The following is a 456506-nucleotide window of genomic DNA, read 5'->3' as shown; positions in this document are numbered from 1 at the left end:
ATCGTGGGGAAGTAGCACTGCCTCGGCTTACCAGGGAGCAGATCGCTCAGTGAATCGCCTTCGGGCAATTATGGCTCAAGTATTGCCAGTACGGCTACCTATAATAATACCATTGATCTTTCCAATGCTACAGCGGCTTATTTATCTTTTTGGGTAAGGCACCGGGCGGAGAACAGTTATGACAAATTGCAAGTGCAGGTATCAACGGGCGGCGGGTTTCTGCCGGTATGTGGCACCAATACGGTAGCTGAAAATGTGGGCACGCTGGGCAGCCAACCAGCCTTAACGGGTATGCGCGAAGCCTGGACCCGGGAAGTGATGGACCTGCGCAATTACCTGGGCAATGCGGCGGTGAGCTTCCGTTTTCGATTTACCTCCAACGGTTCTAACAACGAAGACGGATTTTACATTGATAATATAGAGGTGGTCAAATCGACGCTGGAACTGCTGCCTGTACAATTTATCAGCATTGCAGCAGTAGGTTCATTGCAGGGAGCGCTGATTAGCTGGGAAGCCACTATTGACAATAATCATGACCATTTTGAAATAGAACGATCGGTAGATGGAGTGCATTTCGCCACGTTGGGTAGGGTGGGCAAAGAGGTTGCCAACCGGTTTATAGATGCTGCACCGGAACAGATCAATTATTACCGGGTAAGGGCAGTTGACCAACAAGGCAAATCTGTGTACAGCCGGATGGTGAGTTTGGAAATACGTACTTCCCAAAACATCGTCATTTATCCCAATCCTGTTGACAGGACGCTGTATGTAAGGCTTAACCTACAAGTGCCGGCAAAAATATTGGTCACCATTACTGATATGGCAGGCCGGGTGCAATACCAGCAGCCAGTTAATGCTGGGAAAGGGATTACACAAAAACAGGTGGATGTGGGAGCATGGCCGTCACAGGTATACCTGGTTAAAACGAGCAACCTGCAAACGGGTGTCATAACTGTATTCAAAATGATAAAAGATAATTTCAAAACACCCTGTTCCCGGTACGGGAGCAGGGCTATGCTTGATTTCTATTTTAACTGCAAATCCATTCCAATGAAAACGAGATCTACTATCCTAATTGTATTGATACTGCTGTTGCTGCTGTGGGGCATGGCTGGGGAAACGCTGGCCCAGGGTATCGAATTGAGTAAATCGGTTGCCAATATTACGACCAGCAGTAATGGTACCAGTGCCGTAGAAGGCGATGTGCTGGAATATACCATCATTGTGAAAAACATGACGGGAGCGAATCTTACGGCATCTACTTTGTATGATAATATTCCTGCCGGTAGCGCCTATATAGCAGGCACCACTCTATTGAATGGTGGAGGTGTAGCGGATGTAAGCGGTAGAATGCCTTATGCCAATACGGGCGGCCTTATTAAATCACCGCCGGCTAGTACGGGTGTATTGATCCCTGGTGTGGTTGCCACGGTCAAGTTCAGGGTAAGGATCACGGCCAATGGGGGTAATGTGTCGAATTTTGCCATGCTGGAATGTAATAGTCAGGGTACCACCCTGGCGCAAAGTTCCAATACGGTATTTACCAACCTGACGCCCGATCCGATGTGTTCTATTGTGTATCAATCAACCGCTGAAACTACCAATGGGATACCGCAGAGTCCTTCCAACAAACCTTACCGTTATATAAAAACAGTCAATACGACCAATGGTACGGCAGGCCCCATGATCTATGACGGGGCCAATGGTCCATGCTTCAATGCGGTGGATGGGACCCCTTTGCCCAATGGTAGTGTATTGACCTACGCTTCGGCACTGGCCTATGATAAAAAATCGAACCGGATCTATTTTGTAAACAATTATAGCAATATAGCGCAAGACCTAAGTTATATTGACCTGAATGCTTCGCCGGTTTGTGCCCGGCAGTTTGTGGGCTTTCCGCTGGAAACGAATCTTACGAATGGATGGAATATTAACCGGATGTCTTTTTGTTCGGATGGATTTGGTTATGCTGTTACTCAAAATGGGCGCGACCTGATCCGTTTTTCCATTAATGGGGTAACGGGCAATCCTGATATTGTGCGACTGGGGGCATTGATCAATGATGTGAATAATGGCGCTAATAATATCCTTGCCGAGAGTGGGGGTGATATTTTTGGTGATGGATCGGGTAATCTTTACCTGATTGCCAATTCCAGTAACCTGTATAAGATCAACCCCAACACGCGGGTGTCTACATTTTTAGGCGGTGTAAATCCATTTCCGGGTACTTCCAATTCGATGGCGGTTGATCCGGCCGGTAATGTATACATCGGCGGCGCCTACCGCAATGTGTTTAATGTAAACCTGGCTACGATGGGGGTGTTTCGATTGTAACGGATTCATTGACCAATGTATGGACGAATGGTGATTATACCAGTTGCGGGTTCCCGGTATTGGCGCCGGCCCTGATTGCTAATAAGACCTACCGAAATATTAATGGCCGTCCGGAAGTAGTGGGTGGTGATACGGTAGAATACGTTATTGAAGTAATGAATACGGGTAACCTCAATGCGGCAGGTGTAAAACTGTATGATGGTATACCTGCTTCCACGAATTATATTCCCGGATCAACGAAACTAAATGGGGTTACAATACCAGATGTCAGTGGCGCCATGCCTTACTCCATTGCTGGCGGCCGATTGATCAATACCCTGGGACAGCCTAATGGTATTATCAGACCGGGGATGGCGTATAAGGTGGTTATGACCTTCCGGGTTAAAACGAATCCGAGCACTTATGTATGTAACCAATCGAAGGTGACGTTGTTTGATATGAATGGCAACACGATTTTTATCAATACGAATGATCCTACCCAGGTTGGTGGCGGCTTGCATCCTACCTGTTTTTATGCGTATGGTGTATTGGCAGCCAACACGCTTAGCTTTAAAGCCAGCCTGGTTGATGAAAAGTCGATCCTGCAATGGAATGTGAAAGATGAACACAATATCAACTATTATGAGGTAGAGTATTCAACGGATGGCACCCATTTTACAGCACTGGGCAGGGTCAACAGCAAAGGCAATAATGCAGGAACCAATACGTACCAGTTTACGGATGAGAGCAATATGGTTGCACTTAGCCGGTATTACCGACTGAAGATAGTGGGGGCAGGTGGTGGTTATACCTATTCCACGATATTGAAACTAAGTCTTAAAAACCTGCAAGTGGCACGTATTATGCCCAACCCATTTGATAAAGTGATCAACATACAGCTTTTCCTGAAACGTGCAGAAAAAGTCAATATGCGGCTGGTTGATATGTATGGACGTGTGGTATACCAAAGTGCGGAGGCACTCAGCAAAGGAACACATGCCTTAAGCATCCAGGTGCCGGACCGGCTTAGTGCAGGTACTTATGTACTGGAACTGATGGCAGGTGCAGATGACCTTTATCAGCAGAAATTATTGAAGCGGTAATGAGGAATAGTCAATAGTGAATGGTATGCTTTGGGGGCACAAGTACGCCAACTCCCGATGAAGGTGAGCGGCTCTACAGCGCTGCACGGGCCAGACTGCAGAGCGACCCACCTTTAAGATGCAGCTTGCGCGAGGTAAGTGCCCTGACAGGCAGGGCGGCTTTTCTGTTCTTTTGCTTAAGGCGGGACCAGGCCGGATCGCTCCGCGCGGCCTGGCGAACCAGCTCCTCCTCTTGTGTAACTTTGATTACTTACAATTGACAACTTTTGCCTGGCAGCTTGGGAGCAAGTACACCAATTGCTCCGCATCCCGTGAAATAAAATACTACAGGTAAGGAAAGTCTTATCGTTTAAGGCTTCAAGGCCGTCTCTGTACCAGGGGCGGTCTTTTTGTTATTGAACAGGGCCTGCCGGGCAGGCGTACCCGGGCGAAGCCCCGTTTTTATTGTATAATAAAATTATTTTATGTAATAGCGGGGATTATCAGTATCTTAATAGTACTATTCGGGGTGTAATAAAATAGCCGGAATAGAGACATATTCTATATACTTAAAACAACAATTATGAATCAGCCAAGTAATTCATTTCTGGGTTCGGAAGAGCAACCACTTTCTACGCCAACGCCGGATGAAAAACGCTGGCGATATTAAGCCATGTTCTATGTTTTGTGGTTGCGTTCATTGCGCCACTGGTTATTTACCTGGTCAAGAAAGACGAGTCGAAGTTTGTGGCGGAACATGCCAAAGAATCATTGAACTTCCAGATCAGTCTTTTTATTTATGGTATTATTTGTGCTATTTTAATATTTGTCATCATTGGCATTTTTCTGATATGGGCCCTGGGTATTTTTGCCACCGTGCTCATTATTGTGGCTACTATACGGGCCAGTGAAGGGAAGTTATACCGTTATCCCTTCTGCATCCGGTTGATCAAATAACCAGGTGGTTATGGGTAGAAAATAAAGCAGGATACGATCACTACTGTATAAAAGGGCGCTCAAGGTATTGAGATGCCCTTTTTTATTGGCATGGCTGAAATAGAAGGGATTATAAAAAAACCTGGCGTAAGGGTTATTCTTGTTTCCCGTGTTATAGTAAATAGTTTATTCCACTTAAAATACTACTTATATGCGGCTAACACCGGTAACTGTTTATGCGATGATTGTCATGGCGCTGTGCGCCTGCGAACGGGAGAACAGGATTGCAGCCATGCAGCAGGAGACCCGTGAAAAATTGATGGGATACTGGAAGCTGGAGAAAAACGGGTGGAAATCTTTGATCCCTTTCCCACGCTGCAATCAGAAACGGTTTATATAGGTACTGCTGAAGACTTTTTACATTTTAAAGCAAATGATAGTGTCAGTACCGGTGAAGCCGGGAGGCCGGTAAAAGAGCAGAAAGCCTCAATTAATGTAACCTCGTTATTTATTCCACCCAACGAACACAATTGGTTCATTGATTCACTTAAAAGCAACCGGCTGATATTGTCGTGCCTTGTGCGCAATGATGATACGACTAACAAAACCCGCCGCGAAACACTTTATTTTAAAAAGTAGCTGGCAGTTATAGTAGCTGAAAATTGTCTTGGCTGACTTGCGTATAAAGAAAGGCATCTCCTGGTAACGACCATAGGAGATGCCTTCTTAGATCTATGGAACCCTGTACAACTTATCAATCCCTGGGAGAAGTGTGTACTGTAGCTGTCAGTAGGGCATCAGGATAAGAAAAAAATAAATATCCGGTTAATGGCACTTTGTTGTATTTTAGGTTTCCACTTCAACCACCCCATTTACACCTTCCATTACATTATTTAACGCTACGCAATGAAAAGAAATCTCTTTCTTTCAGGGTGCCTTCGCGCACCTGGTAAACAATTTGTACTGACGGTACTGCTTGTTCTGGTAGCAGTGATTGGGAGAGGTCAGAAAAGCTACGGTACCCTTTTAACGAAATACCTGGAAGCGCAAGCTGCTATTAACCATTTTAGCGGTGTAGTACTGGTATCGAACAAAGGAACTGTAGTAGTTGAAAAAGCATATGGATTGGCCAACAGGGAATGGAATATGGCCAATACTCTACAAACTAAGTTTAGGATCGGCTCCATCACCAAGCAGTTTACCGCCGCTGCTATTATGCAGTTGTACGAATCGGGTAAGTTAAAAATTGAAGATAAATTGAGTAGGTACTTTCCTGCTTTTCCCAAAGGTGATAGTGTTACCATTCAAATGTTGCTAAACCATACCTCCGGAATAAATAGTAATACAGCTATACCCCGCCCTGCATCCTTGTCCAAACTTCCTTATGATAAAGCGGCTGTCATAGCCTTATTTAGAAATGAGGCTTATGAGTTTCCGCCCGGTACAAAATACAAATACAATAATTCAGGGTATTTTTTGTTGGGGTGCATTATTGAAATAGTAAGTGGTGACACCTACGCTAATTATATAGTAAACAATCTGGTAAAAAAGCGGGACTTAAAAATACGCTGGTCAATCAACTCGATTCTGTAGTTAATAACAAAGCAGCCGGCTACATACTGACGGCAACCGGATGGCATAATGCCGAATACTTATTCACGGGATTTCCATTTAGCGCAGGTGATATCATTTCAACGGCCAGGGACCTGTTCCAATGGAATAAGGCCTTGTTTGGCGGGAAAATTATTACTGCTCAATCGTTCAATCGAATGACTACGGTATCCATGGGCAATTACGGATATGGTTTGATTATGGATTCTATTTACGGGCAACAGATAATCGGGCACAGCGGTACGATGTATGGCTTTTTAAGTTATGATTTTGTGGTGCCATCCATGGATACGCATGTTATTATACTTTCCAATATGAATGCCAATGTAGAAGGAATATCCTTTGCCATAAACGGTATCCTTTTCGATCAGGAAGTAATTCCACCCTATCGTCATCAGGAGATCCACCTGGATGTAAAAGACCTGGAACCATTTGTTGGCAAATACAAGACCGATATAGGCGAGTTTGAGCTGGTTGTCAAAGATCAAAAATTATACCGGCGAACGAGGGGTGGTGAAATGGAATTGAAGGCAGAGTCGAAGTATAAATTCTTTTTGCTGATGGAAGCGACCGGCAGTTGAATTTTATAATGGATAAGGATAAAGGTATCCGGAAAGCGCAGATAATCAGGAATGGGGTTGTAAAGGAGATCTTTAGAATTAAATAACTGTATGGTCTGTTTGGGCTTTTAATTTTAAGCCTTTGTTTCTCATAAAACTTGTTGTTCTGATTATTCAGTTATTTGAGCCAGTAATTTAACCGAGTTGGACATGCCGCATCTTTCCAACGAGGCGAGCACATCCTTACGACTAAGAGGTGGGTTTTTAAGCCTGGAAACCATTGTTTCGAAAGTAAGGAGAGCTGTGACAAAATCAGCCTTGATCAAATCCCTTACAAAATCGTCCGGATGTCTAATTTGTACACCATGGGTAGCTACATATTTTCGGGGGAAATCTTTTGTATTTGCTGTTACAATATGAGTTGCCCTTGCTTTAATAGCCGCTGCCAAGACATGTCTATCGTCAGGATCAGGAAGTTTAAGATTATTTATGATTTCTGAATATCGGGTCACTTCTGCATCCGGAAAGGCGATATTCATTGCCTTAACTGTTCGACCGATTGCTTGTTCAGTAATGTCCGGTCTATTGGCTAACAGATTACGTGTCCATTCTTCCTGAATTGTTTTTGTCCATCTGGGTTGAAATAATTTTGCATCGGCAAAGTTTAACAATATATCTCGTACAGGAGCAGGATAGAGAACATTTGCGTCCAGTACAGCAATCGTCTTAATTAATGTCATAGCTCGTACCCTAGATTTAGGTCCTGTGCCTGTTTGGCAAGAAAGTTTAAATTCTTTTCACGGATGGCTTTTTGTTTTCGTTCATAAACCTGAAGATCTTTTAAATCTATCCGTCTATGTGTACCAACTTTTTTAAAGGGGATCTTACCTTGTTCCAAAAGCTTAACCAAAAAGGACGGGATACTCCTAGTATATCGGCTGCTTCCTGCGTACTAAGTTCTGCTTCAACAGGTGAAACCTGTACGGCTTTGCCTTCTGCCATATTTCCGAGTAAAAATTTAAGGAGTTGGATTACATTGGCTGGAACCTCAAGCGACTCTTCTTTTTCTTTGGAGTGAAAAGAAAGATAGACATGGGAAGTGGATTTCTTTGTGTCTGAAATCTTCTCCAGTTCGTGCATCGTTTCTTTAGCAAACTTTTGTTCGGCTTTAGTGGGTTTCTCAAGTACTGTTTTCATGATAAAATATTAGTGCAAAGGTATTCATAATAATCGAAATAAACGAAATAGACGAAATGGTCATCAATTCATGACTTATCTTGGAGGAAATCCTGCTATACAACAGTAAGGGGCGTCCTGTTAAGGCGCCACTTACTGTTGATAGTAAAAGCTTTAGCAGAGATCTTATGAAATATGTTTCAGCAAAGCGCTGTAGTAGTTCTCCAACAGGTCATTGTTGCCATTAAAGAATAAGTAGGGGTCAATTACTTCCAACTCCATCAATTGGAAGGCGCCATTGCTTACCACCCCATCTACGCGTGCGTAGAGTGTTTGAAAAGGCAACATCGCTACATATTTACCCGCCTGCTCAATGTGTACCGGATTGGGTGTTGGGAAGCTGAAACTACCACCATGATAATGCTGCACCCTAAAATCGCCTTGCTTGGGTGTTTTTAATACAGCATGGCTATACGTTCCATTAAAGAACATAAAGGACCATTCGCCGCCTTTTATTTCTTCCATAAAAGGTTGCACCAGATAAGCTTCTGTTTCCAACAGCTTGTTTACAACTTGTGACTGACCGGCGAAATGCGCTTTGTCAATGATCAGGGTATTTTTGGCGCCGGCACTTACACAGGGCTTTACCACGAGCTTGTCTGTATTAAACAGTTCAAAGTAGCGATCACTAAAAGTATCCCCCTTTTCAATAAATTCGGATTGGATGATGGGCAGGCCGTTGTTGGCAATCGCTTGCAGGTAATGTTTGTCGCTATTCCATTTAATCAGGTCGACGGGATTTAATACTTTAATTGACAAGTTGCTGATCCTATCCAGCCAGCCGGTAAATGCTGCCAGGTTTTCGTGGTAATCCCAGGGTGATTTGATGATAACGACATCAAAGTTTTTCCAATCCACTTTTTCATCATTCCATACAGCAGCCGTTATATCCAACGCTTTACTGGTGAGAAAAACCAACAGATCTGTGTATTCATCATTCGTAACGCCTCCCGTGTATTGTTCCTGTACCTGATAACCTGTGTATGCAATTTTCATATTGATCAATTTTAATCGTAAGGAATGCCAGTCTATAAGTCTGTTTATTATTTAGCAAATTTCTTTGAGCCAGCTACGCATAGAATAACACCCACTGTAATTCCCAACATGCCGATACTCACTTTTTCATGGAGTAAGGTAGCTGCCAATGCCAATCCGAAAAATGGTTGTAGCAATTGTAACTGTCCTACTGATGCAATGCCGCCTTGTGCCAGTCCACGGTACCAGAAGATGAAGGCAATGAACATACTGAACAGTGATACATAGGTCAAGCCAATCCAGGCGCCCGTATTCACGTTGGCAAAAGATGCTGGCAGGTAAAGGAGGCTCAGGGGCAACATTACGGGTAAAGACAATACGAGGGCCCAGGATATGACCTGCCAGCCACCCAATGTTTTTGATAGCCTGGCGCCTTCGGCATAACCCAGCCCGCATAGTATGATGGCTCCCAGCATCAGGATATCGCCCAGTGGCGATGCCGTGATGCCCTGGAACACTGCATAACCAATCACCAGGAGGCTACCCAGTATGGAGAATAGCCAAAACAAGGGACGGGGCCGTTCGCCACCGCGCAATACACCGAACAAAGCAGTAGCCAATGGCAACAACCCTATAAATATGATGGAATGGGCTGAGGTAACATATTGCAAGGCCAATGCACTCAACAAGGGAAGCCTACGACTACCCCAAGCGCTACGATTGCTAAAGGGATCAATTGTTGTTTGGCCGGGCGTTTTTCTTTGAAGAGAAGCAGGATACAAAGGGCAATCAACCCTGCAATGGTGGCACGTGTAGCGGTTAAAAAAGCGGTGAAAAACCGGCAATGGCTACCCTGGTAGCGGGCAGTGAACCACTGAACATGGCCACACCAATAAAACCATTCAACCAACCACTCGAATTGCTTCCTATTGATCTATTATTATCTGCTGCTTGCATAATTTCCTCCCGTTTACAGGCAAAATTAAATACCTATAATGGATAAATACAGTCACAGTTTTGATTATTTAGATGGACACAGTTAGTTTTGTAATATGGGTAAGGAATATAAATATGCTGAGATAGTGGGCGGTATTGCCCTCCAGATCAAAAATGGAACCTTAAAAGCCGGCGACCGGCTGCCATCTGTTAGAATGTTGTGCGAGGAGCATGGCATTGGTATGAATACGGCCAAACGGGTATACCTGGAATTGGAAGCGCAATCGCTTGTTGAAGCGAAACCGCAGTCGGGGTATTTTGTGAGTCAGCTATGCTACCTGAAACTGCCGCTTCCGGAAGTGAGCCGTCCTTCACTGATTGCGAATAATAAGGAGCCGAATGAGTTGATCACTAAAGTATATTCCAATATGGGGCGTAGTGACCTGACGCTTTTTCGATCGGTGCGCCTACTGGCAATCTATTGCCGCTGGCCAAACTAAAAAGGAGATTGTGCAAGCTACACGTGCGCTGAGGGAAGGGGGAACGGAATATGAGCTGCTGCAGGGCAATGTAAAGCTGCGGAGAATGGTAGCAGTGCGATCGTTGGGGTGGGGTGGGAAATTGCAGGAGAGTGACCTGATCACCACCAATGGGGGCATGCATGCTTTATCGTTTTGCCTGATGGCTTTGGGAAAGCCAGGCGATACCATTGCACTGGAAAGTCCCTGTTATCCAGGCATTTTACAACTGGCTTTGAGTTTGGGATTTAAGGTATTGGAATTGCCGACGCACCCCTTACGGGAATAGAGATTGAGGCCTTAAAGAAGGTGATTGGCAAAATAGATATCTGCCTGCTGGTGCCCAATTTCAATACGCCCCTGGGTTATTGTATGCCTGATGAACATAAGCAAGAAGTGGTAAAGCTTTTAACAAAACATGGTATTCCGCTTATTGAAGATGATGTATATGGTGATCTTTATTTTGGCGCCCAACGGCCGCAATGCTGTAAAACCTTTGACCAGGAAGGAAATGTTTTGTGGGTTGGTTCGGTTTCTAAAACGCTGGCGCCCGGTTACCGGGTAGGGTGGATAGCGCCTGGTCAATACAAAGAGAAGCTGCTGAAGTTGAAACTGGTGCATGCTATTTCTTCTACGACTATTATACAAGAAGCGGTGGGCAATTTTCTGCAAACTGGCCGGTATGACAAACACCTGCAACAACTACGGCGTACGTTGCAAGCCAATTACCAACACTATGTACAGGCAATAGCGGATTATTTTCCGGAAGGCACCAAAACGAGCCGGCCACAGGGTGGCCTGGCGCTTTGGGTTGAATGTAGTAAGTCTATTGATACGGCCGAACTCTATGACCGGGCGATGCGGCAACATATTAGCATTGGCCCCGGGCGTATGTTTACCCTGCAGCCCCAATTTGAAAACTGTATGCGGCTTGCTATGGGCATACCGTGGTCGGAAGACATACAACGAAAACTGAAAGTGTTGGGTGGCCTGGCTAAACAACTGCGGTGATCGGCAGTCGGCAGTCGTGAATGGGCAATCTTTTGCTTTGAGGTGTAAGTGCACCTGGACGCTGGGCTGGGCTTCATACCTGAACCAGTAGTTCTTTTAGTTGATAAGGGGTAACCCCGTGGCTTTTCTTCTGTTCTTTTGCCTTGATGCAAAAGAACCAAAAATCAAGTCTGGCCCGATCCCTCCGGGCGGCCAGACGGGCTAACTCCTCCCCCTGTGTAGCTTTGATTACTTACTATTGGCACCTGTAAGTTTGAATGATTGGTAGTCATAGCGGTAGTGTACTGCTCAAAAATTTTCCCTATCCATTAATACCTGTTTTTTTCCTGAATCAATGATGTGGCATTGTACAACCTGCTCTTTCCTGAACAGGAAGGCAATGCTATTGTCCTTACAGCAAAACGATTGTAGGGAAGCCGATGGATGAATCCATTTGATTGCCTAAAGGCTCTTTAGGAAGATGATATTCCTATGTCCACACTTTTTAACCTAACTCCTACTCCATACAAAGGGGGCATGTCTTGTAGCAGACATGCCCCCTTTGTTATTATTTCCCTTGTGTGAGGAACTGACTGGTGAACTTACCAATTAGAAAGTCCTCACGGCCCGTACGCGGTATAATTGATCCCGCACAAAATAAATGGTGTATTGATTGTATTCGAAATTGAATGCTTTGGCATAATAAAAATGGCCGTTGATGCTGTATTCCTGGCATGACCAATACCAGGCGGGGGTAATATTGCCAATGCCTTTTTTGTACAGGCTATCATGCATCATTTGATAATCGCCCAGGTAGGGTAAGTACCAATCTGTATAACCCCCACCCCGGTAGTTGCGGCAAGCCGTGGCGGCATAATTGCCGGGGCCTTGTTTTTCGATGATACGCGTTGTCATATCTGTTGTTCCAAAGCCGATCTCCATAAAAACGCCATTGTACCATTGGATACCGGCATGCTGGTCTTCGGGTGCGCAAACCAAGCCATGTTCGCCCGTATAGTCGAGGTAGTAAATGATGCCACCTGCATGCATATCGCCAATGGCCAGTTTTTGGCGGTGGTAAAAGTTACCTGGTTGCCATAGGCGGTGCCCACGCTATTGGTGGCATAGGCCCGGGCGTAATAGGTGGTATTGGGTTGCAGGGCAGTTAAGCCAGCCTGGAAGGTGCCGGTATCCTTGCCATTGGTGGTCTTGTCGTTGGCAATGGTGGGTTGCTGGTTTTTGCTGTAGCAAATACCACGGCTGGTAACGGCGGCGCCGCCATCGTTGCTAACCGTGCCTCCTATACTGGCCGTGGTGGCTTTGATGAGGGTGGCTGCAGCGGTGGAAACGGTGGGCAGGGTATCCTGGCAGGTCCAATCGCCGCGGGCGATCTCTTTTTCGATGAGGTTGACCGACAAAGAGAGCCGTTGGGAGGCCCCTTCCCAGAACTTTTGTTCCAGCCCGCCTTCGATGCCCAGGCCAAACTTTAAAGAGTAGTTGGGCGAATTGGTTTGGGCCTGGAAGCTAAGGGTGGCGGGTATTTCAAAAAAGCCTTTTAATAAGGTATTGTTGTAAGGAGCAATTTCATAGATGGGTTTGAACAGGGTGAGGCTGGCATCCAGGCTGCCGTTGATGAAGAAATCTTTTTTGCAAAATGGTGATTGGTTCAGCGGATCCATGGTGGTATGGCTGATATTGGTCCATTGGCCATCCTGGTATTGGGCTCCTACGGTAACCCTTACTACGGGGCTTACCCGCAATTTCAGTTTGCCCGATGCGGTAAGCGGCAATACGGTGAGGTGTACTTTTTGCGTAAGCACCAGCGGAAAGGGAATAACGGCTATTGGGGTAATGATGGGGATGGTGACTGCGATGGTGGGCAACAGGATGGTTTTAAGTGTATCGACTTTTAGTAATGTAATGGCGGTGGATTTTGTATTGGTGATCTCCAGTCCACTTCCTTCGGTATTGATATCGGCCTGCAGCAGGATATGTTCCGGCTTCAGAGAGCCTTGCTTCTTTTTGTAGTTGATGGTTACCTTGGGTATATTGACCTTGATAACACCATTGAGGACAAGGCCGTCGAGTATTTCCTTATTGCTGATGGTGTAGGATATGGAAGAGCCTGTTCTTCCATAGGCTACCGAAAAACTATCCTGGTAGTTGATGTTGAAGGAAAGCTGCTCAAAGGCTTCGTTGAGGCCGGCAGGTTCGGTGAGGCAAACCAACTGTCCGGCGGATTCGGTTACCTGCGTCACTTTCCGGATAAAGCCGTATTGGTTGAGTGCAGAAGGCGGGGCCAGGAGGATGGAGCCGATGGCTGGTTTGGTGGTTAGTTTGGACAGGGTCAGTACTACCTGGGTTTCGGTAACCTGGGCAAGGGCTGTGGAATCGACCAGCAGGGCATTGCTGCGCAAGGTGTTGCTGGTGGTGTCGATGGGGGTAGGGTTGGGCGAATGGTTGTTCTTTTTACAGCCGGTGGTCAGGATGTAGTTGATGCTGATAAGCAGCAGGAAAGCAGCCAGTAATTTGGAATACATATGTATAAAGTTGTTTTTGCTGGAAACAATTGAATGGATCAATGACCTGAAAAGGATGAGGATGATGAACGGCGGGGTTGATAGGTATGGATGCGGGCTCAAGGTATTAGATTTTGGGAAGGGGTGGAAGAGGTAATTCACCCATTTTTATGATACATTTGCGCCCTAAACGAAATAAAGCACTTGAGTGAGCATAGCCGGAGCAGGATTTCCTATTTTATGGAGGAGGCGATAGAGGGGATTGCACTACCAGCGCGGTTTACTTTTCCATTTTATTATGAACCACACCCCTTAACAAAAATAGCAGCTGCTGCATTGCAGGATTACCTCGCCACCCAAACCCACCTGGACCATAATTTTGGATTGGATACTGATGCGGAGGGAATGGCTATCGGCAAAATGTTTGGTGTGCTGGTGGTGCAGGATACAGCAGGGAAACTGGGCTATTTATCAGCCTTCTCGGGTAAACTGGCCGGCTCGAATGATCATCCGGAATTTGTGCCGCCCGTTTTCGATATGTTGGTGGAGAACAGTTTTTTCTTCAGGGAATAGCGGTTATCAATGCTGTTAATAACCGTATAGAAGAGATAGTCTCAAACCCTAATTACCAGCAGCTACAACTGGACCTTGCAACCTATTCAGCCCAATCCTTGCAGGAAATAGCCCATTTCAGGAACCAATTAAAAAGCAATAAAGCGAACAGGAAGGAACTCCGTGAAAAGCAGCAGCATCACCTGCCTGCGCAGGAATATGGGGCACTGGAGGCAGACCTGATCAGGCAAAGCTTGTATGATAAGCACCAGCTGAATGTGCTGACCAACAAGTGGGCGCAGGTGCTTGAAGTGACGCGAACAGGCCTGGCTGCCTTTGAGGATGCTATTGACCTGTTGAAAAATGAACGCAAGGAAAGATCGGCGGCGCTGCAACAACAGCTTTTGAACAGTATGTATTTTTAAACAAAGACGGGAAAAGCAAAAGTTTACAGGATATCTTCAGTGTCACTGCTTTTGGCAAACCACCTGCGGCAGCGGGTGAATGTGCTACGCCCAAGTTGTTGCAATTTGCCTTTGGGAATGGTTATACACCGCTTGCGATGGCGGAGTTTTGGTGGGGCGCTGCACCGAAATCGGAGATCAGGAAGCATAAACAGTACTATCCGGCTTGTACGGGTAAGTGCAAACCCATTCTGACGCATATGCTGGAGGGGATGGCTATTGACGAAAGCCCTTTTTACGTGCACCGGAAGCGGGCAGTGATCTTGAGATTGTGTATGAAGATGAAAGTCTGGTTGTAGTGAATAAACCTGCCGGCTTACGATCTGTGCCGGGGTGGATATCCGGGAGAGTGTTTATACCAGGTTACAAGATGCCTGGGGTGATACGGAGCCGCTGATTGTGCACCGGCTGGATATGGATACTTCCGGGCTGTTGGTGGTGGCTAAAACACGGCAGGCGCACAAACATATCCAACGGCAATTTTTGCAGGGTACGGTGAGGAAACGCTATAGGGCCTTGCTTTCAAAAGTAATTGATCTGCCGGAAGGGGAGATCAACCTTCCGCTGAGTGCCGATGTATACAACCGGCCCAGGCAACTGGTGTGTTTTACCACCGGGAAGAAAAGTATTACGAAGTGGAAAGTGATCAAAAAATACCCCGCCATGACCAAGGTGGATCTTTGGCCGCTTACGGGAAGAACGCACCAGTTGCGTATGCACTCGGCGCATGAGCTGGGGCTTAATGCGCCCATTGTTGGTGACGATCTGTATGGTACGGTATCTACCAGGATGTACCTCCATGCGGCCCACCTGGAACTGAAGCATCCCCAAACGAACAAGAAGATCAGCTTTGAGGCTGTGGAAGGGTTTTGACCTGTTTGGTCGGTATTCCTCCCCTAAAATGTCGTTTTTACACCGTCTCCCATCATGCCGTGAGGTCTAGTTTTGTATGGTCAATCATATTCAAACCAACATTTAGACAGCCTCATGGAAAATTTACTCAAAACACGCAACCCGCTTAAAGCCCTGCTGCTCATTGCCATTATTGTATTGGGAGCCTTCCAATCAAACGGACAACAAATCAAACCTTCCAACAGTGGTTACGTACCTGTAAATGGGCTCAACGTTTATTACGAAGTATATGGCGAGGGCAGGCCTATCGTTTTGCTGCATGGTGCTTTTATGACGATTGATATGAACTGGGGACAATTGATCCCAGCGCTGTCAAAAACCAGGAAGGTAATTGCTATTGAATTGCAAGGACATGGGCACACGGCTTACTCGGATAGAAAATTAGCGCATGCTACTTTGGCCAGTGATGTAGCAGGGGTAATGGATTACCTGAAGGTTGACAGTGCCGATGTGGTGGGATATAGTTTTGGCGGCGCAATCGCTTACCAGTTTGCTATACAAAGCCCTCAACGGCTTAGGAAATTAGTGATCATTTCTGCTACTTATAAAAGTACTGGTTGGATGCCTGAAATAAACAATGCGTTTAAACACATGAAACCTGAACTGTTTGCAAACTCGCCTATGCAATCCGCTTACGATGCTGTGGCGCCTGATAAAACCAAATGGACCAAGTTTCTGGAACAGATGATTGCCACCGCTGGGGTGCCAGTCGACCTGGGCGATGCTAATATTTCTAAAATTACTGCGCCAGTATTGATCATAGCGGGTGATAATGATGGGCTGGATAAAATTGAGTTGATCAAAACCTATCAACTATTGGGAGGTGCTTTACATGCTGAATTTGGCGTCATGCCCAAATCGCAATTGGCCATTGTGCCTGCGCAAGACCATGTGAGTCTGATGATGCAGACTCAAACCATATTGGGCTACCTGAATGGGTTTTTAAAGTAAATATGAAACTACTACTCACTTCCGCCGGCATCAGCAACCCGAGCATCCACCAGGCGCTGGAGGAGCTGCTGGGTAAACCAGTTGCTGAGGCGAGTGCGCTGTTTGTGCCTACTGCGATATACCCCTTGCCCAACGGTGCAGACATAGCACGCAGGGTGATCAGGGGATCATTGGGTGATCCTTTTTGTGAATTGGGTTGGAAATCATTGGGCTTGCTGGAGCTCACGGCATTGCCCAGCATCCAACAGGCTATTTGGGTTCCGTTGCTGCAGGGGACGGATGCTTTGCTGGTGGGTGGGGGTGACTGTCAGTACCTGTGCTACTGGATGCAACAATCCGGACTTGCCGACCTCCTGCCTTCGTTGCTGTGTAAGACGGTGTACGTGGGCCTGAGTGCAGGGAGTATGGTGATGACGCGCTTTGGGACGACCATTGGCGGCCATGTGCTGCCTGCTGAAACTGATCAATCGCTGGGGCTGGTTGATTTTGCGATCCATCCACATTTGGACCACGAGTGGTTTCCGGAGAATTCGCTGGCCAACCTGGAAAAACTGGCTGCTACGATACCGGTGCCGTCCTATGCCATTGATGATCAAACGGCCATTAAAGTAATTGATGGTACTGTGGAAGTTATTTCGGAGGGAACTGGCAGTTGTTTACCCCTGTTTTTCCAGGACTACATTCATCCAAAGCTCCCAATTGATCCCATCTTCAGACTTTTCGTGGCGTGCCTGGATGCGCTTTCCATCATGGCTTACAACAGCCTTGCAGCGATGCTCTTTTACACCCATTACATTTGACCCGCGCCAGGTGCAGGTATTGCCTTCCAGGTGTATCTCTTCTTTGCCATATCCTCCGGTGCTGTCGAAAAAAAGTAGCTATATAACAAGTTTGTGCTGCATCATAACCGATCATTTCGAGGCTATTGCTGTATACCTTACCTACCGTTCCTTTGGCATCGTGTACTAAAAGAACCCGCCGGGATACCATTTGTAGGTATCCGTAAAGTTGACCTGGGTAGCAGGTGTGGACCCGGTAGCAATCCTTGCATGAATACCAGCAACAAAATGCACCAGCTGTTATGGCCAGTCCCGAACACAAAAAACTACAGGTATTTATTGGCAAGTAGCATAATACTTTTTGGTGGCCTTAAAAGCCGGCGGCGAGTGAGTAACCGCCGGTTTTGAAAGGGTTTGACCGATCAAATCATTTTTCATCATTGCATTTTGAATCATTTGATCATTGGTCTTCGTTGAATTGGCTGTAGCGGATGGCTATGGACCAGGCCCCCTCAAGGGCAATGTGATTGATGTCATATGTCATGTTTTTTTAGTTCTCAATTTTGGGTTAATCCCAATTAAAGAATGCACAGACTTTGTCTATATCGAGGTTCATCTTAGTACAGAACTCCGGCAGGTAAACCGGTGAACCCTCCGGTTTTTATAAAATTCCCTTGTTCCCTTCAGGAAACCGGTTGCCCGTCGGGAGGATACTTTCAATAAGCTCTGCACGTGTTTATTTTCAACGATCCGGAAGTCTCTTGAACTTGCCATTTTTTTCATTTTTATGTTTTATTTATGGATGGTGTCAAAAGCAACCGCATTTTCAATGGACTAGTTGCTAAGGGAGATTTGTTATTGTGTTGGTGGCCCGTTGGGCATGGGCCAGCCACAGCAAGAAAGCATTTGCATGGCGTTTATTTTAGTCGTTAAAAAAAGATTTGTTAAAATGCTGCAATAGCCTGGACGATTACAGCATAATAAGAAGCGATAATATGTGAACCTACTGCCGTGGGAAAGGATGTGCCTGAACTGACCTTTCTCCGAGTGTGAAGACAAGGTTCAACAAGTAGTGAAGCCTGGTTGGGTGACACACTACAATGATCTGGGGTGTGCAATCATTGTTGAAAAGGACAAGTGGTATTCAATGATGGGGATCTATTCACAAAGACTCTACTATTGAGACGTAGGAATTGCATTTTTCCATAATAAAAACTGTAAAAATAAAAAGACCGAAAACCTGGCATCACTGGTACCGCATATAGATGATGCAGAGGGGGCCGGGGGCTTTCTGACCAGGGCACCTTTATAACCTGCAGGGTCATACCAGTGGATGCCTACGGCTACCACGATCAGGCGGCCTTTCATGTGGGTAAATTCAGCTGTGAGGTGCCTGGCCTTTAGTTGTATCTGTTTAATAGAGATCAGTGTGGTGGTCTTTGATATTGTTTCGGCCTCCTCTTCGCCCTGGCAGTTGACGGCAGCCGTTATAGTAAAGATGCGACAATGGGTGATGCCTTTTGGCGGTACCAATGCCTCTGTGGGTATGAAGGCGGGTATCCTGGTGGTGATCCAATTTTTATTAGTATTGGCTACTACATCGGGAAGGATTGTTGTGCAAGACTGCCAATCCATGCGGAAATTCAAGTCTACACCAATCAGGTCGTCGAAACAGGCGGTACTGAAATGGCGGTCGGCCGATGGGCAGGTGCGCAAGGCCATCGCTAATTTGCCGGTCAGCAGGTTCATACTGGTTTTGTTGACAGCATGCAGGAGCAATGCCTTGCGGATGCGTTTGCCCAGGTGAGCTGCTTTTTAAAATCACCAGCGCATATACGGGTGCGGTGAAAGGCCGGATCTTTCTTTACACGGTCGGCAGTAAGGGTGATCATTCTTACCTGGTGGTGATCGCCTTGGGGAATGAGGGAATAGCCGGGGATGGCGGCGCGGGAGATTTTGTTTTTGTAGATCATGATGTTTCGTTTTTGGATGAAGAGAATACAGAATACAGAATACAGGAGACAGAATACAGGAGACAGAATACAGGAGACAGAATACAGGAGACAGAAGAATACACGGTTGCTTCGATAGCTTCGGTCCCGCCATGCGGCCTATCGTGTGGACACATTTTTCATTATCATCCATGCATCGAAAGCAGCTTTAAAGTATTGTATTCCAATCCAAAGGGTCGTAATACCAGGGTGTTTTCTACTTTCATAGCCCTTCCATCCGCCCATTCTTGCAATAACCCATACAAACCTTTTTAAATCCTGAGTTCTGTATGGGTTCTTTTGTTTTTCCGTTTTGCCTTCCAGTCGTATAATCTGGTGTTCCAGAAACAATTGTTCATCCTCACTAAAACAAGCCTCTGCCCCAAGGGCGACTTCAGGTTCTGCATAAGACAACCTCATCAGGAACAGTTTAATGACCACTTCCATAATCAGTAAACACATCTTTCGCACAGAGGAAGCATATTCCAGTTCCGATGCTTCTATGTTATAACCTTCTTTCTTCAGTATCTTAAATACTTCTTCAATCATCCACCGCCAGCTATACCACTCAATGCAACTTTTTGCCATGTCCGCGCTTTCAACAGCCAGGGTGGTTAACAAACGCCAGCATATCTTATCGGATCCCTCATAACCCACTTCCTTTGCTTCTACCAACCAAAGTTTAACCCATGGAACTACTCCTTCGCTGCTACCATACGTTCTCTTAATTTCCACTTCTCTATACCGGACTTCCATTCGGGCAATTCGCTTCTTCCTGCCGTTTTTAGCATCCACAACCAGTTCATAAGTGCCTTGCACCGGATGATCTGACAAACAACTGAATAACTTTGTTTTATCCTTTAATGTCCGGTTGGTCCTTACCCGGATTAGTAAATCGGCCCCTGCTTCCGGAATAACAGCAAATTGCTCATAGATATCACCTTCCCGGTCCTGTACAATGACCATTCCTTTTACTACATCCCCCAACGCCTCTTTGGTGTTTTTAGACACTTCTATCCATCTGTACGACTCTTTTTCCTCTATCGGCAATGAACTATAGTTGCGCTCATGTTTACTTTTAAACTCCAGTGACCGGTTCCAGACCTTGATATCTGCATAGCCATAAGGAATCCCTTCAACAGCATCCAATACCAGGCTGGGGTGCAGCAGGAAACCCAAACCCTTTTTATTATTGGCATTGGTGGTACCTATATACTCATCTTTTTAATCCGCCTGCTATGGCTGCTCAGGTTTATTTCTGTAGTATCCTGAATACACACCACATACTTATCCTGGCAGGCAGCTTTACAGTTAGCGGACAGATTCCGGACAATTTCTTCTTCACTCACACGGTCATTCTGCAAAAAACGATAAAACCCCTTGGCAGAAGACTCATCAGACGATAGCTGCCGGATCGAGTGGACACCTTTGCTAAATAAATCCCCTAAAATCTTATTGCCACGATACAATAAACGCAGGTCGTCTAATTCCGTAAGTTCTCTCTTTTGCATAGTTTAAACACGCAAACTATACAAAAATGTGTCCACACGATAGGCCATGCGGCGGGAGCAATGAATACACTGTTGCTTCGAAAACAGCTGCGAGCTACCAGCTGTGAGCGAATACACATTTGCTTCGAGGCGATTGCTTCGATCATTTTTGAAAAGGAACCGGGATGGCCCGGTTCCTTTTTTTATGTGGGGCTAACTTCCAGGGTGAGCCGTCCCGTTAACCAGCGGGAAGGGCGACCCACCCTTTGACCCGTTAAGGGAGTTGGTCGACCTCCCGGACCTGTAAGGAGCTAAGGCCCTTACTGAGTGGGTATGACTTGCCGTTGACGAGCTTCACAAATTCGACTCCCAGCAGGAGGAAAATGGGGAGCGGGGTATTGGGCGCCACAGCCATCTGCAATACAGAGAGTGTAGTAGGGTTATTGTCCCATGGCAGGTTGGCACTGTTTGCCCGGGTAATGGAATACTCACCTGTTGCAAAATCAATTGCGGCTGCTGCAGCAAAGAAATTGTAATGGGTGGCATTTTCGGGTGCTGCTATTTCCAACTTTGGAATATGGGAAAGCAGGTTAATGGATACCTGACCTGAAACGCGGTCGATGATAAAAGGAAACAGGGTTTTGACGGTGGCCGCAAAGGTGACACCGATGTTGAACTCAAATCCTTTAACAATGTGAGGTCTCCATTTTCCACGCGCCGAAACCCGAGATCACTGACGGGATCTGATTGCAGTATGGCCACCATGGCCTGAGTAACCCTACTGGTGACGCGGTTGTCACGGGCTTTGTTGAGCTCGGTAATCCATACGTCGCGGAAGAGTTTTCCGGATTTGCCGCCAGCGCCAAATTCCTGACCAGCCCTGCGGGTGAGGTCGAATTTGGGATCTGTCTTCATGCGTTCGGCAGAAATGGAAGTTTTCTGTCGTGCCATGAACCCGTCCTGGGATTTGTAGAAACTGAGATCGTCAATGGCTCCTTTGAGCTTGACGATGGGACTTATTTGTTTGGGCATTGTTTGTTGTTTGAAAATGTTAATGAATGTTCTTTAGAATACAGAATACAGAAGACAGAAGACAGAAGACAGAATAATACACGTTTGCTTCGCATCTTATGCTTTGCATTCTATGCTTCGTATTCCAGGCTTCGATGGCCTGCATTAACTAAAGAACTGTTTGGGACGGTTGCCCGCGGTGCAACCTATATACAACCATCATTGCTTTGGGTGGGAGGCGCCAGCTTCCCTGCCACTTTGTTCAAAAATGGGCTGTTTTTGTATTTAGTGCTATTAGCATACTCTATCTATAGGGAAGGTATACTGAAGCTATGGAGAAGGGATACTGAAGGGGTACGGATTCTTAATTACTAATTATTGATTATTGGTCGTTGACTGCTCAGGATTCTTCACGTTCTTCATTGTTGTTTTCTTGTCTTTCGTTCCATCCTTACCTTTTCTCTTTTTGTAACACTTCTCAACAAACATACGATAACGGTCAGGCCATTTCCAAATGTCTACATGTCGTTTCAGCTTTTTTGGTCGAAACGGTATAAAATCGACGTAATTAACGTCAATTTATAGCCGAAACGACATAAAAAGGTCAGGGGTATTGGAAACGGGTATCTGCGTGTCGTATGTTTGTGCTGAACAGTTAGACATAAGTATTTAATCATCGTTCTTAAACCACTTTATTATGAAAGCAAATACGATCCAGACAACAAACCAATCAGTATCTCCCTATCATGCGCAGGCTGATTTCGGAAGAGTAGCCAAGTATAATCAACTTATCTGCGACGCCTTCCATAAGCCTTTGTTCAACCTGCGTGAACAGCATTTGAACAGTCGTTTATTTGCGCGTGTATATGATGTATTGCGGAGTGACCAATTGCATGCTGCCGGATCGAGGACAATGACTTCGGGTAACCTTGGGTTACTGGAAGGCTTTGATTTTAATAAGCGAAAACCCTTGCACAGGATCTTTAACGGACCGTTTGATGTAAGGATCAACCGCAGTAAAGGGGAATGTGTGGTGGATGTGCCAAACTTTGATCCAATACGTGATCTGCGTTGGGATGGACGGATCACGCATATAAAAATACTGGCACAGCGGCGGTACTGGATTTCAGGTGTATGAAATTTCTGCCTATTTCCCAGGAGAGTGGTTTCCTGGATATTCAGAATCTTATTGGTGTGACGCTGTCGCTTCCTTTTCCTGCAAGGACACGCCGGCCACTCATCGTGGTGATGGGGATCGAGTTTTACCAGTTGGTAGGGAGCCGCTATTTTTGCGGCAGCAGGATGGGGCGAAGTCGTTGACGATAATAAAAACGAATCGCTGATTAAGGGATTATAATGGATTTCGCAGATTAGGAACTTTTGCTTCGCTGGATTCCTTTGATGGAATGGGCGGGGTTTAAATAAAAATGCTGATCGACTGTGTGGACGGGGCCCCTAAGCACGGTTGATGAATGGTAGTGTTGTGCAACACGAAATGAAGGCAGCTGTGAGCTGCGAGCTTCGAGCTACGAGCATTGAACGGTCAATCATCAAAGGTTGATGGTTTAGTGTTAGCTATCAGCAGTTTGGGTTCAGCTAATAGCTTTTAGCGATTGGGTTTTAGGGATTGGCTTCTTAGGTTTTAGCTGCCGTTATTTGCTTTTGCAGATAGCTATCGGCTGAGGGCTATTGCCACTGGTTTTTATTTTGCCGCTGTGATCAATAAAAGCTTTGGTGAGCCAGCCACCAGGCACTGGACAGTGGTCCGCAAGCAACGGGGAATAAAAGGCAGGTTTTGGACGAGACATACAGCTACCGGAAGTTAATTGTCCGAATCCAGTTATTAGCAGTTATGAATTAACTGTTAGCTATTAGCTGAAACCAATAGCGGATAAGGCTTTGGTTGAGTAGTTATTTTTAACAATTAAAAAGTATCATCATGAGTATACAGGAAAGAATGCAGTCGCCTACGCCGCCCTTCTTTGTGAAGTTGCGGAACTGGAGTCTGATCCTGGCAGCGGTTAGCGGCACTATCCTCACCACACCGGTGGCATTGCCCGCGATCGTGGTGCAGGTGGCGAGTTACCTGGCTGTAGCGGGCACGGTAGCTGGCGCAGTCAGTCAGGCTGTGAACGACGCCAAGCAGGAAAAGTAAGTTCTCTTCTTAATCTGGTATACCTATGAATTGGCCCCGCTCGTTAGAGCGGGGTTCTTTTTTATCGCTGATTAAAGGATTATAGGGATTTCGCAGATGAAGAAGGTGAAGGAAAAGGGCCGGAGCCCTTTTATAAACGCAATACTGAACCGGCCAGGAGAGGGCGGAGCTGCCCATCAAGAGGATACGACCTGCAAACTCCTTTTCAAAAGCCGCACGCAGGGACCTGCGAACGGAGAAGACACGGCACTGCTCAATGCCCACCATACAACAGGTAGTAGAAGCGACCAGGTAATACAACATAACAAAACATTTAAAATGAAAAATAACAGCAAAACGCTGCGGCACAGCGATAAGGGGGCATGTGCGCAAGCCAAATGGAATGCGGAATAAATACGTGGATGATGCAGGTGAATTACCTGGTGAAGCAGGTGCAGGGTGAAAGGCTAGTGGCTAGTGGTGAGTGGCCAGTGGGGGTGCGGGGCTGATGAGGATCAGCACAGGGGTTTTATGCCGAACCATTTGGCAGCCTCGTGAGCCGGCATGCCCCCTTAATTTTGTTATAGCGGCTTTTTGATGTTTTTTGTTATGGGGTATTTGCCTGGCTGCCTGGTTGGGCATTGGCAGGGATGGGTATTTTGCAGGGGCGGGATGACTTCGAAAAGAAAGGTGTCAAGAGATCTAATTTGACCATTTATCCAATTATAGTTCATACAAACCATCTTTATACCACTATTGATGTCACTGACTATCTCGATGATGAGTTTAATCCGCTGATTGCAGAATATAACCTGACAGTGAAAAGCCTGGTACTAATCGAGCTTGAAACTCTCTTCCGGTTTATAGAATACTACCGAGGTAGCAAGCATGCACTAAAACATTCTTTAGATAGGTATTTCAAGATAAAAAGAACAGGAAAGAAAAATTTGAAAAATCGCCAAGCTATCAGGGGTTCGAAAAAGCGTACACCTCGTATGAAGACATGATTCCTATCTTGGCTATACCTCAAAGCGACCTTCGTGATGAAGAGCTAGCAGGACAATTTTCAAAGCTATGGGAATAAGTCGGGAAGAAGGTCTATTTTAAAATGCTAACCCTACCATTCTATCGGTATTTAATGGAAACTGAATCCCCGGGAATGTTAAAGATTGAAAGTAGTTAGATTTTCGATGCTTGACCGAATTAATGAGCAGTTTCTCAACGGTACAAGTACACCTACAACTACATACTTGCAACAGAGAGTGTCGTGGGTTTTATTTGACGTTTTACTTATCCATTTTCATGGTTTTATCCGGCAACCATTTCAGCATTGTAAGAATAGCCTCCTTGTGATAATCGCTGTCTGTCCAGCCACCCTGGGATTTCATTACTTTTAAAATATACGGCCGGTAAACTTTCTGTAATCTCCAGTTGGTGATATGTTTTGAGGGCATCACTATGCAGACATATCTATTTGATCCTCTGTGTCTGCCGATAACCTTGATTTTTTTCATATCCGTCACCCCACTTTATAGGCAAGCAATACAGCTTTGTATTTGGCGAAAAATGCTTTGTTCCAATGATGGCTTTCCCAGTAGTTGTTCTGGTATGCCCGTCAATTATGTTGCCAATTAAACACCAAATAAATTTAGGTTGGTCAGATGGGTTAAGAGAATTGAATTGTTCTTCCTGGACAGGTGTTGGATTTTCGGCAATGCCTGTATCTACAGACCCCGATAATATTTTTCAGTGTGAAGATCTCTGCTAACAGTTGTTTTGTTAATGCGGCGCCTGTGAAATATATTCCTTAGCCAATCAGTTATTTTTGTTGGTCTGGGCATTATCTTTTGGTTCAGGTGTTTGGGTATGAAAGTAAGTACTTATGCACACTTGCGCTAGTAAAGGGGCATTTTCAAAAAATCGTTACACTATACTTTTCCCAATCCATGTAATACTAACCTTGTTTTCGTGTATATTCAAGCAGTCAATTTGTTCTAGTTTCTTTATTGTATTTCTTACCTCTTCTTCGGATAGTATGCCTGTATATCGCTTGTTTATTTCTCCAATTTCGGTAGCTCCATTACAAACATAATTCACAAAACGAAGAACATTGTCATCCCTATAGGTTATACCATTTTTGAAGGCTATCTTATAAGTATAGTCTTCTGCAATCGCCTTTTGGCCTTATTTAAGGAGTAGATCAAATTTGAAATTTCGGTATGCTCGTCGTTATGTCTGTCCATTAATTCATAAGAAGTACCCTTGTATTCCATTGCGTACAGGCTTACAAACTCCTTCATTCTTTCTTCAATGATTGGCTTTTTATATTCCGCCAGTTTGGCAACAAGAGTATGTTCTATTTTTCTTTGAGATTAAGGATATCTGTTTTGTCAAGAATGATAATATTAATGATGTTTTCTGTCATCCGGGATTGGACAAGGTCATTGATAAACGGGGCGATTGTGAAATCTTTAAAATGAGTACAATATCCAATATGTTCAAGTATGTCATCCTTAGATAAATACATGGTAACACCCCCATCTTCAGGAACGGCATTCTTAATTTTTCATTACGCTCTCTTGTCAAATGACAGTTATAACAAATGTCCTTAGGTAAATAAGAGCTATCCGTAGGAATAATAAGCTTGTCACAGTCGGCACATTTAATAGCCCAGCCTCTTTGACTCCAACGCGGACAGTCATCGTCCGGGTGGTCAGGTGAAGGGAAATAAAGGGTTAACCCATATTTTTCGGCAGCCTTTTTCCCCATTCTTTTGTACACTCAGCTTCAGGCCATGCAGGCACAGCACCGCTAAATAGCCTATTATCCCCACCGAAGCTCACAACGCCTAATCTTTTAATCTTTTCGCTTTTCCAAAAGTATCTTCCTGTTTCAAAGTATAAATTTAGAACCAGGAACCAGCCCTCGGTGTCGCCGTCCCATAATGCCTCAAGCACTGTGGGGCGACCGCCAGCATTTTCAATTTCCCTCTCCAGTATTTCGTAGGTAGTGATATCTGACATTTTGATGCCCGTATTTTATTGCCAATATAATATTATCCTGTCACGCACAAAAAAGGGCGCCCGAAAGCGCCCTATAAGGTATAATTTGTAGGTTGTAATTACAACGTCTTCAGTACATCGTTCATGCTCCTAACCGCATCGGCGCTCTTGTTGAACAAGGCTTGCTCATCGGCATTGAGACCAAAATCAACAATCTTTTCCCAGCCACTGCGACCGATGGTCACGGGTACGCCTAAGCAAATATCCTTCTGACCATACTCGCCATTCAAAGGCACGCAGCAGGTAAACAGCTTCTTCTCATCACGCACAATGCTCTCTACCAACGCAGCACCAGCAGCACCAGGTGCATACCAGGCAGAAGTACCAATGAGCTTGGTCAAGGTAGCACCACCCACCATGGTATCGGCTACGATTTGTTTTTGCTGATCTTCCGTCAGGAACTTAGTTACGGGAGCACAGTTCCAGGTAGCCAGGCGGATCAAAGGGATCATGGTGGTATCACCATGGCCACCCACCACCACGGCATTCAGGTCGGCAGGGCTGCAACCCAGGTGTTGGCTCAACTGGTATTTGAAACGGGCACTATCCAGGGTACCACCCATACCAATGATACGATTCTTGGGCAAGCCGGTAGTAGTTTGCGCCAGGTAGGTCATGGTATCCATGGGGTTGCTGATCACAATAATGATGGTATCGGGAGAATACTTCAGGATATTATCACATACGGTCTTCACAATGCCTGCATTGGTACCGATCAGTTCTTCACGGGTCATACCGGGTTTGCGGGGCAGCCCTGAAGTGATCACCACCACATCCGATCCGGCAGTTTTGGAATAATCATTGGTGCTACCAACAATACGGGTATCAAAACCCAGCAGGGTAGCAGTCTGCATCATGTCCTGGGCTTTACCTTCGGCCAGTCCTTCTTTAATGTCCAGTAATACCAATTCTGTGGCCAGTTCTTTACGGGCAATATTATCGGCACAGGTAGCACCTACAGCGCCTGCACCCACAACGGTTACTTTCATCAGAAAACAATTTTAGAGTTGATCAATGATTAAATCCTGTCTGTCCGTTTCAGACGGATCGGGCAGGCGGGGCAAAGGTAGGCCATGAAAGCAGCAAAAGCAATCTAAATCGGGAATTACTGCAGGGCTTTCAATAAAGTATCTACGGGCACATTGCCCTGCCAGGTATTGACCAGGTCGCCTTTTTATTGTAGGCAGCCAGGTAAGGCAGGCTTTGGATATGGTAGAAGGGAGGCAATACAAACTTTTGATCGCGACCCACTTTAATATTGGGATACTTGGTCAGCTCATAGGTGCTGATAAATTCCACCATTTCTTCAAAAGGCTGGTAGGTGGCCAGCACCAATTGGGTATTCTTAAAATCGGCTATCCGCTTCAGCATATCCGCTACCTGGTGCTGGCAATGGTCGCAGGAAGGGCTGAAAAACATCAACAATACGGGGCCCTTTTTCAACTGGGCCTTGGTGAGCAGGCTGCTGTCGGCCTGTAGCAAAGAAATGGGTGGAACGGTGGGGAAACGTTTGTACGGATAAGTTGTATCGGATTGAGCTACAGTTAATAATACCATTAAAACGGGAAGCAAGGTAAAAGGCACTTCTTCATGAGAAAAATTTTCAATGCAGGATTGTAAACAAACAAAAATAACGGTAAAGGCTTTTACGGGTCAATAATAGGGTTCTTTTAACAAAAAAAAAGAAAGAAAATAATTGGCATTACTACGACAATGTCGTAGGTTTACGAAAATGTCGTAAGATGGAAAAGTTAACACCTCAGGAAGAGGAAGCCATGATGGCGGTGTGGAAAGCCGGTGAGGGGAATGTAAAAGTATTCCTGGACAATATGGAAGAGCCCCGGCCTCCGTATACCACATTGGCATCGACGGTTAAAAACCTGGAGCGCAAAGGGATGTTGCGTAGCCGCCTGGTGGGCAATTCCTACCTCTATACGCCAGCCATGAGTGAAGAAGACTATAAAAAGAGTTTCATGAGCGGGGTAGTGAAAAACTATTTTGACAATAGTTATAAAGAGCTGGTGAACTTTTTTGTGGAGCAAAATAACCTGAGCCCAAAAGAGTTGAAAGAGATCATTGATATGATTGAAGGAAAGAAGCCTTAATCTATGCAGTATCTATTAAAACTATCCATTGCTTTAACGGTAGTATACCTGTTTTATTGGTTGCTGTTGCGAAGGCTTACCTTCTACAACTGGAACCGGTGGTACCTGCTGGTATATTCGCTGTTTGCTTTTTTGATCCCCCTGATCAATGTATTTGACCTGTTGCAGCAGCATGGGCTGCAAAACGCCGCAGTGATCAGTTATATACCTGCGCTAACGCCTGTAGGTACGGTAGTAGCTGCCCGTGAACCGGGTGTGGACGGATGGTTGATACTGGCCATTGTTTTTACTGCAGGCAGTGGGTTGATGTTGGGGCGCTTGTTGCTGCAGTACCTGTCGTTAAAGCGCTTGCAATCATCGGCTACCTTGTTGTCGGATGGAACGGTGAAGTTGTATCACGTCGATCAACAGATCATTCCTTTTTCTACAGGCTCGGCCATTTATGTAAATCGCCACCTGCACAATGAGCAGGAGTTGAAGGAGATCATCCGACATGAATTTATTCACGTAAAACAACGCCACTCAGTAGACCTGTGGTGGAGTGAAATACTTTGTATTATCAATTGGTATAACCCTTTTGCCTGGCTTATCCGGAAAGCCATCAGGCAAAACCTGGAGTTTATTGCCGATGATCAGGTATTGCAAAGCGGGCTGGATCGAAAACAGTATCAATACCTGCTGCTAAAGGTAACTGGTATCGCTGCTTTCAGCATCGCCCCGAATTTTAATTTCTCCTCATTAAAAAACGCATTGTCATGATGAACAAACACAAAACAGCGAGGGTGCACCTGATGCGCTTCCTGTTCATACTGCCTTTGCTGGTAGTAGTATTACTGGCTTTCCGGGGCGTAAGGATTGGCAACAATCAGTTTACGGAAAAAAAGATCACAGACACGGTGCCGGCGAAGGAAATAGACGTTGAGGAAGTCTTTAAACAGAAAGGCATCAAGCAGATACTGATAAAGGAGAAGGCGCTTAAGGCGGAGGTGATCTTTAAAAATGGCACTACAAAAACATTTGATCTTACTAAGGCTGATGAAAAGGCAGCTTTTGACAGTGAGTATGGCGAGCTGGTGCCCCCACCACCACCTACGGCCCCCGGCCATTGAAAGTGGGTAAGCCTCCTTATCCGGCCAAAGCGCCACAGCCTGGTGCACCCACTGCCGCGCCTGCACCGCCTGCAGCGGTAAGTCCGGCAACGGCCCCTGTGCCGGGCGAACCCGCCACGCCACCCGCTCCACCTGCTCCACGCAGGCGCGTAGATGATGTTGTGGCGGTCAAAGGAACGGCTACTGTTTCGAGCAAACCTGTTGCCTTGGCAGGTAAGGTGCAAGGGATCCAATTGGAACCTGGCTCTCCCGCTATTGTTTCCAAGAGTACTGGTGAAATTATAGAGGTTACGGTGGAGCCGAGGCATGTACAAGCGACGGGCAACGTATTGATAATGGAAGGGCCTATAGGTGGACCTGTTGAAACAACTGTGCGTGCCAGAAAAGCAGAATTAAGGAATGTAAAAGGGACAGGCGAAGTCAGGAAAACAACGCTGATGAGCGCCGATCTGATCGAGATAAGACCTGTTACTGCTGTTCATGTAACAGGTACGGCGAATGTGGCTGAAACACCGGAAGTGCTGGCGGAAATAAAGAACACGACTACGCGCCAGGAGCTGGAGCAGCTTACCATTGCCTTAAGAGAAAAAGGGTATACGCTGACGCTCAACAACGTGAATTTTGATAATGGCGAGCTGGTATCAATGGAAGGCTCGATCAGCAACGGTTCTGAAAGAGGTAATTTTTCAGGCGACCATTTCAAAACATTAACGGTCAGTGTTCATAAAAACAATGGGAAGCGCTACTTCCTGATCGGTATACGTGGTGGTACTGTATCCTTTCAACAGTAAGTATTTTTTGATCCTGCAAATAATTCGTTATGCCGTACATAGCCCAGTATTTACTTAAACTGTCGATCAGCCTTGAGTGGTCTATTTATTTTATGGGCTTGTGCTGAGGCGCTTAACCTTCCATACGTTGAACCGGTGGTATTTACTGGGTTATTCGCTGCTGGCCTTCTTTATCCCTTTTGTGAATATATCGCCCATACTGGAGCAAGGGGCCTGGAACAATAATAAGGTGGTACAATTAATACCTGTAATGGGCAATTATGAGGTAGCTGCCGCCCCCACGCATGCCATTGATGGTTGGATGATCTCGTTGTTGTTGCTGATAGCCGGGATCGTTGTCATGCTGGTGCGCCTGCTGATACAATATCTTTCTTTCAGGCGTATCCGCCGGGATTCGCAGTTGTTGTCGGATGATGCGGTGAAGATCTACCAGGTAGACAAATTCATTATTCCCTTTTCTTTTGGCCGCTCGATATTTATCAATCAGCATCAGCATAAGGAAGAAGAACTAAAAGAAATTATCCGGCATGAGTTCATTCATGTGAAGCAACGGCATACGGCCGATATTTTGTGGAGTGAATTGTTGTGTATGCTGAACTGGTACAATCCATTTGCCTGGCTGATCCGCAAGGCGATCAAGCAAAACCTGAATTCATAGCGGATCACCAGGTATTGCAGGCGGGACTTGACCGGAAGCAATATCAATACCTGTTGTTGAAAGTGGTAGGTGTGCCGGCTTTTGCCATGTCGAATCAATTTAATTTTTCCTCGCTTAAAAAAAGGATTGCAATGATGAATAAAATGCGCAGCGCCAAAGTGCACCTGGTGAAGTTCCTTTTGTATTGCCGCTGGTGACCATATTGTTGCTGGCCTTTCGCCAGGCAGCGCACCAAAACCACCAACCAAAGGTACCAGCAACCGAAATAGGGGTGACTGAAGGGACGGATAGTGTGTCGGTTGTGGAGCTGGTTGACAGTCTGCGATTGGATACGTTGCCGGCCAGGGTAAAAGCAGTGGGCAAACGGACAGATAGTGTCATCGGAATAAACTTCATTGCTATAAGGGATACAGGCCGGTATGCCATAGATGCCAGCCTCGATGGTCCGGGAACCCACGCATCATTCATGACCATAGCCTGAAAAAGTTCTTTTTATAGTTGACGGGGTGGAGGAGTACAGTGGAGATGATGCGCTGAAGAAACTGGACCCCCATGAAATCGAAAGTGTTACGGTGCTGAAGGATGCTACGGCCATCACCCAATACGGTGAAAAAGGAAAAGACGGTGTGATTGTGATCACCACGAAAAAGGGGTCAAACTGCAAAAGCTGATCCTGGTGCCACCGGCAAAGGATACGGTTGTTCCCGGCAAGGTGAGATCAGGGATCCTGATCAATGGCACAGAAGGCAATAGTGCCTTATCTGGTTTTGGCGGTATCATCGAGTTGGATGGCGTGAAATACGATAGTGTGAGCATCCGTAGTGTGGAACTGAAAGCGGAAAACATTGAACGGATTGACGTCTTAAAGGGAGAATCTGCAGAATCGGAATATGGTTCCAGTGGCAAAAACGGGGTGATCCGGATCACCACCAAAAAGAAGGCAGATAACAAGATCACGGCTGCTCCCCTCCGGTCAGGAGATCCGGTGAGTGACAATCAGAAGGGTTCTTACGTTGAAATAACCCCAAAACCCGCCCTCCTGCCACAGGCTGCTAGTGAGCACCTTATTACGGTGACGAACTTGAAAAAGGGAAAATGCCCTATGCTGGAGCCCGTACAGGATATTCCGTACAGGTGACGAATAACAATCGGTCGGGTGGCCTCCTTAAAAGGACCGATATGTCTCCCTACAGCCGCCAGCTACTCACCAACGCATTGCTACCCAGGCGCCGGCACAGGAAGGTACTAAGCCATTTATTATAGATGTCAAGCTGGAGAATAAGAAAGAGCCGCGCTAAACAGCCATTTGCCCAATAGGTTAGAATGCCGGATCGCATGCAGGCGATCCGGCATTTTATTTCCCGCCGGGGTTCTTGCCGGGACGAGCCAGGCCCTGATTTAGCGGCCTGTTTTGAACTTTTAGTTCCCTTTTGCGTGCTGACAATTTTGCCGTAGTTTTGCTGCCCCTGCCACCCCGGTCAAGGCCGAGGGCGTGGGGATGTAATATTCGTAATTGAAAAAATTATCAGCTATTTTATGGCAACTACTTCAGATATCAGCCGTGGTATGATCATTAAACTCGATGGCAGCTTGTATTCTATCGTGGAGTTTGGCGAAAACAAGACTGCCCGTGCAGCCGCTAAAGTGTGGGCTAAATTGAAAGGTGTAGACAATAAGCGCAGTATCGAAAAGACCTGGAATTCAGGCGATAATATTTATCCGGTACGTGTGGAAAGGAAGGATTACCAGTTCCTGTATAAGGATGACAGTGGTTATAACTTCATGGATACAGAAACTTTTGAACAAATTGCGTTGGGTGCAGAGCTGATCGATGCCCCACAATTTTTGAAGGATGGCCAGGAAGTATCAATGTTGATCAATACGGAGACCGAGCAGCCCATGAGTGTGGAGTTGCCTGATAAGATCGTTTTAAAAGTAACTTATTCCGAGCCAGGTGTGAAAGGTGATACGGCTACACGTACGCTGAAGCCAGCTACTGTAGAAACCGGCGCTACTGTAAACGTACCCCTGTTTGTAAATGAAGGGGAACTGATACGGGTAAATACCAAGAATGGTGAATATGTAGAGCGGGTGAAAGAATAGTACATGACCCGCCAGCAGGTGCTGGTGAACTATATTGTAATGGATAATAGAACGTCTCTGTTGTCCATTTTTTTATACCATTGGATATTAGTTAAAAAGGGGGTTTTGGGTATATTTAGTGTGTAATCCTTATCTTAGCCGCCTGTTTTGCCCGAACTAACCGTCAACATAAACAATTAAACAGATGGATTTTAAACAAATTCAGGAGTTGATCAAAATGATCAACAAGTCCAACATCGGTGAAGTGACCATAGAAGAAAAGGGATTCAAACTAACCATCAAACAAAAAAGAAGAACCTGCTCAACACGTTATTGCTGCTCCCATGCATGCGCCCATGAATTATGCGCCGGCTGCTCAGCCCCAGGCTATTGCGGCTCCTGCCGCACCCGGTGGTGGCGATAAGCCCAAAGCGGCTGAAGCTGTGGCTGATAACCTGATCACTATAAAAAGCCCCATGATCGGTACTTTTTATCGCAGTCCATCACCCGGCAAACCCGTATTTGTGGAGCCAGGCGATGAGGTATTGCCCGGAAAAGTAGTATGTATCATTGAGGCCATGAAACTCTTCAACGAAATTGAAAGTGAAGTAAAAGGGCGTATCGTAAAAGTGCTGGTAGAAGATGCTTCGCCTGTGGAATACGATCAGCCATTATTCCTGGTAGAACCTAACTAATTTGAAAATTTGGAAATGGGCTAATTTGAAAATGACAGACAGTAAATCTTTGGTGCGGGCCATTTTCAAATCTTCAAATTGTCAAATTCTCAAATTAAAATAATGTTCAAAAAGATATTAATTGCCAATCGCGGAGAGATTGCCTTACGGGTAATACGTACCTGCCGCGAAATGGGTATCAAAACAGTTGCGGTTTATTCTACAGCTGATAAAGATAGCCTGCACGTAAAATTTGCTGATGAAGCAGTTTGTATCGGCCGTGCAGCCAGCTCTGATTCTTACCTGAATATTCCCCATATCATGGCTGCGGCCGAGATCACGAATGCGGATGGCATCCATCCGGGTTATGGTTTCCTGGCCGAAAATGCCCGTTTTGCCGAAATATGCGGCGAACACAATATCAAGTTCATTGGCCCCACGCCCGATCAGATCCGTTCGATGGGCGATAAGATCACGGCCAAAGAAACGATGATCAAAGCTGGTGTACCCGTAGTGCCAGGTGGTGAAGGACTGCTGCAAAGCCTGGAAGAAGCCAAAAGTTTAGCGAAAGAGGTAGGATACCCGGTGATCCTTAAAGCTACTGCCGGCGGTGGTGGCAAAGGGATGCGAGTAGTATGGCAGGAAGAGGAGATGGAGAAGAACTACAACACTGCCAAAATAGAAGCCGCTGCGTCTTTTAAGAATGACGGTATCTATATGGAGAAATTTGTGGAAGAGCCACGCCATATTGAGATTCAGGTAGCCGGTGACCGGTATGGTAAAGTGTGTCACCTCAGCGAAAGGGACTGCTCTATCCAGCGCCGTCACCAGAAACTGGTGGAAGAATCGCCTTCTCCTTTCATGACGCCCGAATTGCGCCAGCGCATGGGCGACGCGGCTATCAAAGCTGCATCGGCCATTGGGTACGAAAGTGTAGGTACCATTGAGTTCCTGGTGGATAAGCACCGCAATTTCTACTTCATGGAAATGAATACACGTATCCAGGTAGAACATTGTGTAACGGAAGAAGTAACGAATTTTGACCTCATTAAAGAACAGATCAAAATAGCCTCGGGCGAAGCGATCAGCGGCTTGAATTATGAACCACAGATGCATGCCATCGAGTGCCGTATCAATGCGGAAGATCCCTACAATGATTTCAGGCCCAGTCCGGGTAAGATCACGGTATTGAATCAGCCGGGTGGTCATGGTATCCGCATCGACTCTCATGTATATGCGGGTTATGTGATCCCTCCCTACTACGATTCTATGATTGCCAAGATCATTGCGGTAGCACGTACCAGGGAAGAGGCCATCAATACCATGAGCCGGGCTTTGAATGAATATGTGATTGAAGGAGTGAAAACGACGATCCCTTTTCACCTTCAATTAATGAAGAATGAAGACTTTATTAAGGGAACTTCAATACCAAATTCCTGGAGTCGTTTAAACTGGTATAATCAAGTTATTGAACGCATCATATCAGGCGCCTATCTGCTTGCAGATGGGCTCCTTGCTTTTTACTTCAAGTGTTTCTTTTGCTTTCTACAATTTAATAAATCTTACAGGCCGCATCTTGCTTTCGGGGGTTTGTGCAGCAATGGTATATATACCGGCAGGGAACGTGGCTACGAGGACGGGTATGGTATTGACGCCCTTAAGCAAGGTGGTATGGATTACCTGAACTGTTTGGCCCCGGGCATCGGTGATGCTTACTTGCAAATTGGTTTTCTTCTTGGCTGTCAGGGTTAGGCGGGTACTATGGCTGGTTACGGAGGGCGCCAGGCTGCCGGTTACGAAATAAGCAGGGGCGGGAACAGTAGGGGTATGCTGGTTGAGGAGGAGTGGATTAAAGCTGGCTGAAGTACTGGCCAGGGTAAAATATTGTGTGGCGGGCCCCAGGGAAGTGAGCGGGTGGCTAATGACATAACCATTGGAGCCGGCTGAACCGCTATAGAATGCATTGCCCCTGTTGATCCAAACGCCTCCTGCTAATTGAGCCACCAGCAGGGCCGACAGGTCGGTAACACCACCGCTATTGGGATCGTTGAAAGATAATTTTACCTGTGCCTGGGCGGGAGGTGCAGGGTCGGCCGTGATGGTCCAATGTTCAATGGATGAAATATGATGGATACTGGTTTCGAGGGTATTGCTCATGAACCGGGGATTGGCGCGAAAAATTCTACCTGGTAATTACCGGATACATGGGTCAGGCATAACCAACGCAAGTAATTTCCTTTGCCTACGGGGAATAGGAATTGGCCGACGGCTGACAGCCCTTCTTTCTTCAAAGGACCATTGATAAAACTATTGCCGGTCAATGTATCGGTTGCTACGGTACAAGCTGCTTGCAAGGTGAGCAGCCTGGTAGCCGAAGTGGTTACTGCACCCTGGCTAAGTTCCAAATGATAAGGTAAGGAAACCGGTGTTTGCAACAGGATACCGGCGGGGTTGTTTATTTTGAGGGCTATGCTGTTGAAGATACCGTTGGCCAGGGTGAGTTGCTGGCAATTGGCGCCATTCAGTTCAATAATGGGTAGTCCGTTATCGCGCTCGGTAATGGAGCCATTGGTTTGGGTAAGGTGCCCGGCTATTTGTAGTACTGTATTGTTGGGGCCGCTGCCCAGGTTGACGATTCCTCCCCGTTGTTCATAATTACCCCGGACAAGGATGGTGTCATCCAAATCGAGGTTGAAGCTTACGCCATCCTCAATGATCAGATCACCGCGTATCAGTACCGGCGAGGCGCCCCGGGCATTATAGGTTTTGGCGCCTCCTGCTGCAGAGGCAGCCAGTACCAGGGTACCAAAGGTTTTCCCGGCAAATGATATCAACGCCCCACTGCCTTTTATATTAAATTCAAAAATGCCGGTTTCTGTGCCGGGTGATTGGGATAGATTGGTAACAAGCTGTACATGGGATCGTGGTGTATGGTGAATATAGCGGCCTTCATTGGCGATAAATAAGGCGCCGGCAATTTGAATGGCATCGCCTGAAAGGGCGCCAGAACTGTTCCTGAAAATGCCGCCACGCAAGATCTTCAAAGCGATGCCTGGGTTGTTGGCATTGAAGCCAGGGGTAGCTATATTGGTGGCCGGCAGGTTGACTTCAATAACCTGGCTGGCTGCCGGACTGATGGTTAATGACCTTATGGTAACTGTACTATTTCCTGGCGGAAGGTTGACGGTATAGCTGCCTGGGAGGAAAGTATTGTCAAGTATTACGTCATCGCCTGGGGCAGGGACTTTATTACCTACCCAGTTTCCTGGATTTGTCCATTGGGCATCGCCACCCAGGCCATTCCATCGTAGCTGGGCAATGCCATTTAATTGGTCAATGATACACATGACCAGCAGCCAGTATTTGATTCGTTGCATAGCATATTGGATACCGTTTTTAAACGGCCTTGGGTACTTACGAAAAAATCCTCCTGCGATTGCGCAGGAGGATTTTCGGGTATTGTTGGCAGTATTTATTGCTTAATAAAGCGAATGCTGCTGGTTTTTTCTCCGTTTTGCAAATAACCTGTCACCTGGTAAGTGCCTGTGGGCAGGGTGGCCAGGTTGAGCCAGATCTCTTGGTTGCCGTTGGTTAAAGTATGGATCTGCTGTTTAACGCTGCGTCCATATATATCAGTCACCACCAGTTGTAATCCTGTTTTTCGGATGAGCTGATGTTGAGTCGGGCGCGGTTGGTAACCAGGGTAGGCATCATGGAGGTGATGATAACACCTTTGCTGCCATTCATGATGGCTACAATTTTGGTGAGCTCTCCTGAGCCGTCTATGTCGATCATACGCAACCTGTAGTATACGGTTCCATTGGGAAGGGCGGGGTCGGTAAAGTCGTAACTTAACTTTCCTTCAACACCAGTTACCGTACCAATTTGGGTGAAGTTGCTGCCATTGGTAGAGCGCAGCACTTCAAATTTTTGGGGTGTACTGTTGTCGGTGATGGTCCAATTGAGCTTAGCGGTACCTGCGTCTTTCCTGGCTGTAAGGTTCAGGAGGTAAATGGGCAGTGCGGTTGCATAAGCGGTATAACCAAAGGTAAATGGACTAAAGCTGGTTAATAGAGTGGATTCAACGCTGCCAGAGGTACTGTTGCCTGGGCTGAGCAGGGTGCCCCTTGCATCGACCCAGGTGCCTGCTGTAAAATGGGCCACTACCAGTGTGTCGCCAGCGCCTACGTCGGGCACAGCTCCTGCCAGTGTTAAACGCACTACTGCATCGCTGCCTGCTATTTTACCGATATTCCAATATTCCTTGCTGGAAACACCGGCCAGGGGTGTTTGTTTTACGGTACTGGCATGAGCGGTACCAAAGTATTCAGCTTCATAGGTAGAAGCGGCAGTAGTGGAAGGTTTTACTTCGCATTCTCTTAGCACGCCGCCTTTACCGGTGGGGAACTTGTAGAACTGGGTATTGGAAGCTGTATTTCTTTGTACGGGTCCATTGATATAACCGCCATTGGAAGCCCCATTAACAACCAGGGGATCGCTGATATTGGTATTTCTGATGGAGAGTATATTGGTGCTGGTAGTGGTAATGTTTCCTTTATTGGCAGGGTCCCAACTGATCTTACCTACGGATAAAGGGGTAGCCAGGGTAGCGCCGCTGGCATTGTTGAGGCGTAAAGTGACCTGGTTGGTTGGGTTGTCGATGCTGCCGGATGAGGTAATGGCCTGGGCGGCAGTGCCATTTAATTCCAGTACAAAAGTTCGGCAGCCGTACTCACTGTAGTATTGGCACATTCAAAAGTGCCTGCTAACTGAAGGATATCTCCTTTAACGCGGAGTACGGTTGGTTGTGTTACAGTACCTATATTGTTGCGCAGGTTGAAGATGCCATCGGTTTGAATAAAGTGGCCGTTTACCTGCATGGCATAACTATAACCAAGGTTGGTGCCACCCAGGGTAACGATCGAGGTACCGCCTACTTCCAGATTTCCCTGAACGGTATAATTAACAACAGCACCACCACTGGAAGTACTCAATCCCAGGTTGTTGTTATTGGTATTGAGCACCTGCAGGTTGCCCTTGATGAGTAAATTGTTGGGCAGTGATAAGGTAACACTGGCCACGGAAACGGTGGGGCAATTAATGACAATATTGCCCATATCGGGCGGGCTGGTAATGATGGCAAAAGTAGGCCCCCTGTTTTGATACCTGTTAAGGATAAGGTTGAATTGGTGTTCCAGGTGGCTGCCGGTACAATGCCGCCATCGCGGGCAATCCAGTATTGGGCGCCGCTCTCAAAAGAAAGGTAGGCGGGTACTTTGCAATCGAAGTAACCAAAGTCACTCAACTTGATGGTGCCATTTACTTTTACCAGGTTGGTATAGGTAGTAGCAACCGGGAACCGGGCATAGGATGTTCCTGATGCAGCCACAGGAGAAGTAGTAGCGGGGCAACCCAAAAAGCTCCAGGTGCCATCGATCAATCCCTGGGTGTTGTTGGCAAAACGGGTTACGAATTCGGTGCCGGCTTGAGAACAGCTGTCTTCCAGGGTACTACCCAGGTCAACCTTTATTGCGGGCGTGACAGGGTTGGTACTGTTGAGGGTCATAATGCTGCCCAGTGTGGGGTATACAACCTTACTTTGGCACTGTTGGTTACGGTAAGTGTGTTGAGGTTTACCGAAGTGAGGTTTACATTCACCAGGGCATCATGTCTAAAAATAACATCGTACGTGGTACCATTGGGTACGTCGGCAGTGGGGCTGCCTCCATCGGTGTTGGACCAGTTATTGGCGTCGTTCCAGTTTGCCCCGGAGGCGCCGATCCAGAATTTCGTTTGGGCATTTGTGGTAATGGTACAGTACAGGCATACTGCCAGGAGCATGTAGAGTTGCTTCATACATTGAATAGTTTACAGGCTTTGAATAATGTTACGGGAAATGGTATGCACGGGAAAATGGATTCCAGAGGTTTAGTGGGTGTTTTGGTATTTTACGGGAGACAATATAGCCAATAATTTAACACACTGGTGAACCTTTTGGATTATGATTGCCGGAAGGATTATGGAAACGAGCAATTCTTCAAAACACATTTTGATTATTGCGTATGTAAAAAAGAAAAAGCCTCCCTTTTGGGAGGCCAGCTTCGTGCAAATATGTTGCCAGACTACTATTTCTTGGTAGTGTCTACAGCAGGTTTAGTGGTATCAGCATGATGAGCTGTAGTATCTTGGGCTGCAGTAGTGCTGTCAGGAGCAGGAGTAGTAGCTGCAGAAGCTGCAGTTGTATCTGTCTTTGCTTCTTCAGCAGTACCACCATCGCTACAAGCAGTTAAAGAAGCAGCGATAGCTAAAATTGCGAAAAACTTTTTCATTTGGAATTGCTTTTGAGTTTTTATGAGATGGGCGCAAAAGTAGCACCTTTTGCAATTATGCAAACATTTTGGGAATAGTCGGTAATATTTTGATTTACTTCGGGTTAGAACGCATTATATACCCCTACTTTTTACGGAAGAACAGGCGTACGGGCACACCCTTGAAGTTGAAATGCTTCCTTAATTGGTTCTCCAGGTAATTCTTGTAAGGTTGTTTTACCTCTTCGGGATAATTGCAGAAGAAGGCAAAAGAAGGTACATGCGTAGGCAGCTGGGTCACAAATTTGATCTTGATGGAGTTGCCACGAACTACCGGCGGATGGTAGGATTCAATTGCTTTGAGCATGACCTCATTCAATTGGGAGGTAGCTATCCTGCGGGATTTGCTTTCAAATACGTCCAGCGCCATTTCAATGGCCTTATGGATCCGGAGCTTGTCTTTGGCGGAAATGAAGAGAATGGGTACGTCATTGAACGGGGCCAGGCGTTTCTTCAATTCTTCCTCATAATCCCGGGCGGTATTGGTCACTTTTTCCATCAGGTCCCACTTATTGACCAGGATGACGATACCCTTTCCTTTGCGCACCAGGAGGCTGAAAATATTCAGGTCCTGGGCGGTAATACCCTTTTCGGCGTCGAGTAATAGTAAACAAACATCAGCCTCATCCATGGCTTTGATAGCCCTGATGACAGAATAGAATTCCAGGTCTTCCTGTACCTTGGTTTTGCGGCGGATACCGGCGGTATCGATCAGTACAAACTCTTTCTGGAAGAGGTTGTAATGGGTATGAATGGTATCGCGGGTGGTACCTGCGATATCGCTTACAATGGTACGTTCCTGGCCAATCAAAGCATTGAGCAGGGATGATTTGCCTACATTGGGTTGGCCAATGATGGCAAACTTAGGGATGGCTGGAGCAGCAGGTGCTGGCTCGGCATCATCGCCCATATAGTCTTCTGATTCTGTAGCTGGCTCTTCGGGAATGAGGGCGGTAATGGCATCCAGGATCTCGCCCGTGCCGCTGCCGCTCATAGAAGAAATGAAGAAAACCTCGTCAAAGCCCATTCCGTAGAACTCTGTTGCTTCCAACATGCGTTCGGGATTGTCGACCTTATTAACGGCCAGGAAAACTGGTTTGGAAGTGCGGCGCAGTACATCGGCCATGGCTTCGTCCATATCGGTAATGCCGGTAGCGGCATCTCCCATAAATATCAGGGCATTGGCTTCCTCCAGGGCAATCATTACTTGTTTGCGGATCTCTTTCTCAAATACATCCTCACTATGGTGTACAAAACCGCCGGTATCAATTACGTTGAATGATTTACCGTTCCAGTCGGCCACACCATATTGGCGGTCGCGCGTTACGCCACTCACATCATCTACAATTGCTTTGCGTTGTTCGAGCAAGCGATTAAAAAATGTGCTTTTCCCTACATTGGGTCTTCCTACAATTGCTACCGTAAAACCAGCCATATCTGCTACTTAATTTTTTAATGATAACCGTATTCTTTCAGCATGAAATCGTTGTCTCTCCATTTGGGCTTCACCTTCACGAATAATTCCAGGAACACTTTCTGTCCTATAAATGCTTCAATATCCTTCCGCGCATCTGTTCCCAGTTGTTTGATCATCTTACCACCTTCGCCCAGCAGGATCGCTTTTTGCGATTCACGTTGTACTATAATATCGGCTACAATTTTTACCAGGGTTGTTTTTCTTTGAATTCGCGCACAATGACCGTGGTATGATAGGGTATTTCGTCTTTGAACAGGTAGAATATCTTTTCCCTGATCATTTCACCTACAAAGAACCGGGTAGGCAGGTCGGTCATTTCATCTTCGGCAAAGAAGGGTTCGCCTTCGGGCAGGTATTTGACGATGGTTTGTAACAGCTCGTCAATCTGTAAACCTTTCAGGGCGCTAATGCCTACCACTTCTTTGGCGTAAGGCTTGGACCTGAAAAAGTTAAAGACGGCTTCCTTCTGGTTGGCATCAACCGTATCTATTTTGTTGATCACCAAAATAGCCGGTGCTTTCAGGCGTATGGATTCAAAGAGGGCGTTCACCTCTTCCATACTCTCTCTTACATCTACCAGGAGTACGGCCACATCCGTATCTTCCTTGGCCTGTTGTACAGCGTGCATCATCTTCTCCTGTAACTTGTACGTGGGCTCAATGATGCCGGGTGTATCGGAAAAGATGATCTGGTATTCCGGTTTGGTAATGATGCCTTTAATGCGGTGCCGGGTGGTTTGTACTTTGGGCGATACAATAGCAAGCTTTTCGCCCATTAAAGCGTTCAGCAAGGTGCTTTTGCCCGCATTGGGGCGTCCAAATATGCTTACAAACCCGGATTTCATAAAGAATGCAAAGGTAATGAAAGGTTGTTGTGGTTATTGGCCCATAAAAAAAGGGATCAGCATTTCGCTAATCCCTTGATCTTCATTTGTTGCGAAGCCAGGGTTCGAACCTGGGACCTTCGGGTTATGAGCCCGACGAGCTACCGCTGCTCTACTTCGCGATGTGGGTTGCAAATGTACGCTTTTTACTATTACTGCCAAATATTGATTTACTTTTTTACAAATCGTATTTTCAGGGTTATGAATAAGATATCATTATTTATCGTTATAGCCCTCCTGACGGCCTGTTCGCCGAAAGCCCAACAACAGCAGGACTCCTTGTATTCCCGCCACCTGCAGCGCAAAGTGGATTTAACGATTATCCATACGCCCCTGCCTGATGACAAGTCGAAACTGAATCTCTTACTATTGAACGACGGGCAGGAACTGGCGAAATGGCGCGTGCAGGAAATAACGGATAGCCTGTACAAAGCCAAGGCCATTGAACCGTTGGTGATAGTAGCCATCCATGCCGGCGACCGTATGCAGGAATACGGTGTGGCCGATAAACCGGATTATGGAGGGCGGGGCAGCCGGGCCGGGTACTATGATGCTTTTATAAACAATGAACTGTATCCTTATATTAAGAAAAAGACGGGCGTGCGAAAATTCCATTCCGTTGCCATAGCCGGCGCTTCACTGGGTGGCTTGTCGGCCTTTGATATTGGTTGGAACCATGCTGATAAGATTGATAAGATCGGGGTTTTCTCCGGTTCCTTTTGGTGGAGGGATAAGGATGTTACAGACAGTAGTTATTCGGATGACAATAACCGCATCATGATGGCCAAGCTGAAAGCTTCGCGTAAGAAACCACAACAACAATACTGGTTCTATGCGGGTGGGGCGGAAGAAAATTCGGACCGGGATAAAGACGGAATTATTGATGTAGTGGATGATACAAAGGATCTGATAGCCCTGCTACAAAAGAGGGTACCGGCGCCCGGTGCAGTGGTTTACCAGGAAGTAGCGAGCGGCCATCATGACTGGCCTGATTGGAGTGCTGTAATGCCTGGGTTTATGGTATGGGCTTTTGGGGGAGATAAATAATAAAGTGGAAATCGAGCTATATTTACTATAATATCCATAGCAGGGGACTTTGCTTGAGTACCTTTATATTTAAAAGCTTAAATTAGGGTAGGTATTGTTATTTTTGGATGAGCAATAATTTCAATACAATACATTTGAAACAATAGAATTCTGCAAATATGTGGGTTGAAGAAGCGATTTTAGATAACCTAAAGTGTTTTGACAGACAAAACATACGATTTGGTTCTAATAAAGGTTGTTATCCTTGGACTACTTTGTTGGGAGAAAATGGAACAGGAAAAAGTACTGTTTTGCAAGCTCTGGCTCTACTCCTAGCTGGTCCAGAGGGGGCAAAACAACTATTGACGCGACCAGATGGTTGGCTCAAAGATGAATCTCGATCGGGTAAAATGACAGTAAGGTTGCATCAAGGAGGAAGTGACCCTGGTCAATATGGGGAGACAAAAAGAAAGAAAAGTGTTCCAATACACTTTTCATGTTACTGGGAATGAGAAAATAACAATAAATAATAAAGTTTTTACTGAGCCTGTTATTACTGAAGATACAAATAGTAGAGCGCTTCCTTGGCTTCGTGAAAATGCTTTGCTTCCAAAAGGGAAAGGATGGTTCGGTGCGGGATATGGAGCATTTAGGAGATTGACTCGAGAAAGTAGAATAATAGTTCCTTCACTTCAAACTCCATTAAGGTATACTAATTTCTTTTCTCAATTTAAAGAAGATCAAGCTTTAGAGGCATTCGAGACATGGATGGTTTATTTGGACTATCGAATTTCGAAATCTGACGATAAATTGGCTCAAAAGCAAAAGGAGTGGGGAATAAAAGCCATTAACCAATTATTACCAAATGGAAATGAATTTGATTCTATTGATGGTAATGGCAGAATATGGTTTCGAGTCCAAGGCACTAAAGTCTCAACAGTTGGATTATCTGACGGATTTAGAAGTATTTTAGCGCTAACTGGAGATCTCGTGTGGAGACTGATAGAGGCATTTCCTGACAGTAAGAATCCTTTAAATGAGCAAGGCGTCGTTCTGATTGATGAACTGGATATTCACTTACATCCAACTTGGCAGAGAACAATCGCAAACCTTTTACGGAGAACTTTTCCTGCAATACAATTTATTATGGCAACCCATAGTCCTTTAGTAGCTGCAGGTGCGGGAGAAGATGCTATAACCTATCGATTTTATAAAAAATCGACGATAAAATTGTTGTAGCTCAGATTAGAAGTATTTATGCTAAAAGCGTTGATCAGATATTGCAAAGTGAAGCTTTTGGACTTGTTTCAACCTTTTCTCCCGAGGCTCAGGAAAAAATCGATCGATATTATGTATTAAAGAAAAAAAAGACTTTGAATTCTAATGAGAAGCATGAGCTTCAAATGGTCATTCCATTTATTCAGGAAGCTCTAGGGTTCAATGCAGAAGAATCTGAAACGGAAAAGAGTTTAAATGAGTATATTTCAAAAAATTGGCAATGATCAATGTTAAGAGAATAAAAGAGCCAACTATTCTTCTTAATAATAAAAAAAAGTGGGTTATCGATTATTTTAAAGCTTTGAAAGCGTTTCGGTTAACTCCTACTAGAAAAATAAGGAGAGTTTACGAAGAATAGAAAATAAATACAATAATCTCGAGGTCAAGGTCGCGTTAAAAAGATGTTTGCTAATAAATGCGCGTATTGCGAAAGCTACTTGATGCACGTTAGTTATGGACATATCGAACATTTTAAGCCTAAAGCGAAGTACCCTCAATATTGTTTTAGTTGGGATAATTTATTATTGGGATGTGAAGTATGTAATGGGAAACGCTATAAAGGAATTAAATTTCCTTTAAAAAAGAAAATGGGCCACTTGTTAATCCAGTAAAAGAGATTCCTGAAAATTTTCTTCTATTCGAGTATGATACTGCGACAGGAACAGCCAATGTCATTGGTAAGTGTGTCTCCGAGTAGCCTAAAAAATCGTATTGTTTAGTTGCCTAATTTTGCTTTAAGCCTTAGTGATGGCTTGTGTTTTTTTCCACTGGTGGGGTAAGAGTTTCCTGAGTTGCGCGGTAGTCATCTCGTTGATGTTATGACTAAGCACTTCGCGGAGCCACTCATAAGGGTTTACGGTATTAAGTTTGCAGGTAACCAGCAGCGAGTATAAGAGGCCTGCTCTTTTGGCCGCTTCATGCGAGCCACAGAACAGGTAGTTTTTGCGTCCGACAGCCAGGTTTTTCATACAGCGCTCTATGGGATTATTATCAATATGCAAATGATTAGTAGAGGCATAGAGACTTAAGCCGTCCCAGCGTTTGATGCTGTAAGCTATAGCCTGTGCTATAGGGCTTTTCGGTTTTAGCTTTACATACTCCTGCTTCATCCACTCTCCCAGTTCTTTTAAAATAGGCACAGATTGTTCTGTCCGCCGCACTTTGATCTGGTCCGGGTTGAGCTGCTCTTCTCTACATTGCTCCTCGATCTTATAAAGCTTCGCTATCTCGGTCAAAGCATATTCTGCCCGAACTTTATCATTGCCTTTCGCCTCATAAAAATGACGACGGGCATGGGCCATACAAAAGAACACATGTATTCCTTTGATGTCCAACTCTTCATAGACATCATAACCATCTACCTGCAAGTGACCCTTAAAATGTTGTAAGATATGTTTGGCTGCCAATGTATCCCTCCCCCGATGATAATCAAAGTAGATCAGTTGCCCGTTATGCGTTAAGTACGTCCAGTAATACCCCTGGTGGGTATCTTTCTTCTTATTCCTGTCCAGAACCTGTATGGTTGTTTCATCACCATGCCAATAATCATATTGGTACATCTCATGCAGGTGCAGATGGCCCAGTGGCGCTACCACGTTCGCAACCTGCCGTACCCAATCGGTAATGGTTGAATAAGCAATGGTGACATTACTTCTCTTGAAGCAGTCCAACTGACGATTCAGCGGTTTATGATCTATAAACTTATCTATAATGATCTGTGCTAACAACTCCGGCGTGGCAATGCTCTTAGACAAGGCTTGCTCTGGAAGATGCGCCTGCACTATACGATGCTGATCAGGCCGTTCTGCTACAGAGCATTTATACTGAGGGATAATAGTACGTTGGAGAAATATTTCTCCCGGCTTCCAGCCAAGCTGTTCCTTTACTTCTTCTCCCACCTTCTCGCATCCGCTCACATCTTCCGGAGGCTCTATCACGGTCTCTTCCACCCGTAGATGATCCGGAAAGGCATTGGCTAACCCGTTTTCCCGTTGAACCTGTTTTTGCTTTACGTAACTTATCTTTTGAACATCAGCAAGGTTGGTTGCTTTATACCCCTGCTCAAAGGAAAGGCCTAATTCCTGCTGTTGCTGTAAAGGGGAAGGAACAAACTTCTCAGTCTTAAAACCACCCAGTAACTTCGTTAGTTGATACAATTGATATTGAAGCTGCGTTACCTGATCGCGTAATTCTTTATTGCTTTGTAATAGCTCCTGGTTGTTTTGTGGTAATTGTCCATTATTTTGTTGCTGTAGTTGCAGCATTGGAAGCAGTTGCTCATAGAGCGCTTTGTAATCTATATTTTCTGCTGCTGCTGACATTATACAAAGATAGCCCGGCTATGCATTTAAGCTATATCGTATAACCGAAAGTTATACAGCCGATGCGTGGATAAACCCGCATTCAAAAATGATTTTAAAAACAGCACCAAAAATGTGGATAACCCGGCCTGTTTTTCTTAAAATAAAAAACGTTGCCATTTTTCGATGGCAACGTCAAATATATTCAACCCATGATCCATAAGGATTACATCGTACCGATGTACCGCTTTCGAAAAACGCTTTCTTCAAAGAAACGCCCTGTAAGATCATACTTAATTGTTTAGCCGTAATACTACTGTGAGTGCCTTCCATAATACCTGCCGGTAACTCAAAGGTACCTTCCTCTAATCGCTTATAGTATAAGCTAAAACCATCCCCTTCCCATTCTAACGCCTTCAGGTGCGTTTGCCGTTTGTTCAAAAGATAAATACATCACCCGTCTGAATTTCCATTCCCAGTTCGTTGGTAACAAGCCCGCTCAAACCGTCAAAACTCTTCCTTACATCCGCCCACTTATGATACAACCAGTAATGGGTGCCGTTGTTGATCTGTAACATAAGTTAACTGATTAAAGCTTTTAAAAAACTCACAGATGGCTCCCGGTAAAAACGGATGCCCCGGTATTCCGCAAAGAGATCCTGGGAAATGGAAACCTCTTGCTGCCCTGTCACTGTTAGCAAAGTGAAACTACTTTGATTCTCCATCGGCTTATCTTCCAACCGGGCGTGATATTTCTTCTGCCAGTAGTGATATGTACCAGGTGAAAGATCATACAACTCACAAAAATCTTTTACTGTCATCGAACTGGCTTCATGTTCAGCTATCAACGCGAACATTTTTTGCTCCTTCGATAAGCCACTTGATTGCTTTTGTTCCATACGTTTACATTTTTGATAAGCCCAAAAAGTAAACTTTTATAATATCTTAATTTTTAGCTACTCGGAGGTACACATTGGTAAAGGCGCTAGAGGGGAAACTACAGAAAATTTATTAGGCCTAAATCGACCCGAATTGGTGCTTCATAGGAGTAAAATAGTAAGAAGAATGGCAATAGTTGCAATTAATGCCTCGAAAGGTGACGTGGATGCGCTCGCTGAAATGCGAAAATATATTCAAACAGATGAAGAGTATTCTGCCTTTGCTAAAGTTTTATATAGTCACTTTAAGTTGCCATAAAAAGCGTTAGGTGAAAACCCAACGCTTATGTACCCTAATATATGTGAAAATTGAAAAGAAAAACTTAGCCTCGTCTGGACACACTACTGGCGCCACTGGTTCTTAGATCACGGATTACGCCATCGCCTTTATAGTATACACCGCTGGCGCCGGAAGCGCGGGCGTTTAATTCTTTGTTGACGGTAACCTTGATATCGGAAGCGCCACTGGCTTCGGCATCGCAATTATCGGTCAGCAGGTCAAAGCCTTTAAAGTCACTGGCGCCATTGGCATCAATCTTCAAGGTGGTAACCTTACCCTGCACTACGGCATCAGAGGCGCCACTAAGGCGAATATCCAGTACATTGGCTTCCACGGCTCCTTTGAAATCACTGGCACCTCCCATTGAAATAACCAGTTCATTGGCCTTAATGGTGCCGGTTACAACCACATCACTGGCGCCGGAGGCAGTCAGTTTGTCGAGTGTTTTGAATGACACATATACTTTCAATTTCTTATTGCCTTTCCACCACCTCATATCCTCGTCATAGTAGATCCTTAATACACCATCTTCCACCACGGTTTTAATGCGGTCCCTGAATTCGGGTCTGGCGGCACTTACAGCCAGCGCTTCTTCATCGGATTGGGACAGGTAGAGGTCGATAGCATTGGTGACTTTGATAGCATGAAAGCTGCCTATACTCCGGGGTTGTGCATTCTCATCATTGATCACTTGCTTTTGCGCCATTATGGCAACCGGCAGGATCATCAGTAAAAACAAACCTATCTTTTTCATGTTGTGCTTTGTTGGTATTTATAGAGGGCTACAAGTTAGCCCTTTTTCGATACGCTACCACCGCTGCTGGTTTTTACATTGCGGATAACGCCATTGCCTTTATAAGAAACATTACCGCCGCTGGAAGCTTCGGCCGACATTTCCTTGTTCATGGTGATCTGTATACCTGCACCACTGCTTACATCTGCATCGCAGGTGCTAACCGCCAGCTCATAACCATGAAAGATACTGCCGCTGGAGCCATCTACCTTTAAAGTGCTGGCGGTGCCGGAAATATTTACCACTGATCCGCTGCTTTGATCTACCGTGAGGGTACTGAAATTGACTGCTCCTTTGAATACGGCGCCACTGGAAACATCCAGGTTCAGTTTATTGCCTTTCAGTTCACCTTCTACGCTTACACTGGCTCCCGCATTTACATGCAGATCATCAATGTTTTCGATGGAAACGTAGGCAACGGCCTCTTTGTTACGGTTGTTACGGTTTTTCCAGAACTTCAGTGTCTCTTCCTCAAAATAGATCTTCAATACCCCATTTTCTACCCTGGTAATGATCTTATCGCGAAATTCTTCTTTGTTGGCGCTGACGGCTACGGCTTCTTTACCCTGGCTTAAATATAGTTTGATACCAGTAGATACTCTGATAGCATGAAAGCCTGAAACGTTTCTTACCTGGGCCAGGGGATCATTCACTTGCTTTTGGGCCAGGAGGGCCAGGGAAAAAGGAGGCTTATCCCGAGTATTCCGATCTTTTTCATAATTAGCATTTTAGAAATAGACTGAGTCAATTTTTGAATGTTGCATCTGCAGCAGCAGCTTGAAATCGCAACGCGCTACACAAAACTGTGACGGTTTACAAGGAGAGAATGTTACAATTCTTCTAAAAAGTTTTTTTGCCTGTATCTTTGCGTCCTCTTTGGCCAAAGAGGTTTTTCAGATTCCCGGGGTGCTTTTTCCGATTACCCTTTCACCAGGGCGGAAAAGGCTGAGATTATACCCGTAGAACCTGACCAGGGTAATGCCTGCGCAGGGAAGGTAGGTCCTCTTCTATTGTCTACACTTCGCTTTCGCAGCATTTTCTCTTAAATCATTTTTTCACTCAAAATCTTTACGAAGATGAAAAAAATGCTTTTGGGGATTTGCTACTTATTGATTTCCCATGGGTTATCAGCTCAGCAGATTGCGGGCTACGTAACCGACGCATCCACCGGAGGCCCCGTAGCATTGGCCACGGTAGAATTATCGAATATTGCCACCATTACCACCAATGAATCGGGGCAATTTGTATTTAAGAAGATCAAACAAGGACAGTACCGCTTGCGGGTGACCAGTATTGGGTACCAAACCACGGAAACCACGGTTTCGCCGGGCAGTATTATTCAACCTATCAAGCTGAACCGGCTGAACCTGTTTATGCAACCGGTAGAAGTACGGGCCATCCGTGCCGGTGAAAAAGCCCCTTTTGCCAAGACCGACCTGTCCAAAAAAGAGATCGAAAAGATCAATACAGGGCAAGACCTCCCGTTTATCCTTAATCAGACACCTTCGGCTGTGGTTAGTTCCGATGCAGGCAATGGGGTAGGATATACCGGCATCCGTATTCGAGGTACCGATGGTACGCGTATCAACGTTACTTTGAATGGCATCCCGTATAATGATGCGGAATCGCAAGGCAGTTATTTTGTAGACCTTCCCGACTTCACCTCTTCTGTAAACAATATACAGATACAGCGCGGGGTAGGTACTTCTTCCAATGGCGCCGGCGCCTTTGGTGCTACGATCAACCTTAGCACCAACGAAGTGAATACTACTCCTTATGGTGAGATCAACAACAGTTATGGTTCGTTCAATACCTGGAAGCATACGCTCAAAGCGGGTAGTGGACTGATCAGTGACCATTTTACCATTGATGCCCGGTTGTCGAAGATCAGGAGTGATGGGTTTGTAGACCGCGGCGCCAGTGACCTGCGTTCCTTTTATCTTAGTGGCGCTTACCTGGCAGCCAAATCATCCATTCGATTTAATATTATTTCTGGCAAGGAAAAACATTCCAGTCCTGGAATGGAGCGCCGGAATACAAAGTGAATTACAATAAAGATTCCCTGTTAAAGCATTATTACAATAATGTAGGTCAATTGTACTTTACACAGCAGGATTCTGTGAACCTGTTTAATTCCGATCCGCGTAAGTACAATTATTTTACCTACGCTAACCAGACCGACAATTTTCAACAAGATCATTACCAGTTATTCTTCAATCACGAATTCTCGTCCAAACTCACGGTGAATACGGCCTTCTTCCTTACCAAGGGGAAGGGTTATTATGAGGAATTCAAGGCCCAGGAAAAGTATAAGACCTATGGCTTGCCCGATTATAAAGTGGGTGGCAATACGTATACAAAGACCGACCTGATCCGGCAGCTATGGCTGGAGAATGATTATTATGGACAGATATTTTCGGTTCAGTATAAAAACACAGCCGATCAGTTTACTGTTGGTGGTGGCTGGAATAGGTTTGACAACCATCATCACGGAGAGGTGATGTGGACGCAGCTGGGTGGTGTTCCGAACGATTACCGGTGGTACAACCTGGAAGCTTTTAAAACGGATGTGAATGCTTATGCCAAATACCAGCATAAGTTCTCGCCCAATTGGGAAGTCTTTGCAGATATGCAGTACCGGCGTGTACTGTATGATATTGGCGGTTTCCGCAAGAACCCCACGCTGAAAGTGCGCAACACTTTTGACTTCTTCAATCCGAAAGCAGGGATTACCTATGGCAATGGCGGTTTCCTGGCTTACTTGTCCTACGCACAGGGTAATAAAGAGCCTAACCGCGATGATTTTGAGGCGGGGCTGACGCAGCAACCTAAGCCGGAACGATTGCATGATTTTGAATTGGGCTTCTCTAAAAAGAGTGATTGGTACAACCTGGGCGCTAATATTTATTATATGCTCTATAAAAACCAGTTGGTGCAAACAGGTAAGATCAATGATGTGGGCGGCTATACGCGTACCAATGTGGACAAGAGCTACCGGTTGGGTATAGAGCTACAAGCTGGTGTGCGCGTGGCGCAGTGGTTGCAACTGGGGGTAATCTTACCATCAGTGGCAACCGTATTAAGGATTTTACGGAGTATTATGATGATTATGATAATGGCGGTCAGAAAGCGGTACCCCATGGCAATACCAATATTGCTTTTTCGCCCAATGTGGTAGCTGGCGGTAATGTGACTTTCATTCCTGTGAAGGACCTGGAGGTTACTTTCCTGGAGAAATATGTAGGCCGCCAGTACCTGGACAATACTTCCAACAAACAACGTAGCCTGGCAGCTTATTTTGTACAGGATGCGCGGGTGATATATAGTTTAAGGAAGGTTTTTACCAAAGAAATATCGCTGATTGGGCAAGTGAACAATATGCTGAACCGGAAATACAATTCCAACGGGTATACGTATAGTTATCAGGCTGGCTCATTGATCACGGAGAACTTTTATTTCCCCATGGCCGGCACCAATTTCATGGTAGCATTGAATATTAAGTTGTAAAACACCTATAGAAAATCCAACCGTTAAATGCCACAGTTTAACCTTTCAAATGGTTATACTGGGGCATTTCTCATGTAGGTTTTCAGTACATTTATGTTATATCCCCCTGCGCATGAAAGGAATACAGGTACTATGCATAGTAAGCTTACTAATTTGCCAATCACTATTAGCCCAACCGTCAACGTTCACCCTTGAAGTGAAGGCCGGAAAACATACCCGGTATCAAACCCCGGTATATGTAAACCTGCCCAAGGCATTACCAGCCGGCAATTTATATACCCTCAAAAATACCAAGACAGGTAAACAGGCCATCGGGCAACTCATAGATAGCGTAACGATGGTATTTATATTGCCGGACAGCCTGGGGCCTGGTTCCTGGAGCAACTATACGGTAACCAAACTGGCCCGGAATAAAGCGCCTAAAAATGCAGTGACCATTACTCAAACAAAAGCCGGGTTGCAGGTAAGTGTTAAAAACAAACCGATCTTCTTTTATCATACCCAGGAGGCATTGCCTGCCGGCGATAGTGCTTATTACCGCCGCAGTGGTTTTATTCATCCCTTGTATAGTCCGGGTGGACAAATATTAACGGATGATTTTCCTGATGGTCATACGCACCAACATGCGATATTCAATGCCTGGACCAGGACTACTTTCCGCAAAGAATTTGTAGACTTTTGGAACCAGCAATCCAAAAAAGGGACGGTAGAACATATAGAGGTAAGTAAGATCAAGGAAGGACCGGTTGTTTCGGAATTGCGGGTGAAGTTGCGTCACCGGAGTTTATTGCATGGCGAGGTGTTGCGGGAAATGTGGGTGATCAGGGTGTATCCTTTTAGTGATTATTATTTATTCGACCTGGTATCTGAAGAGCGTAATGTGACTACGGATACGTTATTCCTGGAAAAGTACCATTATGGAGGATTGGGTTTCCGGGGCAGTAAGCATTGGAATGACCACGATAAAAAGAATTACCAGGGACAATGGAATGTGCTTACCAGTGAAGGCATTCGTGATTCGGCTGCCAACCATACGCATGCCCGCTGGGTAGATGCTGCCGGCCTCATCAATGGGCAGGCAGCGGGCGCCACTGTTTTTGATCATCCCGTTAATTTCCGGTATCCGCAGCCCATACGGGTACATCCTACGATGCCTTACTGGGTGTATTCGCCGGTGGTAGATGGCGCTTTTACCATCAATCCCGGTACCTGGTACCGCTCACAGTACCGCTATTATGTACACCAGCAAATGCCCGATACGGTGGCCATCGACCGGTTGGAGAAAGATTGGGTAGTACCGCCTGATGTAAAAGTAACCGGCTTGTAGACCGTAAGTCATTTTAGTCCGAAAGTCAGTAAAGTCCGGAAGCAAAACTAAATAGTCCGGAAGTCAGTAAAGTCTGGAAGTCGGGATGCAATACTGAGTAGTCCGGAAGTCAGTAAAGTCTGGAAATCGGGAAGCAATACTGAGTAGTCCGGAAGTCAGTAAAGTCTGGAAGTCGGGAAGCAATACTGAGTAGTCCGGAAGTCAGTAAAGTCCGAAAGTCTGTAAGTAATACAATTGATTTTTCTTCCCGACTTTTCCAACTTCCGGTCTTCCGGACTTTTCCGACTCTTTCGTCTTTCCGACTTTATTTCTTTTGCAATAGATGTTTTAGCCGGCTGAAAGTTTCCGGTTTGATGTTGAGATAGGAGGCCAGTATTTTCTGTGGTACCCGTTGTAGCATATGGGGGTGATTGGTTACATAAGCCAGAAAACGTTCGCGGGTGGTCATCTGTAACTGCTCATAATAACGGACATCCTTTTTACAAACATCTGTGTTACCATGGCGCGCCCCAAACGCTCTACAGCGATCGTTTTTTGAGGGCCAGCTGCAAATTATTATAGCTAATAGAGATCAGGACGGTCGACTCCAGGGTTTCCAGGATCAGGTCGGAGGGCTTGCGGGTATGGAAGGATATTTCGGACTGTACAATATGGCCTTCTGTGGCCAGTTGCAAGGTAGCTTCGCCCCGTTTGGTGATGATGTATTTACGGACCATGCCTTTCATTACAATATTGAGGTAGTCGTCGACCTGCCCTTGGGGAAGCAGGATGGCTTTTTTATCGAAGGCCCGTAATTCAAGGAAGGGTGACAGGAGGTCAAATTCGTGCCGGCTTAGCTCCATGAATCGCTGGAGGTAAGCAAACACATGTTCCAAATAGCTTTTAATATCCAATTTTCTCTCTCTCATGCAGTGGGGTTAGTGAGGGGCAGATGTCTCTGCTATCCTTTTAGATAAATGATGCTTTAATCTACTAAATGTTTCGGGTTTAATATTAAGATAAGAGGCAAGATATTTTTGTGGTACACGGCGAAACAGGTCGGTATTCTCCAACACAAACCTGACGAAGCGTTCTTTGGTATCGTAGCGGATCCTATCCAGTTCCCAGTATTCTTTTTGCAGGAACAGGTCGGTAATGAGCAGTCGACCCAGCGATTCCATCCTGGGATAGCGGCTGTAAAGGCCTTCGAGCTCTTTTTGGGGCAGGGAGAGCAGGATGGAGGGTTCGATGGTTTCTACGGCATAGGCCGATGGCTGGCCAGAAAAGAAAGAAACGGAAGAGCAGATAAGCTCTCCTTCCCTGGCCAGTTGGGTGATGACCTCCTGGGTGCCTTTATAGAAAAATTTGCGCAGCAGGCCTTTATTAATAAAATGGAGGTATTCCTCGGTTTGACCGGGCTCTATTAAACGCACCTTTTGTCATAGGAACGTACTTCCATGGTTTTGGCAAGGACTTCCAGTTCTTCGGGAGAGAGGGTAATAAAACGGCCGATATATTTGTGTAACACATTCAGCATAAGCGCAAGTTAAAGTTAATCATATATTCTAAACACGCACTAGCGTCTACTTGCATCCTTTTCCTGGAAAAATACGTGTAAATACGTAATGGACAAACTCGAACGGCCAACGGGTACCTGCCTGCCCCCTGAACAGGCCATAAAAGCGCTTTGTGTAAGTTCTGCATTTGCTGTAGGTTTGCAATCCTTAACATAGCTTAAAATTATTCAGCACATGGCAAAAAAATTAAAGTAGCAAATCCTGTTGTGGAACTGGATGGTGACGAAATGACACGTATCATCTGGAAATTCATTAAAGATAAACTGATCCTGCCCTATATAGAGGTAGATATTAAATATTATGACCTGGGTGTTGAGTATCGTGATCAGACCAATGACCAGGTGACCATCGATGCGGCCAATGCCATTAAGGAGTACGGTGTAGGTATCAAGTGCGCTACCATTACACCTGATGAGGCCCGTGTAAAAGAATTCAGCCTGAAACAAATGTGGAAGAGCCCCAATGGTACTATCCGTAATATCCTGGATGGTACAGTTTTCCGCGAACCCATCGTGATCAACAATATTCCCCGCCTGGTTACGAATTGGACAGCCCCTATTATCGTAGGCCGTCATGCTTTTGGCGACCAATATCGCGCTACAGATACCGTTATCAAAGGTAAGGGTAAATTAACTATGACCTTTACCCCCGAAGGTGGGGGCGAACCCCAAACCTTTGAGGTATACAACTTCAAAGGCGATGGCGTAGCGATGACCATGTACAATACAGATGAAAGCATAATTGGTTTTGCGCGCAGCTGTTTTAATATGGCCCTTGCCAAAAATGGCCTTTGTACCTGAGTACCAAGAATACGATCCTTAAGAAATATGATGGTCGTTTCAAGGATATTTTTGAAGACATCTATCAAAATGAGTTCAAAGCTCAGTTTGAAGCTGCTGGTATTGTGTATGAGCACCGCCTGATTGATGACATGGTAGCCAGCGCCCTGAAATGGAATGGTAATTTTGTATGGGCTTGTAAGAACTATGATGGCGATGTACAAAGTGATACGGTGGCACAAGGTTTTGGTTCACTCGGACTGATGACCTCTGTACTGGTTACCCCCGATGGGAAGACGATGGAAGCGGAAGCTGCCCACGGAACGGTTACCCGTCACTACCGCGATCACCAGGCTGGTAAGCCTACCAGCACCAACCCCATTGCCTCTATTTTTGCCTGGACAAGGGGATTGGCTTTCCGCGGTAAGCTGGATGGCAACCAGGAATTGATCGATTTCTGTAATGCTATTGAAGCGGTTTGTATTGAAACCGTAGAAAGCGGTAAGATGACGAAGGACCTGGCGGTATGCGTTCATGGCAATAAGGTAAAACACGGAGAACACTTCCTGTATACCGAAGAGTTCCTGGATGCCATTGACCAGAACCTGAAGAAGAAGATGGGATTATAGTCTAATCTTTACGAATAGATATACTTGAAAAGCGTTCCGCAAAAGCGGGACGCTTTTTTGTTATGTATGTAATGCAAGTTCAAAGCCACTATATTTGACTGATCGTTTGTTTAGTACGTTTAATATGATAAATGATTTAGCTCAATGCAGGTTGCAAATAGATAAGGAAGGCTTCGCTGTTGTTCCCAATGTGTTCAGCCATACTGAAATAGCCTTAATCATTGAAGCCATCAACCAGGCTGACCATTCTAATCCTACCTTCCGAAAGAGCAATGATCTCTTTGCTATCCGGCAATTCCTGAAAGAGGTGCCTGCTGTGCAATCCCTTGTACTTACAGAGCGGTTAATGAACCTGCTTCAGGCCTTGTTTGGAGCGGGGTATTTCATAGTAAAATCTATTTACTTTGATAAGCCGGAGCAATCCAACTGGTTTGTAGCATATCACCAGGACCTCACTATATCTGTAGATAAAAAGGTGGAGCTGCCGGGCTTTGGCCCCTGGACGGTGAAGCAAAATCAATTTGCAGTGCAACCACCCTTAGCGATATTGGAACGCAACTTTACCATTCGTATTCACCTCGATGATACCGATAAAAACAATGGCGCCTTGAAAGTAGTGCCCGGCTCTCATGCTAAGGGCATTTACCGGCCTGAAACCATCGACTGGTCCAAAGAAACAGCAATTATTTGTGAAGTGCCTCAGGGCGGCATGATGATCATGCGCCCGTTGTTATTGCACGCTTCGGGCCGCACCACCAACCAGGCCCGCAGGCGGGTGATACATATTGAATTTAGCAATACGCAGCTACCTCATGGGCTAAACTGGCCGGAAGCTATGGCATAATGTATTTCCCTACCTGTTACCAATTGTACCCACATTTACCCCAATAGCTATATTATGCCACCCTTTCTTCTGGCAAAGAATTTGAACATTTAATTCCATAGTATAAATATGATCTATGGAAAAGAGTATATATGAATTCTTCGCTGCGTATGAAAAGCGTTTCAATGAGGCGCTCAAAGGAGAAACTGATGTAGAAGCCACTGCCAATGCTTTTGGGCCTTACTTTGTGGAGGCCGGTCCGGCAGGTATTCATGGAGGCAGCAATGACCAGGAGTTCCGTAAAAAGATACCGCAGGGGATGGAATTTTACCGTCAAATTGGCACTTATTCGATGGAAATCCTATCGCAAGAGGTAACGCCGCTGGACGACCTGCACTATATGGTAAAGATCCATTGGAAGGCTACTTATAAAAACAAGGACAATACTGAACTGGACATTGATTTTGATGTGCTCTATTTCTTGCAGAACAAAGAGGACCAGTTAAAAATATTCGCTTACATCACGGGCGATGAAGACAAGGTAATGCGGGAGCATGGGTTAATCAATAGCATGTAGGGTGAGCCGCCTTGAGAAGGCGACCCACCCTTGATGCTACGTGAATACTTGCTTCCATCTTCGTACCTTTCTTGCATGTTACAAACTGTTTCCATTATTGTTACCGGCAAAGTGCAGGGGGTGTTTTATCGCCAAAGCACCAAAGAAAAGGCTTTGGAGCTGGGTATTACGGGTACTGTTAAGAACCAGCCCGATGGCAGTGTATTGATCCAGGCTTCGGGCCCCTCGACGGTCATTAATCAACTGATAGCCTGGTGCCGGCAAGGGCCCTCCCGTGCCCAGGTAACCAGTGTTGAAGTAACAATTATTGAAACCCGTGCTTTCATTGGTTTTACCGTGCTGCGCGGATGATATTTTTACCTATCTTGATCTCCTATTCCTAAAATTATTTGTACCATGACCCAACGATTATTGATGACTGCCTGCCTGGTATCGATGGCGGCATTTACTCAGGCCCAGAAAGTGAACCGTGCAGGTGGCGATCCTAAACTATCAGAATATTGGGAGCCCGAAGTAAAAGTAGTAGCACCCGGAAAAACAGCAGCCGATGCACCCGCTGATGCCATTGTATTATTTGATGGCAGCAATACCAGCGCCTGGGAAGCCAAGAATGGCGGACCCATCAAATGGAAAGTAGAGAATGGCGCGATGACAGTAACCGGAGGCGCCGGTGAAATTCATACTACACAGGGCTTTGGCGATTGCCAGTTGCATATAGAATGGAGAACACCGGAAGTAGTAAAAGGCGAAGGACAAGGCAGGGGCAATAGCGGTATTTTCCTGATGGGTAAATATGAACTGCAGGTATTGGATTCCTATAACAACAGAACTTATTCCAATGGACAGGCTGGCAGTATCTATAAGCAATTGCCGCCGATGGTGAATGCCAGTCGCGGTCCTGGCGAATGGCAAACCTATGATGTGATATTTACTGCTCCTGTATTTTATCCCGATGGTTCAGTAAAATCACAGGCACGTATTACAGTTATTCATAATGGTGTGTTGGTGCAAAACAATGCCACCATTTGGGGCGGTACGCAGTACATTGGCATTGCCAACTATGAAAAGCATGGTGATAAAGAGCCGATCATATTACAAGATCATGGCAATCCCGTGAGCTTCCGTAATATCTGGATCAGGCCGTTGTGAGGAAAAGTTGAACAAAAATAGGTGACACCTTTTCGAAAGGTGTCACCTATTTTTGTTATAGCCAAACCAATACCATGAAAAACGATTACTTGCCACCTATTGTTCCTGGTGCCTATTATCACCTTTACAATAGAACCAATAATAAGGAGGCTTTGTTCCTTGGTGAAGAAAACAGGCTTTATTTCTTACAGCAGTATCGATACTATCTTGAGGCTTTTACAGATACTTATGCATATTGCCTGCTTGACAATCATTTTCATCTATTTGTCAGAGTAAAAGCTTTAGATGAATTCATAAGTAGTACGCTGACCAATGGTACAGAAAATTTAACCCGGCATCAAAAAACATTACTTAGGGATGCCTCATTCGATGAGTTACTTCAGCTACAATTTCGACGCTTTTTTACTTCCTACAGTATGGCATTTAATACAATGTGGAATAGAAATGGCAACCTGTTTCACAGACCCTTTAAAAGAGTGCTGGTTGAAGATGAAGCCCAATATTCCAGGCTAGTTTTTATATTCACAATAACCCTGTCAAACATGGTCTTATCAGTGATTTTCGTATATGGAAATGGTCTTCGTATCAAGCCTATTTGTCAAATGCTTCGACGAGTATTAAGAAGCAGGACATGCTAGGTTGGTTTGGCGGAGTAGAGGGGTTTACGAGGTTTCATAGTCAGGAGGGGCCTCAACTGGATAAGTCTTTAATAATTGAAGATTGATCTAAAAAAGAGGTGACACCTTTCGTTCTCGAAGCAAGCGAAAGGTGTCACCTCTTTCAGTTCGTTTCTATTTGCTCACGCCGCCCAATTCGATCTCCAGGTTCTCCAGCATATCTTTTGTCATACGCTCGAGGTTGTATTCTGGTTTCCAGCCCCAGTCTTTGGTGGCTACGGAATCATCAATGCTTTGTGGCCAGCTATCGGCAATGGCCTGACGGTAATCGGGCTTATAATCCAGGGTAAATTCGGGAATATGTTTTTTGATCTCCGCACCTATCTCTTTGGGCGAAAAGCTCATAGCCGATAGGTTATAGGAATGGCGGATGGATATTTTACTTGCCGGTGCTTCCATCAGTTCAATAGTAGCACGAATAGCATCGGGCATATACATCATGGGCAGGTAAGTATCTTCTTGCAGGAAGGAGGTGTATTTTTTTCTTCCAGGGCTTCGTGGAAGATCTCCACTGCATAATCGGTTGTACCGCCGCCGGGGGCCGATTTGTAGCTGATCAATCCCGGATAGCGGATACTTCTTACATCCACCCCAAATCGCTGGTGGTAGTAATTGCACCAGAACTCGCCGGCATACTTGCTGATACCATATACGGTAACAGGTTCGATGATGGTTTGTTGGGGACAGTTTTGGCGGGGGAAGTAGGGCCAAATACGGCAATACTGCTGGGCCAATACACTTTATAGATCTTTTCTTCACGGGCAATATCCAATACATTCAGCAACCCTTGCATATTGAGGTTCCAGGCCAGGTTGGGGTTCTTTTCGCCCGTGGCAGAAAGAATGGCCGCCAATAGGTAGATCTGAGTAATGCTTTGCCTGATCACCTGTACGTGCAGCATCTCTTTATTCATTACATCAATGCTCACATAAGGGCCGGTTCCTTTCAGCAGGTCATTTTCCTCCCGCAGGTCCGATGCGATCACATTGGCATTGCCATACATCTTACGTAAAGCCAGCGTTAATTCAACGCCTATTTGTCCTGAAGCGCCAATAACAAGTATTCTTTCGCGGATCATAGTATGAGTTGCAATTTAGTGGGAGCAAAAAAACGCAAAATTTCGATGGAAACAATAAAATAGTGGCCGGCGGCGCATCCGATTGCTCTGAGCATGGGCAGCAGCTTAGGCAGTGAGCAGTCAATAGCGCTTTCATTGAGTATTGAATACACGTTGGGACGAAAGAGGAGACACCTTTCGCTTGCGAAGTGGACGAAAGGTGTCTCCTCTATTCGTCGAAAAGCTGTCTCCGCTTCAAGATAAAGGTGAGCCGCCCTTAGAGGGCTATTGTGTACCCACATCTTTTTTGTAAAGCATATCCCTGATAAATGGTGTAAAACTTAGTTAGTCCATTTATCAGGGTATTAAACCCTGGTTTTCTTTGGGATGCATATCCTTTCCATCCCCCAGTCGTGCTAATATCCAAAATGCCCAGGCTAAGTTTTGCTGCTGAAAGGGATTTGATTGTTTCTCTGTTTTGCCCTGTACCTTTTATTGATATTTGCCAAACACGCTACTTCCTCATCCTCAAACATTGTTCCCGTATCAGGACTATCCCCTTCCTCCATACCGTAGGCAATTGACATCTGAAACAACTTAATGATCGTGTCCAGCAGCATGAGGGTAAGTTTGCGGATGCTCCAACCACTTTCCAGCTCACTGCCTTCAATATTAAAACATTCCTTTTTAGCACTTTAAATACCTCCTCGATAAACCACCTGCATCTGTACCATTCTATCACCGTATGGGCCTGTTCAAAGTCTTCTACCGGCCAGGTAGTATATAGACGCCATAATATCGGGTCTTCAAAGTCTGTGTTTACCTCCCGCGCCTCTATTACGGTTAACTGTACCGATGACCCTGGCATGGACGCTGCCTTCTTATGAGGCTTCTTTAACTTTACTTTGCCAATTTTTACGGCTATGTCAGCCTCCCTCTTTTTCCTGGTTTTGTCTTTATGCTGATAGCTGATGGTTGTCCTATAATGACCCGCTACGGGCAATCCCTCTATATGATCCCAAAGCTTTACACCCTGTTCCAGCCGCCTGTTATGGTTGCTGCGTACCAGCAAAAAGAACTTGCCATCCTGGGGAGCCATGGCAAACTGTTCATAAAAATCGCCCTCCCTGTCCTGAATAATGATCACTGCCTGGGCTGCCGACAGGCTCTTGTAAGTCTGTTCATTGGAATCCACCCATACCTGGCTCTCCTTTTCTGATACACTCATGCGCTGCTGAACATAATGCGACACTTCCTGTCTCTGATGCTCCCTGGACCACACCTCAATACCCGAGTACCCATAGGGATAGCTCGTTCGGGCATCTATTACCAGGCTCGGATGTAACTTAAAGCCTATCCCTCTTATCGTATCGTTGATCGGACCAAGACTCTCATCATAGAGGATCCGTCCACTATGATCACATAGATTGATCTCGGTGGTATCCTGTATCGATAAAACTACATTGCCAGCACTTACCTTACCGCAACGCTCTACCATCTCCCTGATCAACAGGTCTTCTTGTACTTTATCATTCTTTAAAAAACGATAATATCCTTTTTGTTCTGCACGACTATTGGATATCGATTGAATACTACTATAACCTGCTCGAAATAAAGAACTTAGTAATTGTTCCCCGCGACGCTCTATTCGTTTATCCCCGAATAAGTAATTATAATTGCTTTGATTCATAGTCACAAAGCTATTATTTGTGGGTACACAATAGCCCTTAGAGGGCGACCAGCCTTTTGCTTACGATACAGATAAAGGTGAGCCACCCTGCAGCCCGGCATAGCAGCGCGGTCCCGTAGAAGTGCGGGAGCCACTTTTAACAAATAGAGGTGACACCTTTCGCTTGCGTCGAAACGGAAAGGTGTCACCTCTTCAAGATAACCTCTTCAAGATAAAGGTGAGCCGCCCTTAGAGGGCGACCCAACTTTTGTTTTCGAAGCAATTCGTGTTGCGCTTATCGGCTCAGCAGCATCCTGTGCAATTTGGTCTCGCTACCTGAAGTCAGTTTCAGCATGAAAATACCCGGTGCCAGGTCGGGCGTTTGGATCGTTACCTGGTGATGACCACCTGCCAGCTGTTTGCTAAATACCTGCTTTACCATTTGCCCTTGCAAATTGTATAATTGCGCATTTGTCAAAGATTGTTGCGGCAGGTAAAAGCTAATGGTGGTCGACGATGAAAAAGGATCGGGATAGTTTTTAATGGTAATAACTTGTTTTTCTGTAGGGGCTTCCGGCTTACCGGCTGCGGGTGTTTGTGCTACCCTGGCCGGGTAAGAGGCGGTATTGGCCACTTTGGGCGCCGTATAATTGACCTTTACAAACACGCTCTGCGCCGGATTGCCGGACGATGTGTTTTGACCTTTACGGAGTACAGGCCGGTAGAGCCGGGCGTGTAGGTAAGGGTGAGGTTGCCCGTGCCACTCACCGTTTGCACAATGGTATTGCTGCTATTGTACAAATTGACGGTAAGGTTTTGAGCTGTATTGGTGGGGTAGAGGTAAACGGTAATGGTTTTGCCTGACTCATCGAATACCTTTCCTACAGTGCGCAGGGTGGTGGAGCTGGCAGGCAGGGCACCTCCTTGTTGCAGGGAGCTGGCATGTGAATCGCCCAGGTCATCGGCCATTTCCCATTCCTGCGTAGTACTGCGTTGGGTGGGATTGAAGCTGCCGGTAATGCCTGCAGGCCCCCATATACAATAGCCACGGCGGGTATTGCTGCCATCGCATGGTGGTACATAAATAGTGGCCTTGCCGGTGCCATCGGTCCAGATATCGCTGGTATTGGCGCCGGAATAATCATGCAATTGTACATTGGCGCCAAAGTCGGTTTGGATGGTGGCGTTTTGCCAGGTATTCCAATTGTCATTGATACCTACAATGGCATAACTGTTTTCCGGACCGCTTTTATATCCCCTTTCTATGATCAGGAGATCGGATGCCTGCCAGCGTACTTTGTAGGAGCCTTTTTGAAATTCAGTTTCTGGTGGCACCAGATGATATTGGCTATTTCATCACGTACCGGTAGGTTGGTGGTGCTGGTAGGCTGGTGTGAATATCGTTTGCCCAGGCTACCAACATTGAACAGGTCTTCAAAGAATACCTGTGGTGATCCATCTACGGCAAAAGTAATAGCATAAGCCGCTGCCAGCCGGGCATCAAAGGGGTCTATATGTCCACCGCCCAATTCATTGCCTGCATCCCATCCGGTATAATTGCCCGTAGAATCTTTAATGGGGCGGAAGGTATCGTGGTTATTGACAAAGGGAACCGTACGGTAGCGATTGGTTTGCTGCGCACCGGGAATATTGGCCAGGTTGTAACCTCCGCCGCCACTGACCATATCTTTAACGGCCTGGCGCAAACTAAAATCAAAAGTGCCGGTCAGGTCTTCCGAACCGCCGTTGCTGGTCTTTACGTTATTGATCCAGGTATCGAGGTCGGAGGCGCTGCCCACATATTCACCTACTGAAAACATATTGGCGCCGCCATTGGCCCAGCCTGCATTGTATTTAATATTCCAGAGAAAATCCTGTATGGCCCAGGGCTCAAAATGTTTGACAGCATCAAAGCGAAAGCCATCCACCCCTGTTTGCTTTTTCATCCATACAAACCAATTGCGGGTTTGGGTGCGCATGTAATCCGAAGTTTGGGTGGGATTAAAAGTAGCATTGGAGCTTTGGCCGTAAGCGCCGGCATAATAACAGATATCAGGGCCAAAGAAAGCCCCGCAGATGTCGCCGCTATTGCATACGTGGCTGCTATTAGAATGGAAGTTGGGCCAGTTCTTGGGCCAGCGGCCGGAGCGGGCTAAATATTCGGCAGATGATTCGGTATTGATCGGTGTAGCAAAAGAAGCATAACGAAAGTTTTTGTAGAGGTTGCCATCATTGTTGCCGGATGCCGAGGGGTCCTGCCCGCCAGCCCCGGAAGCCGAACCCGCATTGTCCATGTGATTGAATACTATATCCTGGATGGCATCCATGCCATTGGCATGCAGTACGGCGATCATGCGCAGCAATTCATTTTTATTGCCCAGCCTTGTTTTCAGGTTGCCTTTCTGGTATTTATCGCCCAGGTCGTACTGATCAAAGGGTGAGTAGCCATTGCTATTGGTACCCGCATTTTTGACTGAAGGAGGGATCCACACGCCATCAATGCCTATATCGCGCAGGCGCGGAGCCAGATCGGCCAGGTAATTAGCCCAGCCTTCAGGATAATTGCTGTTCCAGTAATCCCACCAGAAGCCCTGGAAGATCACTTTCCCATTCCAGGGATTTTGGGCGGGGGAAATGGTTGGTGTGAGAAATAGTAAAGCGAGAAGGACGCTATAACACGTCTTGCGTACAAGATTTTTCATACAGCAGCCAATTTTGATGAGTAAATAAGGTAAATAGTAATGTGTAAAAGTTACACAAAGCTTGGCATATTGGCAAATTATTTTATTTGAAGTACGCTCAACGGACCAGGTAAGCGGCCTGGATTGACCATACCTTATTCGTTCTATATTATAGAATAAGCTGTATATAAGCCGTAGATAAGCTGTCCTTATATAAAGGCGGCTTATCTACGGGTTTACTATTGCTTATCTACCTGATTAATACATGATATTCCATAATAAGGCTATAATTTATTATGGTCCAGAGGCTGTTCAACATGCATAGCGCGCAGGTTATCAGGTACTGGTACGCATATTTGTACCGGTAGCTACCGATTTAGTATCTTTGCTCCCATGGAAAAATGCTTAAAGACCTGTTTGCCAATCAACAGTACGATGAGAACAACTTCTTCCTGATAGCCGGCCCCTGTGTAGTGGAAAGTGAGGAGTTGCTGCTGGAAGTGGCTGATAAAGTGAGTGGTATCTGCAAAAACCTGGGCATTCCCTATGTGTTCAAATCCAGTTACCGGAAGGCCAACCGCACCAGTGCCTCTTCTTTTACGGGCCTGGGCGATGAGGTGGCGCTTCAATTGCTGAAAAACCGGTGAAAAATACAACCTGCCCGTTACCTCGGATGTACATGCGCATGATGAAACCGCCATGGCAGGCAAATACATTGACATTCTGCAGATCCCGGCTTTCCTGTGCCGGCAGACGGACCTGCTGGTGGCTGCTGCTGAAACGGGTAAGATCGTGAATGTAAAAAAGGCCAGTTTGTAAGTGGCCCTTCTATGAAGTTTGCGGCTGAAAAGATCCGCAATGCGGGTAATAACAAAGTGATCTTAACTGAAAGAGGCAATAGTTTTGGCTACCAGGACCTGGTGGTGGACTATCGCAATATTCCCTGGATGAAGGAGCATGGTGCGCCGGTGGTGATGGATTGTACGCATAGTTTGCAGCAGCCCAATCAAACTTCGGGTATTACGGGTGGCAATCCCCAATTGATTGGCACTATTTCCAAAGCAGCTATTGCTTCCGGAGCTGATGGTTTGTTTATAGAAACGCATCCCAATCCGGCGGTGGCTAAAAGTGATGGCGCCAATATGCTGAAGCTGGACTTGCTGGAAGGGTTGTTGCAGCAACTGGTAAAATTGCGCAAGGCGGTAGTATAAAATAATTGCTGATGCTGGTAAATATCTAAAGAAAAAGCTACTCTGCAAAGAGTAGCTTTTTTCGCATGTGACCGTATAGCACTTAAAAATTTTGTGGAGTAAAAAAGCTTCCACGGGGAAGCTTTAAATACGTTTTCAAAGGTGAACCAGTGGTTTCATTTCAGGTGTAACAGACCATCGGCGGTTTTCCATAGTTTTTTTCTTCAGGATCAAAAACGGACTTCTACAATTCCTTTCGGCGGTCTTTCTATAGACAAAACTATACCTGAAATGTGGTTTGGGCTACCTGATATGGGTACAATACTACCTGCAAAGTCTTTACTCAACCGTTTGCATGTTGATTTATAAAACCTTTTACAGTTGGTGTTAGTTCATAAGGATTTGTTAAAGGAGCAAAGGGGCACAAAAATGTTTCCAGTTTATGACAATAGCTGACTGGGCAATACGCCAAATTCTTTTTAAAGGCAATGGTGAAATTGCTCAGGTTGGCATAACCCAATTCCATGGCTACTTCTTTGACGGAGAATTTGCGGGTAAGTAGTTTGTCTTGTGCAGCTTGCATCCGGGCTTTTTGGTAATATTCATAGATGGGAAAGCCATACATGGTTTTGAAATCTTTTTCAGTTTGGATTCGCTGATGGAAACCATTTTGGCTAATTGTTGTATGGAGGGGCGGGTTGAAAGATATCTTTTGTGAGGATATTTTCAATTTGCATAACGCGATTGATGTCTTCCGGTGACAAAGGGATGCGGAAGGCAGGGTTTTTCATCTTGTCGTACAGGTGGAGGAAAAAGCGTTCGATCATGAGCATGATCCGGTTCTGGATAATGGTTAGCCGCAGGGGCTTTTATCATCTACCTCCATAATGGTGCGCATCCATTGGCGGTATTTGCTATCCAGCGGTTCAATATTGAAATTTTCGGCCTTGAGACTTATATAGGTAGACAATACATCTTCGGCCGTATTAATGTCAAGATATTTGGCCAGCCATTCTTTGTTGAACAGGATGGAAATGGAATAGTACTTACCTCCCTGGGTGCCCAGGTAGGACCAGTCGAAATAAGAGCTGGTAAGGTAGGCAATGGATTTGCTGGTATTTTTCTCTTTTACCTTTTCCTGGTCGATGGTTACAACCAGGGTGCCTGGGATGGCCAGTTCATCAAAACGCAGGGTATAGAACTCGCCGTTGATATTGCGTTTTCGGTGGATCAGCCAATCCTGGTGGAAAGTACAGTCCATGATACAGGCATGCAACCCATTGGGCAGTGGCAGAAAAAGAAAACTGCCATCGGCCACAGCAGGCGGAAACATGACCTGGTTGTTGTGTACTGGCATATTGAGTTGTTCGGCCAGCTTGAGCAATAAATGCTCATAGTTCGTGGTGGTGTAGTCAAATTGAAACAAAGTACAGGCTTTACTTGGTTATGAAAGCAATACCTATTCAATCACAGGATGAGCTGTAAGTCGGTTGGATACAGAGCGGGTTTATTGATATTTCAACGGGTTACGGCGAACTGATAGAATGTACCGTTTGATATTCATCCAGAATGCCAAAACAAAATATACGATCAGGGGGATCCCATGGTTAGGAAAGATATATAGACGAACCAGGTACGAATGCGTGAGGTGGCAATGCCCATTTTTTCACCAATAGCGGTGCAAACGCCATAAGCCTGCCATTCAATAAAAAATCTCAAACGATTCATACTACTAATTTATACATTTTAAATCATTGTCCTAACACCTGTTGATACCAATAATTTATTTTTTAGGTAAATTTGCACCGATTTTATGTGAAAGGGACGTTTAGGAGGAAATGGAGCTGGTGCGCTTTGGAAGGGGTGATCGCATATTAAAATATAAAATATTTAACATGGTTTTTGATCTGGATCTAATCAAAAGCTCTACGCGGCAATGCCGGCACATATTGCGGAAGCTCGTAGGCTGGTAGGCAAGCCTTTGACATTAGCAGAAAAATATTGTATTCCCACCTGTTTGTTCCAGCCGGAACAGCTTATGAGCGGGGTAAGGATTATGTAGATTTTGCGCCCGACCGTGTGGCGATGCAGGACGCCACCGCCCAGATGGCCTTGTTACAGTTCAGTACTTGCGGCCGCGACCAGGTAGCGGTACCTTCTACGGTACATTGTGATCACCTGATACAGGCTAAAACAGGCGCTAATGAAGACCTGAAAACAGCGCTGGATGTAAATAAAGAAGTATATGACTTTTTGGCTTCTATTTCCAATAAATACGGCATCGGGTTCTGGAAACCAGGCGCCGGCATCATTCACCAGGTGGTATTAGAAAATTATGCTTTCCCTGGCGGTATGATGATTGGTACAGACTCTCATACGCCCAATGCGGGTGGTTTGGGCATGGTGGCCATTGGTGTAGGTGGTGCTGATGCGGTGGATGTAATGGCCGGACTGGCCTGGGAGTTGAAAATGCCTAAACTGATCGGTGTAAAGCTCACCGGCAAGCTGAGTGGCTGGGCTTCGGCTAAGGACGTAATCCTTAAAGTGGCTGGTATCCTGACGGTTAAAGGTGGTACTGGCGCTATAGTAGAATATTTTGGTGAAGGGGCCGATAGCCTTAGTGCTACCGGTAAGGGCACCATTTGTAATATGGGTGCTGAAATTGGTGCTACCTGCTCCATTTTCGCTTATGACAAGAAAATGGCGGAATACCTGAAAGCGACTGAACGCGAAGAAGTAGCGGCCCTGGCCGACGGTATCCGCGAGCACCTGCGCCCGGATGAAGAAGTATATGCTAATCCTAAAAATACTATGATCAGGTAATTGAGATCAACCTCGATGAGCTGGAGCCGCATGTAAATGGTCCTTTCACGCCAGACCTGGCATGGCCCATCAGCAAATTTGCGGAAGCTGTAAAGGCTAATAACTGGCCCGAAAAGCTGGAAGTAGCCCTGATCGGTTCCTGTACGAACTCTTCTTATGAAGATATCAGCCGTTCGGCATCCCTGGCCCGTCAGGCTATCGATAAAAAATTAAAGACGAAGGCCGAGTTTACGATCACTCCCGGATCGGAACTGGTGCGTTTTACGATCGAGAAAGATGGTTTCCTGAAAACCTTCGATGAAATAGGCGGTGTGGTACTGGCCAATGCCTGTGGCCCCTGTATCGGTCAATGGGCCCGTCATATCGACGATCCCAACCGTAAGAACTCGATCATTACTTCATTCAACCGCAACTTTGCCAAGCGTAATGATGGGTTGGCTTCTACTCATGCTTTTGTAGCATCTCCTGAACTGGTAACGGCTTTTGCTATTGCCGGTGACCTGACTTTCAATCCGCTGAAAGATAAACTGACGAATAGTGAAGGCAAGGAAGTAATGCTTGATGAGCCTACTGGTGTGGAACTTCCTCCCAAAGGATTTTCTGTAGATGATCCCGGTTACCAGGCGCCTGCTGCTGATGGTAGCGGTATCCAGGTAATTGTGAAGTCTGATTCACAGCGCCTTCAATTGCTGGAACCATTTGCAGCCTGGGAGCGTACGGACCTGAAAGGATTGCGTTTGCTGATCAAGGCCAAAGGTAAATGTACTACTGACCATATCTCCATGGCAGGCCCCTGGTTGAAATTCCGTGGTCACCTGGATAATATCAGTAACAATATGCTGATTGGCGCGGTGAACTTCTTTAATGATAAAACGGATTCAGTAAAGAATGAGATCACAGGTGCTTATGGTGCTGTACCTGCTACACAGCGTGCTTATAAAGCCGCTAATATTGGAACGATCGTAGTGGGTGATGAAAACTATGGTGAGGGTAGTAGCCGTGAACATGCGGCGATGGAGCCCCGTCACCTGGGTGTACGTGCCATTGTAGTACGCAGCTTTGCCCGTATTCACGAAACCAACCTGAAAAAGCAAGGTATGCTGGCGCTTACTTTTGCCAATAAGGAAGATTACGATAAGATACAAGAAGATGATTCTTTTGACATCCTGGGATTGACCTCCTTTGCGCCTGGTACACCGCTTACCTTAGTGGCCAACCACGCCGATGGATCGAAAGACAGTCTTGTCATGAACCATACGTATAATGAACAACAGATCGAATGGTTCAAAGCTGGTGGTGCGTTGAATGTGATCCGCAGTCAGTTTGCTAAGAAATAAGAAAACCGATCATGCTGATACTAGCGATCCCCCGCCTTGGCGAGTGGATCGCTTTTTTATTGCCTTTGACATTTATTTAACCGCTGCGCACATTACAGCGAATGGTTTCAACGCACATTAATTGTGTAAATTCAATGTATGATGCGATCACACCTTTCCAAACTCGTTGTCCTACTACTTATCATGAGCCAAGCACAGGCGCAAAAAGTGAAAAGCAAAAATGCCCAACAGCCGTTGGCGGTACTGGCTTACTATTCGGGAAATGCTACCGAAATAGATAAGTATGATGTTCAAAAAACTCACGCATATTATTTATAGTTTCTGCCATCTGAAAGATAACCAGCTGCTGGTGGGTTATGGGGAACCCATTATTAAAAAGCTGGTTTCGCTGAAGGAAAAAAATCCTTCGCTGAAAATACTCTTATCGCTCGGTGGTTGGGGAGGTTGTAAAACCTGTAGTGATGTATTTGCCACCGCAGCAGGGCGCGATGAGTTTGCCCGGTCGGTAAAAGAATGGACAGATAAATTGGGTACTGATGGCATTGACCTGGATTGGGAATATCCGGCTATTGAAGGCCATCCGGGGCATCCTTATAAAGTGGAAGACAGGTTCAATTTTACGGAGTTGGTGGTTGTTTTGCGCAAAGAATTGGGCCCTAAACAGGAGATCAGCTTTGCAGCGGGTGGCTTTACGAAGTTCCTGGAGGAATCCATTGAATGGAAGAAGGTAATGCCGGTGATTGACCGGGTAAATATCATGAGTTATGACCTGATCAATGGATTTAGTACAGAAACAGGTCATCACCCTGGATTGTATTCCACCCCTTTCCAAAAGGAGTCGGCCGATAATGCTGTGCGCTACCTGGATTCATTGGGCATTCCCAGGAATAAGCTGGTAATTGGCGCTGCTTTTTATGCCAGGGTATTTGAAGGGGCAGATAGTGTAAACAATGGCCTTTACCGGCCGGCCAGGTTCAAGAGTTTTATTCCTTATAGGATGTTTCCACAAACGATTACGCAGGAGCAGGGATATGTATTTTATTGGGATGAAGTGGCTAAAGCGCCTTATGCTTACAACGCCAGTAAAAACTGCTTGCCACTTTTGATGATAGCCGCTCACTGGCGCTCAAAACAAAATATGCTATAGACAAAGGGCTCAATGGTATTATGTTTTGGGAGCTTACGCTTGATCAGCCGGAAGATGGATTGCTGGATGCGATTGATAAAGCCAAGAAGGGAAAGTAAATTATAAGAGGTTTAAAGAGGTGACACCTTTCGTTCTCGACGCAAGCGAAAGGTGTCACCTCTTCAAGATGAAGGTGAGCCGTCCCGCCAACGGGCCTATCGTGTGGACACATTTTTGTATAGTTTGCGTGTTTAAACTATGCAAAAGAGAGAATTTACGGAATTAGACGACCTGCGTTTATTGTATCGTGGCAATAAGATTTTAGGGGATTTATTTAGCAAAGGTGTCCACTCGATCCGGCAGCTATCGTCTGATGAGTCTTCTGCCAAGGGGTTTTATCGTTTTTTGCAGAATGACCGTGTGAGTGAAGAAGAAATTGTCCGGAATCTGTCCGCTAACTGTAAAGCTGCCTGCCAGGATAAGTATGTGGTGTGTATTCAGGATACTACAGAAATAAACCTGAGCAGCCATAGCAGGCGGATTAAAAAAGATGAGTATATAGGTACCACCAATGCCAATAATAAAAAGGGTTTGGGTTTCCTGCTGCACCCCAGCCTGGTATTGGATGCTGTTGAAGGGATTCCTTATGGCTATGCAGATATCAAGGTCTGGAACCGGTCACTGGAGTTTAAAAGTAAACATGAGCGCAACTATAGTTCATTGCCGATAGAGGAAAAAGAGTCGTACAGATGGATAGAAGTGTCTAAAAACACCAAAGAGGCGTTGGGGGATGTAGTAAAAGGAATGGTCATTGTACAGGACCGGGAAGGTGATATCTATGAGCAATTTGCTGTTATTCCGGAAGCAGGGGCCGATTTACTAATCCGGGTAAGGACCAACCGGACATTAAAGGATAAAACAAAGTTATTCAGTTGTTTGTCAGATCATCCGGTGCAAGGCACTTATGAACTGGTTGTGGATGCTAAAAACGGCAGGAAGAAGCGAATTGCCCGAATGGAAGTCCGGTATAGAGAAGTGGAAATTAAGAGAACGTATGGTAGCAGCGAAGGAGTAGTTCCATGGGTTAAACTTTGGTTGGTAGAAGCAAAGGAAGTGGGTTATGAGGGATCCGATAAGATATGCTGGCGTTTGTTAACCACCCTGGCTGTTGAAAGCGCGGACATGGCAAAAAGTTGCATTGAGTGGTATAGCTGGCGGTGGATGATTGAAGAAGTATTTAAGATACTGAAGAAAGAAGGTTATAACATAGAAGCATCGGAACTGGAATATGCTTCCTCTGTGCGAAAGATGTGTTTACTGATTATGGAAGTGGTCATTAAACTGTTCCTGATGAGGTTGTCTTATGCAGAACCTGAAGTCGCCCTTGGGGCAGAGGCTTGTTTTAGTGAGGATGAACAATTGTTTCTGGAACACCAGATTATACGACTGGAAGGCAAAACGGAAAAACAAAAGAACCCATACAGAACTCAGGATTTAAAAAGGTTTGTATGGGTTATTGCAAGAATGGGCGGATGGAAGGGCTATGAAAGTAGAAAACACCCTGGTATTACGACCCTTTGATTGGAATACAATACTTTAAAGCTGCTTTCGATGCATGGATGATAATGAAAAATGTGTCCACACGATAGGCCAACGGGCGGGAAGGGCGACCCACCTTTTGTTTTTGAAGCAAGGGAAAGGTGTCACTTTTTCAAGATGAAGGTGAGCCGTCCTATGAGGACGACCCACCTTTATCGGGATATTTTGAAAGTGTTTTGATCAAACTACTATAATACCGCCCTGGTTTTGACCGGGGAGAACAGTATCCGCACATTGACCAGGTAGGTCCTTCCTTTGACCAGTGGCAGGGTGATCCTGGCATTGAGGGCAGTGCCGCTGTCATCATCACCCGCCATATAGACTGACTGGTTCCTTATTTGCTCGGATACGACCATCACGGTATCTAGAGTTCCGAATGTTTGAATGGTATACTTACGACTTAAAGCAGGGGTAAAGGTGAAGTTGGCCTGACCACCCGATGGGGCTGCGATAGGTACAGATTGTAATACTTTAAGTTTGGTAATAGTAGCGGATCTTATAGGTGGGTAAACCGACCTGACGCCTGCGATGTCCTGGGGCGATAACACACCGGGCGGGAAGAGGCCCTGTTGATAGGGAGCTGGCGCAAGTATAAGCCCTGGCCCGAATTCATATTCCATGATGGAAGCTGGGTCCCATTGGGAACCATTCAATCCGCTGGCTGACAGCTTGTTCAGGATGTTGGATTGTATTTGGTTGACCGGCCAGTTGTTGGGTGGTCCTGAGAATTCAGTGATCACCGCATTGGTATCCCAGGAAATGCCTGCGAAGGGGCTTTGGTGTTCATGCTGAAAACCAAGGGTATGACCTATTTCATGCAAGGCGGTTGTTTTACCGTAAGTAGTAGTGAGGTCCCAGCCAAAGTTCATGGTGCGGTTGGGTTTGGCAATCGATAATACATCCCTGCCTACATAGGACCAGGAGCCATCGGTTTGATCGAAGCCGATCCTCACCATCGATTCTTCTACATTGGTTACTTCTGTAAAGGTGAGGCCGATGCCCAGTGCTTTCCAATCTTTAAATGATTGGCGCACTACATCGCATTGTGCTTTGGCGCCTTCCAGGAACAGGTATTTGATGTCGGTACCATTTACCCACTTTTTATTATTGCTCAGAATGAAACCAGCCCTTGCTTCGGAGGTGCCAGGGGCAAAGGTTTGTATAATAGTCTGTGGTTGGGAACAAAGTTTCTTTTTTGCTGGTTGGCTGGCCGCCTTTGGGGCGGCTGCTTTTTTAGCAGCATAATGCTTCTTCATATCAATTCAATTTAGTGGTGAATTAAACTGTTACTAAAGTTGAGGGATTAATTGGGCCAGGTCAAGGGTGTTTACGCTGTTATTGTGGGCAGGTGTTTTCACCTTACCGTGGAAGGGTTTCACAGATCCAAGAGGAAGGTGAGTTATCCCGCAGTAGTGCGGGACTGCCCGGCATGGCAGCGCGGTGCTGCAGCAGTGTGGGAGTCCACCAGTTGCTTTCGTAGGGGGTGAAAGGTGTTGCCGCTTATAGTTTAGGAGCGGTGTTCATAAATTCGCGGGATGCCTTAAATTGTGCCGTATGAAAAGAGGCTTCCTGTTCTATTTGGTTTTGGCTGGTCTGTATGCTTGTGATCCGGTAGATAAGCCGGATAGTGTAGCTGCAAAAAAGATACGATGGTTTCCTGCGAATCCAATTTGCCAGCCCGCTTTCCCACAACAGGTGCCGATACATCTTCCCTGGCTCAAACAGGCAGTGTTTCGCATGAGGGCATGATATGGATTGCCGGTAGTACCTATGGCATGGGCGCAGTGGACAAGGAAGGGCGCCCGGATGAGTATCCACAACATACGGTAACGGTGGCTGGCTTTTGGATAGATGCCACGGAAGTTACGAATGCCCAATTTCGTCGTTTTGTAGAAGCCACCGGTTATATTACTACTGCGGAAAAAAGCCCGACTGGGAAGAAATCAAAAAGCAATTGCCGCCAGGTACACCGAAACCTGCAGAAGAGGTACTGGTACCTTCTTCGCTGGTATTTACGCCGCCAGGGCATCCGGTACCGTTAGATGATGCCTCACAATGGTGGTCGTGGAAGAAAGATGCCAATTGGAAGCATCCACAAGGTGCCGGCAGTGATATTAAAGGAAAAGATCATTATCCTGTAGTACATATTTCCTGGTATGATGCCATGGCTTATGCCAGGTGGGCTGGTAAGCGCCTGCCTACAGAAGCTGAATGGGAATATGCAGCGAGGGGTGGTATGCAAAATGCCCTGTATCCCTGGGGTGAGGAAGATATTGAGGCTGGTAAACCCAAGGCGAATACCTGGCAAGGGAATTTCCCGGATAAAAATACGGGATGGGACCGGTTCAATGCACTGGCACCCGTGCGGTCTTTTGCGGCCAACTCCTATGGGTTGTATGATATGGCCGGCAATGTGTGGGAATGGTGCAGTGATTGGTATGATGCGAATTGGTATACGGCGCAGGAAAAACAAGGGCAGCGAATCCCCAGGGACCCGGGCAAAGCAATGACCCCATGGAACCTACTGTGCCTAAAAAAGTTGTGCGGGGTGGTTCGTTCATGTGCAATGCCTCTTATTGCAAAGGATACCGCGTAACATCACGCATGAAAACATCGCCCGATACAGGGCTGGAACATACCGGATTTCGTTGTGTATCATCGAAGTAATGCAGGCGGGAGGTCAAACTAACATTCATTAGCGGGGTGGTTGTTAAAATTCCGATTAGTCTACCCAGGAGGTAGAAAAACTTGTCCATTTCCACTCCGGACCCTATCTTTGTTACTGAGTCAACGATTTTTTTAAATGCTACATACCTACGCGATGCAATACAATACCTTCTCATATTGTTACAACTATTGTTGTTGCTGTTGATTCATCCTTCAGTTAGTACTTCATTTCCCTTTCTTTTAATTTTACTCATTACTGAATAGTCAATCTACATGAATACGTCACTACAAAATTATATCCCCGAATTAACCTACCAGTCGAGTGGACTAAATATGGCAGATTTCCTGTCATTGCTGGCCAGGCAGTTTCCGGGACAGGTGACTTTCTCTACCAGTTTTAGTTTTGAGGACCAGGTAATTGCCCATGAAATATTGAGCCATGGATTGCCCATCAGTGTATTTACACTGGATACAGGAAGGCTGTTTGCTGAAACCTATTCTGTATGGAGTAGTACGAATGCCAGGTACCAATCGAATGTAAAAGCCTATTATCCTGATAATACTACACTGGAGAAATTTGTACAGGCCAATGGGCCTAATGCTTTTTATGAATCAGTGGAGAACCGTAAACAGTGCTGCTATATTCGTAAGGTAGAGCCTTTGAAAAGGGCTTTAAAGGATAATGCTATCTGGATCACGGGCCTGAGAGCTGAGCATTCGCCCGACCGCAATAACCTTTCGGTAATTGAGTGGGACGAAGGCAACCAGCTCATTAAATACAACCCTATTTTGCATTGACTACAGAGCAGGTGCGCAAGTATATTGATGACAATAATGTGCCGTACAACCCTTTGCATGATAAAGGGTTTGTGAGTATTGGTTGTGCGCCTTGCACACGTGCGATAAGGCCAGGAGAAGATTTCCGGGCGGGTCGCTGGTGGTGGGAAGACGCAGCCAAAAAGGAATGTGGCCTGCATGTGCATTCTTGATGTGAGAAGTGAAAGGTGAGAGGTAGTACGAGGAAAGGATTTCACGTCTCACAAGCAATAAATACTTTTGAAGTAATAAAATATTGAACGAATGAGTGCTTACAGATTAGATTACCTGGATCAGTTGGAGTCGGAAGCGATACATATCCTTCGGGAGGTGGCTGGCCAGTTTGAGCGGCCTGCTTTGTTGTTTTCGGGTGGGAAGGATTCTATCACGCTGGTGCAGCTGGCATTGAAGGCTTTCCGGCCAGGTAAGTTCCCTTTTCCATTGGTACACATTGATACGGGGCACAATTTCAAGGAAGCACTTGATTACCGCGACCAGTTGGCCGAAACGCTGGGCGAAAAGCTGATCGTTCGGCATGTAGGCGATACGATCAAAGCAAAGCAACTCACAGAGCCCAAAGGGAAGTTTGCCAGTCGCAATGCCTTACAAACGTATACGCTGCTGGATACGATTGAAGAGTTTAAGTTCGATGCTTGTATAGGGGGCGCGCGCCGGGATGAGGAAAAGGCAAGGGCCAAGGAGCGGATCTTCTCTGTACGGGATGAATTTGGTCAATGGGACCCTAAATTACAACGGCCCGAATTGTGGAATACGTACAATGGTAAGATCCATAAAGGGGAGAATGTGCGGGTGTTTCCCATTAGCAACTGGACGGAATTGGATGTGTGGAATTATATCCGCCGGGAAAAGATAGAACTGCCTTCCATTTATTTCTCTCATGAACGTGAGGTGATTGAACATGAAGGTCAGCTGGTAGCAGTTTCTGATTTTATTCAACTGGAGCCTTCGGATAAAGTACTTACCAAAAAAGTGCGGTATCGTACGGTGGGTGATATGACGTGTACTGCGGCGGTGGAGTCGGGCGCTTCTACGATCGATGATATCATTAGTGAGATCACGGCTACGAAAACCAGTGAGCGTGGGGAAACACGTATTGATGATAAAGTATCGGAAGCGGCCATGGAAGACAGGAAGAAGAATGGATATTTCTAAAAAGCAGCTTTGAGCGGTGAGCTTCGAGCGGCGAGCAAAATACAGTAAAGAACGTTTGAGTGAAAGGCTCGTAGCCCAGTTTTAGTAGTTCGTGGCTTTAACGGAACATAAATAATAACAAAATAAATTAATATAGATGGACTTACTTCGATTCATAACAGCCGGTAGTGTTGATGATGGTAAAAGCACCTTGATAGGCCGGCTGCTGTATGATAGTAAGAGTATCATGATCGATCAGCTGGATGCTATTGAGCGACAAAGCAAGAATAAGGAGGATGGAGAAATTGACCTGGCGTTGCTTACTGATGGCTTGCGTGCTGAACGTGAACAAGGGATCACGATCGATGTAGCGTACAAATATTTCTCTACACCTAAGCGTAAATTCATCATTGCCGATGCGCCCGGGCATATCCAATATACCCGTAATATGGTTACGGGGCTTCCAATGCGGACCTGGCCATTATCCTGATCGATGCACGCAATGGGGTAGCAGAGCAAACAAGGCGGCATTCGATCATCGCCTCCTTGTTGAATATTCCCCATATAGTGGTAGCCATCAATAAGATGGACCTGGTCAATTATTCGCAGGATATCTATAATAATATCGTGATCGATTACGCCAAGGTGGCGCAATCATTAGGACTAAAGCAGGTTACTTATATTCCCCTCAGTGCTTTACAAGGGGATAATATTGTTGAGAAGTCGGAAAAACTAGGTTGGTATGAAGGGCCTTCGCTCTTGCATTTCCTGGAGCAGGTAGAAGTACAGGATACGATCAATTTAACCAATGCCCGGTTTCCGGTGCAGTATGTGATCCGTCCGCAAACAGATGAACTGCACGATTATCGTGGGTATGCCGGTAAGATCGTGAGTGGTATTTACAAAGTAGGCGATCGGGTAACGGTACAGCCTGCTGGTATTCAAAGTACGATCAAGGCTATTGAGATAGGCGGTAAGCAGGTGCAGGAAGCATTTGCGCCACAAAGTGTGGTGCTACACCTGGATGATAATATCGATATCAGTCGTGGTGATGTGATCGTACATACGGCCCAGCCGGTGAAAACGGCACAAGAGCTGGAAGTACTGTTGTGCTGGATGGACAATAAGCCTTTGATACCTGGTAATAAATACTTGTTGCAGATCAATAGCCGGGTAGTACGTTCGGTAGTGCGGCATATTGAATACAAGCTGGATGTAAATACGCTGGAGAAAAATGAAGCGCCTCAACAGGCTGTGCTGAATGATGTGATCAAAGCCACTATCAAAACGGCTTCTCCCATTCCATTTGATTCCTACCAGGAATTAAGGGCCAATGGAGGTGCTATTTTGATTGATGAGACCAGTCATGTTACGGTAGGGGCTTGTATGATACAATAACAAAGCCCGGAACATTGAAATAGGTGTCACCAGCCAGAGGCTGGCGACTGGGGTAAAAGGCAACAAAGCAGCGCGGCAGGGTGGCCCATCTTCAACAAAGCTGAAAGTCGACAAGTACAACCAGGCAGGGGATTCGAGAAGGCGGCGACACACGCTAAAGTATGAAGCAGGACAAACAGGGTGAGGTATAGCGGTATAAGGCCCTATATTTTTGCCCCTTTAATCTACTAAAAAAGTAGACATAATGAATACAAACCAAACAGGGAAAGTGATTTTGGCGGGCGCGGGTCCGGGTGATCCCGAACTGCTGACCATTAAGGTGGCCCGCTATCTGCAGCAGGCTGATGTGGTATTGACGGACCGCCTGGTGAGTGAGGACATATTGAAAGCCTATGTGCGCCCGGATGCTGAATTGGTTTATGTAGGCAAGCAATGCCGCCGGGGGCTTCTACACCACAGGAAACGATCAATGAACTGTTAGTGGAATACGCCTCAACCGGAAAACTGGTGGTTAGGTTGAAGGGGGCGATGTATCTATATTCTCCAATATATTGGATGAGTTGGAGGTATTGGCAGCCAATCAAATTCCTTATGAGATCGTTCCTGGTGTGACGGCTGCGTTGGGTGCTGCTGCCTGTGCGGGCATTCCACTCACGGCCAGGGGGTACACTACAGCCGTACGTCTACTCACTTATTATAAATCAGATGCGGTAACAGATGCTTATTGGAAGGAGTTGGCCGCTACGGATGATACCTTGGTGTTTTATATGTCGTCCGAAACATTGGATGGTGTAGTAGCCAATCTTATAAAGAATAATATTGAGAGGATAAATTACTGGCGGTTATTGAACAGGCTACCACCCCGCTGCAGAATGTATATGTTTCGAATATCTATGAATACAATGACAAGCTAAAAGGGAAAAAGTTCATTTCTCCTTCGCTGGTGATCATTGGCAAAGTTGTGGGGCTGCATGAGCAGTTCAGCTGGCTGGCGAATAGTCAAAGCAAAGAAGACTATTTCAAGCCGGTAGCCAAATTATTTACAACCATCACTGACCATACTGAAAAAGTAAAAGACCATGTTAGTAGAGCCTAAATTGAAGATGTTGCTTGACCTGGTAAATACCTCCTCCAAAGAAGAATTGATTTGGATGAATGGATACCTGGCGGGCCTGCTGGCACAAAATCAGCCGGTACAACAAGCTGCGCCGCTGCCTGTAGCAGCTGAAGTAAAACCTGCTGTACAGAAAATCACCATTGCTTATGGTACGGAAACCGGCAATTCGAAAAAGCTGGCCACTGATTTTGCCTCCCAGGCGAAGAAGAGTGGTATCAATGCCAAGATTGTAAGCCTTGACCAATACAGGCTCAATGATCTTTCCAAAGAAGAATACTTTTTACCATTATTAGTACTCAGGGAGAAGGAGAGCCACCAGCTACAGCTAAGAAATTCTACGATCATATACACCAGAATGGCTTTAAACTAAATCAGTTGAAGTTTGGCGTACTGGCGCTGGGTGACACTTCATATCCGTTGTTCTGTAAAGCGGGTGAGGATGTGGATGCGCAATTACAGCGCCTCGGCGGTCAACGGATCGTATCGCTGCAATGTTGTGATACGGACTATCAATCGGAAGCTACGAATTGGTTCTCGCAGGTATTAACCCAGTTAACGACGGCTGGCAGTAGCGCTCCGGCGCAAACGGCAGGTACACCGGTGGCCAAAAACAACGGGTAAGAAAACCTATAAGGGTACTATTTTAACCAATCTCAACCTCAACGACCGGGGTTCATCAAAAGCTACTTACCATATTGAAATTGGCGTAGCTGATGAAATTGATTACCTACCGGGTGATTCTATCGGCATCATACCCGAAAATCCCAAATCGGTAGTGGATACGATCCTGGCCCTGGCTTTCAGCAATAATGGCACACCTATTACCTACCGGAATGAGACTGATTCTATTTTTAATCATTTGAAGAAACGGATCAATGTTGCCTGGCTGCCGGAACGTGTGGTGAAGCAATATGCTGCCATTATCAAGCAGGATATTCCGGAAACAAAGATTGGTTTGGTAGATCTATTGAAGATCTATCCTGTAAAGGATGTGCAACAGTTTCATGAGGTGGTAGCCATCCTGGAACCTATTACGCCCAGGTTGTATTCCATTTCCTCTTCTCCGGCAGCACATAGTGGCGAAATACATATCACGGTAGCCAGGGATACTTATTACCTTAACCAGGAAGCTAAATACGGACTTTGCTCAGATTTCCTGACTCAGCACCTGAGCCTGGATAGTGAAATAGAATTCTATATACACAAGAATAGCCAGTTCCGCCTACCAGCTATTGATAAGGATGTGATCATGATTGGTCCGGGCACAGGTATTGCGCCATTCCGCTCATTCCTGGCCGAGCGAGATGCTACTGGTGCGGAAGGCCGCAATTGGCTCTTTTTGGTGATCAACATTTTGTAACGGATTTCCTGTATCAAACTGAATTGCAGAACTGGCTGCAAACAGGCGCTTTGACGAATATCAATCTGGCTTTCTCCCGCGATCAAAAATATAAGATCTATGTGCAGCACCGGATTCTGGAAAAAGCTGCTGAATTGTGGAAGTGGATCAGTAGTGGCGCTTATATCTATATCTGCGGTGCCAAAGAACCTATGAGCATGGATGTAGAATATGCCTTCTTGCAGGTGATCCAACGGTATGGCAGTAAAACGGATGGGGAAGCTATCCAATACCTGGATCAATTAAAAGAGGAAGGAAGGTTTTTGAAGGACGTTTATTAGAAAATAGTGAATCGAAAGCGAAGAGGTGACACTTTTCGTTTTCGCAGCAGCGGAAAAGTGTCACCTCTTTTTGATAATGAATATAAACGATTAACAGTTCGAAAGCTCTTACTACACAGTTGAGCCTGGACCAGAACCTGAATATATCATGAGCACGAATAAGAATTTATCGCCAACAGAAAAGATCAAAACCGAAAGTAATGCTTTGCGTGGCACGCTGAAAGAAAGCCTGCATGATGAAGTAACGGGCGCTATCCGTGAAAACGACCAGGCATTGATCAAGTTTCATGGCATGTATCAACAAGATGACCGCGACCGTAGGGAAGAGCGCAGTGCTAAGAAACTGGAATGGCTCTATTCTTACATGGTACGTCTCCGCCTGCCGGGTGGTTTTCTTACTCCCGACCAATGGGAGGGATTGCACCATATTGCAGGTGATCATTCTACCGGGGTGATCAAGATCACCACTCGTCAAACCGTTCAATTGCATGGTATTCTTAAATCTCATGTAAAACCGACTTTGCAGGCGTTCAATACCATCCAACTGGATGCAATTGCTGCTTGTGGTGATGTGAACCGGAATGTAGTATGCGGTGCGCATCCCAAACAATCAGCCATTCATGAAGAAGTATTTCAATATGCGGATAAGTTAAGCCAGTTGGCTTTACCCAAAACAAGGGCTTATTATGAAGTGTGGCTGAATGAGCAGCCATTGATCGATAAAAACAGGAGGAAGATCCTTTATATCAGGATCGGTACCTGCCTCGTAAGTTTAAGATCGCCCTTGCCATTCCACCGCATAATGATGTAGATGTTTTTGCCAACGACCTGGGTTTGATCGCTATTGTGGAAGAAGGAAAACTGATAGGCTTCAATGTGGCGGTAGGCGGTGGTTTAGGTGCTACGCATGGTAATGCCAACACCTATCCCCGATTGGGTACGGTATTGGGATTTGTGCGGGGAGAAGAGAAAACATTGAAAGCTGCCTATGAGGTAATCACGGTACAGCGTGATTTTGGCAATCGTAGTGATCGAAAGTTGTCCCGTTTAAAATATACGGTTGATAGAATGGGTGTGGAGGCTTTTAAAGCGGAATTTGAAAAACGTTGTGGTTTTGAATTGGAAGAAGCCAAGCCTTATACTTTCACGCACCGGCCTGACTATTATGGCTGGCACCAGAATCATGAAGGCAAGTGGTATTATACGGTGTTTGTAGAAAATGGCCGTATCCTGGATGATGGAAAGGCGGCTATAAAAACGGCTTTATTGGAAGTGGCTAAAACGGGGACTGCCAATTTCCGGTTTACCTGTAACCAGAACGTTATTATTAGCGATATTGACCCGAAAGACAAGAAAACGGTAGAGGCTATTTTGCAGCAATTTGGTATCATTGCACATACCGACCAGGCAGGGCCGGTACGCCGCAGTGCTATTGCTTGCGTTGCCTTTAATACCTGTCCGCTTGCCCTTGCCGAAGCTCAACGATACCTGCCCACCTTAATCGACAAGATTGAGGTATTGATGGATAAGCACCAGATCAGTGACGATGAAATTTCCGTGCGTATGACGGGTTGCCCCAATGGTTGTGGAAGGCCTTATGCCGCCGAGATTGGATTTGTAGGTACGGCTTACGGTCAATACAATATGCACCTGGGGGAGACCGTGATGGAATGCGGTTGAATAAAAAGTACAAGGACAGCCTGGATGAGCCGGCTATTCTTAGTGAACTGGATAACTTGTTAGGTATCTACAGTAAGAAAAGAGAGAAAGGGGAAACCTTTGGTGACTTTGCAATTCGTGAACAATGGGTTACGATGTAGTGGGTATCAAATAATTAATAATACCGAAAGGATGTCTACAGAGAATCTAAACAATGGATTACCGGAGGCGCCTGCCTTATCACAGGATGCCAATCATTTATTTCCGGTATTTCTCCGGCTGGAAATCCTGGAGGTGCTGTTGGTGGGCGCCGGCAAGGTAGGCCTGGAGAAGCTAACGGCTATATTGGGAAATGCGCCTGCAGCGCATGTTTCGGTGGTAGCCACTAACGTATCAGAACAAGTGAGAACGCTGGCGGAAGGGCATCAATTTGTAGACATAGAAGAACGTGCATTTGAGGAGAAAGACCTTGAGGGTAGAGACCTTGTAATTATTGCGGTGAATGATAAGTTGCTGAGTCAATCCATCCGCGATGCTGCCAGGCAAAAGAAGATCCTGGTAAATGCTGCGGATACGCCTGATCAATGTGATTTTTACCTGAGCTCGGTGGTGCAGAAGGGGAACCTCAAAATTGCTATCTCCACAAATGGAAAGTCGCCCACGGCAGCTAAGCGGATCAAGGAGGTATTGAATACGGCCTTGCCGGGTGAGTTGAATGAGGTGATCAATAACCTGCATGTAGTACGTAACCGGTTGAATGGCAATTTTGAATACAAGGTAAAGCGGCTGAATGAGCTTACTAAAATACTGATAGAGCGGGATACTTCGGAAAAGGAAAGACGGTGGAGGAAGATTGCGACCTACTCGCTGGTTATTTTTGCGCTGATGCTGGTAGGACATTTCATCTTTTCTTATCTCCCTTTGCAGCAAATGGTGGATGATTCGGTGAAGTGGTATCAGACTTTGGATAAGAATTTCCATTGGATGGTACTGGCTGGCTTTTTGGCCCAATTGGTAGACGGCGCTTTGGGTATGGGGTATGGGGTAACCAGTGCTACGATTCTATTATCGGCGGGTGTAAATCTGGCAGCAATCAGTGGAAGTATCCATACGGCCGAAATGTTTGCCAGTGGTGCTTCGGGCTATAGTCACTATAAATTTGGCAATGTAAACAAGAAGCTGTTTAAAGTATTGGTAATACCGGGTGTGATTGGCGCGATCCTGGGAGCTGTTTTGCTTTCTTTATATGGCGATACGCATACACCTTACCTCCGCCCTATTATGGCCTGTTATACCATGTTTCTGGGCCTTAGGATCTTTTACAATGCATTTAAGAAGCAACAAGCAAAGCCTAAAAAGTTTAAACGTTATGGTTTGCTGGCCGGGGCAGGCGGGTTCCTGGATTCATTTGGCGGCGGCGGCTGGGGGCCTATCGTTACGACTACGCTGATCACCAAGGGGCGCAGCCCACGGTTTGTAATTGGTTCTGTGAGTCTTACTGAATTCTTTGTGACGCTGGCCAGCGCCTTCACCTTTTTACTTTGCTGGGTGTAACGCACTGGCAGGTAATTGTGGCGCTGATCATAGGGGGCTGCTGGCGGCACCTATTGCGGCGAAACTGGCAGGTAAACTGCCCCGGAAAACGGCGCTCATCTTATTGGGGTCGCTGGTTATTTTCTGGAGCATCAAGATCATTATAAAAGTATTCTAATGCAAAAGGCCCGGCTATTGAAAGCCGGGCCTTTTGTGGTAATAATAGTCTAGTAAAATAATAGACTGTATATCGGAAATAACCCTTATTTTAGCATAATTATGAAACAGCCTTCTTCTCCTGCTATTCCTCTTTACTCTCTTGCAACGATCCATGCATTGGAGTGCTCCTGTTGTAATAACAGATAAGCCCTGCAAAAGATCGCTGGGTAACGTTTGATTTTTGAAATAACTCTCCCGGTCTCATTACAAGTAGCCGGATTTTATTTTGCTCTATAAGTCTATAAAAACAATAGACTGCAACCATTAAAACATCAACGGTATTATGAAGCCAACATTTTTACTGCTCATGACCTTGTTATTCCTGGGAACGGCCAGTGCTCAGGAAGTTAGCCTTATTGAAGTATCGGGCCGTGTAACCGACCAGGAAAAACACGAGCCATTGTCGGATGTAAGTATTCAAATTAAAGGAACTGTACAGGGTACGATTACCAACAGAACGGGTGAGTTTGTACTGCGTACGAAAACTAAACTCCCTTTCACGCTGGTTTTTCTTCTATCGGATTTAAGGAGCAGGAGCTTGAGGTGAAGAGCCTGGGTTCTAACCTTCAAATTGCGCTGGCTACTCAAACCTATCTGGGGAATGAAGTAGTGGTAACGGCTTCGCGTGTGCCGGAAAATATTTTGAAATCTCCGGTGGCTATTGATAAGCTGGACATCCGGGCGATCAGGCAAACGGCTGCACCCAGCTTTTATGATGCGCTTGAAAATATCAAGGGGGTTCAGATGACTACCTCCAGCCTTACCTTCAAAGTGCCCAATACGCGTGGATTTAATATTCCCAATAATTTCCGGTTTATGCAATTGGTGGATGGTGTAGATATGCAGGCGGCTACCCTCGGGGTACCTCTGGGAAATGCCATCGGGCCTACGGAACTGGATATCCAAAGTGTGGAGATCACGCCTGGCGCTGCCTCGGCCCTCTATGGTATGAATGCCATTAATGGGATGGCCAACCTGCTTACAAAAGACCCTTTTACCAACCAGGGCCTTAGCTTTTATCATAAAACGGGTGTTAATCATGTGGACAATAGAGACCATGATGCTGGGATATTGACAGAAACGGCCATCCGGTATGCCAAGGCATTCAATAATAAGTTTGCTTTCAAGATCAATGCGAGTTATATGCAGGGGATAGATTGGATATCGGATACGCGGCTGGATCAAAACCCCAATAATAAGAATTCGGCCAACCCTGCCTATCCGGCGCTGAATGGAGCTAATAATGCGGCTTTTGATGGCTGGAATAAATATGGTGATGATGCCTTGCAATTGAGTAATACGGTTTCCATTACAGATCTTACGATAGATGGGGTAGATAAAAGAACTTTAACGGTTGCACGTACAGGCTATTGGGAGAAAGACCTGGTAGACCCTAAGGTAGATAACCTGAAGCTGGACCTGGCTTTGCATTACCGGCTTAACGCCAATACGTTATTGTCTTACTCTTATCGGGTAGGTAAAATGGATGGGGTATTTCAGCGGGGTAATAAGGTGAAGTTGGATAATGTGGTGGTGCAAAACCATCACCTGGAATTGAAGGGCATCAATTATAATATCAAGGCTTATGTAATCCAGGAAAGGACGGGCGATTCTTACAATGTAAAGCCGCTGGCGGACAATATGGATCTATATACCGGAGGTAGTGGAACTGTGTGGGGTAATAAATTTAAAGCAGGATTAAATGCGTATGCGGCGGCCAATGGCGGTAAATTAACTTCGGATAACCTGGCTGCGGCCACTGCTTTTGCCCGGCAGCAGGCCGATGCGAGCCGTGCAGAGCCGGGTACGGAAAGGTTCAACCGGGTGAAAGATTCTATTGTAAGGATCAATAACTGGGATATCAAATCTTCTTTGATACCTGATGCGCCTGTAACGGGTGGTGCTGCGCTGATCCAAAAAAGCAATGTATACCATGTAGAAGGTCAATGGGACCTTACGAAGTATACGAAAGTGCTGAACTTACTGGTAGGTGCGGATGCGCGTGTGTATGAATTGATACCGGATGGTAATAACTTTGTAGATTTTGACCGTCCTATTGCTGAGCGGAACCTGGCTGACAAAAACGGAAGCTATGGAAGTAATACGTATTATAAGAAGTTTGGCGGATTTGCACAAGTCACCAAAACTTTCTTTGAGGAGAAGTTGAAGTTGTTTGGTTCTTTGCGTTATGATTATAATCCTGAGTTCGATGCTAAGTTTACACCACGTATTGCTGCGGTATATACCTTTAATCAATACCACAACTTCAGGGTTACTTTTCAGCAAGGGTATCGTTTCCCTGCCTTGTTTGAAGCACTGTCTTATGTAAACAATGGCCGGGTAAAGCGGGTAGGTATTTTGCCCATTATCAATGAAGGGTTGGGCTTCCGGGAAAATAGTTATACGCAACCATCGGTAGCGGCTTTCAATACGGCAGTGAAAGCCGGGGGTAATACAGATGCTGCTGCGCTTGCTAACAGGGGTTTATTGGAAGTGGCTAATTTGCCTGATGGCCGTCCGGAAGGGATCAACTCATTTGAGGTAGGATATAAGAGTGTATTGTTCAACAATAAGTTGTTGATCGATGTGGATGCGTATGCCAATATTTATGATGGATTCCTGGGTCAGGTACAGGTATATGTTCCCAAAGGTGAAACGGTGGGCTCTGATGCTGCTGTGATAGCCATGATAGACAGGAACCGGGATGAGCAGCCGGCGAAAGCTGCCAACGGTACTACACCAGCCACGGTGGCCAGTAAAGGGCAGGACCGTTACCGGGTATATACGAATGCTAAAAATAAGTATACGACTTATGGCTCTTCACTGGGGTGACTTATAACTTCTACAAAACCTTTGCTGTATCGGGCAACCTTAACTATAATGATATCAAAGGTAATTCAACACCCGACCTGTTTGTAACAGGGTTCAATACGCCCAGGTGGACGGCTAATTTATCATTTGGCAACCGGGCGATCACAAAGGATATTGGTTTCAACATTACCTGGAGATGGCAGGATGCTTTCTTGTGGGAAAGTCCCCTGGTAACTGGTCGTGTGGCTGCCTATCAAACGGTTGATGCGCAGGTTACCTTTCGTGTGCCGAAAGTACATAGTACCATTAAGGCTGGCGGTACTGATCTCTTAAATCACCGGTACCTGCAATATGCGGGAGGCCCCTCTCTTGGGGGCTTATATTATGTAGCCATCACTATTGACGGGCTGTTAAAATAATTATTTACGTGTATGAAAGAAGGCCTTGCCTGGTGTAAAAACCGTGGCAGGGCCTTCAAGTTATATATGACTTTAGGTTATTGGGCTAACCAGTCGGCAAGGGTATGTGATATTTTTCCGGCTTCTACCATAAATCCATCATGGCCATACGCCGAATCAATTTCTACGAGGGTGGCGTTGGGCAAGTGGGCTTGCATATGCCTTTGTTCTTCGAGGGGCATAAAATATCGCTGCTGATGCCAATGAGCAGGGTTTTTGGTGGATGCCCTGTAAGATCAGTTCCACATTGCCTCCGCGGCCCCGGCCCAAATGATGGGTGTCCATGGCTTTGGTGAGTGTCCAATAGCTGTAGGCGTTGAACCGTTTGACGAGTTTATCGCCCTGGTAATGGATATAGGAGGCTGCGCGGTAATGGTCGAGTTTTTCGGAATCGGGGTCGGTTTGTTTTTGTACCATGATGCCATAATTGCGGTAGGTAAGCATGCCAATGGCGCGGGCTGCTTTAAGGCCTTTCTGACCTGCCTGGGGGAGGCATCCTGCCAGGTGCTATCGGCTTCAATGGCCAGCCGTTGGGTGGCATGAATGGCAATACCCCAGGCGCTTTCGGTAGGGGAGGTAGCGAGGAGAAAAAGACGCTGGATCAGGTCTTTTTCCTGTACGCTCCATTCAAGTACCTGGTATCCGCCCATGCTGCCGCCCATGAGGAGGTAAATATTGTTGATGCCCAGGTATTGGCGCAATAAAATATGGGCTTTTACCATATCGCGGATAGTAACCAGGGGAAATTGGTGAAAATAGGGCTGATTGGTGATTGAATTGGTGCTCAATGGCCCGGTGGTGCCATAACAGGAGCCCAGTATATTGGCGCAAACGATGAAATACTGGTCTGGGTTGATCACGCAGTCTTTGCCTACAACGCCCTGCCACCAGTCGGCCACTTCGGAGTTGGCGGTCAAGGCATGGCAAATCCACACTACTTTACTATCTGCCCGCAGGGTGCCATAGGTATGATAGGCAATGGTAAGTTCAGGTAATGTTTGGCCGTTTTCCAGGGGAAAGGGCTGATTATATTGGAAATACTTCATTCTTCCGATAAGCTAATTCAGGGTGCAAAGTAAATGCCTGCATGAATTACATTTGCAAAAATCTTTGCCATGATAAAAATTGAGTTAGAAAGGGTAGCAGGCGACTACGGATTTGCCGCAAAAGACGCTTATGGTCATGTGGTGCATACGGACAGTAGCCCGGAATCGGGGAGAGAATTTTGGAGTACGGCCTATGCAGTTGTTACTCATGGGGTTGGGTAGCTGCAGCGGGATTGATATTGTGTCCATTCTAAAAAACAGCGGCAGACGATAGATGCTTTTACGATGAAAATAGAGGGATTGCGTGAGCCGGGTAAAGAACCATCTATCTGGCAGGATATTACGATCGTTTTTGAGCTTACGGGGATATTGATGCTGATAAGGCTAGAAAAGCCTGTGAACTATCGATAAATAAATATTGTTCTGTTGCGGAAACCCTTCGCCGGGCCGGTGGGAATTTGAAATGGGAAGTGAAGGTGAATGGAAAATAGCTACGAGCTGTGAGCTTCGAGCTACGAGCGAGCAGCCTTTGGAGGGAAGGCTAGTGGGGAATGGTAAGTGGGAATTCAGCTTACAGAAGAAGGCTAGTGGCGAAATACAAGAGACAGCATAGAGAAGACGGAGGTCGTAAGACCAGCTACTGTGAAATATACAATTCAGTAAGTAATAAAGAAATCATCAACGTAGATCATGTCACAACATCCGATTACAAAAGCGATCCGTACGCAAACAGACCGCACTCCTGAAATGGAGCATTCAACACCTTTATTTTTGACCAGTAGTTTTTGCTTTGATACAGCCGAAGATATGCGTGCGGCATTTGCCGATGAAACGGATGATAATATTTATAGCCGTTTTACAAATCCCAATGTAAAAGAACTGGTAGACAAGGTTTGCGCTTTAGAAGGGGCGGAAGCCGGTTATGCCACTGCCTCTGGCATGAGCGCCATCTTTGGCTCTTTTATGGCTTTGATGAAGAAGGAGATCACCTGCTTTCCTGTAATGCTATTTTTGGGAGCACGCATACGGTGATCACGAAGTTTCTTCCTAAATACGGTATTGAATCTACTTATGTAAGTGCTGCTGCGGATGCAGCTGCGTGGGAGGCTGCGATACAGCCGAATACGCGGATGATCTATATTGAAACGCCTACGAATCCAGGGCTGGATATTATTGACCTGGAAATGATCGCTGCATTGGCTAAAAAGCATAATATTATCCTGAATGTAGACAATTGTTTTGCCACACCTATCGGACAACGTCCGATTGACCTGGGAGCCGACCTGGTGATCCACTCTGCTACGAAGTGGATGGATGGGCAGGGGCGTGTATTGGGTGGGGTAGTTGCCGGGCGGGCTGACCTTATTAAGGATATTTACTTGTTTTGCCGCAGTACGGGACCTTCTTTATCACCCTTCAATGCCTGGTTATTGAGCAAGAGCCTGGAGACGCTGGATGTACGTATGGAGCGCCATAGTGCCAATGCACTGAAACTGGCGAATGCGGTGGAGGGGCACCCCAAAGTGTCCTGGCTTAAATATCCTTTCCTGTCCAGTCACCCCCAACATGCGATTGCTATCAAACAGATGAAAAATGGGGGCGGGGTGGTTTGTTTTGAATTGAAAGGTGGGTTGGAAAGTGGGCGTCGTTTCCTGGATGCCCTGCAAATGCTATCCCTGACGGCCAATCTAGGTGATACGCGCAGTATTGCTTCTCATCCTGCCAGCACGACGCATGCAAAACTCACTGCAGATGAGCGGCTGGCAGTAAATATTACACCGGGACTCATTAGGATCTCCACGGGGTTGGAGCATGCTGATGATATCATCCAGGATATTTTGCAGGCGCTCGATAGGTGTTAGCCCCGGGACTAGCTGTAAATTTCGTATCTTATGTGAAACTTGCAGTATGAAGCGGGCCTACCTGGCGGAGGTGATCAAAAAACATGGGGGTCGTATCAAACGATATAGCAATCAGTTACCTGGATCTTTTGAAACGGAAACGATCCATGAGTTACGGGTGGAGTACAAAAAATTAAGGGCATTTATACGAATGCTCCAGATGGATGCTGAAGCCCGCCACCTTACGATTTCTCCTGCTATTAAAATGGTCTACCAATCTGCGGGCCATGTGCGCGACCTGCAATTATTCCTGCCATTGGTAATAGGGAAAGCTGAACAAGAAAATCAATTTTTACTGGTTATACGCAAGACCTGCAGCAACGTTTGTTCAAAGCGAAGGAAACATTGGTGACAGCAATTGAAAAATTCAAAGCAGGGAAAGCTATTGACAGTATTACTCAGGAGTTGCCAGCTGCTTTGGAAGATGCGGCCATTCGCAAATTCATACACCGGAAAGTAGGGGCCATACAAGTTATTTTACTGGCTTTGGAAAAGGATAAGGAGCTACATACGATACGCAAGCAATTGAAGGATATCATTTATAATATCCGAATTTTTGATAGTGACTGGGGCTTATCCTTTCCTGTAATAGCCTGGCGGAGTGAGAAAAGATTAAATGATACGGCAGCGATGCTGGGCGACTTCAATGACCTTTGTATTGCCAGTTCATTCCTGTCGGAAGATATAATAGGGACTTTGCCCGAAGGTGAAAAAATACCCTTGAGAACCTGGCGAACGAACTTACTCCAGGAGAAAGAAGTTGTTAAACTACAATTGATGGAACAGCTTTCACAGTTACACCTCGTTTCAAACTTTGAACGGATGAGCTAGCAGGATAAATGCTGTCGAGAACATTTTCGATAGGCTCCTTTAGATGAAAGGTGAGTCACCCTGCAGCCCGGCAAAACAGCGCGGCAGGGTGGCCCACCTTCTGCAAGGTTGGAAGGTCGAAATGCTCCTTTAGATGAAAGGTGAGTCACCCTGCAGCCCGACAAAGCAGCGCGGCAGGGTGGCCCACCTTCGACAAGACGGTTGACGGTCTTAGAATACAACCTGACGGCGTTGCCAATAGCTTAGGCTTTAATGGCTGGTAGCTCCTGCTTCGTTCAATACTTTTTCCATTTGCATGCTGCGGGAGCCTTTGATGAGGAAGAAGGTATTGTGGAATGCCTGTTGGCTAAACCATTCTCCTGCCTGCCGGGCGTTTTCTTTCTTAATAAAGGGTGATCAATTTTTTGAAGTCGCCACCTACCAGCACGACGGCTTGCCAGGGATATTGTTGAATGAGTGAAACGATCTGCTGGTGCTCCTGCAGGCTTTCGGGACCCAGCTCGGCCATGGCCCCCAGCATCAAAACTTTATGAGGGGCTTGAATAGCGGCAAAGTTTTCAATAGCAGCCCTCATACTACTGGGATTGGCATTGTAGGCATCCAAGATAAATTTATTGTCGCCCTTTTCCATCAATTGTGAGCGACTGTTGGAAGGGGAATAATTTTCAATGGCCTTTTGATCAGGTTATCCTCTATATTGAATTGTTTTCCTATTGTAACAGCTACCAATACGTTGGGCAAATTGTAAGCACCAACCAGTTGGGTTTGGATAGTAAAGGGGTTTGTGGCATGAATGGCTACTGAAAGGAAAGGTTCGCTTTGGAAAAGCTGGCCTGTAACATCGGCTTCTATTGTTCCGTATTTAATGATGGTAGGAATTCCTTTACTCATGGTTTGCAGGTAATGGTAATCCCACATTACAAAAGCTGTTCCTTCATGTGTGCGTAAGTAATCATACAATTCTCCTTTGCCTTTGCGTACGCCTTCCTCGCCACCAAAACCTTCTAAATGGGCTTTGCCAGCATTGGTGATGATGCCGTGTGTGGGTAAGGTATAAGCACAATAACTGGCGATCTCCTGCTGGTGATTGGCGCCCATTTCAATAACAGCCATTTCAGCATCTTTTTGTATCCGCAGTATGGTAAGTGGCACACCAATATGGTTATTCAGATTGTCCTGGGTTGTGTAGGTTTTATAGGTGGTGGACAATACGGCATGCACCAGTTCTTTGGTAGTGGTTTTGCCGTTGCTGCCGGTAATGGCTATAACAGGTATGTTGAATTGCCGGCGATGGTGTTTCGCTAATTGCTGCAAGGTGTCGAGGGTATCTTTTACAACAATGATCCTATCATTGGGTACTGCGGGGGCTTCATCTACAACTGCATAAGGGGCGCCGGCGGCCAGTGCTTTTTCGGCAAACTGGTTGGCGTTGAAGTTGGGTCCTTTCAGGGCAAAGAACAGGTCACCCTCCTTTAGAGCCCGGGTGTCGGTTTGTACAGATGGGTATTGTTGGAATATGGTGTACAGTTGTTCGATGGTCATAAGGCAAATATAGGAAACCCTACAGTTTTCGTTTCACAGAGGTGACACCTTTCGTCTGCGGCGCAAGCGAAAGGTGTCACCTCTAATAAAAAAGCCATCCGATATTATCGAATGGCTCCTTAATGAATATGGTTGGAAGATTATCTCTTTCTTGTATTCTGTCTTCTTTGAGGGTAGTCGATACCGGTTTTACGGCCGTTACCTTCGGGGCTACCTACGCGGTCCATAGCACAACGGAAACCAACGGTGCTGCTACCTTGATCTTCTTCCAGGAAGCGGCGTGTACCGGGAGACAAATAGTAAGGACGATCGTTCCAGCTACCACCCTTAATCACCCGAGATTTATCGCTGATGAGGGTAGTGAAGCCATAACCACGTCCGCCATTTTTCAGGTTCTCGCTTATATCAGTGCTACCATAAGTAACACCACTTACGAGTGAGTCACCATCGAGGTAGTTGATCACATTACCTTTTGATAGTTGCGGCGGGCCTTGCTTTCTTCATCGGTAACGTATACTCTTTTTACACGACCGAGGCTGTCTTTCTCAAACTCGCCATCTTTGTTCTTGGCGTCGTTCTGGAAATAGTTACCACGGAAAGGGGCTACGTCATCCTGGTCAACGGAAGATAAAGGACGATAAACGTCTTCTACCCACTCGTTCACGTTGCCGGCCATGTTGTACAAACCAAAAGAATTGGGGAAGAAAGATGATACAGGGGCTGTATAAACGGCGCGGTCGTTCAAGCCACCGGCCACACCCATGTTATCACCATTACCGCGTTTGAAGTTGGCCAGGAAAGTACCTTGCCAGGCTCCACGGCGGTTATCACGCAAGCCATTTACATTCTGGCTCCAGGAATATACTTGTTTGTTGGTGATCAACTCTTCACCCCGTTTGCCTTCTTTCTTACTGGGGATGGGTTTTGACCAACGAGGGCCAATGCTGCATATTCCCATTCTGCTTCAGTAGGCAGGCGGTAAGAAGGTAACAGGATACCATCTTCAAAAGTTACAGTAGTACGTGGTGTACCATTCGGGTTCTTCAATGGGTTCTTTTTGGAACGAACATTGTTGCCCGGAGTAGGTGTAGTAAGTCCTAACAAATACGCTTTGGTATTGAAGGACTCGGCACCTTGTCCGGAAATATTCTTGAAGCTGTTTTTGTTGACAAATCCTTTATCCAACAGGGCTTTTTCGTTGACCCTGTCGCTACGCCAAAGGCAGAAATCGTGTGCTTGTCTCCAGGTTACGCCTACAACAGGGTAATAGTTATAAGAAGGGTGGCGGAAATAGTATTCTACCATGGGTTCGTTATAACCCAGTTCACTACGCCATACCAGGGTATCGGGTAGTGCTCCTTCGCGGACGGCTTTGTATTCATCTGCATCAAAGACATTGTTGATCCAGTACAAATATTCACGATAGTGAATATTGGCTACTTCGGTGCGGTCAATGTAAAATGAATTGACTGTTTTACGGCTAGGAATATTGTTCCAATCGCCCATTACATCTTCTTCTACAGCGCCCATCTGGAAGGTACCACCCTGAACAAATACGAGGCCGGGGCCTGTACGTTGTTCTTTTTCGCGGGATACCTGGTAGCCGCCCATATTCTTGTCATTGTAGTTCCAACCCGTAACGTCGGATTTTTCCTGCTTTTTGCCGAAAAGGCCCCCGTTTTTGCAGGAAGACACTGCCGCAGTACAGGAGAGCAGGATAAATAGGTTTTTCAGATTCATTTTGATAACTTTTGCCTTTGGTTCAATTAGTTTAAACGTGCTTTCAAAGCAAATATTGTACAGTTTTTCAGGCTGTTTATCCACAGGGACAGCGGAATGGCGAATATAGCTACTTTCAAGTAAACAAGCTTTTTCTGTAACACTTATTACCTTTAAAATGAGCTATTTTTGAAGGGATGGGCCGTAGTTGTATTATCCCCTTGCTATTGCTGATTACCCTGTTTTCCGGGGCATTGTCTGCATCCGGTCAAAGAGCATATACGAGTCAATCTGTCTTAGCGGTTGGTAATTGGTACAAAATAGCTGTATCAGGTGCTGGGATCTACAAAATAGATCTTCCTTTCCTGTCATCGCTGGGGATCAACACGGCCTCCCTGCCGTCAGGCTCCCTGCGATTATGGGGTAATGGCGGGCAGATGCTCCCCGAAAATAATAGCGGTGTCATTATTGACGACCTGACAGAAAACGCCATTTGGGTGGAAGATGGGGGTGATGGGGTGCTCAATGGTAATGATTTCCTGCTTTTTATGCGCCAGGGCCGCATCGTTGGGTGGCGGATCCTGTGAACAGGCGTTTTAGTCATGAAAAGAATGTGTACAGTGAACAATCTTTCTATTATCTCAGTATAGGCGGTACGGGCAAGCGGGTACTTACGCCCCCTGTTGTGCTGGTTCCCAATACTATGATTAGCAGTTTTTCGGACAGGTATTTTTATGAACTGGATACTGTTAATTTGTTAAGCAGTGGCCGTCAATGGTTTGGAGAGGATTTTGCCGATGGTCCCGGCAAGGTGAAGACGCGCAGCTATAGGGTTCCGGTGCCTTCGGCAGTAACCGGCCCTGGCCTGCTCAACATCAGTTGCCTGGCCCGTTCATTCGGAACGGGTAGCCGCTTTAATGTATCGGTTAATAACGAGGTTGTATTGGCGATGGATATCCCCCGGTGGCGACGGGGCCTTATGATCAATTTGCCCGTAGCATTGAGTTGTCAGGAACTTTTGGGGCTGCACAGAATGAGCTGGTTGTACGGTTTGATTTCACGCCTGGAAGTGCCAATGGGCAGGGGTGGCTTGACTGGTTTGAGGTGTTTTTAAGGCGCAATTTGTCGATGAGCGGGGTTAATCAATTGTTGTTTCGTGACTGGAACAGTGTAGGCGCTGGTAATGTGGGCAATTTTATTGTGAGGAATGGAACGGCTGCTACGCGGGTATGGGATATTTCGAACCCGCTTATGCCTGTTGGTATGCAGGTTATTCCTGATGGAGCTGATCTGCGTTTTATTAATGATTGCGGGCAGTTGCGGGAATATATTGCCTTTAGTACCACGGGTTTATTAGTACCCACTGGGCTGGGCAGGGTAGTGAACCAGGACCTGCACGGGCCGGCGGTGACGGACCTGATCGTTATAACGCATAGCTCTTTACTGGCGCAGGCTCAGCGCCTGGCGCAATTTCATGAACAGCACGATCATCTGCGGACAAAGGTTGTTACTACGGAGCAGGTTTTCAATGAGTTTTCATCGGGTACGCCGGATCCGGCTGCCATACGTGATTTTGTAAAAATGTATCATGACCGGGCTGGGGCTGATACGACCAAACGGGCCAAATATTTATTGCTTTTTGGCGATGGCTCTTTTGATTACAAGACAAGGATCACGAACAATACGAACCTGGTGCCGGCCTGGGAAAGCCGGGCGTCGCTGGACCCTTTGGCTACGTACACTTCGGATGATTTTTATGGTTTGCTGGATGATGGAGATGATATGAACGGTACGGGCACCTATTTGCTTGATATTGGCATTGGACGTATTCCTGCCCGCTTTGAAAGGGAAGGGCAGTCGATTGTAGATAAAATAATAGGTTACCACGAACCCAAAAGTCTGGGCGCCTGGCGCAATGAGCTCAATTTTGTGGCTGATGATGAAGATAATAACCTGCACTTGCAGGATGCTGAGATCATTACTCAATCGGCTCATTCGGTGGCGCCGGTTTTTAATATTGGCAAGACCTATCTTGATGGCTTTCGGCAGGAAAGCGGCGCTGGCGGAAGCCGCTATCCGGAGGTGAACCTGGCTATCAGTAACCAACTTTTCAATGGTACGCTGATCTGGAATTATAATGGGCATGGAGGCTACCGCCGGCTGGCGGAAGAAGTAGTGCTGGACCAGGACATAATTAATACTTTTAATAATGCCGATAAACTGCCCCTGTTTATTACTGCCACGTGTGATGTAGCGCCTTATGATAATCCGCTTATCAGCTCTATAGGAGAAAACCTTTTATTACGGGAAAAATCAGGGGCTATAGCGCTGATGACGACCACGCGGCTGGTATTTGCTTTCAGCAACCGGGTCATGAATAAGAATTACCTGGAAGCTGCTTTATTGAAGCAGCCTAACGGGCATTATTTGTCGCTGGGGGAGGCGGTCCGCAGGGCTAAAAACACGACGTATACCTTTTCGGGTGATGTGATCAATAACCGTAAGTTTACCTTGTTGGGGGACCCTGCTATGACATTGGCCTACCCACTTCACTCGGTACAAACAACGGGTATCAATGGAGTGGCTGTCAACTCAACACCGGATACGCTTAAAGCGCTTGCAGAATATAGTATTAGTGGTCATGTTGCTGATGCTGCAGGCCAGGTATTAAATAATTTTAATGGAACGCTGAATGTGGTGGTATTTGATAAATCTCAAACCTCCAATACGCTTGGGAATGATCCTGGTAGTCAACCGGTGGCTTTTCAAGTACAAAAAAATATACTTTTCAAGGGCAAGGCGAAAGTGGGTAATGGACTTTTTACGTTTCGTTTTGTGGTGCCCAAGGATATTAATTATCAATTTGGTGCTGGTAAGATCAGTTATTATGCGGATAATGGCCAGGTCGATGGGAATGGTGCTTTTACTCATATTATTGTAGGAGGGTCAGGCGATAGTACTTCCGACCGGGAAGGCCCACAGATCAAGGCTTATCTGAATGATGAGAAATTTATTAATGGAAGTATCAGTAATGACAGACCGATCTTACTGGTTAAATTGGCCGACTCATCTGGTATTAATATTATGGGTACTGGCATTGGTCATGACCTGGTAGCGATACTGGATCATAATCAGCAGCAAACATTTATACTGAATGGGTTTTATGAAAGTGAGCTGGATAATTTCCAGAAGGGGTGGTACGGTTTCAGTTGCCTGGGCTGTCGGAAGGGGCTCATACGCTGACTATTAAGGCGTGGGATGCTGCCAATAATTCGAGCGAAATAACCTTGGAATTCAGGGTTCTTAATCAGCAGGAGCTGGTGCTGGAGCATGTATTGAACTATCCGAATCCGTTCACGACGCGTACCAATTTCTGGTTTGAGCATAACCGGCCGGGTGAGGAGTTGTACGTGGATATTCAGGTATTTACCGTAACCGGAAAGCTTGTAAAGGGCATACGGCGTACAATATTTTCCGCTGGCAACCGTTCGAGTGAGGTGGAATGGGATGGGCGTGATGAATATGGAAGTAAAATCGGTCGCGGAGTATACATTTACCGGTTACGGGTACAAACAATGGACGGTAAAACCGCTCAAAAACTAGAAAAATTGTTTATATTGTAATTAGTATTTGTATTTTTGGCCCTCATATTTCAACCGCCTATTGATTTGATATTCTACTCTGAAAGTTTTATTCGCCTCAGCAAGGCCATCTTGCCAAAACTAACTTAATCCGAACCTGATTCTTTTTTGTTTTAATTATTATTTATTTGATCGCATTTGCTGTCGGCGGAATTCCTTAAAACAAAGACAAATTACCAAGTATGAAACTAAAGACCTTTAAACTGACTGCTGCTTTATTTCTAATAGCGGGGTTGAATTCATTGACTGCTCAAACTGATTCTATTAATGTGGTCACCACGGCCGTGCCATTTCTACGGATCTCTCCGGATGCGCGTGCCGGCGGGATGGGTGACCTGGGTGTAGCTACTTCTGCAGATGCCAATTCGGCTTTCTGGAACCTGGCTAAGGTTCCATTTGCACAGAAAAATTTCAGTGTTGGTTTAACCTACACGCCCTGGCTGAAAGACCTGGGATTGAATGATGTGTACCTGCTTGCATTGGCTGGTTACTATAAACTGGATGACTTGCAGGCGCTTAGTGCCTCTGTGAGGTATTTCAGTCTTGGTAATATCCAGTTTACCAATCCTAATGGTGATTATTGGGGAGATGGCCGACCACGTGAATTTGGAGTGGATGTTGGTTATTCCCGTAAGCTATCAGATAAGATCGGGCTTGGTATAGCGCTTCGTTATATCAATTCAAACCTGGCTGCGGGCGCTCCTTCTACGGGTACTGCTTATAAAGCTGGTAGTACAGTGGCTGGTGACCTGTCGTTCTACTATAATGGCGTGCGCGAGTCGGGTAATGGCTGGGCTTTCGGTGCTGTATTGAGTAACCTGGGTGGTAAAGTTGGCTATACGAATGATGCTCAACAAAGGGATTATATACCTGCTAATCTGAGTGTGGGAACAACTTACACTGCGGCTATTGATGAGAACAACAAGATCCAATTCGGTCTTGACCTTCATAAACTATTGGTGCCTACACCTCCTAAATTTACCGGTGATATTCCTACTGATTCTGCTTTGGTAGTGAAATACAGGGATAAGGGCGTAGTAGGTAGCTGGTTCAGCTCTTTTGGCGATGCACCCGGTGGTTTTAGTGAAGAATTAAGGGAGTTCCAGGTTTCAGTAGGTGCTGAATATGGTTATAATGACCAATTCTTTGTACGTGCGGGTTATTTTTATGAAGATAAGAACAAGGGTAACCGCAAGTATTTTACGGTGGGTTTAGGCCTTAAGTACAATGTGTTTGGTTTGAACTTCTCTTATCTTGTTCCTTCCGGTTCAGGAGTAAACAGGAATCCATTGTCTAATACCCTTCGCTTCGGCCTGGTATTCGACCTGGATGATGCTGGTTCTTCGGGTAATTAATGGTGTCAAATATTATTTGAATATATTTGAAGCGCTCCGGTAACCGGGGCGCTTTTTTATTGTATGGAAATTGGTTTTGTTTGCAGCACTATCTATGGGTAGTATGTAATATAGAACCATTTTCAAATTATCACATTTTCAAATTAACACATTCATGTATCGTATAGGTTTTGGGATAGATTTTCACCAAATGGTAGAAGGCAGGCAATTATGGATTGGCGGTGTTAATATTCCCCATCATAAAGGTGCCTTGGGGCACTCTGATGCAGATGTATTGTTGCATGCCATTTGTGATGCGATGCTGGGGGCCTTGGCTTTAGGCGATATTGGCATTCATTTTCCCAATACGGATCCTGCTTTTAAAGACATTGATAGTAAAATATTGTTAAAGCATACCTACGCACTGATCAAGGCCAGGAATTACCGCGTAGTAAATGTTGATAGCTCGATTTGCCTGGAAGCGCCTAAGATCAAAAAACATTCGGGTGAAATGCGCCAAGTGATTGCAGCTATCCTTGAGATCACTGAAGACGATGTTTCTGTAAAGGCCACTACTACTGAACAAATGGGATTTGTGGGCCGGGAAGAAGGCTTGGTGGCTTATGCCAATGTGTTGTTGGAGAAGTCCGGAAGTCAGTAAAGACGGAAAGTCCGTAAGTCCGTAAGTCCGTAAGTCCGGAAGTCCGGAAGTCCGGAAGTCCGTAAGACCGGAAGTCAGTAAAGACGGAAAGTCCGAAAGGCACTGAGGCTGGATCATCCTGAAGCCCGCAAGACCGGAAGATAGAAAGACCTGAAGAAAACATACGACTACTGTATTACTTGCCGACTCCCGGACTTTACTGACTTTCGGACTACGCTGGAAGTTAGAAAGACTGAAGTCCGAAACAAGAAACCTTTTAACTTTGCGCCATGTCAAAAATTCAAGTAAAGATCATCAATCAATCATCCAATCCTTTACCAGAATACAGTACGGCAGGGTCGGCCGGTATGGACCTGCGTGCTAATCTGGAAGCACCGGTGGTATTAAAATCGCTTGAACGTACATTAATTCCCACAGGCTTGTTTATTGAACTGCCCGATGGGTATGAAGCACAGGTGCGGCCCCGCAGCGGCCTTGCTATTAAACAGGGACTTACCTGTCTTAATTCTCCTGGCACTATTGATGCTGATTATAGGGGAGAGGTGAAGGTGATCCTTATCAACCTTTCGCAGGAAACGCAAACGATCCAACATGGCGACCGCATTGCCCAAATGGTGGTACACAGCGTTGGTCAGGTAGCCTGGGAGCCTGTTGCGCGTATTGCTGCTACCTCCCGCAATGAAGGAGGTTTTGGCCATACGGGCAAGTCCTGATGATTGGGTATTATGGCTCCTGAATTATATATTATTATATATTATGACATATTTTCAATGGTTATTGGCAATTGGTATTCTGATTAGCAGCATAAGTATCAGTAGCTGTCGGTCGGCCAGGAAGATCCAGACGGCCATCACCAAAAAGGACACTACGGTAGTAGTGGTGGTGCCTGAGGTGGACAGAAAGATTGATTCTACGAAATACATACAGCAGGTTTTCCTGGCGGTTCAAGGCAACCGTATTAACCATTTCCGCTCGATGGGGGCAAAGTGAAAGTGGATTATAAAGGATCTGATGGGAAGAAACTCGACTTTACAGCCAATGTTCGCTTACAAAAGGATAGCATTATCTGGATCAGTATCAACTCGATTTTAGGAGAAGCCTTGAGGGCGATGGTAACAAAAGATAGTGTTAAAGTGTTGAATAAATTGGATAAGATGGTGCAATTAAGGTCCATCGAGTATATCCAGGAAGTTACCAAGATCCCTTTTTCTTTTAATGAACTGCAGGACTTGCTGATGGGCAACCCCATTTACCTGGACAGCAATATTGTATCGTACAAGAATGAAGAAAAGACCATTTCACTGATGAGTGTAGGGTCTTTGTTTAAGCACCTGTTGACGGTTTATAAGAACGATTATGTGCCCCAACACAGCAAACTGGACGATGTAGACGTAATACGGGCGCGTACTTGTGATATCACGTATGGCGATTATGAGACCAAAAATGGCATCAATTTCTCTAAATACCGGAAGATTGTAGTGTCTGAAAAGTCAAAGCTGGAGATCGAGTTGCAGTTCAAGCAATTTGACTTTAACGAACAATTAAGCTTTCCATTCAATATTCCGCGAAATTATAAACGTCAATAAACGTTATGGGTATACAATCTTTCGGCATTCCTGAGCGTTGCTGTATGGATTGTACCAGGTGTAACCGCTTTTTAACTCGTAAAAGTTCTGTCATGCTCAAAACACTATTTTCCTGTTTAATGGTACTTGCTTTTTCTGGCACGCTGCTGGCGCAAACCAGTGATGACCTGAAGAAGAAACAGGCTGATATTCAGCGGGAAATAGATGAATTGAGGGAGTCGCTGAATGATACGAAGAAAAACAAGAAAGCGGGGTTGGGGCAATTATCGCTGATTACGAAAAAGCTGCGTTTGCGGGAACAGGCCATTAATAATATCAATGACCAGATCAATGTGATCCAGAGCAATATCCACCAGTCGCGCAATGAGATCAGCCGGCTAAAGCAGGAACTGGATACACTGAAAAACCAGTACGAGAAAAGTGTAGTATATGCCTATAAAAACCGGAGCAATTATGACTTCCTGAATTTTATATTCTCTGCCTCGAATTTCAATGATGCGCTGAAACGGATAGAATACCTGAAGTCTTACCGGCAGTACCGGGAGCAGCAGGCTACTTCTATAAAAAGTACGCAGCTTTTATTGCAGGGAAAGATAACGGGACTGGAGAGCACGCAAAAGCGTAAAAGCGATGCCTTGCAGGAGCAGCAGAAAGAAAAGGTGGTATTGGTAGAGGAACGTAAGGAAAAAGACGATATCGTCAATAAACTCAAGGCGCGTGAACGTGAATTGACGAAAGAGCTTACGGATAAACAAAGGGCTGATAAGAAGCTGCGTGATGGTATCATGGCGGCGATCCGCCGGGAAACAGAAAAGGCGAAGGCGGAAGCCAGGCGCCGGGAAAAAGAAGAAGCTGCTGCTGCGGCCGCTGCTGCTAAAAGGCTGCTGCTGCCAATGCTACTGCTACCACGCCCAATCCGAATACAACGGCTGCTACTACTACAACTCCCAGCAAACCGGCCACCGTTAAGCATAAAAGTGTATTTGAAACCACACCAGAAGGTGTGCTGATCTCGGATAATTTTGAAAAGAACCGTGGTAAACTGCCGTGGCCAGTAGACAAAGGTCAGATCAAGATCCACTTTGGCCCTTATCGTATTCCTGAAATTAATATTACGGGCAACAACCCCGGGCTCACTCTTGAAACAGAGGAAGGGGCATCGGTAAAAGCGGTCTTTGATGGCGAAGTTATATCTGTATTTGAAGTAGATGGCAGTAGTGCGGTATTTGTGCGCCATGGTAAATATTTTACCACTTACAGTAATCTCAATGGGGTAACTGTCAGTAAAAATCAACAGGTAAAAGCTGGTCAGACATTGGGTAAAGCAGCTGCCAATGGTGAAGGCAACGGCGAAATTGAGTTTGTGTTGATGCAGGATACGCGTAATCTTGATCCTGAGCCGTGGATCAGGAGGAGGTAGTTTCTTTTAGGCAAGGAGGTTAGAAGGCAATGAGGGGAAATCTTTCGACAAGTTCCTATAGACCAGGGTGAGGCGCCTTTGGAAGGCGACCCACCCTTGGATAAGCTGATAACATATTAAGGGGCTGACCCAAAAGGTCAGTTTGTTTAAAGAAGTAAGGGTTGACCCCAAAAAGGTCAGCCCTTACTTTTAGAGTAAGGGCTGTTTTGTAATTTTAAGTTACCACACTCAAAAATTACAATGGCTAAAGTAAAGACTTCCGTAATATTTAAGCAATACAATCAGCAACAATCTTTATTGCTACCCCCTTCTCTGGAAGAATTAATTGGCGAAAAGCACCTTGTCCGGGTAGTCAACGAAGTTGTAGAGTCTATGGATATCAGCGACTTAATTAATCTGTACAAAGGCGGCGGCACTAGTTCCTACCATCCCCGGATGCTGCTGAAAGTGTTATTATATGCCTACAGCGTCAAGATCTACACTGGCCGTAAAATAGCCAAAGCACTCGGCCAGGATATACATTTTATGTGGCTCAGTGGTATGAGCCGCCCTGACTTCCGGACAATCAATAATTTCCGTAGCAGCAAGGCCAAAGAAGTCATAGAGATCCTGTTTAAGGAAATGCTGGAATTCCTGGTAGCCCACCAATACATAAAACTGGAGAACTATTTCTGTGATGGCACGACCTTACGGGCCGATGCCAATCAACACAAAATGGTATGGAAGAAGAATGCAGAACGCTATGGCGCAAAGAATATAGAAAACTGCCGGTCGTTGTTTAAGCAGATCGATGAGTTGAACAGGCAGGAAGAAACAACTTACGGTACAGCAGACCTGGAAGAGCATGGAAAGGCGTCCTTTATTACACGGGAAGCCATTGCAGAGAAAGTAGCTGAATTGAATGATACGATCCGTACAACTACAGCCAAAAGAAAGCGTCGCAAGGCAATGACACTGAAAAAGAAGCTAAAGGCGGCTGAACATAAAATAGACAAGTATAACAACCAGATCACCAAAGCAGGCAAGCGCAGTGGCTACAACAAAACAGACCCTGATGCCAGCGCCATGATGATGAAGAATAAAGTGGAAGTATTACCAGCCTACAATGTACTGGCTGGCAGTGAAGAGCAGTTCATTACCGGTATCAGTGTTCACCAGACAACCAATGATGGTGTTTGCTTTGAAGGTCACCTGCAGCAGATAGAGCAACAACAGCCCTGCAAACCGGACAGGATCATCGCGGACAGCATCTTTGGTACAGAACAGAATTACGAACTGCTACAGAAAAATGAGATAGAGAATTATATGAAGTTCCCTCTTTATCATAAGGAACAGACAAAAGGCTACCAACAAAATCGCTTCTTAAAAGAAAACTTCTCCTATGATCCTGTAACCGACAGTTACGGATGTCCCAATGATGAGCTGCTTGTTTTTAAAGGCAAACATCAGAAGACGCATAAAAGAACCGGTTACAAGTCTGAAGTGAGACTATATGAGTGTAACAATTGTGCTGGCTGTCCCTTATACCAACAATGCTGCAAATCCACCAAAGGGTACAACCGGAAGATAGAGGTGAATGAAAAGCTTGAAGCCTATAAGCAACAGGCCCGGGAGAATCTTCACACAGAACTGGGACAGGCATTAAAAAAGCGACGCGGTACAGAGATCGAAAGTTGCTTTGGCGACATTAAGCACAATATGGGCTTCCGTCGCTTCCACCTGCGTGGCCTGCGCAAAGTAAAAACAGAGATTGCGCTGGTAGCCATGGCCCATAACCTTCGAAAGGTATATCTCAATGGTGCCAAAAAGGCTTCCTGACTGCAAAAACAGGCTCTCAAGGGTAGCTTTACTCCCTGATCTTCTACACAAGCTCATAAATACCCGAAAAACTTACTGGCTCTAAAAATTATATAGCCCGCCAGGGCGGGCCATATAATTTTCTTCTTTTGGGGGTATTGACCTTTTAGGTCAGCCCCATAGTATGAGTTCTCGTCTGTCAGGAATCCGTCAACTCAATACCGGATGGGGCCACTACTTCAAATTAAGTGAGGCAAAATCAGTATTTGAAGATCTGGACAAGTGGTTAAGAAGCCGTGTTCGCTTGTGCTACTGGCAACAATGGAAACGTGTACGGACGCGGATTGCCGAGCTAAAGAAACTTGGCATAGCGGAGAACCAGGCTTACCAATGGGGCAATACGCGTAAAGGACAATGGCGAAGTGTACACAGCCCTATACTTACCCGGGCACTGAATAACAGCTACTTAAAGAAGGAAGGCTTTACCAGTCTGATGGACATAGTAAAGCCTTGCCAATCTGTTTATGTTTAATGAACCGCCGTATGCCGAACGGCACGTACGGTGGTGTGAGAGGACAGTAAGGAACTAATCCCTTACTTCCTACTCGATGCATTTATGGCCGGTTGGCAGGGCCTATAGGAATCTATTGTACAATTCTTCGTATTGGGGCACGATCCTGTCGATATCGAACAGGCGGGCGTGGGCAGCTGCATTCTGTTTGAACTGCTGTAGTTTTTCGGGGTTGGACAATAGTTCAATGGCATATCTGCCCATTGTTTCCACATCTCCCACATTGGCCAGGTAACCGGTTTGTCCATGTACATTGATCTCGGGTAAGCCACCGGCATTGGTAGAAATAACGGGTACGCCCGCAGCCATAGCTTCCAGGGCTGCCAAACCAAAGGACTCGTAATCGGAGGTAAGGAGGAAGAGATCGGCAATGGCGAGTATATCTTCCATCTGTTCTTGCTTGCCTACGAAACGGGTTTCATCGCATATACCCAGTTCGCGGCACATGGTTTCGGCTGTGGGCCTTTCGGGGCCATCGCCTACAAACAATAATTTGCTGGGTACTTTCTTAACGGTTTCTGCAAATATCTTCACCACATCCTGTACGCGTTTCAGTTTCCTGAAATTAGAAGCGTGCAGGAGTATTTTTTTTCACCATTGGGGGCAATTACGCGTCGGAAAGCATCGATGGGTTTTTATTGAACCTTTTACATCCACAAAGTTTTGGATCACTTCTATTTGCTTCCCGATCTGGAAGTTCTTATAGGTTTCATCCCGCAGGTTGTTGGATACGGCGGTAATGGCATCGCTTTCGTTGATGGAAAAAGTAACAACCGGAGCGAAGGTCTTATCCTTGCCCACCAGGGTAATATCTGTACCATGGAGGGTGGTCACGACGGGTATTTTTTTGCCTTGTTTTTCGAGGATCATTTTGGCCATGTAGGCTGCTGAGGCATGTGGGATGGCATAATGTACGTGCAGGAGATCGATATTGCTGTTTACGATCACATCCACCATGGTACTGGCCAAGGCGGTTTCATACGGGGGTAATCAAATAAAGGGTAATGGGGCACCCTCACTTCATGATAGAAGATATTGGCGTTGAACTCACTAAGCCTCACCGGTTGCTGGTAAGTGATAAAATGCACCTGGTGGCCTTTATCTGCCAGGGCTTTCCCTAATTCTGTTGCCAAAACACCACTGCCACCAAACGTAGGATAACAAACAATACCAATACGCATACGCTGCTTGAATTATTTAAGGTTGTGAAGGTAAATGAATTAGTTTGGAATTAACTTTAGCCGAAATTAACACCTATGATGCGCAGAATGTTCATTTTGTGGGCAGTTCTAAGCTCTCTCTCAGCCCAGGCCCAACAAGAAGACTCGCTTCTGATACGGGCTATAGCCGATGAAATACTGGTAAATGGCAAAGCTTATGAGCACCTACGTGTTTTGACCAAGCAGGTAGGCGCCCGCCTGTCGGGTTCGCCGGGTATGTATAAAGCCGAGGCCTGGGGCCGGAAAACGCTGGAACAATCCGGAGCCGATCAAGTATGGTTACAGGAATGCAAGGTACCCCATTGGGTGCGTGGCGGTAAAGATGAGGCGTATGTGGTTGGACAGCCTAAAAATATACGCCTCGATATCCTGGCCCTGGGCAATTCGGTGGGTACGGGGCCTAAAGGGGTTAAAGCGCCTGTGATCCTCATCAATAGTTTTGATGAATTGGAACAGCGCAAGGATGAAATAAAAGGGAAGATCGTTTTTTACAATTATGCCTTCAATAATAAGCTGGTGAAGACTTTCCAGGCCTATGGAGATGCGGGTAAATACAGGGGCCAGGGGCCCAGCCGGGCAGCTAAGTATGGCGCGCTGGCGGTATTGGTGCGGTCGATGAGTAATGCAGCGGATAATAATCCGCATACAGGCGGTATGAACTACAATGATTCTTTTCCCAAAATTCCGGCTGCGGCTGTAGGGTTGATGGATGCTGATCAATTGGCGGCGCTAATTAAAGGCAATAAAAATACGGCGGTGTACCTGAAAACGCTGGCTACGATGCTGCCCGATACGATTGGGCACAACGTGATTGGCGAATGGAAGGGAAGTGAATTTCCCGAGCAGATCATTACGATCGGAGGTCACCTGGATTCATGGGACCCAGCCGAAGGCGCGCATGACGATGGGGCGGGTTGTGTTCAATCTATTGAGGTATTGCGGGCCTTGAAAGCAATTGGGTATCGGCCCAAACGTACGATCCGGGTGGTATTGTTTGCCAACGAAGAAAATGGCCTGCGGGGTGGGACCAAATATGCGGAAGAAGGGAAAGCAAAAGGAGAACAGCATTATTTTGCCCTGGAAAGTGATGCCGGCGGGTTTACGCCCCGTGGATTTGGGTTTACGGTATCGGATGCACAATTGAATAAGATACGGACATGGGCACCTTTGTTTACTCCTTATGGTGTATTTGAGTTGAACCAGGGTGGTGGTGGCGCCGATATTGGCCCGCTGAATAGAACATTTAAAACACCGCTGGCTGGGTTGCAACCCGACTCGCAACGTTACTTTGATATCCATCATGCCCGCAGTGATGTTTTTGAAGCGGTGAACAAAAGGGAGTTGGAACTGGGTGCTGTCAATATGGCCGCATTGATTTATCTTGTTGATAAATACGGATTGTAACATGAAAACAAAGCATTACATCATTTTGAGTTTGCTGGTAATACTGATAGGGTTTGTTTATTTCCGCTATTATTGGGTTTTTGCCGAAGGTACGAAGGCGGGTATACTGAATACTTTTCAGAAAAAAGGGTACATCTTCAAAACCTATGAGGGGAAGATCATCCAGAGTGGCTTTAAGGTGAATGTACAGAGTAATGAATTTGAGTTTAGTGTGACCAGTGAGTCAGTAGCTAAGACCTTGTTGGAAAACTCGGGCAAAGATGTAGAGTTGCATTATAAAAGTTATTTTGGAACGCTGCCCTGGCGTGGGATGCAAACGTTTATTGTAGACAGTGTGTATGAAGTAAGGGGCAGTAATGGGGAAACGATCTTAAGTCCGAAGAGTAAGTAGGCGGCAGGCTTTTTCTGTTCTTTGCCTTGATGCAAAAGAACCAAAAGATCAAGTCTGGCCCGATCGCTCCGCGCGGCCAGACTGGCTTGCTCCTCCCCCTGTGTAGCTTTGATTATTTAAACGAAAAGGTGTCACCTTTTAGGGGCCTTTAAGGGATGTTATCGTCTTTCTTCGCCTAGCAAGCAGAATACGGTTGGGCGCTTGTGCAGGTTGGGTATATTTTTCTTCCACTCACCCATTGTTTTGGTTTGAATAAACTCTGTGGATGCGGAAAGGTCGGCTGCTATGCATAAGCGGGTGCCTGGCTGGCAGGCTTTAAGTAATGCTTCGAGCATTTGGTTGTTGCGATAGGGTGTTTCTATAAACAATTGTGTGCACTGCTTACGGGAAGATTCTGCCTCCAGCTCACGGATGGACTTAATACGATGCCCGGTATCGATGGGCAGGTAACCTACAAACTGGAACTGCTGTCCATTCATGCCACTGCCCATAAGAGCCAGGAGGATGGCGCTAGGGCCTGTTAGTGGTTTTATTTTCGCTGCTACTTCATGGGCTACGCCAGCCAGTATCTGGCCGGGATCGGCCACACCCGGGCAACCTGCTTCACTGATGATGCCAATATTTTTATCCTCTCCTCAGGAATTTTCTGAATTGAGAACGCACGGCTTCTTCGGCTTTGTGGATGGTGATCCACTGGTAATCATCAATCACCATTTCTTTCCAAAGGACCTTGAGGTAACGCCTGGCGCTCCGTTCATTTTCTACAAAGAAAACCTGGCAATCCTTTATTGCTGACAACACATAGGCGGGAATGGTCTCTGTGGCGGTTTCATGTAAAAATGAAGGTATGAGGTATACGGTAGGTGATGACATACTGCTATTGCTTTAGTGGCGGCAAGTTACGGAATCGCTGATGGATCGCAGATTACAAACATTAATCGCAGCATACGCGGATCTTAATGGATGGGGGCTTAGAGGTGAATGATGAATGGCTTGTGGTCCCAACATGCGTCAGGAGTAAATGGCAAGCGTCTGGTGGTTAATGAATGGGGGTTAGACTTCTTTATTTTGGTAATACAAGCTGATGGTGGCGGCAATGACAGCATAAGCGGGCGCCAGTACCCATCCTACAATGGGAATCAGGTGCATGAGGTAAAATACCATGCCATTGCCAATGGCCAGTCCTTTGTGCTTGCCAATGAACTCAATACTTTCGGCAGGAGATAGTTTATGGCGCTCACAGCTATAATCGAGCATGGAGAAACCATAATAATAGCATTCAACAAACAGGACGATGACAGGGGTAACCCAACCTACAACCGGGATAAAGGAAATGATCAGCAAGCAGATAGTATATACGGTTTGCCATAGGGTATTGCGTATGGCCAGTTTGATACCGCGCAGGATATCTTTTATTAACTGCGACCAGCTAAAGGGAAATCCCTTCCCGAGAGGATGGCTTCGGTTTTTCGCTTAGGTAGGCGAAGAGTGGGGAGCCTATGATGAGGAAAAGATATTTAAACAGGGAGAAATAGATAAGTACGAGGAGTAGGCGGACCATGATCTCGCCCATCATAAAAATAAAGCTCAGGAAACCGCTTTCTTGCCTGTGGAGCCAGCGATCAATACCCAGGCTATGGCTTAGGTAAGTAACAGCTGCACCGGAAGAAATGAAGAAAAAGATCATACCGGCCACAAAAAGGATCATGTATAAAATGCCCGGAATAATGATCCACTTCCACAACTGGTGTTTGGAAACAAATCTGTGCGCCCTAATATAGGACTGGATAGCTATTACTATTTCTTTCAGCAAGTTTTATAAATTTGAGGTGCCCGGGGCCGTGACTCACAGGATAAGGAGATGCTTGTGCAGTCAAACTTAACAAATATATCTATTGAATAATCAATGAAAAACTGGACGGCTATTTTTACAATCGCAGGGATGTAGTTAAAATAGCGAAAGAATTACTGGGGAAAGTGCTGGTTACCAATTTTGAAGGACGATTTACTTCGGGGCGGATCGTGGAAACGGAAGCCTATGCGGGGAGATAGACAGGGCCTCCCATGCCTGGGGCGGTCGCCGTACCAACCGTACGGAGGTGATGTATGGTATGGGGGGACAGCTTATGTATACCTGTGTTATGGTATCCACCAAATGTTCAACGTTGTTACCAATCAACATGGTATTCCACATGCCATCTTGGTGCGGGGGCTGGAACCGCTGGCAGGTATTGACATTATGCTGCAGCGCACAGGCAAAAAGAAATTGGACCATTCATTGACAAGGGGTCCTGGTAATGTGGGCAAAGCGATGGGTTTTATAACGCGGCATACGGGCCTTCAATTATTGGGCGATGAACTATTCATTGGGGATGATGGGTTCGAGGTAAAGAAAAATGAGGTACTTGCTACGCCGCGCATTGGGGTGGACTATGCGGGTGAGGATGCTGCTTTGCCGTATCGTTTTATTATAAGGGGTAACTCTTATGTGAGCGGGAAGAAGGTTGTGAAGTAGCCGGGGAAGACGGAAAGACTGGAAGATGGGAAGATAGGAAGATAGGAAGAAAAACTTAAAGGGGGTCCTGGACAGGCGCTGGATGGCAGACGACAGGTTACAGGGTAGCCTGGCTTAGTTTAACAATTATGGTTAAAATCTTGGACAGGGAATACCTTTATTGCCAGCAGGGAAATTGATATAGATGAGGGAAATTTCAATTCCTCCGCGGCTTTGGGAAGCGGTTTTAAGGCTGGAGATATTTACATCATAGGACGCACCCAACCGGAAACCTCCAAACTCGAGCCCTAAATAAGGGATCACGGCATCATTTACATTGTTGAAACGGCTCCATAGGCCTGCATAAAAATTGGTAGGGTTCTCTTCATCGCCATTTACGTTGAATCCTACAGCGCCACCCAATACAATGTTATTGGCGGCAGCCTGCCGGCTGAATAAGGAACTTAGGTAAATGGTTTTGCTGCGGTCGCCCAGGGGAATAGCGCCACCTGCATGTACTGTGATGCGGGGATTGAGGGTATAATAAATACCGGTGAAACTTTCCTGTGGTTTATTGATATGGTAGGCAGATACGCCCAGGTAAAAGTTATTGTATCCATCGGTAGAGCCATTGTAGAGGGCTCCTAAGCTAAAGTCAAAATAATTGAGGTTGATGACCTGGTTGTCGATCAATTCACCGCTATGGTTGGTCCAACCTCCTAAAGAGTCGAGTTCGTTCTCAAAATTGAGCTTGGTGCCATCCAGTTTTTATTGGTGTAGGTGCCATGGAATCCGATGCCAATTTGGTGGAGGCCATCTTCATCGAGTCCTTTATGGTAGGCAGTGGTGAGTGAAATAGAATTGGTGGTCAATATGCCATTGGCTGTTCTATCGGTCATGGCCACTACACCCACGCCCCAGGTATCGAGCTCGGATAGGCGATTGCGCATGATGGGCGCATCGAAGGAAGCGGTGGAAGTAATAAAGGCATTGGAGATAGCAGGCCATTGATCACGGTAATTACCGGCTATACGGAAATTGCCATTGAATTTACCTGTCAAAGCAGGATTGAGACTCAAGGGGGAAACAAAAAATTGGGAAAAGTTAGGGTCCTGGGCTGTAAGGGGGTAACTTTCAGCATCAGGCAAACAGCCATCAGTATAAATATATTCCTCATCCGCATAGTTGGTACTTACTATAGTACCTCCAAAGTACAACAAAAAGAGTGAATGTCAATGTAAATTTTACATTTGGACTTTAGCACCAAATGCAAGGTCGCCAGCATCACCCAGTCCGGGCACGATGTATCCTTTGGCGGTTAGTTCCTCATCGATGGCACCGCACCATAGTTTTACATTTGGTTCACTGCGCAGTACATATTCAATTCCAACGGTACAAGCAATAGCTACCACGATATGGATCTCGCGCGGATGGCCTTCTTCCCTTAAATACTGGATTGTTTTTACGAGTGAGGAACCGGTTGCCAGCATGGGATCGGATATAATTACTACGCGGTTTTCGAGTTCGGGGCAGGAAATATATTCTAAACTTATTTCAAATGATCCGTCCCGCAGGTGTTTGCGGTAGGCTGAAATAAAAGCATTGTCGGCTTTATCAAAATAATTCAATAGACCCTGGTGGAGGGGAAGGCCCGCCCGCAGGATGGTAGCCAAAACGGGTTGTTCTTTTATTACATCGCATACGGAAATACCCAATGGGGTTTGCACCTCTTTCTCTTCAAAGTCCAGCACTTTACTGATCTCATAAGCGGCAATTTCGCCAATTCGCTCGAGGTTGCGGCGGAAACGCATCCTGTCGGTCTGGATCTGAACATCACGTATCTCACTAATCCATTGAGAAACCAGGGAACATTGGTCGCTTAAATTGATTACCATGCTTTAAGTTTGTGGGGCAAAACTATAACCTACGTTCTGAAATCAGAAATATAAAAATTATGGTATATCGCGTAATTGGACTGATGAGCGGCAGCTCGCTGGACGGGCTGGACATCGCATTTGTTGAATTTCATGAGCAGGCGGGGGCCTGGACGTATGAAATAAAGGCAACGGAATGTTATGCTTATAGTGCGGAATGGATGGAAAAACTACAAAAAGCTACGGGTCTCGGTGCGCTGGATTATCAGCTATTGCATACTGCCTATGGGCATTATACGGGGCAACTGGTGAATGCCTTTATCGAGGAATATAGCCTGGAATACCAGGTGCAGCTCATTGTATCTCATGGACATACCACTTTCCATGTGCCTGCCCGGAAAATGACGGCGCAGTTGGGCGATGGGGCGGCTATAGCGGCTGTGACGGGCATCAACGTGGTGAGTGACCTGCGGGCCATGGATCTTGCACTGGGTGGCAATGGAGCCCCATTGTGCCCATTGGTGAAAAATTGCTGCTGAAGGAATACCCCTTATTCCTCAACCTGGGTGGTATTGCCAATGTATCGTGCAACTTGACCAATCATTATATCGCTTTTGATGTATGCCCGGCTAACCGGGTGCTCAATATGCTGGTCAATAAAGCCGGCAAGGCTTATGATGAAGGGGGCAACTGGCTGCCAGTGGCACCCTGCAGCCGGAATTACTAAAAATTCTTAATTCGCTGGAGTATTATCAACTACCTGCACCCAAGTCGCTGGCCAATGATTTTGGTACTGATGTGGTATACCCCCTGGTAGCCGGCTCCCGGGTTTCTATACCGGATGGTCTACGGACGTATGTAGAGCATATAGCGGTGCAGGTGAGGAATGCGTTGGGGAAAGCTACGAATGGAGAATCGCAAGCTAGGAGCGGTGAACAGTCTTCGCGTAAGTTGCTGGTGACGGGTGGTGGGGCGCACAATACTTTTCTTGTAGAACGGTTAACTGCCTTACTAAGTGAGATCAATATAGAAGTAGTGGTACCTGATAAAAAACTGGCGGACTTTAAGGAGGCGATCATCATGGGGTTAATTGGGGTACTGCGCTGGCGCGAGGAAAATAATGTGCTGGCCTCGGTAACGGGTTCTCTACGCAATTGCATTGGCGGAGCGGTGTGGATTGGACAGGAAGCGTAGGTAATTAGCTAATTTGTCAATTTGCTAATTAAGCGATGAGGGGAAGGCAATGAGGGGATTAGCTAATTTATCAATTAGCCAATTAAATTGTCATGGTTGTATCGGTCCAGTGAAACTTAATATGAGCGGCGTTAAGAGCGCGGGAACATTTCGTATATTGTAACGGTTAGCCTATCTATTGAAAAGGCTAAAAATCAAATGCGTAGAACCAATAAACCTGCCACGGTTGCCCAACTGCTGGTATTCATCCTGCTGTGTTCCGGATCGATTGCTCAAAAGCATCCTCCCTGGAAAAGAAATATTTTACTTTATTAAGAAAGGAGTTCGTAGCCAATAATGCCTTACAAACGGTGGCGTTTGTAGAGCAGCGATGGCGGCTTGCGGGTAATGCCGGGTTTAATGAAAGTATTTATTATGTAGAAAAGATACTGCAATCAGCAGGTTTTGTGAAGGAAACAACGGGCGAGACGGACGCTGTACTTACGTATAGGATTGAAAAGCGCCCTATGCAACGATCCACGTGGGAACCTGTTAATGCGCAATTGTATATTGTTGGGGAGGATAAACCGCTGCTGGAATTTAAAACGAACCGTAATATGCTGGCGATCAACTCTGGCTCTACGCCGGCCGGAGGAGTTACTGCGGAGTTGGTGGATATAGAAAAAGCGGGTAATAAAGACCTGGAAGGGAAAGACCTCACGGGTAAAATCATACTGGCGGATGGAGGAATCGGCAGCGCGCATACCAAGGCGATGAAAAAAGGGGCACTGGGTGCTTTGTCGTACTCGTTGCCGGCTTATGCGCAACCTCAAAAACATGTGAACTCGATCCAGTTCCAGGGCATCGGATATGAAACTGATCCGACTAAGCGGAAATGGGGTATACTTTTGTCGTATGCGGCGAGGACGAAATTGAAGGCAGCGCTGGCTAAAGGTCCGGTGCAGTTGCGGGTAGTTACTGAGACAAATATCTATGCTTCTGAAGAGCTGACGATCGTAGCAAATGTACGCGGTGCAGCGAAACCGGAGGAACGGTTTGTTTTCAGTGCGCATGTACAAGAGCCTGGAGCGAATGACAATGCTACGGGGGTAGGCACGCTGGCGGAAATGGCGCGTGTAACGGCGCAATTGGTAAAAGCTAAAAAAATAGGGCCCCAACGTACGATCACTTTTTTATGGGGTGATGAAATTGTTTCTACGAACCGGTATATAAAAGACGATTCTTTGCGGGCAAGAGGTATTAAATGGGGCCTTAGTCTGGATATGGTGGGTGAGGATGTTCAAAAAACGGGGGTAGTTTCCTGATCGAAAAATGCCTGATCCCTCTGCTATCTGGACAAGAGGAAATGATAAGCATAGTGAATGGGGTGGTTCGCCTTTAAAAGAGGCAGATCTATTTCCGCATTATTTTAATGACTTCTTATTGAACCGTTGTTTGCAGGAATCCAAAGCCACGGGCTGGGTGGTCAATACGAATCCGTTTGAAGGCGGAAGTGATCATACGCCCTTTTGCAGGCTAAGATACCTGGATTGCTGATGTGGCATTTTACGGATGTATTTTATCATACGGATGGCGACCGGCTTGATATGGTGTCTGCCGAAGAAATGAAACATGTGGGGGTGAGTGCACTGGCCACTGCTTATTTGCTTACGCAGGCCGATCGAAAAACGGCCCTGGCGCTTATTAAGGACCTTACTGGGAATGCGCTGCAGCGCCTACAAACGGAATGTGCTTTGAGCGCGGCGGTGGTACAAAAAGGGGGTGATGCTGCGCAAGAAAACATATCCTGGAAATATGGCAGGACTGGTACCTGACGGCGCTTGAAAAACGACGGACATTTCGGTGAAGGGCGCCGACGCGAGGATCAACAAGGCTATTGCCCAGGCACAAAAGCAGGTGCGGGCCGCAGCGGACAAATGTATTGGGCAATGGTGAGGCAGGCTTGCGATTTCGACAGGCTTCCTTAGAACAGGTTGAGCCGCCCTGAGAGGGCGACCCACCCTTAAGTCGGTTTCGACAAGCACCTTTAGGCGCAGCTACGTAGCGGATTGCCCTTACAGGGCAAATGGAATTTATTGACATTCATTTCTACAAAGCTGTAGCCCCTAAAGGGGCGTGAATACGCTTCGATAAGCTTCCTTAGAACAGGTTGAGCCGCCCTTCGAGCTTACGCGATTGCCTTTCTCAAACTTTCTTTTGTACAGGTATACAGGCGGGATGTTTTTTGCCGGGTAGTGGTTTTTTATGGAATGTAAAACCTGCTTTTTCCATTTTGTTATTCAGGTATTCATTTTCATCCAACTGCATAACGATTCGCTTTACTTCGAGGAAGGAAAAGAGAAATTCCAAAGTAGCTTGCATGGCGCATAAGGCATAGTTTCCTACCAAGAGTCTTTCTGGTTTTATCAGGAATTGCAACCGGTAATCGCCGGGCTTAACCTGGTAATGTAAGCTGATGTCATCGGCAGAGGCCTGGTAGGCATCTGCCTGTGCCAGGTTGGTATTGTTCATCATCACCATAAAGGACTGGGCGGTGCCGGACCCGGCAATGCGGCTGTAAATTTCATGGAGGTGTTCTACATGGGCCTCCTTTTAAGGTGGCGTGTATATTCCCAAGGGAGCCAGTTATAGATTACGGGCAAATCGGTAGACAAACAAAGTAACCGTAAGGATATGATTACCTGATCGAGCACAAAATGCCTGGTATAAATAATATTCTGTACGGTATCATACGAGACCGGTTTGCACAGCATTTTGCGTATAAGGTTCAAATCGGTAGTATCGGCGAGGTCGTCATTAGAACCTGCCTTGCCCTCAATTTCAGTGGGTGTAGGAATAAAACTGGTGGACATTACTTTAAGTTTTAAGCATGTAACCAGTGCCTTGACCAAAAAGTGAATTAAGAAAGGGGTACGTTGTCAGATGATCTCGAAAATGGGAGTAAACTATTTGGTTGCCAATCATTGCTGCGGCCAAATAATAGTAAGTGTTCTTTGGTTAGCCAGGTAACGAAATAGGAATTTGCTTCTTTTTCTGAATGTCTGGTCATAGAATGGCGCTATTTTGGTAAAATAACCTGTAGCATGTAGTGGTTACTACAGAGAAACTCTTAGGGGCGGTGTGGGAATTGTAAGGAATGCCAAATAAGGAATATGCTAAAATAAAAACTACCTTATGCTTTAGAAATTGGATGTATAACCGAACTTGTACCGGCATTTGACCATTAAACCTGTCTTTATGAAAGTTCAGATCCTTTCGGAAAGTGAAGGGAATATCCTCTTATCTGATTCAGCCCCTACGTGGCTGTGGGAATATAAGATACCGGAATCGCGCGGTATAACTGCTTCCGGGGCCTTTGGCGACTTACTGCTGCAGGAAACGATTGGAAATCAATATTCGGTTTGGTACAACAATTACCAACTCAAAAGGGGGACCGGTTGACGATAATCCGGGATGAGGCTGTGTATAGTCTCCGTTTTATATTGAACAATAGTTTTAATTATTATGATCCCAAAGTGGGTAGTGTGCCTATGCATGAAAGGGGGTATAACTTATTTTATGCGTCCAGGGTACAGGAAAAGATAAGTTTTAAGGACAAATCGTATACTAACCTGGAGATCCATTTTACTTATGATTACCTGGCTTCGCTGGCTCCCCATTTTATACACTTGAGGAGTGGTTGCAAAATACAGCAGGGCAGGTATTTTCGCGGTTGTGTAAGGTGAACCAGGTAGCTACGGGGGATATGATGGGCTGCATCAGGGAACTGCTCAATTCATCGTATACCGGTGAATTGCGGAGGAAACATTATGATGCGCTGGTGAGGGTATTGTTAATCAGTGTATTGTATCAAACAGCCAGGCACCCGATGGATAAGATCATACGATTTACGACGAAGGAAGTAGAGACGATGTATGAACTAAAAACTTTCTGCTTACAAATAGGGATAAGCCCTTGAAACTGGAAGAACTGGCTAAGATGTATGGGCTTACCACGCGTACTTTAAAAAGACGTTTCGTTACTTTATTTGGTGTGAAGTTGTATCATTTTCTGCTGGATATCCGCATGGAACAAGCCAGTATGCTTTTACTGGAAACGGATACTTCTATTGAGCAAATTGCGATCTTAACAGGTTATCAGAGCTTTGCGAACTTCTCCACTGCATTTAAAAAGCATTATGGACATCCTCCCAAATATTTCAGGAGCCGGTAAAGTATTTAGACTTATTGGTCATTTATGAAAAAAAGAATCCTTATATCTAAAACAAGGGGCTGCAGGGGTAGGTATATTTGTAATGTAGACGGCGGGTGATAGCCGCAATTAATGGGAAAGGGAGTAAAATGGGGGTAATGGTCATTTATGAAAAAAGTAATGCCAGCCGCTACAACAACTGGCATCCTTGTAGGGGTAGATTTGTGGGAGTGGAAGGAAGGAAAGAACCCGTCATCAAATTATAGGTTCGGGTGGATAAGCAAAGGGGGAAGTGAATAAGGAGAACCCGGGCTTTCTTCATCATGGAGTTCATGCACGTAATAAAGTTTCGAATGTTGAGGTTGGGCTCTGTTTTTTTTCCTGCCGCCAGGCGGCAACTGATTGCCGGAATACCTGAAAAGTATTGATCGACGCGCTTGGTTCCGGTATCTGAAAATTAGTCTTAGTCGATCATATCATGGCCACGAGAAGTAGCTGTTTTCATCCGGGTTGCCGGCGGTGTAAAGGGTTAATGGGTGAAAATCCTTTTTGCAATTGAGGACCTTTATTCAACATTAGCTCTGCATTGCCAGCACCCTTTTTAATCGCGGATTACGCGGATTGAATTGCGGGTGGTAGTCTTGGCAGGCATGGCTTTCTTTGTTCTATTGCATTCTTCTTCTGTTCTTTTGCCTTGATGCAAAAGAACCAAAAGATCAAGCCAGGCCCGAACGCTCCGCGCGGCTTGGTGAGGTTATTGATTATTAATTAACCCAAGTTGCGGGTTAAGTAAGTTTATTTAATGTAAAAGCCACAATAAAGACAACAATTTTTAATAGAAACCCTTTAGCTGTAACTGCATGAATCTTTTTGGGAAAGAGGTTTTTGATCCCGCTAAAGGTTGTCTCAATTGGCTTCCTCATATATTGTTTAAGAAATCGTATCCAGGGCGCATCCTGAATTTTATTATTGGCTCTTCGTTGCACCATTAATTTGATTTGCTCTGCTTCCCATATCGTTTCTTCTGTCTGTTGATTCATATAGCCATTATCAGCATAAATTCTGCATTCAGGCGCTACTGCCAACGGCAGTTGGCCCAATGCTGTTATATCATGTTCCCTGCCTGGCATAAAACAGAATTCCACCGGAATGCCTGTGGCCGTTGTCAATACCTGCACTTTTACCCCATAAAAATATTGACGCATACTGGCCGTATAGCCCCGCCACTGACTGCCCTGTAATAGCCTGGCGCGACTGATGCGCATATTATGACATACAGCTACAGGAAAGGAATCCATGATATATTCTGACGCGCCGGCTATGCTCTTCAAATGATGGCCGATTTGAAAAAACAAGCTGCAGATCAATGCTTCCAAACCATGGAGCCGTCTGCAAAACCCACTCTTATCCAGCATCCCGGTTACCAGGCCCGTCATTTGCATAAAACCACGGCCATTATCCTGATTACCACCGAAGTAAAGAGCAGATACAAGAGCGGTTGTAATTATTTCACTATCACTCATCTTGCGATTTCCACGCTCATGGTGCCCTATACCCTTTAATAAATCATCCACTATACAGTAAAGAGCTATAATTTTGTCTTCCTGGAGCATTGTTTCTATGGTTTTAAGTGTGGTAACTCAAAATTATAGGACTTTGGTCCTTTATTATTTACCTTGCCCTCATAAATCACTTCAATATTGTACCAGCGCTGTGCCTGGCGCATAATGGTAAGGATGGAGGCATCTTTGAAAGCAAATACACCATTGTGCCAAGCGATGGTTTGCTCCAGGTCGGCCTTCTTTACGGTTTTCAAAGGGCCCTGGCGATAGGCCTGGGATTGCTGGCCCGGTCTTAATAAACCCACCATACTGCCTTTGGATACTTTTACAGCGCCTTCGAGTAAGGTGGTTTTAATAGCTTCCTCGTCCTTATAGGCATTCACATTAAAGTGGGTACCCATTACTTCCACGGTAAGATCACCTGTTTTTACAAGAAAGGGCTGCTTTGTACGGGACCTGGCAGGCGAGGCCGGGAGGGAGCTAATTTCAAAATAGCCCTCACCCGTAAGTTCTACTATCCTGGCTTCACCCGTAAAAGCTGTAGGAAAGCGGAGGGAAGAAGTTGAATTTAACCAGGCCTTACTGCCATCAGGCAAAGAGATCATATACTGCCCGCCTTTTGGGGTAGTAATGGTATTGAAAACGGTTTCGCTTTGTTGTGTGAGGGGCTGCTTTTCATAGGTGATCTCACCATTTTGCTGCTTGATGATGCGGGCGCCTCGCTGTTGGGACAAAAAGCCATTACTGGTACTGTCAAGGTCGATAACGGTATTATCGCCTAGTGTGACCATAGCCCGGTTACGGCCCGGCTGCACATCATTTTTTAATGGCTCCCAGGAACTGACGACTATGGCAGGGGAAACGGGCTTTGGTGTACGCGGCACGAGCAACCAGGTGGCTGTACCAAGGACTATCAACAAGGAAGCCGCCACCAGGTACCTGCTAAGGGTACGGCGCTTTTTATGGATGATGACAGGCATCTGCTGTTGGGAATAGATCTGGAAGAGCTTGTTGTAAACATTGTCTTCTTTTACCTGTGCGATCTTGTGTAATTCCTGCTTTACCCATGCAGCATTGCTGAGCTGATCGAGTAATTGACGGTTTTCGGGCAATGTTTTCCATTCATTCAGGATCAAACGCTCTTCGTCGGTTAAAGCGCCGAACAAATACTTTATAATCAGTTCATCTATTGAATATTTCATAGGGCAAGCATAGCATTTACATAGTATACCACGAGGGAGTGCCGGGTTTAACCAAACAAAAAAAGAAGTTTTTTTGGGGGCTTTTTTGGGGCTCCCGGATAGTAGTTGGTGATTATATGATCAGGCTGGTTTCCGGGGCTTTTAAACAGGGCGCCGGGGTGAGGGGCGCTAAGGTGTTGTTAAGCGGGTGAGCCGCGCTTTGGAGGCGAGCGGCGCTACAGATGAGCCAGTTGGGAAGAAAAGGCTTAGGCGGACTTGATATGGCAGCGGGTGGGGCGGGGTTGAAATTTAAAGGGATGCGGTTAGCTGGTAGAAAATAAGTGCAAAATAATAGAAGGTGATGGCGGTGGGCAGGAGGTCTTTTTTGAGGAGGGATAAGCGCAATAGTTTCAAGGCTCTTGTTTTTTGGTTGATTACGGTTTGAGGGCTGATGTTGAGTTGCCGGGCTATCTGGTCGGTGGTGAAGCCATTGAAGAAAATATATTTGAACACTTTTTGTCATTGGCCCAGCTGGTTCTCTATTTCATTGTAGATATGCTGGAGCACTTTGGCCTTGATCATTTCATTGTCCTCCATATTGTCTTGTTTGCCAGATAAATAAAATAGTTCCTGGTGAGAAGTTTCATGGCGCTGCATATATCTCAGGTAATCGTAACAGGCATTTTTGTGGAGTGTGACCAGCCGGAGGCTGGCGACTGAGGGGCTGGCGACTGAGGCGACTGGGCTAGATACCGAGTACGCTTTTCAATTTGGTATAACCGGCCTTGCTTACGGGCACGCGGGCACCTGTAGTGAGCAGGGCCAGCCAGCTTTCTTTTTCATGGGCATCGAGGCGGGTGATCTGCTGCACATTGACGATATAAGAACGATGGGTGCGCACAAACTGGGCGGTATCCAATACGGATTCAAAATGGCCCATGGTCTTATTCTTGAGGAAAACGCCCCCAGGAGTATGGATCTTTACATAATCGTCGGCAGCTTCGAGGTACTGGACCTCCTCTACAGGGATGATCCTGATCCTACCACCTGTTTTGACTACAATGCGCTGGCTTTGCTGGGGAGAGCGGGAGGCGGTTTCGAGGAGGGGAGTGGCTGCGGGGACAGGCTGCTGCTGATCGATCCATTTCTGGATGGCTTTGTCGAGTCTTTCCTGGCTAAAAGGTTTCAACAGGTAGTCTACGGCGTGGCTTTCAAAGGCTTTGATGGCATATTCGTCAAAAGCGGTGGTGAAAATGATAGCAGGGGGCTGTTCTATCAATTCGAGCATTTCAAACCCGTTGATCTTGGGCATCTGAATATCGAGAAATATCAATTGGGGCTGGTGTTGCTGAATGGCTTTGAGGCCCTCGAACCCATCGCTGCATTCCTGTACAACGGTAATGGCAGGGTGGGAGTGTAAAAATTCCTGTATGATGGAACGCGCCAAAGGCTCATCGTCGATAATTAAGGCCTTGATCATATATGGGGTATTTTTATAATAGTGGTAAACAAATTTCCTTCGGCTGTAGTAGTCAGGAGATCGTTTCGGGCAAAGAGGAGATACAACCGCCGCTGTACGGAATTCAACCCAAAACCGGTACCCTGCCTGGGGGAAGCGGTTTCGGGATCAAATGGATTCTGTACGATGACCTGGAGGTAGTCATTGGTATGGGTAGTGGTAATGCTGATGACGACCTCGCCGGTGGTATCGTACAAGCCAAATTTAATGGCATTTTCAACAACTGGCTGTAACAACATATGGGGTATACGATTGGCCGGCCCGGTTGCCTGGTGGACGAGGTTGGTATGTAACCGGTGGCCAAACCGTACTTTTTCAATTTCGAGGTATAATTCCAGGTGCTGTAATTCTTCGTCCAAAGTGATCCACTGGTTCTCTTCCTTCTTCAGAGTACCTCGTAAAAAATCGGATAATTGCTGTATCATCTTCCTGGCCTGTTCGGGCCTGCTGGTGACCAAGGCGCTGATAGAATTTAAGCTATTAAACAGGAAGTGTGGTTGTAACTGCTGTCTTAATTTGTACAGCTCCGCCTCTCTGGCCAATTGGGTAGCCGCATTGCTTCGTTGTTCTATTTCTTTTTGTTCTTCCTGTGCATACCATAGTTCGCTAATGAGTGACATACAACCGGTGGCGAGTAATGCTATTGTAAAACGGACAGGCATGGAAACGGGCAGGAATGACTGGTATAGTTCATTGTTTGTGGCCAGTTGGGGTAATGTATATTTTAAGATCAATACCCATATACCGCTCACAGCTGCACAAAGGATAAGTATATAAATGTACTTTCCTTTTTGTGGCCGGTAAAACCGCATATTGTTGCTGACCAGTAAACAAATGGCGGCCAACAGGATGTTGGATAGCAACGCATCCTTAACAGCCAGGGGTATGGGCAATTGGGAGTTTTGTAATAAGGCTACATGCACTAATGACCATACCAGCCAACAGCTGGTAAAGATGAGTTTGTTTTTTTGCTTCCTAAAAGGGATGTGGCCACCTGTAATTATTAATGGTGTACTATTCAAATCGGGTATTGCCCACCTGAAACGCTTCGACAAGTTCTTTTAGATCAGGGTGAGCCGTCCTTTGGAGGGCGACCCACGCCAAGCTGTTCTTAGGAGGGTGAGCGGCCCCCAAGGATCCTCAAAACAATTCCAGGAACCTGTGGGTAAGGTTGGAGCGTATATGGGCTGCCCGCTTATGGACGAGTTCAATATACACGCCGGCATTATCGGTCTCCTGGACCCTGGAATACAATTCTGCTCCATCAATCAAAGCGGATAATTTATAAAGCTCGCTTACATTAATAAACTTCCACTGCACGAGTTTTTGGTGTTGATTGAAAAACATTTCCTGCTCCATCTCACCAATGGCCTGGGCTTTTGCAAAAGCGGTGTGCTCATCATCTGCTTCTATCAACCTTAGCTGTTCATCAAACTGAGGGGTATGGACACCCTCGCCACAAATAATCTGGTAAACGATCTTGGATAGGAACCAACTCATATCGGTGTAGTTTTGACATGTAGATAATAATTGAACCTTAATAGGACTTGATCTCTATGCCAGCAAACAAGGCAGTACCTTGAATGATCAATACTTTATCGGGACTGGTAATAGATTGAGGAGGGCGCTTGTCTTCAATACCGCCAAAGATGGCTACGGCCTCGGACCGGATGACCCAATGAGGCGGTACGATCAACTTGGTGCCGCCAAAAACCTGTACGATCTCTAAAGTGATGGGGCCCTTAAAATCGGCCTGGCTAAGGTTTACCTCGGCTCCGCCAAAAACAGATACTACTTCGCCTCCTTTAAAATCTTTGGAGTAAACATTCTTTTTCACATTGCCGAAAATGGAAACGACCTCGATGGTATCTGTCTTGCCAGTGGAAGGTTCTTCATCAGCATCTTTATAGTAGAGTGCTTTCTCGTGGTCTTTGTTTTTATGCCGTCTTTTTTTGCCAGGAGACAACATTAAGGTAAGGCCTACACCGCAAACGACGACAGGTATTATAAACCTGCCGGCATCATAATCGGGAAATACATTGTCTGCCAGGAAAAAGGCGCCAATACCAATGAGGATGAGCCAGCCAAAATCACGGAACCTGGTTTGTATACCCACGAAGAAGCCCACTACCACCAATATCATTGGCCAGGTAAACAGCCAGCGGGGTACAAGATCTGCCTCCACTTGCCGGATCAGTAGTACGGAACCTGCTACGAGTATTAACAGACCGGCTAAAGTATTGTTGCTCTTTCGGCGGCGGGATGGCTTATCGCCCGACTGCTGGTTGTAGTCCCGAAACTCCTGGTTTTGCATACCCTTTAATTTTAAACAAAACTACAGTAGGAAAGGGGGCGGTACAAGATGGAGGAGGCGATGCAATGCATTTTTCCGGTAAAAGCAGGTTTTTGTCGGGGAAAGGGGCACGCTTGTTCTGTTCTTTTGCCTTGATGCAAAAGAACCAAAAGATCAAGCCAGGCCCGATTGCTCCGCGCGGCCAGGGGAGATTATTGGATTATTGATTATTATTTAACCGCAACTTGGGTTAAGTATTGACTAATGGTTATTTGGCATGGGATAGTTTGCTCCGGATCCTGCTGAGGGTTTCCAGTGTCATGCCCAGGTAGGAGGCTATGAATTTAAGGGGTACGCGGTTAAGCATAAAGCTTTTGGTGGCAATAAAACGTTGGTATTTTGATGTAGCCTCTGTAAGCCGTGCGATATAAGCACGCTCCTCGGCATCGCGGTAATACTTTTCGAGGAGTTTGCGGCCTGTTACATTTACCTCGGGGTGATTGTTATACAGGTATTGAAGGTCGTCAAAATGAAGGCCTGTAAGTTCACTCTCCTCAATAGCCTGGATATTCTCAAATGACTTTTGTTGTACATGAAAACTGGTGATGGAGGTGGCCAGTTCATTTTCAGCGGTGATCCAGGTAGTGATCTCCTTTTTACCGTCCTGAACGTATCCGCGCAAAATGCCTTTTGAATGAAATAAAAATAAGGACATAGCTCTCCTGACCTCACGAGGAATTCACCCTTTTAACGCGATAGGTAAAGCTTTTTTGTTGGCATATTCTCTTGCTTCGTCGCTTATGGGATGAACAGCGTGGGCAAAAGATACCAATGGAGATTCTGGCAGGGTAGTAGCTGCTCCTGCTTCACCGATGTGCTGATGGTTAAAAGACATACTATAAATTCGGGTTTAGTCGGGGGTTCACAAACAGACATCAATTGACATGGGTGGATACAGAAATGTCAATAATTCAGAGGTATTGTATTGGAATGGTAGGGTTGCTATATCAAGCTAGTCGTAACTGTTACTAAAGATATAAAAGAATGGTTATAATAATTGTCAATAAAAGGGAATTTAATGCTCTAAGTGATTTTATGTATGATCGTCCTATTGGGTAAGCTTGAGGTAATATTGAAAATACCCAGTTGCGTGATGCCGGGTGGTGTATTAAAAAAGGATCTGCTGGTATAAAATGGAGTTCCTGGCATAAAAAAAAGGACCCTGGGGTCCTATATGAGCTTAAATTGATCGCCGTCAAATAATCCGAGGTCACTGAGTTTGAGGTGGGGGATTACGAGCAAGGCCATGAAGGAGAGTGTCATAAAGGGGGCTGCTAATGGAGAGCCTATTGATTTGGCCATGGTATGGATGGTGGTATAAGCCTGCGCCACTTTGTAGCCATCTTCATCGCTCATTAACCCGGCTACGGGTAAAGGAATGATGAGGTCCTGCTGTGCGGAGGTTCCGCCGCAACAGCTAATGCCTCCCTGGTGGGCAATGACGAGGTTGATGGCGCGGAACAAGCTGTCATCATCCACTCCTACAGCTACAATGTTGTGGGAGTCATGGGCTACGGATGAAGCCAAGGCGCCGGTTTTCAATCCAAAGTTCTTAATAAAGGCAAGGGAAGGTTTGGCCGGCTGATAGCGGTTTACAACTGCTATCTTTAAAATATCCTTTCGGGTATTACTTACGAGCTGGCGGGTATCTTCATCCAACAACCAGCCTGCGGAAAGATCAACGCGGTTGGTGATGAGTTGTCCATCCAATGCTTCGATCACGGCTACGATCTGCTGGCCGGTATAAGGTATAGCAAGATCTTCGGGTTTGACGAGGGCGCAATTAAAGTTATTGATATGGGGTAGGAGTGGCCTGGCAGGGGGCTGATGGAGGGGGCAGTGGCTGGTTGGGCAGCCGGGGCCAGCTGATGAACGGCTTTGCCGTTGATATAGGTAGCTATGGTCTTAAAATGTTGCAGGTCTTCTACCACGATAAAATCGGCGCTATCGCCTTCTCTCAATAAACCCACATCCAGGCGGTAGTGTAATACAGGGTTTACGCAGGCGGCCTGGAGGACTTTAAACAGGTCGATACGCTTATTGATGGCCCTGGCGCAAAGCTGGTTAATATGGCCATCCACGAGGCTGTCGGGATGTTTATCGTCGCTGCAAAACATGATCTGATCGGGATAGTCGTGCAGTAGTTCGATCAAGGCCTCGAAATTTTTGGCTGCGCTTCCTTCCCGTATAAGGATCTTCATGCCGTATTGGAGTTTATCGAATGCTTCTGCTGCTGTAAAACATTCATGGTCTGTTGAAATACCGGCATCAATGTATTGGCTGGCCTGCTGGCCCCTCAGGCCTGGTGCATGGCCATCGACGGGTTTCCCGTATCTTTTGGCGGCGGCAATTTTGGCCATCACTACGGGGTCTTTAGAAAGAACGCCGGGAAAATTCATCATTTCGCTCAGGTATTTGACCTCGTCTTTTGCAGCAAGGTCTCTACATCCTGTACATCGAGTGTGGCGCCGGCAGTTTCAAATTGGGTGGCTGGTACGCAGCTGGGTGCGCCGAAGTAAAATTTAAAGGGGCTTGTTTTGCCATTGGCGATCATAAATTCTACGCCCTGCATGCCACAAACGTTGGCAATTTCATGTGGGTCGCTTACTGTGGCTACTGTTCCGTGTACTACTGCCAGGCGTGCGAATTCGGCGGGCAGGAGCATGGAGCTCTCAATATGTACGTGGCTATCGATAAAGCCTGGTAATATATATTGTTGAGGGACTATGGTATTTGGAGGCAGGGGTAGAATAGATTGGATGGTACCATGTGCTACCTTAATTTCTGCGGGGTATAGTTGTTTTTGCCATACATCGGCCAAAAACCTGTAATGGTAAAGCTGGTCATGAAAAGGTTCGTTTATAGGTAAATATAGCACCATTTGGACTCGAAAAATAGGGAGGCGGGCAGGCGCGGCCGCCTGGCCTACCGTGTTCACGGTATGCCGGCTTTGGATCAAATAATACAATATTTATGAGGGCTTGTAATATTATGCTCCATTTTACGTCTAACATTGCAGTCTTATGGCAAAGCCGGAGGCTTTGAAATAGGGTCACCAGCCAGAGGCTGGCGACTGAAGAAAATTCGTACGGCGGCTTCCAACAGCTGGTGCTGATGGACGAAGTTGCCTTATAAAAGTACAAACCCCATTCTGTCAAATTAAAAATAAACATCATGAAATTTCTGCGTGTATCAGTTGCGGCGCTTGCTGCCTTAACGGTAAGTTTTGCCGTAAATGGGCAAACCGTGGATGAAATAGTAAACAAACACATTGAAGCGCTGGGTGGAAAGGACAAGGTTAACGGGATGAAATCTCTATATACGGAGACTGAAATGGACATAATGGGAACGGCGGCGCCCAGTGTTACCACGGTATTATTTGGGGTAGGCTCTCTGAGTGAGGTTAATTTTAATGGTCAGAAGATCGTTAATTGTATTACGGATAAAGGCGGCTGGACGATCAACCCGCTGGTGGGAAAGATGACAGCGGAAGACCTGACGGCGGAAGAGCTGAAGGCGGGTAAATCGCAACTGAGTGCGGGGGAATTTATTTGATTATGCCGCGCGTGGGACGAAAGTGGAATTGGCGGGGCAGGAAACGGTGAATGGTGTTAAAGCCTGGAAGTTGGTGGTAACAACGAAAGAGGGGGCAACTTTGTCCATTTTATAGATCCTGCAACTTATTATATTATAAGAACTGTGGCCAAAGTAAATGCAGGGGGACAGGAAGTGGAGCAGGGGGTTAACTTTTCGGATTATAAGAAAACGGATTTTGGGTATGTAATGCCTTATACTTATGCGATTGAATTTGGTACAGGAGTGACGTTGAATGTAACGGTGAAAAAGATAGAGATCAACAAAGAGGTGGATACGAAAATATTCAATAAGCCTTAACTGGTTTTATTTACTTTAACAAAAGGGTGTTGTCAATTTTTTTGACGGCACCCTTTTGTTTTTATATATTGATCCCAAATGTATACCATGTTAAGATGGACGGTAACGCTCTTGTGCTTTTTCCTGCTTACGATAACGCGGGCTCAAACGGTAACTGTTAATACTGTTGGTAAAGACGCTTTTAACGGGAAAGCGGATGTGATCGTATACAAAGCAAAGGAGGGGGAATGGACATTTCAATCGTATGCTGTGCCTGTAATAAAGGCCAATTTCAGGCCAACGGGGTATACGCGCGGTGAACAAATATCGGATGCGGTAATTGCTAAAGGGCAGGCACTGATGACGAAAATAACGGCTGCTATTTCTCAAACGGTGGAACTGGAAAATAATACGAGCATTGTTATTCAAAAGGATAAGCTCTATTTTAAATCGGGAAAGGAGGTGAAGGTTAAATCGGCTTCGTTTTTACGCAAGGTGATCATAATGGGTTCCGTTTTCAGCTTACTGAGCAGGAGAAATTCTTCGGTGGGGGAACGTGCGCTCCCGATGGACCGGCGGGGATACCGCCTGAACCTGTATAATGTGGCGGCTTATGGGTATGGGCTAGGGGCGGATAATCTTAATTTTTCGGTACCGGTGCTTATTTCGTCGAATGGCTATGCTTTGTTTTTTGACAATGCCTCAAGGGTTATTTTGATATTGGGCTTACGGATAAGAATAGTTTGGAAGCTGGTTTTATAAGTGGTGAACTGACCTACTATGTGGTGTTTGGCAAGAATATGGACGAAATTCTGAGAAACTATACGGCGATCACTGGCCGGCAGCCACTGCCTCCCCGTTGGGCATTGGGCAATTTTGTATCGCGTTTTGGTTATCGCAGTGAAGAACAGGTACAACAGATGGTAAAGAAGATGCGGAATGACAGGTTTCCGATGGATGGGCTGATCTTTGACCTGTTTTGGTTTGGCGATGATATCAAAGGAACGCTGGGGAACCTGGATTGGGTGAATACTACGAAATGGCCGAACCCCAAATTAATGATGGAAAATTTGAAGGTAAAAGATAATCTTAAAACTGTTTTGATCACTGAACCTTTTATCCTGCAATCTTCTAAAACGTTTGGGGAAGCAACTCCCTTCCTGGCTACTGATGGGGCGGGTAAGGCATATAATTTCACGGATCTGTATTTTGGGCAGGGTGGATTACTGGATGTATTTCGCAAGTCTGCGCAGGACTGGATCTGGAAGTACTACAAAAAGCAGGTAAGCAATGGGGTGACAGGTTGGTGGAGTGATTTGGGTGAACCTGAAAAGCATCCCGCAGAAGTAATGCATAACCTGAAAGACTATGGTGTGAACCGGCTGATGGGGGCTGATGAAGTACACAATGTGTATGGTCATTACTGGAGTAAGATGCTGTTTGAAAAATACCGGGATGATTACCCGTCTACGCGTTTGTTTCATCTGAACAGGGCTGGTTTTGCGGGCAGTCAGCGTTACGGTGTGTTTCCCTGGACGGGTGATGTGGCCCGTAGCTGGAGTGGCCTTAAATCGCAATTCCCGGTACTGCTGGGTATGAGTGCCAGTGGCCTGCCTTATGTACATTCGGATGCCGGGGGCTTTGCGATGGCGGATCAGGCAGATGGGGAACTCTATACACGTTGGTTGCAATTTGCGGCCTTTACGCCGATCTTCCGCCCGCATGGTAGGGCGCTGGAAGATTACGACAAAACGATCAAGAGTATTCCTTCGGAACCTGCTTTGTGGGAGGAGCCTGCCAAGTCGATTGTACGTAACTATATCAACCTCCGTTACGAACTGCTGCCGTATAATTATACGCTGGGTTATGAGCAGGCGGTACTGGGCAAACCACTGATGCGCCCCTTGTATTATTACAATTTTGGTGATGGGGAGGCTTTTAAAGCGGATGAGGAATATTACTGGGGGATGGTATACTGGTGGCGCCGATCATGAGCCAGGGGGCTACTGTGAAAAATGTATACCTGCCGGAAGGGAAATGGTATAACTTTTATGATAATAAGGAGCTGAATGGAAAGCAATGGGTAAACCAGGCGGTTGATATTAACCGTATACCTTTGTATGTGAAAGGAGGGGCTTTTATACCCTTATGGCAGGCGGATTCGATCAAATCGGTGGAGACGTATAATTCAAAAGACATCAGCTTATTGTATTATGCTACTGAAGGTACTTCTTCCTACGTGTTTTATGATGATGATGGTACGAGTACGCGGACGCTGGAGAAAGCGGATTATGAGCTGATCACTTTTACGGCAACAACGCAGGGGACGACGATCTCGATAGATATTAAAACGAATAATGAGGCGCTCTACAAACGGAAGCAGGTGCGCAAATTCACGCTCCTGGTACCAGGAGGTTCGCCCTTTAGCACGATCACGGTAAATGGCAAACCGGGTGTAGCTGCCAAGGCTATTAAGCCGATCAGCCTTGCCGGTGGTCAATTTGCATCGGCTGTGGTAGAATTCAATGGCAAGCCTACGAAGGTTGAGCTGGTTAGATAGGAAGGGCTTCCTGTGTTTTTTGGGGTAATAAAGAAATAAAATGGCGCATAGTAATATTGAAATGCGGAAGTAAATCCGCAAAACTTATCAGCCGGATGGTAACATCCGGCTTTTTGCTGTCTAAGGCAGGTTGGTACATCATTTGTTTAAGCTCCTACGGTTTTTCATAGGATATTGGATTATAAATAGCCTGGATCTCTATCCGGGCTTTTCCTTTTAATCCATTCCCGTTTACCTAAACCGAGTGTAGCGTCACCTACGGCGCCGCATTGAAAACGCAACACGTTGCTACAAAGCTACAAAGCTGGTGCCCCTTTAGGGGCACAAATGCCCTTCAAAGGTTGACCCTAAAGAGGCTACAAATAGCCGGTCAAAGGTTGCCCCAAAAGTAAGCGGCATGGCATTTCATTGCTGATTATATACCATTTTTAATAAGCCATTGAAAAGGTTATCAATAATGCGGGGGTAGCATTGTTATATTTCATGAAGTATAACTGTGTGGGAAAGTGCTGGCTATAACTGTTGCCGTATATACCGCGAAGCAGGGGGTAGTTTTGCTATGTGGATAAGAAGGTTTTGGCATGAAGCATGCAATCAGGGAGGTGACCAAATCCACACCCATGAAAAAAACAATCCTGATCAACCTGCTCATGCAATTGGTTTTTTATGCGCTGGTATACCTGATAGCAGCATGGTAAGGGAAATAGTGAGCAGGTGAATGGCTGGGAGCGGGGGCGGATCTCTGACGGCAGGGTTCCGACCTTAATCTTTCAACAGACCGGGCTTTCTTTCTGTGGTACGTTGTACAGCCTGTTCATAACGCCATTCGTCAATTTTTTCAGGTCGCCACTCAACAAGATATCGGGCACTTTCCAGCCCCTGAAATCGGCAGGGCGGGTATAAACAGGCGGCGCCAGTAGGTTGTCCTGGTAAGAGTCGAAGAGGGCTGAGGTTTCGTTGTTCAATACGCCGGGCAATAACCTGCCCACAGCATCAACTACTACTGCGGCTGCCAGCTCGCCGCCGCTTAATACATAGCTGCCAATGGAAATTTCTTTTGTTACAAAGTGATCGCGTATACGCTGATCGATCCCTTTATAATGCCCGCAAATGATCAATAGGTTTTCTTTCAGGGACAATTGGTTGGCAATGGCCTGACTAAAATCTTCGCCATCGGGTGTCATATAGATGACCTCGTCATAGGTTCTTTCTTTCGACAATGTTTCTATGGCATTGGCCAGTGGTTCGGGCATCATGACCATGCCTGCCCCTCCTCCATATTGATAATCGTCTACCTGCCCATATTCATTAACGGCCCATTGGCGCAGGTGATGGACGTGTACTTCCAATAAGCCTTTATCGCGGGCGCGTTTCATAATAGAATGGGCGAGAGGGCTTTCCAACAATTCGGGAATAACGGTGATGATATCAATTCGCATGGCACAAAGATAAAAGTTCATCAAATATTAAAGGTGGTTTTACGTTTTAAGGGTAGAATATCAGTTTTGTTCGCGACCCTTTAAACCCTAAACCCCTCTTAACCGCATGTTTAAGCAATTAAACGGTCTCTTTTATTGCGTAAAATGATCGTACCCTCTCTTTTATGGTGCCCGTTATTGGGCTTTTCACAAGATTTTACGGGCTATCGTTCCGGCAATTATTCTGGTGTCAATGGTGTGTTCTTCAACCCGGCCAATATAGCGGACAGCCGGTACCGCTGGGATGTAAACCTGGTATCTGTCGGTGTACTGGGTGGTAATAACCAGGCTTCTTTTAAGTTAAAAAATCTTAGTGAATCATTGAATGCGGATAGTCTGGAAAATCAGCTATACGGCAGGAATGCAGGCGCCACCAATGGTCTTATGAGTGTAGGGCTGATAGGTCCTTCGGTACTATTCAATGTGACTAAAAAGACAGGGATTGCCATCACCACGCGCAGCCGTGTAATGGCGAATGTGCAGGAAATTGATGGTACTTTATTGCAGCAGGTGGTAGATGGCTATAACAGTGAGGCGGGGCTGCCTTACACGATCAGTTCTGCGAAAAATATGTTTGTGAATATGAATGCCTGGACTGAATTTGGCGCGAGTGTGGGGCAGGTGCTTATTGATAAGGAAAAGCACTTTCTGAAAGGTGGTATTACGCTGAAATACCTGGCAGGAGTGGGCAATGCTTACCTGCAATTGAAGAACCTGACTACGACGATCAATGAAGATAAGGTAGTAGACAAAGCGTATCTTTCCAATACAACGGGCCGTATAGCTATGGGATTTGGCGGCGCCAGTTTTGACAATTTTGAAGGCAGTGACCTGACCTCCTTTGACAGTAAAGGTTTTGGCGTTGATATCGGCTTTGTATATGAGTTCAGGCCGGAACATGCTAAATACAGGAGGAGTGATAACTACGAATGGAGAAGGGATCAAAACAAATATAAATTGCGTGTAGGCATGGCCTTACTGGATGTAGGCTCGTTGAAATACAAACGGGATATGAGCCGCAGCGGGGCTTATGATCTCGGGGTAACGGGGGCTGAACGATTTTATTTATCGGAGCTGTCGAAGGTTGACCTGGATGATTATAAGAAATTCTTCGATAGCCGTCCGCAGTTCTTTACGCCTGTAGCCGGCAGTACGGAAACTGATTATAAAGTAGGATTGCCTACTACGCTGCAGGTGGATGTGGATTACCACGTTATTCGTGGATTCTATGTTAATGGGGCTGGTCAATTTTCGCTGGTGAATACGGGCAGCAAACCTTACAATAGTCAATACGGCAATACATTTACGCTTACACCACGTTATGAGACGGCCAGGTTTGGCGCTTATTTGCCCATTAACTATAATGAACTGACGAAGTTAAATGCAGGCTTGTCGATCCGGTTTGGACCGGTATTTATCGGATCGGGTAGTGTGCTGACTGCTTTACTGGGTGAATCGAAACAGGCGGACGTTCATATCGGTTTCCGTGTTGGGGTATTGCACAAGAACAAAGCCGGGAAGACGAAAGAGAAAGGGGAGAAAAAGGAAGCACTCACAAACCAATAGTTTTCTGATCAAAGGTATAGGTAAGACAAAGCCCCGGATACTCCGGCGGGCTTTTTTATTGTTTTATAGAAGAGTCCGAAAGTCGGTAAAGTCCGGAAGTCGGTAAGTAATAAAGTAATGGGGATCGTTGTTGCATTCCCGGCTTCAAATTTCCGATCTCTGACCTCAGTCCTCTGTAGTTCCCTTTTCTCCCATGAAGTCGCCCAATTCTCTGCGCTGCTTTTTTGTTGGCCGTCCTATCTTACTCTGGCGCTTACCGGTGTGGAAGCTGGCGGCCTGGAACTCAACGCGGTCGAGTTCTTCGGGTGGAGTAATATCGGTGTAATATTTAATGGCCTCGGTATAAGCGACGCGGTTGTGTAATAAGGCGGTGACCTTTACGCGCCAGCGTCGTGCCTCGGTTTTTACGTGGTATTCATCGCCAATGGATACGGTTTTGGAGGGTTTGACCTGCATGTCGTTCAATTTCACTTTTCCAGCGTCGCAGGCTGCCGCTGCCAAGGCCCTTGTTTTGAACAGGCGGATGGCCCAGAGGTATTTGTCGATCCGTAATTTTTCTTTTCACTTGCCATGGGGTAAAATTAAAAATCCCGGAAGTATTCACCTCCGGGAGTTATAAAAAATAAGTGGATGTTGGACTACTAAAGGCGGTTTGGTCAGGCTTTTTTGAGTGTAGCCGGAGGCCAGGGAATAGCCGTCACCAGCCAGAGGCTGGCGACTGAAGGCATAATACAAGGCTTCGGCAGGTTCTGTTGGACCAGGGTGAGCGGCCCCCTGGAGGGCGACCCAGCTTTTGGCTGGAACCTGACATTGAAGCCAGTTTATTGGTGCTTGTGGTGGCTGGCTCTGTTGCCTCGTTGTCCTGCTACCTCGCGCCTGGTTGCCTATTATGCCTTGTTAGTTTCTGCAAAATACTTATGGAAATAAGGGATGGTTTCGATGCCCTTATAGAAATTCGCCAGGTCAAACTTTTCATTGGGCGAGTGGAGGTTGTCGCTATCGAGTCCAAAGCCCATGAATACGATCTTGACACCCAGTTCCTGCTCGAGGATAGAACAAATGGGAATACTGCCTCCCCGCGTACAGGGATTGGTTTTTCCCAAAGGTGGTTTCTATGGCCTTAGCGGCAGCCTGGTAAGCCAATGAATCAATGGGTGTCATATAGGGCTCGCCTCCATGCAATTCTTCTGCCTGGACGGTAACGGCAGGAGGTGCGATCTTGCGGAAGTAATCGAGGAGTATCTCAGTTATTTTGTGGGATGACTGATTGGGTACGAGCCGGGCAGATATTTTGGCAAATGCTTTGGAAGGCAATACGGTTTTGGCTCCTTCGCCGGTGTATCCGCCCCAGATACCATTTAATTCAAGGGTAGGACGAATACCGGTACGCTCATTGGTGGTGAACCCTTTTTCGCCCCATAGTTGCTGTATGCCCAGGTCTTTCTTATATTCTCCATCATTGAAAGGGGCCTGTGCCATCAGGTTGCGCTCTTCCTGGCCGGCTTCGACTACCTCATTATAAAAACCGGGGATGGTGATATGGTTGTTCTCATCATGGCAGGAAGCGATCATCCTGGCCAAAATAGTGATGGGATTGGCTACCGCGCCACCGTAGACACCGCTGTGCAAATCGCGGTTGGCGGCTGTAACTTCTACCTGTATATAAGCGAGCCCCCGCACGCCAATATCCATGGAAGGATTGTCCATGCTGATCATAGCGGTATCGCTAATGAGGATGACATCGCATTTGAGGAGGTCTTTATGGGCCGCTACAAACTTGCCCAGGTTGGGTGATCCTACTTCTTCTTCACCCTCGATCAGGAATTTAATATTGGTGGGTTGTGAATTAGTGGCGGTCATTAATTCCAATGCTTTCACATGCATATAAAACTGGCCTTTGTCGTCGGCTGATCCACGGGCATATACGCGGCCATCTTTAATGACTGGTTCAAAAGGACCACTTGTCCATAAGTTGAGTGGATCGGGTGGTTGTACATCATAATGGCCATAAACCAATACGGTAGGTTTGGAAGGATCTATGATCTTTTCGGCAAATACTACGGGGTGGCCGTCGGTTTCATAAACGGCTGTTGTAGTGGCACCGGCTTTCAATAAACTTTCTTTTACGGCTTCGGCACATTTTTTCATATCCTCCTTATTGGCACTATTTGAACTAATAGAAGGTATACGCAACAGGTCGAGCAGTTCATTGAGAAAACGGTCCTTATTCTTTTCCTGATACTCTTTCCAGGCTTGCATTTTGACAGTTTTAAAAAGTTCTACAATATGTCATTGGGAAGCGAATATAGGCTGTTTTCCCGAACCGGCTTTTGGGGGTCGTGGAAGAGCCGGAAAGTTGGGAAGAAAAACCTTTCATAGTTCTTCAGTGGGGGAATTTGAACGGGGTTGGCGGGTTTGGGCAGGCTTGTGATATTGGTGGGGACAGGCTTAAGGTGACAATGAATCAGGTATTGGGAGTTAACTGATGTTTCTTATCCAGGGGAGGTTATCCAAGGTCCAGGGCAATTGTTTTTCAAATGGCTTTTTCCGTACGGTGCAATCCTTTTTGGTGCAGATGCTGCAGGAAAAATCGAGGCATGGATCTGAATGCACAAACAATTCGAGGGTATGGCCAAACTCGCGCCTGATGAGGCTGGATAATTGATCAATTTCGCGGTGGGCTTCATGCACATTAAAATACCAGGGTACGGTGAGGTGGCAATCGACATGGAGTTGTCCGCCATATTTGATCACGCGCAGGTTGTGGAGGTCGATCCAGTTCTCCCGGCGATGGTTGTTCAATACTTCTACCATTTTCATCAATAATTCCTTATCGGCTTCATCCATAATACCAGCTATGGACTGGCGCAGGATGCGGTAACCGGTAAAGATCAAAATAAAGCCAAACAACATGGCTACGGCTCCATCGAGCCAGGAAATACCGGTAAAATAAATGAGGGCCAATCCTACAATAATACCCAGTGTAGACCAGGTGTCGGACTGTAAGTGTTTGCCGCTGGCAATCAAAGCGAGGGAATTGTTTTTGTGTCCCCTTTTAATGCTATAATAGCCCATGGAAAAATTGATGATGGCGGTAAGGGCTACGAGTATGATACCATAGTCGAGCTTTTGAAGGGGACGGGGATGAAGGAGATTGTCTACAGCTTCGTAAATGATGATGAGGCCAGCTACGCCAATTAAGGTGCCTTCTACAGCAGCGGAAAGGAACTCTGCTTTGCCATGGCCATAAGGATGGTTTTCATCGCGTGGCTTGGCAGCTACATACAAGCTATAGAGGCCGATAAAACCCGCTGTTACGTTAACGGTACTTTCGAGTGCATCGGTGAGGATGGCTACTGAGTGTGTTAGAAAATAGGCCACTATTTTAACGAGGAACAGGCATACTCCTATTGCTACGACCCATTTTTGTATGCGAAGATTTTCCTTTGCTGTTTCAAGCCGGCCAATTTGAGGTAAAAGTAGAATTAAATCCTTTGCAGGACTACCTCACCACCATTACTTTTCCTTAAAATGAGCGCCCATGCCGAAGGCATCTGGAATGGAAAGTATATAGGTACCGGCTGGAAGGTTATGGATGTTTACTTGTTGGGTACCGGTAATGCTTAACTTTTGAACAATCTTGCCGCTAAGGTCTGTTATACAGGCTTCTTTCCGGCCATTTACGCCCTCCATGCGTATGCTGAACTGACCTTCGGCAGGATTGGGCCATATCAATACGTTAATGGTGCTTTCGCCTTTCACACCTTTTATCAGGGAGTAATAAGCCCGGTCGTCGAGGTCAACCTGTCTTAACCGGTAATAGCTAATGCCACTATATGGATTGGCATCTGTAAATGAATAATCAATGACTGCTGTACTATTGCCATTAAATGCGCTGGACGCTACAAATGCTTTGGAGGTAAAACCGGACTCCTGCTCCAGTCTGCGTTCTATGTGGAACCCTTTATTGTTTTGTTCTGTTTGTGTTTGCCAGCTTATGTGTACCTGGTTGTTGGTTAGGCGTCTTACGTTAAAGTTGCCCAGTTTTACGGGCAGGGCTGTTGCTAAAAGGCCTATACCAAATTCGCTGAATCCCCCAGGTTATTGCGCAAGGCATAGCCATCTGCCGCCAGACGGCCTGGCCCACCATTGGCATTTACATTGCTGCCGGCAGGTACTGACCAGTCGGCGCCATTGGTAGAACCTTCCGGGCGGCGCAGGATGGTGAACTGGTTATTGGCCAGGCCGCCGAAAGCATTGAGGTATAATTTCAGGTTGTACTTTCCTGAGGCAGGAGGGGTATTGGGGGCCAGGTGCCAGATGCCTCCATTGTGTATGCTGATATAAGTTGACCCTTGTTCTGTTGCCATGAGGCCAGCATCTGTGCCGGCCTTGGGGGCAAAGAAGGCATCTATATAGGTTATATTGTTGAGTGGATTGGCGGTGAGGTTATCCATCTCCGCGAGGCTGGGCTGTGTGGCATTGCCTATGGGGAAAAGATAATTGTTGATGGTGGCCGGACTTATATACCGGCGTAAGGCGCCATCAAACCAACCATTGATAAATCCGGTATTGGCAGGATCTGGCTCTATGGCCAATTGAGGGTAGCAGCTGCTATGGCGATAAATGACGCTGTATGAATAATGCCTTTGATGAGGTACCATTTATTGGCGATGATATTGCTGGCGAGTGTAAGGCTGCCGGCATCTACATCAATACGCTCGAAGGTATTGGCACATTTGATCAATTGGTTGGTGGTACTGTTGAAAATAAACTGTCCACTGCCATAATGATAAGCTGTTATGGTATTATCCGTGAAGTCGGCTGCCAGGCCACTGCTGTTGCCGATGCTGATGATACCATTGTTTGCCAGGTTACTGCCATTGGCCAGGGTTAATTCGCCTTCTATTGTAATATTGGCTCCGTTCTGGATATGAACCGATGCCCCCGATTGTACAGTTACCTGGCCAAAGCCGTTTACTAAAACGATCCCAAGCATGGCTGTAATAAGCGTCAGCTTTTTCATATTAAGGTTGATTGTGATCATTAAATGATTACTGCTTATGTAAAGATGCTATGTGGTTTACTTACGGCGTGAGCAGCGTCACCTACGGCGCCGCAATGAATATACAACCTATTTTTATTACAAAGCGGTTGTACCTACCGGCGCAAATAAACATCGAAGGTTGGAAGCTTAGTCAATGCAGATTACTACTACGACATTGATTCACTATTCGCACTCACAACTGACCACTCACGCCCCCTCACTGTTTGTACACTACAAAGTGAAAGTTGTTATCTATCGAGGCACCGGCAACATTGTAAATATATACCTGCAGCTTGCCCCCGCCGCTGCCTGTAGTGGCAATGACCGGAATGCTGCTGCCGATGGCGGTAACAACCGTAGTATATAGTTGGAATTGGTAGCTTTCGCCGGTGATGTTGACCTCGTACAAACCGGTTGTCAGCTTAGTTACAGTGAAGTTACCACTACCGCTATTGGCAAAACCTGTACTACTTACGTTGCCATAGCAGATGGGCAATAGGTTGGCGGCTCCAGTTTTGGAAGAGCGTGTCAATTCATCCTGTACATCAACACTGCCAGTGCTGTTGACAGTGAGCTTGGGAACTCCCTGAATGGTCAAGTGCACCTTGCCGGTGGCATTGCCAACACCCGTTCCAAAATCCACGTCTTCCGCATTGCCGGCAAAAGAACCAATATAACCCCGGTAAACATTGGTCTCGTAGATAGCCAGGTACATATTGGCAGCGCCATTAAAACGCGCTACAAAAGATTCGGGACTTAATACATCCAGTTTATAAAGTGGATTAGGAATACCTATGCCAACGTTTTGAGCGGTTGCAGTGAGGGCCCATACAAGAAGCAGGAGGGTGAGTAGCTTTTTCATATACAGTTACAGTTTGTAACCAAAACTACTCCCTATAAAACTGGAAAATACTACATCATCATGTAGTAAAGTTCATTAAACCAATCCGTCTTTAATAGCTTTGGAAACTGCTTCTGTAGCAGAATGCACATGTAGTTTGTCGTAGATCTTCTTGATGTAAAATCGTACCGTATCATGGCTGATCTTGAGCTGGGCAGCGATCATCTTATAACTGAATCCCTGTACAAGGAGTTGAAGTATGCTGATCTCTTTTTCTGATAGGTCTGTTTTCTCCTGGTCGCTATTATTGGCCGGGGGATCATTAGCAGCACTTTGCGGGCTACTGTGCCTGTCATGGGTGCGCCTCCAGTAAGTACATTCCGGATAGCGGAAGGAACTTCTATGGAAGCATAGCGTTTCAATATATAGCCACTAGCTCCCGCACAGATGGCGCGGAAGATATTTTCATTGTCGTCAAAGACTGTCAACATAATGATGGGCAACTGAGCATCAATTTTGCGGATACGCCGTACAGCTTCCACCCCGTTGACGCCTGGCATGTCTATATCCATTAATACCACTTCGGGCTCCAGTTCCCGTACATCCGTTTCCACGGTCTCGGCATTGGGGATGCCCGCAATGAATTCCATATCAGGCTCTTCGCCCAACAGGGTTTCCATACTTTGCCTTAATGCATCATTGTCGTCGTATAATAAAATTTTTACCGCCATTAGCGTATTAAAAGTAGGACAACAAAATAACAATCCGCACTACATTATCATGTAGTCAATTTTAATCATTTATGGATGTTTTGGCAGTTCTTGCGTATGGCTGAATAGAGGAAATGATGGATGGGGAGTAACCTGTGTAAAGGTCCCTTTTTCCCATAACTCAATAAATAAATTATCTACCACCTGGTGGCAAAGTGCAGGATCGCCGGTTAAGGTGTAGGCCAGTAAAAGCAGGTCTTCCGAATAGGTTTTGTAGAGTACGGAAAACGCTTTGATATTTTTACTTTTCAATCCTTCCAGTAGTACTAGTTCATCTTCAAAATCACTGTTGTCCATGCCACTTGATTGGGTACTTTTTAATTGTTTTAATAGGGGATAAGGTGGGATAAAAAAATGGGGTACGGATAATCCTGGTCCCTGTGAACCTTTCTTTTAGGGCCAGTAACTGTGAAAAGGGCAAGATAAACGGTTACAGGAGTGAAAGTGCCGGGGACGGGAAAAACCACTCCCCGCCGGGCCGGCATAATTTCACTCTTGTGAACTAGAAATCAACTGAAAAACCACCACCTGTAATATTGTTAGCATCCGGTAGCCAGGCATTGCCATACCTGCATTGCCCAGCTACCAACAGCATCCGACCGCTGGTAAACACAAACTGCCTTTACAGGAAAAAAAATGGGAGGTAAGCACGGCGTGCAAGGGTTTGACCAACAACCTATAAGCCTGTTTACTATTTCTTATTCTATTGTATAGACCGGCAATTGGCGCCGTGCGTTTCGCGAAAACGAAAAAATAATAAACTTTTTTTTTCGCAACGGATAGTGGTCTCTGTCTGGTGGGCTGTCTATAGGTGGTAACCCGTGTTAAGAGTGGCCGGGCGGCTAAGTTTGTAAACGGAAAAATCAGATATTTGCCCGATGGAACCTCTACGCAACGCCCCTCCTCTTTTGAGGTCTTAACTCAAAAGGCCGCTACTGGTGATAATAGGGCCTTTCAGCAACTTTATGACCATATAGCGGGCAGGATGTATAGTTTATGTCTGCGGTATGCCGGCAATTCCAATGATGCGAATGATTGCTTCCAGGAAGGTTTCGTTAAACTATACAGGCATCTTTCCGGATTCAGGGGTGATGGTTCTTTTGAAGGATGGGCCCGGAGGATATTTGTGAGCACGTGTATCGACTTTATCAAGAAAAAGAAGGTAGTCCTCACGGTTATTAGTGATGAGGTGGATATTGCCGCCGATGGCCTGAACGGCTACGACAAACTCTCCAATGACGATCTGATGAAGATGATCAGTACGATGCCCGATGGTTATCGTACGGTTATCAACCTATACCTGGTAGAAGGGTATAATCATAAGGAAATAGGTGAGATGCTTGATATTTCGGAAGAAGGCAGCAGGTCGCAATTGTTCAGGGCAAGGGTGTACCTGCAAAAATTATTTAAAGAAACCCATGGCGAATAAAGCTGACATATTATTCCGCTTAAGGGATTATGAGGTACAACCTCCGCCGGAGGCATTTGATAATTTGCTGACCAGGCTGGAGGCCGGAGCTGTACAAGGGATTGACCAGGAGTGGCAGGGGGCCTGGCAGGGCTTGCAGGCGCTGGAGATGCAACCGCCTGCTTTCTTATCGGCCAGGATTGCAGGGGCCATTACTGAGCAGCCCTTATTGGTCAATTTGCAGCAAATGGTGGTAGCGCCACCCGCCGCTGCTTTTAAACAGATACTTGAGCGCCTGGCCGGGGAAGAAGATGGGGTGGTACGGCCGGCTGTAAGAAAACTGTTTACCCCTTTTAGGGCCATTGCAGCTGTATTGTTATTGGTGATTGGGGGTGTAGGTATGTACTATTTGACGCGCCGGGCCCCTACTGTGAGCACAGGGCCCGAATTGGTACAACAAACAAAACCGTTGCAGCCTGTGCCGGCTGCGGACACGCCTCGGCAGGAACAAGCTGCCCCCGCCATCCATGAAGCGGCCCGGTACCAGGAGTATGATAATGTGAAAACGGAGAACTATTTCAAAAACGCCCGGTTTACGGCGGAGGGGGACGGCATGGCACTGGTAGATAATGATTTCCTGGTGACGTTTGCCAGTTATCAATATGAAACCTTACCTGCTTTCCTGGCAGAAGAAGAAGACAGTGAAATGAAGATCAGGCTAGACCAATACAGTTATTTCACGATTTCGGAAAACATGATGAATAGCCTTAAAAAGATGTATCAGCGAAGATCGAGGGGCACGCCTACCCGCAGAGCCAGGAAAGAGAAAGAGAAACTGGAAGAATGGAAGCAGGCAGATGAAACCTGGTTTGATCTTAAACAGGATAAAAACCCATTGGATGCTATTGATCTGGCTGAGTTCATTTTTAAACGATAAACCTTTTACTCAGACATTCCTCAATCCCTAATTTAAGTTCATGTTACGAGCCCGGTTTGTTTGCATTCTTGCTGTAGTCTTAGGCATAATGTCTTTTACGGAAGGGCCTCATGGCGCCCGTGTGTCGTTGCAAACGAATAAAATCAGTGAGGATCTAACCGTTACGTATACCATCGAATTAACAAAGGCCAGGAAGCGGAATATTGGCATCGGCGAAACGTATAATGGGGGCACCAAAACGATTTTTGTATCGAATGGGCTGGCTAGGCTGCGCCTTGTAAGTCTTATGCGGATGCAATCGATCTTTATTTTGCCCACTGGAAATACTGAACGTACTGCAGCCATTGTAAAAGAATCGGGTAAAAACAAAAACAAGGTTTACCTGAATGCTATGCAATGGAAACAGTACAATGCCAAATATGACCAGGCCAGCTGTCGCTTTACAGAAGATAGTGCAGTTATTTCAGGATATTCCTGTAATAAAGTGATCATCACGCTCACGGATGGCAGAACGATTACGGCATTTTATACAAAAATATTCAGCGCACTGAACTGGCTGCTGTGGAGCCTGTTTTTGCTTGTATACCCGGCCTTGTGTTGAAATATACGTATGAATATAAAAAGGGGAAAATAACCTATACTGCTACTGCTGTAAGCAAAAACAGATTGACCAGGATATATTGCGGGTGCCGGCCAAAGGTTATCCTGAGCAACCTTATAAAGTCACGGGAGGTGAAAAAGAAGGTTGAGGCGGGAAGTGGGGAAAGTCGGAAAAGTCCGGAAGACGGAAAGTCGGGAAAGACGGGAAAGTCGGGAAGTAGAAAACAACAGCCTACCTACTCCATTAATTTACGGTCTTTCGGACTTTACTGACTTTTCGGACTCTATTTAGGCTCTTCTGATGTTGTTCATTCTTCCGTGGTTTCTTCCAATACAGGAATTTGCTTATTGCTTTCGTTCTTGTCTCCTGCTTTCTTGCTCCGTAGTTTGCGGAATATGCGGTAATAGAATTCCTGGTTAAACAACTGTGAGTCGTGGAGCGCTTTATAGATCAGGAAAAGACCAATGGGTAATAAAACGATGGTGGCCAACCACATACCGGCAAAGGGCTGCAATACATCCTCTTTCACAAATTTCTTTCCGAAATTCATCAGCAAGAAAAAGATCACGAAAAATACGACCGCAAATACTACGGGTGTACCAATACCGCCTTTGCGCACGATGGAACCCAAGGGAGCGCCGATGAGGAACAAAACCAGTACGGCAATGGACATGGTGAATTTTTCGTGCCAGGTCATCAGGTGAACTCTTAGTTCTTTGCGCCGGTTCTCATATTCTGCGGAAGCTCCCTCCATGGTACTCTTGATGGAGTTGGCAAAGGAGATACTTTGGTCCAATACGCCGGAGCGGGCGCTATCTGGCAACCATTTCCTGAAAGCCCTATCGGTTTTCGCCAGGGCATCCTTTTTCGCCAGTGAATCCTTTTTCCTCATTGAATCCTTTCTGGCAGCGATATTCTTTAGTATTGCGGTATCCTTTTAGCAGCGGAATGCTTTTTACAATTGCTTCCTTTTTAACCGCTGAATCCTTTGTTAAGGCGGTATCTTTTTTGGCCACGGTGTCCTTCTTTGCAGGCGGCAAAGAAACCCTGGTCCATCCACTGTCCAGGTATTGCATAAAAGGCATGTAGGCCTTTAATTCCAATTTATGCCGCGCCTGAAACTGGTCGAGCATTTTTTGCACTGAGTCAATTGATCTATTCAGTTGTGTAATGCTCAGCATTTCTGCCCGGTCCTTATAGACGCTGTCTGATGTGAGATTTAAGATGAGTGAACTCAGGTCGAGCACTTTTTTATACTCTTTGAAGCCCATCCGGTAAAAACGGCTATTGTCGCTATGTCTTTCTCCGTCTTCCTCATAACGCCATCCATCCTGTAAAGTAAATTCCAGGTTTCTTTTATCGGCTGACATACGCATGATCCCGCGCCTGGCTGTAATTATGTTGTCCTGTACGTTATTGCTGTTTTCAAAAATGATAATATCGTTCAGGGTGGAGTCGTTCACCTTTTTGGCCACTTTGATCGAAAAGCCAGGGATCATATTGTAGAAAGTGCCTTCTTTCAGGTCAAAAGCGGGTTTTTATTTACCAGGTCATACTGAAGTGTTTTCATCTTCAGGTTGGCAATGGGGATCACGTTGTTGTTGAAATAAAAGGCGAGTGCTGCCAGCAGGATGGTGGTGACGAGCAAGGAGCGCATGAAACGCAATAAGCCAATACCGGCGGATTTGATGGCTACCAGCTCAAATGTTTCCCCCAGGTTACCGAAGGTCATGATGGAGGAAAGTAATACTGCCAATGGCAGGGCCAGGGGCACCAGTGTAGCACTCAGGTAAATGATGAGCCGTATGATGGTCATTCCATCAATGCCCTTACCCACAAAATCATCGATCCACAGCCAAAAGAACTGTAATATCAATACAAACAGTGTGAGGAAAAAAGTGGCAATGAAGGGGCCTATAAATGCCTTCAAGACCAGTATATCCAATTTTTGATCACAATAGCTAATTTCGTAGGTAGAACGGTAAATCCGAAATATATGTAAATATGAACGTGGCAAAAATACAGCTTTCAGAAGAGGAATCAACCCTGGTACAAAATGCTCATTGGCTTTTAACAAAGAACAGGATCATTGAAAAAGTGGGCTTGCTGTTAGGTGAGCTCGTTAGCCCTTATAGAACTATTCTCCACGAACTTGCTGTCCCTTTACCCCTAGCCGTTACAGGCTCTGTTCCCAAGATATCAAAAGGAGAAAAATATGAAGGATTACCCTGGGTAATACTTGATTTTCCGCGTGTATTTGGTAAAAATGATACCTGGGCTATTCGTACACTTTTCTGGTGGGGTCATTTTTTCAGTATAACCCTGCACCTCAAGGGAGTTTATCTCCAACAATACAGTACAGTTTTATTGGAAAACATAACACTGTTACAACAACATGGGTTTTTCATTTGCATTGCCAGGGATGAATGGCATCATCATTTTAAGGAAGACAATTATATACCTTTATGTCAATTGGACGCAACCTCGATAGGAAATATGCTATCGGGTAATGATTTCTGTAAGTTGTCCGTTAAAATTCCATTGCATCAATGGGGTTTGGCCAATGAAAAATTGGTGGAGCTTTATCAGGTTGTATTGCGGGCGCTTGGGCATTAATTGCCCAGGCGGTGAAATAGGTCTTTCACCTGATAAGCCCACAACTGGCTTTGATCTTTCACTTCCCCTTTCTCTGCAAAATCACGGATCACCAATATCGTCTGATTTGTAACTTCTGATTTTTCAATGCGAAACTCAAAAATTCATCAGTAGGCTGGTGTAGCCAATGGAACCGGATATATTTATCCTGCTCGGTCTCTAATACTTCAGCCCTATCTGTTGTCCCATTCCAGGAAAAACTGAAAACATTATCCCGCTCATCCACTTTATCGGCAAACCATTCCTGCAAACCAGCCGCTGTACTAAGGAACTCATATAAAATGGAAGGAGAACATCTTAACGGATACTCTAACGTAAATTGTTGTTTCTTACTCATCTACTCCTTGTATTGATCTTTTGTAATACCAATGCGCAATAATAGAAAAATAATGGAACCCCCAAAATTTTTTTTTGTTGCAACTCCCGTTAAAGGTAGGGAAAGACATATATAATCCGAAATACTTTAAAGCTACTGACAACCAACAATTTAGGCATAAAATATTTGGTTTCCGAGGTGGAAATGATTAAATTGCTGCATACGAACTTTTATAAGTTGGTGGTCCGGATATAAGAAAATACCCCTTTCAGCGTTTTTCTTATGTCTGATTTGTAGCCTTTAAACCTTAAAAACCCTTTAAATGACCTACCTATGAGTATGCGTCAACTCAAGATCACGAAATCGATCACGAATCGTGAATCTCAGAGCCTTGAAAAGTACCTGCAGGAAATTGGCAAAGTTGAATTGATCAGCCCGGAGGAAGAAGTGAGATTGGCAAGGAAAATCAAGCAAGGCGATCAGTTGGCACTCGACAAACTCACTAAAGCAAACCTACGTTTCGTAGTGTCTGTTGCCAAGCAGTACCAAAATCAGGGTCTCTCGCTGCCCGACCTCATCAACGAGGGCAACCTGGGCCTGATCAAAGCGGCACAACGTTTTGATGAAACCCGCGGTTTTAAATTCATCTCCTACGCTGTTTGGTGGATCCGTCAAAGCATATTGCAGGCCCTGGCCGAGCAATCGCGCATTGTACGCCTGCCACTCAACAAAGTAGGGCTCACCAACAAGATCCAGAAAGCGTTCTCGCAACTGGAACAGGAGTATGAACGGGAACCCTCACCGGAAGAGCTGGCAGAATTGCTGGAACTGGAAACGGAGGAGGTTTCGGCCACTCTGGGCATTGCAGCCCGCCACGTAAGCATGGATACGCCGCTTTCTGAAGGGGAAGACAATACGCTGGTAGATGTATTGGCTAATCCCAACGCAGAAATGGCCAATGCCAACATTGAGCACAAGGAATCTCTTAAACAGGAGATCGAACGCTCTATGCGAATGCTTACTGAAAGGCAGAAAGAAGTGATCTGTTATTTCTTTGGTATTGGTGTAGACCATCCCATGAGCCTGGAAGACATTGGGGAGAAGTTCAACCTTACGCGGGAAAGGGTTCGGCAGATCAAAGACAAGGCCATCACCAAATTGCGCACGAATTCCCGTTCCCGCGAATTACGGGGATATTTAGGCGTTTAACTTTAAAAATGTAGGGCCACCCAAAGAAAACTTTACACTGAACGCAGATTTACTGATTCAATAGATTTCGCAGATTGTCATATATTTGCAGCCTGAAAAAGGTGAATGTAACTACATTCGCCTTTTTTGTTTCCAATCCATGAAAGACCAGATTGCATGCAGCAGCAGGAATACAAACATGCAGACCTCACCCAAAAGATCATTGGCTGTGCCATGAAAGTACATTCCCAATTAGGGGCCGGTTTTCCTGAAGTCATTTACCAACGTTGTTTGGGGATTGAATTAGCAAAAGCCAACCTGCTGTTTGCGGTTGAACAAAGCAGGGATATTTTTTATCAAGATAATTGTGTAGGCAGCAGGCGATTAGACCTGTTAGTAGAAGGTAAGGTCTTGATAGAATTAAAGGCTGTTACAGAAATAGAGCCTGTGTTTTATGTGCAGGTCGTCAATTACCTAAGGGTTTTTGAGTTGGAAGTAGGGTTGTTGCTTAACTTTGGAAAATCAAGTCTTGAATTCAAGCGTTTGGTGAACACAAGGTGGAGCTAGTTTGTGAAACCAGTAAAGCCCAATAAATCAGCGTTTAAAATCAGCAACTGATGCCGCGCTAATCTGCGAAATCAGTTAAATCTAATAAATCAGCGTTTCATGTTTGAATCATTATCGGAGAAATTAGAATCCGCCTTTAAGCAGATAAAAGGTGAAGGCAGGATTACCGAACTCAATATTGCTGCTACTGTTAAGGATATCCGCCGCGCCCTGGTGGATGCCGACGTAAACTATAAAATAGCCAAAGAATTTACTGATAAGATCCGGGATACGGCGCTGGGCCAGAAGGTGATTACCGCTGTAAGTCCTGGCCAGCTGATGGTGAAGATCGTGAAAGATGAGCTTGTAGAGCTTATGGGCGGGTCAGAAAGCACGTTCAATACCAAGGGCAACCCGGCTGTTATTCTCATTGCGGGCCTGCAGGGTTCTGGTAAAACCACTTTCAGCGGCAAACTGGCCAATTTTCTCAAAACGAAGAAGGGGCTTTCCCCGATGCTGGTAGCTGCGGATATCTATCGTCCGGCGGCCATTGACCAGCTGAAGGTACTTGGTGAGCAGATTGGAATTGATGTGTATAGTGAGCCGGAAAACAAAGATGCTGTAGCGATTGCCACGAATGCGATTAAAGAAGCGAAAAGCAAGAATAAGAATGTAATCATTATCGATACTGCTGGCCGTTTGGCGGTTGATGAAGTGATGATGACGGAAGTGGCCAATATCAAGTCTGCCGTTTCACCCAATGAGATCCTTTTCGTAGTGGATTCAATGACCGGACAGGATGCGGTAAACACCGCAAAAGCTTTTAATGACCGCCTCGATTTTTCGGGTGTGGTACTGACCAAGCTGGATGGTGATACCCGCGGTGGTGCTGCGCTGTCTATCAAATACACTGTTAACAAACCCATCAAGTTTGTGAGCAGTGGCGAGAAAATGGATACGCTGGATGTTTTCTATCCCGAGCGGATGGCCCAGCGTATCCTCGGTATGGGTGATATTACCACCCTTGTTGAAAAGGCCCAGGCCCAGTTTGATGAAGCCCAGGCCAAGAAGCTGGAAAAGAAGATCCGGAAGAATCAGTTTGATTTTGAAGATTTTAAGCAACAACTGGAGCAGATCAAGAAGATGGGTAATATCAAAGACCTGTTGGGAATGATCCCTGGTGTAGGTAAAGCAGTGAAAGACATTGATATAAGTGATGATTCCTTCAAAGGCATTGAGGCGCTGATCAATTCGATGACCCCCAGGAGCGCAACAATCCCGATTTGATCAATGCGGCCCGTAAAGCACGGATTGCCAAGGGGGCAGGGAAAGAACTGGCCGAACTCAACGCCTTCCTCAAGCAATTTGAGCAAATGAAGGAAATGATGAAGATGATGAATAAAATGCCCATGGGCCGCATGGGGATGGGTAGAAAATAGGGCCCGGCCAAATTTTGATAAACTTCAAATATTTTGGCCATTTATGCCCTTAATATTTTTTTAATTATAATTTTTTTCAGAAGTAGGCTTAGATTTAAAGCGAATTATTATATTTGGAAAAATCAACCGGATTGCTACCTTTGCAATCCTTGAAAAAGTAGAAAGTAACCCTATTTGTTCACGCATTTAAATGTCTATTTAAAATGCCAGTTAAAATCAGACTGCAACGTCACGGGTCTAAGAAAAGACCATTTTATTTCATCGTAGTGGCAGACGCCCGCTCCCCCAGAGATGGTAAATTCATCCAGAAATTAGGTACGTACAATCCGCTTACAGTTCCGGCTACTATTCAGCTTGACCGCCAGAAAGCCCTCGATTGGCTTCATAAAGGCGCTCAACCTACGGACACTGTACGCAGAATTTTGTCGTTCAAGGGAGTACTGTATCTGAAACACTTATTACGCGGTGTTAAACTTGGTTTGTTTGACGAGGCTGCTGCAATGGTAAAATTCCAAACATGGCACTCAGAACATGAGATCCATGTGAAGAAACGCCAGGAAGCAAATGCCAAAGACAGACGAGTTCGCCGTGGTGGTGTTGGCGCTCCTATCAGAAGGAGAAGCGAGGGAGAAGCCTCCTAAGCTACAGTATAGCTAAAGCCAAACTCATTAAATCCCGATGACTATCTTTGTCGTCGGGATTTTTTCTGTTAAGGGAGGCCGCTTTGAGCCCGTGGAAGTCTGTCAAAAAACTTCTTCTCCCAGGAGTCTTGTTGCCTGAAAAACTAATATGACGAATTACATCAGCATTGGAAAACTCGTAGCGACTTTCGGCGTAGCCGGTGAATTGGTGCTGCGGCATGACCTGGGCAAAAACAACGCTTAAAGGCCTGGAAACGCTGTTTCTGGAAGCTAAAAAGGACGAAATGCTACCGTACTTCCTGGAAGCTACCCGCTCTAAAAACGACCAGGAACTGTTTATAAAGCTCGAAAATGTCCATAGCAAGGAAGCGGCTCAAAAGCTGGTACAAAAACAGGTATGGCTTGAGGAAGCTGCTTTCCATCAATATGCGGGTAAATCGGCCCCCATTTCGCTATTAGGCTTCCACATCATTGATAATGGAACTGATATTGGCGAAATACTGGAAGTGATCGAACAACCGCACCAGGTGCTTGCCCGCATCGACCTGGATGGCAAAGAAGCCCTCATCCCCATCCACCAGGAAACCCTGCTAAAAATGGATAAAAAGAAAAACAAATTGAGGTGGATCTGCCCGATGGGCTGCTGGATATCTTCAGGTGACCCCCAAGGCCAGGAGATCAGGTGCGTATGAACTTCTCCTTCACCTGATCGGCATAATTGATGCTAACGGGTATCTCTGTTTTATTCATCAATATCACCGCATCAACCTTCAGCAATTTGATTTGCCGCAAGGCTACAATAAATGATTTGTGGGTGCGGATAAAACGATCGCCAGGTAATAGCTCCTCCAGCTTCTTCATTGTTAGATGCAGCAGGTGTTGCCCGGACATGGTAAATATCTTCATATAATCCCGCGAAGCTTCAATATAGAGGATATCATCATAGGCAATTTTCATCAACCCTTCTTTTTCTTTAATAAGGAGAAAGTTGTTTGCCTCCTGTTCAGTGGCGATGGGGATGGGGGTGGGCTGCAGTGCTTGTTTCACCTTCTCTACGGCCTTTACAAACCGCTCATAAGAAAATGGCTTCAACAAGTAGTCTGTTACATTCAGGTCGTACCCATCCAGCGCATAATTGGCATAAGCTGTTGTAAAGATCACCTTCGGTGGATTGGTTAATGTTTTCAGGAAGGTGATGCCATTCACCAGCGGCATTTCAATATCCAGGAAAATAAGGTCAATGGTATGCTGCTCCAACTTGGCAAACGCTTCCAGTGCATTCCGGCATTTGGCTACCAGCATCAAACCGGGTGTTTGTAAAATGTATTGCTCCAATATCTGATGCGCTATCAACTCATCATCGGCAATTAAACAACGGATTACTGGCCCCACAGGCTGATTAGTAGTCATAGTATTAGGATAATGTGATCGTAAGTTTTACTTCAAAAATTTGCTTGCCTGAATTGATCGTCAGGTTATACCTGCCCGGGTAATACAGTTCCAGCCGTTTCCGTACATTTTCAATACCCACACCACCATATTGCTTACTCCCTGCCCCCTCCTGCAGAAGGGGGTAGAAGCAAATACATCATTACGCAACTCAAAACTCAGTGTAGGGCCATCTATTGTTAACGATCCCTGTATAAAACCCGTATCGTTGAGCCGGTGTGCTCCATGCTTAAAACTATTCTCCAGGAATTGAATGAACAACAAGGGTGCAATATGCTTACCCGTTGCCGCTCCACTTACTGTAAACTGGATATCGGCCGCCGGATAACGCTTCTTTTCCATTTCCAGGTAATTTTCCAGGAACCCGATATCCTTTTCCAGCGTCACCTGGTTCTGCTGACAATCATATAAAATGAAACGCATCATATCCGACAACCGCAATATAAACGCCGGCGTTTCTTTATTGCCTGTAAGGCTCATGCCGTAAATATTATTGAGGGTATTGAACAGGAAATGCGGGTGGAGCTGGGCCTTTAGGGATTCCATTTGTAACAACAAATTGTCCTTTTCCAACTGGAATTTCTTGCGTTCATTTTCAAAAGCAAACCTGGTAAAGGTAAGTGAGAGGAAAGCAATCAGGTCTGTTACGAGGATATTAGGATCCCAGAACGCAATTTTGAAAGCTCTCCCTTGCAGGTTCAGGTATTGATATTGATAATAAGCCGTAAGAACGGCATCTGTATTCATGTAATAAAAGGCAATACTGACCAGCCAGCCCATCCATTTAGAAACAAAGAAGAAATAGAAAATAGCGGTGAGGAAAAACAAGCCATATTTCCGTTTACGCATTAACAGGGGGCCAGCCAGCGGTAAAAAGGGATGGTATACAGGGTGGCGGCTATGGAATAGAATATGAGCTGTGGGTAAGGGAAGTTTACCCGCAGGCCGTGGGGTACGGGTGCTTCCTCCACATAATATGAATACTTGTACAAGCATACATAGATGACCCAAATAAATAGTTCATAAGTATAGGGAAACCGGCTCTTTTTGTCAGTAGGTTGGTACTTATCCATGCTGCAAGAATAAAATAGTCTGCCCCCATACTATCGCTTCCTTCGATGTAATGGTCCTTTCTTTCGACGTAATGGGACCGGTAAAATTATGTAGAAATACCATCTCCCGGTTATGGAATCCTTTAAGTATATCACCAGCGCATGGTGTTGCATTGTGCCATCCACCTAATAACAGCATCTATGTAAAGCAATCGCTTCTATTCAACAATGATATTGTGCCGAAACCATACAATAACTGTTCATAATCGTACACCTGGCAGTGATATATTTCATAAAACATTAAATATCAATGATGCGAAACTATGGCACGCTTTTTAACAAATAGTGTCAAACGAATTACAATGAAAACCTTAGCGATATTACTGCTTGGAATGGCTCTTTCAACAAAGGTTTGGCTCCCAACCAGGGAGAAGTACCTAAGTTGGATGGTCAATCAACCACCAGTAATGAACAGTTAACAAAAAGGCTAAAAGCCATTGTAGAGGCGCAGAAGATCGCCGGCCTCTCGGTAGTAGTAATAAAGAACCGGGTAATTATTTATCGTAACTACTTTGGTGTAAAGAATACCTCTACCAATGCACCCTTTACCGATTCAACGGTGTCTTATGCCGCTTCATTAACAAAGCCGCTCTTTTCTTACTTGTTTTTGAAGTTGGTTGATCAGGGTATTTTTGAATTGGATAAACCGGTATACAATTACCTGAAGAACCCTATTGCCTCTTATGAAAAATGGAAAGACCTGGACAAAGAACCCAACTTTAAGAAGATCACGGCAAGGATGCTGTTAAGCCATAGTTCGGGCCTGCCTGTATTGCGTTATTTTGTTGGTGATGGAAAAACCCTTACGCTGGTGAGTAAACCTGGTAAAGCCATGTATTATTCCAATGAAGGCATGAACCTGCTGGGGTTTATTGTAGAAGAGCGCATGGGTAAAGATCTCCAATCGCTGTGCAAGGAATATATCTTTGAACCCCTGGGTATGAAACATACGGCGATGGTGTGGCAAAAAGAATTTGAGTCCGATTATGCTGTGGGCCATGATAAGGATGGTAAAATAATAGGCGCTCAAAAACGTACCAGCACCCGGGCTGCCGGTTCAATGGTCACTACCCCTACCGATTATGCATTATTTGTGAGTGATGTGTTGAGTAAGAAAGGGCTTTCCCGTAAAATGTATAACAGCATGTTTACCCCTCAGATCAAGGTTACCAGCAAGCGGGGTTTTGGTCCATTGCGTGATAGCCTTTCCAACCACAGTGAGTTCAGGAATATCGACCTTTCCTGGGGACTGGGCTGGGGTTTATTCAAAACTCCCCATGGTAAAGCTTTTTTCATACAGGGCATGCGGATGGATGGCAAAACTATTGTGTAAACTATCCCGATAAAGATATGTCTGTGATACTTCTAAGCAACAGCGATAATTTTGAGGGTGCCGTTGCTAAAATACTGGAGACTTCGATCGGTGATACCTGGTCTCCCCTAAAGTGGCTGGGTTATTACGATCAACATTAGGTGTGTAGGTTCTTTACGCTGTGAAGCCTGGCTGAGGAAAAGTATAGCCATGATTACCTCTGATTGCTTCCAGCGTATTGGCCACCTGTACAAAATGCCGTTGATGGTGGGCTACCAGGAAACGGAAGGTATCACCCAGTTTCAGCTTAATGAATTTGGCAATCGAAATAGGTATCCTGATCTTGTTGAGGTCTGTATGGCGAGCCTGGTTGATCAATTCGAGCATTAGTTTTTCCTGGGCCATGAATTCATTCAATACCTTAAGACTGTCCACATCCGGAGAAGGCCGGTGATCTTTGGGTGCTTTCATTTTGTTGGTAACAACACCGTTTTCTTTGGGCAGCATGGACTTCGTAAAAAATCACCCAACCAACCGGGCTTATAAGAAGCATTGACCGGGAAAGCAGCCCCTTTCAAGCTTTTTGCATCAGGGGCAGGTAATAGCGGCCATAGGAATTGAGGTGTTCAATTGCTTGCGCCACACTCCATTTGCCGGCAGCGGGTTGTTGCAACAATACCCCTGGATCTTCCTGTAGCAGGTAATGCAGCGTGAGAATGATCTGCTTCGTGTCGGACTCAATTGATCCAGTAATTGGGCGCTTTGCCTGTTTTTCATGGCTTTACTTTTTTAATACTACAAAGCTACCAGCCTTCATTTTTATAAATCTTGGTGTGCACCAAGATTTTCATCGAAACAAATGCCGCGCAGCTCGTAGCTCAAAGCTCGTTTTTAAAACCAATTCACCTCGCGCTTAACCCCAATCCCTACTGTATAAAAACCTCCTTTGCTATATTGCGAAGCCATGGAAAGTGCGCCAGTCCTCGGCCTATAATCAACGCGCTGCATCAATATTGTATTGGACCCCATATAGTAGTTGGTACTGAGGCTGAGTAAGGTTTTGGGCCAAAGGCGTATGTCGACACCCATCCCTGCCTGGAGTAAGACAAGCATCTGCGAAGGGTATTGCACCGTATATTCATACTGGGCGGGCTCTCCACCAGGCCAGTTATGGGTGGTACCAGACACCTTGCCTCCGTATCCTTCATCTGTAACGCCAAACGTAACACCTGCTACAGGGCAAAAGGATACCGCGCCTTTCAGGATGGGCAGCCGGAAACCTGCACGCAACGGTACCAGGTAACCTGTGCGGTCCGTTCCACTGGAGCTATACTCATCAAAAGCGATCCCTATTTTATAGGCCCGTACATAAAAACCCGTTTCGAGAAACACATGCTTATTAAAAGTGCGCCGGATAGTAGCGCCCCACAGCGCACTGCTAAGTTCCGGCTTTTTAAGAAAGCTCTCGTCGCTGATCTTGAAAAAGATCCGCTGAATAAGCCACCTCAGCGCCGATATGCGTAGTGGTTTGGGCCAGGGAGGTAATGCAGGTTATCAGGCAAAAGCAACAGGTAATAAATCGGGTCATGGGTAAATATATTTATAGGCCAATGCTACTGAAGAGTAGTCGTATAAAGTTCTAAAGACAGACGAAATGACGAATATGGCACATGAAAAGCCTGAATACCGGTTTAAGATGCGCCATCCGAGAGGTCCATACCACCTTCCTTCAATCCGCGATTGTATTGATTATTTGATCCCCGCCCTGGTTCGTGGCGTCAGGAACCAGACTTAGATCCTTATAGTCGCCATCAACTTGCTGAACGTACTGGCGTCGATACCCAGGTAAGAGGCCAAGTATTTATGGGGTATCAGTTGCAATACATGGGGACTTCTTTTTAAGAGGATCCTAAATTTTTCTTCCGCACTGTAACTCAATAGTTCAATTTGCCGTTCCAGCAATCCCATCGTCACCCAGGATACTGCCAGCCGTACCCATCGTTCCAGTGAATGGTGTTTGTCCAGACACTGTTGCACCTGCTGATAGGAGGTGCGCAGCATTTTACTACTCGTTAATGTTTCCAGGAAATACCGCGAAGGTGTTTGCGTAAGAAAGGAATCCATAATACCCGAAAAGGAAGGCGCATAACTGAATACCACCGTGGCTTCCGGATGCCGGTCATCAATATAAAAAGCCCGTTGTACGCCTTCCGTTACAAAGTATAGGTAACGTTCCGTTTCTCCTGCTGTTGTGAGAATGGTTTTACGCTTGTATTGCACAGGCTGCCAGATGGCCGAAAAATCGGCCCAGGCTTCCTCCGGTAGGGGATGTACCGCAAAGATCTGTTTACGTAGCAAAGCGAGTTCCTGCTCCATGAAGTAAAAATATAGAAAAGCTGGTAGCAGAGAGGTGACACCTTTCGTTTTCTTAGCATGCGAAAAGGTGTCACCTCTGCATGCTAACAGCTAACACCCGACTCCCGCCGCTTCTCCGTACCTTTGCACCCACATGGCAGCCGCTTCCCAACGCATCATTGCCCATTTTGACCTTGATGCATTCTTCGTATCCGTAGAGTGCCTGAACAATCCTTCCCTGAAGGGAAAACCTCTGCTGGTAGGCGGACGTGAGCGGGGTGTAGTGGCCGCCTGCAGCTATGAGGCCCGCAAATACGGCATTCATTCGGCCATGCCCATGAAAACGGCCCTGCGTCTTTGTCCACATGCCATTGTAACCAACAACAGCCGCAGCGATTACAGCAAGTATTCCCGCATCGTTACCAATATCATTGCCGATAAAGCACCACTTTTGAAAAAGCCTCCATTGATGAGTTCTACCTTGATTTGACCGGGATGGACAAGTACTTCCAACCTTATCAATGGACCATCGACCTGCGCCAGGAGATCATTGACAAAACCCAATTGCCCATCTCCTTTGCCATGGCCGCCAACAAAATGGTGGCCAAAATAGCCACGGATCAGGCCAAGCCCAATGGCTACCTCCATATTCCATTTGGCAGGGAAAAAGAGTACCTGGCGCCCCTTACTGTGAACAAGATACCGGGGGTGGGAGGCTACGTATGAAACCCTCAAAAACCTGGGTATTTTTACCATACGTGACTTAAGTGAGCAATCGCCCGAATTACTCGAAAAACGACTGGGAAAGTATGGGCTTGAGCTCTGGAACAAATCCCAGGGCATTCATCATGGCGAGGTGACCCCCTACCATGAAGCGAAGTCCATAAGCACAGAAAACACTTTTGAAGAAAACCTTCTCGATGTCAACCGTTTAATGACCGAGCTTGTCCACATGACAGAACGTGTGGCCTACGAACTGCGCCAGGATAATAAGACGGCCGGTTGTATTGCGGTTAAAATACGCTATGCCGATTTTGAAACCACATCCCGCCAGACCACCATTCCTTATACTTTTTATGATGATGAGCTGATTCCCCAGGCCAAAGAGTTGTTCCACAAACTCTGGCGCAAAGGACAGCCCATACGCCTGCTGGGCGTGCGCCTTAGCGAACTCACCGACGAAGCGGTACAAACCAACCTCTTTACCGACACCGAAAGAAAAATGGCCTTTATAAGGCCATTGATGATGTCAAAAACCGCTTTGGAAAATACGCTATTACCAAGGCTACGGGTAAATAATGCATTGTAAATAAGTGATATATGACGAAAGCTGACGAGGAGCTGTAGAGGACCTGACGAGGATATGAAGAGGACATGAAGAGGAGACCACCCAGATACCAGCCGTAGACTGCCCGTGTATCAGCCGTATACTACCCTAGTATTACCTGCTGCCCACGGGCCTCACTTATGGAGCCGGAAACCATTATTGACCTAAGATAAATTTAACAATTTAGTCTACTCCTTAAGTAGGGAATCTGTATCTTCGTAGTCTGTCCACGGATTTTTTTAACCATAAATATCTTTGTATATGAGTTTAAGATTGGGAGACATCGCACCGAATTTCCAGGCTAAAACGACTGCCGGCGATATCGACTTCTATGAGTACCTCGGCAATAACTGGGGCATCCTGTTTTCACACCCCGCCGATTATACCCCTGTATGTACGACCGAATTGGGTAAAACTGCTTTGTTACAGGGCGAGTTTGAAAAACGCAATGTAAAAGTACTGGCTGTAAGTGTTGACTCACTTGATAAACACCTTGGCTGGGTTAATGATATAAATGAAACACAAAACTGTACCGTTGGTTTCCCCATCATTGCCGATACAGATCGTAATGTAGCGACCCTGTACGACATGATCCACCCCAACGCTTCAGAAACTTTCACCGTTCGTTCCCTGTTTGTGATCGGGCCCGATAAGAAAGTAAAACTCACTATTACTTATCCGGCTTCTACCGGAAGGAATTTCCATGAAGTACTGCGTGTAATTGAGTCGCTCCAACTGACTTCTGGTTACAGCGTAGCTACCCCTGCGGATTGGAAACATGGTGAAGATGTGATTGTGGTACCGGCTGTTTCTACCGAGGATGCTATCAAGAAATTTCCTAAAGGTGTGCAGGTGGTAAAACCTTACCTGCGCTATACACCACAGCCCAACCTCGACAAATAGTTTTTAGTTGTAATTTCTGACATCGTTATAGAGCCTTCTTACTTCGGTAAGAAGGTTTTTTGTTTTTACAGGCTTTTCAGAATATCTTACTACAAATTAAACTGCATGAGAAAACTACTACTGCTGCTGATCTTATCCACTCCCCTGGGCTTGTTGGCCCAACGTACCATTTTGCATTGCGGTAAACTGATCGATGTTACTAAGGGCCAGGTACTTTCACAATACTCCGTTATTATTGAAGGCAATAAAATTACTGATGTTCAGGCTGGTTATATCAAGGCCGCCGGCACTGATAAAGTAATTGACCTCAAAGAGAAAACTGTTATGCCGGGCCTGATCGACTGCCATGTGCACCTGGAAGATGAGACCGGCCCCAACCAGTATATGCAGCGATTTACTTTCAACCAGGCCGACTATGCTTTTCAAGCTGTAGTGTATGCCAAACGTACGCTGGCCATTGGATTTACTACTGTGCGCGACCTGGGCGGTTCGGGTGTAAATATTGCCTTGCGCAATGCCATCAATAAAAAACTGATTGAGGGACCACGGATACTTACTGCGGGTAAGTCCATAGCGACTACCGGCGGCCATGCTGATCCTACCAATGGTTACCGCAAAGACCTGATGGGCGATCCCGGCCCTGCCGCCGGTGTAGCCAATGGCCCTGCGGAATGTATGCAGGCGGTACGTCAACGTTATAAAGATGGTTCCGATCTTATTAAGATCACTGCTTCAGGCGGTGTATTGAGTGTGGCCAAGAGTGGTGAAAACCCCCAATTTACTGAAGAAGAGATCAAAGCCATTGTATCCACGGCCAAAGATTATGGTTTCAAAGTGGCTGCGCATTGTCATGGCGCTGAAGCGATGAAACGCGCAGTGAAAGCCGGTGTAAACAGCATTGAACATGGTACTTATATGGATGATGAAGTGATGCAACTGATGAAGCAAAATGGTACTTATTATGTGCCCACTATTACGGCTGGTAAATCGGTAGGTGATTCGGCTAAAAAGCCGGGCTATTATCCTGATCTGGTTACTCCCAAAGCATTGGCCATTGGTCCTAAAATTCAAGCCACCTTTGGCAAGGCCTACAAGGCAGGTGTAAAGATCGCTTTTGGTACCGATGCCGGTGTATACATGCATGGTAAGAACTGGCTCGAATTTGTATACATGAACGAAGCCGGTATGCCCGTGATAGAAGCCATTCAATCTGCCACCGTATCTGCAGCCGACTTGCTGGGCATGAGTGATGTGGTAGGCAGCATTGAAAAAGGCAAACTGGCCGATATTGTAGCCGTAGAAGGCGATCCCACTAAGGATGTGCAAGCCATGGGCAAAATGAAGTTTGTAATGAAGGATGGAGTAGTGTATAGGAATGAATAACCAATGGTGTATGAAAGCCTCTAACTAACTTATAATCGTACTAATCAATAATTAATAATTATTGATTAGTACGATCGATTGTCTAAATCTTATTTAAAGAAAAATTTCTAAAGAAGCCTATTTTCTCTTCCTCAACTGTTGCAGCAAAGCCCGCATATCTTTATGCAATGGCGCTTCTACGGTGTAGCTATTGCCCTGTGCATCTTTAAAGAGTAGCTTTTCAGCATGCAATCCCAGCCTGCCCAGGATGGGTCTTTCTTCTTCTTCTGATCTGGAAAGGTTGTATTTCTTCTTAAAGGAAGATACCAGGATGGGATTAGCATCCCCATATATTTCATCTACGACAATAGGATGACCCACGTGCTGCATGTGTACCCTGATCTGGTGTGTACGGCCCGTGTGGATGCGGAAACGCAACAGGGAGTACTTGCCAAACTCTTCCAGGACTTCATAATCTGTGATGGATTGTTTGCCTCGCTGGTGAATCAGCATTACACCCCGCTTGGTCGTATTTTCGGCAATGGGCTCATTGATCGTCATCTGCTTTACAGGAGGTACGCCATTCACAATACCCAGGTAGTACTTTTCTACTGTTCTATCTTCAAATGCCTGTGAGAGGTATTTATGTGTTTCTTCATCTTTGGCAAATACAATGATGCCGCTGGTATCGCGGTCCAGGCGATGTACTGTAAATATCTGTCCGTATTTTTCCTGCAACAACTGTTTCAGGGAGATCTCTTTGCCTTCCCGGTCGGGGATACTCAATAAACCCGAAGGTTTATTGAGTACTATAAAATGATCGTTGTCTATCAGTATCTCCGGCGAATTCTTAACCACGTGCTGGTATTTTATTTTTGGTGTACGAAGTATTGAGGTATTTCAGCAGGCGCACTTCTTTTTCAGATAAGAAACGCCATTTGCCGCGGTCTACATTCTTCTTGGTGAGGTTGGCATACATTACCCGGTCAGGTTGCGCACATCGTAGCCCATGTGCTCGAAGATGCGGCGTACAATGCGGTTACGGCCACTGTGAATTTCAATACCGATTACGCTTTTATCCTTCGTGTCTGCATAAGCCAGTACATCGGGGGCAATAAAACCATCCTCCAATTCAATACCTGCTATGATGGCGTCGAAGTCTTTTTCACCAACGGCTTATCCAGCTTCACCTCGTAGATCTTCTTCACCATATAGCTGGGGTGGGCTAGTTTTTGCGCCAGTTCCCCATCATTGGTGAGCAGCAGTACGCCGGTGGTATTCCGGTCGAGCCGGCCAATGGGATATACCCTTTCTGTGGTGGCATTTTTTATGATGTCAAGAACCGTTCTCCGGCCTTGTGGATCTTCTGTGGTGGTGATGAAGTCTTTTGGCTTATTGATCAGGATATAGACCATGTTTTTACGAATGGTGATCTGCTTGCCATTGTATTTCACTTCATCCTGTTGGGTTACTTTAAAACCTGGTTCGGTGATCACTTTACCATTTACTACCACCAAACCCGATTTTACAATATCAGCGGCATCCCTACGGGAGCTAATCCCTGCATGAGCAATGAATTTATTGAGGGGATAATATTGGAAGCTGCTTTTCCGGCGGCTGGTTTAGTGGTCTCGGCCCCTGGCTTACTGATACTAATTTTAGAGCGTTTGTCGACCGGGGCTTTGGCATAGGAGCTGCTTTCCGATGGCTTACTGTAGGCTGGTTTGCCTGCTGGCGCTGCCGGGCGTTTTGCGGCTGCCTGGCTATCAGTTTTAGGAAAGGGTTTGTTGCCTTCGCCCGACCTGCCTGCCAGTGGCTTACTATAAGCAGGTTTGTTACCGGTGTATGCTTTCTTCTCTCCTGTATCTGCTGGTTTATATCCTGCGCCTGGCGCTTTCTTTTTGGGCCCCCTGGTGGTGCGGTAACCTTCGCCCTGGGGTGTATAACCGGTCTTCTTGCCACCCACTTCTGGGTGTTGACCTCCGTCTTCTCCCCGCTCCGCCTGCTTCTTCTTGCGCTCCATATAACTCATGCGGTTATAGCCTTTGTTCACAAACTTCTTGCCGGTGCCGCTTTTGGTTCCTTCACGCATAGTGTCTCTTCCGCTTTGCCAGTCGTCAGTACCTTGTTGACCGGCGGACTTTGGCTTTCTGCTTGCAGCACTGGGAAATCCTCCCCTGGGTGTTTTCGGGGGCGGAGGCTGCACTGGCTGCTTTGCCTTGACGAAATGCCCTGGCTTCTTCTTTCTTCTTATCGAAATAGGCTTTTGTTTCCTGGCGCTGAACTTTCTTCTCCTGGCGGATGCGTTCTTTCTTTTTGGCGCCCGTTTCTTTTTGTTGGATAAACTTTCCAAACGGAGCTTTACTACTCTTACTCATAATAATGATTTGCTGTTTTACAACAGTATGATGAAATATAAAATACCTTTTACTAAAGGCTAACTGTTAATACTTAAGTTCGAAGCAAACGTTTTCACGTCTCACTCCACAATCCCTTCCTTGTTAGCCAACTGGCCACAGGCTGCATCAATATCTTTACCCCGGCTTCTTCTTAAGCGGGCATTCACACGATGCTTTTCCAGGTACTGCATAAAAGTGTTGACTACCTTTTCATCCGGCTTGCGGAAGGTAGCCATATCAATAGGATTGTATTCTATGATATTGACCAGGTCGGCAGGTACCTGCCGGCATATCTTGATCAGCTCATCCGCATCTTTGAGGCTGTCGTTGAAATTGTTGAACAAGATGTATTCAAATGTGATCTCGTTCTCCGTTTTCTTATAGAAATAGTTCAGTGCCTCTATCAATGCCTGCAGGTTGTTGCTTTCATTGATGGGCATGATCTCATTGCGTTTGATATCATTGGCGGCATGTAAAGAAAGCGCCAGTTTGAACCGTACATTGTCGTCACCCAGCTGTTTGATCTGCTTGGCAACGCCTGCGGTAGACACCGTGATGCGGCGTGGGCTCATGCCCAGTCCGTCGGGTGAGGTGATGCGTTCAATTGCTTTCAGCACGTTGCGGTAGTTCAACAGCGGTTCACCCATACCCATGAAAACGATATTCGTCAGCTTCTTTTCATATACCCGCTCACTTTGCTGGTTGATCAGCACCACTTCGTCATAGATCTCATCAAAGTCAAGGTTCCGTTTGCGGTCCATATAACCCGTAGCGCAGAACTTACAACTTAAGGAACAACCGATCTGTGAGGATACACAAGCCGTTTTGCGTTCATCTGTAGGGATCAACACCCCTTCTATCAGGTGCCCGTCATGTGTTTTAAAGCGTGATTTAACCGTACCGTCTGCAGAGTACTGTGTAGCATCTACGGTGAGAGCAGGGAGAGAAAAGTTATCGGCCAGTTTAGCACGTAATTCCTTGCTCAGGTTGGTCATGGCTTCAAACTGTTGCGCTTGCTTTAGCCATAGCCATTCATACACCTGTTTGGCCCGGAATTTCTTTTCTCCCAACGTTTCAAAATAACTGTTCAATTCATCCAGCGAGAGGTGCCGGATATTTTTCTTCACCGTTTTCATCGCTGCAAAGGTACTTTAACCGGCGCATAATTTAGTTGCCGGCTATTTTCCGGGCTTTTGCAACAGTCCATCGACCTCCCCAGCGCCTATAAAACGGCCTTTTAGGATCACCGCCCCGATCTTGCGGGTATTGCCAATATTGTCTAAAGGGTTGGCTTCCAATACTACCAGGTCGGCCAGCTTGCCGGTGCTCACCGTTCCCAGCTCTTTTTCAATGCCCAAATAAAGGGCTGGGTTCAAGGTGGCCGTTTGCAGGGCCTGGAGCGGACTAAGGCCACAATCGGTAAATATTTCTAATTCGTCGTGTAAGGAAAAACCGGGAAAACAATAGGGATTGGGCGTATCCGTACCCGCCAGCATCCTGATACCTGCCTGGTGCAAGGCCCGGATGATCTTCTTTTTCAGCTCATAATCCAGCAGTTCACTCTTGAAGTATTCGGGTCCGGCAGTTTTGAAACGGAAATCATTCTTGGGGTCCCACATATTTTTGATCATGGGCACGATATATGGCAACCGGGCATCCCGGGTAAAAGAAGAATCATTGAGGTAGGCAATACCCCGGTTTACGGTCATTGTAGGGCATACCCAGGTATCATATCCTTTCAGCACTTTGAGTAGGGCTGCCAGTTTCTTTTCATTGAAGGTGCGGCGCAGAAATTCACGGCGAGCGGCCCGGTTGGACAGCAAAGTATCCTTAATGGTGCCTTGTACCAGGCTATAATAGTAATCACTGCTATCCGACGCCCCTTCAATAAAGCCGTACAGGTGTTCTGTACTTTTTGTCCCGCCTTCACCGCTTCCAGCAGCGTTATTTTATTGGGTACATGTCCGGCGAATGGGATGCCTTGCTTCTTAGCCTCCTCTGCAATACCATAAAACGCATCTTTTTCCAATAAGCTATATACTTTGATGAAATCGACTTTCAGTTGATTCTTCAGCGAGTCAACCAGTTTGTGTCCACGGGCGGCATCCGTTACCCCAATACTGCCTGGCCAAATTGGTTTGGGCCCATCCAGAATGGGACCTGCATAATAACCCCTGGGAACCAGTTCACCGGCCGTGAGCCCTCTTTGTCGCCACTGGTTGGCAGCAAGCGCCTGTTCAAACATGCCCCGGATGCCCGTAATACCATTGGCAATGAAAAGCGAGAAAAAGTAATCCGGCGCCCATACGTGCGTATGCATATCCCATAAGCCGGGGATCAGGTATTGGCCCGTACCGTTCACGAGGCTATCGGTAGCTATTGTTTTGAACGAACTGGCTTTGTGGATGGCGCTGATGCGGTCGCCCGTAATGGCCACCGTTTGATCGGGCAGGATCTTTCCTTTCTCGACATCAACTACGTTAATATGTTGCAGGAGGAGTCTTTTAGACTGGGCAAAACTGTTAATGGCTGCAAGGAGCATTAACAGGAGGAATGTTTTTCTCATGGCTTAGTTTGGTTGCTCCACAAGATAATGCCTAAACAGGATGATTGCAAAAACCGGTGTCCTGCTTTGGCCGCTTCACACTTCAATTGGGGCGGTTCAACCAGGTTGCAGCGGAGACACCTTTCCCCGGCTACGAAAACGAAAGGTGTCACCGCTGCATTTCACCGGCGTTTCCAAAAGCTACTACCCGGCACCTAATGCCTAACAGCTAAATGCTAAAAATGCCTTTATATTTGTTGCCTCAATATAACAGCTATATGAACAAAGTGTATGTGATTGATGCCGTTCGCACCCCATCGGCAAATATGGTGGCACCCTTAGCACCATCCGCCCCGACGATCTGCTGGCCCATGTGGTAAGATCGCTGGTACAACGCAATCCCACTATTGATATGAATGCCATTGAAGATATTATTGCCGGCGATGCGAACCAGGCCGGGGAAGATAACCGCAATGTGGCGCGCATGGCTGCCTTACTGGCCGGCTTACCCGTAACAGTAGCCGGTAATACGGTAAATCGCTTATGCGCTTCGGGCCTGCAGGCCATTATGGATGCTGCCCGCGCCATCATGTGTAATGAAGGGGAACTGTACATTGCAGGCGGTGTGGAAAGCATGACCCGTGCCCCCTTTGTCATGGCCAAAGCTGGCAGTGGCTGGAGCAGGACCAACGAAATGCACGACAGCACCATTGGCTGGCGTTTTGTGAATAAAAACTCACCGATCAATACTACCCCTATTCCATGGGCGAAACGGCCGAGAATGTGGCAAAGCAATGGAACATCAGCCGCCAGGAGCAGGATGAATTTGCCTTGCAAAGCCAGGAGAAATACTTTACAGCTCAGAGAAAGGCCTCTGGAAAGCCGAGATCAGCGGCGTGGAAATACTGGGAGGTAAAAATGAAAAGATCTACCTCGAAACCGATGAGCCGCCCCGTAAAACTTCCCTCGAAAAATTGGCTTCTTTACGACCTGCCTTTATAAAGGATGGTTCTGTTACGGCCGGTAATTCGTCGGGTATCAATGATGGTGCTGCAGCCTTATTGCTGGCCAGTGAAGCAGCGGTGAAAAATACAATTTGCAGCCCATGGCTACCATTCGCTCCATGGCTGTGGCTGGTGTTGATCCTGCCATTATGGGCATTGGTCCGCTACCTGCTTCCCGCAAGGCCCTACAGCGCGCCGGTATTACCGCGAAAGACCTTGACCTCATCGAACTCAATGAGGCATTTGCTTCTCAATCCCTGGCCTGCCTGCGTGATCTTGAGCTGGATGCAATGAAGGTGAATGTGAATGGTGGTTCAATCGCCATAGGCCATCCATTGGGTTGTAGTGGCGCCCGCATTTCGGCCACCTTATTACATGAAATGAAACGCCGGGGCGCCAAACTTGGCCTGGCCACCATGTGCGTAGGGGTAGGGCAGGGTGCCGCCATTGTGTATGAAGGGTTGTAAAATATTAGCTATTGCCGGGCGTTCTAAAGAGTTTGTTGTCTAAAGCACCTGTAATGCTTCACCACAAACACGGAATAACATGCAGGAACACAAACTCACCACGGTTTTCTATAAATACAAGTCCTTCGCCGCCTTGAAAATGTTGCTTTATGCCGTATTGGCTATCGGCTTCTTTTTCATAGCCCGGCACAACACCTTTTACTGGTCTTATGGGCAGTATTGCTTTTAGTACCGCCGGTATTGGGGGCCTTGCAAAAGGTCATTTTTAGTCTTCAAAACATTGACGACCGCAAGTTGATCATCACCCCTGAGTATGTACATGTGGGAACAGATAAATATGAATGGGGTGATATCGAAACGGTAGCTATCTATCTGGGTGGGTACTATGGTTTAAAGTACGGACTGAAAAATATACGCAGCCGTCGTGCCGGCAGCGGTGTGCCGGGCGATGACAATGTACTGGCCTTTCGATATAAAGGAAAACACAAAGCTTTCAGTTTTTCTACGTGATTACAATAGCTATGTGACAATTTGCCATATCATAGATGTGTGGAAGAGTAGTGGCAAGTCTTTTGTATTGAAAGAACAGTTCTCCCGTGATTATATCCGGGAACAAATACGTTTATCCCAAAATTAACAGGTATGACCATCGAACAAGTGATCATTGACATTACCGCCCACCTCAACAATATTCCTTTCCGGTATAGTGAGATCCCGACAGAAGAACTGCTGCAAAGACCCGCTCCAGGAAAATGGTCAAAGAAAGAGATCTTGGGCCACCTGATCGATTCGGCCATCAATAACCTCAAGCGGTTTGTGGATGTGCAAAGTCAGCCGCAGCCCTACCAAATACTTCGTTATATGCAGGATGAACTGGTGACTATCAACCGCTACCAGGACCTGCCGCTCGACCACATGCTGCTGCTGTGGAAAACACTCAATCAGCAGATCGTTTATATGATCAGTGATATTCCCGCTGATAAACTACCCTATAAAGTGATCACTCCTGCAGGCGATCATCGAACCCTGGAATGGCTGGTGATTGATTACATTGAACATATGGACCATCACTGGGGGCAGGTATTTGGGGAAGTGACTTCATTGTAGAGATAAACAAAAATCATAAAAAGAGGCGCCTTTTTTGGCGCCTCTTTTGTAAAGTATTTGTCTAGAGTTTTTCGACCTTTTCGGTGACTACTCCGGTTTCAGTCATAAGCTGAAGGAAGTATATTCCACGTGGTAAGTTTTCGAGGTTGATCTCTATTCGCTGAACTCCAACGCCTTTTTGCAAAGGAATATGTTGTCGTACAATGTTTCCTTGACTATTCAGCAATCTCACTGAAATTTTATTACCTAACGTGAGATCTACATCAGCGCTTATCCGGTCAGTGGTAGTAGGATTGGGATAAACTCTTAGTTTTTTCCTGTGGGTAAACTGGCTGTCCGTAAATCAGCCAAAACTGGCTCGGTTCCTGGCGTGGCTGAACTGTTTGCGATACGGAAATTGCAAGGACGGATAGAGGCAACAAATTGATAGCCGGCATTGGCAGTCAGGTAGGTTTCGGGTAGAAAGGTCGCTTCATATCCCACGAGAATTGTCGTGTTGACATTCGGATTGTTGGTTACAGTACCCGACCCTCCTGTTCCTGCACTGCTGCCAGCTGTGACGCGCCCAAACTCCACGGTGCCCGAAGGTATTACGCCTGTATTATAGGTAATATCTGGCGTGCACATATTGGGCGTGATTTCTATATCGTCAATATCGACCAAATAAGATACTTCAGCATCTCCGCCCGATTTCCATACGGCCGAAGGGTAGAACCATATTTGCGAGAAATTTTGAGTAGCAGTAAAAGTAAAAAAAAGATCCGTTACGGAGTTAACAGGGAAATCAGTCACAGCTTCTCCAATTTGCTGTATGGACCCAATAATAGGTACAGGTGAAGACCCTGATCCACAAGCGGCAATAGATTCTGTGAGGCCATTTGCTGCGAAGACCTTTAACTTGTGTAGGTTCGCGCGGCTTTGGCTGTTATCAGAAAAGTGAAACTTGATCCTATATTCACGACCTTTCATAAAATTGTATCCGGCAGCCGCCCCTCTCCAACACTTTGGACGGTGGTTGCAGAGCTAGTCATTTTTAATCGATAGTTACTACTGGGGTAAATATCATTTATTACCTGCGGTCTGCCGTGTGTCCTGAACCAATTGGTTACACACGAACTTGAGAATGTTGAACATCCATATTCATTATTTGAAATACAATTTGGTGATGTGAACAGCGTGAAATCTCCATTTACTAAACTCTGTGCAAACGTTCTGGCCGTGTTCAGGATGATGGCCAGTATTACAAGCAGAACTATTTTCATAAAACTGTGTGTTTAAGGTTAACGAAAAAAATGTAATATTTTATACGGTAGACCAAAGTATGACCACCTGGCTCTATCCGTAAAGGTTAAAGCAGCCTGCTTCTACTATTCAAAAAAAATAAATGGCGATTTGAAAGGAGGTTTTAAGGAGTGGAGCGATCGGCTTTTGGGATAATTGGTCAGAGGCATTTGGTAAAGCTTTTAGGTTTAAGGTATCAGTAACATTTTAAAGTTACGGCATCCAACCATGCCAATTTGTACAAACCAGTAAGCGTGCAGATTTACCCCAAAAGCGTGCAGATTTCCCCGGTAAGTGTACGGGGAGGTTGTCATAATACCGCTTATCTATGTTTGCATTTATGATGATTTGTCAGGAATTGGGGTCATGATGAGCTCTGAAACAAGCCTGGGCGTTAGAAGACTTTGAAAGCGGTATAATATGATCAATTATTCTAAGCTGTTATTCCAGCATTATCCATTCTGTGGTAAAGTTGAAGGTATTCTTCCTATCACACCATCTTATACAACAACTTCTTCACCATCCGGTAATTGGTTACAAGCGACAGGATCACCAGGAAAACTGCTACGGCAAATACACTCCAATGCAGTGGGGTAGACAGCTCCTCCCGGTCGAACATGGCAAAATGATGGAAGGCCCATTGCATCAATTGCGTGAAGGCCACTGCAATGAGTACTACGAAAATATATACCGGAATAAAACGCCGCGAAACATTTTTACTTAACCAGTTGGGTGAGTAACCCAATACCAGCAATAACTGCAGGTTGTCCTTACTGCGCGCTATCATGAGCTGCAGGTAAAACGAAAACAACATCAGTGCCAGCACTACAACCAGTACCCCAAAAATACCCAGACCACCAAAGATGCCTTGCAAGGTTTGCTTTACCCTGCCAAACTTTGTTTTGTCCTTATTGACCTTATAACTTTTTTGTTGCAGGAATTGGAGAAAGTCGGGCCCATTGGCATCCTTCGTTTTTACGTACAACCGTGAAGCCCTTACTTCTTTGGTGGTACCAAATTGGCTATTGGCCCAGTTGAGAAAGTTTTTGGTACAATGATCGAGTTTACCCGGTCACTCAGGGCTACCACCCGCCCGCGGAAGGTTTCCCGCGTGCCATCGGGCCGGTAGCAGATCAACTGCAGACCCAGTTGCACCGCCGTAGCTTCGGAAATTTGGGGCAATCCATAACCCGGTGCAAATACATTGTAGATCTCCAGGAAATCCGAAGCGATGATGATCGGTACTATCTCATCGCCAGGCTGCCATTTGAAGGAAGGCGGTACGGTATCGATAAAACTATCATCCAATGATTCTACAAAGAAGTCACTCACAAAAGGAACCAGGCTGCCGCCGCTGATCTGGAACCGGAAATTGTTGGCCAGCAAAGGGGATACCCCTGTTACAAAAGGCTTTGATTCCAACTCCTGTATATCGGTGGTGGTAAACAGGTTTTTATCCAGCTGTCCCATCGTTTCATTGGTGATGGTTTTGGAGATCGAGATAAAATCATACCCGTCCTTGCGCGGCCTATCACCACCCAGTAATTGCTGGATATTAATGTACATCTGGATGGAGCAGAGCAGCAGTAATACGCCAATACCCAAACCGGCATAAGAGAACCACCGCGAGGCGGCATTGGTGCCTGTTTGTAACAGCGGTTTGACGGGTTGGAAGGATAATGCCACAGCTTAATATTTTACAGTTTGCATTCAAGAGGTGATACCTTTTCCTGACAAAGCCAATAAAAGGCGTTACCTCTAATTAACAGTTAACCTATAAATGATACAACCTTGTCCAGGGAAAAAGTCAATCCTTTCCAGGTCGGCAAAGAGGATACCTGCATTGCGCGCCCTGGCTTCTTCCAGCATTAACTCCATGGCTTTTTTGAATTGTTATCGTCCAGGTGACTAAAAGGCTCATCCAACAATAAGAAATCAAAAGGCTGTAATAACGAGCGTATAATGGCCACCCGCTGTTGTTCTCCATAGGAACAGATACGGCTTTTGGTCGATAACTTATTACCAATACCCAATCGCTCGGCCATTTCTGTGATCTTTTCTGGTGGATGAAAGGGATTTAACTGTCGTTTTAATTCCAGGTTCTCCCGTACCGTTTGTTCCGGAAACAACCTCAGATCCTGGAATACGATACTGATATGATCTTTGCGGTAGCGGGCAAAATCTTCTACCGAAAATGAATGCAGTGTGGCCTTATCGTACAGGATATTCCCGTTGTATTCATTGCGCATACCATACAGAAAATGGCTGAGCGATGTTTTACCGCTTCCGGATGGTGCCACAATTTTGATATATTCTCCTTTATTGAATACCAATTGCTTTCCCCATACTTCCGATTGCTGGCGCCGGCTTTCATCAAAGTAGGATGGTAATACATCCTGTAGGGTAATAGTCATGACAATTCAAAAATAATCGATCTGTAATAATATTCCGGATTGACCGGGTTAACCTATCAACAAAAAAGGCAGGGGATGAGCCCTGCCTTATATAAGTGTAAAACGATTAATGATCCTTTCCCTTGAGGGCCTCCAGCTTATCAAAGTACTGGTTTAGCTGTTTCAAACTATTCACGTTTTTGTTCACCAGGTTAATTTCAAAATGGCTGGTCATGGTGCCATTGCTGTATTCGCCTGCCGTGGCCAACACATCCTCCCAGAGGTTGACCGATTCGGTGAGTATTTGCTTCAAGGAGCTGTCGGTAGCAGCAGCTTCAGAGGTTTTCAGAATTTTTGCAGGTCAACATACATGCCTATGGGGTGGCCAGCCAGCTTACTGAAAGCCGCATGTTTGCTGTTGGCATTACCAGCCAGGAATTGATTCACCTGCTCGTTTGAATTGCCGGCTGCAAACCATTTGTCGTTCAGGGAAAAGCTGACATGGAAAGAAGTATCTTTTTCAAACTTATCACCCAACTGTGCTTTTACAACACTTACCAGTTTATCAAAGGCCGGTTTATCATTGATCGAAACCGCAAATAATACCTTAGCGCTGGGGTTGGTCTTCGTGTAGGTATAAGGAGCGCCACCTTCTTCATAACTGGGGTAGGTAACCTGCTCTGTTTTGATCGTAAAATCAGTAACAGCGATCAATACATCCCCTTTATTGGCCTTTACAAATTCATCGAGGCTATAATCTACTTTACCCAAAAATCCATTGACCATACCATCCAGTCCACCTTCTTTCAGGAAGGCTTTCAGCCCTTCGGGAGGATAATTCCAGCTAAATACCCCGGCCAGGTTTTCAGAAGGGATACTTGCCAGCATACCGGCATCAATATTCTTCATCTTGTATTTATCCAGCAGCTTGGCTACTTTCTCGTTATAATAGCTTTTAGATTTTACATCTACCTTGCCATTGTCAAAATTGAGGGTCATGGCTGTTACATTACCCCTGGTAAGGTCGCTTAATTTGGTGGCGCCAAATATTTCACCCAACATATTGCCGGTAAAGTTGTCGGAGTTGATCCACAAGTGCATATCACCCGTTTCCTTAAGCAGGGAGGCAAACTTATCATCATCTGTTAAACTATTGGATGATTTAAGGTCGTACAAAACTTTGGCAAAATTGATGAGGCTATCTGTATTGACCGATGACCTTTTGGGCTCATTGCCATCGGGCGTAAAACTATAAGTGCCGGCCATATCTGCTTCCACCACATAGATGAAGCGGTTGCCTTTCCAGGTAGCGATGGATTTCTCATTCAGCTTCAGGATATTCAGGTCGCCGTCTTTGGAAGACTTCGCTTCAGGTTTCATCTTCTTATTCATGTTTTCAAAGGCGGCGGGGTCTTTAAGGCCTCCTTCAAATACCGAATAACCATTTCTGCCCTGGCGCTTAACAAAGAATACCAGGTCAGTTTCTGTATTAACACCTGAATTATCGGGATTGTCCAGTATCTTTTGGCCAGCGAATCATCTGCCTCTGCATAAGCTTTCTGGAACCACTTGGTTTGCTGGATCTCTTTCCAGGATAATTTAGAAGTCAGAGAAGGCGTATTAATGTGAACTACCAGGCCAGCATCTTTTGGTATGGCGATAGCCGATTTATCACCACTACTACAAGATGTGATCAACATTAGCGCGATGGCCAACAGGCCCAATAAGGAAGTACGTTGCATAAAGGGTTTTTATTTATCAGTCTCAAATAAACAAAATTGTTACGGTATTTGCCAGTGTATTTCAGTCAACGGCTCAAAATAACCATTCAAGTGAAGTAAAATTTGAGTAGATGGGTGGTTGGGCGCCATCTTTTCGGACAATCTGGCAAGCTCGCCCGTTTATAAACCCGAAACCGCTTCTTCCAGCCCTTCCCATTTTACCTCCTGCTGTTGGCCCTTGCCCAGGTGCTTTACCACACAGGTTTTGGCTTCCAGCTCTTTGCTGCCGATAATGACGGCAAAGGGAATGTTCTTTTTGTCCGCATATTTGAATTGCTTGTCGAACTTGGCCTGCTCGTGGTACAGCTCACAACGGATACCGTTATTGCGCAGCCCCTGCATGAGGCCAAAAGCTGCCACGCTTTCTCCTTCACCCAGGTTGAAAAACAATACTTGTGTACCTGATTGTACTTCCTGCGGAAATAATTGCAGCTCTTCCAGTACATCATAGATCCTGTCTACCCCGAAAGAAATACCTACACCGGGAATATTGGGTACGCCAAAAGCCCCGTCAGGTCATCATAACGGCCACCGCCGCCAATACTACCCATTTGCACACCCAATGCTTTCACCTCAAAAATGACCCCCGTATAATAGTTCAGCCCACGCGCCAACGTAAAGTCAATCACCAGTGGGGATGGAGCTGCCTCATCAGCCAATACCAGTGTAGAAAAACGGTCAATCAGGAATTCCAGTTCTGCCATTCCCTGCACACCGGTAGGCAGCTTTCCTACCAACCCCTGCAATTGAGCCAGCTTTTCGGCATTACTGCCACCGATCTCCAGGTATTGAACAATGATGGCTACCTGCTGCTCATTCAATCCACGCGTGATCAATTCCTCCTTCACTTTGTCCAACCCAATCTTGTCCAATTTATCAATCGCTACCGTGATGTCAGTCATCTTATCACTGCCACCACAGGCTTCGGCCAGTGCTGCCAGTATTTTACGGCTATTGATCTTGATCTCTACTGTAACCCCCAATTTGCTGAATACCTGCCAGTAAATAGCGGCCAGTTCTACCTCATTCATCAGGCTGGTGCTGCCTACTACATCTGCATCGCACTGATAAAACTCCCGGTAGCGGCCTTTCTGGGGCCGGTCGGCCCGCCAAACAGGTTGTATCTGGTAACGCTTAAAAGGAAAGGTCAGCGTACCATGGTTCATGGCCACATAACGCGCAAAGGGAATGGTAAGGTCATATTTAAGTGCCCGTTCAGTCAGGTTTTTATCGTTCTTTCCTTCCAGTACCTTTTCAAAAGCCCCTTTGGCCTTCTCTATATTTTTGGGATCACTCAATCCGTTATTAAGGATCTTAAAGATCAGTTTATCACCTTCTTCCCCGTATTTGCCCATAAGGGTTTCCAGGTTTTCCATCGCCGGTGTTTCCAATGGCTGGAAGCCATACAGTTCAAAACTGGTGCGGATGGTATTGAGTATATATTGTCGTTTGCGAACTACTTCCGGTCCGAAATCCCTTGTTCCTTGTGGTAATGATGCTTTGGTCATGTAACAATTGATGATTTGAAAATTTGGTAATTTGAAAATGGTTTTGCGCCGCAAGCTTTGATCACTACACTCCGGATCATTTGCACATTTTCAAATGGGTTAATCAGCACATTTGCTAATTGGTATATCTGCTAATGATCTGATCGCATGCTTCATCGATCATTTTATACACTTCATGGTAGCCGGGTTCTGTACCATAATAAGGATCTGGCACATCCTTATTCTTGCCGGGGTACAGTTCATTCATCAGCAGGTCTGCCTTGCCGGCCTGGTAATCCTGCCTGGCCAGGGTTCTTATCTCCGATAGCACATCACCTGCCAGGGCATAGATCTTATCATAATGTCCAAAATCGGCTGCACTGAACCGGCGGGCCCGCTGGCTACTGATGTCAATACCATGCAAAAGCGCCACTTTCTGCGATAAAGGGTGGGGGCTTCCCCAATATGGTAACCATTGGTGCCGGCACTGTCTACCGTCCAGTTTAATCCTGCCTGATCGCTTTTGTGTTGTAAAATTCCTTCGGCCAGGGGCTGCGGCATATATTCCCCAGGCAAACCATTAAGATCTTCATGGGCGCAAAGATAATCAGGCTTGGGCAGGTTTGGGTCAATAGGTGGCTGGATAGGAGTACCAGTAGAGGTAGTTGGTTGCAAAGCGTAGTGGAATAGCCTTCACCTTGCCTGTAATCCCACGAGTAAGCCACTCATAATTGCACTGAATAAGCCTAAAATAGGCCTCTGCCAGAGAGAGCCAGTGCAATTCGGAGGCAATGTGCAGGCAATGAACAGGTCATATACAGGCTGTTCCCCGGCAATTACCCCAGGCTTAATGCCGAACGTACAGGCTTTGGGGTGGCATTCGCCTGTGAGGTTCTTATTGGCGATTAGCGGGTTGACTCACTCAATCGCTAAAATCTTCCTGATCTTAACGAATATATTATGGATTTTTTCTACTCGCTGCATCTTAATAACAAGACTTGCGCAAGTCGTGCTGATCAATTCGTTCTTAATGATTTACTCATGCCCTGATGCCACTGGCAAGGGGCCTAAAATTAACTACGATGAAACCAGACATGATATTGCAATCGGACATGCTCGACATATTATTTGAAGGAAGAAACAAAGACTATGGAGCTTACAGTTTGCGCAAGGATTATAACGGCCGGTTATTGAAGGCCCTGGGGGCCATGCTGCTGTTGGTGTTGCTCTTTATCGGGGGATATTATTGGGCGGGGAGAATGGAGCAAGGGGCTGTTTTTATGCCTCCGTCCGAAAAAACAGCCGTGATATTGAAGGTGATTCCGCCCAGGCCCGAGGAACTCAAGCCTTTACCGCCACAGCCCAAAAAAAGTGGCTATGATCAAAAACATGGCGCCGGTCATTGTACCGGAAAACCAAAAGGCCGATCCGCCGCCACCTATTGATGAGCTGTTGAAGGAAACGGCTGCCATTGGTGCCGAAACAACGCCGGGGAAGCTCCTACAGGCCCTGTTTCGCCGCCAGCGGCCACTGGGGCCGGTGGTACAGGAGCTACCCCTGCAGCGCCAGCACCGGTGGAGGAGGAGCGGGTACTACCCGTAGCAGAGAAAATGCCGGAATTTCCTGGTGGCATGGATGCCTTGCGCCGTTTTTTGGGAAGGCACCTGCGGGTTCCGGAAGAAGTGCTGGAACCCGGCCAAAAATTAAAAGTGCCGGTACGATTTGTGGTAAACAAAGATGGTCAGTTATCGGGCGTGGAATTTATGGCCAATGCCGATGAGGCATTTAAAAAAGAGATTATGCGCGTAGTGGCCAAAATGCCCCGCTGGGTGCCAGGCTCACAAGGTGGAAAAACAGTAGCTGTTTACTACATGATACCGATCATTTTTGAAGTATCGGAATAATGGATTTTTCGATATGATGCATTGCGGCAGAAGATATTAATTTTTGGGCAAAATAATACCCGCGATGATCAATTGAAGGTTATTTCTTATCTTGCCCGAACCCATTAACAAATCGGATGGCAGCAGATTCAGAAGATAAAAGGTTAGAAGACAAACGGCAAAGGGCCTATTCAAATAGGCGGGCAGTGATGGACTATGGTATGGGATTGATCTATACTGTAATGGGACTTTTTTTCCTGTTCTCCGATCGCTTAGGCGTTGAACTGGAATTCCCCACCAAACCATTTTCTTACATCTTTGCAGGATTGTGTTTGGTATATGGAGGGTTTCGGATATACAGGGGCTATAAGAAAAACTATTTCCGGTAAGGGAATCCATTTATTAAATCCAATCACCTGGTATTGCAAATACCATTTCCGGTAAGGTATTTGAAAGATCAATTTATCCGGCCATTATCCAATTGTTCAAAGAAATCATTGCAGCGGTTATCAGGCTGGCTGAAAAAGTCTTTTGAATACCCGGGGAAAAGAAAATCATTTTAGGGATGAAACGCAACAGGATAATCAATCGGTTTTATAAAACAGGCATAGCGATTTTGGGGCTGGGTATGTTTTGGATGGCAGGCTGCCAGAGTAGTGGGCCAGCTAAAACGGATACACTGACAAGTGGTACTATTCACATTAGTGCCGATGAGTCGTTTAAACCAGTGATCGATTCACAAATAAAGGTATTTGAGTCACAAAACGCTAATGCTAAGATCATTGTGCATTACAAGCCAGAAGCAGAGTGTTTGCGAGATCTGAATGATGATAGTACGAGGGTGGTGATTGTGACCCGTGGCCTGGAAGATGCAGAAGGGAAGACCCTGGCAGCAAAATTGTCCTTTACACCCGGCTATGGGGTTATTGCTTATGATGCTATTGCGGTGATTGTCAATAACCAGGTACGGGATACGCTCTTTACCATGCAGGACATACGTGGAATGGTAAAAGGTACCAGCGGCTTCAAATACAAAGTGTTATTGGATGGAACGACTGCCACCAGTACCGTTCGTTTTGTAACCGATTCTCTGCTGAAAGGCCAGCCCATGAGTAAAAATGTGGTGGCGGCTGCCAGTAGTGAAGGCGTTATTGACTATGTATCAAAGAATACGGATGCAATAGGCCTGATAGGTGTAAGCTGGATCGGTAACCAGGACGATTCCACTCAATTGAGTTTTTTACAGAAAGTGAAGATTGCCAAGGTGGAATGTAAAGGATGTGATGGCGTATATGTTGATCCGGTGCAGTATAATATTGCCGCACACCGTTATCCGATGGTGCGTCCGCTGTATTATATTTTAAAAGAAAATTACCAGGGCCTTGGCAGCGGTTTTACGAATTTTCTCATCTATGAGAAAGGACAGAAGATCTTTTACCGGGCTTATTTATTACCAGCCAGGATGCAATTTGAGGTTAGGGATATGAAAATAACACAGTAAACAACCAAAAAGGGATTTCCGTACATTTAACAACTCTAAAATCAGCAATCGAGAAGATGAAAAGATCATTCATTCTATTAGTAGCAACGGTTGTCACGGGAGGTAACGTTCTTTTTGCCCAGAGTGTGGAACAGGGCAAAAGTTTTTCTATTATGAGCGTTGGAAAAGTGCGCAGGAAACATTTGAAAAAGTACTCGCCGCCAACCCCAATAATATAGATGGTGTATACTGGTTAGGGCAAACCTTGCTGAAATTGAAAGATTCTGTAGGGACAAAAACCTGTACCAGAAATCACTTACCCAAAATGGCAATGCCCCCTGTTACTGGCAGGTATGGGTCAAATAGAGTTAATGGAAGGCAAGGCCAATGATGCCCGCCAACGCTTTGAAATGGCCATCACCCTTACTAAAGGGAAAGATGTAGATGCCCTCAATGCAGTAGGCCGGGCCAATGTAGAAGCCAGGAACGGTGATGCCAACTATGCCATTGAAAAGCTCAACCAGGCAGTGAATGTAAAAGGATTCAAAGATCCTGAAACTTACCTGCTCATGGGTGATGCGTACCGGAGGCTGATCGATGGTGGTAATGCTGTTCAATCCTACAACAAAGCATTGACCCTCGATCCCAAACTGGCAGCTGCCAAATTCAAAACAGGTAAGGTATACCTCACCCAAGGGAATAAGGATTATTTCCTGCCGGCTTTTGAAGATGCGATTACCCTTGATCCAGCCTATACGCCCGCTTATTATGAACTGTTCTATTACTATTATTCCAGGGATGTAGGAAAGGCGGGGCCTTATTTGGATAAATACCTGGCGAATGCCGACCAGGGACCAGAAATGGAATACCTGAAAACGGACTTCCTGTTTTCTTCCTACAAATATGCTGAAGCAAAACCAAGGCCGAAAGCCTGATTTCCCAATATGGTGATAAAGTATCTCCCCGTATGTACCGCCTCATAGCTTTTGCTGCCGATACACTGGGTGATGCCAATGCCGCCAAAAAGTCAATGGAAACCTTCTTTACCAAGGCGAATGAGGATTGGCCTGTTAAAGGAACTGACTATGAAGAGTTGGCAAAAATCAACAGTAAGATACCCGGTCAGGAAGCGGAAGTATTTGCCAACCTGAGGAAGGCAGCTGCCCTTGATACGTTAATGGAAAATAAGCTGAAATACATTAGTAAAGCAGCTGCCCTGGCCAAAGCCAAAGGCGACCGTAACCAGGAAGCTATTTTGCTGGGTGAGGCTTACCGCCTGGACCCCAATCCTTCTAACCGTGATCTATACAATTATGGCTTTGCACATTATCAGGCGCAGAACCTCGATTCGGCCTATAACCTGTTTAAATTGTATGAGGAGAAATACCCCGATGAAATATATGGGTATTTGTGGACTGCCAAAGTAATGCGTATTAAAGATTCGACCCTGGAAGGAGGGCAAGCCGCTACAGAATATACTCAACTGGCAGAACAGGCCAAACGTTTGGATTCTGTGAAGTTTAAGCCCCAACTAGTAGAATCTTATGGTATACTGGCTGGTTATGAAAATAACGTGAAGAAGAATAAAGATTCGGCCATCTACTTCCTGGAAAAGATCCTGGAAATTGATCCGGCTAATAAATCAGCGCCCCAGTTTTTGGAGGCCCTGAAAAAGCCTGCTGGCCGGCCTGCTTCGCCAGCTACCAAGCCCAAAGCGGGTGGTAATGCTGCCGGCAGCGGAGCTGCCAAGTCGTCGGGCGGCAAGTAACGAACTGATAACATAAATAGTATCTTACCTATAGAATCCCTGTTATTGCAATAACAGGGATTTTTTATTTTATTGATTTTGAAGTTTCAAAATTGGAAATTGCGGAGGCTGTATTACTTTTGCCCCTAAACAAAAACGGGTTTTTGATGATGTACCTGTTGCAAGTTTCTGCTGTTGCCCAGAATCCGGACAACTCCTTCTGGTATTTCCCTATCGGTCTACAACTCTTATTCGCGATCGTGTTTGTGGGGGTTATGATGGGTGTAACCCACTGGCTTGGCCCCAAACGTAAAACGGCTGATAAGCTGGAGAACTTTGCCAGCGGTATCAAAAGCCATGGCGACGCGCGCCAACCAATGGCCATTAAGTACTTCCTCGTTGCTATTCTTTTCGTATTGTTTGATGTGGAGGTGATATTCTTCTACCCTTATGCTGTCAATTTCAGAGCACTTGGCTGGGATGGATTTTTGGCCGTTATGATGTTTGTTGGATTTTTCCTATGTGGGTTTATATATATCATTAAGAAAGGAGCGTTAACCTGGGAAGATTAAAATAGCATTAATGTGCTAATTTGAAAATGTGGTAATGTAGCAATTTGCAAATGTATTAATGTGCAAATCGGCAACTTAAGGTTCGGCCAGTTGTTGTATATAAAGCATTTTCAAATTAACTAATTCTCAAATTAACTAATTATATGGCACGTCCAGTTCAATATAATATTTATGGCCAAACCGATATAAAGTTGGTGAAAGAAGGCCCCGAAGGCTATATGGGAGAGGCGTTTATGGCTACTACCCTTGAACAGGTGGTGGGCCTGGCGCGTAAAAATTCCATCTGGCCATTGCCATTTGCTACTTCTTGTTGTGGTATTGAGTTCATGGCTACTATGGGAGCCCATTATGACCTGGCCAGGTTTGGCGCCGAGCGCGTAGGTTTTTCACCCCGCCAGTGCGACCTGTTGATGGTGATGGGCACTATTGCCAAAAAAATGGCCCCTGTAGTAAAACAGGTATACCTGCAAATGGCGGAGCCCCGTTGGGTACTGGCCATGGGCGCCTGCGCTTCCAGTGGCGGTATTTTTGACACTTATAGTGTGTTGCAGGGTATTGACCAGATCATTCCGGTGGATGTATACATCCCAGGATGCCCTCCCAGACCCGAAGCGGTATTGGATGGTTTCATGCGTGTACAGGACCTGGTAGGTAAAGAAAGCCTGCGCCGCAGAAATAGTGATAAATACAAACTCCTGATGGAGAGCTACGGAATACAGTAAGACAAATATGCTAATGTGCTGATTTGATAATGTGCTAATGCTTTGTACGCAAGAGGTTAAGTAATAGCAGGGACTGAAAAGAAAGGCATTTTCAAATTACCAAATTTTCAAATTCTCAAATTACCCATGGCACTGACCTACGAATATATTAAACAAAGACTGGTAGAGAAATTTGGTGAGCAGGTAACGGGCTTTGAAGAGCCCTATGGGATGCTGACCTTTGAAGCGCCCAAGGAGCTGAACTTAAAAGTGATGCAATTCCTGTATGATGATGCGGAATTGCAATTTCGTTTTCTGACCGATCTGCAGGCAGTACATTATCCGGATAATACCGGCCGCGAACTAGCCGTTGTTTATCACCTGCACAACCTGACCGATAATGTGCGCGTGCGCTTTAAAGTATTTACCGAAATCTCCCGGCCAGATGTATTCAGCGCTACTGCTTTGTTTGCAGCTGCCAACTGGATGGAAAGAGAAACGTATGACTTTTTTGGGGTGAACTTTATAGGCCATCCCAACCTGAAGCGCGTACTGAATGTGGATGAGATGGACTACTTCCCTATGCGGAAAGAGTTTCCGTTAGAAGACCAGACCCGCATCGATAAAGACGATGAGATGTTTGGCCGAGGAGGATCGATTATATAAGCATTTGAAAATTTAGTGATTTGGAAATTTGAAAATGGGGCGGCCGGTAATGGTTATGAATTAAAAGGTTCAGCCACTCATTGATGATTGACGATTCACGATTCACGAATAAACTAACAAGACAGTAATGTCTGACGTAATACAACATTCAAATATCAGGCTACCGGAAGGTTCTATTGAAAAGCAAACCACCACGCTTAACCTGGGGCCAACGCACCCGGCTACGCATGGTGTATTTCAGAATATCCTTGAACTGGATGGTGAACGCATTATTTCGGCCGAACAAACGGTAGGTTATATCCACCGCGCTTTTGAAAAGCTGGCCGAACGCCGCCCTCTGTATCAGATCACTACGCTAACCGACCGGTTGAACTATTGTTCTTCTCCCATCAACAATATGGGTTGGCACCTCACCTGTGAAAAGCTGCTGGGCGTTAAAACACCCAAACGCGTAGATTACCTGCGGGTGATCATCATGGAGCTGGCGCGTATATCGGATCACCTGATCTGTAACTCTATTGTAGGGGTGGATAGTGGTGCCTATACCGGCTTCCTGTATGTGATGCAATACCGTGAGCTGATCTATGAGATCTATGAAGAGATCTGCGGATCACGCCTCACTACCAATATGGGCCGCATTGGTGGTTTTGAAAGAAACTTTACACCACTGGCTTTTGAAAAGCTGGAGAAATTCCTCCGCGAATATCCCGCGGTATTGAAGGAGTTTGAAAACCTCTTTACCCGCAATCGCATCTTCATGGAACGTACGATCGGTGCCGGGCCTATCAGCGCTGAAAGAGCGTTGAACTATGGCTTTACCGGTCCCAACCTGCGCGCAGCAGGTGTTGATTATGATGTACGTGTACATACTCCTTATAGTAGCTACGAAGAATTTGATTTTGAAGTGCCGGTAGGCTCTACAGGTGATTGTTATGACCGTTACCTGGTGCGTAACCAGGAAATGTGGCAATCACTGCGTATTATAGAACAGGCTTACCAGAAAGTGCAGGCTTTCAAAGGAGCTGAAGCCGAGATATTCCATGCAGACGTGCCGGAATATTATTTACCGGAAAAGAAGGATGTATACACCAAGATGGAAGCGCTGATATGGCATTTCAAGATCATCATGGGTGAAATTGATATACCGAAAGGTGAAGTGTATTTCCCGGTAGAAGGAGCGAATGGTGAGTTGGGCTTTTACCTGATCAGTGATGGCGGCCGTACACCTTATCGCCTGCATTTCCGTCGCCCCTGCTTTATTTATTATCAGGCTTATGAGGAGCTGACCAGGGGTGCCATGCTGAGTGATGCCATCATTGTAATGAGTAGCCTGAACCTGATTGCCGGAGAACTGGACGCTTAAACTAATGTGTTAATGTGATAATTTGAAAATTTGATCATGTGCTAATGGCCTTACATGTAACCGGCCAAATTATAAGGAACAGCGATGCAAAAGCATTTTCAAATTTTCAAATTGACCAATTATCAAATTATATTATGGTTTTTACAGAGGACAAACTGAAGAAAGTACAGGAGATCATTGCCCGTTATCCCGACGGCAAGCAGAAGAGTGCGTTGATTCCTGTATTACACCTGGCGCAGGAGGAATTTGGTGGTTGGCTGAGTGCAGAATCCATGGATTATGTGGCTTCCCTGCTAAGCATTGAACCCATTGAAGTGTATGAGGTGGCTACTTTCTATAGTATGTACAATTTAAAACCGGTTGGCCGCTACTTATTTGAAGTGTGTCAAACGGGCCCCTGTATGTTAAATGGCAGTGACCAGATCATTGATTATATAAAAGAAAAACTGGGCATTGGCGTAGGTGAAACTACTACCGATGGCCTGTTTACCCTTAAAACCGTGGAATGCCTTGGTGCCTGTGGCTACGCGCCGATGATGCAATTGGGCAAACATTTTCGTGAGCACCTCACCAGGGAAAAAGTAGATCAGATCATAGAAGAATGCCGCCACAAGGCTACTTCATTGAACTGATACAAGCCTGCTTAAAATTTCACGTTATGAAAATAATCAGTTCTTTGTGTATCGCTTTATTATTGGCTATAGCCTGTAATGACAATGCAAATGAAAAAGGTGGCAATACCACGGTAAGTCCCGACACTACTGCTACGTCAACGAATGCTGATACCGCTCACCATGCGGCTAATTCGCTCGACCTGGCGGGTAATTATGAAGGAACCTTGCCCTGTGCTTCTTGTGAAGGGATAAAGACCAAACTGGCATTGAATGCCGATCAATCTTTTACCCTGAAAGAAGAATACTTGGGTAAAAAAGATCCATTGGTAGCCAATGCCAAGGGCAAATGGGTGGTACATGAAAATACCATCACGTTGCAGTTTGATAAAGAATTACAGGACCGCAGGGTACAGTACAAAGCAGGCGAAAACATATTGTGGCTGCTGGATCAGGAAGGCAAAGAAATTACCGGCACCCTGGCAGATAAGTATGTGTTGAAGAAAACGCAATAATACCAATGAGGTAATTTGAAAATTTGATAATGTGGTAATGCTTTAGGGTAAGTGACTGATTAAATGGAAGCGATTGAGCAGAAACCATTTTCAAATTTTCAAATTGCCTAATTATCAAATTATATCATGGGCAGAAAATTATTATTAGAAAAGGCGCATGTGCAGGGTATCCGCACTTACGATGTGTACCGTCGGGAGGGTGGATATGCCAGTGTTGAAAAGGCATTCAAAACCATGAGCCCCGACCAGGTAACGGAAGAAGTGAAGAAAAGTGGTTTGAGGGGTCGTGGTGGTGCTGGTTTCCCCACCGGTATGAAATGGAGCTTCCTGGCCAAGCCCGAAGGCGTGCCGCGCTACCTGGTATGCAATGCCGATGAATCAGAGCCTGGTACTTTCAAAGACCGGTACCTGATGGAGTTCATTCCCCACCTGCTCATTGAGGGGCTTATCGTAGCTTCTTATGCCCTGGGATCAAACAGAACCTATATCTATATCCGAGGTGAATATGCCTGGATCGTTGACATATTGGAACAAGCCATTGCCGAAGCCAATGCCAACGGCTGGCTGGGTAAAAACATTTTGGGTACAGGCTTCGACTGCCAGATATATGTGCAGCGCGGTGCCGGCGCCTATATCTGCGGTGAGGAAACAGCACTCATTGAATCATTGGAAGGCAAGCGCGGTAATCCACGTATTAAGCCTCCCTTCCCTGCTGTAAAAGGCGTATGGGATTGCCCTACGGTGGTGAACAATGTAGAGACACTTGCGGCGGTAGTGCCCATCATCAACCTGGGTGGTGAAGAATATGCGAAGATCGGGGTAGGTAAATCTACGGGCACCAAGCTTATCTCGGCTTGCGGTAATATCAAGAAACCTGGTGTATACGAAATTGATATGACCATCTCTGTAGAAGAGTTCATTTACAGTGATGAATATTGCGGTGGTATTCCCAATGGTAAAAGGCTGAAAGCCTGTATACCCGGCGGTTCTTCCGTTCCCATTCTGCCTACCAACCTTTTGTTTAAGACAGCCAAGGGCGATACGCGGATCATGAACTATGAAAGCCTGTCGGATGGTGGTTTTGCTACCGGTACCATGATGGGTAGTGGTGGTTTTATTGTATTTGATGAAGACCAGTGTGTGGTGCGCCATACATTAACCCTGGCCCGTTTTTATCGTCACGAAAGCTGCGGGCAATGCTCCCCCTGCCGTGAAGGAACTGGCTGGATGGAAAAGATCTTAAAGAATATTGAATACGGAAAAGGTAAGATGAGTGATATTGACCTGTTGTGGGATATCCAGCGCAAGATTGAAGGCAATACCATTTGCCCGCTGGGTGATGCCGCCGCATGGCCGGTAGCTGCAGCCATCCGCCATTTCCGGGATGAATTTGAATGGCATGTGCTGAATCCTGTAGAAAGTCAATCAAGGAATTTTGGATTGGCCCATTATGCCCATCCAAGACCCGTGCCTGTAGCGTAAGGTTTAATGAACTGTACATTTTTAGCGGTTAAGAAATAATATTATGGCCGAAGAAAAGAAGTTATTTAAGGTTACCATTGATAACATCACCATTGAGGTAGAGCCAGGAACATCCATCCTGAATGCAGCGCGTATGATTGGCGGTGATGTTGCCCCACCGGCAATGTGCTATTATTCCAAACTGAAAGGCAGCGGTGGTAAATGCCGTACCTGCCTGGTGGAAGTAGCCGCCGGTTCTACAGCCGATCCCCGCCCCATGCCCAAACTGGTAGCCAGCTGCCGTACCAATGTAATGGATGGCATGGTGGTGAAGAATATTACCAGTGAGCGGGTAATTGATGCCCGCAATGGTGTAGTGGAATTCCTGCTCCTCAATCACCCCTGGATTGCCCCATTTGCGACCAGGCCGGCGAATGTCATCTGCAAGACCTAAGCTATGACCACGGTAAGGAAGATACCCGCTATGAATTTGGCAGGCGTACTTTCCAGAAACACGATCTGGGTCCTTATATCCAGCTGCACATGACACGTTGTATCCTGTGTTACCGTTGTGTATTTACCGCCGACCAGCTGACCAACAAACGCGTACATGGTATACTGGACAGAGGCGATCATGCGGAGATCGCAACCTATATAGAGAAATCGCTGGACAATGATTTTATAGGTAATGTTATTGACGTATGCCCTGTAGGCGCCCTGACCGATAAAACCTTCCGCTTCAAGAACCGCGTATGGTTCCTGAAACCCGTAGATGCGCACCGCGATTGTCCCAAATGTTCCGGAAAGGTTACTTTGTGGAACCGGGGCGATGAAGTATACCGCGTTACCGCCCGGAAAGACCAGTGGGGTGAAGTGGAAGACTGGATCTGTAATGAGTGCCGTTTTGAGAAAAAGCAAACGAGCGATTGGGTGATTGAAGGCCCTACCAAGATCAGCCGTCAGTCGGTAATTTCTCAAGGTCACTATGAAGGATTAAAGAAACCCAAAGAAACCATAGTAGAAGTGATGGATGGCCGGAAGCCGAGGTTGCTAATGGATATACATGATGTAAGTGAAGTGAACAGGCCGGATATTGATCTGTCGAAGATCGCCGGGCCTGCGCATTCGGATGATTTTAAGAAATAGTGAGTGGTAAATGGAAGGCTCTACCAGCCCGCATGAAATGGATGTTGATTAATGAATAAAGCTGACTTTAAAATATGCATGTTACCTTATTAGCATTTGACTGGTTTTTCTGATAGAGAAACTGGTATTGATCATAGGCATTGTTTCTATTTCGCTGGTTATTGCGATGTATGAAACCTGGGCCGAACGCAAGGTAGCGGCTGTGATGCAGGATCGTCGGGGTCCCATGCGGGCAGGTCCTTTGGGATTGCTGCAGCCCCTGGCTGATGGTTTGAAACTGTTTATGAAGGAAGAGATCATTCCCAATACCTCCAACCGGATGTTGTTTATCCTGGGCCCCTGCCTGCCATGCTGGCAGCCATGATGACTTCGGCCGTGATACCCTGGGGTGGTAAGATCGATTTCTTTGGAAGAGAAGTGAGCCTGCAAATTGCAGATATCAATATTGGTATCCTCTACATATTTGCGGTAGTGAGCATGGGTGTGTTTGGTATTATGATCGGTGGCTGGGCTTCCAACAACAAGTTTTCCCTGATGGCCGCCCTGCGCGGCGCCTCTCAGGCCATTTCTTATGAGTTGCCACTGGGATTGTCGCTCATTGCTTTATTGATGCTCACCGGCTCCTTGAAAATGAGCGCCATTGTAGGTCAACAATTAGATGGTGTTTGGAATGTGGTATACCAACCCCTTGGCTTCCTGATCTTCCTGATCTGTGCTTTTGCCGAGTGTAACCGTACGCCTTTCGACTTACCCGAGGCGGAAAATGAGTTGAACTTTGGCTATCACCAGGAGTACTCCTCCATGAAACTAGGATTTTATTTGTTTGCGGAATACATCAATATGTTCATTAGCAGTGCGGTAATGGCTACCCTCTACTTTGGAGGTTATGATATTCCGTTTGTAAATGATGCGCATTTGACAGAAAAGATCGGGCTGAACTGGATGGCCCTCCTGCAGGGATTGACCCTCTTTGCCAAGGTAGGTATGTTCATCTTCCTGTTTATGTGGGTACGCTGGACGATTCCCCGGTTCCGTTATGACCAGTTGATGAACCTGGGCTGGAAAAAGCTGGTACCCCTGGCATTGGCCAATATGATCATTACGGCCGCAGTAGTATTGTGGCTTAAAAATAAAGTAGTGCATTTAAGGACCATGCTGTAATTAGGTAATAATTTGATTTCTTTGCAGCTGGTCGAACACGTAATTAAATTGTATGCAAGCATTAACGAGCAGAGCGAAACCGGTGGCGCGTAAGCCCATGACCTTTGTGGAGCGGTTATACCTGTGGAATATTTTCAAGGGTATGTTGATCACTTTCCGGCATATCTTTAAAAAGAAAGCTACCATCAATTACCCCGAACAAACACGTCCTTTCAGCCCCGTATTCCGTGGCTTGCATGTATTGAATCGTGATGAAGAAGGCCGTGAACGTTGTACTGCCTGTGGCCTGTGCGCCGTAGCCTGCCCTGCTGAAGCCATTACCATGGAAGCAGCAGAGCGTAAAACCGGCGAAGAAAATCTGTACCGGGAAGAGAAGTATGCGGCGAAGTATGAGATCAATATGTTGCGTTGTATTTTCTGTGGTTTGTGTGAAGAAGCTTGTCCCAAGGATGCGATCTATCTGAGCGAAACTTTTGCTCCGGCCAACTACCAGCGCAAAGGTTTGATATATGGTAAACCGGACCTCCTGATACCCAATCCGCAGGAGAACCCGGAAGAATATAAAAAGCACTGGGCAACCGGGCTTATAAGCAACATCAGGAGAACTAAATCACACGCGAACCGCAAATGAGCATATCAGAAATATTATTCTACTTTTTAAGTGTACTGGCACTGGGCAGTGCCTTAATGGTTGTCATCAGTCGTAACCCTGTACACAGCGTATTGTGGCTGATCGTTACCTTCTTCGCTATTTCCGGACATTATATCATGATGAATGCCCAATTCCTGGGTATTGTGAACCTCATTGTATATGCAGGCGCCATCATGGTATTATTCCTGTTCGTGATCATGTTGATGAACCTCAATGCCGAAACCGAGCCCAAAAAGAACAAGTGGCTGCGCATGGCCGGTATTGTTGCCGGTGGTTGCCTGTTGCTGGTAATGGTAGCTGCCCTGAAAGATGCTGAAGTGAAGAGTTCCATGGTACAATTGAAGGATGGCGAAATTGGACTGATCAAACAATTGGGAACTGTATTGTTTACAGAATATGTAGTTCCTTTTGAGATCAGCAGTGTCTTGTTCCTGAGTGCCATGGTAGGTACCGTAGTGATCGGTAAAAAGGAGATTAATAATGTGATAATTTGAAAATTTGATAATGTGCAAATGGGTTTATGTGGTAAAGGGTTAAGTAAAGGCAAAAACCGGATCTGGGCATTTTCAAATTCTCAAATTAGCTAATTAGCATATTGTAATTATGAATATTGAATATTATATCGTTTTGTCCATTGCGCTGTTTTGCATCGGTATAGCCGGTGTACTTACACGCCGCAATGCCATTATCATCTTTATGTGCATTGAGCTGATGCTGAATGCCGTGAATTTGTTATTGGTGGCTTTTTCAAAAATGCACCACCTGAAAGGGGTAGCGGCCAATCCCAATGCCGGGATCGATGGACAACTGTTTGTATTTTTATCATGGTGGTAGCAGCAGCTGAAGTAAGTGTGGGACTGGCCATCATAGTCATGATGTATCGGAATGTGCATTCAGTAGACGTTAATTTCCTTAACCGGTTGAAACACTGAGATCGGAGGTCAGAGGTTGGAGGTCAGAAAATACTTAAGGTTCAGACTTCTTACTTCATACTTCAGACTACCAATTAGGCAATATGAAGAATGTTTTACAATTAGTGTGGTTAATTCCTTTGCTTCCATTGATTGGCTTTTTGATCAATGGCCTGTTCCGCAAACAGCTTTCCAAATCGCTCACCAGCGTTATTGGCAGTGGCGTGATCTTAGGGTCATTTGTAGTGAGCCTGCTTATTTTCCTGCAGGTTAGGCAAGGGCACACAGACGTAGTAGACCTGTTTGATTTTATCAGTGTAGGTAAATTATCTATTCCTTTCTCCTTCCAGGTAGACCAGCTGTCATCTATCTTTCTGCTGATCATTACCGGTGTAGGTTTCCTGATACATGTGTATTCCGCATCTTACATGCATGAAGAAGAAGGACAACACTTTGCCCGTTATTTCGCCTACCTCAACCTCTTTGTATTTTCCATGTTGTTGCTGGTACTCGGCTCCAACTATGTGATCATGTTCATTGGCTGGGAAGGTGTGGGCCTTTGTTCTTACCTCCTGATCGGTTACTGGTTTAAGAATACAGAGTATACCAATGCCGCCAAGAAAGCCTTTGTGATGAACCGCATTGGTGACCTGGGTTTTCTGCTGGCCATCTTCTGGATTGTTGGCAAACTGGGTACCGTAACTTATTCTACACCTGAACATACAGGCGTGCTGGACCTCTTCAGCAAGCTTTCTAATACTGATTTAACAGGTATCACCCTTTTACTGTTTGTAGGTGCTACCGGTAAAAGTGCCCAGATACCTTTATATACCTGGTTGCCCGATGCCATGGCGGGTCCTACACCTGTATCGGCCCTGATCCACGCGGCTACGATGGTAACAGCCGGTATTTACATGATCGCCCGCAGCAATATCTTATATACGGTGGCTCCCTATACCAGCGATATCGTAGCGATCATTGGTTTAGCTACTGCTGTATTTGCTGCCACCATCGCCCTGAAACAAAATGATATTAAAAAGTATTGGCTTATTCAACGGTAAGTCAGCTGGGTTATATGTTCCTCGGTTTAGGCGTAGGCGCTTATACCGGTGCTGTATTCCATGTAATGACGCACGCTTTTTTCAAAGCCTTGTTGTTCCTCGGAGCAGGTTCGGTGATCCATGCCATGCACCATGAGCAGGATATCCGCAAAATGGGTGGCCTTAAAAAGTACTTGCCCCTTACCCATCTTACCTTCTTGTTGGGATGTATCGCCATTGCCGGTATACCTCCTTTCTCAGGGTTCTTCTCCAAAGATGAAATACTGGCCGCCGCTTATGGCGCCAATAAAGTATACTGGATTGTTGGGGTGATCACAGCCGGTATGACGGCTTTCTATATGTTCCGTTTGTACGCTACCACCTTCCTGGGCCAGTTCCGGGGTGGGGAGCAACTTCATGGACATCAACCCCATGAAAGTCCGGCTGCCATGACCATTCCGTTGGTGGTGTTGGCCGTTCTAAGTGTGATCGGTGGCTGGATTGGTATCCCTGAAGTATTGATGCCCAATGCCCATGCACTGGAGCATTTCCTCGATCCTATTTTTGCCGAATCTGCCAAACACGCACCTGCACATCACCTGGATCATACAACTGAATATGGACTGATGGCCGGCTCTGTTGGCCTTGCAGTAATCCTGATCTTCTATGCTATTGCCCGTTTCAGCAAACGCCCCGAACTGGGAGAGCCTACCGGTTTTGGAAAAGTATTGGCCAATAAATGGTATGTGGATGAGCTGTACAATGCTATCGTTGTAAAGCCCCTCAACTGGCTGGGCCGGTTCCTGAACAGTTTTATAGAAAAGGATGTGTTGGATTGGACGGTAAATGGAGTTGGCAGGTTGATCGGTTACAGCAGCCGCCAGGTACGTCTCTTACAAAGCGGCCAGGTAGGCAGCTATGTATTGTTGATGGTACTGGGCATACTGGCCTTCTTTGTGATACAGTTCTTTGTGAAGAAATAGTGGGCGAGAATCGTCAACCAGGATTGGGTTGATGTGCTTTGAAGTTTGATTGTTTGTTGGCAGCTTCTTACGGAACTGTCAAATCTTGAAATACGAAACTTAGAAATCTGAAATGATACCTGTTTTACTAATCGTTATTCCGTTGCTGAGTGGTTTGGCGGCTTTCTTCATTAAACAGGAGAAAGGGGTGAAAACCTGGGCTTTGTTATCTACGGTGATCACGCTGGCTGTTTCCCTGCTTGGACTGACGGTTTTGAATAAAGCTGCCAACCTGCATACCGAAGTAGAATGGTTACCCTTGCTGGGTAGTAAATTTTCAGTTGGACTGGATGGTATGGGGCAGATCGTTTGTCTGCTTACAGCCGTTGCTTTCCCCATGATCTTTGTGGCTACCTGGAATTCGAGTTATAAGAATGCCCATAATTTTTATGCCTTTATGTTGCTGGCTCAGGCTGGTTTAATGGGCGTATTCCTGGCTTATGATGCTTTGTTGTTCTACTTCTTCTGGGAATTGGCGCTCATCCCTGCTTACTTCCTTTGTTCGCAGTGGGGTGGTGAAAAACGAATTGCAGTTACCTTCAAATTCTTCATTTATACTTTCATTGGCTCGCTGTTGATGCTGGTAGGCATTATTTATCTCTACCTGCACACGCCCGACCAATCTTTTGCACTGGAATCATTTTATAAAGCAGCGCTTACTTCCAAAGAACAAGGCTGGATATTCTGGCTCTTCTTTATCGCGTTTGCTATAAAGATGCCTGTATTTCCTTTCCATACCTGGCAGCCTGATACTTACGAACAATCGCCCACCGCTGTTACCATGGTTTTGAGTGGTGTGATGGTGAAAATGGGTTTGTTTGGTGTGATGCGCTGGCTGGCGCCTGTATTACCTATGGCCACCTGGCTCAATGGTGATACTGTTGCCCTGCTGTGTGTGATCGGAATGATCTATGCTTCCCTGATCGCGATGCAGCAGGATGACCTGAAGCGCCTGATCGCTTATTCCTCCATTGCCCACATGGGGTTAATGTGTATGGCTATTTTTGTAACCTCCAACCAGGGGTTACAAGGTGTGATGATACAAATGTTTAACCACGGTATCAATATTATTGGTATGTGGATCGTGGTGGAGTTGATAGAACGTCAAATGCATACCCGCAAGATCTCTGAATTGGGAGGGCTGGCACAAAAAGCGCCGGGACTGGCCATCATGTTGGTTGTAGTAGCCTTGGCCAACGTGGCGCTGCCCCTGACCAATGCCTTTATTGGTGAGTTCCTACTGTTCAACGGCGTATTTAACTCTACCGTATCCAAAATGGGTTGGGCATTTGCGGCTGCAGGTGGTGTAACCATCATCCTGTCGGCAGTGTATACCTTGAATATGATACAACGGGTGTTTTTTGGTAGTACCAATACCCTTACCGGCACCATGCGGGATATTAAGTTCAATGAAAGGTTGGTATTGGGTGTACTGGTCATCTTCATTTTGGTGATCGGAGTATACCCCCGGCCATTCCTGGAACTTACACAGGGTACTGTAGATACGATCTTATCAAGAATGATCATTAAACATCCATCATAAGCGAAAGCATAGATTTTAGTTATGAATGCAATTGTAATATCGGCTATCTGGGGTGTAGTGATGATGTTCAGCGGAATATTCAGCAAGAACAATGCTGTTATACGCGGCACCGCACTCACCGGGCTTGCTTTATTGATCGCGGTTAATGTACTGGAGATGAATGGTACAACCCTTTTCAAGGTGAATGTACATGGCATGCTTTACTTTGATAGCTTCAGCCTTCTTTTTAACACCATTGCTTTTGGCAGCACCTTCCTTTATAGTTTACTGTCGGGCCGGGATATGGAAAAAGTAGGCCGTAGTGTACCTGAATATTTTGCACTGATCTTCTTCATCCTTTGTGGTATCAGCATTTCTTCTTCTTTCAACACTTTGCTGATGTTGTTCCTGGGTATTGAGATCATGTCTATTCCCTTGTATATCCTTACCGGTACTGATAAGCGGAACCTGAAAAGCAATGAGGCTTCCCTGAAATATTTCCTCATGGGCTCTTTCTCAACTGGCCTGATGCTGATGGGTATTACCCTGATCTATGGCGCCAAAGGCAGCTTTAACCTGGAAGTGATTGGTATGGGTAATACCGCCCTGACGCCCATGATCAGTGCCGGTCTATTACTCCTGATGGTTTCTTTGGCCTTTAAAGTATCAGCCGCCCCTTTCCATTTTTGGACACCCGATGTATACGATGGCGCCCCCACCGTATTCACTTCTTTCATGGCTACCATTATAAAATCGGCGGCATTCATCGCTTTCCTGCGTTTGTTTGATGATGCTTTTGGCGAGTTACATCCCCATTGGCGGCTGGTAGTAGCCATCGTTACCGCAGCTACCCTGATCATTGGTAATATCACGGCCGTATTCCAGCAAAGTGTTAAGCGTATGCTGGCTTATTCCAGTATCGCCCAGGCCGGCTTTATGATGTTTGCCCTGGTTTCTATGAATAGCCTGGGCAGGCAGGGCCTCATCTTCTATACTGCTGCCTACAGCGTGGCCACTATCGGGGTATTTGCCGTGCTGATCAAAATGAAGGATTATACTTTTGAAGGCTTTAATGGCCTGGCCAAGCGTCAGCCCGTACTGGCAGCCACCATGGCTATCTTTTTACTGTCGTTGGCTGGTATTCCCGGAACAGCCGGTTTTATGGCCAAATTCTTTATGCTGGCTGCAGCCGTCAATGATGGTCATGTGATGTGGCTGGTGATTGTGGGGGTACTTTGTGCCGCCATTAGCGTATACTACTATTTCCGTGTTATACAGGCGATGTACTTTAAAGAAGGTGATGCCCAGGAAATGGAAACAACGCCAGCTTTCAAGGGCCTGCTGGTCATCATGGCCGCTATTTTGGTGCTGTTGGGTATCTTCCCCAATGGCTACTAGATAAACTTAATTACTTCTTTTAATGTGATTGCCATTTACCATGGCTTCTTCCTGCTGTTCAGTAATATTTCTTACTTTAGTGAGACATATATTATATGACATTCCGGGATAGCTTCTCCTTAGCTTTCAGAACCGTACGTGGTAATAGATTACGTACGGGAATAACTGTGGCAATTATTGCCTTGGGCATTACCGCATTGATAGGTATCAATACAGCTATTGCTGCCATTCAGCAGAAATTCCTGGAAAGCTTCTCTTCCATGGGCGCCACCGGCTTTACCATTCGTTTCCGGGAGCCCCGCAATTTTTTTGGAGGAGGGTCACAACTCAAAAAGAACAAAAAGGCAAGAAAAGGGCGAAAAAGTCCAATCAAGGTAAGCCCATTACTAAACTACAGGCCGAGATCTTTAAAGCTACCTATCAGTTTCCTTCCCAGGTGAGTATGAATATGTTCGGGTCCAGGAATGCGATTGTATCGACCGGCAGTAAAAAACCAACCCCAATGTATGGGTATTGGGTGGTGATGAAAACTATACCGATCTGAATGGTTTCACCATTGCCTTTGGCCGTAATCTCAATACACTCGATATTCAATCCGGCCGGAATGTATGCCTCATAGGCCGGGATGTAGCCAAAAATTCTTTGGCGAAAACATAGAAGCCCCGGTAGGGAAGACCATCAAGATCAATAATATTCCCTTTCTCATTGTGGGGTCGTTGGCTGCCAAGGGATCAACCCTGGGCCGCAGTCTGGACAATGCCGTCATTACTTCCTATTCCAATGTGCGTAGCTATTTCAATTCCAACGCCAATGCCTCTTTTTCCATCCAGGTAAAAGTGCCTGATATTAAGTTAATGGATGGTGCTATTGGCGAAGCTACCGGCCTCTTCAGGCCCATCCGCCGCCTGAATGTTACAGAAGAAGACAACTTTATCATTGACAAAAGCGACAGCATCGTTGAAATGCTGATGCGCAACCTTAGCTTTATTACCATCGCCGCCGTCCTGATTGGGGTTATTACCCTGGCAGGCGCCGCCATTGGTTTGATGAATATCATGTTGGTGGCCGTAACAGAACGTACCAAAGAAATAGGCCTGGTGAAAGCCATTGGCGGTAAAAGGGGCAATATTCAAACACAGTTCCTGCTGGAATCAGTGATCATCAGTTTAATGGGTGCTGCCATCGGTATTATATTGGGCATCATAGTGGGTAATATTGCAGGTTTACTCTTGTCTACCAGTTTTGTAATTCCCTGGAACTGGGTGATCGCCGGCGTGGTGATCTGTTCCCTGGTAGGATTGGGCGCCGGCCTGTACCCTGCCATCAAGGCTTCCCGGCTCAATCCCATTGAAGCCCTGCGCTACGAATAATCCTTTATTAACATAGCTTTAGCAGCCTGATGCGTGTAAAAGTAACCGCTATGCATCCCCTATGCATACACTTAACTTAAAACACATCTATGAAACAATTCCTGCTACCCCTGTTGGGATTTGCTGCTGGTATCTTTATGATGGCTTGTGGCATGGCTGTTTCCCAGGACCCTGTTAGAACCAGTAAACGGCCCAAGCCCGCGCCCGTTGGAGAAAGGGAGATAACGATTATTACACCTTCCTTACCAGCGCCTAATGCTTCACAGGAAACAGGTTGGGATTCATCCGGGGCCGTGAGTTGGTTGGCCCAGGCGGATAACAAATATTTTCTGTCGACCAGTAATCCCCAGGAATTTTATGTGTATCTCCAGGTGAGGGGCCTTGAAACTTTTCAGGAGAAGAAAAGAGTGCCGCTTAATATTTCCCTGGTACTGGACCGCAGCGGGTCTATGCGTGGCGATAAGATTGCCTTTGCCCGTAAAGCGGCAGCTTTTGTGGTGGAACAACTTGGCCAGGAGGATGTGTTGAGTATTGTGAATTATGATGACCGGGTAGAAATAACCAGTCCATCAGCCCCCGTTAAGAATAAAGAAGCGCTGATCAAGAAGATATTGGCTTTACAAGATCGTGGGTCAACCAACCTGACTGGTGGAATGCTGGAAGGCTACACACAGGTGATCAATACCAAAAAAGACGGTTATGTAAACCGTGTTTTACTGATGACAGACGGGCTGGCTAATATGGGCATCACCGATCCTGAACAGATCAAAAGATAGCCGCTGCCAAATACCTGGAAGAGGGAGTGGCGCTATCCACTTTTGGCCTGGGAGCGGACTATAATGAGGACCTGCTTACCATGCTGGCCGAAACAGGCAGGGCCAATTATTATTTTATTGATAATCCGGATAAGGTACCAGCCATCTTCGCTGCTGAATTAAAAGGGCTGTTGAGTGTAGTAGCACAGAATTCGTTGGTTGAAATAACCATTCCCGAAGGAATGGAATGTGTGAAAGCCTATGGTTATCCCTACGACATAAAAGGCAATACTGTTCAGGTGCGGCTGAATGATGTTTATGCCAGGGATGAAAAAGGTATCCTGTTCAAGTTCCGTAGCCGCGGCGCTGCAGGTGGAGCAGTGGCTTTCAAATGTCACTTACAGTTTACCGATGCCTCCACCTTTCAAACCATTAAGGACACTAAAATCCTGTACCTGGAACCAGCCAGTGAAGTCCTGGTGAAAAGTTCGGAGAACAAACTCGTAGAGGAAATGATCGCTTTATTTGAAGCCACTGAATCATTCGATGCCGTACTGTCAAGTGTGGATGCCGGCCACTATGAGCAAGCCCGCGCCTTGGCCGATTCGGCCGTGATCCGCCTGCAAAAGAAACAACAAAGTATCCCTTCCGATAAATTAAAGAAACAGGAAGCATCCATAGCAGCCTATAGCAGGGAATTAGGCAAGGTAAAACAGATGCGGGAAGAGGATAAGAAAATGTACCAGAAATCGAATAAATCGTCCAACTACAACTTTAAGAAAGGAAAACAATAGCAGACCATCGTTGATGGTAAAAGCAATGGCCGCTCCCGATGGGGCGGCCATTGTTGTAAAAGGTCAGTAATACCTGTATTATTTGGGATCGAGGATCTTTCCAATACGATCGTTCAGGTCTTGCAGGTGGTATCGGCTCATTTTATCACCATAAGCTGGAATGGCAGCGGCAATTTCTGCCTTCAGTGAACGCAATATGCCTTTCGCTACAGAGGTGATATCCGACTTTTTCGGATCGATCACCGGACCGAAAGAAATAATAAAACCTCCCATGTTGGAGCTTCCTGCTGGAGCAGGGGCGACAATAGCACCCAGTCTTTCAACATAAGACTTTTGGAGGTTACGGCGGAAATTATCAATTGGTTTGCGGGTAGCCAATTCACTCAAGATACCTTTCTTCAGGTCTTCCATGAACTCGTCAAGGCGGTAAGCGGCTGCATCGCGGTTAGCAGAAGAAACCAGGCGCTGCATACGGCTGGTACTTAACAAAGTAGCCAACCATCCGTCTTGCAGGGTACTTACGCGGTCACTGGTAGGAGCAGCGATCTTATCCAGGATGCTCCTATCGAGCAACCAGAAAGGCGTTTCAAAATAATTCTTCTGTATAAAGCTCATCGCTTCCTTTTGCAATGCCTTAGGCACCACTGCATATACTTCACCAGCCTGTTCGGTGGTCTTATAATCAGTATAGATACCACCTACGTAAGTAGCGGCATGGCCCAGGTAGCGGCTGAACTGACCAAGCAATTCATTGTACACTTCATCGAGGTTTTCATAATTCTCGCCTTTTTCATTGAGCCAGCCAGCCAGTTTAGGCAACATCCATTTCAGGTTTTTGATGCCATATTCATTGGCTTTCATGTTGTTATCACCCAAAGACTCGGTTTGAGCACGGGGATCAATACCATTTTGGTGAATGAAGCGCAGACGGGGATTGTTATAACTGTTTTTGATCCAGTCATTCAACACTGCTTTTTCTTCGTCTTCGGTTTTGCCCAGAATGGGTTTATAACCCCATTCGATAGACAACAGGTCATATTCTCCGATACGGGGATAGAGACCCGCAGGGCTGATATTATCTTCTGGCTGTGCTACATAGTTAAAACGGGCATAGTCCATAATAGAAGCAGTATGTCCATTGGCTTCTACCCAGGCTTTATCACGCAACTTTTCAACGGGTGTGCCGGCTGATGAACCCATATTGTGGGGTAAACCAAGGGTATGGCCTACTTCATGTGAGGATACGAAGCGGATCAGTTGTCCCATCAGTTCATCATCAAACTGGGCTTTACGGGCGCGGGGATCGCTGGGGGATGCCTGGATCAGGTACCAGTTGCGCAGCAGGCGCATTACATTGTGGTACCAATTGATATGCGATTCCAGGATCTCGCCACTGCGAGGATCATGTACATGCGGACCACTGGCATTTGGAATATCGGAAGGTTTGTAAACGATGGCCGAATAACGGGCATCTTCCAGGCTCCAGGTGCTGTCTTCCGCTTTGGTAGGAGCTATCTTGGCCATGATGGCATTTTTGAAGCCGGCCTTTTCAAAAGCCTTCTGCCAGTCATTTACCCCTGGATGAGGTAGGGTACCCATTTAGCGGGTGTAGCTGGGTCGATATAATAAATGATGGGTTTTTGAGGTTCAACCAGTTCGCCACGTTTGAACTTCTCCAGATCGGCCGCTTTGGGCTCCAGTTTCCAGCGGGTGATCATGCTGATATCCTTCACACCCTGGGGATCGGCATCAAAATCTGTGTATTCCGTGGTGAAATATGCAATTCTGTCATCATAGTACCTGGGGCGCATGGCTTCCTTAGGTAAAAGGACTACGGAGGTATTGAGCTCAAAAGTGGCATTTCCCGTTGGTCCCGAAGGCATTAAGCCGGGAATAGTGGAGGGCGCCGCCATTTTGCTGTAGGTTTTTACCGTTTTGATCTCTGTATTGATGGGGTAGGTCTTGATATCAACGATATATGACTTATCGGACTGTAATCCTCCGATACGGAGAGCGCTTTTGAAGAAAGAGGCGAAGAAGAAGATATCATTATCGCCACCAATATATTCGGTCATGTCAATGATCGAGCCAGTGCTGTCCTTTGAAAAGGCTTTGATATCAAAGGCGGCAGAAATGGGCTGAATATTGGAGTTCTGAACGGATTTATACATTGGTTTCGTAGAATCCTTTGCATAAACGGAGAAAGAGATATTGCGAAGAAAAACCTTATTGTTGGGGCCTTTTTCAAAGCGGATAACATTTTCGTTGATCTCATCGCCGGCATAGCCAAAGAAGCCGGCACGGGTATCGGCGGGGGCTTTGGAAATGCGGTTTACTATCAGTATATCCCTGCCCAGGAGAGAGTCGGCTACCTCAAAATACCATTTATCCTCTACTTTATGAACGGCGAACAGACCTTGACGGGAAATGGCCTTATCCGTAATGATTTCTTTGTAGGGTTTAGGGCCTGGTTTGGGGGTAGGAGGGGGAGTGTAGCGGTACGGGGTTTAGTGGTATCAGCAGTCGGGGGAGCTGTACTCGGTCTCCTATTTTGAGCAGAGACGGAGGAGATCAAACTGCCGGCAGCCACAATCAAAAAAATAGATCTTCTCAGATTGAGGGTTTTCTCCATGTTAATTGTTATTTAATGGCTGAAGATAAGGAAAAGGGGTTCAAAGGATATGGGAGGATTGTACCAATGGTTAAAACCCACTGGTTGGGTGGGGTTTCCCAAAGGTTGAAGCTTGTAGGCAGTTAAGGGAGGTTGATAGGTAAAAAACCTGCTTTGGGCCGAAGAGGTCATTTGATTTGTGTTAATGATAACCGGTAGCAAAATTGTTTGTGCAGGCAGATTAGCAAAGCATTAAAAAGCCCTCTGTATGAATGTTTTGTTTTTAAATTAATTCTACATTCGCCGCGGTTTTATTCAATCAAAACGCCTATTTTTAGCGCACCCGTTTAGGAAATTCCTTATCTTGTGAACCCTGTCAAAAATTTTTCTTGATTAAAATCGCCTGTGGAAAAGCATTTTTCATTAGCATTGTGAGCTAATTTTTAAACTACAGATAGACTAATTTTTTCAAACACTAAAAAAACACAATCATGGCTGAAACAAAACCAACTGCGCCCGCCGCGAAGAGTAGTACATCTGTTCAACCAAAGAAAAGTAGCAATGCTATTTCATGGATCGCACCAGTAGTATGTATTCTTGCAGGTTATTTGATCTGGAGGTTTGGCTTGGGCGCTGCAGGTAACTTTACTAAACCCGATTTAACCGGAGGCTTTTGGCCCAAACATGAAGGACCAAAAGGTGGATTGATCAAGATGTATGAAGGGGGTATTATCGTGCCTTTATTGATTGCCACTTTTCTGACGGCAGTCACCTTTATTGTTGAACGTTTACTGACCATCAGCAAAGCTACCGGTACCGGAAATATTGCTGAGTTTATTCGCAAAGTGCAATATCACCTCGCTAATAAAAATGTGGATCAGGCTATCTCTGAGTGCGATAAGCAAAAAGGTAGTGTAGGTAATGTAATGAAAGCTGGTCTGCGCAAGTACAAGGAAATGATTTCCAATACTGAGCTGGATACAGAACAAAAAGTACTGTCTATTCAAAAGAAGTAGAAGAAGCAACTGCACTGGAACTGCCCATGTTGGAAAAGAACCTGGTGTTCCTGTCTACCATCGCTTCTGTAGCTACCCTGTTGGGTCTGTTAGGGACCGTATTGGGTATGATCTCTTCCTTCTCTGCCCTTGGTGCTGAAGGTGGTGGCGGTGCTGCAGCAGAACTGTCTCGTGGTATCTCTGAGGCCCTGTACAACACGGCATTGGGTATCGGTACTTCTGCTTTTGCCATCATTTTCTACAACATCTTTACCACTAAGATCGATGGTATCACTTATGGTATTGACGAATCTGGTTTTACTTTAACACAAAGCTTTGCTTCACTGTACAAATAAGGTGAAGGAAAGACCAGTTTATCCGTCATGGCCCGGTTGAGCGAATGCCTGGTTAAGGCTAGAAGGCAAAGCCGGCAAGGTTGCGACAGGTAAATATGGAAATTGGCTGAGCTTGCATCTCATTGTTAGAAAATCGAAATTTTAAATCATGCCAAAAGTTAAAGTACCGCGGAAAAGTACAACGATCGACATGACGGCGATGTGCGATGTGGCATTTCTGTTGTTGTCGTTCTTCATCCTTACCACGAAGTTCAAGGCTCCGGACAATGTGCAGGTGACTACACCTAAGTCTGTGTCTACCAAGGCTGTAGAGCAAAAAAACGTGGTGTTGGTGACAATGGATAAGCAAGGCAAGATCTTTTTTTCAATTGGTGACGACAACAAGCCAGAAATGGCTGAATTGATCGACTTGATCGATCAGTCTAAAGCCCTGTCTCTCACCGCTGCAGAAAAGAAGGCTTTCGCAAATCCAGGTAACCTAATCGGTGTACCCTTTACGCAATTAAAATCGTATCTTCAGTTATCACCCGAACAGGCAAAAACTTTCACTGAAAAACAAGCTACCGGTATTCCTGTTGATACTGCCAATAATCAATTGGTAGATTGGATAAGGGCGGCAGCCACTGTATTTCAGGGTAAGAAAATGAACCTGCTGGTAAAAGGTGACAATGACGCTAAATATCCCTCGTTCAAAGGCATCATAGATGCCTTGAAAAAGAATGAGATATTTAAATTTTCCATGATCACCGATCCCCAAGGTGTTCCTCCCGGCACTGAGCTGTGGAAGAAAAATGAAGCCTCTGGTGGAAGGGCGACAGATGAGTAAACAAGTTTCTAATTTTAAAAAATTTGCGATATGGCAGAAATGGATACCTCGTCGGGTGGGGGACATAAAAAAGGGCCTGGTGTAAAGAAAGGGAAAAAGCTTTCTACCCGCGTTGATTTAACGCCGATGGTGGATCTGGGATTCCTGCTCATCACGTTCTTTATCTTCACCACTACGATGAGTCAGCCTACAGCTATGCGGCTTTTCCTGCCTAAGGATACGGAAAAGCCTGAGGAGCAAAATAAGGTAAAAGCCTCTGGTGCTTTGACCCTTATCCTGGCCAAAGACAATTCCATCTTCTATTATGAAGGGGAGCTGGCACCTGATGGTAACAACTTCAAGAACACCGGTTTTAAGGAGATCAGGGACATAATCATCAATAAGAAGAAATCGACCAATCCGGACGATTTTGTGGTGGTGATAAAGCCAACCCCTGATGCAACCTATAAAAATACCGTTGATATCCTGGATGAAATGACCATCAACGATGTTAAGCGCTATGCCCTGGTAGATATTTTTGACGTTGAACTTCAGTTAGTTAAGGCTTCCGGGAAGTAAAATGTGAAATAATTGCCGGCAAGTTTATGGAATCTTAGTTGCAATGCATCTTATAACAAAGCACACGTATGGAAATCAATAAAATATTAAGCGCTGATGTTCTTGATATTATCTTCGAAGGAAGGAATAAAGAATATGGTGCTTATCAACTGCGCAAAACCTACAATAAGCGGCTAATGACTGCCCTTATTGTAACAGCGTCTATCATCCTGCTTTCGTTTGGTGGTTATGTACTGTCAAACTTCTTAAGCCAGATGGATGACAAAAAGACATGGTGGTGCAGGACGTGCAGCTGGAGGAGATCAAACAAGAAGAAAAAAAGGAAGAACCGCCTCCTCCTCCGCCCCCCCAAGCCACCAGAGCCTCCCAAAGTGGAAATGGCTAAATTCACCCCTCCCAAGATCGTAAAAGATGAAGATGTGAAGGAAGAAGAAAAACCACCAGAAGTAGAAAAGCTGGAGGAAACCAAGATCGGTACCGTAAACCAGGAAGGTGTAAAAGATGAAGGTATCGTTGCTCCTCCTGCTGAGGATGCCGGTAAAGGTGTGGTTGAAGCTCCCAAGAAGGTAGAAGAAGATTGGGATAAGACCTTTACCAAAGTGGAAATTGAATCTGAATATCCCGGCGGTTCTGCAGCCTGGCAGCGTTACCTCAACAAAACGCTTCGCTATCCGCAAGACGCTATCGACAATGAAATCCAGGGTACTATTGTGATCCAGTTCATTGTGGACAAAGAAGGTAACGTAAGTGATGTGGAAGCCATTAGTGGCCCTGAAGAATTACGTTCCGAAGCGGTACGGGTAATCAAGAAGAGTGGTAAATGGACACCTGCCGTTCAAAACGGTCGTCAGGTTAAATCTTACAAAAAACAACCCATCGTATTCCGTCTGGAAACAGAAGGTTAATACCAGCAGATTAAATGATTGTAAAATCCTCTCCGGTTCCGGGGAGGATTTTTTTGCGCTTACCTCCCAGGCATTTTACTGCCTGGTCTATGCATACTTCTCCTTTAATAGTTTGAAATATGGATGATAGCTAACTGACAGGTACGGTTACTGGGGATATCCACAGCGCCACCTGATTAAGTGTTGCTATCATACCTGTTTTCGATGTTGAACTTTAATAAGTTAAGATTCCCCGAATTAAAATGTTCAGATAAACGCCGGCAGGCATATGGAATTTTAGTTGCCATGAGTCTTATTACAAAGCATACGCATGGAAATCAGTAAAATTCTAAGTGCCGATGTTCTTGATATAATCTTTGAAGGAAGGAATAAGGACTATTGTGCTTATCAACTACGCAAAACTTACAATAAGCGGCTGATGACTGCCCTTATTGTAACTGCGTCTATCATCCTGCTTTCGTTTGGCGGTTATGCCATGTCGACCTTATTGGGTCTGGATGATGACAAAAAGACATGGTGGTACAGGACGTGCAACTGGAGGAGATGAAACAAGAAGAGAAAAAGGAAGAACCACCACCTTCCCCACCTCCGAAGCCACCAGAACCTCCCCAAGTAGAAATGGCTAAATTCACCCCTCCCAAGATCGTAAAAGATGAAGATGTGAAGGAAGAAGAAAAACCACCCGAAGTAGAGAAGCTGGAGGAAACCAAAATCGGTACCATCAACCAGGAAGGTGTGAAAGATGAGGGGATCGTTGCTCCTCCTGCCGAAGATGCTGGTAAAGGGGTGGTAGAAGCTCCCAAGAAAGTAGAAGAAGATTGGGAGAAGGTATTTATCAAAGTAGAAACAGTATCTGAATACCCTGGTGGTATACTAGCCTGGCAGCGTTATCTGATCAAAACACTTCGCTATCCGCAGGAAGCCAGTGACAGTGAGATCCAGGGCACTGTTTTGATCCAGTTTATTGTAGACAAAGAAGGCAATGTAAGTGATGTGGAAGCAGTTAGTGGGCCTGAGGAATTACGTGGAGAAGCTATACGGGTAATTAAAAAAGTGGTAAATGGACACCAGCCATTCAGAATGGCCGTCAGGTTAAATCCTACAAAAAACAACCCATCGTATTCAAACTAAATACAGATGGATAAACGAGCTAATTAAAGGTTGTGAAATCCTCTCCAGTCCGGAGAGGATTTTTATGCCCTCTCATAGCTATACAACGGCTATGTAGCCAGAAAATCTGACATTTCTTATGTGTAGGTAAAATATCTTACACCTAAAGGCTGCAATATGATAGTGATGCAATACCTCCTATAATTCACAAGCCTGACAAAAAAATAAATATCTGTGGAAACCATTTTCCAGGGCATCTCATTTAAAACTATTTGCCATGGAGATTTCAAACATCCTGACCGCCGATATACTCGATATTATATTCGAGGGGCGGAATAAGTCTTACGGTGCATACGAACTACGTAAATCGTATAAACGCCGCTTATTGGTATCTATTGCCGTTATGTTGTTGCTTATTTTACTGCTGTTTGGCGGTTATCTCTTCGCCAATATGAGTAGCAATGATCAAATTGTCAAAGAGATCGTTATTCCCGACAATGAACTAAAGTTGATTGACCAGGAAGAAAGAATCGAAGAGCCTCCGCCCATGAAACAGCCCGAACAAAAACCGGTAGAAACCAAACAATTCACCCAATTGAAAATTGTCCCGGATGAAGCGGTAAAACCCGAGGAGCAGCCACCAACGAACGCTGAACTGGAAGATGTAAAAATTGGGACTGCTAATGTGGATGGCGTAAAAGATGAAGGGTTGGCAGGACCGCCGGCAGAAGGTGCTGAGAAAGGAATTACGGCTGTCATTAAAAAGATGACACAGACTATGGAGCCCTTTTGCAAAGGTTGAAATTGAATCCCAATACCCGGGCGGGTCGCCGGCCTGGGCAAGGTTCCTGAATAAGAACCTGGGCAATAATTACCCGCAGGAGGCCATTGACAATGAAATTCAAGGCAAGGTAGAGATCATGTTCATTGTAGACAGTTTTGGGGTTGTAAGTAATGTAGAGGCTGTTTCGGGGCCCAAAGAGTTGTGGGACGCTGCTATCAAAGTGATTAAAAGAGCGGTAAATGGGAGCCTGCCGTCCAGAATGGAAGGCACGTGAAGTCCTACAAACGCCAGCCCATCGTTTTCAAGTTGAACGACGAATAGTAGTTTTTGAACTGGACAATCCCTTCTCGGGAGCTGATTTTAATGTCCGACAGTCCTGCTTTTGCGGGACTGTTTTGTTTCCCAACCAGGTAACTTACTTTTGTGCTGCTTTTGGACAGGGATGGGCCTGGTCCTAAAATGAACACAATATGGCAGCAAAGCTTTTGGGATGGGATGATACCATTGTAGCCTTGGCAACACCCCCGGGAATTGGGGCTATTGGCGTAATACGCATCAGTGGCAGCCAGGCATTTGAGATCATCAACCAGTTGTTTCCCTCAAAAACCTTTTGCTCCAGCCTTCTCATACCATCCAGGTAGGTTACCTCAAGGAAGGAGAAAAAGTATTGGATGAGGTAGTTGTTTCTTTCTTCAAAGGCCCACGTTCCTACACAGGGGAAGATGTAATTGAAATCTCCTGCCACGGTTCACCTTTTGTTCAGCAACAGGTAATACAGGCCTGTGTACACCTGGGTGCCCGGCTGGCTAAACCCGGTGAATTTACCCAACGTGCTTTTTTACATGGTAAACTGGATCTTACCCAGGCCGAAGCTGTGGCCGACCTGATAGCCAGTAATACAGAGGCATCCAGAAGGGCCGCCTTGCACAATATCCGTGGCGGATTTTCAGAGATCCTGCGGAAGTTAAGGGATCAACTATTGTCATTCTCGGCTCTGATAGAACTGGAACTGGATTTTTCGCAGGAGGATGTGGAGTTTGCCGACCGGTCGAGGTTTTATGCTCTCATCCGGGAGGCACAGGATGCTGTGGAGCGATTGCTGCATTCCTTTAAACTGGGCAATGTGATCAAAAATGGCGTACAGGTGGCCATTGTGGGTAAACCCAATGCGGGTAAGTCCACCCTTTTAAATGCCCTCCTGAATGAAAACAGGGCCATTGTAAGTGAAATAGCCGGCACCACCCGCGATACTATTGAAGAAATATTGAATATTGATGGCATCCTGTTTAGGTTGGTGGATACGGCTGGAATTCGTGAACATACAAGTGATATTATTGAAAGCATTGGTGTAGAAAGAAGCCTGGCTAAAATGGCCCAGGCCGATGTGGTGATCTATTTATTCGATGTGCAGGATACAACTGTGGCTCAATTGGAAGCTGTAACGCATGATCTGGATAACCGGCAGCTCAAATACCTGCTGGTGGGTAATAAGGCCGATCTGGCTAGTGATGCTATCCGTAACAATTTTGATGCCAGGGCAAATATCATTTTCATAGCGGCCAAACAACAACTGCATATTGAAGTGCTGAAAGAACGACTGGTAGATATGGTATTGCAGGGTAAACTACAAACAGAAGATACCGTGGTAACCAATGCCCGCCATTACCATGCATTGCAGGAAGTATTGAAATCATTGAAAGACATTCACGCGGGCCTCGATAATCAGATTTCCGGTGATCTGTTGGCGTTAGATATTCGTCGCTGTCTACATTATCTGGGCGAGATCACTGGTGAGATTACCACCGAAGACCAGCTGGATTATATCTTTAGTAAGTTTTGTATTGGGAAGTAAGGCCTTTCTTCTGCTTTCTCTTGTTTTCATCAACTTTCCTAACGTAATGCTTATCAGGACTGTATTCTAACAGATTCCTTTAATTTTCTTGCGTTTTATTTTTTTGTTGGACGATTTCCTGTGAATTTCGGATAGCAGGTGCGAGGTACAAATTTTAAAGGTTCTAAAGAAAGTATTGCACTAATATGCTCTTTAATGCCTTTTAGTGCAATAAAGGATACCTCAACGCATCGGCACAAATCGAAAGAAATGAGCAGTAATATCAGAATACAGAAAGTTTGTTTGCATTGTAAAAGGTGTTTACGGCCAAGACCACCGTAACAAAATTCTGTTCAGATGATTGTGCAAAGCGTAATTACAAACTACGTATTAAGGGGCAGAAGGTAGAGGCATCAGTAAGCGAATCCAGGAGTGAAATGGATCAACTGCTTAGTGGTGGTTCGAAAGGGAAAGCTATTTCAGCCTCAATAGGGGAGAAGGCCCTTATTAATGTAAAAGAGTTATCGGTATTGACCGGAATTAGCAGAAGAAGCATTTTTAATTTGATGGCTGATGGTGCATTCCCCAGGATAAAGATCGGACGTAAACTTTTGTTTGATAAAAACCAGGTGCTTGAATTTATCAAAACCAAATATGGTAATGTATGAGAGGCATATTGAGAAAGAAAAAAATTAAAGAACGGGAAGATTAGCCTGTACATAGATTACTATCCGCCGGTTTGGAATCCCCAAACCAAACAGTATACCAGGCGAGAATTTCTGAATCTTCATTTGTATGCGGTTCCGGCAACGGACCTGGAAAAGCAAGAGAATAAATTGTACACTGGGATAGCAGAAAAGATCTACAAAAAGCGAATGAAATTGCTGATGTTGGAAGAAATCAACATTTTTAATAAAGATGTATTGAGGGCGATTTCTGTATCTATGCTGAAAATTTCATTCGTGGAAAGCAAAAAGACAAAGTAGATACCATACATTACGAAACTGCTATTAAATACTTGAAAAGTGGAAGGGTGCTCACTTAAAATTCCGGCATATTGATGAAAGGTTTTTGGAAAAGTTCAAGGAGTATTTGTTGACTACCAATTCTCTAAAGTCGAAGCACACAAAGCTTAACCAGAATTCAGCTACCTTATATTACGATAAGTTGGCCCTGATTGTGCAAAGTGCCTTCCTTGATAAATATTTAACCGAAGATCACACACAACGGGTTCCCCGTATCAGTAATGTAGAAACGTTCCGGCAGATCATTGATGACGAAGAATTTAAATTGTTGTTAGAAAATCCAGTGGAGGATGAATTGGTTTTCAAATCGTCAATATTTGCGTTATTAACCGGCTTTCGATTCAGCGCCTTGAAAATATTGAAGTGGAGCGACTTTCATTATTCAACTTCATTAAATGCCTGGTATGTGTACATTATTGATCCGAAACCAGAACGATCATTTAAACACTATATCAGTCATCAGGCTTTACATATTTTAGGTGGAAAACAGGATGGCGATAAACTGGTATTTCCCGATTTAAATTATCACCACGTAAGAACAAAATTGAAAGAGTGGTTCAGCAAAGTGGGCTTGGAAAAAGCCAAGTTCCATAACTGGCGGCATAAATATGCTACCGATTTAATTGAGAAAGGAGAGGATATTTATATAGTAAGTAAGATGCTTAATCACAAGCATGTGAAAACAACGCAGATTTATGCAAAGGTACCTGATACCAATAGGGCCAAGGCCGCAGGTAAGGTGATCATTAATCATTTAAATTAATCAAGCATGGATATATCACCGATGGAACAACGTTTGGAGAAAATGGAAGCTGATATACAGCATATCAAAAGTATGCTTAGTGAATTGCTGGATATTTCCCGGATGGCATTTCAAAATCATTCAGAGGAAAAGATCATGCCGGCAAAAAAGTAGCGGAATTTCTTAAACTGGATTTAAACGTGATCTACACCAAATGTTGCGATGAGAAAATGCCTTATTTCAAAATGGGCAAGCTGTATCAGTTTAAGAAATCGGAAATCCTGGAGTGGGTGACAAAGCAGGATGCCGGTTCGCCGTTTTCGGTGGATGATTATGTTGAGCGGTATTTGCAGAAGAATCAGTTGAAGAGGTAATGCGCGAACTACAGAGGAAAACCCGGTAGTTGAAATAGTTCAAGGCTTTATCTCAAAAGAGCTTGTAAAAATGTTACAATTGGTTAATTGGAAGTACAGGTCCGAAACATCCGGTAAACGTCCGGCAAACATCCGAACCAGTTGGTTACTCTTATTATACAAACCACGCTAATCGAAGTAGTTGCGGTATTATTAAAAGAAAACCGATTAGTTTCATATTTTACCCCAAAATCTTGCATTTAATTGCGTATTTTTAGAAAGAAAATATGAAAATTTAACTGGAGTTTCCTCAAAATCTGGAGTCATAGCGGCTCAAATGTCTGTTGTTAGTGGCTTTTAGCAATTATAATACTGCAAGGCTGCAAATTTCAATTTTATAATGTGAGTTGAACGGATAGCTGTCAAGTTGTCTTTGAAAATAGTTTCCTCAAAAAATTGCGTCCAATTTCGTAAAATGCAAGTACCACCTTAACATTCATACGATCATGGACGCAAATTCTTTACGGACGCACCGTTTCAAGGTGCAACTTAGTAAATTTTCAGGAATCATTTCAAAGCAGTTCACCAAGCCCAAACAGCGGCTGCTAAAGGAATTGATGTACGGGATCCAGGCCAGCAAGGACATCAAGTTGTCTAATATAGCCCGGTCACTTCAGGAAGATATCCCCTGATTAAAACAGAGGACCGGTTAAGTCGCAACCTGGCTGACGAGGATTTTACGGAAGTGCTTAATAATGAGATATTGCGATTGGGCGATGATAAAATAACGGAAGACATGGTTCTTGCTATTGACCCAGGCGACATTATGAAGCCCTATGCGAAGGCTATGGAATACTTGTGTGGGATTTATGACGGCAGTGAGCAGGAAAAGGCCCGTGGCTACCACTTATGCCAGGTAACGGGTGCTAACCTGGAACACAATAAAATTGTACCCTTATATTGCGAGGCATTTTCGTCACAGGAAGAAGGATATGTAAGCATGCCCGAAAAGATGAAAGATATCATCGGCAAGGTTAAGGCCTATATCAGCACTGTCGGTACCTGGGCCGTGGACAGACAGGGCGACGATGTTAATCTGTTCAATTTTTTGATAGCGAAGAGCTAAAGTTTGTAACCCGGTTAAAACTCAACGGATGGCTGTTAACACATAACAGCAATGGTGGTGCTGTTCCGGTGCAGGCAGAACGCCTGCATCGTCATATGTCGCTATCTCACCGGGGACAGATTACCAAAATTGACGATGGCCGCGAGACGGTGCTCAATATTAAATTTGGTGTTACACGTGTGGCCATATTCGATCAGCCTGAAAAATGGTACAATGCAGTGGTGATAATAGGTTTCGGAGAAGAGCCAATGATACTGATTACGAACCGCCAGATCAATACCCGCGAAAGCAAAGCCATCTACAGGATTGTTGAAATTTATCTCACCAGATGGAAGTGCGAGGAGTGCTACCGGTATATCAAACAATCTTATAACCTGGAAGACGTAAGGGGAAGAAGATATAATGCCATTCGGAATATAACGGCCATCATAAATGCCATTGCCTATTTTACCAGTATTTATATGGGGCACAGTGTAAAACTAAAAATTATGGTACAGAAGATCTTTATTCTATCCAAACGATTCTTTGGTATACCAACTTTCTTTAATTACGCTATGGCCGATGGCATTGCTGAACTATTAAAGAAAGACAACATCGCTTTACATGGGGTAAACTATAAAGGAAAAACTGGAATTTCGGCAGACGCTATACAACTCGACTTATACCCGAATTAGCGCCTTATCAGGAAACTCCAGTGAGAACAATATGTTTGCGCCAACTTCTTTCACTTTAATTAGGAAACGAAAGATATTTTCATTAAGACTTTTGACTGAAACTGTTATAATGAGTAAACAACAACCGCTTGTCTCCTGCATTATGCCGACTTATAACAGGCGCTCATTTGTACCTCATGCCATAAAATATTTTTTACGACAGGATTATGAGAATAAGGAGTTGATCATAATCGACGACAGTATTGATGCCATTGAAGACCTGGTTCCGGATATCAGCGGTATCCGCTACTATCATTTGGATGCTAAAATTACCCTTGGTGCTAAACTCAACCTGGCCTGCGAGTATGCTTCGGGAAGTATTATAGCCAACTGGGATGATGACGACTGGTATGCTCCGCGACGTTTGACATACCAGGTAAATGCGCTCGAATCTGCCGATATTGATATTTGCGGGATCAATAAGCTGCTTTATTTTGACCTGCGTCATAAACTGGCATACCGGTATGTTTATCCCCCAGACCAGCGCATCTGGCTATTGGGAAGTTCATTATGCTATAAAAAGGAATCATGGCGCATCAACCATTTTGCAGATATCAATGTGGGCATGGATGGCCTGTTTGTCTGGAAAATTCCGCCGCACCGCGTCAGGGTCCTTCCGGATTCAACTATGTCGGTGCATATGATACATAATAACAATGTAAGTCCAAAACAAACACACGACAGCTGGTGGCATACTTACCCGGTTGAAGAGATAAAGACCATCATGGGCGCTGACTGGAATTTTTACAGCAATGATAACTATGATATGCCAAACGCGAACGCCGCGGTACGAACCAATCATTGCCAGGAAGATGTAGAAGTGCACAAGCCAGTGCGGAATATTTATGCCTGCCTTGTTCATGAGAATGAAAATTGCATTATCGATGTTGTCCGCAACCTGCATTATCATGACCCTGCTTCCATTATTTTATTGTACAATGGAAGCGAAAAACGCGATTTGGTTCATCCCCGGTTTTCCTTTGAGAAATATGGAGCGGTGATCCATCCTAAACCGGTGCCGGTCGTACATGGTTACCTGCATTCCTTTGCCCTGGCAGCTATGCAATTTGCTCTCGACAATTTTGCATTCGACTGCCTGACGATCGTAGACTCCGACCAGCTGGCCATCCGTTCGGGATATTCTTCGTATCTCGGGCAATTTCTTTCTTCCCAGCCCAATGCAGGGATTCTTTCACGCAATGCGGAAAAGATAAACAGGGGTAGTAACGTTAATCATGTTGCCGCGCAGGCATTTAATGAATATGATTTATGGAAACCTCTCCTGGATAGTTTCGCTGATGGACACAACAAATTTGTCTATTGGACTTTCTGGCCTTCTACTGTATTTACATCGGCGGCAGCAAGGGGGCTTACACAATTGTTCACAACAAATAAACTCCTGCAGGAAATCATACAAAGGTCAAAGATCTGGGCCTCGGAGGAAGTGACCTTACCGACGCTTGTGAGCCTCCTGGGATACGAAATCGTTTCAAATCCCTGCAGCTATGATTATGTGAACTATCGAAAGGCATATACGTTGCGCGATCTCGATAAGGCGTTTGATAAAAAGACGCTTACTGGGTTCATCCTGTCACACGGAAATACAATGACCCTCTTCGTGCCTATATCCGGAACAAATTCAATAACTATTCAGCCGGGAAAAAGCAGCCGGAGCCTCCCGGCGTTGAATCGTTTCCGCGGCAGCCGATAATAAAGGAAATAAACCAGGTAGAAGGATGGTTAAGCGCAAAGGAAGCAGACCAGCTTATCACATCCACCATCAACTGTTTTACCAACCTGCCACCGCCTTATTCTATCGTCGAAGTCGGAAGCTATCATGGAAAATCGACCATCCTTTTCGGAAGAGTGGCAAAACATTTCTTCGGTGGAGCTAAAATCTACGCTATCGATCCCCACGATGGCAAATTGGGAGCAGCAGACCAAACGCTTCAAATATATCCGCCTTCATATGAGCCCTTCAAAAGGAATATTGAAAACGCCGGTTTATCGGATATTGTCGAGGCTATAATAAGTGTTTCGGCTGATGTTTCCCTGCAGATCCCAATATGCCTGTTATTTGTCGACAGGCTTCATGATTATGAAAATGTGAGGCAGGATTTCTCAAAATTTTCAGAATGGATATGCACAGAGGGGTATGCCATTTTTCACGACTACGCCGGCTATTTTCCCGGAGTGATCAAATTTGTTGACGAACTCGTGGCGACCAGGAAATATCGTCTTGTAGCGAAAGCCGACAGCCTGGTTGTTCTTCAGAAATTGGAGGATTAGTTGCTAACTATAAGTTCCTGCTCATTCTTGCTCCGTTAATATGCAAGTGATCACATATAATGCGGTGGTCATTCCAAAGAGCGAAATCGTGGCCGGCATCATAACTCATAAATGCATCGGGAAAAGGCCCCAGATTTTCCGGGTCGTACCTGAACGGATATTTCCTGATCAACTCTCTTTTATAAACGGTACAGCCTGACAGGCAATGATTGGTTCTTTCCAGGAATGTGTCGTGGGTGTCAAAAGCATAGTTATGAAATCCCTGGTAATAGATTGCACCCACCATGCCCCAGCCAGCCTCGGTAAGGTCGAGTTCGCTGGTAGCGCATTCAAATTGCTGTAGCAAGCTCTGCGGCGGGATGACATCGCTTTCGATGATCAGAAAATAGGGATTGGAAAAGTTATTCAAATAAATATCTCTGAGAAAATTAACCGATTCGCAAACATTTCTTTGAAATTGGCTTTGCTTCGGATGTTCCTGGATATTCAAATGCTCAATCCGGAAATTATTGTACATCCTTTCTGAAAAAAGGTTTTCTAATTTATTATGGTACCTGGTTCCGATAGTGTTATCAACTACATATACCGGCGCTTTACCTGTTATCAAAAAAGATTTTCGAAAAATGTCATGTCACAATAATCCTTTACCTCATTTGTATACACCGCAGTAAAGAATTTATGTTTCAATTCTTTACTCATATTATCTTTTATTCCGTAGAAATACAGATCCGACATTCCTCCATATTCGAACGAAAATGGGAAAAAAGCCGCTCCCATTCGCATAGATGCGCAACATCCTTAAGGCACACATTGCCATAGTAATTCAAAGTGTGCGGTGAGGCAAATGCCGCTGAATCATGTGTGCCGTGTTCAGGACGGCCAAAGGATGCCATGGTCATCAACAGCAGGCCGCCCCCTTTTAGTAACCTGATCGCGTTGACAATTGTTGCAGCATAAAATTCGTCATGCTCCAGGCTTTCACAGCTTACTATAACGTCGAAAGGTATTTCGCGATAATAGTCTTTTCCGTGACATACCAGGTCAACATCTTTCCCAGAGCCCAGGTCAATGCCCAGGTATTTTCCGCCCGTGAATAGTTCGCGGATTGAACCATTGATATTTTGAGATCCAATTTCAAGAACATCCTGGTTGGTGAATTTGTCCGGAAAAAGATTTTTTACTCTCTCGCAGAAGGCGCGTTGTTCAATATGCATAAGAATTTGTTGAGTGTATAAACTATGAATAGGACGGTAATCGTTGTTCGGGTGCAGTGCTGTAATTATTCTGCCAATATTCATGGTTGCAGAAATCTATATTGCGGCAAAAAGAGACAACAAATTTGGCCTTCGATTTCCCGACCCGATCCAGAACTCGCATCCCAGTCGCTTGTGGTTAATCGCATCCCATATTTTAAATCGCGGATACTGATAATACTGTTTAAAATCGGCCAATGTTCGCAGATAACGCGTAGAAGCATACCAGAAGTTGCCGCAGAAATGAGAAACAGGAGGCATGTCGCGCCAATTAACACCAATGATGTCGAAATTAGGGAGTTGCAATACACAATATTCCCACTCCTGCACTAATTCGCGCATCATTAACCGCCGCCATTTTGTTTTGGTGTGGTCGCCGGGATTGCTAACCCCCTTGCTATGTAAATACAAAACATAGCCTTCATTTTCATTCGCATATTTTTCAATCGCCCCTATTGCCGGTTTTTCAAAGTGAGCAAGTTCCGGATCACTGAACAGAATATGGATTTCCATTTTATATTTCAAGGCAATGAGGCGTACGGTGCGCAATTCTTCATTGCATCCCAGTACGGTCATGTTCATTTGCCTGAACCCATTGTCATGGAGCAGCTGCAACTGCTCCTCAAATACCTGTTGCCAGTTTCCCATGCAGGCGAGATGATAGAACACTTTTACGTGGTCGCGAACAAAAGCGGCCACACTGATCTTGTATTCGAGCAACCATTTATAGTGCGATTCATAATTTAATAATTCCGGCAGAACACGATTGGCGGGTGATTGTTCCCCGGCAGTGTCAATGATCCCGCAACCCCAATCAGTGTCAACAAGAACGCATCTGTGTGTTGTTTGATTGAATAGTCTTAATACAGCTTTCCATGCGGTACCGGTCCAGTTTTCTCCTTCCCGGAACTCGTGCAGTTCCCGCTGGTGCCAGGCATCGGGGGCATACAATCGTGGAGCACGATAATTCCGCCCGTTGCCAAACTTTTTGTATGCATTATTTATATCATTTAAAACATGTGCTTCCGTATGGATACCGTCAATGAAAATGAGATCGAATTTATCCGGATTGTGTTTAAAAAGGTTTCGTATTTGTGGGAAGTATTACCGGCCGAATCGCAGGCGATATGCACTTTCTTACCGCAATTGATATAGGTGAAAGTTTGTAGCTCCGTGTGCATGCTGATTTCCAGGTATCTCTTGTACCTGCGCTGTCTGATCAGGGTGTTGATTAAGTCGGTTTTGTTCATTTTAGTCATTTCCAATAAATACTTTTTCTTCCTTCTCATATTCTCTCCGGATCCCTTCAAGTATATCCTGCCGGCAGATCGTCATACTCTTCTTATGAATGGTTTGGAGGGATGCATAGTGAATTACGCTTACTATAGCCGATCCACTTAGCTCGTATTTTGCCGCTATTGCCTGCAGGTATATCTCGTCAGCAAGCGTCGCTTTTGGGGAAGTGATTTCTTCCAAATATCGAGACGCTCTGCCGGGCCTGGCATCGGGAAGTGAATCATGCTGTTGAACCGGCGGATAAAGCCCGCGTCAATATTGTTTTTAAAATTTGACGCAAGAATGATAAGGCCGGGAAAGTCTTCTACACGCTGTAACAGGTAGGATACTTCCTGGTTGGCATATTTATCATGCGCATTCTGCACATTCGACCGCTTGCTAAAGAGCGCATCTGCTTCATCAAAAAACAATATCCAGTCCCTGTGTTCAGCTTTGTTAAATACTTTCTCCAGGTTTTTTTCTGTTTCACCAATGTATTTAGACACAACCTGTGAAAGATCGATCCTGTATACATCTTTTTTTAAATTGCTTTCCAAGCAGGGTTGCTGTCAGTGTCTTGCCTGTGCCCGGCGGTCCATAGAATAGTGACCGGAAACCGCGTTTGATCTTTTTCTATTCCCCATTCATTTATAAATGTAGCATTGTGTTCAAGCCATATTTTAATATCATTGATGGATTGCGCCGTTTTTCGATTGAGGACAAGATCACTCCAATCCATTTTGGTAGTAACGAGTTTAGCAGGAAAGTCGGGGCCAAAGGAAGGTTTGGAGATGGTGCCGGTAGTGAAAAGATCAATATATTCCTGCTGCAAAATGATCTTGCCGCTCATCCGTGGTTCGCCTTCCTTTACCTGTTCGAGTTGCAAAACATTTTCTTTGGCAAAGAAATGATCGGCTGAAAAATAGCCGGAAAGCTGGAGCCGGTTACTGATATCGTTGCCGGCAATGATAAATAGTGCTGTTTCGCCGGTAGGTATAGTACCGCGATGATTATTCCCTTTAACGCCGCCGATCTCGGGAAATTCGCCTCCGTTGGGTAAATATTGCTGAACGATCGTATCCAAAAATTCGGCTGCAGGTTGGGAGCAAGCGCCAGGAATAAAATAATGAATTCTTCGACATTCACCTGGTGGCCTATTAAAAATTGACTAAGTGGTGACTCATTCTTTTCCAGTCTTATTTCGGGGAACCTGAAAGTTTCCTCTCCATTTTTTTGAATAAAGACCCGAAAGCGCTGGTGAATTGTCTCTTGTAATAAAACCAGCGATTGGGCAACATTATGAACGAGTTTTTCTGTCATCGCTATATTAAATTTAAGGCTGCGTCGATGAGAGTGCCTGCAATGTTTCCTGTGCAATTTGCTCAGGCGGACGTGCAAAGCTGATAAAACTCTGTGACCTCATCCATTCCACAAATTGAAATAATGACATTGCTCCTATTTCAGCCGGGCTGATCCTGGTAGGATCACCTCCGCTTTGCATGGCCATATTCATGTCTGAACTTATTTCAACAAGAAGGTTTGCTGTCTGATAGTCTCTCAGCGGCTTTGTCAGATTACTCATAAGATTATTGAGGTTGCCGCTTAAGGAAATGGATGAAAGAAGGCCACCTATTACATTAAGATGCCGCCTTGTTCTCATAGGAACGCTGCTATGATAAATCCAGTTTGCAGGATCGCAGATTGCTTGTCCGGTCAGCACGGCTGTCACGAGCCCTGTTCCGATCGCATTGGACAGCCCGCGCAGTGTTTGCGCCCCGGCAGATATAGCTGACACGGCCGCTGAAATGGCTGTACTGATATCATACACTCTGGATGTAATAAAGGCCGGTAGACCTTCTCTTACTACCCCTCCTGAGTCGATCGTGCCATGAAGTATCCAATCTACCCGGCTGGCACTGGAATCATATTGATCGGGAGTGCCCCTGCATCCCGCGTAAGGATGCGTGTTATCCACAAGAATGCCCGAGTGGTCATATACACATTCATTCATCGGATCGTCGCGGGAGGGCGCCCGGTTTTCTAAAATGGTTCTGAATCCACAATGAAAAACGGCGGTAGGTCCCGGGTAAAGTCTCCAACCGGAAGGCACAGGATCGTTATCATTAAGATGTTGGGGACATGGGGCCATGCGCTGAATTGCGGACAGGCCTGCCGATTGTTGTTGTACTACATGCGTCAATTCATGCCCTAGCAATCTTTTACCACTTTCTGTACTGAAATTATATTGCCCTGCATTAAACACAATATTATTTCCCGTAGTGTATGCCAGCGCATTTATTGACTGTGCTGATCTGACTGCATCCGTATCAGAGTGAATTTTGACATTACTAAAGTCATAACCCATTCTTGGTTCAAAAAATCTCGCTCCTGCTCACTTAACGTTCGCCCACCAGAAAGAGCATATATATAATTTTCTGTTTCCTGCGAAGGCTCAGAAACGCCGTTGTTCTTTTCTTTAAGCTGTGCTTTCTTTTCTTCCTCTTCGCAATGTGCACATTTACGCTGGATAGATGATATAGCAGGCTTAATAATGAAATTATTAGTTGCAACATTACCAGGCATGCGCATTACCTTTTCGGCCATTGCATCCGCTTCCTGTTCATAAATGTCATTGGGTTGATTGATGGTGAGTTTGGGTTGAATGGTGGGTTTGAAAAATGGGGTGCTGTTTGGAACTATAGCAGGTGGTGAAGTGCGTTTGGCTATATTTGATATAAAAGAAATATTTTTCATTATATTCTTATTAGAATTGTTATGGCAATCTATCGTTTTGGTTTATTAAACGAGTATAATATCGCTTGCCTTCCGGGCATATAGTTTATTAATACCAGAATCTCTTCGATCTTGACGGAGCCGTAAAATTGACTTTAAATGGAACGTCATAAGCCTGACCGCCAGCCTCCAACCGGCTCATAGGAATTGTTATATATTGCTCAAACCCTGCACCGCAATCGCCAGGACAAAAATCTACGGCATCGAATACTTCATACTGAAGCGTTGTTTCTACCGTAACATAACCGGTAGAACCAATCAACGGCGTTTTCTCCAGCGTAACATTTCCATACGTAATCTTCCGATAATCGGGGCCGGCATCACTGCTTCCGATGCCACCAGCTACATGCCCTGCAATCGAAAATGGATTACTATAATTTATCGGGCGGTCATTCATTTCTGCGGCTGACAAAAAGTTAGCGAGTGACATCATCGTCGGCGTAAAATCTTGCAGCGGTCCACCCGGAACCCTTGACAACCGACTGCCGACTAAATCAATTACAGCATCCTGATCGTCTGCAGTGTTTCTCGAACTCGCAAAAGAATCAACCAGGTTATTAGTCGGATTGTTGAAAATTACCGGAGACAGACTATCTCCGGGGCTCCTGTTCAAATAACTTTCAAACAGTACTCGTGAATCCGCACCGAATTTCATTTCATCGGCTGGCAAATAATAACTCCTCAACCGCAACTCGGCTGATGCAGCCTCCGCGGCAGTTGGGTATGGCGTACAAAAGTCAGGATCTGAGCAATCCCGCTGTATCGACGCCGTCTTCATGCCCTTCGCTTGTTGTGCAACATGTGTGAGTTCATGTGCAAGTAATTTCTTTCCTCCTTCAGTGCCGGGTGAATATTGCCCCTGTTTGAATATAATATGATTGCCGGAGGTATATGCCAGTGCATTGATGGATTGGGCCGACTTTGCCGCTACCGTATCGGTATGAACTTTTACCTTGCTGAAATCACAACCAAAACGAGCTTCATAAAAATTTCGGGTTTCGTTTGGCAATGGTTGTCCTGAAGTGCCTAGATTGCCAACATAGCTTTCAAAATCCTTATCGGCATGCATTGTTTCCTGATTCATCTCCTTGCGTTGCACTTTTTTGTTTTCTTCTTCTTCGCAATGAGAGCACTTTCGCTGCACCGGAAGGCTGGCCGGTTTGAAAAACTTAGCTTGCACAGTATCCTTATCCGTCATCCGCATCACTTTATCTGCTACTGCATCTGCTTCCTGTTCATAAATATCATTGGGCTGGTTGATGGTGAGTTTGGGCTGTACAATAGATTTAAAAAAAGGGGTACACTCTTTTTTTAGAAAAGGCGGATCCGGCGGCTTTACCTTGTTGTCTTACTATAGAAGAAGCGCTTTGCATCAGTACATTGATTTATATTTATTGACTTTTTACCATTAACTACAAAAATCATCGGGACCGGAAGATCAAAATTGCAGGTTCACTCCCGGCTTTAAAAAAACTTGTTCCCGGGTGTTTCATGACAACTTCTAATCATCAACTGTTACTGCATTACGAAACGCGATAAATAACCGCCTGAACGTCATAGAGCCTTCCCCAAAAGTCCCCTTCTTTGTCTTCCCTCAGCCAGTCCCAATGTTGCTCCTTAATGATCGTATCGCTCGGGCATAAGTAATCAGTAAGCCGTGATGTCCGAAGGGTAACCCATCTGCCTTCTGTAGATACGGATTGCTCATCCAGTTGAGTAAGCCAGCTCACATGAACTGTTTCAGCAAGATAGACGATGCCCTGCGGTTTAAGAAGCGTGCCGAGGTGTTTAATAAAGCCATCTTCCAGGTTCCTGGCAAAGTTCCACACAGATTTACACCAGGGCTTATGCTTTAACATTGCTGGTGCGTATTCGGGGAACCGCCCAAGGTAAATCTTTTCTACGCTCTCCCGCACAAGCGCCTGAAGCTGGGTTAATACCGTTGAACAAACCAGAAAATCATAACGTTGCCTTCGGGGAGGCACCCAAAATTCAGGTGGCGTGGACTCAAGCAACACTCCAAACTGCTCCAGGCATGCGATGGGATTGACGGCCTTCGCTACAAGTTCACTGGCACGAAGCCCGATTCTTGCAATTATCCCAGTTAAATCAGCGCAGTGAAACTGGCAGGCATTTTTTGGTCAACCCATTCTTTACATTGCCTGTCGACGATGCTCAGCGCTTCCCGGTCAATATCTACCAGGTCAACGACTTCGAACGTTTGATTGAGCAGCCGTATAGGAATTTCTCCACAGGAGCCACAACCCAAAACGGCGGCTAAGCCTGAACCCGCCAATGCCGCTGCTTCGGCAATCATCGCGACACTGGAAAGCATATGCGTGTCGGCAGAAACATCTATAAAACTGTTGGTTGTCATTTGACACATCTTTTTGTCGTGCTTAGGTCTTTGCCGGCACGCCTACGCATTAGCGTAAGCAGTCGCACAATCGGTAGGACTAAGCGTAGTGCCCCCGATGGCGCCATAAGATCGGGTGAAGTGGTGTGATTACCACTGTTCAAGAGAATATGGCCGAATTCATGGGCGAGCGGATTAGTAGATGATGAAGCAGTGTTTTGTAGGACAATGGTATTGACATAAGGAGCTTCGGCCCCGGTTGCGCAATATGGGGGAATGCTGTACCCGGCAGCCTGAGTTGGGCTAAAGCTAGCGACAAAAATGCTCGCATCCTGCTGGAGAGCCCATACTTAGTTGTGAGCCTGTCGATCATCACCTGCTCCTCACCCCCTACGTTGCCGCAACCCTCTCCTTGTGTGCGATCGACGTCCGTGTCGCCCCCAAGCAAACTTTGTGTGTCCGCGAGAGATTCTGGAGGCGGCGTCTGGCCCGCGACGAATTGTACGCAGCAACCATTGTACACAGTGTTGGCACCGGCGAGCTGAGCCGCTGGAGAAAGGGTAGCCCCATTCAACCTGACAATATCGACCGAGATCGTCCTGACACCATTCGGGCATGCTGCTGTTGCCGCCGAGTCATATACGTAGTTAGGTGGCGTATCACCTCCGGTGCTCCCTTCGGCGGTTGGCGAAGTTGCACCGGCGCCTGCCGAGCCCGGTGTCCAGCGTCGCGGAGCAAAGGTCGCATCATCGTTCCGCGGGGTTGAACAGGTGCCTGTTTGCATGTTGTCCACGTGATAGAATCCACCGCCACAAGTCATGCCGTCAGCATCTTCCGTTGTGCCGGTACACTGACCTTGTTCCAGTTTTTCCAAACACCCGCACCCACCAGGGCCCATTCAACTCTTGGCGCATTCAAACAGCATTTCCCGCCCAATATTCCGGCCCTGCCTCGCTGCACAGATTTAGTGCCCACAGATTGTTGCACGGTATGAGTAAGTTCATGTGCCATTAACCGGCGTCCGGAATCGGAACTGAAATCATGTTCACCACTGGCAAAGGCAATATGGTTTCCCAGTGTATAGGCTCTTGCGTTGATCGATCTCGCTGCTTGATTCGCATCCGCTCCGGTGTGTACTTTTATATCACTAAAAGACTGCCCAAAGCGTGGCTCAAAGAACGAGCGGGCCGATGCGGCCAACGGCTGACCGCCACTCAGATTTGTGAGTCTGCTTTCCAAATTCGAATTGACTTCTTTTCCATCGGCCGCCTTTCGTTGTACCGTTTCTTCCTCTTTCTCTTCTTCGCCAGCGCTCATCATCCGTTGTATTTCCTGCCCGGCACAGCCACTATGTTTTTGCTGGATCTGCGGCGTCTTGCTGTGGCTCGCTAAAGTGTTACCGCCCTGATCAAAGGTTGAAACATAATTTTCCAGTTCGGTGCCCACAGCAGTTTCTTCATCATTTTTTCTTTGCGTTGCAATTTGTTTTCTTCTGCCTCACAATGTGTACATTTACGTTGAACGAATAAAACAGCCGGTTTGAAAAATTTTGTTTGCACAGTATCCTTATCCGTCATCCGCATCACTTTATCTGCTACTGCATCTGCTTCCTGTTCATAAATATCATTGGGCTGATTGATGGTGAGTTTAGGCTGAAAAACGATTTCTGACCGCTCGTAGTGGAGCGAGCTGGAGTAGTACTTCTGGCAATATACGTTGTAATCGACTCTGACATTTTCAGAAATTTGTATTTTGAATGTAAGCACTCCGGGCCTGTTAAGGATTTTTCTTTTTCCTTCTCAGTGCAGCGACAATTGAAATAATAATAAACAATACTATCAACCAAAACCACCATTGATGCAATACCGAACCGGCTCCAGTGTCTCCGATCACTATGTGGGTTACGTCGAGGCTACTGCTGGCAAAAACCGTGCTGCCAGATGCGGGTATAAACTTCGCAGCAATCTGGTGCTGACCTTTTGTAAGAGACGCCGTAGTTAGTGTGGCGTTACCGCTCGCATCGAGTTTCACCTGTTCGAAATCCTTGCCATCTACGGTGAACTCAACAGAACCGGTCAGGACCTCTTTGCTTATTGAAAACTTTCGTGCCACAATCGCAGTAAAGGTTACTGAATCCCCATACTTTGTTGTGTCTTTGCTACTGTACACCCGGATTGCTGTTGTACTGGTCTGTATTTGTTGGGTGCGTAAATAGGTCTGTGCGAACGTGGGTTCCCCTGTGATCATCACATCGTAAATCGCATTTGCCTTTAGGATGGGATCAGCAATGCCGTTAGTCAATTGCTCGGCAGTAGCATGATCAATTGGTGCCTTCGGATTTTGACCTGCAACGCTGCAAGACTGTGCATGCTCCGCTGGCCAGTTTTTGTCGGTGTACATAGCAGTTGATTTCCCGGGTGCATAGTCGAAGAGGCTCGTTGAATCGGTCACGCGCCAGGCGTCGGCAAATTGCTGGTAGAGTGTTATGAAGCGTTGATGTATGTCTTGCGGCATGGGTCCAACCGATGACCCGTCGGGAAGCGCCGGCAGCCAGCTTTTCGTGCGCCGCGAAATTCCGGGAGTAGTAGTATCATTATAAGCGATAGCACCCGAAATTCCCATCCTTGCAGTAGTGTTGTTAACAGATATATTGAGGTACCACTGTTTATAGGGGGACCAATAGCCGGGTGTAACAGCTAAAGAAGCGCCATCGGGGAAATCGATCTGGATGGCGCCACCCCCGGCTGGTGATTTCATGATGCGGCCACCGGATCCAAGATCAATTCCTTTGTCGCTAAGTTCTGTCAGCTTGCCGTCGACCCGAAGTTCCATACCAGTCGAATCAGGAATTCCATCAATGCGCGGTTGATACGTGACGCGACTCTTGCCAACGCGAGCGGCAATCGCTGTGTTGACACTTACACAAGTAGAGAGGCCGGTGTATGGATCATTTCCGGGGCCGCTTGTGGCAACGGCCGTTTGGCGGGTCTGAATTTCCAGGTTGTCACCACCGTCGGCCCGCAAAGCGACAAATTCGCCCACGGCTTGAAATCGTATTTAACTCCGTCAACAGTGGTAATGTGCGTATCACCAACGATAAGTGTAGCCGAAGGCATCTTGGTAAAAAAGCTCCGGGATGCGATAATCGCATCGCCGTTATAAACATTTACTATGAAATTAAGACGATACCCTATTAAAGCATTGGCTACAGCTGTAATAGTAGTGCTGGTTGTGCCATCGGCGATAGTGATGCCCAGGAGAGCGTCGTTAAAAGCTGATGACGACGTGTAATGTCCGCCCGATACCGTGTTGCATGGTGTAGCGGCATCATATATATTAATATCAGATATTTTCACGGCCGTGACCTTTGCAAAACCTGTAGCGTTAATGGTTACAGATGCGGCGGGTCCAACGCCCGTGTTTTTTAAATCTGTCAGGCTCGGGGCTGCATAGCATCCAGCTGCAAAGCAAGTCTGGGTTACGTTTACACTATGCACACAGGATGTACAGGAGGCAGGTATGTTTTCCACGCATTGAGCAAATATTCCGTCCACAAATATTGCCATAAAGATCACCAGTAATATAAATCTACTATAAAGTGCTTTGTAGTTTTTGGATTCCTTTTTCATTGTATTTTTAATTTATTGAGAGCTGAATTGTATCTAATTTATTCCCAGGCAACAGATAATCGCCGGGGCATCCATGAGAATTTGATCATGGAAAATCCCCAGGGCAGGCGGTTCAGTAAAATGTCTTCTGTTTTTCGCTGCACTTCAAGGCGCCATCCTTCATCGGTGAAATAAAGTTTTCCTTGCCTTTGCAAAAATGTTTCGCGTAGGGCAGCGATTGAAGTATTCCGAAGCGCTGACCAATGACCGATCACCTGAACAAGTAACTCATCACATGCTGCCTTTTCGGCGTCGATAAGGGGCGCTGCCGGTTCCAGCGGCCACTCGGGCGGAATCCCGCAAAGCAGCTTGGGCAACATCAATACATATTCTGGAACTTCTTCATCGCCTGCCGCCAAATAATGAAGTATATTCACTGCACGGTTTCTTGCCTCATCATTTAAAAAATTATTTTCATTCACCCTGCTGCAATATTCAAATAAGCGAGGTAAAAATGGGTGTAGCAAAACAAGACCTGAATCGGGAGTAATTATGAAATCTCCTTTATCGGTACGGCCCGCTTTTTCAGGCTCTTTGAATTTTTTGCTTTCTACATAGTTGACTCTTTTTTGCTATCGCTTAACCCCGGTTCATTTTTATCTTCTTTTTGTTTTAACCTTATTAATTCGCCATGCCAGCATTCAGGAATACTATTCATCCACTCATTATTCTTTGTTATCTCTGGTAAAAAATGGGCAATAAATGAAGGTTGATCTGGAATAACGAACATAGTTGCCAATTCCGGCAAGGAAGACCTGCCTATAGCAAAACTGATCCAGTTTTTCCAGAAATGCCGCCGAAGAACAGAGAATGAAGGAAGAGGGCTTTCATTCCGGAAAGAATTTATTGCTGCGTTCTGCAACGTTTCATGAACACGCGTAAGCCAGCTCCATGCTTTTTCAACTGGTTCTTTCAGTTGCAACCCCTTCAACAAGTTTGTTAAGAATCCGTCACTGTATTGAGAGATCAGTCTTAGCAGAGCGGGTTCATAATAACCCTCATTCTCCTGCCGGACTATAAGACCATTTCGAAGTTCCTGCCAATTTTCTTCGGTTAATTGTTGAAGCCATTCCGGTTTCCAGGCCGGCTCATTCGAATACCACCATGGAAGATAGCCGCGCTGAAGAAAGAACAGGAAGGCTGTTACCTCCGAATTTTTGACAATGGGACCTGCGGTTTGTTTATCTGCGCCATGAGCTGACCAATGGTTTATAGATGAAACCTCTTCGGTAGTTTCAGTCTCTTCAAAATCATTCGGTGTCATGGAGTAGGAGTTCAATATTTTGTGCAATTCACGGTGGAGTGTTTCCGACATTTTGCTCAGGAACTGATCGGTGCTGAATACTCCCAAATCAAACTCAAGCCTGTCAATGGTCAGATATTCTTTTGTAGAATCATAGCCTTCGAAACACTGTTCAAGACACCTGCGCACCGCTTCAGCAGTTCGTGCCTGTTTTGCCTCATCCCAGGAGTTCATAGTGGTGAAGTCGACGAATCGTATATCGATGGTCTGCTTATGAATTATATGGTTAGCTGTGCTTTTCACGATGTCAATTCTTGTCGGAAAAATTCGGTTTAATACGTTTACGAGATTGTTCCGTAGCGGTGCGATGATCGTTGGATCGACATCGTCAGTAAAAAATGCGGCGAGCCATGCCCTGTAAGTCGATTCAAGATTATCAAAACAAGGATAAAGTATCGGTCCATCCGTTAATTTCGTTCCGGCTAAAACCGTGTCTGCCCAAACCACTATTGGAAGAATATGGGAAGGGCAAAAGTTTCGGATCGTTTCTTCGGTGTATTGGCGAAATTCCAGATCGCGAAAACGATCGGGCTGTGTTTTCTTTTTCAATGGTGGGTTACTCGTATCGGCAAAATCCCGGGCATAGCCTGAAGGGAAAACGATTGTCAGGATAAATGAATAAGGGTCATCGGGTAATGAATATCGAATGCCTGTAGGTGAAGTGGGAAGACATGAAGATGCTGAATCAGGAAAAACAAGTGGTGTGTCACTGGTTGAAACAGGATACAGAAGAATGTGTTCAATAAGATAGAATCCTTCATTGCTATAATACCGGTAAAGCAATTGCTGAATTTGGGTTATAGCTGCCTGGGCTTCTTCAGCAGAAGCATAAGGTACCGGAGATTGGGCAATGATGTTTGCCGGGGAACAAGACTTATGCCCGGATCATGCAGTGAAACTATAAAAGAATCTATAGAAAAATTACCTGGAAAGAGTCCGGACTTTATTGTATCATTTATACCATCTGAGGCTAAGGAAATCGCCGTGTTCTCGACATTGTCGGAATAGGTGTTCTGAGATTCAAGTAAAACGGGACTGCCGGGGTTAGTGGTTGACCGCAGGCGAAATTGCTTACTAAAAGGTGGGGGAGCCGCGGCATTAAATATATCAAAATAATCGCTGACCGGGTTAATCAGTTTTCTGCGTTCTCCCCTGATATTTATACCGAGCAGATGATATAGTCTCGCTTCCAGTGAAGAAAGACTGTATTTCAGCCATAGACTCAACACCATTTGCCGTATTACCGGAATATCGGTTTCTGCATCGATCACGGTAGCATATGTCCTGTTGCTTATTGCGATCGATGGCTCTCCGGACGCCCAGCGTAAAGCAATTCGCTGAAATCCATTTGAATCAGCTTCAGTGGTATAATTTAATACAGAAGTGGCAAGCACCATGGCGGCTTCAGCCGTTGCTCCCGCACTTATTTTATTTGTTTCAGACACCGATTGCCGGAAAATTATGTTTTCATTCTCATCAAGTATTTGCCACGTAAAAGAAAAGCCAGTGGGCGAAGGGATTATTTTTACGAGGCGGTTGTTTCGCCACGCGGGATGACCAAAGGCCTGGGCACGGTTTTTTCAAGATCAGGAAGCGCGTAATAATAATCAGCTTTTAATTGCAGCAGAGCACGCGATGCTGAAGACATTAAGGAGCCAGGATTGGAATATTTTTGCCGGTAGATCAGCCATGAGAAGGCCTGCATGTCTTCGCCCAGCCTTCCGAGCAAATGATCCAGCATTTGATGTCGCCTGGTTAAAAATTGATCTTCCGTTTCCGGATATTTCTTCAGGATCTGCCTGTAGGGATTATCGGCATCATTTATAAAATCCTCCCAGCTCGTATAAGATGGCGCCAATGGCAACAGCAGATCTGACGCTGCCGGAACGTTATAGAGCGGCAATTGATAAAGCGTTGTAGTGGCAGTAGCATTAGCCGAGAACAAGGCGTTTACATGAGCTAGTTGCATAAAATAACCAGCTAAAACCTGCTCAAAAGGAATAAGTACCCCTGGAGTTGTTTGGCCTGACCCAACCGCTGTACCGAAGCGGCAACAGGAGTCCCTGCCTTACCCACACCATAAGTTACAGGTAGATCATTTTGCATGGAATAGTAATCACCAATGGCTAAAGTTTCGCCCGGTGGTATAGGAATATCTGTTGGCGTATCTGGGGAAATGGCATTTGTGAAATCGGCCGCGTTGATCTTTTCATTATAAAGGTCAAGCACTTTGTTTAAATCGTAGCTTACAACGGTATTGTTACGTGTTACCGTGACGTTGCATTTCTCCAAACTGAGCTGCGGAATATAGCGTGAGCTGTTGATCAGTTGCAGGCAATCTCTTGCGCTGGTCGTGATGCTTCTGTTATCAAGGTAAAGTGACAGGCTTACATTGGTTACCGAAATCACAGGTCTGTTCTCCTCATCTTCCCTTGTTTGAATGTCAGTTCCGGTCCCCATTTGCATAATGAGGCGAATGATGTCAGAAACATACAGGGTTTTAGATGGAAGATTACTGGCAAGTAGAGCATCCTGGATGAAGCCATGTTTAAGCAATGGTCCTTCGAAAATGGTTTCGGTCGGTAGGTTGTTTCGTAAATCGGAAAGCAATTGAGGAAATACCTGCGGAGAAATGTATTGATAAACAGAATAGAAGATGTTGGCAAGAAGGCTTTCAATGCCTGTCCCTGCGCCCATTTCAATAATGGCTGAAATGGCTACTTCCTGAATTCTGACTGAACGGTAGGTTGAAAACGTTTCGCAAAGATTGCGGTAATTGTTTAGATAACTGCGGATGCGATGACTGGCTTCAAATGCCATCATCACTCTATGGTTATACTGCTTTAGCAAAGGTGGATTTGGTGATGGCGTAATAAGGCTTGCGGCAGTTGCCGTTAAAATAGCATCCTTTGTTGTTGAAGATACCCCGTTCAAAGAACTGACAATTCTTAAAACAATTGGCCAGGTTGCAGGAGTGCCATCCCACAAAAATTTTAAGAAACTAAAATAAGAATCCGTTCCCGATATTGGTTTCCATGGATTGGCTGTGTTGGGATTAAACTCTAAACCAGTTATGGTCACATCGTTCTGAAAAGGCGCCGCTTCCGGATCATCCCAATATGGGAAAGCGATTTCAATTTCGTATTGACTGGCTGATACTGTTACTTCCGTTCTAAGGATGTTGGAATTGGGATCGTTGCTTTCAGCTACCGGACTGGTGGTGATATTATTAATCTGCGAATTAAATTGTTGCAACACACTTAGCCTGCCTGCCGGAGTTCCACTAATAACTGATACCCATGCCCGCTTAATCACCGGATGATCGAGCAGCACTTTTTGAAAATCAGTTAAAGATACGGGGGAGGAGGGCAAAACCTGTGAACAGGTAAAAAAATCCTGCGGGGTTGTTTGCTGCCCACTGGTTAGCAAATTGGCTATATATGTATAAATATCTTCTTTGCTGTCAAAGGTAGAATCGGCGCCAGCTTGCAGGCCGGCTTCTGTAAGCGCATAGCATACTGTTTCAAGCAGGGTGATGCCCGGATCATGCAGGTTATGATTCGTCCATGTTGCAGCGGCAAGCTGTTGAATAAGCTGTATTCCTTCTTGCCGCAAAAAGTTGAAATTTTTACTGTTTCGCAGCAAATTGTTCAGGCTGATTTTGACAGGATTATCCATGCTTCATCATTAATGGTTGTTGGTTGCTTCTGCTTTTGCTACCCATTGCGTTTCTGCCTGTTTCCTGATGTTGTCCACCATTCCCACTACCTGCACATAAGGCAATTGCCCCAGCGCAGTTAATACCAAATTGACCTCATCAATGGTCAGTTCCAGATGAATTACTGGTTTGTCGTTTTTCATTTTTTTGGGTTTTTCTAGTTTTTCCAATCGGTCATTAAGTTCCTTAATGGCGTTTATGAACATAAAAACCAAGGGAGTTAAGTCGTGTGTTAAGACCTCCTCTTCTTTCGAATCTTCAGGATTGAGTTTTTGAAATTGCGAAATAACTAACTCTGGCATTACCTTTTTGACGTCCTGAGCTATTAAACCGATATAATCGATACCATTATCAACGGTACCACCCTTACCATTAAATTTGTACACAACGGGGTCAAATAACAAAAGCTTTTGCAATCCTTCGTTGAATGAGCGAATATCTTTTTACGCGTTGGTCGGATGTTGCGCCCCAAAGACCACCATTAGTTTTCTGCGCACCACCGTTCACAAGTAATGCCGGAGTTGCTGTTGCGCTTCCGCTATTATCACCCACCAATGTCAGCGCCGGGGACCCTGTACCGCCTGTAGTTATATTAGTGATGGACACTGTACGTCCCTGATTCGGGAGAACAGATCCAATACTCATATTTCCGCTGACGGCTATACTTGTTGTTGGCAAAAGCTGAATATCCCCGTCTCTTGTAATCAGGAATTTATCGACGTCATTTATCGCTAATGATAATCCAGAGTTAAGAGCATTGGTCGCGTTAATTTTTGTTTTACCAACAGCATCCTGAAATAAGGCATATGCTCCGGGATTTGTTGCTAGTGCGTTTGCATTTCCGGCATTACCAATATAAGCTCCCGGTTTCGCAAGCGGGCCCGTGTGAACAACGAGATTCCCCAATAATACTTCCTGCCCCGCATCTGTGTTAGCATTAAGCGGCACTTCGAGGCGATGAGTAGGTTGTGACGGTGAAACGAACTTCCCGATCCCCACATTGCCTCCACCAAACGAAACTGCAGGACCAGCACCAACAGGCAGAAAGGCGCCGGCGCCACCGGAAATATCTTTGAAATCATTAACGCCTGGATCGTAGTACTGCACATGGGAACCATTGAACCGCAAAGTTCCGGGTACACCACCAGGGCCTCCGGCCGGATTTCCAAGTGTAAGGCCGGTGGTTGATGCTACTACCAGGTTTTTGCCATCATAAGACAATCCATCTTCACCTTGATGTATAAATGACAACCAGGCGCTGGCAAAATTCTCACCGGTTGGACGTTCTCCATCGCTGAATAGATTATCTAATGTTGTTCTGCTTAGTTTCGTTGCTGCCATATTTTCATTTTATAAATTATTATTAAATAGGTATAAAGTCTAATCCAACGATCATCTCACCGATTCCAAGAGAAGTAACACCGCTGCACTCAAAGCTGCCTTCCTGCAAAGTATCAATACGGTGAGTCACATTGGAGGCCAGGATCGCATCGGGGCGGGTGGCAGTTGCAATATCAACCGGATTGCCTATCACAAAGTCCACTCCGATCGTAGTTCCGGCATAGGTACCTGATCCATCGGAGCTGGCAATGGTGGCGGAAGGTTTTATGCCAACAATAAAATCCGTACCTATTATCATACAACCAATTCCGGAAGTGGTATCTGTTCCCCGGAAACGGTGATACAGCTGAAAATTTATAACATGATCCACATAGTCGCGACCTTCAATAAAGGCCAGGATCTCTGACCGGTATATTTTTCCGACGAACGTAATGTCTTTCCCTTCCTCATAAGCCCATGGACTCAGAAAGCGACGGAGATCCCCTTCCAACTGGTTCGTGTAAAACCCCGGATCCTTTCCGGTCATAAAAGCCACTTTGCAATTAACCAATAGTGTTTCATAGACCGGGTTGCACACGTACACCTTGTCGGCCGTCAGAAATGGGGAAGGGTTGTTATCAACAATGAATTGCCTGATTTCATCCAGGTAAGCGAGATTGCTTGTGGGTTGCAGGAGATTTCCCACATTTCCATGCCGCACATCGGGAATAACCACCAGTTTTACGCTTCCCGGCTTAAGGTTATTGAAGTCATCTATGTAGTTAGTATATGAAAGACATTTTGCTTTGAACAGTCCGGGAAATTGCTGCAGCACGATCCGCTCATAATCCCAGCCAGCTACTGTTCTGTTGCGGTGTCTCAACCGTTCGCTGATGCGCACATAAAAATCTGCATCCGTTTCGGCAGCCAAACCATCAAAGGAAGGATAGTTCTGTTTTACTGTTTTAATAGCCGATGCTTTTGTAACCAATTGCTTAATGGTCCCGGGCAGCAGCGTGGAGATAGCGTCGCCCTCATTGACTATCCTGGTGGCTGAAGCAGCCTGCGCCACAATCGCCAAAACGTCACTTGCACCGTCAGCATTCTGGCGAGCGGTTACTTTCAACCAGCAAAGTCCTGGGGGCATTAAAGTAGCCGATAGATCAGCATCCGGGGCCACGCTAACCTGAATGATCCCGGGCTTTTGAAAAGTGCCGGTGGTGTCGCGTTGTATATCGGGAGCAGCAATTGGCCGCCATGTATTATCGAGTAAGTAGCTCCATGTAATATTCTCTTTTCTTAACAAGACATTTCCTGGCATACTGCCGCTTTCCATTTGAAAAAGAAGTGGCAGGATTTGCGGTGGCAGGCACTTGTTGATCCCTACATACAGCACACCAACCTTGTTGCCTGATATAGAAGCAGCAGGAACAGGTAATGCAGGGATAAGCCTGGCTGGAATATTGGCATTACATTCGGCATTGCCAAAGGCATCAAGTATGAAAAATTGATCGGCACCATCCGGTAGTGAAGGCGTAAAACTTTCCTTCGCCTTATAACCCAAAGTAACCGATTTCAAGGTTGGCGTGTAAGGTTGATTTGGTAATAGTATGCTGTCATCATCAGGGTGAGCGCTTAGCTTCACAGCTTTAACTGCATATATACTTGGGAAAGCTCTATGCCCGAAAGCCTCGAAGGGTGCATAGGAAGGTGAGTTTCCAATGTCACCCGGTGTGGGTCCACTCAATTGAATTGAAATAAAACCCTGATAAACTGTTGGAGCGTATTCCTTCACAGTACCCAAATACGGATCGCGGATATAACCTGATTGCTGTATTTCGGATTCAAAAAAGGATCCCTCTGTTGTGATTTTTCTCAGATTGGAACTGGAAATTCCATCAAAAAGCGGTTGAATATTCCCGGTTATAATGTGGAAAGCGCCTGCTCTCAATATATACATGTTACAGGTGAACTGACCGAAATTAATTTGAGTGTTATTGTATCCTGCATAATAAGCCTGAAAGTCGGCGGGTGGATCCTGCCAATTTAATGTTACGGTAATGGATTCTACAGTTTTGCTGAATGCCTCGCTACTCCCTATGTAAAAGTTGTTGCCAATACGCGGAAATGAAGTGAATGGCAGAATGGGCTTATTAACAGGTTGCAGGCTTTCATCATTTTGCAGCACAAGATCTTTCATTCCATCAGCACTTACTTCGATGTCAACACTGCTTACGGCAAACTTGTCGAGAGATTCTAATTGAAAACTATACGGTCTGAGAACACAGCGGAGTACAGGCCATCCGGTAATAAATCCGTCACCGTGCAACTTATCGTTATAAGGGACCACCGGAGCATCCTTCCCGGTTAAATTTGTCGTAAGTATAAGCGTTATGTCATTTGTGTCTTTTTATAAGTCTGAAAGAAGACAGGAGACGTCCATCCTTTATCTCCTGTAAGAGAGATGTCAAAGCAGGCAGGCAAAAAAACGGTAGATCATCTATCGAAAAGCCAGGTGCGGCTGTTAAATTGATGGTTATCGTTATTGTGCGTGTGCCCTCCGCCAGAAGCAGCGCGGGCGATGCTATGGCGAATCCAAGCCTTGCTTCTACCATATTTCTAACTTCCGGAGCCATCGAAAGCTGCGAAGTTCCAAATGGACGCCAGCCGCTACTAAGCGAAGACTTCACTAAAGTTGCGTTGTTTGCTATAAATGCTATCGCGCGGCCGTTCTGCTGATCGAAATACAATGATCTCAGCGACTTAACAGCTGCATGAGTAATTACAATTTCATTATCCAGAGAATATCTTAGCGGTTTTCCTGAGCTGTCTTTGCCTGCATCTAACAACCCATCTTTCTGCTTCAGCCGATATGAGGTTATGGACTTGTTCAATTCGAATACTACGTGCACCTTGTCTGGTTGAGCAGGCCTGGGATTTAATTGTAAAACCTTTTTATAATAATAATTGAGATGTTTAGTCACCAGTTGGTTCATATCCTGTTGCGCAATGGCGTACAAACGCAGGAATGCCATTAACAGTGCCAGATGTGGTGGCCAGTCATTTCTGGAAACCATGAGTTGGTTTAGCTCGTCATCACCCATAATGTTTCCACCAGACTTCAGAAAATTGAAGAAGCCAGACCAGTCTGCTTCAGGTGTATTGAACAGACCGTAAAAGCTGATCTGTTTCGACAACTGATAGAGAAAATAGATAAGATCACTTTTGACCGGCCATCGAGTTGCACAGAATCCGGATCCAATGCAAGCAATTTCCGTTGCAATTGGTTTACACCATCTGTGCTTTGCAGATACTGATATATCTTATCAGGGTCTATCATTGTCAAATTTCAGAGAGGTAAAAAGGAAATACCAGGTTGCCTCTTGTATTAGTGCTTCTAACAGTATAATTCACTGTAATAATTATTAGCCCGTTCGTATTACTGGATTCCAGATCTATTTTGTCAACATTGATCCTTGGTTCGAAATACAAAATGGCATTTTGTATCAGTTCACGCATTTCTGTTTTAAGTGTAGTGTCGAGTTGCTCAAAGATCATTGCGTCAATGTTGCATCCGAACAATGGTTGCATTACTCTTTCACCTAATCTTGTTGCAAGCAATACCTGCAGGCTGCTTTGAATGTCGTCTTCGCCCTTAAGCATCTGCACTTCGCCAACCACATTATCAAATACCGGAGGAAAACTCCATCCAATTCCTAAAAATGATTTTTCCTGGTTCATGTCTATCCGATTAAAACAGTAAAACAACCTATTATTATTGTACCCCCATGGGCCATTGAATCACCCATTCTTGCGGCAGGTTTTCCGCCTATTAATACTGTTGCAGAGCCCGTAACTATTGAATCAGGAGGGCCTGTACATATGGCCATGTCGCCCACGCATGCTGCCGGCATACCTCCAATTAAAACAGTAGAACATCCCGGACCTGAAATTGGGCCGCCTACATGCGGCACAGGGCCGGTTGACATAGGGCACACATGCATATCTGTAACTCTTGCTGCAAAAGGCATATCTTTTAATTTATTTGTACCAGTGATCCTTTTAATTTGGCAATCGCACTGCTTGCAAGTTCTATTCCTGCAGTTCCATCGGCTTTAAAACTTGCCTGCGCTGTATTTTTAATATCCTTACCCTGTATCTCGATATCGTCGTTAGTTTTAAGCGTAATTTTCTTCTTACTTTCTATGGTAATACCGTCAGCATTTAATGTTATTTTATTGCCATTCTCATCTTCCAGCTTTATCACTCCGGCATCTTCATCCATCGTTACACTTTTACCAGCCGGTGTTTCGATGGTCACCGATTTTTTATCGTCATTAAATATCATTTTCATTTCGCTACGGGATATGTATCCCTTCTCGTTGTTTTCATCTTTTGCGGGTGATGGTGAAGGTTTGTTGCTGCTGTTCAACCCACCTAATACGACCGGTTTACGGGGGTCATTATTTAAGAAACCAACTATAACCTCATCACCTACTTCCGGTCTGAAAAAAGTGCCCCGGTTATCACCCGCGTCCACACAGGCTACCCTGGCCCATACACCTGTTTCATTATTGTCAATGATTGGTATCTTAATTAATATCCTGTCTTCACCTTCAGGATCTGATTCCAACTGCGATACTATGCCTATTTGTAAACCTTGTATAGCGGGCAGCATGCCCGATGCGGGCGGGGCATTTGCCGGATAGGAGTGGATATACCAGTCAGGAGAAAGACCGAACTGCGCATCGGTGTGCCAGGTGCCTTCAGTTATTTCATGACGGACCGCAGAGACGTATACATTGCCATTCATTCTGTCACCCAACCCTTCCAACGCGAGTGTATCTCCCGGATTCAATGCTGACGACCCCATAAAGCCTACCCGCCCTCTTATTTTTGATAACCTGCTTTTTAAGAACTGCGCGTCTGCCCATGCCTGCAACTCTTCCTGTGGAATCATACCCGTATGTTTCAGGCTCAAAGCATCCAATCCTATAACCGCCGCAAGATCTGCCGGTGTTATATTTCCGTTGCCATCCATGGCGGGGTCTGTTGCATTTGTTTCTGCAATATCAAAGTTTGTCGTATCCCAGGTAGCAGCTTTTACCGCCTGGTATTGGGTTCTTGCATCCATGGTAGCGTCAAAGTCTGTAATGTCATTTCCGTAAGTCAGCGTTAATGCAGGAACTGCTTCTAAAGCAGGCGCTTTTATTTGAATAGCTCCATCATTATTAATGCAAATTTTTCCATTTACTTCTGCACGCGATAAAATAAAATCCCAGTCGGTACAATTGAATTGTACAAGTGCCTTTGTGTTACACTGGAAGCTTCGATAGCTGCATCCAGACTATAGGTGCCGATTATTTCTTCTATAACATCACTATCTGTTTTATCAACAAAATATTTATTCTTTGTACCGACGGTAAGTTTTACTGCTTTGTCCTTGCAATCTAGTACCAGCGTTGAATTCCCGTTTCGCCTTATCTTAATCCCATGTTTGATGATTATACCTTTGAAGATGGGTGTTGTATCGGTTCGGTAGCCTGCTGAAATTTCAATCTCTTTCCCGGGAATAAATGTCTCTTCGTTGCTGATCTCAAAGTCCTGACTGGAGGCGCTGCCATCCTGAATAATGATATTGGCTGACGATATCTTATTGATCTCTTTGGTTACTACTATAGATATGACGCCATATATATTAGATATGGCTTCCCATCAATCTTAATTGAGAATGATACGAGCCCGCCCGTTAATGTTCCGTTTAATGTACTAACAGCCATTACTTGCTTTTATTGATGGGTGGAAAGAATATTTCAGTTCCCGGCGTAAGGTTCCTGAAATTGACCAGTTTATTTATTCTCGCTACTTCAACATAATAGGAAGCATCACCGTATATCTTATATGTCATTGATGATAAAGTATCACCCACTGCCACCTTTCGTATATGCGTGAGATCGGGTGAATTGGATTTTTTCAAAGCTTCTCTCAGGTTGTCTTCTATTGATCCTGAAAAAGCCGCAGTAGCAACAGCTCTAATAGGGGTTCCGTCGGGTTGAAACAGTTTGTAATTGAATTGAAGACTTGTAAGTTTTCCTGTGAAGGAAAGTGTGCCCCATAATATCTGAACATCTCTTGGTTCATGGATGTCCCCATCGTAGGTAAGCACAATGTTTTTAAATGCTTCAATCTCGGCGAGAATATCATATTTAGGTGCACCTGCAACTGCTGCAGCAATAGCACCTGCAATTGGTATTCCGCTTAATGCTCCGGCCAAACCATCCAGAGGTTTAGGAATAACACCGGTACTATCGAAAATCAGGTCGAATTGAATGGCGGGCGGTGACGTATTATTGTATTGTTGGTTTTTTCCCGGATTACCCTGAGGCGGCGGTGAAGGATTATAATTTACAGTTTGCCGGACAACATAAGTTTCGGGGTTAACTAGTGCCAGATAAACCAGCTCCTTGCCTGATTTATCTTTGGCCTTTATCTTCAACTTTTTTAATTCGCCCGGCATAAGTTATCGTTCCTGTTTTTCTTTTATGATATTCAGTACCTGCTCTACACATACGGCAATTATTTCCTGCATCCTGGTTTCGGAATCTGCGGCTGCGTTCGTTGATTCAGCAGTGGCAATTGTATCCTGAACTGTTGCTTTGATTTGCAGTTCTCTTATCTCTATAGGCATAGTCTACTATTTTTAAAATCCGATGTTTGCATTGATCGAACCCGTTAATGATCCTGCAAGATCCAGAGCAACACTGGAAGGATCATAATATTTAAAGTATTGGTAGCCTAAAGTCATCGTTTGAATCACGAGCTCACTTCTTTCTGCGTTAAAACCGGATATTTCAAATTTCTTGGGGATTGCATTTATGACATACCAATTGTACAACGGAAGATGATCGTCGTTTAAAAGCGAGATCATAACATTGACGGGTTTGAATTGATAATCCTGCATTGCATCCTTGAACCAATCGAGCAATCCCGATCCGAGAAATACGCCTCTTTTTAGTACCAGGTCTGTATAGCTGGTCCTTATCGGCAACTGGTGAACAAACCGGTTCTCCCCTCCCTCCTTTAAAGGTTCTGTTTCCATGGTGACGTTGAGCCCCGATACTTCCTGGAACTTCAGGTCATGAGGTAATTGTGGAAACAATTCAAAAACTACCAGAAAGTGAAACCCTACTGCCGGGTAAGACAGGTCCATATTAATCGTTTTGAATAGTTAACCCTTCATGCGCCAGTTCAATACTTTCCAGGGCTATTTCATTTCCATCTGCCTTGAGATCAGTAGGAGTAACTTTTGTAGGCCATGCATTCTTGATCTTCCATACAACGACCGGCTCATGATTCTCATTAAGCAATGAAACAGTAAGGTTCCTTCTTTCAATGGTATTCAGACTAACTGTATTGAACCACTTATAGAACTCATTGTCCGATTTGAAAGTGCCCCTCTTTAATGTGATGTTTGAAAATTTTCGTTGACCAGGCATTTTGATCTTCGAATATTCGGGGCTTGAACCTTCGCGGTATTCAATTACTTCAGTAGAGATATCGAGCCCGGATACTTCCGTGAAGCCAATCTTTGATCCACCCCATTCAACCAGGAAGTGGAACTTTGGTAGAGGATATTCTGCCATAAAGGGAGTTTTTAAATTGGTTATGGTACTGGTTTCTTATCAGTCAATCATGAGTCCTGCAGCTTATGCATAAATCGAAGTATGATGAACTCTGCTGGTCTCACGGCAGCCATTCCTATTTCAACGATCAGTCTTCCGTCCAGTATATCCTGCGAGGTCATTGTTTGACCAAGGCCGCACTTGACAAAGAATGCATTCTCCGGTTTTGCTCCTGCCAAAGCTCCCTGTCGCCACAAGAGGGTTAAATAATTTTCCAGCATGGCTCTTACCTTCACCCATGTATTGGCGTCGTTTGGTTCAAATACAAAGGGGAATGTGGCTTTCTTTGCAGATTCCTCCACCATGATAAAGAACCGGCGTACTGAGATGAATTTCCATTCACTGCTGTTGCCTTCGAGTGTGCGGGCGCCCCATACTAAAATACCTTTGCCGGTAAACGGGCGGATCGCGTTGACGGATTTACCTGAACCGGGATCGATGTTCATATCATCCTGCTCTTCGTCGGTGATAAAGTCCGTTACATCATAAATGGAATTGACCGATACATTCGCCGGAGCTTTCCATACGCCTCTTGACGCATCTATTTTTGCATAGATGCCGGCCATTGCCGGTGCTGGCGAAAGAGTAGGGCTTAACTGGCTGCGGATGGCATCGAGACATAAATTATACACCGCGTTGTCGGAATTCTTCAACGTATCCAGTGAAACAGGCAATGCACTTACCGAATTGGTGACAACGACAACATCCACATCATAATCATTGAACGTAAAATCAAACGTCGTTTTCAGGTTCGGGTAATAAGCGGCTGCATAATTCAGGTAATCGGTTTTGCCGAATGCCGATCGGAAATGAGCGATCGTGCTCGTCGTATTGGGAACAACTGGTGTTGGAGGCGGTATCGATGGCGGAACAGGCAACGAGTGATGAATATCCATCAGCGTAAACCTATCCTGTAATATTCTGCATTGTTCAATGGCCTGACCGATCAGGCTGTAATAATCGCCTTCACCAGTGATACCCTGTCCTTCAGGGAATACAATGAGCGTTGGTTCGTCGTACGCTTTTAATGCGTCGAGCCCTGCCTGCAGTTCACTGGCATCTATCAATGTAGGCGTAGGAGCAGCGGGCGGACTAAGAGAGGGAGGGCTTGTGGGTACAGTTGTTGCGCCAACAGAAACAATATAGCAGGGACCACCACCATTTTCGAAATAAAGACGAAGGCAATGATGCATATTATGCTTTGACACATCTGTGATCGATGCCTGTGCGATCTGAGAGATGAGTTTGGCTGGCAATACGGATGTATCCATTGTTTTGGTGATGGTAACAGTGATCCCCATTTCTTTTTCGGGAAAGCCGAAGAACTGTTCATAATCTTTCAGTGAAAAAATTTTGGTGGGTATATTCAGCAATGAATCCCCGATTTCATTGACACTCTTTTGTGTGTATCCGATGAAAGCAGGTATGGCAGTAGACACTTGCGCGACGGAGGAAGGAAGCGTTGGTATCTCCGTCGTGTATACACCCGGAGTACGAATTGCCGTTTCATTTATTTGTGACATAAATTTGGAGGTTTTATAATTTATAACTATTTGCTTAAACCGTACTGATAAATTGTATCGCGTAAACAGGGCTTGTCAATTGTTGAGTTGGCCCTCCTGAAAAATCTCGTAGCTCGTATTCACCGCACCGGCGCTCGCAATATCGATGACGGCAAAACAGGGCTTATCGGGATTTACTATATCGGTATTTTTAAAATCGTCGTTATTGACACCGGCGGTGTGCATGCAAATAAATCCTCCCGTTGCGGCGTTTGCCTGGTTGGTGAAATAATAGGTTTGGTGTGCACCCGCAGAAATTACATTGGTCCTGTTCAAAAAATCGATCGACGCTTTGACCAGGAAACGGATCACTACAGGGCTGTCGAATTTAATGAACGGTGTGCGGGGGCCTGAGACCGGCGGAGACAATACTTCGGTGCGGATAAAACATACCAGCGTATCATTGATAAAATGGTAATCCACGCTGTGATTGGTAAACAGGACTTTTGTCGCACGATCTGGCTCGATGGAAATGTTTTGGGCAATAAAGCTATTACGTGAGTTTCCATATGCACTGTGGATGAACCTGACTGTAAAAAGTTCCTTACACAAAAGTTGAATAATATCTCTGTCAGCAACTGCCATTATATAAATTATACGATGATTTGAATTTCTTTTACCAGGCTGCCATCTGTTTCGGTGATGCTATCGATTGTCACCATTTTCATGCGGTACGCCACGGAAGGATGATACCTGCCCCCAAGCATAGACCAAAGCTGGTGCAATTGTTCCAGGTTCAGGCTGATCATTTCCAGTATTAATTTTTCAATGCCGGGATCAAGGGTAGAAGTGTTGGCATGATCAAATACATATTTCTTCTGGAAGAAGCCAATGGTATTTTGTACTATCTCCAATGCTTTTCCATATCCTCCTTCATGCCTCACCGAAGTGAACAATAAAGTAAGGTAGAGATGAACAGCCGGGTTTTTAGTTTGATATCGAGCCCGCTACGAACATAGTTTTGTGGGTCTCGCGAAGTGCGGTTTTCTTCAATATTAATGAGGGAAATGACGATATTGGCATCATCACCGTGAGTGTTCCCGGCCAGTATTTCACCAATATTTCCGAGTTCGGCCGGAACGCCGCCTGCAATCAGCTCTGTGCGAATAGTATCAACTGCCTGAAAAATCATAGCAATAGGTTTAAAAACTAGTATGACACAGCTTGTTCATGGTATGCCATGAACGCCTTACCAAGCGATTTTTCAGAGCCTTTTAATTACCGAAAAGTATAAAATACACTTTTCTCATAAGGTGGGAGTGAAACTACTGATCAAGAGCGTTGGGGTATTTGAAGATAAATTCATTTTAGTATACAACCAATAGTATTTCAAAATTGGGTATTAATTGTTAATAACCGCTGATTTATCCACTACCTGTTAGTGGTATATTAATTAGCCTGCTTATTTATCAGTAATATCAGGAACGAATAATCGTTTTATCGGATGTTATCCCAGTGTTAACGTAAATAAACGAACGAAAAATATTGAGATAGGTATGGCCGTGAATTCTACCTCTTGATAGGCAAATATTTGAAAGTCAAAGGAATGTAAATTTTGTATTGGCAAATAAGGAGTTTATCGAAAACTGACCGTATCTACTCTTAAGGTAATTATATTTTCTGTTGCTATCATTTCGATAGCTGATTTTATCCCTTGGTTGTTACTGTTGCTTAATTTTCTGGGAATTCGTTTGTTGATTTAAGCGAGCGGAGTTTTGTACTTGGTATAGACATGTGTCAAAACCTACAACCTGTTTTATCAGCTCTATAAGAGATCAAACGAAACTTACGAGCAAGTGGTACTTTCATTCCAACTTATCAGGTTTTGGGCGCAACAGTTTTTATGAAAAAGAGTCGACGTTTCTGCTTAAAGCCGAATAACATTACAATCAGAGGTATTTTAGACAAACAAGTTCAGATTATGCAATAGATTTGGGTTGGTTTGCCCGGTCTTATTATTTATAAAATCAATGAGCTGCTGCATTTTTTTCGCCAGTTTCTCCCTCAAATCTATAATCAATAATTCAGTTCTCCAATTCACCCCTTTCCCGATCAAATGGTAAGGTGTATTAAAGATTAGTGAATCCGGCATCTTGTATTGTTCCGGGGTTCCAAGTAAATCAAAGACCTTCGATTCTTTTAAGGCCTTCTCGACCTGATGAATCTGGTCCACTGAATTATCAAATGTTGCCCTCTGGATACCAGGAAAGGAAATAAACAACTGCGTTTTTTTATCTGTCATCAGTTGGAAAAACCTTTCCAATTCAGTAACCACGGTTTTATTAAACGAACCCTTCAGTTGTGGGTATGGTTTTACTTTTTGTGTTGGCTCATTCCAATGTGCATTAGCGTCGCCGTATTGGTTGAATGACGTTCTTGAATACCACTTATCCGGCGTGAACGATACGTACTCGAACGGATTCATTTTGTTACGGATATAATTCGGGATAAATGATATGATTTCAACAACTTGTTGTTTTCTCAATTGTAATATTTCTTTAGAAGACGGGACATCAAGAGCTGTTCGCAATAGCTCTTCACCGCCCAAAGCAAAATCGCCATAGAACTGATCGTATTCTGGGACCACCACCACGATATCTCCTTCACGAATATATTCACGGGTGTGATCGAGCATATAAATCAACCCGATAGTCGCGTGAATGCCGGTATTCACAGGATTTAATTCCAGGGAATCTTTGATCAACAGGCTATTCAGGCCCAAGCTCAGATTAGATCCCCTACAAAAATGATCCTTGGTGATCTCGTGTGCACTAGCAAAGAATCCTTATCAATTTCAGCAAATAACAAGGAAGATTTAGCCCTTGGTGTGGGGGCAAAAGAACAATACTAAGGCCGCCATTACCACAGTTATGGTCAGAAAAAAGTAAGATTGAAAACTAGTTTGCGCATAATCGGTTTTCTTAGAACTGGAAATAGATAAATTCATTCGGAGCCTCAGCATTTTTGATAGCAAAAACTAGGATGGTGATTGTCAGCAGCGAATAGCAGATCCATCTTGCCGGCCTGTACCTGATGAAGTCTATATTTTCCAATGCATAGTAGTGCTCTCTTCCCACCCATTCAACGGTCATAAAAACACGACCAACAGGATCAACTTCCTTGAATAGGTTCCTGAAACCGGCATGCTGAACATGGTCGATGAAAAATAGCTCCCATATATTTGAATCCCGCTGAAACGGTTTCTGCCCTGAAAAAATCCAGGCAAAAGTAGTCAGTGCAAAGGTGAGCAGGATACTGATGGCTTCTTTAACGGTTGGAAGGCATTTACCCTTTGCGTCGATCTCCTGATTATTCCTATTTGTGCTTAAAAAATGAAGGTAAGATGAACAATGCGTTCAGTAGTCCCCAAATGATAAAAGTAAAATTGGCGCCATGCCAGAAACCGCTGACCAGGAAAATAATAAAAGTATTTCTGATTCGCATCCAGGGGCCTCCTTTGCTTCCTCCTAGTGGGATGTATAAATAGTCCCTGAACCAGGAGGATAGAGAAACATGCCAGCGACTCCAGAATTCAGCAATATCTCGGGATAAATAGGGGAATTTGAAATTCTGCAGCAATTCAATTCCCAATAACCTGGCTGTTCCCAATGCGATATCGGAGTACCCTGAAAAATCACCGTAAATCTGAAATGCAAATAATACCACGTTCAACACGAGTGTACTACCTGAATAGCTAGCCTGATCGTTAAAGATCATATCAACAAAGCCTGCACAAGTATCGGCAATTACCACTTTTTTGAATAAGCACCAAAGAATCTGCCTGAGGTCATTCACGCAACTAGGATAACTGAATGCTCTGGGACGCTCAATCTGTGGCAGGAGATGGGTGGCTCTTTCAATGGGACCTGCTACCAATAAAGGAAAAAACTGACAAACACAGAATAATCAACCCAATTGATGGTTGGCCTTATTTTTTTATTATAAAATTCAAATACGTAAGAAAGCCCATGGAATGTGTAAAAGAGATCCCAACAGGTAAAATAATCTGTAGGGTAGAAAAACGAGTACTGTAGCCAAATCGATGAAAAAGAATGCTGAAGGAGTCGATGAAAAAATTATAGTTTTTGAAGAAACCCAAGAAAGACAAATTGATTACTACTGATGTCACTAACCACATTTTCCGCCTGGCACTTGTGGTTGAACGAAAGATCTGGAGGCCTGAATAATAATCAAGAAAGGTTGAAAAAGCGAGCAAAAACAGAAACCGCCAGTCCCAGCAGCCATAAAAATAATAGCTGGCTGTGAGTAGCAGGATATTTTGATAAACAAGTTTTTTTCTGTCAAATAGCCAATATAATGCGAATATAATTGGCAAGAAAACAGCAAAAGACAACGAGTTAAACAGCATCCGTAAAAATATCTGTTTTTCTTATTCGATGAGAATTCTGGTATTAAAACCTGTCAGAATCTATGTTCTATATGATCAACCCCTATGTTCGACTGGTAAGCTGAATCCTTCTGGATTGCTTTAGTAAGGGCCTGCCATCAAGAGTACTGTCAGGGTGCATAGGGTTGAGGTGGTCCGGATTCCGGCAACGAAAGTAGGAAGGGCATTGACCGGCTTTTACGGCGAAAATCCTACCTCCAACCCCAATTAGTGTTTACTTAATGCATCGGAAAATAAAACTTCCCTTTTTACGAGCGCCTGTTAATTGTAAGGGCCTGAAAATAGTCACGACTCTCTACCGGTTGGGTTTATTGCGTTAACTTGCTGATAGATTATCTAATATAAGATTAATTCTAGTTATGCTATTTAATTCGCTGGGTTTTGCGGTTTTCATGCCTATTGTTTTTCTCTTGTATTGGTTGATGGTTAATAAGTCATTGAAAGCGCAAAACCTGTTTTTACTGGTAAGCAGCCTCTTCTTTTATAGTTTCTGGGATTGGCGATTTGTTTTTCTCCTGGTATTTTCCATTTTATTAGATTATTTCACGGGTATTAAAATAGCTGATGCCCAATCGAGGAAAACTAAGCAGTGGTGGCTTTTCATCAGTGTTTTTGTTAACCTAGGCCTCCTGGCATTTCTAAAATACTATAATTTTTTTTGCTGATTCTTTTACTTCCTTTTTGGGATTATTTGGCTTCAAGCCGGACTTTGTAACATTGAATATAATCTTGCCTGTGGGCATTTCTTTCTACACATTCCATGGGCTTTCTTACGTATTTGATGTTTATAATAATAAAATCAAGCCTACTACCAACTTTATTAATTACGCTGTTTTCGTTAGCTTCTTTCCTTTATTAGTAGCAGGACCAATAGAACGTGCTACGCATTTACTTCCCCAGGTATGTAGCTCGCGAAAGTTTAACTACGACCAGGCAGTAAGTGGATTAAAGCAAATACTATGGGGCCTGTTCAAAAAATGGTAATTGCCGATAGTTGTGCTGAATATGCCAATCTTATATTTAATCACTCGTCTGAGTTTTCGGGTATGACCCTGGCTGCGGGCGCCCTGTTTTTCGCATTTCAGATCTATGGCGATTTTTCAGGCTATTCTGATATCGCCCTCGGGACAGCCCGGCTTCTAGGATTTGAGCTGTTGCGTAATTTCTCCTTTCCCTATTTTTCAAGAGACATTGCTGAATTCTGGAGGCGATGGCATATTTCATTATCATCCTGGTTCAGGGATTATTTATATATCCCATTAGGTGGTAGCAAAGGGGCGCGCTGGAAAACGATCAGAAATATCTTCATTATCTTCCTGATAAGTGGGTTTTGGCATGGAGCAAATTGGACATTCATTGCCTGGGGAGCCCTGCATGCCATTTTTATAGTACCGCTCGTATTGTTCAACAGGAACAGGAGACATGTAGATATCGTCGCAAAAGGTAAGTTACTTCCATCCTTCCGGGAAACATTTTTGTGGGGTTAACTTTTGGCCTGGTTGTCTTTGCGTGGATATTTTTCAGGGCCAATAGCATGGGGCATGCGTTTAGCTATATTGATAATATGTTTTCAGGACCATGGTTTGTTGCACCTCCATTTTCTATTCCGAAGTTGTTGCCAGTCATCCTATTCCTGTTTATGAGCATAGAGTGGTTGGGGAGGGAACAGTCCTATGCTATTGCCAATCTGGGCATTAAATGGCCCTGGCTCTTTAGATGGTCGCTGTATGCATTCATCGTATTTTGTATTGGAATGTACATGCAATCTGGAGGAGCGCCATTTATTTACTTTCAATTTTAGTACGGTTGATGAGGCGTTTTATAACCCGATTATCTTTATTCTCCCTGTTTGCAGGGATCACCTATTTTATAGGTGTTATCTTATTTGGTAACTATGCACCCGTTACCCTACGAAAAACCTGATCTATACACCTGTTGATGGTTATGAAAACACTTACTCCCGTTACAAAGATGTGGAAAGGACAAGGAGCATTGATGTGCTGATTGTGGGCTCTTCTCATGCCTATAGAGGGTATGATCCCCGAATTTTCCTGCAAAAGAAAATCCATATTTTTAACTTAGGCAGCAGCACCCAAACGCCTATTCAAACTGAATACCTGCTTAATAAATATTTGAAGCAGTTAAACCCGAAAGTGGTCGTCCTCGATATATATCCAAGGTTATTTGGTAACGATGGTGCTGAATCGATGGTGGATTTGTTGGGGAATATGCCCATTGATAAGAACATGGTGGCATTAACCTGGAAGGTCAATGATATAAGGGGTTACAATTCATTGATCTTTGGGGGTATAGGCAGTTGTTTAATTTGAATAAGAACCTGCCTGAACGAAGAATAATAGGTACAGATACCTACATTGATGGAGGATATGTTCAATCCAGTAGAACTTATAGCCCATCCATAGAGCGCTCTGAGCGCTTTACGATCCAACCAAAGCAAATGGATGCTTTCAACAGGATAATCGATAACCTGCAAGCTGCGAATATTAAAGTCGTATTGGTGCAATGTAATCGGCAACTACAACTACACAGTTTTCGGCAATCAGGAATACATAGAAATCGGCAACAACTGATACATAGTTTTCGGCAACAACGGTGCAGAGAAATCGGCAACAAAGAGTGCAGAGCTTTGTGGGTTAATCAATACCCCATTCATGGCGCTGCCACCGTATTTATCGAAGCTTATGACGTATCACGAAGTACACAGATTATCGAGAGAAGGATTTTCCATCAGTTACATCAGCAATCACCTGGGTTTAAACTGGCGTACTGTAAAGCGCCTGTTGGTGGTAGAGGATGACCGTGATTACGAGGAGATACTGCAACGTGGGGTAGAAAAGGATTGTATATTGGATCGCTACGAAGTGTTTATAAAGTTGAAGCTGGAGCAGTATCCCGACACCTCATCGGCACAGATGCACGACTGGCTGAAAGAACATTACCCTGATCTGCCTTCCGTATCTGTGAGAACCGTATTTAATTACGTATCCCGTGTACGCCAGCGGTACCAGTTAGTGAAAACCGAAGGGGTACGGGTGTATGAGATGGTGCCGGAGACACCTTATGGAGCGCAGGCACAGGTCGACTTTGGGCAGTACAATATGCGTAACACACAGGGTGGTAGGGTTAAAGTATACTTTTTTACACTAGTGCTGTCAAGATCCCGGTATAAGTACGTCTTTTTCTCACAGGAACCCTTCACTGCCATCACCGCTATAGAAGCCCATGAGCATGCCTTTGCCTTTATAGAGGGACTGCCTGATACAGTGGTATACGATCAGGACAGGTTGTTCATTGTAGATGAGAATAAGGGAGATCTGATCCTTACTGAACAGTTCAGGGCCTATAGCAGCCAGCGTAAGTTCAAGCTGCACTTCTGCCGTAAATCCGATCCGGAAAGCAAGGGAAAGGTAGAGAACGTCGTAAAATACGTAAAACAGAACTTCCTGTATAATCGCTCCTTTAGCGATATAGATACCCTGAATGCAGAAGCACTGGCCTGGCTAAGCAGAACAGCCAATGAGTTACCCCATAGTACCACCCGCAAACAGCCCATACAGGAATGGATCATAGAAAAATCCCTGCTTCATCCTTATACGCCACTGGTACTGCAAGGGCCTAAAGGAACGCTTTATGCCGTTCGTAAAGACAACAGCTTCTCCTATAAAGGCAACTTCTACTCTTTACCTTCCAGCACCTATCAGGGACGCGGCAGCCAGGTGCTGCTGGCAAGGCAAGGCACCTGCATTGTTGTCTATAACTTAGAACACCAGGAACTCTGCCGCCATCTGATCAGCTCTGGCAGCGGAGAGAAAATTATTAACAATGATCATCGCCGAGACAAGAGTCCTGCTATACAGGAGCTGGAAGACCAGTTCTGCTCACTGGTCAGTGATGCTGAAGCTGCCGGCAGGTTCATCTCTGCCATCCGGCAGGATAAACCTCGTTACATACGCGACCAGTTACTGCTGCTGATACAGGTGGCGCAGCATTGCCAACCGGTTATTGCAGCGCAGGCATTAGCCTATTGTCTGAAGATTGGAGCAAAAGGAGCTGCCGACTTTAAATCAGTGGTGCTGCATCTGAACAACGAGCTGGAAGATCAGCAAGCCCCTGTAGTGTACCTCAATCCACTAAACCACAAAACACCCACAGAGGCACTAATACAGCCTGACACCAGCTCTATTAACGATTACGATATGTTTTAAACACACACAACAGCAATACATGGAACAAAAACAAATGATCAGGCAGTACTGCCAGCAGTTTAACATGACTGGCGTAAACAAGGTAATAGACGAACTTATTACCGATGCGGAAGCCAGGGCGCTGGGGTATATTGATTATACCCTGGGCTTCCTGACCACCGAAGCAGAGTACCGCAGGCAAAGAGACATCAAAAAGCGGCTAAAACTGGCCACCCTGCCCCGATACTGTGATCTGGCAGCTTATGACCCAGCCTTCACAAATGGCCTTAGTATTACCCGGCTACATCAATTACGGGAGCTACACTGGATGGATCAGATTTTTAATATCATCTTGATGGGGCCATCCGGTACAGGAAAAACATTCCTCTCGGCAGGACTATGCAATGAAGCGGTAAAGAAGGGCTATAAGGCTTACTTCCGCACTATGGACACACTTATCGGCACGCTTAAGATGAAGGAGATTACAGCCTCCGCAAAGGCTGAATACAAGCGTCTTTTAAACGCCCACCTGATTGTAATAGACGACATCATGCTGTTCCCCGTAGAAAAGAAAGAGGCGGTATTACTGTTCAATTTTATTAACCAGGTTTATGAAAAAACATCTTTCATTATTACCACCAATAAAAAACCGGCGGAATGGGCACAGATGCTTAATGATGAGGTGCTGGCAACGGCACTACTGGATAGGCTACTATACCAATGCGAAGTGATTAACCTCACTGGAAAGAGCTACAGGCTTAAAAATCGCAAAACTATTTTTGAAGAACAGAACAACTAAATCTACTTTTGAGCTCTGCACTCTTGTTGCCATTTTTGTGTACTCATTGTTGCCGAAATCTCTGCACTCGTGATTGCCAAAAACTCTGCACTTTGGGTTGCCGACTACATGCAATCGCCGATGACCCGTAAAGGGTATCTTTTACAGCCCAACAAAGAAATAATGGATTCAATGCTATCAAACAAAGGGAACTACTATAATTTTAATAATATCCTCCATCTGCCTGATAGCTTTTTCTATAATGATGATCATTTAAACCAACAAGGCGTGAATATTTTCAATGAAAAAATGATGAACATATTACAGGCTGGAACACTAAGATTGGACTAAATGATGACTCCGGCCTAACCTGGGAGGTATTTCCAACGAGCCTATAACAACCCCTCAACCTCATCCGAGTACTATCGTTTTTAAATAGCTCCAGTTTGTAGCTGGGGTCATCAAACTTTCCATGAGCAGGTTATTGGTAAATGAAAAAGAGCTGCCTGGTAGGTAACTCTTAAATCTGTTAACAAACAAAAATGGTAATCATAGAGGTCTATCTTCCGTTTGACCGCAACACCACAATATCTTTCTTAACCTGGTCATCATACGTTTTCTTAATGATATAATGCCATTGCTTTTCTGATACGTCAACAAAGAATACCTCGTCTTTTTTGCGCCGGGCTACTGCATCCTGAAACTCTTTGGGGAACATCAGTTCGCCAAAGAACCAGTCCGTATCTCCATGTGTGGTATTGCCATCCATGGTGTACTCGTCGGATAATTTCTGAAAGGATGCTCCGGAGTTGGCTTTTTGTACTATTACCTTCTTGAGGCTGTCTACTTCAGAAGGTGATAAAGATCCGCCATCCAGGAATATATAGCTTGCGCGGTATTGAACCGATTCTGTGGCTTCAACCACTTTATAAGTAACATAACCCACAGAAAAAACATCGCCCTTTTTCTGGCGCAATAATCGCTTTTCGATCAATGAGGTATCCTTCCCGGCAGAAAGGCGAAGGATGGTGGGCTTAAGTTCGGGATGGGCATCAATGTATTGCTGGGCCTGTTGCATGGTACTGATCTTTCCCAACTGCTCATATACTGTTTGCTGTGCAAAAGCCGAGATTGAAAAGACCATCAATAAGCCAGAAAGAATATGTTTCATACTTCTATTTTATCTATTATTATTAATTTCTGCTCCCCATTATTCTGGGTTTGAAATGGTTACCACAGTTTTTGAAGATACTATTTTTCATAATACTGTTGCTGCACCGCGTAGGGGTATTCTGAAAAAAATGTTAATTGATGCCAGTAACCTCCGGAATACCAGTATAGGCCCATGACGGAAGAGGGCAACTGAACAAATACCGGCCCAAAGGTAGGACGAGGACCCTACAGAGCCCTATAAATGCTGAAAATATTATTTAGGGATACTTTGTATGTATTCTGCCGGACTAGTGCCTACCTGCTTCTTGAATGCCCGGTAAAAGGCACTCCTGGAGGTAAAGCCAGCATTGTAGGCCAGGGCCTCAATAGTAAAATGTTGAATGGTTTGCGATAGTGTCAATTGCTCTATGATGCTATTGATCCGGAGTTGGTTGATGAAATCGGCAAAGCTTAATTGGTAGCTGTTATTCAATAATGAAGACAACTTATGAGGCGTGAAGCCCAGGCCCCGGGCCAGGGAAAAAGGCTGATTCGCTTGTCGGCATACCGTTTATCCTGGTGCAGGTATTCTTCCAATTGCTGGCATTGCTTTTCTGTTTCCTCATCTTTTTTTAAGGATAGGGCATGCTGTTTCCTGATCTTTTCCAGTGTAAGCGTTTTCATATCCAGCAGGGAGGCGATATGTTCTGCCGGCAGGCGATCAATATAACCTGGTTTGGTAGCTAAAAATATTGGTAGCGTTCCCTGGCATTACCCACCCTGATAATATGTGAACGCTCCTGGGCGTCCTGGTAATATTTTTCGACCAGCACACGGAAGATATAATTGAAATCGAAATAATTTTCAAACAGCGCCAGTAGAATTTTATTGGGCAAGGCGATTAGGGAAGTGGGTTCTGCTGCGATGATCCCTTCTTTAGTAGGCCGCTGGCCATGCATACCGGATATGGAGCTTACAAACTGATTTTCAACAGAAATATAGGTGGTGATCTTTTTACCCTTGTGGGTGGTCTGGGCCCTCAATGCGCCCTTTATAATAAAGTACATGTACTGACAGGTGTCCCCCTCGTTGAGCAGAATAGCTCCCTTTTTGAGGTTCAGCGGTACTACATGGGTAAATACTTCGTTACGAAGCCCCTCACTTACAGGATAAACCGCATTCAGGAGCCCGATTACTTTTTCAATGTTTTTGCTATTTGGTTGATGATATTTCATAACTGGGTACAACCAATTCCTTCGGTCAAACTCCCCAGGCTTCTATTACCGGAAAAATTACCGATACAGAAAAAAGCCCGGGGTCAATGCCAGTGTGCTTATTAAAAATGAATCCACTGGTTTTACGTCAACAACAGCCACCAATGCCAAGGGCGACTTCGTGTTCAAAGAGCTTCCACTGGGTGGTCCCTATTATGTAATGGTTACTTTTGTTGGGTATGCCGAACAAAAGAAACCCGGCTTTACACTCAGTCAGGGTGATGTAATAATTGTGAACTTTGGGCAGGTCAATGCTGCCACCGAGACTGGGGCAGTAACAGTAACTGCTGCAGCCAACAGGACCAAAGGAAAATTTGAGAACCTAGGCGCCGCTACTGCGTTGTCTTCCCGATTAATGACTCGCATGCCGATTAACGGACGGAACTTCACTACTTTAATGGATCTCTCCCCTTGAGCAGGGGTAGAAATATTTCCGGTCAGTTAGGTTCTTCTACCAATTATACTATTGACGGTATGAATGCAAAGAACCCTACTTCGGCGGGTGCTACCACCAGTCGTAGCTGTGCGCCCTATAGTATCTCCATCGAAGCGGTACGGGAATATGGTGTAAATACCGCAGGTGTTGTTACACCATCCGGCGATCCATATCAGATCCAGATCGGATTCAGGTATAGTTTTTAAAGAATCCAACGTATATTTATTTGGGTGTATCAATTTTTGATATACCCTTCTTATTGATCTTCAAGAATTACAACCATGAAAACGATCGGAAATACCCCTTTGATAAAATTGGAACGACTGTCTGAACCAGGAGCTGCTGATATTTATGTAAAGTATGAAGGCACCAATCCTACCGGGAGTATGAAAGACCGAATGGCTCTTTCCATGATCGAAGGCGCCGAAAGAAGGGGTGAACTTAAACCTGGAGGTATGGTGGTGGAATATACCGGTGGAAGTACAGGAAGTTCACTGGCTATGGTGTGCGCCAACAAAGGGTATCAGGCGTACTTTGTATCTTCTGATGCTTTTGCGGAAGAAAAACTGCAGACGATGCGTGCATTTGGTGCCCAACTGGAATTAGTTCCCAGTGAAAATGGTAAAATTACAGCCGGGCTGTTCGATGTTATGATTGCCCGGGCCAGGGAACTTAGTAAGGCGCCCAATACTTTCTGGACCGACCAGTTTAATAATGTCGACAACAGGAATGCTTATCATGCGATGGCCAGAGAAGTTTTGCAAGTCCTGGGCAGTATTGACGAGTTTGTAACAGGTGTGGGCACAGGCGGCAGCTTTTCCGGAAATGCCGAAGTGTATAAAAAGGAATTGCCCCACGTAAGCTGCATTGCCATTGAGCCATTGTATGTACGCGCATTGTCAGGTGGAGATATCTCGGGCACACACAGGTTGGAAGGCATAGGGGCAGGATTTGTGCCCTCCATCTGCCGTAAGGACCTGATCGATGAAATAATACCCGTATCGGATGCAGATGCTTATGACACCGCGAGGAAACTGGCCAGGCTGGAAGGCGTGTTTGGAGGTATTACGGCTGGCGCCAATGTGTGGACAGCTATGCAAAGAGCCAGGATCATTGGGCCGGGAAAGAAGATCGTTACCATTATTCCTGATTCGGGATTAAAATACCTCAAAGGGGATCTGTATAGGTAATGAAACGGGTTGAATGAGTAACCTGCTTATTATAACTTATTATTTTCCAGCCCCTCTTTGAAAAGAGCAGGCGTAGTATCCGTTACTTTCTTAAAAGCGGAATAAAAAGTAGATTTTGAATTGTAACCTACCTCATAACCAATGGCCTCAAAAGTAAGGCGCTCGTTGGTGCTGATTAATTTGCAGGCTTCCTGTATGCGGAACTCATTGATGTAAGTAGAGAAGCTTTTGCCCAGGTTGTCATTGAGTAGTTGGGATAGCTGGTGAGAGGAAATATTAATGCTTTGTGCCAGGTTGCTTAACTTAAGATGCGGGTTCCTATACAGTTCATTGTCGAGGATGGAGCGCTCCAATTTTGCTATCCATGCCTTTGCATCATGGCCAGCTATTTTTCTTTTTTTCAAGTTTAGCCACCTTCCCCCTTCCCCCGGCGTCAAAATGTTTTCCAGGTTGGTTCCGTACAACAGCAATGTGAGGTATAAAACAAAAGAAAATGAAATAGGGCCGCTAATGCATATTAAACAGATAATGCCCGATATGGTTATCAAGTATACAAGAAGAATAAGGCTGGTACTTCCATAGATCAGCAGCCAGAATTTTTCGGCTCCACCCAGTTTGGGTGTCTTTGCAAAGAAGGCTTTTATAACGGGTTTAAACAAAAAGCCGGTGGCTACCACGTAGGCCGCCCATTGTCCATAACAAATATAAGAACCCCAACTGCTCCAGGTGTTAGGGTAGGTTTTAAAAGGAAACAACATGCCTACTAGTAGTGTAATGCCTAATTGAATGCCCCAGCCCCATTTCCAGGAAGCAGGTATTTGAGTGACTTGCCGAAGGGTGGCCTTGGAAAAGTAATACAGGGAAGGGTCAATCAGAAAGCAGGCCGAATGACCTATCTGGGGGTAAATTTTGGGCAGGTTGAAATTGAAATAAAGGAAAACAGAAACGGTTACGCGGATGCTGATCGCCAGCAACAGAATACCTAAAAAGAGGGCGGCGATGGACTTCACTTTCTTACTCACGAAAAGAAAAATGCTAAGTGCCAGGCCATTGAAAGCCCCCAACATGCTTATAAAAAATAATATTTGCTAACCAATGCTCATGAATGAACCAATAAAATAATGGCAGGGTGAAAAATTAGCACAATTTCTGCGGAATACACCTTTCTATTCTTAAAATTTGCAGTTATGAAGAAACTCATTTCCCTCCTTTTGTTGATCAGCAACTGCTATGTCCAGGCCCAGCAGCAATATATTACCGAAAGGGATATCTCTTATTATGCCGACTCGATCAATAGAAAAGATCCTTATATCGCCTCACAATGCAAATTGGATTTTTACTATCCCAAGGGAGTAGGCAATTATGCAACCATTGTTTGGTTTCATGGAGGCGGGCTCACCGGTGGAAAAAAAGCGATCCCCAAGGCATTGATGGAGAAGGGATATGCCATTGTTTCTGTGGAATACCGTTTCTCGCCCAAAGTAACGGCACCTGCTTATATTGAGGATGCAGCAGCGGCGGTGGCCTGGGTTTATCAACATATTGGCCGTTATGGCGGTAATGCCAGCTTGATCTTTTATCGGGTCATTCGGCTGGTGGTTACCTGGATATGATGATCACATTAGATAAAAAGTATTTGAAGCAATACAATATTGATGCAAATAGCATTGCGGGAATAATTCCATTTAGTGGCCAGGCTATTACCCACTATACCGTTCGTAAAGAACAAGGTATTAAAGATACCCAGCCAACAATTGATTTGTACGCACCTCTATACCATGTAAGGGCTGATGCACCACCCTTGTTGCTGATTACAGGCGACCGGGAAAAGGAACTCCTGGGTCGCTATGAAGAGAATGCTTATTTAAAACGGATGATGCAACTGGCGGGACATAAAAATACACGGCTGTATGAACTGGAAGGTTTTGATCATGGTAATATGCCCGAACCTGCATTTCCTTTATTGTTAAGTGAAGTGGCCGCCATTATAAAGAAAATAGATCAAGCAAAATAAAACCATTATAGGTACCCTTATGGTCACAGTTCTCAAATGTACCAGGCAGTACCAGTTGGTAGGGTGAGGTAAATCGTATCATCTTTGGTAGGTGCGGGCCCAGTCATGCGTACGGTTATCCTGCTTTTCCCTACCAATACTTCTACTTCATAATAACTACCATAGAAAAGTATTTCTTTAACGGTGGCTTCTATGCCAGCTCCTGCAGCCAGGGAAATGTGAATGTCTTCAGGCCGCAGGAATAGTTTCTGGTGGCGCTTGCCGGTTGGGCGAGTGTTCGTGAACAGCCTGGCCATAGAATGACTTAACAGGTTATATGTTCCAAAGAGCCCGGCAGTATATTCTGTTGTGGGTTGTTTGTAGATATCCTGGGCTCCTCCCTGCTGTATTACTTCGCCATCTTTCATGACCAAAACTTCGTCGGCCCAGGAAAGGGTATCCAAAGGATCATGAGAAACCATGATGCAGGATATCTTGAGTTTGGACCCAATATCCCCGATAACCGACTTGAGCAGTTTTTTGTGCACCATATCGGTATTGGAAAAAGGTTCATCCAACAACAGGAGTCTGGGCGACGTAATGAGCAATTTAGCGAGGGCTATCCTTTGTTTTTCTCCGCCCGACAGTTGGTTGGTTCTTCTTTTAAGGAGGTGGCTGATCTGGCAAATGTCGTATAAGGTGGCTGCCGCCTCTTCGGATAATTGGTTGGCATATTCCAGCACTTGCTCCACCCTTAAATTATTGGGCAGTTCAAAATGTTGCGACAGGTAAACGATACCCGGGTGCCCGGGGATCAATTTATCGGCTGGCCCCAGTATCTTTTTCTGCTCAAAGAATACCTGGCCTGCATCCGATTCTACCAGGCCGGCAATGATCTTCAGTAAAGTGCTTTTGCCCGAACCTGTTTCGCCGGCAATGGCTATTTTCTGAAATGATTGTTGGGTAAAATTGATCTGCTTAAGTTCAAAACCTCTTTCATCTTTTTAGAAATGCCGGAAACTGTTAATAGGTGCATGTCGGAAAAGGAGCTTTTAGCCCCGGGATGTCAAAAGTACGGATTAGGCAACAATTCGATTTTATCCCTATTTTTATCCATTAAACCACAAAAGCCATGCAGATACGTACCCTTTTCAAACAGTTCATTGTTGTGAATCTGGCTGTATTTTCACTCCTGGTGATTGGTTGTTCAAAAGACAAATCCTTTGAATCACCTGATAATGGTATCGGAGTGGGAGCTGGTTCTACCTCCCTTTTTACCCTGGTGCCGGATGGTGCTAATTGTTCGGATGCGGGGGTACAGATACTTTCGTTGAAGGTACGGCAGTAGCCCTCACCGATGTAGTGATCGTAACTGTTGATGTAAGCAAAGTGGGGACCTGGAGTTACAATACGGGTACCCAGGAAGGATTATCCTTTACCGGTTCTGGTTCTTTTACAGCTACAGGCAGTCAGGAAATTGTGTTGCAGGCTGTTGGCAAACCTGCCAAAGCTGGCACGTTTACTTTCCCTTTAATTGTGGGTTCTGTTACCTGTAGCTTTTCCGTGACGGTGAATATTCCAGGCGGCAATAACCCCGCTCCTGGCGTTCCCTATTACAAAGCCACTATTGCAGGCGTTAATTATATGGAGAGTGTAACGGCCACCAATGATTATGAAGCAGGTTCAATCCTTGCCGGTAATGACGATGTGGTTTTGGGAGCCGGTATTAATTATTTTACTACTCCCATTCCAGCAGGATTCACCACAATGGGTATTGATAAAGGCGTGATGCATGGCTACCTCACTTCTACCGAAGCGCAATTCAAAGCGTTTTTCCCGGTTAGTTTACATCCTTTTACGCCTCCAGGCCCCGATAATAACCCCCATCTCAATGGCGATGGAATTGTTATATACTGGACCGATAAGCAAGGTAATCACTGGAGTTCTTCCAGCTCTACCCAGGCTCAGCCTGCCAGCAGCATCTTTAAAATTGTCAGTGTGGAAGATGCCCTTAATCTAACAGGCACCTATTTCCTCAAAGTTAAAATGGAGTTTAACTGCATCCTTTACAAGGCGGGGACTACCGAAACAGCTACGCTTACCAATGGGGAAATGCTGGCTTATTTTGGAAAAATATAGTACTACTGCAGCGTAACATACTTTAGAGGATTACTTTTTGCCGGCCCGGGCTGATTCTTTAGCGGCTTCGAGGACCTTTACTACAGTAAGATTATTGGATAAGGCATAAAGGCCATCCGGTGTTACCTGGATCTTTCCACGGATTACATCAACAAGGTATTTAAAGGGATCTTCATACACAGGAATATCCTGTGCCGTAACCAGTCGGTTAGTAACTGTACTGCCTTGTCTTATTACCAATGTTTTGCTGTCGGGTGCAAAAATGTATCCTTTCTCCCCATATACTTCCATGTCTTTTCTGTTATAAGGCCAGTTCCAGGAGGCTTGTATAATACATTGTGCATCGGGATAATCAACAATGATGGTTGCCTCGTCATCTACTTTGGGATAGAGCTGTGGTTTGTATTGACGGGTAACGGCTGTTACTGAAATGGGTTGTTGTCCTTTCATCAAATGCGTCATCAGATTGGCGCCATAGCATCCAAAATCAACAAGTGCGCCGGCTCCATTCAATACAGGGTCAGTAAGCCAGGCCAGGAATTCAGGGCCACATCCTATCTCTTTGGGGCCCTGGTGCCCGTCGTGTATTACTACTTTACGGATTCGACCGGTAGTATTGCTGTCAAGCGCCAATTGGAATGTTTTGGCCACCGATGGGTACCAGCTGGTTTCATAATCAGTAAGCAAGTGAATATTGTATTTCCGGGCCAGTGAGTCCATGCGCCGGGCATGTTCCCAATTTACGGCCAGTGGTTTTTCTACCATTACATGGATGCCCCTCGGGGCACAGGCTTCTACTACTTCCAGGTGGCTATAGATAGATCCAAAAGCCACTACGGCCTCTGGTTTCACAGCGTCCAGCATTTTACCCAGGTCGGTATAAATGATAACAGGTGAAAAACCATACCTTTTGGCATAACGATTGGCTAGGACAGTATCTTTTCATACACACCTGTAAGCTGTATGTTTTCCTTATGCTTGTAGCCCAATATCCAAGTGGAATGGCCATGGGATACTCCCGCCACAGCTACTTTTAATGGTTGTGCAATTAGAGCAATATTACCCAATAGCAATACAAAAGGAGAAGCGTTCGCATGCTTAAATATAAGCGATTTTCTGCGGTGAGGACGGAAGCAGTAGGTAAAATAAAGCCCGGGTATTACCCTTTGGATGGTAAATACCCGGACCTGCTATTTTATGCGTTCATAGCTGCCAACGCCTGAACAGGGGAGGAGAGGTACAGTTTATATAGATCGGCGGTGCCGCCTACATGGATTTCATATTCATCTTTCTGGAAAGCATCCAGGAAAGCAGTGGCTACAGCCGAAGGGGGATACCTTTACTGCCTCCTATTTCTTCCGAAAACTCTGTATCTACCAGTGGCGGCATCAATTCAAACACCTTTATATTTCCAGTGCTGGCCAATTCAAAGCGCAAGGATTGCGTATAGGAGTGCAAAGCGGCCTTGCTGGCGCTGTAGGATGATATGATACGGTTAGGTGCAAAAGCTGCGATGGAGGTAACGTTCACAATGGCAGCTGAAGGCTGTTGCTCCAACAAGGGAAGTAATTTTTCGTTCAACCTCGTTACGGAATGATAATTGGTGTGGAATTCTTCAGTGGCCTTACTGAATGCATCCACACCCTTTTCTGTGATTGAATATGCAAAGGCACGTCCGGCATTGTTGATCACCACATTCAATTGCGGGAAATCCTGCTGTAATCTGGCTACCAGTTCGTTTACATCCTTTTCATCCGATACGTCCGATACAATGCCGGTTACGTGGTTAAGTTGGGCAACTGCCCTTTCCAACCGTTCTTTATTCCGGCCGGTAATAATAACATGGTTGCCATTTTCTGTCAATTGTTTAGCAATGGCAAAACCAATGCCGGCTGTGCCGCCTGTGATCAATACAGTGTTGTTACTAAGTTTCATTGTCTTTAATTTCTATTGTATATTAATGTATATACCAATCGGTATATGATAGTACAAAAAAAAAGATCAACTAATGGATATACGGTTAATAAGGTCTTGGGCTGCATCAATAATAGCATCCAGGTAAGCAGGTTTATTCATCGTTTTGCCCAGCCATATACCTCCCTGGATCATGGCCATCAATGCCAGCGCCGTTTTTTCGGGATTGGTATCTTTCCTGAATTCCTTCGCTGCAATACCTTGCTGAACAATCGCCTCCAGGTCTTTTTTGTATCGGCAATAACCTTAGCTACCTTTTTTCTAAGCGGCTCAAATGTGTCATCAGCTTCCGTTCCTGCATTCAGTAAAGGACAACCTCCTTCAACAAAAGGGTGTTTTTGCGAACTGGAGTAAACGGTAGCAAACGCTAGCAGCTTTTCCTTATTAGTACTTGCTTTAGCAAGCTGTTCGGCTATTATCTTGTCGCGCCGAGCTATTGTGTAATCAAATACCGCCAGGGCCACTTCTTCTTTATTCTCGAAATTACCATAGATGCTACCCTTGGTGAGTTGGGTTGCTTCAGTAAGGTCCGACATGGAAGTACCCGCATACCCCTTTGTATTAAATATACCAGCGGTGGTTTCAATGATGAACTGGCGGGTCTCTTCTGAGCGTGGGGTGAACTTCATGCTGTAAATATACCGATCGGTATATGACTGCGCCAAATAAATATAGAAGTATTTTTAAAGGATTTGTTAAGATAGGTAGCGGCTTACCGATCTTGAGCAATAGTATCAATCACTTTTTTGAGCTCATGCGCCAGGTTATTCGTGAGATTGCCGGGCAGACCAGTGCCAATAGTCTGGCCATCAACCTTTACCACCGGGAGGATATTTTTAGTGGTACTGGTTATGAATGCTTCCTTGGCCCGGTAAATGTCTTCAAGGGTAATGTCTTTTTCTGCCACTGCATAGCGCCCGGCGGTTAGTTGCAATACTTTTTTCTAATGACTCCTTGTAGTATTTGGTATCTGGGCGTCAACAGCGTATCATCGGCTGTTACAATAAAGAAGTTGGAACGCGGGCATTCGGTTACTATATTATTATGATGGTACAATACATCCTGGGCTTCCTGTTGATGCACAAAAGATTGTAACCATACTGCCATCATATAGTCAATGCTTTTGGCGGCCGGTATTTGCCGTTGGTGGGGATAGGTAACAAGATGAATGCCTTTGGCGTGTAACGCTCCATTTATAGGCAATGGTTGCTGTGTAATAACGAGGTTAGGACTGGAAATGGTATATCCATCACTTGAGTAACCGCCTGTAAGCGTAATACGGATACCGGAATCGGGTAAATGGTTTTTCATCAATTGGGCAATGAGCGCCTTGAGTTCTTCCCGGTTATGCCTTACGGGCAATTGCAGTAAGGAGGCCGATTGGTAAAACCGGTCCAGGTGGTCATCCAGGAATATGGGTTGATGTTGAAGGGTTTTAAAGAAATCAAAAATGCCGTAGCCTCTTTGGATAGATAGATCATTAACAGATAGGGTAGCTTGATCGGCAGGGTACAGTTCATTATTAACAATGGCGTACAGCATAGTTACTTTTGAAGTCGATTGTATTTTTAAATAGGGTGATTACTTTATCAATGGGCAAGGCTTCTATCGTATGTTGTTTGATACCGGTAGTAGTGGTAGCTGTAAACAATGAATTAATGATGGCTTCTTCCGTAGCTTCAATAGCTGCCATAAAGAGGGGCGACATTTCCTCATTCTGCAACAAGCTTACCTGTTGAAGCGGTTGTTTGTAATTGTGCGGAACACGCAGGGAATCGGCTGTGGAAAAAGCAAGGATGTAATCGCCGCTGCCATTGGACGCGATACCGCCTGTTTTGGCAAGGCCCATAAAGGCCCGCTTGGCCAGTCGTTGAAGATTGCGTGCATCTAACGGTGCATTGGTAGCCACTACCATCATGCAGGAGCCATTTACATTATTTAGGAGTTGATTACTGAAAGCAAATTTACCCCATTCCTCACCAACCGGTACGCCATCAATTTGCAATACACCACCAAAATTACTTTGTACCAATACGCCCACCGTATAACCGCCTAATGAAGCCGGCAAGATACGGGAGGATGTTCCAATGCCCCCTTGAATCCAAAGCACACGGTACCAGCGCCTGCGCCTACGCACCCTTCTTTTACTGCTCCCGTAGTGGCTTGCTGTATAGCCGTAAGTACATCATTTCTGGTAACGTGCTGACCCCGTATATCATTGAGGTAGCCATCATTGGTTTCTCCTACGAGTGCATTGACCGATTGTACATTCTCGTTGCCGGGTTGGCGCAGGGTATATTCAATCACCGCATTCATAGCAGTGGCCACGCCCAGGGTATTGGTTAATATAATAGGGGTTTCCAGGTTGCCCAATTCTTGTACCTGGGTGGTACCTGCCAGTTTGCCAAAACCATTGCCGGTAAATACAGCTGCTGGCACTTTTTGTTGGAAGATATTGCCCTCATAAGGTAATATAGCCGTAACGCCTGTTCTGATGGAATCGCCCCTGACAATAGTGGTATGCCCTACTTTTACGCCGGGCACATCAGTTATGGCATTCCATTTGCCGGGTGTCATCACACCAATCCGGATGCCCAGATCGCGCGCCCGTTGCTGGGCATAAGTACCGGAAGCAAAAACAATAAGTAATATGGATGATAACAATATCTTTGACATAGTGAGGTTTAAGGAGGGTAAAAATAAAACATATTCTATATGAAATTAACGATTGATAATTTACTGGAGGCCAATATCTGTGCTACTTGCGGCACCCGGTATGCCACCGCAAAAAAGTGGGCGATGATTGCCTTATCTGCACCGATGAAAGGCAATATGTGTTGGAAAGTGGCCAACAATGGATAAACTACGCTTCGATCCTTAATAACTATAGTATCCATATCAGTGAAAGGGATACCGATCTTTACGACCTGCGCCTGGTTCCTGCATTCGCCATTGGACAAAGAACCTTCCTGGTACAGTCGGCGGGCGGGAATATCCTTTGGGATTGCCTTCCTTTATTGGACGAACCTACGGTGGCTTATATACAATCCAGAGGTGGGTTGAAAGGTATTGCCATCTCTCACCCCCATTATTATAGTCTTATGGCACTCTGGGCTAAGACATTTGACTGCCCCATTTACCTGCACGAGGCCGACGAGCAATGGATCGTAGACAAGCGTGATCATGTGCAACTTTGGAGTGGGAGCCATAAACCACTTTGGGATGGTATGAGCCTGGTGCATACTCCGGGGCACTTTGCAGGAAGTACGGTAATGCACCTGCCGCATCATGGCGCAAAGGGGACCCTGCTTGCGGGCGATAGTATTTTTGTGAGCAGGGATAGGAAGCAAGTAGGTTTCATGTATAGCTTTCCCAATTATGTGCCCATGCCTCCCCGGGATGTAAAGAGTATTCATAAACGCTTGTCACCCCTCCAGTTTGATAGTATGTACAGCGCATTTGACCAACTGAATATTTATACTGGCGCCAAAGACATATTTGAAGGATCAGTAAAGCGCTACCTGCAAATGGTGAGTAGTAATGAATAAGCCATAACTGTTATTGATTTTTGCTGTTGGGATCTTTTGGGTTAGCGCCAGCTGGTGGATATTTTAAAGCCAGGTTCGTGCTATTCCTAATAATTGAACTATCTGTTACTGCCATGCTTTCGCCGCGGCAATTGGTAAAGTATACATAATTGCCCCGGTCATAAAAACGGTAAACCTTACAGCCCTCATGTTCAAATAGGTATTGTACTTTATAGGTTTCATTGTTGTTGGAGGGTTCATCACGCAAAGGACGGCTGATGCTGCAGGATGTAAAAGCCAGCAGGACTATAAAGGGTATCAATTTTTGCATACACCTGTTTTGTTATAAAAGTAAACTTACCGGTCACAGTAAAGCGTTAAAACGATCGTTTTGGCATTTCATTAATGTTAAAGCGATAAATGTATTTCCTACCATTTACAGCATTTACCGATCAAGTGCCATCGCTGATATCTATCGATCCATCCGGCTATTCATAGAAAAGACCTGCCTATCCCTATCAAACCGGTCTAATTTGATCGTCATTCACATAATGTAATGGTTATGAAAAAAATAGGGCACTTCATCCTCATCCTAAGCTTGGCCACCTTATCCGCTATCGCACAGTCCGGTATAGAACAATTGTCGGATGAATTTAATGATTCCACCAGTTTAAAAAAATGGTCCTTGTTTCATATTGCAGAAGGATTTCCCGATAAAATCCAAAGCATGGGTGTTAATCAGGGTAAACTTCAACTGCAGCCCAAGGCCAGTGGCTGGTACGCTGATTACCAGGCGCCCTTTCTTTTAAAACCATCAATGGCGATTTTGACGTGCGGGCCAAAATAAAGGTCAGTGGCGTCCAAAGTACCTTGCCTACCATCGATTGGTCACTGGCGGGTTTAATGATACGTCAGCCAAAACCTACCAATAAGACCACCTGGCGTCTTCGGCAGGAAAACTGGTTATTTATTACCACCGGGGTGGCAGAGGATACTAACCTACCCGTTTTTGAAGTAAAGACTACCAATAATAGTTTGTCCAACCTGAAACTACGGCCCGCCAAAGCCGGATGGGTGGAACTTCGCATTGTGCGCATAGACGCTGCTTTTATCCTCCTGGCCAGGTATGAAGGAGAGCTCTGGCAAATAGTCGAGCGGTTTTACAGGCCGGTATTGATGGGGCCATTACAGGTAGGCCTGAATGCCTACAGTTCCTGGAATGCAGTACCGCAGGACATAAAAACAAATCCTCAATTATTCAATGAAACGGTCATGGATACGCCTGCCGATCTGTTGTTGGAAGTGGAATACATCCGGTTCAAAAGACCCAATATAAACGAAAAGCACTTGCCTGCCGATTATAATGTCCACTATCAGGGTGTATTGTTCTATACACGGGCCAACCTGCTTACCGATTATTCTGTCTCCAATGAGAACTTGCTAAAGATCATTGGTGACTAGGTGCTTATACAGATGGCATGATTTTTAATCATACATTGTACAAAACACTGAAACATGAAAAACTGGCTTCGCACACTGATCGCTGGTTACGGCGCTTACAAATGGGGTGGAGGTTGCCTTGGCACCATTGTTGTATTCCTGCTTTTGTATTGGATATTGGGTTGGGGAGGCTGTTGAGTTGACCGGTTGTCCCATTGCCTGTATGCCTTCTTTCTGGTAACTTTGCGCCAATGGAATTGACAAAGGAACAGATCATTGAGCAAACCAGGAAATGGATAACAGAAGTAGTGATTGCCTGTAATTTTTGCCCTTTTGCGGCCCGGGAAGTGAAACGCAATAGCATTCATTACCAGGTAGAGTTGGCCAGCAATATTGAACTAGGTTTAACAGCCCTATTACAGGAATGTAAGCGGCTGGATGAACAGCCTGATATAGAAACCATCCTACTTATTTTCCCGGATGCCTTTCAGTCATTTGATCAATACCTTGACCTGGTAGGGCTGGGTGAAAAACTGCTGAAGAAAAAAAGGCTATGAAGGCACTTACCAGGTGGCCAGCTTTCACCCCCTCTATCAGTTTGCAGGTGCATCGGCCGATGATGCCGCCAATTATACCAACCGTTCAGTATACCCCATGTTGCATTTGTTAAGAGAGGAAAGCATTGAAGCGGCATTGAAACGTTATCCCGATCCAGATAGCATCCCAGCCAGTAATATTGAATTTACCCGCAATAAAGGAACGGCCTTTATGAAGATGTTGCGTGATAGTTGCCTGTGATTGAGTTGCATTTAATTCTGTCCCACCCTTTCTTTGATGTCATCCGATGCACTGCCCGATTTTCGGCTGGCTCCTTTCAATGGTTTGCCAAAGCGCCAGCTAAAGGCCAAGGTTACTACCCGGCTATCTCTGGTAAGTTTAAAGTATTCCCGGGCTTGCTGAAAATCCGTCCAGCCTGCCATTGCCTGCGTATAGAATAGATCGCGGATACCCAGTTTTATACTGGCCTTGTTCTTTAATATTTGTTTGGCTACCCCTGCGGCTAATTGCCCTGTAGGGTCCAATACCTCTTGCAGGTCATTTTGAGCGCGCGTCATATAAAATCCGGAGAGTTCGGCCGACCAACCTCCTTTGAAGCGAAACTGGTTACTGATATTGGTAAACAGTTGAGTAACGGAGGCCGCCAGGGAATTGACGACCACCCCTTCAATTTTTTTCCGATTCAGGTTGGCTTGTATCGTTAATGACCACCAAGGGGTGGGAGTCAGTTGTGAACTTACTGACAAACCGATGTTGACCATCCTGCCCAGATTGCCTTCAGTATAAGTAATCAGCCCATTGGCATCTGAAAAGAATATCTGCGAAAAGTAATTATTAGTTACACTATAACTGAGGGTAGTGATCAGGGATTGTTTATACAGGTGGCTCATTTCAAAGTTCCAGGTAAACTGAGGGCGGAAATAAGGATTACCTGTTTGATAAGTATACTTGTTGATCAGGAATACAAAAGGGTTGAGCTTTTGAAAAGCAGGCCGGTCAATGCGCCGCCCGGCGCTGAAGCTGAAAGTATGTGCACTGTCGGCCTGGTAGCTGGCAAAAGCTGTAGGGAATAAACTATTGTATTGCCTGGCAAATGCTGAATCTTTCCGGATGACATTGCCTAATTGATTGGCATTATAAGCCGTGTGCTCAAAGCGAAGACCTCCCTGTAAGGTCCATTTACCTGCCTGCTGTTGTCCACTTGCATACAATGCATGAATGGTTTCGTCATACAGGAAGTGATTGGTTTTATCGAGGTCGGGTTTCCAGCCATTATTGTGTAATAGTTCATAAACTGCCAGGTTATCAGTTTTAACGTAGGATGTCTTCCAGCCTGTTTCCAGCTTTGCATGTTTGCCAATGGTTTGCTTATAATCAGCCTTGGCCGAATAAACACGTAGGGTAGAAGGGAGGTCACCCCGTAAGCCATCCACATAACTGCTATTGGCCCCGGTGAGTATATTTTGGTAAAACTGCCTATTGTCGATGCTATATTTGAGATAATCAATATCGACTGATAATTCCTTATGTTCTGAAAGGTCATGTTTTGCACTGGCATTTAATCCCAGGTTCTTCCAGGTGCTTTTATTGTCACTCGTGGTATATATTACAGAGTCGATCCCATCGTTATTATTGATCCAATCACCTGAGCTGTTGCCGAAAGTTTTCCTCACCGAGCGCAGACCTGTAAATGTGACACCAAGGGTAGTTTTTACCCAGCGAATAATCAATACCTGCTTTGATATTGTGTGCTACAATTGGGCTGGCTAAATAAGTAGGTTGCTCAAAACGATTGGTAACTGTTTTATTGTCTGCCTTATAATACCAGCGATAGGCATATACATCTGTAAATGCTTTGGATATATTGGTGCTATAGCTGAAGAAGAAATTATAATTGCCATCGCGATAATTCAGTATCAGGCTATTATTGTTTTTATAATACTTTCCCTGTCCATAGGCCAGGTTGAGGTTGCCGTTGAATCCCCTTACTTTATTCTTTTTGGTTTTGATATTGATAATACCTGCATTGCCTGCTGCATCGTATTTGGCAGAAGGATTTGTCATGATCTCAATTGACTCGATCTGTGAAGCATTGATGCTCGCCAGGTAGTTGGCCAGGTCGGCAGCAGGCAGGTAACTGGGTTTTCCATCCATGAGGATCAATACATTGGCTTTGCCTTTGAGGCTGATGGAACCATTCCTGTCAACCGAAACGCCTGGTGATTTTCCAATACCTCCAGCGCTGTAGCCCCTACATTGGTAACTGCTGCATCTACATTGATCACCGTCTTATCAGGCAATAATTCAATCAATGGTTTACGGGCTATTACGGTTACCCCTTTCAGCATGGTAGGCGCCCTTTGCAGGCGAATAGGATTGGCAGTGATTGAAATACTAATGGGCGGCAATGCTACACGATGTGGCATATATCCTGTGGCGGTAATAGAAAGGTGGTATTGGCCCGGCGAAATTTGTTCAAATACATAATTGCCACTATTATCTGTGCTGGTGATTTTGGTTGTTGAAGAGTCGACCGATTTGAGCAGCATAACGGTTACAGCCGGTAGCACTTGCCCCGAACTGTCAGTTACAGCACCGGAAATTTTAAAGCTACCAGGTTGAGCCAGTAGGGCATTACAGATTAATAAGGATAGTAAGATGAATAAGCAGGTAGTCCACTTCACAGATCAGTCGGTTTTAGTTGGGTTGCCCTAAATGTCGCGCCTTTTGTTCGTAAAATAGGCTATGGATATAGGTTTTTTACAAACGGTAGAGGCTTTCCTGCCTGCTAGTAAATCTTTGCATCATAAATAATGCCCTATTCAAACACTTCTTATTTCCTAACTTGCTGATAACTATGATGGCTTCCAATAAATTACCCGAAGTATGGTTGCGCGGCCCCCTGGATGGTATACCCGCTTTGCTGCAACCGGTGGCACATGCCTTATTACAGGCGCAGGAAGAATTGCATGTATTATTAAAGGATTTCCCTGCTGGTTTTTATGGGAAAAACCGGGAGGCGTAGCAGCCCCGGGTTTTCACTTGCAACACATGGCAGGTGTATTGGATAGGTTATTTACTTACGCTGCCGGGCATTGCTTTCTGCTGCACAATTGGAGTATCTGGCTCATGAAGGTTCTCCAGTTGAAGACGTTACGCCTCAACAACTGCTGGCAGGCTTTGATACTCAAATGGCAATTACCATTGCCCTGCTAAAACAAATCGATCCAGCTACCTTAACGGCTATCAGGGGAGTAGGATGAAAACAAGTGCCATCTACTGTCATGGGGCTTTTGTTTCATGCTGCCGAACATACCATGCGGCATACCGGCCAGTTACTGGTCACGGTGCAATGGCTAAAGACAAAACAGGGTGTATAATTCAGGGCCGTAAAAATGATCCCTTCCCTTATCTTCGCCGCCTGAAAAAATGGAAAATGACTGGACTTGATGATGTTTTGCTGCAAAAAGTGATGGTGCATAAGGTAGGCAATCCTTCCCGAGGTGAAGAATTGAAATTATCCGAGAACCCGCTGACCCTCAATGATGAGATCGTTCAAAAGCTACTCACCAAATACTTCCTGGGCGCTTTTAATGAAAATGAGTTGTTCCGGTTTACCCATCTAAGCGATGTGAACCTGAATGAAGTATATAATTATGTACGGGCCATTTTGAGGATACGGATAGTTTTGTACCGCAAGCCGCCTTACTCGCTCAATTTCTGTACAGCAAATCCACCCATGTAAAGGTAAAGGAGGGAGAGCTGTATGTAGTGCTGTTTGACCGCGTATTATTTGAAAGTGAACATACTCGGGCCATCGGGATCTTTAAGTCCGAAACCAAAGAAACCTTTCTTAAGGTATTCCAGCATGGAAAAGTTGGGAAGTGATACAAGAAGAAGGGGTCAATATCAATAAGCTCGACAAAGGCTGTCTCATCTTCAATACCAATACTGTAGAAGGGTATAAAGTTTGTGTGGTGGACAGCACCAATAAACAGAATGATACCCAGTACTGGGTAACGGATTTTTTTGCAGGTACAGCCCTATTCAGACAGCTACCACCACACCGATAAGTATTTAAGTCTTTGCAAAACTTTTGTTACCAATGAATATGCAGAGAAGTTTGATGTAAGCAAAAGTGATCAGATCGACCTGCTGAACCGCTCTATGGATTATTTTAAATCCAAAGAGCAGTTTAACCTTCAGGAGTTTGCCGAAGAAGTGATCCACCACCCCGAAGTAGTGGATACGTTTATGGCCTATAAAAGAACTTTGAATCGGCCCGTAATTTTGAAATAGAAGACGAGTTCGATATCAACTTATCAGCCGTTAAGAAACAGCAGAAGGTGTTTAAAACGGTGTTGAAGCTGGACAAAAACTTCCATATCTATATCCATGGCCGCCGCGACCTGATCGAAAGAGGTGTTGATGAAATGACCGGCAAGAAGTATTATAAGATATACTACGATGAGGAAGCCTGATGTGAGTGTGTACGAGGGGTTTTGCCCGGTAATAAGTATTCACCCTTATATTTCACCGGTTTTGATGTTTCTTTCATAAAAATACCCGAAGTTTACCAGTAACCTTATTGGTAGATATGAAGCATAGGATTGTTTGTTTTTACTGCTTATGGTGGGTTGTACTGCCTGGGGGCAAACCAAAACCGATAGCCTCCTGGAGGCGCTTAACAGCGCTATTGCCGCTGCAGCCAGTTATGACCAGGCAAAAGTGCAGGCCATGCAGCAATTAAAGCAATCAGCCGACAAGATACCGGCCACTGACTTTCCCGCCAGGTTTGCGGCATACCAGCAATTGTATGAGGAGTACAAGATATTTAATTATGACTCGGCCTATAGCTATGCCCGTAAATTGCAACAAACAGCGGCAGCACTGGCGGATCCCCTGCGGAGTGATCTAGCGCGTATTAAACTCAGTTTTATCCTCCTTTCTTCCGGTATGTTCAAGGAGGCTTTTGACTCTCTCCAAAATATCAAGCTCCACCTTTTTCCTGATAGTCTCAAGGCTGAATATTATTCCTTAATGGCCCGTTATTATTATGACCTAGCCGATTATGATAACGATCAATATCATACGCCCGGTTATAACAGCAAGGCCAATGACTACATGGATTCGGCGCTCCGCCTTTTTCCGCCGGACTCTTTTTCTTTCAACTATTACAGCGGACTTAAAAATATCCGGAATGGGCGGCGGGAGGAAGCCGGCCATTATTTTCAAATACTCATGAATGACCCTCATCTTTCCTACCATGAGTTGGCCCTCACGGCTTCTACCCTCAGTGATAATTATATCCAGAATGGTAAAACAGATACCGCCATTCAACTACTTATGCAGGCGGCCATTGCCGATATCAAATCCTCCACCAAAGAAACAGCGGCTATTTTTAACCTGGCCTCCCTACTGTTTAAAAAGGGTGATCTGAAAAGTGCCTCCACTTATATAGAAAAAGCCCTGAATGATGCTTTTTCCTATGGTGCCCGCCAACGAAAAATACAGGTAAGCGCCATCCTACCTCTGATAGAAGCCGAAAAAGTAAACCGGGTGGAAAACGAAAAACGTACCTTAATTACCTATGCGGCTATTGTAACCCTGCTACTATTGGCCCTGGTAGCCCTCATTATTATCGTTTTCCGTCAGCTGCGCAAACTGAAGATCGCCCAGCAGATTATTACGGAAGCAAATATCAAACAACAGGAAATTAATAATAAACTCACTGAGGCCAACAAGTTCAAGGATGAATATATTGGCTACTTCTTTAATGGTAACTCCGAGTTCTATGCCAAAATGGAGAAGTTCAAAAGAACCTGGAGGTAAAGGTCAACGACCGTAAACTGGAAGAAATACGCTTTTTAGCCAATACCATTAATATTAAGAAGGAAAAAGAGGAGCTCCTGGGCAATTTCGACCGTATCTTCCTCAAACTCTTTCCCCACTTTATAGAAGAATTTAATACGTTGTTTGCCCGGGAAGACCAGATCCAGTTAAAGGAAAATGAACTGCTCAATACCGATCTCCGCATTTTTGCCCTCATCCGCATGGGTATCCACGACAGTGAAAAGATAGCCCGGATACTGGAGTATTCTGTCAATACCATCAACACCTACAAAACCAAGATCAAGAACAAGTCCATCATTCCCAACGAAGACTTTGAGCACCGGATCATGGAGATAAAAAGTATTTAGCCTGATTTAACCCCCTACTTCACGTTATATATTAATATTTTCAATTCAATAATAAGTAATTAATAATCAATAATTAACGACTCCCTCTCTGCCTCCAAAAGCCTTTATTTTTTGATACTTTCCCTATATAAATTGGAATCGCTTGCCCACCCCTGTTTCTTTGGTATCCTGAACAGGTAGTCTGCTTACCTGTAAGCCATAAATCTGACGATAAAAACACTTAATCTTAAACTACTGCCATGCAAACAAGACGATTGCTTAAGCAACTCCTTTGCTGCTTTCTCTTCCTATTAGCCCTCCAGGTTGCCCGGGCTCAGGATAAAATCATTACAGGTACTATTTCCGATGAAAAGAATGTTCCCCTTGCAGGCGCTTCTGTTTCCGTAAAAGGCGCTAAGTCCGGCGTAAGTACCGACGCTGTTGGCAATTTCCGCATTACCGTTCCTGCTTCCACTACCGCCCTCGTTATTACTTATGTGGGATATGAACAGGCCGAAGTGGCCATTGGCGGCAAAACAGTGATCGATCTTTCCCTCCAACCGGCTGTTAAATCCATCGATGCCGTTGTGGTGGTAGGTTATGGAACCCAGCGTCGCAAAGATGTTACCGGTTCAGTTGCTTCTGTTGCCGGTTCGCAGCTCAAAAACCTGCCGGTAACCAATGTTACCGAAGCTTTGCAGGGAAGGGCCGCCGGCGTGGAAGTGATCAAGAATACCGGGCAGCCCGATGCACAGCCCACTATCATCATCAGGGGTTTATCTTCTCTGCACCAGCCAGGGCCCCTGTACATAGTGGATGGAATACGCGTGCCGGCCGACAATATCAATGTGCAGGATATTGCTACCATCGATATCCTGAAAGATGCCAGCGCTACCGCCATTTATGGTTCTGCGGCAGCCGGCGGCGTGATCGTGATCACCACCAAAAAGGAAGCGGCGCCAGACCTACCATCAATTTCAACGCGCGTTTCGGCACTACCAGGCCAAAAGTGATCACCCTGCTCAACAAAGCAGAGTACATCCAGCTGGAGAATGTACTCCATCCCGGGTATTTCAAGAATGCCACGCAAACCGATACCCTGTCCGATATCGACTGGACAGATGTATTGTACAGAGATGGAACGGAGCAAAACTATAACCTCTCTGTTTCTGGTTCCTCACCCGTTATGAACTACCTCTTTTCCGGTTTTTACAATAAACAGGAAGGTATCTATGTTAAGAACTATTCCAATATTGGCGGCGCCCGTATCAATACCGATTACAAACTGGGCAAGTTCCTGAAGATAGGAGAGCAGTTGGCCGTATCCAGGCGCAAAACATCTCCCCTCGGTCAGGTAGAATCCCAATTGAAGATCGCGCCCTTCCGCTCTTTGCCCATCATTCCTTTATATGAGAAAGATGGCAGGATCGGTTCCGTACCTCCGGGTTATGGTATCAACTTCGGCGGTCCCAATCCTTATGGTGTAGTGAACTCTGCCGAGATACAGAATTTCAAGAACAACCTCCAGGCCAATGTATATGCTGAAGTGAAACTGCCTTTACATGTAACCTTCCGTACCAATATTGGTTATAACTATTACGATGAATCACAGGATTACTTCCAGGACAATCCCAACTTTGGCCCAGGTACCCCCACTTCCAACTCATTGACCAAGGCCAGCATCCGCAGCAGCCAGTTGTTGACCAACTACCTCTTGACCTATAACCAGTCATTTGGCAATCACAACATCAATGCCGTGGCTGGCTTTGAACAGATCGTTTCCAAATGGAACAACCAGTCTACTACCATGAGCGCAGTAGGGTTGCCCGGTTTTTCCTTTGTACAAACTTCCAATTCCTCCATCAGCACTACCGGTAAAAATGATCCCAATGGCTTGGTTAAATCATTTTTCGGCCGTGTGAATTACAATTATGATGGCAAGTACTATATCTCTGGCTCTTTAAGAGAAGATGCCAACTTCACCGTATTTGGTCCCAATATGCAGCGTGGTACCTTTGGTGCTGTATCCGGCGGCTGGAATATCAGCGATGAGGGCTTCTTCAAGCAAAACCTTCCTTTTATCAATGTGCTCAAGCTGCGCGGTAGTTATGGTACCCTCGGTAACAGCAATATTCCTCCCTACGCTTACCTGGCTTCCTATGCACAGTTTAATGGTACCAGCGGTATTGCCAATGGCGGACAGAATTTTGCACCCGGTGCTCCCCTGGTAATTGCCAACTCTATCAACGCTATTCCCAATCCCGACCTGCACTGGGAAACCGTGCATGAAACCAATTTCGGTATAGATGGTGAATTGCTGGATGGCAAATTATACTTCACGGCCGAGTGGTACAACAAGAAGACCAAAGACATGTTGTATGCCCTGCCACTGCCCAACAGCTCTGGCTATATCTCTCCTTATTTTGTAAACATTGGCCAGGTGAGCAGCAAAGGCGTAGACCTCTTGTTGGGCTATAAAGACAGGAAGGGAGATTTTAGTTACGATGTAAGCGTAAGCGCCGGTTTCAACAAGAATAAGGTACTTGACCTCAACGGCATTACCAATGATGCCCTGTTTGATGGCCGTAACTATTTCAATAATTCCGATCAGAGCGGTTACAACCTCATGGGTACGGCTCCCCTTACCATTACCAGGGCCAACCTGCCCTTTGGCTCCTTCTACGGTTATAAGGTATTGGGTATTTTCCAAACCGATGCAGATGCCGCTTCCCAAAAGTAAATGATAAAGGCGCCCATGCCGGCGACCTTATTTTCGACGATATCGACAAAGACGGAAAGATCACTTCAGCCGATCGCCAGGTATTGGGCAACCCCAATCCCAAACTCGTATTTGGGGCCAGCATCCGCCTTGGCTGGAAAGGATTTGATGTAGCTATGCTGTTCAATGGTGTAGCAGGTGTAGACCTTTTCAATGGAGTAAAAGCATACCAACAGTACCGCTTCTCCGATGGTAACACTACTACCAAGATCTTCAATGCTTCTTTCTTTGGTTCCAATGGCCTTACCAGTCAGCCGCGCGTTACAGCGCCTGATGGTACCCTTGATCCCAATGGCAACTATACTTCTGTCAATAGCTACTTTGTGGAAAATGGCAGCTACCTCAAATTGAAGAACCTGCAGGTAGGTTACACCTTCACCAATGATATCCTGCGCAAAGTTGGTATTCAAAGCGCCAGGGTATTTGGCATGGCCAATAACCTCTTTGTGATCACTAAGTATTCCGGTGTCGATCCTGAAATTGCCAGCAGCTTCTCTATTCAGTCGCAGGCCGGATTTGTAGGTACTACCGTAGGCGTTACCACCAGGGGCGTAGATGCGGTACCCCAATATCCCCAAAACAGGATCTTCTCTGTAGGCTTTGACATTACTTTTTAATGCTCCCAAAACTTAGCAATCATGTACAAGAAAATATTCACTATACTCATTGTGACCGCTGTAAGCGTAGCGGCATGTAAGAAAGACCCCGACCTGGTGGGCCCCAAAGACCAGTATTCCACCAGTAACTATCCGGCCAGCATAGCCGATCTCGAAAGCGTATTGGCTCCCTGTTATTCCAATCTGCGCGACCAGCACCTTTTGGGTTCAACTACCTCACCAAGATGATGGCCAACGCTACCCATGCCGGCAGCGCTGACTATTCCGATCCCGATTGGCTGGGCTTCATTGACGTAAGCAATATGCAACCAGCTAATGGATTTGTAGCCGGTGTGTGGCAGGCCCTCTATGCCGGTGTAAAAAATTGCAATGTAGCCTTATCAGGAGCCGACTTCTTTGAGAAAAATGGCGCTAAAGAAGCCGATAAGCCCAGGATTGATTATATCCGTGGACAGGCTTATTTCATGCGTGCTTATTATTATTTTCAGTTGGAAAATCTTTACGGAGAAGACTATAAAGTCGGTCCATCAGCAGCAGATACATTGGGCGTTCCATTATTTAAAGGCCTGCCTGCAGGCTTCGAGTCCACCCAGCAACCACGCGCACATATTAATGCCGTATGGGCCCTCATTGAAAGCGACCTGCTGGAAGCTGCCAAACTACTAAAAGGCAAAGTGTGGACAGGCAATGATGTGGGAAGAGTAACAGAATGGGCTGCCAAAGGCCTGTTGGGTAAAGCTTATGTATTCCGGAAAGATTGGGCCAAAGCAAAACCCGTACTCAAAGATGTCATCGATAACAGCGGCAAAACACTCATGCCCTATGCCAAATACAGGGATGCCTTTATTGGCATCAGCGCTAACGAATTCAACGAAGAATCCTTGTTTGAGTTGAATATCGACCAGGATTCCAAAGGCGGTTACGGTGTATACAGTGGCGCCGCCAATGCCACTTCTATCAATGGACTTATATTTCCTCCCTACGCTCTGGGCCTGAATGGTAAGGAGGAATCTTCCCTGCCCCTGGGTTATGGCGGTAATATAGGTATGCACGATAAGAACATCCTGCGCTATGGTTATACCGAGGGTACTTATACCCTGGTGACCAATCCCAATTTCAACAGCAGCAAAGATCCCAGCTATTCCAACCCTGAGAAGGTGATGGACCCGGTATACAAAGCAAAAGCACTGGCTGTACGGACCAATAAAACAGCCGATCCACGGTTGTATGTAAATACCCTCCAACCCTGGCTCGATTCCGTAAGACGCGATGGTACCAACTGGTATCCCGTAGCTAGACCTTCTTACATTATGGGCGATGCCAATCTCAACCAACAACTTGGCTGGAGCTTCCGTAAATATGCACCCATCTTTAATGATATCAATAACGTGGGGCCAGCTGATGGCGCCAATATTTACATCCTGCGCATGGCCGATGTGTACCTCCTGTACGCAGAAGCCTGCGCTAATGCTGCAGAAGCATCCACCGCATTGGAATACATCAATAAAGTAAAAAGACGCGCTTACGGTCTTCCCATCAACACTTCATCCGGGGTGGACTATGCCAGCCTCACTGCCGAAACCATGGCCAAAAAGCAAGCGATCCTGTAATGGGCAACAATCCGCTGTATTATGAGCGCTGGGCCGAATTATTTAATGAAGCACAGTGGTGGTTTGATATTTGCCGCTGGCACCTGGGTGCTTCAGAAGCTACCTTTTATGTAACCGCCAGGGCCCTCAATGGAGCGTCTTTCAAATGGGCCGACAAAGCCTACTCCTGGCCAATCCCCATCACAGAACTCAATTCTAATCCCAAAATGGCCGGCCAACAGAACCCCGGCTACTAAGCAAAGCCAGTATATGAAACACCTTTTCCGGGTATCACTTATAGGATGGATGTTGTTGATAACATCCATCCATCTTGTTGCGCAGGACAACCTGAAAAACCTGCCCGAACTGAGCTTGCCCATCAGTAAAAAAAAATGGTGATAGCGCATTGCATGACGAATATCATTCGCTACAAAGGCCATAAACTGGAAGATAGCTGCGATCCCGAATATTATGCCGCCAAAGGCAATATCACAGCGCCCTTGGGCGGCCTTACCCAGGTAAAGGTGATGACCGATTCACTCCTGAAAGACAAAACCCTGGATGAAACCGTGGAATTTGAAATGCGCACCGCTATGCAAAGCGGCATCGATGGCTTTCAATTCTATTATGTGTTGGGCGCTCCTGACTGGGATGATATTATCAAGGCTTATTTCCGCGTAGCAGATAAGCAACAACTGGATTTTAAACTCACCCTCTGCGTATCACATCCCGGCGGCTCTACCGAAGAGGCCAAGGTAGCCGAGCTGGCCAGGCGCATGAATGGTATTTTCAACGAGGTAGGCCACAACAATCCTCACTGGCTGCGTACCCCGATGGCCGGCTGCTGCTGTACCTATGGTATGGGGAAAGCCTGGCGGATATTCCGGCCGACCGACAGGGCCTGCCCGAAAGTTATTTTGTAGCCCGCGCTTACAGGCGATTGGGTGATGCGGTCAACGAAAGGTTTGCACTGGCCCGTACCATCAATGAACGTATCGACGAACAGAAAGCCAACGAATACCTGGATTATTTTCCGGCTGTATGGATGTGGACAGTTTCATACACCAACGATTACGCCGGCAAGCTCGTGGCAGATGCCTGTCGCAAACGCAACAGGACCTTTATGGGGGCGGCCTTCAATGACTTCTATACTTCTAAATTGCTGAAGCGCGGTACCTGGGATATGTTTCATTATGCCAGCGAGGCAGTCAGTGCAGGGATTGGTAAAGTAGAACGTAAATACATTGCCACCGGTTTGTCGTGGAACTTCCGGAAGATGCTGGAGTTTGGGATAGCAGAGGACGTATCCATTATGAATATCATTACCTGGAATGATTATCCCGAAGGCCATCACCTGGCGCCCGAGATCAACCACAATGATGGCTTCTCCCTCTTATTGAAATATTATAAGAGCGTATGGAAAAAGAACCTTTTCCATACCAAGCCAATGATATTGCCATTGCCTTCTTTAAGAAGTACAGGCATGATATCAATCCGGCGCCTTATAATATACCCGTGGAAAGTTTTCAGCAGGATGCCGTGCAACGCAAAGAAGAGGACTCCATTGAAGTGGTGACCATCTTACAGGATAAGGCCCAATTGATGATCAACGATAAGGCCATACAGGTGCCGGCTGGTTTTACAGTATCCAGGATCGCGCAACAAAAAGGTGCCGTACGCGTATCAATCATCCGCAATGGCATTACCCTCAAAAAGTTTGTTACCCCAGAGCAGATCACCAATAAGCCCATGAGGGCCGACCGCCTTACTTATTCCTGGAGTACAGAAACAGATCACTACCGAAGGGCCATCCTGGGCGAATTGTCCACCACGGCAGCCACAGTAGAATAAGTGTCCAACGCAAAAAACAAAGAAGCATGATGTTATTGAAAAAAATAAGTTGTTATATACTCCTGGTGCTTCTGGTACCCCGGGCATCCGCACAATCCGCCAACCTGGTTCAGGTAAGCATGGGCAAAGTGAAGTTGGACTTTGTACTCGATGCAGATGGCACACCTACCTATGCGGTGCAGTATAACCAGCAACAGGTAATTGCCCCTTCCAGGTTGGGCTTTTCCTTAACAGATGACAGGACTTTTTATAAAGGCTTTAAACTGTTGCATACCAGTCGACGTACTGTTAATGAATCCTGGCAGCCCGTATGGGGGAGGTAAATTCCATTCGCAATCAGTATGAAGAACTCACCGTGGCCCTGCGCCAGCGAAAAACGCCCAACCGCCTGCTCAATATTGTATTTCGCGTATTTGAAGAGGGCGTAGGTTTCCGGTATGAATTTCCACTACAGCCCAACCTGAAATATTTCGTTGTAGCCGATGAATTGACACAGTTCAATTTGACCGGTGACCACAAAACATTCTGGATACCGGGCGACTACGATACCAATGAGTATCTCTATACCACATCGTTACTAAGCGGGATCGACAATACCGGCATCGTGAAAAGTTCTACTGATATTGCCGTGCGTACAGCACCCGATCCCTATGCTGTACAAACGCCCCTGATGATGAAAAGCAAAGAAGGCCTGTATATTAATATACATGAGGCCGCCCTCATCAACTATCCGGCCATGCAGTTACACGTAGACAGGACGCATTATTCTTTGTCCTCCAGCCTGGTGCCCGATGCCACCGGAAATAAAGCCTACCTGCATGCGCCTTGCCCAATCCCCTGGCGCACAATTATTGTATCTGATAGGGCAGCCGATGTACTGGCTTCCAAAATGATCCTCAATTTGAATGAACCTACCTCAATTACCAATACCTCCTGGATAAAACCCATGAAGTTTGTAGGTATATGGTGGGAAATGCAAACCGCAAAAGCCACTTGGAACTATTCCAACTTTCCGGATAGCACCGATGCCAATGGTAAGTTGATCCCCAATGGCACACATGGCGCCAACACCGCCAACGTAAAAAGTATATTGACTTTGCGGCAGCCAATGGCATTGGCGGTGTGTTGGTAGAGGGTTGGAATAAAGGCTGGGAAGACTGGTTTGGCAACTGGAAAGAAAACGTGTTTTCCTTTACGACCCCTTATCCTGATTTTGATGTGCGGGAGATCACCCGTTATGCAGCTTCAAAGGGGTGACGATGATCATGCACAACGAGACTTCCGGATCAGCTACCGAATATGAACGCCAGTTGGACACCGCTTACCGGTTTATGAACCTGATGGGCTATACTTCAGTGAAGACAGGGTATGTGGGCAGGATCATTCCCCGGGGCGAGTACCACGATGGTCAGTGGATGGTGAATCATTATGAACGCGTGGCAAAGAAGGCTGCGGAACACCAGGTAACTATTGATGTGCATGAACCCATGCGGCCTACCGGCCAGCATCGTACCTGGCCCAACTGGATGGCCAGCGAAGCGGGCAGGGGCAACGAATACAACGCATTTAGCAATGGTAGTCCGCCCGAACATGAAACCATCCTGCCCTTTACCAGGCTGATCGGTGGCCCGATGGATTATACACCTGGTATCTTTAAAATGAAAGGGTATACCGGCTATGCGCCTGAGCGCCAGATGCATACCACCCTGGCAAAACAATTGGCCTTGTACGTGACTATTTACAGTCCCCTGCAAATGGCTGCCGATCTGCCCGAGAATTATGCTGCTAAGCCCGATGCCTTTCAGTTTATTAAGGATGTACCGGTTGATTGGGACGATACAAAGATCGTCGAAGCGGAGCCAGGCGATTATATAAGTATAGCACGTAAGGAAAAAGGCGGCCGAAATTGGTATATTGGCACTATTACCGATGAGAATAGTCGAACTTCAGTTCTGCCACTCAGTTTCCTGGATAAAGGGCAACCATATATTGCCGTGATCTATGGAGATGCGCCGGGGGGCAGGCTGGAAGTCGAATCCAGAAGCGTACAGGATCGAGACCTTCCTGGTCGACAGCAGCAGTATATTGAAGTTGAAACTGGCAGCCGGTGGCGGCGCGGCTATACAGTTGAGGCCGGCCAGCCCTACCGATCTGAAACAATTTAAAAGTATTCATCAAAATAATTACCTGACCGCTGAGACGTAGAGTACATTAGGAATTATAATGTGTAAGCTTATTCTCCGCCCGGACGCTTTCGCCGCTTATGGGCGCTTCTACGTCTCCGCGGTTATGATCCGGGTTATCTACCAGACCCAGGGTCCATAACGATAGGAGGGGGCATCGGGCTCATCCAATACATATTTGGGCATTTGCTTTTTTAATGCTTGATATAGGTCCTTGTAAAGTGGACAATTGTATATGCGAATGGCCTTGTACTTTCTGAATATCGGAGAAGTTCCAGGTATCGGGATAGGTGGATATTTTTGTAAGGGCTGTTAATATCTTCAAAGCGGACTTATTCTTATAACTCGCCAGGGATTTACAATAAGCATCCAATTCATCGTTAACAGATCGTACGCCAGTTTTAATGTACTGGTCAAAATATTGTTGCAGTACCGGAAAGAACGACGAGTCGGGGAATACTTCAATGGCCCGGAAGATATGGTCGTTACAATAAGCATTGCCGCTCAGCCCTTTTATTTTTGATCCTATCAACCCTGCATCTGCTTCTTTCTTAAATTTCGCCAGTGCAAATATCAATCGCAGATCGTGACACTCTGTCGAGGGAGCGAGACCTCCCTTCTGATAATGGTATAATATTTTTCCTGTGGTTGGATTTCTTTGATCATTTGCTTAGCAGTTGCCAAATAAATATGGTCATTCAGCACCAGGTCGATCAAAGTATCTTTTGTAACCTGTTTAGCATTAGTTGTGCTTCCGTGATCATAAGGTCACCAATAGTAGGGGAGTCAGCAATGTCGTCAGCATACCACCATACCACTTGTGCCGTATCTGAAAGGTGGCGCTTAAGAATGCTAAAAAGCTGGGGTCTTTCCTGCGCAGTAGGGCCTCGAAGGCAAGAATCCTGATCATGGGGATTGGGTGGTCGGTTGATGCGATCAATTCTTCTCTGGAAAAACTATCAACAAGGTATTGCATGGTGGCGGTATCCCGGTTGCCTAACTCTTGTTTGTGCTTCAGCTTATTTATTTTTGTTGTAAAGCCAGGCGAGGAGCCTGATGATCAGTGCAACTTACCAATAAGATCAGGCAGCAAGAGATAAGGGTACAGAACTTCATGGGATTTTAAAAGAGATGAAAAGAAGGCAGATTTCCATAATTTGCTACCTGTTTGCAGTCTTTCTGGCAGCGGCTTTACCTATTCTGGCGATCAGTATTTTGCTCAGCAAGACACCTGCAAGCGCTAGTATAGCTGCGAATCCAATATCATTAAGAAATGCAGCAGAGTGAAAGCCAAATCGTTCGTAGCAATTGTCGATGCATTTGCCTCCAAAGTAATCATAAAAAACATACGGGTATCCATAGGAATCGATACTGTCAACTGCTGCATTTCTTTTCGAGGTCAGCTCCGTGAGGCAGATAAAAATGAGGACTGTCAGGATGACGGTATGGAGGATGGTGTACAGGACGGTTTTTATCATGTTCCACTAATTAATTGGAAGATATCGTTGCATTGCTTGTGATTAATAAGAGCTGTTTCATTTCCTAATCTAGTCAAGTTGAGCTTCAATTATTTTATTATCAACATCTATGGTGAGCCATTTTTCTTGGTCTGAGCCTGGTATACATTCCTCAATGTTCAGATCCCTCGCATATCGGCTCAAAGATTTGCTGCCAAACTTTAGGATCAATTCATAATCGGTTTGTCCGTCTGTGCCAATAAAAGCGTTGAGCTTGACTTCCCTGTGCTCATTTACATGCTTTTTCGAATAATGGTTGACTGGTTGTGATCCTATGACCCCGTCACACTAAAACCCTTTGGTGTCATCATTTTCCAGGTGCTGCAACGCGTGGGAAATGGCATGTTCAAGAATATCACAAAAGCCCTGGTCGATCATTCAAATCTTTATTTTTGCAGAAACTCTTCAATAGTTCCTTCTTTTACAGTTAACCTATCCGGATCCGGATAATCAGAAAGCCCAAGTAGATCCCATTTTGTCTGCCCTGTTATGATTTTTGACGGCTCTATTTTCGTTCCATAGTTAAAGACCTCCAAAAGCAATACTTCATTCTTTATTCCACGGCCTTCTACAATCTCAAATTTGTCGCTGGGAAATTGCTTGTCTGGATAAAAATCCTGGCCGCCAAAAGAGAAAACCTTATTATTATCCAGTTGAAAAAGATAATGTACACCCTCATCTTCTTGCTCTTCCAGTTCATAATAGCGGTCAGAACTAACCTCAACTACAGTAACAATATTCTTTTGTTTTAAGAACCCGATGCTGTTTCTCTCCTTATTTAGTTTTAAGCGACCTTCAAGGGTTACCCATACTCCAATGCCTATACAGGCTGCTACAGTCCCTAAAAGTAGGAGGATTTCGGCCTGTGTTTTCATGCCTGGAAAAACTATTGCACCTATTACCAAAGCCAGCAAAGTCCAGATAACCAGTACCCGGGTATCCTTTTTGGCCCTCTTTTGAAGTTGCGCTAGTTGTTGATAAAGAATTGCCAATTCTTTATCCTGCAAGGGTCTGTTGAATTTCATTTTATCGGGGTTCTCGAAGTGTCATAATTCGGAGAATAATTACTTATTGATCGTTGCACCTATAATACAATCAACCACATTTTCCGCCCTGCAGTTGTTGAGCCCTGCACCCCAGCAGGCATTAAATTCGAGGACAAACCATCCAATGGAAGCATTGAATGCCAGGTCAACCACCACCACCGGAGGCAGTTGCTCTTTGTTATTATTTACAAAGTCAGATAGAAAGGAGCTGGCATCAATCAGGTCGGCAGCGCCCTCATACAAGGCTATATCTTTCACCATGCCGTTCATAATATACCCTCTTGCTTCCGCCTGGATATTGTCAACAATACCGGAAACAAGTATCTCCTCAGTATCCTCTAATCCTTTTGTTGCTTGCAGGAAGTCGGCATGCGTTTGAAATATATCTGCGAGAAATAGTTTTGGGATAACAGGCTTAATGAAAATGAGGAAATCACTTTCAGACATTTCTCTGATTTGCTTTTGCGTAATATCCCTTTTGGTCCATTCTTTATCAAGCCTTGTTATGAGCGTGTCATCTGGTGAGATGAGTTCCACCTCATAGATTTGAGCCAGTACAAGCGCAAATGTTTGGTTGCCATAGATGGCGATGGGCTGATTGGCCAATGCGTCGTCTTTGATCCAGTATTTCCCAAGTCTTTTTACCTGCCCACCGCTTTTTGTCCAGGTTTCCAAAACCTGTTCAAATTCTATATCTGTTTTTCAGGGATTAGAAGTGTCGTTGCTCCGCGCATAGTATTATAATTTGCTTTTTATTGTCTTCCGTCGGAGGTCGATTATGATTCTTCTACACTCTCTTCATATTTCCAATCGTCGTCTTTACTATCCCGCCATGCCCACCAGCCGTATTGTAAGTGATATATTTCATTAGCCGAGGGATCAAGTTTAGTAATTTGCTCTAAAGTAACCAGCATTGCATCTCCTAAATCGGGGATAAGCTGGTATGGAACTGCCAGTCACCATCATCATTGTGGTAAACATACAATATCGGATCACCTTCAAATGCCTGCTTTGTCGTATAAACCCCTAAGTTCCTCTCTTCATAGAATTTGAAGTCTGTATTCCTGTCGAGCAATGGTTGTTTGAATTTCCAGTCGGGATTGAAGTCTTTATCCCATGGAAAATGGTGCTGCTTATCGGGCCATGCAAGTTGTAGCAAGGGAAAGTCAAAGGTTTGATCATAAAACCAGCCTCCATAACCTACATAGTTTTGATAGTATTCTTTGTCAACCTGCAGGAATTGAATTTGATACCCCTCCAGGAATTCAGCGTAAAGTTTGTTTGTAGTGAGCTTTTCACCTTTCTTAATAAGGTCACAAGCAGTATTAAGCACAGCACTCAATACTTCTGTTTTTAAGCCAAAACATATGATCTCTGGATGTCGAAATCTTTTATAAAGTCCAATGGAATACGAAAAGCCAGGTAAATAGTTGTCGGGCTCAAGTATTGCTAGATGGCACCCATACTTTTCAATATTATCGAGTATGGTTTGTTTAGCTTCCCTGTCGTGATGGTCGTGGGTGCAAGTCATGTTAAAGTGTGTGTAATCTAAGTAAAGTGCTTTTATTTTTGATCAGTTTATTTTTCTCCGAATATAGTACCATGGAATATTGAAGAGCCCCTTTTTTTAAGTCAATATTTATTTTGTCTCCTATGGCGACCTCATTATATTGAGCTGATGAAACCATAATTTCCTCTTTATCGTGGTGGTACCCCCAGGGAGCAACTTTTACATGATAGGTTGTACTGCGCCGGCTTTTGCTTATTCTTTTGTCAAGTACCTCTGTTGGATAAATGGTTGGCTGGGAATCGTCGTAAACGCAATTTGCTGCATAAGTTCCTGCATAACTGTACAGTCCAACATTGAAAATAAGTGAGCAATAAATCCACCATTTATTTCTTGTTGTATTTTCGATCAGTTTATGTGTCAGGAATAATACGGCCAATATAATAATGCAGGCTATACTGCCTGGAATGATCATGCTGTAGAAGCTTTCAAATTCAAAATCGAACAGAACCCTTAGAAAGATGATCCAGGCTGCTACGTCAATAAAGTCTGCAACATCAAATTTGTCTTCACCATTTTTATCTGCGCTGATTTCTACAAGCGTTGCCATACTTGGCTTGTGAAGCCCATTTAACAATAGCCCCACTATGGGAATTGTCAAAAGTATTCCCAATAAAAGCTTATAAGGATTTGGGTATATCAGAAACCAGAGTGAAAGCCCAATTGTGATCCATTCCAACCAGTCAAGTTTATGAAAAGTCAGTTTAGAAATTCTTACTGTATTTGATTTATGCTGTCGCTTCGGGCGAACCAGTTTTTTTCTACGTCTCTTGGGCATTGGTCTGATTATGGTGGACTCACTTCTAAATATACTTTTCTTAACCAGTTTTATGCGCTGTGATGCTCTGTAATTTTTTTATTAGGATGATCAGAATTGCATTATGTCTTAGTTGTAATAAAGGGTTTCTTTTATAGCTCAGTCAGGCTCTTTGTTTCGTCTGTTGGGTAAACACCGTTTTCCAGGAAATAGCAATATTTTCTCAGATCGGTTTCTGTGGGGCCATTCAGGTAATCGATATATTGAATATCATCTTTATTATCCAAATTGGCTAGTAATCGTGGTTTTTGCTCCCACCATTCCTTACACTTTTGGTAGGTCCAGTAATTATTGCCGTTACAGGAATAGCTGTCCAAAACTTCTACTGCTGCTGCGTCGATCACACATAGAAATTCGCTATAAGATAGGGGTTGCTTAAATATGTATTCACAAGCGTTCCAGTCAGACAAAACATTATAAGGAGCTGCAGGGTTACCTGTTCCGCAGGTGTCTGATTCGCCCGTATAAAATGGTCCCGGAAAGTTGAGGGATTCTTTTGACGCCAATGGTCGGTATCAATAAAATAATTATGCTTCGGTTCCGGATCCCTGAACGTCAATATTTCTCCCCTTATAAAAACGCCAAGATCGGGTCGGTAAAAGAAGGCTTTAAAATCCAAACCATATCTTTCGATGAATCGGACTGCTTCTTTTTCAATGGCAAGCAAGTGGTTGACAATGTAGGCATCGGGATCGAATTGGGCAGAGCCGCTTTGTCCAGGCTGCTCAGCACCTGGTTTAGAAAAATGCCTTTTAATGCTTGTATGATTTTCATAAAAAATGCCCCGTATCATTCAGGAAGCGTTTATGCGTGGTTGCCGGAAAGAGATCAATAAAATAGGATATCATCATTCTTTAACTCACGCTTAAACAGGAATAGATTGGGATAAGAGGGCAGCGATGCCACAATGTCGAAAATGGCATAATAAAAGAAAGTCATGCGGCCTGTCAATATCGCCAGAAAGCAGGATACAAAACAGGCAAACATAGACAACAATACCCTTAATCTATGTATCTTTTCGTAGGCTATTACTTTTTCTTCAAAGACTTCTATTTCGTCAATTTTTCTTAATTGCTTCCGTTGGTGTTGGGCAAGAAGAATGGTTAGCAGGACCATGCCAAATAAAATGGGTAATGTCAGCTTTTTGCCTGGGTCAAATCCTGCAAGTATATAGATATTGCTCTTAAGCAGGATATAAGTACCCACGGTTGCAACTATGTTGCTGAGCAGGATTTGGAAAAACAGGATCTTGTACTTCCTGGCATCAATGGTGTATAAGCTCATACTTCGGGGTGTTTAGGTTTAGGGGCTGCTTGTCAACAATATACACCATAAAAACATCCTGTAAAACTTCCGCTCAGGCTCGGAAACGCTGATTGCCCAGGCCTCTGGAGGCCCTCTGCCAGATCCTTCACAGATGTCTGCCGGGTAAGGTTGTCCTGAGACAAGCCAATCCTAGGCAAGTAATAAGGTAATAGTAAGCCAATAGTAAGAGAATTGGCCTCAACTGCAGGCTGGACGCGGAAACCTGTTTTTAGGCGTTTCGAAAGCAGCCACTGGCCTGAGTTTGGGCCAAAAAAAGGCTTGTATAGACATCATTTCGTGGCATATCCTGATATACGAAAAAAAGCCCCGGACCATGTGCCAGGCCTGGTTATTTTTTACCGTTTCCCAAAAGGTGGTGACCACAAATGCATGCTTAATTAGTTGAGATTCAGTAGCACATAGCACCCACACCCTGATCTCACCCAGAGCAGAACCTGGGCATATTATAGTATATCATATATTAATTGCATAAATAATGAATAATTAAACCATAGATATTCCGCATCTATTTAAGGCGGTATATCTGTGAAACATCTGCGGTATATATCTGGAATATCTCTGGGATATTCTACAAACTAACAGCTACTCAGCCAGCCATTAACCCCTTTCACAAAGCCCTTCCAGGAGAGCCAGCCTCCCTTTTCACCAAATTTTAATTTGGAAGTGCAGCGGATAAATCCAATATTTGGTCAACCAATATTTGGTTAACCAATATTTGGTTAACCAATTTGGTTTAATAACGATAAATCGCTTACTATATGGGAAAGCTCCAACCCCTTTTGCTCTTGTTTCTCCTTTTTAACCTCAGTGCATGGGCCCAGAATACCGTCAAGGGAAAGGTCACTAATGCCAAAACAGGCCTGCCCCTAGCTGATGTTTCCATCAGCGTGGTGGGTGGTAAGACCGGTTCAGGTGTTACTACCGATAGTGCCGGTAACTTTTCCCTTAAACTCAACAGCCGCAGCTCCGGTAAACTCATGATCTCCGCCATTGGCTACAAAAACCACCTGGTAGAGCTGGACGGAAAGGATTTCCTGACTGTTCAACTTAGCACCGTGGCGGCTACACTCGATGATGTGGTGGTGATCGGTTATGGTGCGCAAAAGAAATCACATCTTACCGGTTCCATTGCCAAACTGAAAAACGACAACCTGGATGAAATTCCTACCTCCAGTCTCGACAAAGCCCTTATTGGCAAAATGGCCGGCGTTACCGTACAAAACCTTAGTTCCGAAGTGGGTACCACACCCCGGGTACGCGTGCGGGGCCTTAGCTCCATCAGCGCCAATGCCGATCCCCTGGTAGTGGTTGATGGCCACCCCGTGCCGGATGGCCTGGCGATGGTAAATCCCTATGATGTGGAATCGGTGGAGGTATTGAAAGATGCTGCTTCCGCAGCCATCTATGGTTCCCGCGGCGCCAATGGCGTCATCATCATCACCACCAAGAGCGGCAAGACCAATAAACCGAAGTACACCGTGAAATCCTATTACGGCGTAAAGAGTGCGTACAAACTGCACCCCATCATGAGCACATCGGAATACACCGAAAAATGTACGACGAAGCAGCCATGCGGGCAAAGATCCCACCGTTACCGCCGACAAACAAAACCTCATCACCCCACAGGAAAAAGCCCGCTACCTGGTAGAAAGCGTATTGCGCAATGGCGATGGCACCGACTGGCAGGATGAAGGATTGCAGGATGCAGCCATCTACAATATGCAGCTGGGCGTATCCGGCGGCAAAGATGTGCGCTATTATATTTCCGGCAATTACCAGTCCGACAAGGGGATCATGACCCACAATGAATTTAATCGCATGAACTTTAAAACCAAGCTGGATGGAAATCTTGGTACCAAAGTGAAGTTCAGCCTCAACTTAAATCCCTCCTACACCCGCAGTGAACTGCCTGCCGTGAACTATACTGATTATTACCGTTTCTATTCCGGCTTGCCCGTCTATCATACCACCGCCACCGCGGCTTTTGTAAACCAAAATCCGCAATGGGCAGGTATAAGGCCGGGTGATTGGGCACAGGCTGGTCACTTCTCCAACCTGGTATACCAGGGTTATATGCCCGATGGCAGCTATTACAACAGTGCTTTAGATCCTACCGCTACCGGTGGTAAACTGATCCCTTTCTCTTCCAGCAACAATACCCCCAAATCCATTGCCGACAGGCAGAGCCGCTTTAGCGATAACTATCGTGTGTTGGGTGGTTTTGACCTGAGCATTGAATTAATGAAAGGGCTCATCCTGAAATCATCCGCCAGCGCATATTTCAATTATACAGAGACCAACTCTTTTTCCAAACGAAATGCCAAAGCCGATGGCGATGTGAACAGGGGCGTCAACTACTCCCGCAAATTCATTGACCTGCTTTGGGAAAATACGCTGAACTACAATACTTCCTTTGGTGATCATACTCTGTCGGGCGTATTGGGGTATACCGCACAGAAAACAACCATCAATGAAAGCCAGATCACCGGTGTGAACCTGCCCAGCGATAATATCCAAACATTGAACCAGGCTTCATCCATTGAGTTAGCCGGCACTTATACTACTAAAACCCCCATTGGCCTGCTCTCTTACCTGGGCCGCGTGAATTATGATTACCAGGGTAAATACTTGTTGTCTGCCAGTCTCCGTACAGATGGCAGCGGTTATTTTCCACCCCGGCAAAAATATGGTTGGTTCCCTGCCGTGTCTGCAGGCTGGCGCGTCAGCAGCGAACCATTTATGGAAGATGTTAACTGGCTCAGCAACCTGAAACTGCGTACCAGTTATGGCGCTACAGGTAACAATAAAATAGAACCCTTCTCTTACCTGGAGTTGTTGAACATGGCCAACTATCCACTGGGTGGTGGTACCGGTACTCTCAACAATGGCCTCGCAGCCAACAATGATGTATTGCCCAACGTGCTCACCTGGGAACGTACTTTCCAGTACAATGCAGGCATCGACCTCGGTTTCTTCAAAGACCGCCTCACCATGAGCCTGGAATATTATAATGGTACTACCGACAGGTTGCTGTTCAAACAGAATACCATGTCATTCTCTGGTTCCAACCAGTTTTGGAACAATATTGGCAAAGTGCGCAACCAGGGTTTTGAACTGGAATTGACTTCCAACAACCTGCGCAGGAAGAACCTGGAATGGGTAACCATGTTCAATTTCGCCACCAACAAAAACAAATTGTTGGATATGGGAGGCGAACCCTTCCAATACAATTATGGTGAGCGCAATGAGATCTATGCAGCCATCGTTAGTGCTCCTTCCGTACAGTTCTTTGGGTATAAAGCCGATGGCGTTTGGAAGTCTGATCAGGAGATAGCCGATGCGCAGGCAGCAGGTTATAGCAGTTCCCTCTCCAAATACTTTGTGGCAGGCGGATTGAAGTTTGTGGATGTGGATGGCAATAAACGCATCGATGAAAAAGACCGTACCGTACTTGGTCGCCCCTTCCCTGATTTTACCTGGGGTATGACCAACAATATTAAGTACAAGAATTTCGACGTGAGCATTACCATCCAGGGCGTACAGGGATTGGACCTAATTAATGGCGATGCCAACTACAACGAATCAAGGTGGTACAATAAGAACTACAATACGGCCGACAGGTGGGTGAGTGCAGCCAATCCCGGCGATGGTAAAACCCCGTACGGGACCAATGGTTCCGATTGGATGCTGACGGATTACGTGATAGAAGATGGTTCCTACGTGGCCCTGCGCAGCGTGATATTGGGTTACTCCTTACCGGCGGCTATTTCAAAAGAATGAAGCTGAATGGACTGCGCGTATATGCTTCCGGAGAAAACCTGCTGTATATCATGTCGTCTTCTTACCGGGGTATCAATCCCGAAGCACGAACCACTTCCAATCAATATGCATCTCCATTGATCGATGGCTACCAGCGGGGCGCCTTCCCCATTGGAAGGACAGTGACAGTGGGTATTGACATTAATTTCTAACGAATGGCCTATAAACTGCATACAATGAAAACTTGCTCCTATATCATATTCACCTTGTTGCTGGCCGGCCTGATGGCTTCCTGCAACAAGATCATCGACCTCAAGCCGGAGTCGAATGTGGACGTTGAAAATTATTATAAAAACTATGATGAGGTGAAAGTGGCTTTGACCGGCTGCTACAGCGGTCTGCAAAAACCGCTGGAAACAGAATGGATGATGACGGAGCTGCGTTCTGATGTTACCAAACAGGGACAAACAGGTAGTACAGCTGTTGCCAATATAGAACTGAACGACCTGAATACTTACCTTCAAAACTCAGGTCATAGCCAGGTATACAATTACTGGTTCTATACCTATAAGAATATCCGTAGCGCCAACTATGTACTGAGAAGCCTGGGCGTATCCTACAGCAATGGCCAGATCACCCTGGGAGCGGGTACCGCGCAAATGGAAGAAGACCGCCGCAAGCAACTGGCCGGGGAAGCTTTGTTTATCCGCGCTTATCATTATTTCAACCTGGTGCGCTTGTTTGGAGGTGTGTTCTTACTTACCGACCCCAAAACACCCGCCGAACTGAAACAGATTAACCGGTCTTCTGTAGACGATTGTTACAAATTGATTGTCGCCGATCTGGAAGCTGCTAAGAACTACCTGCCCCGTAAAAACTATAACGCCCAGGCGCAGGAAGACCTGGGCCGCGCTACCATTTGGGCCGCAGAATCACTCCTGGCCAAAGTATACCTGACCACCAATCGCAAAACAGATGCATTGGTTTTACTGGAAGATGTGATCGCCGCCAGTGGCCACGATCTGTTGACTGCTTATGCCGATGTATTTTCCATCAACAACGAAATGAATAAGGAGATCGTCTTCGCGGTGCGTTATAAAGCCGGGGGATTGGGACTGGGCAATTATATGGCCAATAGCTTTGCGGCACTCAACAGTGGCAGTGCCATCGTAAATGGCAACGGATCGGGCCTGAATTATCCCACCGCTCAAATGGAGTCCAAATACATTGTACCTGCTACCGGCGGAGCCGACAAACGCCGGGATGTCACCATTGGCAAATACAATGGCAACCCTTATATGAAGAAATTCACTTCCCCGTAATGATCAAGAACGATGCGGAAAATGATTTCCCCGTGATCCGGTTTGCCGATGTATTGCTGATGAAGGCAGAAGCCCTGGGCTTTAGCCAGGCGTCGATTGACATCATCAACCGCATCCGCAGCAGGGCAGGGGCTGTAGTGTATCCTGGCACAGGCAATTTCACCGCAGCTTTTTACCTCTACCCCGATGCGGGAGCAGAAGCTACTACCGATGCCAATTTCCTGGGCCGCTTGCTGGATGAAAGAAGGGTTGAACTGGCTTTTGAGAACCACCGTTTGTTTGATATCTACCGCACTGGTCATTTTGAGAATGTGATGAACACTTATTATACCTATGAATACGATACACACTATAAGAAGTTCAAACCAGCCATACCCCTGGATGAACTGAAGAACAATATCAAGATCCGTACCCTATTGCCCATTCCCCAGCGGGAATTGGATAGCAATAACCAAATTGTGATCACACAAAACCAAGGTTATTAATTATGCCACAAGCTTGCCGAGGGCGCTGGAGCTTTGTTTCTTGCTCGCAGCTGGTACCTCGTGGCTTTCTTTAACCTTATTCCCTTAACGACTGAATGTTTGCGATATGAAAATACAGATCAAACCATTTATTTTTCTGACAGGGCTGTTGCTGGTGATCATCGCCTCCTGTAAGAAGGATAAGTTTACCGAACCTACCGGCAACCTGGAGGCTATCGACTATACCTGGAATGTAGCCCTCAAAGGTTTTCAGCCGGAGAAAACGGTTGGTGGTAAATTAACGACCAACATTAATGTGAAGACACTCTATTATTACATACAACGTACCGGTAAAGCCGATTCCCTTATTCAGCTGGATTTTCCTGCTGGTGAAAAGGAATATGCTTTTTCCATTAAAGCCGATGTATGGCCCAATATTGACCTGGTGGGAGTAAAAGTATTAAGCTGTTGGCGGTACAGGACAACATCACTTCACTGGAAAAGCTGGTGAAGATCACCTATTTCAATCCGGCGGCGCCCGTGCTGAAGGATATACCGGAAACCATAACGCCGTCTTTAACAGGTGCTACGGCCATTACCGGTAAAGCAAGTTCCGAAACCGGCATCAGCAAGATCTATTTTTATGACAATAGCACCGGCAATTTTGCATCGGTAGACAGTATCAGTGCCAATGGCAGCAAGGATGTGACCATTAATTACAATTATACCTATACCCCAGGAGCAGGACAATTGAAAGTAACAGCAGTAGATATATACGGTTTGAAAGCAGAAAAGGTCATTCAGTTTGTGAACATCCCCTTCAAGCCCGTCATCAGTTTTGAGGCAGATACCCTGCGTGCAGCCCTGCCGGATGGAACACCCGCCATCAACGGCACCCTTAAATCTTATGCCGCCTTGTCGACTGTGGAAGCCTGGGTCGTTACAGCGGGTGGGGAAACCCTACAGGGACTGGTGACACCGGTACTGGTGAGCAACACCGCCAATGAATACAATTATACGTTCAGCCTGACAGGTTTTCCTTTTGCCGATGATGTAAAGGAATGCAAGTTGGTGGCGAAAGACGGTACCAATAGCAGCAATGCCGGATCAGTGCCTGTAAAAATTCTGCCCTATTACCGCTGGAATAATATCACCCTCATGTCGCAGGGAACCGCCACCGTCAATTCTCCCAGTTGTTTCTTCCTGGGCGAACCGGCTACGCCTTTTCTGAGCGCCTGTGAAGTAGTAAACGACCCTTCCAACCATGCCAAAGTGGACTTTGCCATCTTTACCAACAGTGCGGGCAACCTGGCATTCAACAACCCAGCCAATATATCAGCTTCCACCATTACTACTTTTAAGTGCAATGGTAATGCCTGGACACCGGCAACACCTACTGCCAGCACCCTGAAGAAAACCCTGTTCCGGGTTTTAGCTGCGAGTGTGGCAGAAACAGGTTTATATAATAAGTATAATAACAATACAATTACCGATCTTGGTGATGCCTTTTTCACAGGCGTATCCGCACCCTCCGCCAGCGCTCCCAATCAAACAACCTATACAACGGCTTCGCTGATCTGGGCTAAGATGACACCGGCTGGCGGCGGCGCCACCAAAAACATTTTGATAAAAGTGCAAAACCTCAACATCGTGGCATCGCCCAACCAGGGCACTTCCACGATCACCGTGGATGTGATGAAGGAGAAATAAAAATAAAGACTATGGAAAAGACAGCGATTATTGAAACGATCAAAGCCATTGAGGTAGACAGTCCGGTGGATAAGATTATCCGCCAGTTGAAACAATTGATCAGCGAAGGACATCTGAAGCCGGGCGACCGCCTGCCGGCAGAAAGAGTGCTGGCCGAAAAATTCGGTGTGGGTCGTACCTACGTACGCGATGCCATTCGTAAGCTGGAATTTTATGGGATGCTCAAGACCTCACCCCAGAGCGGTACCTATGTTTCCGGGTACAATATCAAGATGATCGAAGGCGTACTGAATGATATCATCACTTTCAATAAAGAAGACTTTGCGGCCCTGATCGAAGCCCGCTATTACCTCGAGATCAATGCCGCCAGGCTGGCAGCCCAACGCAGAACGGATGAAGACCTGGCTGTACTGGAAGCGGCGGTGGCCGATTATGACCTGAAAACAAAACATAAAGGAAAATGCCGTACAGGAAGACATGTTCCTGCACCTGAAGATCGCCAATGCAGCCAAGAACTCTGTATTTGAATCCATGCTGCTGATGCTGCTGCCCGATATCATCCGCAATATCATCGAGAAGAAGATCTGTGGCGATAACCGGGGTATACAGGCCATGGCCGAGCACCATGAAATTCTCACCGCTATTGCCGATAAAGATCCCGATGCCGCAGGTATTGCCATGGCTGCGCACCTCAATGATATCCTGCAGATCAGCCGGGAACGGAAGATTGAAATATAAAGACGGCAACCGGCAGTCGTGAATCGGCAATGGGAGGCGAAGTGGTTACACCCTTCGTTTTTAGAAGCCAGGAAAGGGGACACCACTCTCCGAAGAGTGTCACCTCTTTTTGTGAGGCTGCTAGTCAGCAACCCAATAATAAATAATAAAATAATTAATAATCAAACAGAATTACATCATATCGACTGTCTTTCTCCTGTTCATGTTCATTCAAACAGTAAGCGCCACCACCATCTTGGTGAGCAACCCACAGGAGTTGAACACTGCCCTGTCAAAAGCACAGCCGGGCGACAGCATCCTATTGCAATCGGGCGTATGGAAAGATGTTCCCCTCATCATTGAGACGAGTGGAACAAAGGAAAAACCTTTAATCATTGCGGCGCAGGAACCGGGCAAGATGCAGTTCACCGGTAATTCCTTTATTCGCTTTGGCAGTGACTATGTGACAGTGAGCGGCATCCATTTCACCGATGGTTATACTACTGACCGCGCCGTAGTCGAGTTCAGGAACAAGGAACAACAACTGGCCAACCACTGCCGCCTCACCCAATGCGTGATCGAGAACTACAGCCGGCTCGACCGGTTCAATACAGATCATTGGCTCATCCTGTGGGGACAGCACAACCGCATTGACCATTGTGTGATCGGCGATAAGCTGAACAGCGGCACTACCCTCATCGTAGAACTCAACGACGAAAGAAGCCAGAACAACTACCATAGCATCGACAGTAATTATTTTAAGGGGCATTCTCCTTTAGGTTCCAATGGTGGCGAGACCATCCGGGTAGGCGTATCGAGGTATTCACTCACACCCTCCCGCACCATGATCCACCACAACTATTTCGAGCGGTGCAGTGGTGAAGTGGAGATCGTCTCCATTAAAAGCGGCAACAATGAGATCAACAACAACCTGTTTTACGAATGCCAGGGCGGATTGGTTTTGAGGCATGGCTCACAGAACAAGATTACCAACAACATATTTATCGGAAATAACAAGCCTTTCACAGGTGGTGTGCGCGTCATCAATCCCGGTCATACTGTTTCCAATAACCTGTTTATGGACCTGGCAGGGGAAAGGTTTCATTCCGGCTTCAGTGTATTGAATGGCGTACCCAATTCTTCCATCAGCCGCTACCATCAGGTAAAAGATGCCACCATCGATCACAATACTTTCATCAATTGCAGGAGCATCATATTTGGTGCCGGAAAAGATCCGGAAAGAACAGCAGCTCCTCAAAATGTTCGCTTTATCAATAACTATATAATACCTTATGGCAAATCCTTGTATGAAGATGCCAATAAGGATGGGGGTATCCGGTTTGCCGATAACTTTTACATGGGAACTACGCAGGTAAAGCCACCAGCAGGATTTGCAGAAGCGGTGCGACGGAGAGAGGACATGAAATACGGGGATAGCACTTACTTTATTCCTAAACATACAAGCGGAGTAGATCGTTCCTTGCTGAGCTGGATGGATGCCACCACTACTGCTCCCTCCTGGTACAACCTCAATACAAGAACGGTATTCGATAGTGAAGTGATTCCCGTTTCCATCGCTGATTCAAAACGACTACCTTCTTTAATGGCCGGTTTGCCCAATGGTAGTGAAATTGAATTGACACAAGCCGGGCAATATGAAATAGACCAACCCCTCATTGTTAATAAACGGATTACTATAAGGGTACAGGATGGTCTGACTGGCAAACCCGAACTGGTCAATATATCCGGCAAAGCCTTCCTTCCTTTATTATCATTGAGAAAGGTGGTAGTCTGACAATTGAAAATGTGCTGTTCAATAGCGCCTATAAAAGTTATGGCGATGTACAATCAGCCATTAGCACTGCTACCGGCCCCATGAACGGATCCTATTTCCTCAAGGTGAAAGGCTGTTCATTCTTCAACTTCAATGAAAGCAGCTACAGTTGCATTAAAAGCGCCAAAAGCACCTATGCCGATTCGGTGATCATCGAAGATTGTGTATTCAGGAACAATGCCGGCAACGCCATTGATTACAGCGCAGAGAAAGAAGACAAAGGCATCTACAATGTGGAGCGCCTGGTTATCCGTAATACCGTATTTGCCAATACCCTTGGCGGGGCTGTGAATGTGTACCGCGGCGGCAATGATGAAAGCACTACCGGACCGGAAGTGATCATCGACCATTGCACGTTCAGTGGGGTGGAAAACCGTGCCCAGGGTTGCGTTCTTAAATTATGGGGTGTGCAAAGAGCTGCCATTACCAATTCAGTATTTAATAATAGCGGCGCCGGTGGCAGGGTCATCTGGTTTGAAGAAATGAGTTGGGACAAATTGCTGGTAGATTATTGCGATTTTTACCAGAGCGGCCGGTTGAGTTCATTCTATAACAACGTTACAGGGAAACATATTTTTAGTAGCAACCCTCTATTTAATAATCCGTCCCGGTTCGATTTCAGGCTGGTAAAGTCCACCAGCCTCCTTTCGGCCAAGGGAAAACCTTTGGGAGTGAATTAGTATGAAGACCATTGTTTTTTTGTGTGCAGGTTTAGTGATCGGCATGGCAGCGAAAGCACAGCAACATCCTTCCATCATGCTTACCCAAGCCAATGTAGAAGCCGTTCGTCAGGGAGTCACCGCCTATCCCTTGTTGCAGCAATCTTTTAAGTCCTTAAAGAAAGATGCAGATAAGGCCATCAATACACCCATAGAAGTACCCGTACCCAAAGATGCCGGTGGCGGCGCTACCCATGAACGCCACAAACGCAATTACCAGGATATGCTGGCCTGCGGCCTGTTGTACCAGCTCACCAAAGAAGAGCGGTACGCCAAATTTGTGAAGGACATGCTGCTCCAATATGCAGCGGTATACAATACCTGGCCCCGGCATCCTAAGAAGAAACAAACCCCGGGGGTAAGATGTTCTGGCAAAACCTCAATGATTGTGTGTGGCAGGTGTACACCATCCAGGCCTATGACTGTGTGTATGATTACCTCGGTGCAGCCAACAGGAAAACAATTGAGACGGAGCTCTTTGAGCCGGTCGTAAAAGAACTGAGTGAAATAAACGGAGAGATATTCAATAAGATACATAACCATGGCACCTGGTCAGTAGCTGCCGTAGGTATGACAGGTTATGTATGTGGCCGTAAAGACTGGGTAGAAAAAGCATTGAAAGGCTCTGCGCTGGATGGAAAGGCGGGTTTCCTGGCGCAGCTGGATCAACTCTTTTCACCCGATGGCTATTATACCGAAGGCCCCTATTACCAGCGGTACGCTATTTTGCCCTTCCTGCTTTTTGCCAGGACCATTCAGCAATACCAGCCGGCATTGAAGATCTATGAATACAGGAATGCCTTGCTGAAGAAAGCTGTAAATACCGCTTTGCAATGCACCTATACCAATAAAGTGTTTTTCCCTTTGAATGACGCAATGAAAGATAAGACCTATGAGTCCGAGGAGATAGTATATGCCGTGGACATTGCCTACAGCGATATGCAGGCAGGCAATGACCTGCTGGATATTGCACAGCAGCAAGAGAAAGTGATCGTAGGGGATGCTGGATTAAAGGTAGCCAAAGCAATAGCAGCAGGCAATGCAGACCCCTTTCTTTATAAACCCATGTGGATACGCGATGGTGCTGATGAAAAGCAGGGCGGTATCGGTATCCTGCGCAGTGGCGATAATGACGAACAGTCCTGCGTGGTATTCAAAGCTGCTTCACAGGGCATGGGCCATGGACATTTCGACCGGTTGAATGTGTTGTTCTACGACAACAATACAGAAGTGTTTCCTGACTATGGCGCTGTACGCTTCCTGAATGTAGAGACCAAGAATGGTGGCAACTATACCAAAGAAAATGATACCTGGGGCAAGCAAACCCTGGCGCACAATACCTTAGTAGTAGACAGGCAAAGCCAATACCAGGCCAATGAAAAGAAAGGAGAAGAACATGCACCGGAACTCGTCCACTTCAGCACAGGCAGCAATTACCAGGTGGTAAGCGCACAGGAAAATAATGCTTATCCGGGTGTGCAGATGCGGCGTACAGTGATTCTCTTTAAACCCGATGGCGCACCCGCTTCCCTTTTGATCGATGTATTCAACGCACAGAGCGCCCAAAAGCATCAATACGATCTGCCTTTCTGGTACCAGGGGCATATTACCAACGCTCCCTTTGAGATAGCCGCCAATACCCAAGCCCTTCAAGCCATGGGCGATAAATATGGTTACCAACATGCTTGGCTCAATGCCACAGGTAGGGTAAAAGAAGGCAATGGTGTGATCACCCTGTTGAATAACAAAAAGTTTTATACCACTACTTTTATAGCCGACACGTCACTGCGGGTACAGTTCATTACCAGCGGTGCTGGTGATCCCGAGTTCAATTTGAGGAATGAGAAAGCCTTTGTGCTTTCACAGCCTGCAGCGGCTAACCAGACTTTTATCAGTGTTACCGAACCCCATGGAAAAAACAATCCGATAGCGGAAGTAACTACAGGCGCTACACCACAGGTGAAAGGTCTGAAGTTGCTGAAAGATGAACCCGGCAGCACACAGTTGGAAATAATATACAAAAAGAAAACTTATACAATCACCTTACAGTATAACGATAAAGCATCCTTTATCACTATTAATTAACAGACTATGGCACAAAGCAGCGAGTTTCAGTTTGAACAGGAAGTACAATGGGAAGACCTGGGCAATGGCATTCAACGGCAGGTATTTGGTTATGATGATAAGATCATGCTGGTAAAGGCGAAGTTTGAGAAAGGCGCTATTGGTACCCTGCATGAGCACCACCATTCACAGGTCACCTATGTAGACAGTGGTGCATTTGAAATGACCATCGGTGCAGAGAAGAAGATCATTCGCAAGGGCGATGGTTATTATGTACCGCCGCATGTATTGCATGGCTGTGTATGCCTGGAGCCGGGTATGCTCATCGACGCTTTCAGCCCATTGCGGGAAGATTTTCTGGGCTAAGAGGGTAAGAGGGGAAAGAGACAAAGAGGAGGAGGAAAGGAGGGGAAAAGGGGAAGAGTTGGGAGAGGAAAAGAACAGCCAATAATAAAAACCAGCAATTAAAAGTATTGATATGAAACATATCCTTTTGGCGATGAGTATCACCTTCGCTATGACAGCTAGTGCCCAACAAGCAGATTCCACAGCTCCCAAAGCTGTAGAAACACCCGCAGGGTTCACCCGTCAGATAGATGTGGTGTATACCAGTGGCAATAACTGGGAACAAAAGCTGGACCTCTACCTGCCACCCAACAATGGCAAGCCCACACCCGTAGTGATCAATATTCATGGAGGTGGCTGGAACCACGGCACTAAAGAATCCCAGTCAGGGTTCAATACCTTTTTAAAATGGGATTTGCGGTAGCCAATATTGAATACAGGCTTACACCCCAGGCTACAGCGCCTGCCGCTGTGGAAGATGCGCGTTGCGCCCTGATCTACCTGATCAAAAATGCCAAAGCATTGAACATTGATGTCAACAAGATCGTGGTGATGGGTGGTAGTGCCGGTGGGCACCTGGCCCTGATGGCTGGCCTGTTGGCCAATGACCACCGCTTTGACGGCAACTGCCCCGGTGTAGAGAATATTAAGGTGGCCGCCATTATCGACAAATATGGTATCACCGATGTATTGGACTGGGGTTATGGCAAAAACATTACGAGCAAATCCGCCGCCCGCTGGTTGGGTGATAAGGCCAATGATGCCGCTTTTGCCCGGTCGGTATCTCCTATCAACTATGTGAGTAAAGACAATCCCCGGTATTCATTGCCCATGGTGATGCTGATCCTACAGTGCCTTATGAACAATCTGTAGAGCTGCACAAGAAGCTAAAGGAAGCGGGTGTGATCACCGAATTTATGACTGTGGAAGGTGGTAAACATGGCGGATTTCCCAAAGACAAGAATTCCGAATTGAACAAAGCGATTGCGGCTTTTCTGAAAAAGCTGAAGATACCCAACCAATAAGTTGTCTCAAAACAGTAAGTATTGAAAGCAAGTAACGATATTCAAACCACGCAGGCGGGGACCGGTAACAGTGGCCGTACGGGTAATGCTGCCGGCACCGGAAAAGGAGCGATCAAGCTGAAGGGATTGAGGTGGTATATTATTTCCCTGATCGGCCTGGCTACCATTATCAATTATATAGACAGGGGCGCCATCAATTTTATGTGGCCCTATATCTATAAGGACTTTGGTATTGCTGATGGCGATAGCAAAAATGCCCTGGCCCTGATCACGACTTTCTTTATGGTGGCCTATGCGATTGGGCAAACCGTGACGGGTAAAATGATGGATGCCATTGGTGCCCGGCTGGGCATGGCCGTCTCTATTATTGGCTGGAGTATATCCATTGCCCTGCATGCCCTGGCAAAGTCTATTTTATCCTTTAATATCTTTCGTTTTTACTGGGCATCAGTGAAGCCGGTAACTGGCCGGGTGCTACCAAGAGCAATGCAGAATGGTTTCCGCCCAAAGAAAGAGCCATTGCACAAGGTATTTTTGGTGCAGGCGCTTCCCTGGGATCAGTGGTGGCTGCGCCCGTGATTGCCGGTCTGTTCCTGGCCTTTGGCTGGAAAACTACTTTTGTGGTGATTGCCGTGCTGGGTTTTCTGTGGATCATTCCCTGGCTGCTGATCAATAAGAACACACCGGATAAACATCCCTGGATCACGAAGGAAGAGCAAGACTATATTCAACAGGGCAATACAGCCGTGGAAGCAGCAAGAAGCACAGCCACCAGGGTGTATACCTGGCGTCAACTATTGCAATTCAAAAATACCTGGGGCATCATTAGTTCCCGTTTCTTTATTGACCCTGTATGGTGGCTGTTCGTGACCTGGCTGCCCACCTTCCTGAAGGAGCAGTACCAGTTTGATATGAAGCAGATCGGGGCTTTTGCCTGGGTGCCTTATTTGTTTGCCGCTATTGGCGGACTGATGGGCGGGTTCTTTTCTTCTTCACAAATTAAGAAAGGCATAGCAGCGCCCAAAGCACGTAAACAGGCCATTACCATTGGCAGCATCATTATGCTGGTATCCTTAACCCTGATCGCCTTTTACCTCGATCATTTGAAAGAACAAGTGAATGTGGCCATTGCATTGATCAGCGCTACCTTATTTGGTTTTCAGTTCCTGATCAATAATATACAGACCCTGCCCGGCGATTATTTTCACGGCAAGAATGTAGGCACCGTAGCCGGCATGGGCGGCACATCCGCCGTATTGGGCACCTTGATCACCACCTGGATCGTACCGGTGATCACGCAAACAAGTTATACCTCATTTTTTATACTGGGGGCCCTGATGGTGCCGCTGACATGGATATGCATCACCTTCATCACAGCAAACCCCAACCAATCACATACAAACAAATAACAGCAAATATGAAATTAGCAGGCAAAGTAGCCATCGTTACAGGTGGAGCAAGAGACATTGGTAAAGCCACTTCGATCAAACTGGCGCAGGAAGGAGCTAAAGTAGTGATCAATTATTTAAGCAGCGAACAACAGGCGGCAGAAACAGTGGCCGAGATCAAAGCTAAGGGCGGTGAAGCCATTGCCGTAAAAGGTGATGTAAGTAAAGATGCCGATGTTTTAAATCTTATTCAGGCAGCACAAAAGCTTTTGGTAAAGACATACATATCCTCGTGAATGTAGCCGGTGGGATGGTAGCCAGGAAACAGTTGTCCGATATGGACGCCGATTTCTGGGATTTTGTGATGGGCCTCAATGTGCGCTCTGCTTTCCTGCTCACCAAACATGTATCACCCCTGATGCCTGCCGGTAGCGCTATTGTCAACTTTTCTTCACAAGCTGGTCGTGATGGTGGAGGTTTCGGTGCTTCCGCTTATGCTACGGCCAAAGGAGCAGTTGCTACTTTCACCAAATCCATTGCCAAGGAACTGGGGCCTAAAGGCATACGGGTGAATGCAGTAGACCCGGGTATGATCGCCACTACTTTCCACGATACCTTTACTAAACCCGAGATCCGCACCAATGTTGCCAATGGCACACCCCTGCGCCGAGAAGGTAAAGCAGCTGAAGTAGCCGACCTCGTGGCTTACCTGGCCAGTGATGAAAGTAGTTTCATTACCGGCGCTAATATTGATATCAACGGCGGGACTTATTTCTCCTGATGTATATGAACGCATGCTGTTGTCCCGCTTGAGCGGTATGACGGTCAGGCTGTCGCTCGCCTCTGGCGAGTGACGGCTATTTTGTAGCCTCCGGCTATCTACAAGTATTATTATGAAATACATCCTCGCCATCCTCTGCCTCTTTACCCTGGCGCCCGCTTTCGCCACCGATCACCTCGCTTCCACTCCGGAAGAAGCTGTTGCCTTATTAAACAAAGCCGCAGCCGGTGATAGAATACTTTTGAAAGACGGTGTATACAACAATGCCGTTATCCAGTTCAACAATGCCCGCGGCACCAAAGAAAAGCCCATCTGGTTTATGGCGCAAACACCCGGCAAGGTGAGCTTTGAAGGCAATTCCACCCTGGCCTTTGCCGGTAACTACATGGTAGTAGCAGGCTTCACCTGGAAGAACGGCGGTAAAGCATTAAAAGAACGTTCCGTGATCAGTTTCCGCGCCGGTAAGGAAGATGCCATGTATAGTACCGTGCAGGATTGCGTGATCGATGATTACAACAATGACAGCCTCAACGTTGACAACAAATGGGTGTCACTCTTTGGACAACACAACGTGCTGACGAGGTGCCTGCTGAAAAGCAAGCGCAACCTGGGTGCTACAGTCACCGTATGGCTGCAACAGGGCATACCCGCCAGGCACCTGATCAGTTACAATCACTTCCTCAACCGATTTAATGGCCCCGATGCCGATAATGGTCTCGAAAGCATCCGTATTGGCGACAGCAAAACCTCCTTTACTGAAGCAAACTGTATTGTAGCCTTCAATCGTTTTGAAGCCTGTGATGGGGAGATCGAGATCATCTCCAATAAATCATGTCATAATTCCTACCTGCACAATACGTTTGTAGAGAGTGATGGGGGATTGACCCTTCGGCATGGCAATGACTGCCTCTGTGATGGGAACTTCTTTGATGGCACCGGCAAGAACTTGTCTTATGGCATCCGGTTCATAGGAGAAGGGCATACAGCTATCAACAATTATTTTTATAACCTGCAAGGAGCGCCCAGGCAAACCTTTCGTGCACCAGTAACCCTTGTCAACGGACTGGAGAATACACCCATCAATGGTTATTTCCAGGTAAGGCGCGCAGTGATCAGTGATAACGTATTCGTGAATTGCGATATGCCAGCCATCCGCATGGGCGCTTTCTCTAAAAGACCAGGTATGACAATAGGCCCCGACACTGTAACCATCAGTAATAATATCATCTGGGATAATGCCGGTAAAAGGGGCAGGTATATGAATCCATCACCGCTGCCGCCCATCTCCAAATGCAGGATAACAAAATATTTGGCAGATCATTGGACGCAAATGAGAAAGGATTTATAACCAGCGATAAAAAGGATATAAGCCGTAGCCCTGATATGATGTGGAACTATACCGGGAAAGTGCTTATTGCTATAAAAAGCAAAGCGCCCGCTATGATTACAGCCGGCGTCGATTGGGTTGATCCTGTTATACAAACTGCTACACAAGGAGCTAAATACACTTATACAAGCGCAGAACAGGCAGGCCCCGGCTGGAAATACCAATAGCTGCGGGCGCAAGTGTTATTTTGATCAAACGATTGCGTAGGCCAGCTTTCGGCAAGCCAGTACCTGGTCTATATGTCCCATTAAACAATTCTGACACCCCAAGCGTTTATTTCCCTGATTGAAGGAATATCCTTCTCATTTTCAGCGCCCCTTATTGGCTAAAAGAGCGGAAGGTTGTAAATTTAATACCCGGCCTTTGCCGGTAATTTGTCAACATTCAAGGAACTATGCCGAGAAATATCTTTCAGCCGCTTGAGATTGTGACCTATGATACGGAGGTATTGAACTGTTCCTTTCAGGCCAATAACTATTTTGAATTGGTTTTTGTGGAAGCGGGCAGTGGATACAGGATGCTGGATGATGCACAGATACATTTTCAGACAGGCGATCTTTTCATGCATATTCCTGGTGAAAAAAATGTGATCTGCCTGGAAGAACACTCACGCATTCACTTTATCAAGTTCCAACAAATACTGTTTGAAGCTGCCACTACCAGGAATGTATTGCCTTTTTCTAGTGAGCAGTTCAGGAAGCTGGAGTTTATTCTATACAGTGAACAACAACACAAGCAATCACTCATTCACCTAAAAAGTGATAAAGTATCTGTATTTGCCTTGTTCAATGTGCTGGTGGCTGAAGCCAGTCATCGAAGGTCTTATGCTGATAGCAATATCACCCTATGCTTATTGGCACTGCTTAATATGGTAGCCAGGAATATACTGGAGTCCAATTATGTGCAGGCCATCCATCCCCAGGCCATTACCCATGATGTATTGCATTACATCAACTACCATATTTACGATCCCGAAAAATCAGTATCGACCACCTGGCACAAGAGTTTCACATTCCAGCCGGCTATTTCAGTACTTATTTCAAAAAACAGTACGGCGTTTCGCTGAAACAATATATCCTGAATTACAAAGTGAAACTGGCTGATACACGCCTGGCCTATACCCGTATGTCTATTGCAGAGATAGCAGCGGAATTGCATTTTATGAGCACCAGTCATTTTACCCGCACTTATCAGAAGATCAAAGGCAGCCTGCCCGAAAAGCGTTAGCCTATCCCATTTGCTTGTTAGTGACATTTCCCGCAACGCAATGATGCAGCCAGCCCCCGATCAACCTTACTGTTGTGTCAACCCGATACAACGATCTTTCACAAGATATAGCATTGAAATAGTAAGGCTGGTGTTATAGGTCAATGGGTGCCGTATTTTCTGAACCCTGGCTCGATCAGCAATATGCCGTTTTAGCCAATATGGTAGTAAAAGATGATAAAATTGGTATACCGCTTACTGAATAAGGTTAGTATTTTTAAATGTATTGTTGACAATTAAAAACCTGTACCGGTTATAGCCCGTTTCCATATCATTAACCTTAAAACTTGTCCTTATGAGAAAATGCTTTTGACAGCATGCTGTCTGCTGTTTGCCTTATATTTAACGGCACAGAAAACCGTATATATTCCCACTGAATTCAGTTCCAGCCCATTAAATACCTGGTCCTGGAGCAAATCTTACCAATCTGCCAATTTTGTAGTGTTCTGGGGTAATGTAGTGGGCACCAATCCGGCTACCTATTCTGATCCCAACCTGCGCTTTAATCCACAAGCAGTATGCGATACGCTGGAAAAGCTCTATGTAAAGTTTGTTACCCAATTACAATTTTGTTCCGATGCCCCCACAAAAAAACTGGGCATGTATAAGATCATCATTGTAATGAATGAAACCTGGGGTAGTGGAGGTCCGTCGGGGTGGGCATTTGGCGGTACTTACAACAATACCATCGGGGCTATGTGGGTGCATCCCAATGCCACCCGTGATGGAGCAGTTACCAGCCATGAACTGACTCATGCTTTGCAGGGCATGATCAGTATCCAGGAAAATATGGTAGGCGGCGGATATGTAGGTTGGGAACCTGCTGGTTTTTTCTGGGAGGCCCACGCCAATTACATGCGAACCCAGATGTATCCCCGTTTTGCGGGCGATGATTTCCCCGGTGGTGGGGCACCCAGCATTTTCACTTGAGTTCTACCCGCCATCATTATGGCACTTTTAAATGGCTGTACCGTATACAGGATGCTGATGGCATAAATATGGTGAACAGGTTGTGGAAAGAGTCAGTGGCCAATGAACACCCGGTGATCACGTACCGACGGTTGAAGGGATGGAACCAGGCCCAACTCAATGATTTTATGTACTATTATGCCAGTCGTGAGGTGGCTTATGATTATAGCAGCAATAATTTTGGCGCCATTATGCGGGCAGAATACAATCGTATCAAAACCCAGGAGCCACATTATGTTTGGCGTAGGCACACCATCCTGAAACAGCTCAATGCAGCTACTGGACGTTATATAGTGCCAGATGCTTTTGCACCACAGGATTATGGATACAATATCATTCCACTCTATACAACCTGTAGTACACGCAATGTGACTGTCAAATTCAAAGGCCATACCGAAGTGAACGGTACAGCAGGTTGGCGTTACGGTTTTGTAGCTTTGAATAGTAGTGGTACCATATCCCGCTATAGTGCTTTAAGTTCGGCCAATGAAAGTCAAATTAGTTTTCAGCTTAATTCCGGCGAAACAGAATTGTATTTTGTTGTAGTTGGTGCGCCCACCACGCACACTTCTTATGTATGGGAGCCCGGCTGGCCAAAGATTAAAAGGTATCCCTATGAGCTACGTATAGCTAACGCAGTACCCGAAGGGCATCAGACCGGCTTCCGTTCGACCTATAAAACAAATGGTCATACACATACCAACGGAGGCGGTTGGGTAGCCAATTCAGCTACGGTGGCGGCTACTGCTTATGTGGGGCCATCGGCCATTGTATTAGGTTCTGCTAATATATCGGGTAATGCACGTATTGAAGGAATGGCCTGGGTTGAAAATGCCATTGTACAAAATAATGTGATCATTAGAGACAATGCCAGCGTATGGAACGGTATCTATTCGGGTAGTGCGGTTATCTCGGAGAATGCCGTATTGAGTAATTGTACTGTATCTGGTACTGCCCAGGTTAAAGGCAATGCCATGGAGTGGGGCGCTACCTTTGGCAATGCAGTAATAGTGGGCGGCGATGCCGAAATACCCAGCTGTAGCACCAATGGGGTTTACCTGCAAGTACCACATGGAAATAACGGCCGTACTAATTGTGATGCTAAAACGGCTAGTCATACATCCAATGTGGATGTGAACAGTACTTATTCGCCTTTTACGGATGCGCAAATGGCTTTTAGTGGTTCCGTTACCTGCACAGCTGGAGTGCGCAGTGCGTCATTTTTACCTGAACCAGCAGTGACAACGAGGAGCGTGTTATCTACGACCCCATCATCTGGTGAATTGGCTCTTAGGATATTTCCCAATCCGGCAGCTACTGAATTTACTATTGAGCTGGAGGGAGTAGGTCAAGATAAGGAAGTTTGGGTGGAGGTATATGACCTGGCTTTAGGGCGAACCTTGTTTAAGCAAAATGTGATCAACAAAAGAAGGTTGATCCTGAATGCCAGGGCATTGCGATTAAAAGCCGGCAATTATGTAGTGAAGGTTACGGGCACCGGGCAAGTGCTTACGTACAAGCTACAGGTATTAGAATAAGCCAGGCTAAAAATGCCTGGGTATAAACCTATATTGACAGGAATAAGGGCTGCCCGTAAAACGTCAGCCTTTATTATTTATTAATTGTTAAATTGCCACTTAATAAATTCCCTGCTACATGATGACAATACGAATGGGCAAAAAAACAATGATGCAGGTGGCTGTGTTAGCCATTGCTTTGCCAATAAATGCCCAACACTCCGATTATCCCATTCAGCCAGTTGACTTCACCCATGTTCACCTGACGGATCATTTCTGGGCGCCTAAAATACAGGTGAATGCCGATGTTACTATTCCCTATACGCTCGATCAGTGCAAACGTACCGGCCGCATTGATAACTTCCTGAAGGCAGCTGGTAGAATGCCGGCCGATAAATACACGGAGTATACTTTTGACGATACTGATATTTATAAAGTGATTGAAGGCGCTTCCTATGGCTTGCAGGTACAAAAGAATCCCAAATTTGAAGCCTATATGGATTCCTTGATACAAATCATTGCTGATGCACAAGAGCCAGATGGTTACCTGTATACCTTCCGTACGATGAAGCCCGCCAAATACCATGATTGGGTAGGCAGCAAACGTTGGGAAAAAGAAGAAGACCTTAGTCATGAGTTGTACAATTCCGGTCACCTGTTTGAAGCTGCTGTAGCCCATTTCCAGGCCACGGGTAAAAAGAACCTGCTCAATATTGCTACCAAAAATGCTGACCTGCTGGTAAAAGATTTTGGTTATGGCAAAGAAGAAAAATCACCAGGTCATCAGGTTGTAGAGATAGGACTGGCCAAATTGTATCGGGTAACCGGGAAAAAAAAATACCTTGACCTGGCCAAGTTCTTCCTCGATATCCGTGGGCCGAAAGGTACGGAATACAGCCAGTCAAATAAAAAGGTAGTTGATCAGTCCGAAGCCGTGGGCCATGCTGTACGGGCTACCTATATGTATACCGGTATGGCTGATATAGCTGCGCTTACTGGCAATGAGGCTTATCTCAAAGCCATTGATGCCATCTGGCATGATGTAGTAGAAAGGAAATTGTACATTACTGGCGGCATTGGGGCTACGGGTAATGGAGAAGCTTTTGGGGCTCCTTTCCAATTGCCCAATATGTCGGCTTACGCCGAAACCTGTGCAGCTATTGCCAATGTGTACTGGAATAATCGCATGTTCCTCTTACATGGTGATGCCAAATACATTGATGTGTTGGAGCGCATCCTGTACAATGGCCTGTTGTCGGGTGTTTCCTTAAGTGGGGATCGGTTCTTTTATCCTAATCCACTGGCTTCGATGGGGCAGCACTCCCGCAGCGCCTGGTTCGGCTGTGCTTGTTGTATCTCGAATATGACCCGTTTTCTGCCTTCTATGCCAGGTTATATATATGCACAGAATAAGAATAGTCTCTATGTAAACCTATATGCCGGTGGCATAGCCAATATCGTCTTACCTGTCGGTAAAATAAAACTGGAACAACAAACTGAGTATCCCTGGAATGGAAAGGTAAGCATCGTGGTGAGCCCTGAAAAAGACAACTGCTTTCTCCATGCAGGTGCGTGTACCGGGTTGGTCCAAAAAAGAACTGGTACCTGGCGACCTGTATTATGCAGCCGGTAAAAAACAAACTGCTCTTACCATCAATCTAAATGGCAGGCCGGTTAAATACGAAATGGTAAAAGGGTATGCAGTTATTAACCGCACTTGGAAGAAAGGAGACGTGATCAGTTTTGAATTGCCCATGGACGTACAAAAGGTATTTGCTAAAGAATCAGTGAAAGACGATAGGAGTCGCTTTGCCATACAACGGGGCCCATTGATCTATTGCCTGGAAGGGCCTGACAATAAAGACAGTGCGGTGCAAAATATTGTAGTGGATAGTGCAGTCTACATACAGGCTGTTAATAAACCCGCTTTGTTGAATGGTGTTACGGTTTTGGAGATGAAAGGTACTTCCACTAAAAGGCAAGTGAATTCTGATGAATTAATCAGGTCTGAACAAACGGTAACCGCTATTCCTTATTATAGCTGGGCCAATCGTGGACCGGGCGAAATGGTGGTATGGATACCTTATGAAGCATCTGCCGCCAAACCCAAACCGGCGCCAACCATTGCTTCTAAGAGCGTTGTTACGGCCTCTATCAACAATGTACGTATGTACAAAGCATTGAGTGACCAGTATGAGCCCGAAAATTCACAAGACCACAATGCGCCTTATCTTCATTGGTGGCCTAAGAAAAATACGCTAGAGTGGGTACAATATGATTTCGACCAGACCTATACCATTTCTCAATCACAGGTCTATTGGTTTGATGATGGTCCCTGGGGCGGCTGCCGCATCCCGGCATCCTGGAAGCTCTATTATAAGAAAGGCAATGAATGGATTCCTGTGCAGCCCATTGGCGCATATGAAACTGCCAAAGACAAATACAACCTGGTAAAATTTGAACCGATAACCACCAATGCACTCAAATTGGAAATTCAGTTACCTGCCGAACATGCTACGGGCATTCATGAGTGGATTGTGAATTAATATTCATGCTTATAGCAGCGGCGCTTTTTAATAAAGGGCGTCCACTGCTATAGGTAAAAGCCACGCCATGCGCATAAAACTATTCCTCTTTATTTCAGGCGTGCTGCTATCTGTTGCTGCTTATAGTCAACGCCAGGCTACTATTACTATTGATGCTGCAAAAACCGGAGCGCCTATTGCTTCTACTTTGCATGGAATATTCTTTGAAGAGATCAGTCATGGTGGCGAGGGCGGTTTGTATGGTGAACTGATCCAGAATCGTGGTTTTGAAGAAAGCAGGTTACCGCCGGGGACGGTATTGGAAAATGGCTGGCTGATCCCTACTCGTACGCCCCATTTTATGATGCAGCCCCGGGTAAGCGATTGGAAAATGCCCTGGACGCTAAGCAGCCAATGGCCGTCGTGGTTGCTGGAAACAGGTGAGCAGGCTGCTATGCAATTGCAACTTACACAGGATAAACCCTTGAATGCAGCTACGCCCAATTCCCTGCAGGTGAATATACAGAAGTTGGATGCCCAGAGGAAAAATAACCTGGTAAATGAAGGTTTTTGGGGTATCCGGGTAAACGAGGGGAATTATACAACCTGTCTTTTTATGCCCGCACTGACGCACGTTATGCGGGACCGCTTACAGTATCCCTGCAGGAGGCTGATGGAAAAGTACTGGCTAAGCAGGTGTTTGCTAGAATAAATGGAATCAACTGGAAAAAATATACCTGTACACTGAAGCCAATAGGATCTGACCTCAAAGCAAAATTTGTTATCAATTTTGGAAGCACTGGCACAGTTTGGCTTGACTTTGTATCCCTCTTTCCCCGGCAAACTTTTAAAGGCCGCCCCAATGGCATGCGCCGGGACCTGGCGCAATACCTGGCCGATCTGAAACCTGCTTTTGTGCGCTGGCCCGGTGGATGCTTTGTAGAAGGCATCAATATAGAAAGTGCCGCCAACTGGAAACGCACATTGGGGCCAGTAGAAAAAGGCCAGGCACTTATAGTGTATGGGGTTACTGGTCGAGTGATTGGTTTGGTTATCATGAATACCTTCAGTTTTGCGAAGACCTTGGCGCCGATGCACTGTATGTGTTCAATGCCGGCGTATCCTGTGAATACCGCAGCGGCACTTTTATTCCCGAGGACTCCCTGCAGCCAGTGGTGGATGATGTGCTGGATGCTATTGAATATGCTATCGGTCCGGTCAATTCCAAATGGGGCAAGGTGCGGGCTGCCGGTGGCCATCCCAAACCGTTCCCGCTTAAATACGTGGAAATAGGCAATGAGCAGCATGGACCACGCTATGCCAAACGGTACAATATCTTCTATGATGCCATCAAAAGAAATATCCGCAGCTTACGCTCATGGCCAGTATGGGCATTGGTGACATCAACAAGCGTACGCTCGATAGTATGCACCGGGTTGATATGGCCGATGAACATGCTTACAAAGGGGCTTACTGGGCTTTCAATAATTATGACCACTTTGATAAATACAAGCGTGGAGATTGGGACGTGTATGTGGGAGAGTACGCTACCAATGCAGGCGTAGGCAGCGGCAATATGCTGGCTGCATTGAATGATGCCGTATACATCATGGGCATGGAACGCAATGGCGATCTCGTTAAAATGTCCAGCTATGCACCTTTGTTTGAGAATGTAAATACACAGCACTGGCCGGTGAACCTCATCAACTTCGATGCGGGGCGCAGCTTTGGGCGTATTTCTTATTACGCCATTAAAATGATGAATGATCACCGGGCGGGGCATAATCTCTCTCCCACCGTCATCCGGTTACCCACGGTCAGTCCAGCGCCCCAGTTTACCGGTGGCATTGGATTAGCTACCTGGGACACACAAACAGAATACCGTGATATTGAAGTGTCAAAGCAGGCAAAACGCTTTATAAGAGTGATTTCATTAACCGGCCAGACGAATGGCAGGCCATCCGTGGCAGCTGGGAGGTGAAAGACAGTGCGTTGGCCCAAACAGCGCAAGGGCCGCTGAAGTGGGTATTGACCAGGTTACTTGTTACCTGGATGGCAAACTATTGCTTACCTATCGCGACCCCGAGAAATTCTTCAGCATTGCCGGTCGGGACCCACACAGGCGATATCTTCTTAAGCTGGTAAACGCTTCTGAAACTCCATATAGCACCCGCATTAACCTGGAAGGTATAGCAGTTGTAGGCTCTACGGCCGGGCTTTATAATTTTAAAGCCCCAACTGCAGAGGCCGAGAACTCACTGGATAATCCGGTACAATATATACCGGTTCGTTCTATCCTTACGGGTACAAAACCTTCTTTTGAAACAACCTTTAGCCCCTTGTCTATTTCCATCCTGCGCATTAAGGACGGGGGCTGGAAAAAGCAGGTCCGGCGATAAACTAATTCAATACGGCTATCATTGATAGGCTGTCTGTCGTTGTAATGATGAAATATTATCCAAAGATCGGGGCTGGTTGAACCTGTACTTTACTGCTTCTTTAACATAAGACAGGTTTACAATATACCGGCTTTGTACCGGGCAAATACCGGTTGGTATAACATTTTTTTCCTGCCCCTTGAGCTGTAATAGGTTTGATCTATGAACAAACAAGAACCTATTTCCAACTCAAAGTACTTACCTATGCCACTTATAATTGCGCTCTTATTATGCCTGTTCGTTACCGGGGTCTTCGGTCAGGTTCCTCCGACTGCTACCACTTCAACGATGCAATTACCCGCTTTAAAATCCACGCTGACTAAAACGCAACTAGATAATCTTTTCATTCTGGGTAAATGTTGGGGATTTCTGAAATACCATCATCCTGCTATTGCAAAAGGCAAATACAATTGGGATAAAGAATTAATTGATTTTATTCCTTCATACCTGGCAGTAAAAAACAAGCGGGAAAGAAACGATTCTTTATTGTCTTGGATCACCAGGCTGGGGATGTGCCCCGCTGTGATTCCTGTAAGGACAGCAGTTTCAATAAAGTTGCCTTGCGGCCTGATCTTTCCTGGATCACCCCGATTTTTCTCTAAGAAATTAAATGACCAACTTTTGTATATACATGCCAATAGAGCCCGGGGTGATCAATATTATGTGCGTTTTATGTCGGACGCAGGTATTCATTTAGCTTCTTTTGAGCATGAAAATGCTTATAGTAGTATGTCCTATCCCACTGCTGAATACCGCTTACTGGCGCTGTTCAGGTATTGGAGTATTATTGAGTATTGGTATCCTTATAAATATAACCTGGTCCAAAGTTGGGATGCTGTGTTGAAAAATACATTCCCCTCATGCTGGCTGCTGCCAATGCTCAGGAATATACGGTAACGCTGCAACAACTTATTGCTACCATATAGGATGGTCATGCTGTTGTACAATCTAAAACCATTACAGTAGCCAATGGAAATTATTATATGCCCTTTACAATAAAGTTCATAGAAGGCAAAGCGCTGGTTGTTGACATCACCAATGATACGCTGGCCCAAAGATCAGGCATTGCCAAAGGTGATATAGTTGAAAGCATTGATGGACTTACCATTAAGCAGTTGATCGATAAAAAAAGACCTGTTATTTCTGCCTCCAATTATGGCAGCATGCTGCATAGCTTAGAGTATCTTCTTGTCAGGAGCCCCAAAGATAGTAGTGAACTGGTAGTTAGAAGAAATAACCAGGTAAGGCAACTTACCTCTTTTAACTTCTTGTCAAAAGGTCGCTTCCCGGGTAAACTTGGCACCTTTGCTTATGAAAGAGATTCGGCATTAAGCAGGATTAAAGACAGTATTGGTTATATTAACCTGGGTAACCTGCAACGCAAGGATAGCTTACAATTAAGGGCGCTGGTAGAGTGTGTAAAAGGGCTTATCATTGACAATCGGCAATACCCCAAAACTCAGACGGCCGGCGATTTGATCGGTAATCTGATCTTGCCTCCCAACCAGGTATTTGTCAAATTCTCTTATCCCTTTCCGGATTATCCTGGGCTCTTTCCTTTTTCTCTACCTACGGGCATGGGCACAGCAGGAACCACGGATTATTTCTCTCATAAAATAGCGATCCTCATCAATGAAGAAACCCAGAGCTCTACTGAGTTCCAGGCGATGGTATTCCGCAAAGCACCGAGAGCTGCTTTGATCGGTTCTTATACCGCAGGCGCCGATGGCAATGTGGCATTGATTAATCTACCAGGGGTATTTATACCTATATTTCCGGACTAGGCATCTATTATCCTGATGGGAAAGAAACACAAAGAATTGGCATCATTCCGGATATTGACGTAAAACCAACTATTAATGGGTTTATAAATAATAAAGATGAGCTACTTCTGAAAGCAATCGAATATGTGCAGCAGGGAAAAACGAAATAGCCATGGATCACAAAAGGGGTCAGCATTTAACTGATCCCTTTTATATTTTGATATAGATCTTTCTTTTGTGCAGCCAATAACCTACCAACCAGCAAAGTAGCATAAAGGAAACGGCAAATGCCAAACTGCCCAGGGAGCCGGGCAAGAGTTTTTGAAAGAAAGACTGGTTCACCCATTGGTAAAAACTGGTATGGGGCTGTACCATGAGCACCAGGAAAACAACAAACAACAGCTCTGATAATAAGTAAATGGCCAAAGGATTTTTACCGAAAACCAGGAAGAACCCCGTTCCCTTTCTCCATTGTTTTATTTCAATGCCATAGATCAACAGCGAAAGGATCACCAGGTCGAGTCCAACGGTCAGCAATACAAAACTACTTGTCCATAATTTCTTAGCGAAGGGAAAGAACTGTGCCCAAAAAAAGGGATACAAAGATCAGGATAGCTGCGGACATTAAAAGCCGGGCAATAGTTTCAAAGTTTTTCCCTTTTTGCTGAATAAAGATTCCGGCCAGGTATCCGCCAATCACATTCACTACAGCAGGCAGGGTGCTCAATATACCTTCCGGATCAAAAGCAACCGGGCCGCCTTTTCATGGTACAGGTGATCATTACCCAACAAAAGGACGTCCAGTTTGGTGCCTGCATTGCCAAGCCGGGTTAGCTCCTGTCCGGGTTCTCCAAACAAATACAATAAGGCCCAATAACCAAGCAGTAATGCAATCGAAATAGCGATAAGTCCTTTGCTTTGCACATAATGTATCAGTAAGGCGGCAATGCAATAGCAAAGAGCGATGCGCTGCAATACACCCAGGATACGGGTATGGCTGATGGGATTAAATGCCCAGGCGCCATCGCCAGTCCGGTGAAAGAAGGGGAACCAATACATCAGGTAACCCAGCAGGAAGATGATGAAGGTGCGTTTAAATACTTTCGACAGAAAGGCTGCGTCGCTGGTGTATTTGGTTTTCGAGAAGCTCAGGGCATTGCCCACTGCAAAAAGAAATGAAGGGAAAACCAGATCGGTGGGGGTGAATCCAAACCAGGCGGCATGATCCAGCGGGGCATAAGAAGGAGCTCCCCAGCCTGCTGAATTTACAATGATCATAAAACAAATAGTGAGTCCCCTGAAGATGTCAAGGGAAAGGAACCGTTCATTGTTAGTGACCATGCAATAACTTTAATCTAAATATAATCACTGTGTTGCAATAGCCCTAATAATTTGTGCAGGCAATGTGGGTCAGCCGTTTAAGGATTTCGGAGCTATCTTTTAAATCCGATTCTGTCCCGCTCTTCCCACTTCTTTTTCTCTACCTTCTCATCCAGAAGGTTTTCAATAGCATCATAAATAGAGGAAAGCTGAACGTCATGTTCTCCAAGACGTTGCTTGATCTCTTGCAGTTGACCTCTTAGGTCATCTTGTTTTAGTGCTATGCGCCTTATTTCTACAAAGGCACGCATGATAGCAATGTTCATTTTGATAGCTTTAGCAGAGTTAAGGATGCCACTTAACATGGCTACGCCCTGCTCTGTAAATACATATGGTAAATATCGTGTTCCGCCTCTACTTTTTGAGGTTTCAATTTGAAACCTCAAAGATTTTTTACCGGTGTTTGAGGTTTCAAATTGAAACCTCAAAGTTTCGTACTCTTCTTTAGTAAGCTGGAACATAAAGTCTTTGGGAAATCGCTTAATATTACGTTTTACTGCGAGGTTCAGGGACTTGGTTTCGGTTGCATATAAGACCGCTAAATCCTTATCTAACATTACCCTTTCTCCTCTAATTTCGTAAATTCTACGCTGAATGTTTTGGATGATCTGCATATTAATAATGTAGTACCTGTTTGTTTAGCAGGACTTTTAAGAGTTATAAAATGCGGCTTAGTGTATAGATCAGGGGATGAAAAGGAAAGGAAATATGTTGCTGTTCTTTGGGGGTAAATGGCAAAATAAGAAACTTTTTATAAAAAACAGGGCCGAAGAATGGCTTTTATGTGAGCTTCTTAAACGTTTAAGTTTCTCTTTAGTGATCAGCAGGTTAAAATCTTATGGAAGCACATTCATTTGCAATGCTAACACCGTATTTTTATCCCATGCAGAAACATTCTATCTATCGCTTGTCATTGGCATCGCTGGCGCTTTTTGCTACTGCGTTATTCCCAGCCTGCCAATCACCATCACCCCCACTGATAAACCAACAGACAGTACAGCCGTGCAAATCATTACGCTTGATCCGGGCCATTTTCATGCAGCCCTGGTACAGAAGACTGCCAACGCCGACATTGATTCGGTGGTGCATGTATATGCTCCCGGTGGTCCCGAACTGGATGCCTACCTGGGCCTTATCAAGCAATATAATGAGCGACCAGAAAACCCTACGCACTGGAAAGAAGAGGTATATACAGGGAGCGACTACCTCGATAAAATGATCACGGATAAAAAGGTAATGTGGTAGTGCTGGCCGGCAACAACAAACAAAAAACTACCTATATTAAGAAAGCAGTGGAAGCAGGGCTCAACGTACTGGGCGATAAACCCATGGCTATCACCGCAGCCAATTTTGCCTTGCTGGAACAAGCTTTTGCCGATGCTGCATCCAAAAAGGTATTGCTGTATGATATCATGACTGAACGCTCGGAGATCACCAATCTGCTACAGAAAGAGCTGGCGCATATCCCACCTGTATTTGGCGAACAACAAACAGGAACTGCCAAGGATCCCGGCGTGGTGATTGAAAGTGTACACTACTTTTACAAATTTGTTTCCGGTAAGGCATTGACACGTCCTTCCTGGTTCTTTGATCCTACACAACAAGGCGAAGCCATTGCTGATGTGGGTACACACCTCATTGACCTGGTACAATGGGAATGTTTTCCCGATGTCATCCTGGATTACAAAAAAGACATACAGGTCAATGCGGCGCGCACATGGCCCACGCCTGTTACCCTGGCTCAGTTTACAGCCGTTACTAAAAAGACAGTTTCCCCGATTTCTTGAAGGCCTATGTAACCAGGGATACTATTTTGCAAACGCATGCCAACGGCGAAGTGAACTATACCCTGAAAGGCATTCATGTAAAGATGATTGCCCGCTGGGATTATAAAGCACCCGAAGGAAGTGGCGACACGCATTACTCCCTGCTCAAAGGAACCTTGGCCAGCCTGGAAATTAAACAGGGTGCAGCAGAAAAATACCAGCCTACCTTGTATATCCTGCCAGTTAAAAACGATACTGCGTATGCCCAGGCGTTACAGAATGGCATCCAATCCCTACAAAGCCGGTATGGCGGGTTAAGCCTGGAAAAAATAGCCAATGGGTGGAAACTGGTCATACCACAGGCATTCAAAACGGGCCATGAAGCTCATTTTGGTGAAGTAATGGAGCGCTACCTGCAATACCTCAAGGCTGGTAAATTACCCGATTGGGAAGTGCCGGGCATATTGGCGAAGTATTTTACCGCCACCCAAGCCTTGGAGATAGCTAACCGTAAGTAATACACAATATCCCCACGAAATATCATCAATGGCCAAAGCTGGTCGTTGGTGATATTTTGCTTTTAGCCCTCCCCGGTATTCCTTAAGCATTGGTAGTTATTTTGCTATGTATGAGCCAAGGGAAATATGTTAATGGGCGGCTAACTGCCCGGAAATACACCCTGATTGGTTAATAGTTTCTACACTTTTGGCATTTATGGCGGCCGGGCATAATTTTCTTATATGTAAATTCAAAAAAATGAACACCATGAAAAGGATTATTACATGCTTCATTATTTTGTTGGTTGCAAAACAAGAAATTAACGCTCAGATCCAATCTGGTAATGTGATGGTAGGAGCTGATCTTGCCAAGTTCAACCTGAGCCTGGATAAGGGAGGGAATTTCAATATGATGATCAATCCCAAAGCTGCCTGGTTTATCAGGGATGGCCTTGCCTTGGGTGGATATGTGACAGTAGGAGTAGCCACAGCAAAGGGGGCAGGGACTGGTGTTAGCTATGGCGTTGGTGCTTTGGGGCGTTACTATGTGAACGATAAAAAGATCAATGATCTGATTGGCCACTCCCGCTTTTTCCTGGAAGGCAATGTGGGTATTGAGGGTGATAACCCTGCGGTGGGAGATAATACCAATGGTCTTGGGTTGGGCATCGGCCCCGGATGGGCTTATTTTATTACACCTAATATTGGCTTGGAGGCCTTGCTTAAATACCAGGGTATTATTGGCTTTGGCAGCAAGCCCACTTCCAGCAATCTTGTACTGGGAGTAGGTTTCCAGATCTACCTGCCTACGGCCCGGTTAAAAGCCGCCAGAAAAGATTTTAAGTAAACGACCGTTCTCGTTAACGGCGATTTAACATTTCCGTATTTAGATCCGTACCCAATTGATTGGTCTAATGGGGCATAATTATATATGCGCCATTGGACCTTTTTGTTTTTGATCTTCATCATCCTGTTTAAGAACTACCATTATGTGCCATGTATATTTCATTCAGTAATGCCGGTTTAACGTTTCCTTATTAATCAAAAGGCGGCTGGCAGGTCAGAACACCGCACATTTGTAAATACATTATTTTTAAACCGTGAACCTGCTAATTGTCTATTTATGAAGCCAGTAATCTTTACCTCTTTCATTGTATTGGTGTTAGCTTCCTGTAGCACGCCTAAAACCTATTTTACCTCTTCTGTTCGATCTAAAATTGAAGCCAGTAATATTCCCGTAACTAAACTACAATATTATGTAGATAGAGATGTGGAGCTGCGCCGGGAAGTGGCCTCCGGATCGGCCCAGGTTTCGGCGGGTGTGGTTAAATTTGAAAATGGGAAATATGTAAATATCATCACCCTGAAGAAAAACACTCCAGGCGTTTGTACCAGGGCGTATGATGATAAAATGGATATTTCATTTGAAGTGGGTGAGGGACGCTACCTGACCTTTGGTAAGCTGAAGCGCGATAGCCGTGCCCCTTATACGCTCTATGCTGACAACTGGGGGCGTGAACTGGGTGAGATCAAGTATGATGGGAAAACTTATTACATATTGCCATCAGGTTCAGAAGCCCGTCTTATGATCAAGAAAAATGCCTTGAATACCCTCAAGATAGAAAAGCGCGAAATGCAGGGCAGGAGAGTAGAGTAATACCTATATTAAAAATTAGTATGTGCCGCTACCCGTTTTATACAGGTAGCGGCCTTTTTATTGAGTATGGTCAAGGTAATTTAAGCCCTGTATTTTACGTTATAGAACCTAATCCAAAACCCACCCCTATGAGTATTGTCTTTGGCTGGAATCATTTCAGGATCAAGTCAATTGATCCCTATGCCGCCGGTCTTTCTCAAAATGCACAGCCTGGTTATAAGATAGAGGTTAGGCAACGTTATTTTCACCTTTTCTGGATTCCTTGTTTTTCGCTGGGAAAAAAATGGGCGCTTCGTAAGGATAACCAATTGTATGAAATGCCGGAACAATACATGCAGGTACTTCGAGGGCGTAACGACTTGCGTGTTAAAACACCCTGGTACACCTATACCGGACCATTATTGGTATTCTTTGTATATATATGTTATTCGATCAGCGAAAAAGTAGATCATTACCGCTCGGAACAATACCAGAAAAAGCAATTTGCCATCAGCAATGCGCTCAGTGCTGCGATGTTCCGGAAACCTTCCCTGGACGATTATTATGTATTTACGCCTGTAACCGGTTATTCCAAAAGATATGCGCGTATAACCGGACTAGATAAAAACAATATTCAGCTTTCTGTTATTACTACGGCCGATTATGCTACCTCACCTCTGGGCATTGCCGACCTTTTTCTGAAACCAGGAAATTCCCTCGAAACAGTGACGGTCAGTCGTGGTGATTCAGCCAAACTCATTTGCAATGATTATGATATGCAAAATGAATTCAATGGCCTCCAGATCAATGGCGGCAGACCAGATAAATACCGGGTGGATAATATATTCCGCCTTGATGGACCTATTATGAGTGATGGTGGATATACCAGTTATTCAAACAACGGGATAGAGATGGAAATAAGGAATGAAGGGCTTGGTGGAACGCTTACCAGTATTGAGAAAGTAGAAGGTAAAGCGGAATGGCAATCATCGAAACCGAAGCCCTTATCGCTGGCTTCAAATGAGAAATTTACGCTGGTGGGTAAAGGCAATTATAATCAGCCCTATAAAGTAAAGTTGAATTTTACCAGTGAGGATGGCCGGGTGATACAAATTATGCTCCAAGGCCAGGGGAACGAAAAGAGTTTTGTGCGCATCAATTGATGGCTAGCCGGGGCATTTCCCAGAACACCTAAGTAATAGTCTACTTATTCTACATTCCGCAGCATTCCTGATGAAGGAACGCTGCTTGTTTATGCTATCTGTAGGGTTGGGGCTTATTTGTTTTATCTTTAACCAGTATGTATGCCCCCTCTATTCCTGGTAGAAAACAGGTCTTATTATTAAAGCTCCTCATCCTGGTTGGCTGGCTGCCTCTGGCAGGTCAAAGCCGCTTTGACAGCCTGCTCAATAAAACCTATATACAGCGTGAACGGCTGTTGTGGGAAATAAGCGATGAGGTACATTTTCAACCTGATTCTGCAAAGGCTTTCCGTTTCACTGATAGTCTGTACACATTTGCAACTCAACATGGCGATGATGCGCTGGCGCTGGAAACCATACTCTATAAGATCTGGTACCTGCGTAATCGCTACCCTCAACAGAAAGACAGGATACTGTATATGCTTTCGCAGGCGATTAACCAAAGTAGTGCTGCTGATATACCGATGGTAGAGGCCAAGGCGCATGATATGCTGGCGGAATATTATTGGTTTGATATCGGCAACTATGAACTGGCCCTGGAACAATATCAACAACTGGATCAGTTGCTGCAACCTATTTCAGCAGAAATTTTCCCGGATAAGATCCAGCATATCTTTCATATTGGCAGTGCTTACTTTCATTTCAAAGACTACAAAAAGGCCATCCATTATTATCGTATTATACCAGCTATGAAAGCCAGGGACCGATTTGCCTATAGCTACAAACATGCTATTAATTCAATGGCATTTACTTACCAGGAAATGGGCAACCTTGATTCAGCTGCGTATTATTGGAACTTCCTTAACGATTTTTGTGCACCTACACAGGATTCTACCTGGATAGGTATTGTAGCTGGCAACCTGGGTCATCTGGAGTACCTGCGCGGCCATTTTGGAAAAGCAATCCCTCAAATGCAGCTTTGCATTAACCGGGCAGTTATTGACCAGGATTGGGGGCTTGCCGCAGGCTCACTGATGCCCTTGGCCGATATTTATTTCATTCAGGGCAAGCTGGTGCCTGCCGAATCGGCCGCATTACGGGCAAAAGAATATGTTGAAAGATCAGGCCAGTATTGGCGTAATAAAAACCTGTTTCCCCTGCTGGTAAAGCTATATACGGTCAAAGGGCAACACCAATTGGCAGCCCGGTATACCGATTCGATCGTGATGGTCATGGACAGTCTCAACCGCGCCTCCCGCGAATTATTGATGGCCCGTGCCCTGCAAAAGGAAGCCATCAATGATCAAAAAGCCAAACTGATCGATGTAGAGAACAGCCGTAAATTAACCAACCTGAAGTTTAATGGCTTGCTCATTCTGGCCATTATTATTGTACTGGTGGTGGTATACCTATACCGTAATAAGCGGCGCTTGCATCGGCAGGAGCAGGCCCTGAAGGAACTGCAATTGAAAGAAACGGCCAAAGAATTGACCAGGGCCCAACACCAGTTGCAGGACTTTACCCGCAATATTGCAGAAAAAAATAAGCTGATAGAAAACCTCGAAGAACAGTTTGGCGCCAATAAGATATTGGAGGAATTGCAACAGAGCATCCTGCTTACGGGAAAAGACTGGGGGCGGTTCAGGGACCTCTTTGAACAGGTGTACCCAGGGTACCTGCAACGGCTCAATGAAAAATACCGGGCATCAGTCCATCAGAGATACGATTGATGGCATTGGCTAAGCTGAATTTTTCCAATAAGGAAATGGCGGCGGCCCTGGGGTATCCTCACAGGCCATCCGTGTTACCTGGCACCGGCTGCGTAAAAAAGCGGGATTGCAGGAAGAAATGCGGCTGGAAGAGTGGGCCAGCCGTTTGTAACGATTTGTAACGCTGTCTGTAACTCCCTGTAATGGGGGAAGATATCAATAAAGGATTCATTTTCAGTTCTTGTGGCATTTTACTGCCAACCCTGAAAATATGCGCCTTAGAAAACCACCCTTTCTCTCAGTTGCCTTTTTAGCGGGTTTACTCCGTTTTATAAACACTACTACTTTTTTTTGTATATATGCCTGGTGACGGCTGGAAATGCCGGCGCGCAGAACAATTACGCCGTATCATTAACCGGCAATCCGATGGTTACTACCGGATGGACCTACGGTGGATCGGCTCGCATCGATGGCAATACCATGGTGCTCACCAACAACACCAGCTCCAGTGGCTATTATGGATATGTTTATCACAACGACCCGCTATACCTGAGTCAATGTTCTCAATTCACAGTGTCATTCGATTTCCAGATCATTAATCCTGGAAACGGTATTACCCATGCAGATGGGATCACTTTTTATTACCTGGTCAATCCGCCCAATGCTTTTGGCTCCGGTTCCAGTATAGGGTTACCCGATTATGCCAATGGATTTGCCCTGCTACTGGATACTTATAGTAATGATATGACGCGTGATAACCCTCGCGTGAGTCTTCATGGATTTAATGGCGGTACAAGGTTTTATGATGAGGGTAATAATAGTACGCTCGTCAGCAATATTGCCGCTGGCCAAACCTATGTTACTGACGGCAACTGGCACAATTGCCTGCTTACCTACAACAATGGCGCCATCTCGGTATCCATGGATGGAGGTGCACCCATAGTAAATGGCAATTACAATATCAACTTTCGTGGCTACTTTGGCTTCAGTGCCAGTATTGGCGGTTTTGCCAGTCAGCACCAGATCCGCAATGTGCAGATCACAGGCGCCATTCCTCCCAATCCTCCTTATTTAAACAAACAGGTTATCAATTATTGTCAGAATGATGCTACCACTGCCCCTACCCCTTATGGCACCTATTATCGATGGTACGATGTACCGAATGGTGGTACCGCCATCCCTGTACCTACACCCTCTACTGCAGCCCCAACCACCAAATCCTGGTATGTGGAGGCCCTAAGTATCTCTAATGGATGTTATAGCCTGCGCAGTGAAGTGGAAGTAGTGGTGGATGCCCGGCCAATAGCTCCCGCTGTTACCAGTTCAGTTCAATATTGTGTAGGAGCTACCTCCACAGCGCTTACCGCTGCGGGTACCTCTTTGAAGTGGTATACCTCGCCTACGATCGTTACCGGTAGTACTACTGCTCCAATACCCTCCACTACTACTGCAGGAACACGTGCTTATTATGTAAGTCAAACAAATGCCGCAGGCTGTGAAAGTCCCCGTTCAAGAATTAACGTAACGATCAATGCTCCGCCGGCTGCTCCATCAGCTGCTACAACTGTCAACTGGTGCGAAGGAGCTACTGCCACGGCACTTACTGCTTCAGGATTTTCGCTGCAATGGTATACTGATCCATTATATGGAACTGGTAATGCTATTGCACCTGTGCCTGTTACTTCTTCAATTGGCACCACCAGTTATTATGTGAGTCAAACGAGTGTTGCTGGTTGCGAAAGCCCTCGCCAACAAATTGATGTTGTTGTTAATCCCAATCCCCAGGCACCTGGCGTTACCAGCCCCGTGACCTGGTGTGAAGGCGCTACGGCTACAGCGCTCATTGCCACGGGCTCTTCCCTTAAATGGTATACATTGCCGGCTAGTGGACCGGCCAATGCTTCGGCTCCTGTGCCAGCAACTGTTGCTGCGGGAACTACCCCTTATTACGTTAGTCAATCCAGTGCAGCGGGCTGTGAAAGTCCCCGTGCGCAATTGGATGTTGTTATAAATCCATTACCGGCTCCCCCGATGGCCACCAGCCCTGTGGTGTATTGCGAAGGGGCTTCGGCTACGGCACTGGCAGCTACCGGCAGCGCATTACGATGGTATAGCCAGCCAGCTAATGGTACTGGTAATACAATACCTCCTATACCGTCTACCATGCTTCCAGGTACTGTATCTTATTATACGAGTCAAACAAATGCCGTTGGTTGTGAGGGCCCCGGCAACAAATTGATGTGGTGGTAAATCCTACACCGGCTGTTCCTCACCCTTCCTGGAATGGGCCCTTGTGCGAAGAACAAACCTTACAACTGGCAGTTACCTCCTCACCGGGTGCTACATTTAGTTGGACTGGCCCTGCGTCGTTTAACAGCATGGCACAAAATCCCAGTATAGCCCATGCTACACCCGCTGTTTCGGGTAATTATATAGTGACTGCCACCATCGGTAATTGTTCGGCCCTGCCAGCCAACCTGGCGGTATTGGTGAAGCCTAAACCAACCACGCCGCAGTCCAGCGCTAATACACCGATCTGCGAAGGGTTTCCCTTGCAACTTACTGCTTCTGTTATACCTGGCGCTACGTATAGTTGGTCGGGGCCTGCCGGATTTTCGGCTGCCTCTCAATCTACGGGAATTGCCCAGGTATTACCCCTGGCCTCAGGTACTTATCAAGTAATTGCTACAGTAAATGGCTGTCATTCCGAAACGGCCAGCACCCAGGTACTGATCAACCCTAATCCGGCGGCGCCCTTTATTAAGGAACAAAATGATAAAACTGAAATATGCGCCGGAGAGGCGGTGATCTATACAGCCCTATCGCCTGATGCAACAGATTATAGTTGGTCCACAGGTGTGGATGGCAACACGCTCACCATCGGAAAAACCGGCAGTTATCAGGCGAAGGCCATTAGTGCGGCAGGATGTATATCCCCGGCAAGCAATACCCTTTCACTCCTTGTTCATCCCCTACCTGCCGGAACGATTGTGCTTACGGTGAGTGGTGCTGGTGTAACCAGGTTTTGGCGTTTGCAGGCCCCATTGGGAGCCAGCTATCTATGGAATACGGGCGAAACCAGCCCAGCCATCGTAGTTAAATCGTCTGGCGATTATGACGTAACGGTAACCAGCGATGCAGGATGTAAGGAAATATTCAATACACACATTGGGCCACAACCATTAAGCATTCCCAATACCTTTTCGCCCAACGGTGATGGCATCAATGATCACTGGACCATTCCTGAATTAAAAAACCATCCCAATGCGCAGGTTACTGTCATAAACCGGGATGGGCAAACTGTTTTTGAAGCCAGCAATTTCACCCGCTGGGATGGCAGGATCAATGGCAAACCACTACCTGCAGGGGTATATTTCTATGTAGTTCGTACCAGTGCAGATGCTGAGCCATACAAAGGATGGCTTAACCTAATAAGGTAAATGCTGTTAGTTATCATCACCTAATGTTACCGACATGAGAACATTTATAATACTATTACTGTTTGCTTCGATCAACTGTCTGCAGGCCCAAACCCGTCCGCAGCAATCTCTATACATGGTGAATTATACCTTCCTCAATCCAGCTGCTTTTGGATTGGAAGGGTATGGGCAGGTACAAACAGGCATACGTCAACAGTGGGCGGGCATTGATGGCGCTCCTGTAACAACCTGGATCAGTGGCACTTTGCCGGTGAGGAACAGGAACCAACCTTCCTGGGAGGCGTATGACGTAGAGAACAATGAGATCCTATTTGCCGGTCATGGACTGGGGTTTAATATGTTCCAGGATAAAATAGGTCCCTATTCAACTATTAATATGAATTTGGGATATGCCTATCACCTACCCTTATCCTCCTACCTGGCTTTGTCCATGGGTGTTTCAGGTGGTATACAACAGGTACGATACGATGTGTCGAAAAGCATTTATCCCGATCTGCCCTATGATCCGGCGGCTACGGGCCAGGCAGCTATCCTCAAAAAGTATTCGCCCGATCTCAATGCCGGATTGTTATTACGAAATAGAAAATTCTTTCTGGGCGCCTCTCTGATCCAGCTATTGCCTTCCAGGTTTGTTGATGTGGCGCATAGTCAGTCAAAATATAAACCACAGTTATTAACAGCCGGTGGTTACTGTTTTGATCTTGATGAGGAGGGCATGGCCCTGTGGCTATCGGGCATCGTTAAGTCTGACTTAGCCAACCCCCTGCGATATGATGTTTCGGCTAAGCTGCGTTACCGGAATATATGTTGGATGGGCCTCTCTTACAGGATGGAGGATGCCATTGGCGGCAGTATTGGGTTAAATATTACACCGGCTATCGGGGTGGGCTATAATTACGATTGAGTATCAATAAACTAAGATCGTCTTATAGTAAGGCAAGCCATGAGCTGATGTTGGGGTATCGGTTTCTGCGTGAAGGGCAAAGCAATGTGTCGCGTGTTCGCTGGTAAACGTCCGTTCGCCTTAATAAAAAGGGAGCAGTTGCAACAACTCCCTTTTTATTGGACTTTAATTTGTGGAAAGAATGTGTTATTGCTTAGTTAATAAACGAATATTCTTGGGGTGAATAAGTTATTCCGTTAGTTAGTGAACCAATATGATCCTGCATACGAAACTTGCGTATCTTTTCATAAAATTTGGTTCGGTTAATTAAAAACGATAATAAGTGTCAGAGAAACAGGCTGTTTATAAGAAGTCTTTGATTAAGCATTTATACTTTAATGGTAAACTCTCATGTGCCGAATTAAGCAGCTTAACGGATAAGAGTTTACCGCATACAGCCCGAGCACTGAATGAATTGGTAGAAGAAGGAGTAGTGTATGAATCAGGTCATGCCAATTCAAAGGGAGGGCGCAGGCCTCAGGTATATACAGTGAACCCGGATATTTTTTATGTGGTCTCCGTGGCCATGGACCAGTTCATATCTCACATTAGTATATTGAACATGTCCAACCAGATAGTTGCCAAAGTGGAACGCATTGAGCTTGATCTCCATTCAAACCCGCATGCCTTGCAGGAACTGGGTCGGCATCTTCATCAGTTTATTCTTAATTCACACATACCCAGAGAGAAATTTGCAGGCATTGGCATTGGAATGCCTGGATTTGTTGACGGTCAGAAAGGTATTAACTATTCCTTTCTCAGTACCAATAACAACAGTATCTCCCAGTATATTGAATCTGTTACAGGTTTACCCGTATTAATAGATAATGATTCCAGTTTAATAGCCCTTGCAGAATGGAAATTAGGAGCCGCTCGCCAACAGCAAAATGCGATGGTGGTTAATATTGGCTGGGGTATTGGTTTGGGTATGATTCTCAATGGTGGCCTTTTCAGGGGGCAAAACGGATTTGCCGGTGAGTTTAGTCATATACCACTGTTTACCAATAATAAGATCTGCAATTGTGGCAAAATGGGATGCCTGGAAACCGAGACTTCGTTGCAAGTAATGGCAGAAAAGGCTATCAAAGGGCTGAAGGAAGGAAGGACTTCTGTTTTGAAGGACCTGCCGTTGGGACATCTGGAAGAAACAAGCAAATTAATAATGGAAGCCGGGGCAAAAGGCGATAAGTACGCAGTGGAATTATTATCACAGGCTGCTTATCATATTGGTAGGGGCATTGCCATACTGATACATATATTAAATCCCGGCCTGATCGTGCTTAGCGGAAGAGGCGCATTAGCCGGCCGTCTTTGGCTGGCGCCGGTACAACAGGCACTGAATGAGCACTGCATTCCTAAAATAGCGGAAAATATAGAGATCATGATCTCGCCGCTTGGTTTTTATGCGGAGCGCCTGGGTGCTGCAGCCCTGGTGATGGAACACTTTGATGAGGTTCGTATGCACCGGAAAAAGAAGGAGCTTTTACTTTCCTAATCCCAGCAGGAAGTGTACTACAATATGTATTGGCGGATACCATACAATTGCCTACAATAAATTTTTGCTATTGCAGCAGGCAGGTTTTTAATAATCTTACCAGGGTCACTCTACTTAATTACTGTAGCCGGTAGTAGACTCCCCCCACAAGTAGCTTCTAAGCGTATTTCGCTTTGTAAATTATTTTCAAAATATTGATATTGAATGTAATAGTAGGGCAATAGGGCGATTGTTTACTATCCCTATGCTTAGTCCGGGAGTTACTTGTTTCTTCCAGGGGAGATCAGTGCATTGTTCGAAACATGGATAGTTTATAAAATAATTATTAAACTATTGTTATTATTTTAAAAAGTTCTGTACCTTTTCCAAATTAATTGATTGCCTGATTAAAATTTTAACAAGTGTCCGAGAAACAGACCCTATATAAAAAGTCGTTAATCAAGCACTTATATTTCAACGAGAAGCTGTCATGTGCCGAATTGAGTGTTTTAACCGATAAAAGTCTGCCCCATACTGCCCGTGCACTCAATGAGTTGGTAGAGGAGGGGATTGTGCAGGAATCAGGCCATGCCAATTCTACAGGAGGGCGTCGTCCACAAATCTATTCATTACCATCAGGTATCATGTATGTGATATCGGTGGCCATGGACCAGTACATTACGCATATTGGCATATTAGATATGACCAACCAGGTAGTAGACAGGGTAGAGCGGATTGAGTTATCACTTCAGGGCAATCCCCACGCATTGCAGGAACTGGGCCAACATCTCAGCCAGTTTATTCTAAGGTCGGCCATTCCCCGGGATAAAATTGCAGGTATCGGTATCGGCATGCCGGGATTTGTAGATGGCCATAAAGGCATCAATCACTCTTTTTACATACAGCACAGGAAAGTATCATAAACTATATCGAATCAGTTACTAACCTACCGGTATTAATCGATAATGATTCCAGTTTAATAGCCCTTGCCGAATGGAAGTTGGGGGCGGCACGCCGCCGGCAGAATGCCATGGTGATCAACATCAGCTGGGGTATTGGACTGGGAATGATATTGAATGGTAGCCTGTTCAGAGGGCAAAATGGCTTTGCCGGAGAGTTTAGCCATATTCCTTTATTCACCAATAATAAAATTTGCAACTGTGGTAAAATGGGTTGCCTGGAAACAGAAGCTTCCCTGCAGGTGATCGCTGAAAAAGCCATTAATGGTTTGAATGAAGGAAGAACCTCCATCCTAAAGAACCTTTCTCCTATACATATTGAAGACACCAGTAAAGTCATTATGGAAGCCGCCGTAAAGGGCGATAAGTATGCAGTAGAATTATTGTCGCAGGCTGCTTACCATATTGGTCGTGGTGTTGCCATCCTTATCCACATTTTGAATCCGGAATTGATCGTGCTGAGCGGTAGGGGCGCCCTGGCAGGCCGGCTTTGGCTGGCGCCTGTGCAGCAGGCTCTTAATGAACACTGTATCCCTAAAATAGCAGAGAACATTGAGATCGTGATCTCGCCGCTTGGCTATCATGCTGAACACCTGGGTGCTGCAGCCCTGGTGATGGAACATTTTGATACCATTTCCATGAACCGGAAAAAAACAAGAGCTCTTTTTGTCTGAACAATAGGGCGTGACCCCTTTCTAATTAGTAAACAAAACAAAACAAACTGCAATGAAAAAAATGCTTTGCCTGTCGCTGCTATTATGCTTTGCGGCCCTGTGTAGCCTCAACGTAAGCGCACAGGAAAAAAATGGGTATCGGGCATTCTTAGAGACCCCCGTGGAAACCCGGTAGCCTCTGCTACGGTAGTAGAAAAAGGAACGACGAATCAAACCCTATCCGATGGAGAAGGTGCATTTCGTCTGCAGGTAGCATCAGGCGCCACCCTGGTGATTACGTCCATAGGTTTCAAAGCGCTGGAAGCACCAGCAAGTACTTCCTCCTCATTGTATCTTGTTATTCAGCCTACTGCTGCAGATCTGAATGAGGTAGTTGTAACGGCCCTTGGTATTAAGCGTCAGAAAAATCATTGGGATATGCAGTACAAGAAGTAAAAGGTACTACCTTGCTGGATGCACGCGAGCCCAACCTCACCAATGCCTTAACGGGTGTGGTAGCAGGCTTGCAGGTGATCCGATCCAGTACGGGCCCTGCAGGTTCTTCCAAGATCAACCTGAGAGGTAATACTTCACTGACAGGCCTGAACCAACCATTGATCGTAGTGGATGGTGTTCCTATTGACAATTTTGTAGGTGCTACAAACAACGATTATTTCAACCCCGGTCTGGATATGGGTAATGGCCTGGCAGATATTAATGCCGGTGATATCGAATCCATTTCTGTATTGAAAGGCGCTTCTGCTGCCGCCCTGTATGGTAGCCGTGCGGGTAATGGTGTGATACTGATCTCTACCAAAACCGGCCGTAAGCAGAATGGCCTCGGTATCCAGGTGTCTTCCTCGCTGGGTGTAGAAAGCATCTTCACCCACCCCGATCGCCAAACCACTTTTGGTATGGGGTTAGATGGTGCTTTTAATCCTACTGCTACAAATAGCTGGGGACCTAAGATCACCGGACAAACAGTGACCAACTGGAAAGGACAAAGTGAGCAAATGCAGGCTTTTGATAACGTGAAAAGTTTTTATGAGAATGGCCTCACTCAAAACCACAACATTTCTTTTCAGCAGCAGATCAATAATACCTCAGTATATACTTCTTTGAATTACCTGAACGATAAGAGTATGATACCAGGTACAAAGTTGACGCGCCTAAACCTGACTGCCCGTGCGGTAAGCAAGTTTGGAAAAGACAATAAGTGGACCACGGATACCAAGATCCAGTATTCCAATGCCAATGCCAGAAACAGGCCCGTGGCGGGCTTGAATGCAAGCAACTATGCGGCTATGTTGTACAACCTGCCAATTTCACTGGATGTAACACAATTTGATCCTCCGGTGAATCAGTTTGGAGCAATGATCTGGTATGATGGAAGTAACCGTGTAAACCCTTATTGGAATACGCGGTACAACCTGAATAATGATGTGCGTGACCGTTTTATTATGACGGGTTCATTGAAATACAATTTCACTTCCTGGCTCAATGCTGAGGTAAAGGGGGCGCAGATATGTATACTACTAATTACAATAGTAGAATATATTCCGGCAGCCCGCTTACGACTACAGGCCGGTTTAATGTAGGCAAACAAACCTATTCTGAATTCAACTATAGTACGCTGATCACTGCTCAGAAAGACAATTTGTTTGGCAAGTTGGGCGGTACAGCTACTGTGGGCGGTAACCTGATGCAGCAAAAATCATCCAATGTAGGCGTAAATGCGGGTGAACTGAAAGTGCCCAATCTATTCTCTGCTACTAATGGAACAGGTACGCCTGGTATTACGGATGACTACAGCGAACGCCGGATCAATTCCGTATACGGTACTGTAGGTGTGAACTGGGACGGTTTCCTGTTCCTGGATGCTACCTTCCGTAATGATTGGTCTTCTGCACTGCATCCTGACAACCGGTCTTATTTCTATCCTTCTGTAAGCCTTTCTTATGTGTTCACAGAATCATTCAAGCAGTTGCCTTCCTGGATCACTTATGGAAAGCTGCGTGCTTCTTATGCTACTGTGGGTAATGATATGGCGCCTTACCAGTTGTATAATACTTATAGCATCAGTAATGACCCCAATCTAAATACCGTAGCAGCCAGAAAAGCTACCCGGTTTGATAAGAATGTAAGAAGTGAGTTGATCAAATCCAGTGAACTGGGTGCTGAACTCCGCTTCTTAGATAACCGGATTGGTCTTGACTTTAGCTATTACAAATCCAATGCTACGCGCCAGCTGATCAACCTGCCGATGGACCCGATGAGTGGTTATACTGCCCGGAAGATCAATGCGGGTGATATTCAGAACAGTGGTTTTGAGGTGATGTTGGATGCACGGATCCTGAACAATCCCGGTGGCTTTACCTGGAACCTCTCTGCTAACTTTTCCCGCAACAGGAACCTGGTGAAAGAGATATCTGATATGGACAGTGTGGGAAAATACCAATTGGGTGGTTTTGATGCGGTGAGTATACAGGCGGTAAAGGGTGAATTGTATGGTGAGATCTATGGAAGTACTTTCCTGCGTGTAACGGATACAAAGAGTGAATATTATGGTCAACTGATCCTTTCGGGTACAGGCCTGCCGCAGGCCGGACCTCAAAATCAGCGGCTGGGCAACCAACAGGCTACGGGCTTGCTGGGTGTTACGAACACATTTGGCTACAAAGGCTTTACGCTGGGTGTATTGGTGGATGCACGTTTTGGTGGTAAGATCTTCTCGGCCACACAAGTGGGAATGCAAAGAGCGGGAAGTGCTGCGGTTACTGTAGTTAATGGCGACAGGGCACCTTTTGCCGTGGATGGTGTAGTAGTTGATGGTACTGGATATAAGAAGAATACGGCTACTGTAACGCCTCAGCAATACTGGAGCCAGGTAACCAACCTGGGCAATGCAGGCATTACTGAGTTGAATATGTACGATGCCTCTAATGTACGCATCCGTAATATCCAACTCAACTATGACCTGCCTTTGAAAATACTTTCTAAAACGCCTATTCAACGTGCGCGGATCGGTGTATCCTGCAATAATGTTTGGCTTATTTCCAGCCATATGCGTGGCCTGGATCCTGAATCAGTATTTGCTACAGGTTCCAATGCGGTTGGTTTCGAAAACGTAAGCCCGCCCACTACGCGTACTGTATTGTTCAACCTGAGCCTTACATTCTAAATTTCAAACTGCATTACAATGAAAAAGCTTACAATAAAATCAGGATTGCTGCTATCTGCCATCGCATTGCTGGCTTCCTGTAAGAAATTTGAAGAGATCAATATGAGCCCTAAGGACGCCAGTGCCGATCAGGTACAGGTGGAATATTTCCTGAATAATTCAATTGTTTCGGCACAAATGGATCCGCATATTGCGGAGCGTGTATTTGTATTGTACTGGAAAACGGCGGGTCACCAGCAACATGGTGGCGGTATTTCTTCGGGCACACCGGATGATGGATGGAGCACGGATTATTACCGTTATATTTCCGAATGGCTTAACCATGCCAATACGGCGATACAGGTAGCTGATGAAAAGATCGCTGCCAACACTATCAAACCGTATACAGGCAATCTCAAACAGGCGGCACGCATCTGGCGCGCTTACCTGATGAGTGAGTTGAGTGATAATTTTGGACCTATGCCGTTGAATGGCTTCCAGGGTGTGAATCCACAATTCTCTTCCGTGAAGGATGTGTATTATTTCCTGCTGGATGAATTGAAGGATGCTTCGTCCAAGCTTGACCTGGCAATAGTAAATGCTGCCGGTCTGGATAAGCTGGACCCTGCTTTTGGATACAATTGGGCTAAATGGAAAAGGTATGCCAATTCCATGCGTTTGCGCCTTGCGATGCGCTTGTCGGAAGTTGATGCCGCGAAAGCAAAATCAGAATTTGAAGCAGCTGTAACCGGCGACCTCATCACCAGTATGGACCATGCCTTCCAGGTACAGGAGAAATCGGGCTGGGATGCGCTTACAGGTGTAATGAGCCGTGAATGGAATTCACAGATACTCTCTACCACCATGGAGAATATCTTCACGGGGCTCGGTGGTGTCAAGAGTGCGGATCTGGTACCTGCTTCGATGCAGTCCATGATCAAACCCGCTAACTATGCCGGGTTGAAACTTATAGACCATTTCTCTACAATGAATAATGAGCCTTATGCCGGTTACTGGATGGATGGTTTGCCCAATACGATTGACCCTCGGGCGTATAAAGCTTTTCCGCTGCCAGGTGATTTTACTAATGCCGACTTTACCAAATATCCTTCTTATGACCAGGCTGCCTGGGAAACGACCAAGCGTAATCTGATGAGTGCTACCAATACGGTAGTACGGGAACTGGAAGGTAAGTTTACCTGGAATGGTACGAATGGTGGCGACTGGGGTGTAAAGGGTACCCGCAACCAATGGCGCGGATGGCCTGGCGCAGCTCCTCGCCTTTCTTTGAAATTCAGGGTAGTACGGCCAAGCGTATCTTCTTTGCTCCATGGGAAACTTATTTCCTGATTGCCGAAGCGGCTGTAAGAGGATGGACTGTACCTATTACCGGCAAAGATGCCTATGAAACAGGTATTCAATTAAACCTCGATTATTGGGGTGTAGGTAATTTTGGAACGGCATATAAGGCTTCTACTGATTACGGCAGAACAGGAACTTCGGTTAGCTGGAATCACGTAGCAGAGCCACCTGCTACTTATAGCATGACCTTTGTAGATGGTTATACGAATGCTGCGGGCAATGCTACCATCGCTTACCCGGTGAACAACCTGTATAAAAGTGGCGCTGTAAGAAATGACCTGCTTACTAAGGTAATTACACAGAAATACATTGCTCAAATGCCATGGACTCCACTGGAAGGCTGGAATGATTTCCGAAGGCTTGGACTGCCATTTATCGAGAACCCTACCATCGAAAATCCACTTCCTAACCTGCCCGATCTGACTAGCGGTAATTATGCCACCAGCAATGTGAAGTTTTTCCCGCAAAGGCTGGCTTACCCATCTTCGTTGAAAAATACCAACAGTAAAGGTTATGCTCAGGCGTTGGAATTCCTGGGAGGAGTTGATAATGTGCGTACGCCGCTATGGTGGGCTAAGAAAAATTAGTAACGTTTTTAATCACTTCAGAGATATATACGGGCTGGTCCTTTTGGGCCGGCCCTTTTCGTTGAGGGAGGGAATAAGTATCTTTTGTTGATAATGAATTGATTAACCACTTTTCTGCGAAGAAGTAGTGGCCGAGGGATGTACTTTATGCCAGGCCCCATATCTTATATGGACTTACTATGGAGATAACAGGGGGAAATAGGAAGGAACGAGCAGGAAATATCGCTGTATGGTCACTATAAGGACGGTATAACCCCGCTATGAGGTCGCTGAAGGTACGCGCGATAAGGAAGCTTGTAAATTAATCGGAGAGACTGCATTTAGCTGCCCTTGTAGTATAATTAAAAATACAAAAAAAAATCGCTTACAAAGATGCTCTTAAGGTGAGGTAAAAGGGATAGCAATATGTTCTGTACTCCGTTCCAGGATTAGCTGTGCAGCCTTTTCGCCCATCATCTGGAAATCACTGGAGATGGTTGTGATGCCATTCAGGATGATCTTCTTCAGAGGGGTTTCATTATAAGAGATCACACCCACTTGCTTGCCCACCTTTAGTTTGGTGGCCAGTATCCGTTCTATCAGGGTTACCAGGTCGTTCTCCATGAGGTTAATATAGGCTTCGCCTTCCTGGATGGGTTCGTCTTCTATATTATGTACTACCTTATAATTAAAAGCGTATTGATTGCAAAAACGGTAAAACCTTTAGTATCTCCTGGGGAAATAGGTATAAGCGGGGAAAATGATCTTTAGAGTATCATACTTGCTTAGTTGCTGCAAGGCCTGTTCGAGGGCATTGTAAATATCTTTCTCAAAATTCTCATACACGGCGCCATACTCACCACCTACACCGGCTACCAACTTATCGAGCAGGATCAGTTTGCTCTTGTCGATGATGTTGATGATCTCATGTGCATTTTCACCGCCTTCCATAAAATGGGGGATAATGACATAATGGGTATAATCATCCTTCTTATTCTCCAACAATTTTTTGAAAAAGCAAAGTCATTGTTATAGATATAGAAATCCACACTGGCCATTTCACCCAGTGCCGCTACAAAGGCATCATAAACGATCTTTTATGGGGGCTTAGTTTGTTGAACAGCAGGAATACCTTCAGCTGGTGGTTTACTTCGGTTGTCTTCACAAAAACCTTTACCGGGTACTGATCCTAATACGCCAATTTTTTTGAGGTGCTTATAACCTTTTTCGGCGGTATCGCGGGATATCTCAAATTCAAAGCTCAGTTCGTTGATGGAAGGGAGTATCTCATCTTTCACGATCTTTCCATCGGCAATGGCTTTTACAATGGAATTGGCCAGTTGCAGGTACTTGGGGGTGGCAGAATGGTAATCAATATAGAGGTGTTGATAGATCGGCGGTTTTTTTCATCACAGGGGCATTCGTTAAGTTGTTAATTGTCAAACCTACAAAAAAATGAGGAGATCATGAGTCGGCACTTGCTCCCGAAAGCTTTCAGGACCATTCACCACTAACTCTGCTCTCCCCACTGTATTTGCTCAAAGCTCGCGACTCACAGTTTGAAGCCATCAGCCCCCACTAACCACTCGCCACTAATCATTTACACCCATGATGGTACATGATGGCGGACTAACTGAATCCGTCTACTTTTAATCACATTTTTATCATTCTTGCCAGGCCATATTGAAAAAACTTTACACTCATGGGAGCTATTTTAGGCGTTATATTTCACTTTCTAGGAGGTTTTGCATCAGGAAGTTTCTACATACCCTTTAAAAAAGTAAAAGGCTGGGCCTGGGAAAGTTATTGGATCATTGGCGGCCTGTTCTCCTGGTTCATTGTTCCACCACTGGCTGCTTATCTAACCATTCCCGGTTTTGGCAGCATTATTAGCTCAACCGATTTTTCAGTGCTCAAATGGACCTATATCATGGGTATCCTCTGGGGTGTTGGGGGCTTACCTATGGGCTGGGGGTTCGATACCTGGGGGTATCGCTCGGCAGTTCCATCATCCTGGGATTGTGTTCCATTTTCGGTGCGCTCATTCCATCAGTTTATTATGACCTTTTTCCGGAAGAGGGTAAGGATACGATTACGGTCCTGTTTTCACAACGCTGGGGCCAAATGGTTTTATTGGGTTTATTGGTGTGTGTGATTGGTATCATCATTTGCGGCAAAGCGGGGGCCATGAAGGATAAAGACCTGGCTGGCAAAACAAAAGGAGCCAACCAGGAATTTAAGCTGGGGCTGGGATTGCTGGTAGCCATTATTTCGGGGGTACTCAGTGCCTGTTTTAGTTTTGGGTTGGAAGCCGGAACGCCCATGGCCAAGGTGGCCAATGAAGCCTGGAAAGCCGCTCATCCAGGTGAAGGGGAGTTTCTTTATCGTAACAATGTCATCTATGTGGTGTTATTATGGGGAGGCCTCACCACCAACCTGATCTGGTGTATGATCCTCAATGCACGAAACAAGACCTTTAAAGACTATAACAATAAACAAGCGCCGCTGGCCAAAAAACTATTTATTCTCGGCGCTGGCTGGTACTACCTGGTTTCTGCAGTTCTTTTTTTATGGCATGGGCGAAAGCAAGCTGGGCAATGGCGCCAGCTCGTGGATATTGCACATGGCCTTTATCATACTCATTGCCAATGCCTGGGGCCTGGCGCTCAACGAATGGAAAGGTGTGAGCCGCCATACAAAGAATACCATCATTGCCGGCATCCTGGTTATCCTGGCTTCCGTACTTATTGTAGGCTATGGTAATTACCTCAAACCGTAATTAATTGAATTAAATATTTGAAAATGTCTGTTACTACATCAACATTTAAGCATGTCAGTTACCTGTGGAATGAAGCTACAGCGGCCACCCTGGCCGGTGATGAAGTGGCTTTGTTGATCTATCGTTCTAATCTCCTTGGCGCCGATCTGCGGCTTACCAATTATGGTGGTGGTAATACCTCTTGCAAAGTAATTTCCAAAGACCCGCTTACGGGTAAAGAAACGGAAGTAATGTGGATCAAAGGTTCTGGTGGCGATATTGGCACACTTAAGAAAAGCGGCCTGGCAGCATTGTATGTAGAGCGGCTGCGCAGCCTCACCAATGTATACCGTGGTATTGAGCACGAGGATGAAATGGTAGAACTGTTCAATCATTGCATTTTTGACCTGGCTTCTAAAGCGCCTTCCATTGATACGCCATTGCATGGTTTCCTGCCCTTTAAACATATTGATCACCTGCATCCGGATGCTGCCATTGCTATTGCTGCTGCCAAAGATGGCAAGCGCATTACGCAAGAGCTTTTCAAAGGGGCTATCGGCTGGGTGGAGTGGCAACGTCCGGGTTTCGATCTTGGCCTAAAGCTGAGGCAATGCCTGGATGAAAATCCGGGTATCAAGGGCATTATGTTTGGTTCACACGGTCTTTTCACCTGGGGCGATACGGCTTATGAAAGTTATATCAATACGCTGGAGGTGATAGAGCGTTGTGCAGAATACATTGAGTCAAAAACAAAGAAAGAAGCCATCTTTGGTGGCGCTATAATACAATCGCTGAAGAAAGAGGATCGCCTTAAACAGGCTGCGCTGCTGGCTCCAGTATTGCGTGGGTTCTGTTCAAGCCATACCCGGATGGTGGGGCACTTTACCGATGATGAGCGGGTATTGCAGTTCATTAACTCCAGTGACCTGGACCGGCTGGCACCCCTGGGTACGAGTTGTCCCGATCACTTTTTGCGTACTAAGATCAGTCCACTGGTATTGGACCTGAAACCGGAAGCGGATCTGACCAATGCCGATTCCCTCAAAGCACAGCTGGCTGCGCCCTTTGAGGCATACCGTACCATGTATGCCGACTATTATACTACCTGCAAGCATCCCAATAGTCCGGCCATGCGCGACCCCAATCCGGTGGTGATCTTGTATCCCGGGGTAGGTATGTTCACGTTTGCCAAAGACAAACAAACGGCCCGTGTAGCGGCCGAGTTTTATACCAATGCCATCAATGTAATGCGTGGCGCTGAAGCGATCTCTTCTTATACGTCCCTGCCCCGGCAGGAAGCCTTCAATATTGAATACTGGCTACTGGAAGAAGCCAAGCTACAAAGGATGCCCAAGCCCAAAGCTTTATCGGGAAAAATTGCGTTGATAACAGGCAGTGCCGGAGGTATTGGTAAAGCCATCGCCCAGAAATTTGCCGATGAAGGGGCCTGTGTGATCATTAACGACAATGATGGGCAAAGGCTGGAAGGAGCGAAAGAGGAATTCCAAAAGAAATATGGTAAGGATGTGTTCAGTACAGCGGTACTGGATGTAACCCATGACGCCGATATTGAAAATGCGTACATTATAGCAGCGCTGGCTTTTGGCGGGGTTGATATTGTGGTGAATTGTGCCGGGCTTTCTATTTCAAAACCTATTGAAGAACATACGGATAAAGACTGGGACCTGCTGTACGATGTACTGGTAAAAGGACAGTTCTTCGTAACCCAAGCCGGTGTAAACATTATGCGTCAGCAGGGGCTTGGCGGTGATGTATTGAATATTGTGAGTAAGAACGCGCTGGTATCTGGCCCCAACAATGCGGGTTATGGTTCGGCCAAGGCGGCACAGCTGCACCTGAGCCGGCTAAATGCTGCCGAATTGGGTAAGGACAATATTCGCGTCAACGTAGTAAACCCGGATGCGGTGATATCAGATAGTAAAATATGGGAAGGCGCCTGGGCCGAAGGACGGGCCAAAGCTTATGGTATAAAGGTGGAAGAACTGCCAGCCTTCTATGCCAAACGTACCTTGCTCAATGAGATCATCTTACCGGAAGATATTGCCAATGCATGCTTTGTATTTGTAGGCGGTCTGCTGAACAAATCAACCGGCAATGTGCTCAATGTGGATGGGGAGTAGCAATGGCGTTTGTGCGGTAAGTCCGGAAGACCGAAAGACGGGAAGTCGGAAAGATGAACATTTAGTAAGCATTCTTGAATATCAGATAATATTCTTCCGGACTTTCGGACTTTCCGACTTCCGGACTAAAATTTACTCCATGACCCGCGTTGCTTTCAAAATGACGCTTTATAAAGGTTTTGAAGAAGAATACCTCAAACGGCATGAGGTCATTTGGCCGGAACTGCAGGAACTGTTGAAACAAACAGGTATCAGCGGGTACTCCATCTTTTGGATGACAGCACGCATAGTTTATTTGGGGTGCTCACCGTAAATGACCCAAAAGCGCTGGACGATTTGCCTGCTCACCCCGTTATGCAAAGGTGGTGGGCCTATATGAAAGACATTATGGAAACCAATGACGATAATTCGCCCATCAGTATTCCTCTAAAAGAAGTATTTTACCTACCATAAAACGATTGAACATGCAAGTGGATAAGTATCTGATTGAAGGCCATAACAATGATCTGCTCGCTCAGCATAAACGGAAATACGATTTTATTGCTGCCGATATTCCCCTTATAAAAACCGTTATCCAGCAATTAATTGATTTCCAGGTGGCCATTCCCAGTTGGGCCCTGGGTACGGGCGGTACCCGTTTTGGCCGATTCTCCGGTGGTGGTGAACCCCGTAACCTGGAAGAGAAAATTGAAGATGTGGGTTTACTGCACAGCCTCAATCAATCGGGGGCGCTATTTCCCTGCATATTCCCTGGGATGTACCGCAAAATGCACAAGCCATCAAAACATTGGCTGCACAGCATAGCCTTCGTTTCGATGCCATGAATTCCAATACTTTTCAGGACCAACCAGGTCAGCAAAACAGTTATAAGTTCGGCTCGTTGCAACACGTAGACAAAGCTGTGCGCCAGCAGGCCATCAAACACAATATTGAGGTCATCAAACACGGAGTGGAGTTGGGCTCAATTCCATCACAGTATGGCTTTCGGATGGTTCTAGCTTTCCTGGTCAGTTGAACTTCCGGAAAGCTTTCCAGCGTACGCTGGAAGGATTGCAAGAGATCTATACAGCCCTGCCTGCCGATTGGAAAATGTTTGTAGAATACAAAGCGTTTGAACCCAATTTCTATTCCATGACTGTGGGCGATTGGGGACAATCCTTGTTGTATGCTACTAAACTAGGCCCCAAGGCATATACGCTGGTGGATCTCGGTCACCACTTACCCAATGCCAATATAGAGCAGATCGTAGCGCTGTTGTTGGCGGAGGGCAAGCTGGGCGGATTCCATTTCAATGATTCCAAATATGGTGATGATGATCTTACGGTGGGCAGCATCAATCCTTATCAGTTGTTCCTCATCTTTAATGAATTGGTAGAGGGTATGGATGCGCGGTCGATGAACCATGCCAATGACCTTGGCTGGATGATCGATGCCTCGCACAACGTAAAAGACCCGCTGGAAGACCTGCTGCAATCGGTAGAGGCCATCAAAATAGCTTATGCGCAGGCGCTGCTGGTGGATAATAAAGCATTGCAATCGGCGCAGGACAATAATGATGTAGCAAAGGCGCAGGAAATATTGCAACAGGCTTACCGTACGGATGTGCGGCCACTGGTGGCAGAGGCGCGTTTACAGGCTGGTGGAGCCCTCGCACCGCTTTCTTTTATCGTACAGCCAAAGTGCGTGAACAGCTTATTAAAGACCGTGGACAGAAAACAGTAGCGACAGGATTGTAAAAAGGCAACAAGGCATAAAGGCAACGAGGCTAACAGCTAAAATTAACCTTCATTGGTGAACAGTATTTCCATTATAGCGATCTTCGACATCGGTAAAACGAACAAAAAGCTTTTCCTTTTTGATGAGGAATACAATATGTTGTTGGAAAGGTCTACCCCTTTTGCTGAAATAAAGGATGAAGATGGCGATCCCTGTGAAGATATCCAGGCATTGACGCAATGGGTAAAGCGATCGTTGCAGGAAATACTGGCCATGCGGGAGTTTGATCTGAAGGCGGTTAACTTTTCTACCTATGGCGCCAGCTTCGTGCACATTGATGCGGAAGGCAGGCCAGTAACTCCCTTGTATAATTACCTGAAGCCCTACCCGGCGTCCTTGCAAGAAAAATTGTACCAGCTATATGGCGGCGAGATCACCTTCTCCATCCATACGGCTTCACCGGCCCTGGGTCATCTTAATTCGGGCTTACAATTGTATTGGTTAAAACATGAGCGGCCAGGGCTGTTTGAAAAGATCAGGTATGCATTGCATCTCCCCAATACATGAGTTACCTGCTTACAGGAAAAACCTATTCGGATATTACGAGTATAGGTTGCCATACGGGGCTGTGGAATTTTTCACAAAACCATTACCATGAGTGGTTATACCGAGAAGGGGTTATTGATAAACTGGCCCCTATTTTTCCTTCCAACCAATTGATCGCTGCTTCACTGGCAGGCAAGCCGGTACTGAGTGGGGTAGGGCTGCATGATAGTTCAGCAGCACTCATCCCTTACTTGTCAAATTTCAGTGAACCCTTTGTATTGATCTCTACGGGTACCTGGTGTATTACGCTCAATCCGTTTAATCAATCAAGGCTGCTGGCCGAAGAGCTGCAGCAGGATTGCCTGTGTTATATGGAATACAGGGCCAGGCCGGTCAAGGCATCCCGTTTATTTGCCGGGTATGAGCATGAGCAGCAAGTGAAAAAACTAGCAGATCATTTTGGCGTATCACCTGATTATTACAAAACGGTATCATTCAATCCAGCTTTGGTGAATAAAGTAGCAGGAGATGGTTTAATAACTCATGAGGTTGGGGGAACCCGGCTTTTACAACAATCTGCATTTGGCACCAGGTCACTCCATGATTTTGCCAGCTATGAAGCAGCCTATCACCAGTTATTAATGGATATTATGGAACAGCAGGTGGCTTCTACCAACCTGGTCATGAGCAGGGAAATCAAGAAGATCTTTGTAGATGGAGGTTTTGGCCGTAATCCCATTTATATGCAATTGCTGGCAATGGCCTATCCGCAGGTAGAAGTATTTGCCGCTTCAATTGCCCAGGCTTCGGCAGTAGGCGCCGCCATGGCTGTACATGCCTATTGGAATAAACGTCCGGCGCCTGTAGAATTGATCGAGTTAAAAAAATACGCTGCACAAAAGGAGGGCGCCCATTAGTAAAGGCGGTTCTATCTCACCATTCAGTGGCTTATCCATACAGTTAGGGAGTTCCACAAACCATCACGGCATTTTTTATCAAAAGGTCCCAGGTGACCCACTTTGGCAAGGCCCAGGTCGGCAGGTTTAAAATGATGCCAGGTGACCTGTGTGCCGGAAAAATAATGGAGTAATTCCTGTACGGCCCTACGTGGAGAACGCCAATCGTCGGAAAAACTAAAGGCCAGCAAAGGAATGTCCAGCTTCCGGTAATTATTGGCTGGGAATTGATCAAAGAGACCATTGGCATTACTGCACCAGTCGAGCCATTCGTGCATCACTCCTTTGGGAAGGTTAGCGGATATGCCCACATGTCTGCCGGGGAAATAACCAAAGAGGGCGCTGGAGGTACGCACCAGTGACTTAAGGAATGATATACGCAACTTATTACGGAAGGGCCATAGTTTTTTACAGGTAAGAGAGCTATTCACCAATACAAGACGGCTGATGTATTGGCTGGCGGGCGATAAACCAATCATTTCGCCGCCGAGGCCATGACCAATATAAACGATCTCCTGTCCTGGGTACTGGTTACGGGCGTAACGGATCACGGCATCAATATCTTGAATAGCCCATTGATGCAACCTGGCTTTAAACCCTTTCAGACTAATGGGAGCCGATATTCCTACGCCCCGGTAATCAAAGGTGATCACTGGGTAGCCCTGTGATTGCAGAAATACCGCCAATTCCTGGTAATGCGTTTGGGTAGTCAATGCCGAAGGGCCAATCAGGATGACCTTACCTTGAACCGGCTCATGGATAAAGACTTTCATTCCGATCGTACAGCCATCTTTTGTTCGTATCGTACTGCTTTCCTGCATAATGATACCCTGTCTTGGGTTTGGATAATACATTGCTACTAACTTCCTGACTGCTCTATTGCCTGGCTTGCCTTTACATCAACAGATCCATTAATTCTTCCCGGCGGTTTTTAGATACGGGAATCTTCATTTTGTTTTCCATCACCAGGTAACCCCCATCTCCCCGGATAAACTCGCGCACCTGGTTGAGGTTGACCAGGTAAGAATTGTGGGCCCGGAAAAATGGTAGGGCGATAACATATCTTCAAAATCTTTTAATATGCGGGAGATCACTTTCTTCCGGTTATCCGTTAAGTACACGGTGGTATAATTGCTGTTGGCTTCACAGCAAATGATCACCTGGGGTCTACAAATTCAATACTTTCTTTGGACGCCAGTGCTATGCGGCCCATCTTCCCTTTTTCTCGGCCTGCACATTGCTGAGTAAGGCATCCATCTGCTCAATGGGTATTTTGCGTTGGGATTTGCGCTGGTGCTATTCTATGGCTTCTTTCAGCTCCTTGTTCTGGACAGGCTTTAACAAGTAATCCAGTGCACTGCACTTCACAGCCTGGATACCAAAATTGTCATAAGCGGTAGTGAAGATCACATCAAATGCAATTTCCTTACCCAGTTCTTCCAGTACATCGAAACCATTTAACATGGGCATTTCAATGTCGAGGAATAAGAGGTCGGGCGTGTGCAATTTGAGCCAGGCCACCCCCTCGGCGGGCTTTTCAAAAGAGGCTATTACCGATACCTCGGGACAATAATTGTCCAGCTTCCACTTCAGCGTTTCAATGCTGTGGTGCTCATCGTCAATAATCACTGCTTTTATCATAATACATTCTTTTAGAATAAAGAATCCCTTGTTTCGATATAATAGAGCGTCATCCCTCCCCCTACTCACTAAAGCGGAACTACCAGCTCCACCTTGGTACCCGCCACATGGCCGGTATCATCAACGAGATCGGTGATCGTGACACAGGTATTTACATCGTACAATTTGTTGATGATCTCCATGCGGTCGCGCGTGATCTGCATGCCCATGGACCTTTTTTGCCACACATCTTTTGTGATCGCACGGCCTGGGCTTGGGTACGTCCAATGCCATTGTCCTGGATAACGCAATACAGGTTATTGCCGCGTTCTTCAATCAACAGCTCCACTTTCCGGTCAGTGCCATCATGTTTATTCATCAGGCCATGCCAGATAGCATTCTCCACATAGGGCTGTATCAACATGGGCGGAATTACAATGGAGGCTGTATCTGTTTGTGTAACGATCCTGATCTCATACCGGAATTGGTCCCTGAACCGAAGTCCTTCCATTTGAAGATATAGTTCCAGTGTTTCTACTTCGTCCTTGAGACTGATATAATTTGAACGGGAGTTCTGTAAGATCAACCGCATCAGCCGTGCAAAGCTGTTCAGGTATTCGGAGGCCTTGCGCGATTCATTTTTAATAATATAACTGTCAATAGAGTTCAGGCAGTTGAACAGGAAATGGGGGTTCATCTGGGCCAGTAGGGCGCTCATTTCCACATTGGCCAGTTTTTTTCATACTGCGATTTCAATTGTTCTTTCTTTCGTACCTGTCTTATCCGGAAACGGTATAGCCAGTATATAAACCCTGCGATCAATAAAAACGATAGGGTATAGAACCACCAGGTTTGCCACCAGGGAGTAGCGATATATACTACCAGTTGCAGCATTTGGGGTTCCATACGCCCTCATTATTGGCTGCTTGTAATTGAAACGTATATTCGCCAGGAGGCACATTGGTATAGTTAACCATTTGGCGGCCCGTTGCTTCTTTCCATTCATCAAAGCCCCGTAAGCGATACCGGAAACGTACTTCATTGGCGAGGGTATATGCCTGTGCCGAAAATTCGATCGTAAAGAAATTACGATTGTACGCCAGCGAAATAGCGGTATCCCTGAACAATGCGGGCATTACATAAGGTTGGTTCATTACCTGGATCTCGCTGATATAAGGGGCCGGTAATTCTTCATTGCGTTGAAAGGCGGCCGGGTGCGCCAATACAATATCAGTGCGTCCGCCAAAAACCATTTCACCCGATGGCAGGAAGGAGAAATTATAGAAGTCGACCTCCTTTAATCCATATTGAAAATTGAAGGTGGTAATACTGGTATCTGCGGCATTGACGCGAACAAGCAATTGATCGGTATACCCCCACACATTTCCTTCCTTGTCGGTAGCCAACGAATATACCCTGCCTTCTATCTTTTTATCGGGTAAATAGATCTTGGCTACCACGCCTTTTTCCAATGAATCCACCTTTGCAAACCCCAGCCATCCCTCATTGGTACTCATCCATACCCTGCCCGCTTTATCCTCAGCATAGAAGTTGACATAAGAAAAACTCGTAGCCTTGTTTTGGGTATACAAGAAATTGATGATACTGTCTTTGGCCGCCTGGTAAACACCGATCCCATTAAAACGTACAAACCAGATATTGTGGTGACTGTCTTCAAACATATTCACTACTTTGATTGGTGTGGTAGCATCTATGGGGTAATTTGGTGGCTGTAATTGCGTGACCGGCCGTTGCGATAATCCCAGCAGATCAATCCATCAGTATCTGCCGCCAGCCAAATACGGCCGAGCCCGTCAACGACCAGGCCATACCACCTGTTAAACCGGCTGGGCGGCGGTTTCATAGCCTGCAACAGTTTTCTGCGCACATCATAGGTAAATAACCCCTTGTCGGAAGAAATGATAAACCTGCCATCCGGCAATGCGCCAAAGCCTCGTACTAATAGTTTTTGGCAGTAGCCGGCCTGTTGAAAGGCAATTTGGTCCAGCTGCTGTGTAACTTATCAAAGACATACAATCCGTTGGCTTGTATGGGGCAGGCAGTAAGCATCCTGCCCGTTGAATCACTGATGATGTAATTTGTAAATGCCCATTCCCTGCCGTACAGTTCTTCAAACGAATAACTGGTGAACTGTTGCATTGCAGGGTTGAAGCATTGAATGCCGTTGATATTGCCATACCATATTCTTTGGTGTTCATCAATACAACTCACTCCATAATAAAGGTTCTCCTGTACATTATTTAATTTTATCCAGGTAATATCTTTTAGTTGTGTATCATAAACGATGAGCCCATCAAGCATGGTGATCCATAATTCATGATCACTTTTCCGGTTGATGCTACCTATGGGGGCTTTGAGAATATTCCCCACCGTTTGCTCACGGGTACCGGCTGCAGTATTCCGGTAGCCGGGTCAAATACATGCAGCCCTGCCGTCCATCCGCCCAGGTACAGCAATCCATCGCTGTGGTGATGCATCCGGCGGACAGCATTTACAGCCACCTGGTAGTCTTTGTCTTTTTGTGGAAATACATGCCATTTTACGCTTCCCGTAAATCTATTGATCTCCTGCAGGCCGCCTACTGTACCCGCCCAAATAATGGAGTCGTTGTTAATACTGGGTTCTATGCTCAGTACTGAGCTGTTGGAACCTAACAGGGGTGCTACCGTTGGATAGGAACCTGGGACAGAGGTACAAGGCAGGAAATTGTCTTTATCGCTTTGGTACTTCCAAACTCCATAGTGGCGCGTGCCTACCCAAATATTACCATCCGCATCTTCCCGTAAAACATGCACCGAAAAATCAGGTCCCTGGTGAGGGTATCCATTTTCCCCTTTTCCCCCAATTGGTAATGGCGAAAAAGACCAGTACTGGTATTGAGCACCGAGATACCCTGATTGGTAGCTACCCATAGCTCAGATCCATGCGATAAAATAGCGTTTACCGTATTGCCGTATAAGGAATAACGCAGGTCATTACCCTGCCGGTACACTTTGAATTGCTGGCCGTCGAACCGGCAAAGGCCTTCGCGCGTGCCTACCCACATAAAACCATCCCGCCCTTTTTGGATCAGGTAAACCTGGTTATCCGGCAAACCTTGCTCCTTATTGAGGTATTGCGCATTATCGAATTTATACTGACCCTTTGCTCCATAGTGAAACAGGCAGCTGGTCACTGCCAGGAAGATTGTTGAAAGGATGGGCAATAACTTCATGGATCAAAGGCTTGGGCTTATCAATATGTAAATACAACTATTTTCATGGGTTTAAGAACATTTCCTGATTGAACAGCCTGATTTACTGCGTAAAATCGCCTTTATATTGAGCCGTTTGCTCAATCTTTTAAAGGTTTTACAGGATAATGCTTTCCTCAAAATACAGATAATAGTACGCAGGATACCCCTCATCTGCTAATCTGCCCTTTTAGAGGTCTTGCCTTCCACTAATGTTGCAAGGCGTTATTAAAAATAACCTTTATTCTTTTAATCATTAACCGGCCGTTTGCGAGCGGTTTAAACACTTATCAGCCATGAAGAAGCTCTTGTTTTTGCTGTATGGGATCGGTAGTTACTGTATCTTTTAGGCACCATTTTGTATGCCATTGGTTTTGTAGGTAACCTCTTTGTTCCCAAATCCATCGACAGCGTGCCACAAACTACTTTGTTGAGCGCATTATTGATCAATGCTTCGCTGCTCCTGCTATTCGCCCTGCAACACAGTGTTATGGCCAGACCTGCTTTTAAGCAGTGGTGGACAAGATATATTCCCGAACCACTGGAAAGAAGCACTTACGTATTGTTGGCCAGTTTATGCCTGGTATTGTTGATGTGGCAATGGCAGCCGATGGGCGGTGAAGTGTGGACGGTAGAAAACAGCGTACTTAAAGCAATATTGTCCATCGCTTACCTGAGTGGATGGTCGATCGTATTCTCCAGTACTTTTCTCATTAATCATTTTGACCTGTTTGGCTTGCGCCAGGTAGGGTTGTATTTCAATGGTAAGCCCTATACCTCGCTGCCCTTCAGGCTTCCTTTTTTATAAGCTGGTGCGTCATCCCTTGTACCTGGGTTTCCTGATCGCTTTTGGGCTACGCCTTCTATGACTGTTGCGCACTTGCTGTTTGCTATCCTTACTACTGGTTACATATTTATAGCCATCCAATTTGAAGAGCGCGACCTCATTACTCATTTCGAGAGCAATACAGACGTTATAAAAAATGGGTACCCATGCTGGTCCCATTTCTGAAACGTACAAAATAGGTATCCTGACAGGAATCATTGTAGCCATGAAAAAAGCAAGCTGCATAAAACAGCTTGCCTTTCTATTATTCTATTCTCGCAATTCGTTTTGCCTGTTACCCTTTTAACCTGTCAACTTTTCAACTTGTAAGCTTACAACTTAAAAGGCAGGTACCAATTCTGTTTGTCCATCAGTCTTTGTTTCACTGCTTCAGCATCCGGAATACCATCTTTGATTAGTTTAGCATACACTTTGTTGGCCAGGAAGGCCGGGTCGTTACGGCGGCGGGCTACCCTCAACAGGTCGGCCCAGCGGGTACCTTCAAAAGCATTTTCCAGCGCGCCTTCATTTACCAGGCTGTTTTCAATATAGGTAAGGCTATCAGCGCCGGCTGCTACGGCATCTTCCGTTACCAGGGCCCGCGCGCGGACGCCGATATGACGATACCAGTCGCTTCTGAAATTGGGGATATCACCCATGCGTGCATCGAAATTATAAGGCGGCGCATAGGACAGCGTATTTTGATAAGGCGTTACATTGGGGTATTGGGCGGTACGGGATAAGCGCCTGGAATACCTGAATTGATAAAGCCATAAGCCAGGCGATGATACCCATCGCGGTTGGCGGCTTCTGCAAAACGCAGGTGCAAATGCGTTTGCCGGTATAGGAACCATTTGCCATTTTTAGCCAGCGGATTTACTGCTAGGTTCGTAGTATAGTTGATATAGTTGTACAAATATTTCATAGCCACCAGTTGCCCTCCAATCTGCTTCACACTCAATGGGCCGCGTGCATCATAAGGGATACCACCTCCCGTACCGGTAATAGCTACCGGGCGTTGCGTTTGATTTCTCCAGTTGTCAATGATCTCCTGCGAAGGCTTCACCAGGTAATTACCGCCTACGGGAGAAAATAATTTGATCAGTGGATTATCGGGCTGAAAGCGGCTGTCGTAAGGTAAGGCCCATATCCACTCACGTGTATAACCCGCATCATAAGGCCGTTCAAACATATAACGCCAGCCATCTGAATAAACGAGGGTAGAAGCATCGCCGGCACGGCTGTACGTTACATAATGATTGTGGCTGCCGGTCCAGCCAAGCTTGTACTGAGAGTAATACGATTCACCAGGGCTGCCCACGGTAGCCGTTTCCATCACTTCCCGGTAAACAATGGCCGACTTTTTATAATCACCATTCCATAAATACAGGTCACCCAGCAGGCATTTTTGTTAATAAAGAAGGTGGCAGTAGGTGAGCCATCCAGGGTTATATTCAAGGTAGAACCAGTAGGATAGGGATCCCTAAAAGGTATCTTTTCGGTGAAGCTGATCAAGCTATCCAATAGGTCATCAAACTTTATTTTAGGAAACCGGCTTTCGTCTTTGATCGCATCCACTGTTTCCAGGGGATCAGTAACATACCGCACTTCATCGCCATAATGAATGCCCAATTGAGGTACAGGAAGCTGCGCAGGCAGGCAATGTCCGAATAACGCTGGTTGAACTCCACTTCCTTCATCGAATTCTTGTCTTTCATGATCAGGAAGTTCTTAAGTACATCATTGCAGTTCAGGATCAGTTCATAAAAGGGGCGGGGGCTTGCATAGGGGTTATCGGCTTTGGCATTATGCGTACTGATCTGCCGCAGGTATTCATCCGCATTATTGGTATATTCCAGCAGGTCGCCCCGCAGTTCATTTAAGATCACGTAACGATCGGCCAGGCTCATGAATTTACCATAGATACCCATTACTGCTGCATCGGCATCGTATACATTACGGTACATCTGACTGGCATCAAGTTCGCTGGCCGGCTTTATATCGAAGGCTCTTTACAGGCGCTCCATGTACTGATCGCTATGGCTGCCAGTAGTATTATTTTTATAAAGAACTTATTTTTCATTGTAAACACGAATTATTACGAATTACACGAATTAATTACCAAACCTATACTTGTCATCACTCCCAACCACTTACGCCCTCCAGGTGTATGCCGGGACCACTCACCATTTACCACTCGCTGCTCTCTACAGCCCAACACGCACGCCCAATGTTACCGTACAGTACAAGGGATCGAGCCCGGTATCTATTCCTTGCGTAAAAGGGCTGGGTGTAACGCTGAACTCGGGATCATATCCTTTGTATTCGGTAAGGGTAAATAAGTTGGTGGCCGTGGCATATACACTGGCGTTCTTTAGGAAGCCATTGGCTTTCAACGGCAGGTTGTATTGCAGGGACAAGGTGCGCAAGCGGATATAAGAGCCATCTTCTATCCAGCGGTCGCTAAAACGGCTATTATCCATGGGGTCGCCCCAGGTAGCTTTGGGCATATTGGTTACATGACCATTGCCGCGCCAGCGATTCCGTGCGCTTTCAATTGATTTTCTACACCACTTAATGACTCCAGGCGGTAGCGTACATAATTGAATACATCATTACCCTGGCTGAAGGTGAACAAGAGGCCCAGCTCGAAATTCTTATAGATGATCCGGTTATTGAAACCTCCATATATGGCCGGATTGGGATCACCAATCACTTGCCGGTCTTCCCCATCAATAAGCTTGTTGTTGTCTACATCTGTAAAGTGGATATCTCCTGCTTTAAAAGGACTCAGCGATCCATCTGCGTTTTTTTACTAAGGCCGGCAGTGGCAGCTTCGGCATCAGTTGCAAATACACCTTGGGTAGTATAGCCATAAAATTGATTGGCAGGCCGGCCTGCTGCTGTAAGTATGGTAGCGTCTGCGTAGTCGGTGGTGAACCGGTTGCCAGGAACGGCTTTGATCTTATTTTTATAGGTGGCGATATTGATGCCTGCATCCCAGCTAAATTGGCGGGCATTGACCACTCTTACCCGCAGACTGGCTTCTATTCCTGTATTTTCCATTTGGCCGCCATTGGTGAGCATGGTCTTAAAACCGGTGGCCGTAGTCAACGTTTCATACACCAGCATATTGCGGGTGGTGGTATGATAAGCATCCAGGCTTAAACCCACCCGCTCATTCCAGAAAGCGATATCCGTTCCAACGTTGGCTTTGTAATTGGTTTCCCATTGCAAGGCCGGGTTGGCAATGCCACTGCGTACCAGGCCTTGTGCGCCCAGCAGATTTTGTGAGCGATAGGTTTGGCGGCTACTGTAATTACCAATATCATCATTGCCTGTAATGCTGTACGTAGCTCTTATTTTCAGCAAATTAACCGGTGAATGCGCCATGAAGTTTTCGGAAGAGATCAGCCAGGCGGCTCCAATGGAAGGCATCACCGGAAACTGCCTGCCCGACAGGCGGATACCATTGACGGCTTCGACGCCAAAGCGGGAGGAGCCATCCATTGCGGCATTGAGGTTAAGGAATAATTTGTCTTTGAAACTATAGGCTGCTCCAACATAAGCATTCAGCCAGTTCCATTCCCCAATACCGCCTCCTACCTGTCGCAGTGCGGGTAACCCATTTTGCACACTTACCAGGTCATCAGTAGCCGCATTGAATCCCAATGCAAAATCCTGCTCGGCATTATTGTGCTGGTAGCGCATACCCAGGTTGGCAGTGAACTGATGTGCCTGGTTGAAATGTTGGTTGTATTCCAGCCGGGTATCATTGTAAATGGTGAAAAGCCTTTTACCTGCGTTCCCATACGGCTGTCGGCAATGGCATTGGTGAGGGTATCATCAGCCACGCCTTTGCGCGGTACAAAGAAATTCTCTCTTACTTTATCATGTACTACACCCATCATGGTACTGGCGCTAAGGCTTTGGGTGATATTGTATTTAAAGCCAAAGGAGCCAAAGAAACGGTAGTACTTATTATACGCCTGCATATTGGCAATGATGGCAGATGGATTGCTCATACCCAGTATATCCGTATCTGCCAGGTTGGGTGATTCTATGCCTGCATCATTCACTACATTGGCCGGTAAAAAGGCGCTTTGACCCAGGATAGAAATATAGGCGCTGTTTTATCAGCAATACCCTGGTCTTTCAGGTTTTGTTCATTGTAGGTAAAACTAAGATTGGCGGTACCAGTAAAGCGACGGGTGAAATTAAACACGGCATTGAACCGGGTATTGTATCGGGTTAGGTCGGTTTCTTTTACAACACCCCGGTTGCCCGAATAGCCCATGCTCAAACCATACGTGGCTATATTATCGCCCCCGGTTACTTTCAGAAAGATATTTTGGTTTACACTGCTCTTTAATACATTTTTCTGCCAGTCCGTATCGTAATGGTAACGTGCATAATCGGCATTTTTGGAATCGTCATTCATATACGGCAAGGAAGCGATCTCAGTGCCACTCAATCCTTTACCGTACAATTGCTCACTCAGGTAAATGCGGTAATCGGCGGCATTCATTACTGGCAACTTGTTGGGCGTACTATTGAAGCCTGTATAAGCTGCAAAGTCGATCCGCGTAGCCTGGCTTTTGGGACGCGCAGTAGTAATGATAATAGCGCCATTGGCTCCCTTGGTACCATAGATGCTGGCTGCATCCTTCAATACGGTAATATTGTCAATATCCTTTACATCGATCAATGCCAGCGGATTGACGTAAGAATTGGCAATAATACTTTCTCCATATTCGTTGGCATCAAACAACATATTGTCTACCACGATCAATGGTTTATTGGTGCCATACAGGGAATTGTAGCCGCGTAAAAACAAGTTGGCGCCAGCACCAGGCGTACCGGAGCGGCGGATCACCTGCAGGCCCGCAATGCGCCCCTGTAAAATACCATCGGCCATTTCTCCTGGCTGCGACCAGGAGGCATTCAGGTTGTATTGCCCGGTAGCTTCTATTAATGTGGCCTTGCTTCGGGGACCAAAAGGCATAGTTACCGGCTCGTGAAAGGATTCATGGGTATCATCTAATAACGCCACCGCTATGCTGTTCCGGCCTTTCAGCGGCACACGCCGTGTATCGTACCCCTCACCTTCAATGGTCAAAGTGAAAGTGTAAGAAGGTACCAGAATGGTAAATTGCCCACGATCATCAGTAATGGCTGCCGAAAACCCGGCTACCTTAATTTGTATACCTGGTAAGTCCTTGCCACTGATGGCATCTGTAACGATGCCCGAAACCTGTACCCCCTTTTTCTCCTCCTTCTTCACTATAAGCTGTATAACACCTGTATCTTTTAAAGCAGGGGCTGTTTGTGCCGCCAGACTGCCTGTTACCAAAGCAAAGGCCGACACAGCCGCAGTTTTTATGATAGATCTTCTCATTATTAACATCGTCATGGTATTGTTTCAAAAAAACGAATAGGGTTTAGAAAACAGGCTCCAGCCTGATGTAATCACACACAATAGGATTGGCTGTCTCGGATGTACTATTGGCCGAAGTGAGGTAGACCCAAAAGGTGGACATATAGGTAGCCAGGGAAAACTCGCCCAGGTATACCTCGTTGTAATTATTCGGATTCACCTTGATATAGGGCAAGATGGTGGAGGTAGCTGTACCAATGCCTAGCTTTTGATCGAAAGAGGCGGTAATGCTATTGATATTATCATGCAGGGCCACCCAATAAGCCTTGTACTTTAGCGAGGGCATACCATTGAGGCGATAACCCAGGTTGAACAAGGCCACCCCATGTTTATATACCAATACATCCCGAAAATCAAACCCGGTTACCGGGTTATACCTTTCGCGGAAATAAGTATTGCCCCGGCGGTCATGACTGGATGTTTGGTAATTCTCTCCCTGGATCACAAAGGAGGGGAACTTGTCTACCGGCCTTACTGCTATATTGTCCATGATAAATACCACCCCATTGCTTGTTTTGATAGTTTGCACAATGGCTTGTTTGTTGATACCTACTTTGATCCTGAATTTGGAAAGGATGGTATCGGGTATATTGGTGGCATCATAAACACCTTCTACAGCCAGGTCTCTTGCTACGGCCCAGCTGGCAAGGTTGGTGGTACTATCCTCCGTACCCGTCACATAAAAAAGGTTTGTATTTTCCTATCTCTGCCTCCCAGCCTTCATTGCGCATGACAAAAGGTAAACTGCTTGCTTTCATCACGCAGGTCATGCACATTGCGCCAGAACAAATTGGTCCTGACCGAATCGGTGCCTGGTTGGTATACCGGTTGACCTGTTGTGGGGTCAACGCCGATCTGCACTGCATTGGTTGTATCAAATACATTACGGTATAAGGACAGCAGGTATTCTCTTTGTTTGCCGGGAGCCAGTGGGCTTGTTTCTAAAAATTCCCAGGCATTGGGCAGGGCGGGAACCAATTTATCAATGATATGAAATACTCCATTTTTGGCATAATGATCCGCTTCAGTAATATTGGCATCTTCCAGTTTCCTGCCCAACATATTATTATACTTGTCACTTAACATCTTCAGGCGCAGTGGGGCAGTAACTGAAGCGGTTTGATAAATTTGATTGGCTATATGGTTGGCTACAAAAAGGCGCAACTTCGGCGCATCATTTACCAGGGCAGGGTCAAGCGTAGCCAATGCTGTATTGGTAGGGACAAATACAGTAAAGGTTTTGGAAGAGGCGATCACTTTATCGTATCCCGTTTTTGTTAGCAGCTCAGTGAATTTGCTGAGGTTGGTATTTTCGCTGATCTGTGTAAACAGGTCCTTGGTAATAACGGGGTCGGTAATCGCATTGTGATCTTCCCACTTTTACAGCCCGATAGCAACAAGCCGGTAGCGGCCAGGGCCAGCAAGGGCTTAAATATCTTTCTTCGCATTATTCGCTTCGTTTAAAATTCTGTTGAATAAAGTGTGTAGAGCTACTGGTATATCTTGGTGCCATCGGGCCTGAACCGGGGCAATACCTGGTTTTGATCAACTGGTATAAAATGGATCATATCCAGGTAGTTATTGGCATTGGTACCCGATATGGTTTCCAGGCGTAGTTTATGCCTTTCGGTCGTTTTAATATCAACCGTGCCTACCAGCCGGGAGGCATAATACCCCGAATGGAACCGGTGGATTCGATATAACGTTTCCAGCCAATGGATTCCAGCTCGGCATCAGTTCCTGCCGGCCTGCACTCACCCAGGTTAACGGGCCGTTGCATCAGGTCGCCGTTGACACGTACGTTACACACTACCTGGTTACGGCAGTTGTAGCAGATCCATACCTTATAACGGCCCTTAATAATTACAGGCGTTGTAAACTCAACCCAGGTGGCCCTGCTGGGCGATCCCAACTGCAATACAATACAATCATTGTTGTATTGAAAAATGCCCAGGGAACTACTGGTACTATAGAAGTAGGTCAACGTGGTGCTGGCCGATTTGAATTCCCAGTCAATATCCTTAATGGGCTTATCCAATTCATTTTGACGTACGAAATTGTAATTCTGCTTTTTATAGTAGGCAGGCAGTTTCATGATCTCCGGAAAAGAGGATAGGTCCCAATACACAGCCGCCGGCTTACGAAACTTTACCATGTAATGGCCGCCGGTTTGATGCCATACGCCATTGGTGGCTGCATTGTCGCTGGTACTCCTTGTTAAGACCACACCCTTTTCCAGCACATTGTCAAACATGTCCTCATTCACCACTACCTCCTGGTTGATCAATTGCGTACTGATCACTTCCTGGGGTTGCAGGGTTTGATGGGAGGCAGCATTGATAATATCGCCCAGGAATTTGATGTCTCTCAGGATATGATAAGCTACATAAATATGCAAACTGTCTTTCTCATTGGCTGGGTTGCCTGTATTGGAATACTTCGTCTTCAGGGCCGCATAAGTGGCAATACCGCTATCTGCCAATACCTGGTTGCTTTCAGCCAATACCGTCATCCACCTTTTAGCAGTATCAGCATCTACGGTATTCAATAACGTATAATAGCCGGTAGATTTGAGGGCTTCTACAAATATGGAATAGTTGGGATTATTTTCCAGTTGCTGTGCGATCGTTACTTTGGAAGGTGTTAATACCTGATCTATTTCATGAATAATGCCATTACCTACCTTTATATTCGAGCGCAATACCGTAGCCTGCCTGTTTACCGTATAGCTGGAATTGCCATCCTTAAAGAGAACACCGGTGATGAGGAACTGGCTTTGCATAGTAGGCACCGGTAGCCGGCCATCCTTAAAGGCAGCAGTCGTAACCGTATCACCCAGGAGATGAAGCTTCACCAGCTCTTTAAGTATATTGATATCGGCTGTTTCAACACTGGCGGTATTGGTGGCCGCCAGCCAGGCTTTTACACCACTGTTGGTAGGCGCAAAACAGGTATAGGAACCATAAGCGTTCAGGAATGCACTGTTATCAGTTCTGTCCAGTATTTGCTTAAACAGGGAGAAGGAATCAATATGTTTTTCCAGGTAACCTACAATGTTGACATCGGCGGTGGTATCTTCCCTGAACTGCTGTTTTTACAGCTGTAGAGGATTAACCCTGCAAACAGGATGGTGAATGTGACTATGGCCGGCAGGCCGTTTCGCTGCTTCATAAAAGCGGTATTAATTATTTGTAAAAAGGATTTTGTTCCAGTAACCGGTTCGTTTGTAACTCGTAGGTATAGATGGGAAAGTAATGACTGTTCTTATCACGCAACTTATTCAAGGCGGCCTGCAGCCTGTCGGAGGGGATACTAATACCCGCCATCGTCAATAAGAAACCCATGCCTTCATAGTTATTACGTTTGGCATTGCGCAACACATCGTACCAGCGTTTGCCTTCAAATGCCAGCTCCCGTTGCCGCTCCTCCAATATATACCCCGTCATGCCGCTTTTACTGGTGCTGTCCATTACTTTCAATTCCAGTGCATTGGCCCGTTGACGAATGGTTTTTACAATGCGGGAGGCTTCCAGTGGCTGGTCGAGCTGATTGATCGCTTCTGCTTTTAACAGGAGGATATCCGCATACCGGTAAAATATCCAATGTGCGAAGGATTGCTCAAAGGACCTGAAATTATCCCCCGTATTATCCGCCCCTACATATTTCCAGATAGAAAAATCAGTTCCACGAAAAGAGGTTTTATCACCCCGTACATCGGTCATCGGAACGCTATTCACCAGGTCAATACCATACACCTCCTCACTGATATGAAAGGCAGCCCCCAGCGGCGGTTACCTGGTGTATGCATGATATAAAAGCCATTGAGCTTTTGTGCATCAAACTGCAGTTCAAATATGCTTTCATTGGAATTGCCTTCATAGAATACATTGTTGAAGAATTCATTGGCCTGTACCAATCCAAACTTGCCGGATTTAATGATCTTATCACATTCCGCTACACAATCACTGTACTTGTCCATCCATAAGTACACATCGGCCAGTAGCGCATTCACAGTATAGCGGGTAGCGCGGCCCTTGTCAAAACCTTTATTGCCATAGGTGAGAGGTAAAAGGGTTCGGCTTTCTGCAGGTCTGCTACGATTTGTTTCAGAATGGTATCCTGTCCACTCTTGCCTAAAGGAGCTACCTCTTTATCGCTGAGAGTAGCGGTTAATTTCAAAGGCACTGCTCCAAAACTGCGTACCAGGTAGAAGTACATCAGCGCACGTATGGTCAATGCTTCACCCGTGGCTCGGTTAAGCTGGTCTTGCGAAAAAGTATTGTCGGTGCCCAATACTGCCGGGGCCTGGTCAATGACCGTATTGCAATAGTTGATCGTTTGGTAAAAGGAGCGCCAGTTGGTGAAACTGTTGGTGGATAACATGTTCAGGTTTACAATATCCTGTTCGTCGGCAGAGGCGCGGAACCCGGGTGCTACCATATCACCCCGCCCTTCACCCCATATAAACAGGTATTCGGTCAGCGGGCGGTCGCCGCTGGTGCTTCCCAGCATGGAGGCATAAATACCAGTAACGGCCGATTCTACCTGCTCCTTTGTTTTCCAGAACTCTTCCCGTACAATGCCATCCTGTGGCTGCAGGTCGAGCCATTTTTGCAGGAGGTAATATGTCCTGCCAGTACAATGATCAATGCGTATATCAATAGTTTTTTCATGTAGGTGGGTATTTAGAAGCCTGCTACCAGGCCAATCGTAAAGGTTTTGGAAGGAGGTGTCATGGAGTTATCTATAGCCAGCCTGAATACATCGGCGCCACGCGCATTCACTTCCGGGTCCTGCCCCGTATATTTTGTCCACGTAACCAGGTTCTCGGCTGTGACGAAGGCACTGAGTGTTTTCATCTTAAGCCTGTTCAATAATTTGCCATCAAATACATAGCGGGCCGTAACGGTACGAAACCGCAAAAAAGAAGCATCTTCCACATAGCGGTCACTGCCCAGCCAGTTATAACCTCCGGCAATCATGGCCCTGGGTATGTCAGTAACATCCCCCTCTTTGCGCCAACGACGCAATACTGCTGTACTCTGGTTATCGAAGCTGGCCATATTGGTGGTATTCATCTTGGTGCCGTTGATGACCTCATAGCCATAGCGGAAATTGAAATAGGCCGAAAGGGTTATTTTATTTTTGTAGGAAATGGTGGGACCAAAACCGCCCACCAGGGTGGGGTTGCTGTTGCCCAGGTACACCACATCCATGTAGTTGATATTGCCATCATGGTTTACATCTTCATACATGGCATCACCCGGTTGAAAGGTATAGTCCACATTGGGATAGTTGAAACGCATGTACACCTGCTGCCCATTGGGCCCAACGATGGGTTTGCCTGCGGCGGAGGTGGCCAGGGTAGCTTCCTTATCCTTATATACACCTTTATAGCGGTAGCCATAGAAAGACCCAAATGGATTGTCAATTTGCAGCAGGCGCAGGTATTCTCCATTAGCGCCTACATTGCCTTTGCTATTGGCGGCATACTCAGATATTTCGCGGATCACATTCTGGTTTTGCGCCACATTGAAATTGAATCAATAGACCAGGTCTTGTTCCTGAAAGGAACAGTCCAGATGGCCAACTCCCAGCCCTGGTTATCCATCGTGCCGATATTCATGCCCAGGGCATTGAAACCGTTTTGAGTAGGGATCTGAAGTGCATCGGAGAAAAGGTCGGTGGTACGGTTGCGGTATACGTCGATATCAGCACGTACGCGTCCTTTAAATAAAGAAACGTTCATGCCAATATTGGCGCCATGCACAGTTTCCCAACGCAGGTTTTTCAATTCGGGCCGGGAAGGATATACCCCGGTTTGTCCCAGGTAACTCCAGGAATAAGTATTGTAGGTATTGAAAAAGGTATAATCATACCGTGGTGCATTGCCACTCAAGGCATAACTTAACCGGAAACTAAGGTCATCCAGCTTTTGATCTTTTTAAAGAACCATTCTTCCGATATACGCCAACGCAGGAGCCTCCGGGAAACAAACCATATTTATAAGCAGGCCCAAAGCGTGAATTGCCATCACCCCGCAGCGTGGCTTCAAAGAGGTATCTATCTTTATAACTGTAATTGGCAATGATCACAGCACCAACGGTTCTCGTTTGTGAAATACGCGATACCGCCATCAGGTCCTGGTTTTGAGTACGCGAAGGAATGGAGGGATCAACCAATAACGAAGAAGCGGTATTGGAGGTAACCAGTTCCTGGTTGACCGATTTATTATCAGCCGTAAAAATATTCAGGCTGCTGGAAATAACATGGTCTTCATTCTTGAACCGTGGTGTAAAGAACAGGCTGCTTCTGGTAGTTACGCCAAACAGGTCAATATCACCATCGTAGGCCCTGTTAACCACCGTTTCTGTATTGGGCCGGCCGGTGGCAAGCTGCGGCAGGAAGCTGCTGTTCTTGGTATTGTTGATATCAAACTGTACATCGAAGGTGGCCCGGAGTAGATTCTTAAAAATAGAATAATCGATCTGGAACCTTGGTACGATCCTTTCGCCCAATATATTCAGCTTGGCCAGTTGCGCCATGGCTACAGGATTATAAATACGTGAAAACTGTCCCTGTACATTCGAGGCAGGAGAAAAATAATTGGGGGTGAGGTTGCCCAGTTCATCATATTCAAACACACTCATATTGGGCATCTTGAGGTAGGCAACTCCCCGGATAGCGCCTTCATTGTTGTTGTTGCCATTGAAATAATTACGCGCCTGTTTGGTATGCGTAAAGGCGATACTGGTGAATATTTTTATTTTATCAGAGATGATGTAATCCAGGTTGATCCGGCTATTGATGCGCGTAAGGGCCGTACCAATGGTATTACCGGTTTGGTTAAAATAACCTACCGAAGCAAAATACTTGGCTTTCTCTCCACCGCCTGTCATGGATATCGTATGGTCCTGCAAAAAGCCCTGGCGGCTAATGGCATCCACCCAGTTCACATTATTGCTGTAGTTGTAATACCAATAAGGATCGTTGGGATCGTAGTTGAATTCCCGTATGGATGGATTGAGGGTGGTGCCTATCCGGTTCATAAAGGCTTCGGGTATCAGCGTGGAGTACTGGTCGCCATTCAACAAAGGGATGGCATCGGGCAGTATCGAAGCCGAACCTTTAAAGGTATAGGTAATGCTGGGTTTACCACGGCTGCCCCGCTTGGTAGTAATGATCAAAACGCCATTGGCAGCCCGGCTGCCCCATACTGCTGTAGCGGCAGCATCTTTCAGCGCCGTGATCTCTTTAATGTCGGCCGGCGATATATTCAGCAATTGTGCATATCCCTGTTCGTCGGCTGTTCCAAAATTAAAGTCACCGGGAATTTCCGTTTCATAGGGCATACCATCTACGATGATCAAAGGAGTGCCGGTAGAGTTGATAGACGAAACGCCGCGGATACGGATATTCATGGCGGCGCCTGGGTCGCCACTGGTAGCCGTAATATCTACCCCGGCCATACGTCCCTGCAGGGCCTGGTCAATACTGGCAGCCTGCATTTCTTCCATATCCTTGGCGTTTACGCGGGAAGCAGCGGTGGTCATATTCCTTTCTGCTTTTTGTCCCATCCCATTGTCAACTCGCCGGGCAGCCACTACAATGGCTTCTTCCAGGTCGGAGCCGCCACCTGCTTCCAATTGAAAATGGATGGTGGTGCGCTCATTAAGGGCCTGGCTGGTTGTTTTATAGCCCACAAACGAAACAGATAATTTGTGTTTGGCATTGGTGATCCTGATCACATAATTCCCTTCTATATCCGTAGCGGCCCCTTTGATGATACGTCCATCCCCATCCACCTCCGATACAGAGGCGCCGGAAATGGGTTCCTTATTTTTCTTATCAGTTATCTTTCCACGGATAATGAGCTTATTGTCGGTTGGCGCTGCCGTTTGTGCCGAACCTGTTAAGCAACACGTAACGGCCAATACCAGCATACAACAGGCCTTTTCAAAGTACTTCCTCATGGGCAATATGTTTGGGGTAATTAGTCAATGTATTTTAGATAGTTGTCTGTCAGATGGATCATACAGCGATTGCTGAGGTAGGTTCCCGGGGTGGAGATCACATGCGCTACCCGGCTTTCCATATCATTGAGCGTAATAACGCCAGGTGCATTGTTGACAAAGATGGTGGTAGGGTCGCCATTATTCCTTTTGAGAATGGTTTCAAAACTGCCACTTTCCATGCCATCTGCCCCAATGATCTTTTATTCAGGAAATGGTAGTTGAGGAATTTGAAAACCTTTAATTGCTCGGCCGGTAGGGTAGGCGTGAAATTGGGTGTGCCATCCGCTTTTTTGGGCAATAAGCCATCGTCTACGGCTTTTGGATGGCCGCCTTATCGGGAATAAACAAGGTATAGAAAGTACCGCCGGCCACACCCAGTATCTCTTTGGTGGTATTGTTCCACAACATGGAATTGCGGAGGTATTGCCAGAAGTAATTGTAGGGGGAGCCTGCAGGAGTACCCAATCCTTCAATATGCTTGCCTACAGCCGCTTCACTAAATTCCAGGATGCGGTCGATATAATATACTATTCCGTTCTTAGCAGTTTTGCTGCTGTTTACCTTAGCCACGTTGTTTGAATCAACATTGCCCGGCGCATAGACTGTATTGTTTTTAAAAGCGATGAATTCACCTCCATATCCGGCTGCTGCTCCTTCACTGGTGAGGTTGGTCATTACCTGCTGTGGTATTACATGCAGGTTTAAAATGCGCAATAAGCGGTTGCGGGTGGTGCTGCCCGTACTGGCCGGAATGGTAGAACCCGGCAGAGGCGTAAACTTCCATTGGTCAATCGCATCTTTGCTGGCCGTGGGGTCCACAAAATAACCGGCTTTATTGAATAGGTCATTGCTGATCATGAACAGCGTATAATTGCGGTAAATATTGGAGACCTGGAATTTAAGTTCCATGTTCAACAAGGAGATCATCATGGAATAGTTGGGATCGAGGTAAGCTTTGCCATATACACTGGTAAACACATTGGCCTCTTGCACTTTGTTGGTGCCATAGAAAATAGCATTGCTCAATATCTTTTTATCCACCACATTAACGGCAGGATCAAAGCGGGCTTCTTCGTTCACAAAGTTGAGGGTGGTCTTAAACTTGCTGGGCCATACGGCATTTTGCCATAGGTGGGCATTGATAAAATCGTAAATGATGCCAATGGGCATATTTTCAACTTTATCATAATGTTCCAGCAATACCGTATTGGTATACTGCTCCAGGGCTTCATTGGTGGGTGCAAAGATGCTGTAGGAGTTACTCTGCGCGTCGTTCTCCTGTGCCTTGAGGAAATTTTCATTGTTGAGTGCAAAGGCCAGCAGGGGATTGTACACCTTGGTAAATACCTGGTCGGTTTTGCCGGTTACATTTTGAAACCTTGTAGTGGCTGCAGCATTCAATACATATTGCACCAGGAACCTGTCGAACAGCTTTTTAAACTGACTGTATTCCGGTTTGCCGGCCAGGTATTGGTCTGCCGAAGGCAATGAAGTGATCACTTTGTTGACTACGTGGATAACACCATTTTCGGCAGGGATGTCTTTTTCCGTCACAACGGCATCAGCTACATTGAATCCTGTGTAGGGCGTATTGGGGTAGAAATAATTATAGTCCGCTGCAGTAAGGTTCCTGGCCGTCATAAAGTTGTCTACAAAATAGGGGAGGTACTTATTGTTGTTATCCGTTTCATTGTAGTAGAGCAGGCCATTGCGGTTGGAGGCGATCATTTTCAACGATTTTCCGCCCGTGTCTATCCCATTGTATACACCTGTATAATTGGCGGTACGCCTTTTTAAAGGCGTTGGCGGCTACCCATCCGGTATTGGACTGGTAATCGCCCATACGCTCCTTTTGTAGGCATTGTACACCAGGCAGTATGTCACCATCTGCCGGCAGGCATTGCTATCCAGCTGTTCTATGCCATTGATGCCCTGTGCCGTAAAATAAACCTGGAAGGCAGAATCATGAGGAGCAAAAAGTCCAGTATCCGGCTGCTCCCAGCGTGTTCTTATATCCTGCTTTATCAATAGCTGCCAATAGGCTTTTGAAATTTCCCCTGGCGGCCAATTGTTGATAAATGGGCGGTTCCAGGGAGTCGGGGCGCCCATAGTATTCATCAAATGCTTTTTACGGCAGCCCGCCAGTAGCAACACCAGGGTTACAGCCAGTAGCATCTTGTGTAGAAGCTTGTGCATAGAGATTGTCTGTTTTTCTTTTTGAGAACGATATATTATAGTGGTGGGATCAGGCAGTAGTGACAGGTGTACGGTTGGGATAAGGTAGCAGGGAAACCGCCGTCATTACTTGCCGCAGTTGGTTACATATTATACGATCAACAGCCGGCTATAGCGCCGCCTGTATACATAACGTCCATTGTGTTACAATGGATAAGCTTTCTTCCTGGGGAATGATCGGTAGGTATTTTGCTCCGGACAACCATGGGCGAAAGGGAAAACAGTGCCACGGTGCGGAAAGCCCCTGCAATAAAGGGAATACTGTCAAAGTAGTGCATGGCAAGCAAGTTTGGTTCGGGTTTTAGTTAAGTTTCGTAAACGGAAAAATCAGGAATTACAGCCCCTCACATAATCGTTAGAATTACACTAATGCGGCAATAAAATTAACTTTTGCCTTTCATCAACCGTCCTGAAGCGTCCTGCCATGCTGCATTTCAAGTGTTTAGTACGTCCAATGGGTTGTTTATCCATAATTGCAGTGCATTTGACACATAAAATGATAGTTTCAGGATAGTTCAGGATGATTATCCAATGGCGCCTGATTAATTTAGGCGGACTAACGATCGTAAAAACATGTCTTAAAACTGCTGTATGAAAAGAAGCTCATTCCACGCTTGCTGGATTTGCATGCCTTTATTGACGGGACTTTGCGCGTTCCCCCTTTTTGCTAAGTCTGCTGATTACCCCCTGGTTAAAGAACACCTTCCCGGTTATTTTTGGATGCAGGCTACCCAGCTCCTGTACCGTTTGATACAACCATTACAGGTACCATTCTCAATGAAAAGAATGAATCCTTAACGGGCGCTACAGTTACCGTTAAAGCTACCGGTGCTACGGCCACTACCAACGACAAAGGAGCTTTCACACTGGTAGTACCCAACGGGAATGCTACACTGGTAGTAAGCTATGTAGGTTACCTTACGCAGGAGCTGCGGTTGGGCAACCGGGCAACGGTTACCGTAACGCTGTATGCCGAATCCAAATCACTCGAAGATGTGGTGGTGGTAGGTTATGGCACCCGTAAAAGGGGGATGTGACGGGTTCTACCGCTTCCATCAGTGCCGAAAAGATCAGATCGGTACCCGTTACCAATGTTACCCAGGCCCTGCAGGGCCGTGTAGCAGGGTGGAAGCGATGGCCAGTTCCTTTCGCCCGGGTAGTGGTTCCCGTATTCGTATACGTGGCAACCGTTCCCTGTCGGCCAGTAATGAGCCTTTGTATGTAGTGGATGGTATTCCGGTGAGCTATACGATCGACGATATGAATCCCCTGGATATTGAAAATATCGATGTGTTGAAAGATGCATCTGCCACCGCCATTTATGGGGTAAGGGGCGCCAATGGAGTGATACAGATCACTACCAAAAAGGGAAAGGCGGGTAAGATCAATATAGAATACAGTGGCAGTGTTTCCATTGAAAACCTGCTAAAAGACATACCGGTATTTAATGCGGTAGAACTAATGGATGCCTGGCGTCAGGCTTTTTCGGCCGACAGGGTGTACAACTTTGCGCAGAATACCACCCAGCCTAATAATTACTTTCCCAACGCAGCGGCAGATATCAACCTTTTTGATGGCGATTTATATACACTCAATGCTATTAAAGGAGCCTATCAATGGAGGGTATTTGACCGGGCCAGCAATACCTATATCGCTTTCAAAAGAGCGTCTACTCCTGAAGAAAAGGCGATCATGGGCAACCTGAAACTGCCTGTACTGGACAGCCTGGATATCTATGATCCCTCCAAAGTGAAAGGGTACGACTGGCAAAAGGGCGCTATCAGGCAGGGCATTACCAATTCGCACAATATTACCATTGCTGCCGGCAGCGATAAGATGCGCGCCAGCTTTAATGCAGGCTATTTCAATCAGAAAGGTATTGAATACGGGCAGGACTATACCCGCTTTACAGTAGGTAATAACAGTGAGTTCAAGCCCGTTAAATGGTTAACTTTTGGCAACAGCATTACCTATGCCAACAGTGTACAGAATATTGGACCCAGTATGTATGGTGGGGCTTCCGGGCAATTGCCTTTCGCCCAACCTTATGACAGTACGGGTAAATTCATCCTCTATGCCGGCGGTGATCAGAATATCGTAAACCCCATGAATGATGTTAATACCGTATTCAATGAGATGAAAGTGAGCCGTATTTTCGGAAATGTATTTGCCGAAGTAACACTTCTCAAGGGCCTGCGTTATAAAGCAGTATTTGGTCTCGATTCACGCAATACCCGCCAGGGCCAGTTCAATGGCGCCCAATCTTCAGTAAGGCAGGGTGGGGCGGCCAATGCCAGCCACACCATTACCAATAGCCTTTCATGGGTTTACGATAACCTGCTGTATTATGATTTCAGGATCAAAAGGACCATGCTTTTAACATTACCCTGCTGCATGAAATGCAGAACCTGAATAAAACAGATGTACTGGCGCTATCGGCCAATAACCTCATTTTTGAAGAACAGAAATGGTTTTCCCTCAACCGCAATACACTCGGCGTAACAACAGGCAGTGGTAGTTATAGCGCCCAGCAATTACTGTCGTACATGGGCAGGATCGACTACAACTACAAAAGCAAATATTATTTAACACTTAGCAACCGCTACGATAATTCGTCCGTGCTGGCCGAAGGCAGTAAAGGCCAGTGGTTTCCTTCTGCTGCTGTAGCCTGGCGCATGGACAATGAAGCGTTCTTCATGAACCAGCGGGTGATCAATGCTGCCAAACTGCGCATAGGATATGGCCTGGTAGGCAATTCCTCCATTCCTCCTTATCGCACCAACGGTCCGCTCGATTTCACCAATTACAACTGGACCAATGGAACAGCCGTTGTAGGGTTGGCACCCACCACTTTTAAAACACCGGGCCTTACCTGGGAAAAACGGCTACCATCAATGCAGGCCTCGATTTTGGATTATTCGGCAACCGGATATCCGGTAGTATCGATGTGTACAAAAGCAGCACCACCGATCAGTTGCAGGAAATGCGTATTCCTTCCGCCAATGGGGTAAGCTCAATGTATATCAACCTGGGTGAAGTAAGTAACAAGGGTTTTGATATTGCCCTTAGTTCCGTCAACATCCATAAAGGTGGTTTTACCTGGACCACGGACATCGTGTTCAGCAAAAACAAAGAATCCATTGTAACCATCGACGGAACGAGCAACAATAACCTGCTCAACCTTTGGATGGTAGGCCAGCCCATCCGGGTTTATTACAATTATGAATCAGATGGCATTTACCAGTATGCTGATACTGCCAAGGGCGGTTATCTCAAAGATTACCTGTGGCCCAAAGGCACCAATGCCGCCAATACCTTATACCGCCCCGGAAAGATCAGGGTACGGGATATCAATGGAGATTCGCTCCTTGATGGAAATGATAAAACAGTATTGGGTTATGACAATGCCGACTGGACGGGCAGCATTACCAATACCATCAGTTATAAAAACTTTGAGCTGAGCTGCCTGGTATATATCCGCAAGGGAGGTATGTACAGAGTGCCACGCCCCGGTTTGGTAGGCCGCTTCCAATCGAATAAAGTGAATTACTGGACTCCCACCAATCCTTCCAACGATTACCAGCAGCCTACGCGTACTTCCGATGTACCTACTTATTGGGAGTCGCTGGGTTATCGTGAAGGAAGTTTTGTACGGATCAGGAATATTTCATTGACGTACAGGCTGCCCCAATCCATACTATCCAAAATAAAGGCCAACTCCATGTCGGTTTACATCAATGCGGTGAACCCCTTCCTGTTTCACAACAAATCACCGTACGATCCGGAAACCATTCAGTATACGGAGCAATTTGCCTCTACTACCAATAACCCTGGCCCCAATTCATACAGTTACAGAAGTTTTGTAGTGGGTGTGCGAATGGGCCTGTAAGCCATTAATTGTTTGCCTAAAAGAACAACAATGAAAATACTATATAAAATAACCGGTGCCGTTGCCCTGATTGCCATGGGTACCGTGGTATCCTGTAAAAAGTTCATCAAAGAAGAGTTGGTGACTACCTTAACGATGGATTATTACAAAACAGATCAGGGATTGGAAGACCTGGTGAAATCGGCCTATGCTCCCTTGAGGTGGAAATTTGAAAATGAGCAGTCTTATGCCATGTGGAATTTTGGTACCGATGAATTTAGACTGGGCGATCAGTTCAACAACGAACACTGGAATAAATACAATTCCCTGCTTAACCCCAATGGATCTGATGGATTTGTGAATGGTCTGTGGACGAATAACTATGCAGGTATTAACCGCTGCAACCTGGGTATTGAACTGATTTCCGTCTTTGCAGATGCCAATTCCCGCTTGTTGGGCACGCCCGCCCAACGCAACCAGCGCATGGCCGAATTGAGGGGCCTAAGGGCTTATTATTACTTTCAGTTGGTACAACAATTTGGCGCTATCCCCTGGTTAACCAATCTTCAGATACTTTGCGCACGGAGTTTCCCCGTGCCAGTGTAGCTGCCATTTATGAGCAGATCATTGGCGACCTGCGCAGCGTGGCGCCCGTACTGTCCTACGCCATTCCAGCTGATAGGGGCCGGATCTCCAAATCGGTAGCTTATCATTTCCTGGCAAAAGCCTATTTAACCAGGGCCAGCGCTGTTACAGAGAACCGTGGCAAAAAGACTACTGATCTGGATAGTGCTATTGTATTTGGCGATTCGGTGATCAGATCAGGCGCCCATTCCCTCGAAGCCAACTATGCCAACTTATACAGTGCCAGCTATGCCAACCATACACCTCCCAAGCCGGGCTTTGATGGCGCTGTGCCATTGGGCGATGCTTCCAAACTGGCGGCCAATAACAATACGACTGAAGTGATCTTCGCCGCACAGTTTAGCAATAGCCTTGCTATCGCGGGCAGTGGTAACCGGGTACACTTGTTTTTTGGTACGCAATACGATGCCGGTATCCCCATTCCGGGTATGATACGCGATGCCTTCAATGGCCGCCCTTTCCGTCGCTTACGGCCTACGGACTATACCATAGATATTTTCGACAGGGCCAATGATTCCAGGTTCTTTAAAAGTTTCCAGACAGCTTATTACAGGAATGCACCCACCAGCCACAGCAACTCATCGGCCATACCGGTATTTACAGCAGCCAATGCACCCAGTCCCGACCTGGTAGGTAAAAAGTAGTAGGCATTGGCGATACGGCTGGTCTGTTCGTCGTGAATAAACCCGACAAGCCTTTACTGCCGGCAGATATAGCAAAGTTCCGCGCCAGGGTATATGCCCGGTACAGGAAAGACAATGCCACTGCACCTGTTACCTCCGACTTTTCGGACAACAAATACCTTACGCTCATCAAGTTCCTGGATGGGGTACGCCTTACAGCCGACTTGCAGGAAGAAAGAGGTATTCGGAATGGCGTACTGGCCAGGCTGGCCGAGACCTACCTCATCGTGGCAGAAGCTTATGGCCGGAAAACAGATTACCCCAAAGCATTGGAGTATGTGAATGTGGTGCGCAAAAGAGCTGCCTATAAAGCAGGAGAAGTAAAGAATCCGCACAACTGGTTATTCTATGGTGGTGTAGAGAATGATGTAACCAGTACCGAGCCCGCCATGATGGCCACTGAAACATTGTTTAATACCAATGCCGCCAGCGAATTGTACCCTCCCACAGTAAGCTCCACAGAAGCCCGGTTTATTCATTTTATGCTGAATGAAAGAACGCGCGAATTATGTGGTGAACTGTACCGCTGGGAAGACCTGGCCCGAACAGAGACGCTGTACGATAGAACAAAGCTTTATAATGCAGATGCCACCAACCTGTCACCATACCATAAATTCAGGCCCATTCCGCTTCCACAGATCATTTCTTTGAAAGTGGCTGGCCAGCCTATGTCGGCAGCCGAAATGGCAGCTTACCAGAATCCTGGTTACCAATAATGAAAAGCAGTCTTAGTTAGTAGAATAGCAAGCACGGACGTGTCAATTTTTATTGACCGTCCTTTTTGCTTTCAAAAAACTACCCCGCCATGCGGGGCGCTCGTAGCTCGCAGCTCATAGCTCGCGGCTTGTAATTAAATAATAGAAATTGATCTATATGAAGTACTCAAGGAAAACTGTATTGTACACCTGGTTAGCCTGTGTGGGCATTCCTGCCGTTGCCCAAAAAGCCAATGATGTGACGGCGCCGCTACATGCCCTGAAAGTGGATTATCCTGTACCGTATGCTCCTCCGGCACCCGAAGCAGTAAAGCAAGTGCTGGACAGGGTATTTAATTACCTCGATGCCGCTACCCCTCCTCAACTGGTAAACCGTAGCACCGGCGTGCTGCTGAATAATATCAGGGAGGCAGATACCAATACCATATTCAAGTCCGGCGATTTTCGTCTCACCAGTTATGAGTGGGGTGTTACCTATGCCGGTATGCTACAAGTGGGATTGGCTACAGGTGACGAAAAATACACCGCCTATACTACCCGCCGCATGCAGTTGATTGCAGATGCTGTTCCTGTATTTAAACCTTTGTTTGATAAATACAGGAATCGTTCCAATCCCTTGCGGTCTGTTATAGACCCTCATGCCCTCGATGATGCCGGTGCCGTTTGCGCTGCCATGATCAAAACCGAACGTTTGGGCGGTGTTAATAACCTGCGGCCGGTCATCAATAATTACATGCAGTATATTTCGACAAAAGAATTCAGACTACCCGATGGTACCTTGGCGCGCAACCGGCCGCATCCCAATACCATCTGGCTTGATGATCTATACATGAGCGTGCCCGCATTGGCGCAGATGGGCAAACTTACCGGCAACCGGCAATACTTTGATGATGCAGTGAAGCAGGTATTGCAATTTTCAGAACGCATGTTCAATAAAGAAAAGAATGTGTACATGCATGGCTGGGTACAGGGTATGCAGGAACACCCCCAGTTCCATTGGGCGCGTGCCAATGGATGGGCCATCCTTACCAAAGTGGAATTGTTGGATGTGTTACCCGAAGATCATCCCGGCAGGGCCAGGGTGCTGGAACTATTGATGGCCCATGTAAGGGGACTGGCTGCTTATCAATCCGGCTCCGGATGCTGGCACCAGTTACTGGATCGTAATGACTCTTACCTCGAAACATCGGCTACAGCCATCTATACGTATTGTATAGCCCATGCCATTCAAAAAGGATGGATTGACCCCGTAGCTTATGGACCCATGGTGATGCTGGCCTGGAATGCCGTATCCACCAAGGTCAATGACAAAGGACAGGTGGAAGGAACCTGCGTAGGTACCGGTATGGGCTTTGAGCCCGCATTTTATTATTACCGTCCGGTAAATGTTTACGCCGCACATGGATATGGCCCGGTATTACTGGCAGGTGCAGCCATCTATGAACTGATAAAGCAAAATAAATACAGGATCAATGACAGCGCTTTGCAGTATTATGAGAAGTGAGAATACAGGAGACAGAATACAGAAGCACGAAGTATGAGGTCGGAACTTTTTTGGGAACCTATTTTTAGAATTCAGAATCCTATCAGGGTTAAAAGTACAACAAACTGTATGCACATGGACTTTGTCCCATCGAGACAAGCGCTTTATAAGGTACAATAGCCTTTATGTGCATGTGTTTTGCCCCATCGGGGCAAGCGCTTTGTAACCTCAATCAACGAATTAGCTTTTTGCCCCTTTAGGGGCAACACATTCGGAAACAAAAGACTAACATGAAACATTGTATCACCCTGTTTATTTGTTTAATTCCCCTGCTCACGCAGGCACAAACCAATACCTGGCGTTTCGACCTGGGCAATGGAGCGGTTGCTGCAGGATATACAGGAGTAACAACGACTACCTTTTACAATGAGCAAACCGGTTACGGCTTTGAGCCAGGAGCTTCGTTAAGAGCCATCAACCGGAAGGGGAAAGATCTTTTACGCAGCGATGGTATTACCAGCGATGGGCCTTTCCTGTTCTCGGTAAAACTGCCCGAAGGAAATTACAATGTAACAGTTACCCTGGGTGATGCAGACAGCGTGACTGTGACCAGCATCCGCGCCGAGTGCCGGCGTTTGATGGTGCCACAGGTGACAACGAAGAAAGGCCAATTTGCCTGGGTATCTTTTACGGTGCATGTACGTGATTCGTTGATAGCCCGTACCAATAATAAGGTAAAACTGAAGCCACGGGAGATCAACTACCTGCATTGGGACAATAAACTCACCCTGGAATTCAATGATGCACACCCTGGCGTTTGCGCCATTGAAATTACACCGGCACAGGAGGTGGTTACCGTATTCCTGGCAGGTAATTCCACGGTAGTAGACCAGGCTGAAGAGCCCTATGCTGCCTGGGGACAAATGATCCCTGCTTTTTTTCAACCGGGTAAAGTAGCCATTGCCAATTATGCCGAATCGGGCGAAGCCCTCCATAGTTTTATATCGGCACGCAGACTGGAAAAAGTACTCAGCCTGATGAAACCAGGCGATTACCTGTTCATTGAATTTGGTCACAATGACCAAAAACAAAAAGGAGAAGGTATTGGCCCCTTTACTTCCTACAAGCGTAACCTGCAATTCTTCATTGCCGAAACACGTAAGAAGGGAGGCATTCCCGTATTGATTACTTCCATGCATCGCCGCAGTTTTGACAGCACCGGTAAGATTGTAAATACCCTGGGCGATTATCCCGCAGCTGTACGTCAAACTGCCGCCGAAGAGGGTGTAGCCCTCATTGACCTCAACAATATGAGCCAGGTATTGTATGAAGCCTGGGGGCCTGATAAAAGCCAACAAGCCTTTGTGATCTATCCGGCGAATACATTTCCCGGGCAGGACAAGGAATTAAAAGACAACACCCATTTTAATCCTTATGGCGCTTATGAAATAGCCCGTTGTATCTTACAGGGCATCAGGGATAATCAACTGCCCCTGGCCAGGTATAGCAAGAAAGAAATAACTTCCTTCAATCCCGCTCATCCGGATGATATCACCCAGTGGCATTGGCCGCTAAGTCGCCGGATGAATATGGTGAAACCAGATGGAAACTGAAGAATACAGAATATAAAAATACAGGACGGTTCAGGATGATTCAACAGCCCTGCCGTGGTACTTTAGAGAATCGTTTGCCCATGAAGAAATTATTATTCCCTGCTTGTTTGATTTTTGCTTGTACCCTTACCCATGCACAGGTGAAATGGCCAGCTATAACACCAACAGCCAAACCCTGGACCCGCTGGTGGTGGCAGGGCAGTGCTGTAAATAAGACCGATGTTCAGTTGCTCATGCAACAATACCAGCAAGCGGGTCTCGGCGGGTTGGAGATCACACCCATCTATGGCGTACGCGGCGCCGAACAACAATTTATTCCTTTCCTGTCGCCTCAATGGGTAAGCATGCTGGAGTATACCTTACAGCAAGCTAAAAGCCTGCGCCTGGGCATTGACCTGGCTACAGGTACCGGATGGCCATTTGGTGGTCCCTGGGTGACCCTGCCGATGCCTGCAAAAATGTGAACCTGAAAACCTGGACCCTGAAGGAAGGAGAGCAATTAACTGAGAAGATTGCCTTTGTCCAGCAGCCGATGGTACGCACCGTAAGCGGTAAACAGGTTGACATAAAAACATTGTCTTATCCCATTGCTACCAATAAGAACCTGCAGGAATACGCTTTTGACCAGGTGCGTTACGAAAAAGCTTTGCCAGTTACCTTATTGATGGCCTATGATGAAAAAGGAAATAGCCTGGACCTCACTGCTAAAGTAGCTGCTGATGGTACGTTAAACTGGAAAGCACCTGCCGGCCATTGGACACTTTATGGCTTGTTTCAAGGCTGGCATGGTAAAATGGTAGAACGGGCGGCGCCCGGTGGCGAAGGCGATGTGATAGATCACTTTTCCTTACCCGCCTTACAACACTATTTACAATATTTTGATAAAGCATTTGCCGGCAAAAAACTACAAGGTATTCGTTCCTTCTTCAATGATTCTTACGAGGTAGACGATGCACGCGGGCAGGCCAACTGGACACCTGATGTATTGCAGTCATTTCAACAAAGGCGGGGTTATGACCTGCGTAAAGAGCTGCCCGCCTTGTATGGAAAGGATACGAAAGAGAAGAATGCCCGGGTACTGAGCGATTACCGGCAAACCATCTCTGAATTATTGCTGGAAAAATTCACTACTCCCTGGCATAGCTGGGCTAAAGGAAAAGGAGCATTGATCCGCAACCAATCCCACGGATCACCTGCCAATATCCTCGACCTGTATGGCGCCATTGATATTCCCGAAACAGAAGGCACTGACATATTGCGGTTTAAATTTGCCACCTCTACAGCCCATGTAATGGGTAAACCACTCGCATCGGCCGAAGCGGCCACCTGGCTCAATGAACATTTTCAATCCAGCCTGGGCGATGTAAAAGTGGCCCTGGATAAATATTTTCTTGGTGGCGTAAACCATATCTTTTACCATGGTACCAACTATTCGCCCGTCAATGATCCCTGGCCCGGATGGTTATTCTATGCAGCGGTTCATTTTCACCCCAATAATCCCTTTTGGAAAGACTTTCCTGCACTCAATCAATATGTAGCCCGCTGTCAATCCTTCCTGCAGGCAGGCAAACCCGATAATGATGTGCTCTTGTATTTTCCCATCTACGACCGTTTTGCAGAACCCGGTCGCGACCTGCTCCATCATTTTGATGGCATGGAGGGATTTGAAAACACCGATTTTAAAAACAGCGCTACCTGGATGCTGGATAATGGATACGCCTTCGACCTTTTCTCCGATAAACAATTACAGCAGGTAAGCAATAAAGGAACTGAATTATTGTCGGGTGGGAATACGTATAAAACCATCCTTATACCTGCCATTAATTACCTGCCGGTAGCAACCCTTCAAAAGCTGATTACCCTGGCGCAACAAGGCGCTACCATATTGGTGCATCAGTCATTGCCGGGCGATGTACCGGGCTATGCCAACCTGGCCAGCCGCCAGGCAGATTATAAGAAACTATTGAGCCAACTGACTTTTGAACCTGTCAATGGTATACAGCAAGCCACAGCAGGCAAGGGGCGTTTCCTGGTGAGCAAGGATCTGCAACAATTGCTTGCTGCTGCCAAGGCTCCGCAGGAAACCATGCAGGCGCAAGGACTGCAATCCATCCGCAGAAAGATAAGTGGCGGTAAATATTATTTTATTACCAATACCACTAAACAGCGTGTAGACCGCTGGGTGACTATCAGCACGGCCGCCGAATACATCACCCTGTTTGACCCGATGCAGGGAAAGAGTGGTAAAGCGCATGTAAAAAAGGTTGCTGACGGGCAAACTGCCGTGTACTTGCAACTGAATCCTGGTGAAAGCTGTATCCTGCAAACAACTGCTACTCCCACTGCAGCAGAAGCTTACCCTTATTACCTCGCCGATAAGCCCATCAGGATTGAGGGTACCTGGAATGTATCTTTCCTAAGCGGAGGGCCAACATTGCCTGCTGCTACTACCATCACCCGGCTCAGTTCCTGGACCGGATGGCCGGGCGAAGAGTTGCAGCAATTTTCAGGAACAGCCAGCTACAAAATAAAGTTTGCCAGGCCGCCTGTAAAGGAGATGGTTTCCTGCTCGACCTGGGTAATGTACAGGAAACGGCAGAAGTGTTCCTGAATGGCAAACAGGTGGCTACTTTGATCGGGCCGGTATTCCAGGTAGTACTGCCTACAAGCTCGCTAACAGACAATAACCTGTTGGAAATTCAAGTGACCAATGGCATGGCCAACCGCATTGCCGATATGGATAAGAAGGGGATACACTGGAAGAAGTTTTACAATACCAACTTCCCTTCCAGGTTGCCGGCCAATCGGGGGCGATGGATTGTTTACGGCGGTGAACTGGACGCCCAAACCAGCAGGATTGACAAGTGAGGTTACCATTTCGCCAATTGCGTTGATAGATAAGGTACGAATTAAGGCGTCCGACCCCTCGCGTATTATAGAATAAAACTTAATATTGGGTTCATTCTTAACCCGCAAAAATATATTGCATGCGTAGTAAATTAATGAGCCTGCTTTTCATTGCCAACCTGGGTACGATGACTTTGCTGGCACAATCGAAAGACGAAGCTGCCGTGGCTGCTGCTGTAGAATCTTTAAAGAAAGCGATGATCGATGGCGACAGGGCAACGCTGGATAAAATTGCAGCACCTGCATTGAGCTATGGTCATTCCGGTGGCAAGCTCGAAGACAAAGCCGCTTTTGTAGAAGCCATTGCCAGTGGTAAATCGGATTTTGTAACCATTGACCTCACCGATCAAACCATTACCGTATCGGGCGATGTAGCCATTGTGCGGCATAAACTGGCAGCAACTACCAACGATGGCGGTAAACCCGGCACTGTTAATCTCGCCATTCTTACCGTATGGAAGAAACAAGGAAAAGAATGGAAACTGCTGGCGCGGCAAGCCGTGAAAATTGTCTGAACCAGGATTTAAAGAATTTATGGAATAATGAGGATATAAGCCTACGCCGCAACAAATGCCTGTTTCACCAATGCCGGTTATCAATTCAGCGCAAAAGACTGCCGATTGCCGACTGCCGATTTACGAATGAAACCGATCTGTCTTATCATATTGATCCATCTTGCCTATCTGTCTCATGCTCAGAAGGCCGCTCCTAAACCATTATTCCGTGATCCGGTATACGATGGAGCGGCTGATCCCGTGGTGATCTGGAATCCGGCAGTGAAAAAATGGTGGATGTTCTATACCAACCGGCGCGCTACCATGACCGATTCATCCGGCGTTCAATGGGTGCATGGCACCCGGATTGGTATTGCTGAATCAAAAGACGGGATACATTGGATCTACAAAGACACGGCCAATATCAATTACCGGCCCGATGCAGGTTATACCTTTTGGGCGCCTGATATCATAGCGTATAAGGGCGCATGGCATATGTACCTTACCTATGTACCTGGTATTTTCGATAATTGGAACCATCCCCGCCATATTGTGCATTGTACCAGCAAAGACCTGCTTAACTGGACCTATGAATCCACCCTGCCACTGGTGAATGATAAAGTGATCGATGCGTCGGTATTCGCGCTGCCCAATGGCGGATGGCGCATGTGGTACAACAATGAGCGGGATGGCAAGTCTATTTTCTATGCCGATAGTAAAGACCTGTATCATTGGGAAGATAAGGGCAAGGCCATTGCTGCCAGGGGCGAAGGACCCAAGGTATTTGCCTGGAAGGAGCAGTATTGGATGGTAGTAGACGTATGGAAGGGCATGGAGATCTACAGTTCTACTGATTTATTACAATGGAAAAACAAGACCACCGCATATTGGAAATGCTGGGCACTGGGGCCGAAGACCAGGGCATTGGCGGCCATGCCGATGTGGTGGTCAATAATGATAAAGTGTTCCTGTACTATTTCACCCATCCCGGCAGGCGGAAAGACCAGCCTGCCAAAGCGGGTACTGTAGATGATAAACGCAGTCTTATTCAACTGGCTATATTGGAATACGATAACGGTGAGCTTACCTGCGACCGTAATAAGCCGGTGTATGATCAACTGCAGCAGCCGAAGAAGCAATAGCACAGGGCCTTTACAAGGCCTGATATGAATTTCCATCGTACTATAAGCACCTTAGTTTTGACGGCGCTCGTTACTGCGTCAAAGGGGCAGGAAAAAGAGATCAAATACCTGTCCGGAACCGATAAAGACCATACCGTAAGCTGGGATTTCTATTGTACAGCAGGCCGTAAGAGCGGGGCCTGGACTACCATACAGGTGCCTTCCTGTTGGGAGCAACAGGGATTTGGAGCCTATAATTATGGCCGCGACTATAAGACCTATGGCCGCAACTTTCGTTTTGCTGAAGAAAAAGGATTGTACCGCCATTCCTTCACTATTCCTGCCAACTGGAAAAGCAAAGAGGTATTCCTTGTATTTGAAGGGGCCATGACCGATGCCGAAGTGAAAATAAATGGTCAACCCGCAGGCCCCATTCACCAGGGCGCTTTCTACCGGTTTAAATACAATATCACCAACAAACTACTGCCAGGCAAACCCAATAAGCTGGAAGTAACCGTCAGCAAAATGTCGGCCGATGAATCCGTCAACAATGCTGAGCGCCTGGCCGACTACTGGATATTTGGCGGCATCTTCCGGCCAGTATACCTCGAAGCCGTGCCGAAAGAATATATAGACTATACAGCTATTGATGCCCAGGCCGATGGCAGCTTTGCAATGAAAGTAGTGTTGAAGCATATCAGTGGCGCGAGGCAACTAACAGCTACCATCAAAGATGCAACCGGCAAAACGGTGGCTACTGCATCGCAGGCAGTGAAGCTTAACGATTCTATTGTACAACTCACCGCGAAAGTGAACAATCCCCATCAATGGACGGCTGAAACTCCCCGCTTGTATACCGTAGAGACAACAATTCGGCAAGGGGCTGCCCCATTGCCCGCACACGTGATCGCTTTGGTTTTCGCACCATTGAAATACGCAAAGGCGATGGTATTTACCTCAATGGCGTACAAATAAAAATGAAGGGTATTAACCGGCATGTGTTCTGGCCCGAAACTGGCAGAACAGTCAGTCCGGCCATTGACCTGGCCGATATACAACTCATGAAGGAAATGAACCTGAATGCAGTGCGTTGTTCTCACTATCCGCCTGATAAACGTTTCCTGGAATTGTGCGATTCACTGGGCTTGTATGTATTGGATGAACTGGCGGGCTGGCAAAAGCCTACAGCACCAAAGCAGGCGCTCCCTGGTAAAGGAAATGGTGATCCGCGATGCCAACCATCCTTCCATTATTTTTGGAGTAATGGCAATGAAGGCGGGCACAACAAAGAACTGGATGATGACTATGCTTTATACGACCTTTCCAATCGCCCTGTCATACACGCACACCACCGGCCCGGTAATACCTTTAATGGTATTGATTGCAATCACTATGAAGATTATTACAGCAGTAAGAATATTCTCAATGGACCGGATATTTATATGCCCACCGAATTCCTGCACTGCCAGGATGATGGCGGTGGTGGTGCCGCCCTGCATGATTTCTGGGAGCTGCATTGGCAGGCTAAGAAGTCGGGCGGTGGTTTTCTATGGGCCCTCATTGATGAAGGTATTGTACGTACCGATTTCAATGATCGTATCGATGTAAATGGAGTGAATGCTCCCGATGGCGTAGTAGGCCCACACCGCGAAAAGGAAGGCAGCTTCTATGCCATCCGCGAAATATTCTCACCGGTTAAAATACAACTGCCAGCCATACAGGCCAATTTCAGCGGCCAACTACACATAGAGAACCGTTACCATTTTACCAACCTTAGCCAATGCCGGTTCAACTGGCAGTTGGTAAACTATACCAAGCCATTCAGCGGGCAATCGGGCCTTACCATCCTCCAAAAGGAACGGCCAATAGTCCGGATATTGCCGCTACCCAATCGGGTGCACTTGACCTGAACCTGCCTGCCGATTGGAAAAATTATGATGCATTGGTGATCATGAGTATTGACCCTTCAGGAAAGGAAGTGGATCGACTCAACTGGAATATCAAAACCAATGAACAGTTATTGAGTAGCGTGATCACCACCAATACAGATTCGGTACTGCTGGCAGAAACCGATACTACCCTTGCCCTGCGTTCGGCAGGTATTGCTATTACATTCAGCAAAAGAAATGGACAATTAACCGGTGTTACCAATGCCAGCAGCAATGCCCTCAACTTTCGCAATGGTCCGGTATTGGTAGGTGGCGAAGCGGCCTTCAGTACGATCAAACAATATGTCAATAACAATACCCGTGTAGTTGAAGTTGCTTATACAGGCGGTTTGCAATATGCACGATGGACCATGCACCCCGGTGGATGGGTAAGCCTTGATTATGAATACAACCTGCAAGGAAGTCTTGCCCTGGCAGGTATTAGTTTTAGTTACCCGGAGAACTTTGTGCTCGGCGCCAAATGGCTGGGCAAAGGCCCTTACCGGGTGTGGAAGAACCGCTTGCAGGGTGTTGCCAACAATGTGTGGGAGAATATGTATAATAACACGCAAACAGGTAGCTTTCCCTGGAACTATCCCGAGTTTAAAGGGTATTATGCCGATATAACCTGGATGGAGTTGAATACCGTAGAAGGTAAATTCCTGGTGGCCAGTAAAGACACCGGCTTGTATGTACGCCTCTTTAATTTTTATGGCTTATCAGGCATTGTGCCACATCCTGCCCTTCCTCCGGGAGATATTTCTTTCCTGGATGCCATTCCGCCCATCGGTACCAAACTGGCTTTGAACATCAGTGCCAATACCAGCAACCTGGGCCCGGCAGGGAGTTTACAAAATTGGACAAGCCAGTAAAACGCACCCTCTGGTTTTATTTCGGCCTGTCCAAACCCGAAGACCAGCGCAGGCAGTTTACCATGCCTTCCGTAAATGACCTGTTTTAGTGCCCCTATGGGGCAACCGCTTTGTAGTAAAATTGTTGGTTAGAAATCCCTTGTCCCATAGGGGCAACCGCTTTGTAGTAAAATTATTGGTTAGAAATCTCTTGTCCCATAGGGGCAACCGTTTTGTAGTAAAATTGTTGGTTAGAAATCCCTTGCCCCATAGGGGCAACCGCTTTGTAGTAAATTGTTGGTTAGAAATCTCTTGCCCCATAGGGGCAAAACTTTAGAAAGAAATGATCATGAAATACATAATTATAGGTGCAGGGTTGATAGTAGGTGCTGTTGTTCATGCCCAACAATCTCCCATCGACCGCCAGGCTGTAGTACGCCGTCATACCATCCATATCAATAAAGCCGATTCCTTGTCGTCACTGTCGGTAGGCAATGGCCGTTTTGCTTTTACTGTAGATGTGACCGGTCTGCAAAGCTTCCCTGCTTTTTATCAGGGAGGTGTTCCATTAGGCACCCAATCTGAATGGGGCTGGCATAGCTTTCCCAATACTGAAAAATACCTGTTTGAAGAAACCTTGCGCACCTATGAACTGGAAGGGAAAAAGATACCTTATACAGTACAGGTAAAAGAACCGGTGCGCAATAAACAGGCTGCCGATTATTTTAGGATCAACCCACATCGCCTGCAACTGGGCAATATAGGTATGGAGATCATTAAGAAGAATGGCGAGCGGGCTGGTATGGCCGACATACAAAACATCCGGCAGCAACTGGATATGTGGACGGGCGAGATCAATAGCCGCTTTACCGTAGAAGGGCAGCCGGTACAAGTCATCACCTATGCACATCAGCAACAGGATATCATAGCCGTTAAAATAGTATCGCCCCTGGTAAAACAAAAGAAACTGTTGCTCACCATTCATTTCCCGTATCCCAATGGACAATTTAAAGATGTGGGCGTGCATGAAGCCAATGCCGATAAGCATGTAACTACTTTATATACCAGCTTGCCGCCTTCGAGTGGCTTGCCCATTCCCAAGCGAAAAATAGTAACCATTACCCATAGTCTTGATACTGCCAGGTATGTATTGCAGGCATCCTGGCAACAAAAAGCATCCATTCAGAACAATGGCGCGCACCGATTCATGATAACACCGCAAGGAGAAACTGAAATCTTTGAAGCTACTTTCTTGTTTGCGTCAAAGTCATCCAATGCGCCCTTGCCTTCGTTTGCTGTTACCAGCAGTAGCAGCCATAAAGCATGGGCGCAATTCTGGAAGAGTGGTGGAGCGGTTGATTTTGCCGGTAGCAAGGACAGCCGGGCGCCTGAATTGGAAAGAAGAGTGGTGTTGTCGCAATACTTAACCAAAATACAATGTGCTTCTAACTTCCCCACAGGAAACAGGACTTACCTACAATAGCTGGTATGGCAAACCACATTTAGAAATGCATTGGTGGCACGCGGTACATTTTGCCTTGTGGGGCAGGGTAGCGCTGATGGAAAAAGCCTCAACTGGTATGCTACCGTAGCAGCCGGCGCCAAAGCCATTGCGCAGCGCCAGGGCTTTGAAGGCTTGCGTTGGCAAAAGATGACCGACCATGCTGGCAATGAATCGCCTTCTTCCGTAGGTTCCTTCCTCATCTGGCAGCAGCCCCATTTTATTTATATGGCCGAGCTTAGCTATCGCGACAAAAGATCTATAGCCGTATTGGAAAAGTACAAAGACTTGGTATTTGCCACGGCCGATTTTATGGCATCTTTCCCAACCTGGGACCCGGTAAAGAAACAATACAACCTTGGCAAAGGATTGATACCCGCCCAGGAATGCTTTGATGCAATTACTACTTTCAACCCCACTTATGAACTGGCTTATTGGCATTGGGCACTGAATATGGCCCAGCAATGGCGCACGCGGCTGGGACTGCCCCGCAAAGCATCCTGGGATAAAATAATTAATGGCCTGGCCCCTTTACCACAAGCCAATGGTGTGTATCTTGCTACTGAAAGTACCCCGGATTGTTATACTACCGACCGCTATAAAACCGATCACCCGGCTGTGCTGGCAACTTATGCATCCCTGCCAGGCAGCGATCGTTTGGATACTATTGTCATGAGAAGTACCTTTGATCTCGTGTGGAAAGTATGGAAATGGGATGATACCTGGGGTTGGGACTTTCCCCTTACAGCCATGACTGCTACGCGGTTGCAGATGCCAGAAAAAGCCATTGATGCCTTATTCCTACCAATTCGAACCAATACTTACCTTGTCAACGGCCACAATTACCAGGATGAAAGACTAACGATTTACTTGCCTGGCAATGGAGGTTTATTAAGTGCCATAGCACTGATGTGTGCCGGATCCGATGCCAATACAATACCCAATCCGGGTTTTCCTGCCGCTACCTGGACCGTCAAATGGGAAGGGTTGCGCAAAATGCCCTAATGGAAATTCACGACTGCCGATTCACGACACTTGATTCACGTAGACCCCATGATACGTATAATCTATATTGCTCTGATTGGGCTAAGCCCCTTAACCCTGTTTTGTCAGCAACTCCCCTGGCATGGCAAGGAACGGACTATCCATTACCGTCCCGAAGGAAAAGATTTTATAAGCAACAATGGTACCTTACGTTTTAACCGGGCTTTGTATGGTGGCAATACCGCTTTCCGCGTGGAGGCGGGCGACCTGCCCGAATGGGCACTCTACCTGCCGGGTATGGGCGGCAATTGTAAGCTGGGCATCATTGCCGGCAATAATAGTAAATGGCTGACCGAAGCCAGATCTATTAAAGCCATTTACCGGCCCGGCTCCATGCTGTACGAGATCCGCGATCCTTTACTGGGCGCCGGTATGTTGCAGGTAAGCGTATTAGCTACTTACAACCACGAAGCCATGTTGCTGCAGGTAATACCAAAGGGTATTACTACTCCTGTACAATTGCTAGGTGCTTTTGGTGGTGTTACCGGAAAGAAATTTTCGCGTGATGGTGATATTGGCGCCGACCCCGAGTCTTCCTTTTATTTACAACCTCCTTACTGTATTAATAATGTATATGAGCTCAATGCCAATACATTTATACTGCACTATGGCGAAGCCGGTGCAAAGAAACTCGAAGGCATTTTCCCGGCAGGTACACAACTCCATACCGCCAGTCCGGGTAAACAACAATCGCCCCTCCTGTTAGATCAATCAGCAGCAGGTGATACTTCCCTGGTATGCGGAAAAGTATTGCTGAAGAAAACAGATACTACCTACTTTTTTATTCGTCAGCCTGGTGCAGAGTCCCCATCTATTACTTACAATGACCTGCCTGCCTTGTTCCGTTCCACCGAAGCCAGTCGCCAGCAACTGGCTGCCAGGGTGCAGGTCAATACACCCGATCCTTATATCAATACCCTGGGCGGAGCATTGGCTACGGCTGCAGATGCCATCTGGGATGATCCTACTTATATGCATGGCGCTATTGCCTGGCGCATGCGCCTGCCTGCCTGGCGAGGCGCTTATGTTGCCGATGCCCTGGGCTGGCACGATCGCGCCCATACACATTTTAGCAGCTATGCCCAATCGCAAATGACTGCACCCCTTACCGGACCCCTGGCGCCAGATACAGCCCTGCATTTTGCACGGCAACAGGAAAAAATAGGCAATACCTTATTCAGCAGTGGTTATATCTGCCGCAATCCCAATGGCGATATACGCCCCCATCATTATGATATGAACCTGGTGTTCGTTGATCAATTGCTTACTCACTTTTTATATACCGGCGATACGGCCTTCATTGTACAAATGTGGCCGGTAATAGAACGGCACCTGGCCTGGGAGAAAAGGAACTTCGATGCCGATAATGATGGCTTGTATGATGCCTACTGTTGTATATGGGCCAGCGATGCGTTGCAATACAGCGGAGGTGGCGTTACCCATTCCTCGGCTTATAACTACCGGGCCAACAAAATGGCGGCAACGCTCGCTGCTATGGCGGGTAAGGATGGAACACTATATCAAAAGAAGCTGACAAGATTGAACAAGCCATTCATCGTTCCCTTTGGTTGCCAGGTAATGGCTGGTATGCAGAATACAAAGACCTGCTGGGAAAACAATTGGTACACCCCGCTGCCGGCTTGTGGACCATCTACCATGCGATGGATGCCAAACTGCCCGATGCCTTCAAAGCCTGGCAATCCCTGCATTATATTGATACCAGGATTCCTCATATCCCTGTACAGGCAAAAGGTATTGCAGGCAACCATTACCTATTGTCTACCACCAATTGGCAGCCCTATACCTGGTCTATTAACAATGTGGCCCTGGCCGAGAACCTGCACACCGCCCTCGCTTATTGGCAAGGCAACCGCGCAGAGGATGCTTATCAATTATGGAAAAGCGCCCTGCTCGAAAGCATGTACCTGGGCGCCAGTCCTGGCAATTTTCAGCAACTACCTTTTATGATGCCATACGGGGTGAACTGTACCGCGATTTTGCAGACCCAATAGGTATGGCTGCCCGTACATTGACAGAAGGATTATTTGGTATCCAACCCGATGCTTTGAAGGATACCCTTACCATCAAACCGGGTTTGCCTGCTGCCTGGAATTATGCTTCCCTGCAAGTGCCCGATATGCAGTTCGATTTCAAACGCGATGCTATTAAAGACCAGTATATCCTGGCGCCTGCCTTTTCACACAGCATGCACCTCAAGCTGCAAGTAAAAGCTCATAAGGCCGGTGTAGCTACGGTAACAGTGAATGGCAAGGCGATGCCCTGGAAAACTATCCCGGCAACCGTAGGCGATCCCTTACTGGAGATTACCGTACCCAAACAGCCACGTTATACCGTTGTCATTACCTGGAAAGGAGCAATTCCTCAAAAAATTAAATGCGATAGCAGCTATGCCAGAGGCTCCTCCCTGTCAATAATGGGTGGAGGGGCCACAATACAACAAGTATATGATCCGCAACAGGTATTGAACAAACCAGTTATTGCCAATAACCGGTTGCAAGCAGGCATATTATCCGCCTATGGCGATAAAACCATTTTTGTGCGCTTGCAGCAAGGCAGTTTTAATTGGTGGCAACCCCTTTGCTTTGTCGTAAAACCTCCCGTAGAGATCATTCCTGTGCGGCAGGATTCTACCGGTATTTACTTTACTGTACGAAACTATATGTCAGCCGTACAGGGTACCCTGGTTATCAATCCGGGGCCACGGATGATCCGTATGCCTTTGCAGGTAGCTGCCAAAAAAACGTCGCCCACCGTCCATATTCCTGCCCCTTACCTGATCACCGGCAGCAATACCATACAATTTGAATGGGACAGCACCAACCGGGTACAAACAACCATGGTGAACTGGAGCATTCCTTCCATTGGCATTGCCTTTGAGAAAATTGACCTGTCGGTTTTCATGAATGCGCGGGTTACCAAAATATTTGAGCAAACTTATTTATCTCCCCGCCCACAATCCCCCACTTTACAACTTCCCTGGCAGGGCATTGGCAACTGGTGTTATCCCCTGGTGCAGCCGGTGATTGACGATGTGGGGATGAGGCAACTGGCCGGTGCCAACAATGAGATCAACCTCGATCAGCATATTCCCTTTGCTATGGCAGGTGATACCAATTCCAACAACATTGTATTTACCTCCCAGTGGGATAACTATCCCGATTCGGTGGTCATTCCTTTAACAGGCCGTGCTTCCCATACCTACCTGGTGATGGCTGGCAGTACCAATCCCATGCAAAGCCGGTTGGTGAATGGTGAAGTGCGGGTGCAGTATACGGATGGATCAGCAGATACCTTATGGCTGAAGAATCCCGAAAACTGGTGGCCCATCGAGCAGGACTACTATACCGATGGATACACTTTTACCACCGGGGCTACAACACCACTGCGCCTCTATTTAAAATCCGGGCGGATTGCCACCACTGCGCCGGAGTATACCACCATCAAGGGCTTCAGTAACAGAGCTATTGATGGCGGTGCTGCTACCATATTGGACATGCCATTAAAGGCAGACAAAGAGTTGAAGTCCATCAGTGTCCATGCCCTGGCCAATGATGTAGTGATTGGCCTGATGAGTGTAACACTGGTGAGAAATTAACAACTGTAAATCATACACTTTTTTTATCTTGCCTGGGCTGGCTGATTGGTGACGCCCTGCGTCACGAATTATAAATTGCCCGTGCTGCCTATGTATAAACTTAGCTTTACCTTATTACTGCTTATTGCTGTTAAACTCCTGACAGCCCAATCCTCCACACCCGTTTACCTGTTCTCTTACTTCAAAGGCAATGGCGAAGATGGCCTCCACCTGGCTTATAGCCATGACGGCTACACCTGGAATGCCCTTCGCGGCGACAGTTCCTTTCTGAAACCTACTGCAGGTAAAGACAAACTCATGCGCGATCCTTGTATTGTTCGCGGCGCCGATGGCACCTTCCACATGGTATGGACCGTAAGCTGGAATGAAAAAGGTATTGGTTATGCCAGCTCCAAAGACCTGCTTCATTGGAGCGACCAACAATATATTCCGGTAATGGAACAAGAGCCCACAGCCCGCAACTGCTGGGCGCCGGAGATATTCTATGATGCCCGTAACAAGCAATACATGATCTACTGGGCTACTACCATTCCCGGCAGGTTCATCAAGGGCGATACCGCCGGTGATGACAAGTACAACCACCGCATGTATTATGTAACGACCAAAGACTTTAAAACCTTTAGTCCCACCAGGTTGCTGTATGATCAGGGCTTCAATGTAATTGACGCTACCATTCAGCAGCAAGGCAAGCAATATATGATGTTCCTAAAGGACGAAACAAAGAAGCCACCCCAGAAGAACGTGCGCATCGCTACCAGCAGTAAACTGACAACAGGCTATTCAGCTCCATCGGCGCCCATCACCGGCAAGTACTGGGCCGAAGGACCCACCGTGATCAGGATCAATGGCAACTGGATCGTTTATTTTGATAAATACACCGAACATAAATACGGTGCTATCATCTCCACCGATCTCAAAACCTGGACAGATATTTCCGATAAGATCACCTTTCCCAAGGGCCTGCGTCATGGGACCGTACTTACGATTACCCAGGAAGAGTTCGCACGGTTAAAACCTTAAGAGATGCCATTTCTTGCTTCAGTTGGCGCAATTTGCCACCTCTGAAGGTAGCAATGCGACTGTTGTAAAAGGCCCTTCAAGGGGATTAATTTGTGTTTTGTTCGGGCCTTGTTCGGGACTCCTTCGGGATTCGTTTAGATTGGCTTCGTCAATTCCAGAAGAAATACCAAAGAAGACCAAAGCAAGGGCCGACCTTGATAATAACCAGACACTAACAAGACCCATATCGTCTCATATACCTGCCATATTGCTCTCATATCTCAGGCATAGTTCCGGAAGGGCTCCGGCATATCACAGTCATATCATCTTCATATTTCAGTCAGGGGCTGTCCATATAGTCCGGATCGACTCAGTTTTGCCATTTTTTAGCTCATAATAGGTAATTGAAAGGCAGCTTTAAGGTTGTCTTAAGGTTGCCTTAACCTTGTCTTAAGGTAGGGCGTACTTTTTAGGCTACTTGAATGCCAGAAAAGTGGGCGTCTCGATTGGCATTCGGCAACATGATTTTGAAGTCAGCCATTAGTGGGAGGCCGGTCGGGTGGGGACAGGGGCACGGGAGTGGGTGCGAAGTGCACAGCACGTGGCACGCACATGCTCTATACATTGCCTGCATATTGTCTCCGAATTGCACTGACTCCCTCTGTAGACCCCTGTTTTAGGCGGTTCCAGTGCAATTCGGAGGCGCCCTTCAGGCAGGTAAGCGGCTACCAGCCTGCATTCCGGAGCCAACCTTACTACCAATTAACTGGGGAAGGTCCCTCCCGTATGCAGGTAAAATGGCTTATGGAATATCGTCTGTTCCTGCATCTTATACAAAACAACGCATGCAACAAAGCCATCATACATGGGTTAAAATCGTTTTGAAGGCAATACCCCTTCTCCTGCTGTTCGTTACCAGCTCTTTGAAGTTATGGGCTACCGCTCAATACCCAGATAAACTCTGGTACAAGGGTAAAGAATATGATATGCATACCAATCCGATGGAAGCTTTTTTTGAAAAGCATCCTGACAGGAAGCCGAAGAATGGTATTATTTCAACTGCTTTATGGAGAGGTTATGTGGCGACTTTTGAAATAAAGAACGATCAGTTGTTATTGAAAGATATTGAGATAAAAGTACAAGATACAGGTAAAACTTATCAGACTAAATGGGTAAGTGTATTGAAAGAGGTTTTCCCCAATCAGCAGGAAATTAACATCGATTGGTATACCGGGTTGTTGGTATTGCCACATGGAAAACTGGTAAATTACGTGCACATGGGTTATGGATCAACCTATGAAAAATATATCCTGCTTGAAATTGGCGCCGGAAAACTGACGCAGGAGAAGAAGCTGGATTATAAAGCGTTTGCTCAATTCAGGGAACAACAATTTGAAGCCTTTAGAAAGACGGACGAATACAAAAAGCTAAAAACAGACCTGCAGAAAAATGGCAGCGGCGACGAATTCATTGACGACTTCCTGAAGAACTTTATCATGGATTACATCAAAAGATCCTATAGCTGTGTGTTGATCTCTTTGGTGGCGAGGGCTTGCGCAGTTGCTAGGGGCGCAGTCGACCCCTAAGGCCTTGCTGGCTTTGAAAAAGACAATACCTGAAACAACCAACTGATTACAATATGTTAACTGGAAAAGGCATGTTATCTTCAAATATTTCCAAACTATTGATTGGATTGACGCTTTTTGCTTTTTCCTGTACGGATAACAATTTAGCAAAGCCAGCCACTGCTACATCCTGGTTTGATTCAACTGCTTTCCCGGCACAGCCATTCTATAGTGTTACCCTATTTACTTTGGATTCATTGAAGAAAATGACAATTACTACCGACTCTGGCACTTTTACCGACCACCATATCGCAGAATATGTTGGTAAGGCTGGCTACAGTTTTGTGAATAAGTCTGGAATACCAAAGACTACAGGTTACACTTCCTATGAACTTGATACCTCTAAAATCAGGCAGCTTCAAACATTTTTAGCGAAGCAGCCTTGCACCGGTAGCTTGTTTACCGATAAATCATGTGCGCCGGAATTCAGAAATGTTTTTGTTTTTATGACATAGAAAAAAGCCCCTTGCACAGGCGCACGTTTGTTTTCAATGTGAAGTGACCGTCTTTGCTCCTTCTGAAGATTATATGTGCGATTTTGATAATAAAGCAAACTATAAAGCATTGCAGGAGTTTACCAGCAGCATCAAAGCAACAGGAGAAGTAAAGCATTAATTATAAAAAGGCCTACTGCAAGGTGTTGAATAGAAAACGGCAAATAAAAGAACGCCGGTTGGAAGCCCCAAAATGCCGATATTTCACCAGCTTTGCGAAGAGACAATATCCCTTCCCTTGAATATGGCACCATTCGACGATATCGCTTACTTACAGCAGGGTACAGGCCGGCAACAGGCAGCTTACCACACACTCACAACGCATGGAGTGTTGACGGCATTGGCTCCCTACGATCCAATCCTCGTAGGTACCATTCCCATTAATATCGATATTGAAAGCAGTGACCTGGATATTATATGTTATTGCCAGGATAAGCAGGCGTTTAGAAGCGCCGTAATAAAAGAAGCCAGTCTATAATTGTAAAATAAAATTGCCACCGGGCACTAATATGGCAGCATCCATTCCCTCCATGACGGTACAGGACAGCCAACTGTAAAGGATAACCTATATTTAGCTACTTGCTTGATCTACACTAATTATTAAGACTGCATACAACATGCAGGTACATAGTCCCTGTTGCTAACTCTCCCGGGGATGCTATCAGCTTGTTATTCTAAACGTGAATTGTGAGAAGTGAAAGGGGAAATGTGAGAAGGGAAAGGTGAAACAGTACAGGAACAGTCTGAGCGATATTGTGCTGCGCTCTGCTGTCTCACGTTTCACATCTCTCGTCTCACGTCTGCCTTCACCCATCTTCGTTTTCCTTAACCAAACATAAGCCATATGAAATGTTCATTACTTTGTATTGAACGGGGCCATCCTTGCGCCCCGCACAGCATCCATCCGCCTGGCTGTCCACCTTCCGGCAGTACAGTTTGTTCCTTTTCTTTTTATTCATCAGTTATGCCTTGCAGGCCCAGTACCAAATGGAATACCTGGGCCGGGGTGTGGTGGCCGTGCGCACCAGCAGCAGCCAGGTATATATTGGCTGGCGCTTACTGGGTACCGATCCGGCAGGCATCAGCTTCAACGTGTACCGGGGCACTACCAGGATCAATGCCAGCCCCATTACCGGTTCCACCAACGTGGTAGATAATATCACCACCAACGATACCTATACCGTGCGTCCGGTAATTGGTGGTGTAGAGCAGGCCCCTTCTGCAGGCGCAGGTGTTACTACCACCGCCTATCTCAACGTGCCCTTACAAATTCCTGCCGGAGGCACCACCCCGGCGGAGAAGCTTATACCTATACCGCCAACGATGCATCGGTAGGCGACCTGGACGGAGATGGTGAATATGAGATCATCCTGAAATGGGATCCTACCAATGCCAAAGACAATTCGCAATCGGGTTATACGGGCAATGTATACATTGATGCCTATAAACTCAATGGCACCCGCCTGTGGCGTATTGACCTGGGACGTAATATCAGGGCAGGCGCACACTACACACAATTCCTGGTATATGATTTTGATGGCGATGGCAAAGCCGAAATGGCTTGTAAAACTGCCGATGCCACCCGCGATGGGGTAGGTACGTATATTGGCAGTTCAACGGCCGACTACCGCAATACCAGTGGGTATGTATTGACTGGGCCGGAATTTCTTACTGTATTCAATGGGCAAACCGGTGCCGCCCTGGCCACCACCAATTACCTGCCCGCCCGCGGAACGGTATCTTCCTGGGGCGACAACTATGGCAACCGCGTTGATCGCTTTGTAGCCAATGTAGCTTATCTCGATGGGCAGCGACCCAGCATGGTATTTGGCCGCGGTTATTATACCCGCCTGGTACGCGTAGCCTGGGACTGGCGCAATGGCACCCTCACCCAACGCTGGAACTTCGACAGCAATAATTCGGGCAATAGCGCCTATGCCGGCCAGGGCAATCACCAGGTAAGCGTAGCCGATATTGACGGCGATGGCAAACAGGAAACCATCAATGGTTCCAGCGCCATCAATGACAATGGTACCGGCTCCTGGGCCAATGGCATGGGCCACGGCGATGCCTTGCACGTAAGCGATATGGACCCCGACAGGGCCGGACTGGAAATATGGCAGCCTTATGAAAGTCCGGGTAGCAATGGTCAGGTAGGCGCTGCCCTGGTGAATGCTGCTACCGGCGCCCGCTTGTGGACGGTAGCTGAACCAAGTGCCGATGTAGGCCGCGGCCTGGCAGCCGATATTGATCCCCGCTACAAAGGGTATGAATGCTGGGCTTCCCGTGGCGGCTTGTATACCTGTAAGGGCGTACAGATCACGACCACCAAACCATCTATCAACTTTGCAATATGGTGGGATGCCGATCTCTCGCGAGAACTGCTGGATGGCACCACCATCAGCAAATGGGATTATAATACATCTACGGTCAGTACCTTATTATCCGCCAGTGGTACTGCTTCCAACAACAGCACCAAGGCCACACCGGCCCTAAGTGCAGATATCTTAGGCGACTGGCGCGAAGAAGTGATCCTGCGTGCTTCCGATAATAGTGCCCTGAGGATCTATACCACCACCATACTGGCCAGTAACCGCATTTATACCCTCATGCACGATCCGCAATACCGGATGGCCATTGCCTGGCAAAATACCGCTTATAACCAGCCACCACATCCCGGCTTTTACCTGGGTACAGATATGAGCACGCCGCCTGCACCCAATATCGTGATGGTAGGTGCGCCGCCACCCACCGGCAATGGCATCACCATTGAAGAAAACACCACCGGCTTCTGCCTCGTTGATGGAACAGTGGACAATAACAATGCAGGCTTTACGGGAACCGGTTTTGCCAATGCCAATAATGTAGCCAATAGCGGTGTGAACTGGCGCATCACCACACCCGCTGCAGGCAGCTATACCCTTAGCTGGCGTTATTCCAATGGTGGCGGAGCCGACAGGCCATCGAGGTTATTGGTCAATGGAAGTACCTCCATTGCCAGTATTAGCTTCCCCGCTACGGCCGATTGGACCACCTGGACTACTGCATCCGTCAATATTTCCCTGCCGGCAGGTACGGTGAACCTGCGCCTGGAAGCCATCAATGCTACCGGGCCGGCCAATATTGATAACATCAATATAACGGGCAACAATCCGCAGCCTGTTGCTTGTACCGGCGGCGCCAGGATAACAGCGAATACCGTCAATACAATAGATCAACGCATCAGGGTGGCGGTATATCCCAATCCCTCCGCCAGTAGTTTCCAATTGACAGCGCCGGGCACTTTTGGCTATGAAGCCTATGATGCCACCGGCCGGTTGGTTGAAAAAGGAAAAGCGCAAAACAGGATACAGGTAGGTGCAGGCTGGAGCGCCGGTTGGTATTTGGTGAAGATCAGGCACCAGGATGAAACGATTACGACGAAAGTGACAAAGCAATAGGGATTGTGAATAGTGAGTAGCGAATGAAAAAGCTGCGAGCTGCGCGTTTCGGGTAACGAGCCCATTGACCAGGCTCGCAGCTCGCGGCTCATAACTTGTCCCGCTTTGCGGGAGCTCGCAGCTTATTTTTATATTAATTGTATTCTTCACACGAAATTGACCACTAGTCACTTGATGTTTCCAAACATAACAGTACAGGATGGACAACTCTTGATAGCATGCTACCTTTTCAACCGCTATATGAAAAAGAAATTCCTCTTGGACGCTCTCCTGCTCTTGTATGCTTTTGAACCCCTTTCTGCCCAGCGGCAAATGGAATGGTTGGGCCGCGGTGTACACGCCATAACAAAACCCAATGGACAGGTATTCGTAAGTTGGCGACTGCTGGGAACGGACCCTGCTGATATTGCTTTCAATGTATATCGCGTAGCGCAAACCGGCAAGCCCGTAAAACTTAATCAACAACCTATTACTGCTGTCACTTCTTTTGAAGATAGTCATCCCGATACCACCAAAAGCTATTCTTATTTTATTAAGCCCTTGCTGAAAGGAAAAGAAAAGGCAGCCAGTGCCGCCTTTGTATTGAAGCCAGGTACCTTACCCTATGTCTCTTTACCCTTGCAGACACCAGCTGGCTATGCGCCCAATGATGCTTCGGTAGGTGACCTGGATGGTGATGGAGAATATGAGATCATCTTACACCAAACAGGACGGGCAAAAGACAATTCCCAGGCGGGCATTACTGATCCGCCCATATTCCAGGCGTATAAAATGGATGGCACCTTATTATGGACCATCAACCTGGGTAAGAATATTCGTGAAGGCGCTCACTATACCCAATTCATGGTGTACGACCTGGATGGTGATGGCAGGGCCGAGATAGCGATGAAAACAGCTGATGGCAGCATGGATGCCCAGGGAAAAATTATTGGCGACTCCTCCAAAGATTATCGCAATGAGCGGGGATATATATTAGCAGGCCCCGAATACCTCACCATCTTTGATGGTCTTACCGGCGCAGCCCTGGCTACCACAGCTTATATTCCTGCCAGGCATCCTTCGTCCCTGAATCCAACTACTGAAGAGCTGAAGTCTCTATGGGGTGATGGATACGGTAACCGCATGGATCGTTTCCTGGCTTGCATCGCCTACCTCGATGGTATACATCCCAGCCTGGTGATGTGCCGCGGTTATTATACCCGTACCGTACTGGCAGCCTGGGACTGGAAGAAAGGGCAGCTCACTTCCCGATGGGTATTTGATACCAATATTGGTAACCCTTCCTATGCGGGCCAGGGCAACCACAATCTTACGGTAGCGGATGTAGACGGGGATGGCAAAGATGAGATTGTATACGGTGCTATGACCATTGATGATAATGGTAAAGGATTGTATACAACCGGGCTGGGTCATGGTGACGCCTTACATGTAACTGATCTTGATCCTACTCACCCAGGCATGGAAGTATTCGATATTCAGGAACGTTTTGATGATGCAGGCGCTAATTTTTCGCGATGCCCGTACGGGCGAAGTATTGTGGAAAAAGGCCTCTGTAAAAGCGGGTGAGGATGGAGAAGGGCCGGGGCGTGGTTTGGCATTGGACATTGATCCCCGCTATCCTGGCTATGAATGTTGGGTAGCCGGTGCAGGCATTACCGGACTATTCGATTGTAAAGGAAATAAAATAGCTGATAATACGCCGGCCTGTAATATGGGCATCTATTGGGATGGAGACCTACTAAGTGAAATATTGAATGGTACTGCTATTGATAAGTGGGATTACCTGGGTAGTAAAACCAATCGGTTGCTGGAAGCATCGCAGTTTAATTGTGTACGTAACAATGGCACCAAGTCCAACCCCGTATTGAGTGCTGATATCTGGGGCGATTGGCGGGAAGAAGTGATCTACCGTACGGCAGACAATAAGGAGCTGCGCATTTTTCAACGGCTATTCCCACCACCTACCGGTTTTATACCCTCATGCACGATCCGCAATACCGCTTGAGCATTGCCTGGCAAAATGTAGCTTATAACCAACCACCCCATACCGGTTTCTTTATGGGCGAGGGGATGCAGCCCCACCCAAACCCAATATAAGATTGTCTGAATCGCGATTAAAGGAGATGAAAGTGATTAACAGGAATTAGTGTAGCAAAGGGGATTAATCCCCATCGGGGTTCCGCTTTGTAGCAACACGTATCAAAAAACAGGAATTAGTGTAGCAAAGGGGTTTAAGCCCCATCGGGGCTCCGCTTTGTAGCAACACGTATCAAAGGTTTATTTGCCCTGTAGGGGCAAAACCGACGACAAAAACAATGAAACAAAAAACAACATGAATAGGATGAAGAAGTTTATGATAACTGGCCTGTTGTTGTTAGTCACCATAGCCAGCCTGTCATTCATTATCTGGCAGCAACAAAAGACTACCTTGTACATCATCGGTGATTCTACCGTGCGCAATGGTGATGGTAGTGGCAGTAACCAGCAATGGGGCTGGGGCAGCCTGATAGCTCCCTTTTTTGATACCACTGCTATTAGCGTACGCAACCATGCCATTGGTGGTAGGAGCAGCAGGACATTCATCAATGATGGTCGCTGGCAGCGCATACTGGATGAGCTGAAGCCGGGTGATTTTGTGCTCATGCAATTTGGGCACAATGATGCCAGTCCGCTGGATGATACGGCCCGGGCGCGGGGCACCATCAAGGGTATTGGCGATGAAAGCAAAGAGATCTACAACCCCATTACTAAAAACAGGAAGTAGTATATACCTATGGCTGGTACATGCGTAAGTATGTCAATGAGGCCAAAGCAAAAGGCGCCATTCCCATTATCTGTTCACCCGTGCCGCGCAATAATTTCAAAGAGGGGAAAGTTAGCCGGGCAGATGATAATTATGGTAAATGGGCCCGGGAAACGGCCACGGCTACCGGCGCTTATTTTATTGACCTCAACAACACCATTGCAGATGAATACGAAAAGCTGGGTCCCGATCAGGTAAAAACCTTCTTTCCCGCCGATCATACCCATACCAATTTGGCCGGTGCCCAACTCAATGCAGAGATGGTGATTAAAGGTGTAAAGGGGCTTAAAGATTGCGGACTGAATAAGTATTTGAAGAAGTGAGGGGATTAAGAATACAGGAAACAGGATATAAAATACAGAAGACTGAATACAGCATATAGTATTTAATTGATCTCTTCAGTCGCCAGCCTCTGGCTGGTGACGCATATTTCAAAGCCTCTGGCTTTGGGGTTGACAAAAGGAGGCTTTCGCTTGTCAGCCTGATATACCTGATTATTAGTTCAATGAATAGTATGAATAAGAAAATGATGCTTGCCATTGGGATAGCGTTTGTAACTGTAGCGGTGCAGGCGCAATCCCTGCCCGGAAAAAAAGAGGTATTAAAGGCCATGACCCTGGCCAATCAATATTTCATGCATAAATGGCCCGACCCGGGCAAGTCCATCATCACCAACCGGGAGCGCCCCAGTAATATCTGGACCCGTGCAGTATATTATGAAGGCCTGATGGAACTGTACCGTACCGATAAAAAGAAGGCTTATATCGACTATGCCTACGATTGGGGCAATAAACACCATTGGGGTTTACGCGATGGCATCCGCACCCGCAATGCCGATAACCAATGCTGCGGACAAACTTATATTGAATTATTCCTCCACAGCCAGGACTCCACCCATATCCGCGATATTAAAGCATCCATTGACCTGATGGTGCAAAGCGATAAGCAGGACGACTGGAACTGGATAGATGCCCTGCAAATGGCCATGCCGGTATTTACCAGGCTGGGGGTGCTCTATAAGGATACTGCCTATTTCAGGAAGATGTACGACCTGTATAGTTTTGCCAAATACAAACACGGAACCAATGGCCTGTACAATACTGCTGAAGGATTGTGGTGGCGCGATAAGGATTTTGTACCTCCCTATAAAGAACCCAACGGTGAGGATTGCTACTGGAGCCGGGGCAATGGCTGGGTAGTGGCGGCGCTGGCCCGCACCATCCAATGGCTGCCCAAAACAGATACGCATTACAACGAATACCTGCAAGATTATAAGTCCATATTACAGGCCCTGCTACCCATTCAGCGGGCCGACGGTTTCTGGAATGTAAGCCTGCACGATTCCACCCATTTTGGCGGCAGGGAATTGAGTGGTACCGCCTTATTTACCTATGGTATGGCCTGGGGCATCAACAATGGTATTATTGATAAAAAAACTTATTTGCCCGTATTGCTCAAAGCGTGGAATGCCATGGTAAAGATTGCCTGCACCCCGACGGTATGTTGGGGTTTGTACAAGGTACCGGCAAAGAACCGAAAGATGGACAACCTGTGAGTTATACCAATATCCCCGATTTTGAAGATTATGGCCTGGGCTGTTTCCTGCTGGCCGGTGCGGAAGTATACAAACTGAAATGATCCCTGATCACACGGATGAGTATAGATTTCGCAGATTAGAACGATTTGAATGAGTTAATAATCATTGATACAAAGTGAATACAAGCAATAAAAATAAAGTAGCTATTGTGTATCCTGCCGTATCTCTTTCCCTCCTTCTCCTCTTTTCCCTATTAGCTTCAGCGCAGCGAATTAAGTACAATTTCAATGCCGGCTGGAAATTGCAGGTAGGTGATATGCCCGGTGCAGAAGCAGCGGGGTATGATGATGCCACCTGAAAACGATCACCCTGCCGCGGGCCTGGAATGAAGATGATGCCTTTAAAAGACATTGTTGACCTGTCTACGGGTATTGCCTGGTACCGGAAACAGTTTGTGTTGCCCGCCGGTAGCCAGGATCAAAAAGTGTTCCTGGAGTTTGAAGGGGTACGCCAGGCAGCTGAAGTATATATAAATGGCGTACAGGTAGGATTGCATGAAAATGGTGTTACTGCTTTTGGTTTTGACATCACCCACCTGATCAAGACAGGCGGTGCCAGTAATGTAATTGCCGTACGTACAGATAATAGCTGGGAGTACCGCGAAAAAGCGACCAATACCAAATACCATTGGAGCGATAAGAACTTCAATGCCAATTATGGCGGTATCCCCAAAAACGTATACCTGCATGTAATGGGTAAAGTGTATCAAACCTTGCCCCTTTACTCCAACCTGGGCACTACGGGTATTTATATCTATGCAGACAGTTTTAATATCCCTGGTAAAACAGCCGTCATACAGGCGGAATCAGAAGTGAAAAACGAAAGCAGCCAGCCGGCAACGATTCAATACGAGGTATCGATCAAAGATGCGCAGGGCAAGCTGGTAAAAACTTTTACAGGCAAGCCTGTTACCCTGGCGGCCGGAGCAACCGGTACGGTAAAAGCAGCAGCAGCTGTGCAACAGTTGGAGTTTTGGAGCTGGGGTTATGGATACCTGTATACGGTGGAGACGGTTCTTAAACAAAATGGGAAAGTGATAGATCAGGTTATTACCCGGACTGGTTTCCGGAAAACGGCTTTTAAAGAAGGTATGGTATGGCTCAATGACCGGGTAATACAAATTAAAGGATACGCCCAACGTACTTCCAATGAATGGCCGGCCATTGGTTTAAGCGTACCGGCCTGGATGAGCGATTACAGCAACCACCTCATGGTAGCCAGCAATGCCAACCTGGTACGCTGGATGCACATTACCCCCCTGGAAGCAGGATATAGAAAGCTGCGACCGGGTGGGCCTCCTGCAGGCCATGCCCGCTGGCGATGCGGAGAGAGATGTAGAAGGAACCCGCTGGACGCAGCGTACCCAGGTAATGCGTGATGCCATTATCTATAACCGCAATAACCCCAGCATCATCTTTTACGAATCGGGCAATGAATCCATCAGCGAGCCGCACATGGCAACCATGAAGGCTATCCGCGATCAATACGATCCCCATGGTGGCCGGGCCATTGGCAGCCGGGAGATGCTGAACAGTAAAGTAGCTGAATACGGGGAGAAATGCTGTACATCAATAAAAGTGCCCATATACCGATGTGGGCCATGGAATATTCGAGAGATGAGGGATTGCGCAAATATTGGGATGAGTACTCACCACCTTATCATAAAGATGGTGATGGCCCGCCCTATAAGGGACAACCGGCAGCGGAATACAACCACAACCAGGAATCTCATGCCAAAGAAAACGTAGTACGCTGGTATGAGTTCTGGAAAGAAAGACCAGGCACGGGCAGGAGAGTAAGTTCCGGTGGCGTTAACATTATTTTCTCCGAATCCAATACCCACCACCGGGGCGCCGAGAATTACAGGCGCAGCGGGGAGGTCGATGCCCTGCGCATCTATAAAGAAAATTATTTTGCCCACCAGGTAATATGGGATGGATGGGTGGATATTGAAAAGCCGCGTATCCATATTGTAGGCCATTGGAATTATACAACCGACGTAACCAAGGATGTATATGTAATAGCATCAGCCGATAAAGTAGAACTGTTGGTCAATGGTAAATCGCTGGGTTATGGTGAACAAAGTAACCGCTTCCTGTATACCTTCAAAAATGTTCATTGGCAGGAAGGTACCGTTACAGCAGTAGGTTATGATGCCTCGGGTAAAAAGATAGGCACCGCCGAAAAAGTTACCGCCGGGCAACCCCATGCCATTAGGTTAACACCCTGATGCATCCAACCGGCTTTAAGGCCAATGGCCATGACCTGGCCCTGGTAGAGGTGGAGGTCGTTGATGCCAGGGGAAAACGCTGTCCTACCGCCCTTCACCTGATCCACTTTGACCTGGCAGGCGCTGCCGAATGGCGGGGAGGCATGGCGCAGGGCCCGGATAATTATATCCTTTCCAAAGTCCTGCCGGTAGAATGTGGCGTAAACCGTGTGTTATTGCGCAGTACAACCCAGGCTGGTAAAATACAACTTACTGCCAGTGCCGAAGGCCTGCAACGGGCCTCGCTTTCCTTAACCACCTTGCCGGAGACAGTTGAACATGGATTAAGTAAGCAATTGCCCGGCGTAGACCTGCCTTCCAGATTGGATAGAGGGCCCACGCCACTGACGCCCTCCTTTACCCTTAAACGCCAGGCACTCACCATTGTGAAGGTCAATGCCGGAGCCAATGCCGACAGCGCCTTTGAAAGCTTTGACGATAATGAGCTAACTGAATGGAACAATGGCCGCCGCTTATCCGATGCCTGGATAGAATACGAATTGGCCAACGAAGCCACCGTACGGGAAGTAACCTTGAAGTTGAATAATTTCCGCAGCAGGTCATACCCCATCCGCATCACAGTAGATGGTACAGAAATATTCAGGGGCAATACAGAACGGTCTTTAGGTTATTATACTGCTGTGTGTAATCCACACAAAGGCAAAAAGGTAAAGATTGAATTGTTGGGCAATACCATCACTCAAGATAATAATAGCGTGGAGGTATCGGGCAAAAAACTGGATGACGGGGTAGCCCGCAACGATGCCCATGCTAGCGGCACCCTTAGTATTATTGAAGTAGAGATCTATCAATAAAGCCTAGATTATCAGTGGCCAGGCTAAATGTGGTTGATTTTATGCCTGCCATTAAACCTTCCGCCGGTTATCAGGTCCAACCGGGTTGTCTGGAATGATACACTGAAAAAGCGCTGGCTCAAAAGGCCTGGTGCAAAAAAATAAGCAGGCTCCTGCTGGTTTTGAAACGGGGTGTCGTCCAATAAATGACATACCTCCCAAAATCAACGCATGAAGCTATTTACCCTGGCCTTATTGTTACTGCTGACTGGTCATTGCCTTTTTGCCCAACAAAAGTGGCAGGCAGCATTAAAGGAAAAGTAGTAGATGTGTTGAATAACCTTCCCTTGCCCGATGCTACCATTACCATGATGAACAAAGCCGATTCTTCCAATATCGGTTTTGCCGTAGCAGATAAAACGGGCGCTTTTGAGATCAAAAATATTCCGGCAGGCGCTTACCTCATGGGCATCAGTTTTACAGGGTATGCGCCCTTTGAACGTTCCATTGATATCACAGCCACTAAATCAACCTTTGACCTGGATACGATCAAGCTGCATACCGATACGACCCTCATGACAAGTGTGATCGTTACAGCGCCTCCTATTACCATTAAGAAAGATACAGTAGAGTTCAGGGCCAGTGCTTTCAAAACAAAACCCAATGCTACGGTAGAAGACCTGCTGAAGAAGCTGCCGGGTGTGGAAGTAGATAAAGATGGTAATGTAACCTCGCAGGGCGAGAATATTCCCAAGATCTACGTGGATGGCAAAGAGTTTTTTGGCAATGATCCCAAACTGGCTACCAAGAACCTGACAGCCGAAATGGTAGAAAGTATACAGGTATTTGACGACATGAGCGATCAGGCCAAGTTTACCAAAATAGATGATGGCAGCCGTCAACGCACTATTAATATCAAATTGAAGAAAGACCGGCGCAAAGGTTTATTCGGTCGTACCACAGTGGGGGCGGCAGCAGCGAACGTTATACCGGCAACCTAAGTGTGAATATGTTTAATGAAGATCAGCGTATCTCCATCATTGGCGGGGCCAACAATGTAAACAGGCTGGGCTTTTCTTCCAGCGACCTGGTAAGCTCCATGGGCGGTATGGGTGGTTTTAGCGGTGGCGGCGGCGGAGGAGGAGGTAGAGGTGGCCGCGGTGGCGGAGGCGGTGGTGGTAATGCCGGCAATGGCAATACCAGATCCTGGAATGCAGGGGTAAACTTCCGCGATAATTGGGGAAAGAAAATGGAGTTCAATGCCAATTATTTTGTATCTAAAACCAGTACTATTAACCGCAGTAAGAGCTTACGGAAAAACCTTTTTGCCAACGACTCTACTTCGCTCACAGATGAACAATCGTACCAGCGCAATGATAACCTCAACCACCGTTTTGGCTTTCGCTGGGAGTATGAGATCGATAGCATGAACTCCATCCTGCTTACACCCAATATCAGCATCCAGCACTCGGAATCCGAAAGCTTTGATTCCTTACTTACCATGGCTGTTACGCCTAAATACAATTACAAAGCGATTGAAGGCACCAGCACCAGGAGCAACCAGCGTGATGGGGTGAGCTTTAACAATAACCTCCTATTCCGTCACCGGTTTAAGAAATTGGGCAGAACCTTTACCATTGGCTGGAATACTGCCGTGAATGACAGCGAAGGCGAGGGGTACAATACCTCCCCTATAATTATTACAGATCAGACAGCACCCTGAATTATACCAGGAACCAACGCCAGCAAAACGAACAGCTGATCAATTCATTTAATAATACCATTAGTACCTCCCTTACTGAAAGCCTGGGCTTAGGAAAAATACTGGAATTGAACTATGCTTATACCGTCAATGAAAGCACCAGCGACCGGAAAGTATTTGACTATGGATACAACTCCGGTAAATACGATAGCGTAAATAAGAACCAGACCAATTATTTTGAAAACACGTTTTTATCCAGTCGCCTGGGGACCAATTTCCGGGTAAAGAAGCTGAAATATGATTTCCAATTGGGCGGCGCTGTACAGTTTGCCACCTTGAAGAATATGAGCCATCGTGCCCTGACAGGGAAAGACAGTACCATGAGCCAGCGGTATACCAACTTTTTCCCCAATGCCTCTTTCAATTACAATATGGGCACCCGCAAAAGTATTCGCTTTGGTTACCGGGGAAGTACCCGCGCCCCCAGTATCAGCCAATTGCAGGATGTGGTTGATCAAAGTAACCAGTTGGTGTACCGCACCGGTAATCCCAACCTGAAGCAGGAGTTTACCAATAATTTCAATTTCAGTTATAATACCTTCAACGTATCCAATTTCCTCTTCTTTAATATGAATCTCAATGCTTCGGTGATCAGTAACAAGATCGTGAACAGCATGGAGCGGATAGGGGCACTACCCAATTGATCAAGCCGGTGAACCTGGATGGCTCCTGGAATATGTCCTTCTCTGGTACCGTGGGCATTCCTTTGATCAAAGTAACTACCGGTCGCCGCAGCCCTATGAACATCAACCTTACCAGCAGCGTGCGGTATAACCGCGATGTCAACCAGCAGCAAGGTATTACGGGGTTCAATAAAACCATTGGATTGGGCCAGCGCATCCGGTATGATTACAATATTCCCGACAAGCTGGATATAGGCGCCAGCGCCAATTTCAATTACAACGACGCGCAGTATGACCTGCAGGCCAATGCCAATAACAGGTATTTCAACCACAACTATTCATTGGATGCCACCTACACTTTCTTTAAACGTTTTATGCTGAGCAGTGATTTCGATTATTTTGTAAACAGTGGCCGGGCAGATGGTTTTAACCAACCCATTCCTTTATGGAATGCGAGTATTGCCTGGGTATTGTTTAAAAAACGGAATGGAGAACTGCGTTTCAGTGTGGTGGATATTATGAACCAGAATAAGAATATTGACCGCACCATCGATCCCAATTACATAGAAGATACTTTTACCGAAACCCTGCGTCGCTATTTCATGGTTACTTTTATGTATAACCTCAATCGTTTTGGCGGCAGGTCGAATGGAGGACAGAACAGGGGCAATGGCGGCGGTATGCAAAGAAATGGTGGCAATGGCGGTGGTGGTGGACGACGTTTTTAAAGTGCATAACAAATAAGAACCGTAAAAACCCGGTAGATTATACTGCCGGGTTTTTTATATTGCAGGTGGATTAACTGCTACTTATGAAATATTTTGGTTTGGCGTTCTTTCTATCATTACTGCTTGCTCCTGCTGTTTTTATTCAGGCCCAGCATAAAACATCCGGCAACCGTAAGCCCAATATCATATTGATTGTGGCCGATGACCTGGGTTATGGCGACCTGGCCTGCTACGGTCAGCAAAAAATTACCACCCCACATATTGATAAACTGGCCGCTACGGGGATGCGCTTTTCGCAATTCTATTCCGGTACCACTGTATGTGCGCCTTCCCGAGCCAGCCTGATGACCGGTATGCATACAGGCCACACACCCATTCGCGGTAACCGGGGTTTTAAACCCGAAGGTCAATTTCCCTTGCCCGATTCGGCCCTCACCATTGCCGAGGTATTAAAAAAGCGGGGTATGTTACCGGCGCCTTTGGTAAATGGGGCATGGGTTATCCCGGTTCTGCCGGCGAACCACTGAAACAAGGCATCGATCGTTTTTATGGATACAATTGCCAGTCCGAAGCACACAACTATTATCCCGATCACCTATGGGATAATGACCAGCGCATTGAACTTCCTGGCAATCGTACCAGCGATTCCATCTACTCGGGCGATAAGATCCACAGCGCTGCCATGAGTTTCCTGCAACAGCACAAACAAAAACCTTTCTTTCTTTTCCTGCCTTATACCCTGCCACATGGTGATTTGGATGTGCCGCGCGACAGTGTGTACCAGCGCTACGTAAAACAATTCAATGAACAGCCGCTGCCAACACCGGCAGGCCCCATCAAAGGCCGCTTTGAACCTTATCCCCACGCTGCCTTTGCGGCCATGGTAAGCAGGCTCGATAGGTATGTGGGCGAAGTATACCGGTTTGTTCAGCAAAATGGCCTGGCCGATAATACCCTCATCATCTTCACCAGCGATAATGGCCCTCACCGCGAAGATGGAGGAGATCCCAAATTCTTCAATGGCAATGGTGGATTAAGAGGTATCAAACGCGATATGTATGAAGGCGGCATCAGGGTGCCCTTTATTGCCAATTGGAAGGGCATCATTAAGGCCGGCACTACCAACGACCAGCCTGCCGCCTGGTGGGACCTGTTTCCTACATTCCAGCAACTGGCCAATATTCTTGTATGGAATAATATAGATGGTATTTCAATCGTACCCGCATTGACCGCACAGCCACAGCAAACGCATGAATACTTCTATTGGGAGTTTCATGAGCAGGGTGGCAAGCAGGCTATACGCTGGGGCAATTGGAAAGGTGTGCGGCTCAATGTATCTACTGTAAAAGATGGCCCCATCGAATTGTATGATCTTAAAAATGACCCGTCCGAACAGCATAATATCGCCGCCATTCATCCCGATATTGTAAAACAGATCGCTGCTTATATGCAGCAGGCCCATACACCCGATCCCAACTGGCCGGTACTGGTGGGAGAAGGCAAACCTCAATAGCATAATAGGGAGGGACCGCCCTGTAGCTACAGGATGGTTGTACCCTTGTTCTCTTTTACATTGCAATCTGCTTAATCACAGCCTTTTTCATTAAAGTAACGATTGCATGTATAGTAGAATTTTGTTATTGTTAGTCATTCTGTGCTGCACCCTTTTGTCGTTTGCCAACACAGGCATTGGTGATATCAATGGCAGTTATCAACGCAAAGGCAATGCATTTCTTTTACAGCCACCCATGCCAACCTGCAGTTGGAGTTTTGTACACCAGCCATGGTACGCATTAGAAGTAGCTGGACAAAGAACTTTGAGACCAATGAACCCTGGATGGTAACCCAATACCAATGGCCGGCGGTGCCTGTGCAGGTTAAAACAATGCCGGACTACTTTTTATTGACCACAAGTCAATTACAATTACGCTTATATAAAAAGGGAGCAAGCGTTGATATCTATTCGGCAACAGGAAAATTATTGTCATCAGAAAAAGGGGTTACCGGCCCGGGCGGTATGCAAACAAACGGCGATACCGTAAGCTGTACCAAACAATGCTTGCCTGATGAACAGTTCTTTGGATTTGGCGAACGCATGGATTTCCTGAACCAGCGTAGTAAAAAGCTCACCCTGAATGTGGGCCGGGGCAAAGGATTACCACATCCTGTAGGCGCCTACAATATCCTGGAGGCGAACTATTCGCCCATTCCTTTTTCATGAGTACCCAGGGCTATGCCATCTTTTTCCACAATGCATTTGCTACTAATTGGGATATGGGCGCTACCCGGGATGATGCGTACCGCTTTGCTGCACAAGGCGGCGAAATGGATTACTACTTTATTTATGGACCCCGTTTCCCCACCATGCTGGAGCAGTATACATCCCTCACGGGGCGCTCTCCTTTATTGCCCCGTTTTGCCCTGGGATTGCATGTAGGTACTTATTCAGGTGGTACCTGGGGCCATGAACAAATGACCTCCGATGCCTATGTAATAGCCCTGGCCCGGAAGCTTAGAGAGATGGGCATACCGGTAGACCTGCTATGGCTGGATTCTACCTGGCGCATCTTTGGCAAAAATGGTGGTAAGGGAGCTACCTCATTTGAATGGCGCGAATCATTTACCAATCCACGCGGTATGTTTGATAGCCTGTATGCCATGGGTTATCAGATGGTGGGCTTGCACCTGCGGCCCCGTTTTGATAATGGCAACAGGATACGATTGCTGGATACCGCCCAGCAATTGGGCTATACCTATAAAGAAGGCAATTATGCTGGTGAGTTTGTGAATTTCTTCGATTCCAATGCGGTCAACTGGTGGTGGCAGCATGGTGTAATGCGTGTAGCATCACTCGGTGCTAAGTTCTTAAAGACCGATGAAGGCAGTGCTTTTGGCGCACTGGCCAATGAAAGCGATAAGGTGGGCCCCACCGGTAAAAAGATACAGCAACTCCACAATGTGTTTCCCATTGCCTATGCCAAAGCTCCGTTTGAAAAGTTTCAACAGTACAATGGCCTGCGTGGATTGAACCAAACCCGCGAAGGATATGCCGGGATACAACGGTATCCTTACATTTTGCGGGCGACTGGCCCAGTGAATGGCAGTATTTTCCGGCTGTTATAAAGGCTGGTCTGAATATAGGTCTTTCCGGCGTGGGCTATTGGGCCCATTGCATGGGTGGTTTTGAACACAATGCCGATCCTGAATTGTATATACGCTGGTGCCAGTTTGGGATGTTAAGCCCTATAGCCACTGTATTTGGTATGGACCATCCCGGGTATAAAGAACCCTGGAACTATGGGGCCGATGGATTGCGCAATTTCAAAAAATATGATTCCCTTCGTTATACCCTTTTGCCTTATTTGTATAGTTATGCCTGGGAGCAATACAAAACAGGTATGCCCCTGATGCGTGCACTGGTATTGCATTACCAGCACGATAAGAATGTATATGAGATAGGCGATCAGTATTTGCTGGGTGAGCAGATGATGGTATGCCCGGTTACCACCAAGGGCGCACAAACAAGAACCGTATACCTGCCGGAAGGTGATTGGTTTGATTACTGGACCGGTAAACAGTATACCGGTAAACAATATATTCATGTAGTGACCCCCTTGGATATTATGCCACTATTTGTAAAAGCAGGCAGCATTATTCCAACCCAACCTGTGATGAATTATACCGGTGAAAACGAGGTACGCGAATTAACGTTGAATGTATATCCTGGTAATGGCCGGATGGAATGGTATGAAGATGATGGAAAAAGTTTGGACTACCAGCAAGGTAAACGGTGTATTACTTCCATGCAGGTAAATACAACAGCCAATGAGTTGAAGTTGACAATAGAGAAGGGTAGTGGGGCCTTTGAATCAAAGGTGAACAGTTATGCCATTGTAGTGCATAGTAATGCAATGCCTGCGAAAGTAATACTCAATGGCAAAACCCTCGCCAGCTATGCTGGTATTGAGCAGGTGGATGCTACCGGTTATTATTACGATGCAGCACAAAAGAAATTGTGGGTAAGGGCCAATCGAATAACGGGTGTTAATGAAAGTTCTTCCGGAAAGGAAATAGCGGTACAGGTAGTATATTGAAAAATTATTTTTAGGGGCTGGTGGTTGTTTATGGCTGCCGGTCTTTGCTTTTTCCTGTTGTACGTTGATGGTGTAAACTGCTTCAATAAGCGTTTCTATTTGCTCATAAAAGAATAAAAGATTGCTTCTTTCTTTTCCTTCATCATAGGTGCTGTGTGGTTTACCGAGGGCCGTAACCAGCCAATCCCATAAGGTTTGTTTTACTTCATGCAGGTGGTAGCTGTCACAAAAATCGGACAATACTGCTTGTGGATGTTGTTTTTCTTCTTCGTTCAACCGTTCTTTGACGGGGCGGGCGATACGTTTCTTGTTTTTTGCATGGACGTAAGATTTAAAAGTGGCGTACGGCTAATGGTAATCCTTGTTGGGGGCGGCGGGTGAATGATGGGGTTGCAGGAGTGGGATATGATCTATATGATTGCATACCTGCCGCAATACTTCTGCACGGATGATCTCACGTTGTATATAGCCTTCTGTTTCCTGCCAGATGGTCAGCCAGGTTTGAGCATCTGCCAGATCGGGCTGTTGGTCTTTTACATATTGAAAGCAGGCTTCACGCATGCTGGCGTAGAGAAAGTTTTTAATACCTGCCTGCGTGCGAAACCCTTTTCTTGCTTTCCATAGTTTCAATATAACAGTTTCTACAAGGCGGGGCCCTGCTAGTTCGTTGCCAGTAAGCCGGGTGGCAAAAAAATAGAGCGCCGGTGAATACTGGTCGACGAGAAACTGAAACACTTCGCGGTTGCCAACCTTTAATTGAGCGGCTATAACATCCTCATTGGAAAATGATTGATCATCCATAAACGCATCATTGAATGTGAAAAAGGGCTCACTCCATCACTTATTGGATATGAGCCCCCAGAGCCTTACCATTAGTGATAAAAACTGAGTGTGCGAGAAACTTTAAACCAGTTAAACTGCTGGTATAATAGATGACCTGGCCGTGGACATACTATCAACAGCAAATTGAATTGGAAGAAACAAACTTTTATTTAGTGAATTGGTTGGGTACTGTAGCTATGAATCCGGTAGCAGCATATATAACTGAATCAAATATACGGTAAATATCAATGTGCGGTATAAAACAACCTCAATTTTTTAAAAAATAAAATAGCCTGATTGACAAAATACCACCTCAATGGGGCATCTTAACTGTCAGGCATACCGTATATATGGTATGTCGCAACTACAGTAAGCCGGTATTCCTTGTTTTTAAATAGAAATGTAGCTTATCTTTAAGGGGATAATAAATTTTATGGCCACACAAACTCAGAAAAAGGTAAACAGTAAGATGAATATTCGCTTTGGCGAGCACTTGCACAGTGTGCGAAAGGTGAAAGGGTTGAGCTTGCGCGAAATGGCAGAACTCTGCAGTCTTGACAACAGTAATATATCAAAGATAGAACATGGGAAATTTGATGTCCAGTTATCTACTATTGTAGAATTGGCCAGGGGCCTGGGTGTGCATCCCAGGGAATTGCTGGATTATGAATTTGATAAATAGGGAGTTCAGATCATTTTCTTCACCAGGTTGCCCAGCGTTTTTAGCCCCTTCTCCACTTTTTCATTCCAGGGATTTCCATAACCAATTCGCAGGTAGTTGGAATAGTTGCAGCTATTGGAAAAATGCGTCCTGGCGCCACCGATACCTGGTGTTTAAGCGCCTCCATACTTAGTTTATAAGTATCTACTTTTTTATTCAGTTCCACCCACAATACAAAACCGCCTTGTGGCCTTGACACTTTGGTATCTTCGGGAAAGTGTTGCATGATGCCTTGTATATAGCGCAGGCACTGAGTATGCAGGGCCTTACGCAGGTTTTTAAGGTGGTACTCATACCGGCCAATACTGAGGAAATGGGCAATGGCTACCTGCGTTAGCGTGGCGCTACTGATCGTATGCATTAATTTCAGGGCATTTACCTGCTCCTGGAATTTACCTGCCAATACCCAGCCAATCCGGTAACCTGGGGCCAATGATTTAGAGAGTGAGGTACAATGCATTACCCAGCCCTGCCGGTCGTAATACTTGCAGGTTTTGGGGCGATGCCTGCCAAAGTACAACTCACCATAAATATCATCTTCTATTAATGGAATTTGGTGGCGGGTGATTATTTCCACCAATCTTTTCTTATGCTCATCGGGCATACAACTGCCGGAAGGGTTATTGAAATTGGGTACCAGCACACAGGCCTTAACCGGTACATCGCTGATCACTTTTTCAAGGCAGTCCAGGTCGGCACCCGTAGCAGGGTCCGAAGGTATTTCTACCACCTTCAGTCCCAGGCTTTCAATAGCCTGGTAGATCCCAAAATAGGCAGGTGATTCCACCGCTATGATATCGCCGGGTTGAGTAACAGCTCTTAAAGACAAAACGATGGCTTCCATGCAGCCGGAGGTCACTACTACTTCTTCGGGCCTTATCTTGCCACCCCAGTTAAAGGCCAGTCGGGCGATTTGTTTGCGGAGTTCCGGATTACCCTGGATGCTTTCATAACCAATACAATGATCCTTGCCGTTGCGCAGGGCATGCACCACCGATTTATTAAGCTTGGCAGCAGGTAATAATTCAATGGCGGGTGCTGCCAACGCAAAGTTGGTCATATTGCTGGCATTGATATCCTTCAATAGTCGCATCACCATTTCCTGCACAGTTACATCACTGGTTACAGGCTCAGGCGGTATCATATTGGGTACTGCTGGAAATCGGCGATGATTGAAGCGTACATAATAACCCGATTTAGGCCGGGCTTCGATCAGTCCCTTTCCTTCCAGGTGATAATAGGCCTGGAAAGCTGTACCCATGCTGATGCCGTATTCTTCACTCAACACCCGTACCGAAGGCAGCTTATCGCCAATACCCAGTACTTCCTCGGCTATCATTTGTTCGATGCCTTCGGCTACCTGCAGGTAAAGATGATCTTCTGAAGTAAATTTTGCTTTGCCCATATCTTGGAATCTGATATAGTCAAAGTTAACAAAATATAATCTATTCTATTATAGGAACTGACTGCTAATGATTACACCAGCTGCATCGCCAATGATGGTGCTGGTGGCCAGGTTGATAAACAACCCGTTGTCTACTACTCCGGGTATGATATTGAGCGCCGTATGAAGTACCGCAGGATCTGTGATTTGTCCAAAGCGGGCATCGAGGATATAATGCCCATGATCCGTGACCAGCGGTTGGCCATCTTTCATGCGCAGCTTGCTGCTTACGTTGTATTGTTTCCGGATATGACTTTGCACCTGTTTCCAGCCAAATGGGATCACTTCCACCGGCAACGGAAACCTACCCAGCTGTTTCACCTCCTTACTCATGTCGGCAATGATCACCAACTCTTTGGAGGCTGCGGCTACCATTTTTCCTGTAACAGGGCGCCTCCTCCCCCTTTGATCAATTGTGCCTGTGGATTGATCTCATCGGCGCCATCAATGGTCAGGTGAATAGACTTTACATCATTCAGTTCAACCAGGGGATGCGCAGCTTTTAGCCAGCCTGGCTGTTTCCCTTGAGGTGGGTACACAGCGAACCTTAAACCCTGCCTTCACCTTTTGGCCCAGCGCCAGCAACAGCCAATACGCCGTTGAGCCGGTGCCGATGCCTACCGTCATGCCGGGTTGTATTAATTCAACTGCCTTTTCAGCTACTCCCTTTTTAATTTCCTGTACCGACAACATGGTATAGTGATTTAGCCTTTAAAGGTAGTTTTTGCTGTGTAGAATGGATACCGAAGAAACCATGAAATGCAACCTTACAATTGAGCCAGTATTTCCGCAATGGCAGGACGTTTTGTATAATCACTGTTGAAGAACCGGTACACGATCTTTCCATCCTGGCCAATCACGTATACAGCTGGTACAGGCAGGTTGGCCCCATTGCTGCCATTCGTTTCCGTAAAATCTATTTTGTATTTTTGTATTGATCGATTGTTTGCTGATCCACTGCATAACTCACGGCATATTTTTCATGATCTGCAAACCTTCATCATGCACTACCGAATAAGTGGCTTTGGTTTTCAATCGTTTTGCCAATGTTCTCAGGTTTCTCGGGGGTGATGGTAACCAGGCTGGCTCCTTTGCCGGTGATCAGCGACAGCGAGTCTTCCAGTTTCTTCAGATAGCGGTTGCAGTAGGGGCACCAGTAGCCGCGATAGAATACCAGTACTACAGGGCCTTTTTCAGCTGTTCCTGTAGGGAAACGGTTTTGCCGTGCTGGTCCTTGCCGGTAAAGAGGGGAGCCTGATCGCCGGTGGCCAATCCGGCAGGCTTGTCCTGGCCAACAGATAATTGGGTAATAAGGAGGGCAAACAGAAAGGTTAACATTGTACGCATGGTATGTTTTTTACAAAGATATAGCGCCTTTTGCCGGTGAATGTCAGCTACCTGACAATAAAAAGAATCCTTAGGTAATGGGTTTCAATAGGATAAGGTTTTGTAGGTTGACAAGTGACAAAAAAATACTTGTGTATAAAAACAAAACCCGCGCCTGGAGCGATTTTGGGAGGAATTTGTTATCTTGTAAATAGTCAAATTCAACTGCTATGGAACGAGTGTACAAAAACTGTCAGTCCTGCGGAATGCCGATGAAGCGGGACGATCACGGTGGAGGTACCAATGCCGATGGCAGCAGGAATGCAATGTACTGTAGCCATTGTTACCAGCTAGGTCGCTTCACCACCCGCAACATTACAGTTGAGGATATGAAAGTGCAGGTTAAGGGTAAATTAAAAGCCGATGGCTTCCCCGGCTTTGTAGCCAGCTTCTTCACCCGCAACCTGCATAAGCTGGAGCGCTGGAAGATCCACATCATGGCTGTGGAATAATGTATGGAACTATCCTCTACTATCTGTAATTCCCATTTTTACTGTCCCGCCAGGGCAACCAGTTCCTTATTGGCCCATGGCGGAGAACAACTATCACCTTGCCGCCATTTCCTGGCCGGTAGAGGAGCCATTTGCGCATATTAAAGCAGGATTTAATCTCCTGCCAAGCCCTGTTTGTTGTCTGTGGCCTATTTTTGCCCCTCTTTTTATTTATTGCGTAATTAATAACTGGTACAGTGATTCATACCAGTATGTCCTTTATCACCATTAATATGGACCTATGATAAAATTGGTTGTGGGGATACGTGCTTTGCTTAAACGCTTATTTGACAGGATCAATAATGAAAGCATTAAACGGAATCTTCTTCAGGCCATTCCTTTCTGGATTGCTTCTCTGATCACCGGTTTGGTGGCTGTATTGTATGCAAACTTATTTGCCTGGGCCGAGCAGGCATCCACCTGGATCGCCCATCACCATGGCTGGTGGTTGTTGCTGCTGACCCCTGTTTGCTTTATAGTAGCCTGGTGGATGGTGGTGCGTTTTGCCCCCTATGCCCGTGGAAGTGGCATTCCCCAGGTAATTGCAGCGATCGAGCTGGCTACACCCAAAACCATTGAAAAGGTCGATAAGCTCCTTAGTCTGCGTATTATCCTCATAAAGATCGGATCGAGCCTGGTGATGGTACTCGGTGGCGGCGTCATCGGCAGGGAAGGCCCTACCATACAAATTGCGGGTTCTGTTTTCCGTACCGTCAATCAATGGCTTCCTGCCTGGTGGCCCAAAATATCCAAGCGCAATATGATCATGACCGGGGCTGCTGCCGGCCTGGCTGCCGCATTCAACACCCCCTGGGTGGAGTTGTATTTGCTGTGGAAGAATTGACGAAAACCCATATCAATTATTTTAAAACAGCGCTCTTTACAGCAGTCATTATTGCCGGCCTTACAGCACAGGCCTTGCTGGGCCCTTACCTCTACCTGGGGTATCCGGATGTGAGTGGCCTGTCGTCCTGGATTTTTTCGTGGTGATATTGGTGGCTATTATAGCCGGCCTTTGTGGTAGTGGCATGGCTAAACTGATCTTGTGGGTACTGGCCTGGGTGCGAGGGTTCAAAAGCCATCGCAAACATATTGCCTACATTACCCTTTGTGCCCTGATCATTGCAGTCGTGGGTGTTTTCTTTGATCCAAGGATGTTTGGTTCGGGTAAGGAAATTATGACCCATGCCTTGTTTACGCCCGATAAAACCCTGCCCTGGTATGTACCCCTGTTTCGCATGGCAGGCTCCGTCCTATCCTTTACTACCGGTGGCGCTGGTGGTGTATTTGCCCCTGCCCTGGGTGCAGGTGCTGGCGTGGGATCTGTAGTGGGCAGTTGGTTCCACCTGTCGCCTGCCAATATGAATATCGTTGTACTCGCCGGTATGGTGGCTTTCCTCACCGGTGTTACCCGTACCCCCTTTACCTCCTTTATATTGGTGCTGGAAATGACCGATCGCCACAATGTGATCTTTCACCTGATGCTGGCGGGGATGGTTGCCAGCCTCGTTTCTTTCCTCATCGACAGGCATTCCTTTTACGATCACCTCAAAACAATGTATAAGAAGGAGTTGGTTCATCAGGAACAACCAACGGATTCCCCGGGTCTACCCACAACGGCTCCTTAAACAGCAGTCAGGGGAATAGTAACTCACTGGTTTTTGTAGTTTTGTAGTGAATAAATTTCCATTATGGGTGTGCTGCGACAATTAGCTGAATATTTCTACCTAAAGAAAAGAGACCCCCAGGCTCCACATACCAGGTGGATGCAATACATGCATGGCATCAACCGTATTTCCCTCTTCATGTTCCTCGTAGGGCTTATCATAATCATACTTAAGCTGTTTGTTTTCAGAAAATAGTAAACGCCCTTTTAAATATTAATGAGTTTTTAATTTCGACTATTTGTTAGTGGCATTCACTTTGTAACCTAACAATTTTATGTAAGCGAAGCGCCATTTTCCAATTTATTCATTTATTTTTGGCCCACTCTTAATACCCCCACCTCCATCCTGATATCCCTTGTATTAAACAGCGTACTTCCAATCTAAGTCCAACTGAAATCCTCGGACAACAATCACTTACCGCTATTGGCCTTAGGCCAATCAGGCACCATTAAATGTATTTTACATGAAGACTTTGTACAAATTGCTATTTGTCTTATTTGCATCGCTATGTTCTTTCAGCCAGGTATCTGCTCAGGTTTTTCCTGCCGGCTTCCAGGCCACCAGGATAACGGGTGGTTTGAATCCCACAGACCTGAAATTCTCACCCGACGGGCAATACTTGTTTATTGCAGATAAAACAGGAAAGATCTTCCTGGTCGAGAATGACCAATTGCGCACTACGCCAGTACTGGATCTGACCTCCGTGATAGATGATGGTGGGGAAAGAGGGCTCACCCACCTCGCTTTTGATCCCGATTTTGCAACCAACGAGTATGTATATATATATTACACACTGGCTATACCCGGCAATACCCACTCACCCAACAGGGTCAGTCGTTTTTCATTCATTCCTCTACCAAAGTGTTGAGTGGAGAAATGGTTCTGCTGACATTGGATGGAATGACGGGCAATATTCATACCGGTGGTGCAATGAACTTTGGCCAGGACGGAAAATTATATATTGCTACAGGTGAATCCAGTCAACCTGCCCTCGCGCAGAACTTCAGCAGCTTGCTGGGAAAAGTTTTGCGCATCAACAAAGATGGAACCATCCCGGCTGATAATCCTTATTACAACGTATTAACGGGCAATTACAGGGCTATTTATGCGCTTGGGTTACGAAACCCTTTTGCTGCTGATATCCATCCCGTCACCGGTCGCTATTTCATTGGCGATGTAGGACAGGATCTTTGGGAAGAGATCAACGAAATTACGGGCGGCGTCAATTATGGCTGGCCGTTGGTAGAAGGTATGCGGCAGCCGGCAACTATTCCACCTGCCGATTATGTTGATCCAATATTGGTGTACCACCATAATGAGGGCTGCGCCATTGTGGGAGCTGCCTTTTATGCACCGGCACAGCCAGCATTTCCGGCTAAATACTTCAACAAGTTTTTCTATAGCGATTATTGCAATGGTGCTATCCGGATGATTGATCCCGACTCCTTGGGCAATGCACCGGAAATATTTGCTACCAATATTACCGGGCCGGTAGCATTTGCCGTGAAGCCATCTGGCGAGTTTTATTATCTTGATCGGGGAGGCAGCCTGGGTGGAGGAGAAGAAAATGTAAATGGCGTTTTGTGGAAAGTAGAATATACCGGTTCCCTCACGCCTGTAGTGGGAGCCCATCCCCAACCGCAGATCGTAACTGTTGGCGACAGTGCCAACTTCACCATTTTGGGCAACGGCCTGGCCCTAACCTACCAATGGTTAAGTAATGGTAATCCTATTCCAGGCGCCGATCAGGAAACCCTTACCTTAAAAGATTTGCAGTTAGTTGATAACGGAACTTTAATATCCTGCCGGATCACCAATGATTTTGGCACTGTTACCAGCAATACAGCCCTACTGGAAGTGACTTCCAGGCTACCACCCACACCTGTTATTACATTACCTGGAGAAAATGCTACCTATGTTGCCGGCACTTCGATCACTTTCAGTGGGTCGGCTACCGATGAGCAGGAAGGCAATCTGGCCCCCAATCGGCTGACCTGGAAAATAGATTTTTACCATGATGAACATTACCATCCGGGCCTTGATCCCACATCGGGAATAAGCAATGGTACCTTCTTTATTCCGGGTAATATTGAAGTGTCGGATACCGTATGGTACCGCATATACCTTACAGCAAGGAATGATATAGGGCTTAAAAAGACCATTTACCGCGATGTAAAACCTCAAAAAGTGATGCTGCATATCCGGACTGTTACCGCTGGTCGCCCCGTGGCCATTCCTGTTAATATGGATGGCACCATCACCCCACCGCAGGTAGATAAACCAAGTGTGAAAGGAGTGATCAGAAACATCACTGCTCAAACCACCTATGTCCTGGCCGATACCTTGTTTACTTTCATTGGTTGGGGCAATGGCAATACCCATCCCCAGCTTACTATTGAAACACCTAATGCCGATACGACTATTACTGCGTTGTATGAAAAACAACCACTTATATTGGTACCGGACTTACTGCCGAGTACCGTAATAACGACGATAACTTTACCAAACCGGTTTCGCTGACCAGGATTGATCCGGTTATTAATATGCAGTTCAATGACGCTCCGGCGCCCCGCCCGGGGCCAGGGGTAAGCAATGCGGCCTTCAGTGTACGGTGGACCGGCTATGTACAACCCCGGACCTCTGGCCTGTATACTTTTTATCTACAAAACATAGGAAGTACAAGCCGTCTTTACATCAATACAAACGACTCCATAAATAATTGGAGATCTTCGGTCAATGACGAACTGACCATGACCAAGGTTCTTACAGCGGGCGTTAAGTATCATATCCTCCTGGAATATTGGGATAATTATGGTCCCTCTTCGCTTACATTAAAATGGAGTGGCCCCAGTGTGCTTAAGCAATTGATACCAACATCTTCTATGTTTTCAATGGAATCCGCATTACCGGTATTGTTTAAAGAGTTTACTGTAAGACCGCGTAATGAGCAATTGCAGCTTAGCTGGAAAGTAGAAGATCTGGGCAATGTAAAAGGTTATGCTGTGGAGAGACGCAGATCAGGCGCCGCCAATTTTGAAACCATAGCCTTTATTAATGCCACTGCCGGCAATAATTATGTGTTTACCGATGCCGCAGCACAAACGAATACTTTGTATGAATACCGCATCAGGCAGGTTGACCTGGATGGAAGAGCAACCTATTCGGTCATCCGGATGGGCAGGTTAAGCGGTGCGGTTGATTTTGATTATGTGATTGTGCCCAACCCGGCTGAAGTAAACCGCCAGGTACAACTGCTATTTACCCAGGCCATAGGCCAGGCCGAGATATTATTGATCTCGCCCGAAGGCAAAACCTTGCAGCAGCGTCGGGTAACTGCTGCCGGCCAAAATATAGAATTGCCCCTGAAAGGCATTCCGGCAGGAACCTATTACATCAAAGTAATACAGGGCCGCCAGGTAGTAGTGAAAAAGCTGCTGGTGCAATAAACCTTCCAGCTAGCAAAAAATACAAAGAGGGTCATCAGTTTTAAGCTGATGGCCCTCTTTGTATTTGATTGGTAAGGCCAATAATCAGTAATCAAAATTAATAATCAAAGAGTCATCCTTTCAGAAATTGTACAATACTGGCGGCTGCTTTAGCAGATGCATGCCCCCTTCACTCAGTAATTGTTTTAGGGCTGCATAATCCGCTTGCAATTGCTGGCGGCGGGTAGGATTGTGCAATAATTCGTTCAGCTCCTGCTTCAGGTTGGCCGGTGTGAGCTCATCCTGTATCAATTCTATAACCACCAGTTTGTCCATGATCAGGTTAACGAGTGAAATGTATTTGACCTTGATCAGCCTTTTGGCGATCTGGTACGATAAATTACTTCCCTTATAACAAACCACTTCCGGTACCCCAAAGAGCGCAGTTTCCAACGTAGCGGTGCCCGATGTAACCAATGCTGCCTTCGATTGCAGCAACAGCGTATAGGTTTTACCACTTACTGCCGACACATTGGGATAGCCTTGCAACAACCCCTCATAAAAAGCATCCTCCTGTCCCGGGGCTTTGGCGACTACAAATTGTAGCTCGGGAAAATCCTTACTCACTGCCAGCATGATCGGCAGCTTCTTCAGGATCTCCTGTTTCCGGCTGCCCGGCAACAATGCCACAATGGGTTTATTGCCCAAAGTTTGATCTGTATTTGCCTGCGCCTCCAATTGTCGATTGTCAATCCCTGATTGCCGTTCCTCCACCACTTCCACCAGCGGGTGTCCCACATATTCCACCTCCCAGTTCCATTTATTGCGGTAATAGTCTTTTTCAAAAGGCAGGATCACCAGCATTTTGTCGATACACAATTTCATTTTCTTCACCCGGTTCTCCTTCCAGGCCCATACCTGGGGAGAGATATAATAGATCACACGGATACCCTGCTCCTTGGCCCATTCGGCAATACGCAGGTTAAAGCCCGGATAATCGATCAGGATCAGCGTATCTGGTTTAAAGACCAGTATATCTTCTTTGCAGAATTTTAAATTGCGCAGGATGGTGCCCAGGTTTTTCACCACTTCCAGGAAACCCATAAATGCCAGGTCACGGTAATGTTTTACCAGCTCGGCCCCGGCGGCTTGCATCAGGTCGCCACCCCAGCAACGCATGGTAGCCGATTGATCCAGCTTTTTAGCTCCTTGATAAGATTACTTCCGTGCAGATCGCCCGAAGCTTCACCGGCAATGATGTAATAACGCATACAATTCCAGGTATTTCGCCTGCAATGTAACTAAAAAGCTAGAGGCTGTTTTCCGCCTTCTACAGCCAAAGCTTCAGCAGGAAGGCTGCAATGGCATAAATGAGGGTAATGGCAAAAATACCCTTGGCTGTTTTGTCCCGGCGGGTATTGATGTAGAAAGTGAAGAGAGCAATATTGAGTATGAGGCAGGGAACGGAAATAGCAGTGACCTGGTTCTTGTTCTGGGCTACAAAGGTGATGAAATCTCCCACCGAATGAAGCGGGTAAAATTTGACAAAATAATAAATTACGAGGCTAAGCAGGGGGCTAAAAAGCCAAGCAAAAAGCCAAAGCGGAGGGTGTCTTTCTTGAACATCAGAATTTCCACATTTTTTGCAGTTTGTCCTTTAGAACGTAATTCGTGAGATCAAATTGTACGGGCACCACACTCACATAATTATTTTCCAGCGCCCATACATCCGTATCCTTTCCTTTGTCGAAATTCACGAATTCGCCCGTTAACCAGTAGTATTTGCGGCCGTTGGGATCATTGCGCTCAATAAAATCTTCCTCGTATTTGGCATAAGCCTGCCGGCAAATGCGGATGCCTTTAATGAACGATTCCTCTATTGCCGGAATATTCACATTCAATACCGTATGTTTATCCGACTTTCGTTTCAGCATCTGCTGTACAATAATGCGGGCATAAGTGCGGGCTGCATCAAAATTGGCCTCAATACTATGATTCAGCAGCGAGAATCCAATAGAGGGGATACTTTCAATAGCTGCTTCTACTGCGGCCGACATGGTGCCGGAATAAATGACATTGATTGAATGGTTGGCGCCGTGGTTAATGCCACTGATGCACAGGTCGGGCTTGCGGTGCAATACCTTGTCAACTGCCAGCTTTACACAATCCACCGGCGTACCGGTACACTGGTAGGCTTCTATGCCCTCAAAATATTGAACGGGAGAAAGGCGCAACGGCTGGCCGATGGTGATAGCATGTCCCATGCCCGATTGCGGCTTATCAGGTGCTACCACTACAATCTTTCCAAGATCTTTCACTGCTGCTACCAGGTTCAGTATGCCTGGTGCGGTAACGCCATCATCGTTGGTAACCAGGATTACAGGTTCGTCTTTTTCTTCGCTTTGGCCATAATTATCATTGAACAGGTAACAAAAGTGCTAAATATTTCATTCAGCACAAAAGAAAGAAAGCTGCTGCAAAAAGGTTAATGAAATTAGATCGGAATTGTCAAATTACGCACAGGGGTAAAGTTTAGGACATAGCTAGGCAGGCAGTAGCTGTAAAGGTGCGGCCCCAATTTGCCGGATATCGGGTACCGAATAAATGATGGAGGTGGTGGGCGCATTGCGGGTAGCAAAAACCAGCGTGGCGATCATTTGGTGGATGGTTACCAGCCCCTGCTGACGACTTATTTCCCGGCCGGCTGGAAAAAGCGAGGCCAGCCAATAGAGGGGTTGCAACGCCAGTGGCCACCAATGCCCCGGCCCCAATACATACCAGGGGCGAATAAAGGAGCAGGGAATGCCTGTACCTTTTACCAGCTTTTCGCCCATAAAACGAACCATTTGATAGTCTTTCATGATCGAGCTGGGATACTGGCATACACTCATATATATAAAATGCTGTACGTGAGCCTGTACCGCAGCAATGGCCGCTTCCCGTACTGATACCCCATCGATTTCCCGGAATTCCTGCTTTTTGCGGGGCGATGGATGTGGTACCCTACCAGGTGAATAAAGATAGCCCTTGGGGGAATTTGGTTCAGGTAGCTGGTGGCATCCAATGCATTGCCGGTGATAACCTCGCAGCCAGGAGGGAGTTTGGGGGCTGACTGCTTACGAACCAATGCTTTAATCTTATAATCCCCTCTTTTAATAGGGCTTTTATAAGCCGTTTTCCAATATAGCCGGTGCCCCCGGTGATGAAGATCGTCGTCACAGCAGTACGTTTATTAAGTATACGAAATGTAGTAGGGCCATGGTTTTACAGCAGGCGCCTATTTTTATGGCCACCCGGGCCGGATTTTTCCACAGCGGGATGGAAATCCGGCCGCTATGCGCTACCTTTGCCGCCGATTTTAAAAGCTGATTGATGCGACTTAATATGGTCACGACAGTCACTTTTCGGGGAGCTGATCCCTGTCAACTTATCAACTTTCAACTTATTAACTTTCTGCCATGGCGGGCCAATTAAAAGAAGTACGTAATAGGATCAAATCGGTACAGAATACGCAACAGATCACCAAAGCCATGAAAATGGTAAGTGCTGCCAAATTGCGTAAAGCGCAGGATGCCATCATCCAAATGCGTCCTTATGCCCGCAAATTGCAGGAAGTGCTGAGCAATATTGTAAGCAGTGCCGATGGTGAGGTTGGTATCAACCTGGCTGTAGAAAGACCCGTTGAAAAAGTATTGTTGATCGTTATTACCAGCGACCGTGGTTTGAGTGGCGCCTATAATGCCAATATTATTAAGTTGGCTAAAAGTACCATTGCCGAAAAGTATGCTGCACAGGCTGCTAAAGGCAATGTACAGATCTGGAACATTGGAAAAAAGGCTATGAGCATTTCTCCAAGAACAAGTACAATGCTGATCAGACGTATAAAGATATCTTCCTCCACCTCACTTTTGAAAATGTACAGGCCTGTGCCCAGGCTGCTGTAAAAGCATTTGAAGCCGGTCAGTTTGATGTGGTGGAACTGGTATACAGCGAATTTAAAAATGCCGCTACCCAGCAATTTACGTTGGAGCGTTTCCTGCCTATCCCCAAAGTAGAACAGAAACAAGGCGCTAAGAAGAGCGACTTTATATTTGAACCTTCCCAACAGGAACTCATTGCCGAGCTGATGCCCAAGATTTTGAACACCCAATTGTTCAAAGCCGTATTGGATGCACATGCTTCTGAACATGGTGCCCGGATGACAGCCATGGATAAGGCCACTGAAAATGCCAATGAGATACTAAAGAACCTCAAGATCTCCTATAACCGTGCCCGCCAGGCTGCGATCACTACCGAGCTCACTGAAATTGTGAGTGGCGCCGCCGCCTTGCAGGGATAATAGTTTATTGTTTATTCTGTGTAGTGGGTGGTTTTACCCAATTACAATAGACAAAAACCGTAAACCTAAAACCATCAACTGCCAGTATGGAAATCGGACATCTTATACCACATATTGAGGCCCTCATTTTTGCCAGTGATAAACCATTGACAGGGTTGGAGCTTACCGAGCTGATCAACAATGCCTTTGGTTTTATGGAAGATAAGATCGTATTGGACCAGGTAGAATCGGCATTGGAAGGTATTGTAGAAAAGTATAGGTCCGAATTCTACCCCTTTGAAGTAAGAGAAAGCGGCGGAGGCTGGCAATTCCTTACCAAACGCGATTACCATAAAACAGTAGCACAGCTCAACGGTGATAAGTTTCTTAAACGCTTGTCTACCGCTGCACTGGAAGCCCTTTCCATCGTTGCTTACAAGCAACCCGTTACAAAAGCCGAAATTGAAGCCATCCGCGGAGTAAGCAGTGATTACGCGATCCAGAAACTGCTGGAAAAAGAACTTATTGTAATTACCGGACGGAATGAGAAAATGCCCGGCCACCCACTCGTATACGGTACTTCCAAAAACTTTATGGATTACTTTGGTATCAATACGGCCGATGACCTCCCCAAGCTCAAAGAAGTATTTGATGAGGCCATGGTCAATGCTACCAATGTAAACGATGCCATTGCCGGTCAGGCAGCCCATGAGGTCGCCGGCGGTGAAGCTAGTATCGAAGAGGCCAGTGATGCTGTTTTGGTGGTGGGAGAAAATGGCGAACTTATAGAAGGTGCGACCAGTGCCCACCTCAATGGTCAGGCCATTGACTTTGTAGCTACTGAGGAAACCAGCGAAGAAGCAATAACGGATACAACTGAAGAAGAATTGACCGGCGAAGAAGCGCCAGCCGTTGATAGCCTGCAAGAAACAGCATCGGAAGAGGAATCAAGTGAAGAAACCGAAGAAGAAATAGAAACCGAAGAAGAAATGTTGGAAGCGGCTCGTGAGGAGGAAGAAGAGCAAGAGCCTGATGAAGATGGAGAGGAGGAAGATGATGATAGTGATGACGAGGAAGGAGAGGACGAAGACGAGGAGGAGGACGAAGAAGATAGTGAGAATGAAGAAGATGACGAGGAGTTGGATAACGATGATGATCAAGATGAAGATGAGGAGGGAGAAAACGGAGATGATGAGGATGAAGACGACAAAGACGGAAAGCCTAAATAAGCACGCAATTTCCGGCATCTTTTGAGAAATAGTTTTTTGAGATACAAATGTCATAGCCCATGCTGTGACATTTTTTTACCAGTATATTCGCAAACTATGCCACAGCAACTTTCAAAAGAATACTTAGCCCAACTAGCCCAGGAATTCGGCACACCCCTGTACGTTTACCACGCTGAAAAATAAAAGAGCAATACGAAAAGCTCACCACCGCATTCCGGGAAAGCAATACCGTATTCTTTTATGCCTGTAAGGCATTAACCAATATTAATATTCTTAAATATATATGCTCCCTCGGGGCCAATGTTGATTGCAGTTCCATCAACGAAGCTAAGCTGGCACTCCATGCTGGCTTCCCTCCTGAACGTATTCTCTACACTTCCAATGGCATTGCCTTCAGTGAAATAGCAGAAGCTAAAGAACTGGGCATTATTATTAATATCGACAGTTTATCCAATCTCGACAAATTTGGTGCACAATACGGTCATTCTTATCCTGTGGGCCTTCGCCTACGTCCCAATATCATGGCAGGGGGCAACCTCAAAATTTCCACGGGTCATGATAAAAGTAAGTTTGGTATTCCGGTCGACCAGATCGATCAGATATTGGCAGTAGTGAAAAAGCATAACCTGCGCATCAGCGACCTGCACATTCATACCGGTAGCGAGATCAAGGATGTAGCTATTTTTGTAAAAGGCATCGAGGTATTATTTGATATCGTTCCCCAATTTAAAGAACTGGAGTTTATTGACCTGGGTGGTGGTTTCAAAGTACCCTACCAGGAGGGGATGTGGAAACCGATATCAACCTGCTGGCGCAAAAAGTAAGCGAGGCATTTGCTGCACATCCCAATCCCGGCGGCCGTCCCCTGCAAGTATGGTTTGAACCCGGCAAGTTCCTGGTAAGCGAATGTGGTTATTTCATTACCCAGGTCAATGTAATGAAACAAACTTCTGCCGCTACTTTCGTAAGTGTCGACAGTGGTTTCAATCACCTCATTCGCCCTATGTTCTACGATGCTTACCACCATATTGAGAATATCAGCAATCCAGCCGGCGAGCCAAAGCAATATTCTGTAGTAGGCAATATTTGTGAAACCGACACCTTTGCCTGGGATCGTACTTTGCAGGAAGTACGTGAAGGTGATTACCTGGTTTTCCGCAATGCCGGTGCCTACGGTTTTGAAATGTCGTCCAACTTCAATTCCCGTTATAAACCAGCCGAAGTAATGGTCATCGATGGTAAGGCACACCTTATTCGCAAACGTGATGAGTTTAAAGACCTCCTGCGTAACCAGATCGAGGTCTTGTAAGAGATAACCTCGTACATTCCGGCAACTTTAAACACCGAATTCATAGCTTTCGGTCTTCCGGACTTCCGGTCTTTCCGACTGACAAATAAAAACGGGTCTTTTCCCCCACAGGAAAGACCCGTTGTTGTTTTCATGCTATATACTTTCCCTTGAAATTTGCTGATGGTAAGACTTGTCTTTTTCTGGCTTTCGGTCTTCCAGACTTTCGGTCTTCCGGACTTTTATCCTAAATACGTATAGTCAATACTGATACCCCTTAACAGGCGCACATCTTTTTCGCTGGGTTTACCGGTTCCATACACTTCTATGAAGTATAAATATTTGTCTTTGATAAGCCCGCCTGCATCGAAATGATCAATGTATTTGGCTACAAAATCATCGGGAGGCAAACTGGCAGGAGGTAAAAAATCAATAGTTACTTCCACTTCTCCACTGGGGCAATGGTGATCAATACTTTTCTTCAGGATAATGAACTGCATATCTTCTCTGCTCGTATTCTTATAATATACAGTTATTGATCTGATTACTGCATTTACTGGTAAAGGAAGCGCTGCAACCAGTCCGGTACCCGGTGTTACCGTTTGGCGTCCTTCCTGGAAGTGATCAATATATCCCAGGCTGCTATCGGCAGGAAAGAAGAAACGCGAATCTACATACACTGTATGTGCTCCTTTACTTCTTAATACAGGTGATATCTTAGTTGATTTGGTAGCGGCATTGGCTGTTTTTTTAGGTGCTGTGGCTTTAGACGGAGGGGCTTTTTTACGGCCTTTTGGAGGTTTTCTTTTTAGAGCCATGGTACAATTTTTAGGTTATATGGTGACGATGAAGCGGCAAGTTACCGCCTTTGCAGAAGGCATAAAATACCACGATGTGGTAAAAATGAAGACTCCTTTCAAAAAACTTATAACAAAAAGAAATCTGTCCTACCCAATGATTCGTACATATTCTTAGAACTTCACTGAACGAATGATCTTTACTGCTGGGTTTTCAAAAGAGCTGCGCTTATTAAGTGTAGCTCTTTGTTTGTCATCTATACGCACAATTCGCTTTCCCTCAATCTGTACAATCGTCAATTCCACATCCGCGTATCTGTACTCCCATCTGCGTAAGCTGTGTTTTCGATCTTCACCGATCTGCATAATCTGCCCTTCATCCGTGCAATCTGCGTTTCTCTGCGAATTCTGCACTTCAATTTGCGTTTCATGAATTCTTGGTACATTTAATATAGAACCAAAACTTTTTCCATATGCCTATTCGTATGGTAGATGATCCGCAGGATCAACAAGATAACGGTAATGACAGTGGTGGTGGCCAGTCCAATTTCCCCGGTGGGGAGGCGGAGGTGGTGGTTTATTTGCCCTATTGCCTTTACTGTTGGGGCTTTTCCGGGGTAAGGGTATTTTGTTTCTGCTAGTAATTGGTGTGGGCGCTTATTTCCTCCTGGGTCGTGGCGGGGGCGGCTGTAACTTAAGCCAGGTAGCACAGTTGGCTACCGGTGGCTTTTTGGATCCCCGCCAGTTTGAAAAAGCCAGCATCTATGAGCCACTGGCTGAAGATGAGAATAAGAACCCCCTTCCCGAAAGCGCCAATCTCCAAAGGTTTGCACCTCCCGTAGGAAACCAGGGCCAGCAAGGCAGCTGTGTAGCCTGGAGCAGTGCTTATGGCGCCCGTACCGTACTGGAAGCAGCCCGTACCAACGAACCTGCCAATAACCTGCGCTTTAGCCCTTCTTTCCTGTATAACCAAATAGGCTTGCAGGGCTGCCAGGGCTCCTATATCATCCGGGCAATGGAGTACATGACCAAACAGGGATCTGTTGCTTACGATAGGTTTCCCTATAGCGACCAGGATTGTACCCGCCCGCCGGGACAAGACCTTATACAGGAAGCTGCACAATACAAAATGCGCGGGTTTAACCGCCTTTCCCGGGGTGATCGTACCGATGTGATTGATATCCGTGCTATTCGGGAAAACCTTTCTCAGGGCGCCCCCGTAGTGATTGGTATGATGGTGGGGCCCAGCTTTATGCAGCCCATGCAGGGCCAGGACCTTTGGCAACCCGAGCAGGGCGATCAGCAGCAAATGGGATTTGGCGGCCATGCTATGTGTGTAGTAGGTTATGATGACCGTAAATATGGTGGGGCCTTCCTCCTCATGAATAGCTGGGGTCCCGAATGGGGCAACAATGGGTTTGCCTGGGTACGGTATGGCGATTTCAGAACTTTTGTACGCGAAGCGTATGGACTGGAGCCAATGGCCAAAATGGGACAGGCTGCCAACCAGCCTTTTGAATGCGAGATCGGCCTGGTGCCCGTGGCCGAAGAAAATGGTAGAATGGTCCCCAAGGGATATGTATCCCTGCGCCTGGCAGGTAACAACGTTTTTGAAACCACCAGCCCTTTACAGCCAGGCAGCCGGTTCAAGATAGAAGTGAAAAACAGTACTGAATGCTATATCTATGTTTTTGGCAAGGAAACCGATGGTACCAGTTACACCTTATTCCCTTATCCCAGTAAAGACGATCCGAAGAAAACGAAATATGCTCCTTTTTGTGGTATCACCGGCTATAGGCTTTTCCCTAAAGATAAAAGCATGACGCCCGACAGTATCGGTAAGCGCGATGTGATGGCCGTAGTGGTAAGCAAAGAGCCACTTGACTGGTATGCCCTCAATGAGCAGATTAGCCGCAATCCACAATCTGACTATGCAGCTCGGTTGAACTCCGCTTTATCGGGCCGCCTCGTCAGAAATGTTCGTTTTGACAATACAGGAAAAGGAACGATGCACTTCAATGCGGGAGGCGATGAGAACAAAGTAGTCGCTACTATTGTTGAAATTACCAAGTAACCAGGTTTTACCTGTAAGCTGAATCCTTAATACGCTATTCTTATATTTCATTATGAAATACCTATTCCTTTTTCTCTCCTGCTCACAGCTTCTGTCCTGCATGCTCAGGATATGAAAAGTTTTAATTTATACAAACCAACCGGAAATGCGGAAAAGGTATTGAATGAAAAGATAAAAGAAGCCAAAGACGCCGGTAAATATGTATTTGTGCAGATAGGTGGCAACTGGTGTGTATGGTGTGCCCGTTTCCATGATTTTATTACCAAAGACCTTTCCATTGACTCGTTGGTGAAAGCCAATTATGTGGTATATCACCTCAATTACAGCAAGGAAAACGAGAACGATAAACTCCTGGCCCGTTTTGGTTATCCCCAGCGATTTGGTTTCCCGGTATTCATCATCCTGGATGGAACGGGCAACCGGTTGCATACTCAAAACTCTGCTTACCTGGAACAAGACAAGGGCTATAGTAAGGAAAGAGTCATTGAATTTTTCGACAATTGGGCACCTAAAGCATTGGATCCCGCTTCATACAAGAAAAATAGTATGTCAACACAAGCAGAGGCATTTATACAACTTATGAAGCATCCTGTAAAAAGCAGGTTCTTCCTTTTCTCTAAGCTACCCGCTGCCTGGTTTTCTGGTGTGCGTATTATGGAGGTGAATGAAAAGAAATGTACCGTTACCGTACCTTACAAATGGTTTACACAAAATCCTTTCCGTTCTACCTATTTTGCCTGCCTGGCTATGGCGTCAGAATTATCTACCGGGGCACTGGCTATGATGCATGTTTATAAACGAAACCCCGCTGTATCCATGTTGATCGTGAAGATGGAAGCTACTTATTTCAAAAAAGCAACCGGCCTTACCACCTTTACCTGTGTGGATGGATCCCTCTTAAAAGAAGCTATCGAAAAAGCAATCGCTACCGGCGAAGGTCAATCACTCATTGCCAGGTCTTCCGGTATGAATGACAAAGGCGAATCCGTTGCAGAGTTTTTGTTCACCTGGTCTTTTAAAGTAAAAAATTGAATATTGAGCAGTAAACCATCAATGATAATCCGAAATACTTAACAATGAAAATTGCTTTCCACGGCGCCGCCCGTACCGTTACCGGCTCAAAACACCTCGTTTCATTAACCAATGGAAAGAGATACCTGCTCGATTGCGGGATGTTTCAGGGAATGGGCACCGAAACCGATTCACTCAATCATACCTGGGGTTTTGATCCCCGGCAGATTACCTTCCTCATTCTCTCACATGCCCATATCGATCACAGTGGATTGATCCCTAAATTGGTAAAGGATGGTTTTACCGGCAAAATATTTTGTACGCCTGCCACCAGGGACCTCACAGCCCTTTTGCTGGAAGATTCTGCCGGCATCCAGGAAAATGATGTTAAGTATGCCAACAAGAAAAGAGCTGCCGAAGGCAAGCCCTATATAGAACCCCTGTATACCAAAGAACATGCCTGGGCCGCCCTCGATCGTTTTGTAGAAGTAGAATACGACAAATGGTTTACCATTGATGAAAATGTGGAGCTACTCTATACCGATGCAGGCCATATCATTGGCAGTGCGGCCGTACACCTGCGCATCAAAGAAAATGGCAAAACTACCCGCCTCACTTTTAGTGGCGACGTAGGCCGCTACCGCGATGTTATTTTGAAATCGCCCGACGACTTCCCCCAGGCTGATTATATACTCCTTGAATCCACTTATGGCAATAGCCTCCATGATGTACATGTTACTACCCCCGACCAGTTATTACAGTGGATCAATAAAACCTGCTTTCAGAAAAAGGCAAACTCATTATGCCTGCATTCAGCGTAGGCCGTACCCAGGAACTACTCTATGCATTAAACCAGCTGGAGCTTGAAAACCGGTTGCCCAAACTGGATTATTTCGTAGATAGCCCGCTTAGTATTGAAGTGACCGAGCTCGTCAAAAAGTTCCCTGGCTACTTCAACAAACATATTCAACAGGTACTCAAAACCGATAGTGATCCTTTTGCCTTTACCGGCCTCAAATATGTAAAGACGGTAGAGCAATCCAAATTGCTCAATTTCCGTAATGAGCCCTGTGTCATCATTTCTGCCAGCGGTATGGCCGAAGCCGGCCGTGTGAAACACCATATCAGTAACAATATTGAGAATAGCCGCAATACCATCTTATTGACCGGTTATTGTGAACCTACTTCACTGGGCGGCCGCCTCATAGCCGGCGCAAAAGAAGTAGGCATCTTTGGCGTACGCCATGAAGTGAATGCCGAAGTGGGCTCTATTCGTAGCATGAGCGCCCATGGCGATTATGAAGACCTTAGCCAATTCCTCTCCGGCCAGGACCCCGCCAGGTAAAAAAACTATTCCTGGTGCATGGTGAATATGAAGTACAGGAACAATTCAGACAACGCCTCCTGAAAAAGGATTTCTCGATGTAGAGATACCCGAACGCCATGATGAGATTGGGTTGGGTTAAAAGAAAAAGCTGCTTCACGGAGCAGCTTTAAATTCTTTACTGTGGGTCGTCAAACGTCTTACTGAATCTATCTATACCAGATAAGGGTTATAGAATATTTGATCAGTTGGTCATCAGAGGTATTGGCAGAGGTTTTCCTTCGAGGAGATTACTGTCTGATCATTAAATTTTCCATGGGATAGTTAGATCTGAGCGCGGCTCCGTGAAGCCGGCTTGAATGTGAATCCCGGGGCAGGTCCGGGTACCGGTCCATCAAACAAAGATGCAGATTCTTTTTACGCCAACCTATTTTTTTCCTAAACAGTGGCGGAACGTCGTTTTGGGGAATTAACCAGTAAATCGGTGGACTATAAAAAAAGCAACCGAACCAGGTGGTTCGGCTGCTTCCAATGAAATCCTGGGGGATCGGATGGGTAAAGGCTGGAGCGTTTTACCCATTAGTTTTCATACTGTACGGACTTCATTTGCGTGAACTAAGCGTATAGAGATAACCGTCGCAATTAATATTTTTACTATAATCAGCCCGTTTTGGTTGTGTTTATGTCCTCGTTTCTTGCTGATACAAAGGTGTAAAAAGCGGCGCAGTGCCGGAATTTTTTTAGTTTTTGGACCCAAAAACCCGACGAATCACCCCCTTTTCCCGATAAGTAAATGGGAGGTAAATTCACCTGGGACCCATTAAAAAGATAACCACCTGATTATTATTAGATTGGTTAAATATGAACAGTCCAAGCCCTGCTAAATCCTGCCCTGCACACCCGGTACAGCCTGGTAACCAATACCCATAAAAATCCCGCCTAAGCGGGATCACTATCTTACAAGACGAAACAACCTATGACTAAAGCTTAATTCCCACGCCTACTACCCCCAAGCTCGCAGCCCACAGATTGTAGCCCATGGCTTGACTTAAATAATATTCAACCGTTTCATCACCTCACTCCGGTGCGCCTTGCTGATGGGTATTTCATTTCCCTTGATGAACAGGTCATTTTCCCGGATATCGTCAATCTTCGTGATGTTGATAATATATGAGCGATGTACCTTAATAAAGGAGCCTTTATCTACTTTCTCTTCCAGGTTCTTGATTGTATTGTGGGTAACATATTTTTTATCGGCTGTTACAAACTTCACATAATCACCCATGCTTTCAATATAAAGAATATCATCATTATTGAGCCTTACCAGTTTACCGTCACTTTTAATGAATATATGATCCGTAGCTGTACTGACGGCATTGTTTTCCGGTGCAGCAGTATTAAGTTTTTGCAGTGACTCCAGGAAACGCTGATAAGTGAATGGCTTTTTCAGGAAGTCCGTCACCTTGTATTCAAAGGCATCATAGGCATATTCCGATTTGGAAGTAGTAAGTACTACTTTAGGGAAATAAGCCAATTGATCCAGTAGTTCAAAGCCCGTAGCGCCCGGCATTTCTACGTCGAGAAAAAGAAGGTCCACCGAATGTTGGTTCAGGTAAACCAGTGCTTCCTGTACATTGGGAAAATGAGCTAATACATCTATCCGTCCACTTTTTCGCAGCATTTGGCCAGGTAGTCAGCAGCTACCTGGAGGTCTTCTACAATGACGCATTTTAGACTCATAGAGGGTTGGCATTAAAGTCTTTCAACTTGCGGTATTCCGAGGCCAGGATCAGCTTGCCTTCTTCCAATGAAGCCACCAGGTTTTTATAGCCCCCTTCAATTCCTCCGTTCCTGCTGCCTGTGAGCAAGCCTCTTCAAATTCCGCACAGATCTGCTGTATATCCGTAAGCCCCACAAATCCAAAAGCAGGCTTCATTTTATGAACCCCCTTTTCAGATCCCCGATATTGTCAACCGAATATGCCACCTGGATTGATTCGAAATCTTCGTCGAAGTGTTGCAGCGTTATCGAAAATACCTCCTCCATATAGGGATAATCATCCGCATAAAGGCTGAACAGGTAATCACTATTTATTTTTTCATTGAAAATGAATTGCTTAGATAGGGTGGGCTGGTTCATGGGAAATAGATTTTCGTTTTTTCGTTACATAACAGGTTGGTTAACCCGTTTTGCTACTAATCCATAATCCAATAACTCTATGAAGCAGAAATTATTATATCTGGGGTGGTCAATTTACCGGGATATTGTGTTTTCAGGGCTCCAGGAGGGTATTACTAAAGACCAGCGCAAAAAGATCATTGGCTTCAACCAGTTCATCCTACTCGCATTACTCGTCAACTTCTTTTCTGTAGTATCCTATTTCTATCATAAGCTGTACATCAGTGCACTCATCAATATCACATCCGCCTATTTTTTCTTATTGGCTTTTTATTTTGGCTCCCGCCGCAAGTTGGAAACAGGCCGTATCATTGCTGTAGTTAACCTCAACCTATACCTGATCGTTATCAGTTATATCGAAGGCCTCAAGGCCGGTGAATACCTTTTATTTCCCTATTTCCTGGTCCTAACCTTTGTGGTAAGTATCAGGCGCAACTCAAGAGAATTATTTATTGTATATACCATTACCGTAATAGCCTCCCTCGTTTGCCTGAAATTATCGCCCTATACCAATACCGTACAGGTCATCAACGATGCTTTGTACACCCGCCTGTACAGCAGCAACCTCGTCATTTCCTTATGTATGACCATTATTTTCTCTTATTCCATCCTGCGTGTAAATAAGGATAATGAAGTGGCCATCCTGCAGGAGAAAAAGTTTGGCGACACCATTTTTAATACTTCCCTCGATGGCGTATTTATTATATACAGCCAGTCGGGTATTATAGCAAGCTGTAACCGTCGCGCCCTGGAATTGTTTGATGTGCAGGAGAAACGTGAAATAGAAGGTTCACATGTGGAGAACTGGTTTGATGAGGACCATGTACGTCGTTTCAATGCGATAGAAAAAAGCGTATCCGAAGGTACACAGAGCTGGCAGGGTGAACTGGCCTTTACCACCCAATCCGGCCGTACTTTCCATGGCTATGTAAGCGTGGCCCCCTTTTCTTACAAGGATATTCGGTATACCAAGATCAGTATCCTCGATGTATCCCATGTAAAGATGACCGAGTTTGAACTGATGAAGGCCAAAGAAAAAGCCGAGGTAGCGGCCAAGGCCAAATCAAGGTTCCTGTCCAATATGAGCCATGAACTGCGAACTCCCTTAAATGGTATCATCGGCGCTTCCAACCTGCTGGTGCAGGAGGAACACTCACCCTCCCAGAAAGCCCACCTCGATATCCTGAAGTTTTCGTCCGAGCACATGATGATGCTCATCAATGATATCCTGGATTACAATAAAATTGAGGCAGGTAAACTGGAGCTGGCCGAAGCCCCCGTCAATATCAAAGAGTTTATACTGCAGCTATCTACTCAATTTGCTTCACAGATAAAAGGCAAAGGGCTGGAATTTAAGACCGATATCGACGATCGCCTCAATGCCGAGTTCATTACCGATGAAACCCGCCTAAACCAGGTATTAAGCAACCTGCTGTCCAATGCCATTAAATTTACCCATGAGGGTAAGATCACCCTGGCCGTGCGAAAACTCTTTGCTTCCAGTGCCAAAGCCACCATCCAATTTATTGTAATGGATACCGGCATTGGTATCCCAAGAAATAAACACCGTGAAATATTTGAAACCTTTACACAGGCCGATGTAAATACGACCCGTAAATATGGCGGAACAGGCCTGGGATTGGCCATCACCAAAAAGATCGTCAACAAGTTTAATAGTGATCTCTTGCTGGAAAGCGAAGAAGGGAAGGGGAGTGCTTTCCACTTTACCGTAGAGTTGAAGGTCAATGAAAGCCGGCCCCGCTATATCCATGAGGAAAATAGCAGCCAGCTCTGCCAATTGCCCGGTATCAGGGTACTCATTGCCGAAGACAATCCAGTAAACCTGGCTATTGCCAGGCGTTTCCTCGCCAAATGGGGGATACAGGTTAGCGAAGCCGTTAATGGCAGGGAAGCTGTCGAAAAATTCCGGAAAGAAGAATTTGATCTCCTCCTGATTGATCTTGAAATGCCCGAAATGGATGGAGCTACAGCCCTCCGGGAGATCAGGAAGCTCAACCACAATATCCCCGTAGTAGCCTTTACCGCCGCGGTGTACGACAATATGCAGGAGGACCTTTTGCAGAAGGGATTCACCGATTTTATTCATAAACCCTTCCGCCCTGTAGAATTGCATACAAAAATAAACTACCTCGTTGCAGCTTTGAGGGCTTAGGGCCGTTTGTGATCGTATCGTGGTATTTCGGCTGTCTAATTGGGCGGTTCAGCCATCCGTTATGAGGATCCATCCAAGTGCTGCCTTCTCACCCATACAATAACTGCATATTGCAGTAGATACCCCTTTTCCGGTATGCCGGCCAGGTATTCGTTACAGGTATTCGGTTATCCTTCCGGGTAAACGTGTGCCTGGATTATTATTTTGTTGTCATGATAAGTTATTGGGCATTTTCCTATGCAAGCGGTCAAAAAAACTGATCAGCGCAGCAGCACCAGACTATTTCCATGCCTCTTATTAATGGCCAATTAACATTTTAGCTATCTAAAACACTTCTTATGAGGAAAATCCTATTGCATTTCCTTGCAATGTTCATTACTCTCTACTCATTCGCACAATCAAAAAATATTAATGGGCGTATTGTTGATGAAAGAGGAGAGCCCATTGCATTTGCTTCCGTAAAAGTTAAAGGCGCACGTACCGGTGTGGCAGCCGATGCTGCGGGAAAGTTTACAGTTCGTGCCGCTATTGGCGATGTTTTGGTCATTTCTTCAGCAGGTTCGGCGGAAAAAGAGGTAACCGTTACTGATGTGCCGTTGATTAACGTACAGCTGACACGTAGCCAGGGGGCACTCACTGAAGTACTGGTAACTGGGTATACTGCCCGGTCAAAACGTGCTTCGGCTGGTTCAGCCAGCGTGGTGGGCATTGATGATGTCCGCACCCAGCCTGCTGCATCTTTTGATCAGTTGCTGCAAGGTCAGGCCACAGGTGTTAATGTAAGAAGCGGTACCGGGCAACCTGGCGCTGCCGCCGAGATCGTGATCCGTGGCCGTGGTTCTATCACCGGATCTACCGCCCCACTGTATGTAGTGGATGGCGTTCAAATCAATTCGGCTGATTTTGCCACCCTCAACCAGGGCGATTTTGAAAGTATTACTCTGTTGAAAGATGCATCCGCTGCAGCCATCTATGGGTCGCGCGGGGCAGGCGGTGTTGTAGTGATCACTACCCGCAGAGGACGTTCCGGCCCTGTTCGGTTTAACTATGACGTACAGTATGGTCAAAGCAAATGGCCTCGTCAGAAACTGGAACTGATGAGCACACAGGAAAAACTGGCCTACGAAATGGACCGTGGTAATCCTAATGGTTGGTCTAAGGCCGAAAGGGACAGTTTAAAAATATCAATACCGATTGGGAAGATGTTTTCTTTCGTACGGGTATTACCCAGATGCATCAGTTAAGCGCTTCCGGGGAAATGATCGTACCCGGTTCTACGCCTCCCTCGGTTACATGAATCAAACAGGCGTGGTACAAGCTACCGATGTAAAAAGATATACTGGTCGTATCAACCTCGAAAGTGGTACTGATAAACTCCGTTTCGGGATAAATACCTCTTTTGGGTACTCTATCTTGAACAATACTTCTGAAAACAACCAAAGCATTGTTTCACCACTCAATGGAGTCCGTTGGTCACTACCTTATTTTACACCATACGACAAGGATGGCAAATACTTGCAGGATCCTACCTCAAATGGCCAGCCAAATCCTTTACAGGAGCTGCTGGAAAACAAACGCCGTTTTCCTCAATGGAAAGGAGTTGCCAATGCTTTTGTTGAATACAAGCCCACATTTGTAAAAGGATTTACCCTGCGCACCAACTGGGGCTTTGATTACACCCAAAATGAAAGAGAGGTCTACAATGCACCAGGTACCAATGCCGGTAAACAGGCCCAGGGCGGACAAGGCAGCTTGTTGCGCTATTTCGACCGCAATTTCCGGTACGTGGGGACCAACTCTATCAATTACAAAAATACTTTTGGCGATCATGATATCAGTGCCACCATTTACCAGGAAATATTGAAAAATGATTTTAACCGGTTCAACTTTACGGGCTTTGGATTTACCCTGCCCTTCCCCAATGAAGCAGGTATTACCGATGGTACACGGGATAACGGATACATCCCTGTAGTGGGAGGAACTGGTACTAATAACTCATTGGTATCCTATTTTGGTGAAGCCAATTACGGTTATAAGAACCGCTATTTTTTCCAGGCAGGTTATCGTCGTGACGGTTCTTCGCGTTTTGGTACCAATAACAAATGGGCCGATTTTTACAATGTGGGCGCCAGCTGGATAGTCTCTGATGAACCTTTCTTTGATTCCTGGAAAACAGTCGTGGAACAGTTCAAGGTAAAAGCCAGTTATGGTACCGTGGGTAATCAGACTGGTATCACTGATTTTGCAGCAAGAGCTTTATTCGGTAAGATCAATTATGGCGGAGTTACGGGATTGGGACTGGCCTCACCCGGCAACCCCGACTTACGGTGGGAAACCAGACAAACCCTCAACCTGGGTATTGAATTTGCCCTGTTGAAAAACCGCATCAGTGGTTCGGTAGAATATTACAATAGCCTTACCAGAGACCTGTTTTACAACAAAACCATATCCATGACCTCTGGTTTTGCAACCATCCTGTCCAATGCGGGCCGTTTGCGCAACAGGGGTATTGAAGTAAGCCTGCGTGGTGTTCCCGTTAGCACACGCGATTTCAGCTGGATCATTGATGGTAATTTTACCTACAATAAAAACACCATCCTTGAATTGGGAGCAGGCGGTGAAGACAATGTACTGGTAAATGACGGCGTGAGCGTTTTAAAAATTGGCAAGCCGCTTTAATACCCTGTACTTAGTAAAATATGCAGGTGTAGATCCCACCAACGGTGACGCCTTGTATTATGACAAGGATGGTAAAATAACCAAAAACTTCACTGCGGATAACAACGCGTACCTCGGTACTGCTGATGCCCCGTACTTTGGTGGTATTACCAATACTTTCCGCTACAAGGCCCTGGAGCTCCAGATATTCTGGGTATTTGCACTGGGTAATGAGTTGTATAATAACGACCGGTTCAACGTAGAGTATCCCGGATATCCCGGTTCCAGTCTTTCTAAAGACCTCTTACGCGAATGGCGGCAGCCAGGAGACAGAACCGATATTCCACGTCCTGATCCCAGTGCTTACAATCTCGATAAAACAACTCATTTTGTAGAAAATGGCAGTTATTGGCGGTTGAGGAATGTACAACTCGCCTATAATTTCCCTAAAGCATTGCTGGATAAAGCGAAGATCAGTAGCCTGCGTGTTTTTGTACAAGGCCAAAACCTGTTCACTGAAACCAAATACAGGGGTTATGACCCCGAAGCCCCGGTTTCGGGCAGCTCTGTTCTGAATGCGGGAGCTCAGTATCCTACTCTCAAAACAATAACAGCAGGTATCAACATTGGCTTCTAAACAACAGGAATTGTTCAATTTAAAAAAACAGTAATGAAAATAACCATCAATAAATATAATCAGGTAAAAAAAGAGCGGCTCTTACCTTTTCTTCCGTTCTAAGCAAACGCCTCGTAGCCTGCGGTTTGCAGCTCACAGTTTATCTCTCCTAATGGTCCTTCTGTTCTCAGCCTGTGCCAGGGAGATCGATATTAAACCTGAGTATCAGTTGGATGGAAGTAGCCCGCTGGCCACCATCGTAGATGCTGATAATGTACTTACCGGTGCTTATGATGCTTTCCAGACAGGGGATTATTATTCCTCAGCCGGCATTGGCCCCTTCTCCATTTCACCCGATATCTCTAGTGATGATCTGATTGAAAGCGACGAATCCCTGGGAAATGAACAATCTACTGCCGAATGGACCTATATCCCTACCGATAATACCGTAAGAACCCCTGGTTGGGCGCCTATGGCATTATTTCCGGTGTTAACATCATCCTGCGTGATATAGATAATATTGCTTCCCAGGATCCCAAAGCTGCCAGGCGCATCAAAGGACAGGCGCTTGCCATCCGTGCCCATGTGCATTTTGATTTGCTGCGTCTGTATGGCGAGTCACTGGAAGGCAATTCCACTGCTAAAGGTATTCCCTATGTGACCACCTTTGACGTCAATGCCAAGCCCGGCCGACTCACCGTAAAAGAATCCTACGATAAGATACTCGCCGATCTGTCTGAAGCTGCTACGCAGCTCTCTGGTGAGTTGGATAAATCCATTAATACCGCTACTAATAAATCACGTGTTGATTGGCTGGTGGTAAAAGCCATGCAGGCCCGTGTAAACCTCTACGCTGGACAATGGCAGGCAGCTGCCGATGCTGCTACTGCAGTGATTACCCGCAGGGCGCTAAGCACTATCGATGAGTTTTCCTCTATTTGGAATGATGAATCGGTTGCTGAAGTGCTTTGGTCTGTAAGCTTTGAAAACGTTGGTGATGGCAGAGTATACGATAATGTATACTTCGCTCCAAGCAACCGCAGCGCCTATCGACCCGCACAAGGCCTTACTGTTTTGTACGACCAAAACAATGACGTGCGGTATAGTTCTTATATGGCCGTAGTGGGCGATCTGAATAGTACGCCCCACTCACCACGCCTTATTGTTGTTAAGCATATTGGTAAAGGCAACAAAACAGATGGTGTAGTGAATTGGAAAGCCTACCGCGTGGCCGAATTGTACCTGATAAGAGCCGAAGCCAATTTCAGGCTTACTAAGGAATCCAATGCACTGAGCGATCTGAATACCTTAAGGCAAAATCGCATCGATGGCTTTACGCCCGGTACTGAATCAGGCAATGCATTATTGACAGCCATCTTTACCGAAAAAGGAAAGAGATGGCCTTTGAAGGAAACCGGTTTTTGATTTCAAGCGTTTGAACAAATCGCCTATTAACCGCTGCGCTTCCAATACCGGTAGTCCCAGCACTATTTGCTCATTGCCTTCCAACAGCAAAGGCTGGGCATGGCCAATACCGTTCAACGAAACCAATGTAAATCCCAACCTGAAGCAAAACGAAGGGTATTAAACACCAAATTAAACCAAGATGAAAAAAATAACCATTCTCTATAGCTTTCTGCTCTTATTACCCGGTACCTCCTGTATCAAGGAAAAATATAAGATTGATTTTGACGACAATACCAAGCGGATCATAACCGAGTTTACAGATGCCAAAAATGAGGTCAATACGCTGGCCCTGGATTATAAGGACCAGTTTATTGAAACCGACCTGACTGAGCTGCAAATTTTCCGGTCGGAGTTTAATTCCGATGTGCAGGTGAAGGTTGCTTTGGATAAGGCTGTTGTTGATAATTATAACGCAGCACATCCTGGTGGTGAATTTGACATTCCCCTGCAGGCTCTTTTAACCTGGTATCTGCCGACCTGGTGATCTCGCCAGCCACCCGCAAAGCCAATGTGCGTATCAGGATCAAACCTTCGGCCATAACCGGCGGCGCTTACGCTATTGGATTGTCCATAGCCCAGGTAAGCCAGGGAGAGATCAGTCCTATATACAAAAGCGTGCTGGTTGAGGTAAAAGTGAAAAACGATTATGAAGGCACATATACAGCATCAGGGTTACGGACTGCCTTTGGCGGGCCCACCAATGGGGCGCCTGTAACAGGCCTGTTTGATATTGAAGGCAGCAAATACCTGTACACCATTGATCTTAACACCGTGGAAGCAGAAGTGGCTGATCTGGGCGCCAGTGCCTGGATGTACCTGGAAGTGAATCCCACTACCCACCAGGTGACGGTGCTGCCCAGTGCCGGAGGTCCTTCTTTCCCTTCCTTGCAAAACAATGGCCCCTGTACTTATGATCCGGCTACCAAGACCTTTGAACTGAATTATAAATACCTCAATGCCGCCGGTAATTTGCGGGAAATAACCGAAACGCTGGTACTTGAATAATTAACTGGTGTAGCAGTTCGAGGGCAAAAAGGCTGCCACCAGAGTTCTCATGGCTATACGGCCCCGGTTCGCCGGGGCTTTTTTTTGCCCAAAACTATAGAGCTACTATAGAGCTGCTATAGAGCTATTATAGAGGAGCTATAGAGACTCCCCTCCGACCAATATAGCAGGCTTCTCCAGGGGTAATGGCCAGGTAATAGTAGTATGGTATATCCTTCTCCTATTGCCGGTTGCGACCTTAACTTTTTCCTAACCAATCTTTCACAAAATTTTATTGACGGTGAAGCAGCTTTTAGCGTTAATAATAATGATAACAAGTGTATCAACTAAAAGCAATGTGACATGAATAAGTGGAAGATAAACGCAATAGCCCTCGCAGTGCCTGTGCTCTTGCTGGTAGGTTGCGCAACTCCGGCCCATGTGGAAAAAGACGAGGCGGCTGATTTTACGCAGTACAAAACCTTTGCATGGGTCAATAGTGAACCTAAGGACAAAGACAATAAAGAAACACCCAAAGAAAATAAAGGCCGTAAGAACGACCTGATCGACAAACACGTACAACAATCGGTGAATAAGGAACTGGCAAAACAGGGTTGGAAAGAAGATAAATCAAGGCCTGATGTACTGATCAGCTATGATATCCTGGTAGAAAAAAATACCCGGGAAACATCCAATCCCATTTATTCCCGCCCCTACAGCAGGATATTTTACAACCCGTACCTGCGTCGTTACGGAACGATCTATTATCCATCTACTTTTTAGGATATGATGATAATGCAGTGACGGTACGTGAAGGTACCCTTACCGTAACCATGGTAGATGCTAAAACGGATCATACGGTCTGGCAGGGGTGGACCACCGACGAGGTGAACAGCAGAAACCTGACACAGAAGGAAATACAAAGCAGCGTAAAGGCCATCTTCAGAAAATTTGATGTGGTAACTAAATAAAACGGGTCAAGGTCATTAGTGAAAAACCTGGATGCCGGCACAAACAGCCATCTTTCGGCTGTCTTGTTGCCGGCATTCTTATTGTATCAGTTAATTACGAATATAATTTATCTATATTTAACATGAGCTGACGAGGACCTGTAGAGGAGCTGACGAGGACCTGACGAGGATCTGAGGAGGAGACTACCCCAGCATCAGCCGTATAGTACCTGCTAACCACCCATCCCAAACCTGCCTCACACCCGCCCTCCGAGCCTCGCCAAAAATTGTCTTCTATATTCTAAATTCTGTATTCTGGATTCTGTCTCCTGTATTCTGTATTTTTAACACTCAATCAAGCAATCACTCAACCAGCCAAACTTGAATATGAAAAGAAACCTTCTATTTCTTGCCATCCTTACCCTGGCACAATTAACTTATGCCAATATTACCCTTCCCAGGATCTTTGGTGATAATATGGTACTCCAGCGCAATAAACAGCTACCCATCTGGGGCTGGGCTGCCGCCAATGAAAAGGTCACCGTACAGTTTAATCAACAGGTTAAAACCATCAAAGCCGATAAAAGCGGACAGTGGAAACTGACCCTCGATCCCGAGCAGGCGGGTGGCCCCTGGCAACTCACTGTAAAAGGAAAGAACACCCTTACTATCAATAATATACTGGTAGGAGAGGTGTGGATCTGCTCAGGACAGTCGAATATGGAATGGACTGTTAATAACAGCAACAACAAAGACCAGGAGATCAATAATGCCAATTTCCCGGAAATACGCCATATCAAAGTACCCAATACAATAGCAACTTCTCCACTGAAAGACCTCACCGGCGGCGATTGGAAGGTATGCAGCCCGCAAACGGTAGCCGATTTTACAGCCGTGGGTTACTTTTTTGCCCGCGACCTTTATCAGCAATTGAAGGTGCCCATTGGCCTCATTAATACCTCCTGGGGTGGTACCATGGTAGAAACCTGGGCCAGTAAAGAAGCCTTTGAAAACAGCGAAGAATTCAAAACACTGTTTGGCAATATGCCCGTTGCCAACCTGGAAGCTGCTATGAAACAACGCACCCAGCAACTTATTCAAAAGATTGAAGCCCAACAAGGCCCTATTACAGGTAATATCGAAACTGCCAATTGGAAATTACCCGATTTCAACGATGCCAACTGGGCCCACATGAAACTTCCTGGCAATTGGGAATACCAGGGTTTTGAAGACCTGGATGGCATAGCTTGGTTGCGTAAAACCATTACCCTTTCAATGAACAGGCAGGAAAAGCAGCCCTCCTCGAATTGGCCAAAGTAGATGATATTGATGAAACCTGGGTCAATGGTACTAAAGTGGGCAGCTTATCACAATGGGATGCCTTACGCCGGTATACCATTCCCGCAGGTATATTAAAGCCTGGCAAAAATGTAATTGCAGTAAGGGTAACAGATAACACTGGCGGTGGCGGCATCCATGGCGAGCCTGCCGAAATGAAGCTTACCATTGATAACACTTCCCTGTCATTGGCGGGCGACTGGTTGTTCAGGGTCGAAGCCATCCGTGTATCCGATGCCATCGGGCCTAATAGCTATCCTACTTTATTGTTCAACAGCATGATCAATCCCCTCATTCCTTATGCTATCCAGGGGCTATCTGGTACCAGGGTGAGTCCAATGCAGGCCGTGCTTACCAATACCGCAAGTCTTTCCCCTCATGATCAATGATTGGCGGAAACGTTGGAACCAGGGCGATTTCCCTTTTTATTTTGTACAACTCGCCAGTTTCAGTGCGGCCGATGGCAATACACAAAAAGGAAGTACCTGGGCCGAATTGCGCGAAGCCCAAACCAATACCTTATCCCTGCCTGCTACGGGTATGGCCGTAACCATTGATATAGGAGAATCCAAAGACATTCACCCCCGCAATAAGCAGGATGTGGGCAAGCGCCTGGCGGCTATTGCCCTGCATGACCTGTATCAAAAAATACAGAATGGAGCGGTCCTTTGTACCAGGCTATGAAGATCCAGGGCAATAAGATCGAATTATCATTTACCCATAACAGCACAGGCTTCCAGGTGAAGGACAAATATGGCTATATCAAAGGATTTGAAATAGCAGGCGCCGACCAGCAATTCCATTTTGCACAGGTGCAGGTAAATGGCGATAAATTGATTGTTTACAGCGATAAGGTAACCGCTCCCGTAGCTGTTCGCTATGCCTGGGCCGATGATATGCCCGAAGCCAACCTGTATAATAAAGAAGGTTTCCCGGCTGTTCCCTTTCGTACGGATAGCTGGAAGGGTATTACCAATGCTGTGAAGTATGAAATAAGGTGATGCACACTGGCCCTGGGTCAAACACCCGGCGATTGCCAACGATCCAAATAGCAAATTGTCCGGTTCTTAACAAATATGAACCAGTAATCAATAATTAGTAATTAATAATCCAACCCCATACTATTTTTAGCTCCTAACTAAATTCACAATGAGAAAATTACAACTATCCCTTTTACTCTTATCCCTTGCGGCCTCTTCCTTTGCCCAGCAAAGACCAGGTGGCCCTCAACGGCCCCGGCTGCTGCTGGTACTGCGGTGCCAGCCGTAAAGGAAGAAAGTAAACCTCCTTCCAAATCCCTGATCGATCCCGATGCTTCGGTGGTTACCAATCATGAGGTGACCATTAAAGGCCAGCGTGTACCCTACAAAGCCATCGCCGGTACCCTGCCTGTATGGGATGAGGAAGGAAAACCCATTGCGGGCGTGTTCTATACTTATTATGAAAGGACGGATATTAAAGACAAAGCTCCCCGGCCGCTCGTGATCTCCTTCAATGGTGGTCCTGGTTCCGCTTCTGTTTGGATGCACATTGCTTATACCGGACCCGCTTTATTGAATATTGATGATGAAGGTTATCCCGTTCAGCCTTATGGTCTCAAAGAGAATCCTTACTCCATCCTGGATGTAGCTGATATTGTTTATGTAGACCCTGTTAATACGGGCTTTTCAAGACCCATTAATAAGGATGTACCCGGCAGTAAATTTTTTTGGCGTACGGGCCGATATCAAATACCTGGCTGAATGGATCGGTACTTTCGTTACCCGTCAAAACCGCTGGGCTTCTCCCAAATACCTCATCGGTGAAAGCTATGGTACTACCCGTGTATCTGGCCTGGCATTGGAATTACAAAATGCTCAGTGGATGTACCTCAATGGCGTGGTGCTGGTATCGCCTACCGAATTGGGTATCGAAAGGGACGGGCCTGTAGAAGCCGCTTTACGCCTGCCTTATTTTGCAGCTACCGCCTGGTACCATAAAATGCTTCCTGCCGATCTGCAACAGAAAGACCTGACTGCTATGTTGCCCGAGGTGGAAGACTTTACGGTGAACGAACTTATTCCTGCCATTACCAAAGGAGGTTACCTGCCCGAAGCCAAAAGAAAAGAAATAGCCGGCCGGATGGCCCGTTATTCAGGCTTATCCGAAAAAGTGATCCTGCAGCACAACCTGGATGTGCCTACCAACTTCTTCTGGAAGGAATTACTACGTGAAAAAGGATTTACTGTAGGCAGGCTTGATTCCCGCTACAAAGGTATTGACAGGCAGGATGCCGGTACTGGCCCCGATTTCAATGCCGAACTAACTTCCTGGCTGCATTCCTTTACGCCGCCCATCAATATGTACCTGCGCAATGACCTGAATTATAAAACTGACCTGCGTTACAATATGTTTGGACCCGTACATCCCTGGGACCGTAGTGGCGATCAAACCGGTGAAAACCTGCGTCAGGCCATGGCCCAAAATCCTTATCTCCATGTATTGGTACAATCAGGTTATTATGATGGAGCCTGTGATTATTTCAATGCCAAATACGATATGTGGCAAATGGACCCCAGTGGTAAGTTGAAAGGTCGCCTTACCTTTGAGGGCTACCGCAGCGGCCACATGATGTATCTCCGTAAAGAAGACCTGGCTTCCAGCAATGAGCATATTCGTGAATTCATTCGCAAATCATTGCCCAAGCCCGGTGAACCCGCTAAGTATTAATTAGCGTCAAGCCAGGCTTGCCGAAGACCATCTTCATTCTGGCATTGGAAAGTTTAAAATGCCTATTACAAATGGCCTTGCCATTGGCGAGTTTGCTCAAATGCTCAATGGCGAAGGTTGGCTGCCAATAAAGCCCAGTGCAAATTGCGCATTATTAAATGCGGAAAAATACTTGCTTTATCCATAAGCGGTACAGTATATTTTGAATCTTTAACAATCATGCGTAAGCCTCACCAGCTTACGCATTCTTATTTTCGACTCGTAGCTCGTAGCTCGCAGCTTGCCTCCCCGTTCTTTCCCCCTTTTCACCACAGGTGTTATTACCCCTGTCAAAACGGTTCTTATACCCTTGATGAGATTGGCTAAGCACTTGATCTTTGTACAAGGATATAGCATACCAGTATTCATCAAAATAAGAACATTATGCAACTGATTGATCCCATGGATTTCTCATTGGATCCCTTCTTGTCCAATACCCAGGGAAATATATTGAAGGGACATGGCCGGGCCAATTCCACCCATATTTTTCTTCATTTTGAGAAGGAGAAAGAGGAGCAGTTGGAAGCTGTTCGTGCGTGGATTAGAATTTACCTGGCCCCCAAAGTAACCAGTTTCAAGAAACAGCTCAGGGAAAGGGAACTGTACAAAAGGAATGGGATGCCTGGTAGCCTTTTTACCAGTTTCTTTCTTACGGCAAGCGGCTATAAGTATTTGCAGTTTAAAGACCTTGAACAGCATTTGACCGACGAAGCCTTTCTGTGGGGGATGAAAAACAGGCTTGCTAAAACCAACGATCCCGATCCAAAAACCTGGGAACCTGGCTTTCAGAAAGACATTCACGCCATGATACTCCTTGCTGATCATGATCCCGCCAGAATGGAGCAGGCTGCAAGGGAGATCGTTAACCTGTCAAAAGACTTTGCCACCGTTATAGCCGTAGAATCGGGTAAGGCACTTCGCAATGAGAATGGCGACGGGATAGAACATTTTGGCTATGTGGATGGTATCAGCCAGCCTCTCTTCCTAAAAGATGAAGTAGATGAATACATGAAATTTCACAACGTAGATCCGGCAGCCCCTGCTAAACATCCCTCCAAACCTAAGTTTGATCCAACTGCCGATCCTGAAATAGTACTTGTACAGGATCCTTACAATAACACCCCTGGTGCGTGGGGCAGCTACTTTGTGTTCAGGAAGCTGGAGCAAAATGTTAGAGGCTTCAAAAAAGCAGAAGAAGCACTCGAACTGGGCGAATTAGGAGGCGCTTACCTGGTGGGCCGTTTTGAAGATGGATCGCCCGTAGTACTTACGGATGATGAGGGTGTCATTGGAGCAGGTAATTACAATAATTTCAATTATGACCAGCCCAATGCCCAGAGCCGTTGCCCTTATTTTGCCCATATACGAAAAACCAATCCCAGGAATAAAACCTTAACTCCTGATAATCCTCCTCCTGTTATGGCCAGGCGTGGTATTCCTTATGGCGCCCGGGAAAAGCAAGACCCTATAGCCCCTTGTCAGGAGATCTTCCCCGAAAAAGAAGTGGGCTTGCTGTTCATGAGCTATCAAAAAAGCATTGTACACCAGTTTGAATGTATACAGGGCCCCATGGCCAATGATCCTGATTTCCCGAACCCTGTTCCTAATGCGCCCAATTCGGGCATTGATCCCATTATCGGGCAGAAGCAAGGGAGATCCCTGCAATATTTAATTACCAATTTCCCTTGGAATATGGTAGTCTCGAACTGACTATTAAGAAAGACTTCAAACAATTTGTAACGATGAACGGAGGTGAGTATTTTTTACACCCAGTATACCCTTCCTCAAAGCATTAAGGCCTCAATAAGCACCCATAAAATTAATATTATGAATAGCCGCATCATTACTGTAGGCATAAGCCTGGCAGTTTCTTTCACTGCTCTGGCACAGCCCGCAAGGAGAACCCTCGATTGGAAAGACTTCACCAAAAGCATATCCGAAACCATTATTGCCAAACCTGTAAGAACAAATGAGTTCACCATTTTCGAAATAACCAATATCAACAAGTTCCTGTATAAGGTAGAAATGCAGGGCAAGGTATTTGAATTGCAAACCCCCATCCCTACCGAGCTACAAACCCTGTTTCGCCTCAATCCTACTGAACTGGCCAATACTGTAAATAGTAAAAATGCTGATGAGGCCGTAGGGAAGATCTCTGAACAGGTGCCTGCCATGCAAAAAATAGCTGGATCACCCCAAGCCAAAGCAGCCGTAGGTAATACAACAGAACAAAATGAAGCAGCTGAAAATTTCCAGAAAAGCCTGGATGAAGTGGTCGAAAAATGCCTAAAGTACCTCGATAAGTCGATAGCCATGGCAGGATATATTTTTGATCTAAGGAAAGTAAGGAATGAATTTATTTCTATTGCACAAATGGACCTTCCTTTTGCCGATATCCAGACAAAAACCGATGCGGCTGCTGCACAAATCCCCACAGTAGATATCAAAACCAAGTATTTTGAGCTCAAAAAAATATACCATGATGTGGAAGCTTTGTACCAGGATGCTGCCGCCAAAGCAGAAGAAGCAAACGCAACAGCCGATCAGAAAAAGAAAATTAATAATGCCGTGAAAGAAATTGAAAAAGCCGATGAGTTAATTGATGAAGAAGGATTACTGGGACTGTTGGATGAGGTTAATTTCCTGAATGATGAACTGCGTAATAAAAAGAACTTCCTGGCGGTAGCCCCACCGGTGCAAATGGATGGTGATTTTGTTTCTTATGCAGTAACCATTACACCCACCTATACGAAAACGGTGGGCGCTCATAAAAACCCTGTTAACTTTAAATTCGACATCCCTGCCAAAGGAGGCTGGAAGGCCGATTTCAGTGTGGGCCCTGTAGTATCCTTCGGCAGTAATGCCAAAGACGAAACCTATTATTTGAAAGAAAATGCTGGCACCGACTCTGTAACGCTTGAAAAACGCGACAATAACAATTCCATTAGCCCTGGTGTAGGCGCCATGATGCATTTTTATCCACGCACCGGAAAGGACTATGCCCTGGGACTGATGTGCGGGGTGGGTGCAGGGTTCCAGTCGGTGAGTGATGTAAACTTTAGCTTATATGCCGGTGGCTCAGTAATATTGGGTAAACGACAAAAGATAATTGGCAGCCTGGGGGTAAGTTACTTACGCGTGGAAAGATTGAAATCACCCGAATTCAAGGATGGAAGTAAGTATGCTCCCGCCAAGATCACCATTGCCGATGTGACGGAAAAAGTATTTAAACCCTCCTTCTTCCTGTCCATCTCCTACAACCTCACCAATCGTGTTGATATAAATTAATCTAGCTCTTAATACTGGTGAGGGAGAGGTGCAGGTTACCTTTAAGAAAAATAATCCTGGCATCTTAGTGGTACAAAAAGAGCGGCCCGAGGGCCGCTCAAAAATCGCCTCGAAACCTGCCTAAAAATGTTTATTGCTCCTGCTTGCTTTTCCATTCTAAACTTGTCATTGTGTTTTCCTTACCACAGCTCTTCACCCGGCAAATCAACCACAGCTGCTGAAGTATTTTATTGATTGAGGCTATTTTACACTTGAATAACTAAGCTAATTTTCGTAATTTTTGATTCAAAGAGGTGCATTTTAGTACTTATTTGTAGCATAATTGTACCCTTTGTTGTTGTGTATGCGAGAAGAAAATTAAATTCAGAAAGCCAAAATTATTTGCCATGCCCGTAAAAACTACCTGCACCAGGTTGAGCTCACCCCTCCCGAGAAACTGGATACCCTGGTTGAAAAGCGGCGCGTGTTCAATCTCCAAAATTGCGAGTTCAACGTTTTTGAAACCTACCAGCAGTCGTACCGGGTACCCCTCCGTTTCAATGACCTGGTTATTAGTAGTATGGTACGCGGTAAAAGATCGTTAACCTATTGGATGATCCTGCTTTTGAATATATGCCTGGAGAAACCGCGATGGTGCCAGCCAATAAACGCATGGTCATTGATTTCCCTGAAGCCCAATTGACTACTCCTACCCAATGCATCGCCCTCACTGTAGATAACTCCTACGTGAACGAGATACTCCATTACCTCAATGAGTATTATAATAGCGATAAGCATGAACGAAATGAATGGACACTTCAGTTCAACCAATACCATTTTACCAATGATCACGAGATATCTATGATCATTAACAAGCTCATCCGAATCTGCTGCAGCAGCGAAAAACCAAAAACATCTTTGCCGATCTTAGCCTGAAGGAATTGTTCATCAGGCTCATGCAGAGCCAACGACTTACAAGAGCCAATCTTGAATGTGTTGATAGTACCAACAATAACCGCATGCAATATGTGCTTCACTACATTCAGGAGCACCTGCTTGAAAAATAGCTATTGATGACCTGAGCCGGAAGGCCTACCTCAGCCGCAACATGTTCTTCAAATGGTTTAAGGAACAATTTGGCATTACCCCCTCGAATACATTACCCGCGAACGCATCCGGCTAGCCTGTCAGCTACTGGCTGATAAAAAGAATACCGTTACCAGTGTAAGCCTGCAGTGTGGCTTTACTGACGTGAACTACTTTATCCGGGCCTTCAAAAAATCCGAAGGCATCACCCCCAAAAACTGGCAGCATACCATATCTGACTAATTCCGTCACCTATTCCAAAAGAGGGAAAAAGACAAGTTGGCCCTAAAATACGGTTGCCAATAAGGAATGGCCGTGCTATTTTTGCCGGGTCATTTGTAACACAATAGGTATGCTTGCGACAGATGATCCAAACACTATTTTTTTGCAAAAAACCTAGTCATGAAAAAGCAGACCATCCTGTCTTTCTTTTCCTTACTTTTTGCTGTTTCCCTCCTGGCCCAAAGCACACCCTCCGAAAATGGACATTTCCTGTTTAATATGATGCCTAACTATAAGGTTGACCCTTCCTCAAAGCCAATCCTTCCGTGAATGTATATGTGGTAGGACATACCGATAATACCGGTGATCTTACCAGCAATACTACTTTGTCAAAGGACAGGGCCACTGCAGTGGTAACGGAGCTCACCACCAAATACAGCGTCAACAAAACACAGGTTACCCCGCAGGGCATTGCTTCCCTGGCTCCCATTGCAGCCAATGATACCGAAGAAGGCAAGGCAAAGAACAGGCGCGTAGAGATTGTAAAGAAATAATCAACTATCTATAGATTACTACCGCATCCATGGGCCGGGTTGTTTTTCAACGAACAGTCCGGCCTTTTTAATGCAGTTTTTAATTCTTCTGTAGTGCGCATCACGTTTTCGGTAATAATATCATATTTCCCGGTTAGCCCCGTTTCATCTACTACGGGCAATTGGAGTTCATTCGCTATATAATCAGTAAAGGGCTTCATAGCAATGGCAGTTCCATTGAACCCACGCCCGCTAAAACTAAATTCACTGGAAGTGGCTTTAGACTCCTGCCAGGCCGCACCCTCAGGCAGGCGCCGCAATACATATACGGGCATTTCCCGCTTCTCCAGTCTGAACTTTACCGGTAACAACTTGTTCAGGTACTCCTGCATGATAATATACAAACTGTCTTTCTGTTCGGGTTTTACCAACAGATCAAGGCAATAAAGTGTATTCTTATTGCTGTATTCGCACACACTTTTTCTGGTATGTCATACACCACCTGCTTATAGCTTACCTTAAAAATATCCATCAGAAAATTTGAGAGGCACACATTGATGTAAGTACGCCGCCTTCCGGCAAAAGCCGACTTCAGGTAGTTTTTTGACATGCTGCCCACCCCTGGCCGGTAACCGCTTAGGGTGACCTGGAAACCCAGGGCGCTGTCTACGGCAAACAGATCGGCCTCATAATCCAGTTTATTACCCGTTTCGGCCGAAGAATGGATCAACTCTTTCCGGGCCAGTTTGTCGATCATCACCTGGTTTATTGAGTCTGTACGTACCAAGGCTACCACCCGGTGTTGGGGATCGAGTATGGCCGATTGTCCTACATAATTAAATCCAAACTGCCCGTACAGCCAGCCACTGGTATCGGAAGCGAGCCAAAGGCTGGAGGGCTTGCGCTGCAGGTATTTTTTCAGCCTGTCTACCGGTTCATTGGAAATAGCTATCACTTGTATCCGCGCAATGTTTTTTTCTGTAACATCGCCAGGTTATCCATTTCGGGCAGGCAGGGGGCGCACCAGGTGCCCCAAAAGTTCAGGACTGTAAATTTGGTGGTATACATGCGTGCTTCCAGTTCCTTTACTGGCGCATTAACCAGGTTCCGGATCACCATATCTGGTATCAGGTCGCCCACTTTTAAGGCAGGCTGGGCCTGGGCCAATGAACAAAGAATAATTAACAGGAGGGTGAGTTTGATACGCATATTGTATGTTTTTAGCAAAGCTGTCAAACCTTTTCCACTAACCAGGTTAGTCCCTCTGTTAGTCTTTGTTAATTTATGTTAAGGAAACCGGGAACCTTCAAAGCCCCTTCCTACATTTGAAACAGCATGAACAGAAACACCCGCCTCGTATTTTTCGTATGCGTTGCCGCCGTTTGTGGGGTGATCATATTGCAGTCTATATGGATCGGGAACTACTACCAGGTCAACCAGGAGCGATTTAATCAAGAAGTGAACCTGGCTTTTGAGGATGCTATCAAAACCGAATTCAAGCGCCGTTGTGATACCGTGGAAGGCAATATCTACAAGACCTTGATGGATACCGCACAAATAAGTATTACCAGCCGGTGGAGCGATAAGTTTAAAACCTATGTGTATTTTGTCGCTAGTAAAAAAGATACCAGCGACAAGTATAGTTTCTCTTCCAGGCATATCAATGGCCCTATATTGGCTACGAATGATAGCATAAAACAACTGGTGGCCCGCAAGTTTGCAGCTACCTATCGTACGGAAGACCTGGAAAAACGCATTATTTTCTTTCGTACACAAAGTATGGGAAGGATAGTTACGATATTGGTAGACCTCTATAAGTTCGACACCCTGCGGCTACGACCTATTTACCATCAATTCCTTGCTGAAAAAGGTATAGAGGAACCCTTTATATTTTACATGCGTGATGAAGACAGTACGCTCAACCGTACCCGGTTTCCCGACAGCCTGCTTAAACAGTATCCGGTTATCACCAAATCATTTCCTACCTGGTCAACCTTAAAAGGTGATGGTTACGTACGCGCCATGTTTCAAATACCTACTCATTTCCTTTTGGGCAAGATGACTGGTACGCTCATAGCTTCCGGTGTATTGCTGCTCATTGTTGCATTGGCCTTCTGGTACCTCCTGCGCGTTATCAGACGGGTGAAGAAACTATCAGCTATTAAAAACGATTTTATCTCCAATATCTCCCATGAGTTAAAAACACCTATCGCTACGGTGGCTGCTGCAGTGGAGGCCATGGCAGATTTCGGTGCGCTCCAAAATGCCCAAAGGACCAAACGCTACCTACAGATATCCCGTACTGAATTACAGCGCCTGGCCGATATGGTGAATAAAATATTGAATATAGCCCGTTACGAACAACAGGATTTCGAGCTCAAACCCGAAAGCATTGCTATCGATGAGCTCATTGAAGACCTGATCAGCAAATACCCTTTGCCTGGCGATAAGCACATTAACTTTCAATATGCCAACCAGGCAGGAACCAATTTGCCAATGGCCGATAAACAGCACCTCTACAATGTGCTTAATAACCTAATAGACAATGCCGTGAAAT

The 456506-nt window shown here is 45.9% G+C and carries 551 protein-coding genes, 1 tRNA gene, 44 pseudogenes and 1 riboswitch (2 of these 597 only partly in view); of the genes and pseudogenes, 358 read left to right on the top strand and 238 right to left on the bottom strand.

Going from position 1 to position 456506, the window contains the following annotated elements; genetic code table 11:
* The 7 genes from RS881_RS53230 to RS881_RS53200 form a co-directional block, all read left to right on the top strand.
* A protein-coding gene (locus tag RS881_RS53230) for a M14 family zinc carboxypeptidase (RefSeq protein ID WP_315818233.1) crosses the window boundary here: on the top strand, window positions 1-157 show its end. The gene continues 863 nt to the left of window position 1, outside the view; the window shows 157 of its 1020 coding nt (coding positions 864-1020); the start codon falls outside the window, past its left edge; it ends in the stop codon at window positions 155-157.
* Complete coding sequence (locus tag RS881_RS53225; RefSeq protein WP_315824913.1) at window positions 82-2334, top strand: T9SS type A sorting domain-containing protein; 2253 nt, start codon at window positions 82-84, stop codon at window positions 2332-2334. Before RS881_RS53230 ends, RS881_RS53225 begins: the two co-directional genes overlap by 76 nt.
* A gap of 8 nt (window positions 2335-2342) precedes the next feature.
* A complete protein-coding gene (locus tag RS881_RS53220) occupies window positions 2343-3416 on the top strand; it encodes a T9SS type A sorting domain-containing protein (RefSeq protein WP_315818232.1) in 1074 nt (357 codons plus the stop codon).
* A gap of 666 nt (window positions 3417-4082) precedes the next feature.
* Window positions 4083-4352, top strand: a complete 270-nt coding sequence (locus RS881_RS53215) for a DUF4870 domain-containing protein (RefSeq protein WP_315818231.1) — start codon at window positions 4083-4085, stop codon at window positions 4350-4352.
* 190 nt (window positions 4353-4542) lie between these two features.
* Window positions 4543-4731, top strand: a complete 189-nt coding sequence (locus tag RS881_RS53210) for a hypothetical protein (RefSeq protein WP_315818230.1) — start codon at window positions 4543-4545, stop codon at window positions 4729-4731.
* Window positions 4732-5237: 506 nt separating this feature from the next.
* Entirely contained in the window at window positions 5238-5924 is a 687-nt protein-coding gene (locus RS881_RS53205) for a serine hydrolase domain-containing protein (protein ID WP_315818229.1), read from the top strand.
* On the top strand, window positions 5900-6523 hold the full coding sequence (locus RS881_RS53200) for a serine hydrolase domain-containing protein (protein WP_350340353.1): 624 nt from the start codon (window positions 5900-5902) through the stop codon (window positions 6521-6523). The genes RS881_RS53205 and RS881_RS53200 overlap by 25 nt, the downstream gene beginning before the upstream one ends.
* 149 nt (window positions 6524-6672) lie before the next feature.
* Here RS881_RS53200 and RS881_RS53195 read toward each other — a convergent pair whose 3' ends face one another.
* The 5 genes from RS881_RS53195 to RS881_RS53175 all read right to left on the bottom strand — a co-directional run bounded on the left by RS881_RS53195 (window position 6673) and on the right by RS881_RS53175 (window position 9670).
* Window positions 6673-7242, bottom strand: coding sequence for a PIN domain-containing protein (locus RS881_RS53195; RefSeq protein WP_315818227.1), 570 nt, complete (start codon window positions 7240-7242; stop codon window positions 6673-6675).
* A 106-nt stretch (window positions 7243-7348) separates the two neighbouring features.
* On the bottom strand, window positions 7349-7699 hold the full coding sequence (locus tag RS881_RS53190; RefSeq protein ID WP_315818226.1) for a hypothetical protein: 351 nt from the start codon (window positions 7697-7699) through the stop codon (window positions 7349-7351).
* 165 nt (window positions 7700-7864) lie between these two features.
* On the bottom strand, window positions 7865-8734 hold the full coding sequence (locus tag RS881_RS53185) for an ATP-grasp domain-containing protein (protein ID WP_315818225.1): 870 nt from the start codon (window positions 8732-8734) through the stop codon (window positions 7865-7867).
* Between the two features lie 47 nt (window positions 8735-8781).
* Window positions 8782-9402: a DMT family transporter gene (locus tag RS881_RS53180; protein ID WP_315818224.1), complete on the bottom strand. Its 621-nt coding sequence runs from the start codon at window positions 9400-9402 to the stop codon at window positions 8782-8784.
* A gap of 130 nt (window positions 9403-9532) precedes the next feature.
* Window positions 9533-9670, bottom strand: a complete 138-nt coding sequence (locus RS881_RS53175) for a hypothetical protein (protein ID WP_315818223.1) — start codon at window positions 9668-9670, stop codon at window positions 9533-9535.
* A gap of 95 nt (window positions 9671-9765) precedes the next feature.
* Here RS881_RS53175 and RS881_RS53170 point away from each other — a divergent pair, with 95 nt between their 5' ends.
* The 3 genes from RS881_RS53170 to RS881_RS53160 are packed head-to-tail and all read left to right on the top strand — an operon-like array spanning window position 9766 to window position 11178.
* Window positions 9766-10149 (top strand): GntR family transcriptional regulator, encoded by a 384-nt coding sequence (locus RS881_RS53170; RefSeq protein WP_315818222.1) that lies wholly within the window; start codon window positions 9766-9768, stop codon window positions 10147-10149.
* 10 nt (window positions 10150-10159) lie between these two features.
* On the top strand, window positions 10160-10456 hold the full coding sequence (locus tag RS881_RS53165; RefSeq protein ID WP_315818221.1) for a hypothetical protein: 297 nt from the start codon (window positions 10160-10162) through the stop codon (window positions 10454-10456).
* A gap of 20 nt (window positions 10457-10476) precedes the next feature.
* Window positions 10477-11178 carry an aminotransferase-like domain-containing protein gene (locus RS881_RS53160; protein ID WP_315818220.1) on the top strand — a complete coding sequence of 234 codons (702 nt, stop codon included), beginning with the start codon at window positions 10477-10479 and terminating at the stop codon, window positions 11176-11178.
* Window positions 11179-11766: 588 nt separating this feature from the next.
* Here RS881_RS53160 and RS881_RS53155 read toward each other — a convergent pair.
* Together RS881_RS53155 and RS881_RS53150 are read right to left on the bottom strand one after the other, a co-directional pair.
* Window positions 11767-12099, bottom strand: a complete 333-nt coding sequence (locus RS881_RS53155) for an Lcl C-terminal domain-containing protein (protein WP_315818219.1) — start codon at window positions 12097-12099, stop codon at window positions 11767-11769.
* Window positions 12069-13697 carry a hypothetical protein gene (locus RS881_RS53150; RefSeq protein WP_315818218.1) on the bottom strand — a complete coding sequence of 543 codons (1629 nt, stop codon included), beginning with the start codon at window positions 13695-13697 and terminating at the stop codon, window positions 12069-12071. Before RS881_RS53150 ends, RS881_RS53155 begins: the two co-directional genes overlap by 31 nt.
* Window positions 13698-13880: 183 nt before the next feature.
* Here RS881_RS53150 and RS881_RS53145 point away from each other — a divergent pair, with 183 nt between their 5' ends.
* The 5 genes from RS881_RS53145 to RS881_RS53125 all read left to right on the top strand — a co-directional run bounded on the left by RS881_RS53145 (window position 13881) and on the right by RS881_RS53125 (window position 17355).
* Window positions 13881-14249, top strand: coding sequence for a hypothetical protein (locus tag RS881_RS53145; RefSeq protein ID WP_315818217.1), 369 nt, complete (start codon window positions 13881-13883; stop codon window positions 14247-14249).
* 98 nt (window positions 14250-14347) lie between these two features.
* Window positions 14348-14653, top strand: coding sequence for a hypothetical protein (locus RS881_RS53140; RefSeq protein WP_315818216.1), 306 nt, complete (start codon window positions 14348-14350; stop codon window positions 14651-14653).
* 372 nt (window positions 14654-15025) lie between these two features.
* Window positions 15026-15565 (top strand): RluA family pseudouridine synthase, encoded by a 540-nt coding sequence (locus tag RS881_RS53135; RefSeq protein ID WP_315818215.1) that lies wholly within the window; start codon window positions 15026-15028, stop codon window positions 15563-15565.
* Window positions 15566-15679: 114 nt separating this feature from the next.
* Complete coding sequence (locus tag RS881_RS53130; RefSeq protein ID WP_315818214.1) at window positions 15680-16555, top strand: alpha/beta fold hydrolase; 876 nt, start codon at window positions 15680-15682, stop codon at window positions 16553-16555.
* Between the two features lie 2 nt (window positions 16556-16557).
* Window positions 16558-17355: a Type 1 glutamine amidotransferase-like domain-containing protein gene (locus tag RS881_RS53125; RefSeq protein WP_315818213.1), complete on the top strand. Its 798-nt coding sequence runs from the start codon at window positions 16558-16560 to the stop codon at window positions 17353-17355.
* 1155 nt (window positions 17356-18510) lie between these two features.
* Here RS881_RS53125 and RS881_RS53120 read toward each other — a convergent pair.
* From RS881_RS53120 to RS881_RS53095, 6 genes are all read right to left on the bottom strand, one after another.
* A complete protein-coding gene (locus RS881_RS53120; RefSeq protein WP_315818212.1) occupies window positions 18511-19083 on the bottom strand; it encodes a hypothetical protein in 573 nt (190 codons plus the stop codon).
* On the bottom strand, window positions 19080-19307 hold the full coding sequence (locus tag RS881_RS53115) for a hypothetical protein (protein ID WP_315818211.1): 228 nt from the start codon (window positions 19305-19307) through the stop codon (window positions 19080-19082). Before RS881_RS53115 ends, RS881_RS53120 begins: the two co-directional genes overlap by 4 nt.
* Window positions 19308-19445: 138 nt before the next feature.
* Window positions 19446-20504 (bottom strand): IS4 family transposase, encoded by a 1059-nt coding sequence (locus RS881_RS53110; protein ID WP_315818210.1) that lies wholly within the window; start codon window positions 20502-20504, stop codon window positions 19446-19448.
* A gap of 29 nt (window positions 20505-20533) precedes the next feature.
* Entirely contained in the window at window positions 20534-20836 is a 303-nt protein-coding gene (locus tag RS881_RS53105) for a transposase DNA-binding-containing protein (protein WP_315818209.1), read from the bottom strand.
* A 253-nt stretch (window positions 20837-21089) separates the two neighbouring features.
* Window positions 21090-21383 carry a hypothetical protein gene (locus tag RS881_RS53100; RefSeq protein WP_315818208.1) on the bottom strand — a complete coding sequence of 98 codons (294 nt, stop codon included), beginning with the start codon at window positions 21381-21383 and terminating at the stop codon, window positions 21090-21092.
* A complete protein-coding gene (locus RS881_RS53095) occupies window positions 21374-21847 on the bottom strand; it encodes a hypothetical protein (RefSeq protein ID WP_315818207.1) in 474 nt (157 codons plus the stop codon). The genes RS881_RS53100 and RS881_RS53095 overlap by 10 nt, the downstream gene beginning before the upstream one ends.
* 676 nt (window positions 21848-22523) lie before the next feature.
* Here RS881_RS53095 and RS881_RS53090 point away from each other — a divergent pair.
* From RS881_RS53090 to RS881_RS53070, 5 genes are all read left to right on the top strand, one after another.
* Window positions 22524-22964, top strand: a complete 441-nt coding sequence (locus RS881_RS53090) for a hypothetical protein (protein WP_315818206.1) — start codon at window positions 22524-22526, stop codon at window positions 22962-22964.
* A complete protein-coding gene (locus tag RS881_RS53085; protein ID WP_315818205.1) occupies window positions 22961-23146 on the top strand; it encodes a hypothetical protein in 186 nt (61 codons plus the stop codon). Before RS881_RS53090 ends, RS881_RS53085 begins: the two co-directional genes overlap by 4 nt.
* A gap of 619 nt (window positions 23147-23765) precedes the next feature.
* Window positions 23766-23981, top strand: coding sequence for a hypothetical protein (locus RS881_RS53080; RefSeq protein ID WP_315818204.1), 216 nt, complete (start codon window positions 23766-23768; stop codon window positions 23979-23981).
* Window positions 23982-24077: 96 nt separating this feature from the next.
* Window positions 24078-24374: a hypothetical protein gene (locus RS881_RS53075; RefSeq protein WP_315818203.1), complete on the top strand. Its 297-nt coding sequence runs from the start codon at window positions 24078-24080 to the stop codon at window positions 24372-24374.
* A 227-nt stretch (window positions 24375-24601) separates the two neighbouring features.
* Window positions 24602-24967, top strand: coding sequence for a hypothetical protein (locus RS881_RS53070; RefSeq protein ID WP_315818202.1), 366 nt, complete (start codon window positions 24602-24604; stop codon window positions 24965-24967).
* Between the two features lie 1728 nt (window positions 24968-26695).
* Here the strand turns inward: RS881_RS53070 and RS881_RS53065 are convergent.
* From RS881_RS53065 to RS881_RS53055, 3 genes are all read right to left on the bottom strand, one after another.
* A complete protein-coding gene (locus RS881_RS53065) occupies window positions 26696-26983 on the bottom strand; it encodes a hypothetical protein (protein WP_315818201.1) in 288 nt (95 codons plus the stop codon).
* Window positions 26984-27081: 98 nt separating this feature from the next.
* Window positions 27082-28011 carry a malate dehydrogenase gene (locus RS881_RS53060; protein ID WP_315818200.1) on the bottom strand — a complete coding sequence of 310 codons (930 nt, stop codon included), beginning with the start codon at window positions 28009-28011 and terminating at the stop codon, window positions 27082-27084.
* 142 nt (window positions 28012-28153) lie between these two features.
* On the bottom strand, window positions 28154-28606 hold the full coding sequence (locus RS881_RS53055; protein ID WP_315818199.1) for a TlpA family protein disulfide reductase: 453 nt from the start codon (window positions 28604-28606) through the stop codon (window positions 28154-28156).
* Window positions 28607-28764: 158 nt separating this feature from the next.
* Here RS881_RS53055 and RS881_RS53050 point away from each other — a divergent pair, with 158 nt between their 5' ends.
* From RS881_RS53050 to accC, 12 genes and pseudogenes are all read left to right on the top strand, one after another.
* Window positions 28765-29127, top strand: coding sequence for a BlaI/MecI/CopY family transcriptional regulator (locus tag RS881_RS53050; RefSeq protein ID WP_315818198.1), 363 nt, complete (start codon window positions 28765-28767; stop codon window positions 29125-29127).
* A 3-nt stretch (window positions 29128-29130) separates the two neighbouring features.
* Complete coding sequence (locus RS881_RS53045) at window positions 29131-29886, top strand: M56 family metallopeptidase (protein ID WP_315818197.1); 756 nt, start codon at window positions 29131-29133, stop codon at window positions 29884-29886.
* The gene (locus RS881_RS53040; protein ID WP_315818196.1) at window positions 29883-30236 is read left to right on the top strand and encodes a hypothetical protein; all 354 of its coding nucleotides are present in this window, start codon (window positions 29883-29885) and stop codon (window positions 30234-30236) included. The genes RS881_RS53045 and RS881_RS53040 overlap by 4 nt, the downstream gene beginning before the upstream one ends.
* On the top strand, window positions 30233-31027 hold the full coding sequence (locus RS881_RS53035; protein WP_315818195.1) for a hypothetical protein: 795 nt from the start codon (window positions 30233-30235) through the stop codon (window positions 31025-31027). The genes RS881_RS53040 and RS881_RS53035 overlap by 4 nt, the downstream gene beginning before the upstream one ends.
* Window positions 31028-31103: 76 nt before the next feature.
* Window positions 31104-31685 (top strand): hypothetical protein, encoded by a 582-nt coding sequence (locus RS881_RS53030; RefSeq protein ID WP_315818194.1) that lies wholly within the window; start codon window positions 31104-31106, stop codon window positions 31683-31685.
* Window positions 31613-31882, top strand: a complete 270-nt coding sequence (locus RS881_RS53025) for a hypothetical protein (protein ID WP_315818193.1) — start codon at window positions 31613-31615, stop codon at window positions 31880-31882. Before RS881_RS53030 ends, RS881_RS53025 begins: the two co-directional genes overlap by 73 nt.
* A complete protein-coding gene (locus RS881_RS53020) occupies window positions 31879-32166 on the top strand; it encodes a hypothetical protein (protein ID WP_315818192.1) in 288 nt (95 codons plus the stop codon). The genes RS881_RS53025 and RS881_RS53020 overlap by 4 nt, the downstream gene beginning before the upstream one ends.
* A gap of 25 nt (window positions 32167-32191) precedes the next feature.
* The gene (locus RS881_RS53015) at window positions 32192-32356 is read left to right on the top strand and encodes a hypothetical protein (RefSeq protein ID WP_315818191.1); all 165 of its coding nucleotides are present in this window, start codon (window positions 32192-32194) and stop codon (window positions 32354-32356) included.
* 5 nt (window positions 32357-32361) lie between these two features.
* Entirely contained in the window at window positions 32362-32823 is a 462-nt protein-coding gene (locus RS881_RS53010) for a TonB-dependent receptor (protein ID WP_315818190.1), read from the top strand.
* A 398-nt stretch (window positions 32824-33221) separates the two neighbouring features.
* Window positions 33222-33788 (top strand): elongation factor P, encoded by a 567-nt coding sequence (gene efp, locus RS881_RS53005; protein WP_315818189.1) that lies wholly within the window; start codon window positions 33222-33224, stop codon window positions 33786-33788.
* Window positions 33789-34111: 323 nt separating this feature from the next.
* On the top strand, window positions 34112-34462 hold the full coding sequence (gene accB, locus RS881_RS53000; protein ID WP_315818188.1) for an acetyl-CoA carboxylase biotin carboxyl carrier protein: 351 nt from the start codon (window positions 34112-34114) through the stop codon (window positions 34460-34462).
* 102 nt (window positions 34463-34564) lie between these two features.
* Window positions 34565-35803, top strand: a pseudogene (gene accC, locus RS881_RS52995) (acetyl-CoA carboxylase biotin carboxylase subunit); the annotation flags it as partial.
* Between the two features lie 183 nt (window positions 35804-35986).
* Here accC and RS881_RS62705 read toward each other — a convergent pair.
* From RS881_RS62705 to RS881_RS52940, 12 genes are all read right to left on the bottom strand, one after another.
* Window positions 35987-36598, bottom strand: a complete 612-nt coding sequence (locus tag RS881_RS62705) for a T9SS type A sorting domain-containing protein (RefSeq protein WP_350340045.1) — start codon at window positions 36596-36598, stop codon at window positions 35987-35989.
* Entirely contained in the window at window positions 36595-37818 is a 1224-nt protein-coding gene (locus RS881_RS52990; RefSeq protein ID WP_315818186.1) for a hypothetical protein, read from the bottom strand. Before RS881_RS52990 ends, RS881_RS62705 begins: the two co-directional genes overlap by 4 nt.
* A 95-nt stretch (window positions 37819-37913) precedes the next feature.
* Complete coding sequence (locus tag RS881_RS52985) at window positions 37914-38084, bottom strand: T9SS type A sorting domain-containing protein (RefSeq protein ID WP_315818185.1); 171 nt, start codon at window positions 38082-38084, stop codon at window positions 37914-37916.
* On the bottom strand, window positions 38078-39193 hold the full coding sequence (locus RS881_RS52980) for a hypothetical protein (protein WP_315818184.1): 1116 nt from the start codon (window positions 39191-39193) through the stop codon (window positions 38078-38080). Before RS881_RS52980 ends, RS881_RS52985 begins: the two co-directional genes overlap by 7 nt.
* On the bottom strand, window positions 39142-39465 hold the full coding sequence (locus RS881_RS52975) for a hypothetical protein (RefSeq protein WP_315818183.1): 324 nt from the start codon (window positions 39463-39465) through the stop codon (window positions 39142-39144). Before RS881_RS52975 ends, RS881_RS52980 begins: the two co-directional genes overlap by 52 nt.
* Window positions 39432-40007: a hypothetical protein gene (locus RS881_RS52970; protein WP_315818182.1), complete on the bottom strand. Its 576-nt coding sequence runs from the start codon at window positions 40005-40007 to the stop codon at window positions 39432-39434. Before RS881_RS52970 ends, RS881_RS52975 begins: the two co-directional genes overlap by 34 nt.
* Window positions 40004-40297 carry a hypothetical protein gene (locus RS881_RS52965; protein WP_315818181.1) on the bottom strand — a complete coding sequence of 98 codons (294 nt, stop codon included), beginning with the start codon at window positions 40295-40297 and terminating at the stop codon, window positions 40004-40006. The genes RS881_RS52970 and RS881_RS52965 overlap by 4 nt, the downstream gene beginning before the upstream one ends.
* Before the next feature lie 269 nt (window positions 40298-40566).
* Window positions 40567-40770: a hypothetical protein gene (locus RS881_RS52960; RefSeq protein ID WP_315818180.1), complete on the bottom strand. Its 204-nt coding sequence runs from the start codon at window positions 40768-40770 to the stop codon at window positions 40567-40569.
* A gap of 124 nt (window positions 40771-40894) precedes the next feature.
* Window positions 40895-42244, bottom strand: a complete 1350-nt coding sequence (gene der / locus RS881_RS52955; RefSeq protein ID WP_315818179.1) for a ribosome biogenesis GTPase Der — start codon at window positions 42242-42244, stop codon at window positions 40895-40897.
* Between the two features lie 17 nt (window positions 42245-42261).
* Window positions 42262-42420, bottom strand: a complete 159-nt coding sequence (locus RS881_RS52950; protein ID WP_315824912.1) for a KH domain-containing protein — start codon at window positions 42418-42420, stop codon at window positions 42262-42264.
* A 50-nt stretch (window positions 42421-42470) separates the two neighbouring features.
* Window positions 42471-43130: a GTPase Era gene (gene era / locus RS881_RS52945; protein WP_315818178.1), complete on the bottom strand. Its 660-nt coding sequence runs from the start codon at window positions 43128-43130 to the stop codon at window positions 42471-42473.
* Window positions 43131-43219: 89 nt separating this feature from the next.
* Window positions 43220-43291: transfer RNA gene (locus tag RS881_RS52940), tRNA-Met, on the bottom strand.
* Window positions 43292-43370: 79 nt separating this feature from the next.
* Between RS881_RS52940 and RS881_RS52935 the strand changes: the two genes are divergently transcribed.
* The 4 genes from RS881_RS52935 (at window position 43371) to RS881_RS52920 (ending at window position 45697) form a co-directional block, all read left to right on the top strand.
* Entirely contained in the window at window positions 43371-44216 is an 846-nt protein-coding gene (locus RS881_RS52935) for an alpha/beta hydrolase (protein ID WP_315818177.1), read from the top strand.
* A gap of 158 nt (window positions 44217-44374) precedes the next feature.
* A complete protein-coding gene (locus RS881_RS52930) occupies window positions 44375-44707 on the top strand; it encodes an AAA family ATPase (RefSeq protein ID WP_315818176.1) in 333 nt (110 codons plus the stop codon).
* Window positions 44673-45434, top strand: a complete 762-nt coding sequence (locus RS881_RS52925) for an AAA family ATPase (protein ID WP_315818175.1) — start codon at window positions 44673-44675, stop codon at window positions 45432-45434. Before RS881_RS52930 ends, RS881_RS52925 begins: the two co-directional genes overlap by 35 nt.
* 41 nt (window positions 45435-45475) lie before the next feature.
* Window positions 45476-45697 (top strand): hypothetical protein, encoded by a 222-nt coding sequence (locus RS881_RS52920; protein WP_315818174.1) that lies wholly within the window; start codon window positions 45476-45478, stop codon window positions 45695-45697.
* Window positions 45698-46207: 510 nt separating this feature from the next.
* Here the strand turns inward: RS881_RS52920 and tnpC are convergent.
* The 5 genes and pseudogenes from tnpC to RS881_RS52895 form a co-directional block, all read right to left on the bottom strand.
* The gene (gene tnpC / locus RS881_RS52915; RefSeq protein WP_315818173.1) at window positions 46208-47794 is read right to left on the bottom strand and encodes an IS66 family transposase; all 1587 of its coding nucleotides are present in this window, start codon (window positions 47792-47794) and stop codon (window positions 46208-46210) included.
* Between the two features lie 174 nt (window positions 47795-47968).
* Window positions 47969-48351: pseudogene (gene tnpB / locus RS881_RS61180) on the bottom strand (IS66 family insertion sequence element accessory protein TnpB).
* A 3-nt stretch (window positions 48352-48354) separates the two neighbouring features.
* A complete protein-coding gene (gene tnpA / locus RS881_RS52905; protein ID WP_315814461.1) occupies window positions 48355-48672 on the bottom strand; it encodes an IS66 family insertion sequence element accessory protein TnpA in 318 nt (105 codons plus the stop codon).
* 362 nt (window positions 48673-49034) lie between these two features.
* Window positions 49035-49745, bottom strand: a complete 711-nt coding sequence (locus RS881_RS52900) for a head GIN domain-containing protein (protein ID WP_315818172.1) — start codon at window positions 49743-49745, stop codon at window positions 49035-49037.
* A gap of 35 nt (window positions 49746-49780) precedes the next feature.
* A complete protein-coding gene (locus tag RS881_RS52895; protein WP_315818171.1) occupies window positions 49781-50437 on the bottom strand; it encodes a head GIN domain-containing protein in 657 nt (218 codons plus the stop codon).
* Window positions 50438-50676: 239 nt separating this feature from the next.
* A riboswitch (TPP riboswitch) is annotated at window positions 50677-50795 on the top strand.
* Window positions 50796-50875: 80 nt separating this feature from the next.
* On the opposite strand from RS881_RS52895, the gene RS881_RS52890 reads away from it, so the two are divergent.
* From RS881_RS52890 to RS881_RS52875, 4 genes are all read left to right on the top strand, one after another.
* Window positions 50876-51829, top strand: coding sequence for a carboxypeptidase regulatory-like domain-containing protein (locus RS881_RS52890; RefSeq protein WP_315818170.1), 954 nt, complete (start codon window positions 50876-50878; stop codon window positions 51827-51829).
* Window positions 51826-52962: a TonB-dependent receptor gene (locus RS881_RS52885; protein ID WP_315818169.1), complete on the top strand. Its 1137-nt coding sequence runs from the start codon at window positions 51826-51828 to the stop codon at window positions 52960-52962. The genes RS881_RS52890 and RS881_RS52885 overlap by 4 nt, the downstream gene beginning before the upstream one ends.
* On the top strand, window positions 52956-53291 hold the full coding sequence (locus RS881_RS52880) for a hypothetical protein (protein ID WP_350340044.1): 336 nt from the start codon (window positions 52956-52958) through the stop codon (window positions 53289-53291). The genes RS881_RS52885 and RS881_RS52880 overlap by 7 nt, the downstream gene beginning before the upstream one ends.
* A 196-nt stretch (window positions 53292-53487) precedes the next feature.
* Complete coding sequence (locus RS881_RS52875; protein ID WP_315818168.1) at window positions 53488-54618, top strand: DUF6807 domain-containing protein; 1131 nt, start codon at window positions 53488-53490, stop codon at window positions 54616-54618.
* 304 nt (window positions 54619-54922) lie between these two features.
* Here the strand turns inward: RS881_RS52875 and RS881_RS52870 are convergent, their stop codons facing one another.
* The 3 genes from RS881_RS52870 to RS881_RS52860 all read right to left on the bottom strand — a co-directional run bounded on the left by RS881_RS52870 (window position 54923) and on the right by RS881_RS52860 (window position 56030).
* Window positions 54923-55066 (bottom strand): hypothetical protein, encoded by a 144-nt coding sequence (locus RS881_RS52870; protein ID WP_315818167.1) that lies wholly within the window; start codon window positions 55064-55066, stop codon window positions 54923-54925.
* 70 nt (window positions 55067-55136) lie between these two features.
* Window positions 55137-55526, bottom strand: coding sequence for a Crp/Fnr family transcriptional regulator (locus tag RS881_RS52865; RefSeq protein ID WP_315818166.1), 390 nt, complete (start codon window positions 55524-55526; stop codon window positions 55137-55139).
* A 9-nt stretch (window positions 55527-55535) separates the two neighbouring features.
* Window positions 55536-56030 (bottom strand): Crp/Fnr family transcriptional regulator, encoded by a 495-nt coding sequence (locus RS881_RS52860; RefSeq protein WP_315818165.1) that lies wholly within the window; start codon window positions 56028-56030, stop codon window positions 55536-55538.
* A 371-nt stretch (window positions 56031-56401) separates the two neighbouring features.
* Between RS881_RS52860 and RS881_RS52855 the strand changes: the two are divergent.
* From RS881_RS52855 to RS881_RS52830, 6 genes and pseudogenes are all read left to right on the top strand, one after another.
* Window positions 56402-57582, top strand: a pseudogene (locus RS881_RS52855) (isocitrate dehydrogenase (NADP(+))).
* A 124-nt stretch (window positions 57583-57706) separates the two neighbouring features.
* Window positions 57707-58426, top strand: a complete 720-nt coding sequence (locus tag RS881_RS52850) for a phytanoyl-CoA dioxygenase family protein (RefSeq protein ID WP_315818164.1) — start codon at window positions 57707-57709, stop codon at window positions 58424-58426.
* 115 nt (window positions 58427-58541) lie between these two features.
* Entirely contained in the window at window positions 58542-58982 is a 441-nt protein-coding gene (locus RS881_RS52845; protein ID WP_315818163.1) for a DUF6841 family protein, read from the top strand.
* 75 nt (window positions 58983-59057) lie between these two features.
* Entirely contained in the window at window positions 59058-59333 is a 276-nt protein-coding gene (locus RS881_RS52840) for an acylphosphatase (protein WP_315818162.1), read from the top strand.
* Window positions 59334-59378: 45 nt separating this feature from the next.
* Window positions 59379-60131 carry a 3-keto-disaccharide hydrolase gene (locus tag RS881_RS52835; protein ID WP_315818161.1) on the top strand — a complete coding sequence of 251 codons (753 nt, stop codon included), beginning with the start codon at window positions 59379-59381 and terminating at the stop codon, window positions 60129-60131.
* A 74-nt stretch (window positions 60132-60205) separates the two neighbouring features.
* Complete coding sequence (locus tag RS881_RS52830) at window positions 60206-60769, top strand: hypothetical protein (protein WP_315818160.1); 564 nt, start codon at window positions 60206-60208, stop codon at window positions 60767-60769.
* Window positions 60770-60922: 153 nt separating this feature from the next.
* Here RS881_RS52830 and RS881_RS52825 read toward each other — a convergent pair whose 3' ends face one another.
* The 7 genes and pseudogenes from RS881_RS52825 to RS881_RS52795 form a co-directional block, all read right to left on the bottom strand.
* Complete coding sequence (locus tag RS881_RS52825) at window positions 60923-61249, bottom strand: Rossmann-fold NAD(P)-binding domain-containing protein (protein ID WP_315818159.1); 327 nt, start codon at window positions 61247-61249, stop codon at window positions 60923-60925.
* Complete coding sequence (locus RS881_RS52820; protein WP_315825044.1) at window positions 61246-61398, bottom strand: hypothetical protein; 153 nt, start codon at window positions 61396-61398, stop codon at window positions 61246-61248. Before RS881_RS52820 ends, RS881_RS52825 begins: the two co-directional genes overlap by 4 nt.
* Window positions 61399-61413: 15 nt before the next feature.
* Window positions 61414-61811 (bottom strand): annotated as a pseudogene (locus RS881_RS52815) (NAD-dependent epimerase/dehydratase family protein); the annotation flags it as partial.
* A gap of 568 nt (window positions 61812-62379) precedes the next feature.
* Window positions 62380-63555 (bottom strand): IS4 family transposase, encoded by a 1176-nt coding sequence (locus tag RS881_RS52810; protein ID WP_315824910.1) that lies wholly within the window; start codon window positions 63553-63555, stop codon window positions 62380-62382.
* 274 nt (window positions 63556-63829) lie between these two features.
* Window positions 63830-64201, bottom strand: coding sequence for a T9SS type A sorting domain-containing protein (locus tag RS881_RS52805; RefSeq protein ID WP_315818158.1), 372 nt, complete (start codon window positions 64199-64201; stop codon window positions 63830-63832).
* The gene (locus RS881_RS52800; protein WP_315818157.1) at window positions 64192-64869 is read right to left on the bottom strand and encodes an alpha-amylase domain-containing protein; all 678 of its coding nucleotides are present in this window, start codon (window positions 64867-64869) and stop codon (window positions 64192-64194) included. The genes RS881_RS52805 and RS881_RS52800 overlap by 10 nt, the downstream gene beginning before the upstream one ends.
* A complete protein-coding gene (locus RS881_RS52795) occupies window positions 64803-66236 on the bottom strand; it encodes an alpha-amylase family glycosyl hydrolase (protein ID WP_315818156.1) in 1434 nt (477 codons plus the stop codon). Before RS881_RS52795 ends, RS881_RS52800 begins: the two co-directional genes overlap by 67 nt.
* A 380-nt stretch (window positions 66237-66616) precedes the next feature.
* On the opposite strand from RS881_RS52795, the gene RS881_RS52790 reads away from it, so the two are divergent.
* Together RS881_RS52790 and kdsA are read left to right on the top strand one after the other, a co-directional pair.
* Window positions 66617-66862, top strand: coding sequence for a hypothetical protein (locus RS881_RS52790; protein WP_315818155.1), 246 nt, complete (start codon window positions 66617-66619; stop codon window positions 66860-66862).
* Window positions 66863-66914: 52 nt separating this feature from the next.
* Window positions 66915-67426 (top strand): annotated as a pseudogene (gene kdsA, locus RS881_RS52780) (3-deoxy-8-phosphooctulonate synthase).
* Window positions 67427-67748: 322 nt separating this feature from the next.
* On the opposite strand, the gene RS881_RS52775 reads toward kdsA, so the two are convergent.
* Genes RS881_RS52775 through RS881_RS52765 form a run of 3 tightly spaced genes read right to left on the bottom strand, consistent with a single transcriptional unit; the run spans window position 67749 to window position 68831 of the window.
* Entirely contained in the window at window positions 67749-68135 is a 387-nt protein-coding gene (locus tag RS881_RS52775; protein WP_315818152.1) for a helix-turn-helix domain-containing protein, read from the bottom strand.
* Window positions 68080-68232, bottom strand: a complete 153-nt coding sequence (locus RS881_RS52770; protein ID WP_315825043.1) for a hypothetical protein — start codon at window positions 68230-68232, stop codon at window positions 68080-68082. The genes RS881_RS52775 and RS881_RS52770 overlap by 56 nt, the downstream gene beginning before the upstream one ends.
* Window positions 68233-68258: 26 nt before the next feature.
* Complete coding sequence (locus RS881_RS52765; protein ID WP_315818151.1) at window positions 68259-68831, bottom strand: hypothetical protein; 573 nt, start codon at window positions 68829-68831, stop codon at window positions 68259-68261.
* A 575-nt stretch (window positions 68832-69406) separates the two neighbouring features.
* Here RS881_RS52765 and RS881_RS52760 point away from each other — a divergent pair.
* From RS881_RS52760 to RS881_RS52745, 5 genes are all read left to right on the top strand, one after another.
* Window positions 69407-70228 carry an aconitase family protein gene (locus tag RS881_RS52760; RefSeq protein WP_315818150.1) on the top strand — a complete coding sequence of 274 codons (822 nt, stop codon included), beginning with the start codon at window positions 69407-69409 and terminating at the stop codon, window positions 70226-70228.
* Window positions 70228-71565 carry an aconitase family protein gene (locus RS881_RS52755; RefSeq protein ID WP_315824909.1) on the top strand — a complete coding sequence of 446 codons (1338 nt, stop codon included), beginning with the start codon at window positions 70228-70230 and terminating at the stop codon, window positions 71563-71565. Before RS881_RS52760 ends, RS881_RS52755 begins: the two co-directional genes overlap by 1 nt.
* Window positions 71566-71848: 283 nt before the next feature.
* Window positions 71849-72712 carry a glycoside hydrolase family 18 protein gene (locus RS881_RS52750; protein WP_315818149.1) on the top strand — a complete coding sequence of 288 codons (864 nt, stop codon included), beginning with the start codon at window positions 71849-71851 and terminating at the stop codon, window positions 72710-72712.
* Window positions 72655-72810, top strand: a complete 156-nt coding sequence (locus RS881_RS62120; protein ID WP_425476409.1) for a hypothetical protein — start codon at window positions 72655-72657, stop codon at window positions 72808-72810. The genes RS881_RS52750 and RS881_RS62120 overlap by 58 nt, the downstream gene beginning before the upstream one ends.
* A gap of 139 nt (window positions 72811-72949) precedes the next feature.
* The gene (locus tag RS881_RS52745; protein WP_315818148.1) at window positions 72950-74272 is read left to right on the top strand and encodes an IS4 family transposase; all 1323 of its coding nucleotides are present in this window, start codon (window positions 72950-72952) and stop codon (window positions 74270-74272) included.
* A gap of 206 nt (window positions 74273-74478) precedes the next feature.
* On the opposite strand, the gene RS881_RS52740 is transcribed toward RS881_RS52745, so the two are convergent.
* Window positions 74479-75546, bottom strand: coding sequence for a M12 family metallopeptidase (locus tag RS881_RS52740; protein WP_315818147.1), 1068 nt, complete (start codon window positions 75544-75546; stop codon window positions 74479-74481).
* Window positions 75547-75939: 393 nt separating this feature from the next.
* Here RS881_RS52740 and RS881_RS52735 point away from each other — a divergent pair, with 393 nt between their 5' ends.
* The 20 genes and pseudogenes from RS881_RS52735 to RS881_RS52625 all read left to right on the top strand — a co-directional run bounded on the left by RS881_RS52735 (window position 75940) and on the right by RS881_RS52625 (window position 89761).
* On the top strand, window positions 75940-76332 hold the full coding sequence (locus tag RS881_RS52735; protein ID WP_315818146.1) for a formylglycine-generating enzyme family protein: 393 nt from the start codon (window positions 75940-75942) through the stop codon (window positions 76330-76332).
* Window positions 76245-76886 carry an SUMF1/EgtB/PvdO family nonheme iron enzyme gene (locus RS881_RS52730; protein WP_315818145.1) on the top strand — a complete coding sequence of 214 codons (642 nt, stop codon included), beginning with the start codon at window positions 76245-76247 and terminating at the stop codon, window positions 76884-76886. Before RS881_RS52735 ends, RS881_RS52730 begins: the two co-directional genes overlap by 88 nt.
* Window positions 76850-76957 (top strand): hypothetical protein, encoded by a 108-nt coding sequence (locus tag RS881_RS52725; RefSeq protein ID WP_315818144.1) that lies wholly within the window; start codon window positions 76850-76852, stop codon window positions 76955-76957. Before RS881_RS52730 ends, RS881_RS52725 begins: the two co-directional genes overlap by 37 nt.
* Before the next feature lie 273 nt (window positions 76958-77230).
* Window positions 77231-77946: pseudogene (locus tag RS881_RS52720) on the top strand (phosphoadenylyl-sulfate reductase).
* A 91-nt stretch (window positions 77947-78037) separates the two neighbouring features.
* Entirely contained in the window at window positions 78038-78946 is a 909-nt protein-coding gene (gene cysD / locus RS881_RS52710) for a sulfate adenylyltransferase subunit CysD (RefSeq protein ID WP_315818141.1), read from the top strand.
* A 136-nt stretch (window positions 78947-79082) separates the two neighbouring features.
* Window positions 79083-80323, top strand: a pseudogene (gene cysN, locus RS881_RS52700) (sulfate adenylyltransferase subunit CysN).
* Between the two features lie 244 nt (window positions 80324-80567).
* The gene (locus RS881_RS52695; protein ID WP_315818139.1) at window positions 80568-80804 is read left to right on the top strand and encodes an SAM-dependent methyltransferase; all 237 of its coding nucleotides are present in this window, start codon (window positions 80568-80570) and stop codon (window positions 80802-80804) included.
* A gap of 70 nt (window positions 80805-80874) precedes the next feature.
* Window positions 80875-81237, top strand: a complete 363-nt coding sequence (locus RS881_RS52690) for an SAM-dependent methyltransferase (RefSeq protein WP_315818138.1) — start codon at window positions 80875-80877, stop codon at window positions 81235-81237.
* 29 nt (window positions 81238-81266) lie between these two features.
* Window positions 81267-81419: a hypothetical protein gene (locus RS881_RS52685; RefSeq protein ID WP_315818137.1), complete on the top strand. Its 153-nt coding sequence runs from the start codon at window positions 81267-81269 to the stop codon at window positions 81417-81419.
* Window positions 81403-82061 (top strand): annotated as a pseudogene (locus RS881_RS61175) (flavodoxin domain-containing protein). The gene RS881_RS52685 and the pseudogene RS881_RS61175 overlap by 17 nt, the downstream one beginning before the upstream one ends.
* A pseudogene (locus RS881_RS52670) lies at window positions 82003-82191 on the top strand (hypothetical protein); the annotation flags it as partial. The pseudogenes RS881_RS61175 and RS881_RS52670, both read left to right, overlap by 59 nt.
* A 24-nt stretch (window positions 82192-82215) precedes the next feature.
* On the top strand, window positions 82216-82800 hold the full coding sequence (locus RS881_RS52665; protein ID WP_315818135.1) for a flavodoxin domain-containing protein: 585 nt from the start codon (window positions 82216-82218) through the stop codon (window positions 82798-82800).
* 23 nt (window positions 82801-82823) lie between these two features.
* Complete coding sequence (locus RS881_RS52660) at window positions 82824-83120, top strand: hypothetical protein (protein ID WP_315818134.1); 297 nt, start codon at window positions 82824-82826, stop codon at window positions 83118-83120.
* Between the two features lie 148 nt (window positions 83121-83268).
* The gene (locus RS881_RS52655; protein WP_315818133.1) at window positions 83269-83931 is read left to right on the top strand and encodes a ferredoxin-like domain-containing protein; all 663 of its coding nucleotides are present in this window, start codon (window positions 83269-83271) and stop codon (window positions 83929-83931) included.
* Entirely contained in the window at window positions 83880-84800 is a 921-nt protein-coding gene (locus RS881_RS52650; RefSeq protein ID WP_315824906.1) for a ferredoxin-like domain-containing protein, read from the top strand. The genes RS881_RS52655 and RS881_RS52650 overlap by 52 nt, the downstream gene beginning before the upstream one ends.
* Complete coding sequence (locus RS881_RS52645) at window positions 84791-84940, top strand: hypothetical protein (RefSeq protein ID WP_315818132.1); 150 nt, start codon at window positions 84791-84793, stop codon at window positions 84938-84940. The genes RS881_RS52650 and RS881_RS52645 overlap by 10 nt, the downstream gene beginning before the upstream one ends.
* A gap of 31 nt (window positions 84941-84971) precedes the next feature.
* On the top strand, window positions 84972-86333 hold the full coding sequence (locus RS881_RS52640) for a siroheme synthase domain-containing protein (RefSeq protein WP_315818131.1): 1362 nt from the start codon (window positions 84972-84974) through the stop codon (window positions 86331-86333).
* Between the two features lie 481 nt (window positions 86334-86814).
* Complete coding sequence (locus RS881_RS52635; RefSeq protein ID WP_315818130.1) at window positions 86815-87078, top strand: carboxypeptidase-like regulatory domain-containing protein; 264 nt, start codon at window positions 86815-86817, stop codon at window positions 87076-87078.
* A complete protein-coding gene (locus RS881_RS52630; RefSeq protein WP_315818129.1) occupies window positions 87075-89363 on the top strand; it encodes a TonB-dependent receptor domain-containing protein in 2289 nt (762 codons plus the stop codon). Before RS881_RS52635 ends, RS881_RS52630 begins: the two co-directional genes overlap by 4 nt.
* Window positions 89360-89761: a hypothetical protein gene (locus RS881_RS52625; protein ID WP_315818128.1), complete on the top strand. Its 402-nt coding sequence runs from the start codon at window positions 89360-89362 to the stop codon at window positions 89759-89761. The genes RS881_RS52630 and RS881_RS52625 overlap by 4 nt, the downstream gene beginning before the upstream one ends.
* Before the next feature lie 275 nt (window positions 89762-90036).
* Here RS881_RS52625 and RS881_RS52620 read toward each other — a convergent pair whose 3' ends face one another.
* Entirely contained in the window at window positions 90037-90846 is an 810-nt protein-coding gene (locus RS881_RS52620; RefSeq protein ID WP_315818127.1) for an alpha/beta fold hydrolase, read from the bottom strand.
* Between the two features lie 690 nt (window positions 90847-91536).
* Here RS881_RS52620 and RS881_RS52610 point away from each other — a divergent pair.
* The 3 genes and pseudogenes from RS881_RS52610 (at window position 91537) to RS881_RS52600 (ending at window position 93578) form a co-directional block, all read left to right on the top strand.
* Window positions 91537-92708 (top strand): annotated as a pseudogene (locus tag RS881_RS52610) (trans-sulfuration enzyme family protein).
* A 46-nt stretch (window positions 92709-92754) separates the two neighbouring features.
* A complete protein-coding gene (locus RS881_RS52605) occupies window positions 92755-93099 on the top strand; it encodes a CHAD domain-containing protein (RefSeq protein ID WP_315818124.1) in 345 nt (114 codons plus the stop codon).
* Window positions 93096-93578 (top strand): CHAD domain-containing protein, encoded by a 483-nt coding sequence (locus RS881_RS52600; RefSeq protein ID WP_315818123.1) that lies wholly within the window; start codon window positions 93096-93098, stop codon window positions 93576-93578. The genes RS881_RS52605 and RS881_RS52600 overlap by 4 nt, the downstream gene beginning before the upstream one ends.
* A 382-nt stretch (window positions 93579-93960) precedes the next feature.
* Here the strand turns inward: RS881_RS52600 and RS881_RS52595 are convergent, their stop codons facing one another.
* The 5 genes from RS881_RS52595 to RS881_RS52575 all read right to left on the bottom strand — a co-directional run bounded on the left by RS881_RS52595 (window position 93961) and on the right by RS881_RS52575 (window position 96860).
* Window positions 93961-94182 carry a glutamate ligase domain-containing protein gene (locus RS881_RS52595; protein WP_315818122.1) on the bottom strand — a complete coding sequence of 74 codons (222 nt, stop codon included), beginning with the start codon at window positions 94180-94182 and terminating at the stop codon, window positions 93961-93963.
* A gap of 26 nt (window positions 94183-94208) precedes the next feature.
* Entirely contained in the window at window positions 94209-95120 is a 912-nt protein-coding gene (locus tag RS881_RS52590; protein ID WP_315818121.1) for a UDP-N-acetylmuramoyl-tripeptide--D-alanyl-D-alanine ligase, read from the bottom strand.
* Window positions 95121-95260: 140 nt separating this feature from the next.
* Complete coding sequence (locus RS881_RS52585) at window positions 95261-95584, bottom strand: SUMF1/EgtB/PvdO family nonheme iron enzyme (RefSeq protein ID WP_315818120.1); 324 nt, start codon at window positions 95582-95584, stop codon at window positions 95261-95263.
* Complete coding sequence (locus RS881_RS52580; RefSeq protein ID WP_315818119.1) at window positions 95581-96003, bottom strand: SUMF1/EgtB/PvdO family nonheme iron enzyme; 423 nt, start codon at window positions 96001-96003, stop codon at window positions 95581-95583. Before RS881_RS52580 ends, RS881_RS52585 begins: the two co-directional genes overlap by 4 nt.
* The gene (locus RS881_RS52575; protein WP_315818118.1) at window positions 96000-96860 is read right to left on the bottom strand and encodes an SUMF1/EgtB/PvdO family nonheme iron enzyme; all 861 of its coding nucleotides are present in this window, start codon (window positions 96858-96860) and stop codon (window positions 96000-96002) included. The genes RS881_RS52580 and RS881_RS52575 overlap by 4 nt, the downstream gene beginning before the upstream one ends.
* A 176-nt stretch (window positions 96861-97036) precedes the next feature.
* Here RS881_RS52575 and RS881_RS52570 point away from each other — a divergent pair, with 176 nt between their 5' ends.
* The 13 genes from RS881_RS52570 (at window position 97037) to RS881_RS52510 (ending at window position 107810) form a co-directional block, all read left to right on the top strand.
* Entirely contained in the window at window positions 97037-97426 is a 390-nt protein-coding gene (locus RS881_RS52570; protein WP_315818117.1) for a hypothetical protein, read from the top strand.
* A complete protein-coding gene (locus tag RS881_RS52565; protein ID WP_315818116.1) occupies window positions 97411-97953 on the top strand; it encodes a hypothetical protein in 543 nt (180 codons plus the stop codon). Before RS881_RS52570 ends, RS881_RS52565 begins: the two co-directional genes overlap by 16 nt.
* Window positions 97845-100082: a type IX secretion system sortase PorU gene (porU, locus tag RS881_RS52560; RefSeq protein WP_315818115.1), complete on the top strand. Its 2238-nt coding sequence runs from the start codon at window positions 97845-97847 to the stop codon at window positions 100080-100082. Before RS881_RS52565 ends, porU begins: the two co-directional genes overlap by 109 nt.
* 44 nt (window positions 100083-100126) lie before the next feature.
* On the top strand, window positions 100127-100462 hold the full coding sequence (locus RS881_RS52555; protein ID WP_315818114.1) for a T9SS type A sorting domain-containing protein: 336 nt from the start codon (window positions 100127-100129) through the stop codon (window positions 100460-100462).
* Window positions 100463-100662: 200 nt separating this feature from the next.
* On the top strand, window positions 100663-101835 hold the full coding sequence (gene porV / locus RS881_RS52550; RefSeq protein ID WP_315818113.1) for a type IX secretion system outer membrane channel protein PorV: 1173 nt from the start codon (window positions 100663-100665) through the stop codon (window positions 101833-101835).
* Window positions 101836-101989: 154 nt separating this feature from the next.
* A complete protein-coding gene (gene ispF / locus RS881_RS52545; RefSeq protein ID WP_315818112.1) occupies window positions 101990-102475 on the top strand; it encodes a 2-C-methyl-D-erythritol 2,4-cyclodiphosphate synthase in 486 nt (161 codons plus the stop codon).
* 269 nt (window positions 102476-102744) lie between these two features.
* Complete coding sequence (gene dut / locus RS881_RS52540; protein ID WP_315818111.1) at window positions 102745-103188, top strand: dUTP diphosphatase; 444 nt, start codon at window positions 102745-102747, stop codon at window positions 103186-103188.
* Window positions 103189-103231: 43 nt separating this feature from the next.
* Entirely contained in the window at window positions 103232-103465 is a 234-nt protein-coding gene (locus RS881_RS52535) for a hypothetical protein (protein ID WP_315818110.1), read from the top strand.
* Window positions 103462-104061 (top strand): lipoprotein insertase outer membrane protein LolB1, encoded by a 600-nt coding sequence (gene lolB1 / locus RS881_RS52530; protein WP_315818109.1) that lies wholly within the window; start codon window positions 103462-103464, stop codon window positions 104059-104061. The genes RS881_RS52535 and lolB1 overlap by 4 nt, the downstream gene beginning before the upstream one ends.
* Window positions 104062-104153: 92 nt before the next feature.
* Window positions 104154-105071: a murein hydrolase activator EnvC family protein gene (locus RS881_RS52525; protein WP_315818108.1), complete on the top strand. Its 918-nt coding sequence runs from the start codon at window positions 104154-104156 to the stop codon at window positions 105069-105071.
* Window positions 105065-105481 carry a murein hydrolase activator EnvC family protein gene (locus RS881_RS52520; protein WP_315818107.1) on the top strand — a complete coding sequence of 139 codons (417 nt, stop codon included), beginning with the start codon at window positions 105065-105067 and terminating at the stop codon, window positions 105479-105481. The genes RS881_RS52525 and RS881_RS52520 overlap by 7 nt, the downstream gene beginning before the upstream one ends.
* 240 nt (window positions 105482-105721) lie before the next feature.
* Entirely contained in the window at window positions 105722-107299 is a 1578-nt protein-coding gene (locus RS881_RS52515) for an IS1182 family transposase (RefSeq protein WP_315818106.1), read from the top strand.
* A 163-nt stretch (window positions 107300-107462) separates the two neighbouring features.
* The gene (locus tag RS881_RS52510; protein WP_315818105.1) at window positions 107463-107810 is read left to right on the top strand and encodes a group II intron maturase-specific domain-containing protein; all 348 of its coding nucleotides are present in this window, start codon (window positions 107463-107465) and stop codon (window positions 107808-107810) included.
* Between the two features lie 102 nt (window positions 107811-107912).
* On the opposite strand, the gene RS881_RS52505 is transcribed toward RS881_RS52510, so the two are convergent.
* Together RS881_RS52505 and bshA are read right to left on the bottom strand one after the other, a co-directional pair.
* Window positions 107913-108386 carry a glycosyltransferase gene (locus tag RS881_RS52505; protein ID WP_315818104.1) on the bottom strand — a complete coding sequence of 158 codons (474 nt, stop codon included), beginning with the start codon at window positions 108384-108386 and terminating at the stop codon, window positions 107913-107915.
* Window positions 108387-108440: 54 nt separating this feature from the next.
* Window positions 108441-109030: pseudogene (gene bshA, locus RS881_RS52500) on the bottom strand (N-acetyl-alpha-D-glucosaminyl L-malate synthase BshA).
* A gap of 87 nt (window positions 109031-109117) precedes the next feature.
* Here bshA and RS881_RS52495 point away from each other — a divergent pair.
* Window positions 109118-110473, top strand: coding sequence for a M20/M25/M40 family metallo-hydrolase (locus tag RS881_RS52495; protein WP_315824905.1), 1356 nt, complete (start codon window positions 109118-109120; stop codon window positions 110471-110473).
* A 1-nt stretch (window position 110474) separates the two neighbouring features.
* Complete coding sequence (locus tag RS881_RS52490; RefSeq protein WP_315818103.1) at window positions 110475-110864, top strand: hypothetical protein; 390 nt, start codon at window positions 110475-110477, stop codon at window positions 110862-110864.
* A gap of 158 nt (window positions 110865-111022) precedes the next feature.
* Here the strand turns inward: RS881_RS52490 and RS881_RS52485 are convergent, their stop codons facing one another.
* From RS881_RS52485 to RS881_RS52470, 4 genes are all read right to left on the bottom strand, one after another.
* Window positions 111023-111451: an SAM-dependent methyltransferase gene (locus tag RS881_RS52485; RefSeq protein WP_315818102.1), complete on the bottom strand. Its 429-nt coding sequence runs from the start codon at window positions 111449-111451 to the stop codon at window positions 111023-111025.
* 37 nt (window positions 111452-111488) lie between these two features.
* A complete protein-coding gene (locus tag RS881_RS52480) occupies window positions 111489-111737 on the bottom strand; it encodes an SAM-dependent methyltransferase (RefSeq protein ID WP_315818101.1) in 249 nt (82 codons plus the stop codon).
* Window positions 111738-111917: 180 nt separating this feature from the next.
* Entirely contained in the window at window positions 111918-112247 is a 330-nt protein-coding gene (locus RS881_RS52475; protein ID WP_350340352.1) for an EI24 domain-containing protein, read from the bottom strand.
* Window positions 112248-112293: 46 nt separating this feature from the next.
* Window positions 112294-112677 (bottom strand): EI24 domain-containing protein, encoded by a 384-nt coding sequence (locus RS881_RS52470; RefSeq protein WP_315818100.1) that lies wholly within the window; start codon window positions 112675-112677, stop codon window positions 112294-112296.
* 164 nt (window positions 112678-112841) lie between these two features.
* Between RS881_RS52470 and RS881_RS52465 the strand changes: the two genes are divergently transcribed.
* Window positions 112842-112916: a hypothetical protein gene (locus RS881_RS52465; RefSeq protein ID WP_315824903.1), complete on the top strand. Its 75-nt coding sequence runs from the start codon at window positions 112842-112844 to the stop codon at window positions 112914-112916.
* Window positions 112903-113379, top strand: a complete 477-nt coding sequence (locus RS881_RS52460) for a DNA-3-methyladenine glycosylase (RefSeq protein WP_315818099.1) — start codon at window positions 112903-112905, stop codon at window positions 113377-113379. Before RS881_RS52465 ends, RS881_RS52460 begins: the two co-directional genes overlap by 14 nt.
* Window positions 113380-113511: 132 nt before the next feature.
* Here the strand turns inward: RS881_RS52460 and RS881_RS52455 are convergent, their stop codons facing one another.
* From RS881_RS52455 to upp, 3 genes are read right to left on the bottom strand one after another with little or no spacing between them, the layout of a single operon-like run.
* Entirely contained in the window at window positions 113512-114051 is a 540-nt protein-coding gene (locus RS881_RS52455; RefSeq protein WP_315818098.1) for a type IX secretion system membrane protein PorP/SprF, read from the bottom strand.
* Between the two features lie 26 nt (window positions 114052-114077).
* Complete coding sequence (locus RS881_RS52450; RefSeq protein ID WP_315818097.1) at window positions 114078-114578, bottom strand: type IX secretion system membrane protein PorP/SprF; 501 nt, start codon at window positions 114576-114578, stop codon at window positions 114078-114080.
* 24 nt (window positions 114579-114602) lie between these two features.
* Window positions 114603-115253: a uracil phosphoribosyltransferase gene (gene upp, locus RS881_RS52445; protein WP_315818096.1), complete on the bottom strand. Its 651-nt coding sequence runs from the start codon at window positions 115251-115253 to the stop codon at window positions 114603-114605.
* A gap of 59 nt (window positions 115254-115312) precedes the next feature.
* Between upp and RS881_RS61170 the strand changes: the two are divergent.
* The 4 genes and pseudogenes from RS881_RS61170 to RS881_RS52415 all read left to right on the top strand — a co-directional run bounded on the left by RS881_RS61170 (window position 115313) and on the right by RS881_RS52415 (window position 118240).
* Window positions 115313-116426: pseudogene (locus RS881_RS61170) on the top strand (anhydro-N-acetylmuramic acid kinase).
* A 254-nt stretch (window positions 116427-116680) separates the two neighbouring features.
* Window positions 116681-117730, top strand: a complete 1050-nt coding sequence (locus tag RS881_RS52425; protein WP_315818093.1) for a M28 family peptidase — start codon at window positions 116681-116683, stop codon at window positions 117728-117730.
* 7 nt (window positions 117731-117737) lie between these two features.
* Window positions 117738-117962 carry a hypothetical protein gene (locus tag RS881_RS52420; RefSeq protein ID WP_315818092.1) on the top strand — a complete coding sequence of 75 codons (225 nt, stop codon included), beginning with the start codon at window positions 117738-117740 and terminating at the stop codon, window positions 117960-117962.
* Window positions 117962-118240: a hypothetical protein gene (locus tag RS881_RS52415; protein WP_315818091.1), complete on the top strand. Its 279-nt coding sequence runs from the start codon at window positions 117962-117964 to the stop codon at window positions 118238-118240. Before RS881_RS52420 ends, RS881_RS52415 begins: the two co-directional genes overlap by 1 nt.
* Window positions 118241-118610: 370 nt before the next feature.
* On the opposite strand, the gene RS881_RS52410 is transcribed toward RS881_RS52415, so the two are convergent.
* Together RS881_RS52410 and RS881_RS52405 are read right to left on the bottom strand one after the other, a co-directional pair.
* On the bottom strand, window positions 118611-118976 hold the full coding sequence (locus tag RS881_RS52410; RefSeq protein WP_315824901.1) for a GNAT family N-acetyltransferase: 366 nt from the start codon (window positions 118974-118976) through the stop codon (window positions 118611-118613).
* A gap of 26 nt (window positions 118977-119002) precedes the next feature.
* Complete coding sequence (locus RS881_RS52405) at window positions 119003-119278, bottom strand: hypothetical protein (RefSeq protein WP_315818090.1); 276 nt, start codon at window positions 119276-119278, stop codon at window positions 119003-119005.
* 385 nt (window positions 119279-119663) lie between these two features.
* Between RS881_RS52405 and RS881_RS52400 the strand changes: the two genes are divergently transcribed.
* Genes RS881_RS52400 through RS881_RS52385 form a run of 4 tightly spaced genes read left to right on the top strand, consistent with a single transcriptional unit; the run spans window position 119664 to window position 120638 of the window.
* On the top strand, window positions 119664-119867 hold the full coding sequence (locus RS881_RS52400; protein WP_315818089.1) for a hypothetical protein: 204 nt from the start codon (window positions 119664-119666) through the stop codon (window positions 119865-119867).
* On the top strand, window positions 119864-120151 hold the full coding sequence (locus RS881_RS52395; RefSeq protein WP_315818088.1) for a hypothetical protein: 288 nt from the start codon (window positions 119864-119866) through the stop codon (window positions 120149-120151). The genes RS881_RS52400 and RS881_RS52395 overlap by 4 nt, the downstream gene beginning before the upstream one ends.
* Window positions 120148-120384, top strand: coding sequence for a hypothetical protein (locus tag RS881_RS52390; RefSeq protein ID WP_315818087.1), 237 nt, complete (start codon window positions 120148-120150; stop codon window positions 120382-120384). The genes RS881_RS52395 and RS881_RS52390 overlap by 4 nt, the downstream gene beginning before the upstream one ends.
* On the top strand, window positions 120381-120638 hold the full coding sequence (locus RS881_RS52385; RefSeq protein WP_315818086.1) for a helix-turn-helix domain-containing protein: 258 nt from the start codon (window positions 120381-120383) through the stop codon (window positions 120636-120638). Before RS881_RS52390 ends, RS881_RS52385 begins: the two co-directional genes overlap by 4 nt.
* Window positions 120639-121402: 764 nt before the next feature.
* On the opposite strand, the gene RS881_RS52380 is transcribed toward RS881_RS52385, so the two are convergent.
* The 12 genes from RS881_RS52380 to RS881_RS52325 form a co-directional block, all read right to left on the bottom strand.
* Complete coding sequence (locus tag RS881_RS52380) at window positions 121403-122230, bottom strand: IS982 family transposase (RefSeq protein ID WP_315818085.1); 828 nt, start codon at window positions 122228-122230, stop codon at window positions 121403-121405.
* A 5-nt stretch (window positions 122231-122235) separates the two neighbouring features.
* Window positions 122236-123381 (bottom strand): FecR family protein, encoded by a 1146-nt coding sequence (locus RS881_RS52375; protein ID WP_315818084.1) that lies wholly within the window; start codon window positions 123379-123381, stop codon window positions 122236-122238.
* Window positions 123382-123669: 288 nt separating this feature from the next.
* Window positions 123670-123873: a helix-turn-helix transcriptional regulator gene (locus RS881_RS52370; RefSeq protein WP_315818083.1), complete on the bottom strand. Its 204-nt coding sequence runs from the start codon at window positions 123871-123873 to the stop codon at window positions 123670-123672.
* Window positions 123874-123879: 6 nt separating this feature from the next.
* Entirely contained in the window at window positions 123880-124017 is a 138-nt protein-coding gene (locus RS881_RS52365) for a hypothetical protein (protein WP_315818082.1), read from the bottom strand.
* An 88-nt stretch (window positions 124018-124105) separates the two neighbouring features.
* A complete protein-coding gene (locus RS881_RS52360; RefSeq protein WP_315818081.1) occupies window positions 124106-124840 on the bottom strand; it encodes a LytR/AlgR family response regulator transcription factor in 735 nt (244 codons plus the stop codon).
* Complete coding sequence (locus RS881_RS52355; protein WP_315818080.1) at window positions 124837-125934, bottom strand: sensor histidine kinase; 1098 nt, start codon at window positions 125932-125934, stop codon at window positions 124837-124839. The genes RS881_RS52360 and RS881_RS52355 overlap by 4 nt, the downstream gene beginning before the upstream one ends.
* An 85-nt stretch (window positions 125935-126019) precedes the next feature.
* The gene (locus RS881_RS52350) at window positions 126020-126379 is read right to left on the bottom strand and encodes a DUF4288 domain-containing protein (RefSeq protein WP_315818079.1); all 360 of its coding nucleotides are present in this window, start codon (window positions 126377-126379) and stop codon (window positions 126020-126022) included.
* 37 nt (window positions 126380-126416) lie between these two features.
* Complete coding sequence (locus RS881_RS52345) at window positions 126417-127193, bottom strand: LiaF transmembrane domain-containing protein (protein WP_315818078.1); 777 nt, start codon at window positions 127191-127193, stop codon at window positions 126417-126419.
* 247 nt (window positions 127194-127440) lie between these two features.
* Complete coding sequence (locus RS881_RS52340; protein ID WP_315818077.1) at window positions 127441-127854, bottom strand: Crp/Fnr family transcriptional regulator; 414 nt, start codon at window positions 127852-127854, stop codon at window positions 127441-127443.
* A 548-nt stretch (window positions 127855-128402) separates the two neighbouring features.
* Window positions 128403-128954: an adenine deaminase C-terminal domain-containing protein gene (locus tag RS881_RS52335; protein ID WP_315818076.1), complete on the bottom strand. Its 552-nt coding sequence runs from the start codon at window positions 128952-128954 to the stop codon at window positions 128403-128405.
* A 2-nt stretch (window positions 128955-128956) separates the two neighbouring features.
* Window positions 128957-129634 (bottom strand): amidohydrolase family protein, encoded by a 678-nt coding sequence (locus RS881_RS52330; RefSeq protein WP_315818075.1) that lies wholly within the window; start codon window positions 129632-129634, stop codon window positions 128957-128959.
* Window positions 129635-129639: 5 nt separating this feature from the next.
* Window positions 129640-130053 carry an amidohydrolase family protein gene (locus tag RS881_RS52325; protein WP_315818074.1) on the bottom strand — a complete coding sequence of 138 codons (414 nt, stop codon included), beginning with the start codon at window positions 130051-130053 and terminating at the stop codon, window positions 129640-129642.
* 353 nt (window positions 130054-130406) lie between these two features.
* On the opposite strand from RS881_RS52325, the gene RS881_RS52320 reads away from it, so the two are divergent.
* The 5 genes from RS881_RS52320 to RS881_RS52300 all read left to right on the top strand — a co-directional run bounded on the left by RS881_RS52320 (window position 130407) and on the right by RS881_RS52300 (window position 133665).
* On the top strand, window positions 130407-130787 hold the full coding sequence (locus tag RS881_RS52320; protein ID WP_315818073.1) for a hypothetical protein: 381 nt from the start codon (window positions 130407-130409) through the stop codon (window positions 130785-130787).
* A 144-nt stretch (window positions 130788-130931) separates the two neighbouring features.
* Window positions 130932-131126, top strand: coding sequence for a hypothetical protein (locus RS881_RS52315; RefSeq protein WP_315818072.1), 195 nt, complete (start codon window positions 130932-130934; stop codon window positions 131124-131126).
* Window positions 131127-131204: 78 nt separating this feature from the next.
* A complete protein-coding gene (locus RS881_RS52310) occupies window positions 131205-131867 on the top strand; it encodes a hypothetical protein (RefSeq protein WP_315818071.1) in 663 nt (220 codons plus the stop codon).
* Window positions 131849-133099, top strand: a complete 1251-nt coding sequence (locus tag RS881_RS52305) for a TIM-barrel domain-containing protein (protein ID WP_315818070.1) — start codon at window positions 131849-131851, stop codon at window positions 133097-133099. The genes RS881_RS52310 and RS881_RS52305 overlap by 19 nt, the downstream gene beginning before the upstream one ends.
* Window positions 133084-133665: a glycoside hydrolase family 31 family protein gene (locus RS881_RS52300; RefSeq protein ID WP_315818069.1), complete on the top strand. Its 582-nt coding sequence runs from the start codon at window positions 133084-133086 to the stop codon at window positions 133663-133665. The genes RS881_RS52305 and RS881_RS52300 overlap by 16 nt, the downstream gene beginning before the upstream one ends.
* A gap of 770 nt (window positions 133666-134435) precedes the next feature.
* Here RS881_RS52300 and trmD read toward each other — a convergent pair.
* Window positions 134436-135125, bottom strand: coding sequence for a tRNA (guanosine(37)-N1)-methyltransferase TrmD (gene trmD / locus RS881_RS52295; RefSeq protein ID WP_315818068.1), 690 nt, complete (start codon window positions 135123-135125; stop codon window positions 134436-134438).
* 123 nt (window positions 135126-135248) lie between these two features.
* Between trmD and RS881_RS52290 the strand changes: the two genes are divergently transcribed.
* A complete protein-coding gene (locus RS881_RS52290) occupies window positions 135249-136709 on the top strand; it encodes a DUF5723 family protein (protein ID WP_315824900.1) in 1461 nt (486 codons plus the stop codon).
* 165 nt (window positions 136710-136874) lie between these two features.
* Here the strand turns inward: RS881_RS52290 and hslR are convergent, their stop codons facing one another.
* The 11 genes from hslR to RS881_RS52235 all read right to left on the bottom strand — a co-directional run bounded on the left by hslR (window position 136875) and on the right by RS881_RS52235 (window position 143664).
* On the bottom strand, window positions 136875-137255 hold the full coding sequence (hslR, locus tag RS881_RS52285) for an Hsp15 family ribosome-associated heat shock protein (protein WP_315824899.1): 381 nt from the start codon (window positions 137253-137255) through the stop codon (window positions 136875-136877).
* Between the two features lie 341 nt (window positions 137256-137596).
* A complete protein-coding gene (locus RS881_RS52280) occupies window positions 137597-137725 on the bottom strand; it encodes a hypothetical protein (RefSeq protein ID WP_315818067.1) in 129 nt (42 codons plus the stop codon).
* Window positions 137706-138968: a dipeptidase gene (locus RS881_RS52275; protein ID WP_315818066.1), complete on the bottom strand. Its 1263-nt coding sequence runs from the start codon at window positions 138966-138968 to the stop codon at window positions 137706-137708. The genes RS881_RS52280 and RS881_RS52275 overlap by 20 nt, the downstream gene beginning before the upstream one ends.
* Window positions 138969-139187: 219 nt before the next feature.
* The gene (locus RS881_RS52270) at window positions 139188-140090 is read right to left on the bottom strand and encodes a cation diffusion facilitator family transporter (RefSeq protein ID WP_315818065.1); all 903 of its coding nucleotides are present in this window, start codon (window positions 140088-140090) and stop codon (window positions 139188-139190) included.
* A 135-nt stretch (window positions 140091-140225) separates the two neighbouring features.
* Window positions 140226-140471 carry a T9SS type A sorting domain-containing protein gene (locus tag RS881_RS52265; protein ID WP_315818064.1) on the bottom strand — a complete coding sequence of 82 codons (246 nt, stop codon included), beginning with the start codon at window positions 140469-140471 and terminating at the stop codon, window positions 140226-140228.
* Window positions 140472-140782: 311 nt separating this feature from the next.
* Entirely contained in the window at window positions 140783-141307 is a 525-nt protein-coding gene (locus tag RS881_RS52260) for a hypothetical protein (protein WP_315818063.1), read from the bottom strand.
* Window positions 141298-141756: a hypothetical protein gene (locus RS881_RS52255; RefSeq protein WP_315818062.1), complete on the bottom strand. Its 459-nt coding sequence runs from the start codon at window positions 141754-141756 to the stop codon at window positions 141298-141300. The genes RS881_RS52260 and RS881_RS52255 overlap by 10 nt, the downstream gene beginning before the upstream one ends.
* Before the next feature lie 217 nt (window positions 141757-141973).
* Window positions 141974-142618 (bottom strand): hypothetical protein, encoded by a 645-nt coding sequence (locus tag RS881_RS52250; protein WP_315818061.1) that lies wholly within the window; start codon window positions 142616-142618, stop codon window positions 141974-141976.
* Window positions 142619-142693: 75 nt separating this feature from the next.
* Window positions 142694-142822, bottom strand: coding sequence for a response regulator transcription factor (locus RS881_RS52245; protein ID WP_315818060.1), 129 nt, complete (start codon window positions 142820-142822; stop codon window positions 142694-142696).
* On the bottom strand, window positions 142819-143328 hold the full coding sequence (locus RS881_RS52240) for a response regulator (protein WP_315818059.1): 510 nt from the start codon (window positions 143326-143328) through the stop codon (window positions 142819-142821). Before RS881_RS52240 ends, RS881_RS52245 begins: the two co-directional genes overlap by 4 nt.
* 69 nt (window positions 143329-143397) lie before the next feature.
* Window positions 143398-143664, bottom strand: coding sequence for an RNA polymerase sigma factor (locus RS881_RS52235; protein WP_315818058.1), 267 nt, complete (start codon window positions 143662-143664; stop codon window positions 143398-143400).
* 574 nt (window positions 143665-144238) lie between these two features.
* Here RS881_RS52235 and RS881_RS52230 point away from each other — a divergent pair.
* The 3 genes from RS881_RS52230 (at window position 144239) to RS881_RS52220 (ending at window position 146313) form a co-directional block, all read left to right on the top strand.
* On the top strand, window positions 144239-144796 hold the full coding sequence (locus RS881_RS52230) for an RNA polymerase sigma factor (protein WP_315818057.1): 558 nt from the start codon (window positions 144239-144241) through the stop codon (window positions 144794-144796).
* A complete protein-coding gene (locus RS881_RS52225) occupies window positions 144786-145712 on the top strand; it encodes a hypothetical protein (RefSeq protein WP_315818056.1) in 927 nt (308 codons plus the stop codon). The genes RS881_RS52230 and RS881_RS52225 overlap by 11 nt, the downstream gene beginning before the upstream one ends.
* Window positions 145713-145800: 88 nt before the next feature.
* Window positions 145801-146313 (top strand): hypothetical protein, encoded by a 513-nt coding sequence (locus RS881_RS52220; RefSeq protein ID WP_315818055.1) that lies wholly within the window; start codon window positions 145801-145803, stop codon window positions 146311-146313.
* A 307-nt stretch (window positions 146314-146620) separates the two neighbouring features.
* On the opposite strand, the gene RS881_RS52215 is transcribed toward RS881_RS52220, so the two are convergent.
* Complete coding sequence (locus tag RS881_RS52215) at window positions 146621-147205, bottom strand: LptF/LptG family permease (protein ID WP_315818054.1); 585 nt, start codon at window positions 147203-147205, stop codon at window positions 146621-146623.
* A pseudogene (locus RS881_RS52210) lies at window positions 147153-148189 on the bottom strand (LptF/LptG family permease). Before RS881_RS52210 ends, RS881_RS52215 begins: the two are co-directional and overlap by 53 nt.
* 128 nt (window positions 148190-148317) lie before the next feature.
* Between RS881_RS52210 and RS881_RS52205 the strand changes: the two are divergent.
* Window positions 148318-148929: a hypothetical protein gene (locus RS881_RS52205; protein WP_315818053.1), complete on the top strand. Its 612-nt coding sequence runs from the start codon at window positions 148318-148320 to the stop codon at window positions 148927-148929.
* On the opposite strand, the pseudogene RS881_RS52200 reads toward RS881_RS52205, so the two are convergent.
* Window positions 148926-149305: pseudogene (locus RS881_RS52200) on the bottom strand (START-like domain-containing protein). The gene RS881_RS52205 and the pseudogene RS881_RS52200 sit on opposite strands and share 4 nt — an antisense overlap.
* A 318-nt stretch (window positions 149306-149623) precedes the next feature.
* Here RS881_RS52200 and RS881_RS52195 point away from each other — a divergent pair.
* The 5 genes and pseudogenes from RS881_RS52195 (at window position 149624) to RS881_RS52170 (ending at window position 153790) form a co-directional block, all read left to right on the top strand.
* Window positions 149624-150493, top strand: coding sequence for a sigma-70 family RNA polymerase sigma factor (locus tag RS881_RS52195; RefSeq protein WP_315818052.1), 870 nt, complete (start codon window positions 149624-149626; stop codon window positions 150491-150493).
* Window positions 150494-150649: 156 nt separating this feature from the next.
* On the top strand, window positions 150650-151039 hold the full coding sequence (locus RS881_RS52190; protein ID WP_315818051.1) for a GxxExxY protein: 390 nt from the start codon (window positions 150650-150652) through the stop codon (window positions 151037-151039).
* A 99-nt stretch (window positions 151040-151138) separates the two neighbouring features.
* Window positions 151139-152457 (top strand): annotated as a pseudogene (ffh, locus tag RS881_RS52185) (signal recognition particle protein).
* A 203-nt stretch (window positions 152458-152660) separates the two neighbouring features.
* Entirely contained in the window at window positions 152661-153098 is a 438-nt protein-coding gene (rpsP, locus tag RS881_RS52175; protein WP_315818048.1) for a 30S ribosomal protein S16, read from the top strand.
* 218 nt (window positions 153099-153316) lie between these two features.
* Window positions 153317-153790 carry a ribosome maturation factor RimM gene (locus RS881_RS52170; RefSeq protein ID WP_315818047.1) on the top strand — a complete coding sequence of 158 codons (474 nt, stop codon included), beginning with the start codon at window positions 153317-153319 and terminating at the stop codon, window positions 153788-153790.
* Here the strand turns inward: RS881_RS52170 and RS881_RS52165 are convergent.
* From RS881_RS52165 to RS881_RS52155, 3 genes are read right to left on the bottom strand one after another with little or no spacing between them, the layout of a single operon-like run.
* Window positions 153777-154508, bottom strand: coding sequence for a LytR/AlgR family response regulator transcription factor (locus RS881_RS52165; RefSeq protein ID WP_315818046.1), 732 nt, complete (start codon window positions 154506-154508; stop codon window positions 153777-153779). The two genes, RS881_RS52170 and RS881_RS52165, sit on opposite strands and share 14 nt — an antisense overlap.
* 60 nt (window positions 154509-154568) lie before the next feature.
* Window positions 154569-155396 (bottom strand): sensor histidine kinase, encoded by an 828-nt coding sequence (locus tag RS881_RS52160; protein WP_315818045.1) that lies wholly within the window; start codon window positions 155394-155396, stop codon window positions 154569-154571.
* Window positions 155396-155620: a hypothetical protein gene (locus tag RS881_RS52155; RefSeq protein ID WP_315818044.1), complete on the bottom strand. Its 225-nt coding sequence runs from the start codon at window positions 155618-155620 to the stop codon at window positions 155396-155398. The genes RS881_RS52160 and RS881_RS52155 overlap by 1 nt, the downstream gene beginning before the upstream one ends.
* Window positions 155621-156011: 391 nt before the next feature.
* Between RS881_RS52155 and RS881_RS52150 the strand changes: the two genes are divergently transcribed.
* On the top strand, window positions 156012-156992 hold the full coding sequence (locus RS881_RS52150; RefSeq protein ID WP_315818043.1) for a serine hydrolase domain-containing protein: 981 nt from the start codon (window positions 156012-156014) through the stop codon (window positions 156990-156992).
* A 153-nt stretch (window positions 156993-157145) separates the two neighbouring features.
* Here RS881_RS52150 and RS881_RS52145 read toward each other — a convergent pair whose 3' ends face one another.
* From RS881_RS52145 to RS881_RS52130, 4 genes are all read right to left on the bottom strand, one after another.
* Entirely contained in the window at window positions 157146-157478 is a 333-nt protein-coding gene (locus tag RS881_RS52145; RefSeq protein ID WP_315818042.1) for a hypothetical protein, read from the bottom strand.
* 67 nt (window positions 157479-157545) lie between these two features.
* Window positions 157546-157647, bottom strand: coding sequence for a DinB family protein (locus tag RS881_RS52140; protein WP_315818041.1), 102 nt, complete (start codon window positions 157645-157647; stop codon window positions 157546-157548).
* 215 nt (window positions 157648-157862) lie between these two features.
* Entirely contained in the window at window positions 157863-158363 is a 501-nt protein-coding gene (locus RS881_RS52135; protein WP_315818040.1) for a hypothetical protein, read from the bottom strand.
* Between the two features lie 399 nt (window positions 158364-158762).
* Window positions 158763-159347 carry a Crp/Fnr family transcriptional regulator gene (locus tag RS881_RS52130; protein ID WP_315818039.1) on the bottom strand — a complete coding sequence of 195 codons (585 nt, stop codon included), beginning with the start codon at window positions 159345-159347 and terminating at the stop codon, window positions 158763-158765.
* A gap of 133 nt (window positions 159348-159480) precedes the next feature.
* Between RS881_RS52130 and RS881_RS61165 the strand changes: the two are divergent.
* The 4 genes and pseudogenes from RS881_RS61165 to RS881_RS52105 all read left to right on the top strand — a co-directional run bounded on the left by RS881_RS61165 (window position 159481) and on the right by RS881_RS52105 (window position 162939).
* Window positions 159481-160052, top strand: a pseudogene (locus RS881_RS61165) (Y-family DNA polymerase).
* Between the two features lie 208 nt (window positions 160053-160260).
* A complete protein-coding gene (locus tag RS881_RS52115) occupies window positions 160261-160635 on the top strand; it encodes a DinB/UmuC family translesion DNA polymerase (RefSeq protein WP_315818036.1) in 375 nt (124 codons plus the stop codon).
* Window positions 160636-160914: 279 nt separating this feature from the next.
* Complete coding sequence (locus RS881_RS52110) at window positions 160915-161556, top strand: peroxiredoxin (RefSeq protein WP_315818035.1); 642 nt, start codon at window positions 160915-160917, stop codon at window positions 161554-161556.
* 105 nt (window positions 161557-161661) lie between these two features.
* On the top strand, window positions 161662-162939 hold the full coding sequence (locus RS881_RS52105; RefSeq protein WP_315818034.1) for a metal-dependent hydrolase family protein: 1278 nt from the start codon (window positions 161662-161664) through the stop codon (window positions 162937-162939).
* 117 nt (window positions 162940-163056) lie between these two features.
* Here RS881_RS52105 and RS881_RS52100 read toward each other — a convergent pair whose 3' ends face one another.
* The 9 genes from RS881_RS52100 to RS881_RS52060 all read right to left on the bottom strand — a co-directional run bounded on the left by RS881_RS52100 (window position 163057) and on the right by RS881_RS52060 (window position 167883).
* Window positions 163057-163776, bottom strand: coding sequence for an RluA family pseudouridine synthase (locus RS881_RS52100; protein WP_315818033.1), 720 nt, complete (start codon window positions 163774-163776; stop codon window positions 163057-163059).
* A complete protein-coding gene (locus tag RS881_RS52095; RefSeq protein ID WP_315818032.1) occupies window positions 163769-163897 on the bottom strand; it encodes a hypothetical protein in 129 nt (42 codons plus the stop codon). The genes RS881_RS52100 and RS881_RS52095 overlap by 8 nt, the downstream gene beginning before the upstream one ends.
* On the bottom strand, window positions 163897-164049 hold the full coding sequence (locus tag RS881_RS52090) for a pseudouridine synthase domain-containing protein (protein WP_315818031.1): 153 nt from the start codon (window positions 164047-164049) through the stop codon (window positions 163897-163899). Before RS881_RS52090 ends, RS881_RS52095 begins: the two co-directional genes overlap by 1 nt.
* 11 nt (window positions 164050-164060) lie before the next feature.
* Entirely contained in the window at window positions 164061-164450 is a 390-nt protein-coding gene (locus tag RS881_RS52085; RefSeq protein WP_315824898.1) for a pseudouridine synthase, read from the bottom strand.
* Window positions 164444-165010, bottom strand: a complete 567-nt coding sequence (locus RS881_RS52080; protein ID WP_315818030.1) for a hypothetical protein — start codon at window positions 165008-165010, stop codon at window positions 164444-164446. Before RS881_RS52080 ends, RS881_RS52085 begins: the two co-directional genes overlap by 7 nt.
* Before the next feature lie 25 nt (window positions 165011-165035).
* Window positions 165036-165296 (bottom strand): hypothetical protein, encoded by a 261-nt coding sequence (locus RS881_RS52075; protein ID WP_315818029.1) that lies wholly within the window; start codon window positions 165294-165296, stop codon window positions 165036-165038.
* Window positions 165297-165397: 101 nt separating this feature from the next.
* A complete protein-coding gene (gene rlmN / locus RS881_RS52070) occupies window positions 165398-166453 on the bottom strand; it encodes a dual-specificity RNA methyltransferase RlmN (RefSeq protein WP_315818028.1) in 1056 nt (351 codons plus the stop codon).
* A gap of 42 nt (window positions 166454-166495) precedes the next feature.
* Window positions 166496-167140, bottom strand: a complete 645-nt coding sequence (locus tag RS881_RS52065; protein ID WP_315818027.1) for an amidohydrolase family protein — start codon at window positions 167138-167140, stop codon at window positions 166496-166498.
* The gene (locus tag RS881_RS52060; protein ID WP_315818026.1) at window positions 167056-167883 is read right to left on the bottom strand and encodes an amidohydrolase family protein; all 828 of its coding nucleotides are present in this window, start codon (window positions 167881-167883) and stop codon (window positions 167056-167058) included. The genes RS881_RS52065 and RS881_RS52060 overlap by 85 nt, the downstream gene beginning before the upstream one ends.
* Window positions 167884-168235: 352 nt before the next feature.
* Here RS881_RS52060 and RS881_RS52055 point away from each other — a divergent pair.
* The 6 genes and pseudogenes from RS881_RS52055 to RS881_RS52025 all read left to right on the top strand — a co-directional run.
* Window positions 168236-168502: pseudogene (locus RS881_RS52055) on the top strand (thiolase family protein); the annotation flags it as partial.
* 122 nt (window positions 168503-168624) lie between these two features.
* Window positions 168625-168878 (top strand): annotated as a pseudogene (locus RS881_RS61160) (thiolase family protein); the annotation flags it as partial.
* Between the two features lie 89 nt (window positions 168879-168967).
* Window positions 168968-169333: a hypothetical protein gene (locus RS881_RS52040; protein ID WP_315818025.1), complete on the top strand. Its 366-nt coding sequence runs from the start codon at window positions 168968-168970 to the stop codon at window positions 169331-169333.
* 79 nt (window positions 169334-169412) lie between these two features.
* Window positions 169413-169562: a hypothetical protein gene (locus tag RS881_RS52035; RefSeq protein ID WP_315818024.1), complete on the top strand. Its 150-nt coding sequence runs from the start codon at window positions 169413-169415 to the stop codon at window positions 169560-169562.
* Window positions 169553-169843 carry a hypothetical protein gene (locus RS881_RS52030; RefSeq protein ID WP_315818023.1) on the top strand — a complete coding sequence of 97 codons (291 nt, stop codon included), beginning with the start codon at window positions 169553-169555 and terminating at the stop codon, window positions 169841-169843. The genes RS881_RS52035 and RS881_RS52030 overlap by 10 nt, the downstream gene beginning before the upstream one ends.
* A 132-nt stretch (window positions 169844-169975) precedes the next feature.
* The gene (locus RS881_RS52025; protein ID WP_315818022.1) at window positions 169976-170440 is read left to right on the top strand and encodes a DinB family protein; all 465 of its coding nucleotides are present in this window, start codon (window positions 169976-169978) and stop codon (window positions 170438-170440) included.
* A gap of 61 nt (window positions 170441-170501) precedes the next feature.
* Here the strand turns inward: RS881_RS52025 and RS881_RS61155 are convergent.
* The 10 genes and pseudogenes from RS881_RS61155 to RS881_RS51975 form a co-directional block, all read right to left on the bottom strand.
* Window positions 170502-170732 (bottom strand): annotated as a pseudogene (locus tag RS881_RS61155) (T9SS type A sorting domain-containing protein); the annotation flags it as partial.
* A gap of 14 nt (window positions 170733-170746) precedes the next feature.
* Window positions 170747-171409: a hypothetical protein gene (locus RS881_RS52020; RefSeq protein WP_315818021.1), complete on the bottom strand. Its 663-nt coding sequence runs from the start codon at window positions 171407-171409 to the stop codon at window positions 170747-170749.
* A gap of 802 nt (window positions 171410-172211) precedes the next feature.
* Window positions 172212-173345 (bottom strand): annotated as a pseudogene (locus tag RS881_RS62700) (transporter).
* 244 nt (window positions 173346-173589) lie between these two features.
* The gene (locus RS881_RS52005) at window positions 173590-174135 is read right to left on the bottom strand and encodes an ATP-binding cassette domain-containing protein (RefSeq protein ID WP_315818018.1); all 546 of its coding nucleotides are present in this window, start codon (window positions 174133-174135) and stop codon (window positions 173590-173592) included.
* A gap of 106 nt (window positions 174136-174241) precedes the next feature.
* A complete protein-coding gene (locus tag RS881_RS52000) occupies window positions 174242-174427 on the bottom strand; it encodes a hypothetical protein (RefSeq protein WP_315818017.1) in 186 nt (61 codons plus the stop codon).
* A gap of 32 nt (window positions 174428-174459) precedes the next feature.
* Window positions 174460-175590 (bottom strand): DUF4836 family protein, encoded by a 1131-nt coding sequence (locus RS881_RS51995; protein WP_315824897.1) that lies wholly within the window; start codon window positions 175588-175590, stop codon window positions 174460-174462.
* Window positions 175503-175856 carry a hypothetical protein gene (locus RS881_RS51990; RefSeq protein ID WP_315818016.1) on the bottom strand — a complete coding sequence of 118 codons (354 nt, stop codon included), beginning with the start codon at window positions 175854-175856 and terminating at the stop codon, window positions 175503-175505. The genes RS881_RS51995 and RS881_RS51990 overlap by 88 nt, the downstream gene beginning before the upstream one ends.
* A gap of 159 nt (window positions 175857-176015) precedes the next feature.
* On the bottom strand, window positions 176016-176285 hold the full coding sequence (locus tag RS881_RS51985; RefSeq protein ID WP_315818015.1) for a His/Gly/Thr/Pro-type tRNA ligase C-terminal domain-containing protein: 270 nt from the start codon (window positions 176283-176285) through the stop codon (window positions 176016-176018).
* Between the two features lie 86 nt (window positions 176286-176371).
* A complete protein-coding gene (locus RS881_RS51980; RefSeq protein WP_315818014.1) occupies window positions 176372-177403 on the bottom strand; it encodes a histidine--tRNA ligase in 1032 nt (343 codons plus the stop codon).
* 115 nt (window positions 177404-177518) lie between these two features.
* On the bottom strand, window positions 177519-177806 hold the full coding sequence (locus tag RS881_RS51975) for an arsenate reductase/protein-tyrosine-phosphatase family protein (RefSeq protein ID WP_315818013.1): 288 nt from the start codon (window positions 177804-177806) through the stop codon (window positions 177519-177521).
* 658 nt (window positions 177807-178464) lie between these two features.
* Between RS881_RS51975 and RS881_RS51970 the strand changes: the two genes are divergently transcribed.
* From RS881_RS51970 to RS881_RS51830, 27 genes and pseudogenes are all read left to right on the top strand, one after another.
* Window positions 178465-178827, top strand: coding sequence for a hypothetical protein (locus tag RS881_RS51970; RefSeq protein ID WP_315818012.1), 363 nt, complete (start codon window positions 178465-178467; stop codon window positions 178825-178827).
* 129 nt (window positions 178828-178956) lie between these two features.
* Window positions 178957-179286 (top strand): energy transducer TonB, encoded by a 330-nt coding sequence (locus tag RS881_RS51965; protein ID WP_315818011.1) that lies wholly within the window; start codon window positions 178957-178959, stop codon window positions 179284-179286.
* Between the two features lie 116 nt (window positions 179287-179402).
* Window positions 179403-179654, top strand: coding sequence for a hypothetical protein (locus tag RS881_RS51960; RefSeq protein ID WP_315818010.1), 252 nt, complete (start codon window positions 179403-179405; stop codon window positions 179652-179654).
* Between the two features lie 176 nt (window positions 179655-179830).
* The gene (locus tag RS881_RS51955) at window positions 179831-180766 is read left to right on the top strand and encodes a PstS family phosphate ABC transporter substrate-binding protein (RefSeq protein WP_315818009.1); all 936 of its coding nucleotides are present in this window, start codon (window positions 179831-179833) and stop codon (window positions 180764-180766) included.
* A gap of 332 nt (window positions 180767-181098) precedes the next feature.
* Window positions 181099-181680: a tetratricopeptide repeat protein gene (locus RS881_RS51950; RefSeq protein WP_315818008.1), complete on the top strand. Its 582-nt coding sequence runs from the start codon at window positions 181099-181101 to the stop codon at window positions 181678-181680.
* Window positions 181681-181712: 32 nt separating this feature from the next.
* Complete coding sequence (locus RS881_RS51945; protein WP_315818007.1) at window positions 181713-182513, top strand: hypothetical protein; 801 nt, start codon at window positions 181713-181715, stop codon at window positions 182511-182513.
* A 146-nt stretch (window positions 182514-182659) separates the two neighbouring features.
* Window positions 182660-183064, top strand: a complete 405-nt coding sequence (locus RS881_RS51940) for an NADH-quinone oxidoreductase subunit A (protein ID WP_315818006.1) — start codon at window positions 182660-182662, stop codon at window positions 183062-183064.
* Window positions 183065-183207: 143 nt separating this feature from the next.
* Window positions 183208-183786, top strand: a complete 579-nt coding sequence (locus RS881_RS51935) for an NADH-quinone oxidoreductase subunit B (protein WP_315818005.1) — start codon at window positions 183208-183210, stop codon at window positions 183784-183786.
* Window positions 183787-183912: 126 nt separating this feature from the next.
* The gene (locus RS881_RS51930) at window positions 183913-184431 is read left to right on the top strand and encodes an NADH-quinone oxidoreductase subunit C (protein ID WP_315818004.1); all 519 of its coding nucleotides are present in this window, start codon (window positions 183913-183915) and stop codon (window positions 184429-184431) included.
* Window positions 184432-184558: 127 nt separating this feature from the next.
* Window positions 184559-185794, top strand: coding sequence for an NADH-quinone oxidoreductase subunit D (locus RS881_RS51925; RefSeq protein ID WP_315818003.1), 1236 nt, complete (start codon window positions 184559-184561; stop codon window positions 185792-185794).
* A 134-nt stretch (window positions 185795-185928) separates the two neighbouring features.
* On the top strand, window positions 185929-186426 hold the full coding sequence (locus RS881_RS51920; RefSeq protein WP_315818002.1) for an NADH-quinone oxidoreductase subunit NuoE family protein: 498 nt from the start codon (window positions 185929-185931) through the stop codon (window positions 186424-186426).
* A gap of 26 nt (window positions 186427-186452) precedes the next feature.
* Window positions 186453-186920, top strand: a complete 468-nt coding sequence (locus RS881_RS51915; protein ID WP_315818001.1) for a copper resistance protein NlpE — start codon at window positions 186453-186455, stop codon at window positions 186918-186920.
* A gap of 126 nt (window positions 186921-187046) precedes the next feature.
* The gene (gene nuoF, locus RS881_RS51910) at window positions 187047-188402 is read left to right on the top strand and encodes an NADH-quinone oxidoreductase subunit NuoF (protein ID WP_315818000.1); all 1356 of its coding nucleotides are present in this window, start codon (window positions 187047-187049) and stop codon (window positions 188400-188402) included.
* A 43-nt stretch (window positions 188403-188445) separates the two neighbouring features.
* Window positions 188446-188835, top strand: a complete 390-nt coding sequence (locus tag RS881_RS51905) for a 2Fe-2S iron-sulfur cluster-binding protein (protein WP_315817999.1) — start codon at window positions 188446-188448, stop codon at window positions 188833-188835.
* Window positions 188763-189527 (top strand): hypothetical protein, encoded by a 765-nt coding sequence (locus tag RS881_RS51900; protein ID WP_350340350.1) that lies wholly within the window; start codon window positions 188763-188765, stop codon window positions 189525-189527. The genes RS881_RS51905 and RS881_RS51900 overlap by 73 nt, the downstream gene beginning before the upstream one ends.
* A 166-nt stretch (window positions 189528-189693) precedes the next feature.
* Window positions 189694-190688: pseudogene (gene nuoH, locus RS881_RS51890) on the top strand (NADH-quinone oxidoreductase subunit NuoH).
* 52 nt (window positions 190689-190740) lie between these two features.
* A complete protein-coding gene (gene nuoI / locus RS881_RS51885) occupies window positions 190741-191319 on the top strand; it encodes an NADH-quinone oxidoreductase subunit NuoI (RefSeq protein ID WP_315817995.1) in 579 nt (192 codons plus the stop codon).
* Window positions 191316-191834, top strand: a complete 519-nt coding sequence (locus tag RS881_RS51880) for an NADH-quinone oxidoreductase subunit J family protein (RefSeq protein ID WP_315817994.1) — start codon at window positions 191316-191318, stop codon at window positions 191832-191834. The genes nuoI and RS881_RS51880 overlap by 4 nt, the downstream gene beginning before the upstream one ends.
* Before the next feature lie 109 nt (window positions 191835-191943).
* A pseudogene (gene nuoK / locus RS881_RS51875) lies at window positions 191944-192272 on the top strand (NADH-quinone oxidoreductase subunit NuoK).
* Window positions 192273-192355: 83 nt separating this feature from the next.
* Window positions 192356-194274: pseudogene (gene nuoL, locus RS881_RS62460) on the top strand (NADH-quinone oxidoreductase subunit L).
* Between the two features lie 112 nt (window positions 194275-194386).
* Window positions 194387-195856 (top strand): complex I subunit 4 family protein, encoded by a 1470-nt coding sequence (locus RS881_RS51860; protein WP_315817991.1) that lies wholly within the window; start codon window positions 194387-194389, stop codon window positions 195854-195856.
* Window positions 195857-195877: 21 nt separating this feature from the next.
* The gene (locus RS881_RS51855) at window positions 195878-197233 is read left to right on the top strand and encodes an NADH-quinone oxidoreductase subunit N (RefSeq protein ID WP_315817990.1); all 1356 of its coding nucleotides are present in this window, start codon (window positions 195878-195880) and stop codon (window positions 197231-197233) included.
* Window positions 197234-197400: 167 nt separating this feature from the next.
* Complete coding sequence (locus RS881_RS51850) at window positions 197401-197673, top strand: ABC transporter permease (RefSeq protein ID WP_315817989.1); 273 nt, start codon at window positions 197401-197403, stop codon at window positions 197671-197673.
* Window positions 197674-197746: 73 nt separating this feature from the next.
* Window positions 197747-198039: pseudogene (locus tag RS881_RS61150) on the top strand (ABC transporter permease); the annotation flags it as partial.
* Window positions 198040-198087: 48 nt separating this feature from the next.
* Window positions 198088-198603, top strand: a complete 516-nt coding sequence (locus tag RS881_RS51840) for an ABC transporter permease (RefSeq protein WP_350340348.1) — start codon at window positions 198088-198090, stop codon at window positions 198601-198603.
* Between the two features lie 89 nt (window positions 198604-198692).
* The gene (locus tag RS881_RS51835; RefSeq protein WP_315817986.1) at window positions 198693-199379 is read left to right on the top strand and encodes a vWA domain-containing protein; all 687 of its coding nucleotides are present in this window, start codon (window positions 198693-198695) and stop codon (window positions 199377-199379) included.
* Window positions 199380-199405: 26 nt separating this feature from the next.
* Window positions 199406-200152 carry a hypothetical protein gene (locus RS881_RS51830; protein ID WP_315817985.1) on the top strand — a complete coding sequence of 249 codons (747 nt, stop codon included), beginning with the start codon at window positions 199406-199408 and terminating at the stop codon, window positions 200150-200152.
* A 78-nt stretch (window positions 200153-200230) separates the two neighbouring features.
* Here the strand turns inward: RS881_RS51830 and RS881_RS51825 are convergent, their stop codons facing one another.
* On the bottom strand, window positions 200231-201751 hold the full coding sequence (locus RS881_RS51825; protein WP_315817984.1) for a zinc-dependent metalloprotease: 1521 nt from the start codon (window positions 201749-201751) through the stop codon (window positions 200231-200233).
* Window positions 201724-202566, bottom strand: a complete 843-nt coding sequence (locus RS881_RS51820) for a DUF5117 domain-containing protein (protein WP_315824896.1) — start codon at window positions 202564-202566, stop codon at window positions 201724-201726. The genes RS881_RS51825 and RS881_RS51820 overlap by 28 nt, the downstream gene beginning before the upstream one ends.
* A 688-nt stretch (window positions 202567-203254) precedes the next feature.
* Between RS881_RS51820 and RS881_RS51815 the strand changes: the two genes are divergently transcribed.
* The 21 genes and pseudogenes from RS881_RS51815 (at window position 203255) to RS881_RS51725 (ending at window position 216376) form a co-directional block, all read left to right on the top strand.
* Complete coding sequence (locus tag RS881_RS51815; protein WP_315817983.1) at window positions 203255-203779, top strand: hypothetical protein; 525 nt, start codon at window positions 203255-203257, stop codon at window positions 203777-203779.
* Between the two features lie 26 nt (window positions 203780-203805).
* The gene (locus RS881_RS51810) at window positions 203806-204114 is read left to right on the top strand and encodes a MotA/TolQ/ExbB proton channel family protein (RefSeq protein ID WP_315817982.1); all 309 of its coding nucleotides are present in this window, start codon (window positions 203806-203808) and stop codon (window positions 204112-204114) included.
* A 148-nt stretch (window positions 204115-204262) separates the two neighbouring features.
* Complete coding sequence (locus RS881_RS51805; RefSeq protein ID WP_315817981.1) at window positions 204263-204940, top strand: ExbD/TolR family protein; 678 nt, start codon at window positions 204263-204265, stop codon at window positions 204938-204940.
* A 30-nt stretch (window positions 204941-204970) separates the two neighbouring features.
* Window positions 204971-205498, top strand: coding sequence for an ExbD/TolR family protein (locus RS881_RS51800; RefSeq protein ID WP_315817980.1), 528 nt, complete (start codon window positions 204971-204973; stop codon window positions 205496-205498).
* Window positions 205499-205566: 68 nt separating this feature from the next.
* Window positions 205567-206403, top strand: a complete 837-nt coding sequence (locus RS881_RS51795; protein ID WP_315817979.1) for an energy transducer TonB — start codon at window positions 205567-205569, stop codon at window positions 206401-206403.
* A gap of 310 nt (window positions 206404-206713) precedes the next feature.
* On the top strand, window positions 206714-206950 hold the full coding sequence (locus RS881_RS51790; RefSeq protein WP_315817978.1) for a hypothetical protein: 237 nt from the start codon (window positions 206714-206716) through the stop codon (window positions 206948-206950).
* Window positions 206917-207534, top strand: a complete 618-nt coding sequence (locus RS881_RS51785; RefSeq protein WP_315817977.1) for an energy transducer TonB — start codon at window positions 206917-206919, stop codon at window positions 207532-207534. The genes RS881_RS51790 and RS881_RS51785 overlap by 34 nt, the downstream gene beginning before the upstream one ends.
* A 256-nt stretch (window positions 207535-207790) precedes the next feature.
* Window positions 207791-208315: a hypothetical protein gene (locus RS881_RS51780; RefSeq protein ID WP_315817976.1), complete on the top strand. Its 525-nt coding sequence runs from the start codon at window positions 207791-207793 to the stop codon at window positions 208313-208315.
* 118 nt (window positions 208316-208433) lie between these two features.
* Window positions 208434-208571 carry an energy transducer TonB gene (locus RS881_RS51775; RefSeq protein WP_315817975.1) on the top strand — a complete coding sequence of 46 codons (138 nt, stop codon included), beginning with the start codon at window positions 208434-208436 and terminating at the stop codon, window positions 208569-208571.
* Window positions 208572-208767: 196 nt separating this feature from the next.
* On the top strand, window positions 208768-208938 hold the full coding sequence (locus RS881_RS51770) for a hypothetical protein (protein WP_315817974.1): 171 nt from the start codon (window positions 208768-208770) through the stop codon (window positions 208936-208938).
* A complete protein-coding gene (gene mnmE, locus RS881_RS51765) occupies window positions 208908-210149 on the top strand; it encodes a tRNA uridine-5-carboxymethylaminomethyl(34) synthesis GTPase MnmE (protein ID WP_315817973.1) in 1242 nt (413 codons plus the stop codon). The genes RS881_RS51770 and mnmE overlap by 31 nt, the downstream gene beginning before the upstream one ends.
* Before the next feature lie 296 nt (window positions 210150-210445).
* The gene (locus RS881_RS51760) at window positions 210446-210796 is read left to right on the top strand and encodes a helix-turn-helix transcriptional regulator (protein ID WP_315817972.1); all 351 of its coding nucleotides are present in this window, start codon (window positions 210446-210448) and stop codon (window positions 210794-210796) included.
* A gap of 39 nt (window positions 210797-210835) precedes the next feature.
* The gene (locus RS881_RS61145; protein WP_350340347.1) at window positions 210836-211114 is read left to right on the top strand and encodes a hypothetical protein; all 279 of its coding nucleotides are present in this window, start codon (window positions 210836-210838) and stop codon (window positions 211112-211114) included.
* Between the two features lie 85 nt (window positions 211115-211199).
* Window positions 211200-211289, top strand: a pseudogene (locus RS881_RS61140) (hypothetical protein); the annotation flags it as partial.
* 6 nt (window positions 211290-211295) lie between these two features.
* Entirely contained in the window at window positions 211296-211916 is a 621-nt protein-coding gene (locus RS881_RS51755) for a tyrosine-type recombinase/integrase (protein WP_315817971.1), read from the top strand.
* Window positions 211917-211922: 6 nt separating this feature from the next.
* Window positions 211923-212069, top strand: coding sequence for a hypothetical protein (locus RS881_RS51750; RefSeq protein WP_315817970.1), 147 nt, complete (start codon window positions 211923-211925; stop codon window positions 212067-212069).
* Between the two features lie 26 nt (window positions 212070-212095).
* Window positions 212096-212269: a hypothetical protein gene (locus tag RS881_RS51745; protein ID WP_315817969.1), complete on the top strand. Its 174-nt coding sequence runs from the start codon at window positions 212096-212098 to the stop codon at window positions 212267-212269.
* A gap of 724 nt (window positions 212270-212993) precedes the next feature.
* On the top strand, window positions 212994-213374 hold the full coding sequence (locus RS881_RS51740; RefSeq protein ID WP_315817968.1) for a hypothetical protein: 381 nt from the start codon (window positions 212994-212996) through the stop codon (window positions 213372-213374).
* A gap of 95 nt (window positions 213375-213469) precedes the next feature.
* A complete protein-coding gene (locus RS881_RS51735) occupies window positions 213470-214048 on the top strand; it encodes a transposase (RefSeq protein ID WP_315817967.1) in 579 nt (192 codons plus the stop codon).
* Window positions 214049-214157: 109 nt separating this feature from the next.
* Window positions 214158-215798 (top strand): glycosyltransferase family 2 protein, encoded by a 1641-nt coding sequence (locus RS881_RS51730; protein WP_315817966.1) that lies wholly within the window; start codon window positions 214158-214160, stop codon window positions 215796-215798.
* 155 nt (window positions 215799-215953) lie between these two features.
* The gene (locus RS881_RS51725) at window positions 215954-216376 is read left to right on the top strand and encodes a class I SAM-dependent methyltransferase (RefSeq protein ID WP_315817965.1); all 423 of its coding nucleotides are present in this window, start codon (window positions 215954-215956) and stop codon (window positions 216374-216376) included.
* Between the two features lie 7 nt (window positions 216377-216383).
* Here the strand turns inward: RS881_RS51725 and RS881_RS51720 are convergent, their stop codons facing one another.
* From RS881_RS51720 to RS881_RS51545, 38 genes and pseudogenes are all read right to left on the bottom strand, one after another.
* The gene (locus RS881_RS51720) at window positions 216384-216785 is read right to left on the bottom strand and encodes a hypothetical protein (RefSeq protein WP_315817964.1); all 402 of its coding nucleotides are present in this window, start codon (window positions 216783-216785) and stop codon (window positions 216384-216386) included.
* Between the two features lie 298 nt (window positions 216786-217083).
* Window positions 217084-217674, bottom strand: coding sequence for a methyltransferase domain-containing protein (locus tag RS881_RS51715; RefSeq protein WP_315817963.1), 591 nt, complete (start codon window positions 217672-217674; stop codon window positions 217084-217086).
* A 12-nt stretch (window positions 217675-217686) separates the two neighbouring features.
* On the bottom strand, window positions 217687-218580 hold the full coding sequence (locus RS881_RS51710) for a hypothetical protein (RefSeq protein WP_315817962.1): 894 nt from the start codon (window positions 218578-218580) through the stop codon (window positions 217687-217689).
* Window positions 218581-219044: 464 nt separating this feature from the next.
* On the bottom strand, window positions 219045-219461 hold the full coding sequence (locus tag RS881_RS51705; protein ID WP_315817961.1) for an ATP-binding protein: 417 nt from the start codon (window positions 219459-219461) through the stop codon (window positions 219045-219047).
* A complete protein-coding gene (locus tag RS881_RS61135; RefSeq protein WP_350340346.1) occupies window positions 219403-219531 on the bottom strand; it encodes an AAA family ATPase in 129 nt (42 codons plus the stop codon). The genes RS881_RS51705 and RS881_RS61135 overlap by 59 nt, the downstream gene beginning before the upstream one ends.
* A gap of 706 nt (window positions 219532-220237) precedes the next feature.
* Entirely contained in the window at window positions 220238-221269 is a 1032-nt protein-coding gene (locus tag RS881_RS51695; RefSeq protein ID WP_315817959.1) for an eCIS core domain-containing protein, read from the bottom strand.
* The gene (locus tag RS881_RS51690) at window positions 221200-221658 is read right to left on the bottom strand and encodes a hypothetical protein (protein WP_315817958.1); all 459 of its coding nucleotides are present in this window, start codon (window positions 221656-221658) and stop codon (window positions 221200-221202) included. Before RS881_RS51690 ends, RS881_RS51695 begins: the two co-directional genes overlap by 70 nt.
* An 88-nt stretch (window positions 221659-221746) precedes the next feature.
* Window positions 221747-222895: an eCIS core domain-containing protein gene (locus RS881_RS51685; protein WP_315817957.1), complete on the bottom strand. Its 1149-nt coding sequence runs from the start codon at window positions 222893-222895 to the stop codon at window positions 221747-221749.
* A gap of 325 nt (window positions 222896-223220) precedes the next feature.
* Window positions 223221-223556 carry a hypothetical protein gene (locus tag RS881_RS51680; RefSeq protein WP_315817956.1) on the bottom strand — a complete coding sequence of 112 codons (336 nt, stop codon included), beginning with the start codon at window positions 223554-223556 and terminating at the stop codon, window positions 223221-223223.
* A 245-nt stretch (window positions 223557-223801) separates the two neighbouring features.
* Window positions 223802-224074 carry a hypothetical protein gene (locus tag RS881_RS51675; protein ID WP_315817955.1) on the bottom strand — a complete coding sequence of 91 codons (273 nt, stop codon included), beginning with the start codon at window positions 224072-224074 and terminating at the stop codon, window positions 223802-223804.
* A gap of 795 nt (window positions 224075-224869) precedes the next feature.
* Window positions 224870-225499: an eCIS core domain-containing protein gene (locus RS881_RS51670; RefSeq protein WP_315817954.1), complete on the bottom strand. Its 630-nt coding sequence runs from the start codon at window positions 225497-225499 to the stop codon at window positions 224870-224872.
* Window positions 225442-225819: a hypothetical protein gene (locus RS881_RS51665; protein WP_315817953.1), complete on the bottom strand. Its 378-nt coding sequence runs from the start codon at window positions 225817-225819 to the stop codon at window positions 225442-225444. Before RS881_RS51665 ends, RS881_RS51670 begins: the two co-directional genes overlap by 58 nt.
* A 10-nt stretch (window positions 225820-225829) precedes the next feature.
* Window positions 225830-226300 (bottom strand): Ig-like domain-containing protein, encoded by a 471-nt coding sequence (locus tag RS881_RS51660; RefSeq protein ID WP_315824895.1) that lies wholly within the window; start codon window positions 226298-226300, stop codon window positions 225830-225832.
* A 671-nt stretch (window positions 226301-226971) separates the two neighbouring features.
* Window positions 226972-227682, bottom strand: a complete 711-nt coding sequence (locus RS881_RS51655) for a hypothetical protein (protein WP_315817952.1) — start codon at window positions 227680-227682, stop codon at window positions 226972-226974.
* A gap of 38 nt (window positions 227683-227720) precedes the next feature.
* Window positions 227721-228245 (bottom strand): annotated as a pseudogene (locus RS881_RS51650) (contractile injection system tape measure protein); the annotation flags it as partial.
* Window positions 228246-228271: 26 nt separating this feature from the next.
* Window positions 228272-229807: a contractile injection system tape measure protein gene (locus RS881_RS51645; protein ID WP_315817951.1), complete on the bottom strand. Its 1536-nt coding sequence runs from the start codon at window positions 229805-229807 to the stop codon at window positions 228272-228274.
* Between the two features lie 14 nt (window positions 229808-229821).
* Window positions 229822-230469, bottom strand: a complete 648-nt coding sequence (locus RS881_RS51640; RefSeq protein ID WP_315817950.1) for a hypothetical protein — start codon at window positions 230467-230469, stop codon at window positions 229822-229824.
* Between the two features lie 80 nt (window positions 230470-230549).
* Entirely contained in the window at window positions 230550-230927 is a 378-nt protein-coding gene (locus RS881_RS51635; protein WP_315817949.1) for a hypothetical protein, read from the bottom strand.
* Window positions 230928-231004: 77 nt separating this feature from the next.
* Window positions 231005-232702 carry a hypothetical protein gene (locus tag RS881_RS51630; protein ID WP_315817948.1) on the bottom strand — a complete coding sequence of 566 codons (1698 nt, stop codon included), beginning with the start codon at window positions 232700-232702 and terminating at the stop codon, window positions 231005-231007.
* Window positions 232703-232711: 9 nt separating this feature from the next.
* Window positions 232712-233146, bottom strand: a complete 435-nt coding sequence (locus RS881_RS51625; RefSeq protein WP_315817947.1) for a tail fiber domain-containing protein — start codon at window positions 233144-233146, stop codon at window positions 232712-232714.
* A complete protein-coding gene (locus RS881_RS51620; RefSeq protein WP_315817946.1) occupies window positions 233136-234083 on the bottom strand; it encodes a hypothetical protein in 948 nt (315 codons plus the stop codon). The genes RS881_RS51625 and RS881_RS51620 overlap by 11 nt, the downstream gene beginning before the upstream one ends.
* A gap of 22 nt (window positions 234084-234105) precedes the next feature.
* Window positions 234106-235641, bottom strand: a complete 1536-nt coding sequence (locus RS881_RS51615; protein ID WP_315817945.1) for a baseplate J/gp47 family protein — start codon at window positions 235639-235641, stop codon at window positions 234106-234108.
* A 366-nt stretch (window positions 235642-236007) separates the two neighbouring features.
* Window positions 236008-236262 (bottom strand): annotated as a pseudogene (locus RS881_RS62695) (hypothetical protein); the annotation flags it as partial.
* A gap of 196 nt (window positions 236263-236458) precedes the next feature.
* Window positions 236459-237259, bottom strand: a complete 801-nt coding sequence (locus RS881_RS51610; RefSeq protein ID WP_315817944.1) for a baseplate J/gp47 family protein — start codon at window positions 237257-237259, stop codon at window positions 236459-236461.
* 145 nt (window positions 237260-237404) lie between these two features.
* Complete coding sequence (locus RS881_RS51605) at window positions 237405-237803, bottom strand: gp25 family contractile injection system sheath assembly initiator (RefSeq protein ID WP_315817943.1); 399 nt, start codon at window positions 237801-237803, stop codon at window positions 237405-237407.
* A gap of 2 nt (window positions 237804-237805) precedes the next feature.
* Entirely contained in the window at window positions 237806-238051 is a 246-nt protein-coding gene (locus tag RS881_RS51600) for a PAAR domain-containing contractile injection system baseplate protein (protein WP_315824894.1), read from the bottom strand.
* 47 nt (window positions 238052-238098) lie between these two features.
* Window positions 238099-238347, bottom strand: a complete 249-nt coding sequence (locus tag RS881_RS62690; protein ID WP_527250447.1) for a hypothetical protein — start codon at window positions 238345-238347, stop codon at window positions 238099-238101.
* Window positions 238348-238416: 69 nt separating this feature from the next.
* Window positions 238417-239714: pseudogene (gene vgrG / locus RS881_RS51595) on the bottom strand (type VI secretion system tip protein VgrG); the annotation flags it as partial.
* A 127-nt stretch (window positions 239715-239841) separates the two neighbouring features.
* Complete coding sequence (locus RS881_RS51590; protein ID WP_315817942.1) at window positions 239842-240579, bottom strand: CIS tube protein; 738 nt, start codon at window positions 240577-240579, stop codon at window positions 239842-239844.
* 3 nt (window positions 240580-240582) lie between these two features.
* Window positions 240583-240750, bottom strand: a complete 168-nt coding sequence (locus tag RS881_RS51585) for a DUF5908 family protein (RefSeq protein WP_315817941.1) — start codon at window positions 240748-240750, stop codon at window positions 240583-240585.
* Between the two features lie 12 nt (window positions 240751-240762).
* Entirely contained in the window at window positions 240763-241272 is a 510-nt protein-coding gene (locus RS881_RS51580; protein WP_315817940.1) for a phage tail protein, read from the bottom strand.
* 1 nt (window position 241273) lies between these two features.
* Window positions 241274-241705 carry a phage tail protein gene (locus RS881_RS51575; RefSeq protein WP_315817939.1) on the bottom strand — a complete coding sequence of 144 codons (432 nt, stop codon included), beginning with the start codon at window positions 241703-241705 and terminating at the stop codon, window positions 241274-241276.
* Between the two features lie 47 nt (window positions 241706-241752).
* Window positions 241753-243267: a phage tail sheath family protein gene (locus tag RS881_RS51570; protein WP_315817938.1), complete on the bottom strand. Its 1515-nt coding sequence runs from the start codon at window positions 243265-243267 to the stop codon at window positions 241753-241755.
* Between the two features lie 75 nt (window positions 243268-243342).
* On the bottom strand, window positions 243343-243729 hold the full coding sequence (locus RS881_RS51565; protein ID WP_315817937.1) for a hypothetical protein: 387 nt from the start codon (window positions 243727-243729) through the stop codon (window positions 243343-243345).
* Between the two features lie 170 nt (window positions 243730-243899).
* Window positions 243900-244190: a Pvc16 family protein gene (locus tag RS881_RS51560; protein ID WP_315824892.1), complete on the bottom strand. Its 291-nt coding sequence runs from the start codon at window positions 244188-244190 to the stop codon at window positions 243900-243902.
* Window positions 244187-244438, bottom strand: a complete 252-nt coding sequence (locus RS881_RS51555) for a hypothetical protein (RefSeq protein WP_315817936.1) — start codon at window positions 244436-244438, stop codon at window positions 244187-244189. The genes RS881_RS51560 and RS881_RS51555 overlap by 4 nt, the downstream gene beginning before the upstream one ends.
* Before the next feature lie 768 nt (window positions 244439-245206).
* Window positions 245207-246010: a hypothetical protein gene (locus RS881_RS51550; RefSeq protein ID WP_315817935.1), complete on the bottom strand. Its 804-nt coding sequence runs from the start codon at window positions 246008-246010 to the stop codon at window positions 245207-245209.
* 611 nt (window positions 246011-246621) lie between these two features.
* The gene (locus RS881_RS51545) at window positions 246622-247182 is read right to left on the bottom strand and encodes an MBOAT family O-acyltransferase (protein WP_315817934.1); all 561 of its coding nucleotides are present in this window, start codon (window positions 247180-247182) and stop codon (window positions 246622-246624) included.
* A gap of 1491 nt (window positions 247183-248673) precedes the next feature.
* Here RS881_RS51545 and RS881_RS51540 point away from each other — a divergent pair.
* The 5 genes from RS881_RS51540 to RS881_RS51520 all read left to right on the top strand — a co-directional run bounded on the left by RS881_RS51540 (window position 248674) and on the right by RS881_RS51520 (window position 253048).
* Window positions 248674-249201 (top strand): MBOAT family O-acyltransferase, encoded by a 528-nt coding sequence (locus tag RS881_RS51540; protein ID WP_315817933.1) that lies wholly within the window; start codon window positions 248674-248676, stop codon window positions 249199-249201.
* 486 nt (window positions 249202-249687) lie between these two features.
* On the top strand, window positions 249688-250044 hold the full coding sequence (locus RS881_RS51535) for a hypothetical protein (protein WP_315817932.1): 357 nt from the start codon (window positions 249688-249690) through the stop codon (window positions 250042-250044).
* A 342-nt stretch (window positions 250045-250386) separates the two neighbouring features.
* Window positions 250387-251940, top strand: a complete 1554-nt coding sequence (gene istA, locus RS881_RS51530) for an IS21 family transposase (RefSeq protein ID WP_315817931.1) — start codon at window positions 250387-250389, stop codon at window positions 251938-251940.
* A 19-nt stretch (window positions 251941-251959) separates the two neighbouring features.
* The gene (gene istB / locus RS881_RS51525) at window positions 251960-252718 is read left to right on the top strand and encodes an IS21-like element helper ATPase IstB (RefSeq protein WP_315817930.1); all 759 of its coding nucleotides are present in this window, start codon (window positions 251960-251962) and stop codon (window positions 252716-252718) included.
* A gap of 69 nt (window positions 252719-252787) precedes the next feature.
* Window positions 252788-253048 carry a hypothetical protein gene (locus RS881_RS51520; protein WP_315817929.1) on the top strand — a complete coding sequence of 87 codons (261 nt, stop codon included), beginning with the start codon at window positions 252788-252790 and terminating at the stop codon, window positions 253046-253048.
* Window positions 253049-253256: 208 nt separating this feature from the next.
* Here RS881_RS51520 and RS881_RS51515 read toward each other — a convergent pair whose 3' ends face one another.
* The 4 genes from RS881_RS51515 to RS881_RS51500 all read right to left on the bottom strand — a co-directional run bounded on the left by RS881_RS51515 (window position 253257) and on the right by RS881_RS51500 (window position 255084).
* Window positions 253257-253868, bottom strand: a complete 612-nt coding sequence (locus RS881_RS51515; protein WP_315817928.1) for a peptidylprolyl isomerase — start codon at window positions 253866-253868, stop codon at window positions 253257-253259.
* A gap of 255 nt (window positions 253869-254123) precedes the next feature.
* The gene (locus RS881_RS51510; protein ID WP_315817927.1) at window positions 254124-254342 is read right to left on the bottom strand and encodes a helix-turn-helix domain-containing protein; all 219 of its coding nucleotides are present in this window, start codon (window positions 254340-254342) and stop codon (window positions 254124-254126) included.
* A complete protein-coding gene (locus RS881_RS51505; protein ID WP_315817926.1) occupies window positions 254339-254533 on the bottom strand; it encodes a hypothetical protein in 195 nt (64 codons plus the stop codon). Before RS881_RS51505 ends, RS881_RS51510 begins: the two co-directional genes overlap by 4 nt.
* Before the next feature lie 59 nt (window positions 254534-254592).
* Window positions 254593-255084, bottom strand: coding sequence for a Crp/Fnr family transcriptional regulator (locus RS881_RS51500; RefSeq protein WP_315817925.1), 492 nt, complete (start codon window positions 255082-255084; stop codon window positions 254593-254595).
* A gap of 94 nt (window positions 255085-255178) precedes the next feature.
* Here RS881_RS51500 and RS881_RS51495 point away from each other — a divergent pair, with 94 nt between their 5' ends.
* The 3 genes from RS881_RS51495 to RS881_RS51485 all read left to right on the top strand — a co-directional run bounded on the left by RS881_RS51495 (window position 255179) and on the right by RS881_RS51485 (window position 256749).
* Window positions 255179-255538, top strand: coding sequence for a carboxypeptidase-like regulatory domain-containing protein (locus tag RS881_RS51495; RefSeq protein WP_315817924.1), 360 nt, complete (start codon window positions 255179-255181; stop codon window positions 255536-255538).
* Entirely contained in the window at window positions 255535-255765 is a 231-nt protein-coding gene (locus RS881_RS51490; RefSeq protein WP_315817923.1) for a hypothetical protein, read from the top strand. The genes RS881_RS51495 and RS881_RS51490 overlap by 4 nt, the downstream gene beginning before the upstream one ends.
* A gap of 75 nt (window positions 255766-255840) precedes the next feature.
* Window positions 255841-256749: a PLP-dependent cysteine synthase family protein gene (locus RS881_RS51485; protein ID WP_315817922.1), complete on the top strand. Its 909-nt coding sequence runs from the start codon at window positions 255841-255843 to the stop codon at window positions 256747-256749.
* Window positions 256750-256778: 29 nt separating this feature from the next.
* Here RS881_RS51485 and RS881_RS51480 read toward each other — a convergent pair whose 3' ends face one another.
* Entirely contained in the window at window positions 256779-257816 is a 1038-nt protein-coding gene (locus RS881_RS51480) for a helix-turn-helix domain-containing protein (protein ID WP_315817921.1), read from the bottom strand.
* A gap of 120 nt (window positions 257817-257936) precedes the next feature.
* On the opposite strand from RS881_RS51480, the gene RS881_RS51475 reads away from it, so the two are divergent.
* Together RS881_RS51475 and RS881_RS51470 are read left to right on the top strand one after the other, a co-directional pair.
* Window positions 257937-258362 carry an alpha/beta hydrolase gene (locus tag RS881_RS51475; RefSeq protein ID WP_315817920.1) on the top strand — a complete coding sequence of 142 codons (426 nt, stop codon included), beginning with the start codon at window positions 257937-257939 and terminating at the stop codon, window positions 258360-258362.
* On the top strand, window positions 258359-258763 hold the full coding sequence (locus RS881_RS51470; RefSeq protein ID WP_315817919.1) for an alpha/beta hydrolase family protein: 405 nt from the start codon (window positions 258359-258361) through the stop codon (window positions 258761-258763). The genes RS881_RS51475 and RS881_RS51470 overlap by 4 nt, the downstream gene beginning before the upstream one ends.
* A 32-nt stretch (window positions 258764-258795) precedes the next feature.
* Here the strand turns inward: RS881_RS51470 and RS881_RS51465 are convergent, their stop codons facing one another.
* Window positions 258796-259680: an ABC transporter ATP-binding protein gene (locus RS881_RS51465; RefSeq protein ID WP_315824891.1), complete on the bottom strand. Its 885-nt coding sequence runs from the start codon at window positions 259678-259680 to the stop codon at window positions 258796-258798.
* A gap of 194 nt (window positions 259681-259874) precedes the next feature.
* On the opposite strand from RS881_RS51465, the gene RS881_RS51460 reads away from it, so the two are divergent.
* On the top strand, window positions 259875-260090 hold the full coding sequence (locus RS881_RS51460) for a hypothetical protein (protein ID WP_315817918.1): 216 nt from the start codon (window positions 259875-259877) through the stop codon (window positions 260088-260090).
* Complete coding sequence (locus tag RS881_RS51455; RefSeq protein ID WP_315817917.1) at window positions 260042-260881, top strand: hypothetical protein; 840 nt, start codon at window positions 260042-260044, stop codon at window positions 260879-260881. The genes RS881_RS51460 and RS881_RS51455 overlap by 49 nt, the downstream gene beginning before the upstream one ends.
* Before the next feature lie 30 nt (window positions 260882-260911).
* On the opposite strand, the gene RS881_RS51450 is transcribed toward RS881_RS51455, so the two are convergent.
* The 6 genes and pseudogenes from RS881_RS51450 to RS881_RS51425 form a co-directional block, all read right to left on the bottom strand.
* Complete coding sequence (locus tag RS881_RS51450) at window positions 260912-261745, bottom strand: Gfo/Idh/MocA family protein (protein WP_315817916.1); 834 nt, start codon at window positions 261743-261745, stop codon at window positions 260912-260914.
* A 453-nt stretch (window positions 261746-262198) separates the two neighbouring features.
* Window positions 262199-262816 carry an SDR family oxidoreductase gene (locus RS881_RS51445; protein WP_315817915.1) on the bottom strand — a complete coding sequence of 206 codons (618 nt, stop codon included), beginning with the start codon at window positions 262814-262816 and terminating at the stop codon, window positions 262199-262201.
* Window positions 262817-262882: 66 nt separating this feature from the next.
* Window positions 262883-263391, bottom strand: a pseudogene (locus tag RS881_RS51440) (TetR/AcrR family transcriptional regulator).
* A gap of 176 nt (window positions 263392-263567) precedes the next feature.
* On the bottom strand, window positions 263568-263789 hold the full coding sequence (locus tag RS881_RS51435; protein WP_315817913.1) for a hypothetical protein: 222 nt from the start codon (window positions 263787-263789) through the stop codon (window positions 263568-263570).
* Complete coding sequence (locus RS881_RS51430) at window positions 263780-264397, bottom strand: aminotransferase class IV (protein ID WP_315817912.1); 618 nt, start codon at window positions 264395-264397, stop codon at window positions 263780-263782. Before RS881_RS51430 ends, RS881_RS51435 begins: the two co-directional genes overlap by 10 nt.
* Window positions 264378-265432, bottom strand: a pseudogene (locus RS881_RS51425) (DmpA family aminopeptidase). The gene RS881_RS51430 and the pseudogene RS881_RS51425 overlap by 20 nt, the downstream one beginning before the upstream one ends.
* A 138-nt stretch (window positions 265433-265570) precedes the next feature.
* On the opposite strand from RS881_RS51425, the gene RS881_RS51420 reads away from it, so the two are divergent.
* Both RS881_RS51420 and RS881_RS51415 read left to right on the top strand, forming a co-directional pair.
* A complete protein-coding gene (locus tag RS881_RS51420) occupies window positions 265571-265717 on the top strand; it encodes a hypothetical protein (RefSeq protein ID WP_315817911.1) in 147 nt (48 codons plus the stop codon).
* A complete protein-coding gene (locus RS881_RS51415) occupies window positions 265690-266403 on the top strand; it encodes an MBL fold metallo-hydrolase (RefSeq protein ID WP_315817910.1) in 714 nt (237 codons plus the stop codon). The genes RS881_RS51420 and RS881_RS51415 overlap by 28 nt, the downstream gene beginning before the upstream one ends.
* A gap of 10 nt (window positions 266404-266413) precedes the next feature.
* Here RS881_RS51415 and RS881_RS51410 read toward each other — a convergent pair whose 3' ends face one another.
* Entirely contained in the window at window positions 266414-266713 is a 300-nt protein-coding gene (locus tag RS881_RS51410; RefSeq protein WP_315817909.1) for a DUF4884 domain-containing protein, read from the bottom strand.
* Between the two features lie 500 nt (window positions 266714-267213).
* On the opposite strand from RS881_RS51410, the gene RS881_RS51405 reads away from it, so the two are divergent.
* The 4 genes from RS881_RS51405 to RS881_RS51390 are packed head-to-tail and all read left to right on the top strand — an operon-like array spanning window position 267214 to window position 268620.
* Entirely contained in the window at window positions 267214-267843 is a 630-nt protein-coding gene (locus RS881_RS51405) for a hypothetical protein (RefSeq protein ID WP_315817908.1), read from the top strand.
* A 54-nt stretch (window positions 267844-267897) separates the two neighbouring features.
* The gene (locus RS881_RS51400; protein WP_315817907.1) at window positions 267898-268020 is read left to right on the top strand and encodes a hypothetical protein; all 123 of its coding nucleotides are present in this window, start codon (window positions 267898-267900) and stop codon (window positions 268018-268020) included.
* Between the two features lie 53 nt (window positions 268021-268073).
* On the top strand, window positions 268074-268379 hold the full coding sequence (locus RS881_RS51395; protein WP_315817906.1) for a DUF1415 family protein: 306 nt from the start codon (window positions 268074-268076) through the stop codon (window positions 268377-268379).
* Window positions 268380-268392: 13 nt separating this feature from the next.
* Complete coding sequence (locus RS881_RS51390; RefSeq protein ID WP_315817905.1) at window positions 268393-268620, top strand: DUF1415 family protein; 228 nt, start codon at window positions 268393-268395, stop codon at window positions 268618-268620.
* A gap of 11 nt (window positions 268621-268631) precedes the next feature.
* Here the strand turns inward: RS881_RS51390 and RS881_RS51385 are convergent, their stop codons facing one another.
* Genes RS881_RS51385 through RS881_RS51375 form a run of 3 tightly spaced genes read right to left on the bottom strand, consistent with a single transcriptional unit; the run spans window position 268632 to window position 271064 of the window.
* On the bottom strand, window positions 268632-270053 hold the full coding sequence (locus RS881_RS51385; protein ID WP_315817904.1) for an outer membrane beta-barrel family protein: 1422 nt from the start codon (window positions 270051-270053) through the stop codon (window positions 268632-268634).
* The gene (locus tag RS881_RS51380) at window positions 270022-270543 is read right to left on the bottom strand and encodes a hypothetical protein (protein WP_315817903.1); all 522 of its coding nucleotides are present in this window, start codon (window positions 270541-270543) and stop codon (window positions 270022-270024) included. The genes RS881_RS51385 and RS881_RS51380 overlap by 32 nt, the downstream gene beginning before the upstream one ends.
* The gene (locus RS881_RS51375; RefSeq protein WP_315817902.1) at window positions 270540-271064 is read right to left on the bottom strand and encodes a carboxypeptidase-like regulatory domain-containing protein; all 525 of its coding nucleotides are present in this window, start codon (window positions 271062-271064) and stop codon (window positions 270540-270542) included. Before RS881_RS51375 ends, RS881_RS51380 begins: the two co-directional genes overlap by 4 nt.
* Before the next feature lie 161 nt (window positions 271065-271225).
* On the opposite strand from RS881_RS51375, the gene RS881_RS51370 reads away from it, so the two are divergent.
* The 20 genes and pseudogenes from RS881_RS51370 to RS881_RS62450 all read left to right on the top strand — a co-directional run bounded on the left by RS881_RS51370 (window position 271226) and on the right by RS881_RS62450 (window position 283560).
* Window positions 271226-271405 carry a hypothetical protein gene (locus tag RS881_RS51370; RefSeq protein ID WP_315817901.1) on the top strand — a complete coding sequence of 60 codons (180 nt, stop codon included), beginning with the start codon at window positions 271226-271228 and terminating at the stop codon, window positions 271403-271405.
* Between the two features lie 411 nt (window positions 271406-271816).
* Window positions 271817-272125, top strand: coding sequence for a hypothetical protein (locus RS881_RS51365; protein WP_315817900.1), 309 nt, complete (start codon window positions 271817-271819; stop codon window positions 272123-272125).
* 139 nt (window positions 272126-272264) lie between these two features.
* On the top strand, window positions 272265-272453 hold the full coding sequence (locus RS881_RS51355) for a nucleoid-associated protein (RefSeq protein ID WP_315817899.1): 189 nt from the start codon (window positions 272265-272267) through the stop codon (window positions 272451-272453).
* Entirely contained in the window at window positions 272410-272679 is a 270-nt protein-coding gene (locus RS881_RS51350) for a nucleoid-associated protein (protein WP_315817898.1), read from the top strand. The genes RS881_RS51355 and RS881_RS51350 overlap by 44 nt, the downstream gene beginning before the upstream one ends.
* A 47-nt stretch (window positions 272680-272726) precedes the next feature.
* Window positions 272727-272861: a hypothetical protein gene (locus tag RS881_RS51345; RefSeq protein WP_315817897.1), complete on the top strand. Its 135-nt coding sequence runs from the start codon at window positions 272727-272729 to the stop codon at window positions 272859-272861.
* Between the two features lie 133 nt (window positions 272862-272994).
* Entirely contained in the window at window positions 272995-274212 is a 1218-nt protein-coding gene (locus RS881_RS51340) for a SusR-related protein (protein WP_315817896.1), read from the top strand.
* Entirely contained in the window at window positions 274203-274580 is a 378-nt protein-coding gene (locus tag RS881_RS62685) for a DUF6377 domain-containing protein (RefSeq protein WP_315824890.1), read from the top strand. Before RS881_RS51340 ends, RS881_RS62685 begins: the two co-directional genes overlap by 10 nt.
* 239 nt (window positions 274581-274819) lie before the next feature.
* Window positions 274820-275572 carry a TonB-dependent receptor plug domain-containing protein gene (locus tag RS881_RS51330; RefSeq protein ID WP_315817895.1) on the top strand — a complete coding sequence of 251 codons (753 nt, stop codon included), beginning with the start codon at window positions 274820-274822 and terminating at the stop codon, window positions 275570-275572.
* Window positions 275569-277299 carry a TonB-dependent receptor domain-containing protein gene (locus RS881_RS51325; protein ID WP_315817894.1) on the top strand — a complete coding sequence of 577 codons (1731 nt, stop codon included), beginning with the start codon at window positions 275569-275571 and terminating at the stop codon, window positions 277297-277299. Before RS881_RS51330 ends, RS881_RS51325 begins: the two co-directional genes overlap by 4 nt.
* An 83-nt stretch (window positions 277300-277382) precedes the next feature.
* Window positions 277383-277955, top strand: coding sequence for a hypothetical protein (locus RS881_RS51320; RefSeq protein WP_315817893.1), 573 nt, complete (start codon window positions 277383-277385; stop codon window positions 277953-277955).
* Window positions 277956-277976: 21 nt separating this feature from the next.
* Window positions 277977-278183: a hypothetical protein gene (locus RS881_RS51315; protein WP_315817892.1), complete on the top strand. Its 207-nt coding sequence runs from the start codon at window positions 277977-277979 to the stop codon at window positions 278181-278183.
* Complete coding sequence (locus RS881_RS51310; RefSeq protein WP_315817891.1) at window positions 278180-279565, top strand: RagB/SusD family nutrient uptake outer membrane protein; 1386 nt, start codon at window positions 278180-278182, stop codon at window positions 279563-279565. Before RS881_RS51315 ends, RS881_RS51310 begins: the two co-directional genes overlap by 4 nt.
* On the top strand, window positions 279565-279801 hold the full coding sequence (locus RS881_RS51305; RefSeq protein WP_315817890.1) for a RagB/SusD family nutrient uptake outer membrane protein: 237 nt from the start codon (window positions 279565-279567) through the stop codon (window positions 279799-279801). Before RS881_RS51310 ends, RS881_RS51305 begins: the two co-directional genes overlap by 1 nt.
* A gap of 13 nt (window positions 279802-279814) precedes the next feature.
* Window positions 279815-279943, top strand: coding sequence for a hypothetical protein (locus RS881_RS51300; protein WP_315817889.1), 129 nt, complete (start codon window positions 279815-279817; stop codon window positions 279941-279943).
* Window positions 279937-280467: a glycoside hydrolase family 71/99 protein gene (locus RS881_RS51295; RefSeq protein WP_315817888.1), complete on the top strand. Its 531-nt coding sequence runs from the start codon at window positions 279937-279939 to the stop codon at window positions 280465-280467. Before RS881_RS51300 ends, RS881_RS51295 begins: the two co-directional genes overlap by 7 nt.
* A gap of 17 nt (window positions 280468-280484) precedes the next feature.
* Entirely contained in the window at window positions 280485-281120 is a 636-nt protein-coding gene (locus RS881_RS51290) for a glycoside hydrolase family 71/99 protein (RefSeq protein WP_315817887.1), read from the top strand.
* Complete coding sequence (locus tag RS881_RS51285; RefSeq protein ID WP_315817886.1) at window positions 281084-281395, top strand: hypothetical protein; 312 nt, start codon at window positions 281084-281086, stop codon at window positions 281393-281395. The genes RS881_RS51290 and RS881_RS51285 overlap by 37 nt, the downstream gene beginning before the upstream one ends.
* Before the next feature lie 26 nt (window positions 281396-281421).
* Window positions 281422-282527 (top strand): annotated as a pseudogene (locus tag RS881_RS51275) (glycoside hydrolase family 97 N-terminal domain-containing protein).
* A pseudogene (locus tag RS881_RS62455) lies at window positions 282518-282876 on the top strand (glycoside hydrolase family 97 catalytic domain-containing protein); the annotation flags it as partial. The pseudogenes RS881_RS51275 and RS881_RS62455, both read left to right, overlap by 10 nt.
* 6 nt (window positions 282877-282882) lie before the next feature.
* Window positions 282883-283560 carry a glycoside hydrolase family 97 C-terminal domain-containing protein gene (locus tag RS881_RS62450; RefSeq protein WP_484557648.1) on the top strand — a complete coding sequence of 226 codons (678 nt, stop codon included), beginning with the start codon at window positions 282883-282885 and terminating at the stop codon, window positions 283558-283560.
* A gap of 181 nt (window positions 283561-283741) precedes the next feature.
* Here the strand turns inward: RS881_RS62450 and RS881_RS51260 are convergent, their stop codons facing one another.
* From RS881_RS51260 to RS881_RS51215, 10 genes are all read right to left on the bottom strand, one after another.
* Complete coding sequence (locus tag RS881_RS51260) at window positions 283742-284155, bottom strand: hypothetical protein (protein WP_315817881.1); 414 nt, start codon at window positions 284153-284155, stop codon at window positions 283742-283744.
* Between the two features lie 183 nt (window positions 284156-284338).
* On the bottom strand, window positions 284339-284554 hold the full coding sequence (locus tag RS881_RS51255) for a hypothetical protein (protein WP_315817880.1): 216 nt from the start codon (window positions 284552-284554) through the stop codon (window positions 284339-284341).
* 184 nt (window positions 284555-284738) lie between these two features.
* Window positions 284739-285056 carry a hypothetical protein gene (locus RS881_RS51250; RefSeq protein ID WP_315817879.1) on the bottom strand — a complete coding sequence of 106 codons (318 nt, stop codon included), beginning with the start codon at window positions 285054-285056 and terminating at the stop codon, window positions 284739-284741.
* 425 nt (window positions 285057-285481) lie between these two features.
* Window positions 285482-286120 carry a hypothetical protein gene (locus tag RS881_RS51245; RefSeq protein WP_315817878.1) on the bottom strand — a complete coding sequence of 213 codons (639 nt, stop codon included), beginning with the start codon at window positions 286118-286120 and terminating at the stop codon, window positions 285482-285484.
* A gap of 39 nt (window positions 286121-286159) precedes the next feature.
* On the bottom strand, window positions 286160-286816 hold the full coding sequence (locus RS881_RS51240; protein WP_315817877.1) for an ATP-grasp domain-containing protein: 657 nt from the start codon (window positions 286814-286816) through the stop codon (window positions 286160-286162).
* 247 nt (window positions 286817-287063) lie between these two features.
* Window positions 287064-287672 (bottom strand): DUF4262 domain-containing protein, encoded by a 609-nt coding sequence (locus RS881_RS51235; RefSeq protein WP_315817876.1) that lies wholly within the window; start codon window positions 287670-287672, stop codon window positions 287064-287066.
* A 1-nt stretch (window position 287673) separates the two neighbouring features.
* Window positions 287674-288387 carry a hypothetical protein gene (locus tag RS881_RS51230; RefSeq protein ID WP_315817875.1) on the bottom strand — a complete coding sequence of 238 codons (714 nt, stop codon included), beginning with the start codon at window positions 288385-288387 and terminating at the stop codon, window positions 287674-287676.
* 230 nt (window positions 288388-288617) lie between these two features.
* Window positions 288618-288869 carry a hypothetical protein gene (locus tag RS881_RS51225; protein WP_315817874.1) on the bottom strand — a complete coding sequence of 84 codons (252 nt, stop codon included), beginning with the start codon at window positions 288867-288869 and terminating at the stop codon, window positions 288618-288620.
* Window positions 288870-289095: 226 nt separating this feature from the next.
* Window positions 289096-289299, bottom strand: a complete 204-nt coding sequence (locus RS881_RS51220) for a hypothetical protein (RefSeq protein ID WP_315817873.1) — start codon at window positions 289297-289299, stop codon at window positions 289096-289098.
* 54 nt (window positions 289300-289353) lie between these two features.
* A complete protein-coding gene (locus tag RS881_RS51215) occupies window positions 289354-289809 on the bottom strand; it encodes a hypothetical protein (RefSeq protein ID WP_315817872.1) in 456 nt (151 codons plus the stop codon).
* Window positions 289810-290609: 800 nt separating this feature from the next.
* Here RS881_RS51215 and RS881_RS51210 point away from each other — a divergent pair.
* From RS881_RS51210 to RS881_RS51050, 32 genes and pseudogenes are all read left to right on the top strand, one after another.
* Entirely contained in the window at window positions 290610-291542 is a 933-nt protein-coding gene (locus RS881_RS51210; protein ID WP_315817871.1) for a TonB-dependent receptor plug domain-containing protein, read from the top strand.
* The gene (locus RS881_RS51205) at window positions 291508-293631 is read left to right on the top strand and encodes a SusC/RagA family TonB-linked outer membrane protein (RefSeq protein ID WP_315817870.1); all 2124 of its coding nucleotides are present in this window, start codon (window positions 291508-291510) and stop codon (window positions 293629-293631) included. Before RS881_RS51210 ends, RS881_RS51205 begins: the two co-directional genes overlap by 35 nt.
* The gene (locus RS881_RS51200; protein WP_315817869.1) at window positions 293628-293822 is read left to right on the top strand and encodes a hypothetical protein; all 195 of its coding nucleotides are present in this window, start codon (window positions 293628-293630) and stop codon (window positions 293820-293822) included. Before RS881_RS51205 ends, RS881_RS51200 begins: the two co-directional genes overlap by 4 nt.
* Before the next feature lie 24 nt (window positions 293823-293846).
* A complete protein-coding gene (locus RS881_RS51195) occupies window positions 293847-294932 on the top strand; it encodes a RagB/SusD family nutrient uptake outer membrane protein (protein ID WP_315817868.1) in 1086 nt (361 codons plus the stop codon).
* Window positions 294932-295417 (top strand): RagB/SusD family nutrient uptake outer membrane protein, encoded by a 486-nt coding sequence (locus RS881_RS51190; protein WP_315817867.1) that lies wholly within the window; start codon window positions 294932-294934, stop codon window positions 295415-295417. The genes RS881_RS51195 and RS881_RS51190 overlap by 1 nt, the downstream gene beginning before the upstream one ends.
* 106 nt (window positions 295418-295523) lie before the next feature.
* A complete protein-coding gene (locus RS881_RS51185) occupies window positions 295524-295907 on the top strand; it encodes a hypothetical protein (protein ID WP_315817866.1) in 384 nt (127 codons plus the stop codon).
* Entirely contained in the window at window positions 295865-297106 is a 1242-nt protein-coding gene (locus tag RS881_RS51180) for a hypothetical protein (RefSeq protein WP_315817865.1), read from the top strand. The genes RS881_RS51185 and RS881_RS51180 overlap by 43 nt, the downstream gene beginning before the upstream one ends.
* A gap of 11 nt (window positions 297107-297117) precedes the next feature.
* Window positions 297118-297633, top strand: a complete 516-nt coding sequence (locus RS881_RS51175; protein WP_315817864.1) for a FadR/GntR family transcriptional regulator — start codon at window positions 297118-297120, stop codon at window positions 297631-297633.
* Window positions 297584-297844: a FadR/GntR family transcriptional regulator gene (locus RS881_RS51170; RefSeq protein WP_315817863.1), complete on the top strand. Its 261-nt coding sequence runs from the start codon at window positions 297584-297586 to the stop codon at window positions 297842-297844. Before RS881_RS51175 ends, RS881_RS51170 begins: the two co-directional genes overlap by 50 nt.
* A gap of 202 nt (window positions 297845-298046) precedes the next feature.
* Window positions 298047-299618 (top strand): polysaccharide lyase 6 family protein, encoded by a 1572-nt coding sequence (locus tag RS881_RS51165; RefSeq protein ID WP_315817862.1) that lies wholly within the window; start codon window positions 298047-298049, stop codon window positions 299616-299618.
* 11 nt (window positions 299619-299629) lie between these two features.
* The gene (locus RS881_RS51160) at window positions 299630-300337 is read left to right on the top strand and encodes a hypothetical protein (RefSeq protein ID WP_315817861.1); all 708 of its coding nucleotides are present in this window, start codon (window positions 299630-299632) and stop codon (window positions 300335-300337) included.
* A gap of 1 nt (window position 300338) precedes the next feature.
* On the top strand, window positions 300339-300869 hold the full coding sequence (locus tag RS881_RS51155) for a hypothetical protein (protein ID WP_315817860.1): 531 nt from the start codon (window positions 300339-300341) through the stop codon (window positions 300867-300869).
* On the top strand, window positions 300767-302461 hold the full coding sequence (locus RS881_RS51150; protein WP_315817859.1) for an alginate lyase family protein: 1695 nt from the start codon (window positions 300767-300769) through the stop codon (window positions 302459-302461). The genes RS881_RS51155 and RS881_RS51150 overlap by 103 nt, the downstream gene beginning before the upstream one ends.
* Before the next feature lie 6 nt (window positions 302462-302467).
* A complete protein-coding gene (locus RS881_RS51145; RefSeq protein WP_315817858.1) occupies window positions 302468-302806 on the top strand; it encodes a cupin domain-containing protein in 339 nt (112 codons plus the stop codon).
* A 112-nt stretch (window positions 302807-302918) separates the two neighbouring features.
* Window positions 302919-303615, top strand: a pseudogene (locus RS881_RS51140) (alpha/beta hydrolase); the annotation flags it as partial.
* Window positions 303616-303636: 21 nt separating this feature from the next.
* Complete coding sequence (locus tag RS881_RS51135; RefSeq protein ID WP_315817857.1) at window positions 303637-303810, top strand: alpha/beta hydrolase; 174 nt, start codon at window positions 303637-303639, stop codon at window positions 303808-303810.
* Window positions 303811-304011: 201 nt separating this feature from the next.
* Window positions 304012-305219: pseudogene (locus RS881_RS51125) on the top strand (MFS transporter).
* Window positions 305162-305979: pseudogene (locus RS881_RS51120) on the top strand (SDR family NAD(P)-dependent oxidoreductase). Before RS881_RS51125 ends, RS881_RS51120 begins: the two co-directional pseudogenes overlap by 58 nt.
* A 112-nt stretch (window positions 305980-306091) precedes the next feature.
* A complete protein-coding gene (locus tag RS881_RS51115; RefSeq protein ID WP_315817856.1) occupies window positions 306092-307327 on the top strand; it encodes a polysaccharide lyase 6 family protein in 1236 nt (411 codons plus the stop codon).
* The gene (locus RS881_RS51110) at window positions 307300-307533 is read left to right on the top strand and encodes a hypothetical protein (protein ID WP_315817855.1); all 234 of its coding nucleotides are present in this window, start codon (window positions 307300-307302) and stop codon (window positions 307531-307533) included. Before RS881_RS51115 ends, RS881_RS51110 begins: the two co-directional genes overlap by 28 nt.
* Window positions 307534-307793: 260 nt before the next feature.
* Window positions 307794-308432, top strand: a complete 639-nt coding sequence (locus RS881_RS51105; RefSeq protein WP_315817854.1) for a hypothetical protein — start codon at window positions 307794-307796, stop codon at window positions 308430-308432.
* Complete coding sequence (locus tag RS881_RS51100; protein WP_315824888.1) at window positions 308345-308593, top strand: helix-turn-helix transcriptional regulator; 249 nt, start codon at window positions 308345-308347, stop codon at window positions 308591-308593. The genes RS881_RS51105 and RS881_RS51100 overlap by 88 nt, the downstream gene beginning before the upstream one ends.
* 342 nt (window positions 308594-308935) lie before the next feature.
* Window positions 308936-309562: a DUF6055 domain-containing protein gene (locus RS881_RS51095; RefSeq protein ID WP_315817853.1), complete on the top strand. Its 627-nt coding sequence runs from the start codon at window positions 308936-308938 to the stop codon at window positions 309560-309562.
* Window positions 309559-311139, top strand: a complete 1581-nt coding sequence (locus tag RS881_RS51090) for a DUF6055 domain-containing protein (RefSeq protein ID WP_315817852.1) — start codon at window positions 309559-309561, stop codon at window positions 311137-311139. Before RS881_RS51095 ends, RS881_RS51090 begins: the two co-directional genes overlap by 4 nt.
* A 118-nt stretch (window positions 311140-311257) precedes the next feature.
* Entirely contained in the window at window positions 311258-312751 is a 1494-nt protein-coding gene (locus tag RS881_RS51085) for a glycoside hydrolase family 127 protein (RefSeq protein ID WP_315817851.1), read from the top strand.
* Window positions 312681-313664: a glycoside hydrolase family 127 protein gene (locus RS881_RS51080; RefSeq protein WP_315817850.1), complete on the top strand. Its 984-nt coding sequence runs from the start codon at window positions 312681-312683 to the stop codon at window positions 313662-313664. Before RS881_RS51085 ends, RS881_RS51080 begins: the two co-directional genes overlap by 71 nt.
* Window positions 313665-313731: 67 nt before the next feature.
* Window positions 313732-314355, top strand: coding sequence for a hypothetical protein (locus RS881_RS51075; protein WP_315817849.1), 624 nt, complete (start codon window positions 313732-313734; stop codon window positions 314353-314355).
* 155 nt (window positions 314356-314510) lie between these two features.
* A pseudogene (locus RS881_RS51070) lies at window positions 314511-314947 on the top strand (alpha-L-arabinofuranosidase family protein); the annotation flags it as partial.
* A 74-nt stretch (window positions 314948-315021) separates the two neighbouring features.
* A complete protein-coding gene (locus RS881_RS51065; RefSeq protein WP_315817847.1) occupies window positions 315022-315624 on the top strand; it encodes an alpha-L-arabinofuranosidase C-terminal domain-containing protein in 603 nt (200 codons plus the stop codon).
* Window positions 315593-316042 carry a hypothetical protein gene (locus RS881_RS51060; protein ID WP_315817846.1) on the top strand — a complete coding sequence of 150 codons (450 nt, stop codon included), beginning with the start codon at window positions 315593-315595 and terminating at the stop codon, window positions 316040-316042. Before RS881_RS51065 ends, RS881_RS51060 begins: the two co-directional genes overlap by 32 nt.
* Before the next feature lie 201 nt (window positions 316043-316243).
* Window positions 316244-316978: a hypothetical protein gene (locus RS881_RS51055; RefSeq protein ID WP_315817845.1), complete on the top strand. Its 735-nt coding sequence runs from the start codon at window positions 316244-316246 to the stop codon at window positions 316976-316978.
* Between the two features lie 86 nt (window positions 316979-317064).
* Window positions 317065-317865: a S41 family peptidase gene (locus RS881_RS51050; protein WP_315817844.1), complete on the top strand. Its 801-nt coding sequence runs from the start codon at window positions 317065-317067 to the stop codon at window positions 317863-317865.
* Window positions 317866-318054: 189 nt separating this feature from the next.
* On the opposite strand, the gene RS881_RS51045 is transcribed toward RS881_RS51050, so the two are convergent.
* The 3 genes from RS881_RS51045 to RS881_RS51035 all read right to left on the bottom strand — a co-directional run bounded on the left by RS881_RS51045 (window position 318055) and on the right by RS881_RS51035 (window position 319838).
* Window positions 318055-318447, bottom strand: coding sequence for a hypothetical protein (locus tag RS881_RS51045; protein WP_315817843.1), 393 nt, complete (start codon window positions 318445-318447; stop codon window positions 318055-318057).
* Window positions 318448-318567: 120 nt separating this feature from the next.
* Window positions 318568-319185, bottom strand: coding sequence for an acyltransferase family protein (locus tag RS881_RS51040; RefSeq protein ID WP_315817842.1), 618 nt, complete (start codon window positions 319183-319185; stop codon window positions 318568-318570).
* Between the two features lie 92 nt (window positions 319186-319277).
* Window positions 319278-319838, bottom strand: coding sequence for an ORF6N domain-containing protein (locus RS881_RS51035; RefSeq protein ID WP_315817841.1), 561 nt, complete (start codon window positions 319836-319838; stop codon window positions 319278-319280).
* Between the two features lie 76 nt (window positions 319839-319914).
* On the opposite strand from RS881_RS51035, the gene RS881_RS51030 reads away from it, so the two are divergent.
* From RS881_RS51030 to RS881_RS50945, 17 genes and pseudogenes are all read left to right on the top strand, one after another.
* Entirely contained in the window at window positions 319915-320469 is a 555-nt protein-coding gene (locus RS881_RS51030; RefSeq protein ID WP_315817840.1) for a hypothetical protein, read from the top strand.
* A gap of 83 nt (window positions 320470-320552) precedes the next feature.
* A pseudogene (locus RS881_RS61120) lies at window positions 320553-321508 on the top strand (putative oxidoreductase C-terminal domain-containing protein).
* 247 nt (window positions 321509-321755) lie between these two features.
* On the top strand, window positions 321756-322334 hold the full coding sequence (locus tag RS881_RS51015) for a hypothetical protein (RefSeq protein ID WP_315817837.1): 579 nt from the start codon (window positions 321756-321758) through the stop codon (window positions 322332-322334).
* Between the two features lie 276 nt (window positions 322335-322610).
* Window positions 322611-323144, top strand: coding sequence for a hypothetical protein (locus RS881_RS51010; protein ID WP_315817836.1), 534 nt, complete (start codon window positions 322611-322613; stop codon window positions 323142-323144).
* Window positions 323145-323272: 128 nt separating this feature from the next.
* Complete coding sequence (locus RS881_RS51005; RefSeq protein WP_315817835.1) at window positions 323273-324286, top strand: hypothetical protein; 1014 nt, start codon at window positions 323273-323275, stop codon at window positions 324284-324286.
* Window positions 324287-324423: 137 nt separating this feature from the next.
* Window positions 324424-325995, top strand: coding sequence for a hypothetical protein (locus tag RS881_RS51000; protein WP_315817834.1), 1572 nt, complete (start codon window positions 324424-324426; stop codon window positions 325993-325995).
* Between the two features lie 330 nt (window positions 325996-326325).
* A complete protein-coding gene (locus tag RS881_RS50995; RefSeq protein ID WP_315817833.1) occupies window positions 326326-328224 on the top strand; it encodes an Ig-like domain-containing protein in 1899 nt (632 codons plus the stop codon).
* On the top strand, window positions 328215-329414 hold the full coding sequence (locus tag RS881_RS50990) for a T9SS type B sorting domain-containing protein (protein ID WP_315817832.1): 1200 nt from the start codon (window positions 328215-328217) through the stop codon (window positions 329412-329414). Before RS881_RS50995 ends, RS881_RS50990 begins: the two co-directional genes overlap by 10 nt.
* A gap of 34 nt (window positions 329415-329448) precedes the next feature.
* On the top strand, window positions 329449-330318 hold the full coding sequence (locus tag RS881_RS50985; RefSeq protein ID WP_315817831.1) for a PorP/SprF family type IX secretion system membrane protein: 870 nt from the start codon (window positions 329449-329451) through the stop codon (window positions 330316-330318).
* 322 nt (window positions 330319-330640) lie between these two features.
* Window positions 330641-331852 carry an ROK family transcriptional regulator gene (locus RS881_RS50980; protein ID WP_315817830.1) on the top strand — a complete coding sequence of 404 codons (1212 nt, stop codon included), beginning with the start codon at window positions 330641-330643 and terminating at the stop codon, window positions 331850-331852.
* A gap of 401 nt (window positions 331853-332253) precedes the next feature.
* A complete protein-coding gene (locus RS881_RS50975; protein WP_315817829.1) occupies window positions 332254-332754 on the top strand; it encodes a hypothetical protein in 501 nt (166 codons plus the stop codon).
* Window positions 332748-333464 (top strand): ROK family protein, encoded by a 717-nt coding sequence (locus RS881_RS50970; protein ID WP_315824887.1) that lies wholly within the window; start codon window positions 332748-332750, stop codon window positions 333462-333464. Before RS881_RS50975 ends, RS881_RS50970 begins: the two co-directional genes overlap by 7 nt.
* Window positions 333465-333608: 144 nt before the next feature.
* Window positions 333609-333899: a carboxypeptidase-like regulatory domain-containing protein gene (locus tag RS881_RS50965; RefSeq protein WP_315824886.1), complete on the top strand. Its 291-nt coding sequence runs from the start codon at window positions 333609-333611 to the stop codon at window positions 333897-333899.
* Window positions 333875-335041: a TonB-dependent receptor plug domain-containing protein gene (locus tag RS881_RS50960; protein ID WP_315817828.1), complete on the top strand. Its 1167-nt coding sequence runs from the start codon at window positions 333875-333877 to the stop codon at window positions 335039-335041. Before RS881_RS50965 ends, RS881_RS50960 begins: the two co-directional genes overlap by 25 nt.
* The gene (locus RS881_RS50955; protein WP_315817827.1) at window positions 334969-336624 is read left to right on the top strand and encodes a SusC/RagA family TonB-linked outer membrane protein; all 1656 of its coding nucleotides are present in this window, start codon (window positions 334969-334971) and stop codon (window positions 336622-336624) included. Before RS881_RS50960 ends, RS881_RS50955 begins: the two co-directional genes overlap by 73 nt.
* Window positions 336625-336642: 18 nt before the next feature.
* On the top strand, window positions 336643-337953 hold the full coding sequence (locus RS881_RS50950) for a SusD/RagB family nutrient-binding outer membrane lipoprotein (RefSeq protein ID WP_315817826.1): 1311 nt from the start codon (window positions 336643-336645) through the stop codon (window positions 337951-337953).
* Window positions 337863-338552, top strand: coding sequence for a SusD/RagB family nutrient-binding outer membrane lipoprotein (locus RS881_RS50945; protein WP_315817825.1), 690 nt, complete (start codon window positions 337863-337865; stop codon window positions 338550-338552). Before RS881_RS50950 ends, RS881_RS50945 begins: the two co-directional genes overlap by 91 nt.
* A gap of 378 nt (window positions 338553-338930) precedes the next feature.
* Here the strand turns inward: RS881_RS50945 and RS881_RS50940 are convergent, their stop codons facing one another.
* From RS881_RS50940 to RS881_RS50930, 3 genes are all read right to left on the bottom strand, one after another.
* A complete protein-coding gene (locus RS881_RS50940) occupies window positions 338931-339155 on the bottom strand; it encodes a substrate-binding domain-containing protein (RefSeq protein WP_315817824.1) in 225 nt (74 codons plus the stop codon).
* A gap of 99 nt (window positions 339156-339254) precedes the next feature.
* Window positions 339255-339536 carry a hypothetical protein gene (locus RS881_RS50935; RefSeq protein WP_315817823.1) on the bottom strand — a complete coding sequence of 94 codons (282 nt, stop codon included), beginning with the start codon at window positions 339534-339536 and terminating at the stop codon, window positions 339255-339257.
* Window positions 339537-339628: 92 nt separating this feature from the next.
* Complete coding sequence (locus tag RS881_RS50930; protein ID WP_315817822.1) at window positions 339629-339829, bottom strand: GntR family transcriptional regulator; 201 nt, start codon at window positions 339827-339829, stop codon at window positions 339629-339631.
* A gap of 404 nt (window positions 339830-340233) precedes the next feature.
* Here RS881_RS50930 and RS881_RS50920 point away from each other — a divergent pair.
* From RS881_RS50920 to RS881_RS50880, 9 genes and pseudogenes are all read left to right on the top strand, one after another.
* Window positions 340234-341117 (top strand): annotated as a pseudogene (locus RS881_RS50920) (L-rhamnose/proton symporter RhaT); the annotation flags it as partial.
* Window positions 341107-341310 (top strand): L-rhamnose/proton symporter RhaT, encoded by a 204-nt coding sequence (locus RS881_RS50915; RefSeq protein WP_350340043.1) that lies wholly within the window; start codon window positions 341107-341109, stop codon window positions 341308-341310. The pseudogene RS881_RS50920 and the gene RS881_RS50915, both read left to right, overlap by 11 nt.
* 23 nt (window positions 341311-341333) lie before the next feature.
* On the top strand, window positions 341334-343430 hold the full coding sequence (locus tag RS881_RS50910) for a bifunctional aldolase/short-chain dehydrogenase (RefSeq protein WP_315817821.1): 2097 nt from the start codon (window positions 341334-341336) through the stop codon (window positions 343428-343430).
* Window positions 343405-343743, top strand: coding sequence for an L-rhamnose mutarotase (locus RS881_RS50905; RefSeq protein ID WP_315817820.1), 339 nt, complete (start codon window positions 343405-343407; stop codon window positions 343741-343743). Before RS881_RS50910 ends, RS881_RS50905 begins: the two co-directional genes overlap by 26 nt.
* On the top strand, window positions 343644-343883 hold the full coding sequence (locus tag RS881_RS50900; RefSeq protein WP_315817819.1) for an L-rhamnose mutarotase: 240 nt from the start codon (window positions 343644-343646) through the stop codon (window positions 343881-343883). Before RS881_RS50905 ends, RS881_RS50900 begins: the two co-directional genes overlap by 100 nt.
* A gap of 17 nt (window positions 343884-343900) precedes the next feature.
* Complete coding sequence (locus tag RS881_RS50895) at window positions 343901-344254, top strand: hypothetical protein (RefSeq protein WP_315817818.1); 354 nt, start codon at window positions 343901-343903, stop codon at window positions 344252-344254.
* A gap of 187 nt (window positions 344255-344441) precedes the next feature.
* Window positions 344442-345152, top strand: a complete 711-nt coding sequence (locus RS881_RS50890; RefSeq protein WP_315817817.1) for a hypothetical protein — start codon at window positions 344442-344444, stop codon at window positions 345150-345152.
* A gap of 69 nt (window positions 345153-345221) precedes the next feature.
* Window positions 345222-345713 carry an FGGY family carbohydrate kinase gene (locus RS881_RS50885; protein ID WP_315824884.1) on the top strand — a complete coding sequence of 164 codons (492 nt, stop codon included), beginning with the start codon at window positions 345222-345224 and terminating at the stop codon, window positions 345711-345713.
* The gene (locus RS881_RS50880) at window positions 345710-346609 is read left to right on the top strand and encodes an FGGY-family carbohydrate kinase (RefSeq protein ID WP_315817816.1); all 900 of its coding nucleotides are present in this window, start codon (window positions 345710-345712) and stop codon (window positions 346607-346609) included. The genes RS881_RS50885 and RS881_RS50880 overlap by 4 nt, the downstream gene beginning before the upstream one ends.
* A gap of 23 nt (window positions 346610-346632) precedes the next feature.
* Here RS881_RS50880 and RS881_RS50875 read toward each other — a convergent pair whose 3' ends face one another.
* From RS881_RS50875 to RS881_RS50830, 10 genes are all read right to left on the bottom strand, one after another.
* Window positions 346633-347421 carry an alpha/beta hydrolase family protein gene (locus tag RS881_RS50875; protein ID WP_315817815.1) on the bottom strand — a complete coding sequence of 263 codons (789 nt, stop codon included), beginning with the start codon at window positions 347419-347421 and terminating at the stop codon, window positions 346633-346635.
* Window positions 347422-347542: 121 nt separating this feature from the next.
* On the bottom strand, window positions 347543-347650 hold the full coding sequence (locus tag RS881_RS50870) for a hypothetical protein (protein WP_315817814.1): 108 nt from the start codon (window positions 347648-347650) through the stop codon (window positions 347543-347545).
* A gap of 294 nt (window positions 347651-347944) precedes the next feature.
* Entirely contained in the window at window positions 347945-348289 is a 345-nt protein-coding gene (locus RS881_RS50865; protein ID WP_315817813.1) for a LytR/AlgR family response regulator transcription factor, read from the bottom strand.
* A 151-nt stretch (window positions 348290-348440) separates the two neighbouring features.
* Window positions 348441-348986: a sensor histidine kinase gene (locus tag RS881_RS50860; RefSeq protein WP_315817812.1), complete on the bottom strand. Its 546-nt coding sequence runs from the start codon at window positions 348984-348986 to the stop codon at window positions 348441-348443.
* Window positions 348983-349174 carry a hypothetical protein gene (locus tag RS881_RS50855; protein WP_315817811.1) on the bottom strand — a complete coding sequence of 64 codons (192 nt, stop codon included), beginning with the start codon at window positions 349172-349174 and terminating at the stop codon, window positions 348983-348985. Before RS881_RS50855 ends, RS881_RS50860 begins: the two co-directional genes overlap by 4 nt.
* A complete protein-coding gene (locus RS881_RS50850; protein WP_315817810.1) occupies window positions 349147-349950 on the bottom strand; it encodes a triple tyrosine motif-containing protein in 804 nt (267 codons plus the stop codon). Before RS881_RS50850 ends, RS881_RS50855 begins: the two co-directional genes overlap by 28 nt.
* 29 nt (window positions 349951-349979) lie before the next feature.
* On the bottom strand, window positions 349980-350210 hold the full coding sequence (locus tag RS881_RS50845; RefSeq protein WP_315817809.1) for a hypothetical protein: 231 nt from the start codon (window positions 350208-350210) through the stop codon (window positions 349980-349982).
* A 17-nt stretch (window positions 350211-350227) separates the two neighbouring features.
* Window positions 350228-350659, bottom strand: a complete 432-nt coding sequence (locus tag RS881_RS50840; RefSeq protein ID WP_315817808.1) for a PAS domain-containing protein — start codon at window positions 350657-350659, stop codon at window positions 350228-350230.
* Window positions 350632-351084, bottom strand: coding sequence for a two-component regulator propeller domain-containing protein (locus RS881_RS50835; protein ID WP_315817807.1), 453 nt, complete (start codon window positions 351082-351084; stop codon window positions 350632-350634). Before RS881_RS50835 ends, RS881_RS50840 begins: the two co-directional genes overlap by 28 nt.
* Window positions 351042-351503: a ligand-binding sensor domain-containing protein gene (locus tag RS881_RS50830; protein ID WP_315817806.1), complete on the bottom strand. Its 462-nt coding sequence runs from the start codon at window positions 351501-351503 to the stop codon at window positions 351042-351044. Before RS881_RS50830 ends, RS881_RS50835 begins: the two co-directional genes overlap by 43 nt.
* A 376-nt stretch (window positions 351504-351879) precedes the next feature.
* Here RS881_RS50830 and RS881_RS50825 point away from each other — a divergent pair, with 376 nt between their 5' ends.
* Complete coding sequence (locus RS881_RS50825) at window positions 351880-352329, top strand: hypothetical protein (RefSeq protein WP_315817805.1); 450 nt, start codon at window positions 351880-351882, stop codon at window positions 352327-352329.
* A 350-nt stretch (window positions 352330-352679) separates the two neighbouring features.
* Here RS881_RS50825 and RS881_RS50820 read toward each other — a convergent pair whose 3' ends face one another.
* The 20 genes from RS881_RS50820 to RS881_RS50730 all read right to left on the bottom strand — a co-directional run bounded on the left by RS881_RS50820 (window position 352680) and on the right by RS881_RS50730 (window position 367995).
* Window positions 352680-353006, bottom strand: a complete 327-nt coding sequence (locus RS881_RS50820) for a hypothetical protein (RefSeq protein ID WP_315817804.1) — start codon at window positions 353004-353006, stop codon at window positions 352680-352682.
* A gap of 53 nt (window positions 353007-353059) precedes the next feature.
* Window positions 353060-353683, bottom strand: a complete 624-nt coding sequence (locus RS881_RS50815; RefSeq protein ID WP_315817803.1) for a hypothetical protein — start codon at window positions 353681-353683, stop codon at window positions 353060-353062.
* Window positions 353684-353885: 202 nt separating this feature from the next.
* Complete coding sequence (locus RS881_RS50810) at window positions 353886-354314, bottom strand: hypothetical protein (protein WP_315817802.1); 429 nt, start codon at window positions 354312-354314, stop codon at window positions 353886-353888.
* A 240-nt stretch (window positions 354315-354554) separates the two neighbouring features.
* Window positions 354555-354857 carry a hypothetical protein gene (locus tag RS881_RS50805; RefSeq protein WP_315817801.1) on the bottom strand — a complete coding sequence of 101 codons (303 nt, stop codon included), beginning with the start codon at window positions 354855-354857 and terminating at the stop codon, window positions 354555-354557.
* A 5-nt stretch (window positions 354858-354862) separates the two neighbouring features.
* A complete protein-coding gene (locus tag RS881_RS50800) occupies window positions 354863-355063 on the bottom strand; it encodes a hypothetical protein (protein ID WP_315817800.1) in 201 nt (66 codons plus the stop codon).
* Between the two features lie 74 nt (window positions 355064-355137).
* Window positions 355138-356058, bottom strand: coding sequence for a SusC/RagA family TonB-linked outer membrane protein (locus RS881_RS50795; protein ID WP_350340042.1), 921 nt, complete (start codon window positions 356056-356058; stop codon window positions 355138-355140).
* A complete protein-coding gene (locus RS881_RS61115; protein ID WP_350340041.1) occupies window positions 355986-356426 on the bottom strand; it encodes a hypothetical protein in 441 nt (146 codons plus the stop codon). The genes RS881_RS50795 and RS881_RS61115 overlap by 73 nt, the downstream gene beginning before the upstream one ends.
* A complete protein-coding gene (locus RS881_RS50790; RefSeq protein WP_315817799.1) occupies window positions 356426-357715 on the bottom strand; it encodes a TonB-dependent receptor plug domain-containing protein in 1290 nt (429 codons plus the stop codon). Before RS881_RS50790 ends, RS881_RS61115 begins: the two co-directional genes overlap by 1 nt.
* Before the next feature lie 73 nt (window positions 357716-357788).
* On the bottom strand, window positions 357789-358463 hold the full coding sequence (locus RS881_RS50785; RefSeq protein ID WP_315817798.1) for a hypothetical protein: 675 nt from the start codon (window positions 358461-358463) through the stop codon (window positions 357789-357791).
* A 41-nt stretch (window positions 358464-358504) separates the two neighbouring features.
* A complete protein-coding gene (locus RS881_RS50780) occupies window positions 358505-359041 on the bottom strand; it encodes a fasciclin domain-containing protein (RefSeq protein ID WP_315817797.1) in 537 nt (178 codons plus the stop codon).
* Window positions 359042-359435: 394 nt separating this feature from the next.
* Entirely contained in the window at window positions 359436-360800 is a 1365-nt protein-coding gene (locus RS881_RS50775; protein WP_315824882.1) for a fasciclin domain-containing protein, read from the bottom strand.
* A 169-nt stretch (window positions 360801-360969) separates the two neighbouring features.
* Window positions 360970-361539 (bottom strand): RagB/SusD family nutrient uptake outer membrane protein, encoded by a 570-nt coding sequence (locus RS881_RS50770; protein WP_315817796.1) that lies wholly within the window; start codon window positions 361537-361539, stop codon window positions 360970-360972.
* Entirely contained in the window at window positions 361518-361796 is a 279-nt protein-coding gene (locus RS881_RS50765; protein ID WP_315817795.1) for a RagB/SusD family nutrient uptake outer membrane protein, read from the bottom strand. The genes RS881_RS50770 and RS881_RS50765 overlap by 22 nt, the downstream gene beginning before the upstream one ends.
* On the bottom strand, window positions 361793-362365 hold the full coding sequence (locus RS881_RS50760) for a RagB/SusD family nutrient uptake outer membrane protein (protein WP_315824881.1): 573 nt from the start codon (window positions 362363-362365) through the stop codon (window positions 361793-361795). Before RS881_RS50760 ends, RS881_RS50765 begins: the two co-directional genes overlap by 4 nt.
* 104 nt (window positions 362366-362469) lie before the next feature.
* Window positions 362470-363315: a SusC/RagA family TonB-linked outer membrane protein gene (locus RS881_RS50755; RefSeq protein WP_315817794.1), complete on the bottom strand. Its 846-nt coding sequence runs from the start codon at window positions 363313-363315 to the stop codon at window positions 362470-362472.
* Entirely contained in the window at window positions 363294-363683 is a 390-nt protein-coding gene (locus RS881_RS50750) for a TonB-dependent receptor domain-containing protein (protein ID WP_315817793.1), read from the bottom strand. The genes RS881_RS50755 and RS881_RS50750 overlap by 22 nt, the downstream gene beginning before the upstream one ends.
* Before the next feature lie 25 nt (window positions 363684-363708).
* A complete protein-coding gene (locus RS881_RS50745) occupies window positions 363709-365757 on the bottom strand; it encodes a SusC/RagA family TonB-linked outer membrane protein (RefSeq protein ID WP_315817792.1) in 2049 nt (682 codons plus the stop codon).
* A 20-nt stretch (window positions 365758-365777) separates the two neighbouring features.
* Complete coding sequence (locus RS881_RS50740) at window positions 365778-365978, bottom strand: hypothetical protein (RefSeq protein ID WP_315817791.1); 201 nt, start codon at window positions 365976-365978, stop codon at window positions 365778-365780.
* A 130-nt stretch (window positions 365979-366108) separates the two neighbouring features.
* Complete coding sequence (locus RS881_RS50735) at window positions 366109-367527, bottom strand: fasciclin domain-containing protein (protein WP_315817790.1); 1419 nt, start codon at window positions 367525-367527, stop codon at window positions 366109-366111.
* Window positions 367528-367608: 81 nt separating this feature from the next.
* On the bottom strand, window positions 367609-367995 hold the full coding sequence (locus RS881_RS50730; RefSeq protein ID WP_315817789.1) for a hypothetical protein: 387 nt from the start codon (window positions 367993-367995) through the stop codon (window positions 367609-367611).
* A 755-nt stretch (window positions 367996-368750) separates the two neighbouring features.
* Here RS881_RS50730 and RS881_RS50725 point away from each other — a divergent pair.
* The 43 genes and pseudogenes from RS881_RS50725 (at window position 368751) to RS881_RS61110 (ending at window position 411732) form a co-directional block, all read left to right on the top strand.
* On the top strand, window positions 368751-369071 hold the full coding sequence (locus tag RS881_RS50725) for a carboxypeptidase-like regulatory domain-containing protein (protein WP_315817788.1): 321 nt from the start codon (window positions 368751-368753) through the stop codon (window positions 369069-369071).
* A 97-nt stretch (window positions 369072-369168) separates the two neighbouring features.
* Window positions 369169-370446, top strand: a complete 1278-nt coding sequence (locus RS881_RS50720) for a TonB-dependent receptor plug domain-containing protein (RefSeq protein ID WP_315817787.1) — start codon at window positions 369169-369171, stop codon at window positions 370444-370446.
* Complete coding sequence (locus tag RS881_RS50715) at window positions 370434-371045, top strand: hypothetical protein (protein WP_315817786.1); 612 nt, start codon at window positions 370434-370436, stop codon at window positions 371043-371045. The genes RS881_RS50720 and RS881_RS50715 overlap by 13 nt, the downstream gene beginning before the upstream one ends.
* Complete coding sequence (locus RS881_RS50710) at window positions 370982-371923, top strand: SusC/RagA family TonB-linked outer membrane protein (protein WP_315817785.1); 942 nt, start codon at window positions 370982-370984, stop codon at window positions 371921-371923. The genes RS881_RS50715 and RS881_RS50710 overlap by 64 nt, the downstream gene beginning before the upstream one ends.
* Window positions 371924-371953: 30 nt before the next feature.
* Window positions 371954-372508, top strand: coding sequence for a RagB/SusD family nutrient uptake outer membrane protein (locus tag RS881_RS50705; RefSeq protein ID WP_315817784.1), 555 nt, complete (start codon window positions 371954-371956; stop codon window positions 372506-372508).
* The gene (locus RS881_RS50700) at window positions 372478-373191 is read left to right on the top strand and encodes a RagB/SusD family nutrient uptake outer membrane protein (protein WP_315817783.1); all 714 of its coding nucleotides are present in this window, start codon (window positions 372478-372480) and stop codon (window positions 373189-373191) included. The genes RS881_RS50705 and RS881_RS50700 overlap by 31 nt, the downstream gene beginning before the upstream one ends.
* A 32-nt stretch (window positions 373192-373223) precedes the next feature.
* Window positions 373224-373946: a RagB/SusD family nutrient uptake outer membrane protein gene (locus RS881_RS50695; RefSeq protein ID WP_315817782.1), complete on the top strand. Its 723-nt coding sequence runs from the start codon at window positions 373224-373226 to the stop codon at window positions 373944-373946.
* A gap of 157 nt (window positions 373947-374103) precedes the next feature.
* Window positions 374104-375450: a glycoside hydrolase family 88/105 protein gene (locus tag RS881_RS50690; RefSeq protein WP_315817781.1), complete on the top strand. Its 1347-nt coding sequence runs from the start codon at window positions 374104-374106 to the stop codon at window positions 375448-375450.
* Window positions 375451-375719: 269 nt separating this feature from the next.
* Entirely contained in the window at window positions 375720-377042 is a 1323-nt protein-coding gene (locus RS881_RS50685) for a rhamnogalacturonan acetylesterase (RefSeq protein WP_315817780.1), read from the top strand.
* 35 nt (window positions 377043-377077) lie between these two features.
* Window positions 377078-377506, top strand: coding sequence for a glycosyl hydrolase (locus RS881_RS50680; RefSeq protein ID WP_315817779.1), 429 nt, complete (start codon window positions 377078-377080; stop codon window positions 377504-377506).
* The gene (locus RS881_RS50675; RefSeq protein ID WP_315817778.1) at window positions 377455-379653 is read left to right on the top strand and encodes a glycosyl hydrolase; all 2199 of its coding nucleotides are present in this window, start codon (window positions 377455-377457) and stop codon (window positions 379651-379653) included. The genes RS881_RS50680 and RS881_RS50675 overlap by 52 nt, the downstream gene beginning before the upstream one ends.
* Window positions 379644-379910, top strand: coding sequence for a hypothetical protein (locus tag RS881_RS50670; RefSeq protein ID WP_315817777.1), 267 nt, complete (start codon window positions 379644-379646; stop codon window positions 379908-379910). Before RS881_RS50675 ends, RS881_RS50670 begins: the two co-directional genes overlap by 10 nt.
* A gap of 119 nt (window positions 379911-380029) precedes the next feature.
* A complete protein-coding gene (locus tag RS881_RS50665) occupies window positions 380030-380464 on the top strand; it encodes a nuclear transport factor 2 family protein (protein ID WP_315817776.1) in 435 nt (144 codons plus the stop codon).
* Window positions 380465-380569: 105 nt separating this feature from the next.
* Window positions 380570-381472, top strand: coding sequence for a family 43 glycosylhydrolase (locus RS881_RS50660; protein WP_315817775.1), 903 nt, complete (start codon window positions 380570-380572; stop codon window positions 381470-381472).
* A 170-nt stretch (window positions 381473-381642) separates the two neighbouring features.
* Complete coding sequence (locus RS881_RS50655; protein ID WP_315817774.1) at window positions 381643-382539, top strand: glycoside hydrolase family 2 protein; 897 nt, start codon at window positions 381643-381645, stop codon at window positions 382537-382539.
* Window positions 382540-382541: 2 nt separating this feature from the next.
* On the top strand, window positions 382542-383474 hold the full coding sequence (locus tag RS881_RS50650; protein ID WP_315817773.1) for a glycoside hydrolase family 2 TIM barrel-domain containing protein: 933 nt from the start codon (window positions 382542-382544) through the stop codon (window positions 383472-383474).
* A 1218-nt stretch (window positions 383475-384692) separates the two neighbouring features.
* Window positions 384693-385826 carry a hypothetical protein gene (locus RS881_RS50645; protein ID WP_315817772.1) on the top strand — a complete coding sequence of 378 codons (1134 nt, stop codon included), beginning with the start codon at window positions 384693-384695 and terminating at the stop codon, window positions 385824-385826.
* Window positions 385827-385883: 57 nt separating this feature from the next.
* Window positions 385884-386849, top strand: a complete 966-nt coding sequence (locus RS881_RS50640; RefSeq protein WP_315817771.1) for a hypothetical protein — start codon at window positions 385884-385886, stop codon at window positions 386847-386849.
* A gap of 48 nt (window positions 386850-386897) precedes the next feature.
* Window positions 386898-388856 carry a DUF4450 domain-containing protein gene (locus RS881_RS50635; RefSeq protein WP_315817770.1) on the top strand — a complete coding sequence of 653 codons (1959 nt, stop codon included), beginning with the start codon at window positions 386898-386900 and terminating at the stop codon, window positions 388854-388856.
* Window positions 388783-390504, top strand: a complete 1722-nt coding sequence (locus tag RS881_RS50630) for a hypothetical protein (RefSeq protein WP_315817769.1) — start codon at window positions 388783-388785, stop codon at window positions 390502-390504. Before RS881_RS50635 ends, RS881_RS50630 begins: the two co-directional genes overlap by 74 nt.
* 90 nt (window positions 390505-390594) lie before the next feature.
* Complete coding sequence (locus RS881_RS50625; protein ID WP_315817768.1) at window positions 390595-391524, top strand: glycoside hydrolase family 43 protein; 930 nt, start codon at window positions 390595-390597, stop codon at window positions 391522-391524.
* 860 nt (window positions 391525-392384) lie between these two features.
* Window positions 392385-393089: a hypothetical protein gene (locus RS881_RS50620; RefSeq protein WP_315817767.1), complete on the top strand. Its 705-nt coding sequence runs from the start codon at window positions 392385-392387 to the stop codon at window positions 393087-393089.
* Window positions 393090-393142: 53 nt separating this feature from the next.
* Entirely contained in the window at window positions 393143-393583 is a 441-nt protein-coding gene (locus RS881_RS50615) for a hypothetical protein (RefSeq protein WP_315817766.1), read from the top strand.
* A gap of 283 nt (window positions 393584-393866) precedes the next feature.
* Complete coding sequence (locus RS881_RS50610; RefSeq protein WP_315817765.1) at window positions 393867-394100, top strand: DUF4269 domain-containing protein; 234 nt, start codon at window positions 393867-393869, stop codon at window positions 394098-394100.
* Between the two features lie 404 nt (window positions 394101-394504).
* Window positions 394505-394957: a rhamnogalacturonan endolyase family protein gene (locus tag RS881_RS50605; protein WP_315817764.1), complete on the top strand. Its 453-nt coding sequence runs from the start codon at window positions 394505-394507 to the stop codon at window positions 394955-394957.
* A gap of 5 nt (window positions 394958-394962) precedes the next feature.
* Entirely contained in the window at window positions 394963-397062 is a 2100-nt protein-coding gene (locus tag RS881_RS50600) for a rhamnogalacturonan lyase family protein (RefSeq protein ID WP_350340344.1), read from the top strand.
* A gap of 258 nt (window positions 397063-397320) precedes the next feature.
* Window positions 397321-398628: a rhamnogalacturonan lyase family protein gene (locus RS881_RS50595; protein ID WP_315817762.1), complete on the top strand. Its 1308-nt coding sequence runs from the start codon at window positions 397321-397323 to the stop codon at window positions 398626-398628.
* A pseudogene (locus tag RS881_RS50590) lies at window positions 398552-399159 on the top strand (rhamnogalacturonan lyase family protein). Before RS881_RS50595 ends, RS881_RS50590 begins: the two are co-directional and overlap by 77 nt.
* A gap of 244 nt (window positions 399160-399403) precedes the next feature.
* Window positions 399404-399826, top strand: a complete 423-nt coding sequence (locus RS881_RS50585; RefSeq protein ID WP_315817760.1) for an SGNH/GDSL hydrolase family protein — start codon at window positions 399404-399406, stop codon at window positions 399824-399826.
* A 20-nt stretch (window positions 399827-399846) separates the two neighbouring features.
* Window positions 399847-400188, top strand: a complete 342-nt coding sequence (locus RS881_RS50580; RefSeq protein WP_315817759.1) for an SGNH/GDSL hydrolase family protein — start codon at window positions 399847-399849, stop codon at window positions 400186-400188.
* A gap of 191 nt (window positions 400189-400379) precedes the next feature.
* Window positions 400380-401420 carry a glycoside hydrolase family 88 protein gene (locus RS881_RS50575; protein WP_315817758.1) on the top strand — a complete coding sequence of 347 codons (1041 nt, stop codon included), beginning with the start codon at window positions 400380-400382 and terminating at the stop codon, window positions 401418-401420.
* Window positions 401421-401577: 157 nt separating this feature from the next.
* Window positions 401578-401760, top strand: coding sequence for a hypothetical protein (locus RS881_RS50570; protein ID WP_315817757.1), 183 nt, complete (start codon window positions 401578-401580; stop codon window positions 401758-401760).
* Between the two features lie 27 nt (window positions 401761-401787).
* On the top strand, window positions 401788-402840 hold the full coding sequence (locus RS881_RS50565; protein ID WP_315817756.1) for a glycoside hydrolase family 2 protein: 1053 nt from the start codon (window positions 401788-401790) through the stop codon (window positions 402838-402840).
* Window positions 402841-403020: 180 nt separating this feature from the next.
* Window positions 403021-403692, top strand: a complete 672-nt coding sequence (locus tag RS881_RS50560; RefSeq protein WP_315817755.1) for a DUF4982 domain-containing protein — start codon at window positions 403021-403023, stop codon at window positions 403690-403692.
* On the top strand, window positions 403692-404546 hold the full coding sequence (locus RS881_RS50555; protein WP_315817754.1) for a hypothetical protein: 855 nt from the start codon (window positions 403692-403694) through the stop codon (window positions 404544-404546). The genes RS881_RS50560 and RS881_RS50555 overlap by 1 nt, the downstream gene beginning before the upstream one ends.
* Window positions 404547-404731: 185 nt before the next feature.
* Complete coding sequence (locus RS881_RS50550) at window positions 404732-405526, top strand: carboxypeptidase-like regulatory domain-containing protein (protein WP_315817753.1); 795 nt, start codon at window positions 404732-404734, stop codon at window positions 405524-405526.
* A gap of 8 nt (window positions 405527-405534) precedes the next feature.
* Complete coding sequence (locus RS881_RS50545) at window positions 405535-406248, top strand: hypothetical protein (RefSeq protein ID WP_315817752.1); 714 nt, start codon at window positions 405535-405537, stop codon at window positions 406246-406248.
* Window positions 406245-406931 (top strand): TonB-dependent receptor domain-containing protein, encoded by a 687-nt coding sequence (locus tag RS881_RS50540; RefSeq protein WP_315824880.1) that lies wholly within the window; start codon window positions 406245-406247, stop codon window positions 406929-406931. The genes RS881_RS50545 and RS881_RS50540 overlap by 4 nt, the downstream gene beginning before the upstream one ends.
* On the top strand, window positions 406928-407638 hold the full coding sequence (locus RS881_RS50535; RefSeq protein ID WP_315817751.1) for an outer membrane beta-barrel protein: 711 nt from the start codon (window positions 406928-406930) through the stop codon (window positions 407636-407638). The genes RS881_RS50540 and RS881_RS50535 overlap by 4 nt, the downstream gene beginning before the upstream one ends.
* Before the next feature lie 83 nt (window positions 407639-407721).
* Window positions 407722-409151 (top strand): annotated as a pseudogene (locus RS881_RS50525) (arylsulfatase).
* Window positions 409152-409421: 270 nt separating this feature from the next.
* Window positions 409422-409859: an alpha-glucosidase domain-containing protein gene (locus tag RS881_RS50520; protein ID WP_315817748.1), complete on the top strand. Its 438-nt coding sequence runs from the start codon at window positions 409422-409424 to the stop codon at window positions 409857-409859.
* Window positions 409856-410949, top strand: a pseudogene (locus RS881_RS50515) (TIM-barrel domain-containing protein); the annotation flags it as partial. The gene RS881_RS50520 and the pseudogene RS881_RS50515, both read left to right, overlap by 4 nt.
* An 87-nt stretch (window positions 410950-411036) precedes the next feature.
* Window positions 411037-411732, top strand: coding sequence for a DUF5110 domain-containing protein (locus tag RS881_RS61110; RefSeq protein WP_350340343.1), 696 nt, complete (start codon window positions 411037-411039; stop codon window positions 411730-411732).
* Between the two features lie 348 nt (window positions 411733-412080).
* Here the strand turns inward: RS881_RS61110 and RS881_RS50505 are convergent, their stop codons facing one another.
* Window positions 412081-412533 carry an RNA polymerase sigma factor gene (locus RS881_RS50505; protein WP_315817746.1) on the bottom strand — a complete coding sequence of 151 codons (453 nt, stop codon included), beginning with the start codon at window positions 412531-412533 and terminating at the stop codon, window positions 412081-412083.
* A 454-nt stretch (window positions 412534-412987) separates the two neighbouring features.
* Between RS881_RS50505 and relB the strand changes: the two genes are divergently transcribed.
* Window positions 412988-413236, top strand: coding sequence for a type II toxin-antitoxin system RelB family anti-toxin (relB, locus tag RS881_RS50500; protein ID WP_315817745.1), 249 nt, complete (start codon window positions 412988-412990; stop codon window positions 413234-413236).
* 40 nt (window positions 413237-413276) lie between these two features.
* Here the strand turns inward: relB and RS881_RS50495 are convergent, their stop codons facing one another.
* The 4 genes and pseudogenes from RS881_RS50495 to RS881_RS50485 form a co-directional block, all read right to left on the bottom strand.
* Window positions 413277-414680: an aminotransferase-like domain-containing protein gene (locus tag RS881_RS50495; protein ID WP_315817744.1), complete on the bottom strand. Its 1404-nt coding sequence runs from the start codon at window positions 414678-414680 to the stop codon at window positions 413277-413279.
* A gap of 48 nt (window positions 414681-414728) precedes the next feature.
* Window positions 414729-415258 (bottom strand): annotated as a pseudogene (rpiA, locus tag RS881_RS50490) (ribose 5-phosphate isomerase A).
* A gap of 461 nt (window positions 415259-415719) precedes the next feature.
* Complete coding sequence (locus tag RS881_RS61105) at window positions 415720-415896, bottom strand: redoxin domain-containing protein (protein ID WP_350340342.1); 177 nt, start codon at window positions 415894-415896, stop codon at window positions 415720-415722.
* Between the two features lie 2 nt (window positions 415897-415898).
* Window positions 415899-416066, bottom strand: coding sequence for a hypothetical protein (locus tag RS881_RS50485; RefSeq protein ID WP_315817743.1), 168 nt, complete (start codon window positions 416064-416066; stop codon window positions 415899-415901).
* 209 nt (window positions 416067-416275) lie between these two features.
* On the opposite strand from RS881_RS50485, the gene RS881_RS50480 reads away from it, so the two are divergent.
* From RS881_RS50480 to RS881_RS50445, 8 genes are all read left to right on the top strand, one after another.
* On the top strand, window positions 416276-416557 hold the full coding sequence (locus RS881_RS50480; protein WP_315817742.1) for a zinc ribbon domain-containing protein: 282 nt from the start codon (window positions 416276-416278) through the stop codon (window positions 416555-416557).
* Window positions 416558-416837: 280 nt separating this feature from the next.
* Window positions 416838-417440 (top strand): chloride channel protein, encoded by a 603-nt coding sequence (locus RS881_RS50475; RefSeq protein ID WP_315817741.1) that lies wholly within the window; start codon window positions 416838-416840, stop codon window positions 417438-417440.
* A complete protein-coding gene (locus RS881_RS50470) occupies window positions 417428-417586 on the top strand; it encodes a hypothetical protein (RefSeq protein WP_315817740.1) in 159 nt (52 codons plus the stop codon). Before RS881_RS50475 ends, RS881_RS50470 begins: the two co-directional genes overlap by 13 nt.
* On the top strand, window positions 417580-418224 hold the full coding sequence (locus RS881_RS50465; protein ID WP_315817739.1) for a chloride channel protein: 645 nt from the start codon (window positions 417580-417582) through the stop codon (window positions 418222-418224). Before RS881_RS50470 ends, RS881_RS50465 begins: the two co-directional genes overlap by 7 nt.
* A gap of 63 nt (window positions 418225-418287) precedes the next feature.
* Window positions 418288-418458, top strand: coding sequence for a DUF6728 family protein (locus tag RS881_RS50460; RefSeq protein ID WP_315817738.1), 171 nt, complete (start codon window positions 418288-418290; stop codon window positions 418456-418458).
* Between the two features lie 268 nt (window positions 418459-418726).
* Window positions 418727-419131, top strand: a complete 405-nt coding sequence (locus RS881_RS50455; RefSeq protein ID WP_315817737.1) for a PQQ-dependent sugar dehydrogenase — start codon at window positions 418727-418729, stop codon at window positions 419129-419131.
* Between the two features lie 8 nt (window positions 419132-419139).
* Window positions 419140-420783, top strand: coding sequence for a PQQ-dependent sugar dehydrogenase (locus RS881_RS50450; protein ID WP_315817736.1), 1644 nt, complete (start codon window positions 419140-419142; stop codon window positions 420781-420783).
* Window positions 420717-421709 (top strand): PA14 domain-containing protein, encoded by a 993-nt coding sequence (locus RS881_RS50445; protein WP_315824878.1) that lies wholly within the window; start codon window positions 420717-420719, stop codon window positions 421707-421709. Before RS881_RS50450 ends, RS881_RS50445 begins: the two co-directional genes overlap by 67 nt.
* A gap of 120 nt (window positions 421710-421829) precedes the next feature.
* On the opposite strand, the gene lpxB is transcribed toward RS881_RS50445, so the two are convergent.
* The 5 genes from lpxB to RS881_RS61100 form a co-directional block, all read right to left on the bottom strand.
* Window positions 421830-422867, bottom strand: a complete 1038-nt coding sequence (gene lpxB, locus RS881_RS50440) for a lipid-A-disaccharide synthase (protein WP_315817735.1) — start codon at window positions 422865-422867, stop codon at window positions 421830-421832.
* A 151-nt stretch (window positions 422868-423018) separates the two neighbouring features.
* Window positions 423019-423210: a hypothetical protein gene (locus tag RS881_RS50435; protein WP_315817734.1), complete on the bottom strand. Its 192-nt coding sequence runs from the start codon at window positions 423208-423210 to the stop codon at window positions 423019-423021.
* A gap of 103 nt (window positions 423211-423313) precedes the next feature.
* Complete coding sequence (surE, locus tag RS881_RS50430; protein ID WP_315824877.1) at window positions 423314-424063, bottom strand: 5'/3'-nucleotidase SurE; 750 nt, start codon at window positions 424061-424063, stop codon at window positions 423314-423316.
* 168 nt (window positions 424064-424231) lie between these two features.
* The gene (locus RS881_RS50425) at window positions 424232-424579 is read right to left on the bottom strand and encodes a hypothetical protein (RefSeq protein ID WP_315817733.1); all 348 of its coding nucleotides are present in this window, start codon (window positions 424577-424579) and stop codon (window positions 424232-424234) included.
* A gap of 151 nt (window positions 424580-424730) precedes the next feature.
* Window positions 424731-424907, bottom strand: coding sequence for an NAD-dependent epimerase/dehydratase family protein (locus tag RS881_RS61100; protein ID WP_350340040.1), 177 nt, complete (start codon window positions 424905-424907; stop codon window positions 424731-424733).
* A gap of 239 nt (window positions 424908-425146) precedes the next feature.
* On the opposite strand from RS881_RS61100, the pseudogene atpG reads away from it, so the two are divergent.
* The 4 genes and pseudogenes from atpG (at window position 425147) to RS881_RS50400 (ending at window position 428544) form a co-directional block, all read left to right on the top strand.
* Window positions 425147-426027: pseudogene (gene atpG / locus RS881_RS61095) on the top strand (ATP synthase F1 subunit gamma).
* Window positions 426028-426113: 86 nt separating this feature from the next.
* Complete coding sequence (gene scpB / locus RS881_RS50410; RefSeq protein ID WP_315817731.1) at window positions 426114-427235, top strand: SMC-Scp complex subunit ScpB; 1122 nt, start codon at window positions 426114-426116, stop codon at window positions 427233-427235.
* A 179-nt stretch (window positions 427236-427414) separates the two neighbouring features.
* A complete protein-coding gene (locus RS881_RS50405; protein ID WP_315824875.1) occupies window positions 427415-428059 on the top strand; it encodes a diaminopimelate decarboxylase family protein in 645 nt (214 codons plus the stop codon).
* Window positions 428023-428544, top strand: a complete 522-nt coding sequence (locus RS881_RS50400) for a diaminopimelate decarboxylase family protein (protein ID WP_315817730.1) — start codon at window positions 428023-428025, stop codon at window positions 428542-428544. Before RS881_RS50405 ends, RS881_RS50400 begins: the two co-directional genes overlap by 37 nt.
* 221 nt (window positions 428545-428765) lie before the next feature.
* Here the strand turns inward: RS881_RS50400 and RS881_RS50395 are convergent, their stop codons facing one another.
* Complete coding sequence (locus tag RS881_RS50395) at window positions 428766-429341, bottom strand: hypothetical protein (protein ID WP_315817729.1); 576 nt, start codon at window positions 429339-429341, stop codon at window positions 428766-428768.
* 153 nt (window positions 429342-429494) lie between these two features.
* Window positions 429495-429686: a hypothetical protein gene (locus tag RS881_RS50390; protein ID WP_315817728.1), complete on the bottom strand. Its 192-nt coding sequence runs from the start codon at window positions 429684-429686 to the stop codon at window positions 429495-429497.
* Between the two features lie 262 nt (window positions 429687-429948).
* On the opposite strand from RS881_RS50390, the gene RS881_RS50385 reads away from it, so the two are divergent.
* From RS881_RS50385 to RS881_RS50365, 5 genes are all read left to right on the top strand, one after another.
* Complete coding sequence (locus RS881_RS50385) at window positions 429949-431394, top strand: C1 family peptidase (protein WP_315817727.1); 1446 nt, start codon at window positions 429949-429951, stop codon at window positions 431392-431394.
* A 111-nt stretch (window positions 431395-431505) separates the two neighbouring features.
* Window positions 431506-432426, top strand: coding sequence for a thioredoxin fold domain-containing protein (locus tag RS881_RS50380; RefSeq protein WP_315817726.1), 921 nt, complete (start codon window positions 431506-431508; stop codon window positions 432424-432426).
* Between the two features lie 44 nt (window positions 432427-432470).
* Window positions 432471-433226: an MBL fold metallo-hydrolase gene (locus RS881_RS50375; protein ID WP_315817725.1), complete on the top strand. Its 756-nt coding sequence runs from the start codon at window positions 432471-432473 to the stop codon at window positions 433224-433226.
* Complete coding sequence (locus RS881_RS50370; RefSeq protein ID WP_315817724.1) at window positions 433208-433750, top strand: hypothetical protein; 543 nt, start codon at window positions 433208-433210, stop codon at window positions 433748-433750. Before RS881_RS50375 ends, RS881_RS50370 begins: the two co-directional genes overlap by 19 nt.
* A gap of 14 nt (window positions 433751-433764) precedes the next feature.
* Window positions 433765-433833 carry a hypothetical protein gene (locus tag RS881_RS50365; RefSeq protein WP_315824874.1) on the top strand — a complete coding sequence of 23 codons (69 nt, stop codon included), beginning with the start codon at window positions 433765-433767 and terminating at the stop codon, window positions 433831-433833.
* A 944-nt stretch (window positions 433834-434777) separates the two neighbouring features.
* On the opposite strand, the gene RS881_RS50360 is transcribed toward RS881_RS50365, so the two are convergent.
* The 4 genes and pseudogenes from RS881_RS50360 to RS881_RS50350 form a co-directional block, all read right to left on the bottom strand.
* A complete protein-coding gene (locus RS881_RS50360; protein ID WP_315817723.1) occupies window positions 434778-435410 on the bottom strand; it encodes a LytR/AlgR family response regulator transcription factor in 633 nt (210 codons plus the stop codon).
* 55 nt (window positions 435411-435465) lie between these two features.
* Window positions 435466-435597 (bottom strand): hypothetical protein, encoded by a 132-nt coding sequence (locus RS881_RS50355; RefSeq protein ID WP_315817722.1) that lies wholly within the window; start codon window positions 435595-435597, stop codon window positions 435466-435468.
* Window positions 435598-435617: 20 nt separating this feature from the next.
* Window positions 435618-435665: pseudogene (locus RS881_RS61090) on the bottom strand (hypothetical protein); the annotation flags it as partial.
* Complete coding sequence (locus RS881_RS50350) at window positions 435662-435868, bottom strand: hypothetical protein (protein WP_315817721.1); 207 nt, start codon at window positions 435866-435868, stop codon at window positions 435662-435664. The pseudogene RS881_RS61090 and the gene RS881_RS50350, both read right to left, overlap by 4 nt.
* Window positions 435869-435947: 79 nt before the next feature.
* Between RS881_RS50350 and RS881_RS50345 the strand changes: the two genes are divergently transcribed.
* From RS881_RS50345 to RS881_RS50235, 24 genes are all read left to right on the top strand, one after another.
* On the top strand, window positions 435948-438080 hold the full coding sequence (locus tag RS881_RS50345) for a hybrid sensor histidine kinase/response regulator (RefSeq protein ID WP_315817720.1): 2133 nt from the start codon (window positions 435948-435950) through the stop codon (window positions 438078-438080).
* Window positions 438081-438418: 338 nt separating this feature from the next.
* On the top strand, window positions 438419-439324 hold the full coding sequence (locus RS881_RS50340; RefSeq protein WP_315817719.1) for a TonB-dependent receptor plug domain-containing protein: 906 nt from the start codon (window positions 438419-438421) through the stop codon (window positions 439322-439324).
* A gap of 64 nt (window positions 439325-439388) precedes the next feature.
* A complete protein-coding gene (locus RS881_RS50335) occupies window positions 439389-440759 on the top strand; it encodes a TonB-dependent receptor domain-containing protein (RefSeq protein ID WP_315817718.1) in 1371 nt (456 codons plus the stop codon).
* Window positions 440743-441375 (top strand): hypothetical protein, encoded by a 633-nt coding sequence (locus RS881_RS50330; RefSeq protein ID WP_315817717.1) that lies wholly within the window; start codon window positions 440743-440745, stop codon window positions 441373-441375. The genes RS881_RS50335 and RS881_RS50330 overlap by 17 nt, the downstream gene beginning before the upstream one ends.
* A gap of 208 nt (window positions 441376-441583) precedes the next feature.
* Window positions 441584-441868, top strand: a complete 285-nt coding sequence (locus RS881_RS50325; protein WP_315817716.1) for a hypothetical protein — start codon at window positions 441584-441586, stop codon at window positions 441866-441868.
* Window positions 441817-442779, top strand: a complete 963-nt coding sequence (locus tag RS881_RS50320; RefSeq protein WP_315817715.1) for a RagB/SusD family nutrient uptake outer membrane protein — start codon at window positions 441817-441819, stop codon at window positions 442777-442779. The genes RS881_RS50325 and RS881_RS50320 overlap by 52 nt, the downstream gene beginning before the upstream one ends.
* A gap of 10 nt (window positions 442780-442789) precedes the next feature.
* On the top strand, window positions 442790-442942 hold the full coding sequence (locus RS881_RS50315; protein ID WP_315817714.1) for a RagB/SusD family nutrient uptake outer membrane protein: 153 nt from the start codon (window positions 442790-442792) through the stop codon (window positions 442940-442942).
* An 18-nt stretch (window positions 442943-442960) separates the two neighbouring features.
* Complete coding sequence (locus RS881_RS50310) at window positions 442961-443305, top strand: hypothetical protein (RefSeq protein ID WP_315817713.1); 345 nt, start codon at window positions 442961-442963, stop codon at window positions 443303-443305.
* Window positions 443302-443826: a BT_3044 domain-containing protein gene (locus RS881_RS50305; protein WP_315817712.1), complete on the top strand. Its 525-nt coding sequence runs from the start codon at window positions 443302-443304 to the stop codon at window positions 443824-443826. Before RS881_RS50310 ends, RS881_RS50305 begins: the two co-directional genes overlap by 4 nt.
* A gap of 342 nt (window positions 443827-444168) precedes the next feature.
* Window positions 444169-444588, top strand: coding sequence for a DUF4136 domain-containing protein (locus RS881_RS50300; protein ID WP_315817711.1), 420 nt, complete (start codon window positions 444169-444171; stop codon window positions 444586-444588).
* 17 nt (window positions 444589-444605) lie between these two features.
* Window positions 444606-444776, top strand: a complete 171-nt coding sequence (locus RS881_RS50295; RefSeq protein WP_315817710.1) for a DUF4136 domain-containing protein — start codon at window positions 444606-444608, stop codon at window positions 444774-444776.
* Window positions 444777-445142: 366 nt separating this feature from the next.
* On the top strand, window positions 445143-446075 hold the full coding sequence (locus RS881_RS50290) for a sialate O-acetylesterase (RefSeq protein WP_315817709.1): 933 nt from the start codon (window positions 445143-445145) through the stop codon (window positions 446073-446075).
* Window positions 446063-446482 carry a hypothetical protein gene (locus tag RS881_RS50285; RefSeq protein ID WP_315817708.1) on the top strand — a complete coding sequence of 140 codons (420 nt, stop codon included), beginning with the start codon at window positions 446063-446065 and terminating at the stop codon, window positions 446480-446482. Before RS881_RS50290 ends, RS881_RS50285 begins: the two co-directional genes overlap by 13 nt.
* Complete coding sequence (locus tag RS881_RS50280; protein WP_315817707.1) at window positions 446472-446777, top strand: hypothetical protein; 306 nt, start codon at window positions 446472-446474, stop codon at window positions 446775-446777. The genes RS881_RS50285 and RS881_RS50280 overlap by 11 nt, the downstream gene beginning before the upstream one ends.
* A complete protein-coding gene (locus RS881_RS50275; RefSeq protein ID WP_315817706.1) occupies window positions 446762-447094 on the top strand; it encodes a hypothetical protein in 333 nt (110 codons plus the stop codon). The genes RS881_RS50280 and RS881_RS50275 overlap by 16 nt, the downstream gene beginning before the upstream one ends.
* A gap of 255 nt (window positions 447095-447349) precedes the next feature.
* Window positions 447350-447835 carry a S10 family serine carboxypeptidase-like protein gene (locus tag RS881_RS50270; RefSeq protein WP_315817705.1) on the top strand — a complete coding sequence of 162 codons (486 nt, stop codon included), beginning with the start codon at window positions 447350-447352 and terminating at the stop codon, window positions 447833-447835.
* Window positions 447780-448802, top strand: a complete 1023-nt coding sequence (locus tag RS881_RS50265; RefSeq protein WP_315817704.1) for a S10 family peptidase — start codon at window positions 447780-447782, stop codon at window positions 448800-448802. Before RS881_RS50270 ends, RS881_RS50265 begins: the two co-directional genes overlap by 56 nt.
* A 58-nt stretch (window positions 448803-448860) precedes the next feature.
* On the top strand, window positions 448861-448989 hold the full coding sequence (locus RS881_RS50260) for a hypothetical protein (protein ID WP_315817703.1): 129 nt from the start codon (window positions 448861-448863) through the stop codon (window positions 448987-448989).
* 236 nt (window positions 448990-449225) lie between these two features.
* Window positions 449226-450551, top strand: a complete 1326-nt coding sequence (locus RS881_RS50255; RefSeq protein WP_315817702.1) for a Dyp-type peroxidase — start codon at window positions 449226-449228, stop codon at window positions 450549-450551.
* 117 nt (window positions 450552-450668) lie between these two features.
* The gene (locus RS881_RS50250) at window positions 450669-452129 is read left to right on the top strand and encodes a hypothetical protein (protein WP_315817701.1); all 1461 of its coding nucleotides are present in this window, start codon (window positions 450669-450671) and stop codon (window positions 452127-452129) included.
* Between the two features lie 588 nt (window positions 452130-452717).
* A complete protein-coding gene (locus RS881_RS50245) occupies window positions 452718-453044 on the top strand; it encodes an AraC family transcriptional regulator N-terminal domain-containing protein (protein ID WP_315817700.1) in 327 nt (108 codons plus the stop codon).
* Between the two features lie 198 nt (window positions 453045-453242).
* Window positions 453243-453437 (top strand): helix-turn-helix domain-containing protein, encoded by a 195-nt coding sequence (locus tag RS881_RS61085; protein ID WP_350340341.1) that lies wholly within the window; start codon window positions 453243-453245, stop codon window positions 453435-453437.
* A gap of 159 nt (window positions 453438-453596) precedes the next feature.
* Entirely contained in the window at window positions 453597-453746 is a 150-nt protein-coding gene (locus RS881_RS50240) for a hypothetical protein (protein WP_315817699.1), read from the top strand.
* Window positions 453743-453970 (top strand): OmpA family protein, encoded by a 228-nt coding sequence (locus RS881_RS50235; RefSeq protein WP_315817698.1) that lies wholly within the window; start codon window positions 453743-453745, stop codon window positions 453968-453970. Before RS881_RS50240 ends, RS881_RS50235 begins: the two co-directional genes overlap by 4 nt.
* An 8-nt stretch (window positions 453971-453978) precedes the next feature.
* On the opposite strand, the gene RS881_RS50230 is transcribed toward RS881_RS50235, so the two are convergent.
* Genes RS881_RS50230 through RS881_RS50220 form a run of 3 tightly spaced genes read right to left on the bottom strand, consistent with a single transcriptional unit; the run spans window position 453979 to window position 455158 of the window.
* The gene (locus tag RS881_RS50230) at window positions 453979-454380 is read right to left on the bottom strand and encodes a DUF3738 domain-containing protein (RefSeq protein WP_315817697.1); all 402 of its coding nucleotides are present in this window, start codon (window positions 454378-454380) and stop codon (window positions 453979-453981) included.
* On the bottom strand, window positions 454374-454904 hold the full coding sequence (locus RS881_RS50225; protein WP_315817696.1) for a hypothetical protein: 531 nt from the start codon (window positions 454902-454904) through the stop codon (window positions 454374-454376). Before RS881_RS50225 ends, RS881_RS50230 begins: the two co-directional genes overlap by 7 nt.
* Entirely contained in the window at window positions 454901-455158 is a 258-nt protein-coding gene (locus RS881_RS50220) for a redoxin family protein (RefSeq protein ID WP_315817695.1), read from the bottom strand. The genes RS881_RS50225 and RS881_RS50220 overlap by 4 nt, the downstream gene beginning before the upstream one ends.
* A 126-nt stretch (window positions 455159-455284) precedes the next feature.
* On the opposite strand from RS881_RS50220, the gene RS881_RS50215 reads away from it, so the two are divergent.
* Window positions 455285-456506, top strand: partial view of a sensor histidine kinase gene (locus RS881_RS50215; protein WP_315817694.1) — the 5' portion only. The gene runs 278 nt beyond the window's last position; the window shows 1222 of its 1500 coding nt (coding positions 1-1222); it begins with the start codon at window positions 455285-455287; the stop codon falls past the right edge of the window.

The sequence above is a fragment of the Paraflavitalea speifideaquila genome (genome assembly GCF_032395985.1).
In the GTDB taxonomy this organism is placed as follows: domain Bacteria; phylum Bacteroidota; class Bacteroidia; order Chitinophagales; family Chitinophagaceae; genus Paraflavitalea; species Paraflavitalea speifideaquila.
This window is presented reverse-complemented; position numbering and strand designations above follow the sequence as displayed.

Excerpts from the sequence above, each read along its gene's own strand:
- RS881_RS53210 (WP_315818230.1), top strand. The coding sequence starts at position 4,543 with ATGCGGCTAACACCGGTAACTGTTTATGCGATGATTGTCATGGCGCTG.
- RS881_RS53205 (WP_315818229.1), top strand. The coding sequence starts at position 5,238 with ATGAAAAGAAATCTCTTTCTTTCAGGGTGCCTTCGCGCACCTGGTAAA.
- RS881_RS53195 (WP_315818227.1), bottom strand. The coding sequence starts at position 7,242 with ATGACATTAATTAAGACGATTGCTGTACTGGACGCAAATGTTCTCTAT.
- RS881_RS53190 (WP_315818226.1), bottom strand. The coding sequence starts at position 7,699 with ATGAAAACAGTACTTGAGAAACCCACTAAAGCCGAACAAAAGTTTGCT.
- RS881_RS53185 (WP_315818225.1), bottom strand. The coding sequence starts at position 8,734 with ATGAAAATTGCATACACAGGTTATCAGGTACAGGAACAATACACGGGA.
- RS881_RS53175 (WP_315818223.1), bottom strand. The coding sequence starts at position 9,670 with ATGCAAGCAGCAGATAATAATAGATCAATAGGAAGCAATTCGAGTGGT.
- RS881_RS53170 (WP_315818222.1), top strand. The coding sequence starts at position 9,766 with ATGGGTAAGGAATATAAATATGCTGAGATAGTGGGCGGTATTGCCCTC.
- RS881_RS53155 (WP_315818219.1), bottom strand. The coding sequence starts at position 12,099 with ATGGAGATCGGCTTTGGAACAACAGATATGACAACGCGTATCATCGAA.
- RS881_RS53150 (WP_315818218.1), bottom strand. The coding sequence starts at position 13,697 with ATGTATTCCAAATTACTGGCTGCTTTCCTGCTGCTTATCAGCATCAAC.
- RS881_RS53130 (WP_315818214.1), top strand. The coding sequence starts at position 15,680 with ATGGAAAATTTACTCAAAACACGCAACCCGCTTAAAGCCCTGCTGCTC.
- RS881_RS53125 (WP_315818213.1), top strand. The coding sequence starts at position 16,558 with ATGAAACTACTACTCACTTCCGCCGGCATCAGCAACCCGAGCATCCAC.
- RS881_RS53120 (WP_315818212.1), bottom strand. The coding sequence starts at position 19,083 with ATGAACCTGCTGACCGGCAAATTAGCGATGGCCTTGCGCACCTGCCCA.
- RS881_RS53115 (WP_315818211.1), bottom strand. The coding sequence starts at position 19,307 with ATGATCTACAAAAACAAAATCTCCCGCGCCGCCATCCCCGGCTATTCC.
- RS881_RS53105 (WP_315818209.1), bottom strand. The coding sequence starts at position 20,836 with ATGCAAAAGAGAGAACTTACGGAATTAGACGACCTGCGTTTATTGTAT.
- RS881_RS53095 (WP_315818207.1), bottom strand. The coding sequence starts at position 21,847 with ATGCCCAAACAAATAAGTCCCATCGTCAAGCTCAAAGGAGCCATTGAC.
- RS881_RS53090 (WP_315818206.1), top strand. The coding sequence starts at position 22,524 with ATGAAAGCAAATACGATCCAGACAACAAACCAATCAGTATCTCCCTAT.
- RS881_RS53085 (WP_315818205.1), top strand. The coding sequence starts at position 22,961 with ATGAAATTTCTGCCTATTTCCCAGGAGAGTGGTTTCCTGGATATTCAG.
- RS881_RS53080 (WP_315818204.1), top strand. The coding sequence starts at position 23,766 with ATGAGTATACAGGAAAGAATGCAGTCGCCTACGCCGCCCTTCTTTGTG.
- RS881_RS53075 (WP_315818203.1), top strand. The coding sequence starts at position 24,078 with ATGAAGAAGGTGAAGGAAAAGGGCCGGAGCCCTTTTATAAACGCAATA.
- RS881_RS53065 (WP_315818201.1), bottom strand. The coding sequence starts at position 26,983 with ATGTCAGATATCACTACCTACGAAATACTGGAGAGGGAAATTGAAAAT.
- RS881_RS53060 (WP_315818200.1), bottom strand. The coding sequence starts at position 28,011 with ATGAAAGTAACCGTTGTGGGTGCAGGCGCTGTAGGTGCTACCTGTGCC.
- RS881_RS53050 (WP_315818198.1), top strand. The coding sequence starts at position 28,765 with ATGGAAAAGTTAACACCTCAGGAAGAGGAAGCCATGATGGCGGTGTGG.
- RS881_RS53045 (WP_315818197.1), top strand. The coding sequence starts at position 29,131 with ATGCAGTATCTATTAAAACTATCCATTGCTTTAACGGTAGTATACCTG.
- RS881_RS53040 (WP_315818196.1), top strand. The coding sequence starts at position 29,883 with ATGATGAACAAACACAAAACAGCGAGGGTGCACCTGATGCGCTTCCTG.
- efp (WP_315818189.1), top strand. The coding sequence starts at position 33,222 with ATGGCAACTACTTCAGATATCAGCCGTGGTATGATCATTAAACTCGAT.
- accB (WP_315818188.1), top strand. The coding sequence starts at position 34,112 with ATGCATGCGCCCATGAATTATGCGCCGGCTGCTCAGCCCCAGGCTATT.
- RS881_RS62705 (WP_350340045.1), bottom strand. The coding sequence starts at position 36,598 with ATGAGCAATACCCTCGAAACCAGTATCCATCATATTTCATCCATTGAA.
- RS881_RS52990 (WP_315818186.1), bottom strand. The coding sequence starts at position 37,818 with ATGCAACGAATCAAATACTGGCTGCTGGTCATGTGTATCATTGACCAA.
- RS881_RS52980 (WP_315818184.1), bottom strand. The coding sequence starts at position 39,193 with ATGTGCCAATACTACAGTGAGTACGGCTGCCGAACTTTTGTACTGGAA.
- RS881_RS52970 (WP_315818182.1), bottom strand. The coding sequence starts at position 40,007 with ATGACCCTCAACAGTACCAACCCTGTCACGCCCGCAATAAAGGTTGAC.
- RS881_RS52965 (WP_315818181.1), bottom strand. The coding sequence starts at position 40,297 with ATGAAGCAACTCTACATGCTCCTGGCAGTATGCCTGTACTGTACCATT.
- RS881_RS52960 (WP_315818180.1), bottom strand. The coding sequence starts at position 40,770 with ATGAAAAAGTTTTTCGCAATTTTAGCTATCGCTGCTTCTTTAACTGCT.
- der (WP_315818179.1), bottom strand. The coding sequence starts at position 42,244 with ATGGCTGGTTTTACGGTAGCAATTGTAGGAAGACCCAATGTAGGGAAA.
- era (WP_315818178.1), bottom strand. The coding sequence starts at position 43,130 with ATGAAATCCGGGTTTGTAAGCATATTTGGACGCCCCAATGCGGGCAAA.
- RS881_RS52935 (WP_315818177.1), top strand. The coding sequence starts at position 43,371 with ATGAATAAGATATCATTATTTATCGTTATAGCCCTCCTGACGGCCTGT.
- RS881_RS52930 (WP_315818176.1), top strand. The coding sequence starts at position 44,375 with ATGTGGGTTGAAGAAGCGATTTTAGATAACCTAAAGTGTTTTGACAGA.
- tnpC (WP_315818173.1), bottom strand. The coding sequence starts at position 47,794 with ATGTCAGCAGCAGCAGAAAATATAGATTACAAAGCGCTCTATGAGCAA.
- tnpA (WP_315814461.1), bottom strand. The coding sequence starts at position 48,672 with ATGGAACAAAAGCAATCAAGTGGCTTATCGAAGGAGCAAAAAATGTTC.
- RS881_RS52900 (WP_315818172.1), bottom strand. The coding sequence starts at position 49,745 with ATGAAAAAGATAGGTTTGTTTTTACTGATGATCCTGCCGGTTGCCATA.
- RS881_RS52870 (WP_315818167.1), bottom strand. The coding sequence starts at position 55,066 with ATGACCACCCGCGAACGTTTTCTGGCTTATGTAACCAATCACCCCCAT.
- RS881_RS52865 (WP_315818166.1), bottom strand. The coding sequence starts at position 55,526 with ATGAGAGAGAGAAAATTGGATATTAAAAGCTATTTGGAACATGTGTTT.
- RS881_RS52850 (WP_315818164.1), top strand. The coding sequence starts at position 57,707 with ATGATAAATGATTTAGCTCAATGCAGGTTGCAAATAGATAAGGAAGGC.
- RS881_RS52845 (WP_315818163.1), top strand. The coding sequence starts at position 58,542 with ATGGAAAAGAGTATATATGAATTCTTCGCTGCGTATGAAAAGCGTTTC.
- RS881_RS52840 (WP_315818162.1), top strand. The coding sequence starts at position 59,058 with ATGTTACAAACTGTTTCCATTATTGTTACCGGCAAAGTGCAGGGGGTG.
- RS881_RS52835 (WP_315818161.1), top strand. The coding sequence starts at position 59,379 with ATGACCCAACGATTATTGATGACTGCCTGCCTGGTATCGATGGCGGCA.
- RS881_RS52830 (WP_315818160.1), top strand. The coding sequence starts at position 60,206 with ATGAAAAACGATTACTTGCCACCTATTGTTCCTGGTGCCTATTATCAC.
- RS881_RS52825 (WP_315818159.1), bottom strand. The coding sequence starts at position 61,249 with ATGATGTATATGCCCGATGCTATTCGTGCTACTATTGAACTGATGGAA.
- RS881_RS52810 (WP_315824910.1), bottom strand. The coding sequence starts at position 63,555 with ATGAATCAAAGCAATTATAATTACTTATTCGGGGATAAACGAATAGAG.
- RS881_RS52795 (WP_315818156.1), bottom strand. The coding sequence starts at position 66,236 with ATGAAAAATCTTGTACGCAAGACGTGTTATAGCGTCCTTCTCGCTTTA.
- RS881_RS52790 (WP_315818155.1), top strand. The coding sequence starts at position 66,617 with ATGCTTAAAGACCTGTTTGCCAATCAACAGTACGATGAGAACAACTTC.
- RS881_RS52770 (WP_315825043.1), bottom strand. The coding sequence starts at position 68,232 with ATGATCGAACGCTTTTTCCTCCACCTGTACGACAAGATGAAAAACCCT.
- RS881_RS52750 (WP_315818149.1), top strand. The coding sequence starts at position 71,849 with ATGATGTTCAAAAAACTCACGCATATTATTTATAGTTTCTGCCATCTG.
- RS881_RS52745 (WP_315818148.1), top strand. The coding sequence starts at position 72,950 with ATGCAAAAGAGAGAATTTACGGAATTAGACGACCTGCGTTTATTGTAT.
- RS881_RS52740 (WP_315818147.1), bottom strand. The coding sequence starts at position 75,546 with ATGAAGAAGCATTATGCTGCTAAAAAAGCAGCCGCCCCAAAGGCGGCC.
- RS881_RS52735 (WP_315818146.1), top strand. The coding sequence starts at position 75,940 with ATGGTTTCCTGCGAATCCAATTTGCCAGCCCGCTTTCCCACAACAGGT.
- RS881_RS52725 (WP_315818144.1), top strand. The coding sequence starts at position 76,850 with ATGTGCAATGCCTCTTATTGCAAAGGATACCGCGTAACATCACGCATG.
- cysD (WP_315818141.1), top strand. The coding sequence starts at position 78,038 with ATGAGTGCTTACAGATTAGATTACCTGGATCAGTTGGAGTCGGAAGCG.
- RS881_RS52695 (WP_315818139.1), top strand. The coding sequence starts at position 80,568 with ATGAATACAAACCAAACAGGGAAAGTGATTTTGGCGGGCGCGGGTCCG.
- RS881_RS52655 (WP_315818133.1), top strand. The coding sequence starts at position 83,269 with ATGAGCACGAATAAGAATTTATCGCCAACAGAAAAGATCAAAACCGAA.
- RS881_RS52645 (WP_315818132.1), top strand. The coding sequence starts at position 84,791 with ATGCGGTTGAATAAAAAGTACAAGGACAGCCTGGATGAGCCGGCTATT.
- RS881_RS52640 (WP_315818131.1), top strand. The coding sequence starts at position 84,972 with ATGTCTACAGAGAATCTAAACAATGGATTACCGGAGGCGCCTGCCTTA.
- RS881_RS52635 (WP_315818130.1), top strand. The coding sequence starts at position 86,815 with ATGAAGCCAACATTTTTACTGCTCATGACCTTGTTATTCCTGGGAACG.
- RS881_RS52620 (WP_315818127.1), bottom strand. The coding sequence starts at position 90,846 with ATGAAGTATTTCCAATATAATCAGCCCTTTCCCCTGGAAAACGGCCAA.
- RS881_RS52605 (WP_315818124.1), top strand. The coding sequence starts at position 92,755 with ATGAAGCGGGCCTACCTGGCGGAGGTGATCAAAAAACATGGGGGTCGT.
- RS881_RS52590 (WP_315818121.1), bottom strand. The coding sequence starts at position 95,120 with ATGACCATCGAACAACTGTACACCATATTCCAACAATACCCATCTGTA.
- RS881_RS52575 (WP_315818118.1), bottom strand. The coding sequence starts at position 96,860 with ATGAATCTGAAAAACCTATTTATCCTGCTCTCCTGTACTGCGGCAGTG.
- RS881_RS52570 (WP_315818117.1), top strand. The coding sequence starts at position 97,037 with ATGGGCCGTAGTTGTATTATCCCCTTGCTATTGCTGATTACCCTGTTT.
- porV (WP_315818113.1), top strand. The coding sequence starts at position 100,663 with ATGAAACTAAAGACCTTTAAACTGACTGCTGCTTTATTTCTAATAGCG.
- ispF (WP_315818112.1), top strand. The coding sequence starts at position 101,990 with ATGTATCGTATAGGTTTTGGGATAGATTTTCACCAAATGGTAGAAGGC.
- dut (WP_315818111.1), top strand. The coding sequence starts at position 102,745 with ATGTCAAAAATTCAAGTAAAGATCATCAATCAATCATCCAATCCTTTA.
- RS881_RS52535 (WP_315818110.1), top strand. The coding sequence starts at position 103,232 with ATGACATATTTTCAATGGTTATTGGCAATTGGTATTCTGATTAGCAGC.
- RS881_RS52525 (WP_315818108.1), top strand. The coding sequence starts at position 104,154 with ATGCTCAAAACACTATTTTCCTGTTTAATGGTACTTGCTTTTTCTGGC.
- RS881_RS52515 (WP_315818106.1), top strand. The coding sequence starts at position 105,722 with ATGGCTAAAGTAAAGACTTCCGTAATATTTAAGCAATACAATCAGCAA.
- RS881_RS52510 (WP_315818105.1), top strand. The coding sequence starts at position 107,463 with ATGAGTTCTCGTCTGTCAGGAATCCGTCAACTCAATACCGGATGGGGC.
- RS881_RS52495 (WP_315824905.1), top strand. The coding sequence starts at position 109,118 with ATGTTCATTTTGTGGGCAGTTCTAAGCTCTCTCTCAGCCCAGGCCCAA.
- RS881_RS52490 (WP_315818103.1), top strand. The coding sequence starts at position 110,475 with ATGAAAACAAAGCATTACATCATTTTGAGTTTGCTGGTAATACTGATA.
- RS881_RS52480 (WP_315818101.1), bottom strand. The coding sequence starts at position 111,737 with ATGTCATCACCTACCGTATACCTCATACCTTCATTTTTACATGAAACC.
- RS881_RS52460 (WP_315818099.1), top strand. The coding sequence starts at position 112,903 with ATGCGGGGAGATAGACAGGGCCTCCCATGCCTGGGGCGGTCGCCGTAC.
- upp (WP_315818096.1), bottom strand. The coding sequence starts at position 115,253 with ATGGTAATCAATTTAAGCGACCAATGTTCCCTGGTTTCTCAATGGATT.
- RS881_RS52420 (WP_315818092.1), top strand. The coding sequence starts at position 117,738 with ATGCCTGATCCCTCTGCTATCTGGACAAGAGGAAATGATAAGCATAGT.
- RS881_RS52415 (WP_315818091.1), top strand. The coding sequence starts at position 117,962 with ATGTGGCATTTTACGGATGTATTTTATCATACGGATGGCGACCGGCTT.
- RS881_RS52405 (WP_315818090.1), bottom strand. The coding sequence starts at position 119,278 with ATGTCCACCAGTTTTATTCCTACACCCACTGAAATTGAGGGCAAGGCA.
- RS881_RS52400 (WP_315818089.1), top strand. The coding sequence starts at position 119,664 with ATGAAAGTTCAGATCCTTTCGGAAAGTGAAGGGAATATCCTCTTATCT.
- RS881_RS52380 (WP_315818085.1), bottom strand. The coding sequence starts at position 122,230 with ATGCTCCAGGAAGACAAAATTATAGCTCTTTACTGTATAGTGGATGAT.
- RS881_RS52375 (WP_315818084.1), bottom strand. The coding sequence starts at position 123,381 with ATGAAATATTCAATAGATGAACTGATTATAAAGTATTTGTTCGGCGCT.
- RS881_RS52365 (WP_315818082.1), bottom strand. The coding sequence starts at position 124,017 with ATGCAGCGCCATGAAACTTCTCACCAGGAACTATTTTATTTATCTGGC.
- RS881_RS52360 (WP_315818081.1), bottom strand. The coding sequence starts at position 124,840 with ATGATCAAGGCCTTAATTATCGACGATGAGCCTTTGGCGCGTTCCATC.
- RS881_RS52350 (WP_315818079.1), bottom strand. The coding sequence starts at position 126,379 with ATGAGTTGGTTCCTATCCAAGATCGTTTACCAGATTATTTGTGGCGAG.
- RS881_RS52345 (WP_315818078.1), bottom strand. The coding sequence starts at position 127,193 with ATGCAAAACCAGGAGTTTCGGGACTACAACCAGCAGTCGGGCGATAAG.
- RS881_RS52330 (WP_315818075.1), bottom strand. The coding sequence starts at position 129,634 with ATGATGAATTTTCCCGGCGTTCTTTCTAAAGACCCCGTAGTGATGGCC.
- RS881_RS52320 (WP_315818073.1), top strand. The coding sequence starts at position 130,407 with ATGAAATTTCTGCGTGTATCAGTTGCGGCGCTTGCTGCCTTAACGGTA.
- RS881_RS52310 (WP_315818071.1), top strand. The coding sequence starts at position 131,205 with ATGTATACCATGTTAAGATGGACGGTAACGCTCTTGTGCTTTTTCCTG.
- trmD (WP_315818068.1), bottom strand. The coding sequence starts at position 135,125 with ATGAACTTTTATCTTTGTGCCATGCGAATTGATATCATCACCGTTATT.
- RS881_RS52290 (WP_315824900.1), top strand. The coding sequence starts at position 135,249 with ATGATCGTACCCTCTCTTTTATGGTGCCCGTTATTGGGCTTTTCACAA.
- RS881_RS52280 (WP_315818067.1), bottom strand. The coding sequence starts at position 137,725 with ATGGGCTTTGGACTCGATAGCGACAACCTCCACTCGCCCAATGAAAAG.
- RS881_RS52275 (WP_315818066.1), bottom strand. The coding sequence starts at position 138,968 with ATGCAAGCCTGGAAAGAGTATCAGGAAAAGAATAAGGACCGTTTTCTC.
- RS881_RS52255 (WP_315818062.1), bottom strand. The coding sequence starts at position 141,756 with ATGATCACAATCAACCTTAATATGAAAAAGCTGACGCTTATTACAGCC.
- RS881_RS52250 (WP_315818061.1), bottom strand. The coding sequence starts at position 142,618 with ATGAAAAAGCTACTCACCCTCCTGCTTCTTGTATGGGCCCTCACTGCA.
- RS881_RS52245 (WP_315818060.1), bottom strand. The coding sequence starts at position 142,822 with ATGATCGCTGCCCAGCTCAAGATCAGCCATGATACGGTACGATTTTAC.
- RS881_RS52240 (WP_315818059.1), bottom strand. The coding sequence starts at position 143,328 with ATGGCGGTAAAAATTTTATTATACGACGACAATGATGCATTAAGGCAA.
- RS881_RS52235 (WP_315818058.1), bottom strand. The coding sequence starts at position 143,664 with ATGGACAACAGTGATTTTGAAGATGAACTAGTACTACTGGAAGGATTG.
- RS881_RS52225 (WP_315818056.1), top strand. The coding sequence starts at position 144,786 with ATGGCGAATAAAGCTGACATATTATTCCGCTTAAGGGATTATGAGGTA.
- RS881_RS52220 (WP_315818055.1), top strand. The coding sequence starts at position 145,801 with ATGTCTTTTACGGAAGGGCCTCATGGCGCCCGTGTGTCGTTGCAAACG.
- RS881_RS52215 (WP_315818054.1), bottom strand. The coding sequence starts at position 147,205 with ATGAGGAAAAAGGATTCACTGGCGAAAAAGGATGCCCTGGCGAAAACC.
- RS881_RS52205 (WP_315818053.1), top strand. The coding sequence starts at position 148,318 with ATGAACGTGGCAAAAATACAGCTTTCAGAAGAGGAATCAACCCTGGTA.
- RS881_RS52195 (WP_315818052.1), top strand. The coding sequence starts at position 149,624 with ATGCGTCAACTCAAGATCACGAAATCGATCACGAATCGTGAATCTCAG.
- RS881_RS52190 (WP_315818051.1), top strand. The coding sequence starts at position 150,650 with ATGCAGCAGCAGGAATACAAACATGCAGACCTCACCCAAAAGATCATT.
- rpsP (WP_315818048.1), top strand. The coding sequence starts at position 152,661 with ATGCCAGTTAAAATCAGACTGCAACGTCACGGGTCTAAGAAAAGACCA.
- RS881_RS52170 (WP_315818047.1), top strand. The coding sequence starts at position 153,317 with ATGACCTGGGCAAAAACAACGCTTAAAGGCCTGGAAACGCTGTTTCTG.
- RS881_RS52165 (WP_315818046.1), bottom strand. The coding sequence starts at position 154,508 with ATGACTACTAATCAGCCTGTGGGGCCAGTAATCCGTTGTTTAATTGCC.
- RS881_RS52160 (WP_315818045.1), bottom strand. The coding sequence starts at position 155,396 with ATGCGTAAACGGAAATATGGCTTGTTTTTCCTCACCGCTATTTTCTAT.
- RS881_RS52155 (WP_315818044.1), bottom strand. The coding sequence starts at position 155,620 with ATGGATAAGTACCAACCTACTGACAAAAAGAGCCGGTTTCCCTATACT.
- RS881_RS52145 (WP_315818042.1), bottom strand. The coding sequence starts at position 157,478 with ATGCTGCCCAAAGAAAACGGTGTTGTTACCAACAAAATGAAAGCACCC.
- RS881_RS52130 (WP_315818039.1), bottom strand. The coding sequence starts at position 159,347 with ATGGAGCAGGAACTCGCTTTGCTACGTAAACAGATCTTTGCGGTACAT.
- RS881_RS52115 (WP_315818036.1), top strand. The coding sequence starts at position 160,261 with ATGACCGAGCTTGTCCACATGACAGAACGTGTGGCCTACGAACTGCGC.
- RS881_RS52110 (WP_315818035.1), top strand. The coding sequence starts at position 160,915 with ATGAGTTTAAGATTGGGAGACATCGCACCGAATTTCCAGGCTAAAACG.
- RS881_RS52105 (WP_315818034.1), top strand. The coding sequence starts at position 161,662 with ATGAGAAAACTACTACTGCTGCTGATCTTATCCACTCCCCTGGGCTTG.
- RS881_RS52095 (WP_315818032.1), bottom strand. The coding sequence starts at position 163,897 with ATGTATGCCAACCTCACCAAGAAGAATGTAGACCGCGGCAAATGGCGT.
- RS881_RS52080 (WP_315818030.1), bottom strand. The coding sequence starts at position 165,010 with ATGCGTGAAGGAACCAAAAGCGGCACCGGCAAGAAGTTTGTGAACAAA.
- RS881_RS52075 (WP_315818029.1), bottom strand. The coding sequence starts at position 165,296 with ATGAGTAAGAGTAGTAAAGCTCCGTTTGGAAAGTTTATCCAACAAAAA.
- rlmN (WP_315818028.1), bottom strand. The coding sequence starts at position 166,453 with ATGAAAACGGTGAAGAAAAATATCCGGCACCTCTCGCTGGATGAATTG.
- RS881_RS52060 (WP_315818026.1), bottom strand. The coding sequence starts at position 167,883 with ATGAGAAAAACATTCCTCCTGTTAATGCTCCTTGCAGCCATTAACAGT.
- RS881_RS52040 (WP_315818025.1), top strand. The coding sequence starts at position 168,968 with ATGGCTACCATTCGCTCCATGGCTGTGGCTGGTGTTGATCCTGCCATT.
- RS881_RS52035 (WP_315818024.1), top strand. The coding sequence starts at position 169,413 with ATGCAGGAACACAAACTCACCACGGTTTTCTATAAATACAAGTCCTTC.
- RS881_RS52025 (WP_315818022.1), top strand. The coding sequence starts at position 169,976 with ATGACCATCGAACAAGTGATCATTGACATTACCGCCCACCTCAACAAT.
- RS881_RS52020 (WP_315818021.1), bottom strand. The coding sequence starts at position 171,409 with ATGAAAGGTCGTGAATATAGGATCAAGTTTCACTTTTCTGATAACAGC.
- RS881_RS52005 (WP_315818018.1), bottom strand. The coding sequence starts at position 174,135 with ATGACTATTACCCTACAGGATGTATTACCATCCTACTTTGATGAAAGC.
- RS881_RS51990 (WP_315818016.1), bottom strand. The coding sequence starts at position 175,856 with ATGCAACGTACTTCCTTATTGGGCCTGTTGGCCATCGCGCTAATGTTG.
- RS881_RS51980 (WP_315818014.1), bottom strand. The coding sequence starts at position 177,403 with ATGACCAAAGCATCATTACCACAAGGAACAAGGGATTTCGGACCGGAA.
- RS881_RS51970 (WP_315818012.1), top strand. The coding sequence starts at position 178,465 with ATGAAACCAGACATGATATTGCAATCGGACATGCTCGACATATTATTT.
- RS881_RS51960 (WP_315818010.1), top strand. The coding sequence starts at position 179,403 with ATGGCAGCAGATTCAGAAGATAAAAGGTTAGAAGACAAACGGCAAAGG.
- RS881_RS51955 (WP_315818009.1), top strand. The coding sequence starts at position 179,831 with ATGAAACGCAACAGGATAATCAATCGGTTTTATAAAACAGGCATAGCG.
- RS881_RS51950 (WP_315818008.1), top strand. The coding sequence starts at position 181,099 with ATGGGTCAAATAGAGTTAATGGAAGGCAAGGCCAATGATGCCCGCCAA.
- RS881_RS51945 (WP_315818007.1), top strand. The coding sequence starts at position 181,713 with ATGTACCGCCTCATAGCTTTTGCTGCCGATACACTGGGTGATGCCAAT.
- RS881_RS51940 (WP_315818006.1), top strand. The coding sequence starts at position 182,660 with ATGATGTACCTGTTGCAAGTTTCTGCTGTTGCCCAGAATCCGGACAAC.
- RS881_RS51935 (WP_315818005.1), top strand. The coding sequence starts at position 183,208 with ATGGCACGTCCAGTTCAATATAATATTTATGGCCAAACCGATATAAAG.
- RS881_RS51930 (WP_315818004.1), top strand. The coding sequence starts at position 183,913 with ATGGCACTGACCTACGAATATATTAAACAAAGACTGGTAGAGAAATTT.
- RS881_RS51925 (WP_315818003.1), top strand. The coding sequence starts at position 184,559 with ATGTCTGACGTAATACAACATTCAAATATCAGGCTACCGGAAGGTTCT.
- RS881_RS51920 (WP_315818002.1), top strand. The coding sequence starts at position 185,929 with ATGGTTTTTACAGAGGACAAACTGAAGAAAGTACAGGAGATCATTGCC.
- RS881_RS51915 (WP_315818001.1), top strand. The coding sequence starts at position 186,453 with ATGAAAATAATCAGTTCTTTGTGTATCGCTTTATTATTGGCTATAGCC.
- nuoF (WP_315818000.1), top strand. The coding sequence starts at position 187,047 with ATGGGCAGAAAATTATTATTAGAAAAGGCGCATGTGCAGGGTATCCGC.
- RS881_RS51905 (WP_315817999.1), top strand. The coding sequence starts at position 188,446 with ATGGCCGAAGAAAAGAAGTTATTTAAGGTTACCATTGATAACATCACC.
- nuoI (WP_315817995.1), top strand. The coding sequence starts at position 190,741 with ATGCAAGCATTAACGAGCAGAGCGAAACCGGTGGCGCGTAAGCCCATG.
- RS881_RS51880 (WP_315817994.1), top strand. The coding sequence starts at position 191,316 with ATGAGCATATCAGAAATATTATTCTACTTTTTAAGTGTACTGGCACTG.
- RS881_RS51860 (WP_315817991.1), top strand. The coding sequence starts at position 194,387 with ATGATACCTGTTTTACTAATCGTTATTCCGTTGCTGAGTGGTTTGGCG.
- RS881_RS51855 (WP_315817990.1), top strand. The coding sequence starts at position 195,878 with ATGAATGCAATTGTAATATCGGCTATCTGGGGTGTAGTGATGATGTTC.
- RS881_RS51840 (WP_350340348.1), top strand. The coding sequence starts at position 198,088 with ATGGATGGTGCTATTGGCGAAGCTACCGGCCTCTTCAGGCCCATCCGC.
- RS881_RS51835 (WP_315817986.1), top strand. The coding sequence starts at position 198,693 with ATGAAACAATTCCTGCTACCCCTGTTGGGATTTGCTGCTGGTATCTTT.
- RS881_RS51825 (WP_315817984.1), bottom strand. The coding sequence starts at position 201,751 with ATGGGTACCCTACCTCATCCAGGGGTAAATGACTGGCAGAAGGCTTTT.
- RS881_RS51815 (WP_315817983.1), top strand. The coding sequence starts at position 203,255 with ATGGCTGAAACAAAACCAACTGCGCCCGCCGCGAAGAGTAGTACATCT.
- RS881_RS51810 (WP_315817982.1), top strand. The coding sequence starts at position 203,806 with ATGTTGGAAAAGAACCTGGTGTTCCTGTCTACCATCGCTTCTGTAGCT.
- RS881_RS51805 (WP_315817981.1), top strand. The coding sequence starts at position 204,263 with ATGCCAAAAGTTAAAGTACCGCGGAAAAGTACAACGATCGACATGACG.
- RS881_RS51800 (WP_315817980.1), top strand. The coding sequence starts at position 204,971 with ATGGCAGAAATGGATACCTCGTCGGGTGGGGGACATAAAAAAGGGCCT.
- RS881_RS51795 (WP_315817979.1), top strand. The coding sequence starts at position 205,567 with ATGGAAATCAATAAAATATTAAGCGCTGATGTTCTTGATATTATCTTC.
- RS881_RS51790 (WP_315817978.1), top strand. The coding sequence starts at position 206,714 with ATGGAAATCAGTAAAATTCTAAGTGCCGATGTTCTTGATATAATCTTT.
- RS881_RS51785 (WP_315817977.1), top strand. The coding sequence starts at position 206,917 with ATGGTGGTACAGGACGTGCAACTGGAGGAGATGAAACAAGAAGAGAAA.
- RS881_RS51780 (WP_315817976.1), top strand. The coding sequence starts at position 207,791 with ATGGAGATTTCAAACATCCTGACCGCCGATATACTCGATATTATATTC.
- RS881_RS51775 (WP_315817975.1), top strand. The coding sequence starts at position 208,434 with ATGTTCATTGTAGACAGTTTTGGGGTTGTAAGTAATGTAGAGGCTGTT.
- RS881_RS51770 (WP_315817974.1), top strand. The coding sequence starts at position 208,768 with ATGGCAGCAAAGCTTTTGGGATGGGATGATACCATTGTAGCCTTGGCA.
- RS881_RS51750 (WP_315817970.1), top strand. The coding sequence starts at position 211,923 with ATGGATATATCACCGATGGAACAACGTTTGGAGAAAATGGAAGCTGAT.
- RS881_RS51735 (WP_315817967.1), top strand. The coding sequence starts at position 213,470 with ATGTCGCTATCTCACCGGGGACAGATTACCAAAATTGACGATGGCCGC.
- RS881_RS51730 (WP_315817966.1), top strand. The coding sequence starts at position 214,158 with ATGAGTAAACAACAACCGCTTGTCTCCTGCATTATGCCGACTTATAAC.
- RS881_RS51715 (WP_315817963.1), bottom strand. The coding sequence starts at position 217,674 with ATGAATATTGGCAGAATAATTACAGCACTGCACCCGAACAACGATTAC.
- RS881_RS51695 (WP_315817959.1), bottom strand. The coding sequence starts at position 221,269 with ATGGGTTATGACTTTAGTAATGTCAAAATTCACTCTGATACGGATGCA.
- RS881_RS51690 (WP_315817958.1), bottom strand. The coding sequence starts at position 221,658 with ATGAAAAATATTTCTTTTATATCAAATATAGCCAAACGCACTTCACCA.
- RS881_RS51685 (WP_315817957.1), bottom strand. The coding sequence starts at position 222,895 with ATGACGGATAAGGATACTGTGCAAGCTAAGTTTTTCAAACCGGCCAGC.
- RS881_RS51680 (WP_315817956.1), bottom strand. The coding sequence starts at position 223,556 with ATGTTAAAGCATAAGCCCTGGTGTAAATCTGTGTGGAACTTTGCCAGG.
- RS881_RS51675 (WP_315817955.1), bottom strand. The coding sequence starts at position 224,074 with ATGACAACCAACAGTTTTATAGATGTTTCTGCCGACACGCATATGCTT.
- RS881_RS51660 (WP_315824895.1), bottom strand. The coding sequence starts at position 226,300 with ATGATCACAGGGGAACCCACGTTCGCACAGACCTATTTACGCACCCAA.
- RS881_RS51655 (WP_315817952.1), bottom strand. The coding sequence starts at position 227,682 with ATGAAAAAGGAATCCAAAAACTACAAAGCACTTTATAGTAGATTTATA.
- RS881_RS51630 (WP_315817948.1), bottom strand. The coding sequence starts at position 232,702 with ATGGATAATCCTGTCAAAATCAGCCTGAACAATTTGCTGCGAAACAGT.
- RS881_RS51620 (WP_315817946.1), bottom strand. The coding sequence starts at position 234,083 with ATGGCAGCAACGAAACTAAGCAGAACAACATTAGATAATCTATTCAGC.
- RS881_RS51605 (WP_315817943.1), bottom strand. The coding sequence starts at position 237,803 with ATGAACCAGGAAAAATCATTTTTAGGAATTGGATGGAGTTTTCCTCCG.
- RS881_RS51600 (WP_315824894.1), bottom strand. The coding sequence starts at position 238,051 with ATGTCAACCGGCCCTGTGCCGCATGTAGGCGGCCCAATTTCAGGTCCG.
- RS881_RS62690 (WP_527250447.1), bottom strand. The coding sequence starts at position 238,347 with ATGGATGAAGATGCCGGAGTGATAAAGCTGGAAGATGAGAATGGCAAT.
- RS881_RS51590 (WP_315817942.1), bottom strand. The coding sequence starts at position 240,579 with ATGCCGGGCGAATTAAAAAAGTTGAAGATAAAGGCCAAAGATAAATCA.
- RS881_RS51585 (WP_315817941.1), bottom strand. The coding sequence starts at position 240,750 with ATGCCTATAGAGATAAGAGAACTGCAAATCAAAGCAACAGTTCAGGAT.
- RS881_RS51580 (WP_315817940.1), bottom strand. The coding sequence starts at position 241,272 with ATGGACCTGTCTTACCCGGCAGTAGGGTTTCACTTTCTGGTAGTTTTT.
- RS881_RS51575 (WP_315817939.1), bottom strand. The coding sequence starts at position 241,705 with ATGGCAGAATATCCTCTACCAAAGTTCCACTTCCTGGTTGAATGGGGT.
- RS881_RS51570 (WP_315817938.1), bottom strand. The coding sequence starts at position 243,267 with ATGTCACAAATAAATGAAACGGCAATTCGTACTCCGGGTGTATACACG.
- RS881_RS51555 (WP_315817936.1), bottom strand. The coding sequence starts at position 244,438 with ATGATTTTTCAGGCAGTTGATACTATTCGCACAGAGCTGATTGCAGGC.
- RS881_RS51540 (WP_315817933.1), top strand. The coding sequence starts at position 248,674 with ATGGGGCCTGTTCAAAAAATGGTAATTGCCGATAGTTGTGCTGAATAT.
- istA (WP_315817931.1), top strand. The coding sequence starts at position 250,387 with ATGGCGCTGCCACCGTATTTATCGAAGCTTATGACGTATCACGAAGTA.
- istB (WP_315817930.1), top strand. The coding sequence starts at position 251,960 with ATGGAACAAAAACAAATGATCAGGCAGTACTGCCAGCAGTTTAACATG.
- RS881_RS51515 (WP_315817928.1), bottom strand. The coding sequence starts at position 253,868 with ATGAAACATATTCTTTCTGGCTTATTGATGGTCTTTTCAATCTCGGCT.
- RS881_RS51505 (WP_315817926.1), bottom strand. The coding sequence starts at position 254,533 with ATGAAAACGCTTACACTGGAAAAGATCAGGAAACAGCATGCCCTATCC.
- RS881_RS51500 (WP_315817925.1), bottom strand. The coding sequence starts at position 255,084 with ATGAAATATCATCAACCAAATAGCAAAAACATTGAAAAAGTAATCGGG.
- RS881_RS51485 (WP_315817922.1), top strand. The coding sequence starts at position 255,841 with ATGAAAACGATCGGAAATACCCCTTTGATAAAATTGGAACGACTGTCT.
- RS881_RS51480 (WP_315817921.1), bottom strand. The coding sequence starts at position 257,816 with ATGTTGGGGGCTTTCAATGGCCTGGCACTTAGCATTTTTCTTTTCGTG.
- RS881_RS51475 (WP_315817920.1), top strand. The coding sequence starts at position 257,937 with ATGAAGAAACTCATTTCCCTCCTTTTGTTGATCAGCAACTGCTATGTC.
- RS881_RS51470 (WP_315817919.1), top strand. The coding sequence starts at position 258,359 with ATGATGATCACATTAGATAAAAAGTATTTGAAGCAATACAATATTGAT.
- RS881_RS51460 (WP_315817918.1), top strand. The coding sequence starts at position 259,875 with ATGCAGATACGTACCCTTTTCAAACAGTTCATTGTTGTGAATCTGGCT.
- RS881_RS51450 (WP_315817916.1), bottom strand. The coding sequence starts at position 261,745 with ATGCTGGACGCTGTGAAACCAGAGGCCGTAGTGGCTTTTGGATCTATC.
- RS881_RS51445 (WP_315817915.1), bottom strand. The coding sequence starts at position 262,816 with ATGAAACTTAGTAACAACACTGTATTGATCACAGGCGGCACAGCCGGC.
- RS881_RS51430 (WP_315817912.1), bottom strand. The coding sequence starts at position 264,397 with ATGCTGTACGCCATTGTTAATAATGAACTGTACCCTGCCGATCAAGCT.
- RS881_RS51420 (WP_315817911.1), top strand. The coding sequence starts at position 265,571 with ATGAAATTAACGATTGATAATTTACTGGAGGCCAATATCTGTGCTACT.
- RS881_RS51410 (WP_315817909.1), bottom strand. The coding sequence starts at position 266,713 with ATGCAAAAATTGATACCCTTTATAGTCCTGCTGGCTTTTACATCCTGC.
- RS881_RS51400 (WP_315817907.1), top strand. The coding sequence starts at position 267,898 with ATGAAAAACTGGCTTCGCACACTGATCGCTGGTTACGGCGCTTACAAA.
- RS881_RS51395 (WP_315817906.1), top strand. The coding sequence starts at position 268,074 with ATGGAATTGACAAAGGAACAGATCATTGAGCAAACCAGGAAATGGATA.
- RS881_RS51365 (WP_315817900.1), top strand. The coding sequence starts at position 271,817 with ATGACTGGACTTGATGATGTTTTGCTGCAAAAAGTGATGGTGCATAAG.
- RS881_RS51330 (WP_315817895.1), top strand. The coding sequence starts at position 274,820 with ATGCAAACAAGACGATTGCTTAAGCAACTCCTTTGCTGCTTTCTCTTC.
- RS881_RS51315 (WP_315817892.1), top strand. The coding sequence starts at position 277,977 with ATGTACAAGAAAATATTCACTATACTCATTGTGACCGCTGTAAGCGTA.
- RS881_RS51310 (WP_315817891.1), top strand. The coding sequence starts at position 278,180 with ATGATGGCCAACGCTACCCATGCCGGCAGCGCTGACTATTCCGATCCC.
- RS881_RS51305 (WP_315817890.1), top strand. The coding sequence starts at position 279,565 with ATGGGCAACAATCCGCTGTATTATGAGCGCTGGGCCGAATTATTTAAT.
- RS881_RS51300 (WP_315817889.1), top strand. The coding sequence starts at position 279,815 with ATGAAACACCTTTTCCGGGTATCACTTATAGGATGGATGTTGTTGATA.
- RS881_RS51295 (WP_315817888.1), top strand. The coding sequence starts at position 279,937 with ATGGTGATAGCGCATTGCATGACGAATATCATTCGCTACAAAGGCCAT.
- RS881_RS62450 (WP_484557648.1), top strand. The coding sequence starts at position 282,883 with ATGCGGCCTACCGGCCAGCATCGTACCTGGCCCAACTGGATGGCCAGC.
- RS881_RS51255 (WP_315817880.1), bottom strand. The coding sequence starts at position 284,554 with ATGCAATACCTTGTTGATAGTTTTTCCAGAGAAGAATTGATCGCATCA.
- RS881_RS51250 (WP_315817879.1), bottom strand. The coding sequence starts at position 285,056 with ATGATAAAAACCGTCCTGTACACCATCCTCCATACCGTCATCCTGACA.
- RS881_RS51245 (WP_315817878.1), bottom strand. The coding sequence starts at position 286,120 with ATGAAATTCAACAGACCCTTGCAGGATAAAGAATTGGCAATTCTTTAT.
- RS881_RS51235 (WP_315817876.1), bottom strand. The coding sequence starts at position 287,672 with ATGACTTGCACCCACGACCATCACGACAGGGAAGCTAAACAAACCATA.
- RS881_RS51220 (WP_315817873.1), bottom strand. The coding sequence starts at position 289,299 with ATGAAAATCATACAAGCATTAAAAGGCATTTTTCTAAACCAGGTGCTG.
- RS881_RS51215 (WP_315817872.1), bottom strand. The coding sequence starts at position 289,809 with ATGAGCTTATACACCATTGATGCCAGGAAGTACAAGATCCTGTTTTTC.
- RS881_RS51210 (WP_315817871.1), top strand. The coding sequence starts at position 290,610 with ATGGGAAAGCTCCAACCCCTTTTGCTCTTGTTTCTCCTTTTTAACCTC.
- RS881_RS51200 (WP_315817869.1), top strand. The coding sequence starts at position 293,628 with ATGAAGCTGAATGGACTGCGCGTATATGCTTCCGGAGAAAACCTGCTG.
- RS881_RS51195 (WP_315817868.1), top strand. The coding sequence starts at position 293,847 with ATGAAAACTTGCTCCTATATCATATTCACCTTGTTGCTGGCCGGCCTG.
- RS881_RS51190 (WP_315817867.1), top strand. The coding sequence starts at position 294,932 with ATGATCAAGAACGATGCGGAAAATGATTTCCCCGTGATCCGGTTTGCC.
- RS881_RS51185 (WP_315817866.1), top strand. The coding sequence starts at position 295,524 with ATGAAAATACAGATCAAACCATTTATTTTTCTGACAGGGCTGTTGCTG.
- RS881_RS51175 (WP_315817864.1), top strand. The coding sequence starts at position 297,118 with ATGGAAAAGACAGCGATTATTGAAACGATCAAAGCCATTGAGGTAGAC.
- RS881_RS51170 (WP_315817863.1), top strand. The coding sequence starts at position 297,584 with ATGTTCCTGCACCTGAAGATCGCCAATGCAGCCAAGAACTCTGTATTT.
- RS881_RS51165 (WP_315817862.1), top strand. The coding sequence starts at position 298,047 with ATGTTCATTCAAACAGTAAGCGCCACCACCATCTTGGTGAGCAACCCA.
- RS881_RS51155 (WP_315817860.1), top strand. The coding sequence starts at position 300,339 with ATGAAGACCATTGTTTTTTTGTGTGCAGGTTTAGTGATCGGCATGGCA.
- RS881_RS51145 (WP_315817858.1), top strand. The coding sequence starts at position 302,468 with ATGGCACAAAGCAGCGAGTTTCAGTTTGAACAGGAAGTACAATGGGAA.
- RS881_RS51115 (WP_315817856.1), top strand. The coding sequence starts at position 306,092 with ATGAAATACATCCTCGCCATCCTCTGCCTCTTTACCCTGGCGCCCGCT.
- RS881_RS51095 (WP_315817853.1), top strand. The coding sequence starts at position 308,936 with ATGCTTTTGACAGCATGCTGTCTGCTGTTTGCCTTATATTTAACGGCA.
- RS881_RS51085 (WP_315817851.1), top strand. The coding sequence starts at position 311,258 with ATGATGACAATACGAATGGGCAAAAAAACAATGATGCAGGTGGCTGTG.
- RS881_RS51080 (WP_315817850.1), top strand. The coding sequence starts at position 312,681 with ATGCAGGTGCGTGTACCGGGTTGGTCCAAAAAAGAACTGGTACCTGGC.
- RS881_RS51075 (WP_315817849.1), top strand. The coding sequence starts at position 313,732 with ATGCGCATAAAACTATTCCTCTTTATTTCAGGCGTGCTGCTATCTGTT.
- RS881_RS51065 (WP_315817847.1), top strand. The coding sequence starts at position 315,022 with ATGGCCAGTATGGGCATTGGTGACATCAACAAGCGTACGCTCGATAGT.
- RS881_RS51060 (WP_315817846.1), top strand. The coding sequence starts at position 315,593 with ATGGCAGGCCATCCGTGGCAGCTGGGAGGTGAAAGACAGTGCGTTGGC.
- RS881_RS51055 (WP_315817845.1), top strand. The coding sequence starts at position 316,244 with ATGAACAAACAAGAACCTATTTCCAACTCAAAGTACTTACCTATGCCA.
- RS881_RS51050 (WP_315817844.1), top strand. The coding sequence starts at position 317,065 with ATGCCCTTTACAATAAAGTTCATAGAAGGCAAAGCGCTGGTTGTTGAC.
- RS881_RS51040 (WP_315817842.1), bottom strand. The coding sequence starts at position 319,185 with ATGGTCACTAACAATGAACGGTTCCTTTCCCTTGACATCTTCAGGGGA.
- RS881_RS51035 (WP_315817841.1), bottom strand. The coding sequence starts at position 319,838 with ATGCAGATCATCCAAAACATTCAGCGTAGAATTTACGAAATTAGAGGA.
- RS881_RS51030 (WP_315817840.1), top strand. The coding sequence starts at position 319,915 with ATGAAAAGGAAAGGAAATATGTTGCTGTTCTTTGGGGGTAAATGGCAA.
- RS881_RS51015 (WP_315817837.1), top strand. The coding sequence starts at position 321,756 with ATGAAAAGGATTATTACATGCTTCATTATTTTGTTGGTTGCAAAACAA.
- RS881_RS51010 (WP_315817836.1), top strand. The coding sequence starts at position 322,611 with ATGAAGCCAGTAATCTTTACCTCTTTCATTGTATTGGTGTTAGCTTCC.
- RS881_RS51005 (WP_315817835.1), top strand. The coding sequence starts at position 323,273 with ATGAGTATTGTCTTTGGCTGGAATCATTTCAGGATCAAGTCAATTGAT.
- RS881_RS51000 (WP_315817834.1), top strand. The coding sequence starts at position 324,424 with ATGTATGCCCCCTCTATTCCTGGTAGAAAACAGGTCTTATTATTAAAG.
- RS881_RS50985 (WP_315817831.1), top strand. The coding sequence starts at position 329,449 with ATGAGAACATTTATAATACTATTACTGTTTGCTTCGATCAACTGTCTG.
- RS881_RS50955 (WP_315817827.1), top strand. The coding sequence starts at position 334,969 with ATGTATACTACTAATTACAATAGTAGAATATATTCCGGCAGCCCGCTT.
- RS881_RS50950 (WP_315817826.1), top strand. The coding sequence starts at position 336,643 with ATGAAAAAGCTTACAATAAAATCAGGATTGCTGCTATCTGCCATCGCA.
- RS881_RS50945 (WP_315817825.1), top strand. The coding sequence starts at position 337,863 with ATGGCCTGGCGCAGCTCCTCGCCTTTCTTTGAAATTCAGGGTAGTACG.
- RS881_RS50940 (WP_315817824.1), bottom strand. The coding sequence starts at position 339,155 with ATGGAGAACGACCTGGTAACCCTGATAGAACGGATACTGGCCACCAAA.
- RS881_RS50915 (WP_350340043.1), top strand. The coding sequence starts at position 341,107 with ATGGGCGAAAGCAAGCTGGGCAATGGCGCCAGCTCGTGGATATTGCAC.
- RS881_RS50910 (WP_315817821.1), top strand. The coding sequence starts at position 341,334 with ATGTCTGTTACTACATCAACATTTAAGCATGTCAGTTACCTGTGGAAT.
- RS881_RS50905 (WP_315817820.1), top strand. The coding sequence starts at position 343,405 with ATGTGCTCAATGTGGATGGGGAGTAGCAATGGCGTTTGTGCGGTAAGT.
- RS881_RS50880 (WP_315817816.1), top strand. The coding sequence starts at position 345,710 with ATGAGTTACCTGCTTACAGGAAAAACCTATTCGGATATTACGAGTATA.
- RS881_RS50875 (WP_315817815.1), bottom strand. The coding sequence starts at position 347,421 with ATGAAAGTCTTTATCCATGAGCCGGTTCAAGGTAAGGTCATCCTGATT.
- RS881_RS50865 (WP_315817813.1), bottom strand. The coding sequence starts at position 348,289 with ATGATAAAAGCAGTGATTATTGACGATGAGCACCACAGCATTGAAACG.
- RS881_RS50860 (WP_315817812.1), bottom strand. The coding sequence starts at position 348,986 with ATGAGCGCCCTACTGGCCCAGATGAACCCCCATTTCCTGTTCAACTGC.
- RS881_RS50855 (WP_315817811.1), bottom strand. The coding sequence starts at position 349,174 with ATGGAACCCCAAATGCTGCAACTGGTAGTATATATCGCTACTCCCTGG.
- RS881_RS50850 (WP_315817810.1), bottom strand. The coding sequence starts at position 349,950 with ATGTTTGAAGACAGTCACCACAATATCTGGTTTGTACGTTTTAATGGG.
- RS881_RS50830 (WP_315817806.1), bottom strand. The coding sequence starts at position 351,503 with ATGAAGTTATTGCCCATCCTTTCAACAATCTTCCTGGCAGTGACCAGC.
- RS881_RS50820 (WP_315817804.1), bottom strand. The coding sequence starts at position 353,006 with ATGGGTGATATCCCCAATTTCAGAAGCGACTGGTATCGTCATATCGGC.
- RS881_RS50815 (WP_315817803.1), bottom strand. The coding sequence starts at position 353,683 with ATGGAAACGGCTACCGTGGGCAGCCCTGGTGAATCGTATTACTCTCAG.
- RS881_RS50810 (WP_315817802.1), bottom strand. The coding sequence starts at position 354,314 with ATGTACCGTAATGTATACGATGCCGATGCAGCAGTAATGGGTATCTAT.
- RS881_RS50805 (WP_315817801.1), bottom strand. The coding sequence starts at position 354,857 with ATGCCCAAAGCTACCTGGGGCGACCCCATGGATAATAGCCGTTTTAGC.
- RS881_RS50795 (WP_350340042.1), bottom strand. The coding sequence starts at position 356,058 with ATGCGCTACCAGCACAATAATGCCGAGCAGGATTTTGCATTGGGATTC.
- RS881_RS50745 (WP_315817792.1), bottom strand. The coding sequence starts at position 365,757 with ATGAGGAAGTACTTTGAAAAGGCCTGTTGTATGCTGGTATTGGCCGTT.
- RS881_RS50740 (WP_315817791.1), bottom strand. The coding sequence starts at position 365,978 with ATGGAAAGTGGCAGTTTTGAAACCATTCTCAAAAGGAATAATGGCGAC.
- RS881_RS50735 (WP_315817790.1), bottom strand. The coding sequence starts at position 367,527 with ATGATCGCCTCCAACCGCAATGGCCTGCTCTACTACAATGAAACGGAT.
- RS881_RS50730 (WP_315817789.1), bottom strand. The coding sequence starts at position 367,995 with ATGCACAAGCTTCTACACAAGATGCTACTGGCTGTAACCCTGGTGTTG.
- RS881_RS50720 (WP_315817787.1), top strand. The coding sequence starts at position 369,169 with ATGGCCAGTTCCTTTCGCCCGGGTAGTGGTTCCCGTATTCGTATACGT.
- RS881_RS50715 (WP_315817786.1), top strand. The coding sequence starts at position 370,434 with ATGCAGAACCTGAATAAAACAGATGTACTGGCGCTATCGGCCAATAAC.
- RS881_RS50705 (WP_315817784.1), top strand. The coding sequence starts at position 371,954 with ATGAAAATACTATATAAAATAACCGGTGCCGTTGCCCTGATTGCCATG.
- RS881_RS50690 (WP_315817781.1), top strand. The coding sequence starts at position 374,104 with ATGAAGTACTCAAGGAAAACTGTATTGTACACCTGGTTAGCCTGTGTG.
- RS881_RS50685 (WP_315817780.1), top strand. The coding sequence starts at position 375,720 with ATGAAACATTGTATCACCCTGTTTATTTGTTTAATTCCCCTGCTCACG.
- RS881_RS50680 (WP_315817779.1), top strand. The coding sequence starts at position 377,078 with ATGATTCAACAGCCCTGCCGTGGTACTTTAGAGAATCGTTTGCCCATG.
- RS881_RS50675 (WP_315817778.1), top strand. The coding sequence starts at position 377,455 with ATGGCCATTTGGTGGTCCCTGGGTGACCCTGCCGATGCCTGCAAAAAT.
- RS881_RS50665 (WP_315817776.1), top strand. The coding sequence starts at position 380,030 with ATGCGTAGTAAATTAATGAGCCTGCTTTTCATTGCCAACCTGGGTACG.
- RS881_RS50650 (WP_315817773.1), top strand. The coding sequence starts at position 382,542 with ATGAAGGGTATTAACCGGCATGTGTTCTGGCCCGAAACTGGCAGAACA.
- RS881_RS50645 (WP_315817772.1), top strand. The coding sequence starts at position 384,693 with ATGAAATACATAATTATAGGTGCAGGGTTGATAGTAGGTGCTGTTGTT.
- RS881_RS50635 (WP_315817770.1), top strand. The coding sequence starts at position 386,898 with ATGATACGTATAATCTATATTGCTCTGATTGGGCTAAGCCCCTTAACC.
- RS881_RS50630 (WP_315817769.1), top strand. The coding sequence starts at position 388,783 with ATGGAAAAGCGCCCTGCTCGAAAGCATGTACCTGGGCGCCAGTCCTGG.
- RS881_RS50625 (WP_315817768.1), top strand. The coding sequence starts at position 390,595 with ATGTATAAACTTAGCTTTACCTTATTACTGCTTATTGCTGTTAAACTC.
- RS881_RS50615 (WP_315817766.1), top strand. The coding sequence starts at position 393,143 with ATGTTAACTGGAAAAGGCATGTTATCTTCAAATATTTCCAAACTATTG.
- RS881_RS50610 (WP_315817765.1), top strand. The coding sequence starts at position 393,867 with ATGGCACCATTCGACGATATCGCTTACTTACAGCAGGGTACAGGCCGG.
- RS881_RS50585 (WP_315817760.1), top strand. The coding sequence starts at position 399,404 with ATGAAGAAGTTTATGATAACTGGCCTGTTGTTGTTAGTCACCATAGCC.
- RS881_RS50580 (WP_315817759.1), top strand. The coding sequence starts at position 399,847 with ATGCGTAAGTATGTCAATGAGGCCAAAGCAAAAGGCGCCATTCCCATT.
- RS881_RS50575 (WP_315817758.1), top strand. The coding sequence starts at position 400,380 with ATGAATAAGAAAATGATGCTTGCCATTGGGATAGCGTTTGTAACTGTA.
- RS881_RS50565 (WP_315817756.1), top strand. The coding sequence starts at position 401,788 with ATGAAGATGATGCCTTTAAAAGACATTGTTGACCTGTCTACGGGTATT.
- RS881_RS50560 (WP_315817755.1), top strand. The coding sequence starts at position 403,021 with ATGCTGTACATCAATAAAAGTGCCCATATACCGATGTGGGCCATGGAA.
- RS881_RS50555 (WP_315817754.1), top strand. The coding sequence starts at position 403,692 with ATGCATCCAACCGGCTTTAAGGCCAATGGCCATGACCTGGCCCTGGTA.
- RS881_RS50550 (WP_315817753.1), top strand. The coding sequence starts at position 404,732 with ATGACATACCTCCCAAAATCAACGCATGAAGCTATTTACCCTGGCCTT.
- RS881_RS50545 (WP_315817752.1), top strand. The coding sequence starts at position 405,535 with ATGTTTAATGAAGATCAGCGTATCTCCATCATTGGCGGGGCCAACAAT.
- RS881_RS50520 (WP_315817748.1), top strand. The coding sequence starts at position 409,422 with ATGGTACGCATTAGAAGTAGCTGGACAAAGAACTTTGAGACCAATGAA.
- RS881_RS61110 (WP_350340343.1), top strand. The coding sequence starts at position 411,037 with ATGCCCCTGATGCGTGCACTGGTATTGCATTACCAGCACGATAAGAAT.
- RS881_RS50505 (WP_315817746.1), bottom strand. The coding sequence starts at position 412,533 with ATGGATGATCAATCATTTTCCAATGAGGATGTTATAGCCGCTCAATTA.
- relB (WP_315817745.1), top strand. The coding sequence starts at position 412,988 with ATGGCCACACAAACTCAGAAAAAGGTAAACAGTAAGATGAATATTCGC.
- RS881_RS50495 (WP_315817744.1), bottom strand. The coding sequence starts at position 414,680 with ATGGGCAAAGCAAAATTTACTTCAGAAGATCATCTTTACCTGCAGGTA.
- RS881_RS50485 (WP_315817743.1), bottom strand. The coding sequence starts at position 416,066 with ATGCGTACAATGTTAACCTTTCTGTTTGCCCTCCTTATTACCCAATTA.
- RS881_RS50480 (WP_315817742.1), top strand. The coding sequence starts at position 416,276 with ATGGAACGAGTGTACAAAAACTGTCAGTCCTGCGGAATGCCGATGAAG.
- RS881_RS50475 (WP_315817741.1), top strand. The coding sequence starts at position 416,838 with ATGATAAAATTGGTTGTGGGGATACGTGCTTTGCTTAAACGCTTATTT.
- RS881_RS50460 (WP_315817738.1), top strand. The coding sequence starts at position 418,288 with ATGGGTGTGCTGCGACAATTAGCTGAATATTTCTACCTAAAGAAAAGA.
- RS881_RS50455 (WP_315817737.1), top strand. The coding sequence starts at position 418,727 with ATGAAGACTTTGTACAAATTGCTATTTGTCTTATTTGCATCGCTATGT.
- RS881_RS50450 (WP_315817736.1), top strand. The coding sequence starts at position 419,140 with ATGGTTCTGCTGACATTGGATGGAATGACGGGCAATATTCATACCGGT.
- lpxB (WP_315817735.1), bottom strand. The coding sequence starts at position 422,867 with ATGCGTTGCTGGGGTGGCGACCTGATGCAAGCCGCCGGGGCCGAGCTG.
- RS881_RS50425 (WP_315817733.1), bottom strand. The coding sequence starts at position 424,579 with ATGAGTGTATGCCAGTATCCCAGCTCGATCATGAAAGACTATCAAATG.
- scpB (WP_315817731.1), top strand. The coding sequence starts at position 426,114 with ATGGAAATCGGACATCTTATACCACATATTGAGGCCCTCATTTTTGCC.
- RS881_RS50395 (WP_315817729.1), bottom strand. The coding sequence starts at position 429,341 with ATGGCTCTAAAAAGAAAACCTCCAAAAGGCCGTAAAAAAGCCCCTCCG.
- RS881_RS50390 (WP_315817728.1), bottom strand. The coding sequence starts at position 429,686 with ATGCAGATCGGTGAAGATCGAAAACACAGCTTACGCAGATGGGAGTAC.
- RS881_RS50380 (WP_315817726.1), top strand. The coding sequence starts at position 431,506 with ATGAAAAGTTTTAATTTATACAAACCAACCGGAAATGCGGAAAAGGTA.
- RS881_RS50375 (WP_315817725.1), top strand. The coding sequence starts at position 432,471 with ATGAAAATTGCTTTCCACGGCGCCGCCCGTACCGTTACCGGCTCAAAA.
- RS881_RS50370 (WP_315817724.1), top strand. The coding sequence starts at position 433,208 with ATGCCTGCATTCAGCGTAGGCCGTACCCAGGAACTACTCTATGCATTA.
- RS881_RS50360 (WP_315817723.1), bottom strand. The coding sequence starts at position 435,410 with ATGCTGCGAAAAAGTGGACGGATAGATGTATTAGCTCATTTTCCCAAT.
- RS881_RS50350 (WP_315817721.1), bottom strand. The coding sequence starts at position 435,868 with ATGAACCAGCCCACCCTATCTAAGCAATTCATTTTCAATGAAAAAATA.
- RS881_RS50345 (WP_315817720.1), top strand. The coding sequence starts at position 435,948 with ATGAAGCAGAAATTATTATATCTGGGGTGGTCAATTTACCGGGATATT.
- RS881_RS50340 (WP_315817719.1), top strand. The coding sequence starts at position 438,419 with ATGAGGAAAATCCTATTGCATTTCCTTGCAATGTTCATTACTCTCTAC.
- RS881_RS50310 (WP_315817713.1), top strand. The coding sequence starts at position 442,961 with ATGAAAAAAATAACCATTCTCTATAGCTTTCTGCTCTTATTACCCGGT.
- RS881_RS50300 (WP_315817711.1), top strand. The coding sequence starts at position 444,169 with ATGAATAAGTGGAAGATAAACGCAATAGCCCTCGCAGTGCCTGTGCTC.
- RS881_RS50290 (WP_315817709.1), top strand. The coding sequence starts at position 445,143 with ATGAAAAGAAACCTTCTATTTCTTGCCATCCTTACCCTGGCACAATTA.
- RS881_RS50280 (WP_315817707.1), top strand. The coding sequence starts at position 446,472 with ATGATCAATGATTGGCGGAAACGTTGGAACCAGGGCGATTTCCCTTTT.
- RS881_RS50265 (WP_315817704.1), top strand. The coding sequence starts at position 447,780 with ATGTACCCGGCAGTAAATTTTTTTGGCGTACGGGCCGATATCAAATAC.
- RS881_RS50260 (WP_315817703.1), top strand. The coding sequence starts at position 448,861 with ATGCCTATTACAAATGGCCTTGCCATTGGCGAGTTTGCTCAAATGCTC.
- RS881_RS50255 (WP_315817702.1), top strand. The coding sequence starts at position 449,226 with ATGCAACTGATTGATCCCATGGATTTCTCATTGGATCCCTTCTTGTCC.
- RS881_RS50250 (WP_315817701.1), top strand. The coding sequence starts at position 450,669 with ATGAATAGCCGCATCATTACTGTAGGCATAAGCCTGGCAGTTTCTTTC.
- RS881_RS50240 (WP_315817699.1), top strand. The coding sequence starts at position 453,597 with ATGAAAAAGCAGACCATCCTGTCTTTCTTTTCCTTACTTTTTGCTGTT.
- RS881_RS50220 (WP_315817695.1), bottom strand. The coding sequence starts at position 455,158 with ATGCGTATCAAACTCACCCTCCTGTTAATTATTCTTTGTTCATTGGCC.